This window comes from Pseudomonas sp. MPB03, assembly GCF_046605385.1.
GTDB classification, from domain to species: Bacteria; Pseudomonadota; Gammaproteobacteria; order Pseudomonadales; family Pseudomonadaceae; genus Aquipseudomonas; species Aquipseudomonas zanjanensis.
Genome location: NZ_CP176770.1, coordinates 3776514 through 4237886, shown reverse-complemented (window position 1 = coordinate 4237886; position 461373 = coordinate 3776514). Strand labels below are relative to the sequence as shown.

Sequence of the window (461373 nt, the reverse complement as noted above, 5' to 3'; positions counted from 1 at the left end):
GTCCAGCGGCACCTTGATGAATCGCGAGCGAGGCGGCCGGCGCCCGGCGTTCAGCACCCCCCAGGCCACCGCCAGGTTGGACACCAGCACGTCGCGGCCCACCAGCAGGAACAGGCGCAACACCACCCACGGCCGGCGGATACGGATGGGCCGCGGTCGCAACGGGCGCATCAGCAACGGGGCCAGGAACCCCAATGCAGCGCCCAGCAGCAGATGGCCGGCGCTGACCGACACGTTCAGTACCAGCCACAGCAGCCACAACGCCAGGGACAACCACGGGGCGGGAAACAGGCGCTTCATGGCTGCACCTCCCGCAACGCGGCACGGGCTTCGGGGTTGGGCACGGCGCGGGTGGCGAGTACCGACATCACGTAATGTTCCGGGGTGTTCAGCGCGTCGGCGGCCGACTGGGTATAGCGCAGCAACGGCTCGGCCTTGAAGGTCAGGGCGATGCCCAGGCCCAGCAGTACGACGATCGGCAGGCATTCGAACGGCCGCAGCAACGGCGACGGGCGTTCCTGAGGTGTCCAGAAGCGTTGGATGCCCAGGCGGGAGAAGGCGATCAACGAGGCCAGCCCCGACAGGATCAGCAGCGCCAACAAGCCCCACGCCTGGTTCGACATCGGCGTCCCGGCACTGGCGCCGAATCCTTGGGGATTGAGCAAGGCGCTCAGCAGGCTCAGCTTGCCGATGAACCCCGAGAGCGGCGGCATGCCGATGATCAACAGCGCGCAAAAGATAAAGCTCAAGCCGAGGAAGGCCATGGTCCAGGGAATCACTTGGCCGACCACGGCTTTCTGCTCGTCGTCCAGGTTGATGCCCTTGGGCGGCTGCAAGGATTCCAACGGCCGCGGCAAAGTGTCGAAGTCGTCGTCCAAGGACAGTTCATTGGCCGAGCGCGAACGTTCGATCAGCTCTGCCAGCAAGAACAGCGCGCAGAGCGCCAGGGTCGAGCTCACCAGGTAGAACAGCGCCGCGCCCACCAGATTCGGTTGGGCGAAGCCGATGGCCGACAGCAGGATCCCCGCCGAAACCAGGATGCTCAGGCTGGCCATGCGCTCCAGGCGTTGGGCCGCCAGAATCGCGATGGCGGCGCAGACGATGGTCGCCATGCCGCCGTAGACCAGCCAGTCGGCGCCGAAATACGCCGAGGCGCCGGCCTGGCCGGAGAACAGCAGCGTCCACAGGCGCAGGATCGTGTAGACGCCGACCTTGGTCATGATCGCAAACAGCGCCGCCACCGGTGCGCTGGCGGCGCTGTAGGCCGGCACCAGCCAGAAGTTCAGCGGCCACATGCCGGCCTTGGCCAAGAACGCCACCGCGAGGATGCCGGCGCCGGCGTGCAACAGGCCGCGGTCGGCCTCCGGCACCAGCGGGATCTTCAGGGCCAGGTCGGCCATGTTCAGCGTGCCGGTGACGCCGTAGATCAGCGCCGCGCCGATCAGGAACAACGACGAGGCCAGCAGATTGATGGAAATGTAATGCAGGCCCGACGACACCCGCGCCCGGCCCGAACCGTGCAGCATCAAGCCATAGGAAGCCGCCAGCAGCACTTCGAAGAACACGAACAGGTTGAACAGGTCCGCGGTCAGGAAGGCGCCGTAGAGGCCCATCAGCTGGATCTGGAACAACGCATGGAAACTGGCACCGGCGCGGTCCCAGCGGGCCATGGCGAAGAGCAGGGCGCTGACGCCGATGATGCCGGTCAGGACCAGCATCAGCGCCGACAGGCGATCGACCACCAGGACGATGCCGAACGGCGCCTGCCAGTTGCCCGGCAGGTACACACCAATGGACGCGGGCAGGGCCTGGTCCTGGGTCCAGCGCAGCAACAGCACGGCGATGCCCAGGCCCAGCAGGCTGGACAACAGATTGATCCGGGCCTTGAGCGGGCGGTGCTTCTCCCCCAGCATCAGCATCAACGCGGCGGTCAGCAGCGGCAGCAGGATGGGCGCGGCGATCAGATGAGGCGTCAACATCATTCCTTGGGCTCCCGACCGTCCACGTGGTCGGTACCGGTCAGGCCCCGGGAGGCCAGCAGCACCACCAGGAACAGCGCGGTCATGGCGAAGCTGATCACGATGGCGGTCAGCACCAGTGCCTGGGGCAGCGGGTCGGTGTAGTGCAGCAGGTCCTGGGGCACGCCGTCCTTGATGATCGGCTCCTTGCCGATGAACAGGCTGCCCATGCTGAAGATGAACAGGTTGACGCCGTAGGACAGCAGGCACAGGCCCATGACCACCTGGAAGGTCCGTGGCCGCAACACCAGCCAGACACCGGAGGCGGCCAGTACGCCGATTGCGATTGCGATGACTTCTTCCATCAGGCGGTGGCTCCTTTGACGGCGGCGACGGGTTTGGGTTGCAGGCCCGGTTTATGGGCCCGGACCGACTGGTGCGCCAGGGCTGTGAGGATCAGCAGGGTGGAACCGACCACCACCGCGTACACGCCGATATCGAAGAACAGCGCGCTGGCCAGGTGGATATTCCCCAGCAGCGGCAGTTCGAGATGCCAGGTGTGGGTGGTCAGGAACGGATACCCCACGGCCATCGCGCCCAGGCCGGTGGCGGTGGCGAACAACAGCCCGGTGCCCATCCAGCGCAGCGGTCGCAGGCTCATTTGCGCCTCGACCCATTGGGTGCCAGCGACCATGTATTGGAGGATGAACGCCACGGACATCACCAGCCCGGCCACGAAGCCGCCACCGGGTTGATTGTGGCCGCGCATGAACAGGTAGAACGACACCACCAGGGCGATCGGCAGCAGCAGGCGCACCAGCACCGACGGCACCATCATGAAACCCAGGGCGGTATCGCTGGCATGGCGCGGGTTGACCAGGTCGGTGACCACGTCCGGCGCCAGCAGGCGCTGTTGCGCCGGTAGCTGCATGCTTTCCTTCGGTGGGCGGAAACGTCGCAACAGGGCGAACACCGCGAGGGCCACCGCCACCAGCACGGTGATTTCCCCCAGGGTGTCGAAGCCCCGGAAATCCACCAGCATCACGTTGACCACGTTGCTTCCGCCGCCTTCGGGCAAGGCCCGGCTCAAGTAGAACGACGAAATGTCGTTGGGTGTCTGCCGCGTGAGCATCGCATAGGACAGCAGCGCCATGCCGCCGCCGACGGCGATGGACAGCAGCAAGTCCCGCACGCGCCGGATACGCGCCCGCCGCTCGCTGTTGGGCAGCGGCGAGACGTCCTCGATCCGCCGTGGCAGCCAGCGCAGGCCCAGCAGGATCAGCACCGTGGTGACCACCTCCACCACCAGTTGCGTCAAGGCCAGGTCAGGGGCGGAGAACCAGACGAAGGTCACGCAGGTCATCAGGCCGCAGACGCTGACCATGGTCAGGGCCGCGAGCCGGTGATACTTGGCCTGCCAGGCCGCGCCCAGGGCGCAGGCGATCGCCAGCAGCCACAGGGTCACGAAGACGATGGAACCGGGAATCTTCGGCCGGTCGCCCCAGACCAGCGTGCTGTGCAACATCGGGATCAGCCCGGCCAATACTGCCGCCAGCACCAGGAAAAACAGTTGGGCTTGCAGGCGCCGGGTGCTGATCCTGCGCTCCAGTCGCCGGCCCTGGCGCATCATCAACACCAGGCAGCGCTCGAACAGGCGCTTGCCGCTGAGCCGGCCAATGAACGGCGGGTGCTTGATGTGGCCTTGGCGCAATTGCTTGCGCAGCAGCAGGTACAGGACGATGCCGCCGGACATCGCCACCAGGCTCATGATCATCGGCGCGTTCAGGCCGTGCCAGATCGCCAGGCTGTATTCAGGCAGCGTGCCGCCCACCACCGGCAACGCGGCGGCGGCGAGCAACGAGCCGACCACCTGGGCCGGAAAAATCCCCACCAACAGGCAGGTGAACACCAGCAACTCCACTGGCGCGCGCATCCAGCGTGGCGGTTCGTGGGGGGTATGGGGCAGGTCGCTGGCGGTGGGACCGAAGAACACGTCCACGGTGAAGCGCAGGGAGTAGGCGACGCTGAACGTCCCGGCGATGGTGGCGATGATCGGCAGCGCCAGCTCGACCCAGGCCGTGGCGGAAATAAATACGGTCTCGGCGAAAAACATTTCCTTGGACAGGAAGCCATTGAGCAGCGGCACCCCGGCCATCGCCGCGCTGGCGACCATCGCCAGGGTCGCGGTGAACGGAATCAGCCGCACCAGGCCGCTGAGCTTGCGAATGTCCCGGGTGCCGCTTTCGTGGTCGATGATCCCGGCGGCCATGAACAGCGACGCCTTGAACGTGGCGTGGTTGAGGATATGGAACACCGCCGCCACGGCCGCCAGCGGACTGTTCAGGCCCAGCAGCAGGGTGATCAGCCCGAGGTGGCTGATGGTGGAGTAGGCCAAAAGACCCTTGAGGTCATTCTGGAACATCGCGCAGTAGGCGCCCAGCAGCAACGTACAGGCCCCCGCGCCGCTGACGATGTAGAACCATTCTTCACTGCCCGACAGCGACGGCCATAACCGCGCCAGCAGGAACACCCCGGCCTTGACCATGGTTGCCGAGTGCAGGTACGCCGACACCGGCGTGGGGGCGGCCATGGCGTGGGGGAGCCAGAAATGAAAAGGGAACTGAGCGCTTTTGCTCAATGCGCCGATCAGGATCAGCGGCAGCAGGATCGGATAGAGGGCGTGGTCACGAATCAGGTCGCCGGCGGCCAGGACCTTGTCCAGTTCATAACTGCCCACCACATGGCCGAGCAGCATCACCCCGGCCAACAGGCAAAGCCCGCCGGCGCCGGTCACCATCAAGGCCATGTAGGCACCGCGTCGAGCGTCGGCGCGGTGATGCCAGTAGCCGATCAGCAGGAACGAGAACAGGCTGGTCAGTTCCCAGAAAAACACCATCTGGATCAGATTGCCGGAGATCACCAACCCGAGCATGGCGCCCATGAACGCCAGGAAAAAGGCAAAGAAGCGTGGTACTGGATCGTCCGGCGACATGTAGTAGCGGGCGTACAGCGACACCAGCGTGCCGATGCCCAGCACCAGCAACGAAAACAGCCAAGCGAAACCGTCCAGGCGCAGCACGAAATCCAGGCCCAGGCTGGGCAGCCATGTGTAGCGCTCGGTGATCACGCCACCGTCGGCGATCTGCGGGTACAGCAAGGCCACCTGAACTGTGCCGGCCAGGGCGACGAGGCCGGCCAGCAGTGATTCGGCGTTACGGGCGTTATGCGGCAGCAGCGCCGCGACACAGCTGCCGATGAAGGGCAAAAGCAATAGAACTATCAGTGACATAGGCTTCTATTCGGCGGAAGGTTGTGAGGGATCATACGTGGCGTATTCCCGATCACCAACCGCAAGGGTGTCGCAGAATCCTACAAGGTAGGTGGAGTTTTCTGACTTTGCGTGTTTGGGTCAGCGGACACCGCTCAGGAATCAGCACGCGTATTGGAGCCGCTGGGGCGAGGTCTTGCGCAATGTCGCGCTTATCCCTGTGGCGAGGGAGCTTGCTCCCGCTGGGCTACGCAGTAGCCCCGAGACCAGTCACCCGGGTGTGTCAGGTTGATTGCATTCGGCTTCCTTGGGGTCGCTGCGCAACCCAGCGGGAGCAAGCTCCCTCGCCACAGGTTCAATCACCGTTGCCGGTAACCGGCCTCACTGCTCGCGCTCAAGCCCCTCATCTACTTCGACAATACCTTTGCTGCGGGTCTTCAGCTCACTGACAATCACCGCCGCCACGATCAGCGCCGCGCCGAACAATGCGATCGCCGGCAGCCGCTCGCCCGCCAGGCGCCCGGCGATGCCGGCCCACACCGGCTCACCGGCATAGATCAGCGTGGCGCGGGTTGGCGAGACGCTTTTCTGTGCCCAGTTCATCGCCACCTGGATCGCTGCGCTGGCGGCCCCCAGGCCCACGGCGCTGACCAGCAGCAACATGGAAAAATCCGGGATCGCTTCCTGGGTCGGCACCACCATCAGGAACGCCAGCACCGCCGTGCTCGCCAGTTGCACCACGGTCACTCGGCGCACATCGACCTGGCCGGCATAGGCGCTGATCAGGATGATTTCGGCGGCAATCGCGATGGCGCTGATCAGCGTAGCGATTTCACCGGGGCTGAAGTTCAGCGAGGCCCCGGCCGGACCGGACACCAGCATCAGCCCAGTGAACGCCAGCATGATGCCGATGCTCGGCATCAAGCCTGGCCGCCGGCCTAGCACCAGCCATTGCAACAGGGGCACGAACGGCACGTAGAGGGCGGTGATGAACGCCGACTGGCTGCTGGGAATGGTTTGCAGGCCGACGGTCTGCAAACCGTAGCCGAGCATGATCGCCACGCCGATGAAGCACCCGGCCTTGAGTTCGAACAGCGTCAGTTCACGCAGATGCCGCCAGGAGAACAGCGCGACAAACGCGGCCGCGGCAGCGAAGCGCAGGCCGACGAAAAACATCGGCCCGCTGACCGTCATGGCGTGTTGCACCAACAGGAAAGTCCCGCCCCAGATCATGGTAATCAGGACCAGCACGCATTCGGCCTTGCTGAACCTTGAGAAACGGGAGGAAGCTTGGGGGGAATTCACCGATGCCATGACCTTGCGCGCCACTTGAGGCGGACGCACAATGCGCCCGAAGTTGGGCAGTATAATGCGCAACCCTGCCATGTGAGCAATATAGTGCACAAAGAATCCGGCCAGCGGGCCTCCGTCCTGCAACACGTCAGCCAGAACGTCCGTCGTCTGCGGCATGCCGCCGAGCTCAGCCAGGCGGCGCTGGCCGAGCTGTCGGGGGTCAGTCGGCGGATGCTGGTGGCCATCGAGGCCGGCGAAAAGAACGTCAGCCTGACGACCCTGGACCGGGTCGCCGAAGCCCTCGATGTCGCCTTCAGCGACTTGATCCAAGCGCCCGAAGCCCGCGACTCGAGCCGCATCAACGAACTGGTCTGGGCCGGTGTGATCCCGGGCAGCAAAGCTGTGTTGCTCGCCAAGGCCACCGCCAGCCGTGAGGTAGAACTCTGGGAATGGCGGCTGGAGCCGGGCGAGCACTACCATTCCGAGTGCGACGCAGATGGATGGAGCGAACAACTTTATGTATTCGAAGGCTGCCTGACGTTGCTGCTGGGCAGCGAAGAGCGCCGCATAGGCGTTGGTGAGTTCTTCATGTTCGCCAGCAACCAGCCCCATGCCTATCGCAACGATGGCCCGGTGGCGGCGAGATTCGTACGCAACGTGGTGATTTGATGCCTGGGGAGAGCGGTATGGACACAGCGCTGGAGCGACAGGGGAGCGGCCTCACCCGCGAAGTCGACATCCTGATCATCGGTGGCGGCTTGAGCGGCGCCATGCTCGCCGCGCAACTGCTGCGCCTGCCGGGCCGGCGCGAAGTGCTGATCGTCGAGCCGCGCAGCGAACTGGGCCGGGGCGAGGCCTACAGTGCCGTGGAACTGGGTCACACCTTGAACGGCAACGCGGCGCGCATGAGCGTCGACCCGGACAACGCCGATGACCTGACCCAATGGCTCACCGCGTTCATCGAGGCCGGCGGCTGGCCCGAGTCGGATCAGCAGCATGTGCCCATCAGCGAGTTGTTTCCACCCCGGGGGATGTTTGGCCTCTATGTGCAGCAACGCCTGGCCGAAGCTCGCGAACTGGGCGCGCAGAACGGTTCGACCGCCGAGCATGTGCGCGGGGAAGCCGTGGACCTTCGGCTTGCCGACGATGGCGTGAGGGTGACGCTGGACAACGGTCAAATCTTGCACGGCCGTTTTGCAGTGCTGGCCACTGGCATGTTCCCGGCGGCCCGCACCCCGCAGACCGAATCCAGCGGCTTGAACGCCGCAGCCCTCGATCCTTGGGACGTCGCTGCGATGCGCCAGCTCGATCCGCAGTCCACGGTGCTGATCATCGGCTCGGGTCTGACGATGGTCGATGCCGTCGTGTCCTTGGAACAGGCCGGGCATCGCGGGCCGATTGAAGTGTTTTCCCGCCATGGCCTGCTGCCCCATGTGCGCCGCCAGCCACCCGCCTGGGTGGATTTCCTCGCCGAAGATCACAGCCTGCGTTCGCCACGCCAGTTGATGCGCGCTCTACGCGAGCAATGCCGCCAGGCCCAAGCCCAGGGCATCGACTGGCAGGCGCCGCTGGACACGGTGCGCGCGCACATCGGGCGCTTGTGGAACCAGGCCAGCGATGTGCAGCGCCGGCAATTCGTGCGGCATGTGCGGCCGTGGTGGGAGAGTCATCATCATCGCTCGCCACCGTTGAGCGCGGAGCTGGTGGCGCGCCTGCATGGGGAAGGGCGGTTGCGGATTCAGGCGGCGTCGTTCAAGGGGCTGGCCGCGTCTGGCGAAGGATCGGTAGCGATCAATATTCGTCGACGGGGCGAGGCTGGATTGGAAGTGGTGCAGGGCGCCGCGTTGATCAACTCCAGTGGCATTGAATATGACTGGCGTCGTGTTGCGCGACCGTTGCCGCAACAGTTGCTGGCTCGAGGATTGATCCAACCGGGGCCGCTGGCTTTGGGCATCGCCGCGCGTGCTGATGGTGCGGTGCTGGATGCCCAAGGCGAACCGGCCAGCCGCCTGTTCGCCATGGGCCCGCCGCTGCGGGGGATGTGGTGGGAAAGCACGGCGGTGACTGATGTGGCGAGCCAGGCCAAGGCGTTGGCAGTAAGGCTAGTTGAATTGCAAACCCTGCGTTGAACCCTGTGGCGAGGGAGCTTGCTCCCGCTGGGTTGCGCAGCAACCCCAAAGAAGCCAAATGCAATCAACCTGACACACCGGGGTGAATGGTTTTGGGGCTACTGCGTAGCCCAGCGGGAGCAAGCTCCCTCGCCACGGTGTTCGCTGAGGTGAGCGGTTATAGCTCACTCACCCTCACCCAACGTTCTTCCCGCGCCGCAACGCGAATCGCCGCCGCCAGCCGTTCCACTTCCCAGGCCTCGTCGAAGTCCGTCCCGCCGGAGCCTTTGCCGGCCAGCGCCATGATCAGCTCCTGCACTTCCAACGTCTTCAATTCGTTGTAGCCCAACTGGTGCCCGGCAGCCGGGCTGAACGCGGCATAGCCGGGCAGATCCGGGCCGGCCAGCAAACGCTGGAAGCCGGGCTGGCCGGCGCGGCACAGGCGAAGTTCATTCAACCGCTCCTGATCGAACGCCAGGGTGCCAAGGGTGCCGCTGATCTCGAAATTCAGGTGATTCTTGTAGCCGTGCTTGAGCCAACTGCTGCTCACCGTGCCCCGGGCGCCATTGGCGAAACGCAGCAGCCCATGGACTTGATCATCCACGGCGATGACCCGCTGTTCGGCGTTGCTGGCGCTGGCAGGGCGTTGGTGGTGCACGGTCTGGCTGTCGGCACAGACGGCCTCGACATCGCCCAACAAGTGCCGGGCCATGGCGAGCAAATGGCTGCCCAGGTCCGCCAGCGCGCCACCGGCATGGCTCGCTTCGCAGCGCCATGACCACGGTGAGGTCGGATCGGCCATGAAGTCTTCGCTGAATTCGCCCTGGAAACTGATGATCCGCCCCAGTTCGCCGCGTTGGATCATGTCCCGCGCCCATTGAATCATCGGGTTGTGCTGGTAGTTGTAGCCGACTCGCGTCACCACCCCGGCGGCCTTGGCCGCCTGGCGCATCTGCCCGGCCTGTTCCAGGGACACCGCCAACGGCTTTTCACAATAGACCGGCTTGCCCGCCGCCAACGCGGCCATGGCCATCGGGAAGTGCAGGTGGTTGGGGGTGGTGATGGCGACCAGGTGAACCTTCGGGTCGTCGATCAACTGCTGCCAGTCGCTGTGGGCCGTCTCGAACCCCCAGCTCTGGGCACATTGCCGGGCACGCTGCGGATCGGCGTCGGCCAGGGCCGCCAGTTTCAGGTTCAAGGGAAGGTCGAACACCGCCTTGGCATTGTGGAACGCCAAGGCATGGGCACGGCCCATGAAGCCGGTGCCAATCAGACCGATGCCGAGTTCACGCATGAGAAAGAGCCCTTTTGAGTTTTTATTTTCAGAAGGGTTCTTTATGGAATAAATATTCTCTAATTGCAAATACTGGAATAAATATTCATTTCGTTGCTGGCAAACATTCCTGTGGGAGCGAGCCTGCTCGCGAAGACGATAGTCCAGTCAACATCGAGGCCGACTGACCTGACGCCTTCGCGAGCAGGCTCGCTCCCACAAGGTTATATCCTCAGGAAAGAAACCCACCATCCACATTCAACGCCACGCCCGTGGTGTAGCTCGACGCATCGCTGGCCAGGTACAGCACCGCGCCGGCCATTTCGCTCGGGTCGGCTACGCGCTTGAGGGGGATCTGCGCCAAGGCGGTCTTCAGGATGGCGTCGTTCTTGACCAGTGCCGAGGCGAACTTGGTGTCGGTCAGGCCCGGCAACAGGGCGTTGCAGCGGATGCCGAACTGCGCGCATTCCTTGGCGAAGACCTTGGTCATGTTGATCACCGCAGCCTTGGTCACCGAGTAGATGCCCTGGAAGATCCCTGGCGAAATACCGTTGATCGACGCCACGTTGATGATGCTGCCGCCGCCGTTCTCGCGCATCAGCTTGCCGGCTTCCACGGACATGAAGAAATAGCCGCGGATGTTCACGTCCACGGTTTTCTGGAACGCACCCAGGTCGGTGTCCAGGACGTTGCAGAACTGCGGGTTGGTGGCGGCATTGTTCACCAGGATGTCCAGGCGCCCGAACTGTTCGCGGATGCCGGCGAACACCTGGCTGATCTGCTCCATTTCACCGATGTGGCAGGCGATGGCGGTGGCCTTGCCGCCGGCGGCGATGATCGCATCGGCCACGTGCTGGCAACCGTCGAGCTTGCGGCTGGACACGATCACATGGGCGCCTTGCTGGGCCAGCAGTTTGGCGATGGCCTCGCCGATGCCGCGGCTGGCGCCGGAAACGAAGGCGATTTTACCGTCGAGGTCGAACAACTGGGTCTTGGACATGCTGTTTCCTTGTTATGAGGGCGCTCAGAGCGTGGATTTAGCGATGACCTGCAGGCTCATCTGCTCCAGCAATTTGTTCATCTGAACGAACTGCGCGAAGCGTTTGTCCTGGGTCTGGCCGTGGAAGAAGCGGTAGTAGATCTGCTGGACGATACCGGCCAGGCGGAACAGGCCGTAGGTGTAGTAGAAGTCGAAGTTGTCGATGCGGATCCCTGCGCGCTCGGCGTAGTAATCAACGAACTCACGGCGGGTCAACATGCCCGGCGCGTGGCTGGGCTGGCGGCGCAACAGTTGTACCGGCGCCGGGTCGTCCGCCTCGATCCAGTAGGCGAGGCTGTTGCCCAAATCCATCAACGGGTCGCCAAGGGTGGTCAGCTCCCAGTCCAGCACGCCGATGATCCGCATCGGATTTTCCGGGTCGAGGATCACGTTGTCGAAGCGGTAGTCGTTGTGGACGATGCTCGACGTCGGGTGGTCGGCGGGCATCTTGTCGTTGAGCCAGGCCTTGACCGCTTCCCACTTCGGCGCGTCAGGGGTCAGGGCTTTTTCATAACGATCGCTCCAGCCACGGATCTGCCGGGCCACGTAGCCTTCGGGCTTGCCCAGGTCGGCCAGGCCGCAAGCGTTGTAGTCGACGCGGTGCAGTTCGACGAGGCGGTCGATGAAGCTCTTGCACAGCGCTTCGGTGCGCTCGGCGTCAAAACCCAGCTCCGGCGGCAGCTCGGCGCGCAGGATAATGCCCTTGACCCGCTCCATCACGTAGAACTCGGCGCCCATCACCGACTCGTCGGTGCAGTGCACATAGGCTTTGGGGCAGTACGGGAAAGCATCGCGCAATTGGTTGAGGATGCGGAACTCACGGCCCATGTCATGGGCGGACTTGGCCTTGTGGCCGAACGGTGGCCGGCGCAGGACGAATTCCTGTTCGGGGTATTCCAGCAGGTAGGTCAGGTTCGACGCGCCACCGGGAAACTGGCTGATCCGTGGCAGGCCGGTCAGGCCGGGAATGTGGGCCTTGAGGTACGGGTCGATCAGGTTGGCATCGAGTTCTTCACCGTCGCGCACGCGGGTGGACTGATCAGTAAACGCCATGCTTATCCCTTCTGCTTATTTTGGAGGCCATCGATCATTGGCTAATCTAATGGCGCGTGGGAGGCGTCACAAGCACGCCAGGGTCTTATAGGTTAGCGTGTTGCCGGATAATCAGCGGGCTTGATGCATGGCGGCGTGCGCGTTGGATAGGGGCGAGCTAAGGTTTTGGGGTCTGTCGCTTTCAAAGGAGCAACCGCGATGGGATGCCCGCAAGTCTGTGGCACCGCGACCCTTCAATGCAGCTTCGGCGCAGCCCCGGCGGTGCTCAATGTGCTGCCGGTCAATCGCCTGCTGACCGGCGGGATGCCGGCGGCGAACATCATGGATCACATCCCGCTGGTGAACATCACTACCTTCGGCATGTGCATGAGCCTGGCAAACCCCACCGTGGCCGCCGCCACCGCAGCGGCCCTGGGCGTGCTGACCCCCATGCCCTGCATCCCGGCCACCGCCGCCCCGTGGATCCCCGGCGGCGCCCCGACCCTGTTGCTGGGCAACATGCCAGCCATCGACGCCAACAGCACCTTGATGTGCAGCTGGGCCGGGGTGATCAAGATCGTCGTGCCGGGGCAGGTGCAGATGTTGATTCCCTGACGGTAACACCCGCAGCACCCCAGATCCCACAAGGGATTCAGGGGGATGGTGATGTCTGCGAGCGACTCAAAAAACTGTGGGAGCGAGCTTGCTCGCGATGACGGCGGCACAGTCAGCATTGATGCCAGCTGATCCACCGCTAACGCGAGCAAGCTCGCTCCCACAAAGGAATCTTCCACAAGGGGAACTGTGGCGGGCGCTAACCTTGATTCATTGTCTGGGCGATTCGATCTCAAGCATTGGCATGGGTCAGCCCGGTCAAGGTATCCGCAATGGCTTTCGTGCGTTGCGCCGTGCCTTCGGTGGTCCGGCTCGAGTCTTCCAGGGCATCGAGCATCGCCCGCAAGGCGCTCACAGCGACGGACTGGTCTTCGATCTGCTGGGCGACCCCTTGGATCTCTGTCGAGAGCAGATCAATGTCCACACCGATTTCCGCCGCATTCTTACGTGTGATCTCCGCCAGCTTGCGGACCTCATCGGCCACCACCGCAAACCCTCTGCCCATTTCACCGGCCCGCGCGGCCTCGATGGCGGCGTTGAGGGCCAACAGGTTGGTCTGACCGGCGATTTGCTGGATGACCTGGACAATCGACTGAATGCGCAAACTCGAACTGGCGAGCGCACGGGCGCCGACCACCGCTTCACCCGCTTGCGTGGCCAGCTGCTCGACGGTCGTGCCGGCCTGCTCGGCGACGCTATGTTGCCGGTCGATCGTGCCTGTCAGGTCATCCATCGACAGGTGCAGCTCGCCGGAGTAATGCTTGACCTGCGTCGCCATCTGCGCCTGTTGCTGGCTGGCCTGCGCCAATACCTGGCCCAGGTCCGTCAGGCCGTCGAACACCGGCAGGATCGTCGGGTCCAGGCCGCGAGTGTCCAAGGCGCTGCTGAAATCATTCAGCTTGAACGCCTTGATCTGCTTGACCACCACATGGTTCAGCCCCGCCAACTTCTTGATCTGGCGGCGCAGGAAAAACGCCTTGAACTCGCCATAGTGGGCGATGAAGTTATCGACGTACTCATCAACAAAACCGGCGCCCTTGGTGACCCTGAAGAAGAAAATCGCCGTGAGCGTCTGGTTCAGGTTCAGGCCGAGAATTTCCCCAAATGTCGAGAAACCAGCCAAAGGCACGTCCCCGAAAATACCGGCCATGCTGCCCAGGTCGCTGCTGTTGTTGAGCCGACGCAGGATGCAGTCGTTGAGAATAGCCGCCACCGGTTGGCCGCCTTTGCCCTTGAGGAATTTCTCGTAGTCGAGCCGGGTCGCCTCGCGCAGGGGCGTGCGCTTGATCATCACCAACTCTTCGCCAGGCGCCACGTCGCAAAACAGCTGGATGATCTGCTGTTGATGGTCGATGCGGGCAATGGAACGCACGAACAATTCTTCGCCCACGCGAATGGCAAATGAATAATCGGCCAGCTTCTTCTCCAATGCCTGGGCACTGCACTCGAATGCATCGCACAGCGCCTGGACCATGCTCTTGATATTGCCCCGGCTGTCGATGACCTGATCGATGGTGCGGTCTTCGACCGACGCGGTCAGCACGCTGAGCGTCAGTCCCGCCGGTTGGAAGTTCTGGCTCTTGAACACCCCGAAGCGCACATCCGCCGCGGTTTTCAGGAAGACAATCTGCGCATGGTTCTGATAACTGCGCTGCCCATCACTGATCAGGGTCTTCTTGAAATCAGCCTTGCCCCCGGCCGAACCACCGACGAACAGGCAGGGGAAGCGTCCAGACTCATACAGCGCTTCCATAAAGAACGACTCGGAAGCTGAAAGACCATCGAACACCACGTAGGCCAAGGTATCGCGATGATCGATAGGCGTGCTCACCTGCGCCTGCTTGATGTTATTCACCAATCGGGTGATTCGCTCGCGCATGGCCAAGCGCTTGTCGCCACCGCGAATGTCCTCGCACTCCAGCGGCACCATCACCACCTCGGCCGACACAATCACACTCGCGTCAAACAACTGCAGTACTACCCGATCCCAGGTTTCGCCGGTCTGGCAGTACAGCGTGTTCGCAGCGTTGCACAATTCACCCGAGGTCGTGCACAGGCTGATGGTGCTGTGGGCGAAGCGCTTCTTGATCTTGGCGGCGACCTGGTCGATGTCCAGGTGAGGGGAGACGAAACCGGTGATCAGTACTGGGGTGATACGTAGGTTGGCCAGCGTTTGGTCAAGTTCACCCGAAATGCAGGCCACGCTGACCGTCCCTTGAGTGCGGGGTCGGGCTTTGTTGAAGAGGTTCGGTAGGTTCATGGCTGGACTCGGTTGAGCGCGACGTGATGCGTACGAGGGATGCGTGGGGAGTCCTTTCGCTGTAGCGGTCACGGCTGGGGGGCTTGTGAGCGTGAGCTTGTGCTAGTTGCGGGGGTGGTCCATAGGGGCTTTTGGTTGGGGTTTGTTGGGTCTGTTGGTTAGCGACTTTCGTAGGGGGGCCAGGGGAGGGCGATGAAAAAACAGTCTCTGACCTCTAGACGAAAAAATGGTAGCCGCTATGCTTCGGTGATGGCCTCTTGCTACTTTTTATGGCCGAAAGAAGCAATCCTTGGCGTGAGACGGAAACCTACTTGTCGTCTCCTTCGGATATGGATAACGGCACGTGGTCACTGTTTTTCAGAACAGTGAGATGAATCTGATAAATATTAAGAGAAACTAGATCGTCAAAGTAAATATGAACCATCTATTGCTGACCGTTACGGCACGATTTTTTTCCTGAGCCGGAAGTGGGAATGGATTTCCGCTTTAATTTATCAAAGGGGAACTAATATGGAAGTGAGAGATGTTGTGACGTTGTTAGATGATTTTATTGATGGGGGCGATACAAGTATTGAAGCTGCAAATCGTTTAGAAGTGTTGATTGATAATGCTTATCCGGACGATGATTTTCTGCAACAGACGGTGGAAGTCCTAGCGTGCTATCGCCCTGAAGGCGGAGATTTTATTTTTAATGTGAGTCACGTGCGAAAACGTCTTGTTGAAACTCGAGCTTATTTCATAAAAATCGCTCCCCTATGATTTTTTGTGTATGGGAAAGTAGTTCGCTGCCTGGGAGAAACGGGGACAGACTCGTTTTTGATGAAACTGAAGCAGTAATCGGACGGGGAGCTCCGCGAGGTCGACCGGGGGGCAGCGATTGCTGTCTTAGTTTAGAAAACGTGGTCTGCCCCCGTTTTCGCATTTGATTGGTGGTTTAGTGCGATGAGTACCTCAATAGTGAAATCAAGAATCGTTCTATTAGTGTGGTTTGTTTTTATGAATATAGGACTTGCTCAGGCCTCCTTGCGGCTTGGAGGCAATGCGATGTCTCAGGTTTTTGAGGATGCTGAGGTTGTCGCCCTGATCGACGCCGCAATGGAGGGGCGTGCCGGTGATGTGAATCGACTGGCTGCCCAAGGAGTCAATGTAGATACAGTGGGCAGTGATGGAACGACTCCGCTCATCTGGGCACTTAACGCTCGTAACGTTAAAGGTGTCGAAGCGTTATTGAAAGCTGGTGCAAATCCCAACCTAATGTCTGAAAAGCTTAGAGGCCTCTCACCCATGGCCCTCCTTGCGGGGGGAAATAGTTTGGAGCTATTGGAATTAGTACTTCGTTACGGAGGTGATGCTAAAGGGACTGGGCTCAAAAGGAGCATGAAACCTTTGGATCGTGCTGCGCGGGAAGGACGATTGCAGAACGTCAGGCTAATCGTGGGCGCCGGAGCAGACGTTAATGACCATGATGAATATGGTAAATCGGCGGCCATTGCTGCTGCCGCGTTGTCAAACTTTGAGGTGGTCGCTTGGCTGTTGGAACATGGCTACACGTATGACCTGCGCGACTTGGCAATGAGTGTTGAAATCCGTCAGGTACCACCAGACTCCGAAGCACAACGTTGGAAGAATACTGTCATAGATATGCTGAAGATGAGGGGAGTTAAATTTCCTGCCTTTGTAAAAAAACAACCTGAAGGATAACGAGGGCAGACTTTGAGGGAGCCCTTTGGTTAGAAGAAACGGGGACAGGCCCTGAGTGATCCCCACAAACCTACTCCAAGACCCGTGCCTCTTGATGTACCTCTGCTCGCAACGCGTGATCAAGCCTCTTAAAGGTGCTTCGAGAATTTGAGCCGCGTCCGTAGAACGTGTCTGTTCCGGAGGGTTCTGCGCGCGCATCGGGTCCTCACGTAGGAAACTTCTGGAAATCCCACCAAAAGCACTATTCTGGCCCTAAGCCTCTCGCCGGAGGTTTTCTGTCGCGTTACGCTCTGGATGTCGCTGCACATTCAGCGACCGGGCTTGGTAACCCGGTGGAATAAGGCGTAACAGTGCACGGACAGGATTGCAGGCTTTCAGGCCTGCGATTTTGTTTTATGGCAGCTGTGCGTGGGACGTCTTCTGACGTGCCGGTTTCCTTGATTCCCCGGTTTACCAACCTGCGCGCAGCTGCCACCCATTCGCTTGGTAACGGATGCGGCAGCTCTTCGAGTCAAGGGAGTTGAACAATGCATATCAATAGATCAAGCAAACAGCCTCATCTGCTCCGCAGCTCTGTATCGCGGTCCTGCTGCATCTCAGTCAGTGGAGGTCGCAAATGACCGAACGATCAGAAGCAAAAACCGTCGGCCACACCCCATTTCATTATTGCTCCGATCGTCCGCTGTTCCGCGTTAACGGCGGTGTTCCGTTAACGAAGTAACGAAGGTAGGACTGAAAAATATGGCCTTTTACATTGAAATGGACAAGATTGCTGATACCGAGGAGTACGTTGACTACTCTTTTGGGCGGGGTACGGATGTTGGTGTTCTTAGGCTAAACAAAGTGCGGGGAACGCTAACGGTACTTGCTGCGTGCCCATTAGACCAAGACGGAGAATGGACGCAGAGGGCAAGCATGAAATTAGCGAGGCTCTGGAAGGAAGGTGTATATCCTGAAAAAACTCAATGGGCCTCGTAAGCTGGCAAACAGATTTTTTTGCAGAGCGGGAATTAGCGAGCTTTGCTCGCGATGACGGCGGCAAATTCAGCATCGAGGCCAACTGATCCACCGCCATCGCGAGCAAGCTCGCTCCCACAGGGGGGCGGTGCCAGTCGAGAAACCGAGGTTCACCACCCATCCAGTGTGGGAGCGAGCTTGCTCGCGATGACGTCGGCACATTCAGTATTGATGCAAGCTGATCCACCGCCATCGCGAGCAAGCTCGCTCCCACAGGGGGGCGGTGCCAGTCGAGAAACCGCGTTGCACCACCCATCCAATGTGGGAGCGAGCCTGCTCGCGATGGCGTCGGCACATTCAGCATCGAGGCTAACTGATCCACCGCTTTCGCGAGCAGGCTCGCTCCCACAAGGAGATTTGTGCCAGTCGAGAAACCGGGGTTTACCAGCGATCCGACATGGGACCTGGCCTCAGCCCAAATCCCCAGCCTCATGCCGCTCCGGCACTTGGCTCGCCTCATCGCCCCACGTGCGGTTGACCCGCTGCCCACGCTGTACGGCCGGCCGCTTGGCGATCTCTTCCGCCCAGCGCTGCACATGGGTGTATTCGTGAGCACTCAGGAATTCGGCGGCGCCGTACACGTTGTTGCGCACCAGTTGCCCATACCAGGGCCAGACCGCGATGTCGGCGATGGTGTAGTCATCGCCGGCCAGGTACTGGCTTTCGCCAAGGCGGCGGTCCAGGACGTCGAGTTGGCGCTTGGCTTCCATGGTGAAGCGATTGATCGGGTATTCGAGTTTCTCCGGCGCGTAGGCGTAGAAATGCCCGAAGCCACCGCCCAGGTACGGGGCGGAGCCCATCTGCCAGAACAGCCAGTTCAGGGTTTCGGTGCGACCTGCCGGATCGGTGGGCAGGAGGGCGCCGAATTTTTCCGCCAGGTAAAGCAGGATCGAGCCGGACTCGAAGACACGGATAGCGGGTTCCACGCTGCGGTCCAGCAGGGCCGGGATCTTGGAGTTGGGGTTGACCTCGACAAAGCCGCTGGAGAACTGATCGCCCTCGTTGATGCGGATCAGCCAGGCGTCGTACTCCGCGCCCGCATGACCCAGCGCCAGCAACTCCTCCAGCAGGATGGTCACCTTCACGCCGTTGGGCGTGGCCAGGGAGTAGAGCTGCAGCGGGTGCTTGCCAACCGGCAAGGTTTTTTCGTGGGTCGGCCCGGCGATTGGGCGGTTGATGCTGGCGAACTGGCCGCCAGACGGGGCGTCGTTTTTCCAGACCTTGGGCGGAACGTAGGACGCTTTACTCATCGGGACATACCTCATCGTTACTTGCGGTGTGATCCCCCAGAGTCTACCGCTGTTCGTTCATGATTCGTGCGACTTCACCGGACGCCTTGAGTTTTTCGAAAGCGAGTTGGGCCTTGGCGACCACGTCATCCGGCGTGCTCAGGCTGAAGGCCAGGTGGACTCTGTGAGGTTGTTCGTCGAGGGTATAGACCTCTTCCAGCGAAGTGAAATCCAGCTGGGCATCCTTGCTCATCAGGCGCGCGGTATTCTCCGGCATCGGCAGTAACTGGATCTGGCGATTCAGCAGTTTTTCAAAGTTGTCGTGGTTGTTGGCCGAGATGACCAGCCGGGTGAATCCACGTTGTTGCAGGTAGATCTGCTTGGCGTCGTTTCGCACCACGCCGATGCTGTACTGCTTGGCTTCTTCGAGGCTGTTGACGGCGATGTCTTTATTGTCGCGCAATTTATAGAGCCGGCTCGCCACGCGATGTATTTCACCTACCCATTTGAATAATTGTTCGCGGGCCGGGGTGCGGTCCAGCGGGAAGATCAGCACGTTGGGCTCGTGCAGCGCCTTTTCGTAGGCCCGGGCCCACGGGTACAGCGACAGGCTGTAATCGGTGAGCTGCGCGCTTTTCAGCGTTTCTTCGGCGATGCGAATGCCCGGCCCGATGACCTTGTCGTCACGCTGATGGGCGTACAGGGAGTCTTCGGTCACCACTTCGATTGTGTCGGCGTGGCTGTGCAGGCTGATCGAGGCGAGTAGCAAGCACGAGCAGAGTATCAGGCGATAGTGCATAGATAGACCTCATGGCGCGCGAGAGTAATTACAGGGCGACGCGGTCGCGTCCCTGGTGTTTGGCCCGGTACAGCGCCTGGTCGGCGCGTTGCAGCAGTTGATCGAAATGGTCCATGGTCTGCGGGTCCAGCTCGGCGACGCCGATGCTCACGGTGACGAAAGGCGAAACCTTGGAACCGCTGTGGGGCAGCTCACGTTCCGCCAGGCTGGCGCGCAAGCGTTGGGCGGCTTCGCAGGCTTGGGCCGCGTCGACGTTGGGCAGGACCACGACGAACTCTTCGCCGCCTACGCGGGCGGTCAGTTCGCCTGAGCGGCCGAACACAGTGCGCAGGGTTTCGGCGATCTCTTTCAGGCACAGGTCGCCCTGCATGTGGCCGTAGGTGTCGTTGTAGATCTTGAAGAAATCGACGTCACACATGAGCACGGCCAGCGGGGTGTTGTGGCGGATCGCCCGGCGAAACTCGATCTCCTTCAATTCATCGAAATAGCGACGGTTGGCCAGTCCCGTCAAGGCATCGTGACGGGACAGCGCTTCAAGCGACTGGTTCGCCGCCTTCAGTTCCGCAGTGCGGGCCTCGACCAGTTCGGCCATTTGATCGCGGCTGGCGGCCAAGGCCAGTTCGTCCGAGTGTTGGCGTTCGAGGTGGGCGCGTAGATTGTCCTGGAGTTCATTGACCTGGAACTCGAGCAGGCTCAGTTCGTCCTGGCGCTGCACCGCTCGTTGCAGCTTGAGATGATGCTTGAGGGTGTGCGGCGCGAGTTCACCCAGGTGACGGGCGATATGCACCACATGCACGGTCACCAGGCGGTTGAACATGGTCATGACCAATCCGGCCAGCAGCAAGGACTGGATGAGCTGGGTGATGACGATGCCGCGTGCTTCGCTCCAGAGGCGCTCCCACAGCAGGTTGTTGTCGCCTTCAATGGTCAGCTCACCGACTTTTTCATGGGCCCCGGCGTAGGGGTGGGCGATGAGCTGGCGATGCAGCACCGGCACCACGCCCGATTGATCGACGGCGTAGCGCTTGAGTTCGATGACTTCCGGCGCTTGTCCCGGGCGCAAGATGTTCAACACCACGCGACCCACGGGAGCGGCCGCGGCGACGCTGGTGATTTGCTGGTCGAGGGATTCACGGTCCAGTTCCCAAATGGCGTAGGCCAGGGTGTTCTGGAACACCTGGTCGATCAGGGCCAATTCCGAATTCATGTCCGCCAGGTTGTTTTCCCAGGCCTGCCAGGTGCGCCAGGTGACCATGGCCAGGGTAAAGACCAGGCAGAACAACAGCGTTGCCAGCACCAGGCGCCGGCCCAGGGAACTGAACGCCTTGGTCTCTGGTGGCAGGGAGGACGTCGTGCGGAAAGGGTTATCCATGTCATAACCATTTGCGCAGGATGGCGTCGTAGACCCCGTTGCGCCGGATGGTCTCAAGGCCAACGCGGAACTTCTCCACGGTTTCGGCCGGCGTCTTGCGGCTGAACGCCATGCTCAGGCCGTCCGGGCTGCTCAGTTCGGGCAGCGCCAAGGAGCGGATCAGCACCTTGTCCGGGTCTTCGCCATTCTGGCGCGTCAGGTACAGCGCGTTGAGCTCATTGGAAATCCACAGCTCCACGTGATCGACCTTGAGCTTGCGGTAGTTGTGTTCGTACTTGGTGCTCGACTGCAAGTCTTCGCCGATGCGAAAGCCTTTCGAGACCAGGTACTGCTCGCCCACGTCCTGATTGACCGTGGCGATCTGGTGACCATGGGCATCGGCCAGCGAGTTGAGTTTGACCGGCCGGTCTGCCAGGGAATAGATGTACCACTGGGTCGGGCCAATGGTGCCCACCCACTGGAAAAGCGATTGCCGTGCAGGCGTGCGGACGATCGAATAGATCAGCACATTGCTTTCATTGAGCGCCATTTCGTAGGCCCGGGCCCAGGGCATGGGCTGGATGGGTGCGTCCATGCCGACTTCCTTGAGCACGGCCTGGACCACCTCGGTGCTCATGCCGGTCACGCGCCCGTCCTGCGTCATGTTGTAGGGCGGCAACTCCTCCGTCACGATGCGCAGCGGTGTCTCTGCCGCGCAAGCGCTTGCAGCGAGGAACATCAGGACGCCCCACATCAGCAGGCGATTCAGCGGCAAACCCATTGATCATTACCCTATGCAACTGGCAGAGCCCGGCAAGGCCAGGGGCTATCATTGATAGGGTTATCGGCTGGGCTGGCGCCGGCTTGAATCCGGCCCGTCGAAACCGTCAGCGGCGTATCCGCCCCATCGACAGTTGTCACCAAGGTGGCGAGGGAGCTTGCTCCCGCTGGGGCGCGAAGCGGCCCCGAAATCAAGCAGCGGGGTGTTTCAGGTCAATTGCATGCTGCTTTGTTGGGCTGCTGCGCAGCCCAGCGGGAGCAAGCTCCCTCGCCACGGTTCTGTGGGCGAGACGATGAGTAGGTTTGGCTGAGCCTGTAACCCTGTGGGAGCGAGCTTGCTCGCGATAGGCCAGGTCAGCCAGCGTCGATGTCGGCTGGGCTGCCGCTATCGCGAGCAAGCTCGCTCCCACAGGGTTGCGCAGTCTTTTTTGGGGTCAGGTCCAGGCCGTCGGCCAGTGGCGCGATTCCCGCATTGGGTACCAGGCATTCCACCGGGCCGGTGGAGGCGGCCAGTTGTGTCAGCCTGGCCTGGTCGGTGGCCTGCGTCATGTCGCGGTCTTAATGACCAATCTCCCGTCTCATCGCCGCACAACAGCCCTCAAGCCTTGACCCAACGCTGGCGACTCCAACCGCTCAACGTGTCGACGGCCAACACCAGCAACAGCATCGCCAGGATCACCGTGCTGCCTTGGGCTTCCTGGAACAGGCTGAGGCTGACGTAGAGCATTTGCCCCAAGCCCCCGGCACCGACGAAGCCGAGCACGCTGGCCATGCGGATATTGTTTTCCCAGCGATACAGGACATAGGCCAGCAGTTGCGGCAGGAGATTGGGCAGCGTGCCGTAACAGAACGCCAACACGGCGTTGCCACCCTGCAGGCGGATGGCGTCGGCAGGTTCCGAGGGGGTATTTTCCAGGGCTTCGGCGAACAGCCGGCCGAGCACGCCGGTGGTGTGCAGGGCCAAGGCCAGGGTGCCGGCATTCGGGCCGAGCCCCGCGGCGAGGACCATCAGCGCGGCCCACACCAGTTCTGGAACGGCACGCAAGGCGTTGAGCACCAGGCGCGATGCGCTCTGCAGGGGCCAGCCAAAGCGCCCGGCTGCCGGCAAGGCCAACAGCAGGCCGAACACCGCCGCGAGCAGGGTGCCCAGGGCCGACATGGCCAGGGTTTCCAGGGCGCCGTGACCGATCGCCTTCAAATGGGCCGGGCTCAGGTCCGGACTGAAGAAACGCTGCGCATAAGCGCCCATCTGGTGCAGATTGCGACTGTCGCCGAGCTCGCCCAGGTCGATGCCGAGGTAAACGAACGAGGCGATGACCGCCGCGCCGAGGCACATGACAATGGCCGCGTTGATCAGGCGATTCATGCCAGCCTCCAGCGCAGCAGGCGGCTGAGTTGATCGGCGAGCAGCACCAGTGCCAGGAACGTCAGCAGCAGGCTGGCCACTTCGCCGCCGGCGAACATGCGCAGCGACAGGTCCATCTGCTGGCCCAGGCCCCCGGCACCGACGAAACCCATCACCACCGAGGCGCGGATCGCACACTCCCAGCGATACACCGTGTACGACAACAGTTCCGCCGCGACATTGGGCAGGATCCCGTAGCAGAAGGCGGCGAGGCGGCTGCTGCCGGACTGCAAGAGTGCGTGGGCCGGACGCTGGTCGACCGATTCGTAGATTTCTGCGTAGACCTTGCCCAGCATGCCGCTGTAGGTAATCGCGATCGCCAGTACGCCGGCCGTTGGGCCGAGGCCGACGGCGCGGACGAAGAGCAGTGCCCAGACGATTTCCGGGACGCTGCGCAAGAAGATCAACAGGCCGCGTACCGGCCAGCGCAGCAGTTGGCCCCAATAGCCCGGGTGCCCGGCACGGGAGGCCGCCGACAGTGACAGGGCGCGGCTGGCCAGCAGGCTCGCGGGCACCGCCAGCAGTAACGCCAGGGCCATGCCCGCCGTGGCGATGGCCAGCGTCTGCAAGGTGGCCTGCCACAGCAGTTCAACGAACTCGTCGCCATGGGCGGGCGGCCAGAAGGCCGCGACAAAGCGGCCCATCTCGCTCTGGCTGTCACTCGCCACCAATACGCTGAGGTCCAATTCGCTGAACCGGATGCCCGGCCACAGCAGCACAAGGGCCAGCAGGCTGAGCAGCAGGCGAGGGCGGGTGGCGGGGTCTCGGGTATCGCGTGTCAGCATCGGGGGATCTGCACGCTCAAGGTAGTAGGGGGCGTTGGTGAAGGCTGCAGTTGATCGTTGGCGTAGAGCGTGTCGAGCAGCGGACGGTCGACCGCCTCGGTGGGCAGGTCGAACAGGATCTGCCCCTCACGCAGGCCAATGACCCGGGAAAAATGCGCCAAGGCCAGTTCCACCGCGTGCAGGCTGGCGACCAGGGTCACGTTGTGTTCCCGGGCATGCTGGCAAAGCACCGACAGCGTATGTTCGGCCAATACCGGGTCCATGGCCGAAACCGGCTCGTCGGCCAGCAATACCTCCGGCGCCTGGTACAACACCCGGGCGATGCCCACGCGTTGCAGTTGACCGCCGGACAGCTGCTGGCATTGCGCGAACAGTTTGTCGCCCAGGTCCAGCCGGGCCAATGCCGCCCTGGCGCCGGGAATGTCCAGCGGGTGCAGCAGATTCAACAAGCTTTTACCGATGCCCCACTGACCGAGCTTCCCGGCCAGGACCGCCGTGACCACCCGTTGGCGTGGCGGCAGGGGCGGCGCTTGGTGGATCAGGCCGATGCGCGCGCGCAAGCGCTGCCGCTGACGGGCAGGCAGCTGCCAGGCACGCTCGCCGAGCAGATGCACCTCGCCGCTGCCCGGGCGCAGGGCGGTGGCCAGCAGGTTGAGCAGGCTCGACTTGCCGGCACCGGACGGGCCGATGACCGCGACCTGTTCGCCGGCGCCGATGTGCAAGTCGATGCCCCGCAACGCCTGGACGCCGTTGGCATGGGTCACGCTGACCTGGGTCAGTTGCAGGGTCATTTGAGCAGTTCGGCGGCGCGCGCGGCTTCCTCGATGCCCTTGTAGTTCTCAGGCTTGGTTTCGATGAAGCGGCTGGCGGCTTGCAGGTCGAGGATTTCCTTGTCCTTCGGGTTGGCCGGATCGAGGGCCAGGAAGGCCGCCTTGATCTTGGCCGCCAACGCCGGGTCGAGGGTTCCGCGCACGGTCCAGTTGTAGTCGAAGTAGGTGGGGGTGGTGGCGAAGACCTTGACCTTGGCCGTGTCGACCTTGCCGGCCGCGACCAGTTTTTCCCAGACGCTGGCGTTCAGCACCCCGGCGTCGACCTTGCCGGCCTGGACCCAGGCGACGGTGGCGTCATGGGCGCCCGAATAACCCACGCGGCTGAAGTAGGTTTCCGGCTTGATGCCGTCCTGGAGCATGAAATAGCGCGGCATGAGGCTGCCGGACGTCGACGACACCGAACCAAAGGCGAAACTCTTGCCCTTGAGGTCGGCCAGGGATTTGACGGCAGGGTCGGCGGTGATGAATTTACTGGTGAACTGGGCATCCTGTTCGCGCTGGACCAAGGGGATGGCGTTGCCGGTTTTCAGGCGCGCCTGCACGAAGGTGAAGCCCCCCAGCCAGGCCATGTCGATCCGGTCGGTGGCCAGCGCCTCGACCACGGCCGGGTAGTCGCTCACGGGGACGAACTCGACCTTCATGCCGGTTTGCTGTTCCAGGTAAGCCCCCAGTGGCTTGAACTTGCGCAGCAGCTCGGTCGGGGCTTCGTCGGGAATCGCGCTGACTTTCAGGGTGTCGGCGGCCTGCGCCAGCCAACTGCAAAACGACAGGGCAACACCAGCGGCCAATGCCAAGGACGGCTTGAGCATGAAGGATCTCCGATACAGGAAGGCAAGGAAATATTGACGCGTCAGCCCACAGGGGCGGTACGCCGTTCTGTGAGGGTAGACGAAGGAAAGGGATGTTAACCGTTTCTGGCTATGAACTCACCCAAACCCCTTGTGGGGGCTTGATGGCGAAGAGTCCTGTGGGAGCGAGCCTGCTCGCGATGGCGGGGTATCAGTCACAAACTTGGCAACTGATCCTCCGCCATCGCGAGCAAGCTCGCTCCCACATGGGTATGTAGCGGGCAGGAGATGCACGAGGTCAGAGCCGTTTGGGACAACCCTGGTGGGCATCCCTGCCTGGCGGGTCTCAATAGACCGGGGGCACGATCAGCTCCGGGGGCGTCGGGCTGCGGGAATAGTCTTCCTGACGTACGCGCTGCGGCAGCTCGATGGTGGGCAGTTCCACTTCTTCATAGGGCATTTGCCCCAGCAGGTGGTGGATGCAGTTGAGCCGGGCCTTTTTCTTGTCGTCGGCGTGCACCACCCACCAGGGAGCCTCGGCGATGTGCGTGCGTTCAAGCATGATTTCCTTGGCCTTGGTATAGGCCTCCCAGCGCCGACGGGACTCCAGGTCCATGGGGCTGAGCTTCCATTGCTTGAGCGGGTCATGAATACGGCTGAGAAAGCGCAGGTGCTGTTCCTGGTCGGAAATGGAGAACCAGTACTTGATCAGCTGGATGCCGGAGCGGGCGAGCATCCGCTCGAATTCCGGCACGGTACGGAAGAACTCTTCGTACTGGTCGTCGGTGCAGAAGCCCATGACCTGTTCGACCCCGGCGCGGTTGTACCAGCTGCGGTCGAACAGCACGATCTCACCCGCCGCCGGCAGGTGCGAAACGTAGCGCTGGAAATACCATTGAGTCCGTTCACGGTCGTTGGGGGCGGGCAGGGCGGCAACGCGACACACCCGGGGATTGAGCCGCTGGGTAATGCGCTTGATCACGCCACCCTTGCCGGCGGCGTCCCGTCCTTCGAACAGGATCACGACCTTGTGCCCGGTCTTGACCACCCAGCTTTGCAGCTTCACCAGTTCGCCCTGGAGGCGGAACAGTTCGCTGAAATACAGTCGGCGGTTTTCCTTTTCGCTGCTTTGCGGAGCGTGTTCATCGAACAGGGCGTTCAGGTCATGCCCGTCTTCGGACAATTCCAGCTCCAGTTCTTCGTCACTGTGATCGAGCAATTCGCGGTGGATGCGCTGTACCAAGGTGTCCTGGGTTGAAAGCATGGTGGAAAACTCGGTCGTGGAGGCGCGATCCACGCTATCTGCAGTTTGTTACATAGTAGTGACGTCATCTACGCTTCATGAGTTTGTCGTTGGCTAAAACAGGGAGTGTCATCCAGGTGTCATCGAACCCGTGGCAGGATCCTCGCAAATCATCGTGGGATGCTCGGCAGCGCTTGTGCCTGCTGGCTGATGAATCAAGGAATACCGCTATGAAAGGCGACGCCCCCCTGTTCGCGGCCATTGACCTGGGTTCCAACGCCTTTCGCCTGATGATTGGCCAGTCGGTCAGGCGCAATCGACAGATGATGATCCAGGAAGTGAAAACCTTGCGCGAGCCGGTCCGATTGGCCGAGGGCCTGCAGGCCGGGGCGCTGGACGAGCTGGCGCTGGATCGAGGCTGGCAGGCCCTGGCCCGATTCGGCAAGAAACTGCGCGGCTTTGAAGCCGGACGGGTGCGGGCGGTGGCGACCAGTGCCGTGCGCGAAGCGGCCAATGCCCAGTTGTTCCTGGCCAGTGCCGAACGGCACCTGGGGTTTCGGATCGACGTGCTGTCGGGGCATGAAGAAGCCCGGCTGGTGTATGCCGGCGTGGCCCATACGGTGCCCGGCGTCGAACAGACGCGATTGGTGGTGGACATCGGCGGTGGCTCGACCGAACTGATCTTGGGGCAGGGCGCCCAACCGTTGTTGACGGAAAGCATTGCCATTGGCAGTGGCACCTTTGGCGCGCGTTACTTTCCGGGCGGACGCATCACCGCTCAGGCGCTGCTGGAGGCTGAACGCGTGGCCGTCCTGCAGTTTGAAGCAGTGGCGGCGCATTATCGCGCGCAGGGCTGGCAGCAGGTGATCGGCTCATCCGGTACAGCGCGGATGTTGGCCAAGGTGCTCAAGGCCAATGGTCTCAATGACTTCGGACAAGGCGGCATCACCTACGGCGGGTTGCTGCGCCTGTCGCTGCGGCTGCTGGAAGTCGGGCATGTCGAGCAACTCAGGTTGGCCGGCTTGCAGCGTCATCGCCTGGGCATCTTGCCCGGTGGCCTGGCGATCATGCTGGCGGCGTTCAAGGTCTTCGGTATTACAGACATGCTCGCTAGCGAAGCGGGCCTCAGGTTCGGTGTGCTTCATGGCCTGATGCATAAAAGCTGATCACGAACGGTTGCCCGCCGTGACGCTTATCGATGACGGCTCAAGGTCGAGCGTCAGCGCTTTTTGGTTATCCCTCCGTTGCCAGATCCAGCCTCTTGTCGCCTGTGCGGCCGGTACGTCCGGTTATCGCAAAGCGTCGGCCTGGATCGGGATGATTGCGCGAACGGGGCTTTTCGCTCTTTCGATCTGCAGTCAGTGAAGGCACAATGCGCATCCTTTTTTGGCTCGCCTTGCCCGGAGGCCTCGAAAATGATCAAAACGCCGTACTACCTCATCGACAAACAAAAGCTGCTGGCGAACATGCAGAAGATCGCCTATGTGCGTGAGCAGTCCGGGGCCAAGGCCTTGCTGGCGCTCAAGTGCTTCGCCACCTGGTCGGTGTTCGACCTGATGCAGCAGTACATGGACGGCACCACCTCGTCGTCGCTTTACGAGCTCAAGCTCGGCCGGCAGAAGTTCGCCGGCGAGACCCATGCCTACAGCGTGGCCTGGGCCGACGAAGAGATCGAGGAGATGCTCGCCAACTGCGACAAGATCATCTTCAACTCCATCGGCCAGTTGCAGCGCTACACCGAAGCGTCCGCCGGCAAGGTCCGTGGCTTGCGGGTCAATCCGCAGGTGAGCAGCTCCGATTACCTGCTGGCCGACCCGGCGCGACCGTTCAGCCGCCTGGGCGAGTGGGATCCGGTGAAGATCGAGCAGGTCATCGAGCACATCTCCGGCTTCATGTTCCACAACAACTGCGAGAACGGCGATTTCGGCCTGTTCGACGAGATGCTGGGCACTATCGAAGAACGCTTTGGTCACTTGCTGCATAAGGTCGAGTGGGTCAGCCTCGGTGGCGGCATCCATTTCACCGGCGAGGGCTACGCCCTGGACGCCTTTTGCGCACGGCTCAAGGCCTTCTCGCAAAAGTATGGCGTGCAGGTCTACCTGGAGCCGGGCGAGGCCGCGATCACCCAGAGCGCGTCGCTGGAAGTCACCGTGCTCGACACGCTCTACAACGGCAAGCACCTCGCCGTGGTGGACAGTTCCATCGAGGCGCACATGCTCGATCTGCTGATCTATCGCCTGGACGCCAAGCTGGCACCGAGCGAGGGCGAACACACCTACATGGTTTGTGGCAAATCCTGTCTGGCCGGAGACATCTTTGGCGAGTACAAATTTGATCGTCCGTTGTCCATCGGCGATCGGCTGTCGTTCATCGACGCAGCGGGCTACACCATGGTCAAGAAAAACTGGTTCAACGGCCTGAAGATGCCGTCCATCGTTGTGAAGCAACTCGACGGCAGCGTCGAGGTGGTTCGCGAGTTTGTTTACGACGACTACTTGTCCAGCCTCTCTTGAGCTGGCGGAAGGAGAAATAAAGAAATTGAAGAAGAACGTACTTATCATTGGTGCAGGAGGTGTCGCCAAGGTGGTGGCCCACAAGTGCGCGCAGCACAACGACGAACTCGGTCGTATTGCTATCGCGTCGCGCAACATCTCCAAATGCCAGGCCATCATCGACAGCGTCAAGGCCAAGGGTAGCCTAAAGCAACCCGCCGACATCAAGGCCTTTGCACTGAACGCTCTGGATGTCGAAGCGACCAAGGCGCTGATTCGCGAAACCGAGTCGCAGATCGTCATCAACGTCGGCTCTGCCTTTCTCAACATGTCGGTGCTGCGTGCCTGCATCGATACCGGCGTGGCCTACCTGGACACCGCCATCCACGAAGAACCGGGCAAGGTCTGCGAGACGCCGCCCTGGTACGGCAACTACGAGTGGAACCATCTCCAGGAGTGCCAGGAGAAGAACATCACCGCCATTCTCGGCGTGGGCTTCGACCCGGGTGTGGTCAATGCCTATGCGGCACTGGCGCAACAACAGCATTTCGACCGCATTGATTCGATCGACATTCTCGACGTCAATGCCGGCTCCCATGGCAAATATTTCGCCACCAATTTCGACCCGGAAATCAATTTCCGCGAATTCACCGGACAGGTGTGGAGCTGGCAGGACAGCCAGTGGACCAGCAACACCATGTTCGAAGTCAAGCGCACCGACGACCTGCCAGTCGTAGGCTCGCAGAACCTGTACCTGACCGGTCACGACGAAGTGCACTCGCTGTCGAAGAACCTCGACGTGCCCAACGTGCGTTTCTGGATGAGCTTCGGCGAGCACTACATCAATGTGTTCACCGTGCTCAAGAACCTTGGCCTGCTCTCCGAGCAACCGGTCAAGACCGCCGAAGGCCTGGAAGTCGTGCCGCTGAAAGTGGTCAAGGCCGTGCTGCCTGACCCGAGCTCGCTGGCGCCGGGCTACACCGGCAAGACCTGCATCGGCGACCTGGTCAAGGGCACCAAGGATGGCCAGCCGCGCGAGATGTTCATCTACAACGTAGCCGACCACGAGGACGCCTACGCCGAAACCGACAGCCAGGGCATTTCCTACACCGCCGGCGTGCCACCCGTGGCCGCAGCCTTGCTGGTGGCTCGTGGCGAGTGGGACGTGCGGCGCATGGTCAACGTCGAGGAGCTGCCTGCCGAGGCGTTCCTCGAAGCGCTGGATGTGATGGGCTTGCCGACGCGCATCAAGGACGAGCATGGAGACCGTCCCTGGAACCAGAACGCCTGAAGGACGCCAGGCAGGTTCCACTTTGGCTTCCCCGATAGAAACTGCAGAATCGCTCCGGATTCTGCAGGCGATTGAAGCAGGCGATTCACCACCGCGTGAAGCCCTGGCCATCTGAGGAAGCCTTGAAGAAATGCTCCGTATCGAAAGGTACGGAGCATTTTTCGTTTATACCCCCATCAAATAAATAACCTTGTGGCGAGGGGATTTATCCCCGCTGGGCTGCGCAACAGCCCCAACAAAGGCTGAATGCGGTCAACCTGAAACATCACAGTGTCTAATTTTAGGTCCGCTCCGCGGCCCAGCGGGGATAAATCCCCTCGCCACATAGTCCCTGCGCAGCGGCCCTCAACACAAACCCGCTCAAGCAGAAGCCCTGGCCATGAACGATCATCCGACCTTACGATTGCGCTTCCAGGCCCCGGAGAAACAATCAGTGAAACCATTCAGAATTCGCGAGTTGGAGAGCACCGATGCGCAAGCGCTGCTGGCCTTCGAAATCCACAACCGTGAATGGTTCGAGTCGCAGATCGACCCACGCGACCCGGCCTTTTATTCATTGACGGGCGTCGTCGATCACATCGAAAGCTATCTGGCCGATTTCGCTGAGGGTGCCTGGCACCCGTTTGTCATCGAGGATTCCAGCGGGAGAATCGTGGGGCGGGCGAATTTGAAAAGCATCCATTCACCACACGGATGCGCCGAGGTGGGCTATCGCATTGATCAACGCGCTTGCGGGCAAGGGCTGGCAACGCTGGCTCTGAAACATCTGATCGAGGCGGCGCGGATGCGTTGGAAGCTTACACAGCTGGTGGCTTATGTTTATGAGAGCAACGTCGGCTCAAGGAAGGTTCTTGAGCGGTGCGGGTTTGTACCTGGAGCGTTGTCGGATGGCGAGGACATCGAGAGTGGAAGCCGCTTTGTGCTTTCGATCTAGCAATGCGTTTCACCCGTAGTAAATGGCCCCAGGCTTGGACAGCGAAGCCGTGAGAGACGAATCGGCACCTGAGGCGCCGATCCGTCTACCAGCTACAACCAATAGCGCAAGCCAAGCATCAACGACTGGGCGTTGTACTCCGTTTGCACATCGCCCTGGGGCAGGCCCTGGATGTCGCCGAAGTGCGCTTCGCCGGTCTTGAAGTAGCGATAGTCCAGCGACATGGACCAATGCTCGCTGAGTTCATAAGCGACCCCGGCGCCGAGTTGCCAGGCCGAGACGGTGTCGCGATGGGTGTCGCCGAACTCGACGCCACCGGCTTCCAGGCCGGTGATGGTCAGCACGGCGTAGCCCAGGCCACCGCCGACATACGGGGTGAGGCGGCTCAAGGGGGCCGGCAGGTTCGAGATGTCATACCAGAGGTTGGCCATGAGGCTGGTGGCTTCCTGTTCGCCTTTGCCGTCGATGCTGCCGCCGCCCTCGTAGACCCGCTGATTGAACTGGGTCAGGGTGTTGCGGCGGTAGCTCAGTTCCACTTCGGGCCGTAGCCCGGTCGGGAAGCGCCAGCCCAGTGCGAGGCCGGTGGCGAAGCCGGAATGCAACGGCTGGTTGTATTCCATTTCGACGAAATCAAGATCGTTCTGGTTAAGGTCCTGTTCAGCGACCCAGTTCACGCCGCCCATGCCACTGACATAGGGGCCGAGCGTGTCGGCGAAACTCGACGTTGGGGCGATCACACCCAGGCCAACGATGCCCATGACGAGATAGCGGGTGTTTTTCTGTAGGTTCATGCTAGATCCGAAATGTTGCTGTTATCGATAGGTAGGCGAAACACGTCCGAGGGCGCTCACACGAGGTGCAAGGGCGTCGCGGTTTTCCCCCGCGCCGAGGTGGCGGCCCGTTGTTCAGCCAGCTTGCAGAGGTTGTCCAGGGCGGTGGTCATCGCCCTGGCCAGTGCTTTGCGCAGCAGTGCGCGGTACAGGAAACTCAACGGCCCCGAAATCCTCGCGCTATGGATGACATGGGTTTCATCGGCAGAGAGCCGGCGCATCCGATGGTCGAATTCCAGGTCGATCCAGAGCAGCCGTGCGCTGTTGCGATAACTTTCGTGCGGGCTCACGGCTTCCAGCTTCAGGGGCATGTTCAAGCCATTCTTGAGGACACATCTGCCGCGCGTTCCCGCCTGGAACGGACCGTCGAGCTGGCACTGGCGAACGTCGGTATCCCATAGCGGTGCTTCGGGAAAGTTGCTCCAGAGCTTCCAGATTTCAGAAGGAGGCGATTTGACTATGACTTGCACGTTGACGTCTTTCACGGTGACACCTTGGTTGTGGGGGGGCACGGTCATGCGGGGTGGCAGATCCATTCAATGCTCAGGCTGCCGGTGCGGATTGACTCAGCACCTGGGCGGTAATGCTGGCTTGTCCGATTTTTTCGCCCCGGTTGAACAGGTCGATGTAGATGCGGTTGGTCTTGAAGGCCTGGAGCGCAGCGTCAAAACCGGCCTGCGGCGCCAATGACAGCGGGCTGTTCCTGGGGATGGGCCGATCCAGGGTGAAGCTCAAGGCCAGCAGGTTCATTGGGGTGTTGAGGGGGATGCGCAGATGGCTGTGGGCGATCTGCATGTAGCACTGGCGAGCCACCTCGAGGAAATACACCATGGAATAGTGCTGGGGATCGCCTGCCTGGAAGAAGTGCTCCGGCGGCAGTTTCACCGTGTCCACGCTCAGGCCCTGGGCGACACCGCTCATGTCACTGACGATGACGTTTTCCGCCCGGGCCTTGTGCAACAGGGCCTTGTCGCAGCAGGGCGTGGCGGTGAAGTCGCTGGCCGGCGAGGTCTCGAACGCCGAGCTGTAGGCCATTTCGAGGATGCAGGTGCACATCACTTTCCCGGCCTGCATGACCTTCCCATGGAACACCTGGGAATCTTCGCCTTGCTCCACATGCAGATCGACCGTGCCGTGCTTCTGTACGTAGTGCTGGAACTTGATCGTCAGGGTCTTGATGTAGGCGACCCGTCCGCTCAGTGGCGGCATGGCCAGTTCGAGCAATTGCAGCACGCCCTCCAGCAGCAAGATGCCCGGAACGTGATCCAAGGGGTGGTCGAAGAAGTAGGGGTGCGCTTCATTCACCACCAGTTGGGCGTGCAGCGACTGAGGGCTGCGCCGGGCGTTGGTGATCACGCTATGTTCCGCGCTGCGCTGCCAGGGCGTCGGGCGCTGGGCGGTATCGCCACGGTGCAGGGCGAACAGGCTTTCCATGGCGCGCACCCGCACCCGCAGCCCGGAGAGCAGGGTGCTGGTGAGCATGTCGCTGAGCTGCTGCACATCGACGCCATCGTTCTGCGGCTCGTGGACCAGGCTGACAGGCGTGATGACCTGCTGCAGTTCCTGGGATGACGAATGGGCAAAGCGCAGCATGAACGGATGCTTGATGGGCGAGCTGGCCTCGACCGTGGTCGGAGTCCACTGGCGAAGCCGTTCGGTAAACAGCCACATCACCGTCTTGCCGGCCTCACGCACCTCGATCACGCTATGGGTCGCGCTGCGCAACATCACCGCCAGCAGGGTTTCGATGCCGCTGGCTTCGGCGAGGAAACCGGTGATTTCCCGCAGCGATCCGCTGGCAGGTGTCGCAACCGGCTGCAACTCGCAGATTTCAACGTTCGCATAGTGGTTCGGCGCTTTGCCCACCAACCGGCAAGCCGCTTCCAACGAGTCGGCGGCGTGGGCGAGGACTGCGGCGCGGATCACCAGCAACGGTTTGTCCGAGGCCTGCGGCTGATAGCGACGCACCGCCAGCAGCCCCAGTCCTTCGCCCTGCTGGGTCGCGGTACGCCGGGCGCGCTCGACCTCGATCTCACCGCTGAGAAAACGCCCGGCACCGAGCAGGAGGGTGGTGATGCCGTTGTCGAACCATTGCGGCGAAGCCAGCACGGTTTGCCAGAACAGGCCCGCGGTGCCGACCAGGGTTTGATGGAAACCCTTGAAGTCAAAAATCTGTGCCGGGTAGCCGGACAACATGTTCGGCAGCATGGTTGCCACGTCAGTCACTTCGACGCCCGGCGCCGCGCCTTGTGTCCGGGAAAAGAAGTTGTGGGCGCTGCTATAGGCGTTGCTGAAGCGCTCGCCGCCCATGTTGCAGCACATGACCATCGCGGTGCCGGGCGAACCGGCCACGCCCGGCAAGCGTCGCAGCAAGTGGTTGACGCGATCGGTGATCAACAGTTTGAACGGGTCGACGTGGGCCAGCGGCTTGGGCCCCATGCCGAAGCCATCGATATCGATGACGTGGTCCTGGGCGAGGAATTTGCCCAGCAAAGGCTGACCGGGCGCCGGGGTGTAATCGACGAAGCGCCCATAAGGGAACACGACCGAAGGCGCCGCGGGTTGGTCGAGCTGCTGCTGGAATGCCTGCAACGAACGGTGGCTGCCCAGCGCGGCCTCAGCCTCGACGATGGCAAGGTCCAGCATCACCACGCCGCAGGTGTTGGCGGGGGCTGCGGCAGGCCGCTCGTTGGGAACGTATTCATCCACCACCAGGTGAGCGTTGGCGCCGCCAAAGCCGAAACTGGAGATGCCAATCCGGATCGCCGACTGACGCGCCTCCAGAGGATGTACCTGCTGGGTGGCGAGTCGCAGGCAGGTGGCGTCGACTTTTGCGCTGGGGCGGTAGCCCGGCTGCGGGGGGATGCCTTTGTGGCGCAATATCATCAGGGCCTTGGCGAGCGAAGCGCCGCCGGCAGCGGCCAGGGGATGGCCGATGACCGACTTGATCGAACCGATGGTGATTTTCTCGCCGTGCGGGCGATGGGGGGCGAAGAAGCTGTCCAGCGAGGCCAGCTCCGTCGCATCCCCCAGCGGTGTGCCGGTGCCGTGGGTCTCGATGTAGTCCACGTCCCTTGGGTCAAGGCCGCGATAAGCACGTTGGTAAGCCGAGTATTGGGCCTGTTTGCCGGGGGCAAACACCGAGCCTTCGGCGCCGTCGGCGGACATGCCCAAGGCGCGCAAGACACCCATTGGACGGCGCTGCGCGGTCAGGGCCTGGACGACCGGTTCGACCAGGAACGCAACGGCACATTCGCCCGGTACAATGCCGTCGGCGTCCTGGCCGAAGGCTTCCATCCGCGCCCGCGCGGAAAACGCCGTCAACTGCGAGAAGCCCAGGAACAGCGCCGGTGGCAGCACGGTGTTGAGGGCCATGACAATCGCGTTGTCCGCCTGGCCGCTGTTGACCAGCGCCTGGGCCATGTCCAAGGCATAGGGGAACGAGCTGCACGCGGTGTCCACCGATAGCGCCGGCCCACCCAAGGCAAAGGCCGCGGCCAGCGCCGCGACTTGTTCACCCGGGGTAAAGCCCGGCGGTGCATCGGGTTTTCCGGACATGCCGGTGACGAAATAGCTCTCGTCACTCCAAGATGTCGCGACCACCAATGCCGTGCGTTCGCTACTCAGTAGCGAGCCCTGTGCGGCCAGTTGGCTGAACAGCGTCTGGAGCACTTTCTTGCCAATGGCGACCTGTCGTCCTTCGTGCCGTGACGGAGTCGAAGCGTCGTCGGTCAGGCAAAAAGCGCTGTCCAGGTAGGTGCGATCTTTCTCGCCGGCCTTGGTTGAATAGATCGACGCCTTGTCCACGTCCCAGCGTGTCGGCATCGATTCGATCGGTGCGACCTGCCCTTGGGAAAGCAACTGCCAAAGCGCTTCCGTTGACGGCGCCCCTGGAAACTCGCCCGCCATCGCGCTGAAGCAAAAATCGCCCGCTGTTGTTGCTGCGCCACTCATACCCTGTCTCCTGATCGCCAAACTGCTGGGTGACTGGTTCGTCACCCGGATTCCATTCCTGTTGCTCGTTGCTGGGCTCAGCTCAGTCTGGCCAGCAGCGACAAGGCATCCTGAGGCGTGCGACGGGACATCAACGCTTCACCGGCAAACTCGCTGGCCGAGCACTGTTGCGCCATGGAATGGCAGAGCGCTTCTCGGGCGAAGCCGTTGAGACCCAGTTGGGCGAACGGCGTCTGGATATCGATGGACTGCGCGGCGTCCGGGATCAACGGCGACAGGGCGTTGAACAGCAGGTTTTCCGCCTGCCCTTGAGTGGCGGTCGCGGCAGGTGAGGGCGCCGCTTGCGGTTGGGGATCGGCCAGGGTGGCTTGGATCAGGGCAATGGTTGCCTGCGGGAACTTGGCATTGGCCAGCTCGGAGCTGTGAGCCTTGAGCTGTGGCCAGAGGGCGACGACCGATTCGAGGAAATCCAGCTGCACGAGCGAATCCAGGCCCAGGCTTTCATAGCTTTGTGTCGGGTCGATCTGCTCAACCGTAAAGCCGGTGATCGCCGCGAGTTGATCGAGTACCCAACCCTGGACATCCACCGCCGGCGCCTGTGGATCGGCTTCAAGTCGGGCCAGCAAGGCGGTCGGGGTAGGGGCATCGAAGAGCTGAGCGGTGAGCGCTTTCTTTTCCGGGAAGTGCTGGGCCAGGGACTCGAAAATATCCACCAGTCCCAGCGAGTCGATCCCCAGGCTCTCGAAGCTTTGATCGAAGTCGATCTGTTGTGCCTGGAAGCCGGTGACGGCGCTGATTTCTCCGCGCAACCATTGCCCGTAGCTGAGTGCCGATGTCTCTGCGACGGTTTCGGCGACGGGCATCGGGGCCAAGATGGTCGGTTTAGCCTGAACAGGCTCCAGCACTGCAACATTCTGGCTGACGGAGGTTTCGATCCCATGGGCATAAACGCCCTCGAGAACTTGTTGATGAGCATTGAAGTAATGGGCAGTAACGGTTTCGGCTTGTTCCAACACGCGCAGCAATATCGCTTCCTTGGCGACATTGGATTCGCACAATGACTCAATGATCTTTTCGGACAGAGAGAAATAGCTGTGGGCTATTCTCCCGTTGGACACGATGAATTCCTGCACCACATCGTTAAGTTGCAAACGCATCAGGTTCTCCTAACCAAGTCGGTCGATATTTCTATACAAAAGAAAGATCAAAAATCATGGCCCAGGACTGGGCCTTGTTTATATCAATGGGGCAAATTGGCAATAGCCATGGGGCGACTTAAAGTTGGAGTTCCACTGCGTCGATCTCACAAGAGGTGGTTTTTCTGGCGCCCTTGAGCAACCCGGACCTTACGTTCAGGTAAGTCGCCAGCGTTATCGCATCGGCACCTTGGAAAGCGATGTAGCCGTCAGGACGAATCAGCATCAACGTGCCTGCCTTGGCGTGGTAGCGCTTGTGCAGTCGCCAGTCGGGGTCCAGCAGTGTCGAGTGCCAGGATGGCAGCCCGGCGCTGCTCAGGGCATCGATCACGCAATAAGCCTTGATGCCTGGATAGTCCTTTTCCACCGACTCGGCCAAGGCGTAATGGCCCGGCAATAAAGGTGAAAACTGATCGGCCGCGCTGAAGATCAACAGCGTGAACGTTCCGTGGAACAGGTCGATCAAGTGTTTTGTGGGCAGCCCTTGCAGTTGCCACAACTCGACATCGGGTGCCAGTTGCCCGGCGCGAGGCGCTGCACTCGGGAACTCGGTTTTTTTGCCTTTCTTGTTCCAGTTGTAGCGCTGTTTCTTCGTCAGCGATTCCTGGAAGTAATCACTCTTTTCGTAGTGATACTGATGACCGGAAATCATTGACGGCAACTTGCGCTGGACCTTTTTCCGGTTGCTCAACAACGGCAGGACGTTGTCACGCAGCCAGACCAGGGCGCGCCGCCGGACGGTAATCAGCCCCGTCAACCGGTGGGCGGTGTTCTCGACTTCCAAGGCAACCGGATAACGCTCCTCGTTGTAGCTGTCGAGCAAGGACGGATCCGCCAGGCCTTGATCGACATAGGCGATTTTCCAGGCCAGGTTATAGGCCTCGGAAACCCCCAGGTTCATCCATTGGCCACCGATGGGGCTGCCGATATGCGCCGAGTCCCCCAGCAGGAACACCGAGCCTTGTTGCATCGTTTGCACGCGGCGATGCTGGAACGAGGCGATGGTCGTCGAGGAAATATTGGACAGCGTCATCTTCTGCCCACGTCCTTCGCACAGGCGCTGGAAGTTCTCCAGGCTCAGCGACGGACGCTCGCCTTCTGGCGGCAGGTTGTAGGGCATTTCGATGAACAGCCGATAACGGGACTGGGCACTGATCGGCGCAACCGCCACGTAACCGTCTTGTGCACCGAGGAAAAACGCGCCCTCATCCTGGCTGCCGGACCATTGGATATCGGCATCGGCGAGCATGAAAAAGCGGTCATAGGACGAACCTTCGAAGGTCATGTCCAGGCGTTTTCGGATGTTGCTGCGAGCACCGTCACAGGCGGCCACCCAGCGACTGGCGAAGGTTTCGTCGGTGCCGTCGGCATGCTTGAGCGTCATGCGCACCGAACCCGGCAGGTTTTCGATGTCCACCAGTTCGGTGTTCCACTCCACCTCCGCGCCCAGTTCCTTCAGCCGCTCCAGGAGAATCTTCTCGGTTTGCGGCTGTGGCAGGCTCAAGAGCAGGGGATAGGTCGCGTCCAGGTAGGAGAAGTTGTAGTTCAGCACTCGCTTGGCATTCGACTGCACGGAAAACTGGTTGATCGTGAAACCGTCGTGAATGGCTTGCTCGGCAACGCCCAGGTCTCGAAAGATTTCCAGGGTGCGGGAATGGATCGCCATCGCCTTGGTCGCGGTCGAGGGGCCGGCGTTCTTTTCAATGATGCGAAACGCCACGCCCCATTTTTTCAGCATGATTGCCAGGGACAGGCCGATGGGACCGGCGCCGACGATCATGACGGTCGGGGCGCTGTCAGGGCGCTTGAAATGCTTGGGGGCCAAGTTGCTCAGCGTGTTCATCGATCAGTACCAGTTTCTGTAGAAGGGAGAGTTGGCAATGCCGAGCAGGTCAGCGTCGCCTGATGAGTCGCCGTAGGCATAAATATAAAAATCATCCAGATTGCTCAGGCAGCCTTTGAGGCGCGTGACTTTCTCTCGCTCTACACAGTTGGTACCGGCGATCCCGCCGGTGAGTTTGTTTTTTGCCGTGGCCAGGCGCGTGCCGCACACATAGTCAAACCCCGCGGCCTGGCCCCAAGGGATCAGGTAGTTTTCCGGCGAGTTGCTGACCAGCGCGGTGATATGCCCCATGGACTGGTGCCATTGCAGTCGTCGCAACGCCTCGGGCCTGAGCCAGAGCGGCAGCTGTTCGCTGATGAAGTATTTGGCGTGCTCGCGTTCTTGCTCCACCGACAGCCCGCCCAGGTAACAGGCAATGAAGGCCAGGCGCGCTTGCATCAGTGGAGTGATTCCCAGGATCACGCTGAGCATCTTGGGCAGCAGGGGAATGATCCGCAGCCAGAACGAACGGGTGCCGACGATGTAGCGCATGTAGCGCCAGAAGGTGTGCCGGTCGGTCAACGTGCCGTCGAAGTCAAAAACGGCCAGTACCGGTTGGGTGCTGTTAGTGTGCATGTGCCTCTTCCTTGAGCGGGATGATCTCGATGGTCTTGGGCAGCTTGAAGCCCGACAGATCGCGGGAAAGCAGGGTGCCCAGCGCGTTCTGGGTCAGCTCGCCGGTCCCTTCGACGCACAGGTGCAGCACGTTGACTTCCTTGTGATCCGGGACGATATAGGCCCTGGCGCGCACCACGTCGGGGTGCTTGAGGGCGATGGATTCGATTTCCACCAGGTCGACCATCTGCGCCTTGATCTTCGAGATACGCAGGCGTTGGCAAAAGAAAAATACATGCCCATCGTCGTCGCGCCAGACCAGGTCACCGCTGTGGAACCAGCCGTCGCGGAAGAATCGGGCATTGGTGTCCTCGGCATCGTTGTAGCCGCCGATCACCATCGCGCCGCGGATCAGTAACTCGCCGATGCGCCCGGGTGCCACGTCCTGGCCCTCGGCATCGACGACGCGCAGTTCCACGCCGCTGATCGGCTGGCCCATGGCGCCGCGGTGGACCGGGCCAATCGAACTCTGGACGATCACCGGCATGCTTTCGGTCAAACCGTACCCCTGGAGCACGGGATTGCAGCCCAGCAGCGTGCCCAGCTTTTCGGCTTCATCGGCCGGCAGGTGGCTGCCGCCCGAGTAGATCATCAGTTGCGGGTGCAACGGCAACCGCGCGCCTTTGCGTTTGGCCAGCCGCGTATTGAAGTAGCGAATGACATCGGGCACCAGGCAGGCAAAGGTGACCTGGTGCTCGGACAGGACTTCTGCCAGGTCCCGGTTGAGCAGGGTGTTGGTCATGAGCAGGGTGGCGCCCACGCTCAAGGGAAACACCATCATTACCGACAGGCCGAAGATGGCATACAGCGGCAGTGTCACCAGGTGCACGGAGCCGACGCCTTGCAGGTGAAAATGCTCGTGCAGCCCATCGCTCGATTGCGTCAGGTCGAGGTAGCGGTGAGACACCGCCAGGGGCCTGCCGATGCCTCGATAGGTGAACTGCACCGAGACGATCGGATTGCCTTCGGGCAGCAACAAGGGTTCGAGCTGTCGAGGCAATTGAGAGGCGGCCGTTGCATTGGCGGGCAGGGGCGATGAAGGTTCGCCCCCGTCGTCCAGCACCAAGGCGTGTCTGACGCCGTTGTTGGGCTGGAATATCTCGTCGTGTTGCACCCATAGCACTTGGGTCGTGACCACCAGGGTCGGCCTGGCGAGGCTGACCACGCTGTTCATTTCAAAAGAGGTCAACTTGTAGTTGAGGATGACCGGAATGGCACCCCGCCCGATAATCGCCAGGTAATAAGCGATGAATGCCACCCCGTTGGGCAGCACCAGCGCGACTTTCTCGCCCGGCAATACACCGAGTGCCGTCAGGGCGCCGTTGCAGGCTTCGGCCTTGATGCGCAGCTCGCGATAAGTAACGGTGTCTTCTTCCGTGTCCAAGTGCCGGATAGCCACTTGCTCGGGAAAGGATTCCGAAAAACCGACAAAACGATGCAGAAAACCTTCTTTATATGAAAGGCTTTTCATTTACCAACCTCTTTCAATCCTTGGATATAGGGCGTGTCAAAAAAGTACTACAGAGGCAGGCTTTATATGAATGGTCTCAATTAAGCATCTGTGTAGTTGTTGTTCCGATACCAGTCCAGGGTATCGGTCAGGGTTTCAGCGACAGGGCGGAATTGGCATTGCAACTCCCTTGAACTTTTGTTGTGGCTGAAATGCGTGCGGTCTTGTTCTTGCGCCATGAGCTTGACCGTAGACGTACTGATCAGTACCGGCTTCTTGGTAATCCGGTAATAGCCTTCATAGATCAGTGCGATCAGTCGCAGCATGAACAAAGGCACTTTTCGTTCAGGGGCTTTTACGCCGCTGACGCTGGCCAGCGCCTGGAAGATGCTCTTCATGTCCATGTGATTGCCGGCGGCGAGGTAACGCTCTCCGGACCTGCCGCGGGTGATGGCCGCGATTTGATGTTCGGCCACATCCCGGGCATCGACGACGGAAAAGCTGCCGGGAAGTACGCCGGGCAGTTTTTGTCCGACAAAGTCCAGCAGGAACTGGCCTGAGGAAGTCGGGCCGATATCCCCCGGGCCGAACATCCACCCTGGCAATACCATGGCAATGAACATGTCCGGGTGCTGCGCCAAAAATTGCTGGACTTTCTGTTCGGACAATATTTTGCTCAAGTAATAATCATCAGCCTCCTGTTCACTGCGAGACATGGTTTCATCGATCACTTGATCTTTATTGCCCTTCAACACGGCAATGGACGAGGTGTGCACGGCACGACGGATGCCAGCGTCATAAGCGGCTTGCAACAAGCGCTCGGTGCCGGTCACGTTCGTGTCATAGAGTTTTTGCCAGTGTTTCCCGCCTTTGTAACTGTCGCGGAAATAAGCCGCCGTATGGAACAAGGCATCGCACCCTTGCAGTGCATGACTGAAGGCGTCGACATTGAGCATGTCGCCTTCGATCCATTCCACGGGCAGGCCGCTGAACTGTTTCCTGGCTTTCTCGGCGCAACGAACCAGGGCTTTTACTTTGATGTTTCGTTTTAACAGCGCACGAACGACATTATTCCCGAGCAGGCCAGTAGCGCCTGTAACGAAGGCATATTCCATTAAAATCCCGCTCCTGTGAGGTGACCCGTCATTGCATCGAGACCGGTGTCACTGACTCGATGCCCTGATCAGGCGTTGGGCTCCACCAACGGCGCAAGTAAAAACCATTCGGTATCTGGAAATCAAGCGGTATTTCGTAAAGCTAGCGAATCGATGGCTCTGAACCGGCCGTTACGCGGATTTTTTCATCCGAAAGCGTGGCGTGGAGATGCGGAAAATGCGGCCTTGAGGAAGGTCAAAGAAGGGGCCAACCCGCCCGCGAGCAACGAGCCTCGATGGTTTGGATTCACCTGTTCCCGGTGTGAAAAACGTGACTGCATAGTCCATCTTGCATCACGGTAGCCTGTCCCGGTTACATGGCACATACATGGCACTTTTTGAAAGTTAAAATGTAAATGATTGAATGAGGCGCGTATAAGATATGATGGCGAACACCGGTTCACTACAGTGAGTAATCGCTTCGTCGCATTCAGATACAGGTGCATATTTTGACTGGCCAAAGGAGCCGAGGGCGTGATTAAAAAGAGACTAGGTCGAGAAGAGAGCCAGCAAATAACAAGAGACAAATTATTCGACACCGCTACTGAGCTGATGATCAGCAAAGGTTTTCATGCCGCCAGCGTCAACGTCATTGCCGAGGAGGCCGGCTTCTCCAAAGGCGCCTTCTTTTCCAATTTTTCCAGTAAATCGGACTTGCTCCTGCAACTGACTCAACGTTTCAAGCGCGTTGAAATCGATCGATTGAGTACGACCCTGACGTCGGGGTATTCGTCGGAGCAGTTGAGCCATGGCTTGAATGCCTATATCGACACCCTGAAGAACAATACCCGCTGTGCGATCCTCGATGCCGAGTTGCAATTGATTGCCCTGCGTGATGAAGAGTTCTCTCAGCATTACTACGACTTGCATGAGGAAAACAGCGAGGCCTTGGGCAAGTTGATTACTGTCATATTCAACCATGCTGGCAAGAAACCACCGCTGGAACATGCCGCGCTTGCGAAGACCTTCACGGCCTTGGCCGAAGGCTTGATATTGCAAGGGCATAAAGATCCGGCGATTGAAATAAAGCTGGTGCTCAATTCGCTCATCCAGACTGCAGAGCCTTTGTAGTCCGCCGCTATTATCCCCGACAGGCCAGCGATTGGCGTCCAGCATCTGGTTCGCTGATGCCGCTGCCTGGATCAACTGCTCATGAAATGATGTTGACGGTGCGACCGTCATCGCGAGCAAGCTCGCTCCCACATTTTTTGGGGCGCCTGCGAGAGGCTCATCCACCGCCACTCCCCTGTGGGAGCGAGCTTGCTCGCGATGGCGATGGTTCAGCTAGAGCACGGCTTTGGCCCTCACGGACAGATTCGCGCAAGACTCCAACAGTCCCAGCAAGCCTGCGAAAGCCCGGCATCCGCCGATGGGAGACAGTGAAGCCGTCGATAACGACAGCGCCCATGGGCGCCGGGCCGGCGAATGTCTCGTCTGCCCGCTCACGCAGGAGAGCGATCATGACCGATATCCAACCCACTATTCCCCACGAAGTCGAAGGCAAGGTTGCGCTGGTCACCGGCGCTGCCAGTGGCATCGGCAGGGCTGTCGCATTGCTGTTGCATGCCCGCGGCGCCAAGGTGCTGGCGGAAGACATCAACCCCGCCGTCCATGAGCTGGCCCGCCCGGGGCTGGTGCCGCTGGAGGCCGACATCACCGCGGATGGCGCCGCCGAGCGCGCCGTCGGCCTGGCCGTCGAGCAGTTCGGTCGGCTGGACATCCTGGTCAACAATGCCGGGATCATCATCAACAAGTTAGTGATCGACATGACGCGCCAGGACTGGGAGCGCATCCAGGCGGTCAACGCCACCGCCGCCTTCCTGCACTCGCGCGAAGCGGTCAAGGCGATGGTGCCCAACCAGTCGGGGGCCATCGTCAACATCGCCTCCTACGCGTCCTATTTTGCCTTCCCGACCATTGCCGCCTACACCGCCTCCAAGGGGGCCCTGGCGCAACTGACGCGCACCTTGGCGCTGGAAGCCATCGAGCACGGTATTCGTGTCAATGCCATCGGTGTTGGCGATGTGGTCACCAACATCCTCAATGACGTAGTCGAGGACGGTCCGGCGTTTCTCGCCCAGCACGGTGAAGCTGCGCCCATCGGCCGGGCTGCACAGCCGCAGGAGATTGCCGAAGTGGTTGCATTCCTGGCCTCGGACCGTGCGAGTTTTGTGGTCGGTGCGGTGGTCATGGCGGATGGTGGCATGACTGTTACCGCCGGCTAGCCTGGGGGCCTTGTGGGAGCGAGCTTGCTCGCGATGGCGGTCTTTCATTCAGTATCAATGCCGACTGGCAGGACCTCATCGCGAGCAAGCTCGCTCCCACAGGGGGCAGTGCTGCCCACGGCTGTTCTGTCTGCTGGCGATCGAATGTGGGAGCGAGCCTGCTCGCGATAACGGTGTATCAGGCCCGAACAACTACCTGCGCAACTGCGCCGGACTGATGCCAAGGCGTTGCTTGAACAGCGTGGTCATGTGCGCCTGGGAGTTGAAGCCACAGGTGTGTGCGATGTCGGTCAGCCGGGCGGTTGAGTCACGCATCAGCGCCCGTGCCTTGGCGAGGCGCCGGTCGATCAGGTAGCTGTGCGGGCTTTTGCCAGTCGCCTGCTTGAAGGCTCGGATGAAATAACCCTCGGACAAGCCAAGCAGCCCCGCCATGGCCTGGACCCCCACCGGGCTGTCGAGACTGGCGTCGATGAAGTCGTCGAGCAGGCGCATCCGGCCGTCCGTGATGGAGCCTTGAGGGCGTGGTGAAAACGCTTTGTGGTCGATCACGCGTTCAGCCAAACCGAGCGCCCAGGCTTCCCAATCGTCCTCTGCGGTGGCACGCAACAGCGCGCTGCGCATTCTCAACGCGAGGGTGATGGCCTGCGGGTCAATGCGATTGTTGAATGCATGCGTCCCCGGTAACGCCATACCGTCGGTACGCACGACTCGCAGGTATTCACCGCCGGCGGGAGATTCGGAGAACACGTCGCACCCGGCGGGAACGAATGCCAGGCCGTTGGGCAGCGCCTCGAAGGGCCGCACGCGGTCGCTGCCGATGGCATGCAGGCCGCGCTGGCTGTCGAAGGCAAAGCCGATGGCTGACTGGGTCGCGACATAGCGAGTGGCGTAGGCGCAGCCGGGCAGCAATTCGATCGCCCAGGGTCCGGCCTCGATACGACGGACCGGTTCAGGTGGGGGCGGCGACTGGCGGTTTCGCGGGCTCATGAACCGCATAGTAATGAAGAGCAAGCCCGAAAGTCAGGTCAGTTTTCTGAAAGCCCGCCGATGGCGCGCTGATTAGACTGGGCAAAAACCTGGAGGCCCATCATGCACACACTGACCCGCGACGACATCGAACAGGCTGCCCGCCATCTCTATCAATTCATGCCCGCCACTGCCCAATACGCTTGGCCGTTGCTGGCTGAACGGTTGGGTTGCACAGTGTGGGTCAAGCATGAGAATCACACCCCGACCGGGGCCTTCAAGGCGCGCGGTGGCCTGACCTTCATGCATTGGCTCAAGCGCGAACACCCGGAGGCAAAAGGCATCGTCACGGCAACGCGCGGCAATCACGGCCAGAGCCTGGCGCTGGCGGCTACTGCCCTGGGTTTGAAAGCGCTGACTGTCGTGCCGCAAGGTAACTCGGTGGAGAAGAACAACGCCATGCGTGGCTTTGGCGGCGAGGTGGTCGAGTTTGGCCGCGATTTCGATGAGGCCCGCGAAGAGGCCTTACGCTTGGCTCACGCCCAGGGACTCTACCTGGTGCCGCCGTTTCATCCCGAATTGGTCAAGGGCGTGGCGACCTACGGGCTTGAGCTGTTCCAGGCGGTGCCGGACCTGGATACGGTCTACGTGCCGATAGGCTGCGGATCGGGGATTTGCGCAGTCATCGCCGCCCGCGATGCCTTGGGCCTGAAAACCCGCGTGGTGGGCGTCGTGTCCACCGAGGCCGACGCAGCGAAATCGTCATTTGAAACGGGAAGACTTTGCGAGACCCCTTCGGCCAACACCTTTGCCGACGGACTGGCCGTGCGCAAACCCATTCCCGAGGCCTTGGCCATCTACGCTGCCGCTGCGGCGCGGATCGTAGCGGTCAGCGACGCTGAAATTGCCGAGGCCATGCGGGTGTATTACACCGACACCCACAACCTCGCCGAAGGTGCGGGCGCCGCGGCCTTGGCAGCGCTCATGCAGGAGCGTGAAGCGATGCGGGGGAAAAAAGTGGGAGTGATTCTGACCGGGGGGAATATCGACCGGCCGCTGTATGCGAGGTTGATCGGCTGACCGGCGTGGTGGGGCGTTTCAGGACCCAGTTTAGATCGATTATTTCTAACGGTTATGGGTATAGCTTTGGAGGGTATATCCATGACCGAAGAATCGAAGCTGTCGCCTGGGAAATGTCTGCAATGAAACCGTTTTGTTGCGGCACTGTTGCACCCTGGACACTCGCTGCTTTGTGACTATGAGCTTATGCGTTAAAAGAATTTCGGATGGAATTACAAGAGCGTTATGTTCTATGAAATCCATTCAGGAATGCCTTCATGAAGTTCTTCCGTTCTCTGCTCCTCAGCACATTGTTCGCCGCACCGTTGTCCCAGGCCAGCGAGCCGTTGGTCCTGCACGTCGGCGACCAGAACTATTACAACGTGCGGGCCTCGGTGGAGGCTGCGGGTGTGCTTGAGGGCGCTCCCTACCGCGTCGACTGGAAACATTTCCAGGCCGCCGCGCCCCTGGCCGAGGCACTGAATACCGGCGACCTGGACCTGGGTTTCCTCGGCGATTCGGGGTTCCTGTTCCTGGCTGCCAAACAGGCTCCGGTGAAACTGATCGGAGTCTCGCGGCAAAACCCGGACACCATCGCGCTACTGGTGCCCAAGGACTCACCGGTCAAGACCATCGCCGACCTCAAGGGCAAGAAGGTTGCCTATTGGCCGGGCGCCTGGAGCCAGCAACTGACCCTGCGTGCCCTGGAACAGGCCGGCCTGCCGGAGAACCATGTGGACTTCATCAAGCTGATGCCGATCGACGCGGCGGCGGCCTTGCCCCAGGGCAGTATCGATGCCTTTCCGGTGTGGGAACCCTACATCTCGCAGCAGATCCTGTTCTCCGGCGCCCGGCCGATCCTGACGGCGAAAAACCTCATGCCCGGCCTCAGCGCCATTGCCGCTTCGACACCGGCCATCGACAGCAAGCGCGAAGCCATCGCCGACTTCCTGGGGCGGGTGAAGCAGGCCCGTGGCTGGGTCGACACCCACACCGACGCATACGCGGACCTGTGGGCGAAAAAGGCCAACCTCGACCAGAACGTCTCGCGCCATTGGTTGCGCCAGGCTCACATGAGCATCGGCCCGGTGGACCGACAGGCCGCCGCCGACCTGCAAAGCACGGCGGACTTCCTGTTCAAGGTCAAGGCGCTGCCGGCCCCGTTGGTCACCGCCGGAATTATCGACACGTCCTTCAGCCAGGCCTTGGGCGAATAAGCCCTTCAATTTTTGAGTCGCCCGCAGGCCTCTGTGGGAGATTCTATGGTTGAGGGGAAGCCCTCAAGCCGCTTTTGGTTGGTATTCGCTTTGCCCTTTCAGCAGAGCGAATACGATCCGAGCAAGCTTGCGTGCCAGTATCACTAGCGCCTGGGTGGTAGCGAAGCCTTGAGCTCTTAGTTTTTCATAAAAGCCTTTCCAGGCAGGCGTACGGCTAGCCGACATGGCTGCGTTGTGCAAAAGCCGACGAACTTCCGGATCGCCTCGTTTGCTCAAGCTTCGGCGGTCGTCTTTTTGTCCTGATTGGGACACTCGCAAATCCATCCCCAAGAAGGCAATGAAGGCGTCTGCGTTTTTGAAGTCGCCCCGCTGAAACGCCGTAAGTAAGCGGGCTCCGGTCAGAAATCCGATGCCCTCGACCTTCAGGCAATGGTTCAGTTGACCTAGCAAACCAGCATTTTTCAGATGATCCTTGATCGTCTTCTCGATCAATGTCTCAAGCCTCTGCATGGCGGCGATTTGCTCGGCGAAAGCGGTCTTGAGCAGCGGCTCATTGGCCCAGCTTTGTACCAGGGCGACTCGAGCCTGAACCAACGCAGCGCGACGGCGGAAAAGGCTTAGAAGCTGGCGATACAACGGAGATGGCGGCGCCCATGGATGAAGCTCATGCCCTTCGTTCTTCAGGTAACGAGCCAGCAGCTTGGCGTCCAGCGCGTCGGTTTTGGCGCGTACTTTTACGCCTTTGCGGTAATGGTGAAGTTCATAACCGCCCACCATATAGATCGTGCAACCGGCCTCATAGGCCAGATCAGCAAAATCCAAGTGATAGATATTGGTCGACTCAATGGCGACATCGACGGGCCCCGGCAGTACTTTCAACCACCTTTTGATGGCCGCCTTGTCGTTGGGAATCGCTTCCAACACATCAAGCTCTGCGTGATAGATCACCAGCTCGTTCTTGGCGACATCCACGCCCACGATCGGCTTTGTGACAGAAACCGGCATTGCCATTGAAAATCCTCCGGGCTAAGGTTTGAACACTTGAAGGGGTCACCCAGAGGCGCAGGCTTGTCTCTATCGTCGATCCAGGCCGAAGCATTCTTTATCGGCGCTTGGGTGAAAGGAGGAGGGGCGAAATCTCCCACGGTCTGTACTGCGCGAACAGTCAGAATCGAGCCTTGTCCCTCCTCCTCCCTTCAAGTCCTACCATACAAGCGAGCCTGCTCGCGATAGCGGTAGGTCAGCTTGCAGGATGTTAGATGTGCCGCCGTCATCGCGAGCAAGCTCGCTCCCACAGTGGTTTTGAGGCGTTGAAGAAATCGGAATCCACCGCCGACCTTTGTGGGAGCGAGCTTGCTCGCGATAGCGGTGGGTCAGTTTGCACTGGGATGGATCATGCCGCTTCTGCCGCCATCGCCGCCCGGACGCTGGGACGTGCCGCGATTCGGGCCATGAACGACGCCAGTACCGGCCAGTCGCCGATCGCGATATCGAACAACGGCAACCAAGTCAAAACGGTGAACAGGTACGCGTCGGCCAGGCCGAAGCGGCCCATCAGGTAATCCTGTTGCTCCAGGGCCTGGCTGAGGTAGTCCAGGCGCTTGAACAGTCTTGCCCTGAAGATTGCCTTGGTTGACTCGGCGATATCGGCATTGAACAGCGGGGCACAGCCGCTATGGATCTCGGTGCTGATGAAGTTCAACCATTCCTGCAGACGAACTCGCTCCCAAGTGCCATTGGCCGGCGCAAGTGTATTCCCAGGGACCCGATCGGCCAGATACTGGACGATGGCGGGCCCCTCGGTCAGGACCTCACCGTTATCCAGCACCAAGGCGGCCACGTAACCCTTGGGGTTGATGCTAAGGAAGTCGCGTCCGTCGGCGGTGCGCTTGGTCTTGTTGTCGACCCGGATCAATTCAAAGGGCAAGCCCAATTCCCGCAACACGATGTGCGGGGACAATGAGCAGGTCAGGGGGGCGAAGTACAGTTTCATGGTTTCCTCAAGGCTGGGGGACATGCCGCCAGAATCCGTGAGAGCCGGAACATTTTCAAAGGACATCTTCAGTGCTAGCGTATGACAAAATCTCATGAGCATGCCCTCCCATCATGGCCGACAGAATCCCATCCTTGAACGGCCTGAAAGCCTTCGAATCGGCAGCTCGACACATGAGCTTTACCAGGGCTGCCGAAGAGCTGAACGTCACCCAGACAGCGATCAGTCATCAAATTCGCCGGCTCGAAGAGGAGCTGGGTGTGCGCTTGTTCTTGCGGCTCAAGGATGGTTTGGCCCTGACAAACGAAGGCCAGGCCTATTTTCCCGGCGTTCGTTCGGCCTTCCATGAGTTGCGCTATTGCACTGGGATGTTGCTGGAGAGCCGCAACAACAGTGTCTTGACGATCAGTACGTTGGTTTCATTTGCCTCTAAATGGTTGCTGCCGCGGCTGGCGTCGTTCCAGCAGGCGTTTCCCACTATCGATGTGCACGTCACGGCGTCCACGGAGCGGGTGGATTTGCGCAAGGGCGGTGTCGATGCGGCCATTCGTTACGGTGTCGGCGACTGGAAGGGCGTGCGGGCCGACTGGCTGATGGCCGACGACATCTTCCCGGTGTGCAGCCCCAGGTTGCTGCACGGTCCGACCGCCTTGCGGACCCCAGGCGACCTGGCCCAACACACGTTGTTGCAGGTCAGCGGGGTGACCAGCGGCGACTGGAGTGCGTGGCTGAGCGCCGCCGGCCAACCCACAAAACTGGCCGAAGGCAGCCGGCTGACATTCGACCTGGCCATGATGGCTGTTCAGGCGGCGGTGGACGGCCTGGGTGTGTGCATCGGTCGCTCAACCTATGTCGAGGATGACCTGAGGGCTGGACGACTGGTTGCACCCTTTGACCTGCGATTGAGGTCCGACCTGGGCTTCTATTTCGTCACCCCCCATGAACTGGCCGATTCGCCAAAAGTGCAGGCCTTTAGAAGCTGGTTGATGGATTCGGTGGGTTTTGGCGCCGAAACATAATTACGCCGTACCGTTCAGCCCCCAGCCAACCCGCCGATATGAATAGAAGGTCCGGTTACTTTCAGGGTTCACCGAGGGTACGTCATGTTTAATAAAACACTAAAAAACGAACTGACGGCTAGGACGGCCGAATTGGCAACCTACAAGGGATTGGTCGGCGCCCTTGAGCGATCGATGGCGGTTATCGAATTCAGTCCCGACGGCAAGGTGCTGCGGGCGAACGAGAACTTTCTGAAAACGATGGGCTACCGTGCGGAGCAAGTGACCAGCCTGTCCCATCGGGATTTCTGCACCCCGGCGCTGGCGGGCAGCGCCGAATACCGCGAATTCTGGAACCAGTTGCGCGCCGGGCAATTCGTTTCCGGCACGTTTCAGCGCCGCAGCGCGTCAGGCCAGAACGTGTGGCTGGAAGCCAGCTATAACCCGGTGGTGGACGAACAGGGCCGCGTCGTAAAAGTAGTCAAGTACGCACTCGATGTCACTGCCAAAGTGACCGCTGAGGCCGAAACCCGTGGCCGGCTGGCGGCCCTCGACCGGGCCATGGCAGTCATCGAGTTCGACCTGGGCGGCAACATCCTGACCGCCAACGACAACTTCACGAATGTCATGAATTACTCATTGGCTGAACTCAAGGGCAAGCACCATCGGATGTTTTGCGAACCGAGCCTGGTGGGCAGCTCGGAGTACAGCGATTTCTGGCGTCGTCTCAACGCCGGTGAGTTTTTCAGCGGGCAATTCAAGCGCCTCGGCAAGAACGGCAGAGTCGTCTGGCTGGAAGCCAGCTACAACCCGGTCTACGACGCCGAAGGCAAGTTGTGCAAAATCGCGAAGTTCGCCAGCGACATCACCGAGCGGGTGGAGAAATTCGAAGAGGATTCCCGCGGCGCGTCCCGGGCGTACCACATCTCCGCCGAGACCGAGCGGGTGGCCGAACAGGGCGCCCAGGTGATCCATCAGACCGCCAAGGAAATGCGCGAGATCGCCGACAACATCGGCGCCTCCGCGCGCCTGGTTGGGCAACTGGGGGCGCGTTCGGAAGAGATCACCGCCATCGTCAACACCATTCGCGGCATTGCGGACCAGACCAACCTGCTGGCCCTCAACGCGGCCATCGAGGCGGCGCGGGCTGGCGATCAGGGGAGGGGGTTCGCGGTGGTGGCCGACGAGGTCCGGCAACTGGCCGGGCGCACCAGTCGCTCCACGTCGGAGATCGCCGAAATGATCGGCATGATTCTTTCCGAAACCCGGGATGCCGTCGCGAGCATGAACGTGACCCATGAGGGCGCCTTGCGCGGCGTCACCCTGGCAGACCAGGCCGGATCGGTCATCGTGCAGATCCGGAACGGGACCACCGATGCCCTCGATGCGGTGAGCATGTTTGCGTCCAAGCTCGACGAGTCCGAGGTGATTCCCAAGACGGCTATCGGCTGGGTGGGTTGAGGTGAGCTGAGTCCACGCCCCTGCGATCCATGCGTTTGACGAGCTCGAGCAATACCGCTCGCAGCTCCGGCGGTCGCACGGGCTTGGCCAGCACCGAGATGTTCAGGCTGTGCAGCGATTGGCGTATCCGCTCGATCTCATGCCCGGTGATGACCAACGCAGGGACTTGCCAGCCGCGCTGCTCGCGTATCGCGGCAATGCACTCGGCGCCCGAGACTTTCGTGCCCAGGTCGAAATCGGCGATGACAATGTCGCAATCGCTGGTCAACCCCTCGCCGTCGCTGTGGGTTTCAACCTCGCAACCCCATTTTTCCAGGAGCGCCGACGTCGCCATCAGCACGTTGGCGTCGTCTTCTACCAAGCACACGCGCAATCCGTCCAGGCGATTCTGGACGGGCGCTACCTTGGGTTCCATGAACCTTGGAGCCGCCAGTTCCAGGCCGCTGATTGCCACCTGGGTGCCTTGGCCGACCTTGGAGCGGATGTGTATATCGACACCGAGGATCTGGCTGATGCGCTTGACGATGGACAGGCCCAGGCCTAGACCCTCGACATCTTTATCGCGTACATGGCGCACGCGGTAGAACTCCTTGAACACTTGCGGCAGATGCTCGGCGGCGATGCCGCGGCCCTTGTCGTAGATCACCACCGCCAGGCGCTTGCCCTGGCGACGCACGCCAATGAGTACCGGTTGGCCGGGCGCGTATTTGAGGGCGTTGGACAACAGGTTCTGGATCATTGTGGTCAGCATGCCCGGATTGACGTTGACCCAATAAGGGCAGGCGCGCAGGCGCAGCTCGACCCCGGCCCAGCGAGCCGCCTCGGTGTTCTGCTTGACCACGTCCTGCAATAAGGCCCCCAAGTGAATGGTGTCGGCCTGGGGTACCAGCTTGCCGTGATCCAGGGTGTAGATATCGAGGATCGAACGGAACAACTGCGAGACGGTGTGCAGCGAGCGGTCGATATTGTCCACCAGCCGCAGTTCTTCCATGCCCAGCCTGGCGTCACGCAGGCAGGCGGTGAACAGGCCGATGGAGTGGATCGGTTGGCGCAGGTCGTGGCTGGCCTGGGCGAGGAATCGCGACTTCTCCTGGTTGGCCAAAAGCGCTTCCTCGGAGGCAATGCGTGTGCGCTTGAGCAGAATGTGTGCATAGGCTGGCACCACGATGGTAGTGACGATCAGCATGAGGAACATGTAGGGCTGGGTGCGCCAGAAGGGTTGAAGGCAGAAAATCAGCACCAGGGTCGACAGCGCGATAACGGTGGCCAGCGCCAGGTAGCGCGAGCCGAAGCGCATGCCATTACCCAAGGTTACCCAGAGCAGTGCTGCGTAGATCGGCAGTGCACTTTCACCTCCCAGCACCATGGCGAAAGCGATGCCTGTGTAGTCATGCAGCATCGTGAAAAGGCGTCGCCAGAAGAAGTGTCCTGGCCAGCGCTTGATGATCATGCGCAGGAACACCGAGACGAAAATGAACGTGCCGATGTAAATAATGATGGGCACGTAGCTGGCGGCGTCTTCTGGATACAGGCCGGCCAGGATGACGATATACAAGAGCGCACAGGCGCTGACGGTCAGGCGTAACGTGGCCTGGTCGAGTTCACTGTTCTTTTCCACCGGCTTTGGCATCTCATGACTTTTGATGCCTCCAAGCGTAGCCGCTAGCCTCGGTGAAAGTTGGGGGCAGGCTGACGCTGTCCCCAACGGATGGCGCCATTGTGTCAGTAGACCCTGTAGTACTTCACGACATCGTCGATGAAATAGATGGTCAATACCGAACCTTGGGTCTGGCTTTGGCCTGTTTTCGTGCCGGTCGCGCTGCTGACGTCATTGGCCACGGTTTGTGCCTTGGCCAGTTGCGCCGAGGTTTCATACATCTTCAGGCTCGTTTCAGTCGACACGTACTTATGGGCCAGCTTCATGTACTTGTCGAGGCCCTCATCATTCTTTTCATAGGTCCAGTTCGACTCGTTGCTGGTGCTGGTCGAATTGAGTTCCTCATTGGTCGGCGCACCGAACATCTGCGTGATCTGGCCTTTTGTCGTCTTGCCCGGAATGATCGTTTGCTTGAGGTAGGTGACGTCGTACTTCTGGGTTCCCTGGTTCAGGGTGTTCATCAACTTACCCAAGTCACCGGTGTTCGCACAGCCGTTGAGTACGCCCGCCAGCACGCACAGTGCCAATCCATTTCCAAGTGTTTTTCCATAGTTGAAGGACATAATGACTTTCCTTGAGTTAATGTCAGGACCCTTCCACTTCAACCGGGCAGACGGTGAAGTTGATCCAGCATTGCGCCGCCGAGCGATTTATTTAATCCACGGGCTTCGCACGCCGTAACTTTTCAATAGGCACAGTGATACGGCACGGCGTAGGTATGGCGCGTTGGTTTTGTTTTATGTTTGGCTGTTCGAGCCGCTTTTTTTCAGAGCGTCTTCAGCTTAGGGGGAGAGTACGGAGCGAAGCTATAGTACAAGTGTGCTATGGCCTTGGCGGCGGACAGGGGGGATAACGCTCAATGATTATTCACAACGTCATACCTTCACGTCTGCGGTTTGCCCAACCATCCGCCATCGCCTGGAACGTTGGGAAATTGCGCCGCAGCCGCTGAACGTGTGGGAACACCCAGGGATTTGAGCAGGCTTGAGACATGGATGCGTACCGTGAAGGGGGAAATGCCCAGCGCCCGGGCTATTTCCTTGTTGGTCTTGCCGGCGGCGATCAAACCAAGCACTTGTCGCTGACGAGCGGTCAGTTGCGAAAGTGCATCATCCAAGATGGCGTTTTCCGCCTGATACTTGACCACTACTTCGCCTTCGCGAATTGCCATGATGGCGTCGGCGATATCGGCGGGGTCGATATTCTTACCGATGAAACCGTCGGCACCCAGCGCCATTACCTGGGAAATAACATCCCTGTCATCCACCATCGAAACCACAATGATCGAGGTGCGTTTGAATTCATGACGCAACTGGCTTATGACCTGCAGCGATTTAATACCGGGGAAGCGCAAATCCAGCACCAGGGAGTCCACTTCGATGCCGGACCGCGCCAGAGCCAGCACTTCGTCCAGATTACCAGCTTGTTCTATGGTGGCCGTCGGCAGAAGCCGTTCGATGGTTCTCAACATACCTTCACGAAACAAAGGATGGTCATCGGCCACAATAACTCGGCAGGTCATGCTTCAGATCCTTCTGAGTTCAAGTTTGCGCATCGTAACCTAAACTGCTCCCTCGGGTTTCAAGTTTGAAACAACCTTTCGTGTGGAATAATCCTGTGGTTATGACGGAAAAGAATAGCGAGCTTGATCAAGCGACGCTGAGATTGACGGTCGGTGCCTGTACGGCGCTCTACATCATTGTGGTGGCCTGTCTGGCCAGTGATTTCGAAACGTATGTACCGATCCTGTGGTACATGGCCTTTTTCTTTGGCGCCGCGGTCCCGCTGCGGATGGCGATCAAGCGTTGGCCCGGGCACTTCTTCCTGCGTCGTCTTTTTGCGATGACCCTGGATTATGCAAGCCTCGCCTTCGCCTTGATCGTGGGTGGGGAGGGTCTGCTACCGGTGTACGCTGCATTGCTCTGGGTCACGTTGGGCAATGGCATGCGTTTCGGCTCGCGCTACCTGGCGCTGGCGACCGCTATCGCGCTGTCGACCCTGGTGGTGATTTTCCTGCTCACGCCGTTCTGGCGTGGCCAGCCCTACCTGTTCCTGATGCTGATCGTCACCACCATCGTGGTGCCTGCCTACGCGCATATCCTGCTGACCCGTACCCGCATCGCTTCGGAAGAGGCAATTGCCGCGAACCAGGAAAAATCCCGCTTCCTGGCCCAGGCCAGCCATGACTTGCGCCAGCCGATTCACTCGATCGGTTTGTTTACCGCTTGCCTGCGCGATGCCCGGCTGGGGCAGGAAGAGTTGCGACTGGTGGACAATATCGACCGTTCGTTGCACATCGTGTCGCAGCTGTTTCGTTCGATCCTGGACATCTACACCCTCGATAACGGCCAACTTGAACCGCAGGCCGAACCCGTGCACCTGGGCACGTTGCTCCAGGACGTAGTCAAGCAAAACACCGAAGCCGCCCGCTGGGCCGGTGTCGAGTTGCGCCTGCGGCCTTGTCGGCACTGGGTCAATGTCAACGCCGGGCTGTTGGCGACCATGGTGCAGAACCTGATCTCCAATACCCTCAAATACGCCCCCGGCCAACCGGTGTTGATCGGCGTGCGTCCGAAAGGCCGTGGCTTGGCCATTGTCATTTACGACAAGGGCCGGGGCATTGCCGCCGAGCATCTGCCCGAGGTGTTCAAGGAGTTTTATCGGGTACGCCACGTCCGGGACAAGGACGTCGAAGGGCTGGGCCTGGGGTTGTCCATCGTCAAGCGAATCAGCCAGTTGATCAACCTGGAGATCCGGTTGGACTCCCGCCTGGGCAAGGGGACGCGCGCGATGATCCAGGGGCTGGAAAGGGTCGCGCCAAGGGTTGTGGCGCACAGGCCGGTGCCCACGCAAGGCCGTTTGCAAGGTTTGCGGGTGTGCCTGGTGGAGGACGACGCCAACGTGCTGATGGCAACGTCAGCGCTACTGGAAAAATGGGGCTGTGAAGTGGAAACTCACAGCGATGGGGTCGGGGTGACCAGTGACTGCGACATCATCATTGCCGACTTCGACCTGGGTACGAAGGTCTCCGGTTCCGAATGCATCGCTGCAATTCGCGAGCAACGGGGCTGGGAAGTCCCCGCCATGATCATGACCGGCCATGACATCGAAAGAATTCGTCATTCGCTGCACCACATGAACATTTCAATCCTGGCCAAGCCCGTGCGACCTCCGGAGTTGCGGGTGACCCTGCTCGAATTGACCAAGCATTTCGCCCGTGTCAGGACCTGAGCCCATCCTTCCATTTTATGAAACGGTGGATTGCAGTTTGTGCGTATTCCTGCGCAGCCGCTTTGGGCAGAAGATGACGCCAGCCACTTGCACGCCCGTGCAGAAGCTGGCGGAGAGTCCTTAACCATAGCGCACTGGCGCAGGCATTCATGCTGCGGGTGCGAGGAGTCGCTGATGGACGAAGTCGTGAAAGCCAAAACCTCGCCCTGGCACGAAGGCGAGCTGACCCTGCAGCGCGCCGTCGGGGCCGTCGACATGATGGCCAGTGTCGGCCAACGGCAACTGGCCCGCACATGGATGCCGGACCAGCACCGGGCGTTCTACGCCCAGTTGCCGTTCGTGGTGCTGGGTGCGGTGGATCGCCAAGGCGATGTCTGGGCAACCCTGCGCGCAGGACAACCGGGCTTCATGAACTCGCCCGATCCGCAGACCCTGCACATCAACCTCGAGCCCGAGCCGAACGACCCGGCCCAGGAAGGCATGGGCGAGGGTGATGCCATCGGCATGCTGGGGATCGAATTGCACACTCGGCGACGTAATCGCATGAACGGCGTCGTGCGCCGTCAGCTTGCCCCAGGGCTAGAGATTGCCGTGAGCCAGGCCTACGGCAACTGCCCTCGCTACATCAATCTGCGCCAGTACCATTTTGTCGATGCGCAGGCTGTTGCGCCGCGTCAATTGACCGTCTCGGACCCGCTGGTGCGGCGCCTGGTGACGGCGGCCGATTCGTTTTATATCGCCACCTATGTGGTGCGTGACGGCGAACGGCAGGTCGATGCCTCTCATCGCGGCGGCAAGCCGGGCTTCGTGCGCATGGACGAAGACGGATCGCTGACCATCCCGGACTTTTCCGGCAATCTGTTCTTCAACACCCTGGGCAATATCCTGCTCAACCCTCGGGCCGGGCTGGTGTTCGTCGATTTCCAGACCGGCGATCTGCTGCAAATGAGCGGTTCGGCGCAAGTGCTGCTGGACGATCCCGAGATCAGTGCCTTCCAGGGCGCCGAGCGGCTGCTGCGCTTCACGCCGCAGCGCATCGTCCATCGCCCGGCCGCCATCGCGCTGCGTTGGAAGGACCAGGACGAGGGCGACTCGCCCAATTCATTGATGACCGGCAGTTGGGAGCAGGCCGCCGAGCGCTTGCAGGCCGAGGCGCTGCGCAGCCGTTGGCGTTCGTTGCAGGTTGAGCGGGTGGTGGACGAGAGCCCAGACATTCGCTCGTTCTACCTACAGGCGAGCGATGGCTTGGGGTTGCCCCGGTTTGAAGCCGGGCAACATGTGCCGGTGCGAATTCTGTTGGAGGGGCACAAAGCCCCGTCGATCCGGACCTATAGCGTCTCAAGCGCACCGTCGGATGATTTCCTGCGCATCAGCGTCAAGCGCGATGGATCGGTGTCTTCCCATCTGCATGAACACGTGCGGGCGCTGCATGAGATCGAAGCGCGGGCGCCCCAGGGGCACTTCACGGTCCAGCCCACCGAGCGCCGTCCGTTGGTATTGCTGGCCGCGGGGGTGGGCATCACGCCACTGTTGTCGATGTTGCGCGAGGTGGTTTACCAGGGGCGACGCATCAGCCGCATGCGCCCGGTCTGGCTGGTGCAAAGCGCCCGCTCGGTGGCCGACCTGGCGTTCCGTGAAGAGATCGACGAGCTGGCCGCCCGTGCTGGCGATAAGCTTCAGGTACTGCGCATGGTCAGCCAACCGCCCACCGAGGCGGGGGCAGGTGAAGGCTACGATCTGGCAGGGCGGATCGATGTGGAACTGCTCAAGCGGCTGCTGCCGCTCAATGACTACGATTTCTACCTGTGCGGGCCAGGCAGCTTTACCCAGGCGCTGTATGACGGGCTGCGTAAATTGCGCATTCCTGACGACCGCATCCATGCGGAAACCTTCGGGCCTTCCACCCTTGTGCGGGATATCGAAGTCAGTGTCCCGGCGCCCCAGCAAGTACCGGCCGCGAGCGAGGCGGTGAAGGTCTTGTTCGCCAGTTCCGGCAAGGAAGCTCGTTGGGAGCCTGGCAGTGGAACGCTGCTGGAGCTGGCCGAAGCGCGCGGCCTGACTCCGGAGTTCAGTTGCCGCGGCGGTTCCTGCGGCACCTGCAAAACCCGCTTGAGCCGCGGCCAGGTGCATTACCTGAGCCAGCCGGCCGAACCGGTGGGCGAAGGTGAAGTGCTGATCTGCTGCGCCGTGCCGGCCCAAGGGAGCGAGCCGTTGGTGCTTGAGGTTTAGATCCCTCGGCGCAACGAAGGCGGTGTGTCAGTTTGCGGTGATGTTGGATGGGCCGGCCTCATCGCGAGCAAGCTCGCTCCCACATTGGATACTCAGTGAACACAAATCTTGTGCCCGGCCCCAAATCCCTGTGGGAGCGAGCCTGAACTCGCGAAGGCGGTGTGTCAGTTTGCGGTGATGTTGGATGGGATGGCCTCATCGCGAGCAAGCTCGCTCCCACATTGGATACTCAGTGAACACAAATCTTGTGCCCGGCCCCAAATCCCCTGTGGGAGCGAGCCTGCTCGCGAAGGCGGTGTGTCAGTTTGCGGTAATGTTGGATGGGATGGCCTCATCGCGAGCAAGCTCGCTCCCACATTGGATACTCAGTGAACACAAATCTTATATCCGGCCCCCAATCCCTGTGGGAGCGAGCCTGCTCGCGAAGGCGGCGTGTCAGTTTGCGGTGATGTTGGATGGGCCGGCCTCATCGCGAGCAAGCTCGCTTGTATGGTAGGACTTGAAGGGAGGAGGAGGGACAAGGCTCGATTCTGACTGTTCGCGCAGTACAGACCGTGGGAGATTTCGCCCCTCCTCCTTTCACCCAAGCGCCGATAAAGAATGCTTCGGCCTGGATCGACGATAGAGACAAGCCTGCGCCTCTGGGTGACCCCTTCAAGTGTTCAAACCTTAGCCCGGAGGATTTTCAATGGCAATGCCGGTTTCTGTCACAAAGCCGATCGTGGGCGTGGATGTCGCCAAGAACGAGCTGGTGATCTATCACGCAGAGCTTGATGTGTTGGAAGCGATTCCCAACGACAAGGCGGCCATCAAAAGGTGGTTGAAAGTACTGCCGGGGCCCGTCGATGTCGCCATTGAGTCGACCAATATCTATCACTTGGATTTTGCTGATCTGGCCTATGAGGCCGGTTGCACGATCTATATGGTGGGCGGTTATGAACTTCACCATTACCGCAAAGGCGTAAAAGTACGCGCCAAAACCGACGCGCTGGACGCCAAGCTGCTGGCTCGTTACCTGAAGAACGAAGGGCATGAGCTTCATCCATGGGCGCCGCCATCTCCGTTGTATCGCCAGCTTCTAAGCCTTTTCCGCCGTCGCGCTGCGTTGGTTCAGGCTCGAGTCGCCCTGGTACAAAGCTGGGCCAATGAGCCGCTGCTCAAGACCGCTTTCGCCGAGCAAATCGCCGCCATGCAGAGGCTTGAGACATTGATCGAGAAGACGATCAAGGATCATCTGAAAAATGCTGGTTTGCTAGGTCAACTGAACCATTGCCTGAAGGTCGAGGGCATCGGATTTCTGACCGGAGCCCGCTTACTTACGGCGTTTCAGCGGGGCGACTTCAAAAACGCAGACGCCTTCATTGCCTTCTTGGGGATGGATTTGCGAGTGTCCCAATCAGGACAAAAAGACGACCGCCGAAGCTTGAGCAAACGAGGCGATCCGGAAGTTCGTCGGCTTTTGCACAACGCAGCCATGTCGGCTAGCCGTACGCCTGCCTGGAAAGGCTTTTATGAAAAACTAAGAGCTCAAGGCTTCGCTACCACCCAGGCGCTAGTGATACTGGCACGCAAGCTTGCTCGGATCGTATTCGCTCTGCTGAAAGGGCAAAGCGAATACCAACCAAAAGCGGCTTGAGGGCTTCCCCTCAACCATAGAATCTCCCACATTGGATACTCAGTGCACATAAATCTTGTGCCCGGTCCCAAATCCCCTGTGGGAGCGAGCTTGCTCGCGATGACGATGGTCCAGTCACATGGATTTCGCGCAGCAAGCCGCCTCCTAAGCGGCTGGCCGACGCATCGCCAGGATCGCCGCACCGAAGCCGATGAAGGTAGAGCCAACGAGCCGGCTGATCCACACGGAAAACTCGGGTCGTTTCAGCACGCCTTTGGCCTGGGCGGCAATGGCTGCATACAGGCTCAAGGACACCAGCGACAAGCCGGCGAATATCGATGTCAGAATCAGGAACTGCGGCAGCAGCGCGGCGCTCTGGTCGATGAATTGCGGGAACAGGGCGGTGAAGAACATCGTCGCCTTTGGGTTGGTGATGGCCGTCAGGAACGCCGACTTGTACAGTTTTGAACGCGATGGCTTGCGGGTCGTACCGTCCACTTGCATATCCGGCGCGAGTATCGGGCTCTTCTTGAACAACTGCTTGGCACCCAGGTAGAACAGATAACCGGCCCCCAGGACTTTCACCGCATTGAACAGCCATTCGGAGCTGGCGAGCAACGCGCCGAGGCCCAGCATGGCGGCGGCCGACAGGCAGAACAGCCCGCTGGCGTTGCCCACCGATGACCACACCGCGTAGCGCGGGCCGTAGGCCAGGCTGTTATTGATCGCCATCAAGGTGGCCGGTCCAGGACTGGCGATAGCGATGGCCGCGACCAGGGTAAAGGCGAGAATCGAGTGCAGTTCCATTGTTCACATTCGCGACTGATTGACAGGGTGAGCATCCTACAGGAGAACCTGGCGTCGCCGCTTCAGTCTTCCAACATGCCCTATAGGTCGCCCGCCATCGGTGCTACAGTCCAGCCTTTCAGGGAGAGCGAGCGTCATGCGGATCGTAATAATGACTTTGATCATGGCGCTGCTGGCAGGCTGTGCGACGGCCAACGAAACCTTTGGCATGGGGCAACTCTGCGGCCGCCAGCCATACTGCGGTGCGGCCACCGATATCGAGATCATCAAGGGCGCGACGAACGACAACGACGTTTACTCACGCGCGCTGGCACCGTTTGCAATCATTGACCTGCCTTTCAGTATCGTCGCCGATACGTTGATCCTGCCCTATACGATTTTTCATATGAGGCCTGCCGAGGAATAGTGGCGTTGCCCCGTGCACAGGGCAGCCATACGGCATTTTGGATAACGACCACCGCCTACAGAGTTCGCGAGGACGCACATGATCGACGGTTCCGCTGTCTTGACAGTTTTTTTGGTCTACCTGGCCGGTGTGGTGATTCCTGGGCCGAATTTTGTCGCGGTAGTCCATAAGGCGGTGGCTGCTACACGGCCTGAAGCGCTGGCCCTGGTCGGGGGAATCGTGCTGGTCAATCTGTTCTGGTCTTCCTGCGCGATTGCGGGCCTCGGGGTTGTATTCGCTGCACTCCCCTGGGCTGGGCTGTTGATAAAGGTCCTGGGGGCAGCCTACCTGATGTGGTTCGGGCTGCGCCTGCTGATCAATGCGGGCAAGCATGCGCCTGGCCTGCTAAGCGATGCCCTCGCCGGTAGTTGCCGCCAGTCCTTTATCCAAGGTGTGGTGACCAATATCGGCAACCCCAAGTCCATGGCGTTTTATGCCGCTGTTTTCTCAGCCGCGGCGCCCGCCCACGTGTCGCCAGGCACGTTTTTGTCGATGCTGGCCGTGGTCGTGGTGGTTTCAATGGCCTGGTATGGAATGGTCGCCATTGCTCTTTCCCAGCCCAGGATTGCGTGCGCCTATCAAGGGAGAAGAAAAGCAATTGATCGACTGTGCGGTGGTTTGATTCTGTCTCTAGGGATTCGCCAGTTGGCTTAGTCTGCTCTCAAGTGAACAGGGTGATCGCGCCTGTCAGCAGCGACAACCCAGGATCCTGGGGTTGATATCGCGGCGTGGTCGGGCACTGCCTCCAGTCGCGCAACGGCTGTTCGATTCGCGGGTGGCGATCGGGAAGTAGTGCCCTGCGCTGTTCAAACCCCGGCGACGGCCTCGCGAACGAAGTCTTCATAGGTGCGCAACGGGCGTCCAAGGATCGCCTGTAACCGTTCCACGGTTCCTTCGGCCGCCTGCATGCCAAACGTCTGGATGCCAGCCATCATCAGGCGCATGTCATAAGCCAGCCAAGCGGGACCGTACGCCGCCAATTGCGCTTCGAAGGCGGCCACATCGTCACCGCCATAGGCGACCTCGCGACCCAGGGCGGCACTCCAGATTTTCGCCACGGCGGCACCAGTCAGTACTTGCGGGCCGACCAGGTCCAGGGTGACCCGTTCCAGGGCCGAAGGCGCCCTGTCGCGGCGCAGCAGCTCGGCGACGGCGATGTCGGCGATGTCGCGGGCATCGATCATCGACACGCCCACCGAGCCGATCGGCATCGGGTACACCGAGTAGTCCCGGATCGTCTGCTGGACCATCGATTCGTTTTGCATGAAGTAGGCCGGGCGCAGGATGGTCGCTGGGATGTCGAGGTTTTCGATCATGCGCTCGACCGTGTGCTTGCCAGTGAAGTGCGGTACCTGGGTGAACTTGTCGGCATGGATCACCGACAGGTAGACGATGCGCTCGATGCCGGCTTCGCGAGCGAGGTTCAAGGTGATGAGGGCTTGCGTCACCTCGTCGGGGGTCACGGCGTTGAGCAGGAACAGCGTCCGTGCCGACGCCAGGGCATTGCGCAACGAAGGGACGTCGGTGAGGTCGGCCACGACTTCAGCGACGCCCGCCGGGAACGTGCCTTTGCCGGGCTGGCGCACGAGGGCTTTGACCTCGGCGCCTGCGCCGGCGAGGCGTTGAACGATGAGTGATCCGAGGGTGCCCGTGGCGCCGGTAACGAGAATGCTCATTTTGAATCTCCTGCGAAGGGTGGGGAAGCCAGAAAAGTTCGCTACGGCCTTGTCGGTCCGCTGCGATGGACAAACGATATGGTGTTGCAGGAGTAAAACAAAGACGCCAGGATGTAGACACTCCGTTGCATAAGTGGAACACCATGAACCTGAACGCGTTGACCGATTTCACCCTCGTTGCCACGAATGAAGGGTTGGGCAAGGCCAGCCGTGCCAGCGGCATATCCAAGGCCACCTTGTCGCGTCGTATCGCCGACCTTGAGGAACAATTGGGTGTCCGGCTGATCGAGCGCAGCGCCCGCGGCTTGAAGCTCACCGAGGCCGGCGCGCTGTTGCTGGCCCGGGCCGAGGGGCCATTGGCCGAGGTGGCGGAAGCCATGGCGGCGGCGAAGGAGGGTGTATCGACGCCGCGCGGACGCTTGCGTGTCGCTGCCCCGGTCCTGTTCTCGCAGCTCGCGATGGGACGCATCGGCGCCGAGTTTTGCGCGGCCTATCCTGACGTCACGATCGAGGCCATTGCCGAGGACCGTTTGGTTGATCTCGTCGAGGAGCAATTTGATGTCGCCATCCGGATCAACCCGAGCCCGGACAGCGATCTGGTCGGCCGCTGCTTCGCCAAGGACCGGCTGGTGGTCGTGGCTGCGCCTGAAGTACCCAAGCCTGCGCCCGGCGCCCTCCGTTCGGTTCCCGGCATTGTGGTTTCGAGTTTCGAGCCTGCCCATTGGACACTCGATGGCGGCCACCTGGTCCTGGAGCCGATCCCCAGGCTGCGCTTCTCTTCGTTCCTGATGATCCGCGATGCAGCTATCGCCGGTGGTGGGGCGGCCCTTCTCCCACAGTCGATCGCCTGGAACCCGTTGGCCAGTGGCGAGTTGGTCCAGTGGGGCACGGTAACGGGCAAGGAAGCCGAACTCTGGGTCCTGCACACGTCCCGGCGACTGGCTGCGCCGAAGGTGCGGGCCTTTGTCGATTTCATGTGCGCCAGGTATCCGGACCTGTCGCTGATACTGAACGGATAGCGTCCTCTGCAACCGGCAGGCAGTGGGCGCTGGACCGGTGAATCGGCGGCAGTCTCGCAGAAGTGCAGCTAAGCTCACGGCCATTGAGGGGACAAAAATAACTTTCCCTAGGGACGCCACATCTCTGGCAAGGGAGCCGCGAGCCATGAGCGCCGAACATAGCCACTATCCCCACGCCACCATCCTGGTGGTCGACGACACGCCGGATAATTTGATGTTGATGACGGACCTGCTCAAGGACCGCTATCGGGTCAAGGCCGCGAACAGTGGCGAGAAAGCCCTGCGAGTGCTCCAGGGCGATTCGCTACCGGACTTGATCCTGCTGGATGTGATGATGCCCGGGCTGTCCGGCCATGAAGTGGCGGACCAGCTCAAGCATGATCCGCGGACCTGTGACATTCCCATCATTTTCCTCACTGCTTTGGCGGCGATCGAGGACGAGATCCATGGCTTGGAACTGGGCGCGGTCGACTACATCACCAAGCCGATCAGCCCACCGTTGGTGTTGGCGCGGGTGGATACGCAGCTCAAGCTCAAGGCGGCGGCAGATTTTTTGCGTGATCAGAATGACTACCTGGAGAAGGAGGTGCAGCGGCGTACCCGCGAGGTCGTGGCCATCCAGGACGTGACCATCCAGGCCATGGCCTCACTGGCAGAGACCCGTGATAATGAGACCGGCAACCATATTCGACGGACCCAGCACTACGTGAGGGTCCTGGCCGAGCAGCTGCGCGACCATCCTCGCTTCAGGCATTTTCTCAACGACGAAACGATCCGCCTGTTGTTCAAGTCGGCGCCGTTGCACGACATCGGCAAGATCGGCATTCCTGACCATATCCTCCTCAAGCCGGGACGCTTCACCCCGGAGGAATTCGAGATCATGAAAACCCACACCACGTTGGGGCGCGATGCCATCCAGCGCGCCGAGGATCAGCTCGGCGTCCAAGTGGATTTCCTCTGCCTGGCCAAAGAGATTGCCTACAGCCACCAGGAGAAATGGGACGGCAGCGGATATCCCCAAGCATTGGCAGGCGACGATATTCCTATCAGCGCCCGGCTGATGGCGGTGGCGGATGTCTATGACGCCCTGATCAGCCGACGGGTGTACAAATTGGGCATGCCCCATGAGGAGGCCGTCGAGATCATCCGGCAGGGGCGCGGCTCACATTTCGATCCGGACATCTGCGATGCCTTCCTGGCCCATGTCGAACAGTTCCAGGCGATTGCGCAGCGTTTTGCCGACAGCGATCAGGACATGGCCAAACAGGTGGCTGCTCTGGAGCGTATCGTCCAGAAACCTTGAGCGAACGACTGCGAGCCGTTTTTCCAACTTCCTAATCGTGGTCACCGGGGTATGTCATGGTCAGATTACGCACCCTGCTTGAACGTCTCCCGCTTCGCCACAAGTTGATCCTCGGTTTTGCCACGTTATTACTCCTGGTGTTGGTTCTCGGCGTGCAGAGTCTACGTACTCAGGAGTCGCTGAAGCGGGACATGCAGAATCTCTATACCCAGGAACTGGTGGGCATGGAACACCTGCACGAAGCCCGGGTGCAATTGCCGCATCTGGTGCAGGCGCTGCAGCGTGCCGTGGGGACGGACAGCGCGGACGTGCGCGTCGAGTCGCTGCAACATTTGCGTAACACTCAAACCCGGCTGCACCGGTCGCTGGCCGAGGCCAAGTCAACCTTGAGGCGCGCGGAGAACCTGGCACGTCTCGCCGAGTTCGATGTGCTGCTGCAACAGTTGCAGCGAGAGGGGGAGCGGGCCTTTGCATTGATCGATCTGGGCCGCCAGAGCCAAGCAATGTTACTGCTCAACAGCAGCGAGTTCCAACGCCTCGATCAGCAGGCCGATGCCCTGTTGCATGCAATCGCTGAGGTCAAGGAGGCTTCGATCCGCGACACGGCCAAGGAGATTGCCGACTTTGCCGAGCGCAGCACCACGCTGACCTACACCCTGTTGCTCGGCGGATTGACGCTGGCGCTGCTGCTTTGCTGGCTGGTCAGCCAGTCGATCCGCCACCCGCTGAACCGAGTGCGAGTCGCCGTGGACCAGTTGGCCGCAGGAAAGCTCGATCAGCCGATTCCGCATACGGACTTGAATAACGAGACCGGCGACCTTGCGCGGGCCATCGCCAAACTGCAAATCGAGTCTCAACAGTTGGAACGCCAGCGGTCGGTCAAGGCGCAGATCGCTCAGTTACAGATTGACCTGCAGCAAGCTGAGGCTCCCGACGAACTGGCGCAGGTGTTCCTACAGCATATGGCGAACCTGCTCGGCATTTGCCAGGGCGTTCTCTACAGCGCTCATCAGGACGCTACCCGACTGGTGCTGATGGGCGGCTATGCCACCGATTCCGAGCGGCCACCGCAGGCGCAGGTCATATTCGGCGATGGTTTGCTGGGCCAATGCGCGGTTGATCGTCAGGCACGCCAGATGCACGCGTTGCCTGAGCACTATTGGCGCCTGCATTCGCAGCTCGGTGAGATCCCCGCCACGTGCCTGGTGCTGCAACCGATTCAGCGTGGAGAGCGGCTGCTCGGCGTGCTCGAACTCGCTGGATTAAAACCCTTGGATGATGATCAGTCACTGCTGCTTCAGGAGGCGACCCCTCGCTTGGCTGCGGCGATGGCCATCCTGGAACGTAATCAGGCCGTCCAGGTACTGCTGGCGGAAACCCGTCGGCAAGCCGATGAAATGGCGGAACAGGCGCTGCAGTTGGAGCGTCAGGCCCAGGAGCTCGAAGCCCAGCAATCGGCACTGCGCGCCACCGAGGCCTGGTATCGCGGGATCATCGAGGCGGCACCGGACGGCATGCTGGTCGTGGGGGCTGACGGGCGCATCCTGCGGACCAACCAGCAATTGGACCGGTTGTTCGGCTACAGCGCTGGCGAGTTGGTGGGCGAGGCTATCGAGCGTCTGGTGCCGGTGGCGAGTCGCGGGCGCCACGTCGAGTTGCGCAACGGCTTCATTGCCCACGGCGATACTCGGCAGATGGGTGCCGGCCTGGACGACCTGCAGGGGGTACGCAAGGATGGCAGTCTGTTTTCGGTGGAGATCGGCCTGTCGCGCCTGCCGAGCCTGGAGGGCCGTGGGGTATGCGTGTGTGCCTCGGTGCGTGACGTCACCGAGCGTCGCCAGTTGCAGGCGGCGCTCAAAGTCAGCGAGGAACAACTGCGCGCGGTACTCGACAGCAGCCCGGTGGCCATGTTGATCAGGGACATTGAAGGTCGTCCGACCTACTGCAACCCGCAGTTCGAAAACCTGTTCGGTGTCGATATCATTCAACTCGAAGGCACCGATCCGGGGCGTTTCTGGGTTGATCAGCAGGCACACCAGCGCTTTGTCGCAGCAGCAGAGCAGGGCGCGGTGCTGAACTTCGAAGCCACTTTGCAGCGTCGCGAGGGTGAGCGCTTCGAGGTACTGGTTTCGGCGGCGACGCTGGAGCAGCGCGAGCGAGTCATTCGCGCCAACTGGTACTTCGACATTACCGATCGCAAGGCCGCCGAGGCCGAGGTGCACCTGGCGCGGGAGATCGCCGAGGAAGCGACCCGGGCCAAGAGCGAATTCCTGGCCACCATGAGCCACGAGATCCGCACGCCGATGAACGCGATTATTGGCATGAGCCACCTGGCCCTGCGCACCGAGCTGGACCATCGGCAGCGCAACTACATCGAGAAGGTGCACCGCTCGGCGGAGAATCTGCTGGGGATCATCAACGACATCCTGGACTTCTCCAAGATCGAGGCCGGGAGGATGCACCTCGAGGCTATTCCCTTCCACTTGGAAGACGTGCTCGACGGCTTCGTCAGCATGATTGGCCTGAAGGTCGAGGACAAAGGCCTGGAGCTGCTGTTCAATACCCCGGCAGGGCTGCCGACGGCGCTGATCGGCGATCCGTTGCGCCTGGGCCAGGTGTTGATCAACCTGGGCAACAATGCGGCAAAGTTCACTGAGCAGGGCGAGGTCGTGGTGGGGGTGGAGCGACTGGGTGGCGGCGAGGAACAGGCACAGTTGCATTTCTGGGTGCGCGACAGTGGCATAGGCATGAGCCCCGAGCAATGCAGTCGGCTGTTCCAACCCTTCAGCCAGGCCGATAGCTCCACCACGCGCAAGTACGGTGGCACCGGTCTGGGTCTGGCCATTTCCAAGCACTTGGTGGAGCTGATGGGCGGACGAATCTGGGGAGAAAGCGAACTCGGCCAGGGCTCGGTCTTCCATTTCGAGGTGAGCCTCGGCGTGCAGCGCGACGCTGTGCCGCGGCGAATGTTTACGGCCGATGAGCTACTCGGCGTTCGCGTGCTGGTGGTTGACGACAACGCCAGCGCGCGCGAGATTCTCTCCAGCATGGCGCGCAGTTTTGGTGTCGAGGTGGACGTGGCACAGAGTGGTCGCGCGGCGTTGGGGATGCTGGTGGAGGCGGAGCGCAAGACACTGCCCTATGACCTGGTGTTGATGGATTGGCGCATGCCCGGCATGGACGGTGTGGAAACGGTGCGACAGATGCATGCCACCGACCTGGCGCAAACACCTTCGGTCATTATGGTCACCGCATTCGGGCGCGAGGAGGCGCGCGAAGAGGCCAGCCGGCACGGCATCCAGTTGCCGGTGGTGCTGACCAAACCGGTGACGCCGTCCACGCTGCTCGAGGCGATCGGCACGGTGCTCGGCAAGGTCCCTCAGGCCGACACTCGGGCCGGTGAGCGATCCGGGCAGAATGCCAATGCGATGGCTAGCCTGCGTGGCGCGCGCCTGCTGCTTGTTGAAGATAATGAACTGAACCGCGAGTTGGCCTGCGAGCTGCTGGGCAGCGCTGGCATCGAACTGTGCGTGGCCATCCATGGTGAAGAAGCACTCGACCTGTTGGCGCACGATGATGATTTCGACGGCGTACTGATGGACTGCCAGATGCCAGTCATGGATGGTTATACCGCTACTCGCAAGATTCGCGAGCAGTCGCGCTGGGCTGAGTTGCCGGTGATCGCCATGACCGCCGACGCCATGGCGGGAGACCGGGAGCGGGCCTTGGCCAGCGGTATGAACGACCATATCTCCAAGCCGCTGAACGTCGAGGGCATGTTCGTCACACTGGCCAAGTGGATACATCCTGCGCCCGGTCGTAACGCCCAGGCGCAGGAAACTTCAGCGTTGCCCATACCGGCTGGCAAGCACTTGTCCGCTGAACTTCCGGGCATCGACCAGAGAGCCGGCCTGGCCACTTGCATGGGCAAGGTCGACCTTTACCTGCGCCTGCTGCGCAAGTTCATCTCCAGTCACCGTGCCTTCAGCACCGAGTTCCTGGCCGCCCGTAGCGATGATGATTGTTCAGTGTCGACACGCCTGGCCCATACCCTGCGCGGCACAGCGGGCAACATCGGCGCCAATGACGTCGCGAGCGCTGCCGCCGACTTGGAGCAGGCCTGCCTGACCGGCTCCCAGGAGGAGGTCGTGGCTGATCGGCTGGTGGAGGTGGAGCGCTGCCTAAATCTAGTGCTGGAAGGGCTGGCGGGGCTAACGGAGCCGGGGCCAGCCACCGAGTCGCTGCCTGTGTCACATTCCGACGCCGAGTTACAGGCGCGGCTGGCCCAAGCCAGGGACTTGCTGGTCGAGAGTGATACGCAGGCGCTGACGGTCCTGCACCCGCTGCCGAGGCTGACCTCCGACCCCAGGCTGGCCGAGCAGTTGCGCCGGGTCGTCCAGCACGCCGAGCGTTTCGATTTCGACCAGGCCTTGGCGTTGCTGGAAAACCTGGCCGGGTCGAGTCAAAAGGCCGTGAAGTAATGACCTCGAAATCGTCCTGGCAAGGGGGGATTCTACCGTCGCTTTACGATTCGCCAACAATCCGTCTCAATCTGTGGCAATCAAACGGTCCAAGTTTTGCCCCGCTTGCCGAGCGAACCTCCATCGGCATGAGCGCCTGGCCGGAGGCGTTGTCCAGCAGCACGGAGCGCGTTTCTCCCGGCTCGAACAGGAAGCGTTCACCCCATTGCCGCAGGCTGACCACCACTGGAAAAATCTCCCGTCCTTTCTCTGTCAGGACGTATTCCTTGTAGGCGCTTCCATCCGAGGCGGGGCGAACATCGAACACGCCGACCTCGACCAAGGCTTTGAGCCTCGATGCCAGGATGTTCTTGGCCACGCCCAGGCTTTTTTGGAATTCACTGAAGCGGCGGATGTCGTCGAAGGCGTCGCGGATGATCATCAGCGACCAGCGATCGCCTATCACGGCCAGTGTTCTGGCGACCGGGCATTCGTTGTTTTGCGATGGAGCCGTTTCCATTTCATTGACCCTCTGGAAAAGCATTGCCAAGTTGGCCGGAATCTTGTGGTTGCAAATTGAAACCTGATCGAGCAACAATTCAGTTAGGTTTTTAATTGAAACCAGTTTAGCGCCAAGGAGACGTGCATGACAGCAGAGGCCGACTGTTTCACCCCGCAGCCTTCGGAAAATCAGTGTGGCGAAGGCGCTTGCTCCCGCTTGAGTGCGAAGTGCTCACAAGAGGGGCCGCTTCGCAGCCCAGCGGGAGCAAGCTCCCTCGCCACGGGGTCCTCGTGTTCCTTGGGTGAACAACATGGCGACCATTGCCCGGGCCTTTCGCCGTCGCTCACATTATTGTTCTCCGTGACCTGCGCACTGGCCGTCGCCAACGTCTACTTTGCCCAGCCCTTGCTCGCGTCGATGGCCGAGAGTCTGGGTGTCGCTTCAGGGTTGATCGGGGTTGTGGTGACGGCCACCCAGGTGGGTTACGCGCTGGGGTTGCTGTTCATCGTCCCGCTGGGGGACAAGGTCGACCGTAAACGGTTGGTGTTCGCCCAATTGGTGTTGTCTGCGATTGCGCTGGCGGCCGTCGGCGCAGCCCAGCATTGGTTGGCGTTGCTGGGCGCCCTGATCGTGATGGGGCTGCTGGCGGTGGTCGTCCAGGTGCTGGTGGCCTATGCCGCCGCGCTGTCCTCGCCCTCCCAACGGGGACAGGCCGTGGGAACCGTCACCAGTGGCGTCGTCCTGGGGATTCTCCTGGCGCGGTTCATCTCTGGAGTGATCGCCGATCTGGCGGGCTGGCGCGGGGTTTATTTCGTTTCCTCGGGCTTGATGCTGATCATCGCGGTGGTGTTCTGGGCCGTGGTGCCTGCCACCGTGTCGCCCCGCAACCGGGAGCCCTACCTGGCGCTCATCCGCTCGCTGTTCATGCTGTTCGTGACCGAGCCGATGCTACGGACCAGGGGGTTGCTGGCCTTGCTGGTCTTTGCCGCTTTTTCGGTGTTATGGACGGCCATGGTGCTGCCGTTGAGCGCCGCGCCGCTGGCGCTTTCCCATACCACCATCGGCCTGTTTGGCCTGGCCGGCGTCGCAGGAGCCCTGGCGGCCAGAAGCGCCGGACGCTGGGCTGACCGAGGCTTTGGACAACGGGTTACCGGCTGGTCCCTGGGGCTCCTGACGCTTTCCTGGCTGCCCATCGCGTTGACCGAGACCTCCCTGATTGCGCTGGTCTGCGGTGTGGTGTTGCTCGACTTCGCAGTGCAAGCCGTGCACGTCACCAACCAGAGCCTGATTTTCGCTGCACGGCCTGACGCCCAAAGCCGCATGGTCGGCGCCTACATGTGTTTCTACTCGGTGGGCAGTGCACTGGGCGCGATGGCCGCAACCCAGGTCTTCGCGCTATGGGGCTGGATGGCGGTCAGCCTGCTGGGCGTCTCGATCAGCCTCGCTGCGCTGGTGGTGTGGCGGCTCTCGCTTCATTGCGGCCACTGTTCAAGCAGGATCGAGACGAATTTCTCCGCGGCCGGGGAGAGCGATGCGCCCCGGCGGTAGACCAGGCCCAGCGAGCGGTTTACCACCGGCTCGATCAGCGGCACGCTGACCAGCGTTGGATGGTCCCCGGCCGGCATCGCCAGGCTGGGCATCGCCGACACGCCCAGGCCAGCCTCCACTAGTCCTAACGACGTGGACAGGTGCTGCACTTCGTAGAACCACTGCGGGCGCCAGCTCAGGCCCGACAGCGCGTGGTCCAGGAGCATGCGGTTGCCGCTCAGGCGGCCAACGCCGATCAACCGGTAATCGCTGAGTTCCGACCAGGTGACCGCGCTGCGTTCGGCCAACTCATGGTCGCGCCGGCAGGCCAGCACAAAGGGTTCGTTGACCAGGGGCACGAACTCGATGTCCGGGTGCTGGCCGCTCATCATGTTGATGCCGAAATCGGCTTCGCCGCGCAACACCGCTTCGAGCCCTTCATTGGCGCTGAGGTCGAGCAGGCGGATGCGGATTTTCGGGTAGCGCTCGTTGTAGAGGCGGATCACCGAAGGCAGGAAATAGAACGCCGCCGTGGGGATGCAGGCCAAGGTCACCCGGCCGATCTGTCGCTCCGCCAGCTCGCGGATATTGAGGATCGAGTCGTCGAAATCATCCAGCAGGCGTCGCGCCTTGGGCAGGAAGTCACGGCCGACGCTCGTCAGGCTGACCTTGCGGGTGGTGCGATCGAGCAAAGCGGTCCCCAAGCCTTCCTCGAGTTTTTTCATCCGTCGGCTCAAGGCGGGTTGGGACAGGTGCAACGCATCGGCGGCCTCGTGGAAACTGCCAAGTTCGGCGATTTTCACGAAAGATCGTATGTCCTGCAGCTCATATTCCATGTTTTCTCTCGCTGGGGAAGGGCGGTGAGTCCCGGGCGAATCCTAGAATAATTCTTTTGTGAAACGCAATAATGACGACGATCTTTGCATTGGAAACACTTTTTAAACCCTGCCACTCTTGTGTCCAGAACATCAATTATCCAGATTGATCAACAAGAGTTAATGTTCATGAAGCGAATCCCTTGTGTGCTGATGCGCGGCGGTACGTCAAAAGGCCCGGTGTTTCTCGCCTGGGATCTGCCGGTCGCCATCGCCGAACGCGACGAGTTGCTGATCAACCTGATGGGGTCCGGCCACGAACTGGAAATCGACGGCATCGGCGGCGGCAGCCCACAGACCAGCAAGGTGGCGATCGTCAGCCCATCGCTGCATCCGGAAGCCGACGTCGATTATCTGTTCGTCCAAGTCATGGTTTCCCAACGTCGGGTCGACACCGCGCCCAACTGCGGCAACATGCTCTGCGCCGTCGGCCCGTTCGCCATCGAGCAGGGGCTGGTCAAGGCTACCGGCGAGCTGACCCGGGTGCGCATTCGCAACCTCAATACCGGGACTTTCGTGAATTCCGACGTGCAAACCCCGAAAGGCAAGGTCAGCTATGAAGGCGACACCGCCATCGATGGCGTGCCCGGTACGGCCGCCCCGGTGCAACTGACCTTCCTCGATGCCGCGGGCAGCAAGACGGGCAAGCTCTTCCCGACCGGGCAACCCCTGGACATGATCGACGGCATTGCGGTGACCTGCATTGACATGGCGATGCCGATGCTGATCGTCGAGGCCAGCCAACTGGGCAAGCGCGGTGACGAAAGCCCCGCTGAACTGGACGCCGACAAGGCATTCATGCGGCGCCTGGAATCCTTGCGGCTCAAAGCGGGCCGGGCGATGGGCCTGGGTGACGTCAGCGACATGGTGATCCCCAAGCCGGTCCTGGTGTCGCCGGCCAAGTCTGGCGGGACCCTCCAGGTGCGCTACTTCATGCCCCACAGCTGCCACCGCGCCTTGGCGATCACCGGCTCCATCGGCCTGGCGACGGCTTGCGTGACCCACGGCAGTGTCGCGGCCAACCTGATCGGTGGCGGCGGCGAGCCTCGTTTGGAGCAGGTTCGCATCGAGCACCCTAGCGGCGGTATCGATGTCGTGTTGTCCTACACCGGCAAAACGGGTGAGACCATTCGAGCCTCGGTAGTACGCACCGCCCGCCGCCTTTTTTCAGGTTTTGTATACGCCACGGTTTCCCGGCGCCTGGCCGGTTAGCCAGGCAGACCTCGTCATTGCATCAGCGACTCAATAACAACAAGAGATCTGACATATGCTCGCTTTACTTGGCTTGGCCATGGTGGTGGTCTTCACCTTCCTGATAATGACCAAACGGCTGTCGCCCATCGTCGCCCTGACGGTGGTGCCGATCGTCTTTGCCGTGCTTGGCGGCTTTGGCGGGACCACCGGCAAGATGATGCTGGATGGCCTGAAGATGGTCGCGCCGTCAGCGGCACTGCTGTTGTTCGCGATCCTGTTTTTCGGCTTGATGATCGACGCCGGCCTGTTCGACCCGCTGATCCGCAAGATCCTCAAGCGGGTCAATGGCGACCCGATGAAAATCGCCGTGGGCACTGCGCTGTTGTCGCTGTTGGTGGCGCTGGACGGTGACGGCACGACGACGTACATGATCACCTGTGCCGCGATGCTGCCGCTGTATAAGCGCATCGGCATGAACCCGATGATCCTGGCGACCGTTTCCATGCTCTCCTTGAGCATCATGAGCGGCATGACCCCTTGGGGCGGCCCGGCGACCCGTGCCATCGCAGCCCTGGGCCTGGATGCCGGTGAGTACTTCGTGCCGTTGCTGCCGACCATGATCGGTGGGGCCGCATGGGTGGTGTTCACGGCGTTCCTGTTGGGCCGTGCCGAGCGCAAGCGCATCGGCAATGTCCAGCTGCAAAGCGGCGGTGGTAATTGCTACATCAACGCGATCATGGAAGACACGCCCCACAAACGTCCGAAACTGGCCTACGTCAACCTGCTGTTGGTGGTCGCGGTGATGGTCGCGCTGGTGATGGGGCTCATGCACTCGGCGATCCTGTTCCTGATCGGTTTTGTCCTGGCGCTGATGATCAACTATCCGCAACTGGATATTCAGAAGGAACGCATTCTCGCCCATTCGGGCAATGCCATGACCGTGGTCCTGCTGGTGTTTGCCGCGGGCATCTTCGCCGGGATTTTCTCCGGGACGAAGATGGTCGATGCGTTGGCACAAACCCTGGTGGACTGGATTCCGCCGTCCTGGGGCCATCTGTTCCCGTTGGTGGTGGCGATTACCAGCATGCCGCTGACGTTCGTGTTGTCCAACGATGCCTACTACTTCGGTGTCGTGCCGATCCTGGCTAACGCCGCGGCGGCCTACGGGATCGATCCGGTGGAAATTGCCCGGGCGTCCATTCTTGGCCAGCCGGTGCACCTGATGAGTCCGCTGGTGGCCTCGACCCTGTTGCTGGTGGGCATGGTCGACCGCGACCTGGGCGACTTCCAGAAGGCAACCATCAAATGGGCGGTGCTCACCTCCCTGGTCATTACTGCATTGGCCCTGCTGACCGGGGCGCTGACGCTGTTCTCCTGATTCACCCACCGCACTTTTAGCTGCCTGCCTGACACGCCCCGCAAGGGGGTGTGCGCCGGCCTGCACGCCCAATAACAACGAGTAACTCGACATGACCACTTTGCTTACCCGCGGGGCCTTGTTTCCAATCCTTGGCCTGTTGCCCCTGGCCACGGCCAGCGCCGAAGGTTTCATCGACGACAGCAAGCTCAAGCTGCAACTGCGCAACGTCTATTTCAACGAAAATTTCCGCGATGAGCACGGCATGAGCGCACGGGCGGCGAGGACGGCCAAGAGTGAGCGCACCGAATGGGCCCAGGGTTTCCTGCTGGATTACCAGTCAGGCTTTACGCCGGGCACGATCGGTTTCGGCGTCGATGCCCTGGGCCTGCTCGGGGTCAAGCTCGACTCCGGGCGCGGCCGCAGCGGCACCGGCCTGCTACCGGTGCATGACGACGGTCGCGCCGCCGACGAGTTCGCCAGCGCGGGCATGACCGCCAAGGCCCGGTTCGCGAAGACCACGCTCAAGCACGGCACCTTGCTGCCCAAGACCCCAGTGCTGATCTACAACGATGCGCGGCTGTTGCCCCAGACCTACCAAGGCACCCAGGTCAGCAGCAGTGACATCGATAACCTCACCCTCACCGGCGGGCGTCTGGAGCGTTTCAAACTGCGGGATTCGAGCGACAGCATGCCCATCGTGCCCGATGGCTACGGCGGCGATGAGTCCGGTGACTTCAGCTATGCCGGCGCCGACTACAAGTTGGGTAAGAACGTCCGCCTGAGCTACTTCTATGGCGAGCTGGAGAATTTCTATCGGCAGAATTTTGCTGGCATCCAGCATGATCTGCCCTTGGGTGCCGGGGTACTGACCAGCGACCTGCGCTATTTCAACAGCGTCGATTCGGGTTCGGCCTACGGCGGCAAGATCGACAACGACATGCTCAGCGGGTCGCTGTCCTACGCCGTTGTCGGCCATACGTTGAGTGCCGGTTACCAGACCCTCAGCGGCGAGGCGGGCCTGCCTTACATCAGTGGCGCCACGGTGTACTCCTTCAGCAACGTCGGGATCGGCAAGTTCATCGAGGAAGATGAGAAGACCTGGATGCTCGGTTACGGCTACGACTTCGCGCGCCTCGGTGTGCCTGGCCTGACATTCTCCACCCGCTACCTGAGCGGTAACGATGGCAAGTCCAACACCGCGGTCAAAGAGTGGGAACGTGACGCGGAGATCGCGTACGTGGTGCAGCAGGGCACGTTCAAGGGGCTGGGGGTGAAGGTGCGAAACTACGTCTATCGCTCGGACTTTTCACGGGGGCGTGACAGTAATCGGATCTACTTCACCTACGACATCGCGCTTTGGTAGGGCGTGCAGTTTATTTAAGAAACAACGACGGACTTGTGGCGAGGGAGCTTGCTCCCGCTCGGCTGCGAAGCGGTCGTGAGCCGGCGGGTGAGGTGTGTCTGTGTTACGCGTTTGGCAGGTTTTGGGGCCGCTTCGCGACCCAGCGGGAGCAAGCTCCCTCGCCACGGATTTATCAGCGCTCTTAAGTGAACAGTACACCCTTTTGGTAGGATGCTTTGCGCGCCCCGTCACGCAGCGTTGGTGACGCAGGGCGCAAACCGTCGTCTCGTGTGACCGTACACCTTGGCGCCAATCATCTTTGGGCAAAGCCCTCGTCGAGGCCGCTGTGGATCGAAACCAAGACCGACGCAACAACCTTTCCCTGGATGGCCTGAATTTTTTCCTCGCGGATGTCCGCGATGGTTTGGGCCCGTACCTGGCGATCTACCTGTTGGCGGTGCATCGCTGGGACCCGGCCAGCATTGGCGTGGTCATGACGGTGGCGGCGATGGCCGGGCTCGTTGCCCAAGCGCCGGCTGGCGCGTTGATCGACCGGGTACACAGCAAACGTGCCGTGGTGGCCGTGGCGGCCTTGATGGTGACGCTCGGTTGCCTGGTGCTGCCGTTCACGTCGTCCTTCGGCCTGGTGGCGTTGACCCAGGCGCTTGGCGCTGTGGCGGCCTCGGTCTTTGCGCCAGCTATTGCCGCCATCTCCCTGGGCATTACTGGCGCCAAGGCCTTTACGCGGCGCACTGGGCGCAACGAGACATTCAACCACGCGGGCAATGCCTGCGCAGCGCTGCTGGCGGGTGGGTTCGCCTGGCTGTTCGGTCCCATTGCGGTGTTCTACCTGATGGCCGCGATGGCATTGGCCAGCATCGTGGCGGTCAGTTGCGTGTCCGCCGAGGCCATCGACCATGACGTGGCCCGAGGGCTGGAGGCGGGGCAGGTGGTCCACGGCCCGGTACCTTCGGCGCTGCGGATCTTGCTGGATAACCGCACGCTGCTGTTGTTCGCCATGTGCTGCGGGCTGTTCCACCTGGCGAACGCGGCGATGCTCCCGCTGGTCAGCCAGAAGCTGGCCCAGGCCAACGTGCACCTGGCCACGCTGCTGACGTCGGCCTGTATCGTTGCGGCGCAGCTGGTCATGGTGCCCATGGCGTGGCTGGTGGGGGTCAAGGCCGATGCCTGGGGCCGCAAGCCGTTGCTGCTGGCCGGCTTCCTGATCCTGCCCATCCGCGGTGTGCTGTATGTGCTTTCGGACGACCCCTACTGGTTGGTGGCGGTGCAGTTGCTGGACGGTATCGGTGCCGGACTGTTTGGCGCGCTGTTTCCCCTGGTGGTCAAGGACCTGACCCAGGGCACCGGGCGTTTCAACGTCAGCCTTGGGGTGTTGTCGACGGTGTTCGGGCTGGGCGCCGCGTTGAGCAACAGCCTGGCCGGCTTCGTCGTGCAGGGGGCTGGCTACAGCGCTGCATTCCTGACCCTGGCAGCGATTGCCGCCTTGGCGTTCGGCCTGTTGCTGGCGATGCCCGAGACTTTCCGGCCAAGCCGCGCTCCACAGCCCGGCACGCTTGCGGTGCCTGACGGCGGGATTGCCTGAGGCCGCGTATCACCCCTGTGGGAGCGAGCTTGCTCGCGAAGGCGTCGGCCCAGTCAAAATGGCTGCAAGCTGACCCACCGCTTTCGCGAGCAAGCTCGCTCCCACAGGGTGATGTGTACGCTGGACAAAATGTGGGAGCGAGCCTGCTCGCGATGACGGCGGCACATCCAACATCAATGCCTGCTGGGCCGCTGCTATCGCGAGCAAGCTTTGCTCCCACAGGGAAATTGGGAGCGCCCGGCAATCTGAATCTTGTCATCCCCGAATGCATGGGGTCTCCAATGGGATGAAATGCGCGCCTATCGTTAAGCACTTTCCCTTACCGGATACTTCCCGTTTATTTGTCGAAAGCTTGACCCTGATCAAGGCAAATCGAAATGCCCGCGTCATCGCCGTTATAAGTGCCAAGCGGAGCAATAACAGGGGTGATGGCTATTTGGTATTGCGTTAAGATCGCCCCACGTCAGCGTGTATAACAACCCTCATACAACAAGTTCACGCGTCATTAATTCAATATGAAATGAGGCTTGAACGGAAATGCTCAGGAATGCACCGCTGCGTCTGAAACTTTTATTGATCCTGCTACTTCCCCTGTTGGGATTCTTGTCCTTGGCCGGCGTCTTTATCGTGGACAACTACAAGACCCTGCGCGATATGGACGCCACGGTCGCCGCCAGCGCCACGGCACAGAAGTTGAGTCAACTGATCACGGTATTGCAGCGCGAGCGCGGCGCCAGCGGGGTTTTCCTGGGCAGCGGCGGCAAGTCCATGGGTGAACGGATGGCCCAGGCGCGCCAGGATTCCAATGCCTCGGCCAAGGTGGTGCGTGGGTTGTCTGGGTCGGACAGTGCGCAATTGGACAATGTTCTCCAAGCACTGGACCAGTTGCCCGTCATTCGTGGGCAAGTGGATAAGTTGGGTATCAGCAGCACCGAATCCGGTGTTCGTTATACCGAGATCATTCAAGCGCTCATGGGCTATACCCACTCTTTGGAAGCGACGATCAACAACGCCACCATTGTTCATGCGCTCAATGCCCTCAATCAGTTTATCGAGATGAAAGAGCGGGCCGGACGCGAACGGGTCGTGCTGGGCCTGGTATTCAGCCAGGATCGTTTCGATGAGACCTTGTTGTCGCGCTTTAGCCGCAATCTTGGTGAGTTCTCTGCGTATTCCGACGCGTTCCGCCGCCAGGCCCAACCCGTCTTGCTTCAACAGTTCACCGAGCAGATGCTCAAGCCCGCTGCGGTCGAAGTCGGTAAGTTGCAGCGCCTGGCTTTCGAAGTGCCATTGGGCCAGTCGCTGGGCATCAAGCCAGAGGCCTGGTTTGAACTCTCCACTCAGCGCATCGATATGATGAGCCAGGTGGAAGACGCCCTCGGTCAAAGCATCAGCCGCTTGGCGATTCACGGCCGCGATGAAGCAAGTCGTGCGTTGTGGCTGACCGTCGCTGCGGTCGTCGTGGCGCTGCTGGCGGTGACGGTGTTGTCGTATGTGATCATCCGCCTGATTGATCTGGCGGTGCGCGATGTGAACCAGGCCCTGAACGGCCTGGCACAGCGTGACCTCACCGCCAGGGCCACCTATGAAGGCCGCGATGAGTTCGGCCAGATCTCGCGCAACCTCAATCGCATGGCGCAGGAGATCAGCGAGATCGTGCAGGAAATCGGCAACGCCACGGCGCAAGTGGCCACCGCCGCGCAAGAGTCTTCCACGGTGACGGTCCAGACCAGCATGAGTGTCGAGCAACAGCGCCAAGGCACCGAGCTGGTGGCCACGGCGATCAATCAGATGAGCGCCACGGTGCGCGAGGTGGCGCAAAGTACCAACGATGCGGCGCACATGTCGCAACAGGTCAACCTCAGCACGGCCCAAGGGCGCGTGGAAATCGAAAGCACCATCGGGCTGATCCGCCAATTGTCCGGGCAGGCCGAGGAGACCGCGCAAATCATTGATGATCTCAAGCTGGAAAGCGATGCCATTTCCTCGGTGCTCGATGTGATTCGCGGCATTGCCGAACAGACCAATCTGTTGGCGCTCAATGCGGCGATTGAAGCGGCGCGGGCCGGTGACCATGGCCGCGGTTTTGCGGTGGTCGCCTCCGAAGTGCGCACCCTGGCACAAAAGACCCAGGAGTCCACGGGCAACATTCAACAGATGATCAGCAACCTGCAGGCCGGTTCGGATCGTGCGGCGCTGTCCATGCAGCAGACCCTGGACAAGGCCCAGGACGGGGCGAGCAAAGTCGAGCGCGCGGGGGAGTTGCTGGTGGAGATCGCCGAGGGGGTGGCGACGATCAGCGACCGTAACATCCAGATCGCCTCCGCGGCCGAAGAGCAGAGCGCGGTGTCCGAAGACATCAATCGCAACGTGAACGAGATCAACGACCTGGTGATCCAAGTGAGTGCCGGCGCCGAGCAGACGGCCATCACCAGCCAGGAACTGGCGCGCCTGGCCGAGCACCAGCAACAGTTGGTCAATCGCTTCAAAGTCGCCTAGCTCTTGCAACCTCGGGCCTTCGACGCAAGGCCCGGGTGTGCGCTCAGACGATGTCGTCGATCAGGATATGGAGCTCGCCGCGGCTGCATTGCTCGATCCGCGCCTCGACCTTGTAGACCTTGCGCAGCATCGATTCGCTGATCACCTCGGCGCTTGGGCCGCTGCCCTGGGCGGTGCCGTCGGCGATGACCAGCACCTGGTCGGCAAAGCGCAGCGCCTGGTTCAGGTCATGGATGGCGATGAACACAATGACCTGGCGTTTGCGCGCCAGGGCCCGCATGAAGTTCAGCACCTGGACTTGCCGGTGCATGTCCAGGGCGCTGGTCGGTTCATCCATCAGCAGGATTTCCGGTTCGCGCACCAGGGTCTGGGCGATCGACACCAGTTGCTGCTGTCCGCCGCTGAGCTCGCCGAGATTACGGAACGACAGTTCGGTGATGCCCAGCGCGGCGAGAATGTCATCCACCAACTTCAGTTCATCATCGTGGACGACCCAGCCCGGCGTAAGCTGCTTTCGCGCCAGCAACACCGACTCGTACACCGTCAACCGGGCGCTGGCGTTCAAGCCTTGGGGCATGTAGCTGATGCCCTGCGGTCCCTTTTTCGAGTCTTCCAGAACCACTTGCCCGGGGCCGTCGATCAAGCCGGCCATGCGCTTGAACAAAGTGGATTTGCCCGCTGCGTTGGGGCCGACCACCGCCACCACCTGGCCGCCGACAAAGGCTGCCGTGGTCACGCCGTGAATGACCGTGCGCTGGCCGTAGCGTGCGCCGAGATTCTCCAGCCGGATCGTTACCATGAGTTTTTCTTTCCGCCGAGAATCAAGGATATGAAGAAGGGCACGCCGATCAGCGACGTCACCACGCCGATGGGGAAAATCGCCCCGGGAATCAGGGTTTTGCTGATCACCGAACTGGCGGACAGAATCAGTGCGCCGGTCAGCAGGGACGCCGGCAGGAAGAACCGCTGGTCTTCACCGATCAGCATTCGTGCGATGTGCGGTCCGACCAGGCCGATGAAGCCGATGGTGCCGACAAAGGCCACCGGGAACGAGGCGAGCAGGCTGACCATGATCAGCGTTTGAAAGCGCAGGCTGCGCACGTTGATGCCGAAACTCGCGGCCTTGTCGTCTCCCAGGCGTAGCGCGGTCAAGGCCCAGGCACGCCGGGCGAAAATCGGCAGGGTGACCAGGATCACCAGGCAGATCACCCCGAGCTTGGGCCAGGTGGCTTTGGTCAGGCTGCCCATTGTCCAGAACACCACGGCGGCCACGGCTTGCTCGGTGGCAAAGAATTGCACCAGTGCCAGCAGCGCGTTGAAGGTGAACACCAGGGCGATGCCGAGCAGCACGATGGTCTCGGCAGTGACACCACGGCGCAGGCTCAGGAAGTGGATCAGCAAGGCCGACAGCATGGCCATGATGAACGCGTTCAGCGGCACCATGTACTGCGCCGCCAACGGGAACAAGGCCACGCCAAATGCCAGGCCCATGGCAGCACCGAAACTGGCGGCGGCGGAAATGCCCAGGGTGAACGGACTGGCCAGCGGGTTGTTGAGGATCGTCTGCATCTGCGCGCCGGCCAGGGACAACGCCGCACCGACCGCAACGGCCATCAGCGCCACGGGCAGGCGGATATCCCACATCACCACGCGGACCTGGGGCGATGCGCTGTCCGGTGAAAACAGCGCGCCGAGCACTTCGTCGAGGCTGTAGCGCGCCGGCCCGAGGGCCAGGTCAAGCAGCACGCTGCAGATCAGCAGCAGCGCGAGCCCGCCAAGGATAAGCCGCTTGCGCAACACCAGGCGTCGGTAGGTGTCACGTTGCATCACCAGGGTTTCGTTCAGCGTGGTCATGGCTTGTCCTCGGCCTGGCGCAGGCTGACGGCGTAGCCCGGTTCATAAGGGACCGGCAGGAACTGCTCGTGCAATTGGCGGAACGAGGCGTCCGGGTCCAGGTCGGCAAACAACGTGGGGTGAAACCATTTGGCCAATTGCTGGATGGCGACGAACTGATAGGGGCTGTTGTAGAACTGGTGCCAGATGGCGTGGAACGCCTGGTCGTCCTGAGCCTTGATGCCGGCATAGGCCGGCCGCTGGGTGTACCACGCCAGTTTTTGCCTGGCTTGGGCCAGGTCCGCCCCCGGGCCGACGCCGACCCAATGGCCGCCAGGGGCAAAGGCTTCCCAGTTGGCACTGGTGACCACCACCTGCGCCGGGTTGGCGACCACCACTTGCTCGGCGTTCAACTGGCCGAACGTGGTGGGGATGATGCCTTTGGCAATGTTGTCGCCACCGGCCATTTCGACGAACAGGCCGAAGTTCTCGTTGCCGAAGCTCAGGCAGCAATCATCGGTGTAGCCGCCGATGCGCTCGATGAAGACCTTTGGCCGGGCCGGGTGGCGCGCCTCGATGACGTCGGTGACGCGTCGAATCTGCTGGTTGCGAAAGTCGATGAACGCCTCGGCCCGGGCTTGCTTGCCGAACAATTGGCCGAACAGGCGCATGGTCGGCTCGGTGTTCTGCATCGGGTTGTTGCGAAAGTCGACGTAGACCACCGGGATGCCCAAGGCGTCGAGCTTTTCGATGTAGCGCGCATCCTCGGTGGCGTGCTGGGCTTCGATATTGAGGATGATCACATCCGGACGCTGGGAAATCGCCTGCTCGATGTCGAAGGTGCCGTCCTCGAAGCCACCGAAGGTCGGGATCTTGGCGATGTCGGGATATTTGCGCAGGTAGGCGCCGTAGGTGTCCGGATCGGACTGGATCAGGTCCTTGCGCCAACCAACGATGCGTTCGATGGGGTTTTGCGTGTCCAGCGCCGCCACCAGGTACAACTGGCGACCTTCGCCGAGGATCACCCGCCGGACCGGGAGGTGCACCTTGACCTGGCGCCCGAGCAGATCGGTCACGCTGCCCAGGGCCGGATCCGTCTCGGCGGCGACAGCGTTGCGTGGCGCCAGGGAAAACAACGACAAGCCGAGCCACCCGGCGAACAGCAGGATGGCGAGCGTGTGATGACGCAAAACGGTAACCATGGTTCAGGCCTTTACGGAAGCCGACCGGGACAACGGCGCAAACCGCCGTCCCGGCCTGCGGGTTTCAGAAATCAACGGTGGCGGACAACAGCAGCGTGCGCGGTGCGCCTTGGGAAAACGCACCATAGGAGGCAACCCCCGACCAGTAGGCGCGATCAAACACGTTCTGCACCGTGGCGCGAAAAGTCGTGGGCCGCTCGGCGATGCGCGTGGCATAGCGGGCGCCGACATCGAAGCGGGTCCAGGCATCCAGTGCCTGGGTGTTGGCCTGGTCGACGTACTGGCTGGCGGTGTAGATCGCGCCGCTGGTCAACGTCAGCCCGTCGATGCCCGGGGTGTCCCATTCGGCCCAGAGGTTGGCCTGGACCTTGGGCACGCCCACCGGGGTGTTGCCGCGGTTGGCGGCCACGACAGTGCGGGTCAGCTCCCCATCGAGCAGCGTCACGCCACCGAGCAGGCGCGTGCCTCGGGCCACCTCGCCGGACAGGTTCAGTTCCACGCCACGGTTGCGTTGCTGGGCCTGGACCGAAAACACCCTGTTCGACAATCCACCGCTGGGTTTCTTGATCTGGAACAGCGCCAGCGTGGCCATGAAACGGTCGTAGTCGAGCTTGATACCGATCTCCTGCTGGCGGGAGATGTAGGGTGAGAAAACCTCATCCGCGTTGGTTGCAGCGGACGGCGCAATGTCGCCCTTGCTCAGGCCTTCGATGTAGTTGTAGTACAGCGCGACATGCTCCCAGGGCTTGGCAACGATACCGAGCAGCGGCGTGGTTTTGCTTTTGTCGTAGGACGGGATGGCAACGGTGGTGCTGAAGTTTTCCGACTGGACGTTCTGCCTGCGCAGCCCGAGGGTGACTTGCAGGCGTTCATCGAGCACCGACAGGGTGTCGGCCAGGGCGACGCCGGACAATTGGCTCTCGGAGACTTTCGGGGTGTTGGGTTCGGCGAGGTTGGGCCGGGGCCGGTCGATCGGGTGATAGATGTTCGAGAGGATGGCGGGGCCGGAAATAATGCCCCGGGACAACTCGTCGCGATAACGGCTGACTTGCAGCACCGCGCGGTGACTGACCGGCCCGGTGTCGAAGCCCAGGCGTGCGCCGGCGTCGACGGTGTAGCGCCGGACCTTGAATTGGTAATAGCCAGGATCTGAGGACGTGTCGCCGGCCGCGTTGATGATGGTCGGGGTCTGGTCGGACATGCGCTCGACCTCGGATTTTCCGCCACCGGCGTGGGCAAACAGCGTCAGTTGGTCGCTGAGGTCATATTCGCCACTCAGCAACGCCGACTTGTCCCGGGCTTGGGAGCGGCCCCAATCCTGGCTGACACTGGTCCGGCCGTTGGCGGCCGAGGGAATCTGCACGCCGGGGACGATCCTGAAGGGCCGCGATGCGGCGTCGAAGGCTTCCTTTTGATTGATCAGGTCCAGGCTCGTGCGCAGGCGATCCCCTTGGTAATCCAGGGAGATGGCGCCGGTACCGACCTCTCGGGACTGCTTGTCGATGGCCGTGTCGCCCTGCTGCAGGCTGCCGTTGAACCTGATCCCGAACCGGCGCTCTTCACCAAAACGCCGGCTGACGTCGAGGTGGCCGCCCAGTTGCGAATCCGTGGCGTAGCGGCTGGTGAATCGGGTCAGGTCCTCGTCGAGGGCGCGCTTGGGGACCACGTTGATCACGCCGCCCACGGCGCTGTTGGGTGACATGCCATACAGCAGGGCGGCGGGGCCCTTGACCAGTTCGATACGCTCGGCGTAATCGGTGAACACCCGGTAGTTGGACGCCACGCCATACACACCGTCGAACGCCAACTCACCGAGATTGCCTTCCCCCAGCGGAAAACCGCGGATGAAGAACGAGTCGACAATGCCGCCCGCCTGGCCAGTGGCGCGCACCGAAGCATCACGCTCCAGCAAATCGCCCACGGTGACCGCCTGTTGATCGTTGATCATCGTCGAGGTGTAGCTGCTGACGCTGAACGGCGCATCCATCACATCGGCGTTGCCCAGCAGGCCGAGGCGTGCTCCGCGGGCGACCTGGCCGCTGGCGTCGGTGGGTGGCAAGTCGGTACTGGGTCTGCCGGCGGCACCGACGTTGATCTCCGGCAGGGACACTTGGCGCAGCACCAGGGTGTAGCTGCCATCGTCGCGGGCAATCATCTCCACACCGCTGTCACCCAGCAGGCGTGTGAGCGCTTGCGCTGCCGGATAAGTGCCGGACAGTCCCGGACTGAGCAGCCCCTCGGTGATCGACGGCTGGAACGACAAGGCAATGCCAGCGGTGATCGCAAAGCTCGACAGGGCGGCGCCGAGCGGCCCGGGGGCGATGTCATAGGCCCGCGGGGCGATGGCTTCCAGTTGCGCGGGCACGGCGGCCAAGGCGAACGACCCGGTGACCGTGCCCAAGGCAAGGCTCAACAGCACACTGCGCATGACGAGCTTGGACGGACGATCCGAATGCAGGGGCCGTGCAACGAGCATGGATGGATGACCCTATGGACGAGATGAAATGGTTATTCCTTTCTTTGCCAGTTGAGATCGAAAAAAGTATCACCAAGGGCAGCAATTTTTTTTGCGGGGTCAGGCGGGGGAGAGCGTCACCCAATAACCGCTCAAATGGCCGCTGACCAGGATCGGGTAGGTTTGCGCCAGCATATTGAGCGTGCGCTGGGTATCGCTGATGGGAAAGGCGCCGGAAACTCGCAGTTCGGCAATGGCCGGGTCGCAACGCACGAAGCCCCGGCGATAGCGGGCCAGCTCGGCGACGAAGTCCGCCAGGCGCATCTTGTCGGCCATCAGCATGCCTTGGTTCCAGGCGCCGACGTTGCGGTCTGCCGGCCTCAACGGGCCGAAGGCCTGTGCCGAGAAGTCAGTGCGCTGCCCGGCGTTGACAACGAGCGGCGCGGCCTGGCGAGCATCGGCCAATTCAATCCGCACAGCGCCTTCGAGTACCGCCAGATGGGTGGTCGATGGCAATTGGCGCACGGTGAACCGCGTGCCCAGGGCCTGCATCCGCCCCTCACGGGTACTGACCAGGAACGGCCGCGCCTGGGGTGAAGCATCCGGCGCGGTCTGCACCAGGATTTCCCCTTCGCGCACCTGGATGAGCCGCTGCCGGGTGTCGAACAGCACGTCGATGGCCGTGTCGGTATTGAGGGTGATGTGGGAACCGTCGGCCAGGGTCAGCTCGCGACGCTCGCCCACGGCGGTGCGATAGTCGGCGGACCATTGCTGCGATTGCGCCAGTTTCCAACTGCCCCAACCGGCAGGCACCACGGCCAGCAGCAACGCCAGTTTGCCAAGGGCCGTGCGCCGTTCGGGGTTGCTCGGGCGATCCAGCGCCGACATCGCCAGCGAGCGTGGCAAACCGCCGAGCTTGCCTTGCAGCACTTGCGCACGGGACCAGGCCCGGCCGCGCTCGGGGCTGCTGGCTCTCCAGCATTCCCACTCGGCGCGCTCGCTGTCGCTGAGGTCGCGCTCACTCAAGCGCATCAGCCACTCAGCGGCTTCTTCGAGGACCTTGGGATCGAGCGGCGGCTCATGACGTCGGGTGAGCATTCATTCCACCAGCATCAGGCACTGCACGAACGCCTGCTTCATGTAGCGCTTGACCGTGATCAGCGAGACGTCCAGCTGTTGGGCGATGTCGTCGTATTTCAGGCCGCCGATCTGCGACAGCAGGAAGGCCCGTTTGACCGGCGCCGGCAGCGTGTCGAGCATGGCGTCGATTTCGTGCAGGGTTTCCAGCACCAGGAAGCGCAATTCAGGAGACGGTACTTCCTGGGCCGGCAAATGCGCGAGCGCTTCCAGGTAGGCGCGTTCCAGGGCCTTGCGCTGATACCAGTTGACGAGAATGCCCTTGGCCACGCAGCTCAGGTAGGCCCGGGGCTGGTCAATGACGGTGACTTGGGAGGCGAGAATGCGCGTGAAGGTGTCTTGGGCCAGGTCGGCAGCATCCATGGCGTTGCCCAGTTTCTTCTTCAACGTGGCGTACAGCCAGCCATGATGGCCGGCGTACAGCGCTTCGATCACGCGCAGATGATGGTCGTTGTTCGCGGGCAGGGTTTCGCTCATGGCTGCGTTTTTTTGCAATTGAGAAGTATTCCCAATGCTAAAGGACAACTTGTCCGGGACGCAAGCGGCATTCGACAACCCTGTTTCAGGTAGGCGACGGGTTTATCGGCCAGTATCGCAACGCGACGACGGGAATCAGTGCCAACCCATACGCCAGGCAAACGAACAGGTAGGTGTACTGCAAGCCGTAGACCTGGCTGAGCAACCCACCGGCGGAAATGCCCGCGATCGACGCGAATTGGGCGGTGCCCTGGGCAATGCCCAGCACCTGGCCTTGTCGCGAGCTGGCGGCGGATTTCGAGATCAGCGCCATCAGCACCGGCGTGGTGGCGCCCAGCAGCACCCCCCAGATGAAGTAGGCGACGACAAAAACGATGGCGTTGCGCGTAGTCCCTGCCAGGGCGGTCAGGGCGATGCAACCGAGCACGACGTAGAGAATGCGGTGCAAGGTGTCCTGCTGGGTACGGTGCTCGAAATAGCGCGACCAGGCCGTGGCCGAGAGGATGAAACCCAGCGCCAGCAAGCCGTAGCAGAGGCCGACCACCGAGTGGCTGACGTCGAATACCGAGCTTACGTACAAGGAGAAGGACGTCTGCGGCAGCATCCGCGCCAACAGCAGGATGCCCATGACGCACAGCAACGACAGTAACGGTGTGCCTTGCCTGACGCTGTCGGTACGACGGGTCGCCGCCGGGGGTTGGCCGGTCGCGGATTTCGTCACCGGTGGCACGTCCGGCAAGGTCATTGCGGCGACCACCGTGCACACCGCGCACAAGGCCGAGGCGATGATGTTGATCCAGAAGAACGTGGCGTAGTCGAGGATCAGCCCCCCGACCACCGCGCCGAGCAATGAGCCGACGTTGGTGGATATTTGCAGGATCGCGAACAGCCGCGCTCGACGTGACGGGGCTTCGATGCTGACGCCGTAGGCCTGCGCCGGGGCGATGTAACCGGCAAAGGCGCCTTGCAGGAAACGCAGGATCAGGATGACCCAGATGTCACTGCTCAGCGCCAGCCCGAGCTGGGTCAGCGACAAGCCCGCCAGGGCGCGGATCATCATCAGCTTATGGCCGTAGCGATCGCCGATACGGCCCCAGAACGCGCTGGTCAGGATAATGCCCAGCATCGGCCCGACATACACGGCGATGCTGGCGAAGCTGAAAACCGACTCCGATGACGTCAGCCCGCGCAGGTGCACCGGCCAGAACGGCCCGCTCATTTCCATCGCGCCCATGGAAATGAGCTGGATCGCGAACAGAAGGGAAACCAGGACTCTGACGTTCGAACCCTGGAGGGCACCTGCGTGGGACATGACTCGACCTCGGTGGTTAATCGCTGGCAAGCGGGTGGGTGTGCTGCGGGCGATGACTCGGTCGGCAAGATGCCCGGCTGCACGAAAGGTTGCAAGGCGTCGATAGCGCAACAGCGGCTGTGTGCCCGAGCGTTCGGGGGCCGGCTGAAAAAAATAACCGCCGGGGGGTGATACTTTTCCGCAGGTCGACTGGCAATAGGAGTGATTACCATTTTCTCTCGTCGGAAAGGATCCTTAAGCCATGTCTGTTGCACGTCGACCTTGTGGTGAGTCTGCGTTATCCCTCGCGATTCGTACCGCCACCCTGAGTTTCATGCTGGTCGCAGGAAGCGCCACCGCCTGGGCGGCAACCCCCGGGCAAAAGCCCGCCGCCGAGCAAGCCTCGGACGTCCCTGCGGTCGACAGCGGCCCAGGCTTGACCCTTGACGCCACCAACATCACCGGCACCCACGACAACCCGAGCGCCCTGCCGGCCGAGCTGGCCGGTGGTCAAGTGGCGCGTGGTGCGCGCCTGGGGATGATGGGCAACAAGGACGTGATGGACACGCCATTCAGCGTGACCAGCTACACCGCCAAGACCCTGGCCGACCTGCAAACCGTGACCGCGGCCGATGCCTTGCAACGCGACCCTTCGGTGCGCTCGACGGGCCAGGTGGGCGGTATCGTCGATTCGTTTTTCATCCGTGGTTTTCCCATCGGCGAGGGCAACCTTGGCGAACTGGCCTACGACGGTGTCTACGGTGTGGCGCCCAACTACCGGGTGTTCACCGACTATGCCGAACGGATCGAAGTGCTCAAGGGACCGGGTGCGCTGATGTACGGCATGTCGCCCAACAGCGGCGTGGGCGGGGTGATCAATATCGTCCCCAAGCGGCCGCTGGACGAAGACCTGACGCGCTTTACCGGCAGCTATGCGTCTGATTCCTACGTGGGTGGGCACCTGGACGTCAGCCGCCGATTCGGCTCGGAAAACCAGTTCGGCGTGCGCTTCAACGGCAGCCTCCAGGGTGGCGACACGGCCATCGATGATCAGGAGCGCGAGCTCGACATCGGCGCCATCGCCTTCGATTATCGCGGCGAGCGCCTGCGCTTGAACCTCGACTTCATCAGCCAGAAAGAAAGCTTCGAAGGTGCTTCGCGGCCCTTCACCGTCGCGCGCAATGTTGAGGTTCCGTCTGCCCCCAACGGTCGCACCAACGCATCGCAGAAGTGGGGTTGGTCGGACACCAAGGAGCAGTCGGCCTTGCTCGGTGGCGAATATGACCTGACGGACGCGGTCACGGTGTTTGCCCATGCCGGTGGCGGTCGGTCGGACGTCAAGCGGATGTCGGACCAGGTGCCAGAAATCATTAATAATGCCGGCGATATCACCAACAGGCCGGGGTACTACAAATTCAACGTGGATCGTTCGACAGCCGACGTGGGGGTTCGCGGGGTGTTCGACACCGGCCCTGTCACCCACACGACCACGCTGATGGCGAGCACTTATCAGGATGAGCTGTCACGGGGCATCAACCGAGGGACAGATATTCCCTCGAACATTTATCATCCGGTGGACGTACCCAAACCAGCCATAAATGCGCCCAGAGTACTGCGAGTTTCCGAGTCGCAGTTGTCCGGCTTTGCTTTGAGTGACACGTTGTCGGCATTGGATGACCGCGTTCAACTGACCCTGGGTTTGCGCCGGCAAAACGTCAAGTCGGAAAACTACAACACCCCCGTTGTCACTCCGTCCTACGACAAAAGCAAAACTACGCCAATGTTCGGTGTCGTCGTTAAGCCCTGGGAAGACGTATCGCTCTACTACAACTATGTCGAGGGCCTGAGTAAGGGTGACGCCGCGCCGGCTAACGCGACCAATTCCGGGCAAATGTTCGCACCTTATGTCTCCAAGCAACACGAGATGGGCGTCAAGTATGAGCACGGCACGTTCATGACCACCCTGGCACTGTTCCAGATCGAGAAGCCCAGTGGCGAGCTCGACGCGAACAATGTCTTCTCGGTGCAGGCCGAACAACGCAACCGTGGTATGGAATTGAGTGTGTTCGGCGAAGTGGCCCCCGGTACCCGCCTGATGGGCGGCGTGACACTGCTCGACGGCGAACTGACGGATTCCGCCACCGCAGCTAACCGTGGCAATAAACCGGTCGGCGTGCCAGACGTCCAAGCCAACCTGTGGGCGGAATGGGACACCCCATGGGTGGAAGGCTTTACCCTCACCAGCGGTGCGATCTACACCAGCAGCCAATACGTGAACCAGGCCAACACCCAGGAGCTGGATGCCTGGACGCGCTTTGACGCGGGCGCTCGTTACGCCACCAGGATCGAAGGTCGACCGACGACATTCAGGGCCACGGTCCAGAACGTCTTTGACCGTGAATACTGGTCGGGCGTCGCCTCGTATGGTGCCTTCTCGCCAGGCTCTCCACGTACCTTGCAGTTGTCGGCCACGGTCGATTTCTGAGGCAGGGCGAGGGGTGGCTCAAGCCAAGGGCCACCCTGTAAAAACTATTCGCTTAAGAAAAACGATGAACCTGTTGCCTGCGTTTCGCCGCAAATCCAATTGTGGGAGCGAGCTTGCTCGCGATAGCGGTATGACAGTCGATGAAGGCATTGAATATATGGCCGGCATCGCGAGCAAGCTCGCTCCCACAGGTTTTTCTGAGGCTCATAGAACTGACTGTTCCAGCCAAACACCCGCCCTGTGGCGAGGGAGCAATCTCTGGCCACAGGGGTTCAAACAGGTCTTAAGTGAACAGCGCTATTGCCCTTTGGCCGGCAGCCCCATCTTTTCCAGCGTCAGCGTTTCATCGGCGCGCCCCCAACCACCGTCCGACACTTCTTCCACCAGGACCATGGTGAACGGACGCACCCCCTCGCCGAAGTATTCGACGAACATCTCCGTGGTGCGGTGGATGATCTCTTCCTTGCGCGCGTGGTCCAGGATTCCTTCGGGAAATTTGTAGTTGGCAAATGGCATGGATCGACTCCGTGGGTGTGAAAGATTCGGCAGGGGCGAGGGCCCCTGGCGCGCATCTTTCTCCTTTAGGTCCGTGGAATAAATCCCTCTGGGTTGGCATCTGCATTCAACGTGCGTGAACAATCGCGCACTCAGTGCGAATGACGCGGCTCACCACTACGAGCAATCACCCGCAGGTGCAACGTCGCCGGCTCCAGGCAGCCCCCGGTGGAGAGTTGCCCCACCAGTTGCCGGTACAACTCCTGCCAGGGCGTTTGCGAAGGCGGGATGTTCGGCGTCCACGCGAGTCGGCGCCGGGCCATTTCTTCGTCGTTGATCAGCAGGTTCACCGTGCGGGTGTTCAGGTCCACTTTCAGCCGGTCGTTGGTTTGCAGCAACGCCAGGCCGCCACCGACGGCTGCTTCAGGGGACATGTTGAGGATCGATGGGCTCGCCGAGGTGCCGCTCTGGCGACCGTCGCCCAGGCAGGGCAGGGAGTCGATGCCTTGTTTGATCAGTGCGGCTGGCGGGGCCATGTTCACCACCTCCGCGCTGCCGGGGTAGCCCACCGTGCCAACGCCGCGAATGACCAGGATGCAGCGCTCGTCGATGTCCAGCGCGGGGTCGTCGATGCGGGCGTGGTAATCCTCCGGTCCTTCGAAGACGATGGCCCTGGCTTCGAAACTGTTCTCGGCGCCGGGCTCGGACAGGTAGGTCTTGCGAAACGCCTCGCCCACCACCGACATTTTCATGATCGCGCTGTCGAAGAAATTGCCGCTGAGCACGATGAAACCGGCACGGTGCTTGAGCGGCGTCTCGAAGGGATGGATCACATCGGCGTTGCTGGTCAGGCTGCCGCTGACGATTTCGCCGATGGTCCTGCCGCTGACCGTGGCGCAGTCTTCGTGCAGGCGTCCGGCTTTTTGCAGTTCATGCATGACCGAGGGCACGCCGCCGGCCCGATGGAACCCTTCGCCCAGGTACTTGCCCGCCGGCATGCAGTTGACCAGCAGCGGCACGTCTTCGCCAATTCGTTGCCAATCGTCCAGGCTCAGTTCGACGCCCATGTGCCGGGCGATGGCGATCAAGTGCGGTGGGCAATTGCTCGAAGCGCCGAGGGCGGAGGCGACGGCGATGGCGTTCTCGAAGGCCTGGCGGGTCATGATCTGGGAAGGGCGAACGTCCTGAAGCACCAATTCGCAGATACGCTTGCCGGTGGCGTAGGCCATTTGCCCGCGCTCGCGATAGGGCGCCGGGATGCTCGCGCAACCGGGCAGCGACATGCCCAGGGCTTCGGCCAGGGCGTTCATCGACAAGGCGGTGCCCATGGTGTTGCAGTGACCCACCGAGGGCGAGGCCGCGGTGGTCATTTCCATGAAGCCTTCGTAGTCGATCTCGCCGGCGGCCATCAGGTTGCGCGCATGCCAGAGCACCGTGCCGGAGCCGATCAGTTCGCCCTTGTGATGGCCGTCGAGCATCGGCCCGCCGGACAGGACAATGGCGGGCAGGTCGGTGGTCGCCGCCGCCATCAGGCAGGCGGGCGTGGTCTTGTCGCAACCGGTGGTGAGCACCACGCCATCCAATGGGTAGCCGTGAAGGATTTCCACCAGCCCCAGGTAGGCCAGGTTGCGGTCCAGCGCCGCCGTGGGCCGGCGCGACTGTTCTGCGATCGGGTGCACCGGGAATTCCATGGGGATGCCGCCGGCATCGCGGATGCCGGCCTTGACCCGTTGGGCCAGTTCCAGGTGATGACGGTTGCAGGGCGTCAGGTCGCTGCCGGTCTGGGCGATGCCGATGATCGGGCGTCCCGATTGCAGCTCTTCGCGGGTCATGCCGTAGTTCATGTAGCGTTCGACATACAGCGCGGTCATGTCCGCGTGGGCCGGGTCATTGAACCATTGCTCGCTGCGCAGGCGGCGTTTAGGCGTGTCACTCATGATTCATGTCTCTCTTGTAATTGGATGAATCGGTCACGGTGGTGGCGTCAGCGGCCCAGCAGTCCTCGGGCGGCGAGGTTACGGATCAGGGCACCGACACCAAAGGTCCAGGGGGCGGCGTCGCAGCTGTGGGTGACCTGGTTATGCAGGCTGCCAAGCAACGGGCTGCTGATGCTGACCACGTCCCCGCGCTTGTGGGTGAAACCGCTGCCGGGATGGTCGCGGTCTTCGGTGGGGGCGAACAGGGTACCGAGAAACAGCACAAACCCGTCCGGATATTGGTGGTTGGCGTTGAGTGTCTGGCCCGCCAGGTCCTGCGGGTCACGGCTGATCTGGCTCATGGAACTCGAACCGTGCAGGCGGTAGCCATCTTCGCCTTGTACCTTGAGATCGACCACGCAGGCGCGGACGTCATCCAGGCTGAAGTGTTCGTCGAACAGGCGAATGAACGGGCCGATGGCGCAAGACGCGTTGTTGTCCTTGGCCTTGCTCAGCAACAGCGCACTGCGGCCTTCGATGTCCCGCAGGTTGACGTCGTTGCCCAGGGTGGCGCCGTGGATCTGGCCACGGCTGTTCACCGCCAGCACCACTTCCGGTTCCGGGTTGTTCCATTGCGAGATCGGATGAATGCCGATGCGGCTGCCGCTGCCCACGGCGGCCAGGACCGGTGCCTTGGTGAAAATCTCCGCATCCGGGCCGATGCCGACTTCCAGGTACTGCGACCACATGCCCTGTTCAATGAGCAAGGCTTTCAGGCGCATGGCTTGCTCGGACCCCGGCACGATGGCCCGCAGGTTGTCGCCGATCACGCTGTGCACGGTGGCGCGTACAGCCTCGGCCTTTGCCGCGTCACCGCCGGCTTGTTCCTCGATCACCCGCTCGATCATGCTGGCGGCGAAGGTCACGCCGGCGGCCTTGATCACTTGCAAGTCCAGGGGCGGCAAGAGGAACGGCTTGGTCGGGTCGGCATCAATGCCGGTATTGGCCAGCAACGCTTCGACGCTGGCGATGAAGGTACCGGGCGTTTGCCTGACAGCGGCCAGGGGGGATTCTGTTTCCAGCAAGTCGCTCAATGTCGCAAAACGCTCCGACAGATCGAACACCCCGTCGCTGCGCAGAACCACGGGTGAAGGCCCAGCGATACGGCCAGGTACCCAGGCACGACCAATCAGGGTGCCGGCAACGCCATCGACGGGCAGGGTGTTCTCGGGAGTCAGCATCAGCGACATGGGCAGTCTTCCTGGTGAGTAAAGCGTTCAAGCTAGGGCGCGCTGTTGATGAACTCCAATGAGATATATTCAGTATCTGATAACGTCCGGTTATTGCATCGTCGAGGATTGTCCATGTCCGACCTGTCTTTCTCCAGCTTCTGCGGCTGGCTCAAATTTCGCCATCTGCTGCTGATCGATACCTTGGGGCGCACCTGCAACATGCATCTGGCGGCCGAGCAGATGAACCTCAGCCAGCCGGCCGTGAGCAAGATGCTCAAGGAAATCGAAAGCCTGCTCGGCTTTGCCCTGTTCGAACGCCGACCCCGGAGCATGCCGCCCACCGCACTGGGCGAACATGTGCTGCGTTACGCGCAGATCGCCTTGAACGACGCCCGTTCGTTCGTCGAGCAAATCAGCAGCCTGCGCGAAGGCGGCCATGGCTACCTCAAGGTCGGCGGTATCTTTGCCGCGACGGCGGTGGCCTTGCCCGAGGCGATCCTGCAGATCAAGCAACGCTGGCCCTTGCTGTCCATCGAGGTGGTGGAGCAGACCAGCAACCATCTGATGAAGATGCTTGAAGAAAAGAAACTTGACCTGGCCGTGGCGCGGTTTACCGAGCAAAGCCAGCAACAGCGCTACGATTTCCAGCCCCTGGCCCCGGAGCCGTTCTGCATCGTGGTCAACGACCGCCACCCCCTGGCGAACGCCGGGCCGACCTCCTTGCAGCAACTGGTGGGCCAGCCGTGGATTCTCTACCCGGTCGGCACGCCGATCCGCGCCCGCATGGAACTGGCCTTCGCCGAAGCCGGGGTGGGGATGCCGCGCAACACCATCGACACCATTTCCATGCAGACCTTCCTCCAGGTCCTGCAACGCGGCCCCATGATCGGCATGCTGCCCAATGCCATGGTCGATCCGCTGCTCGAAAGCGGCCAGCTCAAGACCCTCGATACGCCGCTGCACCTGGTGCCGCAGGATTACGGGATCCTGACGCGAAAGGATGAGCCATTGGTGGGCGCGGCGCTGGAGTTCGCCGAGATCCTCAAGGACAACGCCCGCCAGAGTGGTTGACTGTGCCACCGCTATCGCGAGCAAGCTCGCTCCCACAGGTGGCTGCGGTTCAGCTGAATTCTGCAATTGCTCAAGATCCAGTGTGGGAGCGAGCTTGCTCGCGATAGCGGTGGGGCGGCTTGCTGCAATCCCCGTGGCGAGGGAGCTTGCTCCCGCTGGGCTACGCAGTAGCCCCTTTGGATTCCGATAACAGATGGTTATCAACTAATCCAAAAATGCCATTGGGAAAGAATCGATCCCCGACAGTAGAGTCCTCGTTCAATCGCCGGATGACTCGCTCATTCGACGTGACCCAATAAAAACAATCAGGGGTTACTTATGCAAACCATCTCCGAGCAGTTGCCCGCCCAGGCGCAAGCTGGCGAGCTCGACTTCGAAGAACGGACCTACCGCAAGGTCATCTGGCGCATCCTTCCCGTCCTGCTCCTGTGCTACATGGCGGCGTACCTCGATCGGGTGAACATCGGGTTCGCCAAGCTCGACATGCTCAACGAGCTGCAATTCAGCAACACCGTGTATGCCTTGGGCGCCAGTATGTTTTTCTGGGGCTATTTCCTCTTCGAAGTCCCCAGCAACCTGTTGCTGCATCGCTTTGGCGCGCGGTTCTGGATCGCCCGGATCATGCTCAGCTGGGCGGTGATCTCCATGGCCGTGGCCTACACCGTGCCGCTGGCGGCGTTTTTCCATCTCGAATCGAGCACGATGTTCTACGTGCTGCGTTTCCTGCTGGGGATCTGCGAAGCGGGCTTTTTCCCTGGCGTGATCCTCTACCTCAACTACTGGTTCCCGACCCACCGGCAGAGCCGGGTGATGTCCGGGTTCCTGCTGGCGCTGCCGGTCAGCCTGACCCTGGGCGGCATCCTCTCCGGCTGGCTGATGAACAGCATGCAGGGCGTCCACGGGATGTCCGGTTGGCAATGGATGCTGATCATCGAAGGCATTCCGTCGATCATCATGGCGTTCGTGGTGATCGTCTGCCTGGCCGACAACATAGACAAGGCCAAATGGCTCTCCGTCGCGGAAAAAGCCTTGCTCAAGGCCAATCTGCAAACCGACAACCAGGGCAAGGCCACGCGCTTGAGCGAAGTGTTTTTCAACCCTCGGGTGTGGTTGCTGGTGTTGATCCTGCTGACCTTCAACACCGGTTTCTATGGCCTGGCGTTCTGGATGCCGTCGATCATCAAGAGCACCGGCATCACCAATAGCCTGCATATCGGTTTGCTCACTGCCATTCCTTACTCGGTGGCGGTGGTGGCGATGCTGCTCAACGCCCGTCATTCCAACCGTACCGGCGAGCGGCGCCTGCATGCGGCGATCCCGGCCTTCATTGGCGGTGTCGGGCTGATCCTCAGCGCGTTTTTCGCCGATAACCTGGTGCTGTCGGTCCTGTTCCTCAGTGTCTCCGCCTCGGGGATCCTCAGCCTGATGCCGATTTTCTGGACGCTGCCGGGCACCGTGCTGTCGGGCGTCGCCGCCGCAGCCGGGATCGGCATGATCAACGCCATCGGCAATCTGTCGGGCTTCACCGGTTCGATGATTACCGCCGTGGCGGAAACGCTGACGGGTAATATCAATAACGGTACTTACGTGTTGGCCTTGTGTCTGTTGGTCAGCGGTGGATTGATCCTCGCGATCCCTGCCTCGATGCTCGGCAGGACGCCCAAGACCGCGCCCACGGCAGCGCAACTGGAGACCGCATGAGTCTGCAAAACAAGCGAGTCCTGGTGACGGCGGCCGGGCAAGGCATCGGCTTGGCCAGCGCCATTGCCTTCGTCCAGGCGGGCGCCGAAGTGTTCGCCAGCGACATTGATATTGGCGCATTGGCGGGTATCGAAGGCATCACGCCGATGATCCTCGATGTCACCTCGGCCGATGCCATCGACGCTGCTCGCGACCACATCGGCGGGCTGGACGTGCTGTTCAACTGCGCCGGTTATGTGCACAGCGGCAACATCCTGGAATGCGATGAAGCGTCCTGGGCACGTTCGATGGGCCTCAATGTCACGGCCATGTACCGCATGATCCGCGCTTTCCTGCCGGGCATGCTCGCCCGTGGCGGCGGCTCGATCATCAACATGTCGTCGGTCGCGTCCAGCATCAAGGGCGTGCCCAATCGTTTCGCCTATGCTGCCAGCAAGGCGGCGGTGGTGGGGCTGACCAAATCCGTCGCCATCGACTTTGTCGGCCAGGGCATTCGCTGCAACGCCATCTGCCCCGGCACGGTGGACTCGCCTTCGCTACGCCAGCGCATCGCCGACCAGGCTGCGCGACAAGGTGTCGAAGAAGCAGAGGTCTATCGGCAGTTTCTCGACCGCCAGCCCATGGGTCGTATTGGCCACACCGAGGAAATCGCGCAATTGGCGTTGTACCTGGGCAGCGACGCGTCCGCCTACACCACCGGGACGGTGCATGTGATCGATGGCGGCATGAGCCTCTGAATTTTCACTTGAGCAGGAGCACTTCATGAAACTGTTGCGTTACGGCGAAAAAGGTTCGGAAAAACCCGGACTGTTGGATGAAGACAAGCAGATCCGCGACCTGTCGGGCCACGTCGCGGACATCGCCGGGCAGGCCTTGGGCCCGGAAAGCCTGGCGCGACTCGCCGCCCTCGACCCCCGCAGCCTGCCGCTCGTGGAGGGGCAGCCGCGCATCGGGGCCTGTGTCGGCCAGGTCGGCAAATTCATCTGCATTGGCCTGAACTACGCCGACCATGCCGCCGAGTCGAACATGGACGTGCCGAAAGAGCCGATTATCTTCAACAAATGGACCAGTGCCATTTGCGGGCCGAACGACGACGTCCAGATTCCCCGTGGCTCGCTCAAGACCGATTGGGAAGTCGAGCTGGGCGTGGTCATTGGCAAGGGCGGGCGCTACATCGACGAAGCCAATGCCATGGAGCATGTCGCCGGTTATTGCGTCATCAATGACGTGTCCGAGCGCGAGTGGCAACTGGAGCGCGGCGGCACCTGGGACAAGGGCAAGGGCTTCGACACCTTCGGCCCTCTAGGACCCTGGCTGGTGACCCGGGACGAAATCGCCGACCCCCATACGCTGGATCTGTGGCTGGAAGTCGACGGGCATCGCTATCAAAACGGCAATACCCGGACGCTGATCTTCAGCGTGCCGCAACTGATCGCCTACCTGAGCCGCTGCATGAGCCTGCAACCGGGGGATGTGATTTCCACCGGCACACCACCGGGTGTTGGGCTGGGCATCAAGCCCAACCCGATATTCCTGCGCCCGGGCCAGACCATGCGCTTGGGCATTGAGGGCTTGGGCGAACAGCGTCAGGTCACCGTGCAGGCGGACTGATCATTGGGCTTGCGGCCGTCTTCGCGAGCAAGCCCGCTCCCACAGAAGGATTCGGGTGCACGCAGATATTGTGCCTGCTGAAGATCCCCTGTGGGAGCGGGCTTGCCCGCGAAGGCGGCGACACAGTCAATAAAGATGTTGAATGTGCTGGCCTCTTCGCGAGCAAGCCCGCTCCCACAGTTTGTCCCGGGTGATCGCCGAATAGGCGTTCAACTCAAATCCCTGTGGGAGCAAAGCTTGCTCGCGATAGCGGTGGTCCGGCCTGGCCTCATTTTGAATCAACACGCCTGACACGCTTCATCACCCCCACGAAAAACACCGGCACGAACACCACCGCCAGGGTGGCGGTGATCATGCCGCCGATCACCCCGGTGCCAATGGCCTGCTGGCTCGCCGAACTGGCACCGGTGGCGATTGCCAGCGGTACCACGCCGAGAATGAACGCCAGGGACGTCATGATGATCGGTCGCAGGCGCAGGCGGGCGGCCTGGAGCGTAGCGTCGATCAGGTCATGCCCATCGTCGTACAGGCTCTTGGCGAACTCGATGATCAGGATCGCGTTCTTTGCCGACAGGCCGATGATGGTGATCAGCCCGATCTTGAAGAACACATCGTTGGGCATGCCGCGCAACGACACGGCCAGCACCGCGCCGAGCACACCCAGCGGCACCACCAGCAACACCGAGGTCGGGATCGACCAACTCTCGTACAGCGCCGCCAGGCACAGGAACACCACCAGCAGCGACAGGCCCAGCAGGATCGGCGCCTGGCTGCCGGACAGGCGTTCCTGCAAGGACAACCCGGTCCATTCCTGGCCCAGGCCCGTCGGCCCTTGGGCCACCAACCGTTCGATTTCAGCCATGGCTTGCCCGGTGCTGTAGCCCGGGGCCGGTTCGCCGGAAATGCTCACCGCCGGATAGCCGTTGTAGCGGGTCAATTGCGCCGGCCCCTGGGTCCAGCGGGCCTGGACGAAGGCCGACAACGGCACCATTTTCCCGCTGCTGTTACGCACGTGAATCTTCAACAAGTCCTCGACCTGGCTGCGCTGGTCACCCTCGGCCTGCACCACCACCCGCTGCATCCGCCCCTGGTTGGGGAAGTCGTTGATGTAGGCCGAACCCACCGCCGTGGACAACACACTGCCGACGTCGGCAAAGGAAATGCCCAGGGCATTGGCTTGCTTGCGGTCGACTTCAAGTTGCACCTGCGGCGCCTCCGCCAGGGCGCTTTCGCGGACATTGATCAGCATCGGGCTTTTTTCGGCGGCGGCGAGCAATTCGCTGCGGGCCTGCATCAGCGTGGCGTGGCCGAGGCCGCCACGGTCCTGCAAGCGGAACTCGAAACCGCTGGAGGTGCCCAGGCCGTCCACGGGCGGCGGCAACACCGAGAACGCCATGGCGTCCTTGATCTGACTCAGTGCCAGGTTCGCGCGGTCGGCGATGGATGCCGCCGAGTCCTCGGCGCCGCGTTGCGACCAGTCCTTGAGGGTGGTGAACGCCAGGGCCGCGTTCTGCCCGCTGCCGGAGAAACTGAAGCCGAGGATGACCGTGCTGTCGCCGACCCCCGGCTCACCGGCGTTGTGCGCCTCGATCTGCTCCACCACCTGCACCGTCCGGTTTTTGCTCGCGCCCGGTGGCAACTGGATGTCGGTGATGGTGTAGCCCTGGTCTTCCACCGGCAGGAACGAGGAGGGCAAGCGACTGAACAGCAGGCCCATGCCCACCAGCAGCACGCCGTAGATCAGCAGGTATCGGCCGCTGCGTTTCAGCGCGTAGGCCACCCATCCTTGGTAGCGGTCGCCGAATCGGTCGAAACCACGGTTGAACCAGCCGAAGAAACCGTTTTTGCCGTGGTGATCACCTTGGGCGACCGGTTTGAGCAAGGTCGCGCAAAGTGCCGGGGTCAAGGTCAGGGCGAGAAAGGCCGAGAACAAAATCGACGTCGCCATCGACAGCGAGAACTGTTGGTAAATCACCCCCACCGAGCCCTGCATGAACGCCATCGGAATGAACACCGCCACCAGCACCAGGGTAATGCCGATGATCGCACCGGTGATCTGCCCCATGGCCTTGCGCGTGGCTTCCTTGGGCGACAAGCCTTCCTGGGCCATGATTCGCTCGACGTTCTCCACCACCACGATGGCATCGTCCACCAGGATGCCGATGGCCAGCACCATGCCGAACATGGTCAGCACGTTGATCGAGAACCCTAGCGCCAGCATCGTCGCGAAGGTGCCCATCAACGCCACCGGCACCACCAATGTCGGGATCAGCGTGTAGCGAATGTTCTGCAGGAACAGGAACATCACCGCGAACACCAGCAGCATCGCTTCGCCGAGGGTATAGATCACCTTGGTGATCGAGACTTTGACGAACGGCGAGGTGTCGTAGGGAATCTTGTATTCCACACCGGCCGGGAAGTAGCGCGACAGCTCGTCCATCTTGCTGCGCACCAGGGTCGCGGTGTTCAGCGCGTTGGCGCCCGGTGACAGTTGCACCGCCACCGCAGTGGATGGCTTGCCGTTCAGGCGCGTGGAAAACTGGTATTCCTGGCTGCCGATTTCCACCCGGGCCACGTCGGCGATGCGCACCGTCGAGCCATCGGGGTTGGCCTTGAGCACAATGTCGGCGAACTCCTGCGGCGTATTGAGCTGGCCTTTGACGACGATGGTCGCGGTGATTTCCTGGGTGCTGCGGCTCGGCAGATCCCCCAGGCTGCCGGCCGAGACCTGGGCGTTCTGCGCCACGATGGCGGCATTGATGTCGGCCGGGGTCAAGTTGAACCCCACCAGTTTCCGGGGGTCGATCCAGATCCGCATGGCCCGCTCGGCGCCGTACAGCTGGGCCTTGCCGACACCGTCCAGGCGCTTGATCTCGTTCATCACGTTGCGCGCCAGGTAGTCGCTGAGGGCCACGTCGTCGAGCTTGCCGTCGTTGGAGGTGAGGGTGATCAGCAGCAGGAAGCCGGCCGAGACTTTGTCCACCTGCAAGCCCTGCTGCGTGACCGCTTGCGGCAGGCGCGACTCCACCGCCTTGAGGCGGTTCTGCACATCGACCTGGGCCAGTTCCGGGTTGGTCCCGGGCTGGAAGGTCGCGGTGATGGTGGCGCTGCCCAGGCTGCTTTGGGATTCGAAATACAGCAGGTTGTCGGCGCCGTTGAGTTCTTCCTCGATCAGGCTGACCACGCTGTCGTCCACGGTTTGCGCCGAAGCGCCCGGATACACCGTGTAGATCTCGATCTGTGGCGGGGCCACGACCGGGTATTGGGCCACCGGCAGTTGTGGAATGGCCAGGACACCGGACAACAGAATGAACAAGGCGACGACCCAGGCGAACACCGGACGGTCGATGAAGAATTGCGGCATGGCTTAGTGTCCTGCCTGTGGCCCGGGAACCTGGGCGAGGGGAAGTGGGGAATCGTCGACCCGGACTTGCTCGCCGGGACGGGCGTGTTGCAGGCCTTCGATGACGATGCGGTCGCCGGGTTTCAAGCCGTGGGTAACGACCCAGCGATCGTTTTGCGCGGCGCCCAATTGTACCGGTTGCTGGCTGACCTTTTGCTCGGCGTCCAGCAGCAACACTTGGGCGACCCCGGCGCTGTCACGCAGGATGGCCCGTTGCGGCACGGTGATGCCTTGGCTGTTGACCGCCTGTTCGAGGCGCACGCGGATGAAACTGCCCGGCAGCAGGTCCAGGTCGGGGTTGGGAAATTCGCTGCGCAGGGTGATCTGGCCGGTACTCGGGTCGACGCTGAGGTCGGTGAACAGCAACTTGCCGGGCAACGGGTAAGGGCTGCCGTCGTCCTGGATCAAGGTGGCCTTGGCCTGGCCCTGGCCGACTGCTTGCAACTGCCCTGCGCGAAAGGCGCGGCGCAGGTCGTTGAGTTCGCGGGTCGATTGCGTGAGGTCGGCGTGGATCGGGTCCAGTTGCTGGATCAGCGCCAACGGCGTGCTTTCGTTCTGCCCCACCAAGGCGCCTTCCGTCACCAGGGCGCGGCCGATGCGCCCGGAAATCGGCGCGGTCACCGTGGCATACCCCAGGTTCAGCTTCGCCCGTTCCACCGCGGCCTTGCTGGCGGCGACGTCAGCGGCCGTCTGGCGCACGTTGGCCCGGGCGTTGTCGTAGTCCTGGCCACTGATCGCCTTGTCATCGATCAACTGGGCATAACGCTGGGCTTGCAAGCGGGCCTGGAACGCATTGGCCTCGGCCTTGCGCAACGCCGCCTCGGCACTGTCCAGGTCGGCCTTGAACGGCGCCGGATCGATGCGAAACAGCACCTCGCCCTGCTTGACGTCGCGGCCTTCATGAAACACCCGCTGCAAGACCACGCCGGCCACCCGCGCCCGGACTTCGGCGACCCGTGGCGCGGCGATCCGGCCGCTCAGCTCGTTGCTGATCGACAGTGGCCGGGCCTGGACGGTTTCGACACGCACGCTGGGCAGCGGGGCGGAGGCTTCCGGGTTCGAGCCGCTGTCACAGCCACTGAGCAGCAGCGCGCCGACCAACAGGCCCAGTGTGACGAAAGGAGTCTTGGACATGGTGCTTCCCCACTATTGAGCCGCCCATGGTAGGGACCGAGGCCTGTGGCAGGGGTGAAGCTTTGTAGGCGCTCTGTGAAATTGTGTAACCACACAGGCCGCTAGATCCGAAATTGACCGACCATTTGCTGATGATGGTTGGCCCATCAGAATGCAGGGGAGGAGGATTTGATTTTTATAGGTAGGCGTATTTTTTGGCGTCACCTGTTAGTTCTGACAGTAGCGACAATCTTTTTTTTGCTGAGAATATGCAGCAATCACCATCAAGGTGATTGAGTTTGAAATAGACCGTCAGACAAGGAGAACGTTATGAGCTACACAACGAGCGATTATAGGGGATATGAAATTCGCGCATATTCCGCCGATGATCCGGAGTATCCAAATCAATTCCAGGTTTTCTCAAAAAACGGTAACAAAATAACGCTTCCTCAGCGCACCCTCGAGGACGCGCAGAGGCATCTTGATGCTTCAATGAATCCTGATGATCACGCCCGTTATTAGTAAAAAACCCAACGATTGATGAAAAGCGGCAGCACGATGAGGTGGAAAGCCACGGGCCTTCAAACGTCCGTGGCTCGCCAAGCTTTATTTGGATTCAATTAAGATTGGCGGTTCACGTAGGCTGGTTAAGCAGATTGCAAGAGGCTATGGCGTGCAACGAGTGACACGCCTGCGATGCTGCTTCTTCCATCCGAATGGTCAAGGATCTCGCTGATTTCGCGAATGTCACTAATGCGATGGCTGATGTCTTCCACGATAGCGCTTTGCTCCAGAGCGGCGGTGGCGATCTGGGTACTCAAGTTGTTGATCTGCCTGACGAAGCCAGACACGAGTGACGAATGAGTGTCACTCAGGGTTTGGCGGGTGCCGGCAACTACAGTGAATCGTCAAGCACCCTTATATCCGAAAATGCCCCACCAACTGCTGCTGGTGGTTGGCCATGGCATGCAACGAGTGGCTCGCCTGCGAGGCTTCCTCCATGCGGCTGGTCAAGGTTTCACTGATGCCGCGAATGTCACTGACGCGATGGCTGATGTCTTCCACGACAGCGCTTTGCTCCAAGGCCGCGCTGGCGATCTGCTGGTTCATGTGTTCGATCACTTCCACGGCATCGGTGACGCGCTGCAGCGCCGCCTGGGTCTTATCGACTTGAACGACGCTGTCCCTGGCCAGCTCGCGGCTCGACTGGGTGCTGTGCACGACGTCCTGGCTCAGTTGCTGCAACGCTTCGATCACCGAGCGTATTTGTTCGACCGAATTCTGCGTATTGCTCGCCAGATGCCGGACTTCGTCGGCCACCACCGCGAAGCCACGGCCCTGTTCGCCAGCGCGGGCGGCCTCGATGGCGGCATTCAATGCCAGCAGGTTGGTCTGCTGGGCAATCGCACAAATCACATCCAACACCTGGCCGATGTGCTGACTGTTGCCGGCCAGTGCCTGCACTTGTTCGAGGGTGGTTTCCAGGCAGCGGTCGAGGCTGTCGATGCTGTTGACCGCGTTGGCGAATAGTTCCCGCCCTGATCGGCTAGCGTTTTCGGCGACGGTGGCGGCATCGGCCGCCTGGTGGGAATGGCGCGCCACTTCCTGGGCGCTGGTGCTCATTTCATGCAAGGCGGTTGCCGCCAGTTCGACTTCCCGGTACTGCGTGTGCATGCCCGCGCTGACTTCCCGGGCCACCTGCGCCGAGGTGTCGGCGGTGTTGCGGGTGTCCAGGGAGGCTTGCTGGATATCGCGGATGATGGGCTGCAGTTTATCGAGAAAACGATTGAAGCCCTGGGCCAGATGGCCCAATTCATCGTGGCGGTCGTCGGGCAGGCGCTGGGTGAGATCGCCGTCGCCGTCGACAATCGCATCGAGCATTTGCGCCACCCTCAGCAGTGGCCGGGTCACGCCGTAGGCGGTGAGCCAGATGAGTAACAGGCCCAAGCCGGCAGCCAGCAAGCCCAGGCTGAGATTGAACCAATTGGCCTGGCGATGCTTGTCGTCCAACTGGGCCTGCATGTGCAGGGCCGGCGCTTGTACCAGCGTTTCCGGCACGCGTATCTGCAATTGCCAAGGGGCGTTTGCCGGAGCGGTTTGCACGGTTTGCTGCACATCGACAGACGTACCCGCCACGGTGCCGCTGTGGCCGGCAATTTGCCCGGATGGGGAAAGGATGTTGATTTCGCTGTGGCCGGGATACAGGTCGTTGGCCAGGCTGGCGGCGAGTTGCTGGAGGGTATCGAGGCTGATGTCCATGCCGACGACACCGATAACTTTGCCTTGGTCCAGCAGCGGTATGGAGATGCTGCTCATCAGCGTCTTCTGGCCTTCGACCTCGATCGCGTAGGGCTCGGTCACGCAGGTGCGCCCTTGGGTCTGGGGGCAGACGTACCAGGCGTTGGCCGGCTCGCTGCCCGGTGGCGCGGTGTTGGCACTGATCTGGGCTTCGCTGAGCACTTCTTGCACCAGATGGCCGGGTTGGCTTTGCGACCAGTACAGGGCAAAGCGACCTATTTCATTGCCGGCCAGATCCCGTTGGCCGGTGAAGCCGGCATCTTCACCGATCAGCGCGTCGGGAAGCAGCACCACGTAGAAGCCCAGCACTTTTTCGCGGTTCTGGAGAGCCTGGCGGGTCGCGGCGATCAAGTCCCGACGCAGTTGCCCCGGTGTCAGTCGCCCGTTCCACGCCTGGGCGCGCAGTTGCAGGACTTGCTGGGCAAAACCTTCCCCATAGATCGCCGTTTCGCTGAAAAACCGTTCCACCCGCTGACCGTGTGCCAAGCCCTGTGCCTGCAAACCTTCCAGGGCCGAGCGCCCCAGCAGTTGACTGCTTTGCTGCTTGAGCAACGTTGCGCTTTGCTGGCTCTGATACAGCGAGGCACCGGTCAGTGCGCCGACGACGGCCAGCAGGCACAGGCCGCTCAGGAGCGTGATCCGCCATTGGATAGAGAGACGAGTGAAGGACATGCTGAGGTTTTCCTGCGCGGGGGATTTTTATTGTTCTGTGCCCAGCACGGTTTGAGCGGTGGGCGAGGTTATCTTGCGGCAGGAGGCACTTTCCCGTTATCCCGAATCGGCAGCGGTTGTGCGCCGGCATAGGGCAATGCGACTCCGCCAAGAAAACACAAAACCTGTGGCGAGGGAGCTTGCTCCCGCTGGACTGCGCAGCAGGCCCAAAAAAGAGGGGCCGCTGCGCGACCCAGCGGGAGCAAGCTCCCTCGCCACAGGTTGTTGGGTCCAGCGACATGGTCAGCGTTCCGGCATTGAGTTGACCTGTTTTGGGGCAGCGCTTCGGATGCTGCCGTTTTGGGATAGCGAAGGGTTTTGGTCAGGGCCTAGCATCGAATCCAGCGTGCAAGCAGAGCCATCAGCTTTTGGAAGTCGGCGAAGCTGGCGTCTGCGATCCAGCAACAACTGCCTCATACAATAAGGTCAAGAACAATGAGCGTATCTTTCCCGATCAGCAGCTCGACGGAGTTGAAGCGCGGTGCCCTGGGTGTCGGCTTCATCATCTTCTTCGTGATTTCGGCGGCGAGCCCCCTGAGTGTCATCGCCGGTGGCTTCCCAATTGGCATCATGCTGGGCAACGGCGCCGGCACACCGGCGTTGCTGCTCCTGGCGCTGTTGGTGTTGTTGGCATTTTCGGCGGGCTACACCGCCATGTCCCGGCACATGACCAATGCCGGTGGTTTTTATGCGTTCACCTCCCGCGGCCTGGGTGGCTTGGCCGGTGGCGCAGCGGGTGTGTTGGCGATGTTTGCCTACAACATCCTGCAGGTCGGCCTGTACGGCATGTTCGGCGGCGTGGTCAGCGGCACGATGGCCAGCGTCTTTGGCCTGGACTTGCCATGGTGGACCTATTCGCTCCTGGCGATGGCGAGCATCGCGATTCTCGGCTATCGCAAGATCGACCTGTCGGCCCGAGTGCTGTCGGTGGTGGTCATTGCCGAATACCTGGCGATCCTGACGCTGGATTTCGCCATCCTCAAGACCGGTGGCGATAGCGGCATCAACCTCGATTCGTTCGATCGCAGCCATGTGTTCAGCGGTACGCCATCCATCGGCTTGCTGTTCTGCTTCGCGGCGTTCATCGGCTTCGAGGCCACCACCATCTACGGCGAGGAGGCCAGGAATCCGCACCGTACGATTCCCATCGCCACCTATAGCTCGGTGCTGTTGATCGGTGGTTTCTATGCCTTGTCGGTCTGGGCCATGGTGATTGGCGTAGGGGCGGACAAGATCGTGCCGACCTTGCAAGCGCTGCAGGATCCCACCACGTTCATCTACGGTATGTCCGACCACTTTGTCGGCCCGCACCTGACCCAGATCATCCGCGTACTGTTCATGGTCAGCATCTACGCCGGGCTGCTGGCGTTCCACAACGCCGCGGCCCGTTATTTCTATGCCATCGGGCGTGACGGTTTGCTGCACAGCCGCTTGGGCACCACCCATCGCGTGCATCAAAGCCCGCACATGGGCTCGGTCCTGCAAAGCCTGATCGCCGCGGTGGTGGTGCTGATCTTCGCCGCGCTAGATGCGGATCCGATCCTGCAACTGTTCGCCTGGTTTTCCAACCTGGCCACGCTGTGCGTGATCCTGCTCATGGCCCTGACCTCGGCGGCGGTATTGGTTTATTTCCGCGCGCATCCGGAGTTGAAGCTGGGGCTCTGGCGCGGTCGGATTCTTCCGGGCTTCTCGTGCCTGGCCTTGTTGGCGGTCCTGGCCCTTGCGGTGATTCATTTCGATGTGCTGACCGGCGCCAGCCAACTTTTGTCCTACGGACTTTGCGCGGTGATTCCCGTCGCGCTGATCGTCGGCGTGTACCTCGCCGCCCGATTGCGCAAGGCCTCGCCCGAGCGGTTCATGGCGTTGGGCAGCCACAAGCTCTAGGGCACCGCGCGACCCCATCAATCTACCCAGACAATAAATCCGCTGCCGTTCGGGACGGTCCGGCAGCGCGCGAAAGGAAGGTGTCATGCACGATTATCAAATGCTCATCGATGGAACTCGGGTCGACGGCGAGAACGGCCACTTCGATGTGCTCAATCCAGCCACCGCCACGGTGTTCGCACGGTGTCCGGCCGGTTCCCTGGCCCAACTGGACCTTGCCGTCGAGGCGGCGCAAGCGGCCTTTGTCGAGTGGCGCCACAGCACCCATGAAGATCGCCGCCAACGCCTGTTGAACATCGCGGCGGACATCGAGCAGGACGCCGAGTCGTTGGCCCGGCTGATTGTCCTGGAGCAGGGAAAACCGCTGGAACTGGCGTTCTCTGAAGTGATGGGGGCGGTGGCCTGGACGCGCTACGCCGCCGAGCAGCACATCCCTGTGGAATTGGTGGAAGAAACCCCGAGCCAGCGCATTGAGCTGCACCGCAAGCCGTTGGGCGTCGTCGCGTCGATCACGCCCTGGAACTGGCCGTTCATGATCGCCGTCTGGCACATCATGCCAGCGTTGCGGGCCGGCAACTGTGTGATCAGCAAACCGTCAAGCCTGACGCCCCTGAGCACCCTGCGCCTGGTGGAGATCATCGCGCGCCATGTGCCTCGCGGCGTGATCAATAGCGTGACCGGCGAACAAGGTTTTGGCAGCGCGATCACGGCCCATGCCGGTATCCAGAAAATCGTTTTCACCGGTTCGACCGCCACCGGCCAAAGCGTGATGCGCGGTGCCGCCGGAAACCTCAAGCGCCTGACCCTGGAACTGGGCGGTAACGACGCGGCCATCGTGCTGCCCGGAACCCCGGTGGAGGCGGTGGCCGAAGAGATTTTCCAGGCGGCCTTCCTGAACATGGGCCAGACCTGCGCGGCCCTCAAGCGTTTGTACATCCACCAATCCCAGTACGAAGCCTTTGCCCAGGCCCTGGCCAAGATCGCCCAGCGTCAGGTGGTGGGTGACGGCTTGGCGCCTGGGGTCACGTTTGGTCCGGTGCAGAACTTCGAACAGTTGAAGCTGGTTGAGGAACTGGTGGCCGATGCCCGCGCCCATGGCGCGCGGGTGTTGTGCGGCGGTGCCCGTCTGGACCGCCCGGGCTTTTTCTACCCGCCGACGTTGGTCGCCGATGTGACCGACGGGCAGCGCCTGGTGGACGAGGAACAGTTCGGCCCGGTGTTGCCGCTGATTGCCTACCAGGATGTCGAGGACGTCCTGCGTCGCGCCAATGCCGGCGACATGGGCCTGGGTGGATCGGTCTGGGGCCGCGACAGCGAGCAGGCCCAGGCACTGGCCAGTCGCCTGGAATGCGGTATGGCCTGGGTCAACTGCCATGCGCAAATCCAGCCGAATACGCCGTTTGGCGGCAGCAAGATGTCCGGGTTCGGCGTCGAGTTCGGCCTTGAAGGGTTGCTGGAGTTCACCGGCCAGCAACTGCTGTACGTACGCAAGCGTGAAACAGAATGAGGACTGCAACCATGTACGAGCACTACAAGACAGCACAGAAGAAGTTCTGGCACCCGATGAGTTCTTCGGCGCCCGCCAACCGCTCCAAGACGTTGATCATCGCCCGTGGCGACGGCAACTACATCACCGATATCGAGGGGCATCGCATGCTCGACGGTGTCGGCGGCCTGTGGAACGTGAACGTGGGCCATAACCGGCCTTCGGTGAAGGCGGCTATCGCCGCCCAGATGGACGAACTGGCTTATTACCAGACCTTCGACGGCATTGCTCATCCACGGGTGTTCGACCTGGCCGAGCGGCTGACGTCGATGTTCGCCCAGGAAAACATGGCGCGGGTGCTGTTCAGTTCCGGCGGTTCCGATGCGGTCGAGACGGCCCTGAAAATGGCCCGCCAATACTGGATCGCCAGCGGCGAGCCAGGGCGCACGCGTTTCCTGTCGTTGCGCAATGGCTACCATGGCGTGCACATGGGCGGCACCTCAGTGGGTGGCAACGGCGTGTATCACTACAACCATGGGCCGCTGTTGGCCGGCTGTCATCTGCTCGATACGCCGTGGCTGTACCGCAACCCCTGGGACTGCCGCGATCCAGAGGAGTTGACCGCTCACTGCGTTCGCCAGTTGGAAGACCAGATCGCGCTGCTCGGCCCGCAGACCATTGCCGCGTTGATCGCCGAGCCAGTGCAAGGCGCCGGTGGCGTGATCGTGCCGCCGGCGCATTACTGGAAGCGGCTGCGGGAAGTCTGCGACCGCCACGGCATCCTGTTGATCGCCGATGAGGTGGTCACCGGGTTCGGCCGCACCGGCTGCATGCTCGGCAGCCGGGGCTGGGGCGTCGCGCCCGACGTGCTGTGCCTGGCCAAGGGCATCACCGCCGGTTACATCCCCATGGGCGCCACGGTCTTCAACCAGCGCATCGTCGATGCCATCGAAAACGGTCCGGGTTTCAGCAACGTGATCATGCACGGCTACACCTACAGCGGACACCCGACGGCGTGTGCGGCGGCCTTGGCGGTGCTGGACATCGTCGAGGCCGAGGACTTGCCGGGCAATGCCGGGAAAGTCGGTGCCCAATTGCTGGAGCAATTGCAGCCGCTGACCGAACGTTACGCGGTGGTGGGCGAAGTGCGCGGCAAAGGCTTGATGATCGCCGTGGACCTGGTGGCGGACAAGGTCACCCGCGAGCCGCTTGACCCCGCCAACGGCCTGGCCTCGCGCATTGCCGAGCAAGCGCGTCGGGCCGGCGTATTGGTGCGCCCGATTGGCAACAAGATCGTGATGTCGCCGCCGTTGACCCTCACCAGCGACGAGGCCGCCCTGATGGTCGGTGCGTTGGACGGTGCGCTCGCCGACTGCCGCTAATCTGTAAGCCGGCGCGGTATGCCGTGCCGGCTCCCTGAATATAAAAACAGCCTTCAAAAGGCGCAGCACAAGGAGCTTCAACCATGCGGAACCTATCGCGTATGGAATTTTTCGGCAGTGGCCTGGCCTGTACGCTGGCGCTTTGCGCCGCGAATCAGGTCCAGGCCCATGAGTTGTATGCCGATGACGACACGCATTTCAACGCCGACCTGCTGGCAGTGTTCGGCCATTTCAACAGTCGCAAGAACTACGACGGCAGGCCCGGCGGTTCAACCTGGCGCGAAGGTTTCATCAAGTATGGCGTCAGCGGCGACCAAGGCCTGGCCGGCCATGGCACCGCCTACGGTGCGTTCAGCCTGGTCAGTTCCGCCACCTGGGGCGATGGTGACGCGGCCGGCAATTCGCTGGGCAGCGAACGCACGACGAAGATCGAAGACGCTTACCTGGGGTGGCGCTCCGCCGACCTGTTCCCCGTGCTGGGGCAGGACGGTGTCGATATCTCCGGCGGGCGGCAGGTGGTCAAGCTGGGCAGGGGCTTTTTGATCAACGATGACGGGCCGAACCTGGGCAAAGGGCCTGCCGACGGTCGCTTGAATCGCGGTGGCGCCTATTACCTGGCGGCCCGGCACGCGTTCGATCAGACCGCCGTGTTGCGCCTGGGTGGGCAGGAGGGGCTGCATGGCAGCGTGGTGTGGCTCAAGTCCGACAACCGCGCCCAGGCCGAAACCGAACTGGCCGCCGGAACGCTGGACTACACCGCCAAGGCCGGGACCTTGGGGTTGACCTGGATCCACGGCCTGGATGTGAGCGACCGGTGGGCCAGCGATTTCCAGCGGCAACGCAAGGGCATGGACGTCTACAGTCTTCGCGGTGAAGGTGACGCCGGCCTTGAAAATGCGAGCCTGGCGTTCGAATACGCTTGGCAAGACAAGGACGCCGGCCCGCAGAACGCCTGGTACGCCGAGGCCGGCTACACCTTTGCCGATCTCGCCTGGGCCCCCAAGCTGACGTACCGCTACACCCGCTATTCGCAGAAGTGGGATTCGCTGTTCACCGGGCAGAGCACCGGTTATGGCACCTGGTTCCAGGGCGAAGTCGCGGGTAATTATGCCGGGCCCTTCAACAGCAACACGGGCATTCATCATGTCGGCCTGACAGCCAAGCCGTTGGAGAACCTGACCCTCGGTGCGCTGTACTTCGACTACAACACCGTGCGTAAAGACAACGCGCTGAACCTGGATGCCCGCGAGTTGGACCTGTACGTCGAATGGGCGGTGAACGAGCATTTGATCGTCACGCCGCTGATCGGCCTCTACAAGCCGGATCGGGACGCAACGACGGGGGGCAATCAAGTGAGCGGCAATGGCACCAACGTCTACAGCCAGGTGACGGTGGCTGTGCCGTTCTGAAGCAAGGGCGTTGGATAAACCCTGTGGCGAGGGAGCTTGCTCCCGCTGGGTCGCGCAGCGGCCCCTCTTTTTTTGGGCCTGCTGCGCAGCCCAGCGGGAGCAAGCTCCCTCGCCACAGGGACAGTGTTTCTCTCGAGTGAGCAGTGTCTGTGCTTTCTAGCCGACAGCAGGCGGATTCTGCATCCGCTCGGCAATCCGCCGGGTCGTGTCCATCACCATTTCAATCACGGTTTCCTGGCGCAGCAGCTTGAAGCTGTCGGTGCTGCCGACGGCCGACAGGCTGCCCACCACGTCGTCGAGTTCGGGGTTGACGATCGGCGCCGCGATACCGGTGAGCCCCAGGTTGAGTTCGTCGTGGGTCATGCAATAGCCGTCCTTGCGGATCTTTTTCGCGGCCTTGGAAAAGCTTGCCCAGTCATAGCTGCCGTGGGGGTCGTTGGCCAGGTGCTCTTCGAACAGGCGTTGCAGGCGTCGACCCTTCTGGAAAGCGATCAACACCTTGGATTGCGCACCGCGAAAGAACGGCAGCGGCTGGCCGCGGCCGAATGAGAACTGGTAGGTGTCGCTGGGTTCGGCGATGTAGGTGTTGATGATGCGGCCGTCGTAGAAAACGCTGGCAAACACCGCCAGGCCAGTGGCATCGGACAGCTCGTGCATCAACTCGCGGCCGGCCACGAGGATCGGGTCGTACTGCCGCATCATCCAGTCCAGCTCAATGATGCGTGGCCCCAGGCCGTAGCTGCCGGCATCCACCCGAACCAGCAGGCCGGCATCGCACAAATCCTTGACGTAGCGGTACACGGTCGCTCGTGACAGGCCCATGCGCTCGGCGATGGTATCGGGGTCGATCTTCAGCGTGGCCGGGCCGAAAAGGTCCAGCACGCTCAGCATTTTGCTCAGACTGCTCATTTCGCTCCTAAAGGGGGAATGGCGCGTAGGGGGGCGTTGGGTGAGCACTATAGGTAGCCGCGGCGGTGATGAAAAGCCCGCGCATGCCCTCAGGAGCGCGTTGCCACGGTAACCGAATGCTTGAGAAATGCAAACTTATTTCCAGTCGTTTACTCTTCAAAAATATGCATTTATCTCAAAATATGATTTTAATGCAGAAAAATAGCTTGTTTTGTCGATTTGGCTGTGTGATAAATCTCAGCCACTGCAAACGCTCGATGAAGAGGGCTGGAAATGAATGGTGCGCAACTGATAGTGAAGGCGGCGGTGGCAAGCGGTATCGAATACTGCTTCGCCAACCCCGGAACGACTGAAATCCCCCTGGTGGCAGCCATGGCCAGCGCGCCAGCCCTCAAGCCGGTACTGTCCTTGTTCGAAGGGGTGTGCACCGGTGCGGCGGACGGCTACGGCCGGATTGCCGGCAAGCCGGCGATGACCTTGACGCACCTCGGTCCCGGCTTTGCCAATGGCATCGCCAACCTGCACAACGCCCGTCGCGCCAACACCCCGATCGTCAACGTCATCGGCGATCACGCGTCCTGGCACGTCAATTACGATCCGCCGTTGGCCAGTGATATCCAGGCCTTGGCCGGCAGCGTTTCCACGTGGGTACGTACCTCGCGCACGGCATCGGGCGTTGGTGAAGATTTCCAGGAGGCGGTGCGTGCCGCCTGGCAAGCCAACGGCCAGATCGCCAGCCTGATCCTGCCGATGGACCTGCAAGCCAACACCGTGCAGCACGAGAAGGCCTTCACAGCATTGCAGGCCCCGGTCCGGCGTTTTGCCGGTGACCGGATCGAGGCGGTTGCCCAGGCACTGCGCGATGGCCGGCGCCTGGTGTTTATCGTCGGCGACCAAGGCTTGTCCGTCGCCGGACTCGAAGCGGCGGGGCGCCTGGCCCGACTGCCGGGCGTGCGCCTGTTCGCCGAAACCTTTCCCCGCGTGAGTTACCGCGGTGGTGGCCTGCCGGACCTGGATCGCCTGCCTTACTTCCCTGAAGTGGCCATCGAGATCCTGGATCAATATGACGCGGTGGTCTGCGCCGGCGTCCCCGAACCCATCAGCTATTTCGGCTACGAAGGCATTGCCTCGCGGCTGGCAGAGCGCGAACGCCTGCTGTGCCTGGCTGAGGTGGGGGACGACGTTGCCGGGGCGCTCACTGCGCTGGCCGATGCCCTTGAAGCTCCGGCTTATGTGCCCACGCCAAGCGGCATCGAACTGCCGCCCAGCGAAGCCACGTTGACGCCCCAATCCGTCGGCCAGGTGTTGGCCGCGTCGCTGCCGGACGACTGCATCGTTTCGGTGGAAGGCGGGACGTGCGGCTATCCGTTCTTCACTGCCTCGGCCCATGCCGCACGGCATCGGGTCTTGACCAATACCGGTGGGGCCATCGGCCAGGGCATCCCGGTGGGCTTTGGCGCCGCCATGGCCGAGCGTGGCAACAAGGTGTTCTGCCTGCAATCGGACGGCAGTGCCCAGTACACGATCCAGACCTTGTGGAGCATCGCCCGGGAGCAATTGCCGGTGGTGATCCTGATCGCGGCCAACCATCGCTACGCCATCCTGCAAAACGAACTGCGCCGCTTCGGCATGACCGAGCTGGGCCCCGAGGCCCTGAGCCTGACGGTACTGGACCGTCCTCGCATCGATTGGAAGGCCCTGGCCAAGGGCTACGGCTTGCCGGCCAGCACCGTGCACACCAACGGCGAGTTGCAGCGCGCCCTGGCCAACGCCAAGGCCGATGGCGGTCCTTGCCTGATTGAAATGGCGCTGTGAAGGAGGGGATATGAACCAGATTCAATTGTTACCCGCGGTCGAGAAGTTCCTGTCGTTACCCGGGCGCCTGTTTATCGGCGGCACCTGGCAGGACGCCGCCGATGGTCGCCGGTTTGCCGTGGAAAACCCGGCCACTGAACACACCCTGGCGGAAGTCGCCGAAGGCGGCGAACGCGACGTGGATGCCGCCGTCGCTGCCGCCCGTGCGGCCTTCACCGGAGCTTGGGCGCAGCAGTCGCCGGCCCAGCGCGGGTTGCTGTTGTTTCGCCTGGCGGAACTGCTCGACCAGCATCGCGAAGAGCTGGCGCAACTGATCACCCTGGAAAACGGCAAGCCGATCGGCGCGGCCCGGGGCGAAGCGGCCAGCGCGGCCAACATCATCCGTTATTTCGCCGGCTGGCCGACCAAGATCGAAGGCAGCACGTTGCCGGTGTCGCCCGCCAGTGGCGCGCCGATGCTCAACTACACCTTGCGCGAGCCGGTGGGCGTCTGCGCGTTGATCGTGCCGTGGAATTTCCCGCTGACCATGTGCGTGTGGAAGCTCGGTCCGGTGCTGGCGACCGGTTGTGTCGCGGTGCTCAAGCCCGCCGAACAGACGCCCCTGGTTGCCATTCGCCTGGTGCAATTGATCGAGGCCGCCGGTTTCCCGGCCGGGGTGGTCAACCTGCTGACCGGCCTGGGGGCGCGGACCGGCGCACCGCTGGCCCAGCACCCGGACGTGGACAAGATCGCCTTCACCGGTTCGACCCAGGTGGGCCGGCTGATCGCCCAGGCGGCCACCGGCAACATGAAGAAGGTCTCGTTGGAGCTGGGTGGCAAGTCCCCCAACATCATCCTGCCGGACGCCGACATCGTCCGGGCCGCCAAAGGCGCCGCCGATGGGATTTTCTACAACCAGGGCCAGGTCTGCACCGCCGGTTCGCGTCTGTACGTGCACGCCAGCGTCCTCGACCAGGTGCTCGAAGAACTCCAGCGCCACGCCGCCGCCCATGTGTTGGGGCCAGGACTGGATCCGGCCAACAGCATGGGCCCGCTGGTCTCGGCCCGGCAATTGGGCACGGTGCGTGGCTACCTGCAGCGGGGCCAGGAAGAGGGCGCCGAACTGATCTGCGGCGGTGATCGCCCCGACCATTTGGAGCGCGGCCACTTCATCCGCCCCAGCGTGTTTCTCGACCGCGCCGAGCGCGCCTGTGTCGCCCGGGAAGAAATCTTCGGCCCGGTGCTGACCGTCATGAGCTGGACCGAAATCGACGAGCTGGTGCTGCGTGCCAACGACTCGCCTTATGGCCTGGCGGCCGGACTGTGGACCCGTGACTTGCGCTCCGCCCACCGCGTGGCGGCGCAGTTGAAGGCCGGCTCGGTGTGGATCAACTGCTGGAACGTCGTCGACCCGGCCTCGCCTTTTGGTGGCTACAAGCAATCCGGCTGGGGTCGGGAAATGAGTAAGAACGTGATCGATGCCTACACCGAAACCAAAAGTGTCTTCGTCGATCTGGCCTGAGCCGAATAATCACAAGAGGAACTGCTATGGATCTGGAATTGCAAGGCCGCGTGGCGATCGTCACCGGCGGTGGTATGGGTATCGGCAAGGAAGTCGCGCGCTTTCTGTCCCAGGAAGGTTGCAAGGTGGTGATCTGCGCGCGGCGCATGGAATATCTCCAGCAGGCCGCCGAGGAAATCAGCGCAGAGACCGGCAACGAGGTGCTGCCGCTGTTCTGTGACACCAACCAGATGTCGGCGGTGTCCGACATGGTCGAAGCGGCCCACAAGCACTTTGGCCGCATCGATATCCTGGTCAACGGCGCGGCGGCCCCGTCCGGCGTGGTGCGCAACGACATCGAACATGCCGGCGACGATGAATTGCTCTCGGACCTCAACACCAAGGTGATCGGCTATTTCCGTTGCGCCAAGGCGGTGACGCCGCACATGAAGGCCGGCGGTTTCGGTCGCATCATCAACATCGGTGGCCTGACCGGGCGTGGCAGCAAGGTCCTCTCGGGCATGCGCAACCTGGCCATCGCCCACATGACCAAGACCCTCTCCGACCAACTCGGCCCGTCCGGCATCACGGTCAACCTGATCCACCCCGGCGTGGTCGACACCCCGCACATCCAGGAGCTGTACGAGCGCGAAGGAGTCAAGCAGGGCAAGACGCCCGAGCAGGTGGAGCAGGGCTACATCGACGCGACGCCGATCCGACGCACCCTGGCCCCCATCGAAATGGGCTGGCTGATCGGTTTCCTCGCGTCCCCCAAGGCCGGTGCGGTGACCGGGGAATCCATTGGCATCGACGGCGGCTTGACCCGTGGCATCTTCATTTGAGGAGCAGCAGTGATGAGTAACGGAACCCTTTTGGTCGCCACCGTCGGGCAAGCGGTGATCCGCAGCGCCGACGATGGTCGCACCTGGCATCGCCTGGGCCTGGGCCAGGACCTGGAATTCGATGCGATCACCCGGTCCCTGAGTTTTCATCCGGGCACGCCCGAGGTGGTCTACGCCGGCACCGATGTCGGCCTGTGCGTCAGCCTTGACACTGGCGGCCACTGGCAGCGGGTGGATTCGCCGTTCAATGGGCAGACAGTCTGGAAGGTCGCGGTGGATCCCCAGGATGCCCAGCGGATTTTCGTTGGCACCGGCGCGCCGTCGCGCGCCGTGCTGTGGCGCACCCTCGACGGTGGCCAGAGCTGGGACCGTGCCCCGGTGGAAATCCCGGAATTCTGCGACGGCGTCAGTCGTCCACGCTTGCTGGCCTTCGCCTACGACCCGACAGATCGCAACCAGCTCTGGTTCGGCCTGGAAGAGGGCGGGCTGTTCCACAGCCGCGACGGTGGCGACAGCTGGACCCGCGTCGATGATCGCTTGCTGTGGGACTACAACTCGGACGTGCACAACATCGTGGTCCTGCCCAATCACGGGCAAAAGGTCATCGTCGTGGTGTGCGTCAACGCTGTGTACCGCAGCCTCGACGAAGGGCAGACCTGGACCGGCATCGTCGCCCGGGAGACCTTCGGCCTGTACTACGTGCGCGCCATGAATGCGGCGTTGGGCAGCGAGGATACGCTGTACCTGAGCATCTCCGACGGCACCCCAGGCACCACCAGCAAGGTGCTGGTCTCCCGGGATGCCGCCGTCAGTTGGGAAGTGCTGCCACTGCCGCAACAACCCAACTCCTGTGTCTGGGCGATTGCCTTGAACCCTGCCGACCCTCGCCAGATCGTCGCCGGTACCAAGTACGGGCATCTGTTCACCTCCGAGAATGGCGGTGACGGCTGGCAGAAGCAGTGGCGCGAGTTCAGTGAAATCGCTGATGTGCTCTGGACGCCCGCCGTGGCGCAAATCAAGTCCGGGCATCAATCCATCATCAAGAAAAACTGAGGGACCGTGCGATGAAAGTCGAAGTCGTTCGTACTCACCTGTCGTTGTTCGTGCGCGACCCGGAAGTCTCGGCACGCTGGTACGCCGACGTGCTGGGCATGCATGAAAGCGCCCGGGGTGAAAGCTGGATCATGATGGCGTTTGGTGCCAAGCATCACGACATCGCGTTGCTCCGCGCCGAGCCCGGGGCCCACCAGGGTGGCCTGGGATTGCAGCACTACGGGCTGGAGATCGCGGGCGACATGACCACCTTGCGCAAGCTCTACGGCATGTTGCTGAACAAGGGCGTCGAGGTGGTGAAGATCACCGACCACGAGATCGGCAACGGCGTGTATTTCAACGACCCCGATGGCAATCGCATGGAATTTTTCCTCGAGTCCGAACATGACGACGCGCTCGGCAAGGCCCGCTTCAAGGCCGCTGGCGCCCCCAGCCGGCATTTCGATCTCGACCCACTTTGAATGAGACTGCTCTTATGAAAACCGCGAATTTCGCCAGTTATCACATCCGCAAATGGTACAGCTTCGTCGAGGAAACCCTGGCCAACGAAACCGGCCAGTTGGCCGATGGCGAGCCGTTGTTCAAGTACGCCATTGGCGCGGTGATCGCCAACCCTTACGCCGGCCGTTTCAGTGAAAGCCTGGCGGAGTTGATAGAACCGTCGCCCTTGCTGGGCCAGGAGTTTGGTCGGCGCATTCGGGTCCTGGCGGGCCAGCGTGAGATCGTCAGTTATGGCAAGGCCTGCCTGGTAGGCAGCCAGGGCGAGTACGAGCACGGCAATGCGTTGCTGACCAACCCGGCGGCGGATCCAATCCGTGTCGCGCTGGGCGGCGGCAAGTCCTGGGTGCCTTCCACCGGCAAGCGCGGCGGGCCTGGCGTGACCATCGACGTGCCGCTGGCCCACAAGGACGCGCTGTATGTCCGTTCCCACTACGACAGCATTTCCCTGTCGTTCGGCGATGGTCCGGCGGCCGATGAGTTGATCATTATCTGGGCCTTCGCCACGCGCGGGCGTTTGCATGCGCGCCTGGGTGGTCTGCAGGCGGCTGACGTCAAGGGCAATGACGGCCTGTATTGAGGGGCGCTGATCGTGGGAAGCCAACGAATGTCTGCAAACAGCCAGTTTTTCACCAATCGTTCGGGGATGCGCCTGCACTATCTGTCATGGGGCGATGCGTCAGGCATTCCCGTGCTGCTGCTCCATGGGCTGCGCTCCTATGCCCAGACCTGGGATGGCCTGGCCAATGCATTGGGCGAGCGGTACTGCTGCTATGCCCTTGACCAGCGCGGTCGCGGCTACAGTGACTGGGCGGATGCCTCCAGTTACCGGACCGAGGTCTATGTCAACGATCTTGAAGACCTGGTGGCGCACCTGGGGCTGCAGCGTTTCGTCCTGGTGGGGCATTCTCTGGGCGGCACCAATGCACTGGAGTATGCGCGGCTCCATCCGGGACGACTGCAAGCACTGGTGATCGAGGACATCGGCCCGGGTTCTTCGGTCAGCGGTGACGGCGCCGAGCGGATTCGGCGCGAGATGAGCCAGACACCGCTGTTGTTTCCTGACTGGGAGAGCGCCGCCCAGTTCTGGCTGCAAGCGCGACCTGGTCTCTCTGAGGAGGGACTGGCCTCCAGGCTGATGTATTCGATGAAGGAAACCCTGGCTGGAATCGAATGGCGTCACGACCAGCAAGGTATTGCCCAGGCGCGCCTGAGCATCACCCCGACCGATCTGTGGCCGGCGGTACGGGCGCTGGATTGCCCGACGCTGTTCATTCGTGGCGCCCGTTCCGACTTCCTGCCCCTGGCGACCCTCGAGTCGATAAAGCAGGCCAACAAGTGGGTGAGCACAGAGGAAATCGCCGACGCCAGCCATTACGTTCATGATGACCAGAGCGCAATGTTCAACCTTGTCGTCATGGACTATTTGTACGACCAATGCCTACAACCACAACAACAAAGCGGTGAATAGCGATGAAGCAGGAGAAAACCCAGGTAGTCATCGTGGGCGGCGGCCCGAACGGGATCACGGCCGCTCATTACATGGGGCTGTACGGTATCGACTGCATCGTCCTCGAATTGGCTGACGGCGTCCTCCCGTATCCCCGTGCGGTGGGCATGGATGACGAGGCGCTGCGGGTGTTGCAGGGCGTCGGCATCGCTGAGCTGGCCGCACGCGACATGATCTGCAACGTGCCCCTGCGTTACTACAATGCGCGGGGCGTGTGTTTTGCCGAGGTCAAGCCGAGCACGGCGAACTATGGCTGGCCCATGCGCAACATCTTCATGCAACAGTTGCTGGAAACGACGCTGCGCGAGCAGTTGGGCAAACACGCCAGTATCGAGTTGCGCCAGGGCCATGAAATGCTCGATCTGGAGCAGGACGCCGAGGGCGTGACCTTGCAGGTGCGCGATGCCCAAGGGGAGCTGTATCAGTTGCAGGCGCAGTATGTGATCGGCGCCGATGGCGGACGTTCCAGCGTGCGCAAGAAACTCGGCATCGAACTGCTGGGGCTGACCCATCCACGCAAATGGGTGGTGATCGACACGGCCAACGACAGCCTCGATGCACCCTATACGGCCTTGCATGCCGACCCTCAGCGGCCGTTTGTCTGCATCTACCTGCCGTATCAGCAACGGCGCTGGGAGTTCATGCTCCTGGAGGGCGAAGACGAGGGCAGAATGTGCGAAGAGGCGACGATTCGGGACTTGATCCGCGGGCATATTGGCGAGGCGGTCGATCAACTTGAAATCATCCGGATCCGCGCCTACACCCATAACTCCCGGGTCGCGGCGCGCTTTGTCCAGGGCCGTGTGGCACTGGTGGGGGATGCGGCGCATATTTCCCCGCCCTGGGCCGGGCAGGGGCTCAATTCGGGCCTGCGTGATGTCGCCAACGTCAGCTGGAAGCTCGCCGCGATTCTCCAGGGGCGGGCGGCGCCGGCGATCCTGGCCAGTTACGACCAGGAGCGCCGCGGGCATGCGACCGATCTCATCGCGTTGGCCGACAACATGGGCGCGGTCCTGGGGCTGACCAACCCGTTGATGGCCGGGGTGCGGGACTGGTTGTTCCAGGCCGTCAACAGCGTCGACAACCTGCGTTCGCATTTGCTGGAATTCAAATTCAAACCCAAGGCGACCATCACCAAAGGCCTGGTGTATCACGAGCGTGCCGAGTTGCATGAGGATGATCTGGTTGGACAGTTGTTCATCCAACCGTCCATCGAAGATGCCCAGGGTCAGCGTCGGCGCCTGGACGAGGTACTGGGGCATTCGTATGCGGTGCTGGGGTATCGGGTCAATCCGAGCGAACAACTCAGCGAGCAGACTGCTGCTTATTGGGCGCGTTGGGACACGCGTTTCATCCAAATCAATCGCTCGCGCAGTGGCGTGGGGCGCAATCAACCCTTGTCTGCCAGCGGTGCCATTTGCGTCGAAGACGTCGATAACCGCCTGGGGGAATGGTTTGCCAAGGTGCGAGATTGCGTCGTGGTGGTGCGGCCGGATCGGTTCGTTGCGGCGATCACCACCCCCGAGCGACTCGAAGGCGTGTTGCGCAAACTGGCGGAGCAACTGTCATGAGGCGCGAAGAGGATCTGCTGGTCCGGCTTCACGATGCCGGGCAGGCCATACACGCCTTGCCTTCGTTGGAACCCGAGGCCGTCGATTTGCCGACGGGCTACACCTTGCAGCGCGAGGCACTGCGTCGGCGCCAGGTCGGCGGTGAGCGGCTGAGCGGATGGAAAGTGGCCTTCGCCGGCCGCGCCGCCCAGGATCGTTTCGGCATCGATGAGCCGGTATTGGGGGCGCTGACCGATGCCATGCTCGTGGAACCTGGACAGACGGTGTCCCTCGCACGGCTGATCCAGCCGAAGTTGGAAATCGAGCTGGCGTTTGTCCTGGGGCGCACGCTGGTGCCCGGTTTCTATAGCGACGAGGACATTCTCGCCGCCATTTCCGAGGTCGCGCCGGCGTTCGAGATCGCCGACTGTCGTTGGCAAGGCTGGCGTTTCGGCGTCGGCGCGTTTCTGGCCGACAATGCTGCCGCGGCGCTGTATTGCCTGGGGTCGCGGGTCAGGTTTCATCCGGGGCAACTGGCCCACGTGAACTATCGCCTGGAATGTGACGGGGTGTCCTGTGGCGAGGGCAATGCCCAGGCGCGGGAGGACACGCCCCAGGCCAACCTGTGCTGGCTGGTCCGGCGCTTGTTGGCCGACGGGCAGTGCGTTGAAGCGGGGCAGGTGGTGCTGTCCGGGGCTTTATTGGCGCCTCTGGACATCAAGGCTGCCGAGTACCGGTTGCACATGCTTGGCATGGAACTGGCTTTGGTTTTCCGGCAATAAGAACGGTTCACCAGTCCGTGGCGAGGGAGCTTGCTCCCGCTGGGCTGCGCAGCAGACCCATTTTTGTGAGCGCTTCGCCCTGGAGCGCCAGCCCGGTCAAGCGGGAGCAAGCTCCCTCGCCACAGGTTTATCGACTTCTTTGGATATCAGCTTCAGGTTTAAGCACAGCGCCACCGAGGAACAATGATCATGTTCGCCGAAGTCCGTACCTTCAATGATCCTCAGCAACACGCCGGTTCGATCCTGGGCTGGCAACAAGTCTATGACCAGCTCGGGCGCGGTTGCCTGTCCAGCGAGCTGCGGCAGGTGTGCGCCGAGCGTTTCCAGATTTTCCAGGAGGTGCTGGATAAACGCGTCGTGCAGCGCGGTTGCGCGCCAAAAGGACGCTTGTGCATTGCCATGTCCCTGGGGGGGGCGCCGGTGGTGCAGGGGCACCAGGTGGGCGCCCACAGCGTCGTGCTGTTGCGCGATGGCGAAGATTTTGTCCTGCACGCCCCGGAAGGCACGCATTTCTTCGCGGCCAACGTCGACACGGTGCGGTTTGCCAAGCTCGCGGCCTACGAACTGTCGGGCGAACAGCTCAAGCGCTTGAAAAGCGTGTCCCAGGTCAGTGTGGATGAGGTGGTGCTGCGCCGGGTGCAACAGCGGATCCACCCACTGTTTCGTCACCTTTTGGAACAGACCGATGCGGTCAATCCCGCCGCGGAGAAAATCCTCGAAGACGTGTTGCTCAACGCCTTCCTCGACCTGTTCAGCCACGCCTCGGACGAGGTGCGCGGCCGGCGCGGCAATTTTGCCGTCAGTGCCTACCTGGTCAAGCGTTGCCAGGAACTGGTGGTGGCCAGCGCCGATGTGCCCTTGAGCATCCTCGATTTGTGCGAGCAATTGCGGGTCAGCCGCAGGACCCTGCAGAACAGTTTCCAGGCCGTCACCGGCATGCGTCCGGTGGAGTACCTGCGCAACCTGCGGCTCAATGCGGTGCGCCGCCGATTGATCACGACCCGTGCGGCCGCGCTGAACGTCAGTGAAATCGCGGTGGCGATGGGGTTTTTCCACCTGAGCCATTTTGCCGTCCATTACCGGGCGCTGTTTGGCGAGTCACCCTCGGACACGCCCAGGGCACCGGCGTGATGAGTGGCCTCCTGTGGTGTTACCGAAGCGCCTTCCTGCACCGATAAAAGGCAGCCGCTGAGCTGTTTGGTAGCACACCCGTGCGACCCTGGGCCAGCGACGGGCAGTCGTTCTCCTCGGCAACTTCCTTCAAATCAAACCCTTGCACGATAACGCGTGTGGTTGGCATGCATTCTGCTTTTATGAATCCATGGATAATTGGATACAAAAATGCAGAAGGTGCTGCCATGCAATTTGCTCCGACGTACGCTGAACGCCCGCCCATGACGGCCGAGGAGGAGGCCTACAACTTCCTGCTCGATGCCATTTGTGGCGGGCGGTTACGCAAGGGCGACCGGCTGATTGCCGAGGACATCGCCAACGAGATCGGCATGAGCCGCATGCCGGTGCGCGAAGCCTTTCGCCGTCTGGATGCCCAGGGCCTGGTGACGCTGCGGCCCAATCGCGGGGCGGTGGTCAGCGGCCTCGACATCAATGAATTGCATGAAGTCTTCGAAATGCGCAGTGCCCTCGAAGGCCTGGCGGTGCGTGTCGCGACGGCGAAGATTGGTGAGCGCCAGTTGGCCGCGCTGGAGCGCTTGCTGGACGAGATGGACGATTACCGCGAGGAGAGCGCCGAGTGGGTCAGCCGCCATCGCGCCTTCCATGAATACCTGTGCAGCCTCAGCGGTCGCCCGCGATTGCTCAAGCAGATCAGCGCACTTTATTCCCTGATCGAAGCGCCCATGCGCCTCTGGCTGCAGCACGTGGAAAAGCCCTTGAGCGCGCGCCAGGAGCACATGCTGATCCTCGATGCCCTGCGTGGGGGCGATGCCGAGAAGGCCGAGGCGGTGGTGCGTGCGCACATCGAAGGCACCGTTCCTGAATTGATCGAGTTCCTGCAATCGAAAAAATAACGAGAGCAGGGGATTAGAACCCTGCCCGTGTTTTGACTTTGAGTACTGCCGTCATTTACTGAACTGGAGTGTCTGGTCATGCATAAGCCTCGCCTGTTGGTTGCCGCTTTATCCTTGGGTTTCTGTGCGCAATGGGCGGTTGCCGCGCCCGTTGTCCCGGAGCGTTTGCTCAAGGCCGAAAAACTCGTCTACTGCTCGGGCATGGATTCGCCGCCGCTGGTGTCCTTCGACGAGGCGCAGAAACCCAAGGGATTGACCGTGGACCTGGGGCTGGAAATCGCCAAGCGCCTGGGTGACAAAAAGGTGGAGTGGCGGGTGATTCCGTTTTCCGGATTGCTCCCGGCGCTGTTGGCCCAACAGTGCGACATGATCGTCGACCAGCTGTTCGACAAGCCCGAGCGCCGCGAGGTGATCGACATCGTCAACTACATGTATTCCAGCCAGGCGGTGGTGGTGCCCAAGGGCAATCCAAAGGGCCTCAAGACGCTGCCGGATCTCTCCGGACACAAGGTCGCGGTGCTCAACGGTTCCACCATCAAGACCTTACTCGACGCCGAGAACGCAACCCTGGCCAAGGCCGGCAAGCCGCCCATGAAACTGGTGGTCTACAACTCCGACACCGATGCCTTCCAGGCCCTGCGCATCAGCCAGGTCGACGCCTACGGCACCACCGTGGAAACCGCCGGTTACTACGCCACCATGGCCCCCGACCTGTTCGAGGAAGGCGTGCCGGCCTTCAGCCGGATTCTCACCGGCCTGGGTATTCGCAAGGACGATCCGCAACTGACCGCCGCCGTGCAGCAGGTGATCGGCGATATGCGCAGCGATGGCAGCTACAGCCAACTGCTCGGCAAATGGCATGTCTCCAGTGACACCCTTGATTAAGGTGAACCGTCGATGAATTTCAATTGGGATGTGTTCTGGCAGTACCTGCTCCAGCCCAGTGGGGTGTACCTCACCGGGCTCTGGCTGACCTGCCTGATCAGTGTGCTGGCGATGTTGCTGGGCTGCATGCTAGGGCTGGCGGCGGCGCTGTTGCGGTTGTCGAAGAACCCGTTGCTGCATGTGCCGGTGCGCTTTTACGTGTGGCTGATGCGCGGCACGCCGTTGCTGGTGCAGATCGTCTTTCTCTACACCGCGCTGGCCGCTGGCGGGATTTTCCGCTTCGAAGACATCGACCTGTTTGGGCTGGTGATTCCCGGCAATATCCAGGCGGCGATCATCGCCCTGGGCCTCAACGAGGGCGCCTACATGGCCGAGATCATCCGCGCCGGCATCGGTGCGGTGGACAAGGGTCAATACGAGGCCGGACGTTCCCTGGGAATGACCTTCGCCAAACTGATGCGGCGCATTGTCCTGCCCCAGGCGTTCCGGGTCATCGTTCCGCCGTTGGGCAACGAGTTCAACGTGATGCTCAAGAACACCACGCTGGTCAGCGTGATCGGCGTCCAGGAATTGTTGCTCAGTACCCAAATGGTCACCTCGGCGACGTTCCGGGTGTTCGAGTTGTACCTGGTGGTGGCGATCTACTTCCTGTTGCTGACCACGTTGTGGGGCTTTTTCCAGCGCTGGCTGGAGGCCCGTTTCGGTCAATCGGACCGACCTTCGTCGCCACCGCCGGCGTCGACGCGGATGTTCGGTCGCAGCACTTTGAACCTGCTGAGGGCACGTTGACCATGGCGCATAAAAGCGAAGAGTTGATCATCGAGGCGCTGGACGTTCACAAGTCCTTCGGCGAGTTGCAGATTCTCAAGGGCATCTCGTTGCAAGTGCGGCGCGGCGAAGTGGTGGTGCTGATCGGTGCGTCGGGCTCGGGCAAGACCACGTTCATCCGTTGCATCAACCTGCTGGAAGACATCCAGGGCGGACGCATCCGCGTCAATGGCCAGCCCATGGGCTATCGCGAACGGGCCGATGGCAGCCTGGTGCGCGAGTCGGAGCGCAACATCGCCCGGCAGCGGCGGGACATCGGCATGGTGTTCCAGCGCTTCAACCTGTTTCCCCACATGACCGCCTTGGAAAACATCATCGAGGCGCCGATCCAGGTGCTTGGAGTGACTCGCGCCGCCGCGCTGGAACAGGCCCGTGGGTTGCTGGAGCGGGTCGGCCTGGCGGACAAGGCCGATCACTACCCATCGATGCTCTCCGGCGGCCAGCAACAGCGGGTGGCGATTGCCCGGGCCCTGGCCATGAAACCCCAGGCCATGCTGTTCGATGAACCCACCAGCGCCCTCGACCCGGAAACCGTCGGCGAGGTGCTGCAGGTGATGAAGGAGTTGGCCGAGGAGGGCATGACCATGGTCGTGGTGACCCATGAAATGGGCTTTGCCCGGGAAGTGGCGGACCGTGTGGTGGTGCTCGACCAGGGCGAGCTGATCGAGCAAGGGCCGCCGGAGCAGATTTTCTGTCATCCGATTCATCCGCGCACCCGGGCGTTTCTCAGCCGCGTGTTGTGATATTCCCCGGCCACCGAATTCCTGTATTGAAGAGTTTTTGCCATGCTTAAATTTTCAGCCCACGAGTACCCTTATCCGTCGCAGCGCCAGAGCGTTTTCGCCCGTCGGGGCATGGTCGCCGCGTCCCAACCCCTGGCGGCCCAGGCGGGCATCGAGATCATGCAAAAAGGCGGCAACGCCATCGACGCCGCCATCGCCACGGCGGCGGCGCTGACGGTGGTGGAGCCCACGGGCTGCGGGATCGGTGGTGACGCCTTCGCGCTGGTCTGGTGCAAGGGCCAACTGCATGGCCTCAACGGCAACGGCCATGCGCCGGCGGCCTTGAGCATCGAGGCGGTCAAGGCCGCTGGCCATGAAAAAATGCCGGTCTATGGCTGGACACCCGTGACGGTCCCGGGCTGCCCATCTGCCTGGGCCGAGCTGTCCCGACGCTTTGGCAAGCTGCCCTTCGCCGAGCTGCTGCAACCGGCCATCAGCCTGGCCCGGGACGGCTTTGCGCTGTCGCCGGTGGTTGCCCATCAATGGCAGATCGCTGTGAACGAGTTCGCACCCCATCGGGACGCCGTGCTGGACGCCTGGTTCGAGACGTTCCTGATCGACGGCCGGGCGCCACGGGCCGGGGAGATCTTTCGCAACCCGGCCCAGGCGCGCACGCTCCAGGAGCTGGCCGACACCGCCTGCGAAAGCCTTTATCGCGGTGCCTTGGCTGAGCGCCTGGACGCTCACTCCCGGGCCGGCGGCGGCTACCTGCGCGCCTCGGACCTCAAGGATTATCGCGCCCAGTGGGTCGACCCTATACACGTCAATTACCGAGGCGTGGATGTCTGGGAAATCCCGCCGAGCGGGCAGGGCCTGGTGGCCTTGATGGCCCTGAAGATTCTGGAAGGCTTCGACTTTGATCAGCGCGACAGCCAACAGACCTGGCATCGTCAATTGGAAGCGATGAAATTGGCCTACAGCGACGGCCTGCACTACATCACCGACCCCCTGCACATGCGCGTGGCGGTGACTGACCTGCTCAGCGATGACTACAGCGCCCATCGCAGAGGGCAGATTGGCGAGCAGGCCCAACCGCCCGCGCCCGGCGACCCCCACGCCAGCGGCACGGTGTACCTGGCGACCGCGGATGGCGAGGGCAACATGGTCTCGTTCATCCAGAGCAACTACCACGGGTTCGGCTCCGGCGTGGTGCTGCCCGACAGCGGCATCGCCTTGCAGAACCGTGGGCAGGAATTCAGCCTCGACCCGAGCCACGCCAACTGCCTGGCCCCAGGCAAGAAGACCTTCCACACCATCATTCCCGGATTCCTTACCCGCGATGGCGAGGCCCTTGGCCCCTTCGGCGTGATGGGCGGCTACATGCAGCCCCAGGGACATGTGCAGATGGTCATGAACCTGGTGGATTTCGGCCTGAACCCGCAAGCGGCCCTCGACGCTCCGCGCTGGCAATGGCTGGGCGACATGAAGGTCGGGATCGAGCACGGGGCTTCACGGGACCTGGCCAATGCCCTGGCGCGCAGGGGGCATGAGGTTCAGATCGCCAGTGACCTGACCGACTATGGTCGCGGCCAGATCATCCTGCGCGACCCAGTCAGCGGTGTGCTGTGCGGTGGGACCGAACCCCGGGCGGATTCGCATATTGCGGTGTGGTGATGAACGTGGGCAAACGGGTTTCACTCATCGGCCATTCCTGAGTGGACATTGATGACGACCTTGCCCTTGGCGCGTCCTTGTTCGACGTAGCTCAAGGCATCGGCCGTCGCCTCGAAAGGGAAGGCTCGGTCAATCACCGGCTTGAGGCTGCCGGACTCAACGAGCGTCGTGATCTCGCGCAGTTGCGCGCCACTGGCGCGCATGAACACGAACGCGTAATTCACACCTTTTCGGCGGGCCTTGCGGCGGATGCCACTGCTCAACAGGCCCATGATCAGCCGCAGCGGCCAGGAAAATCCCTGGGCCTGGGCGAACTGCGGGGAGGGTGGTCCGGAGATGGAAATGAGCTGGCCGCCGGGCTTGAGGATCTTCAGCGACTTCTCCAGTTCATCGGCGCCCAGGCTGTTCAATACGACGTCATAGTCCTGCAGGACGCTGAAGAAATCCTGCTGCTTGTAATCGATGACAACGTCAGCTCCCAGCGCTTTGACCCAAGGCACATTGGTGGTGCTGGTGGTGGTCGCAACGAAGGCACCGAGGTGTTTGGCAAGCTGGATGGCGAGGGTGCCGACGCCCCCTGAACCGGCTTGGATAAAGACCTTTTGCCCTTTCTTCAATCCCGCGGTTTCCACCAATACCTGCCAGGCCGTCAGGGCGACCAAGGGCAGGGCGGCGGCGTCTTCCATGTTGAGGTTTGCCGGTTTCAGGGCCAGGGCATTTTCGTTCACTGCAATTTGCTCGGCAAAGGTGCCGATGTGCCCATCCGGGGCGCGGGAATAGACTTCATCGCCCGGCTTGAATTGCTCGACACGGGATCCCACCCGCATCACCACCCCGGCGACGTCATGCCCCAATGTCAACGGAAACGAGTAGGGCAGGATCAGCTTGAATTCGCCTTTGCGGATCTTCGAATCCAGGAGGTTGACGCTGGCGGCGTGGACGCGGACCAGAACGTCGTGGTCAGCCACTTCAGGGGCCGGTACCTCGCCGATACGGCCACTGTGCTTACCGTAGCGGTCGATTAGAAATGCCTTCATGGTGCTTGGTTCTCATAAGGGGCAGCAGGCTGGCCAGCCATCGAGCCATCCGGCGCGTTCCTTCGCGCCGGGGGCCGCTAGACGTCGATCACGGCAGGTCTTGATAGCGCTCGGCAACCTGGGACTGCTTGATTTGCCCGAGCAGGCCTTGGCGCGCCGCCTGCAAGGCATCCCAGCGCGCCTCTTCCTGCAAGGGCGGGATGGTGACCGGCTCGCGACGATCGAAGCCGACCAGCGCGGCATCGACCAGGTCAGCGACTTCCATGATTTCGTTCAAGGTGTTGATGTCGATGCCCGCGCGTTCCCAGATCTCGGTGCGAGTGGCCGCAGGCAGGACAGCTTGAACGTAGACGCCTTTCGGGGACAGTTCCAGGCTGAGGCCCTGGGAGAGAAACAACACGAACGCCTTGGTCGCGCCGTAGACCGACATGCCGAACTCCGGTGCCAGGCCCACGACGGAGCCGATGTTGATGATCGCCCCGTCACCCGCCTGGACCAGGCGCGGGGCGATGGCGCTGGCCAGCCGGACCAGCGCGGTGGTGTTGAGCGACACGAGGTGCGCGACGCTGTCGGTCGACTGTTCGATGAAGCTGCCGGACTGGGCGGCACCGGCGTTATTGACCAGGATGCCGATGCTGGCGTCGTCCCGTAGGCGGGCTTCGACGGTAGTCAGGTCGCTGATCTGGGTGAGGTCGGCCTGGAGAATGTCGATGGCAACGTTGTGTTCGCTGCGCAGCTTGGCGGCCAGGGCTTCCAAGCGCGTGCTGTCGCGGGCCACCAGGACCAGTTTGTGCCCGCGTTGGGCAAAGCGCTGGGCATAGACAGCGCCGATGCCGGTGGAGGCGCCAGTGATGAGAACGGTTGTGCGAGTGTCCATGGGTAATTCTCTTTTTCAGGGGAAGTTAGCGCGCTGTTTTCCAGGTGCGCCGATGGGTTCTGGTCAGGATTACCGCGCGCTGGATTCAGCGAGCGTCGGGTAGTCGATGTAGCCCGCCGCACCGCCGCCGTAGAGCGTGGCGGGATTGAAGGCCGACAATGGCGAGCCGGTCTTGAGCCGCTCGACCAAGTCCGGGTTGCCGATGAACGGCCGGCCGAAAGCGATCAGGTCAGCCTGGTCTTCAACGAGACGCGCGGTGGCCAGGTCCAGGTCGTAGCCGTTGTTGGCGATGTAGGTGTTCCTGAAGCGCTGGCGCAATGAGCCGAAGTCGAAGGGGGCAACGTCGCGCGGCCCACCTGTCGCGCCTTCAACCACGTGCAGATAAACGATGTCCAAGGCGTTGAGCTGATCGACCAGGTAGTCGAACTGGGCCTGGGGCGCGCTGCTGGACACGCCATTGGCCGGCGAGACGGGCGAGAGGCGCAGGCCGGTGCGTTCGGCCCCGATTTCTTCCACGACGGCTGCGGTCACTTCCAGCAGCAGGCGAGCACGATTTTCAATCGAGCCGCCATAGGCATCGGTGCGCACGTTGGCGCCGTCCTTGAGGAACTGGTCCAGCAGATAACCGTTCGCGCCGTGGATCTCTACGCCATCAAATCCCGCCGCGATGGCGTTCGCCGCCGCCTGGCGAAAATCGTTGACGATCCCCGGTAACTCATCGATGTCCAACGCTCGCGGTTCGGAAACGTCCTCGAAACGGTTGTTGACGAACACCTTGGTCGCCGGACGCAAGGCGGAGGGGGCGACTGGGGCGGCGCCGTTTTCTTGCAGGTCGACGTGGGAAACCCGGCCGACATGCCACAGTTGCAGGAATATCCGCCCACCTTTGGTATGCACGGCATCGGTGACTTTGCGCCAGCCGTCGATCTGCGCCGGCGTGTAGATCCCAGGCGTGTCCTGATAGCCCTGGCCTTGCCGGGAAATCTGTGACGCCTCGGAGATCAGCAGGCCGGCGGACGCACGTTGGCTGTAGTAAGTGGCCGCGAACTCGCTCGGTACAAAACCTTGCCCCGCGCGGTTACGTGTCAGCGGTGCCAGGACCACTCGATTGGACAGTGTGAGATTACCCAACGTGTAGGGCGTGAACAGGTTCTGGTCGGTCATGGTGTCTTGTTTCCGTATGTTTGGAGAAGCGTTGTGGGCAGCTTGCCGACGCGAGCGGGGCTTTTCATTAGGATGATGACCGAAATCTAAACTGTCAACGAATTTGATTATGCTCGACATCTATGTATGATGTGAGCATGATTTTGAGTAGCACGAGGGAGTGGAAAATGCGCGTAACCAAGGCCCAGGCCCAGGCCAATCGGGAGCACATCGTCGAGACGGCCTCTGTCTTGTTTCGTGAGCGAGGCTTTGACGGCGTGGGTGTGGCGGATCTGATGGCGGCCGCCGGGTTCACCCATGGCGGTTTCTACAAACATTTCGGCTCCAAGGCCGACCTGATGGCCGAAGCGGCCGCGAACGGCCTGGCGCAATCGCTGACCAACAATGTGGGTATCGGCGTGCCTGAGTTCGTCAATGTCTATGTGTCCAGGGAGCACCGTGACGCCCCCGGCGGCGGTTGCACCATGGCGGCGCTGTGCGGGGATGCTGCCCGTCAACCGCCCGAGCTGAAGGCGACCTTTGCCAACGGCATCGAAAACACGCTGGCGGCGCTCGAAAGCCAGTACGACACCGGGCAAGAGGCGCCGCAGCAAGAGGTGAGGGCGAAGATGCTCGACATGTTGGCCCATGCCGTCGGCGCGATCATGTTGTCGCGGTCCTGCCCGGACGATTCCGCCCTGGCCGATGAAATCCTCGAGGTGTGCCGCGCCCGGATCATCGCGTCGTTGCCGCCAGCACCCGCGCAGCAGCCTGCCGTGGACACCGAATCATAAGCACCCGAGATCAATGTGGGAGCCGAGCTTGCTCGCGATGACGGCGGCACATACAACTTCAATGCAGCCTGACCCACCGCTATCGCGAGCAAGCTCAGCTCCCACAGGGATTGGAGTGATCATGATGCTGTTCACTTAAGCAAAAAGGTGCATCTCTGGCCACAGGTTGCCGGCGGCCTTATAGCGATGCCCTGACCACCAGCGGGCAATCCACCGGTTGAGGGCCCGACACCTCAAGGGTCTCGATCAGGTGCCGGGCCGCCTGGCGACCGATCTCGTAGTAAGGCAGTTGCACCGTGGTCAATGGCGGCATAAACAGTTCGGCGATGCCGATCATGTTGTCATAGCCGAGCACCGCGACATCGCCGGGAATTTTCAAACCGCGGCCCAACAGCCATTGATAGGCACAAAAGGCGATGCGGTCGTTGCCGCAGACCAGGATGTCGAATTGCGGACGGCCGTCGACGATATGCCGGTCGAGAATCGCGGCGGTTTCACCGTAGGCATCGTGATCGGAAAGATCGTATTGCAGGAGTGCATCCGGCGCCAGCCCGAAGGTCTGGCAGGCGCGTTGCAGGCCTTGCTGACGCAGGCGCCAGGCCACACTTTTCCTGGGCAAATTGATGCACAGCGGGCGCCGGTAGCCTTGGCTCAACGCATGATGCACGGCGCGATACTGCCCGGCTTCATCATCCGGCACATAGCTGACCAACTGGTGGTCATCGGCCAGGCAATTGGCGAGCACCAGCGGTTTGCGCTTGAGTCGCTCGGGAATGCTCACCTGGCGCAAGCCCATGGCGCTGAAGATCAAGCCATCGGGGCGGTGCGACAGCATCAGGTCGATGTTCTGGTCGGTGGGCGGGTTGCTCAGCAGGTTGAGGATGAACACATTCCAGCCCGCCTGCTGCGCGGTCTGCTCGATGGACAGCAGCAACTCGACGGCGAACGGCGTGGTCGCGGTGTCCAGTGCGAACACCCCGATGGTGCGTGCTTGCAGGTTGTCGCCGCGCATCCGGCGCGCCGACAGGCTCGGTACGAATTGCAGTTCATCGATGGCGCGACGGACCCGTTCGAGGGTTTCGGGGCTCAGTTTTTCCGGCGTGTTGAGCGCTCGCGAAACCGTCATCAGGGATACGCCGGCCAGCTGTGCAACGTCTTTCACGGAAGTCATGCGAAGTGCGGCCAGTCAGGTTGACGCCGAATCATGCCACAGCGCCCGCGCTTCTCGCGACTCGGATGACGTGACTCATAGCCAACCCGAGCCCAGCGACCAGGCGTTGGCAATGGCGACGCGCCCGCCAGTGCCGTTGGCCAACAATTTCACCCCGAGGCTGTCGGGCCGGGGATAGAGGCGACTGCTGAGGCTGAAACGGCCATTGTCCTCGAACACCTCGATGGACGAGCGATCGAGAAACACCCGCAGGTGCAGTTGTGTGTGTGTCGGCGCTATCGGCACGCTGCGCTGACCGCTCACTTGCGCACCCGAGCGGCTGCGATCGAGCACCAAGCGTTGCAGGGTCGCGTCGTAGTAAAGCAGCGTCTGTTCCCGCTCATCGGCACTGCAGCGCAAGGCGATGCCCAGTTGGCCTTCGCTGCAACCGAGCAGATCCAGGTGCACATGGATTTCCAACCGGTCGCCTGTCACCTGCGGCACCCAGCGGCTGCCGGACTCAGCCCATGGCGCGACGCTCGGCAACGGCGCCTGGCGCAGCGCCGTCAGCTCTCGCGCCGGAAACACGCCAAGGCGATCGCCCTGCAATTCCAGCTCGCGGGGCAAACCGAGCATGCCGCACCAGTGATGGGCCTGGCTCGGCATCGGGCTTTCCCACATATCCAGCCAGGCCCACACCAGGCGCCGACCATCGGCGGCCACCAGTGTTTGCGCGGCGTAGAAGTCGTGACCGTTATCCAGCTCGATGAACGGCCCGCCGCTGAAGTGCCAGTCGCTGTCGAGCTGGCCAATGCGATAACCGGTCTGGTACTTGTTGAGCCGTTCATAACCTTCGGGCTTCATGCCTTGCGGGGAATACAGCAGCACATCGCGTCCGTCCAGGCGAAACAGATCCGGGCATTCCCACATGTAGCCATCGCCCTCATTGCCGCTGGACACGTAGTCGAGAAATTCCCAGGTGTGCAGATCGGCGGAGCGGTACAGCGGCAGCAGCGGCGTGTCGCCCAGGCGTGCGCCAGCAATCAGGTACCAATAGCCGTCTTCCTGCCAGACCTTGGGGTCGCGAAAATGCATGATTGCCGCTTGCGGGGCGTGCTCGATGACGGCGCCATGCTTGACGAACCGGACGCCGTCGACACTGGTGGCCAGGCATTGGACCTGGCGGATGAAGCGTTCGTCACCGACGTCTCCCAACCAGGTGTGCCCGGTGTAGATCAGCGCCAGGGTGTCGCCACATACCACCGCGCTACCGGAAAAACAGCCGTCGCGGTCGAAGTCGTCGCCGGGTGCCAGGGCAATGGGCAGGTGCTGCCAATGGACCAGGTCGGCACTCTTGGCATGGCCCCAGTACATCGGGCCCCATTTGGCGTCGAAGGGGTGGTGTTGGTAGAACACGTGGTACTCGCCACGAAAGAACACCACCCCGTTAGGGTCGTTCATCCAACCCGTTGGCGGGGCCAGGTGATAGTCGGGTCGATAGTCATGGATCAGGTGAGGCAGGTTATCGATCAGGGCCTGCTGGGCCCTTTCGAGAGAGGCTGGCATTGGGTTGTTCATGTTCTTCAAGGACAAGGTCATAGGGCGCCCGCAGATGCCGGGCGTGGAGCGACGCCAGCAGGCAGGCTGTCGATGGTGCGGCGCTTCAACGCCGTGCCGTGGGCGTCGAACACATGCAGGTTGTCGATATCCAGTTGCAGCTCGACCCGGTCACCCACCCGCCATCCGGCGTTGACCTCGCAACGACAGACCATGGGTTCGTCCTGGCCGGCGTCGAGGTGCACATAGGTTTCACTCCCCAGGTATTCGACCGCGCTCACCACGAGGCCGGTCGTTCCCTGTGCCGCCTTGAGGGAGAGATGTTCCGGGCGAATCCCCAGGCTCAGTTGGGTATTCGCCGCCAGGCCCGAGCTGTCGACGGACAGGGGCGTCATGCCCAGCACCAGGCTTTCCACCTGGCTGGTTTCGCCCGGCGTATGCAGGAACGCGGCAATGAAATTCATCCGGGGTGAACCGAGGAAACCAGCGACAAAACGGCTGGCCGGACGCTCGTAGAGTTCCCGTGGCGAGCCGACCTGCTCGATGCGACCGCCATTGAGCACGACGATCTTGTCGGCCAGGGTCATCGCTTCGACCTGGTCGTGGGTCACGTAGATCATCGTCGAACCCAGTCGCCCATGCAGGCGGGCGATTTCATTGCGCATCTGCACGCGCAGGGAGGCGTCGAGGTTGGAGAGTGGCTCGTCGAACAACAGGATGTCTGGCTCCCGTGCCATGGCCCGGCCCATGGCCACGCGCTGGCGCTGGCCGCCCGACAGTTCCCGTGGCTTGCGTTGCAGCAGCTTGTCCAACTGCAGGATTTGCGCGGTTTTCAACACCCGCTCGCGCAGGCTGGTCTTTTCGGTCTTGGCCAACTTGAGGCCAAAGCTGATGTTGTCGTAGACGCTCATGTGCGGGTACAGCGCATAGGACTGGAACACCATGCCGACGCCACGCTCGCGCGGCTCCAGGTCGTTGACCCGGCGACCGTCGATCAGCAGGTCGCCGCCACAGATCGAATCCAGCCCGGCGATCAGGCGCAGCAGGGTCGACTTTCCGCAGCCCGAAGGGCCGACGAAGACCACGAACTCACCGGCCGAGATTTCCAGGCTGACGTCACGAAGAATGCGCGCGCCACCCAATTGTTTGTTCACGTTGTCCAGCTTCAACTTGATCACGATGCGGTTCCTTTCTTATTTGTGTTGGGCCTCAACCCTTTAACGCACCGGCAGTGAGGCCGGAAACGATGCGGCGCTGGAAGATCAGCACCAGAATCACCAAGGGCACCGTGACCAGCACCGACGCCGCCATCAACAGGCCCCAGGGCAACTCATGGGGGCTGCCGCCGGAAATCAGGGCGATGGCCACCGGGACCGTGCGTTGCGAGTCGGTCAGGGTGAAGGTCAGGGCAAACAGGAACTCGTTCCACGCGGCGATGAAGGCCAAGAGGCCAGTGGTGACCAGTGCCGGCCAGAGCAGCGGCAACAGCACCCGGGTCAGGGTGATCCAGGGTGAGGCGCCGTCCATGATCGCGGCCTCTTCCAGCTCATGGGGCAGTTGCCCCATGAAGGTGGTCAGCACCCAGACGGTGAAGGGCAGGGTGAAAATCGTGTAGCTCAGGATCAACGCCCAAGAGGTGTTGTACAGGCCCAGGAAACGGATCACCTCGAACAGTCCCGACAGCACCGCGACTTGGGGAAACATCGAAACGCCCAAGACCATCATCAACACCGGACCGCGCCCGCGAAACTTCACCCGACCCAAGGCATAAGCGGCGGTCAGGCTGAGGAACAGCGCCAGGGTGACCACGCACAGCGCCACCACCAGCGAGTTGCCGATGGCCCGCAGGAACGAGGCCTGGTTGAGCACGGCGGCATAGTTGGAAAAGTCGGGATTGTCGATCCAGTAGCTCACCTGGAACAGGGCACTGGACGGCTTCAGGGACGTGACGATGGCGTAGTAGAACGGGAAGACCGCATACACCAGCAAGATTCCGATCAAGCACCAGAACCCGAGGCGCAACAGGGCTTTTTTCAGCAACCGCAGGCTCATGAACGCACCTCCAGCTGACGGCGTCCGAGGTACAGATAAGCCATGGCGATCACCGCGACGACCAGGAACAGCAAGGTCGAGGCGGCGCTGCCGTAACCGACGTCCTGGAATTCCACCAGGTGCTGGCGGGCATACACCGACATGCTCATGGTGCTCGACGAGTTCGAGGTCAACACATAGATAACGTCGAAGACCCGCAGGGAATCGAGGATGCGGAAGATCGCTGCCACCAACAACGCCGGCATCAGCAGCGGCAGGGTGACGCGCCAGAACACCCTAACCGGGTGAATGCCATCGACCCGGGCGGCTTCGTAGCAATCGCTGGGCAGCATTTGCAAGGCCGCCAACATCAGCAGGGTAACGAACGGCACGGTCTTCCAGACGTCGACGATGATCACCGCCCACATCGACAGGTCCGCGTCGGCGGTCCAGGCCAGGGGCGCGTCGATCAGGCCGAGGCCGAGCATCAGGTGATTGATGATGCCGAACTGGTCGTTGAGCATCCATGACCAGATTTTCGCCGAGACGATGGTCGGGATCGCCCAGGGGATCAGGATCAACGCCCGCACCAGGGCGCGTCCGTTGAACTGGACGTTGAGCAGCAGCGCCACCAGCAGCCCCAGGACCATTTCCAATCCCACCGACACCACGGTGAAGTGCAAGGTGTTGCGCACCGCGTTCCACCACTGTGGATCGACGAGCAGGCCTGACCAGGCGGAGCCGCTATAAAACAGGTAGTTACTCAAGCCGACAAAGGTCGCGTCGCCGGTGTCGGCCAGGCTGGCGTCGGTCAGGCTGAACCAGAACGTGCGCAACAGCGGCCAGGCGGCCACCAGGGCCAGGCACAGCAGCATCGGGGCCAGGAACAGCCAGGCAGCGCGAACGCGACGGCGTTGTACCGGCGTTTCCCGGGTGAGCAGGTACTCGTCGTCAGGAGCGAGTGTGGTGGAGGCAGACATGGTGATTTCCTTCCTTGTGGCTTACCAGTTCCGGCGTTTGATTCGTGTGAGTTCGCTTTCCAGCTCGGCCAGGGCCTGATCCACCGGCCGCTCGCCCGCCAGCACGCCATGCACTTGATCGAAGAACGCGTTGGAGACCCGTGGATAGCGGTCGGCGGTGATCGAGGCGGGGCGCATGACCCCATCGTTGAGAATGCTGTGCAGTTGGCTGTAGTAAGGCATGGCCGCGAGCAACTCGGGATCCTGGTAGAGCGACTCGATCACTGGGTTATAGGCGCCTACCAGGGCGCGGTGTTTCTGCTGTTGGGCGCTGCTCAGGTAGCTCACCAGTTCGGCGGCGAGCTTGGGGTTGGCGCTGTAGCGCGACACCGCCAGGCCCCAGCCGCCGAGTGTGGAGGCGTGGGTGCCCGTCGCGCCGCCGCGGGGCAGGGGCGCGACGCCGACCTTGTCCTTCACGGCGCTGTCCTGGCTTTGCACCAGGGCCCAGACATAGGGCCAGTTACGCATGAACAGTGCATTGCCCGACTGGAACACACCGCGTCCTTCTTCCTCGGTGTAATTGAGCACGCCACGGGGGGCGATGTCGCCGACCCAGCTTTTGGCCAAGGTCAACGCCGCCCTTGAGGCCTGGCTGTTGACCACGATGTCGCCTTGGGCGTTGACCAGTCCGCCTTGCGGTTGACTGCTGATCCACTCCAAGGCATTGCACGTCAGGCCTTCATAGGCGCGTCCCTGGAACACATAACCCCAGGCGTTGGCGTTCCCGGCATCGCGCTCGGCTTGCTGGACAGCCCTGGCGGTCGTGGTCATTTCTTCCCAGGTCTGGGGCACGGGCTTGTTGTATTTCTCGAGCAAGTCCTTGCGGTAATACAGCAGCCCCGAATCGGTGAACCACGGCATGGTGACCAGGCGCCCGTTCACCGTGGCGTTGTCCACCTGGGCCTGGAAATACCCTTGGGTGGCGTCGGCAGGCAGCACTTCGCGCAGGTCCATCAAGTGTTTGGCCAGCATGCCCGGCCACACCATGTCGATCTGGATGATGTCGATATCGCTGGATTGTGCGCTGAGGATCTGCTGGTAGAACGACAGCCGCTCGGTCGCCGAGTTAGGCGTGGACACTACCTCGACGCTGTTGCCGGTCTGCTTCGACCAGGCCTCGACAGCCTCCTTGCACAGTTGCAATTCCGCGCCCACGGCCCCGCAGGAAATCGTCAGGTTGGCGGCCATCGACAGGGTTGGAAAGCCGACGCAAAGGCCGAGCAACGCCGCTGGAAGGAGCGATTTGAGCTGTTTCATAAAGCCCTCTTTATTTTTGTTTTTAGAAAAGTTAACGTTAACATCGCCAAATGTAGCAGTGTATTTGCGCTGAGGCATCCTTTTTTTCCTTCGGTTAGACAATTCATGACCTGGGCGAAAAAGGCCGTTCGCGGCAACAGAACAATAAAAACAAAACAGGGGAAATCCACATGCAGAAAGCATCAAGCTGGCTATTCGCAAGCGTGCTCGGCGTCTCGGCGACCACTTCTCAGGCCGCGACGCTGGAAGAGCGCATGGCCGCGTTCGAGGCCCGTGCCAGCGCAGCCGAAAAACGTGCCGCCGCCGCCGAACAGCAAACCCAGGCACTCGCCAGGGAATTGCAGCAAATCAAACTCGCCACGCCACCGGTTGTCGCCGCCGTTGCGACGCCAACGGTCGATGCCCGCCTGGCAAAACTCGAGGCCAGTCAGCAAGGCACGGAAAAGCCGGGCAGTGGCGCACACCTCACCGACGGCTTCAGCTTCAAGGGCTACGCCCGTTCCGGCTTGCTCATCAACGATGGGTTGGGCGGCGGTCGTGGCGGTCCGTACACCACCCCGGCCGGTTCTGTCGGCGGCGCCGTCGGGCGACTCGGTAACGAGGACGACACCTACATGCGCATCGACTTGTCGAAAGAGCTGTATGCGCAGAACGGCACCCGCTCCAAATTCACGGTGTCCATCGCCGATGGCGTGGAGAGTTCCAACGACTGGACCGCCGAGGAAAGCAACCTGAACGTGCGCCAGGTGTTCACCGAACTCGATCACCTGGCGGCATTCAAGGGCAGTTCGATGTTCGAAAACTCCACCTTGTGGGCCGGCAAGCGTTTCGACAGGGACAACTTCGACATTCACTGGCTGGACTCGGACGTGGTCTATCTGGCCGGCACTGGCGGCGGCATCTATGACATACAGATGACCAAGGACTGGCGCTCGAACTACTCGTTGATCGGTCGTAACTACGGGGATTTCAGCGAGGGCGGCGTCAATGCCGATGTGGAAAGCTACATCCTGACCTCCAATCAGTTTTTCGACGGCGGGCAGTGGCAGTGGATGTTCAACGCCATCGGCTCGAAGAAAAACGACGTCGGCACCCGCGTCAACGAAGCAGGGCTGACGCCGGCCGATTCCGGCTTGCACAGCATGGTCGCCAATCACCAGAAAAACTTCTTCGGCCGCGAAGGCTTCTTCAAGACGGCGCTGCTCTATGGCCAGGGGTTGGGGGCGGAGGTCAAGAATGTCGGCGCCGACGGCGAACTGATCGACGACGCCCGTGCCCTGCGTCTGGCGCTGTACGGCGAGACGCCGCTGGCGCCCAACTGGCGCATCGGCCCGAGCCTGCTGGCCGAGCAAAGCAAGGACCGTTACGTCAAGGGCGACGACTACCGCTGGATGACCCTCAACGTGCGGTTGGCCAACGAGATCAACAGCAATTTCGACATGGCCTACGAGATGAGTTGGCAAACCATGCAGCTCGACCCCAAGGGCTACCTGCAACGTAATGCGGTCGACGGCAACTTCTGGAAATTCACCGTTGCCCCGACTTTCAAGCCCGACTTGGGCGATCTGCTCACCCGCCCTGAGCTGCGCCTGTTCGCCAGCGTCATGAACTGGTCGTCGGACCTGGACAGGTACAGCACCACGGACGCCTTCGGCAAGACCGACTTCAACGCCGGCGGCACCTGGCAGTACGGCATCCAGATGGAAACCTGGTTCTGAGGCCAGTCAGTTGGGACCTGTGGGAGCGAGCCTGCTCGCGAAAGCGGAGGGCCAGCTTGCACTGATGTTGGATGTGCTGACGCCTTCGCGAGCAAGCCCGCTCCCACAGGTTTTGCGGTACACATGAATTTTGAGCCTGCTGAAGATCCATTGTGGGAGCGAGCCTGCTCGCGAAAGCGGAGGGTCAGTTTGCAGTGATGTTGGATGTGCTGACGCTTTCGCGAGCAGGCTCGCTCCCACATGGGGTTTTGCTGTTACCCCGCATGCCAACCCAACTGACGTGAAATCTGTTGGGTGGCTTGCATCAGTTGCTTGACGTAGTCCTGCTTCAACTCTTCCCGGAAGCGAAAGCACGGGAATGAAACGCTCATCCCGCCGATCACGTGGCCGAAACGGTCGCGGATTGGCGCGGCCAGGCAACGCATGTTGTCTTCGAATTCTTCATGGTCCTCGGCATAGCCTTGCTGGCGAACGGTCTCCAATTCCAGCAGATACGCCTCGACGCTGGTCAGGGTGTTGGCGGTACGGCGCTCGAAGCTTTCCAGCGCCAGGTGGGCAAGCAGTTCGTCTTCTTCGAGCCAGGCCATCAGCACCTTGCCGATGCCGGTGCAGTACAACGGCGCCCGCCGACCGATCCGCGAGTACATGCGCAGGTTGTACTTGGAGTCGATCTTGTGCACGTAGACGATGCTGCCTTCGTCGAGAATCCCCAGGTGCACGGTCTCGCCCGTCAGCTCGTTGATCCTGCGCATCCCGGGCTCCGCTTCCCGGACGATGTCCAGGTGGGGCAGGGCCTGGGCGCCCAATTCGAACAGCCGGACGCTGAGGCGATAACGGTCCTCGGCGTCCTGCACCACATACCCACGGGCCTTGAGCGACTGGAGGAAGCGATAGACCGTGGCCTTGGACATGTCCAGCTTGGTGGCGATTTCCGACACGCCGCTTTCTTCCGGATGCTCGGCCAGTGCCTCAAGCACGGCCATGGTCCGGCCCACCGCCGACACCAGATCGTTGTTTGGAATGACGCTGTTGTCCATGAAGGCTCCAACGTGAAAGTAAAACCCAAGGATATACGCTAGCAGAACAAAACGCTGTTTCATTTTTCCTTGACGAGGGCGGAAATCTGACTAGACTCGGGCCTTGAGATAAAAATGAAACGCCGTTTTAAAAATAAAGAAAAGGCGCGTAATGATGGATTTGACGCATAACCATGGCTCCGAGACCCGCTTCACTCGCCCGCTGAAGGTGGTGCTGGTGGGGGAATGCATGATCGAGATGCGCGGTGAGCCGGGCGCCGCGATCACGCAGACGTTCGGTGGCGATACGCTCAACACCGCGGTCTACCTGGCCCGATTGAATCCCCGTGGCGCTGTGGCCGTGGACTACATGACGGCCGTGGGCAACGATGCGTTCAGCGTCGCCATGGGCCGCTCCTGGCTGGCCGAAGGGATCGGTGACGCCCATGTCCGCGTGATCGAAGATGCGCTGCCCGGGCTGTATTTCATCCAGACCGATCCACACGGCGAGCGGCGTTTCCACTACTGGCGCGGGGAAGCGGCGGCGCGACGCATGTTCGAAGGCCCCGAGGCCGACACCATGCTCGAGGCACTGGCCGACTACGACTACGCCTACCTGAGCGGCATCAGCCTGGCGATCCTCACGCCAGCAGGGCGCCAACGCTTGATCGACGCCGTGCACCTGGCCCGCCGGGCCGGCACGCGCATCGTCTTCGACAACAACTACCGTCCCCACCTTTGGCCCGATCCTGAAACCGCCCGGCAGGCCTACCGCGACCTGTTGCACCTGACCGACCTGGCCCTGGTCACCTGGGAAGATGACGCGGCACTGTTCGGCTATCGCGACCCGGAGGCCTTGTTCAGTGCCTATGCAGAGGTGGGCGTGCGCGAAGTCGCCCTCAAGCGTGGCGCCGCCAGTTGCTTGGTCCAGTGCCCGACGGGGCGTTTCGACGTGCCCGCGCAAACCGTTTCCCATGTCGTCGACACCACCGCTGCCGGTGATTCGTTCAGCGCCGCCTACCTGGCCTGCCGCCTGCGCGGCGGCGATCCGGAGCAGGCCGCCCGCTGGGGTCATCGCCTGGCGGCCCAGGTCGTCCAATACCGGGGTGCGCTGATTCCCCACGCAGCGATGCCGAACATGGGCGCGTCCTCACTTCCTTCTGTTGCACAGGTCTGATTTATGAAAATCGTTGAAGCGCGCGTCATCGTCACCTGTCCGGGCCGCAACCTGGTCACTTTGAAGATCGTCACCGATGAAGGCATTTACGGCATCGGCGATGCCACCTTGAATGGCCGCGAACTGGCGGTGGTCGCTTACCTGGAAGAGCACGTCCTGCCCGCGTTGATCGGCCGCGATGCCCACCGCATCGAGGACATCTGGCAGTACCTGTATCGCGGCGCTTACTGGCGTCGGGGGCCGGTGACCATGACCGCTATCGCGGCCGTCGACGTGGCGCTGTGGGACATTAAGGCCAAGGCCGCGAATATGCCCTTGTACCAACTGCTCGGCGGCAAGAGCCGCGAGCGGGTGATGGTCTATGGGCACGCCACCGGCAAGGACATCGAAGGCTGCCTGGACGAAGTCGCCCGCCACGTCGAGCTGGGCTACAAAGCCGTGCGTGTGCAATGCGGCGTGCCCGGCATTGCCACCACCTACGGGGTCGCCAAGCGCAGCGGCGAGCGTTATGAACCGGCCGACAGCGACCTGCCCGCCGAACACGTGTGGGACACCGCCAAATACCTCAACTACGTGCCCAAGCTGTTCGCCGCCGTGCGCGAGCGCTTTGGTGATGACCTGCACATTCTTCACGACGTGCACCACCGCCTGACCCCCATCGAGGCCGGGCGCCTGGGCAAAGCCGTGGAACCGTACAACCTGTTCTGGCTGGAAGACTGCACGCCAGCGGAGAACCAGCAGAGCTTCCGGCTGATTCGCCAGCACACCACCACGCCGCTGGCCGTGGGCGAGGTGTTCAATTCCATCCATGACTGCCGCGAGTTGATCCAGGAGCAGTTGATCGACTACATCCGCACGACCCTGGTGCATGCCGGCGGCATTACCCATGTGCGGCGTATTGCCGATTTCGCCGCGCTGTTCCAGGTGCGCACGGGCTTTCACGGCGCCACCGACCTGTCGCCGGTGTGCATGGGCGCGGCCCTGCATTTCGATACCTGGGTGCCCAACTTCGGCATCCAGGAACACATGCCTCACGAAGAACGTATCGATGAAGTGTTCCCCCATGCCTATCGCTTCGAGGACGGCCACTTCACTCCGGGCGAAACACCGGGGCATGGCGTCGACATCGATGAAGACCTTGCCCGCCAATACCCCTACAAACGCGCCAGCCTGCCGGTCAACCGTCTCGAAGACGGCACGCTCTGGCATTGGTAAAGCAGTTCCAACCCTTTGAGGAAACGGGGCGAAAACGTCCCGCCAGGAGTGACCCGATGAAAGCGTTCCAGGTAAGAGCACCCTTCGAGTTCGGGCTGGCCCAGGTCGACCGACCCGAGGTCGCCCAAGGCGAGGTCCAGGTCGATGTGGCGTATGCCGGCATCTGTGGCTCGGACATGCACATCATTCATGGGCAGAACGCATTCGTGCGTTTCCCCCGGGTCACCGGTCATGAGTTCTCCGGGGTGATCCGGCAAGTCGGTGAAGGCGTCGAGCACCTGCAGGTGGGCGACCGGGTGTGCATCGATCCGGTGATCAGTTGCGGCACCTGTTACCCCTGCCGCATTGGCCGGCCCAACGTCTGCACGCGGCTGCAAGTGATCGGCGTGCACCGCGACGGTGGCTTCAGCGAACAGGTCTGCGTACCGGCCGAGAACGCCCATCGCCTGCCCGATTCGATGTCCCTCAGCCACGGCGCCTTGGTCGAACCTTATTCCATTGCCCTGAACGTGCTTGATCGGATGCAGCCGCAACCGGGCGACAGCGTGTTGATCTACGGTGCCGGGGTGATCGGCCTGACCCTGGTGCAGATGGCCAAGGCGTTGGGATTGACCGACATCACCGTCACCGATGTCATCGACAGCCGCCTGGAAACGGCGCGGGCGCTGGGTGCCAGCCGGACCCTCAACGGCCAACAAGTCGACGTCGAGGCCACGATGCGTGAATTGACCCAGGGTGAAGGCGTACCGCTGATTGTCGACGCGGCCTGCATCCCGGCCTTGATGCCGCAGATGGTGCGCCTGGCCTCGCCGGCCGGGCGTATCGGATTGCTGGGCTTCAATGCCACGCCCAGTGATCTGGTGCAGTTGGAAATGATCAAGAAGGAACTGACCCTGGTGGGCTCACGGCTCAACAATCGCAAATTCCCGCGGGTGATCGAACTGATCGCCAGTGGCAAGTTGCAGGTCCAGGACCTGATCAGCCATCGCGTCACCTTCGACGAAATGCCCGGCGCCATCGACCTGATCGAACAGCACCCCGAGCAAACCCGAAAAGTGCTGGTGGAGCTGACGAACGCCCATCACTGAGCCGTCGCTACCACCGGTTTCACCGTGCCTGTCATGGGCACCCTCACCGAATAAACACAACAAGCGGGAGGTTCCACCATGTTTGGTCAAGGACGTAGCTTAATCATCATCATGCTGTTCCTGGCCGGGGTCATCAATTACCTCGACCGGTCGGCATTGTCTGTGGCGGCGCCTTTCATCCAGAAGGACTACGGTCTGAGCACGGGTGAGATGGGCATGATCTTCAGCAGCTTCTTCGTCGGCTATGCCGCCTTCAACTTCATCGGTGGCTGGGCCGCCGACCGTTACGGCGCCAAGACCACGTTGCTGTTGGCCATGGTCTTGTGGTCGCTGTTCAGCGGCCTTACCGTGCTGACGGTGGGCTTCGCTTCACTGGTGCTTATCCGGATTTTGTTCGGCATGGGCGAAGGACCGTTGAGCGTCACCACCAGCAAGATGGTGAACAACTGGTACACCCCCAAGCGCAGGGCGCGGGCCATCGGCGCATCGATGTCCGGTACGCCGCTGGGTGGCGCGATTTCCGGCCCGGTGGTGGGTTTCATTGCCGTCACCTACGGCTGGAAGGTGTCGTTCATTATCATCATGCTCGTCGGCCTGATCTGGGCGGCCGTGTGGTACAAGTTCGTCAAGGAGCGGCCAGAAGGAGAGGGCGCCGACGATATTCTCCAGGCCGAGGGCCAAAGCGAGCTGGCGGCACAACCGGTGTTCCCGCTGCGGTTCTACCTCAAGCAGCCCACGGTGCTGTTCACCTCCCTGGCGTTCTTTTCCTATAACTACACCTTGTTCTTTTTCCTGACCTGGTTCCCCAGCTACCTGACCATGGCCCACGGCCTGAACGTCAAGGACATGAGCATCGCCACGGTCATTCCCTGGGTGCTGGGTTTCCTCGGCCTGGCCCTGGGCGGCTTCATCTCCGACTTCGTGTTCAAGAAAACCGGAAAAATGATGTTCTCCCGCAAAGTGGTGCTGGTGACATGCCTGCTGGCCTGCGCCGTTTGCATCGCCTGTGCCGGGATGGTCAGTACCTTGTATCCGGCGGTGATTCTGGTCGCCTTGGCCGTGTTCTTCCTGTACCTCACCGGCGCCATCTACTGGGCGATCATCCAGGACACCGTCCCGGCGGCGCGAGTGGGTGGCGTCAGTGGTTTCATGCACTTCCTGGCGAACACTTCGGGCATTGTCGGCCCGACCCTGACGGGCTTCCTGGTGCAGTTCACCGGTTCGTTCACCAGTGCCTTCCTGCTGGCGGGGCTGTTGACCGTGATCGGTGCCGTGTGTGTGGCGCGCTACGTTAAACCGCTGTCGGTGGCGGATACCGGCCACGCGGCGGCGCAAAGCCCGCAAGCCGCTTCGGCCTTGGGCCGTTCCTGAACAGAAGGAGTGAGTCGATGCCTGTTGTGAACCGTGTACCTAGCACCGGCACTGCAACGCAGATCGGTATCGTGCACTTGGGCCTGGGGGCGTTTCATCGCGCGCACCAGGCGGTCTACCTGCAACGCCACCTCAATCGCCATGGCGAAAGCGATTGGGGCGTGTGCAGCGCCAACCTGCGCTCCAATCGCATTTTGGTCGAGCAGTTGCGCACACAGGACGGTCGCTACCACGTGGCCGAGTACCGCGACCGCGAGCAGGTGACGCTGCGCGAGATCGGGGTGTTGCGCCAGGCCTTGTTCGTGGGCGAGGGCGGCCAGGAACTGGAGCAGTTGCTGCAACGCATGGCCGCGCCGCAAACGCGGATTGTCACGCTCACCGTCACCGAAAAAGGCTACTGCCTGAGCCCGTCATCCGGGCAGTTGCGCCGCGAAGACCCGACGATTGCCCATGACATCGCCCATCCACACACGCCGCGCTCGGCCCCCGGCATTGTCCTGGAAGCCCTGCGTCGCCGTCGCGCCGCAGGCGTCCCGGCCTTCACGGTGTTGTGCTGTGACAACATGCCCGACAACGGCCAGCGCACCCGCCAGGCGGTGAGCGCATTGGCGGCGTTGCAGGATGAGGCGCTGGCGCAGTGGATCGAGCAACAGGTGGCCTTTCCCAGTTGCATGGTCGACCGCATCGTACCGGCCATGGACGACGAATCCTTCCGCCGGCTGGAACAGCAACTCGACTGTCACGACCGTGCGGCAGTGGTCAGCGAAAGCTTCAGTCAATGGGTGGTCGAGGACCACTTTCCCCTCGGCCGCCCGGACTGGGAAGTGGAAGGCGTGCAGATGGTGGAAGATGTGCGTCCGTTTGAAACGATGAAGCTGCGCATGCTCAATGGCAGCCATTCATTGCTGGCCTACGTGGGGCTGCTGGCCGGCCATGAGTCGGTCTTCGAGGCCGTCAGCGACGTGAGGCTGGCGCGCCTCATCGGGCGCTACATGGCCGAGGAAGCCACGCCGACCCTGGACATGCCGGCCGGCATCGATCTTTCGGTCTATGCCAACGACCTTCTGGCGCGCTTTGCCAACGACAGCCTGCAACATCGCTTGCGCCAGATCGCCATGGACGGCTCGCAGAAACTGCCGCAACGCTGGCTACTCGGCGCGCAGCAATTGCTCGACCAAGGGCGCGGCATCGACTGCACCGCCTTGGGCATCGCGGCATGGATCCACTACTGCACGCAGCCGTTACCCGGTCGTCCGGCCCATGTGGTTGACGACCCGCTGAGCGCAACCTTTGCCGACCTTGCGGGACGCTTCGAGGGCGCCTCGCGGGTGAATGCCGTTCTCGATCTGCACGAAGTCTTCCCGCCGCCGCTCTCGGCTCGCCCAGCATTTCGCGACGCCGTGCACCGCGCCTACGACGCCTTGACGCGCGATGGCGTGGATAGCCTGTTGCACACCCTTGCCGCATCCAACTGATAAAAAGGAGAAGAAACATGGAACAGACATGGCGTTGGTTTGGCCCCAAGGACCCGATCTCCCTGGCGGACATTCGCCAGACCGGAGCGACCGGTATCGTCACCGCGCTGCACGAAATCCCCAATGGCCAAGTGTGGCCGGTGGACGCCATCGCGGCGCGCAAGGAGATGATCGAAACGGCCGGCTTGAGCTGGTCGGTGGTGGAAAGCATTCCGGTGCACGAAGACATCAAGCGCGGCTGCGGGCGACGCGACGAGTACATCGCCAACTACCAGCAAAGCGTGCGCAACCTGGCGAGCTGCGGCATCGATATCGTCTGCTACAACTTCATGCCGGTGCTGGACTGGACCCGTACCGACTTGTCCTTTGAGCTGGCGGATGGCGGCTGGGCCTTGCGTTTCGATCAGACCGCGTTTGCCGCCTTCGACCTGTACATCCTCCAGCGCCCGGGGGCGCAGGCCGAATACAGCGCCGAGGATATCCAGCAGGCCAAGGCCTATTTCGAACAGCTGACGCCAGCCCGGCGCGAAACCCTGGTCAACACCCTGATTGCAGGCTTGCCTGGCGCCGAGGAACACTACAGCCTGGATAACTTCCGTGACTTGCTGCGCACCTACGCCGACATCGACGAGGCCACGTTGCGCGAACACCTGGGGTGTTTCCTGCGCGCGGTGATCCCGGTTGCCGAGGAGGTGGGCGTGCGCATGGCGATCCATCCGGACGACCCGCCCCGGGCATTGCTCGGCTTGCCGCGCATCCTCTCCACCGCCGAAGACGCCCAATGGCTGCTGGACGCCGCGCCCAGCCCGGCCAATGGCCTGACGTTCTGCACCGGCTCCTATGGCGTGCGTGAAGACAACGACTTGGTGGCGATGGCCAAGCACTTTGCGCCGCGCATTTACTTCACCCACCTGCGCTCAACCCGCCGGGAAAGCGACCCACGCAGCTTCCATGAGGCTCATCACCTGGACGGCGACGTCGACATGGTCGGGGTCATCAGTGCCTTGGTGGCCGAAGAGCGCCGACGTGAACGCGAAGGCGGCCCGCGCTTGCCGTTGCGCCCGGACCATGGGCATCAACTGCTCGACGACCAGCACCGCAAAAGCAACCCCGGCTACTCCCTGATCGGCCGCCTTAAAGGCCTGGCGGAAATCCGCGGGGTTGAACTGGCCGTGCGCCGGCAGCTGGACCGAGTAGCACACTAATCCTGTGGCGAGGGAGCTTGCTCCCGCTGGGCTGCGCAGCAGCCCTAAAACCCGGCACCTCGGTGCATCAGGTCGATCGCATTCAGGCGGTTTGGGGTCGCTACGCAACCCAGCGGGAGCAAGCTCCCTCGCCACGGGAGGTAAACTCCTGAGAAATGCTCGGGCTACCGCCGTTCCCCTGTGGGAGCGGGCTTGCTCGCGAAGACGGTTTAACATTCAGCAGTTAATGTGACTGACACTCCGCTTTCGCGAGCAAGCCCGCTCCCACAAAATGGCTCAGCCTTCGAGCCCGCGCCGCTCGATCACGCCGAACACATCCGCGACATCCTGCACCAGGATCCGCGCGACATTGGTGATGGTGTTGAGGTCGCTGGCCGCTGAATCACGCAGGCTGCTGCAAGCCACCAAGGTCAGGTAGTCGAGCGTGGCGTGCAGGCGCTCGCTGGCACAGGCATGGAGTTCGGGGAGTGGGGTTGGGTGTCGATCAGCAGGACGGGATGGGTGGTGGCGGTTTGGGTCAGGGGGGTGAAGCGTTGATCCAAAGTATTCTGGCGCATAGTTATTCATTCCTCATATCAAGAAAGATAGCTACTGCAATTCGCTGCGAAACGAACGGGTGGTAGCTGCATGTGGGTTCGCAGACCGAGGATACGAGGAACTCGGCAGACCCGAAGATCTCCCACACACAGCCACCATAAGTGACGTTGAACGCCAAACGCGCCCATTGTTACTTTTATGATGCCTGGTTGCCAGCGTATCTATCGGGCTGCGAAACCCAGCCACCGGCCAAAGCCAGCGACGCCCCAACTATAGAAGCCGATCCCGGCACCCACAACCGACCTGTAGGACGCCCGCTCCCCCTGTGGCGAGGGAGCTTGCTCCCGCTCGACTGCGCAGCAGTCGCAAAACCGGTGCCTGCGGTGTACCTGGCGAAAAGAGGCACCTGGTTCGGGGCCGCTTCGCGCCCCAGCGGGAGCAAGCTCCCTCGCCACGGGAAGTAATTTCCTACGAGATTTTCGGACCGCCGTTGGGCGCGCTCCAAAGCGCATAAGGCGTCTCCCGGCTAACGCAATTCCCCTGTGGGAGCGAGCTTGCTCGCGATGGCATTCGATCAGTCAACATCGATGTCGGCTGACAGGGCGCTATCGCGAGCAAGCTCGCTCCCACAATGGGTTAGCAACCAATCAACAAAAACCTGCGTCTCAGCCACCGCACTCCCGGAAACACCGTAGTAATAACGAGCCAGCGACATGCGCAACGCCGGCAGTGGGCAGGCCAAGCGCCCGTTGGACAAATCCCGACCCAGCAGCGAAGCCGGGCACAACGCCACGCCCAGGCCATCGACGGCCGCCTGCAGCACCAGGTGCATGTGATCGAATTGCAGGGTCGGCGGGTTGTTCAATGGATCGATCCCGACGTGCTCCACCCAATCCTGCCAATCGTTGCTGCGTGTCCTGCCCGATAACAAGGTGTGCCGGGCCAGGTCGTGGACGTTCTCCAATGGCACGCTTTGCAGCAACGACGGGGCGGCAACCAGCAGCAGGTCGTCTTCCAGTAACAGGGTGGGCTGCACCTCGGCCGACCAGCCAGCATCTCCGCGCCGAATGACCACGTCGAACGATTCCCTTGAGGGATCTGGAGACCGGGTGCTGGTGACAACCTCGGGCTTGATATCCGGGTGGCGCGCCATGAAGTCCGGCAGCCGAGGGATGAGCCAGCGCACCGCGAAGGAAGGGCGCACGTTGATGGTCACTTTGCGCTGGGCCGCATTGCGCGTCAGCGCGGTTGCGGCGTTGGCGATTTGCGTCAGGGCCTCGCTGACCTGTTCGTAGAAAATTCGACCCGCCGGGGTGAGCAAGGATTGCCGGGTTCGACGTTCGAACAGCAAAACGCCCAGGCGCTCTTCGAGCAACTTGACGTGACGGCTGACGGCGCTGTGGCTGACGTGCAGCTCTTCGGCGGCGCGACTGAAGCTCTGGTGGCGAGCGGCAGCGGCGAAGGCGCGGACGGCGTTCAACGGGGGGAGGTTGGCGATCATGTGTCTAATTTAGTCACATAGGCGGCGCAATTAAAGCGTTTGTCAGCGTCCCGCTGCCACGCCACCCTGAAGGCCACAGCAATTCGCCTTCAATGTGGAGTGATGCATGGCCGACTACGGAGTTTTTCTGATCCTGGCGACCCTGACGGTGCTCAGCCCCGGCCCCGGCGTGGTGCTGACGCTGTCCAATGCCTTGCGTCATGGCTGGCGCGGTGCGCTGCCGGGCATTGTCGGGATCGCTTCCGGCGCTTTTATCGTGGCGGGTATTTGCGCCAGTAGCCTGGGGTTGATACTGGCGGCCTCGGCGACCGCCTTTACAGTGCTCAAATACATCGGCGCCCTGTACTTGTTGTACCTGGGCATCAAGATGTGGCGAACCCAGCGCTTCATTCCCGAACTCAACGCCACATCGTTGCGTCCATGGCGGCGATTCGTCGAGGCGTTGTCGATCCAGTTGCTCAACCCCAAGGCGGGTTTCTTCTTCCTGGCGGTCTTTCCCCAGTTCATCAAGCCGGCGGGTGACTATTACAGCCAGTTCTTCTTGCTGGTGTCGTCTTACAGTGTGCTTGTCCTACTGGTGCATTCCGGTTATGCCCTGACAGCCCAAGCCGCAAGAGGCTGGCTCTCCACAAGCCAGGGCGCCAGGGTTGTCGGCAAATTGTCGGGCATCACGTTCCTGGGCTTTGGTGTGTTGATGGCGTCTGCCAGCAAATGACGGAGCCCATCACCGCCGCCCAGTGCGCGTACTCACATCCACCCACACCGCCAGCACCAGAATGCTGCCTTTGACGATCATCTGCCAATAACTGTCGACGTCGAGCATGGACATGCCATTGTCCAGGCTGGTGATCACCAGCGCACCGAGGAGAGCGCCGTAGACCGTGCCGGAACCGCCGCGCATGGAGGTGCCGCCGATGAAGCAGGCGGCGATGGCGTCGAGTTCGCCCATGTTGCCGGCCGAGGGTGAGCCGGCGGCCAGGCGGGCGGTGTTGACCATGCCGGCGAGGGCGCACATCACGCCCATGATGCCGAAGATCCACAGTTTCACCGCTTGCACGTTGATGCCGGACAGGCGCGTGGCTTCCATGTTGCTGCCCACCGAGTAGACGCGGCGGCCAAACACGGTCTGGCTGGTGACGTAGCTGAACACCCCCAGCAGGATCAGCAGGAGCAGCACCGGCACCGGAATGCCGTCGTAGCTGTTGAGGGTGTAGACGAACCCGGCCAGCACCGCGCCGATCAATGCCACGCGCAACCCATCACGCATCAAGGAGTGGGCCGCCAGGCCATGGAGGGCGCGGTTGCGCCGCTGTTTCCAGGTGAGGAACAGGGTCAGGGCGAACAGCAGGATGCCGAGCCCGGTCCCGACCGTGTGCGGCAAATAACCCTGGCCGACATAGACCAGCTCTGGTGACACCGGGGCAATGGTGGTGCCGCCCGTCACGCCCAGCAGGATGCCGCGAAACGCGAGCATGCCACCCAGCCCGACAATGAACGACGGGATGCGCAGGTAGGCGGTCATGTAGCCGTTGCCCAAGCCGATCACCAAGCCGCACAAAGCCACCAGGCTCAGGTTCGCCAGCAGCGGGATGTGATAGACCACATCGAGGATCGCCGCCAGCCCACCCAATAGCCCAAGCAACGAGCCCACCGACAAATCGATCTCGCCGCTGATGATCACCAGCACCATGCCGCAGGCCAGGATCCCGGTGATGGACATCTGCCGCAGCAGGTTGGACAGGTTGCGCGGGGTCAGGAACCCACCGTCGGTCTGCCAGCTGAAGAACAGCCAGATCAGCGCCACGGCGATCACCAGCGCGAGCATTTTGTAGCGGGAAAACAGCTGTTTGACCTGATTCATCTACGCGGACTTCCGATCATTATTGTTATGGCCATCGGGGTGGCTGAGCGCGGCGGCGAGCACCTGTTCCTGGGTGAGTTCGTGGTTGATGAAGTCGCCGCGCAACTGGCCTTCGCCGATCACCAGGACGCGGTCGGAAACCCCCAGGACTTCGGCGAGCTCCGAGGACACCATGATGATCGACACGCCTTCGGCTGCCAGCGCGCCCATCAATTTGTAGATCTCGTATTTGGCGCCGACGTCCACGCCACGGGTGGGCTCATCGAGAATCAGCACCCGGGGTTTGGTCAGCAGCATCTTGGCCAGCACGGCTTTTTGCTGGTTACCGCCGGAGAGGCTGGTGATCGGCAGGAACGGGCTCGCGGTCTTGAGGTGCATGCGCGCGATTTCCTTGTCGATGCTGCCCAGTTCGGCTTCGGCGTCGATGCGGGTCAGTTTCGCGTAGTTGTCCAGCACCGCCAGGGTGATGTTCTGACCCACCCCCAGGTCAGGAATGATGCCTTGGCGCTTGCGGTCTTCAGGGACCATGCACAGGCCGGCGCGGATCGACTTGAGCGGCGTGCGCGTGTCGATGGGTTGGCCGCTCAGCCAGACTTCGCCTTCGTAGCGGCCGGGGTAGGCGCCGAACAGCGCAGAGACCAGTTCCGTGCGACCGGCGCCGACCAGCCCGGCGATGCCGAGAATCTCCCCGCGCTTGAGGACGAATGAAATGTCGTCGACCCGTTTGCGCTTGGGGTTATCGACGTCGTAGCAGGTGACGTGGCGCGCCTCGAAAATCACCTCGCCGATCTCATGGGGTTCAGTGGGGTAGAGGTTGCTCATTTCCCGCCCGACCATCTGGGTGATGATCTTGGGAATGTCCATGTCCGCCATGGCGGTGGTGGCGATGTGTTTGCCGTCGCGTATCACCGAGATGGTGTCGCACACGGCGGCCACTTCATCGAGCTTGTGGGAGATGTACACACAGGCCACGCCCTTGGCCTTGAGGTCGCGGATGATGTCCAGCAGCACCTCGATTTCCGAGCGAGTCAAGGCTGAAGAGGGCTCGTCGAGGATCAGCAGTCGCGCCTGCTTGTTCAGCGCCTTGGCGATTTCCACCAACTGCTGGTAGCCACCGCCGTACTGGGAAACCGGTAGCGAGACGTTCATGTCCGGCACCTTGAGTTCGCGCATCAGGGCCTCGGCGCGGTGGATCATCGCCGGGTAGTTCATGCGCCCGCCGGGCAGCGTCAGCTCGTGGCCCATGAAGATGTTTTCGGCTACCGACAGGTCGGGGACCAGGGTCAGTTCCTGATGAATGATGACGATCCCGGCGGCTTCGGTCTCGCTGATGGACTGCGCCTTGAGCGGCTGGCCGTCCCAAATGATCTCGCCTTCCCAGGTGCCGTAGGGATAGACCGCCGACAGCACTTTCATCAGGGTGGATTTACCCGCGCCGTTTTCACCGCACAGGCCAACGCATTCCCCGGACCGGACCTTGATGTCGATGCCGTTCAGGGCTTTGACACCGCCAAAGGTTTTGACGATGCCGTTCATTTGCAGCAGGTAGTCGGACATGGCAAGGGCTCATGAAAAAGGGCTTACACATAGACAGTGGACCAGGCAGTCAAGCCAAGTGACCTGTGGGAGCGAGCTTGCTCGCGATAGCGGTGGTTCAGCTGGCATCGATATTGGATGGGCTACCGTCATCGCGAGCAAGCTCGCTCCCACAGGTCTTTGCTTGATTGCCTGGTCAGGTCACTGCCCGGCGATCTGCGCCTTGGTGTAGAACCCGTCCTTTTCCAGCAGGTCGATGTTGTCCTTGGTCAACGGCGTCGGGGTGAGCAGGATGGTGTCGACTTTCTTGCTGCCATTGTCGTACTGCGAGCTGAAGGTCGGTTTCTCGTTGCGGGCCAGTTGCACCGAGAGCTTGGCGGCTTCGGAGGCGATCAGCTTCAGCGGCTTGTAGACGGTCATGGTCTGGGTGCCATCGATCACACGCTTGACTGCCGCGAGATCGGCGTCCTGGCCCGAGATCGGCACCTTGCCGGCCATTTTCTGCGCGGCCAGGGCCTGGATGGCGCCGCCGGCGGTGGCGTCGTTGGAGGCAACGATGCCATCGATCTTGTTGTTGTTCCGGGTCAGGGCGTTTTCCACGATGCTCAAGGCTTCGGTGGGGTTCCATTCCTTCACCCACTGCTGGCCGACAATCTTGATGTCACCCTTGTCGATGGCCGGTTGCAGCACTTTCATCTGGCCTTCGCGCAGGACCTTGGCGTTGTTGTCCGTGGGCGCGCCACCGAGCAGGAAGTAGTTGCCCTTGGGCGCGGCTTTCAGCACGCCGCTGGCCTGCATCTCGCCGACCTTTTCGTTATCGAAGGAAATGTAGGCGTCGATATCGGCATTGAGGATCAGTCGGTCATAGGAGACGACCTTGATCCCGGCCTTCTTGGCTTCGGCGACGGCGTTGGTCAGCACAGTGGCGTTGAACGGCACGATGACGATCACATCGACGCCACGGGAGATCAGGTTTTCAATCTGCGAGATCTGCTTCTGCTCGTTGGCATCGGCGGACTGGACGAAGACCTTGGCGTCGAGTTTTTCCGCCGCCGCGACGAAGTAATCACGGTCCCGCGACCAGCGTTCCAGGCGCAGGTCATCGATGGAGAAACCGATTTTCGGATGGGTCGCATCGGCCATGACCGGAAGCGAGAGCAGGGCGAGGGCGCCGGCGAGCAGGGTACGTTTGAATCTTTTCATGTGGTGCGTCCTTTTATTGTTGTTTGAAAGACACTGCCTGACGATGAGCGTGATACCGGGTAGAACTGTAGAGCGTTGCAGGGCGTCATGGGCACAGATTTGTCGCGAGAATGTAACAGCCGCTGTGCCCCACTTTTGTCCGTCGTCAGGAGTAGATAAACCGATTGACCACGTTTTCGAGCATCTCCTGGCGACCGCTGACGGCCTGGGGATTCAGGTCGTTGGTAAAGGCGTGCTCGGCCAGCGATTCCAGGCTGAAGTCGCCGGCCAGGACCGCTTGGCCGAAGGGTTGTTGCCAGCCGGCGTAGCGCTGGTCCTTGAACTGCTGCAACTGATCGTTCTGCACCATGGCCGCCGCGCGTTCCAGGGCGAGGGCGAGCACGTCCATGGCGCCGACGTGGCCGTGGAACAGATCGATTTCGTCCAGGCTCTGGCGCCGGACCTTGGAATCGAAATTGAACCCGCCATTGCCGAAGCCACCGGCCTTGAGGATTTCATAGGTGGCCAGGGTCATTTCCTCGACGCTGTTGGGGAACTGGTCGGTGTCCCAGCCGTTTTGCGGGTCGCCGCGGTTGGCGTCGATGCTCCCGAAAATCCCCAGGGAGACGGCCGTGGCGATCTCGTGGTGGAAACTGTGACCGGCCAGGGTGGCGTGGTTGGCTTCGATGTTGACCTTGATCTCGTTTTCCAGGCCGAACTGCTGCAGGAAGCCGAACACCGTGGCGCTGTCGTAATCGTACTGGTGCTTGGTCGGCTCCTGGGGCTTGGGTTCGATCAGCAGGTCGCCCTTGAAGCCGATCTTGTGCTTGTGCTCGACCACCATGCGCATGAAGCGGCCCAGCTGTTCGCGCTCGCGTTTCAAGTCGGTATTGAGCAGGGTTTCGTAGCCTTCACGACCGCCCCATAACACGTAGTTGGAGCCTTTGAGGCGCTGGGTGGCATTCATGGCGCTGAACACTTGGGCGGCGGCGCAGGCGAACACTTGCGGATCCGGGTTGCTGGCGGCGCCGGCGGCAAAACGCGGGTTACTGAAGCAGTTGGCGGTGCCCCACAGCAGCTTGATCCCGGTTTGTTCCTGATGGCGTTCCAGGTGGTCGATCATCTGGGCGAAGTGGTTGCGGTACTCCTTGAGCGAATTGCCTTCCGGGGCGACATCGGTGTCGTGGAAGCAGTAGTAGTCGATGCCCAGTTTGGAGAAGAATTCGAAAGCCGCTTCGGCCTTGCCGATGGCCACTTCCATGGGATCCCCCGCGTGCTGCCACGGACGCTTGAACGTGCCGGCACCAAACACATCCGACCCGGGCCAGACGAAGGTGTGCCAGTAGCAGACCGCCATGCGCAGGTGCTCGCGCATGGGTTTGCCGAGCACCAGTTTGTTGGCGTCGTAGTGACGGAAGGCCAGCGGCGAATCGCTGGCGGGGCCCTCGTAGCGAATCTTGTCGACACCGGGGAAGTAGGGCATGTGCAGGTTTCCTTTTTATTCTTGGCGGTGTCCCGATACTAACGCCGGCCCCGTGGCTGCTGATTATGAAAATCACCAATGGGCAGTTCGATTTTGAGTATTGAGATTCGCCGTGAGCGCGCCTAGTCTGTGTCGATCGGCACAGGGTTAAACCAATGAAAACCGTCCCGCCCGTTCACCGCATTGCGTTGCTGTTCAATGGCAGCAAGATCTACGACCGCGGCATCATCAGCGGCATCGGCAACTACCTGAGCAGCACGCGTGCGTCCTGGGACTTGTTTCTCGAGGAGGATTTTCTCTGTCGCTTGAAAGGCATCGAACGCTGGCAGGGCGACGGCATCATTGCCGACTTCGACGACCCGCTGATCGGCGAAGCGCTGGCCGGGATCAAGCTGCCGGTGGTGGCGGTGGGCGGTTCCTATCAGGATGAGCGCGCCTACCCGAAGGGCATTCCCTACGTCGCCACTGACAATGATGCGTTGATGAGGTTGGCCTACGAGCACCTGATCGAGGCCGGGCTGACCCGCTTCGCCTGTTTCAGCCTGCCCGAGGCACAAGCCAATCGCTGGGCCCAGGAGCGGGAGAAGGCCTTCCGCCGGCTGCTGCAGCGCGATGGCCTGCACGCCGAGGTCTATCGCGGCATGGGCACCAGCGCACCGCTCTGGGACAGCGCCGTCGAACAGCAGATCGCCTGGCTGCAAAGCCTGCCCAAACCCATCGGTATCATCGCCGTCAGCGACGCCCGCGCCCGACAACTGCTGCAAGCCTGCCTGACCGCCGGCATCGCCGTGCCGGAGCAAGTGGCGTTGATCGGCATCGACAACGACCCGCTTACCCGCAGCCTGACACGGGTGCCGCTGAGTTCGGTGATCCAGGGCACCGAAACCATGGGCCGCACCGCCGCGCGCCTGCTCCACCAGATGCTGCACGGCATGCCGTCCACGGGCACGCAGATCCTGGTCCCGCCTGATGCGATCAATGTGCAGGTGTCGAGCCTGCATCAACCGTTGGGCAATCCTTATGTCATGCAGGCCCTGCTCTTCATCCGCCAATATGCCTGCCAGGGCATCAAGACCGCCCAAGTGGCGGCTTATGTCGGGATATCGCGCTCATCGCTGGAGGCGCATTTTCGCAAGGAACGGGCCTGCAGCGTCCACGACGAAATCCTGCGCTTCAAACTGGCCGCCGCCGCCAACGGACTGGAAAACACCGACGCGCCGATTGCCGACATTGCCCAAAACTGCGGCTTCAAATCGGCGCAATACCTGCACACCGTGTTTCGCCGCGAATTCGGCTGCACGCCGCGGGAATATCAGCAGGGGGCAAATGCGGCCGCTCACTGACCCTCTGCCAAACCGCTCTTGATGAACTGACCCACCACCGAACCGCTCTTGTGGCGAGGGAGCTTGCTCCCGCTGGGGCGCGAAGCGGCCCTGAAACCTGACGTCCTGGTGTGTCAGGCTAATTGAGTTGACGACATGGGTCTGCTGCGCAGCCCAGCGGGAGCAAGCTCCCTCGCCACAAAGGGACAGCGACCCACCGCTGGGGGTACACCACCGAGTCTTTCTTGTGGCAAGGTGCTTGCCTCATCGAATATTTAGGGACGGATGGAATGACGCTCAGGGTCATGGTGGTCGGTGGGTATGGAAATTTCGGCAGTATCGTTTCCAGGCATCTGGTGGTGATGCCAGGCGTGCAATTGGTTATTTCCGGGCGTGACGCCCAAAAACTGCAGCGCAAAGTCGATGAGTTGAACACTCAATCGAACTCGGTGTGTCAAAGTTGGTGCGGCGACGCCATGGGGCCGGGCTTCAAATCCGTCCTTGGCTCGATGAACATCCAATGGGTCATTCATACCGGCGGCCCCTTTCAAGGGCAATCCTATGCAGTCGCCGAGAGCTGCATCGACGCGGGCGTGAACTATTGTGACCTGTCCGATTCCAGAGCCTTTGTCACCGGCATTGGCGCACTCGACGCCCGGGCAAAACAGGCAGGCGTGGCGATCCTCAGTGGTTGCAGCTCAGTGCCGACGCTCTCGGCCGCCCTTATCGATCAGCAGCGGCATCGATTTAAACGCATCGACACCATCGAACATGGCATTTCCTCTTCGGCCAAGATGCCGGGGTTGTCCACCGTCGAAGGCGTCCTCGCCTATGCGGGCAAGCCGATCAAGCAACTCAGGAATGGCCGGGCGCATGAGGTCCTGGGATGGCAGGATCTGACGCTTCGCAGATTGCGGCACATGGGGACCCGGGTATTGGCCAATGTCGACGTGCCGGACATGGATATCTTCGCCAGCCGCTATGGTGCCCGGAACCTGAGCTTCAAGGCCGGCGCAGGCCTGAAGCTAGGCGGCATCGCCAACTACCTGCTGGCCCAGGCAATGCGGATGGGGCTGGTGCGTGATCATGTTACTTGGGCCGCCAGGCTACATCGGTGGGGGCTCTGGTTCGAACGATTTGGCGATGGCAAAAGTGCAATGTACATCGACGTCCATGGCATGGGGGTCAATGGCGAACCGTTGTCGATGAACGTGCAACTCACCGCCATGAACGACAAGGGCCCGGAGATTCCCAGCTGTGCAGCCGTTGCCTTGGCGGCAAAAGTCGCCCAAGGGTATCTGCCCGAACCCGGTGCCAGGGCCTGCGTGGGTGAAATCACCGTCGACGAATACATGGCCGCCATCAACGACCCCGAAAACTTGAGCCTGTCTGTACACTTCTCTGACGAGCAGGGCTGACAGATGCTCTATCTTTGCCTGAAGTACCTCCACATCATTGCTGCCATTTTTCTCTTCGGCTTCGGCATGGGGTCCTATCTCTACCTGATCGCTGCCAGCCGCACCGCCAACCCTCAGGTCATTGCCCACGTGGCCAGGACGGTCGTTCAGTTCGACACTTGGATTACCACGCCCGCGGGCTTTATTCAGATAGGGACGGGCTACCTGCTGCTGAGACTGGCCGGACTTCCCCTGACCACTGAATGGGTCATGACGTCGCTGATCATCTTTTTTTGCGTGGGCGCGCTCTGGCTTCCGGTACTGGTGCTCCAGAAGCGGCTACATGTGATGGCTTCGAGTGCGGTTGGGGACGGGCGGGCGCTCGATGATCGATACTCATCCGTGTATCAAAAGTGGTTCTGGATGGGTGTCTTTGGATTTCTGGGGATGTTTGTCATTGTGCTGATCATGGTGACGAAGATGACGCCACGTCAGTGGATTGAGCTATTGGCGGGCTAAGTACCGATCCGTTCCACCGGATTGCTCCCAGGCGTTGGCACCTTCAAGAAACGTCGCTCATGATCCGGGCTCGGCAAAAGGCACACGTCGTACTTGCCAAACAGCCGGTACCGATTCAGGGCAATGCGATCGTAGGCCCAATCCCGAAATACGCGGGGGACGTAACGCAGCAGTTGCACCGGACGCCAAACCCAGGGCAGTAGGGCAACCACTTCAAGAATCGCCTCCGAGCGCACCCAGTAATGTTGATCGCGAACCACGGCCATGGTGTCGAACTGCTGCAAGGGCAAGCCCGCCCAGGCCAGCAAGGCTTGTCCTTCGGGCGACTGGACGGAGGCCAACCGCACGCGTCGGGCGTGATCATGGCGGATCAGGAACTTCGCCCAGCCATTGCAAAGTTTACAAACACCGTCGAACAGGACCACTGTCTCGCCTGGCTTGAGCAAGGGCGCGGGTGAAGGGCGGGTCTGGGAGATGGGCATGATCGGGGGTCTACACGGCGCTTGGTTACCCGGATAATACGCCTGTTCCAGCGTCAAAGGGCGTCCCGAAGGGGCGCTCGACCATGATGATTTCAAGGGCATGATCCGATCCATGAGCGATGACATCTACAACCTGTTCACCCGCTTCCAGACCCCTGATCCTGGCATCGGCCCACGGGAGCGGGCGCCGATGCTGGCTCAGGAACTGGCCTGGGCGCGCGAGCGTGCGACGATGCATCGCTTCAGCTGGGTCGTGGTGCTGGTGCCGCCGTTGTGCCTGGGCCCGGTGTTGCCGGGTATCGTGTTTCTGCTGGGGCTGCTGGTCTATCAGGGGTTATCCGCCCCAGGCGTTGACCTTGACCGGATCATCGGGGCCTCCTTTGGCTGGCTTGTGTTCGTCACCTTGCTGTTCATGGCGGCGTGGATCGTGCACAACGTCTGGCGTGATACGCGCGACCCGACCAAGCGTTATTGGGCGTCGATGCCCGATCAAGGGCTGGTCGAGCTCGAACACCATACCCTGGTTTCCGGCCTCTGCCTGTGGTCCAACGACTATGACCCGGATTGCAACACCCTCATGCAATGGTCCGACGGCAAAGTGAAGTACATGCAGGACAGCGGTGTGTCGCAATGGATCCTGGCCCGGACCGCGGCGGGGCATTGGCTGGTGCTCAAGGAGGAGTTTTCGGGCAACTTCAGTTACGGACGGGTAGGGCAAATGCCGGCGCCGGACAAGCTGCTGCAACCCCGTCAGGAACTGGCGATCGCTTTCGCCCCCGGTACGAACCTGCCGCTGGGTCGGCGTTTCGACGGTGCGTTGATGCCTTTGATGAATACGCCGTACTGGCTGTCTGCCGATGAACTCAAGCGCCTGGACGAGGCCGCTCATCACTGGAATTTTTTACCGCCGAACCGCTATGGGGTGGTCAATGACCAGGATGCCGCATGGGTGCAACGGCTGGTGGACAGGACGCAAGCCAGTGTTGGGCCGCAGCCGGCAGGGGGCTACTGCGCAGCCCAGCGGGAGCAAGCTCCCTCGCCACAATGAATCGAGCACATTCCACGAAGGCCAGCCTGTCATTGGCCGGGCGCTAAAGCCACGTATCCACCACCCGCCGATCCAGTTCCTCCCAATCCGCCATGCCCAATACTCGCGTCGTGTTCAACCCGCGCAGATAACCGCGCAGTTGATGGGCCGTGGCCCGCTTGAGCTCCGGGTCGGCTTCTGTATTGCTCAACAGCACGCTTTCGTACTGGACCAGATAGTCCGCCACCCGCTCACGAAAGTCGGGCAATACCGCGTCGCGGATCAGATCAAACGTTCTCATGGATAGACCTCATCAATCTTTCTCGGCTTGCAACTATTGCTAGGAGTAATAGTGACCATTACCAAATGCAAGTTCTGCTTTGCCGGCAATCATTGGAAAATCAGCGCCATCGAACACGCAGCCCCGTATTTTTATTTTCAGGACCCCAACCCATGCGCCGTTTATTTTTGCTTCCCCTGGCGTTCTCCCCGTTGTTGCTGGCCGGTTGTGCCTCGGCACCGAATGACCCGACGCTGACCTTGCAGACCAGCAAGACGCCGGCCCAATACGCCGAGTGCGTCGTACCGAAGTTGCAGGGCAATGCCTTGAACCCGATGGTCTCGCAGACCCAGCGCAGCTACCGCATCGTGGTGCCGAGCAAAGTGTCGGCGGACAACGTGCTGGAAGCCTACAAGGCCGGCAGCGGCGGCAAGGTGTTCATCTACGAGCGCCACCTGCTGGCTTCCAACCTCTTGCCTTCAAGTTTTGAACGCGCCGCACAGGAATGTATCTGACCGGCCCGTAAACGTTTTTCACCGTGCTCCTTTGGTTGGCCGCAACCAACCAATTCCCTTTGCCCCGCACCGTCCTCGGTCGCGGGGCTTTTTTTTGCCTGGCGGTTTCAGGTTAGCCAATCTTGCGCCCGGATGAATTCGATGAGCGCTTTCAGGGCCGGCGGCACATGGCGTCGGCTGGGGTAGTAGAGAAAAAACCGGCTTGGCGGCGCTTTCCATTGCGCAAGCAGTTCCGTGAGATGCCCGTTGCGCAGGTCATCGCGCGCCAGCTCCTCGTACACGTAGGCAATCCCGGCGCCATCTTTTGCCGCCTGGATCATCAGCGCATCGTCTTCAAGGATGAGTGGGCCGGTGACGGACAACCGGATCGGTTGCCCCTCGGCCTGATACTCCCAGGCGTAGAGCTTGCCGCTGGGAAAACGCCGGGCGATGCAGGCATGGTCGAGCAAGTCCCGTGGCGCCTGGACGATCCCCTTCGCGGCCAGATAGGTTGGCGCGGCTACAGTCACGAACGATTGAGGGGGCCCGACAGGAACGGCGATCATGTCGCCGGCCAGGCTTTCGCCAAAGCGCACACCAGCGTCAAACCCGCCGCTGACGATATCGGCCAGGCCATCATCGGTGACCAGGTCCAGTTGAATGCGCGGGTACCGGGCCACGAATGGCCCGAGCACCTTGGCAAAGACCGCGCGCGCCGCCGGACGCGCCACGTTGAGGCGAAGCTTGCCGGCGGGCACGTCCTGCAGCGAGGTCAACTGCGCCAGGGCATCGGCAACCTGCTGCAGGGTAGGGGCCAGCGTTGCCAACAGCTGATGGCCGGCCTCGGTCGGGGTCACGCTGCGCGTGGTGCGGTTGAGCAGCCTGACGCCCAGGCGTGCTTCCAATGCACGCATCGCATGACTCAATGCAGAAGCCGAAACACCACGCTCGTCGGCGGCCTTGCGAAAGCTGCGATGGCGAGCGACGGCGGCGAAGGCATCCAGTTCGGACAGATCGGGGTGCTGACTCATGAATATCGTTCAGTAGTTCAAATATGATTACCCATCTTATCGTCATGAGATCCCTCGCGGATACTGGCCACATCATCTGTGGAGAACGCGCTATGCAAAAGAACCGTCTTGGATCATCGGATTTCCTGATTTCCCCCATTGGCCTGGGAACCTGGGCCATCGCCGGCACCGGCTGGGCATACAGTTGGGGCGCGCAGGATGACGAGGACAGCCTTGGCGCCCTTGAATATGCCGTCGAGCGCGGGGTGAACTGGATCGACACGGCGGCGGTTTATGGCTTGGGCCATGCCGAGCAATTGGTCGGGCAGTTGTTGCGTCGGGTACCGGCTTCGCGGCGTCCGTTGGTGTTCACCAAGGGCAGCCTGGTGTGGGACCCGGTCACCCGGTTGATCTCACACTCGCTGGCGCCTCAGTCACTGCTCGCCGAGGTCGAGGCAAGCTTGCGTCGACTGCAAGTCGAAACCATTGACCTTTATCAGATCCACTGGCCGGCCTTTCCTGCCGACGGCAGCAGTGAAGGGATCGAGGAGGCCCTTTCGGCCTTGGCCACTGCCCGCGAACAGGGAAAGATTCGTGCTATCGGCGTCTCCAATTTCGATGTTGCGCAACTCAAGCGGGCCCAGGCGGTGACCGAGATCGTCTCACTCCAGCCGCCGTATTCGGCCTTGATGCGAGACATCGAGGGCGACGTCCTGCCATTTTGCGAGCAGGCGGGATTGGGTGTCCTGGCCTATTCCACCCTTCAATCGGGACTACTTTCCGGCAGCATGACCCGCGAACGCATCGCCCAATTGCCCGACGACGATTGGCGCAAGGCGCGAAGCGCGGACTTCCAGGAGCCTCGCTTGAGCGCGAACCTGGCGCTGGTGGAGGTCTTGGCTGGTATCGGCGAACGGCACGGCGTCAGTGCGGCGGCAGTCGCCATCGCCTGGGTGCTGCGCAAACCGGTGGTGACCGGCGCCATCGTCGGTGCCCGTCGGCCCGGCCAGGTCGATGGGTTGATTGCCGGTTCACAGCTGCGCCTCAGCGCCGAGGAAATCGACGAGATTCAGCCCTTCCTGCCATTGGGCATGGGCACCAATGTCCCTGGGGGCGCTTGACGTTTACCGCGTGAGCGCTCGGGTTTGACGCCTCGCCGCATAACCGGCACTATTTGCTCGTTTGTGATCATTAGTGCTCGTTTACGCAGGTTGTAATGTCATGACTACTCCTCACGAAGCGTTCCCTGGTGAACGCCAGCAATTGATCAGCCAGCGTCTCGCCCGGTATGGCCGGGTGATCGCGGCTGACTTGGCCAGCGAATTCAAGGTCTCCGAGCACTCGATCCGGCGTGACCTTGGCGCGTTGGCAGCGGCGGGGGTGTGCAAGCGCGTTTATGGTGGCGCGATCCTCGTGCCCGCGGCCGAAGGGTCGATGGAGGCGCGCGTGCGCAAAGACCCGGCGCGCAAGGGCAGCCTCGGCCAAGCCGCCGCTGCACTGTTGCGCGCGGGCCAGCACGTGTTCATCGACGCCGGGTCGACCAACCTGGCGATTGCCTGCGCCATCGATCCGTACCTGCCATTGACCCTCACCACCAACTCGCCGTTGATTGCGGTCCAGTTGATGAAACTGCCCCGGGCCGAAGTCATCCTGCTGGGCGGCCGCTTGAACCCAGTCGCCGGTGGTGTGATTGGGTTGACGGCTGTCCAGCAATTGCGCCAGTTCAGTTTTGACCTGTGTTTCCTCGGCGCCTGTGCCATCGATCCCGATAATGGCGTTACGGCGTTCGGCCTGGATGACGCGGAGTTCAAGCGCGCGGTGGTTGTGGCCAGTGGGCAGGTGATCGCGGCGGTGACCAATGAAAAGCTGTCCAGCGTTGCCCACTACCAGGTGGCCGCCTGCGAAGAAGTCGCCGCCCTGGTGGTGGAGCACGACGCGCCGCGTGAGCGACTCGAACCCTTCTTCGGCCGGGTGACCAACGTCGTGACGGCGGATTGTGCACAGCGACGCGCCTGAAGTATTTGCCCAACTGGGCGGGGCATTCGAATAGATACTGCACGACCCCCATTGTCCGCCAGGCGATTTGCGTCTAGTTTGCTGGCCGATCATAAGTACAAAAAATCAGGAGTCATCGATGCAACCGATTCGTCTCGGCCTGGTGGGCTACGGCAAGATTGCCCAGGATCAACACGTTCCAGCCATCCACGCCAACCCCGCGTTCCAACTGGTGGCGGTCGCCACGCAAGGACAGCCTTGCGCCGGGGTGGAGAATTTCCGCTCCCTGGGCGAGCTGCTGGAAAACGGTCCGCAGGTCGATGCGATTGCGTTCTGCACGCCGCCGCAAGGTCGATTCGCCCTGGTGCAACAGGCGCTGGCGGCTGGCAAGCACGTCCTGGTGGAAAAGCCGCCGTGCGCCACGTTGGGTGAAGCCATGGCCTTGGTGGAGCAGGTTCGCGAGCAAGGCGTCAGCGGCCTGTTCGCCTGGCATTCCCGTTATGCACCAGGCATCGAAGCCGCCCGTGACTGGCTGGCCAACCGCACCTTGCAGAGCGTGCAGATCGATTGGAAGGAAGACGTGCGCAAGTGGCACCCGGGCCAGGCGTGGATCTGGCAACCCGGCGGCCTGGGCGTGTTCGATCCGGGCATCAATGCCTTGTCGATCGCGACCCATCTGCTGGCACTGCCGTTGTTCGTGGAATCGGCCGAGTTGCGCGTGCCGGACAACTGCCAGTCGCCAATTGCCGCCAGCATCAAGATGGCCGACGCGCGTCACCTCGATATCCGTGCGGAGTTCGACTTCGACCATGGTCATGACGAGCTCTGGAGCATCGAGATTCGCTGCGCCGAAGGCGTGTTGCGCCTGGACAACGGCGGTGCCCTGTTGAGCATCGACGGCGTGCCCCAGGCGGTATCCGAGGAGGGCGAGTACGCGGCGGTGTACCGGCATTTTCAACAACTGATCAACGACAAAGCCATCGACATGGACCTGCAGCCACTGCGCTTGGTCGCCGACAGCTTCTTTGTCGGCAGTCGGACGGCGGTCGAGCCGTTCTACGATTAACCCAGGGAATTGCAGTTGAACGAACACACATTGTCCATGCGCCTGGAGCGCGTGGCGGCGCACATGCCGGCGGGCGCGCACCTGGCCGATATCGGCTCGGATCACGCTTACCTGCCGGTGGCCTTGCTGCGCCGTGGCGTCATCGCGACGGCGGTGGCCGGTGAGGTGGCAACAACGCCATTGCGCGCCGCCGAACGCACGGTGGTCGAAAATGGCCTGGAGCAGCGGATCAGCGTGCGCCTGGCCAACGGCCTGGCGGCAATCGAGCCGGAGGACGGAATTACGGCGATCAGCCTCTGCGGCATGGGTGGCGAGACGATCCGCGACATCCTGGACAGTGGCAAAGCGCGGTTGAGCGGTCGGGAGCGCCTGATCCTGCAACCCAACGGCGGCGAACAACCGCTGCGCCAATGGCTGATGGAAAACGGCTACCGCATCCTCTGCGAGGAATTGCTGCGGGAAAACCGCTTCTACTACGAGATCATCGTGGCCGAGCGCGCCGGGCCGGTGGCGTACACCGCCGAGGAGCTGTATTTCGGCCCGCTGCAGTTGCAAACCCGAACCCCGGTCTTCCTGGCCAAGTGGCAGCGCCTGCTGCGCCAGAAGCACAAGACCCTGGCCAGTTTCGCCAAGGCACGGCAGGCTGTGCCTGAAGAGAAGCAGCAGGACATTGCGCGGCAGGTTCGGTGGATCACTGAGCTGTTGGCCTGAGCCTTGGGGTTGGATGTGCCTACGTCATCGCGAGCAAGCTCGCTCCCACAAAGGTGAATCGGGATGCTGTGAACATCCACACCCCCTGTGGGAGCGAGCTTGCTCGCGATGAGGCCATCAGTCATTTCACCGAATTGAACAATGCCCCGGTCGCCGACCGCCCGCTTATCGACCCACCACCGGGTAATGTTTGATACGACACGCATATGAGTTGCCGTCGCCTTTACAGACACCGTCCAGGTAGCGGTAGTCCACCCGTACCGACTGCCCTTTCCCGGGCCATTGGCGGCGGGGGAGCGTAGCTTGGTAGTCCGGGGTTTCCGGGGTGAAGGTGAGCAACGAGCCTGGCTGAGGACACTCCACCGAGGCGGATTTCGGCCTGACGTTCACCACCTGCGCCTGAAGCTGCGGATAGGGTCGTTTCAGCACCTCGACGACACGCAGCTCCATCTCACAGATCTGCCATGTGGAGGCCTGGACGGGCTCGCACAGCAAGGGAAGCGTCAAGGCAAGCAGTCCGAGGCATGTTGCGTGAGTGTTCATCGTTGCCCTTGTTTGAAATGCTGGTGTTCGCAAAATCATAGCGTGGCATGGCGCCTTCGCCTGACTCAACCGTAAAGCCCCATCAACGAGAACGACTTGTCCGTGGTCAGCGCCACAATCTCGGCCAACGAATGCAGGAGCACCGGCACCAGCAGGCCACCACTGGCGACTCTGGCGACGGCGAACACGCCGCCACAGGCGAAGATCAGCACGACCGTCAGCCAGTTTCCGTATTGGATGTGCATGCCGGCGAAGATGGCCGACGTCACGATGATCGCGATCCATGTCCAGGCACGGCTGTTCTCGTAGGGAAACAGCCGGAGCATGTAGTGGCGGAAGAATAATTCTTCGGCGATGGGCGGCAGCACGATCAGCGAGGCGATCTTGATCGTGGCCTGCCAATTGTTGAGCCCGTCCAGAAGCTCGGCCATGAACACTTCACGCGGCAACCCGAGTACGAGGACGGCGACCCCGAAAAGCAGGTAGGCCCCGATGGTGCCCATCGCTCCCCATTGCAGGGGTTTGCGGATGGAGCGACCTCGCCACTGTGAACGTAAATCGGCGCGATATTGCAAGGCGAAAAGGGCGAAGAGAAGGAGCGCGGTGATACCGGAGGTGGTCGTGAACGTCAGGTAGGCCTGCATGTCTGCGGGAACAAAAAGGACCTCGGGCATCGCCGCAAGGAAGACGACCACGGTGGCCAGCACAAACATCCCGAGCCGGGGAAAGAAGCGGTAGGGCGATAGAGTGGAAGCGGGTGCAAACTCAGGGGCGGCACTTAGATTCGTCACAGTCACTCCATGAGTGCAAGGAAAAAGGCATGATGCCAGTGTTTTGATCGGCTGGGATGAGTTCCTATTGGCTTTGTGAAAAAGTCGGCAATTGGACCTGGTGGATACACCTGAACCACCGCCATCGCGAGCAAGCTCGCTCCCACACTGGATCTTCAGCAGACACAAAATCCATGTGCACCTGGCCCCCCTGTGGGAGCGAGCTTGCTCGCGAAGAGCCCAGCACATCCAACCTCACCGCAAACTGACACACCGCCTTCGCGAGCAAGCCCGCTCCCACATCGCCGATCCAGTGGACACGAAACTCATGTACAACACAGAACCACTGTGGGAGCGGGCTTGAACGCGAAGGGGCCAGCACATTCAACATCCATGTAACTGACCCACCGCCATCGCGAGCAAGCTCGCTCCCACACTGGATCTTCAGCAGACACGAAACTCATGCACAACACAGAACCACTGTGGGAGCGAGCTTGCTCGCGAGAGGCCAGCACATCCAACATCACTGCAAACTGACACACCGCCTTCGCGAGCAAGCCCGCTCCCACTGGAGGAGCGCGGTCTAAGCCGCCGTTACCCCATGACGGTTTTACACACCGACCCCAAGCACTAGACCTGCTTCGCCCCCCCACCAATCTGCCAGACATACGGCGGTTCCGTCCCATTGATTTCCCAATCCCCAATAATCCGCTCCTTGTAGATCAACGGATTGTGCGAAGCGGCGGTGCGGGCGTTGCGCCAGTGGCGGTCGAGGGCCTTGCTGGTGCTGGTGGCCGAAGCGCCGAGGGCATTGAACAGGTCGCTGGTGGCGCGTAGCACCAGGTCGGAGATCACCACCTGGGCCTGGGCGGACTCCAACTCGGCGGCAATGTTGGCGGTGCGTTCGGTCTCGGCGTTCTGGCTGAAGCGGCTTTCATAGGCGCGTTGGGAAGCGCTCGCGGCCCGTAGGGCAGTGGCTTCGGCGGCATAGACCTGGGCCGAGGCCCGGCCGACCACTTGCTGCACCTGCACGTCCTGGCTCACTTCGCTGGCATTGCCGGTGCTGAAGACCCGGGTGCGTTTGCGCACTTGCTCGGTGATGTCATGGACCGCGGCACGGCCGGCGCCGGTCAGCACGGCGAGCAAGACCAGTTGATAAAACGCGGTCTGGTATTTGAAACGGGTGGAGAAGTCGATGAGGTTTTCCGCCTCGACCAATGCGTTCTCGAACCGCGATGTCCCGCTGCCGGTGGTGCGTTGGCCAAAGCCGTCCCAGTCATCGCTTTGCTTGACGCCCGGCTGGTGCACGCGCACGGCGGCAATCACGTCGGCACCGTCGTCGTCACGCTGGGCATACACGTCGATCCAGTCGGCGAAGATACTGCCGGTGCTGTAGTACTTGGCGCCATTGACCACCCATTGATCGCCCTGGCGGGAAACCCGGGTGACGACTTCGCCGATTTTCACCGCGCCGATCTCCGTCCAGGCGTTGCCCACCAACTCACCCTCGACGAAGCGCTTGAACCAAATGTCCTGTGGGCTGCTGGCATGGGCATTGAGGCGGTCCTCGACAAATGCAAAGTGCCCGCGCAGGGCCTGGGGCAGATTGGAATCGGCTTCGGCCAGTTCGATCAGCAGTTGCAACAGTTGCGGTAACGAGGCCCCGGCACCGCCATATTCGAGCGGTACGCGGATGGCGCCAAAGCCGGCTTCCTTCAGCCATTTCACCTGTTCAAAGGGCAGGCTGCGGGTCTGCTCGCGCTCCAGGGCGCCGGCCTGGATGCGCGCAAAGATCGGCCGGAAACGCTCGGCCAAGGGCTCGTAGTCGGTGCCGGTGGAAAGGATTGGCGGCAGGTGTTGTTGCTGTGCGGTCATGTTGATGTTCCTTCTTGATGGCGAGTAGGCGGGCAGGGGGAAACCTGCCGGTGCCAACGGTCATTGCACGGTCCATGCCCGACCCGCGACGCCCATGAATGCGGGTCTGTACGACGCTCGTCGGTGAAAGGGCTGTCCTGGCTGCGGACAATCTGTTGCGCAACTGTATGCCCGGCAACAGTTGTCGTGACAGGCATCGAAACGCAGGTGTTCACCAGGCAACAGTGGAACAACAGCTTGTCCGTCGAGCGACAGCAAAGTGATTAGGCTGTACTTCTAACGTATTGATTATTAAAGGTATATGAACGTGGCACGGTTGCTGCTCTACACCCTGTGCAGACGCTGAGGTGGCGTCTCCAGGCATGGGGTAACTGATGAGCAAGCAATTCAAAGTGGTGGCGGTGTCAGGCAGCGTGCAACACCCGTCACGCACGCTGGTCCTGCTCCAGGCGATAGTGGACAGGCTCGCACAGCAACTGCCGGTCGAGGTGCGCTTGATCGAACTGGCCAAGGTCGGTCCGCAGTTTGCCGGGGTGTTACGTCGCGAGGCATTGCCGGCCGCGGTACAGGACGACCTGCACGCCATCGAGTCGGCCGATCTGCTGATCGCCGCCAGCCCGGTCTATCGAGCCTCGTACACCGGCTTGTTCAAGCACCTGTTCGATTTTGTCCATCACGAAGCCCTCAAGAACGTACCGGTGCTGCTCGCCGCGACAGGGGGCTCGGATCGCCATGCCTTGATCATCGATCACCAGTTGCGGCCGCTGTTCGGTTTCTTCCAAGCCCTCAGCTTGCCGGTGGGCGTCTATGCCAGCGAAACCGATTTCAGCCAATACCGCATTTCCAGCCCACAGGTGCTGGACCGTATCGAGCGCGCCGTCGAATCGGCGCTGCTGAGCCTGGTCCCGAGCGTCCGACGCAACGCCAGTGCCGCCTGATCCCTTTTTCCTTTCAAAACGAGCCGTGGAGTACATGCAATGAGCCAGGACACGATCAAATTTGCCTACTGGGTGCCCAACGTCAGCGGCGGACTGGTGGTCAGCAAAATCGAACAACGCACCGACTGGGGCATCGACTACAACCGCAAGCTGGCCCAGATCGCTGAAGCGGCCGGCTTCGACTACGCCTTGTCCCAGGTACGCTTTACCGCCGGCTACGGCGCCGAATACCAGCACGAGTCCGTGGCGTTCAGCCATGCCTTGCTGGCCGCCACCACGCGCCTGAAAGTCATCGCCGCGGTGTTGCCGGGGCCGTGGACGCCGTCTGTGTTGGCCAAGCAGATCGCAACCATCGATCACCTGACGGGTGGCCGAGTGGCGGTCAACGTCGTGTCGGGCTGGTTCAAGGGCGAGTTCACGGCCATTGGCGAGCCGTGGCTGGAGCACGACGAGCGTTATCGCCGCTCCGAAGAATTCATCACCGCCCTCAAGGGCATCTGGACCACTGATAATTTCACGCTGCGCGGTGACTTCTACCGCTTCCACGACTACACCCTCAAGCCAAAACCCCTGCAGCAGCACCCAGAAATTTTCCAGGGCGGCAGCTCACGTGCGGCTCGGGACATGGCCGCCCGGGTATCGGACTGGTACTTCACCAACGGCAATACCGTGGAAGGCGTCAAGGCGCAGATCGATGATCTCCAGGCAAAAGCCGCGGCCAACCACCACAAGGTCAAGGTCGGCGTGAATGCCTTTGTCATTGCCCGTGACACGGAAGAAGAGGCGCGGGCGGTCCTTGCCCAAATCATCGACCAGGCCGATCCCGAGGCCGTCAATGCCTTTGGCGACGCGGCGAAACAGGCCGGCAAGTCCAGCCCGGAGGGCGAAGGCAACTGGGCCAAGTCCAGTTTCGAAGACCTGGTGCAGTACAACGATGGCTTCAAGACCAACTTGATCGGTACCCCTCAGCAGATCGCCGAACGCATCGTCGCGCTAAAGGCCGTGGGTGTGGATCTGGTGCTCGCCGGGTTCTTGCACTTCCAGGAAGAAGTCGAGTATTTCGGCCGTAAGGTCCTGCCGTTGGTGCGTGAGTTGGAGCAACGCAAAGTGACGGCCAAAACGGCGGCGGTCGCCTAGGCGCGGGAGGCAGCATGGGCACGTTCACCGACACACCCGACGCGGTCCCGGCCAGCTTGCCCCAGTGGTTGCAGCGACAGGCGCTAGAGCATGGCACCGATGTCGCGCTGCGCCATAAGCACCTGGGTGTCTGGCAGGAAAGGACCTGGGTGCAGGTGGTCGACGAGGTGCGCCGTTTGGCGAGTGCCCTGCAAGCTCGCGGTTTTGCGGCGGGCGAGACCCTGACGATCATCAGCCGACCCAGGCCCCAGGCGCTGCTTGCCGCATTGGCCGCGCAATGGCTAGGCGGCGTGGCGAGCTTGTTCGACCCGCTGGAAGCAGCGGCCGAACAGGTGCAACGGCTCACTACATTGCAACCGGATTTCGTCCTGGTCGAAGGCGTGGAGGACATGCTGCGGCTGCGTTCGGCGCAGGTGGCCGTGCGGATCTTGGTCTATCTCGACAAACGTGGCCTGTCGGATTCGACGCCATTTGCGCAGGCGTTGGATTACGCCGCGTTACTTGCCGAGCGACCGATCGATAACGGGGTGCCGCAAGGGCGAGTGTTGCAAACGGCCTTTGTCTTTTATCGCGGGGCTGGCCAGGCGATCGAGGAGCAACGCGTCAGCCACGCCGAGCTGTTGCAGGAGGGGCAGCGCTTGGTGAACCGCGAAGGGCTGGGTCGCCAGGAAGAGGCATTGGCCGCCCGGGCGTTCGCCTCGGGTGGGCAAGCTCGCTATCTGCTGGCGCCCTGGTTGATCGCCGGTTTTCGCCTGAATTTTCCCGAGAACCTGGCGACCCGCGACCGCGATCGGCGTGAGCTGGGGCCGACGCTGGTGGCCGGGACGCGGGAAACCTACGAACGTTTGCACCGCTACGCGCTGGAACGTTTGCCCGCGCCGGGCAGTGGGACGCGCAGGCTGGTGGACTGGGCGCTGGCAACGCAGCAGGGGCCGTTGCAACGGCATGTGGGGGATTGGCTGGTGCGTCGGCCTCTGCGCGATGTGCTGGGCTTTTCCCGGACCCGCGCGCCGCTGTTGGTGGGCGATGCATTGCCGCCGGACACCCAGGCGTTTTTCCAGGCATTGGGTATCAGGGTTCGCCAGTGGGGCGATGCGGCCCATTGGGAAGTGCCGACGCATCTTGTACACAAAACCACCGATAACTGGACCGGCCTCCAGTCCCAACTGGCCTGAGAGGAGACGCCCCATGACCCAGACGGCCATTACGCATTTGCTGGAGCTGGAACATATTTCACTGTCATTCAAAGGTGTCAAAGCGATCACGGACATCAGCTTTCGCGTCGCCACCGGTGAAATCTGCGCCTTGATCGGCCCCAACGGCGCCGGCAAGAGTTCGCTGCTGAATGTCATCAGCGGCGTGTACCAGGCCCAGGACGGGCACATTCGTTTTGATCGGCAGGAGCGGCGCCGGATGCGTCCCCACGATGTGGCGGTCCGCGGCATTGCCCGGACATTCCAGAATATCGCGCTGTTCAAGGGCATGAGCGTGCTCGACAACGTGCTCACCGGGCGCAACCTCAAGCGCCGCAGCACCTGGATCGAGCAGGCACTGCGCATCGGTCGCGCCCGGGCCGAGGATGATCATCAGCGCGAAGCGGCCGAACGGGTCATCGCGTTCCTGCATTTGCAGCCTTGGCGCGACGTCCTGGTGGGCACGCTGCCCTATGGCTTGCAGAAACGAGTGGAGCTGGCCCGCGCACTGGCGGCGGAGCCTCGGCTGTTGCTGCTGGATGAACCCATGGCCGGGATGAACGCCGACGAGAAGCGACAGATGAGCCGCTTTATCGTCGACATCAACCGTGAGCTGGGTACGACGGTGGTGCTGATCGAGCACGACATCGGCGTGGTCATGGACATCAGCGACCACGTGGTGGTGCTCGACTACGGTCGCAAGATCGGCGACGGCTCGCCCGAAGACGTACGGCAGAACCCCGAGGTCATTTCGGCCTACCTGGGCACTCGCCACTGATACCGGATATTTGATGCCTTCCCGCTGGGCTCTGTAGGAGCTGGCGAAGCCTGCGATCTTTTGATCTTTTGATCTTTTGATCTTTCGCTTGAGACTCAAGTGTCTGGGAAAAGATCGCAGCCTCGCTCGGCTCGACAGCTCCTACCGCGCAGCCCAGCGGGAGCAATCCTTGGCTACAGGATCCTCGTTTGTATTGACTGGACAGCATTAGGAACAGCGATGGAATTTTTCTTTGAAGTGCTGATTGGCGGGTTGTTGGCGGGGGTGATGTATGCCTTGGTGGCCATCGGTTTCGTGCTGATCTACAAGGCCTCCGGGGTGTTCAATTTCGCCCAGGGCGCGATGGTGCTGTTCTCGGCGCTGACCTTCGTCAGCCTGCTGGAGCGGGGTGTGCCGTTCTGGCTGGCGTTTCTCATCAGCTTGGCGGCCATGGTGCTGATCGCCGTGGCGGTGGAGCGGGTGGTGCTGCGGCCCTTGGTCAACCGGTCGCCGATCACACTCTTCATGGCCACCCTTGGCTTGTCCTACGTCATCGAGGGCTTCGCCCAGGCGCTGTGGGGCGCCCAGGTGCACGGCCTGGACTTGGGCATCAGCGATGAACCGCTGGAACTGGGCGGGATGTTGTTGTCGCAGTTCGACATTTTTGCCGCGTTGACGGCAGCGTCCCTGGTGCTGCTGTTGTCCTGGCTGTTCAACAAGACTCGCCTCGGGTTGTCGCTGCGAGCGGTGGCCGATGATCCCTTGGCGGCGCTGGCCGTGGGCATTCGTTTGCAGCGGGTCTGGGTGGTGGTGTGGTCGGTGGCGGGGTTTGTCGGGCTGGTCGCCGGCCTGCTCTGGGGCGCGCGCCTGGGCGTGCAGTTCTCGCTCTCGCTGGTGGTATTCAAGGCCTTGCCGGTGCTGATCATCGGTGGCTTCACCTCCATCAGCGGGGCGATTGTCGGCGGCTTGATCATCGGTGCCTCGGAGAAACTGGCGGAGGTTTACCTCGGGCCCTTCATCGGCAGCGGCATCGAGAACTGGTTTCCCTACGTGCTGGCGCTGCTGTTCCTGTTGGTGCGGCCGGCGGGGTTGTTTGGCGAACGGGCCATCGAACGGGTTTAGGGGGCGCATCTATGTTCTATCGGGAAGCAGGCCAGTTCAGCACACGTTATGCCCAGGACCGTCGGGTCTACGCCCTGCGCCAGGACCGTCACGGGCTGGCCGCATTGCTGCTGTTTGCCTTCGTCGGGGTGCCTTGGCTAGGCAATGACTATTGGCTCAGCGCGATCCTGATTCCGTTCCTGGTGCTGTCCCTGGCCGGGTTGGGGCTCAATTTGCTCACCGGTTATGCCGGGCAGCTGTCCCTCGGTTCAGCGGCGTTCATGGCGGTGGGAGCCTTTGCCACCTACAACCTGGAAATACGGGTCGCTGGCTTGCCGTTGCTGGTCAGCATTGCCCTGGGCGGGTTGATGGCGGCACTGGTGGCGGTGCTGTTCGGCCTGCCGAGCCTGCGTATCAAAGGCTTCTACCTGCTGGTCTCGACCCTGGCGGCGCAGTTCTTCGTGACCTGGGCGCTGACCCGGTTCAGTTGGTTTTCCAATAACAGCGCCTCGGGCGTCATCAGCGCGCCGCGCCTGGATGTGTTAGGGGTGAACCTCGATGCGCCCGTTGGCCGCTATCTGTTGACCCTGACCGTGGTGGTGGCGCTGTTCTGGCTGGGCAAGAACCTGGTACGCAGTGAGTTGGGGCGCAACTGGATGGCAGTGCGCGACATGGACACCGCCGCTGCGGTCATCGGCATTGCGTTGGCGAAAACCAAGCTGCTGGCGTTCGCCATCAGCGGCTTTTTCCTCGGGGTGGCCGGCGCGCTCTGGGCTTTCGCTTACCTGGGGACGGTAGAGCCCCACGGATTCGACCTCAATCGGTCGTTCCAGATCCTGTTCATCATCATTATCGGCGGCCTCGGCAGCCTGCTGGGCAACTTCCTCGGCGCGGCCTTCATCGTGCTGTTTCCGGTGCTGCTCTCGAACCTGGTATCGCTGCTGCCCGTTGGGCTGGTGGACGCCGGCCAGGTGGAGAACCTGCAGAAAATGATATTCGGCGCCCTGATCATCCTGTTCCTGATCAAAGAGCCAGAGGGCCTCGCGCGTCTTTGGCAGAGATTTCGCCAGCGCGCACGGCTGTGGCCGTTGCGCTACTGAGCGAACCGCACAACGCGGGTTTGCAGTTCCATTTTGTTGGCTTATTTATGGCTCCATAACAAGGAAATCCCGATGTTCAAACGATCATTCGCCAGCAGCCTGGCACTGGCCTTGAGCCTCACCGCCACGGCCTTTACCGTCCAAGCGGACAACGAACAATACTTCCCGCTGCAAAGCTATCGCGTCGGCCCTTATGCGGCTGGCGGCAGCGGTTTTTTCGGTGGTTTCATCGACTATCTCAAGTACGTCAACGCCAATGGCGGCGTGAACGGCGTCAAGCTGACCTGGAGCGAGTGCGAGACCGAATACGTGGTGGAAAAAGGCGTCGAGTGCTACGAACGGCTGAAGAAAGGCTTGAACGGTGCGCCAGCGGCGGCCACCAACCCGCTGTCGGTGGGCATTGCCTACGCCACGCTGGAGCGCTCGACCGCCGACAAGCTGCCACTGATCACCATCAACCACGGTCGCACGGACTCCACCGATGGCAGCGTGTTTCCCTACGTCTTCCCATTGCAATTGAATCCGTACTCCGAGGTCTCGGCGATCATCAACTACATCGGCCAGCGCGCCGGCGGGTTGGACAAGCTCAAGGGCTTGAAGATCGTCACCCTGTATCACGGTTCGCCCTATGGCAAGGAAACCAACGAGGTCCTGCAAACCCTGGCCGACAAGTACGGCTTTGCGCTGACCTTGCTGGAGGTGCCGCACCCGGGCAACGAACAACAATCGCAGTGGCTGAATATCCGTCGGGAAAAACCCGATTGGGTGATCCTGCGCGGTTGGGGGGTGATGAACCCGGTGGCGCTGAAAACCGCGCAGAAAGTCGGGTTCCCGGCCGACCACATCATCGGCAATATCTGGAGCAACTCCGAAGATGACGCCGCGCCGGCCGGTGCCGCGGCCAAGGGCTTCATCGCCATCACCACGCACCCTTCGGGCACCGATTTCCCGGTGTTGCAGGGCATCAAGCAGCAGGTGGTGGACGCCGGCCATGGCGACCTGGCCGATCCCAAGCGTTTCGGCACCGTGTATTACAACCTCGGCGTGGTCAACGGCATTCTCAACGTAGAAGCGCTGCGCATTGCCCAGCAGAAATTCGGCCAGCAACCCCTGACGGGTGAGCAGGTGCGTTGGGGCTTCGAGCATCTCAAACTCGACGACGCCCGACTCAAGGAACTGGGGGCGTTGGGGCTGGTGCAGCCGTTGCAGTTGTCGTGCGCGGACCATGAGGGCGGTGGTGCGGTGCGTTTCCAGCAATGGGACGGTGGCCAGTGGAAGCTGATCAGTGACTGGGTGCAGGCCGACCGCGCCTTGTTGCGGCCGATCATCGAAGCCTCTTCGCACCAGTACGCCCGGGAAAAAGGCATTACCCCGCGTGATTGCAGCAAGGAATCCTGAGGCATCGCAGCGACCGGTCGCTCCCTCGCCACGAGATGCGGCCAGGCGTTCGAGCGGTGTGGATTTTTGCGGTGTGGCGAGCGGAGCTCTACAAAATTGACACGCCACCGAAACGCTTTTTGTGGCGAGGGAGCTTGCTCCCGCTGGGCTGCGCAGCGGCCCTCAAGCCAGTCACCGCGGTGTATCAGATGGATGTCATCCGCCTCAATGGGGGCGCTTCGCACCCAGCGGGAGCAAGCTCCCTCGCCACGAGATGCGGCCAGGCGTTCGAGCGGTGTGGACTTTTGCGGTGTGGCGAGTGGAGCTCTACAAAATTGACACGCCACCGAATCGCTTTTTTGTGGCGAGGGAGCTTGCTCCCGCTGGGCTGCGCAGCGGCCCCAAAGCCAGTCACCGCGGTGTATCAGATGGATGTCATCCGCCTCAATGGGGGCGCTTCGCACCCCAGCGGGAGCAAGCTCCCTCGCCACAAAGACGTGGGCGTCAGGTCGACAGGTTGATCACCCGGCCATCCCGGGTGTCCAGTGCCGGGCGGCGTCGATTGACCACCAACTCGCCAATCCTGATCAGCAATGTGCGGGTGACGTTGCGGCTCAGGCCCAGCAGGCTTGCGGTATGGACTTGATTGCAATTGGCGTATCGGTAGGCGGTGCGCAATAACTCGGCCTCGACCTTTTCATACACATCGCCATGCCCTTGCTCGAGCAGTTTCTCGAAGGCTTTCTGCAAGAGCGCCTCTGCACTTTGGGGGACGGATTCGGGCAGGTTGTCCTGGCGCTCGATGCGCAAGTTCGACAGGTGCAGGTCCTGCACACCAATCACTTTGTTACGGCAAATCAGCAGCGTGTGGTGAATGACGTTTTCCAGCTCGCGGATATTCCCCGGCCAGGAATAATCGAGCAACTTGCGCTGCGCCTGGGCATCCAACGTCACCTCGCCGTGACCGAGCCTGTGGCTGTACTGCGCAATGAAATGGCGTATCAGCGGCAGAATGTCGCCGGGACGTTCGCGCAGCGGCTTGAGCACCAGGCTGACCACGTTCAAACGGTAATAAAGGTCTTCGCGAAAATGCCCGGCATTGATGGCTCTTTCCAGCTGTACGTTGGTGGCCGCCAACACACGTACATCGATCTTGATGCTTTTGCGCGAACCCAGCCGGACCACTTCACGTTCCTGCAATACCCGCAGCAACTTGACCTGGATCGGCAACGGCAAATCCCCGATTTCATCAAGGAACAGGGTGCCGCCGTCCGCTTCCTCGAACCAGCCGGCCTTGGCTGTCAACGCGCCGGTAAAGGCGCCTTTTTCATGCCCGAACAGCTCGGCCTCCACCAGGCTCTCGGAAAACGCCCCGCAGTTGACCGCAACGAAGGGCTTGTGGCGACGGGCGCTGAGGTTGTGGACGTGGCGCGCCACCAGTTCCTTGCCGGTCCCGGTCTGGCCGATGATCAACACGCTGGCTTCACTGGGCGCGACTTGTTGCAGGTGAGCCAGCAAGGCGCGGGAGGTGGGGTCTTCGAAGACCTGGGCGGTGGCACGGATCGAGGTGGCCAGGCCGGGGGAGGGAGGTAGTGTTAGAAGCTGCATGACGGTGGCCCGTTAATGAGATTGCCGTGACTGAAGGTAGGTGAATGCCAACGTTCCTTGAAGGCAATACCGCGAAGCCATTGGGCTTAAGGCTTAATCTAAATGATCTAAAAAAATGATAATAAATAACTTTAAGTTATTTGCTTAGGCGACTGTGGGAGCAAGCCTCGCTCCCACAGGCTTGGCATTTATCCATCAATGCGGATATGCGGGGTCACGGACATCCCCACCCGCAGTTTCGCCGCGGCGGGTTGGTCGGGATCGATGCGAATGCGCACGGGCAAGCGCTGGACGATCTTGGTGAAGTTGCCGGTGGCGTTGTGCGGCGCAATGGCTGAATAGCTGACGCCGCTGGCAGGTCCCAGGCTTTGCACGGTGCCGAGCAGCGACTCGCCCGGCAACGCATCCACCGTGATGTCCACGGCCTGGCCCATCGCGACGCGCGCCAGTTGCGTCTCGCGGAAGTTGGCGGTGATGTAGACGGCGTCGAGCGGCACAATCGCCAGCAACGGTTGCCCGGTATTCACGAATGCGCCGATGCGCACGGATTTCCGTCCTATGGTGCCGGCGATCGGCGCCGTGATGCGGGTATAGGACAGCTTCAGTTCCTCGATGGCCTGCGTGGCTTGGGCATGGGCGAGGGTGGCCTGGGCTTTTTCCAGATCGGCCTTGAGGACATCCACTTGCTGCCGGGCCGCCTGCAAGCCCGCCTCGCTCCTGTCCCGGCGCGCCTGTTGGATGCTCAATTGCGCTTCGGCCTGTTGTCGCGCTTGCACGGTACCCGAGCCATCGTTGGCCAAATTGCGATACCGCGCTTGGTTGGCACTGGCCAGTTTCAGCGCCGCCTCGTCCGCGGCCACCGCCGCCTGAGCCTGGCGGATGGCGGTTTGCTGCCGGCTCAGGTGCGCTTGCAGGCTGGCGATGCTGGCCCGGGCACTGGCGACCTGGGCGTTGGCCGCGTTCACGGCGGCGACGAAATCACGGTCGTCCAGTGTCGCCAGCAAGTCGCCTTTCTCGACCCGCTGGTTGTCTTCGATCAACACCGTCTCGACCGTACCGGACACCTGCGGCGCGACTGTGGTGAAGTCCGCGTGGACATAAGCGTCGTCCGTTGACTGTGTCGATGCGCTGGATTCAGGGCGATTGACGTAGAGCACCCCGGCGGCTGCCACGGCGAGCAGAACGACACTGATGATCTGGGCTTTCTTCGATAAGGCCATGATGAATTACCCATGTGAGGATGAGGATGAGGCGGCCTGACTGGCAGGCGCCGGGATGTAGGTCAGTCGCAGCACGAGGGGAATCAGCAGCAGTGCCAGCAGGCCCAACGCGCGATAGGCATCGGCGATCGACAACACCAGCGACTGCTGGCTGACGATGCCCAGCAGTGCTGAGGGGGGCGGCGCCGAGGCCAGGGCATTGCTGGCCAGGGCCGCCTGGTCCAGCAACATTTCCCCATGGAAGCGGCCGCTCACGACCACGAGCTGTCCGACCAGGGCCGCACCGAACAACGACCCGAAGGCGCGCAGGGTATTGATGGTGCCGGACACATACGGGCCCTCGGCTGGCTGCACCACGCTGGTGATCAAAAACAGCATCGACACCACGGCCATCGGTTGTCCAAAGGCCTGTAGCGTTTGCGCCACGACGAACTGGTCGCGGTTCCAGTCGCTGGTCAATTGCGCGCCGCAAAGGCAGGCCAGGGCGATCAGGCATAATCCCAACGCGAACATGAAGCGCGCATCGACCCACTTCTGGTACAGCAGCAGCGCCACCAGTGCTCCCAGGAATAACTGCGGCAGCGCAACGATTAGCCCGATCGCGGCCATCTGCAACGGGCGATAGTCCTGCAGTGGCCCGAGGTAACTGGCCGGTAGCAACGAACCGGATAGCAGCACCACCAGCAGCGAGACGAACAGAATGCAACCCAGACCCAGGTTGCGACGCCCCAGGATCTGCAACTTGATGAACGGCGAGGGATGAAACCATTCGGTCAACAGGTAGATCGCCAGCAAGGCCAGGCCCGCGACCAGTGTCGAAGTGACCAGCGGTGAATGAAACCAATCCAGTCGAATGCCTTGATCCAGGGCGACGGTCAGCAAACCAAGCGCCGGGACACCGCAGGCCATGCCGGCCCAATTGGCCTGGCGAAAGCGTGGGAACTGGACCGGTTCACGTGGCAGCCCCCAGGCGATCAAGCCGGCCGCGATCAGGGCCAGAGGGACGATCTGCCAATACACCCAGCGCCAGTCCTGCAGTTGGTCCGTCCAATGCCCCGCCAGCCAAATGGCCAGGTTGGGCGCGAAGGTCGCGGTCATCGCGTACATCGCCAGGCCGTACAACCGTATGGGGGGCGGCAGGAATTTCAGGGCCGCCATCATCAGCAACGGGATCGTCGTGCCGCTGGCGATGCCTTGCACGAAACGCAGGCCCAGGAGCAGATCGAGGTCATGGACGAAAGGCAGGAGCAGCGCCAGCGATGTACACGTGGCGAGCGTCCACAGCTCAAGGCGCCGGAGCGAGAGCGTCAGGGCAAACCACGCGGCAAAGGGCATGGCGATCAGCTCCCCGGCGCTATACGCGGTGGTGAGCCAGGACGCATCGTCCAAGCCAAAGCCCAGCGCGCCTCTCACGTCCGCCAGCGCCAACGCGCCAACGCGGGTGTTCAGCCCCGCCATCATGGCCGCCAGGAAAATCCCGGCCAGACCGACCAGCGGGCGTTTCGACGACGTGACCAAGGGGGCCGCGCGAGGTGCGACCTGGGCGGGCGGCAACGCGATGCTGTTCATGGATGCGGCTCCGGGCCCCAGCCGCCACCCAGGGACTTAAAGAGATTGACCACGGTCAGGGTGGCGTTGGTGGCGCTGGCATTGAGGCTGGTCTGGCTGGCGAGCAGGTTCAGTTGCGCCGTGAGAACGCTCAGGTAATCGGCGGCACCCTGCTGATAGCCGCGTTCGGCCGCGTGCAATGCTTGCCGGTTCTGTTCATACGAAACCAGCAGTTCGTCGTGTTGGCGCTGTTGCGCGGCCCAGGCATCCAAGGCGTCGTCCACTTCGTGCCAGGCGCGCAATACGGTTTGCCGATAGGCGAGGGCGGCGGTCTTTTGCCGTGATTCGTTCAAGGCCAGGCGCTGTACCAAGCGACCGCCCTGGAAGATCGGCAGGTAAACCGTTGGCCCGACGGAAAAGAAGCGCGCGTCCCAATTGGCCAGGTCGCCGCTGTCGAAGGCTTCCACACCGATTCGTCCTTTCAGGCCGATACGTGGGTAGAAGTCGGCCTTGGCCACGCCGATGGCCGCGGTCGCGGCGTGGAGCTGCGCTTCGGCGCGCCGGATGTCGGGACGTCGCTGGGCCAGTTCAGACGGCACCCCGACCGGCACTTGAGTGGGCAGCGAAGGCAGGGGCATGGCTTGGCGCAGCTGTGCATCGAGGGTGCGAGGTGGTTCGCCCATCAACAGCGCAAGGGCATTCATCTGGGCATTGCGACGCTGGGCCAGTTCGGGAAGCATGGCCTTGATCGTCGCCAACTGCGCGCGTGCGGAGGCGGTTTCGAAGCGTGTCGCCACGCCATTTCGCTCGCGGCTTTCCGCCAGGCCCAGGGTGCGTTCGGCGATCGTCAGGTTCTGTTGGGCGATGTCCAGTTGCGCCTGGGTGCCACGCAGTTGCAGGTAGGTCCGTGCCACTTCGGCGGACAGCGCCACCCGAGCGGCTTCGCGATCAAACACCGTCGCCTCCAGCGTCGCCGCCGCACCTTCGCGCGCGCGGCGGGCCCGGCCCCACAGGTCGATTTCCCAACTGGCATCGAAACCCATTTGCCAGAAATTGCTGGGGGCCGTCGGGGCGCCCAGCGCGGCGAACTTGCCATGTTCACTGAGCGCCTCCCGGGCGTAACTGGCATTGGCGCCGACGCTGGGCAGCAATCGGGAAGCGGTAATCCCCAGTTGCGCCCGGCTTTGATCGATGCGTTCGGCGGCCATCTGCAAATCAAGGTTGCCGGCCTGCGCACGGGATTGCAGTTGGGCGAGCAGCGGGTCGTTGAACAGTTGCCACCATTGGCTGGGAACGGCGGCGGGGAGCAGGGAGGCGTCGCGTCCATGCTCGGGGCGGGGCGTCAGTTGCGCGGCGCCAAGTTCGTTCTTGGGTTCCATGAAATCGGGGCCTACCGCACAGCCGGTGAGGGCGAGTGTCGTGAGCACGACCATGGGTGGCAAGCGGCGTTGAAGTCGTTCGAAAAAAGCCGACATGGGCAGTTCCCCACAGGGTTGCAGCGCAGCTGCGCGAGCATGCGCCTGGGCTCGATCGATCCTGGATAGCGAGTCGTCCGCTGTGGGGTCATGGTATTGAGCGGTTGCGGCGAGGGCACTTCTACATCGGTACAGCCAGGACATACCTCGGTGGGGGGGTATGCATACTAGGGTATGTGTTTGGGCCAGTAAGGGCGGTTGTCCCCTACATAACCGGCCTGGTTCGGGGTGACCGCGTTTCTTCTAGGGGAGCGGAGTACGGGGTCTATCCGCGATTCAGCATTGTGGCCAAAGGCCCGCAAAAAGCCTGAAACATGATGGCACCTTTGAATAAATGATCTACACCTATGACAAGGGATTGCATTGCCAAGGTCGGCATGCGGCTGGTCGATCGATCACCGCGCGAAGTCTTCGCCATATTCCCTCGATAGCGTTCGCATTCGGCTAACAGAGCCAGGTTTGAGCGTGCCCACTTTTTGGGTGCCAAGGAGGTGTGTCACTTCATTGAGCGTGGACCGTGGACCGTGAACAAGCTTGGGCATTGTGCCGAAGCCTGATAACAGAAGGAGACCCTGCGCATCGCTCAGCAATTCGATGGGACGGCAGGCGTCTCTCTATAAGGAGATATCGATGAAGCAGCCTCAAGGAAAGATCATTGCGTGGCTGGCCCTGACGGGGGCCTTGTCCACCGCTAGCGTCCATGCCGGAGTCTTCCCCGATTTCGGCTACGCCCCGCCCAAGAGTGAATACGCCGGAGCGCCATTCCAGCTCAGCCAGGATTATCCGACGGTGGCCCCGGGCGCATCCTCGGTACCGGCATTCTTCCAACATTTGCCCAAGTCATTCTCCAATGACTTTGAAACCTGGCGCCCGTACATGGAGGAAGTGAAAAAATACTGCTTGGAAGGCAATACTGAAATCGGCTGGAAAGTACAAAAGAACAAGATTCGCCAGTGGTATCACATGCCTTGGCAGCATTACGGCCCCAACGGTCGTGAAGGCATCAGCGGGCTGACCAAGGAGGCACCGATTCAGCCCGGGCAACTGGCAAGTACGCAGACCGGCAGCGGGCAGACCTACGCGGTGGGTATCTATAACGACATAGGCGCCTACACCATCGGCCAGGTCTGGAAAGACCCCGATAATCCAGACCCAAGCCAAACCTCGAAACCCAAGAGCTTTGCCAACGGCACGGTGGTCTGCAAGGCGCTGTTCGCCGATATAGACGTCAAGACGGTGCCGTTCCTTGCAAACCCATTGCTCTGGAACGCCTACACCACCGAAACCTTTACCTCGACCAACCGGTCCGTCACCAAGGTAGCGCTGATTCAGATGGACATTGCCGTGCGCGACACCCGCGTGAGCGATACCGGCTGGTTGTTCGGCACGTTCCAATACAATGGCGCCATGACCGGCAAGGCGAACTGGAACAACCTGGTGCCGGTGGGGATCATGTGGGGCAATGATCCCCAGGAAATCGGCAATGACTATACCAACCCCAAACCGGTGGTCACCAAGATCAACCCGGCCCTGAAACAGACCGCAATCAACGCCAACACCCAAGAGCTGCCACCGACTCACCTGGGTTGGAACGGACGACTCAATGGGCCGGTGGACAACCCCCAGGCGTCCTGCCTGAGTTGCCACATGACCGCCGAGTACCAGCAATTGGCGATCATGAACCCGACGTTCCAGGCCAACCCGCCACCTGTGGGAGGCGATGAGTGGATGAAATGGTTCCAGAACATTCCGGCCGGTCAACCGTTCAGCCCGGGCACGCAAAGCACGGACTACAGCCTGCAACTGTCTGGCGCCCTGGCCAACTTCTACGACTGGAAGTGCAACCACAGCGGCGTCTATGCAGATGGCGTCAATGCCTGCGCCAAGCTCCAGACGCTCAAGTTGATCAAGGCGAGCAACGCGCCTGAGGAACAAGTGCACAAAGTGCAACGCAGCCCTGAACTGGAAGAGCTCGAGTAGCATGCTCCCGGCCTCGGACAAGCGCCGAGGCCGGGTCAAATCTGCATTCCCCTGTGGGAGCGAGCTTGCTCGCGATAGCGGTGGCTCAGTCACATGTATGTTGGGCCTGCCGGCCTCTTCGCGAGCAAGCTCGCTCCCACAGGGGCTCAAAACCAGGCGGATACCTACGCCATCGGCGGTAATCGCCGCTTGACCGGTGTTTTCTTGACGATGGCGGTATTGGTCTCGGCATGGACATTGAGCTTGTCCAGCAAGGTATCGAGCTGTTCCATCGAGCGCACGTGCAGGCGCGCGATGAAGCAGTCATCGCCGGTGACCTTGTCGCATTCGGTAAATTCAGCGATGGCCTGGATCTGCCGCTCCACTTCCTGCAACTGTCCCGGCAGCGGGCGGATACGCACGATGGCCTGGAGTTGATACCCAAAGCACTTGGGGTCCACCTCGACGGTGTAGCCCCTGAGCACGCCACGTTCCTCGAGCCGACGAAGGCGCTCGGCGACACTGGGGGAGGACAGGCCGCTGAGGTTGGCCAAGGCCTTGAGCGAGCGTCGGGAATCTTCCATCAGGGCACTGATGAGGATCTGGTCAATGTCGTCAGTCATTTTCAGCTCCGTTAGGCAAATGCGGGAAGTTGCCTTGATAAAAAAGGTCGAAACGCAGTTTAGCCTTTTTCAATCCATGGAGAAGGCCCCGGTCTGCTCGGCATACTGTGCCCACTTGCTGAAGGAGCCTGAAGATGGACAAGACCTTACGCCGCGGTTCGCTGGAAATGACCGCCGCCATGCTGATTTCCGGAACCATCGGTTGGTTCGTACTGGTTTCCGGCCTGCCTGTACTGGATGTCGTGTTCTGGCGCTGCGTGTTCGGCGCCGTGACCTTGTTGTTGATCTGCGCCGGCTTTGGCTTTTTGCGCCCCGGCATCCTCACCCGTACCACGTTCCTGCTGGCGGTGCTCAGTGGCGTGGCGATCGTCGGTAACTGGGTGTTGTTGTTTGCCTCTTACTCCCGTGCGTCGATAGCCATCGGCACGGCGGTGTACAACGTCCAGCCGTTCATGCTGGTAGGGCTGGCGGCGTTGTTCCTGGGGGAGAAAATTACCGCGCAAAAACTGTTCTGGCTGGCGGTGTCGTTTCTCGGAATGCTGGCCATCGTCAGTGCCCATGGTGAGCAGGGGCAGGGCGGCGGAGACTATCTGCTGGGCATCGCATTGGCACTGGGGGCCGCGTTGCTGTACGCCATCGCGGCCTTGATCATCAAGCGCCTGACCGGCACGCCACCCCATCTGATCGCGCTGATCCAGGTCAGCACCGGCGTGTTGCTGTTGGCACCCTGGGCGAACTTCTCGGCGTTGCCGCAACACGCCCAGGCCTGGGCCAGCCTGTTGACCTTGGGCATGGTGCACACCGGCGTGATGTACGTGCTGCTGTACAGCGCCATTCAGCGGTTGCCGACCGCACTGACCGGAGCGCTGTCGTTCATTTATCCGATCGCGGCGATCTTCGTCGACTGGTTCGCCTTCGGCCATCGCCTCGAACCGCTGCAGTGGCTGGGTGTGGCCGCGATCCTGCTGGCGGCCGCTGGCATGCAACAGGGCTGGGGTATCAAGTGGCGTCGTCCAGCCCTGTCGTAGCCCGTCGTTTGGGCGTGATCAGAAAATGTAGTCCGTGGTCAGGAAGTTGGAATCCCGCTCACGGATGATGTCGCTGATCAACGCCTTGTTGTTTTCCTGGAACTTGGTTGCCACCAGCGTGCGAATGGAAAAGGTGCGCAGCGCATCGTGGACGGACAAGGTGCCCTCGGCCGAGTTCTTCCGGCCATTGAACGGGAACGTGTCCGGACCACGCTGGCACTGGGCGTTGATGTTGATGCGCCCGACCTGGTTGGCGAAGATGTCCACCAGCTTGCCGACTTGTGCCGGGTTAGTGCCGAAGATGCTGAGCTGCTGGCCGAAATCGGACTCCAGCACGTAATCGACCACGGTATTGAGGTCGCGGTACGGCACGATGGGCACGACGGGGCCGAACTGTTCTTCGTGGTAGACCCGCATCGCCGTGTTCACCGGGTACAGCACCGCCGGATAGAAAAACGAGCTTCGCGATTCGCCACCGTGGGCATTCTTCACTTCGGCACCTTTGGCAACCGCATCGGCGACCAGCGCATGCAGGTAATCGACCTTGCCCGCTTCGGGCAATGGCGTCAGCGCCACACCGTCTTCCCAGGGCATGCCGGGTTTGAGGCTGGCGAGCTTGGCGTTGAATTTCTCGATGAATGCGGGTGCCACGTCTTCATGGACAAACAGGATTTTCAGCGCCGTGCAGCGCTGGCCGTTGAAGGACAGCGAGCCGGTCAATGCCTCGCTGACGGCATTGTCCAAGTCCACGTCCGGCAGTACCAGCCCCGGGTTCTTCGCATCCAGCCCCAGGGCGGCACGCAGGCGGTGCGGACGGGGGTGGAGTTTCTTCAGGTCACTGGCCGCCTTGTTGGTGCCGATGAAGGCGAAGATATCGATCTTGCCGCTGGCCATCAGCGCGCTGACGGTTTCCCGGCCGCTGCCGTAGATCACGTTGATCACGCCCGCCGGGAAGCTGTCACGGAAGGCTTCCAGCAGGGGGCGCACCAGCAGGACGCCGAGCTTGGCCGGCTTGAACACCACGGTGTTGCCCATGATCAAGGCCGGAATCAGTGTGGTGAAGGTTTCGTTCAGCGGATAGTTGTAGGGCCCCATGCATAACGCCACGCCCAGGGGCACGCGGCGGATCTGCCCGAGGGTGTCCTGTTCCAGCTCGAAGCGGCTGGAGCGACGGTCCAGTTCCTTGAGGGCGTTGATGGTGTCGACGATATAATCGCAGGTGCGGTCGAATTCCTTCTGGGAATCCTTGAGGTTCTTGCCGATCTCCCACATCAGCAACTTGACCACGGCCTCGCGCTGCTCGCGCATGCGCGCCAGGAAGGTTTCCACGTGGCGGATACGCTCGGCGACGCGCATCGTCGGCCACTGGCCTTGGCCGCGATCGTAAGCCCGGACCGCCGCGTCCAGGGCCGTGAGGGCGGTCTCGGCGTCCAGCAGTGGCGTGCTGCCGAGGATCACTTGCTCATCGCCCAGCTCGCCGGTCAGGTAGACGGGGCTGCGGACGACGGCCAGCGGCCCTTGCCAGGCTTTCAGGACGCCGTCGACCAGGTATTCGCGCTGCTCGATCCGGCCTTCGAGGCGGTAGGCGTCGGGGATGTCGGCGGCACTGGGGAACAGGTTGGCGAGGAAGGGGGCTGTGGTCATGTCGTTACTCCATCAATGAAATGAGCCAGGGTCGGACGGCTTGCAGGGATAAAACGCTTTTAGCGTTATACGCCCTAATGGAGGTGTTTTTTAAGTGGCGGCAGATTGCTCGCGCCGGGCTACGTTGTAGGAGCTGACGAGCGCAGCGAGGCTGCGATCTTTTCCCAGGCGCTTGAATCTCAAGCGAAGATCAAAAGATCGCAGCCTCGCTGCGCTCGACAGCTCCTACAGGCCAATCGGCGATTGGAATATCGATAACTCACCAACGCATCCGCACCCCCATGCTGGTAATGATGCCATTGAGGTCGTTGTCATCGACGTCGCTGCTGTAATCGGCGCTGACATACAGGCTGACCGCCGGCGTGACCCGAGCCACCAGCCCCAGGCCGACTTCGACGGTGGAGGATTTTCGGCTGCTGCTGATCTTGTCGACCTTGTCCAGGGATACGGTACCGGCGCTCTGGACGGTGTGCCACAGGTTGGTTCGAACGTAAGGTTCCACGCCGAGACCGTTGACTTGATAGGTCCCTTTCAGCCGTGCGCCAACACGGCCACTCCAACTGCTCAGTTCATCGCCGGAGCCGCTTTCGGCGTTCGACGTGTTCAGGGTGACGCGCTGGTTGATCAGTTGTGCCTGGGGTTCGACCACCCAGTGGGTGCTGATCCCGATAGGAAAACCACCTTCGACCGACAGCGTCATTGCATGGCCTTGGGCGGCCTGGCGCTGGCCTTGTTCGGTGCGGCTGTAGCCATTGACCCGACCGCCGCTGGCGCTCAGGTCGACGTGCCAGCCCGCCGGGCCGGTCAGGCTCCAATAGGCGCCGAGGCTCGAACCTTTCAGGTTGAGGGCATCTGTGGCCGGTTCGGCCTGTGCGGGCATCACCAGCAGGCCGCCGCCGGTCGAAATGATCTGGTTTTGTCCGCTGATCAGCCCCATGCGCTGGGTATGGCCGCTGTCGTTTCGCAAGGTGAACAGGGCGGGGCTCTTGCCGGAAGTCGGCTCGCTTGCAAAGTGTGCGGCATCGAGGTGGGTAGACGGTGCTCGGCCATACCAGGGCTGCGTCGTCTCCTCGGCAGGCCAGGCCTGTACCTCCATGGATGAAAGCAGCAGCAACGACGTCGAGACGGTATGAAAAGTAGTGGAGAGTTCTTGCGGACGGTGGGAGGTTTTCATGGTGGCCTGCCTTGCAATCGCATGCGTTTCTCGCTTTTTTGGCGTCTCTCCTACCCCGAATGAGGGGCGACCGAATGGATTGGGGCAAGCCTCTGGCGGCCCGTCTCGGCGGGTTCCAGAGGCCTGCCCCTGACTGTGTTTCCGGGGGTAGTACGGTGTAGTCAAGAAGACTGATGGCGGTGCGTCAAGAAAATGAACGACGAATGGCAAGATGAAATCAGCGTCAATAACACGCTGATTTCAATTGAGTATTAAGGTGGTTGTTTCGGCGTCAAAGCTCCGTCGCGGGCGCCTGTCTAACAGGTCTACGCGCAAAAAGACTGAGGGAAGGCCCGTTCTACAAGTGCACTTCCACCGAAAGGGGCAGGTGGTCGCTCAGGTGGGTCCAGGGTTTGTTGCCCAGTATTTGCGGGGAATGGCTGGTGGCGTTGCGCAGGTAGACGCGGTCCAGGCGCAACAGCGGGAAGCGAGCCGGGTAAGTCCTGGCGGGACGGCCGAGGTGGTGCTCGAAGGCTTCGTGCAGGTAACCACGGCGGGCGAGGGCGAGGTTGCCGCGCAGTTGCCAGTCGTTGAAGTCACCGGCGATGATCACCGGCGCATCCTCGGGCAGTGAGTCGAGCAGTTGGCAGAGCAGTTTGAGTTGCAATTGGCGATGGCTTTCCAACAGGCTCAAATGCACACAGATGCCGTGGACCTCGGCGTGGCCCGGCACATCCAGCACGCAATGCAATAACCCGCGCCGCTCCGGGCCGGTGATGGACACGTCGAGATTGCGGAACTGGCGGATCGGGTATTTGGAGAGCAGGGCATTGCCATGGTGGCCATCGGGGTAGACCGCATTACGGCCGTAGGCGAAGTCGCTCCACATGCTGTCGGCGAGGAATTCGTACTGGGACGTCTGGGGCCAGTTGTCGTAGCGTGACGCGTGGCGGTCATGTTCGCCCAGTACCTCTTGCAGGAACACCAGGTCGGCACCGGTACTGCGCACCGCTTCGCGCAATTCGGGCAGGATGAAGCGCCGGTTGAGGGCGGTGAAGCCCTTGTGGGTGTTGACCGTCAGGACCCGCAGCCGATGAACCGTCGCAGGCGCGTCCGATGGCATGGGTTCGACGGCTCGCCAATCGGGGTCTTGAGTCACGTTCGCTCCTGAATCAGACGTACTTGTTCATGCGACTGACCCAAGGCACCGGCAGTTCCGGATTTTTCATATCCTTGCTGATCGCCATCGCGAGCAAGCTCGCTCCCACAACGGATCGGTGGTGTACGCAACATCTGGGTACACCGCCAAAACCCTGTGGGAGCGAGCTTGCTCGCGATGGCGGTGGGCCTGTCACAAAGATGCTGAATGGACCGCCGCCTTCGCGGGCAAGCCCGGCTCCCACAGGGACTGGTGGCGCACGCCAAATATTGCATCTACGCAGACCCAATGTGGGAGCGAGCCTGCTCGCGAAAGCGGTGGGCCTGCTTTCACAAAGGTGTGTTCAGATAAAGACAATCTCATACGGCAAACCCATCCGGTCAAGGATGACCCTGGGCAACAGTGGGGCGATGCCGCTCGCCGGTTCGCCGCTGAGTTGGCTGACGTAGGCGTGCATGGCGTGACGCTTGCGGGCGGTGGTCCAGACGTCGAGGCGCAGCTTGCGAGCCCGGTGCCAGGGGATTTTATTCTGCTCGCGGACCGGCCAGTGCCAGGCCCACACCGGCAGTTCGTTGAACGCCACCCCGATCCTGTCGGCGGCCAAGGCTCCGGCGCGCCCTACTGTGTCGTGGTCGCTGTCGCCGTCCTGGCGCCAGGTGCTGAACACCACGTCGCCGGGGCGAAGGTGTCGCGCAATGAAGGTGGCCAGTTCAGCTTCGTGTTCCACGAGGTCTTTTTCCGGAAAACCGCCGCGTACCCATTGCAGGCCATGGGCGTCGATGCCCAGGCGGTGCAGGGCGTCGACGCTTTCCTGGGGATGAGGGCGGTGCGTACGCAGGCGCTCGTCGGTCCACAACGGTGAACCGGGGTGGGCCAGGGCGCCATCGGTGACCGAAACCAGCAACATGGGCTGTTCGAGGTTGCTCAGCAATTGCAGCAAGCCGCCACAGGCCCCTACCTCATCGCCCGGGTGCGGGGCGAGAATGACGGCGCGGGCACCGGCGGGAATGAGCGTCTGGGTACTGATGATCGGAATATCGGCCAGTTGCGCAGCACTGTTCCAGATTTGCGGGTGCTGCCGGCCAGGCAGGCGAGAGGCGGGCTTCATAAGCGACATCCTTGTTGGTGTTCGATCTTTCAGTCATGCACCGGGCCTACTGTCCGGTGGCACCGATGTGGGCATGGCTGTGATTCACGGCGCTCCGAATCCTGGAGACTACCACGGGGGAAGTATTGACCATGTCAGCCCATTCGTCTCGTGACATGTGTATCTGAACTGGTTTTTTTTCGGCTAACTGGACGATTTGAAGGGAAAAACCGCATCCTTGCGGCCCCATGAGGTTAACTGCGAATCGTTCAATCCTCTTCTTCGCGTTGCAGCTCGAACAGCAGCAGCGAGCGTCCGGTGACGGAATACTCGGATTCGAAATCGAAGCGCTCCTGTCCACGAACGTTGGGCTGGTTGGTGTCGACCATGCAAGTCCAGAAACTGCCTTCGGGGACTTCCGGCAAGCGGAAGTTGACGATGTCATGGTGTGCGTTGACCACCAGCAGCAGCGTCGCATCGCCACCCTTGCGCCGAATGCCGGTTTCCTGGGCGCGGCCATCCATCAGCATGCCCAGGCAGCGGCCATGGCTGTCCTGCCACTGCTCGATGGTCATTTCGCTGCCGTCCGGGGCCAACCAGGTCACGTCCTTGACGCCGATGTCCTCGTTGTAGTTGCCCACCAGGAAGCGTCCACGACGCAGGATCGGGTAGGTCAGGCGCAACTTGATCAGGCGCTTGACGAATTTGAGCAGCGCCGCGCCATCCTCGCTCAGGTCCCAATTGACCCAGCCGATCTCGCTGTCCTGGCAATAGGCATTATTGTTGCCGTGCTGGGTACGGGCGAACTCGTCGCCAGCGACGATCATCGGCGTGCCTTGGGCCAGCAGCAGGGTGGCGAAGAAGTTGCGCATCTGCCGATGGCGCAGCGTGTTGATCTCAGGGTCATCCGTCGGACCTTCGACGCCATGGTTCCAGGACAGATTGTTATTGCTGCCGTCCTGGTTGTTTTCGTCGTTGGCTTCGTTGTGCTTGTCGTTGTACGACACCAGGTCATGCAAGGTGAAGCCGTCGTGAGCAGTGACAAAGTTCACCGAGGCGTACGGGCGTCGGCCACGCTGGTTGAACATCTCGCCCGAAGCGGTCATTCGGCTGGCGAAGTCGGCGAGCTGGCCGTCGTCACCTTTCCAGAACGCCCGTACCGTATCGCGGAACTTGTCGTTCCACTCGACCCAGCCCGGCGGGAAGCGTCCTACCTGATAGCCCCCCGGGCCGCAGTCCCAAGGCTCGGCGATCATTTTCACCTGGCGCAGTACCGGGTCCTGGCGGCAGGCGACGAGGAAACTGTGGCGCTCGTCGAAGCCATCATGGTAGCGGCCCAAGATCGTCGCCAGGTCGAAGCGGAAGCCATCGACATGCATTTCCGTGGCCCAGTAACGCAGGGAGTCGGTGACCATCTGCAGCACGCAAGGATGGCTCAGGTCCAAGGTGTTGCCGGTGCCGGAGTCGTTGATGTAGTAGCGTTTGTCGTCGGGCATCAGCCGGTAGTACGAGGCGTTATCGATGCCGCGCATGGACAGGGTGGGCCCCTGTTCGTTGCCCTCGGCGGTGTGGTTGTAGACCACGTCGAGGATGACTTCCAGGTTGGCCTCGTGCAGGTGGGCGACCATTTCCTTGAACTCGGCGATCTTGCCACTGGCCAGGTAGCGCGGGTCGGGCGCGAAGAAGGCAATGCTGTTATAGCCCCAGTAGTTGGTCATGCCTTTGTGCAGCAAATGCTGGTCGTTGACGAAGGCATGGATGGGCAGTAGCTCCACCGAGGAAACCCCGAGCTTGCGGATATGCTCCAGCACATCGTCGACCATCAACCCGGCGAAGGTACCGCGCACGTTTTCAGGCACCGAAGGATGACGCATGGTGAGGCCACGCACATGGGTTTCATACAGGATGGTCTTGTCCCAAGGCACGCTGACGCGATGGTCGTGGCCCCAGGTGTGTGCGGGGTCGATGACTTTACATTTGGGAACGAACGGGGCGCTGTCACGCTCATCGAAACTGAGGTCGCCATCGGGGTGGCCGATGGTATAGCCGAACAACGCTTCGGACCACTTCAATTGACCGACCAGTTGCTTGGCGTAGGGGTCGATCAGCAACTTGTTCGGGTTGAAGCGGTGGCCGTTCGCCGGGTCGTACGGGCCGTAGACCCGGTAGCCATAAATCAATCCCGGATGGGCATCCGGCAGATAGCCGTGGTAGATCTCGTCGGTGTATTCCGGCAGTTCGATGCGTTCGAGTTCGACTTCGCCGGCATCGTCGAAAATGCACAGTTCAACCTTGGTGGCGTTGGCTGAAAACAGCGCGAAATTGACCCCGAGGCCATCCCAGGTTGCACCCAGTGGAAAAGGCAGCCCTTCACGAATCCGCGAAGCCTCGATAATGGGCGGCGGCGTGGTTTTGTTTGGACGGGTCATAGTTGCTCCTGCAAAAAACAGACAGATACAGCGATGCGATTCATTAGAGCGGGGTAGGTTCCACCCTTCACCTGTGGCGAGGGGATTTATCCCCGCTGGGCTGCGCAGCAGCCCCAAATATTCAGCGTTAATGTCACAGGCTGATCGGGTTCACTCGTTTGGGCGCGCTGCGCACGCCAGCGGGGATGAATCCCCTCGCCACATGCAAACCCCTTTGGCACGAAGAAATGATTGCCCGAGACCGATGACGCAGGAGAAATCAAACCGCCGGCGGCTTGCGCGGTGCCCGCGGCTTCTTGTCGGCTGCCTTGTTCACGGGGGGCACTGTCGCTGCAGTCGCCGCGGAAGGCTTGGCCGCTGGCTTGACCTTGGGCGTGGTGTTCTTCGCGGCAGTCTTGGCCGTGGTGCTCTTGGCGGTAGCGGGTTTGGCGCCGTCGGTCTTGCTGGCCGCCGATTTGCTCGCGGCCTTGGGTGGCTTGCTCGGCGCCAGCGCTTCGGCTTCGGCGAGCTTGCGCGCCATCTCCCAGTGGCGTTTTTCCTGCCCGGTGGGCTTACCCTCGGACTCCCAGATCTGATAGGCGAATTCACGAATGCGTTTATCGTCGGTACTCATCGCAGTGCTCCTGATTCAACTCAAGATTGGATAAAGACATTGACCGGGAAATTCCCCAGCGCGGCGCTGATCAGCAGCTCCCTTTGGGGTGTGACTGTTGCGCTTGAAAAAAATCCCTTCAGTTTTTCATCCTTGGCGGCGAACGGTAACGACACGCGGGTATCGCCCCAATCCGACGCAACCACCAGCGGCACGGCACTGTTTTCCAGCAAATGCGCCACATGGACAGGTACGACAATGATCGCTCGCTGCTGCGAGTCCTCACGCATGAAAGCCAGCACCCGGTGGGCCTGCTCGCCGAGTACTTCCAACGGCTGGTAGCGGCCCTGGCGCCATAGCTGCGGGTACTCGGCCCGCATGGCCAACGTCCTGGCGATCAATGCCTGCTTGATCCGGCCGTCACGCCAATCCCGTACCAGCGCGGCCGGCGTGTTGTCGGCGTGCATTGCCTCGCGGCGCGCCTGGAAATCCACCGGGCGGCGGTTGTCCGGGTCCACCAAGCTGAAATCCCAGAACTCGTTGCCTTGGTACAGGTCCGGCACGCCGGGTACGGTCATGCGCAGCAAAGTTTGCGCCAGGCTGTTGAGCGCACCCGCCGGCGCCATGGCGTGGACCGCCTCGGCAATGGCGCTGCGCAAGGGCAGCCCCTCATCGCCCAGCAGCAAGCGTTCGAGGAACATCTGGGTGGCTTGTTCATAAGCATCGTTGACCGCCGCCCAGCTGCTTTGCAGCTTGGCTTCGCGCAGGGCCTTGCGTTGCCATTGCCATAGGCGCTCGTTGTATTCGGCCAGTGCCTTGTGGTCTTGGAGGTCGAGGTCCAGCGGCCAGCTGCCGAGCAACGCTTGGTAGAGGATCAGTTCATCACCGGCCGAGGGCGCAGACGGGTCGCTGTGCAGCGAAGGCGAGAGGATGCGCCATTGTTCGACGCAGGTGGCGTACCAATCGGCGCGCTCGCTGAGCACGGCCAGTCTGGCGCGGGTGTCTTCGCCGCGCTTGTGGTCGTGGGTGGCGGTGGTGATCAGGTTGTCGGGAAAATGTTCGAGTCGCTCGAGGCATGCCTGGTGGAATTCTTGCACCGGGGCGCTGAAGCGCTCGGTGTTATAGCCGACGTCATTGCGCGACAGCAGCACCGCCGAGCGATAGAGCGCGGTGTCCTCCACGGCTTTGGCGGCCGCCGGCGAAGTCAGTTGCTGGAAGCGCACGCAGGCGTGACGCAGGCGTTTACGCTGGCTGCCCCGCGGACGTTGCCGCCAGGGCATTCCACCGAGCCAGCCGGCCAGGCAATCGAGCACCGGCCAATCGGCTTCGCTGAGTATTTGCCGGGCACCTTCCAGGGCTTGGTTGAAAAACACTTCGTCTTCGGCGGAGCGCCCCATGGGCGTGATGTAGGTGCGGTATACCGGGAAATGCACGATCAACGCCTGCAAGGCCCGCCGAATCGCGCCGAGGGTCAGGTCGCGGGTCATCACATCGTCCCGGGCCACTTGCAGCAGGGCCTGGGCGACACTTTCAAAATCCCCGGCCAAGGAACCATTGAGAATCTGTTGGCGAGCCAGGCGGGCTTCTTCAATGAAATGTGCCGGCCGCTCGCTGTGCCGGCTCCAGAATTCAGCGAGGGGGGCGGCACCGGCCGGGTCGTGCTGCAGCAGCGAGACCTGGTTCATGAACTCGTAGCCGGTACTGCCATCGATGTTCCAATCCCGGCGCAAGGTCTCGCCATCGCCGAGGATTTTCTCGACGAAGATCGGCAGGTGCCGCGACGGCGACAACGAGTCAAGACGCCTGCGTAATTTGCGGCAGTAACCGCGAGGGTCTGCGAGACCGTCGATATGATCGATCCGCAGCCCATCCACCAAATCTTCGCCGATCAGTTCGAAAATCTTGGCATGGGTGGCTTCGAATACGGCCGGACGCTCGACCCGCAGCCCGCCCAGTTCGTTGACATCGAAAAAACGCCGCCAATTGATGTCGTCCGCTGCGGTGCGCCAGCTGGCGAGCCGGTAGCTCTGGCGCTCCAGCAACTGATGCAGGCGCTCGAAACCCTGGGGCTGGGTGGAGTCGTAGGCGCCCAGGTTGTCCTCAATGGCGGCAAGGATGCCGGCGTGTGCCGCCAGGTCCTGCAACTCTGCTTGCAGCGGGCGGGCGAGGGTGTGGGCATCGCTCTGGTAATTCAATGTAGTGAAGCGCTCGGCCAGGGCCTTGAGCGGTTCGGCCTGTTCGGCGGGCAGGGTTTCGGCGGGCTTGAGCAGCTCGCCGTAGTGCATCGGGCAAATCGGGAAGCGGTGTTCATAATGCTCGACATAGAAGCTGCCCTGGGCGGAATCGAAGCGCAGTTGCAGGGTGCCTTCCTGCAAGGCCACGCCGTAGTCGCTGCCCAGGAACGGTAGCAACAACTGGCCTTCCATCAGCGGGTCCGGGGAATGCCACTGGATGTCGAAAAACTCGCCGTAGGGGCTCAGGCGTCCCCATTCCAGCAGATCCAGCCACCAGGGATTGTCATTGCCGCCGACGGCCATGTGATTGGACACGATGTCGAGGATCAAGCCCATCCGGTGCTCGCGCAACGTTGCAACCAAGCGCTTGAGCGCGGCTTCGCCACCCAGTTCGGGATTGACCAGGGTCGGGTCGACAACGTCGTAGCCGTGCATGGAGCCGGCCCGGGCCTTGAGCAGCGGCGAAGCATAAATATGGCTGATGCCCAGCGAGGCGAAGTACGGTACCTGGGGGATGGCATCGTCCAGGGTGAAGCCTTTATGGAACTGCAGGCGCAACGTAGCCCGCAGTGGTTGGATCAACGTCTGTTTCATCGGTCACGCTCGTTCGCCTGAAGTCGCGCGCAGGCGAGTATTTCCAGGCGCCGGGCGGCGTCCGGGTGGTCCAGCAGCGCCTGGCTCTGTTGGGCCAGGCGACGGCGCCAGTTGGGGTGGGTGTCGATGGTGCCGGGCAGGTTGGCTTGCTCCTCGATGCCCAGGGCATCTTCGAGTGGCAGCAAGACCAGCGGCGCTCGGGTGTGGCCGAGGAAGCGCACGCTGGCATCGAGCACCTGGTCGGTCTCTCGATGTTCTTCGCGAAAATTCTGCGGGTCCTGGTTCAGCACTTGGCGCAGGCCTTCGCGTTCGCGCTCGCGGTGTTTGCGCCAGTCCATCTCGGTGGGGGAATCGATCAGGTCCAGCCGGGCGTTCCAGTCGATGTCATGACCGTGCCACCAGCCGTTGAGCGTCGGCAGGTCATGGGTGCTGGTGGTCGCCAGGGCGTTGTCCGGCCAGTCGAGGATGGGCTTGAAGTGGGTGTTGTCCTGTTCGAACAACAGTACGCGCATGCCCAGGATCGAGCGGGCGATGAGTTTTTCCCGCAAGCCATCCGGCACGGTACCGAGGTCTTCGCCGAGCACGATGGCCTGGTGGCGATGGGACTCCAGTGCCAGCAGGCGCAGCAGGTCGTCCACTGGGTAATACAGGTAGGCGCCATCGCTGGGTGGGGCGTCGTTAGGAATCACCCAGAGCCGCTGCAAGCCCATTACATGGTCGATGCGCAAGCCGCCGGCGTGGGCAAAGTTGGCCCGCAGCATTTCAATGAAGGCGCGAAAGCCGTTGCGCACCAGGCCTTCCGGGGAAAACGCCGAGATGCCCCAGCCTTGGCCGGAGCGGTTGAGAATGTCCGGCGGCGCGCCCACGGTCAGTGACGCGAGCAGTTCGTCCTGGCGGCTCCAGGCCTGGCTGCCGCCACCGTCGGCGCCCACCGCCAGGTCGGCGATCAAGCCGATGCCCATGCCGCTGGACTTGGCGGCGCTCTGGGCGCGTTCCAGGCAACGGGCAATCAGCCATTGGCAAAAGGCGTAGAAGCCGATCTCATCGGCATTTTCCTCGGCGAAATGGGCCAGGGCGGCGCTGCGTGGATCACGCAGTTCTTCCGGCCACTGCCGCCAGTCGAGGCTTTCGCCCCGGGCTGCGCGTTCGGCCTGCAAGGCTTCGAAGCGGCAATGGTTCTCCAGTGCTTCGCCGCTGCTGTGACGAAAACTGCTGAAGTCTTCATGCAACGGGTGCGCGCCCTGGCTGAACCCGTCATACAGGGCGCGGAGGATTTTCTGCTTGGCCTGGGCGGCGACCGGCCAGTCGATCAGCGGCTGCTCTTCCAGGTTGCGCAGTTGATTGGTCAAACCAGTGGCGTCGATGGCGGTGCGCAGGGCACGTTCACCAAGGATGGTGCCGGGCGCGGCGTACAGGCTGTTGAGAAACAATCGGCTGGATGGCGAATAAGGGCTGTAGCGTCCGGTGTCGCTGCTGAACATCGCGTGCATCGGGCTGATGGCAATGGCCTCGGCACCGCGCTCGCCGGCCACCCGGGCCAGTTCTTCCAAGGCCTGGGTGTCACCGAAGCCACCGTCGCCGGGGCGCCGCAGGGCGTACAACTGCGCGCTCAATCCCCAGGCCCGGGGCGTCGGGTCGTCCACCGCATCGGCCACGCTGTAGCAGCGGGCCGGTGCGACGGCCAGGGTGAAATGCTGGTTCTGGATATGGACGTGCTGATAGCCCACCGGGACCATCCCTGGCAGCCTGGCCTCGGCATCGAGGTTCAGGTGCAGTGTCGCGCCGTCTTCGAGTTTGATTTCGCAGGGCGTCCCGGCCTCGAAGTAGCGGCTCAAGTCCAGGCTGGCCCCGACATCGGCGGTGATCAGCGGTGGCAGTTGATGGTTCTGTTGATCCTCCTGTAACTGCAGCAGGCTGGCGTCGATTTCCTGGGCGCTGCCGGCGGGATGGCCCAGGCCGGTGAGGACCGAGCGCAGGACGGCCGGCGAGACTTTCTGGGCCCTGCCATTGGCATCGATCCAATCCACCGCCAGGCCCGCTCGGCCGGCGAGGATTTCCAGTTGCGCATCGCTCATAGGCGCTCTCCAGTGATGGTGGGCAAGGTTGTCGCCTGCGTCAGACTGACCAGCGCGCTGTAGGGCGCAAGGACGCCCTGTTGCAACAGACCCATGGCCTGCTGCGGATGTTCGAAAAGAATGCGTACCTCTTCCGGAGCCTGGTGTTCGACGGGGCGTTCGCCAAGGTTCAGGTCGATGCGCAACACGCTGCCATCGCCCAGTCGCCAGCGTGCGCTGACGGCGCCATGGCCCAGCACATCGGCCCCGAGGGCTTGAGCGCCGGGCAGGCGCGGGACGATGTCCTCACGGCGGATTTTCAGCAGTTGGCGATACAGCGCCTCGCTGGCCTGTTGCTCCGGTCGCTGTGGTTCCAGGCTCGGGCGTGACGCCTCGAAGGTGCCGGCCGCGTTGGGGTCGGGAATTCGCTCGCGTTGCTGCGGGTCGGCGAAAGCACTGAAGGCCTTGAACTCGTTGCGTCGGCCTTCGCGCACGAGTTCCGCCAGCTCGCCATGGTGGCTGGTAAAGAACAGGAACGGTTGTTCGGCCATTGCTTCATCGCCCATGAACAGCAGTGGGATCATCGGTGACAACAGCAACAAGGCCGTCGCTGCTTGCAGGGCCTGGGGGGCGGCGAGCTGATGCAAGCGTTCGCCGAGGGCACGGTTGCCGATCTGGTCATGGTTTTGCAGGAACAGCACGAATGCGCTCGGCGGCAGGTGGCCACTGGGCTCGCCCCGGGATTCGCCATGGCGATTGATGTGGCCCTGGAAGACAAAACCCTGGCTGAGGCAGCGTGCCAGTTGTTCCGTCGGCTGCTCGGCATAGTCGGCGTAGTAGGCGTCGGTTTCACCGGTCAGCAGCACGTGCAAGGCATTGTGGCCGTCGTCGTTCCACTGGGCGTCGTAGCCCTGTTCCAGCAGGCTGGCCTGGTTGTGTTCGTTTTCCACGGTCAGCCAGACATGCCGGACCGGGTCCACCTGTTCGCGCACCCTGGCTGCCAGTTCTTGAAGGAAGTCCGGGTCTTCGATGGCATGCACCGCGTCGAGGCGCAGACCGTCGAAACGGTATTCCAACAGCCACATCAGCGCATTGTCGATGAAGAAGTCCCGCACTTCGCGACGGCGAAAATCAATCGCCGCGCCCCAGGGCGTGTGCTTGTCTTCGCGGAAGAATCCCTTGGCATAGCGGTGCAGGTAGTTGCCATCAGGGCCGAAGTGGTTGTAGACCACATCCAGGATGACGGACAGGCCATGACCGTGGGCACTGTCGATCAGATGCTTGAGCTGTTCAGGCGTGCCATAGGACGCCTGGGGCGCGTAGGGCAGCACCCCGTCGTAGCCCCAGTTGCGATCACCGGGAAACTGCGCCAGCGGCATCAGCTCGATGGCGGTGACGCCCAGCCCCGCCAGGCGCGCTAGATGCTGTTCGAGCCCATTGAAACCGCCGAGGGCGCCCACGTGCAGTTCGTAGATCACGGCTTCGTGCCAGGGGCGGCCGGACCACTGGGTGTGCCGCCAGGAGTAGGCATGGGGGTCGACCACCACGCTGTGGCGGTCAATGTCGCCGGCCTGGGCGCGAGAGGCCGGGTCCGGCACCTCCAGCTCGCCGTCGATGTTGTAGCGATAGCGGGTGCCGGCGGGGCAACGGGTCTGGATCATGAACCAGCCGTCGGCTTGGGGCAGTAGCGGTATTGAATCGCCAGTGTCGAGTTCGACACTGACAAAAAAGGCATCCGGGGCCCAGAGGGCGAAGCGGGTGTGCTCGTCATCCAGCATCACCGCGCCATGGGTCCATGTTTCAGGCGTCCTTGACGTCATTGTTACCTCATTGTCTGGCCGATTTTCCCAGGGACTTTGCCACCAGCTGTTCGTAGAGTTCGGCGTAGGGTTCCACGGCCTTGCACCAGTTGAACGGCGCCGACATGGCCCGGCAGCGCATGGCGTTGAGCAGGTCGGGGAACTCGAAGACCTTGAAGGCCCGGCTCAAGGCCTGTTTGTAGCTCTCCACCGTGGACTCATCGAACAGGAAACCGGTGATGCCATCTTCGATGGTGTCCGCCAAGCCCCCGGTATTGCGCGCCACCGGCAACGAGCCGAAGCGTTGGGCGTACATCTGGCTCAAGCCGCAAGGCTCGTAGCGCGATGGCATCAGCAGGAAGTCGCTGCCGGCAAACATCCGCCGGGCATCGGTTTCGTTGAAGCCGATGCGTACGCCGATGCGGCCGGGGAAGCGCAGCGCCAGTTCGCGCATGGCCTGTTCTTCCTCCGGTTCGCCACGGCCGATGATGGCGATCTGGCCACCGGACTCGACGATGAACTCGGCGACCGCTTCGGTCAGGTCCAGGCCTTTCTGGTAGACCAGGCGCGACACCACGGCGAACAGCGGGCCCGTGGAGTCGTCGAGGCCAAACAGCTCCCGCACATGGCTCGCGTTGACTGCCTTGCCTTCCCAGTCGCCGATGGCGAACTGGCGGAACAGGTGCGAATCGGTGGCCGAATCCCAGCTTTCGTCGATGCCGTTGGGAATGCCGCTGAGCAAGCCTTGTTGGGTCTTGGCCGCGAGGAAGCCGTCAAGCCCGCAACCAAACGCCGGGGTGGTGATCTCCTGGGCGTAGGTGGCGCTGACGGTGGTGATATGGCTGGAGTAGGCCATCCCGGCCTTGAGGAACGACAGTTTGCCGTAGAATTCCATGCCTTCCTGTTGCAGGGCGTGCTCGGGGATGCCCAGCTCCGGGCAGGAGGCGAGGCTGACCACGCCCTGGTAGGCCAGGTTGTGGATGGTGAACAGGGTCGGGGTGCGTTGCCCGCGCCAGTGCATGTAGGCGGGCGCCAACCCGGCTGGCCAGTCGTGGGCGTGGACCAGGTCCGGGCACCAGTGGATCTGCGCGAGGTTGGCGGCGATGTCGGCGGCGGCAAGGCCCAGGCGGGCGAAGCGAATGTGGTTATCGGGCCAGTCGCGGCCGTTGTTGGCGCCGTAGGGCGAACCCTCGCGGGCAAACAGTTCCGGGCAGATCAGGACGTAGATCACCAGGCCATCGGCCATGTCCATGCGCCCGATCTTGCAGGGCGGTAGCGCTGCGTGGCCGCCCAGTTCGCCGATGATGTGGATCGGATTGCCGCTGTTCATCACTTGCGGATAGCCGGGGATCAGTACCCGGACATCATGCAGCCCGGCCATGGCCCGGGGCAGTGCCGAGGACACGTCGCCCAGGCCGCCGGTCTTGACCAGGTCGGCGATTTCCGAGGTGACGAACAGGACTTTCTTGCGGTTGGGATTCTGTCGAGCGACGGGGAGCAGTGCCTTGCCGCCGGTGGCCAGCACCGGGGCCGTCGGCGACTCGGCCGCCGGCGGTAATTGTGAACGGACTTGTTGTGGTTCCAAGGCAGCACTGATCATAAATATCTCCCATTTTCTCGATCTGTTTCCGGCAAGCGCCAGAGCTGTTGTTTCATTGGCCGAATCCTGCGGCCAGGCGCACAAGCGCTACGAAGGAAAGCGAACGGCTACCCAAACGCGGCGAAGCGAAGCAGCTGGAGGAGCTGTTGCAATGACCAGTGCAAGGACTGCACCAGTCGCTATTGCCCTACCTCTAACCTGACCTGTCGCCGTTGCGAAAAGTTTCGACTTTTTTTCGTCTGGATGACCGGTCGGTTTTCCTCCCGGTTAGGCAGTCTAGGTCAGATCCTAGAGCGGTGCGGCTCGGTTCGTCGCATTGTCCGACAATCACGTTTTTTAGCGGCAATGTCTTACACGACGTTGGGGAATACGCACCGACGAAGTGCACATTCCTGAAAAGAAAAAAGTGTAGGGGGAGGGAGTTGGTTCACTGATGTGCGCGATGGGATGGCGCGACGCACCATCGGGGGGCGGGTGAAATAGCGGCGTTTTGATGGCTAATCACGCCCACTGGAAACACCCCTGTCCCCTGTGGGAGCGAGCTTGCTCGCGATAGCGGTGTGCCAGTCACCAACCCTGCAACTGACCCTCCGCTATCGCGAGCAAGCTCGCTCCCACAAAGGGAACAGTGGTGCTCCTGCTCAGCCCGCCGGCGTCAGCAACCGAATCGGCGTGCCCGCCGCCCAGGCCAGCAGGTCCTCGATCATCAAGGAATAGAACCTCTGGTAATTCTGTCGGCTGACGTAACCCACATGGGGCGTGGCCAGTACGTTGTCCAGGGTTCGGAACGGATGGGCGGCAGGCAAGGGCTCCAGGGCAAAGACGTCCAGGGCGGCACCGGCCAGGCTCCGGTGCTGGAGGGCGTCGATCAGGGCGGTTTCATCGACGATGGGCCCGCGGGAGGTGTTGACCAGCAGCGCCTCGGGTTTCATCCAGGCCAGCGCCTGGGCATCCACCAGGCCGCGGGTGCGTTCGCCGAGCACCAGGTGGATCGAGAGGATGTCGGCCTGTTCGAACAACGCCTGCTTGCTGACATAGGTCACGCCCAATTCGGCGGCTCGTTCGGCGCTGAGGTTCTGGCTCCAGGCGATGACCCGCATGCCGAACACCTGGCCGAACTGCGCCACCCGCGCGCCGATGTTGCCCAGGCCGAGGATTGCCAGGGTCTTGCCGTGCAGGTCGCGACCCAGGCCTTGCTGCCACAGGCCGGCGCGCAAGGCATTGGCTTCCTGTACCAGGTTGCGGGTCAGGGCCATGATCAGCGCCCAGGTCAGTTCGGGCGTGGCGTGCTTGTAGCTGTCGGTGCCGCAGACCTGGATGCCCAATTCGGCGGCGGCCTTCAGGTCCAGGGCGGCATTGCGCATGCCGCCGGTGAGCAGCAGCTTGAGATTGGGCAAGCGGCGCAGCAGGCCTTCGTCGAACACGGTGCGTTCGCGCATCACGCAGATCACCTCGAAGCGCTGCAAGCGTTCGGCGAGTGTGTCGCGGTCGGCGGGGTAGTCGTGGAGAAACGTCACCTGGCCGACGCTGTCGAGCACCGACCAATCCACCACGCCGCGTGCCACATCTTGCCAATCGTCTATGACTGCTATTTGCACCGCCATGGATCACCTCGTCAGGGAATGGGTTTGTCCAGCCAGCCGAGCAGCGCCTTATGGAACCGATCCGGCTCTTCCATTTGCGGGGCGTGCCCCAGATTGGGGAACTCTACCAGGGTCGCGCGCGGAATCAGCCCGGCCACCTGCTTACCCAGTACTTCGTAGTGACCCAGTTTGGCCTTGACCGCCGGCGGCGCGATGTCGCTGCCGATGGCGGTGGTGTCCGAGGTGCCGATCAGCAGCAGGGTGGGCACGGTCAGGTCCTTGAACTCGTAGTAGACCGGCTGGGTGAAGATCATGTCGTAGATCAGCGCCGAGTTCCATGCCACTTGCAGATGACCCGGGCCCTTGTTCAAGCCGGCAAGCATGTCCACCCAACGGTCGAACTCAGGTTTCCAGCGGCCGGCGTAATAGGTAGTGCGCTCGTAATTGCGAATCCCCTCGGCGGTGACCGTCAGCTCACGGGCGTACCATTGGTCCACGGTGCGGTAGGGCACGCCCAAGGCTTTCCAGTCTTCCAGGCCGATGGGGTTGACCATTGCCAGGCGTTCGACCTGATCGGGAAACTGCAACGCGTAGCGGGTGGCGAGCATGCCGCCGGTGGAATGGCCGAGGACGATGGCTTTCTGTACGCCGAGGGCCTTGAGCAAGGCCTGGGTGTTGGTTGCCAGTTGCTGGAAGCTGTACTGGTAAGACTCGGGTTTGCTCGAGGTGCAGAAGCCAATCTGGTCTGCCGCGACGACCCGGTAGCCGGCCTCGCTGAGGGCCTTGATCGAATCGCCCCAAGTGGCAGCGCAGAAATTCTTGCCGTGCATCAGCACCACGGTGCGGCCATTGACCTTGCCTTGGGCCGGCACGTCCATATAGCCCATCTGCAAGGATTGGCCCTGGGACTGTAAGGCGAAATGCTTGAGGGTGTAGGGGTATTCGAAGCCTTCCAACTGCGCACCGTAGGCCGGGCCTTCCGGGGGATTGGCGGCCTGGGCAAGCAGGGGCAGGGCGGCGGTGAGGAACAGGCTGGGCAACCAACGGGGCATGATTCGGGACATGGTCGATCTCCTTGTGGCCGCCGCCGATCCTGGCGCGACCCGATTATGGCGACATTAACCACAGGCAACCGAACGGCCCGAACGTTCAACCCATCCAGCCCAGCGTGGCCAGGGCGAGCACGCCATAGCGCATGCCTTTGGCCAGGGTCACGATCAGCAGGAAACGCCGCCACGGCTCGCCCATCACCCCCGCCACCAGGGTCAGCGGGTCGCCGATGATCGGCAGCCAACTGAGCAACAGCGACCAGCGGCCGAAGCGCTGATAATGCCTGCGAGCCTTGTCCAGATGGGCCGGGCTGACCGGAAACCAGCGGCGGTCCTTGAAGTGTTCCAGGCGCGTGCCCAGCCACCAGTTCACCAGCGAACCCAGGACGTTGCCGACTGTGGCGACCGCGAGCAGCAACCCGGTTTCGTGGCGCTCGCTGAGCAACAGGCCGACCAACAAGGCCTCCGACTGCAGCGGCAACAAGGTCGCCGCGCCGAACGCCGCCAGGAACAAGCCGATATAGGCTTCGCCCATCAGTGGGCCGGGTAATCCGCCACCACGGTTTGGGTCCCGTCTTTTTTCAGGCCGATCACTTGATAAGCGTCGCTCATGCCATCCATTTCCATGCCGGGCGAGCCCATGGGCATGCCTGGCGCGGCCACGCCGAGCAAGTCATCGCGCTTGCCCAACGCCAGCACCTGGTCGGCCGGGACATGGCCTTCGACGAATTTGCCGTTGATTTCGGCGGTGTGGCAGGAGCGCAGGTTCGGCGCCACGCCCAGGCGTTGCTTGACCGAACTCATGTCGGCCTCGACATGGTCGTTGACCTTGAAGCCGTTTTCTTGCAGATGCGAGATCCACTTTTTGCAGCAGCCGCAATTGGCATCGCGGTGCACATCAATGGTCACCGGTTCGGCGGCCTGGGCCAGGGAGGTGAGGAACAGGGCGCTCAAGGCGAGCAGGTGCAGGGGGTTGGCCATGGAGGTGGTCTCGTGTCGTACGGTTTGGAGGGAGGATAACAGAGTAGCGAGCACGAGCTGACAGGGGGCTGAGGCGGGGATTACAGAATTGTCAGGTGGGGGGCGGAAGAAAACCTGTGGGAGCGAGCTTGCTCGCGATAGCGTCGGATCAGCCGACATTGATGTTGACTGTTCGACCGCTATCGCGAGCAAGCTCGCTCCCACAGGAGGGCAGATCTGGAATTTGCGTGTCGCCTTAGCGCACCTTGAACCGTCCCATGATCGCATTCACCCGGGTATTGGCTTCCAGCAGTTGCCGGGTATTGGCTTCGCTGGCCAAGCCGCTTTCCACCAGTTCCTCCACCATGTGGCGGATTTGCACCATGCTGCGATTGATCTCCTCGGTCACCGCGCTCTGTTGCTCGGCGGCGGTGGCGATCTGGGTGCTCAGGCTGTTGATCTGGCTGACCGAGCCGGCCATTTCGTCCAGGCCCGAGTTCACCCGTGACGTCGCATCGGCGGCCGACTGGCAGCTGGCCTGGGTGTTTTCCATGGCCGAGACCGACGAACTCACGCCCTGGGTCAGGCGGGTCAGCATTTCGTTGATTTCCGAGGTGCTGGCCTGGGTGCGAGCGGCGAGGGCGCGGACCTCGTCGGCCACCACGGCAAAACCACGGCCTTGCTCACCGGCCCGGGCGGCTTCGATGGCGGCGTTGAGGGCCAGCAGGTTGGTCTGCCCGGCGATGGCGCCGATCACGCCAAGGATCTCGGTAATGCGCTGGGCGTCCTGTTGCATGCTCTCGACCTTGCGGGTGGCGCTGGCCACCTCATCGATCAGCGCCACCACACTGTTGGAGGCCTCGCCAACCACCACGCGGGAGCGGTCGGCATGCTCGTTGGCGCGTTGGGTGAACGCGGCGGTCTCGGCGGCGTTTTGCGCGACGCTTTCGGCCGTGGAGCTCATCTGGGTAATGGCGGTCACGGTCTGGTCGGTTTCCGAGGCGTGGCGCATCAGGATTTCGCTGGTGTGGGCCGAGGTCCGCTGCAGATCGCCGAGGCTCGACGCCATGGCGCCGGTGGCCTGGGTGACTTCACCGATCATGCCTTGCAGGTAAGCGATGAAGCGGTTGACCGAATGACCGATCGCGCCCAATTCATCCTCGGCCCGGATGATGATGCGTCGGGTCAGGTCGGCATCGCCCGTGGACAAGGCGTCGATGTTGCCTTTGAGCACCTTCATGCGGTGGGTCAATTGGCGGATCGCGTAAAGTTGCATCAACACCAACAGGATCACCATTGGGATCTGCAGCAGGCTCAAGGTGTTCAGCACATCGTCGCGTTGGGCGGTGATCAGTCGGGTTGGCAGCGCAGTGGCAAGGAACCACGGCGAACCTTCGATAGGGCGCATGAAAAAGGTGCTGGCCTCGCCCTTGTTGTCGAACTCGACCCGCTGCAACGGCTGGTCACGCTTGGCCAGGCCTGCCTTGACCTGGGCAGCGAATGGCGAGGATGCCGCCAGGTCGCCGATATTCTTCAACACGATCGGCCCGCTGATGCGCGAACTGTTGCTGATGATCTTGCCGTCGCCTTCGACGATCAGCATTTCGGCGCTCAGGTCGGCTTCCTTGCGCGCAATCAGGTCGTTGAAGAAGCCCAGGGTCACGTCGATGGTGGACACGCCGTAAGGCACGCCATTCTTCTGGATGGCCATGGCGCAGTTGGTGCGGGGCTCGGCGCTGGCGTCGTCTTTATAGGCTGCGGCCCAGGCGCATTTGCCAGGCGGCGTGGCCATGCCGCCCTTGTGCCAGGGTTGCTCGTAATAGTTGGGCGCGGCGTCACTGTTCCAGAAGGTATTGACCACCAGCTTGCCGGACGCATCGCGATGCCAGAACGTGCTGAACTTGCTACGTCCCTCGGCCCGCTGGTTGGGCAACGGCCAGATCCCGCCGCCGAAGACTTTCAACTCGCCGTACTGGTCAACCAGCCCCGGCAATACTTTGTCGATGGCATCGCTGTCGAGCAACGGGATGGTCTGGGTGATGCTGCGTTGCTGCGCCTGCACCTTGTTCAGTTCGCCCTGGATCTGCTCGGCAACCTCGGCGATGCGGTTCAGCGCCACTTGCTCTTCAGTCTGGCGCAGCTTGGGCGCCACCAGGTAACTGATGCCCACCACGGTCAGGAGGGACAACACCAGCATGAAAATGACCAGGAACAGGGTGTAGCGAGCCTGAATCGTTCGGAATGAGGGCATGTGGAAATCCTTGCACGAAGGCGACTTTCTGGAGCAGGCGGATGGGCAGTCCTGATTGTATCGGCCTGGGGTGATGCAGCTTTAGAGGTCAGTCGGTCAAGGAATAAAACGAGGGGATTGCACGAAGACTTGCCTTCGGCTGTACCATGATGCCCCCTTGGCAGCCTGTCATTCCGGCAATACGGTATGGACCTGGCAGCCTTTGGATACAGAACGGATACATTCAGGAAATTGGCAATGACTCATTCGCAACGTTTGAAATACTCGATTCTGATCGTTCTCGTCGTCCTGGCAATCATGCTGGGGCTGTCCTGGATGCAGGGCCAGGGCATGATCAGCGAGCAGCTGTTTCAATACATCGCCATTGCCGTGGCGGTCATCGTGGTGGTGATCAACGGCGTGATGCGGCGCAAGGTCAAGCCCTGAGCGCCGGGTTCAATCCTCGGCTTCGAGCACGGCCATCGCGCTGGGGTGCAGGCGGTAGCTTTTATCGGGGTTGAGGGTCACGACGCCCTCGCTGCACAGGCGCTTCAACACCTCGCGCACGCTGAGAAAGGACAACGGAATGTCCAGCCCCAATAACTGGCTGTGCACACCACGCACGCCCAGGCAGCGGTTTTCGTGGGCGGCCTTGAGCAGCGCATCGATAACTTTGAGGCGAATCAGGCTGGTCCTGAGCCCGAAGCTCTTGAGCAGGCGCCTGATGTGGTCGTTGCCGCCGCGCTCTGGCGGCCTGTCGAATTCACGGTGGGTGGCATTCAGCGAGACGCCGGTCGGCCTTGGCTTGCCCTCCATGGGCAGTTGCGCGTTACGCATGCAGAAACTCCTTACCAGCCTGATCAGAAAAGGTCACGAATACTCTCCTGTTATAGGACGAACGAGGATGGGCAATCATGAAGGCGGCGATGTGAAAAAATTGCCCCGGCTTCGTCAAACCCCCGTGCTCAAGCGGCGCCAGGCCATTAATTTTTTTTTATCCGGTTCGTTTTCAAGGTAGGCACATTCCGGTTCAGCATGCGGTGTGTGATTTCCCAGGCGGGCCGAGTGTTGTCTACAGGCGCAGCGGTAGCCGTTCTGGTTTTTGCGGTTTTCATCAGGAGAGAACGTGAGAATGTCCGGGCAGTTATCGAGGGTTGGCCTTACAGGCGCTTTTCTAGGGATCGCCCTCGGGCTCAGCCCTGTGGTCTATGCGCAGGACGATGGGGCGCAGGCCAGTGCCGAGATCCGGCGCACCCGTTTTGGCGTGCCGCATATCCGGGCTCAGGACGAGCGTGGGTTGGGTTATGGCATCGGCTATGCCTACGCCCAGGACAACCTGTGCCTGCTGGCCAATGAGATTGTTACGGTCAACGCCCAGCGCTCGCGTTATTTCGGGCCCGAGCAGGTCACGGTCGAACAGCGGGAGAACCGCGTCAGCGACCTGTTCTTCAACTGGCTCAATACGCCGCAAGCGGTTTCCGGTTTCTGGCAGGCCCAGACGCCCCAAGTGCAGCAATTGGTCGAAGGCTATGCGGCGGGCTACAACCGCGCGTTGGCCGAGCACAAGGCCAAGGGCCTGCCCGAACAGTGCGCCAGCGAGTGGGTACGGCCAATCACTGCGCTGGACTTGGTCAAGTTGACCCGTCGGTTGTTGGTGGAAGGCGGCGTCGGCCAATTCGCCGAAGCCCTGGCAGGTGCGCAACCGCCCAAGGCGACCGCGCTCGCCGCCGCTCCGGCCGCGAGTTTCGCTGCCGCCGCGACCCGGCAGCAGCGTTTTGCCCTGGAGCGCGGCAGCAATGCCCTGGCCATCGGCAGTGAGCGCTCGTTCAACGGTCGTGGGATGTTGTTGGCGAACCCGCATTTTCCGTGGGTGGGCGGCATGCGTTTCTACCAGATGCACCTGACCATTCCCGGCAAGCTGGACGTCATGGGCGCGGCGCTGCCAGGCCTGCCGATGATTAACATCGGTTTCAGCCAGCACCTGGCCTGGACCCACACCGTCGACAGTTCCAAGCATTTCACCCTGTACCGCCTGCAACTCGACCCGAAGGACCCGACCCGCTACTTGCTCGATGGCAAGTCCGTACCGATGAGCCAACAGACGGTCACAGTGGACATCCAGCAACCCGACGGCCAGGTGCAGACGGTTTCCCGCGTGGTCTATGGCTCGCAGTTCGGCCCGATCGTGCAATGGCCCGGCCGGCTGGACTGGGATAACCGGTTCGCCTACAGCCTGCGGGACGCGAACCTGGAAAACGATCGGGTGCTGGCCCAGTGGTACGCCATGAACAAGGCGGTCACGCTCAAGGACTTGCAGGCCGCCGTCCATGAGATCCAGGGCATTCCCTGGGTCAATACCCTGGCGGTGGACGACCAGGGGCAAAGCCTCTACATGAATGTGTCGGTGGTGCCGAACGTCGATGCCGACAAACTGTCCCGGTGCAGCGATCCCAGGGCCGGGTTGCAGATGATCGTGCTGGATGGTTCTCGCAGCGAATGTGCCTGGGGCAGCGATGCCAAAGCGGTACAGAAGGGCATTTATGCCGCCGACAAGCTCCCGCAGCTGCTGCGTCGTGATTATGTGCAGAACTCCAACGATTCGGCCTGGATGGTCAACCCGGCGCAACCCTTGTCCGGTTATTCCCCGTTGATCAGCCAGCACGGCCAGCCACTGGGGCTGCGCGCGCGTTTTGCGCTCGAGCGGATGGGCCAGTTGGCCAAGGCCGGGCCGGTGAAGGTGGAGGATTTGCAACACATGGTCATGGACGATCAGGTGTACCTGGCGGACCAGGTGATGCCGGACCTGCTCAGCGTATGCGCCGGTGACCTGGGGAGCGATGCGCGGACGTTGGCCGAAGCCTGTGCCAGCCTCAAGGCCTGGGATCGCAAGGCTGGTTTGAATAGCGGCCTGGGGTTCGTGCATTTCCAGCAGATCATGGAACGGCTGCAGGCGCTGCCTGACTCATGGCGCGTCGCGTTCGATCCCAAGGATCCGCAACGCACCCCGCGCGGCCTGGCGATTGAGCGGCCGCCTGTGCTCAAGGCCGTGCGCGAAGCCATGTTGGCCTCGGTGGAGGCGGTGAAGGCTGCCGGGTTGTCGAAGGACAGCCGATGGCAAGACGTCCAGGTGGCCAGCAGTGGCGCCCGACAGACACCGATCCACGGCGGCCCCGGGGAGCTGGGCATCTATAACGCGATCCAGAGCGTGCCGGGGGCGAACGGCAAGCGAGAGGTGGTCAGCGGCACCAGCTACCTGCAAGTGGTGACGTTTGACGATAAAGGTCCACAAGCCCAGGGGCTGTTGGCGTTCTCCATTTCCAGCGACCCTGCTTCGCCTTATTCGGCCGACCAGACCCAGGCGTTTTCGCAGAAACAGTGGAGTGTGCTGCCCTTCACCGAACAGCAGATCAAGGCTGATCCACAGTATCAGGTCCTGATTATTCGTGAGCGGGATGAGGCGGGCAGGGTGGCGACGCAATAACCGCTGTTGTACCTGAGGCGTTCGGCAAACCCGTGGCGAGGGAGCTTGCTCCCGCTTGAGCGCGAAGCGCTCACAAATGGGTCTGCTGCGCAGCCCAGCGGGAGCAAGCTCCCTCGCCACAGGTTCGTCATTCCCTTTAAGTGAACAGAATTTCGTTCCCAAAGAGGCCTTTTCAGTTATTGAACCGGCCGTTGCCCGATGGGATTGAGCACCGGGTTGCCGTCCTTATTCTGCGTCAGGTAGACCGGCAGGACTTTCGGCAACGAAGCCACAAGGTTCTGTACTTCGCCGATGTTGTAGACACCCCCGACACGCAGGCCGCCGGTGCTGTTGTCAGCGAGCATTACGGGACGGTCGAGGTAGCGGTTGATCAGCGGCAGCGCATCGCTCAGGGCAAGGTTATCCAACACCAACTTGCCGTTGCGCCACGCCAGCGAGCTGTCGTTGGGATCGGTCTCGCGGACTTGCGGTTGGTGGTCGCCCGCCTTGTAGCTCGCTTGCATGCCCGGCGAAAGTTGCAGGCCGTTATGGGTGAGCGCCTGGTTACTGATGACCTTGACCGAACCTTCCACCAGCGTGACCCGCACCTGGTCCTGGTACATCCAGACGTTGAAGCGCGTCCCGGTCACCCGCACCTGGCCTTGGCCGGCGCGCACGACAAACGGATGTTGTTTGTCATGGGTGACGTCAAAAAACGCCTCGCCTTTTTTCAACGTCACCCGACGCTCGTTTTTGTAGTTGGCGAAGGTTAGCTCGCTGCCCAGGTTGAGTTCGACCTGGCTGCCGTCGTCAAGCGTGATCTGGCGGACGCTCGTGCCGGCTTCGAATCGCTCGTAGGAATTGGCAACCCAGCCCAGATTCCAGCCGGTGTAGGCGGCCACGGGCAGGCCCACGACGAGCATCGCGGCGGCGACAGCCAACCGGCTCCAACGCGACCGGAGCCTGGACGCTGGGGCGGGGGCTGCTGGCTCGACGCGCGGCAGATGATCGGCCACCTCCCAGATTTCCAACATGGCTTCGTATTCGAACGCATGCAGCGGATCGGCATCGTGCCATTGCTGGAACGCCTGCCGTTCGGCATCGGTGCAGTCGACGGCATGCAGACGCATGCACCAATGGGCAGCGGCATCGGTAATGGCGTCGTATTCGGCTTCCGAGAGGGTATGTTCGGTCATTGATTCGTCCTGATTTGCCGCATTCTAACCTTCCATCACCGCTGTCGAGAACAGCGGTGATGGCGTTTGCGCACTAAAGAACGGTTTTTTTATCGTCGTATCGAGCGTTGTTTCTCGTGTCACTGTTGCATGATCGACGTGAAAAAAAGATCAATGGGCAGAGCGCTGGTCGAGCTGGCGCCCTAGTTCGCAGATCAACAGGGTAATGGAGTCGGCATTGCGGAGTATGACGTCGATCCGCTTGTCCGGTAAAAGGGGGTCGAGGAAAGCATCACGTGCTTCGTTCATGTTGCGGGTCCCTGTTATTTTCAGGATTTCCTTGACCGTCTCCTTCTCTCGGGGGAAAAACTCCAGGCCTTTGTAGGTATTGTCGTTCTCATCCCACTGCGTAAATAGTTTTGATTTTGGGGTGCTTAATGAAAGCCCGTCCTGTTGCAGTTCTTTTTGCAGTTCATATTTCACTTTTCCCAAATGAGTTGCTGTTGAAATCAAATCCAGGAACGGCATCGGCGCATCGAGATAGATAATATCGAGCGTATTGAACAACTGATGGGATATTTCGTGGATAAACGTCGCGCCCTGGGCGTGAGCATCAACATCAAAGGAATCGGGGACGATGCTTTTATACCAATCCAGACCCAGGTCAAAGAAAAACTGTGTGATATAAATTCTTCCCCGCGCTTCAGGTTCGAGTACAAACGCCGTGGCCCTGTCCGCCAGATGTTTCAGGCTGCCAACAACGATTTGGTCCGCATGTTGCAATTCCCAGGTCGGGTCGGCCAGTGCTTGGCAGATCGGTGAAATCGCTGTGTCTATTTTCCCTACAAGCCGGGGGTCTACCACGTTTACGTTGAAGAACGATTTCAGGTAAGTATCCAACCGCGAGCCTGATAGCGCCTGCCGTTTAAGTTGCTCAAGGTTTTGCAAGGCATTGGAGCAGTAGAGCCGTGCGGTCGCCAGCGCTTGAACAATCGTATTGGCACGATATGGGTATTTTCTACGTATCTCAGCCATGCCCCGTGCCTCGATATTCAATGTCCCCTTGGCTTTGAAATCACTGTAGGTGACGGCCATTTTCGACCCGGCCTTGCCAAAGCGAATCGTCTGGCGCTGCGGGTCAATCGCCCATGTCCAGTCATCAGGCGAATACTTCAGTAACGGCCCTTCGCCGTCGTCATGAATGATTCGCCAGGCCAGGCCGGCTTTTGCCACTTGATAGACCTTGCCGGCAAGGGGAATGTAGCGCTTGCCGGTTTCCACTACCCTGTAGGTTCCGTCCATCACATTGAGTTGAAGATCCGAGAGACTGACGTCCAACGCTTCGAAGACCTGCAGGTCGGTACGGGCCGAAGCCGTGCAGGCGATGTCCTTCCAATTCAGCGGTGACGGGGCGCTCGCCGAAACGGGTTCGATGGGGTCAAGAAGGCCGAATGTATCGTCGCGATTCAAAAAGCCGAGTGAAACCATTTCCGCGGCGCCAGCGATGAAGTTGTGCAATCCGCTTTTCCAATCATGCTGCTGCAAGTCTTCGGCGGAATCCTTGAAGTCCTGATAGCTTTCCCAAAGTGTTTCCAGAAAGGATAATTTGGCCGGTAACTGCTTCCCGAGCATCCTGACGCCGGTGCTGAACAGATGGAGGGCTGTTGCCCAATCAGACTGACGGTGGTTCTGGGTTTGCGCGGTCAACATATCTGCCAGTAACGCGGCGTTGTCGTCATACAGCGTGTGCAGCACATTGGTATTGATGGGACTGAAGCCCAGGGTCATCTCCGATGGTTTCCCCCGGGTGGACGCGAAGAGATTTTTAAACGTGGCTTGTTGCGCCTTGGGAAGCCGGCGAATCAGCAAGTCCTGGAGCGCACCAGGGGTATTGAATGCAGCGACGATGCGCTCTTCACTTTCGAACTCTTGCAACAGATCACCGTCATGGTAGGGCGAATACAGGACGTGAGGGCTGGTTGCATCGTTAATCGAGCTGAACAGGTAAAGCCCCAACGCTTTAATCGCGGCACCGCCTTCGGTCTTGATCAGCTCCACAGGGCGGAAGTAGGCGCTAAAGCCCTCGACTGCTTGGCGAGCGATGGCGTCCGGCATATCCATGACTTGCCGAAACAGGTCGAATGCCGTCGGGGAGAGGTGTTGCTGCAGATACCGTGCGTGCGCGTACTGCAACAATTGCCAGGGCAGTTGTTGGTGAAAGCGCCGCTTTCTGGACCGCACGGCTGCCGTTGGCCCAGAAAGGGATTCGGTTACGTCGTTTTTATAAGTGGTCGGGATTTCCAGGGACAACAAGATTTGCCGTACCGCCATTTCGTTAAAACCGTCAGGCAATGGCTGGGTGGATGTTGACGAAACCTTGAAACCCTTCTCGGTCACATCGATGTGATTCAACGCAAAGTCGGTCAATGAACTGGCTGGCCCAACGATCGCCAGGTTGGGCGTAATCCGGACGGTGTCGGGGTCCAGGTTTTTCCCAGGAAAGCGCGCGTCCAATAGCGCTTGCAGTTTTTTGCGCACATAGGTGCCCAGGGGCTCGATGCCGTCCAGGTAATCCTTGCCATCGGACGCGCTGTTTTTATATTGCTCAATCACTTCTACGTGCACACGTCTTTCTTCAAGGGGGGCCGTGCCAAGCCAGGCAGGTAGTTTCTGCTGGCGTTTAATTGCCTGGGCAAGGGAGGTGGCGCGCTTCAGATTGGTGGGCGCTCCTTTGTGCAGGAGCGCCTGAAGACTTTTGATCAAGGCCGGCCCGGTAAGTCGCCAATCGCCGGCTTTCAATGTGCTCAGATAGCCATACTCGCCCTCGAAGTATTTGATGAATGAACGCATCCGATTGACCAGCACATTGTCTTCGATCAGTTCATAAGCAAGGAGCTGGTAGCGCCTATGGGGCAAGCGTTGAGGGGCAGTGAGATTTTCCAGCAAGCCAAAGCGTCTTTGAGAGTCGAGCAGACGTTGATTCAATCTCTGAGTGGCGCTATCAACGGACGAAAAAGCCTGCAAGCCCTCGGCGGGCGTCCACAGAATGGCCATGCCTGAGTGGGGCGTATCGAGTCCGCCACGCTCGGTTAATAGAAAACAACTGGCGAGAGGCAACTGAACCGTTCGACCTTCTTCGCTGCATGCGAGCTTCAACGAATAGACGTCTGGCCGAAAGCCCCTGACGGGTGTGCGTTGCGAACGGTCCGGGTAGTCCGGGTCGTAGGCAAAAACCGTTTTGATCAGATCATTTGCAATCGGCGGCAGGCTCGAATCAAGCGCCCTGAGTTCGGCCTCGGCACGGATGCCCAAGGAATAAACATTGGTCAGTTCCGCCAGCAGCGGCCTGAGGGGGTTGAGCTGCGAAACGTCGGCAGATGTCGGTAATTGACTAAAGAGGCCGTCGAAAGCGTCCTCGACATCGGTATAGCTCTTGATTTTTCTTTCCATTTGATCGGCCAGGAAGTTGGATGGGCGCAGGTCGCCATGAAACGCGGGATGCGTCCCCCAATGTCCGGCGGTTGGCTGACTCAAAAGGCTTTTGTTGATGAACGCACGTATATCCAGCGCCTTGTCGATAAGCGAGTGGATGTCGACCGCGGCCTGGCGCGACATTTCCAGTGCGTAGTGCAGGTTCCCCACCTGTTTGTCGATGATGGCGCTGGCCAGGGATTCGGCGATCGGAAAGGCCACCGGTTTACCCGAAACCTGCGGGTCGTCAAAACTCTGGAATCGGTTACGGTCTTCCAGGCTGAGAAGGCTATAGAGCGTTTCCTTTCGTTCGACCGTAGCCGGCATACCGAGCAAGGCCTGTTTGAACCCCAGGTGATTTTCCACTTTCTGAAGAGGGTAGCCGGGGGTGTAGAGATAATGACCCTCGCCGCTAATCATCAAGGACCCCGCGAGTTCCACGTCATTGGGCTCATATTCCCAGAGCCGGATCGTTTCGATAAATAAAAGTGCCTCATCCCGGCGAGACGGCCGGAATAGCCGAAGCAGTTCTCGACTTTGCCTTTCGGTCAGTTGTTTTTTTTCCCGCTGGATCAAAATGGTTGCCCGCAACGCCTCCTCGATGAACAGAGACAGTAATTGGCGGCGAGGAATATAGAAGGCGCTACGCGCCTGCCAATAGGCATTGATGCATTCCGTAAACGCCGGGATCAGCTTGGCGGCCGTGGTCTTCACTATGTTTTCCCACCGCTGCGCATTGTGGGACGAAGCGCTTGTATCGGGATGCGACAGGTCGGCTTCATACCCGGGAGGCCAGCCCTGATTGTGGAAATAGATCAGGACCGCGTCGCTCAATGAAACGCTTTCAGTGACCGGTATCGCTGTCGGATCGCTCAGGTGACCGCGTTTTCGAAGCGCCACGCGGGCCTGCCTATGATCCAGGTCCGGAAGGATCTCGCTGAGTACCTGATCCAGCATGGAGGCGAGCGAAGGCAGCTGGATCAGCTCATTCACCATGGATCGGGCATTAAGGTCTTGGGCGTGTTCGATGGATTCGATCTGAGCCTTGAACACGTCGCCGCTGATCGTGCCCCTGTCCTGCCTGATGGTGGGTGTGCTGTTGAGTTCTCTGCGCTGGGAGAGCGACAGGAACCGAAACAGGTCGTCGCGCGCCGTAGGGTTGCGCAACATCTCGTCAATTTTTTCCTCGATGGCTTGCCGATTGTCGAACTTTGTAATTCCACCCTGGGGCGTATAGAGGTACGCCGCTTCGGTGTCCGCTGCGCCAGCCGTTGGCGAGACCCTGAGGATAAAACAGCCGGCCAGCGGAATCGGGGACTTACCCTCGGCCGCAAGCAGGATCGTTTCGGCGGCCATCGGTGGGGTTTGTGCGGTGCGCAGTGTGTGGCTGGGCAGGGAAACATGCTGCAGCCAGTCGAGGTCTGCCTGCGTCAAGCCGTGGGCTGCGATCAAGTCGTCCGGCGTGGCGGCAGCCAATACCTCGGGAAATAAAAGTGGCATGTTTTCAGTCAGCATCGTTGCATCTCGATCAAGGCACCGTGCAGCGGTGCGAACAAGGAGGGAGCCGCCAGACTAGGCAACGACGAACGAGCAAAGGTGGTACATAGTTACCGCACGCGGGTTTCCTGACTGGTCGGGCCGCCGCCACGGTCAAGGATTGACAGCGCGCGCCTGAAACGGTGTTTAATCACCGGGCGGGTCCTTCACGCTGTTGCTACCTCCAACAATCATTCCGGAGCTTCAGATGTCTGCGCCATCCGATCATGCTGCTTCTCGCACCCTGTCTTTCGATGCTCTGGTGAGTTTGCTGGAGAAGATTTTCCTGCGTCATGGCACCTCGACCGAAGTCGCCCGGTGCCTGGCTGAAAACTGCGCCGGGGCCGAGCGCGACGGCGCCCACAGTCATGGGGTGTTTCGCCTTCCCGGGTATGTCTCGACGCTGAACAGCGGCTGGGTCAACGGCAAGGCCGTGCCGGTGGTCGAAGACGTCGCCTCAGGGTTCGTCGCGGTGGATGCCGGCAACGGCTTTGCCCAGCCAGCCCTGGCCGCCGCGCGCCCATTGTTGGTGGAAAAGGCCCGCAGCGCCGGTATCGCTGTCCTGGCCATTCGCAACTCCCATCACTTCGCGGCGCTCTGGCCGGATGTCGAGCCGTTTGCCTACGAAGGCCTGGTGGCACTGAGTGTGGTCAACAGCATGACGTGCGTGGTGCCCCATGGCGCGGACCGTCCATTATTCGGTACCAATCCCATTGCCTTCGCCGCGCCACGGGCCGACGGTGAGCCGATTGTCTTCGACTTGGCCACCAGCGCCATCGCCCACGGCGACGTGCAGATTGCCGCGCGCAAGGGCGAGTTGTTGCCGCCGGGCATGGGCGTGGACAGCCTTGGCCAACCGACCCGCGACCCCAAGGCGATCCTCGAAGGCGGCGCGCTGCTGCCGTTTGGCGGGCACAAGGGCTCGGCGTTGTCGATGATGGTCGAGTTGCTGGCGGCGGCGCTGACGGGGGGCAATTTTTCTTTCGAATTCGATTGGAGCAATCATCCGGGCGCCAAGACGCCATGGACCGGCCAGCTGTTGATCGTGATCGACCCCAGCAAGACCGCCGGGCAAGACTTCGCCGAGCGCAGCCGGGAACTGGTCAGGCAGATGCATGGCGTCGGGTTGCGACGATTGCCGGGCGACCGTCGTCATCGCGAGCGCGGCAAAGCCAATGAGCAGGGGATTACGTTGGACGAGCAGACGTTGGCGCAGTTGCGGGAACTGGCGGGCATTTGAGCCCCAGCGGTGGCAGCCAAGGTGGTTGCCACCCGCTTTATCGCGGCCCCGTGCCTTGCCGTGACACGCTGGGCCAAGCCTTCTACTATGACGGCTTCTTTTTTCTGGAATCGCCTGGATGAGTAAGCCCGGCCAAACGGTGCTGGTTGCGCTGCGCAAGATGATCGCCTCGGGTGAGCTGGCCGCCGGCGAGCGCTTGATGGAAATCCCTACAGCCGAGTTGTTCGGTGTTTCGCGCATGCCGGTGCGCATGGCGTTCCGCACCCTGGAGCAGGAAGGGTTGCTCGTGCGTTTTGGCGGGCGCGGTTTCCAGGTGCGTTCGGTCAGCGCCGAGCAAATTGCTGGGGCCGTGGAGGTGCGTGGCGTGCTGGAAGGCTTGGCGGCACGGCAGACAGCCGAGCATGGTTTGTCCGAAGAAGCCCGCGCGACGCTTGAGCAATGCTTGGTACAGGGCGATGAATTGTTCGCCAAAGGCTACGTCACCGAGGACGACCTGGAGGTCTATCACGACCTCAACATGCGCTTTCACCAAGTGATCGTCGAAGGCAGCCACAACCCGGCGATCGCCGATGCCCTGGCCCGCAACGATCATTTGCCATTCGCCTCAGTCACCGCCCTGGCGGTGGATCGCCAGAACATGGCAGGTGAGTTTCGCCGTTTCAACTATGCCCATATGCAACACCATTCCGTGTTCGACGCACTGATCAACCGCCAGAGCGGCCGCGCCGAGGCGATCATGCGCGAGCATGCCAATGCGACCCTGCGCTACGCCGAGGTGTTCGGCTCGACACTGGCTGATGAGCGAATGAAGGTGATCCTGCGTTCGGAGTGACCGCCTCGGCGCCTGGTGATTGCAATATTCGTATCCACTCCAAATCCCCTGTGGGAGCGAGCCTGCTCGCGAAAGCGGTGGGTCAGTTTGCGGTGATGTTGGATACCCACAAGGTATTGGGAACCGCACGGTCCTGTGGCGAGGGAGCTTGCTCCCGCTGGGGCGCGCAGCGTCCCCAAAAAAGCGATGAGCGCTGCGCACTCAAGCGGGAGCAAGCTCCCTCGCCACAAAAGCTTTCCCAGCCATCACGGCACATATTGATCCACGGTAAACACTGTGGAGCAAGCCCACCACAGGATTCCGTGTTGTCTGGGTGTTAGAGGTCGAGGACCAACACCGGTGTCTTCGACCTGGAGCAGCACGGGGTGAACTGGTCGTTGCAGGCCTGCTCAGCTTCGGTCAGAAACATGTCCCGATGTTCCGGCACACCTTCCAGCACCCGCGTCAGGCAGGTACCGCACACGCCTTGTTCACAGGAGATCGGGATTTCGATGCCATGGCTCTCCAGCACCTGCACCACGCTGCGGTCCGCCGGTACATCAAACACTTGGCCACTGCGGGCGAGCTTGACCGAAAAGCTGCCATCGGCGCGGGTGTCGGTGGGGGCGGCGGCGAAGTATTCGCGGTGCAGGCAGTCTTCCTGCCAGCCCTGGCTCTTGGCGGTGTCGAGGACGTGCTGCATGAAACCTCCGGGCCCGCACACGTAGAGGTGCAGGTCGCTATCGGGGGCGGTCAGCACCTTGGCGGCGTCCAGCAGGGTTTCGGGTGCTTCATCGAAATGCAGGAAGACCCGGTCGGCGTAAGGGGCCTGGCGCAGGCGTTCGACGAAGGCCGCACGGTCCCGCGAACGGGCGCAATAATGCAACTCGAACGCCGCACCGCTCTGGGCCAGGTGCTCGGCCATGCACAGGATTGGCGTAATGCCGATGCCGCCGGCAAACAGCAGGCTGCGCCGGGCGTGGGGAGCAAGCGAAAACAGGTTGCGCGGTTCGCTGATGTGCAAGCGCATGCCGGGCTGGATAAGTTCATGCAAGCTGCGCGAACCACCGCGGGACGCCGGGTCCTTGAGCACGCCGATGAGGTAGCGATGCCGTTCCTCGGGATGGTTGCACAGCGAGTACTGGCGAATCAGCCCGTCGGGCAAGTGCACATCGATATGGGCACCGGCGGTGAAGGCGGGCAATGGCTCGCCGTCGACCCGCGTCAGCTCGTAGCTGCAAATATCGAGGGCTTCGCTGTTTCGCGCCGTGACCTGGACTTCGATCATGGCCGTTGCTCCGCCAGTTGCGGCTGATGAGTGCTGGCGATCAACTCGGCTTGAGCCTCACGCTCCCGTGCGATCCAGCGCTCCAGCACCCGCCGGGACTGCACGCCGCCGGCATCGATGTTGAGCTTGAGCAGGTTGCGCTGTGGATGGTCCAGCAGGTTGCGCTGTTGGCGTTCGAGCATTTCCAGGTCTTCGCTGAAAATCTTGCCCTGGCCTTCGCGAATGGACGCGGTGAGGGCGTCATCCTGCGGCTGGAAGTGCCGGGCCATGCCCCAGAAGTACCAAATCGAGGTCTCGGTTTCCGGTGTGATGAAATCCACCACGATGCTCGACGCCTTGAATTGCGGTGCAGCGTGATAGCCGCCATTGCCGGCATGGGCCACGCCCACTTCGATCAGCACATGGCTGGGCGGGGTGAAACGGCAGATCTGCCAGCGATCCACCGGCACGTCATCGGCCAGGTTGTTGCCGCGCAAGGCCATGCGCCAGAACGGCGGAGCCATGATGTTTTCCATATGGCGGGCGGTGACTACTTCATCGCCCTCGACGGTGGTTACCGGCGGCGCTTCGTCGATTTCCTTCTGGCCGATGCTTGAGGCGTGGACGTAAGTCTCGTGGGTCAAGTCCATCAGGTTGTCGATCATCAGGCGATAGTCGCAGTGAATATGGAACAGACCGCCACCGTAGGCCCATTCATCGCTTTCGGCCCATTCCAGATGATGGATCCGTGCCGGATCGGCCAGCGCCTGGTCACCGGGCCAGACCCAAATGAAGCCATGCCGTTCCTGCACCGCAAAGGTCTTGTTGCAGGGAAATCCTCGTACCCGTTGCCCCGGCATCTCGACGGTCTTGCCATCACCGCCCATCACCAAGCCGTGGTAGCCGCACACCAGGTTGCCGTTTTCGACGTAGCCCAAGGAGAGCGGGGCGCCGCGATGGGGGCAGAAGTCTTCCACGGCTGCGACCTTGCCTTCGTGCCCCCGGTAAAAAACCATCTTCTCACCACAGATCTGGCGACCCAGGGGTTTGTCGGCGATTTCATCGGGGGTGCAGGCAACGTACCAGGCGTTCTTGGGGTACATGACGGATCTCCAGGCGAATTGTTCTTGTTTGTGGATCCATTAACCCTCTTAACTAATTTAGTTGTCAACGGTTTTGCTGTGTGAATGGACGATTGGCTAAATCAGTGGATCCATTGTGTGGCTCAGGTGATCAGTTCAGAACCGATAGGCCGCCGGCACTTGCGCTTCGATGAAGCGCCGCATGTGCTCCAGAAAACTGGCTTGCAGCCTGGAAACCGGGCCCTGGATGGGCAGGAGCATGCTGAAGTCCATTTCTATCGCCGGCTCGAAGGCGCGAAAGACGATGCCCTGGCCGCGATATTCGACAGCGCTGATGGCGTCCACCAGCGCCACGCCCAGGCCTTGTTCGACCAGCACGCACATGGGCAGCGAGAGTTGGGTTTCCAGGCGCAGTACACGGTCCACGCCATGGGCGGCGAAGATCGCATCGATCTGCTGGCGCGAGGCAATCGACTGGGGATAGGAAATGAACGGTTCGCCCTGCAAGTCTTCCGGACGGATCGTCTCTTGGTCCTGCAAGCGATGGCCGGCGGGCAGGGCGCAAAGCATGCGCGTCGCCAGCAGTTTTTCCGCACGGGGGCTGGGGTAGGTGTTGGGCAGCACGATCAGGCCCAGGTCGCAGCGTTGGCCCACCACCAGGTCCACAACTTCCCGGGACGAATGCACCACCAGCGATATCTGCATCTGATCGTGTTCGGCCATGAACGCGGCAATCGCCCGAGGCACGAATGACAAGCCCATGGCGGGTGCGCAGGCAATGTGCAGTGAGCCGCGCTTGAGCGTGCGGATGTCCTGGGCGGTCCGTGCAATGCGTTCCACGCCCAGCAGCGAACGTTGCACTTCCTGATACAGGGTTATGGCCTCGGCGGTGGGTTGCAGCCGCCCCTTGACTCGGTCGAACAGGCTGAAACCGATGTCCTCTTCCAGGCTGGCGATCAACCGGGTCGCCGCCGGTTGCGAGATGTGCAGCATTTCGGCGGCGCGGGTCACGGTCTGGCCCAGGATCACGGCGCGAAAAGCTTCCAATTGACGGAGGTTCATGGTGCGGACCTATCCATAACAAAAAAACATGAGATTGCCAAAATAAAGCATTTTTCAAGACGTTGTCAGCGCCCTAGGATCGATCGCAACCAATTGATCCAGCCATGGGCTGGCGCCTGATTGAATGATGGGCGTCGAAAACAGCGATAAGAAAGCCATGCAAAAAACTGATGTCATTGTCGTGGGGGGAGGCCTGGTGGGGATGTCCGTCGCCTATGGGCTGGCCTTGCTCGGACGCCAGGTAAGCGTGCTCGACGGAGGCGACGACGCCATTCGCGCCGCCCGGGGCAACTTCGGTTTGCTCTGGGTCCAGGGCAAGGGCTACCGCATGAGCCCGTATGCGCAATGGACGCGAGAATCGGTGGCGCTCTGGCCTCGGTTTGCTGCGGCGCTGCACGCCGATACCGGCATCAACATTCATCTGCGCCAACAGGGCGGCTTTCAGTTGTGCCTGAGCGACGGGGAAATGGCCGAGGAAAGCCATCGGCTGGGTTGGCTGCGCGAAGCCCTTACTGGCGACTACCCCTTTGAACTGCTGGACAATGCGCAACTGCGCGCCCGTTTGCCGGGCATTGGGCCGGATGTGGTCGGCGGCTGTTTTTCGCCCATGGACGGCCACGTCAATCCGCTCAAGCTGCTGCGCTCGCTCTACGCCGCCTGCCAGTCGCGCGGGGTCAGGCTCATCAACGGCCATCACGTCGACGCGCTCGACGCAGGTGCAACGGGTTTCGAACTGCGGGCTGGAGAGAAGCGCTGGTCCGCCCGTCAGGTTGTGCTGGCCGCCGGCCTCGGCAATCGGGCGCTAGGGGCCATGGTCGGGTTGGACGTGCCGGTGCAACCGAACCGCGGGCAGATCCTCGTCACGGAGCGGCTCGAACCCTTTCTGCAATACCCCACCACTTATGTACGCCAGACCGACGAAGGCACGCTGCAACTGGGCGACTCCCATGAGTCGGCGGGCTTCGATGACGGCACCGGCAGCCAGGTCATGGCCGCCATTGCCCGGCGCGCGGTGCAGTGTTTCCCACGGTTGGGCCAGGTCCGGCTGGTGCGGGCCTGGGGTGCGCTGCGGGTGATGAGCGCCGACGGCTTTCCGATCTACGAAACGCCTCAAGGCCGCCCGGGCTTGTCGATTGTCAGCTGCCACAGCGGCGTGACCCTGGCCGCTGCCCATGCGTTGCGTCTGGCGCCATGGATTGCCGGTGAATTCGATGATCTGGCGGTGCAGCCATTCGGGTTGCAACGTTTCAACCGGCAAGCCGAGGTGCGCCATGTCGGCTGATCGTCTGTTCCGGCCACTGGCCTTGGGAGATCACACCGTGCAAATCGAATTCGAAGGCACGCCGCTGACGGTGCCCGCCGATGTATCCCTGGCGGCGGCGCTGCTGGGCTGCGGCATCCGCCACACTCGCGAGAGCGCCATCAACGCTCGTCCCGGCGCACCTTACTGCATGATGGGCGTGTGTTTCGAGTGCCTGATGGAGGTGGACGGCCAAGCCAATGCCCAGGCGTGCCTGGTGCCGGTGCGTGCCGGCATGCGCGTGCGCCGCCAACACGGTGCCGCTTGCCTGGCACTGCGGGAGGAGGGCGGCGATGAGTAACGCAGCCATCGACCTGATTATCATCGGCGCTGGCCCGGCGGGCATGAGCGCTGCGCTCGAAGCCCGGGCCCAAGGCTTGTCCGTGGTTGTGCTGGATGAGCAGGCCAGCCCGGGTGGACAGATTTATCGCCAGGTGCTCCAGGCGGATCTACGCAGCCGCGCGGTGTTGGGTGACGACTACGTGGCCGGGGCGAAGTTGGCCGCCGACTTTCTGCAATGCGGTGCCCGCTATCTTCCCAACGCGGCCATCTGGCAGGTGACGTCGCAATGCGAGGTGCATTACCTGATCGAGGGCCGTGCCGAAGTCTTGCAAGGGCGTCACCTGTTGATCGCCACAGGCGCCTTCGAGCGGCCGATGCCGATTCCTGGCTGGACCCTGCCGGGCGTCATGACCGCCGGAGCCGGGCAGATCCTGCTCAAGAGCGCTGCCATGGTGCCGGCCTCGCCTGTGGTGCTGGCCGGGTGTGGTCCATTGCTCTACCTGCTGGCGGTGCAATACCTGCGCGCCGGGATCACCCTTGAAGCGCTGGTGGATACCAACCTGCGAAGCGATCTGCTGCGGGCTTGGCGCTATATTCCCGGCGCGCTGCGCGGCTGGCGCGACTTGCTCAAAGGGTTGGGGCTGCTGGCGGAACTCAAGCGGGCCGGCGTCCGGCATTTTCGCGGTGCGTGCAACCTGCGGGTTGAAGGTACGGATCGGGCCTGCGCCTTGAGCTTCGACAGTCAAGGTCGCGCCCAGCGCATTCGCGCCGATTTGATTCTGCTGCATCAAGGCGTGGTGCCAAACACCCAGGTGAGCTGGTCGTTGCGCCTGGCCCACGACTGGAGCGAACAGCAATTGTGCTGGGCGCCGCGCCGCAATCGATGGGGAGAAAGCAGCACGCCGGGCATTTTCATCGCAGGCGACGGTGGCGCCATCGGCGGGGCCCAGGTGGCGCAACTGGAGGGGCGCCTGGCTGCGCTGGCCATCGCCGGTCAGCAGGGTAAAGCCGGGGCATTGCAACAAGCCTTGCGCCGTGCTCGCGCCGCACGGCCACTGCTCGACACCTTGTATCGCCCTCGAACAGAGAATCGCATTCCCGCCGACGACGTCACGGTGTGCCGCTGCGAAGAGGTCAGCGCTGGCGACATCCGTCGTTACGTCGACCTGGGTTGCCTGGGCCCCAATCAGACCAAGGCTTTTGGACGTTGCGGCATGGGCCCGTGCCAGGGGCGCCAGTGCGGCCTGAGCGTCACCGAAATCATTGCCGAGCGTCGCGGCGTCGCACCCGCCGAGGTGGGCTATTACCGCATCCGCTCACCCCTCAAACCCATCACGCTCGCCCAATTGGCTGGCGAGCATCTCTCCATCGAGGAACCTTCATGAGTATTCAACGCATCGAAAGCAACCCACGCCTGAGCCGCAGCGTCGTGCACAACGGCGTGGCCTGGCTCAGCGGTGTCGTCGCCGCCGATTGCAGCCAGGACATCCAGGGCCAGACCCGCCAGGTGCTGCAACGGATCGATGAACTGCTGGCCGCGTCCGGCAGCGACAAGCACCGACTGCTCAGCGTGCAGATCTGGATGAAAGACATGGGCCGGGATTTCGCCGCCATGAACGCGCTGTGGAGCGAGTGGATCAATGCCACGCAGACGCCGGCGCGGGCCACGGCCCAAGTGGCCTTCGACGACCCGGAGATTTTGCTGGAGCTGATTGTCACCGCGGCCGTCTGAGGCCGCTGGCCGATCACCGTTGTGCGGTCACCGGGCAGGCGACCACCAGAGTCACCGCCCGGGCTTGTTCACATTGCTGCTGCCATAACGGACGACTTCTGTGGAGCGTCCGGAATCAATAACATCGCACCTGGAGCAAATGAATGAACGTAAAACGCATCGCCCTGAAACTGGGTCTCGTCTCGCTGCTGGCTTTCGGCGCGAACCTGCAGGCCGCCGAATCATCGCTGCGCATCGGCATCGAGGCGGCTTACCCGCCCTTTGCCTCGAAAACCCCGGACAACGCCATCGTCGGCTTCGACTACGACATCGGCCAGGCGCTGTGCGCTGAAATGAAGGTCCGTTGCGTCTGGCAGGAACAGGAGTTCGACGGCTTGATCCCCGCGCTCAAGGTCAAGAAAGTCGACGCGGTGATTTCCTCCATGTCGATCACCCCGGAGCGCTTGAAGTCGGTGGACTTCACCGATCGCTACTATCGGATCCCGGCGCGCCTGGTGTTTCGCAAGGGCAGCGGCATCAACGATATCCCGGCACAGCTCAAAGGCAAGCGGATCGGCGTGCAACGGGCGACCAACTTCGATCGTTATGTCACCGATCACTTTGCCCCGGCGGGCGCCGAGGTCGTGCGCTATGGTTCGCAGAACGAGATCTTCCTCGACCTGCTGGGCGGGCGCCTGGACGCGACCATGGCCAGTTCGGTGGTGATCGACGAGAGCTTGCTCAAGCGGCCCGAGGGAACGGAATTCGAATTTGTCGGGCCTAACTTCACCGAGGAGCAATACTTCGGCACGGGCATCGGCATCGCGGTACGCAAGAACGATGCGCTGGCGAGTCGCTTCAATCAGGCGCTGGCGACCATTCGCGCCAACGGCACTTACGACAGTATTCGCCAGAAGTATTTTGATTTCGATATCTACGGCGAATAATTCTCCGCCCGAGGGGTGTATCTCGCGGGCTTGCTGTTGCACAACACGGAGTGATTCATGAAGACCAAAGCGGTACTCACTGAGCAGGACGTTGCGCAATTGCTGGTAGCGGCCAAGGAGCTGGCTCACCAGCGTCAATGGGCGGTGTCGGTGTGTGTGGTGGACGACGGTGGTCATCCCCTCGGGCTGTTGCGCCTGGACGATGCCTCGCCGTTATCGGCCTATATCGCCACTGAAAAAGCGCGCACGGCCGCTATGGGGCGGCGTGACAGCAAGGTTTTCGAGGACATGATCAACGGTGGTCGTTACGCTTTCCTCAGCGCTCCGCACTTGCAGGGCATGCTTGAAGGCGGGGTGACCATTCGTCATGACGGCCAATGCATTGGGGCTATTGGCGTGTCTGGGGTCAAGGCTGAGCAGGATGCGGAGTTGGCTCGTTTGGCGGTTGAGACGGTGTTGCCGGTGATTACGCCGGATGCCTGAAGCGGTCATGAAGCTATGGAGTTTCCCTGTGGGAGCGAAGCTTGCTCGCGAAGGCGGCGGCACATTCAGCACTGATGCAAGCAGGTTCACCGTCATCGCGAGCAAGCTCGGCTCCCACAGGGATCGGCGGCGGACATTGATCTGCTAAACGACCAAAAAAACCTGTGGGAGCGAGCTTGCTCGCGAAGGCGGCAGCACATTCAGCCTTGATGCAAGCAGGCCCACCGCCATCGCGAGCAGCTCGGCTCCCACAGGGATCGGCGGTGGACGCCGATCTTCTAAACGACCAAAAAACCCTGTGGGAGCGAGCTTGCTCGCGAAGGCGGCAGCACATTCAGCATTGATGCAAGCAGGCCCACCGCCATCGCGAGCAAGCTCGGCTCCCACAGGGATCGGCGGTGGACATTGATCTGCTAAACGACCAAAAACTATGTGGGAGTGAGCCTGCTCGCGAAGGCGGCGGAACATTCAGCATTGATGCAAACAGGCCCACCGCCATCGCGAGCAAGCTCGGCTCCCACAGGGATCGGCGGTGGACGCTGATCTTCTAAGCGACTAAAAAACCATGTGGGAGCGAGCTTGCTCGCGATGGCGGTACGCCAGTCGACATCGCACTACAGACCGAACCCCTCCCACAGGGCCTGCACAAATCTTCCAGACACACGCTTCTCCAGCAGTTAATCTGCCAAGAGTACATTCACCAGACGGGACAGGGCATGACGGCGCGCAACTGGATCGATCTCAAGCAGGACGCCACGTCCGGTATCGAGACCGTGCGCGCGCATTTCGAGGGGCATGCCTATGATCCCCATTGGCATGACACGTATCTGGTGGGCGTGACCGAGCAGGGGGTGCAGCAGTTTCATTGTCGCCGCCAGCAGCACAACAGTACGCCGGGCAAGGTGTTCCTGCTCGAGCCCGGTGAGTTGCATGACGGCAACGCGCCCCACGATCACGGGTTTACCTATCGCACGTTGTACCTGGAGCCCCAATGGCTGGAGCGCGAGCTGCGCTCTCTGTTCGATGTGGCGCCGGACAACGCCCAGCTGGGATTCGCTGCCACCCTGACCGATGATGCGCGGCTGGCGAGTGCCACGGCGTTGGCCTTCCAAAGCCTGCATGAGCAGGAGATCCGCATCGTGCGCCAGACGGCCCTCGACACCCTGTTGGCCAACCTGACCCAGCACCTGCACTGGCGGGCGCGGATCAACCCGGATCCGCGGCTGCCATTGGTGGCGCAGCAGGCCAGGGATTATCTGCACAGTCACCTGAGCGAAGACATCGGCCTGGATGACCTGGCACAGGTCACCGGCGTGGATCGTTTCCGCTTGACCCGTGCCTTCAAGGCCGCTTTCGGCCTGGCGCCCCATGCTTATCTGATCCAGTTGCGCCTGGCCCGTGCCCGGCGCCTGCTGGCCAGTGGCGAGAGCGCCGTGGCGGTGGCGGCCATGCTTGGTTTTTCCGATCAAAGCCATTTGGGCCGCTGGTTCCAGCGTGCCTATCGCCTGAGCCCGGCGGACTACCGCAAGCGCTGCTCAATTGTTCCAGACTGACCACGGCTTGGCGGGGATGATCAAGCGATCGATCCTTCACCGAGAAGTCGCTCCATGGACCAGTTACTGCCGTTTGCCTTGTTCGCATTTGTCGCCTCCATCACGCCGGGCCCGACCAATATCCTGGTGCTGAGCCATAGCTCTCGCTTTGGCCTGGCGACTACCTTGCCGATCATCCTCGGTGCCTGTGCGGCGGCGGCCTTGCTGGTGCTTCTGGTCGGCACCGGATTAGGAGATGTGCTGGCGCGCCATGCCACGATTCAGACGTTGCTCTCATGGGCGGGCATCGCTTGGCTGAGCTGGATGGCTTGGCAGATTTTCAGTGCTCCGGCCCAGGCCGTTGACCCGGACCGTCCGGTCGAGGGGCCGCGCCTGGGCCTGGCGGGGGCGGCCGGGTTGCAGTTGGTGAACCCCAAGACCTGGATGATGGCGTTGGCGGTGGTGAGCGTATTCGCCGGTGCCGAGGCGGACCGTACGGAGAGGGTGCTCTGGTTGTCCCTCGCGTTCTTTGCGATTTCGCTCCCCTGCATGACCGCCTGGGCCTATCTGGGGCGTGGCGCCGCAAGGTTCTGTCGTTCTGCCGTGGCGATGGGGCGTTTCAACCGCGTCATGGCGGTGATGCTGCTGGCGTCAGCATGGTTGACGCTGGTGGTCTGAGCGGCTGACAAAATTGTAATTTTTCTCTCGAAACCTCCGGATTGACGGCCGAGTCGGACCTTATACCGCCCTGTTTTCATGCGCGGTACCCCAATCGACCTTTGCAACAGGAGATTCCCATGAACAGTCGTTACGAGGCCTGTATAGCCGAATGCACCGCCTGCGCCATGGCCTGTGAAGCCTGCACTGCAGCCTGCCTGCGTGAGCAGAGCGTGCAGATGATGGCTAAGTGCATAGAGCTGGACCGTGACTGCGCTGACCTATGTCGGCTCGCGGCCACGCTCATGAAGCGCGACAGCAGCGTCGCCGCCCAACTGTGCAGTGTGTGCGCGGCAATTTGCCGAGCGTGTGGCGAGGAGTGTGGCAAACATGAACCGGCGCACTGCCAGGCGTGTGCAAAAGCTTGCCGGTCATGCGCCGAGGCGTGTGAGCGAATGGCCGCCTGATTGGCGTGGCGTGGCGTGGCTTGGCCAAGCGTTGGTCCTGGAGGACAGGCGCTTGGCCGGTCGCGATGCAGGTGCAGGCCTCTGCTCGAAAGCGGCCTATTGGCTGGTGGACGCAGCCTGTTTGAATACCAGTACTTTCAATCCGCAAGTCACATCGGCGTCTGGGAACTCCGGAGGGTTCGCCAGCCGCTGTTCGAATTCGAGGCCTGGAGCCTCACGCATGACGCCGTCGATAAGGAAATCCGGGCCGGTGGCCGGGTCGTTGCTACAAGCCAGTACCGTGCCATGGGCGGCCAGCAGTTCCGGCAGGCGCCGCAAGACGCGCTGGTAGTCCTTGGTCAATAGGAAACTGCCTTTCTGGAAGGTAGGCGGATCGATGATCACCAGGTCGTACGGGCCGCTGTTGATCACCTTGCCCCAGGACTTGAACAAGTCGTGGCCGAGGAAACTCACCTGGCCCAGGTCATGGCCGTTCAGCCGATGGTTGTCACGGCCGCGGCTCAGGGCCGCCCGGGACATGTCCAGGTTGACCACATGCTGCGCGCCCCCGGCGATGGCCGCCACGGAGAACCCACAGGTATAGGCGAACAGGTTCAGGACCCGTTTACCCTGGGCGTTGGCCCGCACCCAGTCGCGACCGTAACGCATGTCGAGGAACAGGCCGTTGTTCTGCTTCTTGCCCAGGTCGATCCGGTAAAACAGGCCGCCTTCGGTCAGGGTCCATTCATCGATGGGCTCGCCCACCAGCCATTGGGTGAGACTCTGCGGCAGGTAGCGGTGTTGTACGGCAAGGGTGTGGGCCTTGCTGTGTTGCCAGGCGGGCGACGTGGTCAGCGCCAGCAGCATTGCGCTCAAGTCGTCCAGAGGCTTGGGGTCCGGTTCCTTGAACAGCGAAACCAGCACCACCCCTTGCAACCAATCGACCGTGATCTGCTCCAGGCCTGGCCAGCAGCGCCCCCGGCCATGGAACAAGCGACGGGTTTCTACCGGCGCTGATTCCAGGGCTGCCAGCAAATGGTCGTGAAGGGTTTGAAGGGCTACGCAATTCATTCAGGCAACGCCAGGGATTCGAAAGGCCGGCATTTTAACCGCAGGCGAACCCGACGCAATCCTTGTGGCGAGGGAGCTTGCTCCCGCTTGAGTGCGAAGCACTCACATGCTTGGGGCTGCTACGCAGCCCAGCGGGAGCAAGCTCCCTCGCCACAAAAGGTGCCCCTAGCTGCCGCTGGTAGCCAAGATGCTGGCAACCTGCTGCGGCTGGCAGTTGAGATAGGCCGATCGCTTGAGCCAGCTCGGGTCCGGGTACCAGGAAAACATGAATTGTCCGCCCTTGAGCTTGTCGATCACCTGGCGCGCCACTTGCGGGCGTACGGCAGGGCAGCCCTGGCTGCGCCCGATGCGACCCTGGCGCACGCTCCACAACGGGTTCACGTAGTCGGCGGCATGGATCACGATCGCCCGGTCGCGGGCCAGGTCATTGAAGCCCGGCTCCAGGCCATCCATGCGCAGTGAATAACCGTGGGCGCCCTGGTAGCTTTCCTGGGTACGAAACAGGCCCAGGCTGGATTGGTAGCTGCCCAGGCGATTGGAAAACTGCGTCGCGAAGTTTTCCCCGGACTTTTGCCCATGGGCCACCAGGTCGCGCAATACCAACTTCTTCTGGCGCAGGTCGAAGATCCACAGGCGCCGGGCCGTGGAGGGTTGCGAGTAGTCGATGACCGCCAGGTGGCGAGCCTGGCCGGCGCCATTGGCGACGGCGCATTGCATGGCGCTCAAGGCACTTTTAAGCGCCAGGGGATTGAGTTCCGGCGCTGCCTGGGCGAGGCTGTGGTAAAGCGTTTTCGACTTGGCCTTTTTTTCCGCCAGTGCCGGGCTGCAAATGATACCCAGGCCCAGCATGACCAGGCAGAATCGGCGCAAAAAGCCCGATACAGGCGAAGGGTTTCCAGCGTGGTGTTCGTTCGCGGCATCCCGTCCGATTTCGTTTGTCTGCATGATGGCGGGTCGTACCTGTCGCAAAATTCACCGTCAACGAGACGGCCATGGATTGGAGTAAAGCAGTTGTTCAAAAAGTCCGCATGTTACCTGAGCCTTTTATTGCTCACGGCGCCATTGGTCGCCAAAGCCGAGGACGGCGACCCGGCTCTGGTGCAGAGCACGCTGGCGCAACTCGCGGTCGCGTGCCCGGACGTCGCGGTGGGCGTCGATTTTCCGACGCAGCTTGACTTGCAGGCGTTCTACCAGCAAAACGCAGGCCAGGAGGTCTGGGCGGACGACGAACGACGGGGAGCGTTGCAGGTCCAGTTGCAGCAGCTGGCCGACGACGGCATGGATCCGGCACGTTATAGCCTGCCGGTCGGGGACGCGGCCCAAGGCCTTCATTGCGCCGACATCGCCATCAGCCAGCGCTACCTGCGAGCTTTGCATGACCTGCGTTTCGGCTACCTGCCCCAAGACCGACTGGAGCCGGTATGGAAAGCCAACCCACCGCCACAGGATCACCCGGCCGTGGTGCTGGCCATCGCGGGGCTGGGCCTGCAAAACCTCGCCGACGCCTTTGAACAGGCGCGGCCGAACCTGGACCTTTACCGCAACCTGCGCGGCCTCTATGCCCGGCTACGGCAACAGCCGCTGGGCGAATGGCAAGCGGTGCCAGGCGGGCCGTTGCTGCAACCGGACAAACAGGACGCCCGTGTCCCCGCCCTGGCCCAGCGCCTGTTCAATGAGGGGTACTTGAGTACGCCGCCGCAGGTCAGCGACGAGCATTACAGCCCCATGTTGGTGGAGGCGATGAAGAGCTTCCAGGCCCGGCATTCGCTACAGGCCGATGGCGTGGTCGGGCCATGGACCGTCACCGAGCTGAACATCAGCCCGGCCATGCGCCGCGAGCAGTTACGTATCAATCTGGAGCGCATGCGTTGGCTGGCCCAGGATGTGGAAACCGACAGCGTCCTGGTCAACGTGGCTGCGGCGCAGTTGACGGTTTACCAGGGCGGCGCGCCGGTCTGGCAGACCCGCACCCAGGTGGGCCGGGCGCAACGGCAGACGCCGTTGCTCAAATCCCATGTCACCCGGCTGACGCTCAACCCGACCTGGACCATTCCGCCGACCATCATGCGCGAGGACAAACTGCCCGAGATCCGCCGTGATCCGGAGTTTCTCACTCGCCACAACCTACGGATCCTCGACAGTGAAGGCCTGCCGTTGCTGGCGGAGGACATCGACTGGGAGCACCCAGGCAACCTCATGCTTCGCCAGGACCCAGGCCCGAAGAACCCGTTGGGCAAAATGGCGATCCGCTTCCCCAATCCGTTCTCGGTGTACCTGCATGACACACCGAGCCAGTCGCTGTTCAGCAAAGGTCCGCGGGCCTTCAGCTCAGGTTGCGTGCGGATCGAGCAAGTGATGCACCTGCGCGACCTGCTGGTCAGCCCGGCTGAACGGGCCCGCACTGACACCTTGCTGGCCAGTGAATCGACCCACGAGTTCAGGCTGGCCCGGCCCATGCCGATCCTGCTGGGTTACTGGACGGCACAGGCGGACAGCCAGGGCCAGGCGGTGTACATCCCGGATATCTACGGGCGTGACGCAACGCTGTCCGCCGCCCATGGTCGCGCGCTGTGAACGCTTGGTTCTGAACTCAGGCGCATGCAATAGCGGGCGCCTGTGTGGTTTCATCAAGCGTTGCGAACAACCGCTGGCCGATATCGCCGGCGGCTCGCAAAAGCTGTTGCGGATCGGCGGTTTCCGAGTCGAGCAAACGCTGGGAACTCACCACTTGGGCGCCGCAATAACCGAAAATGCCATGGTCGATCTGCGTGGTCATCGCCTGATCGTAGCCGTGACGTTGGAAGCTGTCGGCATCGGCGCCACCGACACCTACCAGGTGGACGCGCAAGTGTTGCAGCTTCTGGATAAACGGTTTGTCGAGACTGAAATCGAATGCCCAACCGTTGGAAAACACCCGGTCGATCCAGCCCTTGAGCAATGCCGGCATGGACCACCAATAAATCGGATAGACCAATACCAGCGCGTCGGCATGGTCGATCCTGGCTTGTTCGGCCAGCACATCCGCGGGCGGCAGGGCCTCGCGGTGGTGGACCGCATGGTCGGCAAAGCTGAAGCGTGGATCGAAGCCTTCGGCGGCCAGGTCGGCGATCTCGAAGGTATCGGTGGGGTTGGCGCGGGTAATGCCTTCGGCGATTTTCCGGGCCAGGCTATGGGTGAGGGAGCGTGGATCGTGGTGAGCCACAACGATGAGTGCATGCATGGCGAAACTCCTTCTGGTCACGAGGTCTTGAAGACAGGTATGCTTAAGTTACGCTTAGTAAGTTACGGTTGGTAAAGTTAGCATGTCAAGCACTGATGAACATTCGCCGCCTTCACCTCGTCGTCGTTTGTCCCGGCAGGACCGGCAGCGTCAATTGCTGGAGGTTGCCTGGCGGCTGGTGCGCGAGGAGGGCAGTGATGCTCTGACGTTGGCGCGGCTGGCGGACCAGGCCGGGGTGACCAAACCCATCGTCTATGACCACTTCATCACCCGATCCGGGCTGTTGGCGGCGCTGTACCAGGATTTCGATGCTCGCCAGACCGCGCTGATGGACGCTGCCCTGGAGGCCAGCGACCCCACCTTGCAAAGCCGGGCGGCGGTGATCGCTTCGTCCTACGTCGAATGCGTGCTGTTGCAAGGTCGGGAGATTCCCGGGGTGATCGCGGCGCTGACCAGTTCGCCGGAGCTTGCGCGCATCAAGCGCGAATACGAGGGGATTTTTCTCGATAAGTGCCGCGCGGTGCTGGAGCCGTTTGCGGGTACGAAGGGCATCGGCCAGGCGGGTTTGCGGGCGATGCTGGGGGCGGCGGAGGCGTTGTCCAATGCGGCCGCCACCGGGGAAATCAGCCCTGGCGAGGCGAAGGACGAGCTGCTGGCCAGTATCGTGGCGATGGTGGGCAGGACTGGCGACACCTCTTCAAACTGAGCCACCGCTATCGCGAGCAAGCTCCCACGGTCGTTTCGTATTAGGGCGTTCTATACAGCAACCTCAATGTGCCGGGCCCAGGGCCGTCTCGATGCAGTCCAGCAGCTTGTCGGCATCACAAGGCTTGGGCAGGCAGGCGACCAACCCCGGCGTATGCGCCCCCAGGTCCGGATAAGCGGTAATGAAGATGGTGGGAATCCGAAAACCCATGGCACCGAGCTGTTCATGCAGCTCTACACCACTCATGCCCGGCATCTGGATATCGGAAATCAGGCAATGGGTACTGACCGGGGCATTGGCGTCCAGGAACTCGATGGCGCTGCGATAAGTTCGAACCTTGTAACCAGTGGAACGCAACAGGCTATCCAGGGCTGTCCGGACGGATTCGTCATCGTCAACAACCGCGATAGTCGTCGTGTTGCGTATCTGCGTGGCTTGCGTCATAGGGATCGCTCGTAACAGCGCCTGTCGTGACTACACGATACGCGGTCCCATAAGGGGCAGAAGTATACCTATGTATAACGCCCTAAGACCTAAGGGTTGGCGCCCTGTCCCCGGTCCTGCGCCAGGCCATGAAAACATTGTGAAGCGCTTTCATGAGGCGCTAATCTAAAGAGCGCAACACGCCCCGTCCTGGATCCCGGCACATGCTTTACCCTCAGGCATCCAGCGCAGCCACGGAAGTCGCCTTATGGCTACGACATCGGCAAGTGCGACATGACACTGGATGACAGCCGACGGCAAAGTGCGGCAGACCAAACAAAATAGTGCTCCTGTGCCGATGGAATAACAGCATGCAAATACTATGGGACGATGGTGAGCGTATCTTCTGTCGGGAATTGCGCTCGGGTGTGGACGGCGACGACACGGTCCTGGTGGCCCGCCCCGCGACCGAACAGCCTCGCCCTGGTTGCCTTGACCGGCTCGCCCATGAGTTTGGCCTGAAGGATGAGCTTGATGGCGCCTGGTCGGTACAACCCCTCGACATGGTGCGCGAAGGGGCCCAGGTGCGGCTGCTGCTCGAGGATCCCGGCGGCGTGCCGCTCGTGCAGTTGCTGATCGCCCCGATGGAAACGGCGACGTTCCTGCGCCTTGCGGTGAGCATCGCCGTGGCGCTGGGCCAGCTCCACCAGCGCGGCATCGTTCACAAGGACATCAAGCCCAGCCACATTCTGGTGAACTGCGACGATGGCCAGGCGCGGCTCACCGGGTTCGGCCTGGCTTCGCGGCTGCCGCGGGAGCGCCAAGCCCCCGAAACCCTGGCCGGCACGCTCGCCTATATGGCGCCCGAGCAGACCGGCCGGATGAATCGCTCGATCGATTCGCGCAGTGATCTCTATTCCTTCGGCATAACGCTCTATCAGATGTTGACTGGCTCGCTGCCGTTCACGGCGTCCGACCCCATGGAGTGGGTCCATTGCCATATCGCCAAGATGCCTTCGCCGCCCAGTGCGCGGGTCCAAACCATCGCCGAGACGTTGTCCCGGATCGTCATGAAACTGCTCGCCAAGACCGCCGAGGAGCGCTATCAGACCGCCGCGAGTGTCGAACATGATCTGCGTCGTTGCTTGGCGCACTGGACACAATCGCGGCACATCGATGTCTTTGCCCTGGGCGAACAAGGCGCCTCCGATCGGCTGCTGGTTCCCGAAAAACTCTACGGCCGCGAGCGTGAAGTCGAGACGTTGGTCACCGCGTTCGGTCGGGTGGTTGAAACACGAGCGCCGGAACTGGTGCTCGTGACTGGCTACTCCGGTATCGGCAAATCCTCGGTGGTCAATGAGTTGCACAAAGTCCTGGTTCCGCCGCGGGGCCTTTTCGCCAGTGGCAAGTTCGACCAGTACCGGCGTGACATCCCTTATTCGACCCTGGTGCAGGCCTTCCAGAGCCTGGTGCGCACGTTGCTGGGCAAAAGCGACACGGAACTGGCGCATTGGCGCGAGGCGTTGCTGGAGGCACTGGATGCCAATGCGCGGCTCATGACCGACCTGATCCCCGAACTCAAGCTCATCATCGGCGAGCCGCCAGCGGTCCTGGCGCTTGATCCCCAACAGGAGCAACGCCGCTTCCTGCTGGTGTTCAGGCGCTTCATCGGTGTGTTCGCCCGCGCGGACCATCCGCTCGCGCTGTTTCTCGACGATCTGCAATGGCTGGACGCAGCGACGCTCGACCTGTTGGAGGACCTGCTGACCAGCGCCGATGTGCGCCACCTGATGCTGGTGGGCGCCTACCGCAGCAATGAGGTGGACGCCACGCATCCATTGACGGGCAAGCTCAAGGCCATTCGGAGCGCGGGAGGCAAGATCAGCGAGATCACCCTGGCGCCCCTCGTCAAGGTGCACGTCGAGCAGTTGATCGCCGAGGCCCTGCATGACGCCGTTGATCGTGTCGAGCCGCTGGCGCAACTGGTGCTGGACAAGACCGCGGGCAATCCATTCTTCGTGATCCAGTTCCTGCAGGCCCTCGCTGACGAGCGATTGCTGGCCTTCGATCACGAGGCGCGGCAGTGGTGGTGGGATCCGCAGCGCATTCACGCCAAGGGCTACACAGACAATGTCGTCGACCTGATGGTCGGCAAACTGGTACGCCTGCCTGCCGACACGCAGCAGGCGTTGCAGCAACTGGCGTGCCTGGGCAACGTGGCCGGGCTCAAGGCGCTTTCCACCGTTCTGGACATCTCCCCGACGCAGGTCCGGGCGGTGATGTGGCAGGCGGTCCGCCAGGAACTGGTCGAGCGGCTGGACGATGCCTATGGATTCGTTCACGACCGTATTCATGAGGCCGCCTACTCGCTGATTCCCCAGGCTGCGCGCGCCGAGATGCACCTGCGCATCGGACGGCTGCTCGCGGCACAAACGGACGCCCAAGCGCTTGAAGAGGCGATCTTTGAAATTGCCGGCCAGCTCAATCGTGGCGCGGCGTTGCTCACCGACCGGGCTGAGCGGGAGCAGTTGGCTGAATTCAACCTGCTGGCCGGCCAACGGGCCAAGGCCTCGACGGCCTATGCTTCGGCACTCAACTACCTGGCCACCGGCGTGCAGTTGCTGGATGAAGATTGCTGGACAGGGCGCCATGACTTGATCTTCGGGTTGGAATTGAACCGGGCCGAATGCGAGTTCCTTACCGGGCAACTCGGTGCTGCGGACGAACGCCTGAAGGCCCTGGCCGACCGCGCCGTGACGGTGATCGAGCGGGCCAACGTGGCGTGCCTGCTGATGGATGTCTACCTGCTCCTGGATCGCAGCGATGGTGCGGTGGCGGTCTGCCTCGACTACCTGCGTCATGTGGGGATCGAGTGGTCGGCCCACCCGAGCGACGACGATGTGCGTCACGAGTACGAGCGCATCGGGGAACTGCTTGAAGGCCGGGCCATCGAAGACCTCATCGAGCTGCCGCTGATGGAGGACGCCACCTCCCTGGCGACGCTCAACGCACTGGGCAAGCTCTTTGCGCCGGCCTTGCAGAGTGAAGCGAACCTGGTGGACCTGTTGATCTGCAAGGCAGTCACCTTGAGCCTGGAGCAGGGCAACTGCGATGCGTCCTGTGTGCTGTACGCCAATCTGTTTCGGGTCGCCGGTCGGCGGTTCGGTGACTACCAGATGGGGTTCCGCTTTGGCCAGCTGGGTTGCGACCTCATTGAAAAACGCGACCTGCGGCGATTCGAGGCCAGCACTTATCTGTGTTTTTCGTGCTTTGCCGTGCGTTGGATGAGGCCCGTGGAGCAATGCCGGGACCTTTTGCGTCGTTCGTTCGCGGCGGCGAATCGGATCGGTGACCTGCCGTATGGCGCCTACGCGGGCAACAACCTCACCGCCGATCTGCTGTTCGCTGGCGAGCCGTTGGCCGATGTTCAAGACGAAGCCGAGCGGGGCCTGGCCTACGCCAGGAGGGTGCACTTCGGGCTGGTGACGGATTTTATCGTCGCCCAGCTGGCACTGATCCGGATGCTTCGGGGCGTGACGCTGACGTTCGGCTGCCTTGACGACGGCCAGTTGAACGAACCGGCCATCGAAACCCACTTGTCCAGCAACTCGGATCTGGTCCTGGCTGAATGTTTGTACTGGGTCCGCAAACTGCAAGCCCGCTACCTGGCCGACGATCCCGAAGCGGCCATGGCCGCGGCGGTGAAGGCCCAGGATCTGCTCTGGGTTTGCCAGGCGTTTTTCGAGGAAACCGAATACCATTTCTACGGCGCCCTGACGCGGGCCGCTTGTTGCGATCGTGTGCCAGTGGACGAGCGCGAACCTCATTGGGTGGCGATGGCGGCCAATTACCGCCAGCTCCAGGCATGGGCACAGCAGTGTCCGGAGAACTTCGCCAGCCGCACCGCGTTGGTGGGTGCCGAAATGGCCCGGGTCGAAGGGCGCCTAATCGATGCCGAGTCGCTGTACGAGCAAGCCATCCAAGCCGCGCAGGAAAGCGGTTTCGTCCATATCGAGGCGTTGGCCAACGAACTCGCGGCGCGCTTCTACGCCGCCCGTGGTTTCGGCAAGATCGCTCGCGTCTATCTCCAGGATGCTCGTTACGCCTACCAGCGTTGGGGCGCCGAGGGCAAAGTGCGACAACTGGAGCACACCTATCCATCGCTGAGGACCGAAGCGCCTGTGCCCGGTCCAACGACGACGATGATGACGCCGGTCGAGCACCTGGATCTGGCCACCGTACTCAAGGTCTCCGAGGCGGTGTCGGGGGAAATCGTCCTGGATAAGCTCATCGACATGGTCATGTGCACGGCGATCGAACAGGCCGGCGCCGAACGCGGGTTATTGATCCTGTCCAGCGACGGCGAGTACCGAGTCGCGGCGCAGGTGACCACCGGCAACCACGTAACGCAAATCCACAATGCCCCGGTGGGCGCGGCACTGTTGCCGGAGTCGATTCTCTACCACGTCCTGCGCACCGGGGAGAGCGTTTTTCTTGACGATGCCCTGATCGCGGCGCCGTTTGCCGCGGACCCGTATATCCGCAAGCAGCACGCCCGCTCGATTCTCTGCGTGCCGTTGCTGAACCAGGCCAAGCTCGTCGGCGCGCTCTACCTGGAAAACAATCTGGCTGCCCATGTGTTCAACCCAACCCGGATCGCCGTGTTGAAACTGTTGGCGTCCCGTGCGGCCATCTCATTGGAAAATGCCCGCTTGTATCGCGAAGTCGCCGAGCGCGAAGCGAGGATCCGGCGCCTGGTCGACGCCAACATCATTGGCATTCTATTTTGGAATGCCGATGGCGACATTATCGAAGCCAACGATGCCTTTCTGCGCATGGTCGGCTACGAGCGCGAAGACCTGGCGTTGGGCCGCCTGGGCTGGCGGGACCTGACAGTGCCGGAGTTCCGCGAACTGAGCGAACGCTCCCTGGCCCAGGCATTGCTCACCGGGCACGCCCGGCCTTATGAAAAAGAATATTTTCGCAAGGATGGCAGCCGCCTGCCGGTCATCGTCGGTCTGGCGCTGTTCGAGGCCAATAGCAGGGAAGGGGTCGCTTTCGTGCTGGACCTGACCGAACGCCGCCAGGCGGAAGAAAAGATCCGCGAAAGCGAGCGACGTTATCGCGAGGTGCAAACCGAGCTGGCGCACGCCAACCGAGTCGCGACCATGGGGCAGTTGGTGGCTTCGATCGCCCATGAAGTCAACCAGCCGATTGCCGCGACGATCCTCAATGCCGATGCCGCCCTGCGTTGGCTGAACACCCAGCCACCCGAGATCGAGGAAGTCCGCCAGGTACTGGGGCGCCTCATCTACGACGCCAATCGGGCGGCGGACGTGCTGGGGCGGATCCGTGGGCATATCCGCAAGGCGCCGCCACAAAAAGGCCCGGTGGACATCAACATTGCCATTGGCGAAATGATCGAGTTCACCCGTAGCCAGATCATCAAGAGCGGCGTCTTGATCCAGACGCAACTGGCCGACGGTTTGCCGCTCATCCAAGGTGACCGGGTCGAGCTGCAACAGGTGCTGCTCAACCTGATCATGAATGCGCTCGAAGCGATGAGCTGCGTCAACGAGGGCGAACGGCAGTTGTGGATCTGCGCAACGTTAGAGGGGGCCGATTGGGTGCTGGTGAGTGTGAGCGATTCGGGGCCGGGGTTCGCCTCGGAAAACGTCGATCAGGTGTTCACGTCGTTCTACACCACCAAACCCACTGGGCTGGGCTTGGGGTTATCGATCTGTCGTTCGATCATCGAGTCCCATGGCGGTTGCTTGAAGGCCTGCGCCAATCAGTCACGCGGCGCTACCGTTCAATTCACGTTGCCCATCGTCCAGGGGGAAACGCCTGCCTGAGGACTCGACAGCGTTCGATTCATACTTAGGTTTAAAGGCTGTATATCAATAGATCACCGGTTCCACTCCCACGTACAAATGCAACGCCGCAACCCGGGCGATAGATTGGCTTCACGGGTTGCGGAGTGTGAGCCATGATCGATTTAACCCACCGGGCAATGGATGGACTTTCTGCGCTTCGTTCGGTCGCGCTGGTGTTGATGGCGCTCGTCACGGCGAGCGCTTTCTATCGCCTGGGTACGCCGATGCTGGAGGGGCAGGGATGCGCAGCGGCCCGCAATCGCGGCTTGTCTGATATCGCCTTGAGATGGGTGCATGTCGAACGGTCCGGGGGCACGCCGCCGATCGGCGCGCACCTGATCAGCCCACGGGGGTTCTATCTGCATCACGGGATCTACCTGGGCGACCTGAAAGTCGCCCACTACTCCGGGTTCAGCGGTTCGCTGAGATCCGGCCCCATCGAAGTGATCGACCTTGAACATTTCGCCCATGGCAAACCGGTATGGATCGCGCAGGAGCCGTATGAATACTCCAACGACGAAGTCGTCCGGCGGGCGCGCTCACGGCTCGGTGAGAATAAATATCGGGTTCTGTCCAACAACTGCGAACACTTTTGCAACTGGTGCATCAGCGGAAAACACTACAGCGCTCAGGTCGACGCTTATTTCCAGCGTCCCCGTGATCTTTTTGCTTTTATTTCGACGCTGGAGCCGCAGCTGATTGCATAGTGGCCTGTGCGGTTAATTTGAGTGCACGAATTAGCCACACAGGCCACTAGGCACAAGGCGGGTCGCGCAAGGTCGCTGTGCTACACTTTTTTTCGTTTCACTCGCCGGAAGGGTCGTGAATGAACGGTAATGCTTCATCCAATGAAGCGGGTCTCAAAGGTTCTATTGTGTTCGTGGTGGATGACGATGCCTCCATGCGCGATGCGTTGAGCAACCTGCTGCGCTCGGTCGGGATCCGCGTCGAGACGTTCGCCTCCACGGCGGATTTTCTTCGGCAACCGAAGACCGAGTGCCCCAGTTGCCTGGTCCTTGATGTACGGTTGCAAGGCGCCAGTGGCCTCGACTTCCAGGCGCAGTTGGCGGAGTCGAATTCGAATATCCCGATCATTTTCATCACCGGCCACGGCGACATCGAGATGTCGGTCAAGGCGATGAAAGCCGGCGCCGTGGATTTCCTGGCGAAACCTTTCCGTGAACAGAACCTGCTGGATGCGGTGTCCGCCGCGCTTCAGGCGGATGTCCGGAGACGGCAAGTCGAGCAGCAATTTTCCGATTTGCATGCCCGCTACCAGACGCTCACCGTCCGTGAAAAGGAAGTCATGGGTTTTGCGGTCACGGGGCTGATGAACAAGCAGATCGCCGGGCAAATGAACCTGAGCGAAATCACCGTGAAGATCCATCGCGCCCATGCGATGAAAAAAATGTGCGCCAAGTCGTTTGCGGACCTGGTCCGGATGGCCGAAGCCTTGGGTACCGGGCAGAGTCGGTGAGCGATCACGGCTGCTGCGCAGCCGAGCGGGAGCAAGCTCCCTCGCCACGGGGGCAGCGTCTCATTCGCCACAGCCCGCTCAGCCCCAACACTGAAACTTCGAGCCAACCCAATCCCCTGTGGCGAGGGAGCTTGCTCCCGCTGGCCTGCGAAGCAGGCCCCTGCAATGCCTGCAGGCAAACCGCATTGGCTGGTTTGAATGGGCAATACTGATAAGCGATGCCAATAAAAAGTTTTATTGACTAAAAAATTACATCGAGTAATTATTCTCCTGCATCTGCTTTCACGCAGAGTCATTTCGCAGGGGCAACCCAATGAATCAGAACACCGTGCCTTCACTGGCCAGTCTTTACGTCGAGACTCACGAATCGCCCTCCGACGCACGCCTGGCGCCTTCGCTGATGCAAGGCTTTCCCGCCGAACCCCTCCGCCGTGTCACCTGGCACAACTGGATGAGCCCGCCGTTCAACCAATGGGGCTTCCGCAACCTGGCGCGCTTGCGTCCCTCCATCGATGTACAGGCTGGCAGCGGGCCGGTCAGCGCGTTCAAGCAGGCGCTCCAGCCGCTGGACGAGTTGCACTTCGACAGCGAGTGTGGCTTGAGCATCAGCGTGATCGACCACCTGATCGCCAGCCAGACCGATGCTTTCCTGGTCCTCAAGGGCGACACCGTGCTGTTCGAGCGTTACTTCAACGGCCAGCGCCCCGAGGACCGGCACATCATGTTTTCGGTGACCAAGTCGCTGATCGGTGCCCTGGGTGAACAACTGGTCTGCGAAGGTCAGCTTGACCCGACGCTGACGGCCGCCCATTACGTACCGGAACTGACCGGCAGTGCGTTCGGCGATGCGACCGTGCGCCAGCTGTTCGACATGGCCGTGGCCGTCGATTACAGCGAGGTCTATGAGGATCCGGATTCGGAGAGTTCCCAATACGGTTACGCCTGCGGTTTCCAGCCGGCACCGGCGCAGTACACGACGTTCGAATCCCTGTACCAATACTTGCCGTCACTGCGCAAGCGCGGCAGTCACGGCGGCTTTTTCCATTATGTGACGGCCACCACCGAGGCGTTGGCCTGGGTCATGGAGCGGGCGTCCGGCAAGGCCTGTCACCAGTTGCTGCAGGCGGTCTGGAGCCAGTTGGGCTGTGAGCGCGACGGCTATTTCCTGGCCGATCCCTGGGGCCGCAGCGTGGCCGGTGCCGGGTTCAGCGCGACCCTGCGTGACATGGCGCGCTTCGGCCGCCTGCTGGCCAATGACGGCCGTCAGGACGGGCGCCAACTGCTCTCGGCCGAGGCCCTCGCCGGTATTGCCGCTGGGGCCGACCCGGCCGTCTATGCCGCCTGCGCCGACTTTTCCAGTTGGACCCCAGGCGCGTCCTACCGCAGCCAATGGTATGTCTTCAACGACCACAGCCAGGCGCTCATGGCCGGTGGCATCCATGGCCAATACCTGTTCATCGACAAGCCCTCCGGCGTGGTGATCGTCAAGCAGTCATCCTTGGGCGAGGCCGTCAGCCCGTTCGACGGCGACAGCGTGCGCATGCTGCGGGCCATCGCGGCGCAACTGACGCCCTGACTTCATCCGATAAACACAACAATTTCGTTCCGCTCATCTGGCCCAGCCAGGTGTTGGCGCGGGTTTGCGCCGCCATTCACTGCCCTGTAACAACAATAATCAACAGGAGCTCCATATGGTTTCCATGATGCGTTTGTCCCGAACGTGCCTCGTGCTCGGGTTACCCTTGACCGCCCAGGTTGCCTGGGCGGGCTACACCTTCGAGGAGGGTAACCTCAAGGGCGAGGTCAACCTGACGGCCGGTGGCGCAGCCGTGTCCACCCGCAACGTCAATTTTGGCGGCGGCGTGGTGGACCTGCGCAGCGGCAAGAATGGCGGCACGAAAATCGACTGGCAGGAGTTCTATGTCAAGCCGGGCGTCAAGTTGGAATACGCCGTGCAGCCGGATTTCAGCCTGCTGGCCGGCGGCTCCCTGGTGGGAGCGACCACCTTCGGTGATGGTGACGCCGGTGGCTTCACCCGCAGCTCCGATGGCAAGGTATCGACGGAAGAGTTCTATGGCGGTTTCCGGGCCGGGGAGTGGACGGTCACGGGCGGTCGCCAGAACTACATGATCGGCAATGGTTTCATCGTCATGGATGGCAACCTTGATCAGTTCAACGACGGTGCCTATTGGCTCGCCCCACGCACCGCCTTCAAGGAGTCGGCGGTGGTCGCCTGGGACCATGGCGCGTTGAAAGTCCAGGGTTTCAGCCTGGGAACCGACAGCGACCTGGGTGACTTTCGCCTGAGCGGCGTGAACCTGGACTACAACCTCGACGACCAGGTGACGCTGGGTGCCACCGCGCTGAAGGTCAAGGCCATGGGGCCCAAGGGCAGCACGTTGCCGCGTCGTCGCGATGGCATGCTGGTGTACAACGTCAGGGCCTTGAACGCCCGGCTCCCGGGTCTCCCGGACCTGGCCCTCAACGCCGAATATGCCGTGGAGCGAGGCAGCGGCGAAGGTGTGGACTACGATGCCAAGGCCTGGTACGGCCAGGCCGATTACACCTTCGGCACACTGCCGCTGACCCCGGTGATCGGCTACCGCTACGCGAGTTTTTCCGGCGACGACAACCTCACCGACAACCGACAGAAAGCCTGGGATCCCTTGACCAAGGGCTTCGTCGACTGGAGCACCTGGTTGATCGGCGATGTCGTCGGCAACTACCTGATGTTCAACAGCAACGAAAACGTCCAGCAGTTCTCACTCAAGACCCACCTCAACGAAACCCTGACGCTCGGTGCGATCCACTACCAATTCTGGCTGGACGAAAAAAACTACATGGGCACCGCCGTCAGCGATAAACGGTTTGCCGACGAGAGTGTAGTCTTCCTGGATTGGGCACCTTCGAAGTCGCTGTCCACCTCGCTGTCCTACAACTGGGTCAAGCCCATGGCGGCGGCCAAACAGGTCTTCGGCGACGACCGGAAGTTCAGCGCGCTGGAACTCTTCTTCACCTACCGCTATTAAGTGTCGCGAGCCTTCGCGGCCGCGCTGGAGTGTTTGATCATGAGCCTGTTTTTGCGCAACACCTTGCTGGGCGCTGTCGTTTCGATGCTGGTCAGTGGCGCGAGCCTGGCCGAAGAGCGAACGGTGCGAATCTACAACTGGATCGAGTACCTGCCGCCGGAAATCCTCAAGAGTTTCGAGGAAGAAACCGGCATTCGCCCCATCTATGACGTCTTCGACAGCGTCGAGACATTGGAGTCCAAGCTGCTGACCGGCAACTCGGGGTATGACGTGGTCTATCCGAGCAGCTCCAACGTCAGCCATCTGATCGCCGCCGGCGCCGTCCAGCCCCTGGACCGCAGCCAGTTGCCGAACTGGCAGCATCTGGACCCCGAATTCATGAAGTCCCTGGAAGCGGTGGGCGATCCGGGCAACCGCTATGCCGCGCCGTACCTGTGGGGCACGACCCTGATCGGCTACAACGTCGACAAGGTGCGCCAGGTGCTGGGTGAAGATGTGCAAATGAATACCTGGGACATCCTGTTCAAGGAAGAGAACATGGCCAAGCTGGCCAGTTGTGGCGTGGGTCTGCTGGACGCCGCCAACGAGATCGTGCCCATTGCCTTGCACTACGAAGGGTTGGACCCCAACAGCCAGAAACGTGAGGATTACGCCAAGGCACAGGCAGCCATGCTCAAGGTTCGGCCGTACATCACCTACTTCAACTCATCGCGCTATGGCATGGACCTGGCCAACGGTGAGATCTGTGTCGGGGTGGGTTGGTCCGGTGGGGTGGCCCTGGCCAAACGACTGGCCGAAGACGCCGGGAAGGGGGTCAAGGTGGAGATGGCGCTGCCCAAGGAAGGGGCGCCGATGTGGTCGGACGTCATGATGGTGCCCGCCAATGCGCCTCATGCCAAGGAAGCCTACGCCTTCATCAACTACATCTTGCGTCCGGATGTCATTGCGCGGATCAGCAACAAGATCGGCTATCCCAACCCGAACAAGGAAGCCACGGCACTGGTCAATGCTGAAATCCGCAACAACCCCGCCATGTATGTGCCGGACGAGGCGCGCAAGACCCTGTTCGCCTTGGAACCGGTGCCGGCCGCCGTGGAGCGGATTCGTACCCGCACCTGGACGGGCATCAAGACCCATCGCTGATCGGCGTGGCCCGGCGTTGCGGCGCCGGGTCCGTCTCAGTGGTTCAGGCGCGCATGCCCAGGAAGAGCAATTCAGTGATGCGCCGGACCTGGGCGGAATGTGCCTCGATGTCCGGTTGTTCCTGGTTGACCAACCTGAACAGCTGCAAGTGCGAATAGTCGTTCAACAGGAACGCGGCGAGGTCGACGTCCAGATCGGCGCGTAGTTTGCCGGCTTGTTGCAACTCCCTGATCAGCCCACTGATTTCGGCCCTGAGCGCATCGTTCATGGCGCGATACCCCTCGGGCAGCCCATTGTCGCCACCAAACAGGATCAGCGGCAGCAACTCGCGCCACAGGCTCGGGTGCATGACCTCCAGCGCGTAGCCGGTCAACAGCCGCTCCAGATAACACAGCGCTTCCACCGGGTCCTCGATTTCAGGCATCTGGCTGCGGGTATCGGTGAGGGCGCGCTGGTCGGCGTCGTGCAGGATCTCCAGGATGATCTCCTGCTTGTTGCCGAAGTACTTGAACACGGTGGGCGCCGACACGCCGGCCTGGCTGGCGATCTGTTCGATGGTGGTGTTCTGGAAGCCCTGGCGCTCGAACAGTTCGACCGCCGCCTTGCTGATGGCTTGGCGGCGTTCGGCTTTTTGACGTTCACGCAGTCCGCTCACGGGAGCTCCTTGTCGCAAAGAAGGTAAAGGCCTTGGCCCCCCCCCGTGGGAGCGAGCTTGCTCGCGATGGCGTCGGATCAGCAGTATTGAAGCCGGCTGACACACCGCTATCGCGAGCAAGCTCGCTCCCACAGGATTGTGGGTTGCCAGCGGGCCGGGCATAGGTATGCAAAATACTTAACCCAGTAAAGTTTTTAAAGGGTTTATTTCATTACTGCCCCCATGGACTTGGCTGAATGCCCCGTTCCAGACGCTTGGCAACAGGCAAAACGCCATGCCTTACTTGGCGAAATCAGGCACATAGGTGGCGCGTTCAGGTAACTAACTCGGGAGGGAAGGCGGGTAACGTGGCGCAACTTTCACCGCAAGTGCGCACGTTCGCCCAGGGTGGATCAATACAAACCTGATGGTGCCGCTTCCAGGAGGGGCGGAAAAACCGAAACACCGATTGTTCCTATGCGCGCCTCAATGTTCGATCACAAGAGAATAAGAAAATGACCAGCCCCAGCTTCAAGGATTCGAACGGCCATCTGGCACAGGGCTTCAAGCCTCGTCACGTCACCATGCTGTCCATTGCCGGGATCATCGGTGCGGGTCTGTTCGTGGGATCGGGTCATGCCATTGCCGCCGCCGGCCCGGCCGTCATGCTGGCCTATCTGTTTTCCGGGACGTTGGTGGTCCTGGTCATGCGCATGTTGGGTGAGATGGCGGTCGCCAATCCGGACACCGGCTCCTTCTCCACCTATGCCGACCAGGCCATCGGGCGCTGGGCCGGCTTCACCATCGGGTGGCTCTACTGGTGGTTCTGGGTGCTGGTGATTCCCATAGAAGCGCTGGCCGCCGGCCATGTGCTCAACCAATGGTTTCCCGCCGTCGATGCCTGGCTGTTCGCCTCGGTGTCGATCGTTTTGCTGGCGGTGACGAACCTGTTCAGCGTGTCGAAGTACGGCGAGTTCGAATTCTGGTTCGCCATGGCCAAGGTCGTGGCGATCATTGGTTTTATCTCCCTGGGTTTCGCAGTGCTGATGGGCTGGATTCCCGAGCGCGAAGCCAGCGGCTTGAGCCGGTTGATGGAGGAGCATGGCGGGTTCGCCCCCAACGGCTTGTCGGCGGTAGTGGGCGCGTTCATCACCATCATGTTCAGCTTCATCGGTACGGAGGCGGTGACCATCGCGGCGGCTGAATCCGATAACCCCGCGCAGAACATTGCCAAGGCCACCCGTTCGGTGATCTGGCGTATCGGTGTGTTCTACCTGCTGTCGATCTTCGTGGTCATTTCCGTGGTGCCGTGGAACGATCCGCTCCTGGCTTCAGTGGGCTCCTACCAGCGGGCGCTGGAGTTGATGAACATTCCCCACGCCAAATTCCTGGTGGATGTGGTGGTGCTGATTGCCGTGGCCAGTTGCATGAACTCCTCGATCTACATCGCCTCGCGGATGCTGTACTCCCTGGGCCGTCGCGGCGATGCGCCAAGGGCCGTGAAGGTGACGTCCTCGGCCGGTGTGCCACGGTCCGCGGTGATTGCCAGTACCGTGCTGGGCGCGGGTGTCACCTTGTTCAGCTACTTCATGCCCGCCGGCCTGTTCCAGTTCCTGCTCGCCAGCTCCGGTGCCATCGCCTTGCTGGTGTACCTGGTGATCGCCATCTCGCAACTGCGCATGCGCCGGATGCTGCAACGACAGAACATCGAGCTGCCTTTTCGCATGTGGTTGTTTCCCTGGTTGACCTGGTTGGTCATTGTGTTCATCTCGGCGGCGCTGGCGGTCATGATGATCACGCCCGAGCACCGCAGCGAGGTGAGCACGACCCTGGGCCTGGCGCTGATCATTTCCTTTATCGGCCTGGCGACGTCGCGACATCCACCCCAGCCGGAGAGCGTCGCTTCCCTCGGCTAATCCCTGATTTTTTACCCTGTTGACGCCACGTTACTGGCGTCAACAAACCCGCTTTTCAGCCCATTCAAGACGCAAAAACCTCAGTCTTGAAGCGCGGCCCTTCCGCCTGTCACCCACTTGCAAACCCAGCCCTGCGAACCGGCACTAACCCGCGGTCGCGTTGTCAGTAATTGGCGTCTGTGGGGATGAGGATCGTCCCTGTTATCGGCATATCAGCTGGATGGTTTTCCTCGAGCACTTTCGGGGGAAAAAGCTTTGCGATGGATTGCGTCCTGGACCGACCCTTTCTCTTGCAGGCGATTTTTCCCATGGGGTTTCTACTCGATCCGCGTCATGACATCGATGCTGCCTTGCTGAGCTACCGCCGGGTGTTCTGGGCCCTGGCGCTGTTCAGTGGCGTGATCAATCTGCTGGTGCTGGTGCCGTCGCTGTACATGATGCAGGTCTACGACCGGGTCCTCACCAGCCGTAACGAAACCACCTTGTTCATGCTCACCTTGATGGCCCTGGGACTGTTCATGTTCAGTGCCCTGATCGAGTGGGTGCGCGGCGAGGTGATGATTCGCATGAGCGCGGGGCTGGACGATGCCTTGGGCGAGCGGGTATTCGATGCCGCCTTCGCCCGCAGCCTGCGGGAACACAACGCTAACCCGGCGCAGGTGCTCACGGACCTGGCGACACTGCGGCAGTTGATTACCGGGCAGGGCCTGATCGCGTTGCTCGACGCGCCCTGGCTGCCGATCTTCCTGCTGGTGGCGTTTATCTTCCATCCCTGGTTCGGCGTGCTGACGCTGGTACTCGCCCTGGTGCTGATCGGCTTGGCGCTGTGGGGCGAACTGGCGACACGTACGCGCCTGGGCGAGGCCAATCGCCTGGGGGTGCAGTCGTCGATCTATGTCAACAGCACGTTGCACAACGCTGAAGTCATCCAGGCCCTGGGCATGCTCGGGCCGTTGCGCCAGCGCTGGAGTCTGTTGCAGCAGCGCATCATTGCCGCCCAGGCCCATGCCAGCGACCGCGGTGCGCGCATCACCTCGGCGACGCGTTTCGTGCGGATTTCCGGGCAATCCCTGGCCCTCGGGCTGGGGGCCTTGCTGGTACTGGAAGGCCAACTGTCGGCGGGCATGATGATTGCGATGTCGCTGTTGCTGGGGCGAGCCCTGGCGCCGGTGGAAATCGCCATCGGCTCGTGGAAGCAATTCAATTCCGGGCGCCAGAGCTACCAGCGCCTGAGCCAACTGTTGGCGCAGCACCCTCGTGATCGCTTGCGCATGCCATTGCCGCCGCCCACCGGGGCGGTGCGCCTGGAGCAGTTGTATGTCGGCCCGCCGGGGGCTTCGCAGCCGATCCTGCGCGGGATCAATTTCAGCCTCGCCAAGGGCGACGTGCTGGCCGTGGTCGGGCCCAGTGCCAGTGGCAAATCGACCCTGGCCCGTGCCCTGGTCGGGGTCTGGCCGGCCATGGGCGGGTCGGTGCGCCTGGACGATGCCGAGATCAGCCAGTGGTCCCACGACGCCCTGGGCCCGCACCTCGGCTACCTGCCCCAGGACATCGAGTTGTTCGACGGCACGGTCGCCGACAACATCGCCCGTTTCGGTGAGCAGGACGCCGACCAGATCATCGCTGCCGGACGGCATGCCGGTATCCACGAAATGATCCTGCGGTTTCCCAAGGGCTACGACACGCCGCTGGGCCCCGGCGGGCTTGGCTTGTCCGGTGGGCAGAAACAACGCCTGGGCCTGGCGCGCGCGCTCTACGGAAGGCCCTCGCTGATCGTGCTCGATGAACCCAACTCCAATCTCGATGACGCCGGCGAGCTGGCGCTGGTCCAGGCCATCAGTGCCCTCAAGGCGGCCGGCAGCACCGTGGTCTTGATCACGCACCGGCCCAGTGTGCTGGCGGTGGTCGATCACATCCTCGTGTTGAAGGACGGGACTCAACAAGCGTTCGGCCCTCGGGACCGGGTGCTCAAGGCATTGATGCCGGGGCCGCGACCGGCCGCGGTCCGGGAGGCGGGCGGCGATGCGTGATCTGATCCCTGATGCACAGACCTACAGCGAGCAGGGGCTGAGCGTGCGCGGCACCACGACACTACCCAGCGCTCGGACTGATGCCGGGAGTGCGGCGCGTTATGGCGTGGGATTCCTGGTCCTGACGCTGGGCGGTTTCCTGCTCTGGGCCTGCCTGGCGCCACTCGACCAGGGAGTGGTGGGCAGCGGCACCGTGGTGGTGGCGGGGGAGCGCAAGGCGGTGCAGTCGTTGGTCGGCGGAGTGGTGGAAAAGCTGCTGGTGAGCGATGGCGACCGGGTCACCCAGGGGCAATTGCTCGTGCAACTGAACACGGTGCAGGCGCAGTCGCAACTGGACGTGACCCTGGGCAAGCTGCTCAATGACCGCAGCATCGAGGCGCGCCTGATTGCCGAGCGCCTGGGCAGCGCCGAGATCCAATGGCCTGCGGAGCTGCTGGCGCGCGCCGACGAGCCACGAGTGAAGGCGGCCATGGCCTTGCAGAGCCAGTTGTTCATCACACGTCGCGCGGAGCTGGGCAGTCGCTTGCAGATCATCGAGCACGAAGCCGCGGCGTTGCAGCAACAGTTGCTGGGCTACGAAGGCGTCAAGCGCAACTACGACGCGCAGATGCGTTTTCAGCAGCAGGAGCTTGAAGGCCTGCGTGACCTGGCCCGGGAAGGCTACGTTCCGCGCAACAAACTGTTCGAGGCCGAGCGCAACGCGGCCCAGTTGGCGGGGCAGATCGCCTCCGGCGTGGGGGATGTCGGCAGGACCCGCCAGGCGATCAACGAAAGCCGGCTCAAGGCCTTGCAGGCGCAGCAGGAATTTCGCCGCGATGCCGAGACGCAGCTCAGCGAGGTCTCGGCCGAGGCGGCCGGTTATGCCGATCAGATCCGGGCCTTGCAGTTCGAAGTCGACAACGGTGCGATCCGCGCACCGGTGGCCGGGCAGGTGATGGACGTGAGCATTCATACGGTCGGCGGCGTGGCGCAGGCTGGCCAGACCCTGATGCAAGTGGTGCCGCTGGATGCGCCGATGGCGATCACCGCCCGCTTCGAGCCTCTGATGGCCAACAAACTGCGCCCGGGCCTGCCGGTGCACGTGCATTTCACCGCGCTGCAACGGGTGGATACGCCGACGGTCACCGGCACCGTGACGACCGTGTCGGCCGACCAACTGATCGACGAGCAGACGCACCTACCGTACTTCTCTGCCAAGGTCGAGATTCCCGCCGACACCGTGGCCGCGTTGCAAAGCGCCGGCCTGCTGGTGCGCCCCGGCATGCTCGCCGATGTCACGGTGGTGACGGGCGAACGCACCTTGATGAATTACCTGATGAAACCGTTGCGTGAACGCTTGCTGGCAGCCTTCAAGGAGGAATGAGCATGGTCGACCGTTGCCGCTCTCGCGTGCGTGTACTGCTAAGCCTGTGGACCGGTTGGGTGGTGCTCAGTCCTGTGTGGGCCGTGGAGAGTGGCTTGAGCCTGACCGCAGCCTACGATGCCTCGCGCCTCAACGATCCGACCGTGCAAGCGGCGGCCCACGCCTTTGAAGCCTCGCGGCACGAGGAGGACATCGGTCGCGGCGGCCTCTATCCGCAAGTCTCGCTGTCCTCGCGTTATGGCTACGGTGGACGGACCGACGGCGGCGACGACAACAGTTACGTCAACAGCAACGATTACCAGGCGAACAACGTCACCCTGGCGGCACAACAACCGCTCTACGACAAGGCCCGCTGGGCGGCGTACCAGGAAGGCAAGGCGCGGGGGAAACTGGGCACCCAGGTGTTCGACGTGGCCGGCCAGACCTTGTATGACCGAGTGGCGAAGGGGTATTTCGACGTCGCCCGGGCCGAGAACGAGATCAAGCTGATCCAGCAGCAGAAGGCGGCGATCCAAGGCCTGGTCATCCAGAGCAAAAAGCTTTATGAGGGTGGCCAGGGGGCGATTACCGATATCGACGAAGCCCAGGCGCGGCTCGACCTGGTGCAGGCCCAGGAAGCCGAAGCCCAGGCCCGTCGCGTGGCGGCATTGCGGGCGTTGTCCGGGCGAGCCAGTGTGCCCATCGATGACATCCTGCCGATGCGCGAGGAACTGGCCGCCGGTAGCCCGATCCCGCCGGAGCAGGACTTGCCGTACTGGACGGCGATTGCCCGCCAGGCCAGCCCCGAGCTGGCCGCTCGGCTGGCAGCGGTGAAAGTCGCCGAGGCCCAGGCCGACAGCCAGCGTGCGGGACATTATCCGACGTTGTCATTGACCACTCAGTTGACCCGCCGTGAAACCCGTCAATACCAGGAACTCGACCCGCGCCAGGACACCTATTATGTGGGTGTACAATTGGACATTCCGCTGTATCGCGGCGGGGCGGTACGGGCCTCGGTGGCCAAGGCCGAAGCGCAACTGGCGGGTGCGCAGTCTGACTACGACGTGCAGCGCCAGCAACTGGCCGAGGACATCGAGGCCGATTACCTGGGCGTCGTCGCCGGGTTCGCCAAGAGCAAGGCGATGCAGCGGGCGGTGGAGTCAAACCAGCGAGCGCTGACCTCGACGGAAAAAGGCTTCCAGGGCGGGGTGCGTTCCACGGTGGATATCCTTGACGCCCAGCAGCGACTGTTCCAGGCCCGCCGGGACCTGCTCAACACCAAGCTCGACATGCTGCAAAGCTATGTGAGCCTGCACACCCACACCGGCCAGATGAACCGCGCGGTGCTGGAGCAGGTGCAGAGCCTGTTCTAGACAAGCCTGGGTTCAAGTTTGCGCACCCCTGTGGTTGACCTGGATTTTTCATGCACAACACGACTGCTGTGGGAGCGAGCTTGCTCGCGAAAGCGGTGGGTCAGTCAGCATCGCTGTTGGATGTGCCGGCGCCTTCGCGAGCAGGCTCGCTCCCACAGTTTTGATCTGTGGTTGACCTGGATTTTTCAGGCACAACACGACTTCTGTGGGAGCGAGCTTGCTCGCGAAAGCGGTGTGTCAGTCAGCATTCCTGTTGGATGTGCCGGCGCCTTCGCGAGCAGGCTCGCTCCCACAGTTCTGGCCTTTAGTTGTCTTGGGTTTTTCAGCTCAAGCCCCCCGGAGGGGGCTTGGGTCAGGCGGTGAAGTCGCTGGCGTGCAGCTCCTTGACGCCGACCAGTTCGAATTCGAACTCGGGGGTGGCGTCGGCGTTGGTGCTGCCGGAGAGGATGCCATCGACGAAGCGCAACTGGCCGGTAGCATTGCTGGCGTCGAAGGCGTTACTGCCGATGAACGTGAAGGCATCGACCCCGGCGGTCAGTGGGTTGGCGTCCAGGCCGGTGAGGTCCAACTTGTCGAACTCGGCACTCTTGAAACCACTGATCACATCGCGCAAAGCCCCGACGCCCATGTCCGACAGCGCACCAAACGCGTAGGTGTCCGCGCCGGTGCCGCCGGTGAGGTTGTCGGTGCCTGCGCCGCCGATCAAGCGGTCATCGCCCGAGCCGCCTACCAACGTATCGTTGCCGGCCCCGCCGTCGAGGACGTTTGCCGCACTGTTCCCCGACAGCGTGTCGGCGGAGGCGCTACCTTCCAGGTTCTCGATGAACTTCAAGGTATCGAGCCCGGAACCCACGGTGTTCTGCTGCGCCGACGTCGAGAGGTTGACGGTCACGCCGGACAGCGCCCGTTCATAGCTCGCCGTATCCATGCCATCGCGTCCATCCAGGACATTGTTACCGGCACTGGCGAACAACGTATTGTCCAAGGCGTTGCCGGTGCCATTGGCGGCGCCAGGGCTATCGACATACAGGTTCTCGACGTTGCTGCCCAAGGTGTAGGCCGCCAGGCTGCTGTGCACGCTGTCGATCCCGCCGGTCACCGCGTTGGTGCTGGTCTCGATCACGCTGTCGTCGGCATTGTCGACAAAATACGTGTCGTTGCCATCGCCTCCGCTCATGCTGTCGGCCCCGGCGGCGCCGTCGATCACGTTGTTGGCGGTATTGCCGGTGATGAAGTTGCGCCGTTCGTTGCCGGTGCCGTCGATGTCCGACACACCGGTGAGCACCAGGTTTTCCAGATTGGCCCCCAGCGTCCAACTGACCGAGGCTTGCACCGTATCGATCTGCGCGGTCGAGGTGTTGGTTTCCACCACGCTGTCGAACGCATTGTCGACCACGTAGATGTCGTTGCCATCGCCACCGGTCAAGGTGTCGGCGCCCAAGTCGCCATCCAGGGTGTCGTTGCCAGAACTACCCACCAAGGTGTCGTCCTGGTCGGTGCCGGCGATCATCCCGCCCTGGTTCTGGGCGTTGTCGAAGATGTCCTGCACGCTGTTATTGTCGTCGGGATTGCCCTGGAAGCCGAGGTCATTGGCTATGTAGTCCGCCAGGCGTTGGCCGACGATCTCCGCCGATTCCTCGTGCAGGTGCCAGACGTCATCGGGATACACCAGCGGATCGACTTCATAGCGCAACGGCAGGTCGGTGTAGTCCACCGCCAGCTTGACGTCGGCGCGTTCGGCGGCCATGGCCTCCTGGGCGGCGCGGACATAACCGACGCCCTCGACGATGGCGGCGATCTTCTCTTCCGAATAACCCCGGGCCCGGGCCGCGTCCTCTGAGTAATGACCGGTTTCCATCAGGTACACGCTGAAATTGCCGAACTGGGCATGCAGGTAGTCGAATACCTTCAAGGTCGCGGCCTTGTACGCAGCCGCAGCCGCGGCCTTGTCCGTGGCACGGGCGATTTCCTGGGCAGCTTCTTCACCCTGGCCCCAGATGATGCCCATGGTGACGTTATCGATCGACTGCAGTTCGGTGCGCTGGTCGCGCAGCAACGTCACCGCGCGCAACAGTGCCGCCCCGGGTTGGTTGGTGTCGGTCAGCCACCAACACAACTGGAGTTCCTCGGCGCTGAGTGTGGAGAGGCCGTTGACCGTGCTGCCGCCCACCGCGATGTCGATGCCGTTGCCATCGGCATCGTTGAACTGGCTGCGCACGTCGTAGGTGGTGTAGCGGTTGAGGTCGTTGACCAGCATCGAGGTGCCGGATTGGTCGTCGTCCTCGGACATGCGCAACAGACGTGCGTTGGATTGGCCGAGGGTCGGCAGGTAGAGAATATCCTGCTGGGCGCGCTCGCCGAAGACGAAGTCGTTGGCGGTAAGGGTGTTTAGGTAGTTGCCGTTGAGGGCGATCTCGAAGCGATTGCCATCGGCGTCGGCTTCGGCGGACTTGACGTAGGTCTTGTCGCCGGCCGCGTTGAGAGTCATGTACAAGGTGCTGTTGGTACCGTCGCCGAGACCGAGAAAACCCAACCCGGAGACGTCGATTTTGTCGACGCCGGCTGTGAAATCGTAAATCGTGTCGGTGGCCGTGACACCACCGGTGTCGTAGTCGCGGTAGCTGTCGGACAGGTTGCTGTAGCGAAACGTGTCGGCGCCATCACCGCCGTACAGCGAGTCGCGTCCGGCACCACCATCGACGATATCCGCACCGGTGCCGGCCTTGATCGTGTCGTTGCCGCCAAGCCCGAGGATCAGGTCGGCGCCCGTCGTGCCATTGAGTGTCTCGGCATTGGCGGTGCCAGTGATGGTGTTGGCGGGCGCATCGGCGACCACCAGGGTGAAGTTGTCGCTGACCGAGGCGCCTGACGGATCGGTGGCCTTGACCAAGACGTCGTAGCTGCCCGCCGCGGTGCTGGTGGGCGTGCCGCTGAAGGTCAGGTTGGCGGCATTGAAACTCAGCCAGGCGGGCAGGGCGTTGCCGTTGGCGAGGGTTGCGGTGTAGGTCAGCACATCCTGGTTGGCGTCGCTGAAGCTGTTGCTCGCCACGGTGTATTTGAACGGCGTGCTTTCACTGGCGTTCTGGTCCAGGAGCGGGGTGACCACCACGGGCGCCACATTGGTGGGGGTGCCTTGGTCGGCGAAGACGAAGTGATTGGCCGTCAGGCTGCTGACAAAGTTGCCCGCCATGGAGATCTCGAACCGGTTGCCGTTGGCATCCACCGTCAGGTCCTTGAGGTAGGTGCGGTTGGTCGACGAACTGTAGGTGACCTGCAGGGTACCGTTGAGCCCGTTGCCCAGGCCCGTATAGCCGAGCGCGGAAACGTCGATCTTGTCGGCGGCCACGTCGAAATCGAGGATCTGGTCGCTGGCGCTGGTGGAACTGGTGCGATAGCTGTCGAGCTTGGAGGTGTAGCGGAACACATCGGCGCCCGTGCCACCGGTGAGCTTGTCGACCCCGGTGCCGCCGACCAGGATATCGTTGCCGGCGCCGCCATTGAGGGTGTCGTTGCCCGCGCCACCGAACAGTTGCTCATTGGCAGCGGTGCCGGTCAGCGTGTCGTTGTTCGGTGTGCCATTGATCACAATGGCGGCGGGGACGTCCTGCACGGCGAGCGTAAAACTGTCGCTGACGGTGGCGTTGCTGCCATCGGTCGCGGTGACCTGGATCGAGTAGGTGCCCGATGCCGTATCGGGTGGCGTGCCGTTGAAGGTGCGGGTGGCGGCATCAAAGGTCAGCCAACTGGGCAGGGCGCTGCCATTGGCGAGCCTGGCGGTGTAGCTGAGGCTGTCGTTGTCCGGATCGGTGAAGCTGGTCGCCGGCACCACGTAGTTGAACGGGGTGTTTTCGCTGGCGTTCTGGTCCAGCAACGGCGTGGCTAGCACGGGCGCCTGGTTGGTCGGCGAGGAGGTGGCGAAGACGAAGTTGGCGCTGGTCAGGGTGTTGAGGTAATTACCGTCCAGGGCCACTTCGAAGCGGTTGCCGTTGGCGTCGGCCTCCAGGGATTTGATGTAGGTCTTGGTGCCGGCGCTGTTGAGCACCAGGTACACGGTGTTGTTCCTGCCATCCCCCAGGCCGGTGAAGCCCATGGCCGAGAGATCGATTTTGTCGGCGCTGATGTTGAAGTCAGTGATCAGGTCGCCGAGGTTGGCGCCGCCGGTGTTGTAGTTGCGGTAGCTGTCCAGGCGATTGGCGAACACAAAAGTGTCCGCGCCGGTGCCGCCGGTGAGGGTGTCCATGCCGGCACCGCCGTCGAGCTTGTCATCGCCGGCGCCTCCACTGAGGCTGTCGTTGCCCGCCAGGCCGAGCAGGGTGTCGGCCGCATCGCTGCCCAACAGCGAGTCGCTGCCGCTGGTGCCGGTGATCACTCGATTGAAGATGAAGTTGTTGGCAGTCAGGGTGCTGGCAAGGTTGCCCGTGAGGATCAGCTCGAAGCGGTTGCCGCTGGCGTCGGCGTCGAAGTCCTTGATGTAGGTGCGGTTGTTGCTGGCGCTGTAGCTGACTTGCAGGGTGCCGCCGCGGCCGTTGCCCAGGCCGGTGAAACCGAGGCCGGCGAGGTCGATCTTGTCCTGGGTGACGTCGAAGTCGGTGATGGTGTCATCGAAGCTTGTCGTCGCGTTGCGGTAACTGTCCGACTGCGCGACGAACCGGAACGTATCGGCGCCGGTTCCGCCGGTAAGCTTGTCGATGCCCGCGCCGCCTACCAGGATGTCGCTTCCGGCCCCGGCGTTGAGGGTGTCGTTGCCTGCCGCGCCATAGAAAATCTCGCTGGCGCTGGTGCCCGTCAGGATGTCGTTGCCCGCCGTACCTTGCACGGTCGTCATTGGCACCGTGGCGCTGACGTAGCTGCCGTCGCCGTAGACCAGCGTGGCGCCCTTGCTCGTGTGGCTGATGGTGTTGGCGATGATGGCGTTGCGGTCGGTGCCGTCTTCATTGCGCTCGGCAACACCGTAGGTCGACAGGTCGCTGCCGCTGATGATATTGCCCTGGATGAGGTTGTCGCTGCCGTTGAAGTACTTGCCGGACACGCCCAGGGTGTCGTCGTAGGACTGGATGATGATTTCCGGAACGGCGCTGCCCAGGGAATTGTTGTTGAGCGTGTTGTCGATGACCTCGACATGGTTGCTGCCGTAGATGCGGATCCCGGCGCTGGCGTTGTCATGGATATCGACGCCGGTGACGGTGACCTCGCTGGAGAGCTTGATCAGCACGCCTTCGGCGCCGTTGCCGTACACCTCGCCGCCCGTGATGGTGATGTTGCTGGGGGAGGGGATGTCCTCGCTGCCGCGCTGGACCACGATGCCATTGCCGCCGTTGTCGTAGGCGACGTTATTGGTCAGGGTGAAATCGTGGGTGCTGGTGACGACGTTGAAACCGTGGCGGTCGTTGTTGTAGGCGATGTTGTTTTCGAAGGTGCTGTCGCTGAGGAAGTCGGCGACGAAGCCGTCCAGGCCGTTGCCGTGGGACACGCTGTTCTTGATGACCATGTTGACGGTCTGCTCGTGGGGGTCGAAACCGTACCCGGAGCAATCCTTGATCTCGACGCTGTCGAGGGTGACGTTGGAATCGTAGCCTTCTTCGCCGGGAATATAGCCGTTGAACCAGCCGTCGACCTTGCCGGTGGTGCTGTCGCGGTTGCCGTCGATGGTGAGGTTGCTCACGCCGAAATCATGGGTTTCCTCACCATAGGCCGAGCGGATGATACCGGTGATCTTGGTGTCGGAACCATCGGCCAGCTTGACCGTGGTGTCGCCCATGCCGTCGCCGTACAGGTAGACGTTGCTCTTGAGCATCAGGCAGCCATCGGAAGGTTCCTCGCCCCCCGAAACGATGTAGGTGCCGGTCGGCATGTACACCTGGCCTCCGCCGGCCGCGGCCGCCGCATCAATCGCACTCTGAATGGCTGCCGTGTCGTCGGTGATGCCATCTCCTTTGGCGCCAAAATCTTGTACGTTGAAAATCATGAGCTTATCTCCGTATCAGGCTTTAACCTCGGTAGACGCCAATATTCCATCGACGACCTCGGTGTTATGACCCAGCGGAGCGCAAAAGTTGTGACCGCATATCGGGGAAAGTGTCAAAAAGCTGGGGTAACTGATCAACGGTATGGTCGGAATGGGCAGGAGTAACGTTTCGTTGACGCTTCAAGGCCGAACGATACCCCCTGTGGGAGCGGGCTTGCTCGCGAAGGCGGCGAATCAGTCGACATCGTCGTGACTGACACACCGCTTTCGCGAGCAAGCCCGCTCCCACAGGTTCTTCCCCACAGGTTCCGTGGTGACTGATGGGAATTTCCTTGATTGGCATCAACCCCACTTCCAGGGCCGCGGGATAACCTCGAATAAACCATCGCCCCACTGAAGAGGGCGTCGAGGACTTCCATGAGTTATCCGCTGCTCCTGACCTTGCACCTGTTTGCCGCGCTGGTGTTCATCGGCACGGTGTTCTTCGAAGTCCTGTTTCTTGAAAGCATCCGCAAGCAACTGCCCGCCAAGGTCATGGTGCTGCTGGAACAGGGCATCAGCCGCCGTGCCCGGCAGTTGATGCCGTGGGTACTGCTGGTGTTGTTCGGCGCGGGCGGCGGCATGGTCTGGTTGCGATACTGGCCGGCGCTGTCGTCGCCGTTGCAATCGTCCTTCGGTGTGCTGCTGGGCCTGAAGATCCTGTTGGCGGGCAGCGTGCTGGGGCATTTCCTCTGGGCGATGTGGCTGTTCCGGAGCGGGCGCATGAACGCCCGCTACGTGCACATCATCCATGTCAGCGTGTTCCTGCACATGGTCGCGATCGTGCTGCTGGCCAAGGCCATGTTCTACGTCACCTGGTAAGCGTTGGCGGCGGGCGGCCAGGGCGCTTGATACAGGTCAAGGTGGCCCGGCGTGCAGGCGTGCAAACTGGCCCCGCACCGCCACTCGGAGATTGTCATGTTCGACCCGTTCCATACCCTCGGTGAGCGACCCGCGGGACGTGCCCCAGTGGTGGCTGATTTCGATTGTCCGGTCGGCACGCGCAGGTTCCATGCCGGTATCGGCTCCCTCGACCTGCTTCGAGGATTACGTACCAGCCGCCAGAAACGACGGCCCCTGTCCCTGGCGGTGCATCTGCCTTCGCGCTTGCGGCTGGCGTCGTGTTCGCCCCTGGCCAGCGACTGCCGATGCGGCGAGATCGAGGGCTATCTGCAACGCCTGGCCTATGAAATGGGCTTGGTCGGTTGCCACCTGGGGGCCGGGCGGCGCGTCGAGCAGTTTTGCCTGACGGGCGGCACACCGGTGATCGCCCATCTGCAGAAGCTGATGAGTGACCTGCGCAGGCGCTTCGACTTCTGCGAATTCGACGGTGCTGACCACAGTATCGAGGTGGACCTGCATCACACCGACTGGTCGACCATGGGCCTGATCCGTGACCAGGGTTTCACCCATGTCAGCATCGGCGTGCCCGACATCGGCGTTGACAGCGATCTATCGGTCGATTGCTACCAGAACCCGGCGCCGATCCATTCATTGATCGATGCGGCACGCACGTTTGGTTTTCGCTCCATCAACATCGACTTGGGCTACGGCCACGCCTGGCAGACACCGGACAGTTTCGCCCTGAAACTGGCGACGCTGATCGAACTGGAGCCGGACCGGTTGCACGTTTTCGACTACGCCCGCGCGCCTTATCGTTATCGCTCGAAGAACGCCGGGCTGGCCGGAACCTTTTGCAGCCCAGCCGACAAGGACGCCATGCGGCGCATCTGTTGCGAACAGCTGATCGGTGCCGGTTATCACTACATCGGCCTGGGCCAGTTCGTCAGGGCCGACGATGACCTGGCGGTGGCTCAGGAACATGGACGCTTGCACCGCAATTGCCAGGGTTTTACCCGTCACGGTTGCTGTGATCACGTGGGCTTCGGCTTGTCGGCCATCACGCAGATCGAGCACCTGTACGTACAGAACACCGACGACTTGCTTCTTTATTGCCAGCAGCTGGACGCCGGGCAATTGCCGGTGTGTCGTGGCTGGCGTTGTGAGGCGCAGGACCAGGTCAGGGCGAGCGTGACCGAACAGCTGTCCTGTGACCTGGAATTGGATATACAAGCCATCGAGGCGCGCTTCGGCCTGGTGTTTCGCGAGCACTTCGCGTCCGCCTGGCCGTTGCTGGAAGCGTTGCATGACCAGGGATTGATCGAACTGTCGAGCCGATTCATCGGCATCCTGCCCGCCGGGCGCTTGAATGTGGACGCGATCTGCAACCTGTTCGACCCGGCACCGGATGACGCAAGCCCACACGCTTTTGAAAAGTTGACCCCCTCATGAAAACTGCCTCCGGTTTCAATCGTGCCCTGGTGGAGAAATACGACCGCCCGGGACCGCGCTACACCTCTTATCCGACGGCCCCGCAGTTCCACCAGGCCTTTGCCATGGATGAATACCGCCAGGCCGCCCAGCGCAGCCACCTGGCGCCACAGCCGAAGCCGTTGTCGGTGTACATCCACATTCCGTTCTGCCAGAGCCTTTGTTATTACTGCGCGTGCAACAAGATCATCACCCGCAAGACCCATCGCGCCGCCGAATACCTGACTTACCTTAAGCGTGAAATAGCCCTGCAAGCGGCGTTGTTCGACCGCTCGCGCAAATTGACCCAGCTGCATTTAGGTGGCGGCACGCCGACGTACCTGACCCATGAGCAACTGGCGGACCTGATGGACTGCCTGCACCAGGCGTTCGACATGGACGACAGCGACGCCCACGAGTTTTCCATCGAGGTCGATCCACGGACCATCGATGCAGAGCAGATCCAAGGTCTGCGCCAGCTGGGCTTCAATCGCTTGAGCTTCGGCGTCCAGGACTTCGACGCCCAGGTGCAGGTCGCGGTCAATCGGGTGCAAAGCGAAGCCCAAGTCGTCGAGCTGGTGGAGGCCGCGCGCCGGGCGCATTTCAAGTCCATCAGCGTCGATCTGATCTATGGCCTGCCGCTGCAGACCATCACCAGTTTCGACGTCACCTTGAGCAAGATCATTGCCCTGCGTCCGGATCGGATCGCGGCCTACAGCTACGCCCACCTGCCGCAACGGGTGCGGGCGCAACGGATGATCCGCCCGCAAGACATGCCGCCGCCCGAGCGCAAGCTGGAGTTGCTGGAGCTGACCATCAATCGCTTGACTGAAGCGGGCTATGTCTACATCGGCATGGACCACTTCGCCTTGCCGGATGACGAACTGGTGCGCGCCCGCGCCCAGGGCACCCTGCAGCGCAATTTCCAGGGCTATTCCACCCACGCCGATTGCGACCTGATTGGCCTGGGGGTGTCGTCGATCGGCAAGGTGGGTGACAGCTACAACCAGAACGTCAAGGAGCTTTCCCAGTATTACGCCTGGTTGGATCAAGGCCTGCTGCCCGTGCAGCGCGGCTATCGGTTGAGCGACGATGACCGGCTGCGGCGCCAGGTCATCAGCGAACTGATGTGCCATGGGCGCATCGACTTCCGTCGGATCGACAGCGAACACGGCATCCGATTCAACGAATACTTCGCCGATGCCCTGGACCGGCTCCAGGAGCTGGTGCGCGACGGGCTGCTGGACATCCGTGACAACGAGCTGGTGTTGTTGCCCCAAGGCCAATTGATGATGCGCAACGTCGCCATGGCATTCGATGCGTACCTGGGGGCGGACCAGACGGTCCAGTATTCGCGCACGGTCTGAAGCCCGAACTGCTTTTGTGGCGAGGGAGCTTGCTCCCGCTGGGCTGCGAAGCAGCCCCCAAAACGGCCATCGCGGTGTTTCAGGTTGATAGTGGCCAGCTTCCTTGGGGCTGCTGCGCAGCCCAGCGGGAGCAAGCTCCCTCGCCACAAAAGCTCCCTTGCCACAAAAAGGAGCCTTGCCCACAAAAAGGAGCCTCGCTACGGGCCTACGACCGCTCGGTATCCGGATTGCTGGACGCCGGGATCAGGTCGCGTATCGCGTAGAAGCCCTGCACCAGGCGATTCTTGGCCCGGTACTCACACAGGAGCAGCAAGGTATCCGGCATCTGGGAGATGGACGAGGCGTGTTTGACCACCATTGTCTTCCCGCCCGAACGTAAGCGCACCAGTGCCCCGGGTTCGAATGTACCCATCTGCAGTCACCTCATCGTCACGTTGCTTGTGCGTTCTACCCAACCCCCGCCCAGGGCCTTGTACAGGTTGACTTCGGCGAGCAGCTGCGACAGCCGGTCGACGATCAGGTTTTGCCGGGCGCTGAACAGCGAGCGTTGGGCATCGAGGAACGTCAGGCTGCTATCCACGCCGATGCGATAGCGCCGTTCCGCCAGGCGGTAGTAGTCCTGGTTGGCTTGCACCAGGTCGCGCTGGGCGATCAATTGGTCTTTATAGGTCTTGCGTGCCGCCAGGCCGTCGGACACTTCCTGGAAGGCGGTCTGGATGGCTTTCTCGTATTGCGCCACGCGGATGTCTTTCTGGATTTTCGAGTAGTCCAGGCTCGCCCGAAGGCTGCCGGCGTTGAAAATCGGCAGGTTGATCTGCGGTTGAAACAGCCAGCCGCCCGACCCGCCCTTGAACAGCCCGGACAGTTCGTTGCTGGAGCTGCCCGCGTTGGCGGTCAGGCTGATGCTCGGGAAGAACGCGGCACGGGCCGCGCCGATGTTGGCATTGGCCGATTGCAACAGGTACTCGGCCCCAAGGATGTCCGGCCGGCGTTGCAGCAAGTCCGAAGGCAGGCCCGCCGGTACTTCGCTGAGCAGGTCCGAGGCCAGTGGGCGGCCGGGCAGGTCATCGGCGACCGAAGTGCCCACCAGCAGCGTGAGGTTGTTGAGGTCCTGGGCGACCTGGCGCTGGAACTTGGCTAGGCTGGCCTTGGCGCCTTCCACCGAGGTTCGCGACTGGCTCAGGTTCAAGGCCGAGGCGGTGCCGACCTGGTTGCTGCGTTCGGTCAGGCGCAGGCTTTGCTCATAGGATTGGAGCGTGTCCTGGGTCAACGCCAGCAATTCCTGATCGGCACGCCAGGTCAGGTAGGCACTGGCCACGCTGGCCACCAGGCTCAATTGGCTGCTGCGGCGGGCTTCTTCGCTGGACAGATAAATCAGGGACGCCTCGTCACTGAGGCTGCGTATTCGCCCGAACAGGTCCAGCTCATAGGCGCTGATCCCCAGTGTTGCCGAATACGAACCGCTGGTGACGGCCTCACCGGTTCCGGTCAGGCTGGCCGGCATGCGCTGACGCGAACCGGTGCCATTGGCACTGATCGCCGGGAGGAGGTCCGCCCGCTGGATTCGATATTGCGCCTGGTAAGCCTGGACGTTCAGGGCCGCTACCCGCAAGTCGCGGTTGTTGGCCAGGGCGCCCTCGATCAGTTGCGCCAACACCGGATCCTGGAACAGGTCGCGCCAACCCTGTTCGGCCGCCATGGGCCCCGACAGCGCCGGGGCGTAGGCCGAGGTCTGCGGATACAGCCCGGCGACCGGTGCGTCGGGACGTTGGTAGTCCGGGATAAGCGAACAACCGCCCAACATGAATGCCGCGGCTGCCAGTGGGCTCAAGAGTTTATGCATCGACCTGTTATCTCATCGTGGTGCCTGGCCAGGCACCGCAGGCGCAGGCAGGCGGGTTCTGGCGGGCCGTTCGCGGCGAGCCGTCATGAGCCGATCATCCATTTCGCCAACCCATGCCGGCCACTCACGCCCAGCTTGGCGGCGGCACGCTTGAGGTAGGTTTCGATGGAACTGTTCTTGACCTGCAACTTTTCAGCGATCTCCGGCACGGTGCCTCCGGCCAGCAGGCCCAGGCAGACCTCTTTTTCCCGCACGGAAAGGGTGACGTCGCAGGGACTCAATCGGTCATTGAAGTCACGTTGCAGTTGGGTCTGTTCGGCGCTATCGAGCGGATGGCTCGTGGCGCTGCCAGGGGTTTTGAAGCATTGGCGATTGAGGTGCGCATGACGCTCGGCCAACGGCAGCAGCGTTTCGGAAAGGTACTTCAGAAAGGACAGTTCCTGGAGGGAAAAGTCGCGCTGTACCTGAGGGCGTTGCAACGAGATCACACAGCGACGGTTGGCCTTGCGTGAAATCAGAATGCACTGGTGGGAGGTGCCGAGGCAGTCGTTGCCTCTTTCGTCCTTCATGCGTGCATTCAAATGGATCAGCAGGGCGTCATCCACCTCCAGTACCCTTTTTACCAAGGGGTGGTCATTGCGCTGTATCGCCGTGGTGGGGCAGGGGGATTGCATGTGCAGGTTTTTTTCCGCACCGGCATACCCCAACAGTTGTACATCGAGGACATTCGACTGGGTGTCGTCGGCTGTCCATTCGCTCAATTCGAGCCGACTGACAGGCACCGTTGTTTCGATCATCTGGTGCATGTTGGTCAAGAAGCTCTCGTGTCCGACACTTGAAATCAGCTTTCCTAGCTCTACGTAGAGGTGCGATTTTTCTGCACCCTCGATATACGCATGTCGATTCATGATCCTTATCCTGCTTACTCGAAAAAGCTCCGCATATCAGATCGTTGACGGAAAAAATCCGGCTGCTTCCAAAATGCTGAAGCTTCTTCTGGAGTTGATACTGGGGGTCAATCGGTCTTGTGAACCTATCGACTTAAACGGTTTAGCCCGGTGGAGCTATTAAGCGTTTCCATGTAGGAAAAGTCTGTAAGGGAAAACAGGGACATTCCGGGGTCAGGCAGGGGTTGTCGGTTTTTGGATACCTCCGGGCAAAAACACGTTGGGTCAAAGGTTTTTTCCCTGGCGACGAACGCCGCCGGGTTGGCTTTCAGCAAGGTGTCTGGAAAATATTCAACTAAATGAAAGGGTTGGGTTCACGGTTCGGTCCTTGGATGCCCGTCCTCGATGTAGGAGCTATCTGACAGTAGCATCCAGATTCTGGATTCCCAGTATGGTGAAGACTCCTCGTTTATCGATTTTTATCCCGGTGCGTGTCGTTTTTTGTCTATGTAGGAGTCGCTTTCGGTCATTGACGCTTTAGCGTCGTCGGTAACAAGGCGGGGTTCGCGACGTCCCGCCCAGGTTGCTCAGCGCCGGTTTTTGCAAGGTCATGGGCAGGGCTTGAACGAGAGGAGGTCGATGTTCTTTTTACGCAGGCTGCTCTGTGGCGTCAGGCGCATATACCATTCTCGAGCCCAACAGGCGAGCGTCGACTCGGCTTGTTCGATACCACTCATGAAGCGCGCGGCATTGACGATTCCGTTGGCCCGAGGGTGCCGATGGGCCTGGTAGTGCAGCAGTGCGGTGCGCAGGTCCGGCGTTCGCGCCAGTCGATCGGCCAGCACCACGGCGTCCTCGATCGCCTGTGCGGCACCTTGGCCCAGGCTGGGCAGCATGGGGTGAGCCGCATCGCCCAAGAGCACCACGTGCCCATCGCAGAATTGCTCGACGGGATGGCGATCCCTGGCGTGCATTTTCAATAGCGCGCTCTCAGGGGTGGCCTCGATGGCGGCCACGACTTCCGGCGCCCAGCCGGCGTAGGCGGCGAGCACTTCCTGCTTGCTGATGTTCAAGGCGGCATCCGCCGCGTTTTCATGATTGCAGGTGCCCCACCAATACGCCTGGCCGTTGCCGACATCGCAGAGTCCGAAGCGCTTGCCGCGGCCCCAGTAGTGCGCCACGTAACCTTCGGTCATGACCGGATGGCTGAAGGGCGTCACCGCCAGCCAGGCGACATAGCCCGATGGGCGGGTTGGGGTTTCGCCGAGCATTTGCTGGCGAATCACCGAGTTCAGGCCATCGGCGCCAATCAACAGATCCGCTTCCTGAAGGCTGCCGTCTTCGAACCGCACCGTGACGCCATCGGGGCGAGGGTCATACCCGGTGCAGCGCAACCCGGTCGTCAAGGTGTCGGGCGCGAGCTGTTGCGCCAATGCACGTAGTAGCAACGGGCGCTGGATATTCACGCTGGGGTGTCCCAGCTGTTCGCCGATCTCGTGGATCGGCATGCGGGTGATGGCTTCGCCTTGATGTTTCTTGAAGAAGAAGTCGCGGATCACCTGGCCGGCCTGTTCCACCGGGACATGGGCGTCAATCGAATGTAACGCCGCCATGGCATTGGCCATGACGGACAAGCCGGTGCCACCTGTGCGCAGTGTCTGCGCCGCTTCGAAGACCTTGACCTGCCAGCCCGCTCGTTGCAGTGCGATGGCGGCGGTCAACCCGCCGATCCCGGCACCGGCGACAATGGCTTTTCTGGGTGCTGTCATGTTGTTTCACCTGTATCGAGCCCGGAACGACCGGGCGATGGAGTCATGCGGGGCCGTCAATCCGGCCCCGTGATCGTCGGTCATGGTCAAGCCAATGCGCCCATGGATTCGGCGTTCCTGGCCCGGGCCAGGTCCATCCGCGACTGGATGCATTGACCCACTCGCTCGATGTGCGGCTCGCGCATCATGGTCAGATGGTCGCCCTCGACGGCGACGCGCTGCACGTGCGGCGCAATCGAACGCCAGCCGCGGTACGGGTCGCGGAAGGCGGTGCCCACCAATTCGTGGGGGGCTTGCAGCACATCGGGCAGTTCGACATCCGCCGCGAACAGCGTGATAGGCAAATCCAGTGGCGGGAAGCGATAGTCCAGCAGCCCTTGCCAGTTGGCATGGAACACGCGGAACAGTTGATCGAGCGTCGCCAAGGTGATGCTCGCGTCGAAAATGCCCTGGTCGATGCCGAGCTGCCGGATCGCCGCGAAGGCCTGGGGGTCGTCCAGGGCGGCGAAGTCCAAGGCGTGGTAGGCGTATTCCTTCTGGCCGTCGCCGCTGAGCAGTTCCCACATGAACCAGTTCATGAACTCGCTGCGTTCAATCTGCACCTCGCCCTGGCTGACGCGCACGATGGTGTCCAGCAGGAACACGTTATGCAGGCGCCGTCCGCGGCGCTGCAACTCGCTCGCCAGTTCATACGCCACGACGCCGCCATAGGACCAGCCACCAATGTTCAGGGGGCCTTGCGGCGCGACCTGCTCGATGGCGTCGGCGTAGTACACCGCCTGGGCCTGCACCGATTGCAAGGGTTCACGGGCATCCCAGGTACCCGGCGCTTGCAGGGCATACAGGTGGACTTGGTCCTTGAGCACCCGCGCCAGTGCGGCATAGCACAGCACATGTCCGCCGATGGGGTGGACGAGGAACAACGTCGGACGGCGCGTGGCATTCTTGAAGTCCACCAGCGCGCCGGCGCCAGGGTGTCCGGTTGCGGTCTGTTGCAGCACCTGGGCGAATTCGGCGATGGTCGGCGCCTGGATGAAGTCGGACAGGGAAGGCTCCAGGCCTTGATGCCTGGCGAGCATGGCCACCAGTTGTACCGCCTTGAGCGAATTGCCGCCCAGCTCGAAGAAGTTGTCGTGGATGCTGATGCTGTCCAGGTCCAACGTTTCCTGCCAGTAGGCTTGCAGCAGATCTTCCATGGTATTGCGCGGGCCGATGAACGGACGCTGCAAGGTGGTCTGGACCTCTATCTTCTGTAAACGCTGCCGGTCGATCTTGCCCGTGGGCCCGAGGGGCAGCTTCGTGATCTTGACCAGTGTGTTCGGCACCATGTAGTCGGGCAGTGCCAGGCGCATTTCCGCCTTGAGCTGGTCCAGGTCCGGCTCGCAGCCCGGCAGGGGCTGGACGAACCCCACCAGGTAACGGCTGCCATCGGTTGCCAGCTTGTCAATGACCGCCACCTGCTCGATGTCGGCCCTGAACCGGGCGGAACCGAGCATGGCCACTTCGATCTCGCCGAGCTCGACGCGGTAGCCACGAATCTTGACCTGGGCGTCGCTGCGGCCCTGGTACACCAGATCGCCGTCGGGCAGGTAGAAACCGATGTCGCCGGTTTCATACAAGCGTCGGGTCTGGCCTTCGAGCTGGCGATAAATAAAGCGTTCGTCGGTCAGGTCGGGGCGATTCCAGTAGCCATTGGCAAGGCCGGCCCCTTCGATGAACAGATCGCCCACCACCCCGACCGGGCACGGGTTGCCGGCCCCGTCGAGAACATGCATGCGCACGCCGTCGATGGGCGTGCCGATCGGCGGCATGCTCGGCCAGGTCGCGGCCGCGCCTTCAAGTCGCAGGCTCGTGACCACATGGGCCTCGGTCGGGCCATAGTGATTCTCGACATGGCAGTCGCCGAGGCGATCGATCAGGTCACGGATTTCGGCAGTGATTTTCAGCTGCTCGCCAGCCACATTGATCTGGCGTAGCGATGCCGGGTGGATACCGAGCTGCAGGGCAATCTCGGCCAGGCCCTGGAAAGCAACATAGGGCAGGAACAGGCGGTTGACCTGTTGTGCGTCAATAAACCTCAGCAAGCGGATGAAGTCATAGCGCAGCCCTTCGTCAATCATTACCAGCTCATGCCCGCTGGACAGGGTCGAGAAAATTTCCTGGAACGAAACGTCGAACGAAATGGGCGCGTACTGCAGCGTCTTCAGCGTATCGACATCCTGCGCCTGCTGGCGGTTTTGCCAGAGGATCATGTTGGTCAAGGCCCGGTGCGGCATGGCCACGCCTTTGGGGCGGCCGGTCGAGCCCGAGGTATAGAGCACGTAGGCGTTGTCTTCAGCCATGACGCCTGCGGCAATGGCGGCCACCCGTTGATGACTGCCGGCCAGGTTGTCGTCGAAGCCGGCGACCACGCTGTCCCAATGGCGCGTATCGGCCTGGCCGGCCAGGTTCATCGCCAGGCTCGCGGAGGCATCGGTGAACAGCACCAGTCGCGGTTGCGAGTCTTCGAGAATCAGTTGGATGCGTTCGTCCGGATAGCTCAGGTCGATCGGCACGTACGCGGCGCCGGCCTGCACGACACCGAGCAAGGCGACGATCAGGTCGGGCGAGCGCGGCATCATGATCGCGACCCGATCACCCTGGCCGATACCGTGCCGGTGCAGCCAGCCCGCCAGTTGAGCGCAAGCGTCCTGCAATTGACGATAGGACAGGCAGGCCTGGCCAAGGCTCACGGCAGTCTGCTCGCCATGCCGCGCGAAACTGTCCAGCAAGAGGCTCGACAGGTTGTCGTGGGGCAAGGCCGTCGTGGCCCTGGGCGTGGTTCGTTCGATGGGCGGCAGCCAGGCTGCAATGGTTGGTTTGGCCTCAGGGATGGCGATCATCAGTTCCAGCGTGCGAAGCAGGTAATCGGCATAGGCTTCGACCTGGCTCGTGGCGACACGGGCGGTGCGGTAGTCCATCTTCAACATCAGCGAACCGTTGGCCGGGTGGCGACCCAGGGTGGTCAGCAGGTCGTAGTTGCTCGCTTCCGTCGTTTCCCAATCGGTGAGGACCTCTTCGCCTTGGGCCAGCAGGTCCTTGAGCACATAGAAGTCGACGTAGTTGAACACCACGTTCAAGGCGACGTCGGTCTCGCGGTGAATCAACGCGAACGGGTAGCGCCGGTGGGGGAATACCTGTCGTTCCTGGGCAATCGTTGCCCGGATCAACGCCAGCCAGCTCGGGCCCTGGCTGCTGAAACGTACCGGCAGGGTATTGAGGAACAGGCCCAGGACCGAGGCGGCATCTTCGAATTCCGGCCGGCCATGGCTGATCACGCCACACAGCACTTCCTTTTGATTGGACATGATCGCCTGGGCGAAACCGTGGGCCGTCAGCAGGACCGCGCGCAAGGGCAGGTCCTGGGCCTGGCAGAACGCTTCGAGGCGGGCCAGGTCCGCGGCGGGCAGTTCACGGTAGGCCGAGCGGTGCGGCGTCGAGTCTGGCGCCACGGCATGAATCCAGCTGGTCATGGCGGCGGCGGGGGCCTCATGCAAGTATTCGCGCCAGAACCGGCGGTGGGTCTGCGTTGCCGTGGCCTCTTGCTCCAGGACCACGAAGTCTGCCGGCGTGGTGGTCAGGGCAGGCAGTGCGTCGGCGCCAGGCGCCGCGGTGTAGAGCGTGATCAGGTCGCGCATCAAGGTGGCGACGCTCCAACCGTCGAGAATCGCATGGTGGAAGCTGAAGACCAGATCGATCTCGTCCTGCCCGACGAACACACAGAACTGATACAGCGGTGCCCGATGCCAGTCTTCGCGGTAGCGCTTGCGTTCCTCCACATAGGCGGCAATGGCCTGGGCCCGGGCATCGGGACTCAGCGGGCGTACATCGATGACCTGCACGGGAGGCTCGACCGTCGCGTGCACCCGGGCCATGGGCACCTCGGCGTGACCGATATCGAACGACATGCGCAAGGCCGGATGACGGCGGATCAAGGCGGCGCAGGCCCGTTCCCAGGCCGGCGCATCCCAAGGCAGGCGCAAGCGGTAGCGGAAGATGTCGTGATAGATCGCCGAGTCCGGGTGCATCATCGAGTGATAAATCATCCCGACTTGCAGCTGCGAAGCGGCAAACACGTCATCGAACACGCCTTCACTGGCCAGGCGGATCGCTGCCGGGACCTGGGCGAAAGGCTTCACGTGGGTCAAGGGTTCGAGCCCGCTGGCTGATGTTTGCCCGGCCTGCAGGACCTCGGCCAACTGGGCAATGGTCGGGGACTGGTAAACCTGCGCCAGGGTCAACGCAACGCCTCGTTCACGGGCGTTGATCTGCAAGTGAATGACTTTCAGGGAGTCGCCACCGAGCATGAAGTAGTTGTCATGGATGCCCAGCGTCGAGCGCTTGAGGTTGTCCCGCCACAGCTCGGCGAGCATCTGCTCCAAGGCCGTGCGTGGCGCTGTCGTATCGCAGCCCTGGGTGGCGGAAGGCTCGGGGAGGGCCTTGCGGTCCAGCTTGCCGTTGACACTCAGCGGGAACTGTTCAAGCTCCATCAGATGCCTGGGCACCATGTAGTCGGGCACCCGTTGGCGCAAGGTTTCCTGCAGTGCTTGCGGGGAGGGCGAGCATCCAGGTTCGCTCACCCAATAGGCGTTGAGGTACGCGTCACCGGCCTCCTGGCGGGCGATCACGACCACATCCTTGACCCCTTCGCACGCAAGCAGGTGGGCTTCGATCTCGCCCAGTTCGATGCGCAGGCCGCGAATTTTCACCTGGAAATCGTTGCGTCCCAAGTATTCGAGGCTGCCATCGGGCAACCAACGCCCGAGGTCACCGGTCTTGTACAGCCGGGCCTGGGGCTCGCTGCGGAAGGGGTCGTGGATGAACCGCTCGGCCGTCAGTTCGGGACGGTTCAGGTAGCCCCGGGCGACGCCGATGCCACCGATGTGCAACTCGCCGGCCACCCCCGGCGGCAGTTGATGCAGGTTCCCATCAAGGACATGCATCTGGATATTCGCGATGGGCCGGCCGATCGGTACGATGCCGTCGTGCACATCGGGCCGGCAATGCCATGCCGTCACGTCGATGGCCGCTTCGGTGGGGCCATAAAGATTGTGCAACTGCACCCTCGGCAAGCATTCGAAAAAGCGCGTCTGCAAGGCATGGGGCAAGGCCTCGCCGCTGCACAGGACTTTCTGGAGCGCGGATAGGCGCCGGGGCTCCACCTGGTCGAGAAAGACCTGCAACATCGATGGGACAAAATGCAGCAGCGTGATGCCAGCGCTCGCCATGATGTCCATCAAGTAGCGCGGGTCCTTGTGCCCGTCGGGGGCGGCGACGATCAGTTGCGCGCCGCTGAGCAGCGGCAGGAAAAACTCCCAGACCGACACATCGAAACTGAACGGGGTCTTTTGCAGGATCCGACTGTGTTCATCGACGCCATAGGCATCGCGGGCCCAGAGCAAGCGATTGACCACCCCGTCATGCTGGTTCATCACGCCCTTGGGCAAACCGGTGGAGCCGGAGGTGTAGATGACGTAGGCCAGGTGCCGAGGCGTCAGCCCGAGCGCGGCGGCGTCAGGGTTGTGCGTCGGTTGTCGGGACAGTGCGTCAGGCTCGGCATCCAGGCACAACACGGGCACCGTCACGGCGGGCAGGCTGGCCAATAGGCCTTGGCTGGTGATCAGTGCACAGGGCGCGCTGTCGCTGAGCATATGGCTCAAGCGGTCGGCCGGATAACCTGGGTCCAGCGGCACGTAGGCGGCACCCGCCTTGAGAATGCCCAACAGGCCGACCACCATCTCCAGGCTGCGCTCCATGCAAATGGCCACGCGATCGTCGCGGCAAACACCGGTTTCCAGCAGGGCATGGGCCAGGCGGTTGGCCTGGCGATTCAACGCGTCATAGGTCAGCGCCTGGTCCGCGAAGCGCACCGCGATCGCGTCGGGGCGAGCGGCGACTTGGGCTTCGATCAATTGATGGAGCAGCACATCCTTGGTGTAGTCGACGTCGGTGCGATTCCATTCCTTGAGCAGTTGTCGCTCGGCGGGCGGCAGCGGGTCGAGGGCCATGACCGACACCTCGAAATCAGCGGCCACGCCTTCCAGGATGTTCATGAAGCGTTGCTGCAAGGCTTCGATCTGCGGCGCGTCGAAATACGCCTCGTTGTAGATGAAGTGCATCCACACATCGTCTTCCGGCGCGGATTCACGTACGTGCATCGCCAGCGGGATCTGTTCGTAGCCATTGCTGAGCTTGACTGGTTGTGCCGGCGCTGGCCCGTACCAGGTGTCCTGGTCCTGTTCGTACGACACCACCACGTCGAACAACTGGCGCCGGCCCAGGTTCTGCAAGCCGAGTTCGCGGTTGAGCTCGCTCAGCGGAAAGCGCTGGTAGCGATAATCCTGCTTGAGCGTCAGGGCAATCTTGCCGACCAGGTCGCTGAAACTCAGGTCGGTGCCCAGGCTCAGGCGGACCGGGCTCATGCCGACGAACAAGCCCATCGTGGCCTTGTGGGCGGCATTGGCGCGGTTGAGGATGGGCAGGCCGATGACGATTTCATCCCGTTGCTCGGTGCGCGCAAAGTAGCTGTACAGCACCCCCAGCATGACGTGGAAGACCGTCGCCTGGCCCATGGCCTTGGCGTTTTCGCCGAGGCGGTTGTAAAGCGCCCGCGGCAAGCGCCAGGCATGGTTCTGGCTGGGCGCCAGGCGCTGGCCGAATCGACCCGGCTGACGGGGTGCGAGCAGGGGCTCGGGCAGCGTGCGGTATTTCTCCAGCCAGTAGTGACGCTGGCGCTGGAACGAAACCGAGTCTTTGCTGGCGACTTGCTGCTCGACATAGACTTGATAGGTCGGTGCCGTTGTCGTGTTTTGTGCCTGGTCGTGCAGGGCGGTATAGGCCTGGCTGAGTGTTCGGCCAATCATGGCGAAGGACCAGCCATCGATGATCAAGTGGTGGCAATTGACGAAGCAGTAGTGGAGGTCTTCACGGACCTTGACCAGGTCCGCGCGCACCAGCAGCCCATCGTCAAAGGAAAACGGGGTCTGCAGCTTGGCCTGCAGCAAGGCCAATGCGCTGGCCTCCGGGTTGGCATGGGCCGACACGTCGTGCAGCCCCAGCGGGACGTCTACCGGCCCCAGGAAGCGTTGGCGCGGCAGAGGGTGCTCGGTCGAGCCAGGCACGAGTTGGATCCGCAGGGCATCGTGGCCGTTGACGACCTGGTTGAAGGCCGTCTGCAACAGCGCGGCGTCGACCGCCCCGTTGATACGGGCATAACCGCCAATGTTGTACAACGGGCTATCGGCGTGCAACACCTGGTCCAGCCAGATGTCCAGTTGCGGAGTGGTGAGGGGATACAGTACGCGCTCTGCGTTCGACGCGGGCAGGGTCTGGGGCATGGTGCTCTCCGTGGGCCGATCCGGTGGCCCGATGAAACGAATGAAAAAAGATGCCGTCAGGCCGTGATGCTGTTCACTCGAGAAAAGTGCTAATCCTGTGGCGAGGGGATTTATCCCCGCTGGGGCGCGAAGCGGCCCCCAACCCAGGCAACTCGGTGTGCCAGTAAGATCAAGGTTGTTGCTTTTGGGGCTGCTGCGCAGCCCAGCGGGGATAAATCCCCTCGCCACAGGCCACTCATCGACTCGTGATTACGCGACGCGATACGTGGCGGCTCTGCGGGCGACGGCCTCCACTTGCAGCGCTGCCGCTTCGCGAGCGCTGTCGCCAGGGGTCATCAGTTGGCTGTAGCGGTCGCAACTGGCGCGTACGTCATGACTGTTGAGCACCGTGTCCAGGGCCGTCGCCAATGACTCGGCGGAGGCCGGTGCGAAGACCTGCAAGCCGCACCCCAGGCGCTGCATTCGCGCTGCATTGTCGAAATGGTCATGGGCAAATGGCGTGACGATCTGTGGCACCCCGGCGGCGATTGCCAAGGCCGTGGTCCCGACGCCGCCGTGATGCACCAGGGCCGCTGTGTGGGGCAGGATGCGGCTCATGGGGACATAAGGCCTGACCAGGATCCTGCCGTCGCTGGACAAACTTGGGTCTACCGCCTGGCTGGTCAGGAACACGCCGCGGCGGTCGATCGACTTCAGCGCTTGAGCCGCAGCGGCGAAATACTGTGCGGCATTGACCGTCGTCGAACCCGGGGTAAACACCACCGGCGGGGCCTCGCTCAAAAAGTCCTCCAGCTCGGCGTCTGGCGCCTCGAAGCCGGACTCATCGAATAACGGGAACCCGGTGAGCACCGTCTGGGCAGGCCAGTCTTGTTGGATCGGGGCGAACCAGTCCGCAAACAATCCCAACACCCGGTCAGGCGAGGAAATCCACCGACTGATGATGCGCTTGACCGGAGATAAGCCCAATTCGCGGCGAAAGCTGTTGAGCTCTGGCTTCATGAGTCGATCGAGGACGGTGTGCTCGATGACCCCCAGCAGCAGGCGTCTCAAGGGATACGGTACGAAGGTTGGCAGGTTCGTTCCCGGTGGATGGACGGGGCGCGCAAGGGGCGACCAGATGGCGAACGGTGTGACCTGGCCCGTGACCAGCGGGATGCCGTGCCGTTCCTGGAGCAGGCGGGCGGAAAACGCCCACAACGAACCCAGCATGACGGTGTCGTCGTCGCACGCTTGTTCCAGTAGCCGATACTGTTCGCGCAACGTGCCGCCGACGGTTTTCCATAGGGTGGGCAATGACGTGCGCGGATGCCACAGCGCCGGGTCAGCCATGACGGCTTGATATTCCTCGCGGGTGCCCAGGGGCAGGAACTTGAAGCCGCAGCGCTCGATCACAGGCGCGAATACCGCGCTGGCGCAAAAGGTTATCCGATGCCCGCGCGCGGCGAGGGTGCGGCCGATCCCGATAAATGGGTGAACGTCACCGGCTGAGCCGATGGCCGTAATGATCACATGCATAAGGCTCCCTTTTAGAGTGATCGTGCGGTGGGTGACAGTCCTGACCGGCGGGCGATCGGACATCGCCTGTGGATTCCATCCACAGAAACGATTCAGCTTGAGGGGTTATTTAAGCGGTTGCAGGTAGGAAACGTCTGTAGCGGAAAACGGGGACATTCCAGCCCGCAGATCAGGGGGTGAAACCTTGTGGGAGCGAGCTTGCTCGCGAAGCGGTGGTTCAGCTTGCAACGATGCTGAATGTGCCGCCGTCATCGCGAGCAAGCTCGCTCCCACAAGGGGGTTGTGGTGAATGCAAAACTCATCAGCGCCCCAGATTCCCTGTGGGAGCGAGCTTGCTCGCGAAAGCGGTGGTTCAGCTTGCAACGATGCTGAATGTGCCGCCGTCATCGCGAGCAAGCTCGCTCCCACAAGGGGCTTGCGGTGAATGCAAAACTCATCAACGCCCCAGATTCCCTGTGGGAGCGAGCTTGCTCGCGATGACGGTGGCGGGGTGGGTCGGCCTCCACATCCTGGGCTGCCCAGCGGATCGCTCGCGGGACAGCCCAAGGTGGTCTATGACGTGGTAATGGTTTTCAAAGCCTGGGAAATCGCCTCGCCCAACCGGGCCACATGGGGCGCCTTGACCAGTGTGTTGTGGTTGCCGGGCAGGGCCGTCACGCTCACCCGATCCTGCAACAACCCACGCCAGCCCAGGGTCGGGTCGCTGCGTTCCTGCTCACTCGCGGTGAACAACGACACCTTGAGTGGGCTGGGCGGGCTGACGTAGGCGCCGATGGCCAGGCGTGTGGCATAGGCGACGCCCAGGTGAGTGCGCAGCAGGGCGGCGTCGATGTCATCGGGCAACTCCTCCGGCAGCAGGCGATGGGTCATGCACAGCGCCAGCATCGCCTCGATGGCGGCGTGTTCCGCCAGCGCCGTCAATTGCTGGAGCAGATCAGGGTCGATGCCCTCGGGCAGCCAAGCCATCAGGAACTGCGCTTCGCTGATCGCTGGTTCGGGCACTGGATCCGGACGGGCCGACGCATCGATGATGCCAAGGAACTCCACGCCCTCGCCACCGGCCTGGAGTTGACGCGCCATTTCATAGGCGATCAGGCCCCCGGCCGACCAACCGGCGATCCGGTACGGACCTTGTGGCTGGACCTGACGGATGGCCGTCAGGTAACGCGTTGCAATGGCCGGTACATCGGACAGCGGTGCCTCGCCCGCCACCAACCCACTGGCTGCCAAGCCATAGACCGGTACCTGGGGATCGAGCACCGGCGCCAGGTCCCGCGCATATTGCACTTCACCCCCCAGCGGATGGACCAGATACAGCGGCCGTTGGGAACCGGTACGGCGGATCGGCACCAGATTGCGCTGGGCTCCGGGGCGGGCCTGGCCGTCGAGGGTCCGGGCGAAACCGGCAATGGTCGGCTCGACGAACAGGTCGCGCACGGCGATCGGTTTACCCAGGACTTTGCGCAGGCGAGAGGCCATTTGCACCGCCATCAGCGAAATGCCGCCGAGACTGAAGAAGTCATCGTGGCGGCTGATCCGCTCCTGTTTGAACAGGTCCCGCCAGAGGGCCGCGATGGCGGTCTCGGTGTCGCCCTGGGGCGCTTCGTAAGGCAGCGGCGCAGGGCCGTCTTCAGCGGTGACGGGCTGGACGACGGCATTGGCCGAGCGCTCCAGCGCCGGCGTGCTCTCCAACAACTGGCCGATGGATTGTTGTGCGTCGGTCACCAGGTTTTCCAGGACCTTGGCAAACAATCCGGCGATATTCTGCACGGTGGCAATGTCGAACAGGTCGTTGGCGTATTGCAGGCTGCCACCGATGCGCTCGCCATTGTCGATCAGCGACAGCGACAGGTCGAACTGCGTGGTGTTGTGGGGGCTCGCCAGGGTTTGCACCGCAAGCCCAGGCAATTGCAACGGTGCCGGTGGCGTGTTGTCCAGGCTCAACATCACCTGGAACAACGGGCTGTGGCTCATGCTGCGCGTCGGTTGCAGGGCGCTCACCACCTGTTCGAAAGGCAGGTCCTGGTGATTGTAGGCGGCCAGGGTCAGGTCCTTGATTCGCACCAGCAGTTCGTCGACGCGAGTGTCTTGCTCGGTGGTGACTCTCAACGCCAGGGTGTTGGCGAAGAAACCGATCAACGTCTCCAGCTCCGGACGCTGACGGTTGGCCACCGGTGTGCCGACCACCACGTCGCGTTGGCCGCTCAGATGGCTCATCAACACCGACCAACCGGCCAGCAATACCATGAACAGCGTGGTGCCCTGGGCTTGGCTGAACGCGCGCAGATCGGCACTGAGCGAGGGTGAGAATGCGCAACTGACGATACCGCCAGCATAACTTTGTATCGTTGGGCGCGATCGATCCAGCGGTAGGTTCAACAGCGCGGGGGCACCTTCCAGATGTTGCCGCCAGAAGTCGATTTGCGCCTGTAGCGCCGCGCCTTCAAGGGACTGTCGCTGCCAGGCGACGTAGTCCACGTATTGCAGCGGCAGGGGCGGTAACGGATCCTTCAGGCCCTGGGTAAATGCGCTGTAGAGGACACTGACCTCACGGGCCAGCACGCTGTTGGACCAGCCATCGGAAACGATGTGGTGCAAGGTGATGAACAGCACGTGTTCCTCATCCGCCAATTGCACCAGGCGGCCGCGCATCAGTGGCCCGAGGGTCAAGTCAAACAACTGCGTAGCGTTGATCCGGCCGAGGTGCTCCAGCGTGGCCTTCTGTTCATCGGGTGCAATCGCGCGCAGATCCTGCTGTTCCAACTGGAAGCCGTGGTCGGCGGGTGCGATTTTCTGCAACGGTTCGCCGTCCACCAGTTCGAACCGGGTACGCAGGGTTTCGTGACGCGCCACCAGGCGATCGAGGGTTGCTTGCAGCGCCGCTGTGTCCAACGCTCCATTCAAGCGCAAGGCCAGTGGCAGGTGATAAGCGGCCCCTGCCGCGTGATCCAGGTGATCAAGGAACCACAACCGCTGCTGGGAGAAGGACAGCGGGAGTCGGCCTGAGCGATTGGCCAACGGAATTGACGTCGCCTCGGTTGTCGATGCGCCCTGGACCAGGGCGGCGAGGCCTCGCACGGTCGGCGCGTCGAACAGTTCACGCAGGGTAACCCGCGCGCCCAGTTTGCGGCGCAGTCGCGACAGCAATTGCACCGCCAGCAGCGAGTGGCCGCCGAGTTCGAGGAAGCCGTCATGGCGGCCGACCTGATCCAGGTGCAGCAAACCTTTCCAGATCTCGGCAATGGCGATTTCGGTGTCGCCCTGGGGCGCCTCGTAGGTTTTGCTGGCCAGCGAATCCTGGCCGGGGGCCGGCAGGGCGCGACGGTCGAGCTTGCCGTTGGCGGTCAGGGGCAGGGCATCGAGGTGGACGAAGGCGCTGGGCACCATGTACTCCGGCAGGCCGCTCAACAACGCGCTGCGCAGTTGCTCGGCCGGGACCGGTTCGCCGCAGACATAGGCGACCAGTCGCTTGCTGTCCGAATCGCCTTGGCTGTCCTCTCGTGCGATCACCACGGCCTCGCGGATACCCGGGTAGGCCACCAGGGCGTTTTCAATCTCCCCCAACTCGATGCGGAACCCACGGATCTTCACCTGGAAGTCATTGCGCCCCAGGTATTCCAGCGTGCCGTCGGCCAGCCAACGACCGAGGTCGCCGGTCTTGTATAGCCGTGCGTTCGGCTCGCTGCTGAACGGGTCGGCCACGAAGCGCTCGGCGCTCAGCGCTGGACGGTTAAGGTAACCCCGGGCCACGCCGGCGCCGCCGATGTGCAGTTCACCGGCCACGCCCAGGGGCGTCGGTTCGCCGCGGGCATCGAGCACGTGCACCTGGACGTTGGCAATCGGCCGGCCAATGCTCGGACGTTCGCCGAGGTCGCGGATCAGGTCGATGGTGGCGTCCACCGTGCATTCGGTGGGGCCGTACATGTTGTAGAAACGGATGCTCGGACAGTCGCGCAGTTTCGTCCAGGTCGCGGCGTTGATGGCCTCGCCACCGAGCAGCACGCTCACCGGCTGGTAGCTGCTGCGTTCCAGCAGGCCGGCGGCGAGCAGGGTGTCGAGCTGCGATGGCGTGGAATCGAAGGCGTGCACCTGATGTTGTTCGAGGAAGTCCAGCAACTCGTGGCCGCTGGCGCGGATCAGTTGCGGGATGATCACCAGCCGGTGGCCGGAGAACAGTTGCGAGATGCCCTTGATCGACATGTCGAAGAAGAACCCGGCGTTCAGGGCCACGGTGGCCGGGCTCGGGCAATGCTGGTGGGTGGTGCGGGTCAGCACCTGCCAGAAGTTGAACACCGAACGGTGCTCGACCATCACGCCCTTGGACTGGCCGGTGGAACCGGAGGTGTAGATCACATAGGCCAGGTGATCGGCTGTCAGGCCCGCTATCTGCGGGTTGACGTCAAAACCAGCGTCATCCGCCGCGTGCAGCGACTCACGGATATCGAGCCACAGCAGGGGCAGATCGCCGGAGGGCAAGGACAAGGCCGACTGGGTCAACAGCGCCCGAGGCTGGCTGTCCTGCAGCATGAAGGCCACGCGCTCGGCGGGATGGGCCGGGTCGATGGGCACGTAGGCGGCGCCGGCCTTGAGCACGCCGAGCAGGCCGACGATCATGTCCAGGCTGCGCTCGGCACAGACGGCCACGCGCTGGTCGGGTTCGATGCCGAGGGCGAGCAACTGGCGGGCCAGGTGGTTGGCGCGGCGATTGAGCTGGCGATAGGTCAGTTGTTGCTGTTCGCAAACCAGGGCCACGGCGTCGGGGTTGGCCTGGACCTGGGTTTCGAACAGGTGATGGATCGGTTGCGCGGTGCCGAAGTCGCTGGCGCTGCGGTTGAAGTCTCCCAGGAGTAACTGCCGCTCGCTGGCGGGCACCACGTCCAGCTGGCTGGCGAGGCGTTCCGGGGCGTGTTCAAGGGCTTCGACCAAGGCGGTCACGGCCTGGGCGAGGTAGGCGGCGATGCGTTGCGGGTCGATGCCGGTGATGGATTGGGCGGTCAGGGAGAACCCGCTGCCCACATTCGCCACGGCAATCTCGATGGGGTAATTGGTGCGGGTTTCGGAGGCGATGAAGTGCATGCCTTCGTGGTCGCCCATGTCTTCGGCGATTTCCCCGGATGCGTTCACCAAGTCGCCATGGCGGCAGTTGAGAATCACCGTGAACAGCGGCAGCGAGGCATCCACCGCGCTGCAACGCTGGGCCAGGGCCAGGGACGCCTGTTCGTGGGTCAGCAGTTCACTGAGTTGCTGGTAGGCGTCGCGGACAATGTCGCTGACGGAGTTTTGCTGCAGGCGAATGCGCATCGGCAGGGTGTTGATGAACATCCCCAATGCGTGGTCGGCACCGGCGGTGCCTTGGGAGCGGCCCGACAGCACCGTGCCGAAAATCCCGTCGTCGCGTCCGCTGGTTGCCGCCACCACCAGGCCCCAGGCCGCATGGAACAGCACGGATGTCGGGACCCCTTGAGCACGTGCCGTTCGATACACCTGGGCGCTGAGGTCGTCGCTCAAGTGCTTCACGGCACGCTTGATTCCCGCACCGTTGCCCCTGACATCCAGCACGCCGTAAGGCGCGGTGGTGGCGTCGACATCGGCCAGCAAGCGGCGGAAATAGGTTTCGTGATCGGCCTGGGAAACGCAGGCGGCCTGGGCGATGAAGTTACGGTAAGGCTGGGAGGGCGGCAGGCTGTTGGCCTGGCCGGCCAGGATCGCCTGAATTTCCAGCATGATCAGGCGCAAGGTGACGTTATCGCTGACCAGGTGATGGTCGAGCAACGCCAGCAGCCATTGTGCCTGGGGCTCGTCGTAGATGATGTACGCCGCGATCAGCGGAGCCCGTTGCAAGTCGAGTCGCAGGTGATGGGTGTCGGTATGGTCCCGGAGGGTCTGCATGGCGTCTTCGCCGGGGAAGACGTCCAGGGTCACGACCGGCAGTTGCGCCTGGCGATGCACGACTTGCACCGGTTGCGGCAGGCCGTGCCAGCGCAGGGCGGTGCGCAGGATGTCATGGCGGTCAATGACCACTTGCACGGCAGCGAGGAAGTCGTCGAGCACCTTGCGACGGCTGAATGTCACCACGGTGCGCATCAGGTAGGCGTCGCCTTCGGACTGCAACAAGTGGTGGAACAGGATACCTTCCTGCAACGATGACAGCGGGTAGATGTCTTGCACATTGCCGGCGCCACCGGGGACGTCGGCAACGATCTGCTCGATTTCCCCCTGGCTGAGGGTCACCAGCGGCAGCATCTGCGGCTCGATGGTCGTGCAGTCGGCGGGGATCAGGTTCGCCGGGATCACGTGTTGGGTGTTGCTGCCACCGGCGAGGACGGCGGCCATGGCCTTGAGTGTCGGCGCGGAGAAGACCGTGCGCACATCAAGTTGCAGGCCGGCCTGCCGCAAGCGCTCGATCAGGCTGATGACCAGGAACGAGTGGCCGCCGAGTTCGAAAAAGTGATCCTGGCGACCCACTTGCTCAACCCCGAGCAACGTCTGCCAGGCGTTGGCCAGCGTCGTCTCGATATCCCCCAGTGGTGCTTCATAGTGCTGGCTCGCGGCGGCAGACAAGTCCGGTACCGGCAGGGCGGCGCGGTCGAGCTTGCCGTTGGTGGTCAGGGGCCAGGCGGCCAGGGCCACGAAAGCACTGGGCACCATATGCTCGGCCAGCACGTTTGCCAGTTGGCTGCGCAAGGCCGAAGACTCAAGGACCGCTCCTTCATGAGCGATCAGGTACGCCACCAGGCGTTTGTCGCCGGGCTGGTCTTCGCGCACGATCACCAACGCTTCGCGAACTTCGGCACATTTGAGCAGTTGCGCTTCGATTTCCCCGAGCTCGATGCGGAAGCCGCGGATCTTGATCTGCGAGTCGTTGCGCCCGACGTAGACCACGCCGCCATCGGCGCGGTAGCGAGCGATGTCGCCGGTGCGGTACAACCTTGCGCCGGACTCAAAGGCGTAGGGGTCGCTGATGAACCGTTCGGCATTGAGCGCCTCGCGGTTCAGGTAATGCCGGGCCACGCCCGCGCCGCCGATGTAGATTTCGCCATTGACGCCCACCGGCACCGGTTGCTGGTACTCGTCGAGAATGCGCAGGCACAGGTCGGGCAGTGGCGGGCCGATCAGGCTGGGCGCGCCGCTGTCGATTTCCAGCTGGCCGATCGGGTAGTAAGTGGCGTGCACGGTGATTTCGGTGATGCCGTACATGTTCACCAGACGGGTGCGCGACAGCGCCGTGCGTGCGGTCCAGGGGCGCAGGCTGCGGAAGTCCAGGGCCTCGCCGCCGAAGATCACTTCGCGCAGGGCGTGTTCCTGGTCGCTGCGCCCGCGGGCTTCAATGAACTGGCGGAAGGCGCTCGGCGTCTGGTTCAGGATCGTGACGTGCTGCTGGCAGACCAGCGCATAGAAGTCATCGGGCGAACGGGCGACGTCGCTCGGGACGATCACCAGCTTGCCGCCATAGCTCAGCGCGCCCCAGATTTCCCAGACCGAGAAGTCAAAGGCAAACGAGTGGAACAGCGTCCATACGTCGTTGTGGTCGAAGTCGAACAACCCGGCGGTGGCGTCGAACAGCCGGGCGACATTGCCGTGTTCCACCAGCACGCCCTTGGGCAGCCCGGTGGACCCCGAGGTGTAGATGACGTAGGCCAGGTGCCGTGGCGTCAGGCCCAGGGCGCCGGCCTCGAGGTTGTAGTCCAGGGACTCGTCCGCCAGGTCGTCTTCGGCGACGTAATCCTTGAGGTTGACCACCGGCACGGCGTGTTCGGGCAACACGTCGAGGCAGTCAGGCTGGGCCAGCAAGGCGACCGGGGTGCTGTCGGCCAGCAGGTAGCCGAGGCGTTCGCTGGGGTAGGCTGGATCCAGCGGCACGTAGGCGGCACCGGCCTTGAGCACGGCGAGCACCGCGCAGACCATTTCCACTCCGCGCCGGGCCAGGATCGCCACGCGGTCATCGGGACGCACGCCTTGGGCGAGCAGTTCACGGGCGATGCGGTTGGCGCGGCGATTGAGTGCCCGGTAACTCAGTTCGCGTTCGCCCAGGACCAGGGCGGTGGCTTGGGGCTGTGCGGCGGCGAGCTGTTCGAAGCGCTGATGGATCAGCAGTTGCGTGGCGAAGGTGGCGGTGGGCGGCAGGGCTGCCGGGGAGGCCTGGCGCTGTGCCGGGCTGAGCAGCGGCAAGGCGAGCACCGGTTGAGTGGCATCCTCGACCATGGCTTCCAGCAAAGTCTGGAAGTGTTGGGCAAAGCGTTCCACGGTGCCAGGGTCGAACAGGTCGCTGGCGTATTCGATGACGCCGGCCAGCGCGCCACCGTCATTGCCCAGGGTCAGCATCAGGTCGAACTGCGAGGTTTCATGCGCCTGGGCCACCGGGACCAGGGTCAGGCCGGGCAGGCTCAGCTCAACGCCGCCAGGGGTATTGTTCAGCGATAGAGCGACCTGGCACAGCGGGTTGTGGCTCAGGGAGCGCGGTGGCTGCAAGGCTTCGATGACTTGTTCGAAAGGAATGTCCTGATGCTCGTGGGCCGCCAGGGTGGTTTGCTTGATCTGCTCCAGCAGTTGCGCCACGCTCGGGTTTTGCCCAAGGTCTACCCGCAAGGCCAGGGTGTTGACGAAGAAACCGATCAGGTTTTCGGTTTCGGTGCGGCCACGGTTGGCCGTCGGTACGCCGATCACTACGTCCGATTCGTTACCCAGGCGTGCCATGAGGACCGACCAGGCCCCGAGTAACGCCATGAACAGGGTGACGTTGTGCGCCTGGCAAAAGTGTTCCAGGCGTTCACGCAGCGCCGGGGCGATATTCACCTTGACGTCGCCACCCCGGTAGCTTTGTACCGCGGGACGCGGGCGATCGTAGGGCAAGGACAGCAGCGATGGCGCCCCGCCAAGGTGCTCACGCCAGAAGTCGGCCTGCTGGCCCAGGCGCTCGTCGTGGAGGATCTGGCGCTGCCAGGCGGCGTAGTCGGCATATTGAATCGACAGCGCCGGCAGCGGATCGTCCTGGTGTTGACTGAAAGCCTGGTAAAGCGCAGCGAACTCCTTGACCAAGACCCCCACCGACCAACCGTCGGAGATGATGTGGTGCTGGGTGATGAGCAGCATGTGTTCGTCTTCGGCCAGGCGCAGCAGGCGCCCGCGAATCAACGGTCCCTGGCGTAGATCGAACGGTGCCGCGGCCTCGCTGTTGCCGATGCGTGATGCGCTGAGACTGGCCTGCTCGTAAGGCAGGCTACGCAAATCCTGCTCGGCCAACGCAAAGCCGCAGTCCGCGGGGGCAATGACTTGCACCGGTTGTTCGCCATGCCGTTCGAAGGTCGTACGCAGGCTTTCGTGACGTGCCACCAAACGGTCGAGGACTGCCTTGAGCACGTCACGGTCAAGATTGCCGCGCAGCAGCAAGGACGCGGGCATGTGGTAAGCGGTGCTGGCGCTGGCATCGAGTTGGTCGAGGAACCACAGGCGTTGCTGGGAAAAGGACAGCGCCAGCGGCGCGTTGCGGTCGGCGACGCCAATGGTCTCGGTGCTGACGGCTTGCACGTCGCCGACGACCCGGGCCAGTTCCTCCACGGTGGGATGGCTGAACAGTTCGCGCAGCATCAGTTCCCCGCCCAACTGCTGTCGCACCCGGGAAACCAGTTGCGCGGCCAGCAGCGAGTGCCCGCCCAACTCAAAGAAACTGTCACTGCGGCCCACGCGTTCCAGGCCCAGCAGCTCCTGGAAAATCTGCGCCAGGGCCATTTCGGTGGCACCTTCGGGCGCGGCATAACCGCGCTCGGACATGGCATCCAGGTCCGGCGCCGGCAGCGCGTCCTGGTCCAGCTTGCCGTTGGCGGTGAGCGGGTAGGCGTGCAGGCTGACAAAGGCACTCGGGATCATGTAGTCGGGCAGGGTCGCCCCCAACTGCTTGCGCAATGCCGCCACTTGCAGCACCGCGCCCGCCCGAGGGATCAGGTAGGCGATCAGGCGCTTGCCCTGGCTCGCGTCCTCGCGGGCCAATACCCGCGCTTCACGCACATCGTCACAGGCCAGCAGCTTGGCTTCGATCTCCCCCAGTTCGATGCGGAAACCGCGAATCTTCACCTGGGCGTCGATCCGGCCCAGGTGAACGATTTCGCCGCTGTCCAGCAGCTTGCCCAGGTCCCCGGAGCGATACAGCCGCTCGCCAGGCCGGAACGGGTCGGCAATGAAACGCTCGGCGCTCAAGGCCGGACGGTTCAGGTAACCACGACCGACCCCCAGCCCGCCGACGCAAATTTCACCGGCCACACCCACCGGCAGCAGCCGTTGATGGGCATCGAGCACGTAGGCCACGGTAGTCGGGATCGGCCGCCCGACATTCGAGATGCCGGCAGCGATGTCCGCCGCGCCAATGGCCTTGTAGGTCACGTGCACGCAGGTTTCGGTGATGCCGTACATGTTCACCAGCGCCACATGCCCGAAGGCGCGGTGGAAGGCGTCGAGCTTGCCCAGTTCCAGGCTCTCGCCACCGAAGATCACGTAGCGCAAGCGTTCCAGGCGCACCTGTGGCGTCGAGAGGGCGGCGGCACTGAGTTGCAGGAACGCCGACGGCGTCTGGTTCAGCACCGTCACTTGCTCGCTTTCAAGGAAACCCAGCAGCTCCACTGGATCACGGCGCAGGGCCTCGGGCACCAGGCTCAGGCGCGCGCCGTAGAGCAGGGCACCGAAGATTTCCCAGACCGAGAAATCGAAGGCATTGGAGTGGAACAACGACCAGACATCGTCGGCGCTGAACTGGAAGTCCAGCCGATTGTTGTGCAGCAGGCGCACGACGTTGCGGTGTTCGAGCAGGGCACCCTTGGGTTCTCCGGTGGAACCCGAGGTATAGATCACGTAGCAGAGGTGGTCCGCCGCGCTGAGGTTGGGCAGGTTGGCGGCGCTAACGCCGCTGTCCGTGGCCGTATCGAAGACTTCAATGCCAAGGGCCTGCAACGCCGGGCACATGTCCTGGTGGGCGATGGCCTTGCCTGCGCCGCTGTCGCGCAGCACATAGGCAATGCGCTCCTGGGGCGAACTCGGGTCGATAGGCACGTAGGCACCACCGGCCTTGAGCACCGCCAGGGTGGCGACGATCATCTGCACCGAGCGCTCCAGGGCGATGGCCACCAGCTCCTGGGGCTGCACGCCGGCCGCCCGCAGGCGACGGGCGAGGCGGTTGGCCTGTTCGTTGAGCTGTCGATAGCTCAGCCGCTCCTGGCCCAGATTGACGGCGATGCGTTCCGGGTATTGGCGCGCCTGTTCCTCGAAAATCTGATGCAAGGTCAGGGTGTCGGGCCAGGCCGCTTCGCTGTCGTTGAAATCCAGGACCTGTCGCTGGCGTTCGGCGGCATCCAGCAGCGGGACGTCGTCGACACGCTGCTGCGAATCCTCGACGAAGGCTTCCAACAGGCGCACGTAATGGCGCATCAGTTGCTGGATGAACGCCGCGTCGAAGAACTCCGCGTTGTACACCAGATGCCCGGCCCAATGTGACTCATCGGCCGTGATCAGCAGGTGCAGGTCGTTCTTGCCGTAACCCAGGTTGGTTTCCAGGGTATTGACCGCCAGGCCCGCCACCAGCGTGTTCTGGTCGCTGGTGCGCTGGAAATTGAAGAGCACATCGAACAGCGCCGTGCGGCTCATGTCCTTGGCCGGATTTAGGGCCAGCACCAGTTGGTCAAACTGCATGTGCCGGTGCCGCAGGCCCTGGGTCAGGTTGTTGGCGGTCTGTTCCCAGAGCTGTTGCAAGGTCGTGTTGCTGTCGCACTGGCCGCGCATGACTAGCAGATTGTCCAGCGGCCCGACGACATCCCGCAGGGCCGGTTCACGGCAGGCGGCCGTGGTGCCGATCACCAGTTCATCGTGGCCGGCGTAGCGGCGCAACAAGGCGGTGAATGCGCTCAGGGCCAGGCTGTCGCTGCTCACGCCGACTTCCCGGGCCAGGGCTTCAAGGCGTCGTACCAGCGCCGGTTCGAGGGTGAAACTGTGGGTGGCTTCGGCAAACACATGCACCGCCGCCCGGGGTCGATTCAGTGGCAGTTCCAGGGCTTGCAGCTTGCCGCGCAGTTGATAGGCCCAGTAGGCCCGCAGGTTTTCCAACACGGTGGCCGGCAGGTTGCGTTGCCAGGCGGCAAAGTCGCCATAGCCCAACGACAACGCAGGCAAATCGGCGCTGCGTTCGGCGCAGGCAGCTTCATAAAGGGCCAGCAGATCGCGCTTGAGCAGTTGCATGGCGCTGCGGTCGGCCAGCAGATGGTGCACGGCGATGGCCAGGATCGCGTGCCGATCGCTGGCTTGGACCAGGCTGGCACGCACCAGGCTGCCGCCGTCCATGTTCAACGGGCGACGGGTCGCGGCCAGGGCTTGGTCCGCCAGGTCGTGGGGGTTGCCCTGGATCCGTTCGAGCGCCAGGGTGGCCGGGCCATCGAATTGCTGCCAGGCCCTGCTACCGTTGTTCGACACCCGGCAGCGCAGGATGTCGTGGCGGGCCAGCAAGCCGTCGAGGGCGGTTTGCAGGGCGGGTTGATTGAGCTCGCCCGTCAGTTCCAGCAGCAACGCAATGTTGTGGTAGACCGGGTTGGCTTCGTACAGGTAGCCGGTTTCGAAGGTGTCGACGAACCAGAGTCGTTCCTGATGGTAAGACAGCGAGAGCGGCCCCGGCGCAGGCGTCAATGCGCTGACCTCGGGCAATGCCAGGGGCGGGTCCAGTTCCAGCGCGCCGATGCGCGTATGCGCCGCTTCGGTGAAACAGCGCAGCAGGCGCTCGAAGCGCGCCGCGAGGCGTTCGATGGTGGTGGCGTCGAACAGCGCGGTGGAATACGACAGGCTGCAGGACAGGCATGGGCCGCCTTCGTCGATGTGCAGGGACAGATCGTGCTGGGCACTGCCCTTGCGCGAAGGCAGGAACTCCAAGTCCAGGCCCGGCAGTTGCAACTGGCCGCCGCCGTCCCCGGCATTGGTATAGAGAATGGTCTGGAACACCGGGCTGAAGCTGGCGCTACGCGGTGGCTTGAGGGCTTCGACGACTTGTTCGAACGGCGTGTCCTGTCGGGTCGATGACTCCAGCATCAGGTGCTTGACTTGCTGCAGCACCTCCTCGAGGCTCGGATTGGCGTCCAGGCGGATGCGCAGGGCCAAGGTATTGACGAAAAAGCCGATCAGCGACTGCACATCCAAGCGATCACGGTTGGCGGCGACGGTGCCGATCACCAGGTCCTGCTGGCCGCTGATCCGCGCCAGCAATACCGCCCAAGCGGCCATCAACGTCATGAACGGGGTGGCGGCGTGGGACTGGGCGAACTGGACGATGGCGCTGGACAGCGGCGCGGGCAACTCGAACTTCAGGGTTTCGCCGCGGTAGCTCTGCACCGCCGGCCGTGGCCGATCAGTGGGGAACGAGAGCAGGGCGGGGGCGCCGGCCAGGTGGCTGCGCCAGAACTCCACTTGCTGGTCCAGGCGTTCGCCATTGAGGTGCTGGCGTTGCCAGGCTGCATAGTCGGCATATTGCAGGGTCAGCGGCGGCAGCGGGTCGGGCTGCCCGGCGCTGAACGCCTGATACAACGTGGCGAATTCCTTGACGAGTATGCCGATGGACCAACCGTCAGAGATGATGTGATGCTGGGTGATCAGCAGAATGTGCTCATCATCGGCCAGGCGTAACAGGTTGCCGCGAATCAGCGGGCCCAGCAGCAGGTCGAACGGCTGCGCGGCTTCGTCCTCGGTCAGGCGTGCCGCCTGCTGTTCGGCCTGGTCCCGGGGCAGGTTTCGCAGGTCGTGCTCCACCAGACGGAAGCCGCAATCCGCCGGGGCGATGACTTGCACCGGGTGTTCGCCTTCGCGGCGGAAGGTGGTGCGCAAGCTTTCATGCCGTGCCACCAGGCGGTCCAGGGCTGCCTGGAGAGCGGCCTGGTCAAGGGCGCCATGCAGCAACAACGAGGCTGGTATGTGATAGGCAACGCTGGCGGTCGGGTCCAACTGGTCGAGGAACCAAAGTCGCTGCTGGGCGAACGACAGCGCCAGCGGAGCGTCGCGATCGACGCGGGCCATGTCGTCGGCAACGGTTTCGATGACCCGTGTCGCGCCGCGTTGCTTGAGCAGTCGCAGCAGTGCGGCACGTTTCAACTGGTCGAGACTATCGTTATGTTCGTTCAATTTATTAAGCATCCTTGGAGACGATAGCGAGCAGTTCGCTTTCAGACAGCGAAGCCATTTCTTGTTGCAGGTCCAGCAACTCATCGGACTCGTATTGCGCCAGTTGCAGGGTGTTGATCAGGTCGGCCAGGGCGAGCAGTGACGGGTGTTCGAACAGTCCCCTGAGCGGCACTTCGACGCCGAAGGTTTCCCGCGCCCGGAGCGTGACTTGCACGGCCAGCAGCGAGTGACCACCGAGCTCGAAGAAATTGTCGTGACGACCGATCCGTTCCAGGCCCAGCAGGTCGGTCCAGATAGCCGCCAGCAGCGCTTCGGTCTCACCGTTGGGCGCTTCGTACTGGCGGTACGCGAAGTCCTCGCCGGCAGGCGCCGGCAGGGCGTTGCGGTCTAGCTTGCCGTTAGGGGTCAAGGGCAACTGCCCGACCACCACGAACGCCGCCGGGACCATGTAGTCGGGCAACTGCGAGGTCAGGTAGGGCCGTAGCGTGCTGCTGGCATTGCGGCCGGCCAGGTGCGGTTCAACGCTCAGGTAAGCCACCAGGCGCGTGGCCCCCGGTGTGTCTTCGCGAGCGATGACCGCTGCCTCGCGCACCCCCGGCAGGGTCAGCATCAGTGCCTCGATTTCACCGGGCTCGATACGGAAACCGCGGATCTTGACCTGCTGGTCGTTGCGCCCGAGGAATTCGAGCACCCCATCGGCACGCAGGCGCACCAGGTCGCCGGTGCGGTACATCCGTGGCTCGTCGCCCGGGGCGAACGGGTCACTGAGGAAGTGTTCGGCGTTCAGTGCCGCCCGGTCCAGGTAGCCGCGGGCAACCCCGGCGCCGCCGACGTAGAGTTCACCCGGCACGCCGAGCGGTACCGGCTGGCGCTGTGCATCGAGCACATACAGGCGGCTGTTGGGAATCGCCCGGCCGATCGGCACCGTGCCCAGGTCCTCGGCGGTGCAGCGATGCACCGTGCTCCAGACGGTGGCTTCGGTGGGGCCGTATTCGTTGTACAAGGCGATCGCCGGTTCCAGCCCGATGCATTCCTGCACCAATTGCGCCGGGCACGCTTCGCCGGCGACAATCATCTCCTGCAGGTTGCCATGGCCGTTGCCATTGGCAAGGCTTGCCAGCACCAGGCGGCCCAGGGACGGTACGCACAGCAGCGAGGTGACGGCCTGTTCGCCAATGAAGCGGGCGATGGCCTCGGGGTCGCGGGCGGTTTCGGCATCCGGGATGCACAAGGTACCGCCACTGACCAGGGTGCCGAAAACCCCGGCCACGGAGCTGTCGAAGGCAATCGACGACAAGAGCAGGAAGCGCTTGCCGGTCGCCGGCCCATACACGGTGCCCCGGGCCAGCGTCGAGGTCACCAGGTTGCGGTGCTCGATCATCACGCCCTTGGGCTTGCCGGTGGAGCCGGAGGTGTAGATCACATAGGCCAGGTGCTCTGGCGTCAGGCCCACGGTATCGGGTTGCGGATCGCGGCTGTTCGACGGTGTCGCCAGCACCCGCTCGATGGACAGGTAGCGAGTGCCTTCCTGCAGCGTGCCCACGGCCGCGCGACCGACCGGATCGGCCAGCAACAGGCGGGGCCTGGCGTCCTCGATGATCGACGCCAGGCGCTCGGGAGGGTAGGTCGGGTCCAGTGGCACGTAGGCGCCACCGGCCTTGAGAATCCCCAGCAGGCCACTGATCATCGCCACGCCGCGTTCGACGCAGATGGCCACCAGATCCCCCGGCAGGACGCCCGCCGTGATCAACTGGTGGGCGAGGCCGTTGGCTTGGGCGTTGAGTTCGGCATAACTGAGGGATTGGTGGCCGTCGAGCGATGCACAGGCGTTCGGCGTGCGGCGCACCTGTTCTTCGAACAGTTGCTGGATGCACAGGTGGGTCGGGTAGTCCTCCTCGGTCTGGTTAAAGGTTTCCAGCAACAGGGTGCGCTCCTGGGCAGGCAGCACGTCCAGTTGCGTGAGCGGAATCCGTGGCGTGTACATCAAGGCCTGGGCCAGTTGCTCCAGTGCCCGTTGCATCAGGGCGCAGATGCGTTGCGGGTCAACCGCCTGCACGCTTTGCACGGTCAGGCCGAGGGCATCGCCGTAGTCATTGACCGACAGGGTCAACGGGTAGTTGGTCCGCTCGGCGCTGTTCAGGATTCGCATGCCTGGCCATTGCAACGGGTTGTCACTGCGCTGGTGCCTGTAGTTGAGCAGGCTGGTGAACAGCGGCAAGGCGTTGGGAACACCGCTGCAGCGTTGGGCCAGGGCCAGGGGCGCCTGTTCGTGGGCCAGCAGTTCACTGAGGTCGCGGTGGGTCGCAAGCACCAGCTCGTTGGCGCCGATTTCGGCCAGTTGCAGCCGCACCGGCAAGGTGTTGATGAATACCCCAAGGGCGCGTTCGGCTCCCGCATTGCCTTGCAGGCGACCGGCAACCACCGTGCCGAACACCACGTCATCGCGCCCGGTGCAACGGGCGAGCACCTGTCCCCAGGCCACATGGCACAACACCGCCGGGGTGATGCCGCGTTCCCGGGCCAGGGCACGGATGCGCAGGTTGAGTTCGACGCTCAACCGCACGCTGGCCTCTTCAATGTGATTGCCATCGCCTTGCACTTCCAGCAAATCGAAGGGTGCGGTAGGTGCATCGACATCAGCCAGTCGGCGACGGAAGTAGGCTTCGTGGGTCTGCGCCGGGACGGCCTGGGTCTGGGCGATGAAGTCACGGTAAGGTTGTGGTGTCGCCAGGCTGTCGCCGTGTCCATGCACAATGGCGTGGATTTCCTCCAGGACGATTTCCAGGGTCACATGATCGCTGGCCATGTGATGGTTGAGCAGCGCAAGCATCCAGCGCCCGGAGTGCGGGTCCTGGGCAATGCAGGCTCGCATCAGCGGGGCCTGCCGAAGATCCAGGCGCAGCTGCCGTGGGTCGCTCTGGGCTTCGAGTTGGCTGAGCGCGTCCTTGTGGGCGTCGAGGGTAATGCTGTGCACCGCCAACCGCGCTTGACGCTGTACCACTTGTACCGCCTGGGGCAAACCGTCCCAATGCACGGCGGTGCGAAGGATGTCGTGGCGATCGATCACCGTCTGTACGGCAGCAATAAAGGTATCGAGGGCCTGGCGGTTATCGAAGTCGAGCATCGAACGCATCAGGTAGGCGTCGCCTTCATGTCCCAGCAAGTGGTGAAAGAGAATGCCTTCTTGCAGGGGCGCCAGGGGGTAGATGTCCTGGATATTCGCCGCGCCACCGGGGACGGCGGCGACGATGCGTTCGAGCTGGGCCGGGCTCAGCTCCACCAGTGGCAACATGTCCGGGGTCAATGCGGTACAAGCGCTCGGGATGAGATTGGCCGGGGCCTGGAAGGTCGGGTCCTTGGCGTTTGCCACGGCCTGGGCCAGTTCCCGCAGGCTGGGCGCACTGAAGACGGCGCGCACGTCGGCGTTCAGGCCTCGCTCGCGCAGGCGTTCGATCAAACTGACCGCCAGCAGCGAGTGGCCGCCGAGTTCGAAGAAACCGTCGTGACGGCCGACACGTTCGAGCCCCAGCAATTGTTGCCAGATGTCCGCAATGGCCAGTTCCACGGGCCCTTGGGGCGCCTCGTAGGCCCGGCTGGCGTAAGCCTCCTGGCCGGGTTCAGGTAGGGCACGGCGGTCGAGCTTGCCATTGGGGGTCAGCGGCAATGCCTCCAGGACCACGAACGCGCTGGGCACCATGTAGTCGGGCAGGCGCTTCAGAAGTTCGCTACGCAATTGCTCGGCCGCGGCCGGTTCGCCACACAGATAGGCGACCAGGCGGCTGCTGCGGGTCTCGTCCGTCTGGTGGTCGCGGGCAACGACCACGGCTTCCCGGACACCCGGGAGTTCGGCGAGGGCCGCCTCGATTTCACCCAGCTCGACGCGCAGGCCGCGGATTTTCACCTGATCGTCGTTGCGTCCCAGGTACTCCAACGTGCCATTGGGTAACCAGCGACCGATGTCGCCGGTCTTATACAGGCGGGCGTTGGCCGCGCTGGAGAACGGGTCGACGATGAAGCGTTCGGCGCTCAGTTGTGCTTGGTTCAGGTAGCCGCGGGCCACACCGACACCGCCGACATGAACCTCGCCGCGCACGCCCACCGGCACCGGTTGGCCGTGGCTGTCCAGTACATGCATCTGCATGTTGCGAATCGGCCGGCCGATCGGGATCGATTGGTCCCGGTACGTCGTCAGGTCGGTGTTCACCCGATGCCAGCCGACGACGCCGCTGCATTCGGTCGGCCCGTAGCCGTTCACCACCGTTGGCCGAGGCTCAGGCAGTTTTTCCAGCAGGGCAATCGGAATCGGCTCTCCTCCCAATACCACTCGTTTCAAGCCGGACAAGGCGTGATGCCGATCGGCAATGACCAGGGTATGGAAGGCACTTGGCGACATGTTGGTGTGGGTGATGCCCCATTCGGCGATCTGCGCGACGATGGCGCCCGGGTTGAAGGGCTCCTCGGCCAAGTGCAGTTCACCACCGACCATCAATGGCGCGAGGATGTTTTTCTGGGTCAGGTCGAAGTTGTAGGAAGAGGCCAGCAGCACCGCATCGCCGGCATCGAACGCCAGGTCTTCGATGAACCAGTCCAGCAGGTTGCGCAGGCCGCGATGCTCGACCATCACACCTTTGGGCAAGCCAGTGGAACCTGAGGTGTAGATCACGTAGGCCAGATGGCCGAAGGTCAGGTCCGGCACCTGAGGGTCGTGGGCCGGGGCTTGCTGCAGGGATGGGCAACCCAGTTCGAGTGTCGCCAGGCCTTCCGGCAGTTGCAGTGTATTGAGGTCTTGTTGGCGAACCAGTACCCGTGGCGCGCTATCGGCCAGCATGTGGGCCAGGCGTTCCGCCGGGTATTGCGGGTCGAGCGGCACGTAGGCCGCGCCGGCTTTCATGATGCCCAGCAGGCCGATCACCATCTCCGGGCTGCGGCGCGAGAAGAGGCCGACGGTGTCGTCGGGTTGCACACCCAGCGCGATCAGACGGTGGGCGACACGGTTGGCCTGGGCATTGAGTTCGGCGTAGCTGAGTACTTGCCCGGCGCAGACCAGCGCCACGGCATCCGGGGTGCGGATCGCCTGTGCCTGGAATACGGCGTGGGGGAAACGGCTTGGGTTCTCGTCCAGGGCATCAATGGCGGGGTTGAATTCCACCAGCAGTTGTTGGCGTTGCTGGCTGTCCAGCAACGCCAGGTTCGCCAGCGGTTGGTTGACGTCATCGAGCAAGCCATCGAGCAGGTGCAGGAAGTGCCGGCCCCAGCGCACGATCGTGGTTTCGTCGAACAAATCGGTGGCGTACTGGAACTGGCCGCTGATGGTGTCGCCATCGTCGTTGAGTGACAGGCTCACATCGAAATGGGTGGTGCCGGTGGCTTGGGGCAGCGGTGTCAGGTTCAGCCCCGGCAGTGCCAGGACTTGGTCGCGCGGGGTGTTGCCGAGCGCCAGCGTGGCCTGGAACAACGGACTGTGGCCAAGGCTGCGTTCCGGTTGCAGGGCTTCGACGACTTGCTCGAAAGGCAGGTCCTGATGGCTGTAGGCGTCGAGCGTGATGGCCTTGATTCGCGCGAGCAACTGGTCGACGCGGCTGTGGGCCTGGACGTCAATGCGCAGGGCCAGGGTATTCACGAAGAAGCCGATCAGGGCTTCGGTTTCACTGCGTGGACGGTTGGCCACGGGCGTGCCAATCACGACTTCGGGCTGATTGCTCAGGCGCGAAAGCAGGATCGACCAGGCGCCCAGCAGCGTCATGAACGGGGTCAGGCCCTGTTGCTGGCTGAAGCTGCGCAGCCTGGCGCTCAGTGGCGCCGGCAGTACCAGCGCCGCAGTGGTTCCGCGGTAACTTTGCACCTGAGGCCGGCTGCGGTCGGTGGGCAGTTCCAGCAGCGCGGGGGCGCCACCGAGGTGTTCTTTCCAGAAGCGGGTCTGAGCCTGCAAGCGTTCGCCTTGCAGGTATTGCTGTTGCCAGGCCGCATAGTCGGCGTACTGCAGGGCCAGGGGCGGCAGCGGATCGTCGAAACCTTGGGTGAAGGCTGCGTAGAGGCTGTTGAACTCACTGATCAACACCGCTACCGACCAACCATCGGAGACGATGTGGTGCTGGGTGACCAGCAGGATGTGCTCGTCTTCGGCCAGGCGCAGCAGACGCCCGCGAATCAAGGGGCCCTGGCTCAAATCGAAGGCCTCACGGGTTTCGGCCTGGGTCAGTTGCGCGACAGCCTGTTGCCGGGCGGCGGCGTCCAGGGTTTGCAGGTCGTGTTGCTGCAGGGCAAAGCCTATGTCGGCAGCGGCGAACCGCTGGCGGACTTCGCCGTCATGGCGTTCGAAGGTGGTCCGCAGGCTTTCATGGCGGGCCACGATACGGTCGAGGGCGCGTAGCAGGGCGTTGTGATCCAGCCGACCGCGCAGGTGCAACGCGGCGGGCATGTGATAGGCAACGCTGGCGGCGTGGTCCAACTGATCGAGGAACCACAAGCGTCGCTGGGCCAGGGACAGCGGCATCGGCTGATGATCGCGGGACACCACCTCGATGGGCTGGACCTGGGACTGGGTTGCCTGATCCACGCACCGGGCCAGGGCTTGCAGCGAACCCAGGCCAAACAGCGTGCGCAGGTTGATCTCGACCCCGAGGTCCTGGTGCAAGTGCGCTTGCAGTTGCACCGTCAGCAGCGAGTGGCCGCCGAGTTCGAGGAAGCCGTCATGGCGGCCGACCTGATCCAGGTGCAGCAAGTCTTTCCAGATTTCGGCAATGGCGATTTCGGTCTCACCCCGAGGCGCTTCGTAGGTTTTGCTGGCCAGCGAATCCTGGCCGGGGGCCGGCAGGGCGCGACGGTCGAGCTTGCCGTTGGCGGTCAGGGGCAGGGCATCGAGGTGGACGAAGGCGCTGGGCACCATGTATTCGGGCAAATGCTTGAGCAGGGTGCTGCGCAGTTGCTCGGCGTTGGCCGGCTCGCCGCACAGGTACGCCACCAAGCGATTGTCCTCCCGGGCGATCACCACGGCCTCGGCGACACCGGCACAGCCGCGCAAGACGTTCTCGATTTCCCCCAATTCAATACGGAACCCACGGATCTTCACCTGGAAGTCATTGCGCCCCAGGTATTCCAGCGTGCCGTCGGCCAGCCAGCGACCGAGGTCGCCGGTCTTGTACAGCCGTGCGTTCGGCTCGCTGCTGAACGGGTCGGCAATAAAACGCTCGGCGCTCAGTTCCGCTCGGTTCAGGTAACCCCGGGCCACGCCGGCGCCGCCGATGTGCAGTTCACCGGCCACGCCCAAGGGCGTCGGTTCGCCGCGGGCATCGAGCACGTGCACCTGGACGTTGGCAATCGGCCGGCCAATGCTCGGACGTTCGCCGAGGTCGCGGATCAGGTCGATGGTGGCGTCCACCGTGCATTCGGTGGGGCCGTACATGTTGTAGAAACGGATGCTCGGACAGTCGCGCAGTTTCGTCCAGGTCGCGGCGTTGATGGCCTCGCCACCGAGCAGCACGCTCACCGGCTGGTAGCTGCTGCGTTCCAGCAGGCCGGCGGCGAGCAGGGTGTCGAGCTGCGATGGCGTGGAATCGAAGGCGTGCACCTGATGTTGTTCGAGGAAGTCCAGCAACTCGTGGCCGCTGGCGCGGATCAGTTGCGGGATGATCACCAGCCGGTGGCCGGAGAACAGTTGCGAGATGCCCTTGATCGACATGTCGAAGAAGAACCCGGCGTTCAGGGCCACGGTGGCCGGGCTCGGGCAATGCTGGTGGGTGGTGCGGGTCAGCACCTGCCAGAAGTTGAACACCGAACGGTGCTCGACCATCACGCCCTTGGACTGGCCGGTGGAACCGGAGGTGTAGATCACATAGGCCAGGTGATCGGCTGTCAGGCCCGCTATCTGCGGGTTGACGTCAAAACCAGCGTCATCCGCCGCGTGCAGCGACTCACGGATATCGAGCCACAGCAGGGGCAGATCGCCGGAGGGCAAGGACAAGGCCGACTGGGTCAACAGCGCCCGAGGCTGGCTGTCCTGCAGCATGAAGGCCACGCGCTCGGCGGGATGGGCCGGGTCGATGGGCACGTAGGCGGCGCCGGCCTTGAGCACGCCGAGCAGGCCGACGATCATGTCCAGGCTGCGCTCGGCACAGACGGCCACGCGCTGGTCGGGTTCGATGCCGAGGGCGAGCAACTGGCGGGCCAGGTGGTTGGCGCGGCGATTGAGCTGGCGATAGGTCAGTTGTTGCTGTTCGCAAACCAGGGCCACGGCGTCGGGGTTGGCCTGGACCTGGGTTTCGAACAGGTGATGGATCGGTTGCGCGATGCCGAAGTCGCTGGCGCTGCGGTTGAAGTCTTCCAGGAGTAACTGCCGCTCGCTGGGGGGCACCACGTCCAGCTGGCTGGCGAGGCGGTCCGGGGCGTGTTCAAGGGCTTCGACCAAGGCGGTCACGGCCTGGGCGAGGTAGGCGGCGATGCGTTGCGGGTCGATGCCGGTGATGGCTTGGGCGGTCACGGAGAAGTCATCCCCTTCATCCGCCACGGCCACTTCGATCGGGTAGTTGGTGCGGGCTTCGTTGCTCAGGAAGCGGATGCCGTCCCAGGCCAGGATCTGATCTTCGTCGACCAGTGATCCGCCCTCGGTTTGATGACGGAAATTGAGCAGTGTGGTGAACAGCGGCAAGCCAGGGCGCACGTTGCTGCAACGTTGCGCCAAGGTCAGGGAGGCCTGTTCATGGGACAGCAGTTCGCTGAGGTCGCCATAGGTTTCGTCCACCAGTGCACGGACGCCGACCCCGGCCAATCGTATCCGCACCGGCAAGGTATTGATGAACACCCCAAGGGCCCGTTCGGCCCCCAGCAAGCCTTGCAGGCGACCGGCGAGCACGGTGCCGAACACCACGTCATCACGGTCGGTGCAGCGACCGAGGACCTGGGCCCAGGCGATATGGAACAGTACGGCCGGCGTCACCGAGGCTGCGCGCGATTGCGCGCGGATCCGCTGGCTCAGGACCGGGTCGAGGCGCACGCTGGCTTGCGTCACGTGGGCCCCGTCGCCTTGGACATCCAGCCTGTCGAACGGCGCAGTAGGTTCCTCGACACTGGCCAGGCGGCGATTGAAATAGTCTTCATGGGTTTGAGGCGGCGTCGCCAGGATTTGCGCGACAAACTCCCGATAAGGTATCGGTGTCGGCAGGCTGTCGCCCGGGTTCTGCAACAGGCGCTGGATTTCTTCGAGCACGATCCCCTGGGATACGTGGTCACTGATCATGTGGTGGTCCAGCAGCGCCAGCAGCCAGCGTCCGGATTGCGGATCGTGGGCGACGCAGGCACGCGTCAGCGGTGCCTGTTGCAAGTCCAGGCGCAGATGCCGTGGATCGCTCAGGCGTTCCAGTTGGGCGCGTGGGTCCTCATCGGCGTTCAGTGTGATGTGCTGCACAGGCAGCAACGCCTGGCGCTGTACCACCTGGACCGCCTGCGGCTGGCCGACCCAATGCACGGCGGTGCGCCGAATGTCATGGCGATCGATCACTGCCTGCAAGGCAGCAAGAAAAGCATCGAGGCGTTGACGGTCATCGAACTCGATCAGCGAACGCACCAGGTAGGCATCGCCTTCATGCCCGAGCAGGTGATGGAACAGAATGCCTTGTTGCAACGGCGCCAGTGGGTAGATGTCCTGGATGTTCCCGGCGCCGCCAGGGACGGCGGCGACAATCTGTTCAAGTTGCTGCGGCGTCAGTTCCACCAGCGGCAACATGTCAGGGCTCAGCGCTGTGCAGCCCGGTGGAATGCCGTTGGCCGGTGCCTGGAACAGTGCCTCGCTACTCTGGCTCAAGACCTCGGCCATTTCTCGCAGGCTGGGGGCCGTGAACACAGTACGCACCGACGCGCTCAAGCCATGCTCGCGCAGACGGTCGATCAAACTCACGGCCATCAGCGAGTGCCCGCCGATTTCGAAGAAACGGTCGTGGCGACTGACCTGTTCGATGCCCAGCAGGTTTTGCCAGACGTTGGCGACGATCTGTTCGATCTCGCCACGCGGTGCCTCATAGGCGCGGCTGGCGAAGGCGTCCTGGCCCGGCGCGGGCAGGGCGTTGCGATCGAGCTTACCGTTAGGTGTCAGCGGCAGGTTCTCAAGGTGCACATAGGCACTTGGCACCATGTATTCGGGCAGGGACTCCAGCAACGCGGCGCGCAGTTGCTCCACGGGTACCGGCTCACCGCACAGGTAGGCGACCAACCGCCTGCTGTCCGCTTGGCCCGGTTGGCTTTCCAGGGGCACTACCACCACGTCGCGCACACCGGGAACGGCGGCAAGGATGGCTTCGATTTCCCCCAGCTCGATGCGGAAGCCGCGGATCTTGATCTGCGAGTCGTTGCGCCCGACGTAGACCACGCCGCCATCGGCGCGGTAGCGAGCGATGTCGCCGGTGCGGTACAACCTTGCGCCGGGCTCAAAGGCGTAGGGGTCGCTGATGAACCGTTCGGCATTGAGCGCCTCGCGGTTCAGGTAATGCCGGGCCACGCCCGCGCCGCCGATGTAGATTTCGCCATTGACGCCCACCGGCACCGGTTGCTGGTACTCGTCGAGAATGCGCAGGCACAGGTCGGGCAGTGGCGGGCCGATCAGGCTGGGCGCGCCGCTGTCGATTTCCAGCTGGCCGATCGGGTAGTAAGTGGCGTGCACGGTGATTTCGGTGATGCCGTACATGTTCACCAGACGGGTGCGCGACAGCGCCGTGCGTGCGGTCCAGGGGCGCAGGCTGCGGAAGTCCAGGGCCTCGCCGCCGAAGATCACTTCGCGCAGGGCGTGTTCCTGGTCGCTGCGCCCGCGGGCTTCAATGAACTGGCGGAAGGCGCTCGGCGTCTGGTTCAGGATCGTGACGTGCTGCTGGCAGACCAGCGCATAGAAGTCATCGGGCGAACGGGCGACGTCGCTCGGGACGATCACCAGCTTGCCGCCATAGCTCAGCGCGCCCCAGATTTCCCAGACCGAGAAGTCAAAGGCAAACGAGTGGAACAGCGTCCATACGTCGTTGTGGTCGAAGTCGAACAACCCGGCGGTGGCGTCGAACAGCCGGGCGACATTGCCGTGTTCCACCAGCACGCCCTTGGGCAGCCCGGTGGACCCCGAGGTGTAGATGACGTAGGCCAGGTGCCGTGGCGTCAGGCCCAGGGCGCCGGCCTCGAGGTTGTAGTCCAGGGACTCGTCCGCCAGGTCGTCTTCGGCGACGTAATCCTTGAGGTTGACCACCGGCACGGCGTGTTCGGGCAACACGTCGAGGCAGTCAGGCTGGGCCAGCAAGGCGACCGGGGTGCTGTCGGCCAGCAGGTAGCCGAGGCGTTCGCTGGGGTAGGCTGGATCCAGCGGCACGTAGGCGGCACCGGCCTTGAGCACGGCGAGCACCGCGCAGACCATTTCCACTCCGCGCCGGGCCAGGATCGCCACGCGGTCATCGGGACGCACGCCTTGGGCGAGCAGTTCACGGGCGATGCGGTTGGCGCGGCGATTGAGTGCCCGGTAACTCAGTTCGCGTTTGCCCAGGACCAGGGCGGTGGCTTGGGGCTGTGCGGCGGCGAGCTGTTCGAAGCGCTGATGGATCAGCAGTTGCGTGGCGAAGGTGGCGGTGGGCGGCAGCGCTGCCGGGGAGGCCTGGCGCTGTGCCGGGCTGAGCAACGGCAAGGCGAGCACCGGTTGAGTGGCATCCTCGACCATGGCTTCCAGCAAAGTCTGGAAGTGTTGGGCGAAGCGTTCCACGGTGCCATGGTCGAACAGGTCGCTGGCGTACTCGAGTTGGCCGCCGATGGTGTCGCCATCGTCGTTGAGTGACAGGCTCACGTCGAACTGGGTGGTGCCGGTGTGCCGGGGCAGTGGCGTCAGGCTCAGGCCCGGCAGTTCCAGGGCCTGGTCGCGTGGGGTGTTGCCCAGCACCAGCATGGCCTGGAACAGCGGGCTATGGCTCAGGCTACGTTCCGGTTGCAGGGCTTCGACGACCTGTTCGAAAGGTAGATCCTGATGGTTGTAAGCCTCGAGGGTGGTGGCTTTGATGTGGGCCAGAAACTGGTCGAGACGGCTGTGGGCGTGGACGTCGATGCGCAGGGCCAGGGTGTTGACGAAGAAGCCGATCAACGCCTCGGTTTCGCGCCGTGGGCGATTGGCTACAGGCGTGCCGATCACCACGTGTGGCTGACTGCTCAGGCGCGAGAGCAGGATCGACCAGGCACCTAGCAGCGTCATGAACGGGGTCAGGCCTTGTTGCTGGCTGAAACTGCGCAACTTGGCGCTCAAGGGGGCAGGCAGTTCCAGCGTCACGCTGGCCCCGCGGTAGCTTTGCACGTGGGGCCGGCTGTGGTCGCTGGGCAGCTCCAGCAGCGCAGGAGCGCCGTCGAGGTGGTCTTTCCAGAAGCGGGTTTGGGCCTGCAAGCGTTCACCTTGCAAGTACCGCTGTTGCCAGGCGGCGTAGTCGGCGTATTGCAGGGCCAGGGGCGGCAGGGGATCGTCCAGGTCGTGAGGGCCAGGGGCTTGGCTGAACGCGGTGTAAAGACGGTTGAATTCATCGATCAACACCGTCACCGACCAACCGTCGGAAACGATGTGGTGCTGGGTGACCAGCAGGATGTGTTCGTCTTCGGCCAGGCGCAGCAGGCGCCCGCGAATCAACGGTCCCTGGGTCAGGTCGAAGGCGTCGTGGGCTTCGTCCCGGGTCAGTTGCTCGACGGCCTGTTGCCGGGCATCGGCGTCCAGGGCTTGCAGGTCGTGCTGCTGCAGGGCGAAACCGATGTCGACGGCGGCAAACCGTTGCCGGACTTCGCCGGCATGGTGTTCGAAAGTGGTACGCAGGCTTTCGTGCCGGGCGACGATACGGTCCAGGGCACGTTGCAAGGCGTTTCGATCCAGGCTACCGCGCAGGTGCAACGCGGCGGGCATGTGATAGGCGACGCTGGCGGCGTGGTCCAACTGATCGAGGAACCACAAGCGCCGCTGAGCGAGGGACAGTGGCAACGGCTTATCGCGCGCCAATACGGCAATCGGCTGGGCCTGGGATTGGCTGGCCTGTTCCACACGCTGGGCCAGCTCGCTCAACGAGGCCTGGGTGAACAGCGTGCGCAGGTCGATCTCGACCCCCAGGTCCTGGTGCAGGCGCGCTTGCAACTGCACGGTCAGCAACGAATGACCGCCCAGTTCAAGGAAGCCGTCGTGACGCCCGACTTGATCCAGGCCAAGCAGGGTTTGCCAGATTTCGGCAAGGGCGATTTCGGTGTCGCCCCGAGGCGCTTCATAGATTTTGCTGGCCAGGGACTCAAGGCCAGGCGCGGGCAGGGCGCTTCGGTCGAGCTTGCCGTTGGCGGTCAGGGGCAGGGCATCGAGGTGGACGAAGGCGCTGGGCACCATGTACTCGGGCAAGTGCTTGAGCAAAGCGCTGCGCAGTTGTCCGGCTGGGCTCGGTTCGCCGCAGACATAGGCAACCAGGCGCTTGCTGTCCGGCTGCCCCGGATTGTCTTCCCGGGCTATGACCACCACTTCACGAACACCCGGGCACAACGCCAGGGCCGCTTCGACTTCACCGATTTCGATGCGCAAGCCACGGATTTTCACCTGGAAGTCATTGCGGCCCAGGTACTCCAGGGCACCGTTGGCGAGCCAGCGACCGAGGTCGCCGGTCTTGTACAGGCGTGCGTTCGGCTCAGTGCTGAACGGGTCGGCGATAAAGCGCTCGGCGCTCAACTGCGGTTGGTTCAGGTAACCCCTGGCCACGCCGATACCACCGATGTGGATTTCCCCGGCGACACCCAGCGGTTGTGGTGCGCCACGGCCATCGAGCACATGCATCTGGATATTGGCGATCGGCCGGCCGATGGGCACGCTTTCGCCAGGGTCACTGGCGTGGCACTGCCAGGCCGTCACGTCGATGGCCGCCTCGGTCGGGCCATAGAGGTTATGCAACTCGATCTCTGGCAATTGCTGTTCGAAACGCCGTTGCAGGCTGCGGGGCAGGGCTTCGCCGCTGCACAACACGCTCCGCAGGTCAGGGAAGGCCTGTTCGTCATGGTGTTCCAGGAACAGGTCGAGCATCGACGGCACGAAGTGCAACATCGTGATGCTGGCCTGACGCATCAACCGGGCCAGGTAGTCCGGCTCCTGATGGCCGCCCGGGCGCGCCATGACCAGCTCGGCACCGGCCAGCAGCGGCAGGAAAAACTCCCAGACCGACACGTCGAAACCGAACGGGGTCTTCTGCAGCACCCGATCGCTGGCATCGACGCCGTATTCGTCCCGGGCCCACAACAGGCGGTTGACCACGCCGAGGTGTTCGTTCATCACCCCTTTGGGGGTGCCGGTGGAGCCGGAGGTGTAGAGCACGTAGGCCAGGTGAGCGGGTGTCAGGCCGAGGGCTTGCGAGTCCGGGTTGTGTTCGGGTTGTGCGGCCAGTTGTGCGGGGTCATCGAGGGCCAGCAGCGGCGCATTCGACGCGGGCAGCAGGTCTTGCAGTGCCTGGCTGGTCAGCACGGCCCGGGGGCTGCTGTCGTCGAGCATGAACGCCTGGCGAGCGCTCGGCAGGTCTGGATCGATGGGCACATAGGCGGCCCCGGCCTTGAGGATCCCCAGCAGGGCGACGACCATGTCCGGTCCACGCCGCAGGCTCACGGCGACTCGGTCGTCCGGTTTCACGCCCAGGGCGATCAGGCGATGGGCCAGCCGATTGGCCTGGCGGTTGAGTTGTTCATAGCTGAGCAACGGTCCGGCATCGCCACGTACGGCGCAAGCGTGGGGACGCTGCTGGGCTTGCTGTTCGAACAACTGGTGGATCAACACGTCCCGCGGATACTCCCGGGCCGTGGCGTTGAATTCGACCTGCAAGCGTTGCCGCTCAGCCTGGCTCATGAGCGGGTAATGCCCCACGGGGGTGTCATGTTGCTCCAGCACCGCCTCGAGCATCGAGACGATGCGTTGTTGCAGGTACCGGGCCTCTTCCAGGTTGAAGTAGGCGGTGTTGAAGTTGAAATCCAGGTGGACGTCTTCGAACGGATGGTAGTCGCGCACGAAGATCGCCATGGGCGTCTGCTCGTAGCCGTTGTCCATGGTGATGACCGTGGACGAGGTGCCGCCAAACTGATCGTCGCCGTCCAGGCTTTCGAACGACAGTGATACGTCGAACAGTTGTCGACGCCCGGTCTGGGCCAGGCGCAAGGTGCGATTGAGCTCGGCGATGGGGAAGCGCTGGTGGCGGTAGCAGCGGCGCAGTTGTCCGCCGGCGGCATGCATCAGGTCCAGCAGCGAGGCGTCGAAGTCGACGGGCAGGCGGATCGGGCTGACGGAGGAAAACATCCCCGCGGTTGCTTTCGTCCTGGCAGTGGTCCGGTTATGCACGGGCATGCCGATGACGATTTCATCGACGCCCACGGTGCGGCAGAAATAGGTGGCGACCACGCTGATCAGCACATGGGCGACCGACAGGCTGCGTTCGCTGGCAAATTGGGTCAACGCGTTGTACAGCGCCCGGGGCAGCATCGCCTGGACCTGGGCACTGGGCGCCAGCTCGTTGGCCTGGCCGGTCTTGAAGTCGGCCCGGCGCTGCAGCAGCGACGGCGGCATCTGTGCGTAGGTGTCCTGCCAGAACTGGCGGTCGCGCTCATAGCGGGACGAGGCCAGGTAGGCCCGGTCGTCTTCCAGGAACGACAGGTAGGAATGCCCTTGGGCGACTTCATCGTTGCCGGCCAGCAACGCGTTGTAGGCCGAACCCACGGCATGGCCGATCAGGGCCACGCCAATGCCGTCGGTGACCAGGTGGTGGTAACGGGCGAGCCAGTAATGGCGGTTCGGACCGCAACGGACCATCCGTGCGTCCCAAAGCCGGCCAGTCAACGATTCAAAGGGTTGGCGAAAGGCGTTGCGCAGATAGTCCATGGCCAGGCCAGCCTCGGCGTCAGCCTCGGAGAATTCCACCACCTCCAGGTTCACCTCGACCTCGGGCAGGACTCGCTGGCGGCCGGTGCCGCCTTCATGGCTGAAGCTCAGGCGCAAGGTGTCGTGACGGTTGGCGACCAGCTCGATGGCTTTCTCGAACAATGCGATGTCGATCTCGCCCTTGATCTCCAGGGACATGCCGATGTTGTAGTAGGGCAGGTCCGGGTGCGCGAGTTGATCAAGCCAGATCCCTTGTTGGACCGAGGCCAGTTCGTGGGACGCGGAGTCTTGCGCGGGCAGCGTGTCGATCGAGGAATCCATTTCGGAGCACCTGTTTGCGAATCATGAATTCGTTTCCGTTCGGTGGCAGCGGTGCACATTGGCCTGGACGACTGCACGTCGACGGGACGAAGGAATAGGGTGGGAAAAAACTAGAACATCCACGGTGGGATGTATGTCATGGGAAGCAGGGACAACCGTGGGTGCTGGTCATTGCGGCACTTGGGCAGGGCGGTGCGAGTCTGTTATACCAACGGCCCTGAGTGAGCTTGCGAGGGTCGAAAATGCCGCTGACAACCGAGTCGGATCGTCCAGTCCCGAAGTTCTGGAGCCTGTCCCGTTTCCCCAATCACCCCGAGGCCGGACCGGTCGAAGAGATTGATGCGCTGACGATTTCCAGCGAGCAATTCACCCGGCAGTACGTTAACTACAACCGTCCCTGCCTGATCAAGAATGCCGTGCGACACTGGCCGGCATTCCATAAGTGGAATCAGCTCGACTACATCAAGGCTCATTCGCGCAACAGCACGGTAAAGGTGCGTTCGAAGATCGTCTCGGAGGTCATCGGCTGGTCGAGGCCCGAGGTCAAGGCGGCCATGACCGAGTACGCGAAGACGGTTTTCCAGGAAGTGCCGTTCCATGACTTTCTCGACAGTCTCAGCGAGGGCGACGATCCGCTGGTGGCCGACAGTTGCCGTTTTTCCAAAGGCTCTGCCATCGAGCAGATGAAGGGCGATGTGGGGGGGCTGCCGTTCATGCCGCAACTGTCCAAGCCCCGGCACTATCCACCCCATCGCAGTTTCCTGTACCGCAACTCCTACACCGACTGGCATTTCCATGTCATCGATGAGACCTTCATGGCCCAGGTGGTCGGTGCCAAGGAAGTCCTCTTGCTGCCGCCGGACGAGGCCAGCTGGCGGGCACTTCGGCCGGTGGTCGAAGAGGCCGGCTATCTGTACGACATCGATACCCTGCGTTTCCCGGGGACCCGGGGCTTGCACGCCCTGCGCACGGTGGTGGAACCGGGCGATGCGTTGTACATACCGGTCTATTGGTGGCACGCGGTGCAATCGATGGATGATGCGTTCGGCGCGACCGTTGCCGCAACGTTCCCGACCCCCTTGCACGTCAGTGGCGATATCCGTTCGCCCATTGCCAGGCGGGTGTTGCGCACGTTTCTGTTTTCCCGTTATGCGCCGTTGGTGCTGGGCGTGGTGGCCTACTCCCTGGTCTATCGATTGGCGCGCAAGCTGATCGGTGCCGGCACGCCCCGCGATGCACGCACATGAACCTCAAGGACATCCACCGACGATTCGATCTGGGACGAAGCTTCTATTTTCTCTGGTGCGGCGAATCGATGGCGGTAGTGGGTACGACGATGATGGGGTTCGCCCTGGGCGTCTGGGTGTATTCCCACACTGGCTCGGCGGTGGCATTCACCAACGTGATCCTGGCGGCAACGTTGCCGGCGATTATATTTTTGCCGTTGGCGGGAGGGCTCGCGGACCGGATCAGTCACCGGGTGATCATTGTCTGTTGCGATGTGAGCCTGGCGCTGTTGTTGCTCGGGATCATGGCCCTGCTCTGGCTCGATCGTCTGGAACCCCTGCACCTATACATCTTCAATTGCCTGGCTTCAATCGTCGCGGCTTTCCGTAAGCCGGCGTATCAGGCGGCGGTCAATACGATTGTCGCCCCGGAAAAATTCACCCGGGCCTCGGGCCTCATCAGTATCAGCAAGAACGTCTCGGCATTGGTGGCACCGCAACTGGCTGGGATCATCATGGCCAAGGCTGGCCTGGTGATGATTCTGGGGCTGAACGTGGTGACGTTCTGTTCCGGCACCTTGTTGGTGATCAAGGCGTTTTCCCATGTGCGGTTCGCGCCGGAGCCGCGGCACGGCGTCGGCAAGGAGCCGGTGCTGCGCAGCGTGCTAGACAACATTGCCTCGGCGCTGAAATTTTTCTCCGTCGGTCATCTGATGGCCTGGCTACTGGTCTACACCGTGGTACGCAACGCACTGCTTTCGCTGGCGACGGTGATGATGACGCCGTTGGTGTTGTCCACCATGAGCAGTCAGATGCTGGGCATGGCCTACACGTGGTCGGCCTTGGGCGGGTTGTTCGGTGCCGGGTTGCTGGTTCTCATCGGGCACCCGCGCAAGTTGATGGCGTTGGTGGGCGTGGCCGACCTGTTGTTGGCAGCCTGCGTGGTTTCCTTGGGCGTCGTTTCACACCCTGTTGCCTATTGTGCCCTGGCCTTCTTCGCGATCAGTGCGGCATGCGTTGCCGATGCCTGCGTGAGTTCGTTGTGGATGCACAAGATTCCTGGTGGCAATCGTGCCAGCGTCTTTGCGCTGATCAACATGTTGACCATTGCTGCCACGAGCTTGGTGATCTTTGTCGGTGGTTTGCTGGTGGACCACTGGTTCCAACCGGCCCTGGCGCCCGATGGCCGCTACGCCGATTCGATCGGTCTCTGGCTGGGGGTGGGTGCGGGACGTGGCGTGGGGCTGCTGTTCGTGGTCGCCGGTGGGCTTTTTGCGCTTCTGCCCTTGGGGGTCTTGCTCTACGGGCCGATGCGTCGTCTGGCCGAGACGCAGCCACAGCCGCAAACCATACAGGCCAGCGACAGTCCCTCGGTCAACGCCCTGTGATGACGGGCCAGGCCGGTTGTACCGGATTCCCGTGACAGACAGGCCAAGGGCGGTGGGTCAACCTTTGCCGAGCCTCTGCCACACCCCAATCCCGGGGTGGCGGAACAGTATTTGTATCGCCTCTTAGCCGACAACCCTCGATATAAAGGAGCACCTATGCGTCCGTCGTTTTATGATCCCAGTCGCTTCCCGAAACTCCAGGATCTTGCCAGTAACTGGGAAGTGATCCGTGAAGAATTTCTCGCCCTCGATGCGCCGACCTTGACCATCAACCGGGTGGGCAAATCGATCACCGAAATCGTCGACGAGGTCGCCGCGCATGTGGAGGCCGGCGGTAAGTATGGCTGGATCTGGGGGTGGGGCGACAACATGGAGATAAAGCCCGACTGGACGCAATATGGCCTGGTTGCCTATGACACGCCGATTCCTTACGCTCGTGCCGCCATGCCCGGGACCATCGAGTTGTTGAGCAAGATTCCAGGAATCAAACTCTGTGCCTTGTTGCGTATGGAGCCCAGCGTGTTCCTCAGCACTCATGCCCACACCGGTACCTGGGAAGAAGGCCTGTTGCATATGCAACTGACCATCGATGCACCTACCACCCAGAACTACTCTTACCTCAACGTCAATGGAAGCTTCAACCAGAGCACAAACGGCAACCTGGTGATCTTCGACGGCTCCCTCGACCACTTCGCCGTCAATGCCTCCAGGGCCTACCGCACGGTCCTGTACATTGAGTTCCATCGTGAGAAGCACATGGTCGCCTGATGTAGACCCCTCTGGCTCCCACAGGGGATTTGCGGTGAACACAGTGTTGATGGCTACCTGTGGGAGCGAGCTTGCTCGCGAAGAGGCCGGCACATCCAGCCTCTTCATTGACTGGGTCACCGCCATCGCGAGCAAGCTCGCTCCCACACTGGATGTTCAGCAGCCACATAATTCATGTGCGCCGGGAGTGCCCTTGTGGGAGCGAGCCCGCTCGCGAAGAGGCCGGCACATTTCACGCCGGATAAGCCGAGCCCACCGTCGATTCAAGGGTTGATTCCAGGAAACGAAAAGCAGTCTGCTTCGAAAGCTGGGTCGACTCGAAGAACGCCAGGTGGCTGCCATTGCGTTCCACATGCAGCAAGGCATCGCTGATGGACGCGGCAATGTGCTTGGAGCCACCGAGGTGGGTGGTTTCATCGCAGTCGCCGGCGACGACCAGGGTGGGCACCGTGATCTGTTCCAGCCGTGACTTCAACTCAGTCTTGTTCAACGCATCGTTGAGTCGTGCATAGCGGTAGAACAGCTCTTCGTTGACATAAGGATAGAGCGCCGCATGGGCGATGGAGTCCGGAATGGTCGCCAGTGTTGCCTGGTCCAGGAATAACGCCTGCAGGTCGCTGGCCTCATTGCGGTCTACGGCGGCCGACTCCATCAGCCACTCGAAGTTTTGCTGGTGGGCGGTACGCAGGCTGTCGTCCCCCAGGTTGTAATCGCCGTGCCACAGGCTCAGGGAACTGACCCGGTCGGTGTGGGTGGCGGCCGCGCTGAGGGCGATCACCGCGCCACCGCAGATACCCATCAGGTGCGCACTCTCCAGGTCATAGTGGTTCATCACGTTGATCAGGTCGCCCACCTGGGCGTCGGTGTCCACGGACAACTGGTCGAACGAGGTGCAGGAACCGAACAGCCCACGGGTTTCCCAGGTGACCACGAAAAACCGCTCGCTCAACGCATTGAACCAAGCGCGGCACAGGTCGAACGGCATGCCGCAGGGCAGGGCGAGGACTATGGCCGGGCGATTTCGATCGGTGCTGGCATGGACCGACAGCGCCACGTTGTCGCGGGTAATCAGGTGCAGTGTCTCGACCTCGGGCACGGCACCGCTGAAATCGAAGTGTCTGACCAGGCGCCCGAAGTCCTTGGCACTGTCGACGTCGTCGAAGTGGTCATAGGTAAACTCGAGGGCCTGGCAGATTTTCTTGCTGATGAACATCTCGAAAGAAGACAGTTGCGCCTCGCCGTCATGCACGTACTGCACGGCTTTGACGCCGATCCTGGCGAACGCGGTGTTGACCGCCCGTTCCGTGGCTCTCACGCTGGAGGAGGCCTGGTCGGGCGCCAAGTCACTGCCCTGGGCCAGAAAGCTCAGGCAGATAGGATCGGGCAAATGGATGGCAAGGTGCCTAAGCATCCTCACGGTCTCACACAGGCGCGTTGCTGCGTCGGTGGAAATAGTCATGGATTGGGGACTCCTGTCAGGCACGTTGCGCATGCCAACTGTCATGTGGCAGTGAAAAAATCAGACGGCTTCGAACTTTTTGCCTCGGGTGGTGTGGGTGACAAGGCGATTGTATTCAGGGGTCGTCTCGCCGATGACCTGCACCGCGCCGTACTTTTCAAGGCTGATCCGTCCACCGTATTCCTCGATGTGATCGGAGTCCGGATAGATCTTCACGAACGACGGTACATAGCGCGAGGCGAAGCCCATGCGCATGTCCTGGGACTCACCGCTGTGAGGGTAGGAGGCGTGCATCAGGGTCGACCAGAAAATGATGAACTGGCCGGCCTTCATTTGCATGGGCACGGCGGAGGCTTCGTCGGGTTTCCAGTTTTCGTCGATCTGCAGCTGGCGATAGTCGTAGCCGAAGAAACCGCGCCGCACGCCATCCTTGACCACCGAGCTGTTGTTGGCATCGGGATCGTAGGCCATGCGCTTGGTTTCGTCGTAGTTCATGCTGTTCTGGGTGCCAGGGATGAATTGCAGGCAACCGTTGGCGATGTTGGCGTCGGTGAAGGCGGTCCAGACGGTGATGGTGCCGCCGAAGTCTTCGTTTTCCGGCCAGAGGATCTGCGGCTTGCCCGAGGCGTTGGCGAAGGTGTCGGCCTGGTGCCAGTCGGTGCCTTCGTCCCCCGGGTATTTAGGGAAAAACTCGGTCCGCCAGCACAGGACATCCGGGCCGAGAATGCTTTCGATGCGGTCGCAGATTTGCGGACGGCAGATGTGGCCGGCGAGGAATTCGTCGTCCAGGTGGCGATCGTAGTTGGCAATGTTGGTGCCGCCGGAGATCGCATCCAGGTCCTGGTAGGCCGCGGCACTGCGGTCGAGCAGGCGCAGGCGGGTGCGCTTCCAGGTCTCTCTCATTTCTTCTGGCGAATAGGCGTCGAACGGTCCGATGAAACCGTTCTTTTCAAAGGACGCACGTTCTTCCGGGGTCAAGGCGAATTTTTTGCTCATGGACTTCTCCTTTTCGATCAATGGGCTTGAACAAGGGAACGCTGGATACAGCCGGCCAACACTTTGGCGGTGGCGCCATCGGCCAGCACACCTGGGTCGAGGTTGACCCGGTAATGGGCCTTGAGCGTGCTCAACGAGCGGATCAGGGCCAGGGAGGTGCCACCGAAATCGAAGAAGTCATCGTTCAGGCCGATGTTCTTCAGGCCGATGTCGTCCGACCAGACCTTGAGCACGAACTGCTCCTGTTCGGTGAGGCCCGGTTCGCTGGCGTGGAGCTCGGTCGATGGGATCGATTCGGGCGAGGGCAGGCGGCTCTTGTCGATCTTGCCGTGGTCGGTGACCGGCAATGCCGCCAGTGGGATGTAGGCCGAAGGGCGCATGTAGTCCGGCAGGCTCGCGGCCACCTGTGCGGCCACTTCGCTGCGGACCTGTTCGGTCCAGGCCGTCACGCCATGGGTCGGTACCACATAGGTCACCAGGCGCCAGTCGCCATCGCCGTAGTCGTGACCGGCCACGTGGGCGGCGGTTACGGCCGGGCTGGCTTGCAGGCACGCCTCGACTTCGCCCGGTTCGATGCGGAAACCGCGGATCTTCAACTGTTCATCGCAACGACCGGCGTAGCGGTATTCGCCGTCGTCACCCAGCACCAGCAGGTCGCCGGTGCGATAGGCACGGCTTGGGGTACCCGGCAACTGGACGAAGCGCTCAGCGTTCAGGGTTGGACGACTCAGGTAGCCCAGCGCTACACCGGCACCTTCAATGTACAGTTCACCGGCATTGCCTTGCGGCACCGGTTGCCGGTCGGCGTCGAGCAGGTGCAGGCGCCAGCCATTCAGTGGCGTGCCGATGGACACCATGGCGGCGCTTTCCAGGTCCTGGCCGAGCACCCGTTTGAAGGTGGTGTGGACGGTGGCTTCGGTGATGCCGTACATGTTGATCAAGGCTGGCGTCTGGTCGCCATGGCGTTCGACCCACGGTCGCAGCACAGTGGCGGGCAGCGCCTCGCCGCCGAACACCACATAACGCAGGGCCAATGGCGCACTGGCAGAACGGTCCGCTTCATCCAGGCCACGGAACGCCGATGGCGTCTGGCTCAGCACGGTGACGCCCTGGTCGGCCAGCCATTGACGCGTGCCACTTGGCGAGCGCGACACATCGTAGGGCACCACGGCGACGTGGCCACCGTGGGCAAGGGCTCCCCAGATTTCCCAGACCGAAAAGTCGAAGCCGATGGAGTGGAACATCGACCAGACGTCGTTTTCGGTGAAGGCGAACGAGCGTTGAGTGCTTTCCAGCAGGCGGCTGACGTTGCCGTGCGCCACCAATACACCCTTGGGCTCACCGGTGGAGCCGGAGGTGTAGATGACGTAGGCCGCTGCCTCGTCGGGGTTGCGCTGGTCGTCGGCGGGCAGCGGTTGCAGGGCCGGGCCGGCCAGCAGCTCGGCCAGGGACAGGACGCGCACGGACGCGCTTCGCGGCAGGTCGGCGAGTTCACCGATCATCAGGCCCAGGCCGCTGTCGCGCACGATGTGTTCGACCCGCTTGCCCGGGTATTGCGGATCGACCGGGACGTAGGCGCCGCCGGCCTTGAGAATGCCCAGCAGGCTGATGACCAGGTCGACGCCACGTGGCAGGCACATCCCCACCAGCATGCCGTCCCGGACGCCTTCCTGGCGAAGCCGGGCCGCCAACTGCGACGAGACAGTGTCGAGTTGTGCGTAGCTCAATGAGCGAGAGGCGTCGGACACCGCGGTTCGCTCAGGGAATTCACGGGCCCGGGCGACGAATGTTTCATGCAGGAATGCACCGTGCGTGAGGGGGGCTGGCGCGGGGTTGACCGATCCGCCAGTGTTCTTAATCGGCATGACTAACGCTCCTGTTAAATGCCAGGCACACCGTGTTTGCGTGTTGCGCAAACCGATGTGCTCGAGACGTCACTGCGACCCACGGCATCGTTTGCGGTACCTGTGCATTTCGCAGCTCGCGCATTTCAGCACCGACTTTGTGTCGGCGTCTGTCGCGGGAAATGGGGACAAGCGAGGCTGGTTTGGATCGACGTGTGTCGGTGCATCGGTGTAAGGGCCGATGGGGACTCTGTTTTGGTGTGTATATCCGTTGCCGTGGTAACGGCTACTTAAGGTCGAGCTTGCTAGCGAAGAGGCCGGCCCATCCAACATCACTGCGAACTGACCCACCGCCTTCGCGAGCAAGCTCGCTCCCACAATGGGCCGCAGTGAACACAAGACTCATGAGCACATAAGATCACCTGTGGGAGCGAGCTTGCTCGCGAAGAGGCCGGCCCATCCAACATCACTGCGAACTGACCCGCCGCCTTCGCGAGCAGGCTCGCTCCCACAATGGGCCGCAGTGAACACAAGACTCATGAGCACCCAAGATCACCTGTGGGAGCGAGCTTGCTCGCGAAGAGGCCGGCACATCCAACATCACTGCAAACTGACCCACCGCCTTCACGAGCAGGCTCGCTCCCACAATGGATCGCAGTGAATACAAGACTCATGAGCACCCAAGATCACCTGCGGGAGCGAGCCTGCTCGCGAAGAGGCCGGCACATCCAACATCAGAGCAAACTGACCCACCGCCTACCGCAGCAACGGATATAAACACCAAAAAACACCCCTCTCGGAACGGAAGATCAGCAGCTCCGGAAACGACCTAAGTAAACCCACGACAACCTCTGTCCCGGTTTGCGGTGCCAGACATCCCCCCCGATCAATGTTTTTATCCTTGCCCGATGGTGGGTCGCATTGGTCCGGCCCTGCGACGTGGATCCGACGATCCGTGGTTCAGGAGTTATTGATGAGTCTTCAAACTGACGCTTTGCCCGTCATGCCCGCTGACGGGATGGCGGATTCGCTTGTCTGGCCAGGTCACGGGGCCGGCGAATCGGTCAGGCTGTCGTTGCTCGCCGACGGTTTGAGTTTGCCGGTGGTGATCGAGCCGATCGACCCCGGGCTGGATCCTTCGTTGTGGGCCAGCACCCATCGCGAGGCCATCGAGGCGTTGCTGTGTCGCCACGGAGCGGTGCTGTTTCGCGGTTTTGATCTCGGCTCGGTGCCGGCCTTCGAGGCGTTCGCCGAAGCCTTGTCGCCCGGGTTGCACGGCAGCTACGGCGACCTGCCGAAGAAGGAGGGCGGACGCAACGTCTACCGCTCCACGCCTTATCCCGAGCGCGAAATGATCCTGTATCACAACGAGAGTTCGCACCTGGAAAGCTGGCCGCGCAAGCAATGGTTCTATTGCGAGCAGCCCTCACGGGTGGGCGGTGCGACGCCGCTGGCCGACATCCGCCAAGTCCTGCAATGCCTGCCGCCGCAGGTGGTCGCCCGGTTCGAACAGAAAGGCCTGAGCTACAGCCGCACCTTCACCGCCGGTGTCGAGCCGAGCTGGGCGTCGTTTTTCGGCACCACCGAGCGCGCCGTCGTCGAACAGCGTTGCCGGGAGCAGGGCACCGATTTCCAATGGCTCGACGACGAAACCCTGCAAGTGCGCACCCTTTGTCCGGCGGTTATCCAGCATCCGGTAACCGGGGAGCGGGCTTTTTTCAACCAGGTACAGCTGCACCATCCGTTTTGTCTCGGCGAGGAAATGCGTGAAGACCTGCTCGATATGTTCGGCGCCGATCGCCTGCCGCGCATGGTCAGTTACGGCGATGGAACGCCGATAGAAGACGACGTCATGGCGTTGCTCGGCGAGGCCTATGAGGCTTGTGCGGTCAGGTTCGCCTGGCGCAAGGGCGATGTGGTGATGCTCGACAACATGTTGGCCGCCCACGCTCGCGATCCCTACGAGGAACCACGCCTCATCGTCGTGGCGATGGGCGAAATGACCGCTCGGGGCGATGTATGGCGACCGGCGTGAGCCCTTTCGTGACTCCATTCGAGGATAGCAACCCATGAAAAACGAGCAGAACGCGAAGAAAGAGAAGAAGCCAAAACCGGGCTCGGTCATGCGCCTGTTGTGGCGTAACCATCCCTGGCTGACGCTCTTTACGTTGATCTGCGGTGTCATCAGCGGGGTTGCGTCAATCGCGGTGGTGAGCGTGATCAATGAGGCTATCCACAATGACGGCTCTCGCCTGCAGGCGCTGTACTGGTTCATCGGGCTCAGTGCCACGGCGCTGATCTTGCGCAACGGTGCGGCATTGTTTCCGGCCTACGCCAGCATGCGGATCATGACGCGCTTGCGCATTGCGCTGTGTCGCAAGATTCTCGCCACGCCGCTGGAAGAAGTGGACCGGCGCGGTCCGCCCAATGTGCTGACGATGTTGACCAACGACATCCCGCAATTGAATACGACGCTGATCATCATGCCCACGGTCCTGGTGGAAACGACGGTCTTTCTGTTCGGCATCGGCTACCTGGCCTACCTGTCGTGGGTGGTCCTGGCCCTGACGGTTTCGCTGATGATCCTGGGGGTGGGGCTGTACCTGTTCTTCTTTTCCTGTGGCGTCAGGAACACTTCCCGCGTACGGGATGAATACACCGCGTTCAATGAATACACCCACGCCCTGGTGTTCGGCCTCAAGGAGCTCAAGCTCAATGGCGTGCGGCGTCGTTGGTTCGGTCGCTCGGCCATCGAGGCGTCTTCCACCCGTGTGGCACGCTACAACTTCGTTGAGCGCCTGTGGTACACCGCCGCCGACAACGTCGGGCAGTTCACGCTGTCATTGTTGATCGGTTGCCTGCTGTTCGCCGCGCCGCTGTTCAGCGTCGTCGATCCGAAAATCATGACCGCCAGCGTACTGGCTGTGTTGTACATCATGGGCCCGCTGTCATTGCTGGTCACGGCCATGCCCTTGATGGCGGCGGGCCGGGTGGCCTGTACACGTCTTTCGGAATTTGGTTTCTCGATCAACGATCCGCACCCGGAGCCCATCGAGACCGAGGTGCCCAAGGTTCACCTGCTGGAGCACAAGAAGTCGTGGAATCGGATCGAATTGAAGGCCGTCAGCATGCATTACCACGAACTGCACGCAGAGACCGGTTTCTCCCTGGGACCCATCGACCTGACGGTGCAAACCGGTGAGTTGATCTACATCGTCGGTGGCAATGGTTGCGGCAAAAGCACCTTGGCCAAGCTCATCTGCGGGCTCTACATTCCCCAGGGCGGTGAGGTCCTGCTCGATGGCAAGCCGGTCACCGATGAAAGTCGCAACGACTATCGCGATCTGTTCTCCGCCGTGTTTTCCGATTTCCACCTGTTCAACCGCCTCATCGGCCCCGACGAAGAGGACGGCAACCCGACGCTGGCGCGCAAGTACCTGGAAACCCTGGGGCTGGCCGACAAGATCAAGATAGAAGGGCTGGGCTATTCGACCACGAAGGCCTTGTCCTATGGCCAGCAAAAACGCCTGGCGCTGGTGTGCGCCTACATGGAAGACCGCTCGGTCTACGTACTGGACGAATGGGCCGCGGACCAGGATCCGCCATTCAAGAAATTCTTCTACGAAGAGCTGCTGCCCGACCTCAAGCGTCGTGGCAAGACGGTGCTGATCATTACCCATGACGACCAGTATTTCCAACTGGCCGATCGCATCATCAAGTTGTCGGATGGCCAGATCGTTTCCGACATCAACTGCGCCCTGCGCGACAAGCGAGCCTGAATGTCCGTTCCGACAACATCGTCCGGCTTGCGATGTTGTCGCGACAACACCTTGGCAAACGGATGAACGCCCCTCGGCATCATCTCGACCCGACAGGCGCGAACCTGCTGTCGGGTGGCGATGCCATGCCCCGGACGACCCTTTCGTCCAGGTGACCATCATCGACATCGTGCCGCGCTGGCTGCCTGCGCGGATCTGCATCAACTCCAGGCGTGCCTGTTGCGTTTATCCCGGGCAGCACTGACAAATCTCTGAGAAGGAACGTATGGAATTTATCTTTGCGCGTGCTGTGGGTGGCGTTGTTGCAACAGGCCTGGCGGCTGACCGGGGTCACGAAAAACGACGGGGCCGCTGGGCGCCGGACGGTGCGTTGTGGGTGCGCGTGTCGGAGGGGCAGGTATGAATCAGTTTCTCCAGCGCTCGACACATTACCCCCTGACGACAGCACAGCGGGACATCTGGCTGGACCAGATGACTAAGGGCGATTCCCCCCTGTACAACATTGGTGGCTATCTCCATATCCAGGGCGCCATCGATCCTGAGCGTTTTCAGCAGGCGGTCGACCTGCTGATTGAAAAATATGATGCCCTGCGTACGGTGTTGCACTACGGCGCCGACGGCGTGCCCATGCAGACCATGGCAGAGACGTTGGAGGCGCGGGTTCCCGTGCTGGATTTTTCGGATCGGCCTGATCCGGAGGCAGCGGTCCATGCCTGGATGCAACAAAGGATGGCGGTCGCCATCAGGTTGGATGAAAGCCCTTTATTCCGTTTCTATCTGGCTAAACTCGGTGACTCGTCGTTTTATTTTGTGATGCACCTTCACCACATCATCCTGGACGGGTGGGGCGTCGGCTTGGTGCTCACTTCGCTGGGTGAGCTTTATGACGCCCTGGAAAACCAGCAGCCGCCTGACGTGTCGGCACCGTCCTATGTCGGCTTCATCGACGAAGATGCCCGCTATCGTGATTCCCCTCGTTTCAAGCTCGATGAGGCGTACTGGCTGGACAAATACCAGGACGTTCCGGATCCACTGTTCGTCGCGCGTCACCATGATAAGCAGCCCGGGGGCTTGGCGCCCAGTGCTCAAGCCTTGTATCGCTTCGCCCACAGCTTGAGCGACCGAATCGAGGTCTTGGCGCAAGCGCACCAGGCGTCACGTTTTTCGGTGCTGCTGGCTGCACTGTATGTCTTTTTCATACGGAGCACCCAGCGCGATGAGTTGGTGATCGGCCTGCCGATCCTGAACCGACCCAATGCAACCTTCAAGAAAACGGCGGGGTTGTTCACGCAGGTCAGTGCCGTGCGGTTCAAGTTCGCCAGCGACTTGTCATTTAGTGAGTTGATACGTGGCGTGACCCGCACACTCAAACAGGATTATCGCAACCAGCGGTTCCCCCTGAGCGAGATGAACCGTTCGCTGGAGCTGCGGCGCGACAACCGCGCGCAACTGTTCGACGTTTCATTTTCCTATGAGCAGGAAGATCGTCGGTTCATGTTCGGACAGGCGCCGGCTCATTTTGTGATGGGTTCGAACGGCCAGGAGCAGATGCCGCTGTCCATCCATATCCGCAGCAATCCGCACGACGATAATGCCTGGCTGCACTGGATCTACAACGAAAGCTACTTCCAGGCCGATGAAATCGAGTCGATGGCCGACCGATTCATGCATGTGCTGGAACAAGGCTTGCGCGACGATACGTTGCCAATCGAGGGCTTTGTTCTGCCGACCGCGACCGAAGCGGACATGCTTCTGGCCTGGAACGCGAGCGATGCGCGCACGTATGAGCATGACCACACGATCCATGGCCTGTTCGAAGCGCAGGCGCGGGCGCAAGCCGACGCGGTAGCGGTGGTGCACGAAGACCACTGCTTGACTTATGGCGAACTCAACGCCCGGGCGAACCAGGTGGCGCACCATTTGTTGGTCCTCGGCGTCCGCCCGGACGACCGGGTGGCGATCTGTGTTGAGCGCGGCCTGGACATGATCGTCGGCCTGCTGGGCATCCTGAAGTCCGGTGCTGGCTACGTGCCGCTGGATCCGGCCTATCCTCGGGAGCGCCTGGCCTTCATGCTCGACGACAGTGCGCCGGTTGCTTTGCTCACTCAATCGACGCTGCAGGTTCAGCTGCCCGCCTTGCAAGTCCCGGTGTTGTTGCTCGACCAGGCCGAGGCGGCGGGTATCAGCGCACAGCCACGGTTCAACCCTGATGTGCGCGCCCTGGCTTCTCACCACTTGGCCTATGTGATCTATACCTCGGGATCGACCGGCCTGCCCAAGGGCGTGATGGTCGAGCACCGTAACGTTGCACGGCTGTTTTCGGCGACCCAGCCCTGGTTCGATTTTGGTCCGCAGGACGTGTGGGCGCTGTTTCATTCCTTCGCCTTCGATTTCTCGGTCTGGGAAATCTGGGGCGCGTTGACCCACGGTGGCCGCTTGCTGGTGGTGCCGCAACTGGTCAGTCGTTCCCCGCAAGACTGCTATGCGCTGCTATGCGAGACCGGTGTGACCGTGCTGAACCAGACGCCAAGCGCTTTCCGGCAACTGATCGCGGCCCAGGGTGACAGCGATCTACGCCACAGCCTGCGCCAGGTGATCTTTGGCGGCGAAGCGCTGGAAACCGGGATGCTCAAGCCGTGGTATGCCCGTGGGAGCAATGCCGGGACACAACTGGTCAACATGTACGGCATCACCGAAACGACGGTGCACGTGACGTACCGTCCGCTTGAAGCCGCCGACGCACAGTCGACCGGCGTGAGTCCCATCGGCAAGCGCATTCCCGATCTGCGCCTGTACCTGCTCGACCAGTACGGCCAACCGGTGCCGGTAGGCGTGGAGGGCGAGTTGTATGTGGGAGGCGCGGGCGTGGCGCGGGGTTACCTCAACCGGCCCGAGCTTAACGAAACGCGATTCCTCGCCGACCCGTTCGACGGCGCGGCTCATGCGCGAATGTACCGTACCGGGGACCTTGGCCGCTGGTTGAAAAACGGCGAACTGGAATACTTGGGGCGTAACGATGAACAGGTAAAGATCCGTGGTTTCCGCATTGAACTGGGTGAGATCGAGGCGAAGCTGACGGAATGCGCGCAGGTGCGCGACGCGGTGGTGATCGCCCGGGAAGACAGTCCGGGGGACAGGCGCCTGGTCGCTTATGTCGTGGCCGACGCCGGCGCGCAACTCTCGGCGGCTGACCTGCGAGACCAATTGCTGGGTCTGTTGGCGGACTACATGGTGCCGAGTGCATTCGTGTTGCTGGATGCGCTCCCACTGACGACCAACGGCAAGCTGGACCGCAAGGCGCTGCCGGCGCCTGACTCACAGGCTTATGCCCGTCGCAACTACGAAGCCCCTGAAGGCGAAGTGGAAACTGTGCTGGCCAGGCTTTGGGCCGAGCTGCTCGGTGTGGAACAGGTGGGTCGACACGATCGGTTCTTCGAACTGGGCGGCCACTCCTTGCTGGCGGTCAAGCTGATCGAACGCATGCGCCAGGTCAAGCTGCACGCCGATGTGGGGGTTCTCTTCGGCCAGCCGACGTTGGCTTCGCTGGCCGCCGCCACAGGTGCCAGCAATGGCATCGCCGTACCGGGCAACAGGATTGCCCATGGGGTCGAACGCATCACACCGGACATGCTGCCACTGGCAACACTGACCCAGGACGAGATCGATCGGGTGGTCGCGGCAATACCGGGCGGCGTAGCCAACGTCCAGGATATCTACGGGCTCGTGCCGTTGCAGGAAGGCATCCTGTATCACCACCTGGCGACCGAGGAAGGCGATCCGTACCTGTTGCAGATTCTGTTGCGCATCGACAGTCGCGAACAGCTCGATGCGATTGTGCAGGCCCTGCAAGTGGCGATCGAACGCCATGACATTCTGCGCATCTCGGTGGCGTGGGAAGGCTTGGACGAGCCGGTCCAAGTGGTCTGGCGCCAGGCACGGCTGATGGTCGAAGAACTCGGGCTGGACGCGGCTGAAGGCGATATCGCCGGCCAGATGCAGCGCCGTTTCGATCCGCGTCACACCCGCTTCGACCTGCGCCAGGCGCCGATGATGCGCCTCCATTTCACCGAAGATATGACCCACGGCAACTGGGTCGCGGTGTTGTTGTTCCATCACCTGATTGACGACGCCACCTCCCTGGGGATGTTGGGCAAGGAGATCGAGGCGCATCTGGCGGGCCGGTCGGCTGAACTGCCGGTGTCGGTGCCTTACCGCAACTATGTGGCGCAGGTGCGGTTGGCGGGCAATCAAGAACACCATGAGGCGTTCTTCAGCGAGATGCTGGGGGACATAGACGAACCGACGTTGCCGTTCGGTCTGCGGGATGTGCAGGGCGACGGTGTCGGTGTCGAAGAAATCGTGTTGCCGCTGGCCGCCGACCTGGCCCAGCGGCTACGTACCCAGGCACGGCGCCTGGGCGTGAGTACGGCCAGTCTGCACCACTTGGCCTGGGGTCAGGTGGTAGGGCGTTTGTCCGGTCGCCAGGAGGTGGTGTTCGGCACGGTACTGATGGGCCGCCTGCACAGTGGGCAGGAAGCCGGCCATGCCCTGGGCATGTTCGTCAACACGCTGCCCTTGCGCGTCGAGGCGGGGGGGCAGGGGGTATTGGCCGCGCTGAAAGCGACCCACGCACGGTTGGCGACCCTGCTCAGGCATGAGCACGCGCCGTTGTCCCTGGCGCAGCGTTGCAGCGGCGTCGCCGCGCCGACCCCCTTGTTCAGCGCGCTGATGAACTACCGGCAGACTGCCGTGGCGGCGCAGGCACCCAAGGAGGTCGGTGAAGGGCGTCGCTGGGCCGGGGCGCAGATTCTGAGCGGCGAAGAACGCACCAACTACCCGCTGACCTTGTCCGTGGACGATCTCGGCGAAGGCTTCAGCCTGACCGTTCAAGCGGTGGTCGAAATCGGCGCGCGGCGAGTCGGCGCCTATATGGAAGCGGCATTGACGAGCCTGGCGGCGGCGTTGGAGCGTGCGGTTGAATCGTCACTGGCGGATTTGACGATTTTGCCGGCATTGGAGCGCGAGCAACTGCTGGTGACGTTCAACGCCACCGAGGCCGACTACCCGCGGCAGCAGACGATTCATGGGTTGTTCGAGGAACAGGTCCAGCGTACGCCGGATGCCGTGGCGGTGATTCGTGGCGAGCAGCGTCTGACTTATCGTGCGTTGAACGAGCGGGCCAACCGTCTGGCCCATTACCTGCGCAAGCAGGGCGTGGAGCCCGATTCCCGAGTGGCGATCTGCGTCGAGCGCGGTATCGACATGGTTGTCGGGTTGCTGGCGATTCTCAAGGCCGGCGGCGGATATGTGCCGCTGGATCCGGCGTATCCACTGGACCGCATTGCCTACATGCTCGAAGACAGTGCGCCGACGGCGGTGTTGGCGCAGACGGCGACCCTTGAGTTGCTGGCAGCAGCATCGATGCCAGTGATCAATCTCGACAGCGGTTTGTGGCAGGACGAATCCGTCCTGAATCCCGAGGTGGCAGAGTTGACCTCCTCGCACCTGGCCTATGTCATCTACACCTCCGGTTCGACCGGTCTGCCTAAAGGCGTGATGATCGAACACCGCAATACGGTGAATTTCCTGACCTGGGCGCATCGTTCGTTTGACGCTAAAACCCTGTCGAAAACCTTGTTCTCGACCTCGCTGAACTTCGACCTGGCGGTCTACGAATGCTTCGCGCCGCTGACCTCGGGCGGCAGCATCGACGTGGTCACTAATGTGCTGGAACTGCAACAGGGCGAGCACGACATCACGCTGATCAACACCGTGCCCTCGGCGCTCAAGGCGTTGCTGGAGTCCGGTGGGCTGGGCGAGGGCGTCGACACGGTCAATGTCGCCGGTGAAGCGCTCAAGCGCAGCCTGGTGGAAGCGTTGTTCGAACAGACGCAGGTCAAGCGCCTGTGCAACCTCTATGGCCCGTCGGAAACCACGACCTACTCAAGTTGGGTATCGATGGCCCGCGAAGACGGGTTTGCCGCGCACATCGGTAAACCGGTGGCCAACACCCAGTTCTACTTGCTGGATGAGCACAAACAACCGGTGCCGCTGGGCGTACCGGGCGAAATTTACATCGGTGGTGCTGGGGTGGCGCGGGGTTATTTGAACCGCGACGACCTGACCGCCGAGCGTTTCTTGAAAGACCCATTCAGCAATGTTCCCAATGCCCGCATGTACAAAACGGGAGACCTGGGCCGCTACCTGGCGGACGGCAACATCGAATATCTGGGCCGCAATGACGATCAGGTCAAGATCCGTGGTTTCCGCATCGAGCTGGGCGAGATCGAAGCCAAGCTCGCCCAGGCTCCAAATATCAACGAAACCGCAGTCCTGGCCCGTGAAGACAGGCCGGGTGACAAGCGCCTGGTGGCCTATTTCACCCAGCACTCGCTGGATGAAACAGTAGACATCGAAACCCTGCGCGCCCACCTGCAGGCATTGTTGCCGGCCTACATGGTGCCGGTGGCCTACGTGCGCCTGGATGCATTGCCCCTGACCCCCAACGGCAAACTCGACCGCAAGGCCCTGCCAGCGCCAGACCTCGATGCGCTGGTGACGCGTGGCTACGAAGCCCCGCTAGGCGACACCGAAATCGCCCTGGCGCAGCTCTGGCAAGACCTGCTCAAGGTCGAGCGAGTCGGTCGTTACGACCATTTCTTCGAGCTGGGCGGCCATTCCCTGTTGGCGGTCACGTTGATCGAACGGATGCGCCAGGCCGGGTTGAGCGCCGATGTGCGCATATTATTCAATCAACCGACCTTGGCCGCGCTGGCCGCCGCAGTGGGCACTGGCAACGAGGTGACTGTCCCGGCAAACCTGATTCCTTTGGGTTGCGAACACATCACCCCAGCCATGCTGCCGCTGGCGACGTTGAGTCAGGAGGCCATCGACCGCATCGTATCGACGGTGCCGGGCGGTGTGCGCAACGTGCAGGACATCTATCCGCTGGCTCCCTTGCAGGAAGGCATCCTTTACCATCACCTCGCCGCTGAACATGGCGATCCCTACGTGCTGCAGGCGCAATTCGCCTTCGCCAACCGCGAGCGTCTCGACGCGTTCACCCAAGCCTTGCAGGGGGTGATCGATCGCCACGACATCTTGAGGACATCCATGGCCTGGGAAGGGCTGGACGAACCGGTGCAAGTGGTCTGGCGCAAGGCGGTACTGGGTGCTGAACACGTGGCCCTGGGCCCTGAGGCGGGCGACATCCTCAGTCAGTTGAAAGCGAGCTTCGACGTCAGTCACCACCGCCTGGATATCCGCCAGGCGCCGTTGATGTGGGTTCGGTTCGCAGAGGACGCCGTCAACCAGCGTTGGCTGGCGACCCTACTGGTCCATCACATGGCGCTGGACCACACGGCGTTGGAAGTGATGCGCCACGAGATCCAGGTGCACTTGCTGGGTCAGGCCGGCCAATTGGGCGAGGCGGTGCCTTACCGCAACTATGTGGCCCAGGTGTGCCTGGGTGTGAGCCGTGCAGAACACGAAACATTTTTCCGCGCGATGCTCGGCGACATCGACGAACCGACGCTGCCGTTCGGCTTGCAGGACGTCCGTGGCGATGGCAGCGGTATCGAGGAGGCGCAGCAGGCTATCTCGACGGAACTGAGCCGCCGTCTGCGCCTGCAGGCGCGCCAATTGGGCGTGAGCGCCGCGAGCCTGTATCACTTGGCCTGGGCCCAGGTGCTGGGTCGGGTTTCGGGGCGCGAAGACGTGGTGTTCGGCACGGTGTTGATGGGGCGGATGCAGGGCGGCGAGGGCGCTGATCGGGCATTGGGCATGTTCATCAACACCTTGCCGATCAGTGTGCGCGTCGGTGCGCAAAACGTGCGGGCCGGTGTGCTGGCGACCCATGCGCGGCTGAGCGGGCTGTTGGGCCATGAGCATGCTTCCCTGGCGTTGGCCCAGCGTTGCAGCGGCGTGGTTGCACCGACGCCATTGTTCAGTGCGTTGCTCAACTACCGTCATTCGCTCGCCGAGCCTGACGCGCTGCAAACGTCGTCGAGCTGGGAAGGGATTGAGGAACTGAGTGGCGAAGAACGCACCAACTATCCACTGGTGCTGTCGGTGGACGATCTCGGCCAAGGCTTCAGCCTGACCGTTCAGGCGGTGGCCGAAATCGGCGCACGACGGATCGGCGCTTATATGGAAGCGGCATTGACGAGCCTGGTCGTGGCGTTGGAGGGTGCGGCTGGGGCGTCATTGGCTGATTTGACGATCTTGCCGGCGGCGGAACGTGAGCAACTGCTGGTGACATTCAACGCCACCGAGGCCGACTATTCGCGGCAGCAGACGATTCATGGGCTGTACGAGGAACAGGTGCAGCGTACGCCGGATGCCGTCGCGGTGATTCACGGCGAGCAACGCCTGACTTATCGCGCGTTGAACGAGCGGGCCAACCGCTTGGCCCATTACCTGCGCAAGCAGGGCGTGGAGCCGGATTCGCGGGTGGCGATCTGTGTCGAGCGTGGCATCGACATGGTCGTGGGGCTGCTGGCTATCCTCAAGGCCGGTGGCGGTTATGTGCCGCTGGATCCGGCGTATCCGTTGGATCGGATTGTCTACATGCTGGAAGACAGTGCGCCAGCGGCGGTGTTGGCGCAGACGGCGACCCTTGAGTTGCTGGCAGCAGCATCGATGCCGGTGATCGATCTCGACAGTGGTTTGTGGCAGGACGAATCCATCCAGAATCCCGAGGTGGATGAGCTGACGTCCTCGCACCTGGCTTACGTCATCTACACCTCGGGTTCGACCGGTCTGCCCAAGGGCGTGATGATCGAACACCGCAACACGGTGAACTTCCTCACTTGGGCGCATCGCTCATTTGACGCTCAAACCCTGTCGAAAACCTTGTTCTCGACCTCGCTGAACTTCGACTTGGCGGTCTATGAGTGCTTCGCCCCGTTGACCTCGGGTGGCAGCATCGACGTGGTCACTAATGTGCTGGAACTGCAACAGGGCGAGCACGACATCACCTTGATCAATACGGTGCCGTCGGCGCTCAAGGCGTTGCTGGAGTCTGGCGGTGTAGGCGAGGGCGTCGACACCGTCAACGTGGCCGGTGAAGCCTTGAAGCGCAGCCTGGTGGAAGCGTTGTTCGAGCAGACCCAGGTCAAACGGCTATGCAACCTCTACGGTCCTTCGGAAACCACTACTTATTCAAGCTGGGTGTCGATGGCCCGTGAAGACGGGTTTGTCGCCCATATCGGCAAACCGGTGGCCAACACCCAGTTCTACCTGCTGGACGAGCACAAACAACCGGTGCCGCTGGGCGTGCCAGGTGAAATCTACATCGGTGGCGCCGGGGTGGCGCGGGGTTATTTGAACCGCGATGACCTGACCGCCGAGCGTTTCCTGAAAGACCCATTCAGCAATGTTCCCAATGCCCGCATGTACAAAACCGGCGACCTGGGCCGCTACCTGCCGGACGGCAACATCGAATACCTGGGTCGCAACGACGATCAGGTCAAGATCCGCGGTTTCCGCATCGAGCTGGGCGAGATCGAAGCCAAGCTCTCTCAACACGAGGCCTTGAACGAAACCGTGGTGCTGGCCCGTGAAGACGTGCCGGGCGACAAGCGCCTGGTGGCCTATTTCACCCAGCATTCGTCGGGTGAAGTGCTGGACATCGAAGCCCTGCGCGCGCACCTGCAAGCGCAGTTGCCGGCCTATATGGTGCCGGTGGCCTACGTGCGCCTGGATGCATTGCCACTGACCCCCAACGGCAAGCTCGACCGCAAGGCCCTGCCGGCGCCAGACCTCGATGCGCTGGTGACGCGTGGCTACGAAGCCCCGCACGGCGAGGTTGAAACCACCCTGGCGCGGATCTGGCAAGACCTGCTGGGCCTGCAACAGGTCGGTCGCCACGATCACTTCTTCGAACTGGGCGGGCATTCGCTGTTGGCCGTCAGCCTGATCGAGCGGATGCGCCAGGCTGGCTTGAGCGCCGACGTGCGCATCTTGTTCGGGCAACCAACCCTCGGGGCGTTGGCGGCGGCAGTGGGCGGCAGCAACGAAATCGTGGTGCCAGTCAATCGGATTACGCCCGACTGCGAGCGGATCACGCCCGACATGCTGACGCTGACAAGCCTCGACCAGGATGCCATCGACCGCATCGTGTCGACCGTGCCGGGCGGTGCGCGCAACGTGCAGGACATCTATCCGTTGGCGCCGCTGCAGGAAGGCATTCTTTATCATCACCTGGCCGCCGAACAAGGTGACCCCTACGTGCTACAGGCGCAGTTTGCCTTTGACAGCCGCGAACGCCTCGACGCGTTCACCCAGGCCCTGCAAAGCGTCATTGACCGCCACGACATCTTGAGGACATCCATGGCCTGGGAAGGGCTGGACGAACCGGTGCAAGTGGTCTGGCGCAAGGCGGTATTGGGTATTGAGCACGTCGTCCCGCAGCATGAGGACGGTGACATTCTCAGCCAGTTGAAGGCGAGCTTCGACGTCAGTCACCAGCGCCTGGATATCCGCCAGGCGCCGTTGATGGGCGTCCGGTTCGCAGAGGACACCGTCAACCAGCGTTGGGTGGCGACGTTGCTGTTCCATCACATGGCGCTCGACCACACGGCGCTGGAAGTGGTGCGGCACGAGATGCAGGCGTACCTGCTGGGCCAGGCCGGCCAGTTGGGCGAGGCGGTGCCTTACCGCAACTATGTGGCCCAGGTATGCCTGGGTGTGAGTCGTGAAGAACACGAAGGGTTTTTCCGTGCGATGCTCGGCGACGTCGACGAGCCGACGCTGCCGTTCGGTCTGCAGGATGTCCTTGGCGATGGCAGCGGTATCGAGGAAGCCCGACAGGCTATCGCGTCCGACTTGAGTCGACGCCTGCGTACCCAGGCCCGCCGCTTGGGGGTGAGTGCGGCAGCCTTGCATCACCTGGCCTGGGCCCAGGTACTGGGCCGGGTCTCGGGTCGCGAAGACGTGGTGTTCGGCACGGTGCTGATGGGCCGGATGCAGGGCGGCGAGGGCGCTGACCGTGCACTGGGAATGTTCATCAACACCTTGCCGATTGGCGTGCAGGTCGGTGCGCAAAGTGTGCGGGCCGGCGTGCTGGCGACCCATGCGCGCCTGAGTGGGCTGCTGGGGCATGAGCATGCTTCCCTGGCGTTGGCCCAACGTTGCAGCGGCGTCATGGCGCCGACGCCGTTGTTCAGCGCGTTGCTCAATTACCGACATTCGGTCGCCGAGCCCATCGCGCTGCAAACCTCGTCAGCCTGGCAAGGCATCGAAGCACTGGGTAGCGAAGAACGCACCAATTATCCGCTGACGATGAGCGTCGATGACCTGGGTGAAGACTTCAGCCTGACGGTGCTGGTCGAGTCCCGGATCGGTGCCCAACGCATCTGTGGCTATATGCAAGTGGCGTTGGAAAGCCTGGTCGACGCGCTGGAACATGCACCACAGACGCCGCTGCACAGCCTGGCAATCTTGCCGCCGGCCGAACGCAAGCAATTACTCGAGACCTGGAATGCGACAGGGGCGACCTATACCCATGACCTGCTGATCCATCGGCAGTTCGAAGCCCAGGCCGCGGCCAACCCGCAAGCGGTGGCGGTGGTGTATGCAGACCAGGCGCTGACCTACGGCGAACTCGACGCCCGGGCGAACCAGCTCGCGCATCACCTCTTGGCTTTGGGCGTCCGGCCGGACGACCGGGTGGCGATCTGTGTCGAGCGGAGCCTGGAAATGGTCGTCGGCCTGTTGGGCGTGCTGAAGGCCGGGGCCGGCTATGTCCCCGTGGACCCGGCGTATCCGGCGGAACGTATTGCCTACCTGTTGCAGGACAGCGCACCGGTTGCGGTGTTGGCGCAGACCGCCACCCAGGGTTTGCTGGCCGCTGGCTCGGTGCCGGTCATCAATCTCGATAGCGGCGATTGGCAGGACGAATCCGTCTCCAGCCCCGAGGTGCCGGGGCTCGAAGCCCATCACCTGGCGTATGTCATCTACACGTCCGGTTCGACCGGCCTGCCCAAGGGCGTGATGGTCGAGCATCGCAACCTCAGCAACCTGGTGGGCTGGCATTGCCAGGCCTTCGATGTGAAACGCGGCAGCCGCACCTCCAGTGTCGCCGGTTTCGGTTTCGATGCGGCGGCCTGGGAGATCTGGCCTTCGTTGTGCGCGGGGGCGACGTTGCTGTTGCCGCCGGCCCAGGCGGGCAGCGAGGACGTCGGCGCGCTGCTCGACTGGTGGCAGGCCCAGGCGCTGGACGTGTGCTTCCTGCCCACGCCCATTGCCGAATACGCGTTTGGCCGCAACCTGGGACACGATCAATTGCGCACCTTGCTGATTGGCGGTGACCGCCTGCGCAAACTTCCGGCCGATCTGCCTTTCGAACTGATCAACAACTACGGCCCCACGGAAACCACAGTGGTGGCCACCTCGGGGCGGATCGATGCCTCGCAAGCGGTGCTGCATATCGGCAGGCCGGTGGCCAACACTCAGGTCTACCTGCTCGATGCCCACCTGCAACCGGTTCCGGTCGGCGTCGCGGGTGAGCTGTACATCGGTGGCGCCGGGGTTGCACGGGGTTATTTGAACCGTGCGCAATTGACCGCCGAGCGTTTTGTGAAGGACCCGTTCAGCACCGTGCAGGAGGCGCGGATGTACCGCACCGGTGACCTGGGGCGCTACTTGCCGGACGGCAACATCGACTACCTGGGGCGCAACGACAGCCAACTGAAGATTCGTGGCCTGCGTATCGAACTGGGTGAAATCGAGGCCAGGCTTGGCGCTTGCGCCGGTGTGCGGGAGGCGGTTGTCGTCGCGGTGGGAGAGGCCCCGGATGACCAGCGGCTGGTGGCGTACTACACGGCGCACGACAGCCTGGACCAAGGGCTGACAGCCGACAACCTGCGCGAACAACTGCAGGTGCACTTGCCCGGCCACATGGTGCCGGCGGCCTACATGCGCCTGGACGCCTTGCCCCTGACGCCGAACGGTAAACTCGACCGTCGGGCCTTGCCGGTCCCTGACAGTGATGCCTATTCAGGCCGTGGTTATGAAGCCCCGCAAGACGAGGTCGAAACGGCGCTGGCGCGGATCTGGTCCGAGCTGCTCAAGGTCGAGCAGGTGGGTCGTTACGATAATTTCTTTGAGCTGGGCGGGCATTCGCTCATGGCGGTCAGCCTGATCGAGCGGATGCGCCAGGTCGGCTTGAGTGCCGACGTGCGCGTGCTGTTCAGCCAACCGACCCTGGCCGCGCTGGCCGCCGCCGTCGGCAGTGGCAGCGAGGTCAGCGTCCCGGCGAACTTGATTCCCTTGGACTGTGAGCACATCACCCCGGCAATGCTGCCGCTGGTCGCTCTGGACCCGCACGCTATCGAGCGCATCGTATCGACCGTACCGGGCGGTGCGCGCAATGTGCAGGACATCTACCCGCTGGCTCCCTTGCAGGAAGGCATTCTTTACCATCACCTCTCGGCCGAGCAGGGCGATCCCTATCTGCTCCAGACGCTGTTCGCTTTCGAGACCCACGGGCGTCTGGAGGACTTCTCGCGCGCGTTGCAACAGGTGATCGATCGTCACGACATTCTCAGGACATCGATACGTTGGGAAGGGTTCGAGCAACCCTTGCAGATCGTCTGGCGCAAAGCCCAGTTGAGACGGCAAGAGGTCGCGCTGGACCCGGTCGACGGCGATGCCGCGACGCAACTGCATGAGCGTTTCGATTCCCGGCATCACCGTCTGGATATTACCCAGGCACCGATGCTGCGTCTTGTGCATGCCTACGACACGGATAATGACCGCTGGCTGGCGATGTTGCTGTTCCACCACATGACGCTGGACCACACCGCACTGGAAGTGCTGCAACACGAAATACAGGCCTGTTTCTCGGGAGAGGTCGAACAGTTGGGCGCCGCGGTGCCTTACCGCAACTATGTGGCTCAGGCCCGCCTGGGGGTGAGCCGCGACGCCCACGAACGTTTTTTCCGCGACATGCTCAGCGACGTCGACGAACCGACGCTGCCGTTCGAGTTGCAGGATGTGCAAGGCGATGGCAGCGGCATCGAGGAGGTCCGCCAGGACGTCGAGCCTGGCCTCAGTCGCCGGTTGCGGGCCCAGGCGCGTCAGCTCGGGGTGAGCGCGGCGAGCTTGTATCACTTGGTTTGGGCGCAAGTCCTGGGCAAGGTGTCGGGCAAGGACGATGTGGTGTTTGGCACGGTGCTGATGGGGCGGATGCAGGGTGGCGAGGGCGCCGATCGGGCGCTGGGCATGTTCATCAATACACTGCCCTTGCGGGTGAGTGTGGCGCAAGCCAGCATCCGTGCCGGCGTCAAGGCCACCCATGTGCAATTGACTGCGTTACTGGGGCACGAGCACGCCTCATTGGCGCTGGCGCAACGTTGCAGTGGCGTGCAAGCACCAACTCCATTGTTCAGTGCCTTGCTCAACTATCGCCATACCGGGGCGACCACCGCGATCGAGCTATTGCCGGCCTGGAACGGTATCCAGGTACTCAGTAGCGAGGAGCGGACCAACTACCCGTTGACGTTGTCGGTGGACGACCAGGGCGAAGCGTTCAGCTTTACCGTCATGACCCCAGCCCGCATTGGTGCGCAGCGGCTCTGCGGCTATGTGCGGCACACCCTGGAAAACCTGGTCCATATGCTCGAGCAGCAGCCGGACATGCCCTTGCAGCAATTGTCGATCCTGCCGGCCTTGGAACGCGAGCAACTGCTGGTGGCGTTCAACGCCACCGAGGCCAATTATCCGCAGCAGCAGACGATTCATGGGCTGTTTGAAGAGCAAGTGCAGCGTACGTCGGAGGCCGTGGCGGTGATCTGTGGCGAGCAGAGCCTGAGCTATGGGGACCTGAACGAACGGGCCAACCGTCTGGCCCATTACCTGCGCAAGCAGGGTGTACAGCCGGATTCGCGAGTGGCGATCTGCGTCGAGCGTGGCATCGACATGGTCGTGGGGCTGCTGGCTATCCTCAAGGCCGGTGGCGGTTATGTGCCGCTGGATCCGGCGTATCCGTTGGATCGGATTGCCTACATGCTGGAAGACAGTGCGCCAGCGGCGGTGTTGGCGCAGACGGCGACCCTTGAGTTGCTGGCAGCAGCATCGATGCCGGTGATCAATCTCGACAGCGGTTTGTGGCAGGACGAGTCCGTCCTGAATCCCGAGATTGCCGCGCTGACGTCCTCGCACCTGGCCTATGTCATCTACACCTCCGGTTCGACCGGTCTGCCTAAAGGCGTGATGATTGAACACCGCAACACGGTGAACTTCCTGACCTGGGCCCATCGCTCGTTCGATGACGCCACGTTGTCGAAAACCCTGTTCTCGACGTCGCTGAACTTCGACCTGGCGGTCTACGAATGCTTCGCGCCGCTGACCTCGGGCGGCAGCATCGAAGTGGTCACTAATGTGCTGGAACTGCAACAGGGCGAGCACGACATCACCTTGATCAATACGGTGCCGTCGGCGCTCAAGGCGTTGCTAGAGTCCGGCGGGTTGGGCGAAGGCGTCGATACGGTCAATGTCGCCGGTGAAGCTTTAAAGCGCAGCTTGGTGGAAGCGTTGTTCGAGCAGACCCAGGTCAAACGGCTATGCAACCTCTACGGTCCTTCGGAAACCACTACTTATTCAAGCTGGGTGTCGATGGCCCGTGAAGACGGGTTTGTCGCCCATATCGGCAAACCGGTGGCGAATACCCAGTTCTATTTGCTTGATGAGCACAAACAACCCGTGCCGCTGGGCGTGCCGGGTGAAATCTATATCGGTGGCGCCGGGGTCGCTCGCGGTTATCTCAATCGTGATGACCTGACGGCTGAGCGCTTTCTGAAAGATCCATTCAGCAAGGTTCCCAATGCCCGCATGTACAAAACCGGCGACTTGGGTCGCTACCTGCCGGACGGCAACATCGAGTACCTGGGCCGCAATGACGACCAGGTGAAGATTCGCGGTTTCCGCATTGAACTGGGCGAGATCGAAGCCAAGCTCGCCCAGGCTCCAAACATCAAGGAAACCGTGGTCCTGGCCCGTGAAGACGTGCCGGGCGACAAGCGCCTGGTGGCCTATTTCACCCAGCATTCGCCAGGCGAAGCGCTGGACATTCAAATCCTGCGCACGTATCTGCAAGCGCAACTGCCGGAATACATGGTGCCGGCCGCCTACGTGCGCCTCGACGCATTGCCATTGACACCGAACGGCAAACTCGACCGCAAGGCGCTTCCGGCGCCGGATCTCGACGCGGTGATCACCCGTGGCTACGAAGCCCCGCAAGGCGAGGTCGAGATCACCCTGTCGCACATCTGGTCCGAGTTGCTCAAGGTCGAGCGCGTCGGTCGCCACGACCATTTCTTCGAACTCGGCGGGCATTCCCTGCTGGCGGTCACGCTGATCGAGCGGATGCGCCAGGCCGGCTTGAGCGCCGACGTGCGTATCCTGTTCGGCCAGCCCACCCTCGCCGCGTTGGCGGCGGCCGTGGGTGGCGGCAGTGAAATCGACGTGCCGGCCAACGGCATCCCGTTCGGCTGCGAGCGGATCACCCCTGACATGCTGACGCTGACCAGCCTCGACCAGGACACCATCGATCTCATCGTGTCGACCGTGCCGGGTGGGGCGCGCAACGTGCAAGAGATTTACCCGGTGGCACCGCTGCAGGAAGGCATCCTTTACCATCACCTGTCGGCCGAGCAGGGCGACCCCTATGTCTTGCAGGCGCAGTTTGCCTTTGACAGCCACGAGCGCCTCGATGCTTTCACCCAGGCCCTGCAAAGCGTCATCGACCGTCATGACATCTTGCGCACCGCCATCCTCTGGGAAGGTCTCGACGAGCCTCGACAAGTGGTCTGGCGCGAAGCGCGGCTGGGGCTTGAAGAACTGGCGCTGGACCCACAGGCCGGAGCGATCACCCAACAGCTGCTACACCGTTTCGATCCCCGGCACTACGCCTTGGACATGACCCAGGCACCGCTGATGCGCCTGGCCTTTGCACAAGACACGCCCAACCAGCGCTGGCTGGCGATGCTGTTGTTCCATCACATCGCGGTTGATCATGCGGCGCTGAAAGTCGTACAGGCCGAGATGCAGGCGTACCTGTTGGGGCAAACCGGTCAATTGGACGTCCCGGTGCCGTATCGCAACTACGTGGCCCAGGCTTGCCTGGGGGTGGATCGTGAGGCGCAGGAAGGGTTCTTCCGCGACATGCTTGGCGATGTCGACGAACCCACGCTGCCGTTCGGTTTGCAGCAGGTGCAGGGTGACGGCCATGACATCGAGGATGCGAGCCTGGTGCTCGACAGCGATTTGAGTCGGCGGCTGCGGCGCCTGGCACGCCAGTCGGGCGTGGGGGTCGCGAGCTTGCATCACTTGGCTTGGGCGCAGGTGTTGGGGCAGGCGTCCGGCAAGCAGGACGTGGTGTTCGGTACCGTGCTGATGGGCCGGATGCAGGGCGGCCAGGGCGCTGACCGTGCGTTGGGCATGTTCATCAACACCTTGCCGCTTCGCGTGAGCGTTGGCGACCAGGACGTCAAGGCCGGCGTCAAGGCGGTCCACGGGCACCTGACCGCACTGTTGGGCCACGAGCACGCCTCGCTGGCCCTGGCCCAGCGTTGCAGCGGCGTGGTCGCGCCACTGCCGCTGTTCAGCGCCTTGTTGAACTACCGCAACTCCAGCGAACAGGCCGATACCGAGGCGGCGCTGTCGGCCTGGCATGGCATTGAGACGCTGGGTGGCCAAGCACGCACCAACTACCCATTGACGCTGTGTGTCGACGACTTGGGTGAAGATTTCGCCCTGACCGTCCTGGCCACGAGCGGTGTCGGTGCGCAGCGGGTCTGTGCCTACATGGCGACCGCGCTGCAAAGCCTGGCCACGGCATTGGAATCCAACCCTGCATCGCGCTTGCGGACGCTGGCGGTACTGCCGCAAGCCGAGCGCCAACAGATACTGACCGACTTCAACGCCACCACCCGGCGCTATCCCCAGGACAGGACCGTCCACGGCCTGTTCGAGGCGCAGGCCCAGGAACGTCCGCAAGCCATTGCCGCCGTACACAATGCGCAACGCCTGACCTATGCCGAATTGAACCGCCGGGCCAATCGCCTGGCCCGTCATCTGGTCGGCCTTGGTGTGCAACCGGGCGATCGGGTGGCGATTGCACTGGAGCGCTCCATCGAGCTGCTGGTCAGCCAACTGGCGATCCTCAAGTGTGCTGCCGCCTACGTACCGCTGGATGTCAGCGCGCCGCTGGAGCGGCAACAGTTCATGGTGCAGGACAGCGACACCCAGGTTCTGCTGGCGCTGAGCACGGCTGATGTTCCCGGGAATACGCTGCGCGTGGACCTGGACCAGCTCGTGCTGGATGAGGTCTGCGATGACCTTGGCCTGGTGCAAAGCTCCGAATCAGTGGCCTACATCATGTACACCTCCGGTTCCACCGGCACCCCGAAAGGTGTGCTGGTTCCCCATCGGGCGATCAACCGGTTGGTGATCAACAACGGCTACGCCGATTTCAACGCCCAGGACCGGGTCGCCTTCGCCTCCAACCCGGCGTTCGACGCCAGCACCCTCGATGTCTGGGCACCGTTGCTCAATGGCGGTTGCGTGGTGGTGGTCGACCAGGACGTGCTGCTGTCCCAGGCGGATTTCCACGCGCTGTTGCTCGAACAATCGGTCAGCGTGCTGTGGATGACCGCCGGCCTGTTCCATCAATACGCCGCCGGGCTGATGAGGGTGTTCGCCCAATTGCGCTACCTGATTGTCGGCGGCGACGTGCTCGACCCGGCGGTGATCGGCCGCGTCCTGAAGGAAGGCGCGCCGGCTCATCTGCTCAACGGCTACGGCCCGACCGAAGCCACCACCTTCACCACCACCCACGAGATCAAAATCGTGGGCGAGGGCGGTATTCCCATCGGTCGTCCGATTGGCAATACCCGAGTCTATGTGCTGGACGTCAATCGTCAGCCAGTGCCCATCGGCGTGGCGGGCGAGTTGTACATCGGTGGCGACGGCGTGGCGAAAGGGTATTTGAATCGCCCTGGGCTGACCGCCGAGAAGTTCGTCGCCGACCCGTTCAATGCCGATCCGGATGCGTTGCTGTACCGCACCGGCGACCTGGCGCGCTGGCGTGCGGACGGCACGGTGGATTACCTGGGGCGTAATGACGACCAGGTGAAGATCCGCGGTTTCCGTATCGAACTGGGCGAGATCGAAGCCCGGTTGGCCGCGCAGGATGACGTCAAGGACGTCGTGGTGCTGGTGCGTGAAGACGCCCCGGGCGAGAAACGCCTGGTGGCGTACTTCACGCCGCGCGACCTGGACATTGCGCCGCACATCGAGACCCTGCGTAGTCATCTGCAGGGGCAATTGCCGGACTATATGATTCCGGTGGCCTATGTTCGCCTCGACGGACTGCCGTTGACCGCCAACGGCAAACTGGACCGCCGTGCACTGCCGGCGCCGGACAGCGACGCCTACGTCAGCCGTGAATATGAAGCGCCGCAAGGCGAGGTCGAGCAGTTACTGGCCCAACTCTGGGCCGAGCTGCTCAGGGTTGACCAGGTCGGTCGCCACGACAATTTCTTCGAGTTGGGCGGTCATTCGCTGCTGGCGGTCACGCTGATCGAACGCATGCGCCAGGCCGGCTTGAGCGCCGACGTGCGGGTGCTGTTCAGTCAGCCGACCTTGGCCGCGCTGGGCGCGGCCATCGGCAGTGGTCGGGAGGTGGATGTCCCGGTAAACCGGATTGTCCCGGCCTGTGAACGGATCACCCCGGACATGCTCACGCTGATCCAGCTTGATCAGGCGGCCATTGACCGGGTCGTGGCGACGGTGCCAGGAGGGGCGCCGAACGTGCAGGACATCTACCCGTTGGCGCCGCTGCAGGACGGCATTCTCTACCATCACCTGGCCGCCGAGCAGGGCGACCCCTATGTCTTGAAAACCGTGTTCGAACTGCAAAGTCGCGACCGGCTGGTGGCGTTTGTGGACGCGCTGCAATACGTCATCGACCGGCACGACATCCTGCGCACCAGTGTGGTGTGGCAAGGTTTCGATACGCCGATCCAAGTGGTGTGGCGCGAAGCGAAACTGCATCTGGAAGAGATCGCCCTGGACATTGCCGAGGGCGAGATCGCGGCGCAGTTGCAGAACCGTTTCGACCCGCAGCACTACAGGCTGGACATCACCCAGGCCCCCCTGATGCGCCTGGTCTTTGCCGAAGACGCGATCAACCAGCGCTGGGTGGCGGTGTTGTTGTTCCACCACATGGCCCTCGACCACACGGCGCTGGAAGTGGTGCAGCAAGAGATGCAGGCGCACCTGCTGGGCCAGGCCGACCAACTGGCCGTGGCGATGCCGTACCGCAACTATGTGGCGCAAGCGCACCTGGGTGTGAGTCAACAAGAGCACGAAGGGTTTTTCCGCGAGATGCTCGGCGATGTCGACGAACCGACGCTGCCGTTCGGCTTGCAGGACGTGAGCGGCGAGGGGCAGGACATCGAGCATGCCCGGCACGTTGTCGAGGCGACCTTGAGCCTGCGTCTGCGGGCACAAGCACGGCAGTTGGGCGTGAGTGCCGCCAGCCTGGTTCACCTGGCCTGGGCGCAGGTACTGGGGCGTGTGTCGGGCAAGGACGATGTGGTGTTCGGTACGGTCCTGCTGGGTCGGATGCAGGGCGGCGATGGCGCCGACCGGGCGCTGGGCATGTTCATCAACACCTTGCCGTTGCGGGTCGAAGTAAGCAACCAAGGCGTGCGCGATGGGGTGAAAGCCACTCACGCACGGCTGACCGGGTTGTTGGGCCATGAACACGCCTCGCTGGCCTTGGCCCAACGTTGCAGTGGCGTGGTCGCGCCGCTGCCGCTGTTCAGCGCGCTGCTCAATTATCGGCACAGCGCCAGCGCTGCGGCCGAGGTCTCGAATGAAACCCTGGCCGCGTGGCAGGGCATCGAGTTCCTGAGCAACGAAGAACGGACCAATTACCCACTGACCCTGTCGGTGGATGACCTGGGCGACGGCTTCATATTGAGCGCCCTGGTGTTGCAAGGAGTGGGTGCCTCTCGTATCTGCGCCTACATGCACACGGCCCTGGAAAGCCTGGTGCAGGCCCTCGAACACGCGCCCCAGACACCACTCAACCGCCTGGAGATCCTGCCGGAAACCGAACGTAACCAACTGCTGGTGGATTTCAACGCCACCAAGCGTGCCTATCCGCAGGAGCAGACCGTCCTGGCCCTGTTCGAGGCCCAGGCCGCGCACCTGCCACACGTGATTGCAGTGGTGCATGGACCGCGGCACGTGAGTTACGGGGAGTTGAACGAGCGGGCCAATCGCCTGGCCCATCACCTGATCGGCCTCGGTGTGCAATCGGATGACTGCGTCGCGATCCTGTTGCCCCGTTCCATCGAGTTGCTGGCCAGTCAGGTGGCGATCCTCAAGTGCGCGGCGGCCTATGTGCCCTTGGACCGCAACGCCTCCCTGGAACGCCAAAGGTTCATGCTCGACGATTGCCAGGCCCAGTGCCTGCTGACACTCAGTACCGAGACCGTGCCGGAAGGCGCGCGGCGCATCGACCTGGACACGTTGGACAGCCAGGGCCCGGTGCACAACCCGGCATTGGCGCAGTCCAGTGAATCGATCGCCTACATCATGTACACCTCGGGCTCCACCGGCACCCCGAAAGGCGTGCTGGTTCCCCATCGGGCCATCAACCGCCTGGTGATCAACAACGGTTACGCCGATTTCAACGAGCACGACCGCATCGCCTTCGCTTCCAACCCGGCGTTCGACGCCAGCACCATGGACGTCTGGGGCGCCTTGCTCAATGGCGGGCAAGTGGTGGTGATCGACCACGAAACCCTGCTGGAACCTGCGCGGTTTGCCCAGGTGCTGAAGGATTCGGGCGTCACGGTGCTGTTCGTGACCACGGCGATCTTCAACCAGTACGTGCAACTGATACCCCAGGCCATCGGCGGCCTGCGCATCCTGCTGTGCGGCGGGGAACGGGCCGATGTGGCATCGTTCCGGCGCTTGCTGGAGCTGGCGCCGGACCTGCGTCTGGTGCACTGCTATGGCCCGACCGAAACCACCACCTACGCCACCACCTTTGAAGTGAAGGCCGTGGCGGCGGATGCCGAATGCGTGCCCATCGGCGGACCGATCGGCAACACCCAGGTGTACGTGCTCGATGCGCGCCAGCAGTTGGCGCCGTTGGGTGTCGTCGGCGAGATGTACATTGGCGGCAAGGGCGTGGCCAAGGGTTACCTGAACCGGCCGGACCTGACCGCGGAAAAATTCATCGCCGACCCGTTCAGCCATGAACCCGACGCGTTGCTTTACCGTACCGGCGACCTCGGTCGCTGGCTGCCGGAGGGCCGCCTGGAGTGCCTGGGGCGTAACGACGACCAGGTGAAGATCCGCGGTTTCCGCATCGAGCTGGGCGAGATCGAAGCCAAGCTGGTGGCCTGTGATGGCGTCAAGGATGCGGTGGTGCTGATGCGGGTCGATGAATCGGGCGAAAAGCGCCTGGTGGCCTATGCCATTGCCCAGCCGCAGGTCACGCTGACCGTGGCGGTCTTGCGCGAGCAATTGTCCGCGACCCTGGCCGACTACATGGTGCCTGCCGCGTTCGTGATGTTGTCGGCGTTCCCGTTGACGCTCAACGGCAAGGTGGATCGCAAGGCCCTGCCGGCACCGCACGCCGAGGCCTACGCCAGCCAGGCCTACGAGGCACCGCTGGGTGAGGTTGAACAGGTCTTGGCCGGCATGTGGGCCGAGTTGCTGAATGTGGAACAGGTCGGTCGCCACGACAACTTCTTCGAACTGGGCGGCCATTCGCTGCTGGCCGTGACGCTGATCGAACGCATGCGCCAAGTCGGCTTGAGCGCCGACGTGCGTGTGCTGTTCAGCCAACCGACCCTGGCCGCACTGGCCGCGGCGATTGGCAGCGGCCGGGAAGTCAGCGTGCCGGCGAACCTGATTCCTTTGGATTGTGAACGCATCACCCCCGAGTTGTTGCCGCTGGTCAACCTGTCCCAGGACACCCTCGACCAGATCGTCGCCACGGTGCCAGGTGGTGCGCGCAACGTGCAGGACATCTACCCGCTGGCGCCGTTGCAGGAAGGCATCCTCTATCACCACTTGGCCGCCGAACAAGGCGACCCCTACGTGTTGCAGTCACAGTTCGCCTTCGACAACCGCGAACGCCTCGACGCGTTCATCGGGGCGCTGCAAGTTGTGATCGATCGCCACGACATCCTGCGTACCAGTGTGGTCTGGGAAGGGCTGGATGAACCGGTGCAAGTGGTCTGGCGCCAGGTGGTGCTGGAGCCGCAATGCATCGTTCCCGATGCCACGGCCGGAGACATTGCCACGCAACTGGCCAACCGCTTCGATGCGCGGCACAGTCGCCTGGACTTGGGCCGGGCCCCGCTGTTGCACCTGGCGTATGCACAGGACGAGGCCCAGGATCGCTGGGTCGCTATCCTGTTGTTCCATCACATGGCGCTGGATCACACCGCCCTGGATGTGATGCAACATGAGATGCAAATGCACCTGTTGGGCCAGGACGAACACCTGACCGCATCGGTGCCGTACCGCAACTACGTGGCCCAGGCTCGCCTGGGCACGAGCGAGCAGGAGCACGAAGCGTTTTTCCGCGAAATGCTCGGCGATATCGACGAGCCGACGCTGCCATTCGGCCTGGCCCAGGTCCAGGGTGACGGGCACGGCATCGAAGAAGTGAAGGTGTTTGTCGATGACGCCTTGAGCCTGCGCCTGCGGACTCAAGCCCGGCAGCTTGGCGTCAGTGCCGCCAGCCTGGTCCACCTGGCCTGGGCCCAGGTCCTGGCCGTGGCGTCGGGCCAGGAGAACGTGGTCTTCGGCACGGTCCTGCTGGGCCGGATGCAAGGCGGCGACGGGGCCGACCGGGCCCTGGGCATGTTCATCAACACCTTGCCGATCTGCGTGCCGGTGAATGAGCAAAGCGTGCGGGACGCGGTGAAGACCACCCATGGGCGCCTGACCGGGCTGCTGGGGCATGAGCATGCTTCCCTGGCCCTGGCCCAACGCTGCAGTGACGTGGCCTCGCCAGCGCCGTTGTTCAGTGCGCTGCTGAACTTCCGCCACAGTTCGCTGCAGGTGACCGATGAGGGCTTGTCCGCCTGGAGCGGCATGCAAATGTTGTCCAGCGAGGAGCGCACCAACTATCCGCTGACGCTGAACGTCGATGACCTGGGCGAAGGCTTCAGCCTGACGGTGCAGGTCGAGTCCCGGATTGGTGCGCAACGTATCTGTGACTATGTGCAGGTTGCCCTGCACAGCCTGGTCGATACCCTGGAGCACGCGCCGCAGACGGCGGTGCGCAGCCTCACGGTGTTGCCGTCGGCCGAACGCACGCAACTGCTGGAGACCTGGAACGCGCCAGAGGCGACGTACGCCCATGACGCGCTGATCCATCGCCAGTTCGAGGCCCAGGTCGCGACGCAACCCGACGCGGTGGCGGTGGTGTTCGAGGGCCAGGCATTGACCTACGGCGAACTCAACGCCCAGGCCAACCAGCTCGCCCATCGCCTGTTGTCGCTGGGCATTTGTCCGGATGACCGGGTCGCGATCTGTGTCGAACGCGGCTTGGACATGATCGTCGGCCTGTTGGGCATCTTGAAGTCGGGCGCCGGCTACGTACCGCTGGATCCGGCCTCCCCGGCGGAGCGCATCGCCTACATGCTCGAGGACAGCTCCCCCGTGGCGATCGTGGTGCATGCCGCCACCCAGGCGCTGCTGGCCGAAGAGTCTGTACGGGTGATCGAACTCGATAACCCGGCGTTGCGCGGCCAGTCCACCGCCAACCCGCAAGTACCTGGCCTGACGTCGTCGCAGTTGGCCTATGTGATCTACACCTCCGGCTCCACCGGGTTGCCCAAGGGCGTGATGGTCGAACACCGCAATGTCGCGCGGCTGTTCTCGGCGACCCAACCCTGGTTCGAGTTCGGCCCGCAAGACGTGTGGGCGCTGTTCCACTCCTTCGCCTTCGATTTCTCGGTCTGGGAAATCTGGGGCGCGCTGATCCATGGTGGACGCTTGTGGGTGGTGCCGCAGTGGGTCAGTCGCTCCCCGCAAGATTGCTACGCGCTGCTGTGCGAGGCCGGTGTGACCGTGCTGAACCAGACGCCAAGCGCTTTCCGGCAATTGATCGTGGCCCAGGGTGAAAGCGATCTGCGCCACAGCCTGCGCCAGGTGATCTTTGGCGGTGAATCGCTGGAAACCGGGATGCTCAAGCCTTGGTATGCCCGTGTAGCCAACGCAGGGACGCAGTTGGTCAACATGTACGGCATCACCGAAACGACGGTGCACGTGACGTATCGTCCGCTTGAAGCGGCTGATGCCCAGTTGGCGGGCGTCAGCCCCATCGGCAAGCGCATTCCCGACCTGCAACTGTACGTGCTCGACGCCCGGCGCGAGCCGGTGCCGGTGGGCGTGGTGGGTGAGATGTACGTGGGCGGCGCGGGCGTGGCGCGGGGTTACCTGAACCGGCCCGAGTTGACCCAGGAACGGTTTATCGCCGACACCTTTAGCGGGTGTGAAGGGGCGCGCCTGTACCGGACCGGCGACCTCGGCCGCTGGCTGGCCGACGGCAGCATCGAGTACCTGGGCCGTAACGACGACCAGGTGAAGATCCGCGGCTTCCGTATCGAACTGGGTGAGATCGAAGCGAGCTTGGCGGCCTGCGAGGGTGTCAGCGAGGCGGTGGTCATTGCCCGTGAAGACGCGCCGGGCGACAAGCGCCTGGTGGGCTATGTGATTGCCGCAGACGGCGCGCAACCGTCAGCCGCTGAGCTGCGTACACAATTGCTGGCTTCGCTGGCGGACTACATGGTGCCGAGCGCGTTCGTGGTCCTCGAGGCGTTCCCGTTGACCACCAACGGCAAGCTCGACCGCAAGGCCTTGCCGGCGCCGGATCAGTCGGCGGTGGCGGCCCGCGAATACGAAGCGCCGCAAGGCGAGGCCGAGACAGTCATCGCCGCGATCTGGCAAGACCTGCTGGACCTTGAGCGAATCGGCCGTCACGACAACTTCTTCGAATTGGGTGGCCATTCGCTGCTGGCGGTGAAGCTGATCGAACGCATGCGTCACGTCGGTTTGAGTGCCGATGTGCGGGTGCTGTTCGGCCAACCGACGCTGGCGGCCCTGGCTGCCGCGGTGGGTGGGCACACGGAAGTCGTGGTGCCGGGCAACGCGATCCCGGACGGTTGCACGCGGATCACCCCGGACATGCTGCCCCTGGCCGCACTCGACCAGGACGCCATCGACCGGATCGTGGCCACGGTGCCGGGTGGCGTGACAAATGTGCAGGATATCTACGCCCTGGCGCCGTTGCAGGAAGGGATCCTGTATCACCACATCGCCTCTGCCCAGGGCGATCCCTACCTGCAATACGTGATGTTCGCGTTCGACAGCTTTGCCCATGTGGAGCATTTCACCCAAGCGCTGCAAGCGGTCGTTTCCCGTCACGATATCCTGCGCACCGGCGTGCTCTGGGAAGGCTTGGCCGAGCCCATGCAGGTGGTCTGGCGTGACGCGCGGCTGGTGGTCGAGGCGGTTGAGCTGGATCCGGCGGCCGGGGAGGTTGCCACGCAGCTGCATCAGCGTTTCGACCCCCGGCACTATCGCCTGGACATTCGCCAGGCGCCGCTGATGCGGGTCGCTTATGCGCAAGACCCGGCCAACCAGCGCTGGGTGGGCATGCTGTTGTTCCATCACCTGGTGGATGACGCCACCTCGTTGGCCGTGCTGTCCGCGGAGATCGAGGCGCACATGCTCGGCCAGGCACAACGCTTGCCGGCATCGGTGCCGTACCGCAACTACGTGGCCCAGGCTCGGTTGGGCGTGAGTCGCGAAGCCCATGAACGGTTCTTCCGCGACATGCTCGGTGATGTCGACGAGCCGACGTTGCCGTTCGATTTGCAGGATGTGCAAGGCGACGGCAGCGGCATCGAAGAGGTTCGCCAGGAGGTCGAGGCCGGCCTCAGCCGTCGGCTGCGGGTCCAGGCGCGTCAGCTCGGGGTGAGCGCGGCGAGCCTGTATCACCTGGTCTGGGCGCAGGTGCTGGGCACGGTCTCGGGTCGCGACGACGTGGTGTTCGGCACCGTGTTGGTGGGCCGGATGCAGGGCGGCGAGGGCGCCGACCGTGCACTGGGGATGTTCATCAATACGCTGCCGTTGCGGGTGAACCTGGGGCAAACCGGTGTCCGTGCGGGTGTGAAAGCAACCCATGCCCGACTGACCGCCTTGCTCGGCCATGAGCACGCCTCGTTGGTGCTGGCGCAACGTTGCAGCGGCGTAGAGGCGCCGACGCCGTTGTTCAGTGCCTTGCTCAACTACCGTCACACCGGCGCGGCAGCTTCCGCCGAAGCCTTGTCGGCTTGGGACGGCATCCAGGTGCTGGGTGGCGAAGAGCGGACCAACTACCCGCTGACGTTGTCGGTGGATGACCAGGGCGAAGCGTTCAGCTTCACCGTCATGACCCCGGCGCGCATCGGCGCCCAGCGGCTGTGTGGGTATGTGGGGCAGGCGCTGGAAGGCCTGATCCAAATGCTTGAGCAGACGCCAGAGGCGCCGTTGCACCAGTTGTCGATCCTGCCGCCGAGCGAGCGCCTGAAACTGCTGGCCGAGTTCAATACCGGTGGTGCCGACGACCCGCAGGAGCAGACTGTTCTCGGGCTGTTCGAAGCCCAGGTCCAGCGTACGCCGGACAACGTGGCCGTCCAGCACGGCGAGCACGCGTTGAGTTATCGCCAGTTGGACGCGCGAGCCAACCAGTTGGCGCATTACCTACGCAAGCAGGGCGTGCAACCGGATTCACGCGTGGCGATCTGTGTCCAGCGCAGCGCCGAGATGGTGATCGGGCTGCTGGCGATTCTCAAGGCGGGCGGTGGTTATGTGCCTTTGGACCCGGCGTATCCCGCGGAGCGGATTGCCTACATGCTGGCGGACAGCGAGCCGGCTGCGGTGCTGGCCCAGGCAGCGACCAGAGAATTCTTGTCGCAGGTTCAGGTGCCCCTGATCGACCTGGACGCCGGTCCATGGCAAGACGAGCCGGAGCATACTCCGCAGGTCACTGGCCTGACGCCGGCCCACCTGGCCTACGTGATCTACACCTCCGGTTCCACCGGCTTGCCCAAAGGGGTGATGGTCGAACATCGCGGCCTGCGCAACCTGCTGGACTGGTACCTCGAGGACCTGGCCTTCGACGCCGACGACGCGGTGCTGCTGGCGTCCTCCTACAACTTCGACCTGACCCAGAAGAACATCCTCGCGCCGCTGATGGCCGGGGCCACGCTGCACCTGGCCGCCGAACCCTTCAACCCCGGCGCCATCGTCGCCCAGGTCGCCGAGGCCGGGATTACCCACCTCAATATGTCGCCCACCGCCTTCCACGCGCTGGTGGACGCCGACCACGAGCAAGCCCTGGCCTGCCTGAAACGGGTGGTCCTGGGTGGTGAACCGATCCAGGTCGCCATGCTGGAGAAGCTCGCCCAGCCACGGCCGGCGGTGATCAACAGCTACGGGCCGACCGAGTGCAGTGACGTGGTTGCCTGGTACACGGCCGACAGCGACCTTGAGACCTACCGGCACCAGTCGATCCCGATTGGCCGGCCGATCCGCAACATGCAATTGCATGTGCTGGACACTCACGGGCAGTTGGTGCCGGTGGGCGTGCCCGGTGAGATCCATATCGGCGGTGTCGGTGTGGCCCGCGGTTACCTCAACCTGCCGCAGCTCAGTGCCGAACGCTTCATCGCCGACCCGTTCTACGGCAAGGCCGACGCGCGCCTGTACAAGACCGGCGACATCGGTCGCTGGCTGCCTGACGGCACCCTGCAGTACCTGGGACGCAATGACGATCAGGTGAAGATCCGCGGGTTCCGCATCGAACTGGGCGAGATCGAAGCCAAGCTCGCCCAGCACGACGCGGTGAAGGAGGCTGCGGTGCTGGTCCGTGAAGACGTACCGGGAGAAAAACGCCTGGTGGCCTATTTCACCCAATACGCACCGGACGAAGCGGCGGACATCGAAGCGCTGCGTACCTGCCTGCAGGCACAACTGCCGGCCTTCATGGTGCCGGTGGCCTATGTACGCCTCGACACCATGCCGCTGACACCCAACGGCAAGCTCAACCGCAAGGTGCTGCCGGCACCGGACCTGGAGGCTTTCATCACCCGGGGCTACGAAGCCCCCATCGGCGAAACCGAAATCACACTGGCCCAGTTGTGGGCTGAAGTGCTCAACGTAGAGCGCGTTGGCCGTCACGATCACTTCTTTGGACTGGGTGGGCATTCCTTGCTTGCCGTCAGCCTGATGGAGCGGATGCGCCAAGAGGGTATGGAAGCGGATGTGCGGACGCTGTTCGAGCAGCCCACGCTCTCGGAATACGCGGCAATGACAGAAAAAATGGAGATTGTCCTGTGAGTGTGATCGAACTGTTGGCGACACTAAAAGAAAAAGACGTACAGCTTTCAGTCAAGGGTGATCAGCTCGTGGTACGGGGCCGCAAAAAGTCTCTGAGCGAGCCGGCGGTGCTGGCCTTGCTGCGCGAGCACAAGGCCGCGCTGATCGCGTTGATCCAGGCCGGCGAATACGAGGGAGGCAAGGCCGGCGAAGTCGACACCCCCGCCAGCGTCATTCCCGTCGGCTGCGTGCAGATCACGCCGGACATGCTGCCGCTGGTGACGCTCGATCAGCCAGCCATCGACCGCATCGTTGCGACGGTGCCTGGCGGTGCTGCGAATGTGCAGGATATCTATCCGCTGGCACCGTTGCAGGAGGGGATTCTCTATCACCACCTGATCGCCACCGAGGGCGATCCGTATGTTTTGCAGGCTCATTTCAGCATCACCCGGCGTGAACGCCTGGGCGATTTCATCGATGCCTTGCAAAGTGTGATCGATCGGCACGACATCCTGCGCACCGCCATCATCCGCGAGGGGTTGGAAGAGTCGGTCCAGGTGGTCTGGCGTGAGGCTCGACTGGGCGTCAAGGACATCAGCGCCGACCTCGCCGAGGGCGACGTCCTGGCGCAACTGCAGGCGCGCTTCGATCCCCGGCACTATCGGCTGGACGTCAGCCAGGCGCCGTTGCTGTTGCTGGTGGTTGCCCAAGACACCGCGAACCAGCGCTGGGTCGCCATGCTGCTGTTCCACCACATGGCCCTCGACCATGAGGCGCTGAGCGTTGTACAGAACGAAATGCAGGCCTATCTGATGGGGCAGGCCGGGCAACTGCGCCCCGCGGTGCCTTATCGTAATTACGTGGCCCGGACCCGGCAGGCCGGCCAGCGGCAGTCCGATGAGGCGTTCTTCAGCAAAATGCTGGGCGATGTCGACGAGCCGACCTTGCCTTTCGGCCACCAGGATGTGCTGGGTGACGGCATCGCCATCGAAGAGGGCCATCAAGCGCTGACGCCAGACCTCAGTCGCCGTCTGCGCGCCCAGGCTCGGCAACTCGGTGTCAGCGCGGCGAGTATTATTCACCTGGCCTGGGCCCAAGTGCTGGGCTGCGTATCGGGTCGCGAAGACGTGGTGTTCGGCACGGTGATGCTGGGGCGCATGCAGGCCGGTGAAAGCATGAGCCGGGCACTGGGCATGTTCATCAATACCTTGCCGTTGCGGGTGGGCGTGGGCGCGCAAAGCGTGCGCGATGGAGTGAAAGACACCCATGCCTGGTTGAGTGCCTTGCTCAGCCATGAGTACGCCTCCCTGGCCCTGGCCCAACGTTGCAGCGGCGTGGTGGCACCGGCGCCGCTGTTCAGCGCGCTGCTGAACTATCGACACAGCGCCGGCGCGGCCCAGGCTCTCCCGCCGGAAGCCAGCCTGGCCTGGGAGGGGATCGAAAGCCTGGGCGCGCAGGAGCGCACCAATTTTCCGCTGTCCCTGTCGGTAGACGACCTGGGCGACGATTTCAGCCTGTCGGTGCTGGCCGTGCCGCAGATTGGCGCGCAGCGGGTTTGCATGTACATGGACATTGCGTTGGAACAGCTGGTGGCGGCGCTGGAGACCTCGCCGCGGAGCCCATTGAACAGTCTGTCGATACTGCCACCGGCCGAACGCAGGCAATTGCTCGAAACCTGGAATATGACAGACGCGGCGTATGCACTCGACGCGCTGATCCATCGGCGGTTCGAAGCCCAGGCCAGCGAGCAGCCCGAGGCGGTTGCGCTGGAGCACGACGACCAGACACTGACCTACGGCGAACTCAACGCTCGGGCGAATCAGGTTTCACACCGCCTGCTGGCCTTGGGCGTCGGGCCGAATGATCGGGTGGCGATCTGTGTCGAGCGTAGCCTGGAGATGATCGTCGGCTTGTTGGGCATCCTGAAATCCGGTGCGGGGTATGTCCCCATAGACCCGGCTTACCCGGCGGAACGTATTGCCTACCTGCTGCAGGACAGTGCGCCGGTGGCGGTACTGGCACAGACCCGTACCCACCCCCTGTTGGGCGACGTCTCGCTGCCTGTCGTTGATCTCGATGGCGACGACTGGCGGGGCGAATCCGTCTCCAACCCCCAGGTGCAGGGGCTTGACGCCCAGCACTTGGCCTATGTGATCTACACCTCCGGATCGACCGGTCTGCCCAAAGGGGTGATGGTCGAGCATCGCAATCTCAACAATCTGGTGGATTGGCATTGTCACGCCTTCGCAGTGGGACGTGGCAGCCGTACCTCCAGCGTCGCCGGTTTCGGTTTCGATGCGGCGGCCTGGGAAGTCTGGCCCGCACTCTGCGCGGGCGCCACGTTGTTGCTGCCTCCGGCGCATGCCGGTAGCGAGGATGTCGATGCGCTGCTCGACTGGTGGCAGGCCCAGGCGCTGGATGTGTGTTTCCTGCCCACCCCCATTGCCGAGTACACATTGGGTCGCAACCTGGGTAACGATCGGTTGCGCAAGCTGCTGATCGGAGGCGATCGCCTGCGCAAGCTGCCGGCCGATCTGCCCTTCGATGTGATCAACAACTACGGTCCGACGGAAACGACCGTGGTCGCCACCTCGGGCCGGATCGACGCTTCGCAGCCGGTGTTGCATATCGGCAGACCGGTGGCCAACACGCGGGTGTATCTGCTGGATGCACAATTGCGACCGGTTCCGGTCGGGGTGGCCGGTGAGCTGTATATCGGTGGCGCGGGGGTTGCGCGGGGCTATTTGAACCGGCCGGAGTTGACCGCCGAGCGTTTCGTGAAGGATCCGTTCAGCCTTGTGCAAAATGCCAGGATGTACCGTACCGGTGATCTGGGACGCTATTTGCCGGACGGCAACATCGAGTACCTGGGGCGTAACGATGGTCAACTGAAAATCAGGGGCCTGCGCATTGAACTGGGTGAAATAGAATCCAGGCTGGGTGCTTGCGCCGGCGTTCGAGAGGCCGTGGTCATTGCGCTGGGAGAGGCGGCGGATGACCAACGCCTGGTGGCCTACTACACGGTGCACGACGCCGCCGACCAGACGCTCGCGCCTGAGGGTCTGCAAGCGCAGTTGCAGGTGCATTTGCCCAAGCACATGGTGCCGTCGGCCTACGTGCGTCTCGACAGGTTGCCGCTGACCCCGAACGGTAAACTCGACCGCAAGGCCCTGCCGGCACCGGACCACCATGCGTTGATCACCCGCGGTTATGAAGCCCCTCGGAGTGAGACCGAAATCACCCTGGCGCATATCTGGCAAGGCCTGCTCAAGGTTGAACGGGTTGGCCGTCATGACCACTTCTTCGAACTGGGCGGCCACTCCTTGCTCGCCGTCAACCTGATCGAGCAAATGCGTCAGGTCGGCTTGAGCGCGGATGTGCGTGTGCTGTTCGGCCAGCCGACCCTCGCGGCACTTGCCGCGGCGGTGGGCAGTGGCAACGAAGTCCTGGTGCCCGCCAACGGGATCACGCCGGGCTGCGAACGGATCACCCCGCAGATGTTGCCGCTGGCGACGCTCAGCCAGGATGCCATCGACCGCATCGTGGCGAGCGTGCCGGGCGGTGCGCCGAACATACAGGACATCTACGCGCTGGCACCGCTGCAGGAAGGCATTCTCTACCATCACATGTCGACCCCGCAGGGAGATCCCTACGGATTGCAGGCGCTGTTCGCCTTCCGGAGCGAGGCACGCCTCGACGCGTTCGCGCAGGCGCTGCAAAGCGTGATCGATCGTCACGATATCCTGCGCACGTCGGTGTTGTGGGAGGGATTGGAACAGCCGGTGCAGGTGGTCTGGCGCGAGGCGGTATTGAGCATCGAACAGATCGCCCTCAATGCCGTAGACGGTGATGCGGTGACCCAACTGCATGCACGTTTCGACGCCCGTTATCATCGCCTCGATATTCGCCAGGCTCCGCTGATGTGCCTGCGCTTTGCCCATGACCCGGCCAACCAGCGCTGGGTAGCGATACTGTTGTTCCATCACATCGCCCTCGACCACACGGCCCTGGAGGTCGTGCAACAGGAGATGCAGGCGTTCCTGCTCGGGCAAGCCGATGCCTTGCCCGACGCGATGCCGTACCGCAACTACGTGGCACAGGCGCGCCTGGGTGTCAGCCAGGCAGAGCACGAGGCTTTTTTCCGCGAGATGCTGGGCGATGTCGACGAACCCACGCTGCCATTGGGCTTGCAGCAGATGCAGGGCGACGGGCGCGGTGTCGAGGAAGCGCGGCTGCAGGTGGACGCTGGTTTGAGTCGTCGCCTGCGGGCCCAGGCGCGGCAGTTGGGCGTGAGTGCCGCCAGCCTTCACCATTTGGCCTGGGCACAGGTACTCGGACGCTTGTCCGGGCGTGACAATGTGGTGTTTGGCAGCGTACTGATGGGCCGGATGCAGGGCGGCGAGGGCGCCGACCGTGCCCTGGGCATGTTCATCAATACCTTGCCGTTGCGGATCGACCTGGATGAGCCGGACGTGCGCGTCGGGGTCAAGGCCACCCATGCACGCTTGAGCGCGCTGCTCGGCCATGAACACGCCTCGTTGGCCCTGGCCCAACGTTGCAGCGGCGTGGTTGCGCCGCTGCCGTTGTTCAGCGCCTTGCTCAACTATCGGCACAGCGCTGCTGGCATGGCTTCAGCCGAGGCCACGGACGCCTGGCAGGGAATGGAAAACCTCAGCGGCGAAGAGCGCACCAACTACCCGTTGACCCTGTCTGTGGACGACCTGGGCGAAGGTTTCAGTTTGGATGCCCAGGTATTGCAAGGGATGGGGGCGACCCGCATCTGCGGCTACATGCACACGGCACTTGAACACCTGGTCCTGGCACTGGAGCACGCCTCACGGACGCCGCTCAACCGTCTGGAGATCCTGCCGGAAGCCGAGCGCGAGCAGTTGCTGGTGGATTTCAACGCTACCCGGCGCCCTTATCCGCAGGACAGGACCGTTCATGGGGTGTTCGAAGCGCAGGTGTTGGCCCGGCCGCAGGCCATCGCCGCCGTGCATGCTTGGCAACGCCTGACCTACGGTGAACTCAATGCCAGAGCCAATCGCCTGGCGCGCCATCTGATCGATCGGGGCGTACAGCCGGGCGATTGCGTGGCGATTGCGCTGGAACGCTCGATTGAGCTGTTGGTCAGCCAGTTGGCGATTCTCAAATGTGCCGCCGTCTATGTCCCGCTGGATGTCAGCGCGCCTCTGGAACGCCAGCAGTTCATGGTGCAGGACAGCGGGGCGCAGGTCGTGTTGACGTTGAGCACGGCGGTAGCGCCTGACAGCTCGCAACGGGTGGATCTGGATACGGCAGTCTTCAATGAAGTCGCCGATAACCTCGACCTGGCGCAAAGCAGCGAATCGGTGGCCTACCTCATGTTCACCTCCGGTTCCACCGGCACGCCAAAAGGCGTGTTGGTACCGCATCGCGCCGTCAACCGGCTGGTGATCAACAACGGTTACGCGGATTTCAACGAGCACGACCGAGTGGCCTTTGCCTCCAATCCGGCCTTCGACGCCAGCACCCTGGACGTCTGGGCGCCGTTGCTCAACGGCGGTTGCGTGGTGGTGGTCGAACAGGACGTATTGCTGACCCAAGCGCGTTTCCGCGCACTGCTGCTTGAGCAATCGGTCAGTGTGTTGTGGATGACCGCCGGTCTGTTCCACCAATACGCCAGCGGCCTGATGGACGTATTCGGACAGCTGCGCTATTTGATCGTCGGCGGCGATGTGCTCGACCCGGCGGTAATCGCTCGGGTGCTGAGCGAAGGCGCCCCGGCTCACTTGCTCAACGGCTACGGGCCGACCGAAGCGACCACCTTCACCACCACCCACGAAATCAAGGCCGTGGGCGAGGGCGGGATCCCGATTGGCCGTCCGGTTGGCAACAGCCGGGTCTACATACTGGATACCCACCGGCAGCCGGTGCCGGCCGGCGTGGCGGGCGAGCTGTACATCGGTGGCGATGGCGTGGCGAAAGGGTATCTGAACCGTCCCGAGCTGACCGCCGAGAAGTTCGTCACCGACCCGTTCAATGCCGAGCCCGACGCCGTGCTGTACCGCACCGGAGACCTGGCGCGCTGGCGGGCGGATGGGGTGGTGGAGTACCTGGGCCGTAACGACGACCAGGTGAAGATCCGCGGTTTCCGTATCGAACTGGGCGAGATCGAAGTCCGCCTGGGCCAATGTGCGGGCGTGAAAGACGCCGTGGTGCTGGCGCGCCAGGACGAAACGGGGCCCAAGCGCCTGGTGGGGTATGTCATCCCTGAAGACGGCATCACCTTGTCGGCGCAGGCGTTGCGCGCCGAACTGGTGGCCGCGTTGGCTGACTACATGGTGCCGAGTGCTTTCGTGGTATTGCCATCCTTCCCGCTGACTGCCAACGGCAAACTGGATCGTCGCGCATTGCCGGAACCGGACGCCGACGCCTATGCCAGCCGTGAATACGAAGCGCCGCAGGGCGAGGTCGAACAGACCCTGGCGCAACTGTGGGCCGAACTGCTCAAGGTCGAACGGGTGGGGCGCCACGACCATTTCTTTGAACTGGGTGGGCATTCGTTATTGGCGATGAGCTTGATCGAGCGCATGCGCCAGGTCGACCTGTCGGTGGACGTGCGGGTGCTGTTCAGCCAGCCGACGCTACGCGCCCTGGCCGCCGCGGTCGGTGGGTATCGTGAGGTGGTGGTGCCGGCCAACGCGATCGTCGAGGGTTGCCAGCGCATCACGCCTGACCTGTTGCCGTTGGCGGTACTGAGCCAGGAGGCGATCGATCGGATCGTGGCGAGTGTGCCGGGCGGCGTGGGCAATGTGCAGGACATCTACCCGCTGGCCCCCTTGCAGGAAGGCGTTCTGTATCACCATCTGACGGCGGAAAAAGGCGATCCGTATGTGTTGCAGACGGTGTTCGGTTTTGAGCGCCGCGAACGCTTGGATGAGTTCATCCAGGCGTTGCAGCAGGTGATCGACCGCCACGACATTCTCAGGACCTCGATCGTCTGGGAGGGCCTCGAGGATCCCATGCAGGTCGTGTGGCGTCGGGCGCAGCTCATGATTGATGAGCAAGTACCGGAGCCGAACGGCGCAGATGTCATTACGCAGCTGTACGAACGTTTCGATGCCCGGCATTACCGGCTGGATGTGCGTCAGGCCCCGTTGCTGCGCCTGGCCATCGTCGAGGATGCCGCCAACCAGCGTTGGATCGCGATGCTGCTGTTCCATCATATGGTGCTGGACCATACCGGCCTGGAAGTGCTGGACCGCGAAATGCAGGCCCATATGCTCGGCAAGGCGCACCAGTTGGGCGCTGCGGTGCCTTACCGCAACTATGTGGCCCAGGCCCGCCTGGGGGTAAGCCAGCAGGAGCATGAAGCGTTTTTCCGCGAGATGCTCGGCGACATCGACGAGCCGACGCTGCCGTTCGGCCTGCAGAATGTGCAGGGTGATGGTAACGGTGTGGAGGAGGTCAGGCTGGTGGTGGCGGCAGGTTTGTGTCGTCGTCTGCGCGAACAAGCCCGACAGTTGGGTGTCAGCGCGGCGAGCGTGATGCACTTGGCCTGGGCGCGGGTGTTGGGGCATGTCAGCGCTCGCGACGACGTCGTCTTTGGCACGGTGCTTCTGGGCCGGCTGCAAGGCGGCGAGGGCGCCGACCGCGCCTTGGGGATGTTCATCAACACCCTGCCATTGCGGGTGAGCCTGGGTGAGCAGGGCGTGGTGGAAGGCGTGCGGTCCACGCACAAGCGGCTTACCGGGCTGCTCGGCCACGAACATGCCTCGCTGGCGCTGGCCCAGCGTTGCAGCGGTGTCGTAGCACCGACCCCACTGTTCAGCTCGATGCTCAACTACCGCCATTGTGGGCTCGAGGCCACTGCGCAGACGGTCTCGGCATGGGAGGGCATCGAGACGCTCGGAGGCGAAGAACGCACCAATTATCCCCTGGCCTTGAGCGTGGATGATGAGGGCGAGGGTTTCAGCCTGGTGGTGCAGGCGCTGGTCGGGACCGGTGCGCGGCGTATCGGCGAATACGTGCAGGCCACGCTCGAAGGCCTGGTCACCGCACTGGAGCAGGCACCGCATACGCCGCTGCATGCCCTCACCAGTCTGCCGGCGGCCGAACGCCGGCATCTGCTGGAAACGTTCAATGCCACGGCGGTCGACTACCCGCAGGGCCTGACCTTGCACGGCCTGTTCGAGGCCCGGGTCGCGGCCTGCCCGGACGCGGCCGCCGTGGTCTCTGGCGAGGCGCGACTGAGCTACGCGCAACTCAATGGTCGGGCCAACCAGATTGCCCATCGCCTGCTGGAACTGGGCATTCGCCCGGATGACCGCGTGGCGATCTGCGCCGATCGCAGCCTGGACATGGTCGCCGGGCTGCTGGGCATTCTCAAGGCCGGCGCGGCGTATGTGCCGCTGGACCCGGATTATCCCCGCGAGCGCCTGGCCTACATGCTGGAAAACAGCGCGCCCATGGTGGTGCTGACCCAGCGCGCGTTGCAGGCGAGCCTGCCGGCTACCCAGGCGCGGACCCTGTTGCTGGATGAGGCGGACGGTTTCTCGACGCAGCCCACCGACAATCCGCAGGTCGAGGGCCTGCATGCCCATCACCTGGCCTATGTCATCTACACCTCGGGTTCCACCGGCCTGCCCAAGGGCGTGATGAACGAACACGGCGGGGTGGTCAACCGGCTGCTGTGGATGCAGGACGAATACGGTTTGAGCGCCGCGGACGCGGTGCTGCAAAAGACCCCGTTCAGCTTCGACGTGTCGGTGTGGGAATTCTTCTGGCCGCTGTTCAGCGGCGCGCGGCTGGTGATGGCCCGTCCGGGCGGGCATCGCGACCCGGCGTACCTGCGCGAAGTGATCCAGGCCCAAGGCATCACCACGCTGCATTTCGTGCCGTCGATGCTCGATGTGTTCCTGGCCCATGGCGAGGCAGATCAATGCGAAGGCTTGGTGCGGGTGATGTGCAGCGGCGAGGCGTTGCCGGGGCACTTGGTGCGGCGCTTCAAGGCGCAACTGCCCCGCACCGGCCTGTACAACCTGTACGGCCCGACCGAAGCGGCGGTGGACGTGACGGCGTGGGACTGCACGGGTGCAGACACCCCGGACAGCACGCCCATCGGCAAGCCGATTGCCAACACGCGGATCTACCTGCTCGATGACCATCAACAACCGGTGCCCTTGGGCGTGGCCGGGGAGATTTACATCGGCGGGGTGCAGGTGGCGCGGGGGTACCTGAACCGTCCGGAATTGACCGTCGAGCGTTTCCTGCAGGATCCGTTCAGCACCTCGACGAATGCCCGGATGTACCGCACCGGTGACCTGGGTCGTTACCTGCCGGACGGCAACATCGAGTACCTGGGACGCAACGATGACCAAGTGAAGATCCGTGGTTTCCGTATCGAATTGGGCGAGATCGAAGCCAAATTGGCGCAACACGAGGCGGTGAAGGAAGCCGTGGTGCTGGCCCGTGAAGATGCGCCGGGCGAGAAACGCCTGGTGGCCTATTTCACCACGCACTCAGTGGATGAAATGGCGGATATCGAGGCCCTGCGTACCCATCTGCTAGGGCAACTGCCGGAGTACATGGTGCCGACCGCCTACGTGCGGCTCGAGGCACTGCCGTTGACGCCCAACGGCAAGCTTGACCGCAAGGCGCTGCCGACACCGGATCATTCAGCGGTGATCGCTCGTGAGTACGAGGCCCCGCAGGGTGAAGTGGAAGCCAGCATTGCCCGCATTTGGGAGGACTTGCTCAAGCTCGAACAGGTCGGTCGTCATGACAATTTCTTTGAGCTGGGCGGGCACTCGCTGCTGGCGGTCAAAATGATCGAACGCATGCGCCAGGTCGACTTGAGCGTCGATGTGCGGGTCTTGTTCGGTCAGCCCACGTTGGCCGCGCTGGCCGCCGCCGTCGGGGGCTACCGGGAAGTCGTCGTACCGGCCAACGGTATTCCGGCCGGTTGCGCACGTATCACACCGGACATGCTGCCGCTGGCCGACCTGACTCAAGAGGAGATCGAGCGGATTGTCGCGGCGGTGCCGGGCGGCGTGAGCAACGTCCAGGACATCTATGCCCTGGCGCCGCTGCAGGAAGGGATTCTGTATCACCACCTCACCGCCGCCGAAGGCGACCCCTATCTGCAGCAGGTGATATTCGGTTTCGACAGTTTCACCCGCCTGGAAGATTTCGCCCACGCGTTGCAAGCCGTCATTACCCGGCACGATATCCTGCGTACCGGCGTGCTCTGGGAGGGGCTGTCCGAGCCCATGCAAGTGGTCTGGCGTGACGCACCCTTGAGTTTCGAGTCGGTTGGGCTGGATCCGGCCCAGGGCGATATCGCCACGCAGTTGCACCAGCGTTTCGACCCCAGGTTCTACCGCCTGGACATTCGCCAGGCGCCGATGATGCGGATTGTCTATGCGCAAGACCCGGCGAACCAACGCTGGGTGGGCATATTGTTGTTTCACCATCTGGTGGACGATGTCACGTCACTGGCGGTGCTGTCCGTGGAGATCGAGGCGCACATGCTCGGCCAGGCGCAGCGACTGTCGGCGTCGGTGCCGTACCGCAATTACGTGGCCCAGGCGCGCTTGGGCGTGAGCCGTGAGGAGCACGAAACATTCTTTTGCGACATGCTCGGCGACATCGACGAGCCGACGTTGCCGTTCGAGTTGCAGGATGTGCAAGGTGATGGCAGCGGCCTGGAGGAAGTTCGCCAGGATGTCGGGGCCGATCTGAGTCGCCGGCTGCGGGTCCAGGCGCGTCAGCTCGGGGTGAGCGCGGCGAGCTTGTATCACCTGGTTTGGGCGCAAGTCCTGGGCAAGGTGTCGGGCAAGGACGATGTCGTGTTCGGCACGGTGCTGGTGGGCCGGATGCAGGGCGGCGAGGGGGCCGACCGTGCGCTGGGGATGTTCATCAATACCTTGCCATTGCGCGTAGGCCTGGGGGCGCAAGGTGTGCGCGCCGGGGTCAAGGCGACCCATGCCCGCCTGACCGCGTTGCTGGGTCATGAACACGCCTCCTTGGCGTTGGCGCAACGTTGCAGTGGCGTGCAGGCGCCGACGCCGCTGTTCAGTGCCTTGCTCAACTACCGCCACACCGCCACGACGGTGTCGAGCGAGACATTGTCAGCCTGGAACGGTATCCAGGTGCTGGGTGGCGAAGAACGGACCAACTACCCGCTGATGTTGTCGGTGGACGACCAGGGCGAAGCGTTCAGCTTTACCGTCATGACCCCGGCCCGCATTGGTGCGCAGCGGCTCTGTGGTTATGTGCGGCACACCCTGGAAAACCTGGTCCATATGCTTGAGCAACAGCCGGACAGGCCCTTGCAGCAATTGTCGATCCTGCCGGCCTCGGAACGTGAGCAACTGCTGGTGACGTTCAACGCCACTGAGGCCGACTATCCGCGGCAGCAGACGATTCATGGGTTGTTCGAGGCGCAGGTGCAGCGCACGCCGGAGGCTGTGGCGGTGGTTCGTGGCGAGCAACGCCTGACTTATCGCGCGTTGAACGAGCAGGCCAACCGTCTGGCCCATTACCTGTGCAAGCAGGGTGTACAGCCGGATTCGCGGGTGGCGATCTGTGTAGAGCGCGGTATCGACATGGTCGTGGGGCTGCTGGCAATTCTCAAGGCCGGTGGCGGTTATGTGCCGCTGGATCCGGCGTATCCGTTGGATCGGATTGCCTACATGCTGGAAGACAGTGCGCCAGCGGCGGTGTTGGCGCAGACGGCGACCCTTGAGTTGCTGGCAGCAGCATCGATGCCGGTGATCGATCTCGACAGTGGTTTGTGGCAGGACGAATCCATCCAGAATCCCGAGGTGGATGAGCTGACGTCCTCGCACCTGGCTTACGTCATCTACACCTCGGGTTCGACCGGTCTGCCCAAGGGCGTGATGATCGAACACCGCAACACGGTGAACTTCCTCACTTGGGCGCATCGCTCATTTGACGCTCAAACCCTGTCGAAAACCTTGTTCTCGACCTCGCTGAACTTCGACTTGGCGGTCTATGAGTGCTTCGCCCCGTTGACCTCGGGTGGCAGCATCGACGTGGTCACTAATGTGCTGGAACTGCAACAGGGCGAGCACGACATCACCTTGATCAATACGGTGCCGTCGGCGCTCAAGGCGTTGCTGGAGTCTGGCGGTGTAGGCGAGGGCGTCGACACCGTCAACGTGGCCGGTGAAGCCTTGAAGCGCAGCCTGGTGGAAGCGTTGTTCGAGCAGACCCAGGTCAAACGGCTATGCAACCTCTACGGTCCTTCGGAAACCACTACTTATTCAAGCTGGGTGTCGATGGCCCGTGAAGACGGGTTTGTCGCCCATATCGGCAAACCGGTGGCCAACACCCAGTTCTACCTGCTGGACGAGCACAAACAACCGGTGCCGCTGGGCGTGCCAGGTGAAATCTACATCGGTGGCGCCGGGGTGGCGCGGGGTTATTTGAACCGCGATGACCTGACCGCCGAGCGTTTCCTGAAAGACCCATTCAGCAATGTTCCCAATGCCCGCATGTACAAAACCGGCGACCTGGGCCGCTACCTGCCGGACGGCAACATCGAATACCTGGGTCGCAACGACGATCAGGTCAAGATCCGCGGTTTCCGCATCGAGCTGGGCGAGATCGAAGCCAAGCTCTCTCAACACGAGGCCTTGAACGAAACCGTGGTGCTGGCCCGTGAAGACGTGCCGGGCGACAAGCGCCTGGTGGCCTATTTCACCCAGCATTCGTCGGGCGAAGTACTAGACATCGAAGCCCTGCGCGCGCACCTGCAAGCGCAGTTGCCGGCCTATATGGTGCCGGTGGCCTACGTGCGCCTGGATGCATTGCCACTGACCCCCAACGGCAAGCTCGACCGCAAGGCGCTACCGACTCCCGACAGCAATGCGTACGTCACGCGCCTCTATGAAGCCCCCGTGGGCGACAGGGAGATCAAGCTTGCGGCGCTGTGGGCGGAGTTGCTCAGGGTCGAACGGGTCGGTCGTCACGACCACTTCTTCGAACTGGGGGGGCATTCGCTGTTGGCGGTCACGCTGATCGAACGCATGCGCAAGGACGGCATGGAGGCCGATATCCGCGTGCTGTTCGGCCAGCCCACGCTGGCCCTGGTGGCTGCCGCCGTGGGCAAGGTACAGCACATCAATGTGCCGATGACGAAAATTCCCGCGCTCACGCGCAAACGCAGTATCTGAGTCGGCAGCTCCATCCGAGGGAATGAGTGCCCTGTCCCGGGCTTTCCGGGCAGGGTGGTCACCCTCAATCCTGCGCGTCCGTACGTCCTGCCTGGACGACGTCGGGGCTTGTCCCTGCTTCCCATGACAGACATCACCTACTGAATGCTCTAATTTTTTTTGGCCTGTAAGGAGGCGGCCCGCAAACCGCTTCCTTCGGTTGAATGTGACGATTATCCATCGCTTTGGCCCGAGCGCCGAGGTCGGCGCCAAGCACCGTGACCCTCGCGTGCAGGCGCCGCGCCGTACTTGAAAAACACGTTTCTATCGTCAACCACTCCGAATCAGAAAAGCAGGTTCTTCGATGCAATTCAGCGAATTGATGGCAGCTCTGTCCCAGCATCCGATCCGTCTGCAACAAGACGGCGACAACCTCGTGATCCTGGGCGACGACGAAGGAATAGGCCCCGCGCTGTGGGACAGCCTTGCCGTCCATAAGCAGGAACTGCTCGACCTGGTGGAGAGAAATGGTGGCGACTGGCTGAGTCCGGCATTCCGCATCACGCCGGACATGCTGCCCCTGGCCAGCCTGACGCAGGAAGAGATCGACCGGATCGTCGAGACGGTGCCCGGCGGCGCGGGCAACGTGCAGGATATCTACCCGCTGGCACCGTTGCAGGAGGGCATTCTCTATCATCACCTGGCGGCGGAGCAGGGCGACCCTTATGTGCTGCAGTCCTTGTTCGGTGCGGATCGCCGGACACGCCTGGACGATTTTACCCAGGCGTTGCAGGGCGTAATCGATCGTCATGACATTCTGCGCACCTCCGTGGTTTGGGAGGGGCTGGATGAGCCGGTGCAAGTGGTTTGGCACGAGGCCACGCTGTCGTTGGAGGAAATCGTACTTGACCCGGCCGCTGGCGATGCCGTGTGGCAACTGCAACAGCGCTTCGACACCCGCCATCATCGCTTGGATGTAGGGCAGGCGCCGCTGATGCGGCTGGTTTGCGCGCAGGATCATGACAACGACCGTTGGGTGGCCATCCTGCTGTTCCACCACATGGCGATAGACCATACGGCGCTGGAGCTGGTGCAGGATGAAATGCAGGCGTTCTTGCTTGGGCAGGCCCACCAATTGCCTGACCCAGTACCTTTTCGCAACTACGTGGCGCAGGTCCGCCTGGGTGTGGGCGGTGATTCCCATGAAGCGTTTTTCCGCGACATGCTGGCCGATGTCGATGAGCCGACCTTGCCACTGGGTTTTGCCGAGGCGCCTGAAGGCCCGTCGGTGATCGAAGAAGCCCACTTGCCGATTGATGCCGCATTGAGCCGCCGCTTGCGGGCGCAGGCCCGCCAGTTGGGCGTCAGCGCCGCCAGCCTGCATCACTTGGCCTGGGCGCGGGTGGTGGGTGGTCTCTCGGGCAAGCAGGACGTGGTGTTCGGCACGGTATTGATGGGCCGGATGCAGGGCGGCGACGGCGCCGACCGCGCCTTGGGCATGTTCATCAACACGCTGCCGCTGCGCGTGAAACTGGCCGGGCACGGCGTGCGCGAAGGCGTAAAAAATACCCATGCAAGCCTGACGGCGCTGCTCGGTCACGAGCATGCATCGTTGGCCTTGGCCCAGCGTTGCAGTGGCGTGCCTGCACCCGCTCCGCTGTTCGGTGCCTTGTTCAACTATCGGCATAGCAACACGGCCCACGCACCTACGGCCCAGGCGCTTGGCGCATGGGAAGGCTTGCATGCACTGGGAGGGTCGGAGGGGACTAACTATCCGCTGACCTTATCGGTGGATGATCTGGGCGAAGGCTTCAATCTTAGCGTGCAGGCCCTGGCCGGAATGGGCGCCCAGCGGATTGCTGGGTACATGCGCCAGGCATTGGAGAACCTGGCCTGGATGCTCGAGCAGCAGCCGGACAGGCCCTTGCAGCAATTGTCGATCCTGCCGGCCTCGGAACGCGAGCAACTGCTGGTGACGTTCAACGCCACCGAGGCCGACTATTCGCTGCAGCAGACGATTCATGGGCTGTTCGAGGCGCAGGTGCAGCGCACGCCGGAGGCTGTGGCGGTGATCTGTGGCGAGCATCGCCTGACTTATCGCGCGTTGAACGAACGGGCCAACCGCCTGGCCCATTACCTGCGCAAGCAGGGCGTGGAGCCGGATTCGCGGGTGGCGATCTGCGTCGAGCGCGGCATCGACATGGTCGTGGGGCTGTTGGCGATTCTCAAGGCCGGCGGCGGTTATGTGCCGCTGGATCCGGCGTATCCGCTGGACCGGATTGCCTACATGCTGGAAGACAGCGCCCCAGCGGCGGTATTGGCGCAGAAGGCGACCCTTGAGTTGCTGGCAGCAACATCGATGCCGGTGATCGATCTCGACAGTGGTTTGTGGCAGGACGAATCCATCCAGAATCCCGAGGTGGCAGAGTCGACCTCCTCGCACCTGGCCTATGTCATCTACACCTCGGGTTCCACCGGCATGCCCAAGGGCGTGATGATCGAACACCGCAATACGGTGAATTTCCTGACCTGGGCGCATCGTTCGTTTGACGCTCAAACCCTGTCGAAAACCTTGTTCTCGACTTCGTTGAACTTCGACCTGGCCGTCTACGAATGCTTCGCCCCGTTGACCTCGGGTGGCCGCATCGACGTGGTCACTAATGTGCTGGAACTGCAACAGGGCGAGCACGACATCACCCTGATCAACACCGTGCCGTCGGCGCTCAAGGCGTTGCTGGAATCTGGCGGGTTGGGCGAGGGCGTCGATACGGTGAACGTCGCAGGGGAAGCGCTCAAGCGCAGCCTGGTGGAAGCGTTGTTCGAACAGACCCAGGTCAAGCGCCTTTGCAACCTCTATGGCCCTTCGGAAACCACGACCTATTCAAGCTGGGTGTCGATGGCCCGCGAAGACGGTTTTGCCGCGCATATCGGCAAACCCGTGGCGAACACCCAGTTCTACTTGCTGGACGAGCACAAACAACCGGTGCCGCTGGGCGTGCCGGGTGAAATCTACATCGGTGGTGCTGGGGTGGCGCGGGGTTATTTGAACCGCGACGACCTGACCGCCGAGCGTTTCCTGAAAGACCCATTCAGCAATGTTCCCAATGCCCGCATGTACAAAACGGGAGACTTGGGCCGCTACCTGCCGGACGGCAACATCGAATACCTGGGCCGCAACGACGATCAGGTCAAGATCCGTGGTTTCCGCATTGAACTGGGCGAGATCGAAGCCAAGCTTGCCCGACACGATGCGCTGAAGGAAACCGTGGTCCTGGCCCGTGAAGACGTGCCGGGTGACAAGCGCCTGGTGGCCTATTTCACCCAGCATTCGCCAGGCGAAGCGCTGGACATTCAAATCCTGCGCACGTATCTGCAAGCGCAATTGCCGGCCTACATGGTGCCGGCCGCCTACGTGCGCCTCGACGCATTGCCATTGACACCGAACGGCAAACTCGACCGCAAGGCCCTGCCTGCACCGGATCTCGATGCCGTCATTTCCCGTGGCTACGAAGCGCCGCAAGGCGAGGTCGAGATCACCCTGTCGCACATCTGGTCCGAGTTGCTCAAGGTCGAACGCGTCGGTCGCCACGACCATTTCTTCGAACTGGGCGGGCATTCCCTGCTGGCGGTCACGCTGATCGAGCGGATGCGCCAGGCCGGCTTGAGCGCCGACGTGCGCGTGCTGTTCAGTCAACCGACCTTGGCCGCGCTGGCCGCCGCCGTCGGCAGTGGCAGCGAGATAAGCGTTCCGGCGAACCTGATTGCGCTGGACTGCGAATGCATCACCCCCGAGCTGCTGCCGTTGGCCAACCTGTCCCAGGCGACCATCGACCGTCTCGTGGCGACAGTGCCAGGTGGTGTGCGCAACGTGCAGGACATCTACCCGCTGGCGCCGCTGCAGGAAGGCATTCTTTACCATCACCTGGCCGCCGAGCAGGGTGACCCGTATCTGCTCCAGTCACAGTTTGCCTTCGACAGCCAGGAACGCCTCAATGGGTTCGTCCGGGCGTTGCAGGTCGTCATTGATCGTCACGATATCTTGCGCACCAGTATTGTGTGGGACGGTCTGGACGAGCCCATGCAAGTGGTCCGTCGTGAAGCCCGGCTGCACCTCGAAACACTCGATTTCGACCCGCTCGCTGGCGATGTCGTTGAGCAACTGCGCCAGCGTTTCGACCCGCGACATTATCGTCTGGATGTCGCTCAGGCTCCGCTGATGCGCTTGGCTTATGGAAAGGACGAGGCCAATCATCGCCTGGTCGCGACACTGTTGTTCCATCACCTCGCCCTGGACCATACGGCGCTGGAAGTGGTGCAACACGAGATGCAAGCGTACCTGCTGGGTGAAGCCGGGCAACTGGCCGACGCGGTGCCCTATCGCAACTACGTGGCGCAGGCGCGATTGGGTGTGAGTCGCGAAGAACACGAGGCGTTCTTCCGCGACATGCTCGGTGATATCGACGAGCCAACGCTGCCATTTAATTTGCAGGATGTGCAGGGTGGCGGACACGACATCGAAGAGATCAGCCAGGCGGTGGATGGCGACTTGGACCTGCGTCTGCGTGCCCAGGCGCGTCAATTGGGGGTGAGTGCCGCCAGCCTGGTGCACCTGGCGTGGGCTCAAGTGCTGGCCAAGGTGTCCGGCAAGCAGGAGGTGGTGTTCGGTACGGTACTGATGGGCCGGATGCAGGGTGGTGAGGGCGCTGACCGTGCGCTGGGAATGTTCATCAATACCCTGCCGCTTCGGGTGAGCTTGGGCAGGCAAGGCGTCAAGGCTGGCGTCAAGGCTGTCCATGGACAACTGACTGCCTTGCTGGGGCACGAACATGCCTCGCTGGCGCTGGCCCAACGCTGCAGTGGCGTGGCGGCACCGTTGCCGCTGTTCAGTGCCTTGCTCAACTACCGCCACACCGCCACGACGGCGTCGAACGAAGTACAGTCGGCCTGGAACGGTATGCAGGCGCTGGGTGGTGAAGAACGGACCAACTACCCGCTGACATTGAACGTCGATGACCTGGGTACCGGTTTCAACGTGACGGTGCTGGTCGCGCAGCAGATTGGCGCCCAACGGATTTGCGCTTATATGCACGCAGCGTTGCAAACGCTGGTACAGGCACTGGAACAGACGCCACAGGCGGCTTTGTATCGCCTGTCGATCTTGCCCGCTGCGGAACGCGAGCAACTGCTGGTGACGTTCAACGCCACCGGGGCCGACTATCCGCAACAACAGACGATTCACGGGCTGTTCGAGGCGCAGGTGCAGCGCACGCCGGAGGCTGTGGCGGTGGTTCGTGGCGAGCAACGCCTGACTTATCGCGCGTTGAACGAGCGGGCCAACCGTCTGGCCCATTACCTGCGCAAGCAGGGTGTACAGCCGGATTCGCGGGTGGCGATCTGTGTCGAGCGCGGTATCGACATGGTCGTGGGGCTGCTGGCAATTCTCAAGGCCGGTGGCGGTTATGTGCCGCTGGATCCGGCGTATCCGTTGGATCGAATTGCCTACATGCTCGAAGACAGCGCGCCAGCGGCGGTGCTGGCACAGACGGCGACCCTTGAGTTGCTGGCAGCAGCATCGATGCCGGTGATCAATCTCGACAGCGGTTTGTGGCAGGACGAGTCCGTCCTGAATCCCGAGATTGCCGCGCTGACGTCCTCGCACCTGGCCTATGTCATCTACACCTCCGGTTCGACCGGTCTGCCTAAAGGCGTGATGATCGAACACCGCAACACGGTGAACTTCCTGACCTGGGCCCATCGCTCGTTCGATGACGCCACGTTGTCGAAAACCCTGTTCTCGACGTCGTTGAACTTCGACCTGGCGGTCTACGAATGCTTCGCACCGCTGACCTCGGGCGGCAGCATCGACGTGGTCACTAATGTGCTGGAACTGCAACAGGGCGAGCACGACATCACCTTGATCAATACGGTGCCGTCGGCGCTCAAGGCGTTGCTGGAATCCGGCGGGTTGGGCGAGGGTGTCGATACGGTGAACGTCGCAGGGGAAGCGCTCAAGCGCAGCCTGGTGGAAGCGTTGTTCGAACAGACCCAGGTCAAGCGCCTGTGCAACCTCTACGGCCCTTCGGAAACCACGACCTATTCAAGCTGGGTGTCGATGGCCCGCGAAGACGGGTTTGCCGCACATATCGGCAAACCGGTGGCGAATACCCAGTTCTATTTGCTTGATGAGCACAAACAACCCGTGCCGCTGGGCGTGCCGGGTGAAATCTATATCGGTGGCGCCGGGGTCGCTCGCGGTTATCTCAATCGTGATGACCTGACGGCTGAGCGCTTTCTGAAAGATCCATTCAGCAAGGTTCCCAATGCCCGCATGTACAAAACCGGCGACTTGGGTCGCTACCTGCCGGACGGCAACATCGAGTACCTGGGCCGCAATGACGACCAGGTGAAGATTCGCGGTTTCCGCATTGAACTGGGCGAGATCGAAGCCAAGCTCGCCCAGGCTCCAAACATCAAGGAAACCGTGGTCCTGGCCCGTGAAGACGTGCCGGGCGACAAGCGCCTGGTGGCCTATTTCACCCAGCATTCGCCAGACGAGTCGACGGACATCGATGCCCTGCGCACGCACCTGCAAGCGCAGTTGCCGGCCTATATGGTGCCGGCCGCCTACGTGCGCCTGGATGCCTTGCCACTGACCCCCAACGGCAAGCTCGACCGCAAGGCCCTGCCTGCACCGGACCTCGAAGCCGTCATCACCCGTGGCTACGAAGCGCCGCAAGGCGAAGTCGAAACCACCCTGGCGCACATCTGGTCCGAGTTGCTCAACGTCGAGCGCGTGGGTCGTCACGACCATTTCTTCGAACTGGGCGGGCATTCGCTGCTGGCCGTCAGCCTGATTGGCCGGATGCGCCAACTCGGCTTGTCGGCGGACGTGCGGGTGCTGTTCAGCCAGCCAACGCTCGCGGCGCTGGCTGCCGCAGTCGGCAGTGGCGGCGAAGTCGCGGTGCCGGACAACGGCATCCTGCTGGGGTGTACCCGGATTACGCCGGCGATGCTGCCCTTGGTGGCGTTGGACCAGCAGGACATCGATCGCCTTGTGGAGACGGTGCCCGGTGGTGCGCGCAATGTGCAGGATATCTACCCGTTGGCGCCGTTGCAGGAAGGCATTCTCTATCACCACATCGCTGCGCACACAGGGGACCCCTATGTGTTGCAAGCCACGTTCACCGTCGCGGATCGCGAGCGGCTGGAGGCGTTTGCCCAGGCCCTGCAGGGCGTCATCGATCGTCACGACATCCTGCGCACCTCGGTGGTCTGGGAAGGCCTGGACGAGCCGGTGCAGGTGGTCTGGCGCAAAGCGCAACTGGCAGTGGAAGAGCTTGTGCTGAGTGCGGAGGCGGGCGATATCGCCGGGCAGTTGCGCGAGCGGTTCGACACGCTGCATTACCGTCTGAACATGCAACAGGCGCCGTTGATGCGCATCGCATTCGCCCACGACCCGGCCAATCAACGCTGGGTGGCGATGCTGCTGTTCCATCACATGGTCCTCGATCACACGGCGCTGGAAGTGGTGCAATACGAGATGCAGGCGCACCTGCTGGGCCAGGCCGACCAGTTGGGCGAAGCGGTGCCATTTCGCAATTACGTGGCCCAGGCCCGCTTGGGCGTGAGCCGTGAGGAGCACGAAGGGTTCTTCCGCGACATGTTGAGTGATGTCGACGAACCGACATTGCCGTTCGGCTTGCTGGACGTGCGCGGCGACGGCAGCGATATCGAAGAGGCCGGCCTGAGCCTGCCTGCCGACCTGAGCCGCCGTTTGCGGGCCCAGGCCCGTCAGCTGGGCGTGAGCGCCGCGAGCCTGCATCACCTGGCGTGGGCCCACGTGCTGGGGCAGGTGTCCGGCAAGCAGGACGTGGTGTTTGGCACCGTACTGATGGGTCGGATGCAGGGCGGCGACGGTGCTGACCATGCACTGGGTATGTTCATCAATACCTTGCCATTGCGAGTGAATATTGGCGCCCAAGGCGTACGTGACGGTGTAAAAGCCACCCACGCTCGCTTGACCGGCCTGCTGGGGCATGAGCACGCTTCGCTGGCCTTGGCCCAGCGTTGCAGCGGCGTGGCTGCGCCGCTGCCGCTGTTCAATGCCTTGCTCAATTATCGGCACAGTGCCGCAGGCGTTGCCTCAAGCGAAGCCTTGGCGGCCTGGGACGGTATTCAACTGTTGAGCAACGAAGAGCGCACCAACTACCCGCTGACCTTGTCGGTGGATGACCTGGGCGAAGATTTCCGCTTGTCGGCGCTGGCGGTGCCGCAGGTCGGCGCGCAGCGGATATGTGTCTACATGAACATTGCCCTGGAGCACCTGGTCGAAGCGCTGGAACAGGCTCCGCAGACGCCGTTGCACAGCCTGTCGATCCTGCCGTCGGCCGAACGTCGGCAATTGCTGGTGGACTTCAACGCCACCACCCGTAGCTATCCCCAGGACAGGACCGTCCATGGCCTGTTCGAGGCGCAGGCCAAGGAGTGTCCTGAGGGCACGGCGGTGGTGCACAACGGGCATAGCCTGACGTACACCGAGTTGAACCGCCGGGCCAATCGCCTGACTCGTCATCTGGTCGGCCTGGGGGTTCAACCGGGTGATCGGGTGGCGATTGTGCTGGAACGCTCCGTCGAGCTGCTGGTCAGCCAACTGGCGATCCTCAAGTGCGCCGCGGTCTACGTGCCGCTGGACGTCAGCGCACCGCTGGACCGGCAGGAGTTCATGGTGCGCGACAGCGGTGCCCGGACGCTTCTGACCCTGAGCACGAGGGCGGTACCTGAGGGAGCTGCCCGTGTGGATCTGGACACCGTGGTCCTGGAGACCGAGGCGGACCATGACTTGAGACTGATACAAAGCGCCGAATCAGTGGCCTACATCATGTACACCTCCGGTTCCACCGGCACCCCGAAAGGCGTGCTGGTGCCGCATCGGGCGATCAACCGGTTGGTGATCAACAACGGCTACGCCGATTTCAACGCCCAGGACCGGGTCGCCTTTGCCTCCAACCCGGCGTTCGACGCCAGCACCCTCGATGTCTGGGCACCGCTGCTCAATGGCGGTTGCGTGGTGGTGGTCGACCAGGACGTGTTGCTGACGCAAGAACGTTTTGCGGCCTTGCTGCAAGAGCAATCGGTCAGCGTGCTGTGGATGACCGCTGGCCTGTTCCATCAATACGCCGCCGGGCTGATGCCGGTGTTCGCCCAACTACGCTACCTGATCGTCGGTGGCGACGTGCTCGACCCAGCCGTGATCGGCCGCGTCCTGAAAGAAGGCGCGCCGGCTCATCTGCTCAACGGTTACGGCCCGACCGAAGCGACCACCTTCACCACCACCCACGAGATCAAAATCGTGGGCGAGGGTGGCATCCCGATTGGTCGCCCGGTTGGCAACACCCGTGTCTATGTGCTGGATGTCAATCGTCAGCCAGTGCCCATCGGCGTGGCGGGCGAGTTGTACATCGGTGGCGACGGCGTGGCGAAAGGGTATTTGAATCGCCCTGGGCTGACCGCCGAGAAGTTCGTCGCCGATCCGTTCAATGCCGATCCGGATGCGTTGCTGTACCGCACCGGCGACCTGGCGCGCTGGCGCGCGGACGGCACGGTGGATTACCTGGGGCGTAATGACGACCAGGTGAAGATCCGTGGTTTCCGTATCGAACTGGGCGAGATTGAAGCCCGCTTGGGCCAGTGCCCAGGCGTGAAAGACGCGGTCGTACTGGCGCGGCAAGACGATACGGGTCCCAAACGCCTGGTGGGTTATGTGATCCCCGAACCGGGTGTGACCTTGTCTGTACACGATTTGCGGGGACAATTGTCGAGCGTGTTGGCCGACTACATGCTGCCCAGCGCGTTCGTGGTACTGCCAGCCTTCCCGCTGACCGCCAACGGCAAACTGGACCGCCGTGAACTCCCGGCACCGGACACGGAGGCCTATGCCTCTCGCGAATATGAAGCGCCGCAGGGCGAGGTGGAACAGACCCTGGCGCGCATCTGGGCGGACGTGCTCAAGGTCGAGCAAGTGGGGCGTCACGATCATTTCTTCGAACTGGGCGGTCATTCCTTGCTGGCGGTCACGCTGATCGAGCGCATGCGCCAGGCCGGCTTGAGCGCCGACGTGCGTGTGCTGTTCAGCCAACCGACCCTGGCCGCACTGGCCGCGGCGATTGGCAGCGGTCGGGAAGTCAGTGTTCCGGCGAACCTGATTCCCCTGGATTGCGAACGCATCACCCCCGAGCTCTTGCCACTGGTCAACCTGTCCCAGGACGCCATCGACCAACTCGTCGCCAGCGTGCCGGGTGGCGTGCGCAACGTGCAGGACATCTACCCGCTGGCGCCGTTGCAGGAAGGCATCCTTTATCACCACTTGGCCGCCGAACAAGGCGATCCCTACGTGTTGCAGTCACAGTTTGCCTTCGACAACCGGGAACGCCTCGACGCGTTCATCGGTGCACTGCAAGTGGTGATCGATCGCCACGACATCCTGCGCACCAGTGTGGTCTGGGAAGGGTTGGATGAGCCGGTGCAAGTGGTCTGGCGCCAGGTGGTGCTGGAACCGCAATGCATCGTTCCCGATGCCACGGCCGGGGACATTGCCACGCAACTGGCCAACCGCTTCGATGCGCGCCACTATCGCCTGGACCTGGGCCAGGCGCCCTTGTTGCACCTGGCTTACGCGCGGGACGAGGCCCAGGATCGCTGGGTAGCGATCCTGCTGTTCCATCACATGGCGCTGGACCACACCGCCCTGGATGTGATGCAGCATGAGATGCAGATGCACCTGCTGGGACAGGCCGAGCAGTTGGGCGAAGCGATGCCTTATCGCAACTATGTGGCCCAGGCCCGTCTGGGCACGAGCGAGCAGGAGCACGAAGCATTTTTCCGCGAAATGCTCGGCGATATCGACGAGCCGACGCTGCCTTTCGGCTTGCAGGACGTGCAGGGTGAGGGGCATGGCATCGATGAAGACCGCCAGCCTGTCGATCTTGCCTTGTCCAGGCGCCTGCGGGTGCAGGCGCGCCACCTGGGGGTGAGTGCCGCCAGCCTGGTGCACCTGGCCTGGGCGCAGGTGCTGGGCAAGGTGTCCGGCAAGCAGGAGGTGGTGTTCGGTACGGTCCTGTTGGGCCGGATGCAGGGCGGCGACGGGGCCGACCGTGCCCTGGGGATGTTCATCAACACCTTGCCGTTGCGGGTGGATGTGGGCACCCAGGATGTGCGCAGCGGCGTCAAGGCCACTCACGGGCGCTTGACGGCCTTGCTGGGCCACGAACATGCCTCGTTGGCACTGGCGCAACGTTGCAGTGGCGTGGTCGCGCCAACGCCGCTGTTCAGCGCCTTGCTCAACTACCGCCACAGCGCGGTCCAGGTGACCCAGGACGCCCTTTCGGCGTGGAGTGGGATCAACGCACTGGGCGGCGATGAGCGCACCAATTACCCGTTGACCCTCAATGTCGATGACCTGGGTGACGGCTTCCTCCTTACGGCGATGGTCGATACGGCCATCGGTGCGCGGCGTATTTGCGGTTACATGCAGGTGGCCCTGGAAAACCTGGTCGTGGCCCTGGAGCAGGCACCGCAAACCCCGCTGCACGCCTTGGCGATCCTGCCACCGGCCGAGCGCCGGCAATTGCTCGAAACCTGGAACACGACCGACGTCGCGTATGCCGACGAGGCCCTGATCCATCAGCGATTCGAGGGCTGGGCTGCGGTTCAACCCGACGCCGTGGCCGTCGTGCATGAAGACCAGGCACTGACCTACGGCGAGCTCAATGCCCGCGCCAACCAACTGGCCCACAACCTCGTGGCCCTGGGCGTTCGTCCGGATGATCGGGTCGCCATCTGTGTCGAGCGTGGCCTGGACATGATCATTGGCCTGCTGGGCATCCTGAAGGCCGGCGCGGGGTATGTACCGCTGGATCCGGCTTATCCACCCGAGCGCATCGCCTACATGCTGCATGACAGCAGCCCCGTGGCGGTGGTGACCCAGTCGCAATGGCGCGACAGCCTGCCGGTATTGCCGGTGCCTACCCTGGTGCTCGACCCGGTCGACGCCGGCGAAATGAGCCAGCTGCCGCGGCACAATCCCGATGTGGCGGGCCTGGACGCCAGCCACCTGGCCTATGTGATCTATACCTCCGGTTCCACCGGTCTGCCCAAGGGCGTGATGGTCGAGCACCGCAACGTCGCCCGGCTGTTTTCGGCGACCCAGCCCTGGTTCGAGTTCGGCCCGCAAGACGTGTGGGCGTTGTTCCATTCCTTTGCCTTCGATTTCTCGGTCTGGGAGATCTGGGGCGCATTGACCCATGGCGGTCGCCTGTTGGTGGTGCCCCAGTTGGTCAGCCGTTCACCGCAATACTGCTATGCCTTGCTGTGCGAAGCGGGCGTGACCATTCTCAACCAGACGCCGAGTGCCTTCCGCCAGTTGATAGCCGCTCAAGGCGAAAGCGACCTGGGCCACCACCTGCGGCAGGTGATCTTCGGTGGCGAGGCCCTGGAAACCGGCATCCTCAAACCATGGTATGCCCGCCAGGCCAATGCCCGGACGCAACTGGTCAACATGTACGGCATCACCGAAACGACGGTTCACGTGACGTATCGTCCGCTTGAAGCGGCCGACGCGCAGTTGGCCGGCGTCAGCCCGATTGGCAAGCGCATTCCCGACCTGCAACTGTACGTCCTCGACGCCCAGCGCGAGCCGGTGCCGGTGGGGGTGGTGGGTGAGATGTACGTGGGCGGCGGGGGTGTCAGTCGCGGCTACTTGAACCGTGACGAACTGACCGCCGAGCGTTTCCTCGCCAACCCGTTCAGCGTCGAGCCGAATGCGCGGATGTACAAGACCGGCGACCTGGGTCGCTGGTTGGCGGACGGCAGCATCGAGTACCTGGGCCGCAATGACGACCAAGTGAAAATCCGCGGTTTCCGGATCGAATTGGGCGAGATCGAAGCCAAGCTGGCCGCGTGCAACGGTGTCCGGGAGGCCGTGGTGGTGGCGCGCCAGGATACGCCGGGCGATCAGCGCCTGGTGGCCTATGTGATCGCCGAAGAAGGCGAGCCGCCGTCGGCCGCCGAACTGCGCGATGAACTGCTCGGCTCGCTGGCCGAATACATGGTGCCCAGCGCATTCGTGATGTTGACGGTGTTCCCGTTGACCACCAACGGCAAGTTGGACCGCAAGGCCTTGCCGGTGCCGGACCAGTCGTCGGTGGTGACCCGAGAATACGAGGCCCCTCAAGGCGAGGTCGAGAGCGCCATTGCCAGGATCTGGCAGGACCTGCTGCATGTTGAGCGGGTCGGCCGCCACGATCACTTCTTTGAAATGGGTGGCCACTCGTTGCTGGCGGTGAAGTTGATCGAGCGCATGCGCCAGATCGACCTGGCGGCCGACGTACGCGTGCTGTTCGGCCAGCCGACGCTGGCGGCGCTGGCGGCGGCGGTGGGCGGCTGCCAGGAAGTCCAGGTGCCGGCCAACCTCATCCCGCACGACTGCTCGCGGATCACGCCAGACCTGTTGCCGCTGGCCACGTTGAGCCAGGCTGAAATCGACCGCGTCGTGGCGACGGTGCCCGGTGGCGTGGACAATGTGCAGGACATCTACGCCTTGACGCCGCTGCAGGAGGGCATTTTGTATCACCACGTCGCGGCGGCCAAAGGTGATCCATATCTGCAATACATGCTGTTCGCTTTTGACAGCCGTGCCCACTTGGATCTTTTCGCCAAGGCCCTGCAAAGCGTGGTGTCCAGGCATGACATCCTGCGCACGGGTGTGGTCTGGGAAGGCATTGACGAACCGGTCCAAGTGGTCTGGCGCGAGGCGCGGCTGGGGTTCGATGAGATCGCATTGGACGCTGCGGCGGGGGATATCGCCCAGCAACTGCGCGAACGCCTGGACCCGCGCCACTATCGCCTGGACATTCGTCAGGCGCCGATGATGCGCATCGGTTACGCGCAAGACGTGGCGAACAATCGCTGGGTGGGCATGCTGCTGTTCCACCACATGGTCGATGATGCGACCTCGCTGGCCATGCTCGCTACGGAAGTTGGCGTGCACATGTCCGGCGGCGGACAGGAACTGCCGGCCTCGGTGCCGTATCGCAACTTCGTGGCACAGGCGCGGCTCGGCGTCAGCCGCGAGGAACATGAAGCATTCTTCCAGCAGATGCTGGGTGATGTGACCGAACCGACACTGCCCTTCGGTTTACAGGATGTGCAGGGTGACGGGCACGATATCGAAGAGGTCCGCCAGAGGGTCGATGCCCAGCTTGGCAAGCGCCTGCGCGTGCAGGCGCGTCAGCTTGGCGTGAGCGCGGCAAGTTTGTATCACCTGGCCTGGGCGCAGGTGCTGGGCAAACTGTCGAGCAAGGACGATGTGGTCTTTGGCACCGTGCTGCTGGGGCGCATGCAGGGCGGTGAAGGCGCCGATCGTGCGTTGGGCATGTTCATCAACACCTTGCCGTTGCGGGTGAGCCTGGGCGCGCAAGGTGTGCGTGCCGCCGTCAAGGCGACCCACGCACGCTTGACGGCGTTGCTGGGGCACGAGCATGCCTCGTTGGTCCTGGCGCAACGCTGCAGTGGCGTGGCCGCGCCGGCGCCGTTGTTCAGCGCGCTGCTCAACTATCGCCATATTGGTGCGCAGGCGCCCTCCAACGAAGTCATTGCGGCCTGGGAAGGTATCCAGACGCTGGAAGGTGAAGAACGCACCAACTATCCATTGTCGTTGTCGGTGGATGACTTGGGCGAAGGCTTCAACCTGACCGTCATGGCTCAGGCACCCATTGGCGCCGAGCGTGTTTGCAATTATGTGCAATGCGTTGTGGAAAACCTGGTGCAGGCGCTGGAGCAATCGCCGCTGGCGCCCTTGAGCGGGTTGAAGATCCTGCCGCCGGCCGAGCGCCGGCAGTTGCTCGAGAGCTGGAATGGCACGGGCGTCGCATTTGCCCAGGACGCGCTCATTCATGCTCGGTTTGAAGTCCGGGCCGCAGCACAGCCCGAGGCCATGGCGGTACTGTTCGAAGATCGGTCGCTGACCTACGGCGAGCTCAACGCCCGGGCCAACCAGGTCGCTCATCGCCTGCTGGCGCTGGGTATTCGCCCGGATGACCGGGTCGCGATCTGTGTCGAGCGTGGCCTGGACATGATCGTCGGTTTGTTGGGGATCCTGAAAGCCGGCGCCGGTTATGTGCCGGTGGACCCGGCCTACCCGACGGAACGCATTGCCTACATGCTGCGTGACAGCCTGCCGGTTGCGCTGTTGGCCCAAGCCGCCACCCAGCGTCTGTTGGCCGGCGTCTCGATACCGGTGCTGCAACTCGATGACGGCAGCTGGCAGGACGAATCCGTCGCCAACCCGCAAGTGCCGGGCCTGGACTCCAGCCACCTGGCCTATGTGATCTACACCTCGGGTTCCACCGGTCTGCCCAAGGGCGTGATGGTCGAACACCGCAACGTCGCACGGCTGTTTTCGGCGACCCAACCCTGGTTCGATTTTGGTCCGCAGGACGTGTGGGCGCTGTTCCATTCCTTCGCCTTCGATTTCTCGGTCTGGGAAATCTGGGGCGCGTTGACCCACGGTGGCCGCTTGCTGGTGGTGCCGCAACTGGTCAGTCGTTCTCCGCAAGACTGCTATGCGCTGCTGTGCGAGACCGGTGTGACCGTGCTGAACCAGACGCCAAGCGCTTTCCGGCAACTGATCGCGGCCCAGGGTGACAGCGATCTGCGCCACAGCCTGCGCCAGGTGATCTTTGGCGGCGAAGCGCTGGAAACCGGGATGCTCAAGCCGTGGTATGCCCGTGCGACCAATGCCGGGACACAGTTGGTGAACATGTACGGCATCACCGAAACGACGGTGCACGTGACGTATCGTCCGCTTGAAGCCGCCGACGCACAGTCGACCGGCGTCAGCCCCATCGGCAAGCGCATTCCCGACCTGCAACTGTACGTGCTCGACGCCCAGCGTGAGCCGGCGCCGGTGGGCGTGGTGGGTGAGATGTACGTGGGTGGCGCGGGTATCAGTCGTGGTTATTTGAACCGCGACGAACTGACCGCCGAGCGTTTCCTCGACAACCCGTTCAGCCCTGAACCGAACGCCCGGATGTACCGGACCGGTGACCTGGGTCGCTGGCTGGCGGACGGCAGCATCGAGTACCTGGGTCGCAATGACGACCAAGTGAAGATCCGTGGTTTCCGTATCGAGCTGGGCGAGATCGAAGCGACGTTGGCGGCCTGCGAGGGTGTCAGCGAGGCGGTGGTCATCGCCCGTGAAGACGAGCCGGGCGACAAGCGCCTGGTGGCTTATGTCATTGCCGCGCAAAGTGCATCGCTCTCGGCTGTCGACCTGCGTACGCAGTTGCTGGGATCGCTGGCGGAGTACATGGTGCCCAGCGCCTTCGTGGTCCTTGAGGCGTTCCCGCTGACCACTAACGGCAAGCTCGACCGCAAGGCCTTGCCGGCGCCGGATCAGTCGGCAGTGATCAGCCGTGAATACGAAGCCCCGCAAGGCGAGGTCGAAATGACCATCGCCCGGATCTGGCAGGATTTGCTCAAGCTCGAGCAGGTCGGTCGTCACGACAATTTCTTCGAGTTGGGCGGCCATTCGCTGTTGGCCGTGAAACTGATCGAACGGATGCGCCAGGTCGACCTGGCCGCCGATGTGCGGGTGCTGTTCGGCCAGCCGACGCTGGCCGCATTGGCCGCCGCGGTGGGCAGCGTCAGGGAAATCGTGGTGCCGGGCAATGCGATCCCGGACGGCTGTACGCGGATCACCCCGGACATGTTGCCCCTGGCCGACCTGGACCAGGACGCCATCGACCGGGTCGTGGCCACGGTGCCGGGCGGCGTGACGAATGTGCAGGATATCTACGCCCTGGCGCCGTTGCAGGAGGGGATTCTCTATCACCACCTTGCCGCGGAGCAGGGCGATCCCTACGTGTTGCAGGTGCTGTTCGGCTTTGACAACCGCGAACGGCTGCAAGCCTTCGCCCAGGCCTTGCAGAGCGTGGTGTCGCGTAATGACATCTTGCGCACCAGCATGGTCTGGCAAGGCCTGGAAGCACCGGTGCAGGTGGTATGGCGCCATGCGACCCTGGGCCTCGAAGAGATCGAGGTAGACCCGGCGGGGGGCGAGGTGGTGCAGCAACTGCACGGGCGTTTCGATCCACGTCACTACCGTCTCGACATCGCCCAGGCACCGCTGATGCGCTTTGCCTTTGCCCAGGATGTGGCGAATCAGCGCTGGGTCGGCATGCTGTTGTTCCATCACATGGCGTTGGACCACACCGCGCTGGAAGTCGTGGTGCACGAGATGCAGGCCAGTCTCCTGGGCCAGGCGCACTTGCTTTCGCCTGCCGTGCCGTATCGCAACCATGTGGCGCAGGCGCGACTGGGGGTCAGTCGTGAGCAGCACGAAGGATTTTTCCGCGAGATGCTCGGCGATATCGATGAACCCACGTTGCCGTTCGGCTTGCAGGATGTGCAGGGGGATGGCAGCGGTATCGAAGAAGCGCATCAGGACGTGGACGCCGCGCTGGCGCAGCGCCTGCGGGCCCAGGCCCGTCAACTCGGTGTGAGCGCGGCAAGCCTGGTTCACTTGGCCTGGGGGCACGTGGTCGGGCGGGTTTCGGGCCGTGAAGAGGTGGTGTTCGGTACCGTACTGATGGGACGGATGCAGGGCGGCGACGGGGCCGATCGGGCCCTGGGGATGTTTATCAATACGCTGCCATTGCGCGTCAGTGTCGGCGCTCAAGGCGCCCGCGCCGGTGTCAGGGCGACCCATGGCCGATTGTCGGCCTTGCTGGGACACGAGCACGCCTCGTTGTCCCTGGCTCAGCGTTGCAGCGGCGTACCGACCTCGCTGCCGTTGTTCAGCACCTTGCTGAATTATCGACACAGTTCGGCTGAAACCGCGTCGGACCAGGCCATCTCGGCCTGGCAGGGGATGCAAACCCTGCACATGGAAGAACGCACCAACTATCCGTTGTGCCTGAATGTGGACGACCTGGGCGAAGGCTTCCGGTTCACCGCTCAGGCAGTGGTCGAAGTGGGTGCCCGGCGTGTCTGCGGTTACATGCACACGGCGCTGGAAAGCCTGGTGGCGGCATTGGAGCAGACGCCTGAACGGGCGTTGCGTGAATTGCCGATTGTGCCGGCAGCAGAGCGCGAACAGTTGCTGGTGGACTTCAACGCCACCCATGCCGACTATCCGCGAGAGCAGACGATCCATGGCCTGTTCGAAGCCCAGGTACTGCGCACGCCGGATGCCGTGGCGGTGCGTCATGGACGACAACAGCTCAATTATCGCGAGCTCAATGGCCTCGCTAACCGCTTGGCCCATTACCTGCGCAAGCAAGGCGTGGAGCCGGATTCGCGGGTGGCGATCTGTGTCGAGCGCGGCATCGACATGGTCGTGGGGCTGCTGGCGATTCTCAAGGCCGGCGGCGGTTATGTGCCACTGGATCCGGCGTACCCGCTGGACCGTATTGCCTACATGCTGGAGGACAGCGCCCCGGCGGCGATCCTGGTGCAAGGCACCACGCGCCGCTTGCTGGGCGAGACGGCGGTGCCGATGATCGACCTCGACAAGGGTGTCTGGCAGGACGAGGCAGCGCCCAATTCGCAGGTACCGGGGCTGACCTCGTCGCACTTGGCCTACGTGATCTACACCTCCGGTTCGACCGGTCTGCCTAAAGGCGTGATGATCGAACACCGCAACACAGTGAACTTCCTGACCTGGGCCCATCGTTCGTTCGATGCGCAAACCTTGGCTAAAACCCTGTTCTCGACCTCGCTGAACTTCGACCTAGCCGTCTACGAGTGCTTCGCGCCGCTGACCTCGGGTGGCCGCATCGACGTGGTCACTAATGTGCTGGAACTGCAACAGGGCGAGCACGACATCACCTTGATCAACACCGTGCCGTCGGCGCTCAAGGCCTTGCTGGAGTCCGGCGGGTTGGGCGAGGGTGTCGATACGGTGAACGTCGCAGGGGAAGCGCTCAAGCGCAGCCTGGTGGAAGCGTTGTTCGAACAGACCCAGGTCAAGCGCCTGTGCAACCTCTACGGCCCTTCGGAAACCACGACCTATTCAAGCTGGGTGTCGATGGCCCGCGAAGACGGGTTTGCCGCACATATCGGCAAACCGGTGGCGAATACCCAGTTCTATTTGCTTGATGAGCACAAACAACCCGTGCCGCTGGGCGTGCCGGGTGAAATCTATATCGGTGGCGCCGGGGTCGCTCGCGGTTATCTCAATCGTGATGACCTGACGGCTGAGCGCTTTCTGAAAGATCCATTCAGCAAGGTTCCCAATGCCCGCATGTACAAAACCGGCGACTTGGGTCGCTACCTGCCGGACGGCAACATCGAATACCTGGGCCGCAACGACGATCAGGTGAAGATTCGTGGTTTCCGCATCGAGTTGGGCGAGGTCGAAGCCAAGCTCGCTCAACACGAGGCCTTGAACGAAGCCGTGGTCCTGGCCCGTGAAGACGTGCCAGGCGACAAGCGCCTGGTGGCCTATTTCACCCTGCATTCGCCCGTAGACATCGAAGCGCTGCGCACGCACCTGCAAGCGCAGTTGCCGGCCTATATGGTGCCCGCTGCCTACGTGCGCCTGGATGCATTGCCACTGACCCCTAACGGCAAGCTCGACCGCAAGGCCCTGCCTGCACCGGACCTCGATGCCGTCATCTCCCGTGGCTACGAGGCCCCGCAAGGCGCGGTCGAAACCACCCTGGCGCAGATCTGGCAAGACCTGCTGGGCCTGCAACAGGTCGGTCGTCATGACCAGTTCTTCGAACTGGGAGGCCACTCGTTGCTGGCGATTCAATTGATTTCCCAGGTGCGCCTGCGCCTGGGTGTGGAGTTGGGCCTGACCGAACTGTTCGCCCAGCCTCAGCTCATGGGCTTGGCACAAGCAGTGGCCCGGGCCGGGCGCAGCACATTGCCGGAGATCGTCCGGGTTTCTCGAACAGATGACTTGCCCTTGTCGTTCGCCCAGCAGCGCCTGTGGTTCCTGGCACAGATGGAAGGGGCCAGCGCGGCCTACCATATCCCCGCCGGGCTGCGCTTGCGCGGTGTGCTGGACCGTCTCGCCTTGCAGCGGGCGCTGGATCGTATTGTCGCCCGTCACGAGGCCCTGCGTACCACCTTCGTGCAGGCGCGGGGCGAGGAGGCTCGGCAGTGCATCGCGCCCGCCGACGTCGGCTTCGCGCTGCTGCACCATGACCTCAGCGGCCAGGCCGATGCCGAGGGCCAACTGCACGCGCTGGCGGCACAGGAAGCCACCGACACCTTTAGCCTGGAACATGGTCCGTTGATCCGGGGCCGCCTGATCCGCCTCGGCAGCGAGGACCATGTGTTGCTGCTGACCATGCACCACATTGTTTCGGACGGCTGGTCCATTGGTGTGTTGATCAAGGAATTGACGGCGCTTTATGAAGCGTTTCGTCATGACCTGGACGATCCACTGCCGGCCCTGGCGGTGCAGTACGGCGACTACGCTGTCTGGCAGCGTCGCTGGTTGAGCGGCGAGGTGCTGCAAACCCAGAGCGATTACTGGCGGCAAGCCCTGGCCGATGCGCCAGCCTTGTTGATTTTGCCCACCGACCGCGCGCGTCCTGCGCAGCAGGACTATGCCGGGGCGACATTGCCCGTGGTCTTCGACGCTGATCTGACCGCGAGCCTCAAGGTCCTGAGCCAGCGCCATGGCGTCACGCTGTACATGACAATGATGGCTGCCTGGGGCGCGTTGTTGAGCCGGCTTTCGGGCCAGGATGAAGTGGTGATCGGCTCGCCGGTGGCCAACCGCACGCGGTCGGAAGTCGAAGGGCTGATCGGTTTCTTCGTCAACACCCTGGCCGTGCGCGTCGATGTCTCGGGGGCGCCGACCGTGGAAACCTTGCTGGCCCGGGTCAAGACCCAGGCCCTGGGTGCCCAGGCGCATCAGGACTTGCCATTCGAACAAGTGGTGGAAGTGCTCAAGCCGGTACGCAGCCTGGCCCATAGCCCGCTGTTCCAGGCCATGCTGTCGTGGCAGACCCACGACAACACTGAACTGGTGCTGGGGGATTTGAAACTCGAAGGTCTGGGTGCGGCAAGCAACGTCGCCAAATTCGACGTGTCCCTGGAGCTGGGCGAGATCCAAGGGCAGATGTTTGGGGCCCTCGAATACGCCACGGCGTTGTTCGACGCGTCCACGGTACAGCGTTATATCGGCTACTTCGAGCATCTGTTGCGGGCCATGGTCGCCAGTGACCAGACCCAGGTCGAGCGGATCGCGCTGCTGGACAACGTCGAACTTGAGCATTTGCTGGCAGGTCTCAACGCGACCCAGGTCGCGTACCCGCGTGAACAGACGATCCACCGGTTGTTCGAAGCCCAGGTCGAGGCTCGACCGGACGCCATCGCCGTCGTGTTCGGTGATGAGCGCCTGAGTTATGCCGAACTGAACCGCCAGGCCAACCAGGTGGCCCATCACCTGATCGGCCTGGGTATTCGCCCGGATGACCGGGTGGCGATCTGCGTCGAACGCGGTGCCGAAATGCTCATCGGCCTGTTGGCCATTCTCAAGGCCGGTGCCGGTTACGTGCCGCTCGACCCGGCGTTTCCGGCCGAACGGTTGGCCTACATGCTCGCCGACAGTGCCCCGGTGGCGTTGTTGAGCCAACATGAACTGCAAGGTCGACTGCCCGCATTGGCAGTGCCGGTGGTGCTGCTCGACCGTGCCGAGCGCGTGCGTTGCGGGATTGCCGGCGGTCGTGACGACAATCCACTCGTTGCCTCCCTGGGCGCGCGCCACCTGGCCTACGTCATCTACACCTCGGGCTCCACTGGCCATCCCAAAGGGGTGATGATCGAACACCGGGGTTTGGTCAACTATTGCCTCGATGCGATCCGTTTGTTCGGCCTGACGCCGGCAGACACGGTACTGCAGCAGAACACCCTGAACTTCGATCTGTCGGTGGAAGAGATCTTCCCGGCGTTGCTGGCCGGCGCCACCCTGGCGCCCACCCGGCAGCTGTTCGGCAGCGCCGAGTTGCAACAAAACGGCGATATTCGCCCGACCTTCCTGCACCTGACGGCGGCCCATTGGCATACCCTCGCCGCCGAGTGGCACAGCACGCCGGCCCAGGCACGGGACCATTTGCGCGACGTGCGGCTGATCAATGTCACCGGTGACGCCTTGTCGACGCAGAAATTGCAGATGTGGGACGCGGTTCGTCCCGCCCATACCCGATTGGTCAACACCTATGGCCCGACCGAGGCCACCGTGTCCTGCACGGCCGCCTACATGGAACATGATGCGGTCGATGGCATCCTCGGCAATGCCAGCATCGGCAGGCCGATGGCCAATACCCGCATCTACCTGCTCGATGAGCACCGCCAGCCGGTGCCGTTCGGGGTGGTGGGGGAGATCTTCATCGGAGGCGACGGTGTGGCGCGCGGTTACCTGAACCTGGACGCCATCAGCGCCGAACGCTTCCTGGCCGACCCGTTCAGCGACCAGCCCGATGCGCGCATGTACAAGACCGGTGACCTGGCCCGTTATCGTCCGGACGGACGCCTTGAATACCTGGGCCGTAACGACTTCCAGGTCAAGGTGCGCGGCTTCCGTATCGAACTGGGCGAGATCGAGGCCCGGCTGGGCGACTGTACCGGGGTCAAGGAAGCTGCGGTGATCGTGCGCGAAGACACCCCGGGCGACAAACGCCTGGTGGCCTACGTGGTGCCGCAGTCCGGAACGAGCCTGAGCGCGGCGACCCTGCGCGCGCAGTTGTCGACGCAATTGGCTGAATACATGCTGCCCGGCGCGTTCGTCAGCCTGGCTGCGCTGCCGCTGACGCCGAACCGCAAGCTCGACCGCCAGGCCCTGCCGGCGCCCGATGCCCAGGCGTATGCCAGCCGCACCCATGAAGCACCTCAAGGCAACACTGAAGTCGTCCTGGCGCAGATCTGGCAAACCCTGCTCAAGGTCGAGTCGGTGGGCCGTCACGATCATTTCTTCGAACTCGGTGGGCATTCCTTGCTGGTGATGCGCTTGATCGCCCAGGTGCGCGAGCAATTGGGCGTGGAGCTGAACCTGAGCGATGTCTTTGCCCAACCCCAATTGAGCGCGCTGGCCCAGGTGCTCTCCCAGGCGACACGCAGCACCCGGCCCGGCATTGTGCCGGTGTCCCGCGAACAAGCATTGTCGTTGTCGTTCGCCCAGCAGCGCCTCTGGTTCCTGGCGCAACTGGATGGCACCAGTGCGGCGTATCACATCCCCACTGGCCTGCGCTTGCGAGGCGCGCTGGATACGTCGGCGCTCACCCGCGCACTGGATCGTATCGTGGCCCGCCACGAGGCCTTGCGTACCACGTTTGTACAGGCGCAGGGGCAGGACGTGGAGCAGCGCATCGCCCCGGCCGATGTCGGTTTTGCGTTGCAGTTGCAGGCCTTGGCAGGGCACGCGGACGCCGAAACCGAACTGCTGGTCCTGGCCGAGGAAGAAGCTCGCCAGGCCTTCGACCTGGCCCACGGCCCACTTGTACGTGGCCGACTGGTGCGGATGGCGGACGATGATCACGCGCTGCTGCTGACCCTGCACCATATCGTCTCCGATGGCTGGTCCGCCGATCTGCTGACCCATGAGTTGGGCGTGCTGTACGAAGCGTTCCGTCAGGGGCAGGACGATCCATTGCCGGTGTTGCCGATTCAGTACGCGGACTATGCCCTTTGGCAGCGGCGCTGGCTCACCGGGGAGGTCCTGGCCGAACAGGAACGCTACTGGCAGCAGGCCCTGGCCGACGCACCGGCCTTGTTGACGTTGCCCACCGATCGGCCACGGCCCGCGCAGCAAGATCACGCCGGCGCCGCGGTGGGGATCGTCCTCGACGAAAACCTGACCCAAGACCTCAAGGCGTTGAGCCAACGCCATGGCGCCACCTTGTTCATGACGGTCATGGCCGCCTGGGCCACGGTGCTCAGTCGCCTGTCCGGCCAGCACGACGTGGTCATCGGTACGCCGGTGGCTAACCGTATGCACGCGGAAGTCGAGGGTTTGATCGGCCTGTTCGTCAACACGCTGGCGCTGCGCGTCGATGTGGCGGACGGACTGACGGTGCAAGCCTTGCTGCAACAGGTGAAGGCCCGGACCCTGGACGCCCAGGCGCACCAGGACCTGCCGTTCGAGCAGGTGGTGGAAGTGGTCCGGCCCTTGCGCAGCCTGTCCCATAGCCCGGTGTTCCAGGCCATGCTGTCCTGGCAGAACAGCGAAGCCACGGGGTTGGAACTGGGTGACATGTCGCTGCAAGGGCTGGGCGTGACCAGCCGCACCGCGAAGTTCGACGTGTTGCTGGACATGGCCCTGATCGATGGTCGCCTGTTCGGGGCGTTGGAATACGCCACGGCGCTGTTCGACCCGGCCACGATGGAACGTTACCTCGGCTACTTGGAGTGCGTATTGCGGGCCATGGTGGCTGATGAACAGACCCTCGTGGCTCAGATCCCGTTGCTGGCTGACAACGAGCGTCATCAACTGCTGGAAACGCTCAATGCCACGGCGGTCGATTATCCGCAGGGCCTGACCTTGCACGGCCTGTTCGAGGCCCGGGTCGCGGCCTGCCCGGACGCGGTCGCCGTGGTCTCCGGCGAGGCGCAACTGAGTTATGCGCAACTCAACGAGCGCGCCAACCAGATTGCCCATCGCCTGCTGGAACTGGGCATTCGCCCGGATGACCGCGTGGCGATCTGTGCCGATCGCAGCCTGGACATGGTCGCGGGCCTGCTGGGCATTCTCAAGGCCGGCGCGGCGTATGTGCCGCTGGACCCGGATTATCCCCGCGAGCGCCTGGCCTACATGCTGGAAAACAGCGCGCCCATGGTGGTGCTGACCCAGCGCGCGTTGCAGGCGAGCCTGCCGGCTACCCAGGCGCGGACCCTGTTGCTGGATGAGGCGGACGGTTTCTCGACGCAGCCCACCGACAATCCGCAGGTCGAGGGCCTGCATGCCCATCACCTGGCCTATGTCATCTACACCTCGGGTTCCACCGGCCTGCCCAAGGGCGTGATGAACGAACACGGCGGGGTGGTCAACCGGCTGCTGTGGATGCAGGACGAATACGGTTTGAGCGCCGCGGACGCGGTGCTGCAAAAGACCCCGTTCAGCTTCGACGTGTCGGTGTGGGAATTCTTCTGGCCGCTGTTCAGCGGCGCGCGGTTGGTGATGGCCCGTCCGGGTGGGCATCGCGACCCGGCGTACCTGCGCGAAGTGATCCAGGCCCAAGGCATCACCACGCTGCATTTCGTGCCGTCGATGCTCGATGTGTTCCTGGCCCATGGCGAGGCGAGCGCCTGCGCGGGGCTGGTGCGGGTGATGTGCAGCGGCGAGGCCTTGCCGGGGCACTTGGTGCGGCGCTTCAAGGCGCAACTGCCCCGCACCGGCCTGTACAACCTGTACGGCCCGACCGAAGCGGCGGTGGACGTGACGGCATGGGATTGCACGGGGGCAGACACCCCGGACAGCACGCCCATCGGCAAGCCGATTGCCAACACGCGGATCTACCTGCTCGATGACCATCAACAACCGGCGCCCCTGGGCGTGGCCGGTGAGATTTACATCGGCGGGGTGCAGGTGGCGCGGGGTTACCTGAACCGTCCGGAATTGACCGTCGAGCGTTTCCTGCGGGATCCGTTCAGCGACTTGGTGAATGCCCGGATGTACCGCACCGGTGACCTGGGTCGTTACCTGCCGGACGGCAACATCGAGTACCTGGGGCGCAACGATGACCAGGTGAAGATCCGTGGTTTCCGCATCGAATTGGGCGAGATCGAAGCCAAATTGGCGCAACACGAGGCGGTGAAGGAAGCCGTGGTGCTGGCCCGTGAAGATGCGCCGGGCGAGAAACGCCTGGTGGCTTATTTCACCCCGCACTCAGTGGATGACATGGCGGATATCGAGGCCCTGCGTACCCATCTGCTAGGGCAACTGCCGGAGTACATGGTGCCGACCGCCTACGTGCGGCTCGATGCACTGCCGCTGACGCCCAATGGCAAACTCGACCGCAAGGCGCTGCCGGCACCGGACCTGGACGCGGTGATTACCCGCGACTACGAGGCACCGCAGGGCAGCGTCGAAACGACGCTGGCGCAGCTGTGGGCCGAGTTGCTCCAGGTCGAGCGGGTGGGGCGTCACGACCACTTCTTCGAACTGGGCGGCCACTCGTTGCTGGCGGTCACGCTGATCGAACGCATGCGTCAGGTGGGCCTGAGCGCCGATGTGCGCGTGCTGTTCGGTCAGCCGACGTTGGCGGCATTGGCGGCGGCCGTAGGGGGGACCACGGAGATTGTGGTGCCGGTCAACGGCATTACCCACGGTTGCGCACGCATTACGCCGGACATGCTGCCGCTGGCCGATCTGACTCAAGAGGAGATCGAACAGGTTGTCGCAGCGGTGCCGGGCGGCGTCAGTAACGTTCAAGACATCTATGCCCTGGCGCCGCTGCAAGAAGGCATCCTGTATCACCACCTGGCTTCGCAGCAGGGTGATCTCTATGTGCAGCAGGCCACCTTCAAGTTCAAGGACCGCGCCCGGCTGGATGCCTTTGTCGACGCGTTGCAAGGCGTCATCGACCGCCACGACATCTTGCGCACCGCCGTGCTCTGGGAAGGTCTGCGCGAGCCCGTGCAAGTGGTCGTTCGCCAGGCACAACTGATTCTGGAGGCGTGTGTTTTCCAACCGGGCCATGACGTCACCGCGCAATTGCTCGAACGTTTCGACCGGCAACACGCGCGTCTCGATGTCCGCCAGGCACCGCTGATGCGCCTGGCATTCACCCATGATGCCGCCAACCAGCGCTGGATCGCCATGCTGCTGTTCCATCACATGGCCCTCGACCACACGGCGCTGGAAGTGGTGCAACACGAGATGCAGGCGCACCTGCTGGGCCACGCAGACCAATTGGGCGCAGCGGTGCCGTTCCGCAACTACGTGGCCCAGGCCCGCTTGGGCGTGAGCCGTGAGGAACATGAAGGGTTCTTCCGCGACATGCTCGGTGACATCGAGGAACCCACCTTGCCGTTCGGCTTGCTGGACGTGCGCGGCGACGGTAGCGATATCGAAGCCGCCGGACTCAACCTCGCCGCCGACCTGAGCCGCCGTCTGCGAGCCCAGGCCCGTCAGCTGGGCGTGAGCGCCGCGAGCCTGCATCACCTGGCCTGGGCGCAGGTCCTGAGTATCGTGTCCGGCAAGCCGGACGTGGTCCTTGGCACCGTGCTGATGGGGCGGATGCAGGGCGGCGAGGGGGCCGACCGTGCCCTGGGCATGTTCATCAATACGTTGCCGTTGCGAGTGGATATCGGTACCCAAGGCGTGCGTGATGGGGTGAAAGCCACCCACGCTCGCTTGACCGATCTGCTGGGGCACGAGCACGCCTCGTTGTCCCTGGCCCAGCGTTGCAGCGGCGTCGCCGCGCCGCTGCCGTTGTTCAGTGCCTTGCTCAATTATCGGCACAGCGCAATGGGCACGGCTTCGAGCGAGGCGTTCGCCGCCTGGGAGGGCATCGAGGCCCTGGGCAGCGAAGAGCGCACCAACTATCCATTGACCTTGTCGGTGGATGACCTGGGCGAAGGTTTCAGCGTGTCGGCGCTGGCGGTGCCGCAGATCGGTGCGCAACGGATGTGTGTCTACATGAACATTGCCCTGGAACATCTGGTGGAGGCGTTGGAGCAAGCGCCGCAAACCCCGTTGAACAGCGTGTCGATCCTGCCGTCGGCCGAGCGTCGACACGTGCTGGTGGATTTCAATGCCACCACCCGGCGCTATCCCCAGGACAGGACCGTCCACGGCCTGTTCGAGGCGCAGGCCCAGGAACGTCCGCAAGCCATTGCCGCCGTACACAATGCGCAACGCCTGACCTATGCCGAATTGAACCGCCGGGCCAATCGCCTGGCCCGTCATCTGGTCGGCCTTGGTGTGCAACCGGGCGATCGGGTGGCGATTGCACTGGAGCGCTCCATCGAGCTGCTGGTCAGCCAACTGGCGATCCTCAAGTGTGCTGCCGCCTACGTACCGCTGGATGTCAGCGCGCCGCTGGAGCGGCAACAGTTCATGGTGCAGGACAGCGACACCCAGGTTCTGCTGGCGCTGAGCACGGCTGATGTTCCCGGGAATACGCTGCGCGTGGACCTGGACCAGCTCGTGCTGGATGAGGTCTGCGATGACCTTGGCCTGGTGCAAAGCTCCGAATCAGTGGCCTACATCATGTACACCTCCGGTTCCACCGGCACCCCGAAAGGTGTGCTGGTTCCCCATCGGGCGATCAACCGGTTGGTGATCAACAACGGCTACGCCGATTTCAACGCCCAGGACCGGGTCGCCTTCGCCTCCAACCCGGCGTTCGACGCCAGCACCCTCGATGTCTGGGCACCGTTGCTCAATGGCGGTTGCGTGGTGGTGGTCGACCAGGACGTGCTGCTGTCCCAGGCGGATTTCCACGCGCTGTTGCTCGAACAATCGGTCAGCGTGCTGTGGATGACCGCCGGCCTGTTCCATCAATACGCCGCCGGGCTGATGAGGGTGTTCGCCCAATTGCGCTACCTGATTGTCGGCGGCGACGTGCTCGACCCGGCGGTGATCGGCCGCGTCCTGAAGGAAGGCGCGCCGGCTCATCTGCTCAACGGCTACGGCCCGACCGAAGCCACCACCTTCACCACCACCCACGAGATCAAAATCGTGGGCGAGGGCGGTATTCCCATCGGTCGTCCGATTGGCAATACCCGAGTCTATGTGCTGGACGTCAATCGTCAGCCAGTGCCCATCGGCGTGGCGGGCGAGTTGTACATCGGTGGCGACGGCGTGGCGAAAGGGTATTTGAATCGCCCTGGGCTGACCGCCGAGAAGTTCGTCGCCGACCCGTTCAATGCCGATCCGGATGCGTTGCTGTACCGCACCGGCGACCTAGCGCGCTGGCGTGCGGACGGCACGGTGGATTACCTGGGACGTAACGACGACCAGGTGAAGATCCGCGGTTTCCGTATCGAACTGGGCGAGATCGAAGCCCGGTTGGCCGCGCAGGATGACGTCAAGGACGTCGTGGTGCTGGTGCGTGAAGACGTTCCGGGTGAGAAACGCCTGGTGGCGTACTTCACCCAGCACGCGGTGGAGGAGGTGCTGCCAATCGAAGACCTGCGCGGGTATTTGCACGCGCAACTGCCTGACTACATGGTGCCGGCGGCATACGTGCGGCTCGACACATTGCCGCTGACCGCCAACGGCAAACTCGACCGCAGGGCGCTGCCGGCACCGGGCCAGGAGGCCGTCGTCAGCCGTGGCTACGAGGCCCCGCAAGGCGAAGTCGAAACCCTGTTGACGCAGATCTGGCAAGACGTGCTGGGCCTGCAACAGGTCGGCCGCCACGACAATTTCTTCGAACTGGGCGGGCATTCGTTGCTGGCGGTCCGTTTGCTGGGGTTGCTGGCCCAAGCCAACCTGACGGTGTCGCTGGCCGAGCTGTTCCAGCACGAAAGCGTCGCGTCCATGGCCTTGTTGCTGCAGACCCGCACCACCGACATTCAGGTGCAGGAGGCTTTTGTACCGGTGCGCGCCACCGGCCAGCAGAATCCGCTGTTCCTGGTGCATGAGTTCAGCGGCCTGGATCTGTACTTCCCGATGCTGGGCAAACACATCGATCCGGATATTCCAGTCTATGGCCTGCCGGCCATCCCGTGGGGCGAGTCACAGCTGCAGACGATGGAGTGCCTGGCCTCGCGGCTGGTGGGCGTCATCCGCTCGGTCCAGCCCCAGGGCCCTTATCGCCTGGCCGGCTGGTCGTTCGGCGGCGTGCTGGCCTACGAGATTGCCATCCAGCTCATTGGCCTGGACGAAGAGGTCGAATTCGTCGGCCTGATCGACAGCTACCTGCCACGGTTGGTGGACCAGGGCAGGGAACGCTGGTCACCGGGTGAAGCCCACACACGGCATTTGCTGGATCGCTGCGAAGTGTTCTGGAAGGCCGGCACATTGGCTGAGGCTGACCTGGCGTCGGTGCTCGAAAAACTGGCCCATCTGCAGACCCGATTGAACGATTTCGCATTGGAAGACCTGGTGCAACTGTGTGGTGACGAAGGCCTGCTGCCCCCTGAGCTGGCCGGCTACAACGCGGCCCAGCTCTGGCAGTACCTGGATCGCGAGGTCGCCCACGGTCATGCCCTGGCCCATTACCGGGTGTATCCGATTTCCGTACCGGTGCACCTGTTGATAGCCGAGGAACGCAAGGACGATGCACCCGAGCATTCCGGCTACCTGGGTTGGGACGCTGTCCTGCCCACGACGCAAATGCACTGCGTCAAGGTCCCGGGCAACCACCAGACGATGATGCAGGCCCCACAGGTCAAGGCATTGGGCCAAGCCATCAGCGATGCACTGGGCACCGTCGCGGCACGACCAACGCCTGCGCCGAAGAACCGTTACCAGCCACTGCTGACGATCCAGGGCGGACGTGCCGACCGGGCGCCGATCTTCTGCGTGCCGGGGGCTGGCGACAGCGTGACCGGTTTTATCGGGCTGACCGACGCCTTCGGTCCGGAATGGCCTATCCACGGGTTGCAACACCGTGGACTGGACGGCAGCACCGAGCCTTTCAGTCTCGTGGAAACCGCCGCCCAGGCATATCTCGACGCAATCGACAAGGTACAACCGGAGGGGCCGGTGCATCTGCTCGGCCATTCCTTCGGTGGTTGGATCGTGTTCGAGATGGCGGCCCGCCTGAATGCTCGGGGTCGCAAGGTGGCCTCGTTGACGCTGATCGACAGTGAGTCGCCGGGCGGCAACGGCGTGGTGGGCAAGCCCTACACCGCGACGGGGGTGCTGAATCGGCTGATCGAGGCGATGCAGTTGGCGTCCGGCAAGTCCTTGGGCATCGATGCCACGGTCTTCGGCACCCAGGACGATACCGCGCAGATGCGCTTGCTGCATGCCGGCATGGTTCGGGCCGGCATGCTGCCGCAGCGCTCGGCGGTGGATGCCATGCGCGGTCCGGCGCGGGCCTTCGGTACGGCCCTGCGCACGGTCTATCAACCGCAACACCGCTACACCGGGCCGGTGCGGTTGGTGCTGGCCAATGATCCAACCCTGGACACAGCCGGCAATAAACGCGAACAGGAGCAAATGATCGAAGGATGGCGCAAGCATATCCCTGACCTCAGCATCTGGTACGGTCCGGGCAACCACTTCACGATCCTCAAGGCCCCCCACGTACACAACCTGGCAGCCTGGTGGCAAGACGGCCTGCCCATGCTCGACGAGGAGGCCGCCAGTGATTACGTATGACGGCTCTTCCTTGACGCACATCCATGGAACCCGGCGCCACGCTGGCCGGGCCTGAAATCAACGCACTCATGGTTATTTATGGAAAAGTCGAAGTTTCGAAAAATCGCTATCGTGCTCGTCCTGGTCGTGGTGGCCAGTCTGATTTTCTACAGCGCGCAATCGCCGGGCAAACCGCCGGAGTACCTGACCGCCATGGTCGAACGCACGGACATCGAAAACGCGGTATTAGCGTCCGGCACGCTCGAGGGCATCAAGCAGGTCGACGTCGGTGCCCAGGTGTCGGGCCAGTTGAAATCGCTCAAGGTCAAATTGGGCGACAAGGTCAAGAAGGGCCAATGGCTGGCGGAAATCGACCCGATGCTGGCGCAGAACTCATTGCGCCAGGCCCTGGTCAACGAGGAGAACCTGGTGGCCAAGCGGCAGGCCACGGCGGCGCAACTCAAGGACGCCAAGGCCACCTATGATCGCTACAAGAAACTGCAACCGGACGACGCGATCTCCAAGCAGGAATACGAGACCGCCGAGTCCAACTACAGGGTGGAAGAGGCGAACCTGCTCTCCCTCAATGCGCAGATAAAAGACGCCCGCATCCAAGTGGAAACCGCGCGGGTCAACCTGGCCTACACCCATATCGTTGCGCCGATCGATGGCTACGTGGTCGGGGTCGTGACGCAGGAAGGCCAGACCGTGATCGCCGAGCAACTGGCGCCGGTCCTGCTCAAGCTCGCCGACCTCGACACCATGACGGTCAAGGCGCAGGTGTCGGAAGCCGACGTGATTCACATCGTGCCTGGCCAAGAAGTGTATTTCACCATCCTGGGGGAATCGGAAAAGCGTTATTACGCCAAGCTGCGCGGCACTGAACCGGCGCCGCAGAACTTCCTCGAAACCCAGAACGCCGGGACGCCCAAGCAAAATACCGCGGTGTTCTACAACAGCCTCTTCGACGTGCCTAACCCTGACCATCGCCTGCGCATTTCCATGACGGCCCAGGTCCGTATCGTCCTCGACAAGGCCAAGGACGTGTTGACGGTTCCCGTCGCCGCCCTGGGTGCGAAAAACCAAGATGGCAGCTACGTGATCCGTGTGCTGGATGCCGAAGGCAAGGCCCAGCCGCGTAATGTGAACATGGGCATCAACAACAACGTCAGGGTCGAGATCAAGGATGGCCTGGCTGAGGGTGACAAGGTCGTCATCGGCGAGCCGATCCCGGCCGTGGCGGGAGCCTGACCATGACCCAACCATTGCTGGAACTCAAGGGCATCACCCGCAGCTTCCAGGCCGGCGAAAAGGCCTTCATCGCCCTCAAGGACATCAACCTGACGATCAATGCCGGCGAGGTGGTTGCGATTACCGGGGCGTCCGGCTCCGGCAAATCGACCCTGATGAACGTGCTTGGCTGCCTCGACCACCCGAGCGCCGGTAGCTACAAGGTGGATGGGCGCGAAACCGGTTCGATGAACGACCGTGAACTGGCGGTGTTGCGTCGTGATCACTTTGGTTTCATTTTCCAGCGCTACCATTTGCTGCCGCACCTGAGCGCCTTGCACAACGTCGAGATGCCGGCGATTTATGCCGGCGCGGCCGAGTCGCAACGGCACAGCCGTGCCGGAGAGCTGCTGAAACGCCTGGGGTTGATGGGGCATTTGAGCAATCGGCCCAACCAGCTTTCGGGTGGCCAGCAGCAGCGGGTGAGTATCGCCCGGGCCCTGATGAACGGCGGCGACATCATTCTGGCGGACGAACCCACCGGTGCGTTGGACACCACCAGCGGCAAGGAAGTGATGAAGATCCTGCTGGAGCTCAACCGGGCGGGGCACACGGTCATCATCGTGACCCACGATGAGAAAGTGGCGGCCCACGCCCAGCGCATCATCGAGATCCGCGACGGCGAGATCGTCAGTGATCGGCCCAATCCGCAACAACCCTTGGAGGATCAGTCGCCGCAAGGCACACGTCCGGCCAAGGTCAAGCCGGTGAACGGACTGCGCGCCAGCTTCGGCTTGTTCAGCGAAGCGTTCAATATGGCCTGGGTGGCGCTGATCTCGCATCGAATGCGCACCCTGTTGACCATGTTGGGCATCATTATCGGTATCACTTCGGTGGTTTCGATCGTGGCCATCGGCGAAGGGGTCAAGGCGTATGTCCTGAAGGATATCCAGGCGATTGGCAGTAATACGATCGAAATCATGCCTGGGGCTGACTGGGGGGACAGTCGCTCGACCGCTATCGAAACCCTGGTGCTGTCCGACGTCACGGCCTTGAGCGACCAGTATTACATCGACAGCGCGACGCCCAACGTTGGCCGCAATCTGCTCTTGCGGTTCGAAAACATCGACATCAATGCGACCGTCAACGGTGTCAGCGAGAGCTATTTCCAGGTTCGTGGGATCAAGATCGGCTCCGGCGTCGCGTTCAGCAAGGACGATGCCCGGCGCCAGTCACAAGTGGTGGTGATCGACCACAATACCCGCCAGCGACTGTTCCCGAACAGTGATCCGTTGGGCAAGGTGATTCTCATCGACAACCTGCCTTGTACGATCATCGGCGTGACCGAAGACCGCAAAAGCGTGTTCAACACCAACAAGAACCTGAATGTATGGATGCCCTATGAGACGGCGGCCGGCCGATTGCTGGGCCAGCGCTTCCTGGACAGCGTTACGGTGCGGATAAAGGATGGTCAGCCGAGCAAAATCGTAGAAGATCACGTCGTCAAGCTCCTGACCCAACGCCATGGCATCAAGGACTTTTTCACCTACAACCTCGACAGTGTGATGCAAACAGTGCAGAAGACCAGCCAGTCCCTGGCGCTGCTGCTCTCGTTGATCGCAATTATTTCGCTGGTGGTCGGTGGCATCGGTGTGATGAATATCATGCTCGTCTCGGTGACCGAACGTACCCGCGAGATCGGTATCCGCATGGCCGTCGGTGCACGCCAGTCGGACATCCGCCAGCAGTTCCTGGTGGAGGCGGTGATGGTGTGCCTGATGGGGGGGATGATTGGTATCGCCTTGTCGTTTGGTATCGGCTACGTCTTTTCGATCTTCGTCAAGGAGTGGCAGATGGTGTTCTCGGTGGGCTCGATCATCACCGCTGTCGTCTGTTCGACCCTGATCGGAGTCGTGTTCGGCTTCGTGCCTGCGCGCAATGCCGCGCGGCTCGATCCGATCAATGCATTGGCGCGGGATTGAGCCGGGTTGCCGGGCTCGAAGCCAGGCATGGAACCTGAAGCCAGGCACGGAACCTGAAGCCGGACATGGAACCTGTGGCCAGACATAGAACTTGTGGCGAGGGAGCTTGCTCCCGCTGGGCTGCGAAGCGGCCCTAAACCCTGGCAGCTCGGTCCGTCTGGTTGATGGAGTCGACCGTGTTGGGGCCGCTTCGCGACCCAGCGGGAGCAAGCTCCCTCGCCACAAGAATTGTGCCTGGCGCCTTATACCGCGACGCATGCTGCATGGGAGCGTGTTTCGCCAACCTTCTCGCCTGTTCGAAGCGGTCCAGCACAATGCCGACCTCGGTCTCCGTGATGGTCAAGCATGAAGCCAGATATGGAACTTGAGGCCAGGCATGGAACCTGTGGCGAGGGAGCTTGCTCCCGCTGGGCTGCGAAGCGGCCCTAAACCCTGGCAGCTCGGTCCGTCTGGTTGATGGAGTCGACCGTGTTGGGGCCGCTCCGCGACCCAGCGGGAGCAAGCTCCCTCGCCACAGGAATTGTGCCTGGCGGCTTATACCGCCACGCGTGCTGCATGGGAGCGTGTTTCGCCAACCTTCTTCACCGCCTGTTCGAAGCGGTCCAGCACCATGCCGACCTCGGTCTCGGTGATGGTCAGGGGCGGCAGGAACCGGAGCACTGCGCCATGGCGCCCGCCGGTTTCCATCATCAAGCCGTTGTCGAAACAGTTGAGCTTGATGGCATGTGCACGTGCGCCGTCAGCCTGGCCGGCGCGCTGATTGTCTGCCGGCTGGGTGATTTCCACGCCGATCATCAACCCGCGCCCACGGATGTCGCCGATGAATGGACAACGCTGTGCGATGTCCTGCAGGCCGCTCTCCAGGCGCTCGCCCATCCGCGCGGCATGGGCGACGAGATGGTCTCTGCGGATTTGCTGCATGGTCGCGGCGCCGGCAACCATTGCCACCTGATTGCCGCGGAAGGTCCCCGCATGCATGCCAGGCCCCCAGGTATCCAAGTGTTCGGCATACACGATCACCGCCAATGGGTAGCCACCGCCGATGGCTTTGGACAGCACCAGGATGTCGGGGACGATGCCGGCGTGCTCGATGGCGAAGGTGCTGCCAGTGCGTCCCAGGCCAGTCTGGACTTCGTCGACGATCAGCAAGATGTCTTGCTCCAGGGTGATTTCCCGCAGGGCCCGCAGCCAGTTGGCCGAAGCCGGGATGCAACCGCCTTCGCCTTGCACCACCTCGACGATGACCGCCGCCGGTTTGGCGACGCCGCCTTCGGGGTCCGAAAGGACGGTACGGATGTAGTCGATGGACAGTTGATCGGTGTGTTCGCCATTCGTGCCGAACGGGCATCGAAACCGATAGGGGAAGGGCAGAAAGTGCGTGCCTTGGGCAATCATGCCGTCGCCGGTCTTGGGAGACAGCTTGCCCATCGCCGACAGTGCGCCGGCCGTCATCCCATGGTAGCCGCCGTGGAACGCCATCAAGGGCGAGCGTTTGGTGTAGTGGCGGGCCAACTTGATGGCGGCCTCGACGGCATCCGAACCGCTGGGCCCGCAGAAGAGAATCTTGCTGGTGTCGCGCATTTTCGCCGGCAGCATCGAGAACAGCTCCTGCACGAACGCGTGTTTGGCCGGCGTGGCCAAGTCCAGTGCCTGCTGCAGGTGGTCGCTGTCGAGGAAGCGCATCACCGCATCCCGGACTTCGGGCGGGTTGTGCCCGAGGGCCAGTGTCCCGGCGTTCGACAGGCAATCGAGGAACTCCTGGCCGCTGGCATCCTTGATACGCATGCCCTTGCCGCTGACGAACAGTCGCTGGAAAGTCTGCGCATAGGTGCGTGCGTTCGACTCGATGTTTTCGAGGTAAGTGAGTGCTTCCATATTCGATCATCCATTGGCGATGGAAAGTGAACCGAGCGGGGGCCATTCATGCTCGACAGCAAGTGCAGCCATTACTGGGCAGGTCGAGATCATTTCAACAGGCCCCCGTCTTTATCGCGAGTTTTCCTGCCGGCAGCTGTCCCCAATTTCCACGCCAGACATCGGAACGGGCGCGCGGTTAAATAACTGCCACACGAGCCTCATCAAGCCATCGTTAATAATCTGCCACCTCCCTGAGCTGTGCCGGTGCCGGGTGCCTTGCTGTGTTTTCACCTGTAGACACCCTTAGAGAACGCTATGCATGTCTTCAAGCCCCCACCGAGCATATTACTGGTGACACTGTGTGCGGTGGCCTTGAGTGGCTGCGTATTGGGCCCTGACTATCGGGTGCCAGACGTTCCGATTGCCGCCAAGTGGCAGGCACCGGTGCCACATGGTGCGTCCGTGGCCGGGTTGACTGACTGGTGGCAGCAATTCGATGACCCGGCGTTGGCCGAACTGTTGCGCCTGGCCGAAGCCGATAGCCCGTCCATGGACCAGGCCTGGGCCAATATTTCCCTGGCCCGTGCGACCGCCGACAGTGACGCCGCCGATGCCTTGCCCAAGTTCGATGGCAGGTTGTCCGGTGGTCGAGGCGGCCAGCAGACCGGCTCTGAACGCCTGGGGGGCTCAGGTTCTTCGGCCACGATGGATGCCGCTTGGGAGCTCGATCTGTTCGGCAAGTTGCGCCGCAACAATGAAGCGGCCAGCTCCCGCGTCGAAGCACGGGTGGATGACTGGCATGACGCGCGGGTGTCGCTGGCGGCCCAAGTCGGTGATTACTACGTGCAATACCGCGGCTGCCAGAAGTTGGCACTGGCCTACCGTGACCAGGCCCAGTCACAACAAGACACTGCACGCATGACGCACCAGTCGTTCGGGGCGGGCTTCACGTCCTCCGCCGACGCGGCGCTGGCCGATGCCAGTGCCGCCAGCAGCGCCGCGACACTGGTCCAGCAGCAGAGCGAATGCCAGGTGCTGCTCAAGAGTCTGGTGGCGCTGACAGGCAGCGATGAAAGTCGATTGCTGGACGTGCTCGGCCACACACCGGCGCAACTGCCGCAACCGGCAGCACTCAATGTGCAACAGATTCCGGCCGACTTGCTGCGCCAGCGCCCGGACGTCGCTTCCAGTGAACGAGAACTGGCAGCGGCGAATGCCGAGATTGGCGTCGCCCAGGCTGATCGCCTGCCGAGCTTGAGTCTTTCCGGGACCATTTCCGTGGGCACCATGGTCGGTCAGCGCAACCGCTCCTGGTCCTTGGGCCCGGTACTGTCGATTCCGCTGTTCGATGGCGGCCAGCGTCACGCGGCGGCGGAGGGTGCCAAGGCCTCGTATGAAGCGGCTCTGGCGGTCTATCGCCAAACGCTGCGTACCGGTGTGATGGAAGTGGAGCAGGCGTTGGTGCGTCTCGATGCGGCACGTCGCCGGGAGTCGGATGTGGAACGTTCCACCGCGGGGTTCCGTGAGTCTTTCGAGGCTATCGACCGCGGTTGGCAGGCGGGCAACGTCAGCCTGCTGGACCGGGAAACCGCCCGCCGCCAGGCGCTGACCGCAGAGATTGAATTGATCACCTTGCAGCAGGATCAAGTGCGCTACTGGATTGCCCTGTACAAGGCGTTGGGAGGCGGCTGGCAGGTCGATCAGCCCCTGGCGCGGAGTCGGGCATCGGGCGGAGACGGCGCGTGAGGTCGAGACCGGGCAAATTCGCGTTGGCAATCGTCGTGTGCGCGATCGTGGCGGCGATGATTTATTTTCGCCGGGGCGCTGAGCCGGCCGAGGCCGCGCCCCGGGTCAGCAGCTTGAGCGTGGAAGTCGTCCAGGCGCAACGCCAGGTCTGGCCGCAATTGCTGTTTGCCAATGGCGCGCTCGCCCCCTGGCAGGAAGCGGTGATCAACGCCGAGACCAGCAACCTGCGCATCGCCAGCATCGAGGCCGATGTGGGCAGCCGGGTAAAGAAAGGCCAATTACTGGCCACGCTCGCCAGCGACACAGTGGTTGCCGAGGAAAACAAACAGAAGGCGCTCGTTGCCCAGGCCGATGCCAATCTGGAGCAGGCCCGTTCCAATGATCGTCGTGCCCGGGTCGTCGGACAGGGCGGGGCGCTGTCGGAACAACAACGCGAAGACTATCGCATCAAGGTCGCGCTCGCCGAGGCTGACCTCGCCAGCGCCCGTGCCGAATTGCAGAGTACGCGGATCAGGCTTGGACAAACCCGCATCGTCGCCGTGGACGATGGCATCATTTCGGCGCGCACGGCGTTGCTCGGCAAGGTGCTCTCTGCCGGCGACGAGCTGTTTCGCATGGTGCGCGACGGCCGCATCGAATGGCAGGCCGAGCTGGATGCCCGTCAACTGGCCCACGTGCAGCCTGGCCAGGTCGCCCGTATGACATTGCCTGACGGCCAGAGCCTGGAAGGGCGCGTGCGGCTGGTGTCGCCTACGTTGGATACCAAGACTCGCCGAGGATTGATCTACGTCTCCCTGCCAATCGACAGCGCCGCCCAGGCCGGCATGTATGCCAGTGGCCAGATCGAGCTGGCGCCGCGCGAGGCTGTCACGGTGCCAGACACTGCCGTCATCCTGCGGGACGGGCGCTCCTATGTATTCACGCTCAATGACGACATGCGCGTTGTCCAGCGGCCGGTGGTGGTCGGCCGACGCATGCATCAGGCCGTGGAGATACTGAGTGGTCTCGATGAGCCTGCGCGCATCGTGCGTGCCGGCGGTGCGTTCCTCAACGATGGCGCGAGCGTGACCCTCGTCCAATCCCAGGTCGCCCAGCCATGAACATCTCAGCCTTGTCGATCCGTCACCCGGTCCCAGCCGTCATGCTGTTCATCCTGCTGACGCTCTTTGGCCTGTCGGGTTTTGAAAAGCTCGCCATCCAGGATTTCCCTGACATGGACCTGCCGATGGTGGTGATCAGCGCCTCGCTGGAAGGGGCGGCCCCGGAGCAACTGGAAACGGAAGTGGCGCGCAAGATCGAGGACAAGCTGACGTCCCTGCGCCTGCTCAAGCACGTGACGACGAGCATCACCGACGGTGCCGTCAACATCAACGTCAGCTTTGACATCGACAAGGATGGCAACGAGGCGCTCAATGAAGTGCGCAACGCGGTCGACAGCGCCATGGCGCAACTGCCGGCGAACCTCGACACACCGTCGGTTTCCCGACTGACCACCAGCGCCTCGGCGTTGCTCACCTATGTCATCGACTCCGACAACCTGGATGAAGAGGCCTTGTCTTGGTTCGTCGACAATGAGCTGAGCAAACAGCTGCTGGCGGTGCCCGGGGTGGCCATGATCGCGCGTACGGGCGGGGTCGATCGGGAAGTCCAGGTCGATCTCGACCCTGCGCTGATGGCGGGCCTGGGCATCCGCGTCACGGACGTCGCCAACCAGCTGCGGGCCATGCAGAAGGACAATTCCGGTGGACAGGGCAACCTGGGCAGCGGTCAGCAAGCCATGCGCACCTTGGGCGCCATTGATGATCCGGCGGCCCTCGGCGCTATCGATATTCCCAGTGGCGACGGGCGCCTGCTTGCCCTGGGGCAGTTGGCCGACATTCGTGACACCCATGCCGAACGTAGCTCGCGGGCGTTTCGCGATGGCCGGCCGGTGATCGGTTTCCAGGTCACGCGTTCCCTGGGATTCTCCGATGTCGGCGTCGCCAATGACGTGCGGCAGGCCATGGCCACGTTTGAGAAACAGCACCCCAACGTGCAAATCGTTGAGGTCAGTGACACGGTCAAGGCCGTGCTCGCCAACTATCACGACTCGATGAATTTGCTGTACGAAGGCATGCTGTTGGCGGTGCTGGTGGTCTGGTGGTTCCTGCGGGACTGGCGCGCCACGCTCATCGTCGCCACGGCGTTGCCGCTGTCGATCATCCCCACTTTCGGCGTGATGTACCTGGCCGGGTTTACCCTCAACGCTGTTTCGTTGTTGGCCCTGGCGTTGGTCATCGGTGTGCTGGTGGACGATGCCATTGTCGAGATCGAGAACATCGCGCGGCATTTGCGCATGGGCAAGACCCCGCTTCAGGCCGCCACCGAGGCCGCGGATGAAATCGGCCTGGCAGTGCTCGCCACGACGGTCACCCTGGTCGCGGTGTTCCTGCCCACAGCGTTCATGGGGGGGGTCGCCGGGAAGCTGTTCCGCCAGTTCGGTGTGACGGCGTCGGTTGCGCTGCTGTTCTCACTGCTGGTGGCGCGGCTGCTGACGCCGATGATGGCGGCTTATTTCCTCAAGGCAAGGAACGAAGCCGACCATGACAGCTCGTTGATGACCCGTTACCTGGGCTGGATTCACGTCAGCCTGACTCGGCGCAAGACAACGATGGCTCTGGCCGGCCTGTGCTTTGTCGCAGCTCTGGCGTTGGTGCCCTTGCTGCCCACCAGTTTCCTGCCAGCCCAGGACACCGGCCGCAGCAAAGTCACATTGGAGCTGCCGCCAGGAACGACGCTGGAACACACCAGCGCAATGGCCTTGCAGGCCAGCGAGCGGCTGCGTGAGCTTCCTGACGTTACGCATGTGTTCAGCTCGGTGGGGACCGCCAGCAGTTCCGGCTCGAGCCCTGCCGATATCACCGGCGCTGGCGATGCGGTCCTGACGGTGGAACTTGCACCCCGGGATGCCCGCGATCGCAAGCAGGTGGAGGTGGAAGCGCAGATGCGCCAGGTGTTGCGCACACTCCCGGGCGTGCGCATCAACGTGGGCGGCGATGGCAGCGGAGAGAAGCTCAATATCGTCCTTGCCAGCGATGACGGCGATCTGCTCGAACGTACGGCAAGCGCCCTTGAGCCCCAGTTACGTGAGCTGCGCGGGATCGGCAATGTCTCGTCCAGTAGCGCCTTGCAACGACCGGAGATCCAGATGCGACCGGATTTTGCCCGGGCAGCGGAACTGGGCATCACCAGCCAGGACATCGCCGATACCTTGCGCATGGCGACTTATGGCGAATACTCCTCGCAACTGGGCAAGATCAATTTGTCCCAGCGCCAAGTGGACGTGCGGGTGCGCATGGATTCGCTGTTGCGCGACGACTTGCAGGCGATCGGCCAATTGCGGGTAACCGGACGAGACGGCCAGGTCGCCCTGGCCTCGTTGGGGGACATCAGCATGGGCAGCGGGCCGGCGCAAATCAGCCGGCTGGACCGCCTGCGCAATGTCACCCTGTCTGTAGGACTCAATGGTCGCAACCTGGGTGAGGTCATGGCCGAGGCCCGCCAACTGCCGGTGATGCGCAACTTGCCAGCCGAAGTGAAGTTGGTGGAGCAGGGCGAACTGCAGTTGATGACGGAACTGTTCGCCAGCTTCGGCCTGGCCATGGCCATTGGCGTGTTTTGTATCTATTCGGTCCTGGTGTTGCTGTTCCACGACTTCTTGCAACCGGCGACGATTCTTTCGGCGCTGCCGCTCTCGCTGGGCGGCGCGTTATTGGCCTTGCTGATCTGTAATTTCAGTTTTTCCCTGCCATCGGTCATCGGCCTGTTGATGCTGATGGGCATCGTGACCAAAAACTCCATTTTGTTGGTGGAGTACGCCATCATGGCCCGCCGCGATTATGGCCTGGGTCGATACGATGCGTTGGTGGATGCTTGCCACAAACGTGCCCGCCCGATCCTGATGACGACCGTTGCGATGGGCGCCGGGATGTTGCCGACCGCAATGGGAATGGGTGAAGACCCGAGTTTCAGACAGCCGATGGCGGTGGTGGTCATGGGTGGTTTGCTGACATCGACGCTGTTGAGCCTGCTGGTGGTACCGGTGATTTTCACTTACGTGGACGATGCGTTGGAATGGTTGAAGCGTCGCACTCGAACATCAGTGGAAGCCGGTGTGGCGGGGGAGGGCTGAGGGGGAAACAATATTCCCCCAACAAATACTCGATTCGGTCAATGAATGAGCAATCGTTGGGGGTGGGTTTACACGGCTTGTTGAATGGCGTTACTGCCATTCCATTCCAGGTGGGCCGGTGTGGCATCCATCGAATGCATCCAACGGATCAGCGAACGACGCCCGCCAATTCCCATCTTGATAGCGGCACGCTTTAGATAACTTTCGACGGTATTGACTTTCAGGTTCAGTTGCTCGGCAAGTTCAGGAGCGGTACGCCCGGCCAGCAGACCCACACAGACTTCCGTTTCACGAGAGGACAAACTCAAGCCCGATAAAAGCAGTCGATCGGCGAACCTTTGGCGCAGCGCTTCCATGCCGCCGTTTTCCGAAGCGTCCAATGCCAGGAAAGGATCCGGTCGAGTGGACTCCGGTGGAACAAGGGCCGCCACATGCTCTTCGACCATCGGCAATAAAAGACAGGAAAAATCTTTCAACAATGCATGTTCTTGTGCGGTAAATCCCTTTGAAAGAGGCGATCGGTAGATGGACAGCACATAACGACGACCGTTCTTTCGGGTGGTCAGGTGTAACTGCGCCGCTGCGTTGTAGCCAGGCACCTGTTCTGAACGCTCGCACGTGAGCAGGCATCGGGAGAAGTTGGGTATTTTTTGCGGTGCTGCGTCTTCAAAGAGAATATCGTCGGCCAGGAAGAAAGGCTTGGCGGTATGCGTGTCCATGAGGGCACCGATGCAGGCGTTGTCCATACCGACGCAGCCGATGCTGGAGGCGCTCGGTTCAGACATGTTACTTGTGCCGATCCGTTGCTCGGTAATATGGGTTGCGTCCACGGGTATTTCCGTGAGTATCAGGTCGTGCAACATCCGAGGGAAGTTGCGGCTGCCGGTACTGGCAATGACTTTGCCAATGTGCGGGAATAATCGTTGTAGGTTCATCCTTTCTCCAAAATCATCCAATTATTTGATTAAAGCTGCAGCTCAGTGTGCATGGGGATCTTTGCCGGAATGTTTCGACTGGCGAGTAGCTGGGGAGTGTCCAGGGATTTATGGAGTCTATCTGACGAGCGGTGTGTCATGCGCGAGTGGGTAAGTTCAGTTGTTCGATGTATGGCGTTTTTGCTGAGGACCTCCTCATAAGTTTTAAAAGTACATGGCAATGTGCCGTAAATGATCTGTTCTCCCTTCGAGCCTAATGCGCTGTTGATTCTTTCAATTGGCCAGCCAGAACGTTTCAGGATTTTTGCCATCAGGGTGTCAACAACAATCTCATACGTGTGAATTTTTTGTTGTTGAGCGAACTTAATCATTGACAGGAAAAGTGCCGCTGTGCGAATGTCTACATTAGCTCGGGTGAGTTTTCTCGTGGAAAAATTATTGGCTGAAAGTGCAAATCTTGTGGCTTCCCAACAGTGATTCAAAGGCGGTCTGGTTTTTTCGGTGGGAAGAATAAAGCTCAGGGATCCACTCATCAATGTGGGTTTGCTGGAAGGGCGTAGTCGAACACAGCCGGTGACGCGGTCGTTTTCATGGGCGTAGAGATAGAGTGCGTCGGGGTCGTCGTATTCATCCCACTCATAATCGCTGCCTTGATAACTTTTAATGTCCCATTTCTTTCGATCGATGAAGGCGAGTTTTCGAATGGACAATATTTGTTCGAGGGTGTCGAGGGGGATGTTTGAGTAGCTTACGATGCGGGTGGATACGCCGGAAAATTCATAGGTGCACGGGGAGTAGTTCATCGGTGCGACTTCTTGGCTGCAGGTGAAGCTACTGTTGACTTTGCACTAAGGTATTTCAACTGTCCTAAAGTACAGTCTTTGATTAATAGAGCGTGTAGTCTAATTAGGGTGGTGCGCTGGCGGGGCGCCTTATAAGTAGTGGGGTACTCGTTAGTTGTGGATTTGTATTGCTGGGCATCCAAAAAAGTATAGGCGTGAAATGGTGGCAAACTGGTGTTGATTAAAGGGTGTCGCCTGAAAATGAAATAAATCTGGTCTATTGATTTTTTGACGATCTTAACGCGTTGTCCCGTAAATGATTGATATTGTTTTGTTCAAAAAATTGACGCGTTGAGATAAACTCTAGCGCCTGTAAACAAAATGTCATCTAGTCGTGGGCTCGGTGACTTTTTATCGCGGGTTGACTCACGGACAGGGAGCCCAAGGATTATGAATTGGCGAGCGGTTCGAAGAGGTATGGCACATTGATGGTGGTCTAGTGTGATTGCTCTATTTAAGTTGGTTGTCTGACCTCGTATGACTGAGTTGCTGAATTCATGTGGCTCTGCCTGAAGTCATGTGGAAGGATGACGGATCGATCTGACCCTGGAAACTGGCCGTACCGGCTCCTGATATGGATGGATACTATGAATTATATTGCGCTTTCGTTGTTGACCGTGTTGTTGGTTCCGGGACCAACGAACTCATTGTTGTTGCAAGCGGGTATAAGTAGAGGGCTCAATTCGCTTTCGATGCGCTTCGTTGCAGCAGAATGGTTGGCATACGTTATTCAGATGACGATGTGGGGAGTATTCATTGATTTACTGATAACCGATCACTCCTGGGTGGTGATCGCCACCAAGATCTTTGCTGTGTGTTTTCTCTTTTATATTTCCTTGAAACTTTGGTTTTCGGTAAAAGACCATGGGCCTGGCGCAACGACGGGTATTACCGTTCCGGATTTATTCGTGGCAACGCTGACAAATCCCAAAGGCTTGTTTTTTGTTTCCTTCGTTGCGCCAGCGGGCACATTCCTGTCGCTGGATAGCTGGCTGTCGTTCATGCTGCTATTTTCAGCCATTATTTTTCCGGTGGGGTTGGTGTGGATTGCGGCTGGCGCTTTTTGTGGTCGAAAGTTCCACGCGATTGTATCCGGACGATTTTTGAATCGAGCCATTTCCCTGGTGATTGGGTTGTTCGCCTGCGGCATGCTTTTCAATATCGCATCCCAGGTGAATTTCACCTGAGTGTGCGCTGATGTTGAAGTTGAGTGGCGACGGATGTTAGATGAGGTTCAACTGCGCCGCTTTGAACATGGCTTGCTTGACGTTGGTGCACTCCATTTTTTCAGTCATTTGCTTGGCATGAAATTTCACTGTTCGTTCGGTGATATTCATGATTAAGCCAATTTCCTTATAGTTTTTTCCAAGCGCAAGCCAGCGCAAGAATTCAATTTCCCTGGGCGATAGCTTGAGCGTGCTTTCTACACCGATCTCAACCGGGCGGTACTGGTTGGCGATGATGCTGAGCGTCTGAATAATGACCATATTCTCCCTGACAATGGTTGGGAAGTCAGGATCATTCTCTTCCGAGGACAGGTGAATAGAACCGAACGATCTGCCCGGCTCATGAATCGGAATGGTGAACCCTTGCTTGATGCCATAGGACGCGGACTGATCGAATATTTCCGGGTTATTGTCCAGTTCTTGTGGAATTTCATCCCAGAAAAAAGGCGTGGCGGTAATGGCTGTGTTGGCCATCACCGGATCTGATTTATGCAATGAGTTTTTGCGGTAAGTGTCCACCCATTCAGCAGGGTAATTGCTGTGGATGGAGACTTTGGCATTATCGAAGGGTGCGGCCTCCAGATGAACATAAGCAAACTTTTCAAGCCCTAGTTTCGAGAACATCCAACCGAGTATCTCGGTGTACTCGTCGTGGCTTTTCCCTGGGATATTATTCTCCACCTCTTGAATTAAATTGAGCAGGTGGCTTGGAATAGGCTTGAGCATAATGGATGCGCTCGAAAAATATTAATGTGAATACCTTTACGCAGTCAGGTATATCACCTTGATATTCGCCAAGCGGAGTAGATGAGTTTTACAATCTCAGCACCGATCACCACACGCTGTTTTGCGGCCGCTATCGGAGCTGCGAAGGGGATTGGAATATCGGGAGGGCACATCCAGTTCATCGGGGGGCGCTTCAGAGCGCGATAATAACCCCTCATCCCGCGGTGTAAGGCTTGTTCTTTCAGCTGCGGTGATGTCATTTTGCGTCCTTGCCGGTGCAACCTCAGCCCATTGCGCCCTGAGGTTGCAGTTAATTACATCCACTGAAACGATTAACTGGGGACAGTATAGACAGCTTTTTCGCAACAGCGAGAAACATTGAAAAACCTTTATTTTTCATGCTGCAAAGCCCTTTTCAGGAACCCTGCTGTTCGACTCTCCCGGGACTTCGCCACATTCCTCGGAGCCCCACAAGCGACCACCTTTCCGCCCTGGGTTCCTGCGCCTGGGCCAATATCGATGACCCAGTCACTCTGCGCCACCACCCGCATGTCATGTTCCACCACAACCACCGTATGGCCTTCATCCACCAGGCGATTCAACTGCACCAGCAAGCGGTCCACGTCCTGGGGATGCAGCCCGTTGGTGGGTTCGTCCAATACATATAACGTCGTGCCCCGGGCCTTGCGCTGCAGTTCCGTCGCCAGCTTGATCCGCTGGGCTTCGCCGCCGGACAGCTCCGTAGCTGGTTGGCCCAGGCGCAGGTAGCCCAATCCGATATCCTGCAGCACTTGCAATGAGCGCCTGGCCGCCGCTTGCTCGGCAAACACCTCGAGTGCCTGGTTCACGGTCAGTTGCAAGACTTGGGAGATGTCCAGGCCCTGCCAGCGAACCTCCAGGGTCTGCGGGTTGTAGCGCGCACCGTGGCAGGTGGGGCAGGGGGCGTACACGCTGGGCATGAACAACAATTCGACGCTGACGAAGCCTTCACCTTCGCAGGTTTCGCAGCGACCCTTGGCGACGTTGAAGGAGAACCGCCCGGCATCGAACCCCAGCGCCTTTGCCCGCTCAGTGGCAGCGAACAATTTGCGCACGTGATCGAACAGCCCGGTGTAAGTGGCGAGGTTGGAGCGCGGGGTACGGCCGATGGGTTTCTGGTCCACCTGGACCAGTCGCTTGACCGCATCGAGCCCGGCGACAACGCGCCCGGCGCTGGTTTGCACGGGCTCGTCTTCCAGGCTTTGCTCATCGGGTTCGGCGTTGGGGCTGGCCTGGCCCAGGTGCGCACCGACCAGATCCAGCAGGGCCTGGCTGACGAGGCTGGATTTGCCTGAGCCAGAGATGCCGGTCACGGCGGTGAAGCAGCCCAACGGGAAGGCCGCGTTCAGGTTGTCGAGGTTGTTGCGGGTGATGCCTTCCAGGCGCAGCCAATCCTTGGGGGGACGCGGGGTGCGTGTCGTGGTGTGTTCTTCGCCAAACAGGTAGGCGCGGGTGCGTGATTCGGCGACCTGGCCAAGGCCGGCCGGTGGGCCGCTGTAGAGGATTTTTCCTCCTTGTTCGCCAGCGTCCGGGCCGACGTCGATGAGCCAATCGGCGCGGCGCATGGTATCGAGGTCGTGTTCGACCACAAACACCGAATTGCCTGCTGCCTTGAGGCGTTGCAGGGCGCCAAACAGCGCTTCGCTGTCGGCCGGGTGCAGGCCGGCGGAGGGTTCGTCCAGCACGTAGATCACCCCGAACAACTGGGAGTTGAGCTGGGTCGCCAGGCGCAGGCGTTGCAGCTCACCGGAGGAAAGCGTCGGCGTGCTGCGCTCCAGGGCGAGGTAGCCGAGGCCCAGGTCGATCAGGGTGGTGATTCGTTCCAGCAGCTCGGCGGCGATGCGCTGGGCGGCCAGGCGTTTTTCCAGGGAAAGGTTGGGTGTGTGGCGGGCGTCCGGTCCACCGGCGTGGGGATTTTCGCCCCGGGCAGCGCGTTGTTCCCGGGCCTTTCGGGTTTGCTGGTGACTGAGGACATCCCCTGTTTCTTCGGCTTGTTCAAGGTAGTCAGGTGCCTGGACCCGCTTGAGCACCTCGGCCAGTTCGAACAGGGACAGGTGCGACAGCTCGGCGATGTCCAGGCCGGCAAAGGTCACGGTCAGTGCCTGGCGCTTGAGGCGCTTGCCTTCGCACACCGGGCAGGGGCTGGCGCGCATGTATTGCGCCACGCGTTTGCGCATCTGGGCGCTTTGCGAATGCATGAAGGTGTGCAGCAGGTAGCGTCGGGCGCCGCTGAAGGTGCCTTGGTAGCTGGGTTCGAGCTTGCGCTTGAGTGCTTCGCGAGTCTGGGCCGGGGTCAGTCCCGCGTAGACGGGAACGGTCGGGGTTTCTTCGGTGAAAAGAATCCAGTCCCGTTGTTTTTTCGGCAGGTCGCGCCAGGGGATGTCGACGTCATAGCCCAGGGTCACGAGGATGTCCCGCAGGTTCTGGCCTTGCCAGGCCATGGGCCAGGCGGCCACGGCGCGCTCGCGGATGGTCAGCGATGGGTCCGGCACCATGGAGGCTTCAGTCACTTCATAGACCCGGCCCAGGCCGTGGCATTCCTGGCAGGCGCCTTGGGGTGTGTTGGGCGAGAAGTCCTCGGCATAGAGCATCGGTTGGTCGGCCGGATAACTGCCGGCGCGGGAGTAGAGCATGCGGATCAGGCTCGACAGGGTGGTGACGCTGCCCACCGACGAGCGCGCGCTGGGTGTGCCGCGCTGTTGCTGCAAGGCAACGGCCGGGGGCAGGCCCTCGATGCTGTCCACGTCTGGCACCCCCACCTGGTCGATGAGGCGCCGCGCGTAGGGCGCGACGGACTCGAAATAACGACGCTGGGCCTCGGCATAGAGCGTGGAAAATGCCAGCGACGACTTGCCGGAACCCGACACTCCCGTGAACACCACCAGGGCATCGCGGGGGATGTCCACGTCGACGTTCTTGAGGTTGTGTTCTCGAGCGCCGCGTACCCGGACGAAACCGGTGGTTTGAGGCAATGAAGAGGCGGCGGGGCCGGAGCGTGGGGGCATGGAGCGTTCCTTGTGGGCATCTGCTTGTCGCACTGGGGCGTTCAGGTGAGGCGGCGTCACGGGAAGAATGTAACCTGGATCACAGCGCTGACATTTATGCGACCGGGTTTGGCCATTCTCGTGCGATAAAAATTTACTCCGGACAAAAGAGATGAGAAAAGCTTCGCAGTTTTCCCCTGGATACGGACCTCCCCATGTCTCGTTCAAAACTGCTCTCTCGATTATTTGTCGCGCTGCTGGTCGGCGCGGCGCTGTGGTACATGTGGATGCTGACCAGTGCCAAGCTGGAGTGGGGCGGTGAAGGCCCCGATCAGCAAACGGTGGGCACCGTGAAGGATACCCGCTTGCGGGCGATGACCCAGTATTGCACGGGCGTGACGGTGGCACCGCAGGGGACTTGGCTGGTGGCGCGGCTGGAGGGAGAGGCCCAAGCGTTCGAGCCGTCCGCGCACGTTGTAAACCTGGATGCGGTGGTCTATGGCAAGCCCGCCGAGACTGAAGAACCGGAGGAGCCCAGCACCTTTTCCCGTTTGTTCTCTCGTGGGGAAACGGAAACCTCCTTCATTTCCCGCCTGGATGACAAAGGGCAGTTTCAGCTTGTGGCCCATGTCAGCGGCGCCGCTTGTCTTGTGGCCAGTCCCGATGGGACCAGTGTGTTCCTGCTCACAGGCCTGCGTCGACCTGAGACGGGGAATACCCATGAGCCCGATCAAACCGTGGTCTTTCGCAGCGACGATCAAGGCCAGCGCTGGACGTGGTTGACCCAGGGTTGGTTTCCCGAGGCCGATTCGTTGGCCTGGAGCCTGGTTCCCTATTTCCACGGCGTGAATGAAGTCTGGGCCGTAGGCACGCCGGACGGGGTGAAGGAGGACGGCGATGAAGCAAAGCCGACTGCCGTTTCCACCGGCGTCTTTTACTCGGCTGATCGCGGTGCGCACAGCTCGCCGATCATGGCTCCCGAGTCGCTGCTCGTATCTGCCGGATACGCCCATGGCAAACGCCCGGACATCACGGAGTGGCACACCAGCGAAGGCGCAAATGGGACCGTCCAGACCAGTGTCCTGCAGTTGGACGCGCAGACGGCCTTTATCTGGGTCTCCCAACGCTTCTGGGGCAGCCACCCGGATGGCGTCGGTGACAACATCGCGGTTAACGTCACGACACGGGCGCGGCTGCAAGCCGAGGCTGGGCAGTGGCAGGTCATGGAGGTGCAGCGTGCCGACAACCTGTTCGTGAACAAGGTGCTGCAGAACGACGCCGGGCGGGTGATGGGGCTGGTTGACCAGGGCGACCACGGGCAAGCTGTTGTCGCCGAATTGGACACCGCCGCGCTGACCTGGATGCCTATGGGTGAGCTGCCCAGCGTGTTTTCACCCCTGGCGTCGCAGACCCAGGTGCGTGGTGACAATCTCTGGATGGGTCAAGACACCCTGCTGATCAACACCACCAGCGAGCACCATCCACCGCGTTGGCTCTATTGGTGGTCGGACGCGAACGTCTCTGCCAATGGGGTGTTCTATTCCAAGGATTGGGGCCGCTCCTGGCAACGCCTCGCCATCGGCGGTTACCTGGGTATCCTCGGTTTTCAACCGGCCCAGGACCGGGTGATCTGGGCCAACGGCAACTGGTACGACAGCAATGACGGCCGCGTCTATTCCTATGGGTTGCGCTGAACCCAGACAGCCCCTGATACACAGCTGAACGGCTGTTGTGGCGAGGGAGCTTGCTCCCGCTGGGCTGCGCAGCAGCCCCAAGGCCAGGGCCACGGTGTGTCAGGTTGATGTGGGCAGCTTCATGGGGGGCGCTTCGCGCCCCAGCGGGAGCAAGCTCCCTCGCCACAAAAGCGGCCTTCATCTGCTGGACATTCGTGTCTGCTCACGGATTCGGCGTTTAGTTTTCCCGAGTTGATTTCAATCAAGGGCCCATGCCAGGGGCGGCCCCCACAATGATCGTCAAGATCCTGTCTTCAAGCCCTGGCGCTCATGACCCGTCCCTCTGTGATGTTGCACCTATCCCGCTCCTGGCTCCCCGGGCTGTTCGTTCTACTGCTGATGTTCGCTGGAATCGTCCAGTCCAAGGATTACGGTGACCTCCCGCAACAACGCATCCACCACGTCCTGGGCTCGGTCGACTCGATCTCCGAACCCGACGGTCCCTTCAAGGTTCGCAAGCTGTCCGCCGCTGGCAAGGTCGCGGGCTACGTGTTCCAGAGCCTGGATGTGGTGGACATTCCGGCATACTCCGGCAAGCCGATCAACGTCCAGGTCATTCTCGATCCTGCCGGGGTGATTCTCGACGCCTATGTGCTTGAACACCACGAACCGATCCTGCTGATCGGCATCGCCGAAGAAAAACTCCACGGCTTCAGCGCGCGCTACAGCGGCATCAAGGTCAACCAGCGAGTGGTGGTAGGGCATTCCAGCGACCCGAATGCGGTGACGGTCGATGCGATCGCCGGCGCCACGGTGACGGCCATGGTGGTCAACGAAGTGATCATGCGCGCCGCCCACGATGTCGCGGTATCCCTCGGCCTGGTCAAGGGCGATGCGGGATTGGCCGTGGCACCGGCGCGGGTGCGTGCGGATATCTACGAGGCTGCCAACTGGAAGACCTTGACCGGCAACGGCGCGGTCCGTCGCCTGCACCTGACCCGTGGCCAGGTCGATGCGTCCTTCAAGGGCACCGAAGCCGAACAGGTCGAGACCGCCAGCGGCGAGCAGGTGAATGACACCTTCATCGACCTCTACGCCACCCACCTCAACCCACCCACCATTGGCCGTAACCTGCTGGGCGAGGCGCAATACCGCACGCTGATGGCCGAGCTCAAGCCGGGCGAACAAGCCATTGCAGTGATGGGCAGTGGTCGTTATTCCTTCAAGGGCTCGGGTTACGTGCGCGGCGGCATTTTCGACCGGGTGCAGTTGCGTCAGTCCGGCGACACCATCAGTTTTCGCGACCTGGATTTCCAGCGCCTGAATGATGTAGCCCTCGACGACATGCCGGATTTCGATGAAATGGCGATTTTCATCATCCGCGCCGCCCACCGTTTCGACCCCGGCTCGCCCTGGAACCTGGAGCTGCTGGTGCGCCGCCAGACCGGTCCGGTCAGCGGCACCTTCAGCAGTTTCGAGCTGGCCTATCAACTGCCCGAACGCTACCTGGAACGGCCATTGCCCACCGCCGAGCAACTGGCGGCCGCCGAAGAAGCCAGCCGGCCAATGTGGCTGACACTCTGGTACCAGAAAAGCGTAGAGATTTCGGTGTTGGGTGCGGCGTTGCTGGTCCTCACCGCGATCCTGTTTTTCCAGGATTCACTGGCCCGGCGGCCCACGTTGTTGCACTGGGTACGTCGCGGTTACCTGGTGTTCACCGTGGTGTTCCTGGGCGGCTTTGCGCTGGCGCAGTTGTCAGTGGTCAACGTGCTGACCTTCGTCCACGCCCTGTTCGAAGGCTTTCGCTGGGAACTGTTCCTCACCGATCCGCTGATCTTCATTCTCTGGGTGTTCACCGCCGGCAGCATTCTGTTGTGGGGACGCGGGGTGTTCTGCGGCTGGCTGTGTCCGTTCGGCGCGTTGCAGGAGCTGATCAACGAGCTGGCGCGCAAGCTCAAGGTGCCGCAATACGAGCTGCCGTTCGCCGTGCATGAGCGCCTGTGGGCAATCAAGTACATCATTTTGCTGGTGCTGTTCGGCGTCTCGCTGGAATCGATGTCCAGCGCCGAACGGCTGGCCGAAGTGGAGCCGTTCAAGACCGCCATCACCCTCAAGTTCGACCGCCAGTGGTGGTTCGTGGCATACGCAGCGGGCCTGCTGGTGATCAATGTCTTTACCCGCAAAGTCTATTGCCGCTACGTCTGCCCGCTGGGCGCCGCCTTGGCGATGCCGACCCGCCTGCGCTTGTTCGACTGGCTCAAGCGCCGCAAGGAATGTGGCAACCCCTGCCAACTGTGCGCCAAGGAATGCGAGATCCAGGCGATCCATCCCGATGGGCGGATCAACGCCAACGAATGCCATTACTGCCTCGACTGCCAGATGACCTGGCACAACGAAAACAAATGCCCGCCGCTGATCAACAAGCGCAAGAAGCGCGGCAAGGCGACCGTGACCGATGCGCAACTGATTCCCGTGGTGCAGGTGAACCCGGCGCCTTGAGGCACCCCAATGGCCTGTCCCTTGACCGTTTCATTCTTCATGGAGCACACAGCATGAGCGACAAAAAAGACCAAGTCCCTGGCGCGGTGGAAGCGCCCCGGGGTGTCAGCCGGCGCAGTTTTCTCGGCACCGGTGCGGTAACGGGCGCGGTGCTGGCCGGCGCCACGGCGCTGGGCGCCGGGACGTTCACCCGCGAGTCCTGGGCAGCGGCGGCCAAGGAAGCCAAGTCCAAGATCCACGTCGGGCCCGGTGAGTTGGACGAATACTACGGGTTCTGGAGCGGCGGCCACCAAGGCGAGGTGCGGGTGCTGGGTGTGCCGTCGATGCGCGAGCTGATGCGCATCCCGGTGTTCAACGTCGATTCGGCCACCGGCTGGGGCCTGACCAACGAGAGCAAGCGCATCCTCGGTGACAGCGCCAAATACCAGAACGGCGACTGCCACCACCCGCACATCTCCATGACCGACGGCAAGTACGACGGCAAATACCTGTTCATCAATGACAAGGCCAACTCCCGGGTCGCGCGCATTCGCCTGGACATCATGAAGTGCGACAAGATCCTCACCGTGCCCAACGTCCAGGCCATCCACGGCCTGCGCCTGCAGAAGGTGCCGTACACCAAGTACGTGTTCGCCAACGCCGAGTTCGTGATCCCGCACCCCAACGACGGCCATACCTTCGACCTGCAGGACAAAAACAGCTTCACGATGTTCAACGCCATTGATGCCGAAAAAATGGAAATGGCCTTCCAGGTGATCGTCGACGGCAACCTGGACAACTCCGACGCCGACTACACCGGCAAATACGCCGCCAGCACCTGCTACAACTCCGAGAAGGCCTACGACCTGGGCGGCATGATGCGCAACGAGCGCGACTGGGTGGTGGTGTTCAACATCCCGCGGATCGAGGCAGCGATCAAGGCCGGCAAGTTCATCACCCTGGACGGTTCCAAGGTGCCGGTGGTCGATGGCCGCAAGACCGACGGCAAGGATTCCGAGTTCACTCGCTACATTCCGGTGCCGAAGAATCCCCACGGGCTCAATACCTCGTCGGACGGCAAGTACTTCATCGCCAACGGCAAGCTGTCGCCCACGGTCTCGATGATCGCCATCGACCGTCTGGACGATTTGTTCAACGATCGTTACAAGGATCCGCGGGAAGTGATCGTCGCCGAGCCGGAACTGGGGCTTGGGCCGCTGCACACCACGTTCGACGGGCGCGGCAACGCCTACACGACCTTGTTCATCGACAGCCAGGTGGTGAAGTGGAACATGGACGAAGCCATCCGCGCCTACAAGGGCGAGAAGGTCAACTACATCAAGCAGAAACTCGACGTCCAGTACCAGCCGGGCCACAACCATGCGTCCCTCACCGAAACCAGCGAGGCGGACGGCAAGTGGCTGGTGGTGTTGTGCAAATTCTCCAAGGACCGCTTCCTGCCCACCGGCCCGTTGCACCCGGAGAACGATCAGCTGATCGACATTTCCGGTGAAGAGATGAAGCTGGTGCACGACGGCCCGGCCTTCGCCGAACCCCATGACTGCATTCTCGCGCGGCGCGACCAGATCAAGACCCAGAAAATCTGGAACCGCAACGATCCGTTCTTCGCCGACACCGTGGCCCTGGCGAAGAAGGACGGCATCAACCTCGAAACCGACAACAAGGTCATCCGCGACGGCAATAAGGTGCGTGTGTACATGACCTCGATGGCGCCGGCCTATGGCCTGACGGAGTTCACCGTCAAGCAAGGCAACGAGGTGACCGTGACCATCACCAACATCGACCAGATCGAAGACGTGTCCCACGGTTTTGTCATGACCAACCACGGCGCCAGCATGGAGATCAGCCCGCAACAGACCTCATCCATCACCTTCACCGCCGACAAGGCCGGCTTGCATTGGTACTACTGCAGTTGGTTCTGCCACGCGCTGCACATGGAAATGGTCGGACGCATGCTGGTTGAGAAAGCCTGAGTCATTCATCAAGGAGACAGGCGCAATGACCGGGAAAACGCAGCATGCAAACGTTCGTCGACCGGTCATTGCCCTGGTGTCCTGCCTGCTGTCGGGCGGTGCGTTCGGCGCGCCGCAACCGATTACGAATCTGCCTTTGCAGGCTGAGGGCGAGCAGCACTGGCGCCTGCCTGCGGGGCACTACCAAGGCTCGTTCAGTATCGATCAGCCGATGACGCTCACTTGCGCACCAGAGGCGGTATTCGAGGCGCAAGGCGAGGGCAATGGCTTGATCATTCACGCGCCAAACGTGCAGGTCCAGGGCTGCACCTTCCTGGACTGGGGCCACGACCTTACGGCCATGAACGCCGCCGTGTTCATCCAGCCCGGGGCAACAGGCGCCGTGGTGCGCGGTAATCGGATGCAAGGCCAGGGCTTCGGTATCTGGGTCGATGGCACGCGGGACGTCAGCCTGATCGACAACCGCATCCAGGGCGACCCCAGCCTGCGCTCCCAGGACCGGGGCAACGGCATCCATTTGTATGCGGTGCACGGCGCCCGGGTCATCGGTAATCAGGTGCGCGAAACCCGTGACGGCATCTACATCGACACCTCCAATGGCAACCTGCTCCAGGGCAATACGCTGGAGGATCTGCGCTACGGCGTGCATTACATGTTCGCCAACGATAACCGCCTGCTGGACAACGTCACCCGGCGTACCCGCACCGGTTATGCCTTGATGCAAAGCCGCCAATTGACGGTGATCGGCAATCGCTCCGAACAGGACCAGAACTACGGGATCCTGATGAACTACATCACTTATTCCACCCTGCGCGACAACTTCGTCAGCGACGTGCGCGACGGGTCCACCGGCGACACCATGATCAGCGGCGCCGAGGGCAAGGCCCTGTTCATCTACAACTCGTTGTTCAACCGCATCGAAGGCAACCATTTCGAGCGCAGCGCCGTGGGCATCCACCTGACGGCCGGCTCGGAGGACAACCGCATCGCCGGCAATGCCTTCGTCCACAACCAGCGCCAGGTCAAATACGTGGCCACGCGGTTGCAGGAATGGTCGGCGGACGGGCGCGGCAATTATTGGAGCGATTACCTGGGTTGGGATCGCAACGGCGACGGCCTGGGGGATGTGGCCTATGAACCCAACGACAACGTCGATCGCCTGCTGTGGCTGTATCCCCAGGTGCGGTTGTTGATGAACAGTCCGGGGATCGAGCTGCTGCGCTGGGTGCAGCGGGCGTTCCCGGTGATGAAATCTCCCGGGGTAATGGATAGTCATCCGCTGATGGAAACCCCTGTCCAGCCCCCACCACGCAACAGTGCCCAGGAGAACGCGTCTTGAACGTCGTCGAGATCGAAGGGGTCAGCCAGCGTTATGGCGATGTCGCCGTGCTGCGCGGGCTGGACTTGACCCTGGCCCAAGGCGAGGTGCTCGGGTTGTTCGGGCACAACGGTGCGGGCAAGACCACCACCATGAAGTTGATCCTCGGTTTGCTGCGAGCCAGCGAGGGGGAGGTGCGTGTGTTCGGTCGCGCACCCAGCGACCCGAGTGTCCGGCAGATGCTCGGTTATCTGCCCGAGAACGTGATGTTCTACCCGCAGTTGAGCGGGCTGGAAACCTTGCGCCATTTCGCCCGGCTCAAAGGCGCGGCACCGGCGCAGGTGGAGCGTCTGCTGGAGGAAGTGGGGCTGGCGGGCGCCGCCAGGCGGCGCGTGAGGACCTATTCCAAGGGCATGCGCCAGCGCCTCGGCCTGGCCCAGGCGCTGCTCGGCCAGCCGCGCCTGTTATTGCTGGACGAACCGACCGTGGGCCTGGACCCCATCGCCACCCAGGACCTTTATCAATTGCTCGATCGCCTGCGTTGGCAGGGCACCAGCATCATTCTCTGCTCGCACGTGTTGCCGGGGGTGGAAGCGCACATCAACCGCGCCGCGATTCTGACCCGGGGTCGGCTGTTGGCCCTGGGCAGCCTGGCCCGGCTGCGGGAGGACGCGGGACTACCGACGCTGATCCGCGCCTCGGGCCTGTCACGGGCCGACTGGCTTCGCCAGCATTGGCGCAGTGAAGGGCACGCCACCCAGGGCTGGGGCGCGGAAGGGGTGCAGGTGTCCGCGCCGGACGGCAGCAAACTGAAATTGCTGCGCCAGTTGCTGGCCCAGGACGACCCGACGGATGTCGAGATCAAGCCGCCGTCCCTGGAGGACCTGTACCGTCATTACATGGTCCGTGCCGCCGCCGAGGAGGGCAGCCTATGAACCCGGTCTGGAACATGGCCCGCAAGGAGTTCAGCGATGGCCTGCGCAATCGCTGGTTGTTGGCTATCAGCCTGTTGTTCGCGGTGTTGGCGATCGGCATCGCCTGGCTCGGCGCGGCGGCATCCGGTCAGTTGGGGTTTACCTCGGTGCCCGCCACGGTGGCGAGCCTGTCCAGCCTGGCGACGTTCCTGATGCCGCTGATTGCCTTGCTGCTGGCCTACGACGCGATTGTCGGCGAAGACGAGAACGGCACGCTGCTGCTGTTGCTGACCTACCCGTTGGGGCGCGGCCAATTGCTCTTGGGCAAGTTTGTCGGGCACGGCTTGATCCTGGCCCTGGCCACCTTCATCGGCTTTGGCTGTGCGATGCTGGCCATCGCTCTGCTAGTGGACGATGTTCAGTTGGGCTTGCTGCTCCGGGCCTTTGGCCGGTTCATGTTGTCCAGCACGCTGCTGGGCTGGGTGTTCCTCGGGCTGGCCTATGTGCTGAGCAGCGTGTCGGCAGAGAAATCCACCGCCGCCGGATTGGCGCTCGGGGTGTGGTTTTTCTTCGTGCTGGTGTTCGACCTGGCCTTGCTGGCGCTGCTGGTGCTGAGCGAGGGGAGGTTCAGCCCTGAGCTGCTGCCATGGCTGCTGCTGTTCAACCCTACGGACGTGTATCGGCTGATCAACCTGACCGGGTTCGATGCGGCGTCCAGCGGTGCCGCAGTGTTGACCCTGGGCAGCGATTTGCCGGTGTCGGCGCCTTTGCTCTGGTTGTGCCTGGGCCTGTGGATGGCAATCCCGTTGTGGCTGGCCTACCGGTTGTTCAATCGCCGGTGCCCGTGAATGTCTGACTTGATCAAGGGAGCATGCAACGATGAATAGAGTGTCTTTGAAGACGGGCCGCCTCTTGGCCGGGTTATTGATGTGCCTGGCGTTGGCGGCGTGCGACAAGGCCGAGCCACCTGCGGCCAGCGAGGCGGCGCTGGCGTTCCATTCCAGTGATGAGTGCCATGTGTGCGGCATGGTCATCACTGACTTTCCCGGGCCCAAGGGCGCGGCGGTCGGGACAGGAGGCGTGAAGAAGTTCTGCTCGCCGGCGGAAATGCTGGGTTGGTGGTTGCAGCCGGAAAACCATCGGGCCGACGTCAAGCTGTATGTCCACGACATGGGGCGCAGCCATTGGGATGCGCCGGATGATGCCCATCTGATCGACGCCCGCAGCGCGTACTTCGTCATTGGCAGCGGGCTCAAAGGCGCCATGGGCGTGGTATTGGCTTCGTTCGCCGATCCCCAGGCGGCAGAAAAACTGGCGAGCGATACCGGCGGCCGGGTGCTGCGCCTGGAAGACATCGATCAGAAACTGCTGGGGCAGGTGAGCGCCATGGCGCCGATGAACCACTGATATTACCTGGGCACTGAACCGCTCTATTGCCAGCACCGAACCGCTTTTTGTGGCGAGGGAGCTTGCTCCCGCTGGGCTGCGCAGCAGCCCCAAGGCCAGGCGCCGCGGTGTGTCAGGTTGATGTGGGCAGCTTCATGGGGGCGCTTCGCGCCCAGCGGGAGCAAGCTCCCTCGCCACAAAAGCGGCCTTCGTTTGCTGGACGTCCGCGTGTGCTCACGGATGGGGAGTTTAGTTTTTGAAGAAGTGGAACTCGGAGCGTCCCTGGCGACATTTCCACGCAGGAGCGAGGGAACGATCGACAGCCCCTGACACACAGCTGAACGGCTGTTGTGGCGAGGGAGCTTGCTCCCGCTGGGCTGCGCAGCAGCCCCAAGGCCAGGCGCCGCGGTGTGTCAGGTTGATGTGGGCAGCTTCATGGGGGCGCTTCGCACCCCAGCGGGAGCAAGCTCCCTCGCCACAAAGGTATTCCAAGCCAGGAGGAGGGGGCGCGGTGCGTACCAGCTTCTCATCCCATGGAAGTGTCCACCCACTACCCAAGTAGCATTCGTCGCCCCGGCGCGGCTTCGTACACTCAGGGCTCCTATCACGCACCCGCCGGAGGCGATGATGCAGCAGAGCGAAGGTGTGGTGAGCGCCATGTCCCAGGCGACCGACGTCCAGCAGGTGGCCCAGGCGCTGGCGCGGCAGTTGTTGCACCCGCACCTGGGGTTCGTGCTGTTTTTCTGTTCCGCCGAGTACGACTTGCCGGCCCTGGGCCAGGCGCTGTCCCAGAGTTTTGGCGGGATTCGCCTGGTGGGCTGCACCAGCGCCGGGGAAATCACCGCCCAGGGCTACGGTCGCAACTGTGTGACGGCGGTGGGGTTCGATCATCGACACTTTTCCATTGCCGCCGAGCTGATCGGTGAAATGGAGCACTTCAGCCTGATCGACGCCCAGCAAATGGTCGAGCGCCTGGCCAGCGGCTGTCGCAGCAACGCCTTGGCGCCGATCAAGGGCCACAGTTTCGCCTTGACCCTGCTCGACGGCCTGTCCAGCCGCGAGGAAATGGTGCTGGCGGCCTTGAGCGCCGCGTTGGGGGATATCCCGCATTTCGGCGGCTCGGCCGGCGATGACAACTACCTGACCCACACCCACGTCTACTTCGAAGGCCAGTTCCACAGCGGCGCGGCCGTGGTGGTGCTGATCAACACCTGGCTGGAGTTCGAGGTCTTCACCACCCACCACATCCTGCCCCGGGACGAGAAACTGGTGGTGACCGGCGCCGACAGTGCTTCGCGCCGGGTCTATGAGCTCAACGCCGAACCCGCCGCCGAGGAATATGCCCGGCACATCGGCGTTCCAGTGAGCGCCCTCGACTACCGAGTCTTCGCCGCCCATCCCCTGGCGGTGCGGATCAACGACCAGTACTACGTGCGGGCGATCCAGCAGGTGCACCCGGACCTGAGCCTGAGTTTCTACTGTGCGGTGGAGAACGGCATCGTCCTCACCGCGATGACCCCCGGTCCCTTGCTGCACAACCTGCAAACACTGTTCGACGGTTTGCAGGCGCGCCTCGGCGACTTGCTGCTGACCATCGGCTGCGATTGCTTCCTGCGGCGCCTGGAGCTGGAAGACCGCGGTGGCCTGGAACAGATCGGCGAGTTCCTGCGCGAACAACGGGTGATGGGGTTCAACACCTATGGAGAACAGTTCAATGGCATGCACATCAACCAGACGTTCACCGGAGTTGCCATTGCCCGACATCGCGTCCCCGGCCATCGCTGACCTGCAGGTCCAGCTCGCCAGCCTGCAACACGAAAACCGCAAGTTGCGGCGCATCAACGCGGCGCTGATCGAGCGGGTGGAGTCCGGTGTGACCCGCGGCAACGACCCCTATGCGGCGTTCCAGCACTCGGTGGTGCTGGCCGAGCAGGTGCGTGAGCGCACCGACGCGCTGAACCAGGCCATGGCCGAGCTCAAGGCCGGCAATCACTTGCTGGGCGAGGCGCGACTGCGGGCGGAAACTGCCCACCGGCACCTGATCGACGCCATCGAGAGCATCTCCGATGCGTTTGTGCTGTTCGACGAGCAGCAACGCATCGTCCTGTTCAACAGCCGCTTCAAGGCCTTCTGGGCCAACAGTCGGGTGCGCATCATCGCCGGGATGCGTCTTTCCGAGGTCAAGCGCTTGATGACCGCCAACGGCTTGTTCAGCGAAGAGCCCCGCGGCCAGGCCGACGAGCACGTGTTGTATCGCTTGCAGGACGGACGCTGGCTGCAGGTCAGCGAGCGGCCGACCCAGGAAGGCGGGCGAGTGATCCTCTTTACTGACATCACCGACGTCAAGCTCAGCGAAACCGTGCGCCGCGAGCAGGCCATCGCGCAGAAGTCCCACCTGTTGCAGCGGGCGGTGGACAACCTGTCCCAGGGTGTGGCGATGGTCAATGCCCAAGGCGTGCTGGAACTGTGGAACCGGCGCTTCCTTGAACTCAGTGGCCTGGCCCCGGTGGCGGCCCACCGGCCCTTCAACGAAGTGATCGGCGACAGTGAGCTGCAACTGCTGACCCCGGCCAGTCGCGACAGCAACGGCCGGTTGATCCATGAATGCGAGCAGCGCCTGTCCGATGGCCGCGTCTTGGAGATCCGCACGCATCCATTGCCCACCGGCGGTTACGTCAACACGTTTACTGACATCACCGAGCGTTACCAGCACGCCGAGGCACTGAGCGAAAGCGAGCGCTGGATCCGCCTGATCACCGACCATGTGCCGGCGCTGATCGCCTACCTCAACGCCGACCTGGTCTACGAATTCACCAACAAGGTCTATGAGCAGTGGTATTGCTGGCCCCGCGGCGTGATGCTCGGCCAGAGCCTGCGCGAAGCCCATAGCGAGCAGCATTACCAGCGCCTGGAAGCCTACGTGGACCGGGCATTGGCGGGTGAGAGCGTCACCTTTGAATTCGCCGAGACCAACATCAACAACCAGGAGCGCTACATGCTGCGCTCCTACGTGCCGAACCGCCTGGCCAACGGCGAAGTGGTCGGGATCTTCGTGCTGATCCGCGACATCACCGAACGCCGCCGCACCGCCGAGGCATTGCACCAGGCTTACCAGAACCTGGAACAGCGAGTCCAGGAGCGCACGGCCGAACTGACCACCCTCAACGACCAGTTGCTGCGGGAGATCGACGAGCGCAGCCGGGTGGAATTGCGCCTGCGGGAGGCCAAGCGCGAGGCCGAGCAAGCCAACCTGTCGAAGACCAAATTTCTCGCAGCGGTCAGCCATGACCTGCTGCAACCGCTCAACGCCGCACGCTTGTTCACCAGTGCCCTGCTCGAACGTCGCGAGCCGGTGGCCAACGCGCAATTGGTGCGCAACGTCAGCAATTCGCTGCAGGACGTCGAGAACCTGCTGGGCACCCTGGTGGACATTTCCAAGCTGGACGCCGGGGTGATCAAGGCCGATGTCGCGCCGTTCGGCCTTAGCGAATTGCTGGACAACCTGGCCGCCGAATACGCCCAGATCGCCCGCAGCGAAGGGCTGGAGCTGCACTATGTCGGCTGTTCGGTGCTGGTGCGCAGCGACATGCAATTGCTCGCGCGGATCCTGCGCAACCTGCTGAGCAACGCCATTCGCTACACCCCCAGCGGTCGGGTGGTGCTGGGCTGCCGGAGGCATCGCCAGCGCGTGTCGATCCAGGTCTGGGACAGCGGCATCGGCATTGCCGAGAATCGCCTGGAGGAAATATTCCAGGAATTCAAGCGCGGCGACGTCCAGCGCCCGAACCAGGACCGTGGGTTGGGCCTGGGCCTGGCGATTGTCGAGAAAATCGCCGGGATCCTCGGGCACCGGATCCAGGTGCGCTCCTGGCCGGGCAAGGGCTCGATGTTCGCCATCGACGTGCCGCTGAGCGCCACCGCACCCAAGCCGTTGCCGTGCCTGGACATGAGCGAGCCGATGCTGGAACGACTGCGGGGGGCACGGGTCTGGGTGCTGGATAACGATGCGGCGATCTGCGCCGGCATGCGCACCTTGCTGGAGGGTTGGGGTTGCCAGGTGGTGACGGCGTTGTCGGAGCAGGACCTGGCCCGCCAAGTGGACAACTACCACGCCGAGGCCGACCTGTTGATCGCCGATTACCACCTGGACCACGATCAGAACGGTGTGGACGCCGTGGCCCGGATCAACGCCCGCCGGGCCTCACCGATCCCGGCCATGATGATCACCGCCAACTACAGCAACGAACTCAAGCAGCAGATCCGCGAGCGCGGCCACACCCTGATGCACAAGCCGGTGCGGCCGATGAAGCTCAAGATTGCGATGAGCCATCTGCTAAGCCAATCCCAGGGTCATTGAACCGAACGGCTTTTGTGGCGAGGGAGCTTGCTCCCGCTGGGGCGCGAAGCGGCCCCAAAATCCAGGCACCTCGGTGTGTCAGGCTTGTTCAGAATGGGGCTGCTTCGCAGCCCAGCGGGAGCAAGCTCCCTCGCCACATGTCCCTGTAGTGTTCAACCGTTCAACGCCGCAAATAGGCCCCGAAATCAATATCCCCGGCACTGAGGATCGCCTGCACCCGGTTGTGCACATTAAGCTTGCGCAGGATCGCCGAGACGTGGGCCTTGACCGTGGTTTCGGCGATGTCCAGGGTGTAGGCGATCTGCTTGTTCGACTCGCCCTTGGTCATGCGTTCGAGCACCAGCAGTTGCTTGCGAGTCAGGGCCTGGAGCAGTTCCGGTGGGAACGCCGGGGTTTCGTTCAGGCGGCGGCCCGTCGGGCTTTTTTGTGTGCGGATGATGTCGGGCGGCAGGTACACGTTGCCGTTGAGGATCTGTTCGATGGCGTCGGTCATTTGCGAGCGTGGGGAGGATTTGGTGATGAAACCCACCGCGCCATAGGTGATGGCCTGCAACACCACTTGCTTGTCCTGCTCGGCAGAAACGATCACCACGGGGATGGTTGGCGCCTCGTTGCGCAGGTTGATCAGGCCATTGAGCCCGTGCATGCCGGGCATGTTCAGGTCCAGCAGGATCAGGTCCAGGTCGTCGTGTTCGGCGGTCAAGGCCAGGGCACTGTCGAGGTCGGCGGTCTCCATGACCTCGCTGCCAGGAAAACCGTCGCTGATGACGTTGTGGATGGCTTCGCGAAACAGTGGGTGATCGTCGGCTATCAGGATTTTATACATGGCCATTCACCTCGTTATTGTCGTGTGGGGCAGGGCAGTTGCACGCATTTCTTGCACATTCAGGGAAAGGGTTCGGGCCGGGCCGCTTGCAGGGGCAGGTTCGCCGCCTCCCAGGCGTCAAGGCCATCGCGGTACCAATACAAATGCTTATAGCCCATGGCAGCGGCGCGTTTTACCGCGTTCCAGCTCAGCCAGCAATCCGAGCGGCAATAAAAGACCAGCGGTCGCTCCAGCCGCCCGCCGGTGGCCGTGCGCAGGTGATGGCTGAAGTAGTCCTGCCAGGTCGGGTCGAGATCGCCGTCCCCGGTATTGGCCAGCCAGAGGCTGCCGGGGAGGTTGGCATGGGGTTCGTTGTCGATGAAACGTCCCTGGACCCATGGACGACGGTAGACGTCGATCAGCAGCGGAGGCTGGGCTTGGTCGAGCAGGCGTTGCAGGGCTTGGGTGTCGAGGGTCTGGGCGCCGTCGACGGTGGCGGGTGTCGGGCTGCGGTATTGGGCGATGCGATAGCCCTGGGCTGAAAACAGCGCGGTCTCGGCCTGCGCGACATTCAGCGCCAGGCCCAGCAGGAGGATCGCCAGCAAACGGGGCATAGGATTTATCCTTTTTGTTATGCGCCCATTACATGCCAGGGTCGAGGTCTTGTGAATGCGACCATGGACAGGAAAACCGGTACTAAAGTAGTAATTTTGGCCATGGACCCTGGGCTGAGCCCTTGTGAAGAACCCTTGTGGGAGCGAGCTTGCTCGCGATAGCGGTGTGTCAGTCAACATCATCGCTGGATGATCCGCCGCCATCGCGAGCAAGCTCGCTCCCACAGGGGATTCTACCCACAGGAGGATTGGCTTGGGGCCGGTTCAGCTGGCCTTGCGCAACGCCGCATGCTGCGGATTGAACGTCCACACCGCCAACAACGCGAACACCAGGGTCAAGCCCACGCACACCGCCATCGCCAGCAGGTTGAACTGCTCATACAGCGCATAACGCACCAACTCCACGCCATGGGTGAACGGGCTGACCGCGCAGAGCCAGTACAGCCACGGGCTGGCTTCCTGCATTTTCCATAGCGGGTACAGCGCCGAGGACAGGAAGAACATCGGGAAGATCACGAAATTCATCACCCCGGCGAAGTTCTCCAATTGCCGGATGGCATTGGACAACAACAGGCCCAGGGCACTGAGCATCAGCGCTACCAGCAGCAGCGCCGGCAAGGCCAGCAGCAGGCCCATGGCCGGCGGTTGGATGCCGTACAGCCAGGCGATGGCGAGAAAGGCATAGACCTGCAACAGCGAGATCAGCGACGTCGCCAGCAACTTGCTCGCCAGCAGGAACGCCCGGGGCAGGGGACTGGTGAGCAGCACGCGCATGCTGCCCATTTCCCGGTCGTAGACCATCGACAGCGAGCCCTGCATGCCGTTGAACAACAGGATCATGCAGGCCAGCCCCGGCACGATGTACACCTCGTAGGGGATGTAGGTGTCGTAGGGGGCGATGATGGCGATGCCCAGTGCCGCGCGAAAGCCGGCGGCGAACACCAGTAGCCACAGCAGTGGCCGGACCAGGGCGCTGAGCAGCCGGGTGCGTTGCAGCACGAAGCGCAGCCATTCGCGCATGACGATGCCGCTGAAACAGTGCCAGTACACGCTCATGGCCGGGCTCCCGAAGCGGTCAAATGGGTGAAGGCCGAACCGAGGGTGCCGCCGTGTTCCTGGCTCACCGCATCGGCCTTGCCGCTGGCGACCAGGCGGCCCTGGTGCACGATCAACAGGTCATCGCTGGGCTGCACTTCGTCCAGCAGGTGAGTGGTCCAGAGCACGCTGATGCCTTGCTCGCGGCACAGTTGCCGGATGTGCAGGCCGAGGGCGAGGCGGCTGGCCGGATCGAGGCCGACGCTGGGTTCGTCCAGCAGCAGCAAGTGCGGTTCGTGGAGCAGGGCCCGGGCGATTTCCACCCGACGGCGATGGCCGCCGTTGAGGTCGCGCACCCGTTCATGGCGCCGCTCGATCAGGTGCTGGCGGGTCAGTTCGGCGTCGAGGCGGGCGCTGCCCTGGCGTCGGGAAAAACCATGCAGCGCCAGGTGGTAGCGCAGGTTCTGTTCGATGCTCAAGTCCAGGTCCAGGGTACTTTGTTGGAACACCACACCCAACTGGCGCAAGGCCGGACGCGGAGCATTTTGCAGAGAATGACCGTCGATGTGGATCTCGCCACGCTGCAGGTCGTACAGGCGGGTGAGCAGGGCGATCAGCGTCGACTTACCAGCACCGTTGGGTCCCAGCAGCGCGGCGAAACGTCCAGCGGGCAGGCGGAAACTCATCTGCTTGAGGGCTTCGCGTGCGCCATAGGCAAAGCTCAGGTCGCTGACCTCCAGGGCGTTCATGGCGTCACCACCACACCCCATGGATAGCGGCCGACTTTCACTGACTTCAGGACTTTGCGGCTCTCTACATCGATCACCGAGACATCGCCGCTGACGCCATTGGTCGCCAGCAGTTGCTTCTGGTCTGGGGTGAACGCCAGTTGCCACACTCGTCGGCCCACCAGCAGGTAGTCCAGCACTTCGAAGGTCTTGGCGTCGATCACCGCCACATGGTTGGCCGGGCCCAGGGCGACGAACGCCAGCGTGCCATCGGCACTGAGCTTGATGCCCACCGGCTGGACCTTGTCCGGGTGCACGCCCTTGATCTGGAAGGTCAAGGTCTTGAGCACCTGGCGCGTGGCGACGTCGAGAATGGTCAAGGTGCCGCCGATCTCCGCCGAGGCCCAGAGCTGCGTACCGTCGCGATTGAATTCGACGAAACGCGGGCGCTGGTCCACCAAGGTATTGTCGGCCAAGGTCTGGGTGCTGGTGTCGATCCAGTGCAGCATGTTCGTGGTTTCACTGGTGTTGACCGCCCACTTGCCGTCGGGGCTGACGGCCATGCCTTCGGGCTCGACCCCCACGCCGATCTGGCCCAGGACTTCGGAGGTCTGGGTGTCGATCACCGTGACCAGGGCATCGTCCTCGTTGGACACGTAGAGCCAGCGGTCGTTGGGGTGCAGGGCGAACTGCTCCGGGTCCTTGCCGGACGGCAGTTCCTTGATGATTTTTCGGGTGGCGACGTCCATCACCTGGACCCGGTCCGAGTCGCTGGCGCAGATGTACAGCAGGCGATTGTCATGGGACAGCAGCAGGCCCCGGGGACGCTGGCCTACCGGCAGGGTTTCGATGACTTCCAGGCGCTGCAGGTCGATCAGGCTCAGGCTGTTGTCTTTTTCGTTGGAGACCCAGGCGATGCTGGCGGCGGCGGGGCCGGCGGCGAGCAATGCAGCGCCCAGGGCGAGGGCTTTGCATAGCAGGGTCGGGCGGAGCTGGGCCGGGTAAATCAAGGCGCGGCGCATGGCGGTTTCCTTATTGTTGTTATCGATCAGGGGTAACGGCAGCTCACTTCGGGCTGGTCGTAGCCCAGGCTGTCCATTTCATTGGAAGGGTGGAGGAAGCCGTCCTGGGGCGAAGTGCTGACCAGGGCCCGGGGCTGGACCAGGGGAATCGGTTGGCGCAGTTGGCCATTCCAGGGGCGATAGCTGAGCTTGCGCCCCTTGAAACCGTCCAGCGGCAATTGGTCGCTGAGGGCCAGTTGACGGATGGCGAACGGGTCGTCCTGGCGCAGTTTGCTCACGGCGGCGGCGATGCTGCGCACGGCGATCCAGGCGGCGAAGTCGCGGTCGTTCATCCAGCGCCCGGCCAGGGCTTCGAAGCGTTTTTGCAACTGCGCCGCGCCGTAGGTTTCCACGGTCTTGTGCCAGCCGGTGGGCGTCAGCCCTTGGGTGCCCGCCACCGGGCGCGGGTACCAGGTCTGGTAGGGCAGGTATTCACCGAAGTCGCCGCGTTCGTCGGCCACCAGCACCACGTCGTACTCGGCGGTCTGGGTGAACAGCGGCATGTCGGCCTGGGCGCTGCGGCGCTGGTCGTTGTCGAACTGCCAGGCCTTCTCGGCGACGGTCTTCATGCCGAAGCGCTTCATGGCCCGGCGCAAGGCAGCGGCGTAGGCCTGGTCCTCGGGCGTCTGGCCGACGACCAGCAAGGCCCGCTGCCATTTGCGCACGACGCTGAACTGCACCAGGGCATCGGCGAGCATGGCACGGTCGGGCAGGCTGTGCAGCACGTTGACCAGGCAGTCGGTGGTGCGCAGGCTGTCGTCGGGACTGCCGGCGTTGAACAGCAGGCTGTCGGGCAGGGCGGCGCTGAGCTGGCGCAGGCTGGCGGCCGGTGCGTTGACCACGAACAACCGCAGGCCGTGGTCGTGTTGGGTTCGGGCGGCCTGGAGCAGGGCTTCGGGCGTGTCGGCGCTGGCGCTTTCCAGGCGGTAGTCGTGCTTGAGGAAACGCCCGGTGCTGTTGCTGTCGACGATCGCCAGCTCAGCGCCGCGCAAGCCGGCATCGGCCGGTTCGGCGATGACATTGGAGAGCAGCGGGCCCGGGTTGGGGCGATAAGCCAGGTAGCCGATGCGCACTTGCAACGGTGCGGCATCGCCGGCGTGAGCGGTTGTCGCTGCCAGCAGAAAAACCAGGGCGTAACTGACGAGCCGGCGCATGACGTCCTCCATTGCGGGTAGCGCCAGCATAGGAAGGCCGCGGCCAAGGGGAAATATGCAGAAAGTACCGCCGGGGCAGTACCAAGGTAGTAACTCGCCTTGGCGGCCGGGGTTTTAGGATGCAAGGCAATCGTTATTGACCAGGAGTGGACAGACCATGCGGATTCTCAAGACCCTGCTGCTGCCGTTCCTGTTGATCCTGAGCTTGGTCGGTGTGGATCGTCCCAAAACCTGGAAACCCCCAAGCCCCCCTGTGGGAGCGAGCTTGCTCGCGATAGCGGTGGTTCAGTCGACCACGGTATTGAATGTGCCGCCGTCATCGCGAGCAAGCTCGCTCCCACAGGGGATGGGTGTCAATTCAGGGCAGGAACGTTAGCCATGTCAGCCCTCTGGCGAATCAACCTCTGGGTTTGCGCCTTCTTCGCCCTGGTCACCCTGGCCTGTGCCGTCCTGCTGTTGCACCAGGCCATGGCCGATGTGAAACGTGAATTGCAATCGGCCGAGTCGGTGGTGCATTACCTGCGCGAAACCGCCGAGCGCGACCCGGCCAGTCTCCAGCCACGGTTGACCGGCAGCCTGCGTCATGTGCGGGTCCGTTGGTTGGTTCCCGGCGAGCTGTTCCCGGCGGATGAGGAAGGGGTGAAGGCCTTGCTCGGCCGCCGCCTGCTGGACGATGGCCCGGCGGCCCAGGTGGTGGATTTGCCTGACGGTCGACGGGCATGGATTGCCGTCGATCCGCGGGACGAGATCGACGAGATCCTCGATTCATTGGTGCAACTGTTGTACGTCTGCGCCTTGGCGTTGTTACTCAGCCTGTTGGTGATCCGCTGGGCGGTACGGCGTGGCATGCGTTTGCTCGACGAGCTACTGCAAGCGCTGCGCCAGGTGTCTGCGGGAAACCTGCAGGTGCGCCTGGGCACTGAAGGTGTGCCGGAGGCGCAGCAATTGGCGGGGCATTTCAACCGCATGACCGCTGCCTTGGCCGAGGCCCAGGCCGATAACGCCCGGCTCACCCAGGCCTTGCTGGCGGTGCAGGAGCAGGAGCGCACTCGGTTGGCCCAGACCCTGCACGACGACCTGGGGCAATACGTGGCCGGTATTCGTGCCCGTGCCTGCCTGCTGCGGCTGGTGATGGATCAACCGCCGACGCTGGAACAGACCGTCAGCCAGCTTGAAGACCATTGCGAGCATTTGCAGCAGGGGTTCCGGGCGCTGGTGCATGACTTTTACCCGGTGGTGTTGCAGCACCTGCCGTTATGTGAGGCCATCGAGGTGTTGGCCGGGCGATGGCAGGCAACCCAGGGCATCGCCTGCCAGTTGCGGATCGATACCGCCCTGCCACCCATGTCGGGGCCCGACAAGACCCATCTGTATCGGTTGTTGCAGGAAGCGTTGACCAACGTTGCCCGACATGCCGGTGCCACGCAGGTACGGATTCGCCTGCAACATCGCGCCGGACGCTTGCGCTTGCTGGTGCGCGACAACGGTCAGGGCGCGCCGCAACCACCGCGTGCGGGCGTGGGCCTGCATTCGATGGCCGAACGGGCACGCAGCCTTGGCGGTGAGTTGCGTGTCATCAGCCAGCCCGGTGCCGGTTGGGCGCTGGCCTTGAATATTGCCTGGGAGGCGTGATGAACATTTTGTTGGTGGATGACCATGCGGTGGTGCGGCAGGGCTATGCCAGTTTGTTGCGGGTACTGATGCCGGACCTGCAGGTCCGCGAAGCGGCCACGGGTGAAGAGGCGCTGAGCCAGGTGCTGGAGCAGGTGCCTCATCTGGTGATCATGGACTTCGGCTTGCCCGGGATCAGTGGCTTGGAAACCACCCGGCGGCTGCGCCAGCGACTGCCGCAACTGCGGGTGTTGTTCTTCAGCATGCACGACGAACTGCCGCTGGTGCGCCAGGCGCTGGATGCGGGTGCGGCGGGCTACCTGACCAAGAACTCGGCGCCCCAGGTGCTGGTGGAAGCGGTGCGGCGGGTGCTTGGGGGCCATGCCTACATCGAACAGTCCTTGGCCACGCAACTGGCCTGCGCCAGCTCGCGACAGGCTGTCGATCCACGCCTGCAATGCATGACCCAGCGGGAGCTGGAGATTTTCGTCATGCTCGCCAAGGGTACCCCGGCCCGGACCATCGCCGAACAGCTGTGCATCAGCGCCAAGACCGTGTCCAACCACCTGACGCTGCTCAAGAGCAAGTTGCAGGTCAGTTCCCATGCCGAGCTGGTGCATTTGGGGATCGATATGGGGGTGGTGCGGGTGGCCGGTTAATGTTTGATTTGAAATGCGATCACCTGTGGCGAGGGAGCTTGCTCCCGCTGGGGTGCGGAGCGCCCCCAAAACCCGGCACCTCGGTGTGTCAGGCTCATTGAGTTGACCCTATTGGGGGCTGCTTCGCACCCCAGCGGGAGCAAGCTCCCTCGCCACAAGGATTTGTGTGATCCAGAGCCTTCACTGATCCCAGGACGTTGGGCACCCGGTACAGCCCTGCATATTCGCATCCTGGAAATTCCCATAATGCTGGCGAGAACCGCTCAAGTTGGCCTGTTCCAGGTTGCTTTCGCCGAGCTTGGCTTCTTGCAGGTTGGCGTCGCGCAGGTTGGCGCCCTTGAGGTCGGCCTTGCTCAGCCAGGCCATTTCCAGGTCTGCGGCTTGCAGATTGGCCTCGTGCAGGCGGGCACCGGACAGGCGAGCGAATTGGAGGTAGGCCGCCGTCAGGTCGGCACGCTGGAATTGCGCGCCTTGGGCGAACAGGCCCCAACCCTGGATCGCCATGAGCGTGGCACCGCTGAAGTCCGCCAGGCGCAGGTTGCTTTGTTGCAGGCTGGCACGGGTCAGGTTGGCGCCTTGTAGCTGGGCTTTCTCAAGGTTGGCCAAGTCCAGCCGCGCGTGCCGCAGGTCGGCATCGCGCAGGTCGGCGCCGCTGAGGTTCATTTTGCGCAGGTCCTGGTTCGCCAGTTGTGCGCCGCGCAGGTTGGCGCCGGGGCATTGGCTGGATTCGGCGATGGTGCAGCCGTTGATGGTCAGTGGGGTGTCGGGGTCGTCGGCATGGGCAAAGGTGCCGATGAACAGCAGCAGCAATGGCAAAAATTTCATGACTCGAACTCGCTTTTCTGTGGGAGCGAGCTTGCTCGCGATGGCGGTGGTTCAGCCGGCATTGATGTTGACTGACACTGCGCTATCGCGAGCAAGCTCGCTCCCACAGGGGTTATGGTGTGGGTCGGGGCCCAGGTGGGTTCGGGCTATTTCTGCGCCGTCGCCTTATCCCAACTCGGGATCTTGAATACCCAGAACGACCCGCCCTGGGCCACGGGCTTGGTCAGTTCGGCCATGTCGCCGCCCCACAGCGGCACGGCGCCGCCGTAGCCGACGGTCACGCCGATGAACTGCTCGCCGTCCTGCTCCCAGGTGATGGGCGGGGAGACGATGCCGCTGCCGGTCTGGAATTTCCACAGTTCCTTGCCGGTCTTCGCGTCGAAGGCCTTGAAGAAGCCGTCGCCGGTGCCGGTGAACACCAGGTTGCCCTTGGTCGCCAGCACGCCGGCCCACAGCGGTAGCGGTTCCTTGTGTTCCCAGACCACTTTGCCGGTGGTGGGGTTCATCGCTCGCAGGCTGCCGACGTGATCGTCGTACATGCGCTTGATGCGGAAGCCCATGCCCAGGTAGGCCGAACCTTTCTTGTAGTTCACTTCCTCGGTCCAGTACTCCTCTTTCCACTGGTTGCCGGGGACGTAGAACAGGCCGGTGTCCTGGCTGTAGGCCATGGGGTTCCAGTTCTTGCCGCCGAGGAAGGGCGGCGAGACTTCAACCGGTTTGCCCTTGGTTTCACCGGGCAATGGCTTGGCCGGGCGCTGGCCGGGGTTTTCCACCGGGCGGCCGGTCTTCAGGTCGATGTGGCTGGCCCAGGTGATGTTGTCGACGAAGGGGAAGGCGTTCTGCAGCTTGCCGTTGTTGCGGTCCACCACGTAGAAGAAACCGTTGCGGTCGGCGTGGGCGGTGGCCTTGACCACCTTGCCGTCCTTGTCCTTGTAGTCGAACAGCACCAGCTCGTTGTTGCCGGAGAAATCCCAGGCGTCGTTGGGCGTGTGTTGGTAGAACCACTTCACCTCGCCGGTGCTTGGGTCGACCCCGACCTGGCCGGAGGTGTAGAGGCTGTCGTAATCATGGGGGTTGCCGTCCTTGGACGTGCGCGCCCAGGTGTTCCAGGGGGCGGGGTTGCCCGCGCCGACGATGATGGTGTTGGTCTCGGGATCGAAACTGGCGCTCTGCCAAGGTGCGCCGCCGCCATGGCTCCAGGCCTCGACCTTGCCGGTCTCGGTGGTCTTGTCGTCGGGCCAGGAGGGCGCCTTGACGTCGCCGGTCGGCGTGCTGTCCTTGCCGTTGAGGCGGCCCATGTGACCTTCGACGAACGGGCGCATCCAGACTTCCTCACCCGTGTCCGGGTCGCGGGCGAACAATTGCCCGACCACACCGAACTCATCACCGGAACTGCCGTGGATCAGCAGGACCTTGCCGCTGGTCTTGTCCTTGATCAGCACCGGGGCGCCGGTCATGGTGTAGCCGCCGGCGTGATCACCGAACTTCTTGTTCCACACCACTTTGCCGGTGTTCTTATCCAGGGCGACCACGCGCGCATCCAGGGTGCCGAAGTAGATCTTGTCGCCATAGATGGCCGCACCCCGATTGACCACGTCGCAGCACGGACGAATGTTGTCCGGCAGCCGGTGGTTGTAGGTCCACAGGCGCTTGCCGGTCTTGGCGTCGAGGGCGAACACCCGCGAGTACGAACCGGTGACGTACACCACGCCGTCGCTGACGATGGCCTGGGATTCCTGGCCGCGCTGCTTCTCGTCGCCGAATGAGTAGGACCAGGCCGGGGTCAGCTTGAACACGTTCTTGTCGTTGACCTGGGCCAGCGGGCTCCAGCGCTGGGCGTTGGTGCCCATGCCGTATTGCAACACGTCCTGGGTGGTCAGGTGGTCGTTGGCGATGTCTTCCCAACTGACCCCTGGCGCTGCGGCGCTGGCCAAGGGGCTTAGCGACAGACTGCCGGCCAGCAGCAAGGCAACCGTCAGGGAGGAGAGGGCGGGTAGCGTTTTTATTCTCATGGTGGCAGTTCCCAGTGAAAGGTTTTGGCCTGACTAGGTTGGGTTGCGCCGGGGGCCGCCGATACGGAAAAAGTCCCGCCTTTGCCGGGAAGATTTCCCAAACCGCCTGTCTTTGCGACTTGCGTCGGATGGCCTGCTACCAAGGAACTAGACCCCGGCCACCAAAGCAGCATTCGGCTGGCGGCACAGGGTTCCTAAGATGACGGCACGGCCTCTGCCAAGAGGTCTTGCGTGCAATCCAGAGGGCATAACAATGACAACAAAACGCAACGCCATCATCGCTACCGCATTATGGATGGGGCTGACCGGCGCAGGCTCCGCATGGGCCCATGGCAACGTAGTGCCCCAAGCAGTGGAAACCAAGGGACTGACCCCGATCAAGGACACCAACTTGCCGTTGGACGCCGATGGATGGGCTGCCCAGAACCCGTATCGCAATGCTCCCGAGCGTGAAAAAGCCGTGGAGATCGGCGCCTCGGCCTACAACCAGAACTGCGCGGCCTGCCATGGCCTGGAGGCCAAGTCCGGCGGGATCGCCCCGGACCTGCGCATGCTCGACGCCGCCGAAGCCGGCGATGAGTGGTTCGTCGAACGCGTGCGCCACGGTGCGGTGCGCGACGGCCGGGTCTATATGCCGAAAATGGCCGACTACCTGAGCCAGGAGGCCTTGTGGGCGGTGCGCACCTACCTCGACAGCGTACACCTCGAGGAGTGAGTGCCATGCGCCTGTTCGCGTGGGTAATGTGCAGCCTCTTGCTGTTTGGCCAGGCGGTGCAGGCGCAGGTGCGCAGCTACGACCAGATGATCGCCGCCGGGGAGTTGAAGGTGGCGGTCTACAAGGATTTCGCACCCTACAGTTTTGAAGACCAGGGCCAGCCCCGGGGGGTTGATGTTGAATTGGCGCAAGCCCTGGCCAAGGCCATGGGCGTGCGTCTGAAACTGATGTGGGCACCACCCGGCGAGAAGCTCGACGACGATCTGCGCGACTACATCTGGCGCAGCAGCCCGTTGCACGACCGGCAACTGGCCGACCTGATGATGCGGGTGCCGTACGATCACGACTACGTGCAAAGACGCAACGACATCGGGGAACTGGAAAACGTCCAGGTGGTGATGTTCGGTCCCTATCAGCAGGAATGCTGGCAGGTGGCGTATGACCGTCGCCGGCTGGAGTCGGTGGGCAGCGTCGCCGTGTTCCAGCAACACCCCATCGGGGTGGAGGTCGACAGTGTGCCGTCGTTCTACCTGACCTCGGTGTTCAACGGCATGCTCAGCGCCAAGACTCGCCATTACCCCAGCGTCGCCAAGGCTTTCGGGGCCATGCAGGCCGGAGAGGTCGACGCCGTCATGGCCATGCGCGGGGAAGTTGACTGGCAGGTGCATGAGGCGGCCGATCAGCAGCTGGCGCTGGCGGAGAATGCCTATCCAAACATGGGCAAGCAACGCTGGGAAATCGGCATGGCGGTGCACGAAAGCAACCGTCAGTTGGCCTACGCGGTGGAAGAGGCGCTGGAAGGCTTGATCCGCGACGGCAGCCTCAAGGCGATGTATGCCCGCTATGGCCTGCGCTACGACGTACCCGAAATGTACCAATAGGAGCGCAGGGATGAACTGGCGAGCGTATGGCCTGCTGTTAGGATGCCTGCCGTGGCTGGCGATGGCGGTCGAGCCGGGGAAGGATCCGGTGCCGTCGGTGATGTGGGCCTTTTATCACAAGCAGTTGCTGGGGGACGCGCCGTTCGTGTTCGACGACCGGGTGCGGCTGCTGGCACCACCGTTTGCCGAAGATGCGCGACAGGTGCCACTGGAAATCGATGCCCGGGCCTTTGCCGGCGACGTCATACGGGTACTGGCCTGGGCCGAGCTGAACCCGCTGCCGAAAATCGTCGATTTCCAACCCGGGGAGCGGGTGCTGCCTTGGCTGTCGGTCCGTATTCGCATCGAGCAAGCCACGCCGTTGCGCGCCGCCGTGCAGACCCGCGATGGTCTGTGGCACGTCGGTTCGACCCTGATCGATGCAGCCGGTGGCGGCTGCACTGCTCCCAGCGTGGTGCGCACCCAGCCGGGCTGGGAGGAACACTTGGGCGAGGTGCTGGGCGGCCGTTATCCGCGAGGGGATTCGAGTCGCCTGCGCCTGCAAGTCAACCATCCAATGGACAACGGCCTGGTGAGCGGCATCCCGGAGTTTTTCCTCAACCACGCGCAACTGCTGGACGCCGACGGCCAGGTGTTGGCGCGCCTGGAGCTGTTCCCGGCGGTCAGCGAAAACCCCAACCTGGGCTTCGATATCCAAGGCCCGGGACAGACCCGCCTGGTGCTGCGCGACAACAGCGGCAACGCGTTCGAGGCGGCCATTCCCTGACCAGAAGGAGCGCGCCATGCGCTGGCTGTTACTGCTCTGTCTTGGCCTGTGCCTGCCGGCATGGTCCGCCACCGACTATTCACTCAAGCCCCGGCAGATCGCCGCAGGCACCTGGCTGCTGGAAGGCAGCACCGAGAACTTTGCCAAGGCCAACGGCGGCAATATCGTCAATACGGCGTTCATCGTCACCGAGGCCGGCGTGGTGGTGATCGACACCGGGCCGTCGAAACGCTACGGCGAGGCGCTGCGCCAGGCCATTGCGGCGACCACCGACAAGCCGGTCATCCAGGTCTTGCTGACCCATCATCACCCTGACCACGTATTGGGCAACCAGGCGTTCAGCGACGTGCCTATCGGTGCCTTGGCGGGCACCACCGACCTGCTGCGACAACAGGGTGATGCGCTGGCGGAGAACATGTACCGGCTGGTGGGCGACTGGATGCGCGGCACCGAGGTGGTACTGCCAACCCAAGTGCTGGTGGCCGAGACGTTGAAGGTGGGCGATCATTCGTTGCGTCTGCTGGCATTGGCCGGGCACACCGGCGCGGACCTGGCGATCCTGGATGAAACCACTGGCGTGTTGTTCGCCGGCGACCTGGTGTTCTACGAGCGGGCCCTGACCACGCCCAACAGCCCCGGTCTGGAAGTCTGGCTCAAGGACCTGGACACCTTGCAGGCCTTGCCCTGGAAGCAGATCGTGCCTGGCCACGGCCCGGTCGCGAGTGACGCCCAGCCTTTCGCGCAGATGCGTGATTACCTGGGCTGGCTCGACCAACTGATGCGCGACGGTGCTACCCGAGGCGACGACATGGCCGAGATGATCCGCGGCCCCATTCCCGAGCGCTTTGCGGGGATCAGCTTGACTCGGTATGAGTTGATTCGCAGCGTCAGTCATCTTTATCCGCGTTATGAGCGGGCGAAGATGAAGCGAGTAGATGTCAAGCATCAATAGTCCAGGCTGGTTGAAGCTTTCAAGGCGAGGGGGATTTTTCTACTTCAAGAATTACATTCACTTTTCTGAACCCTGAGTCATCAACAGGATTACCACTTGCTGGAGTCAAAATGCCTCCAAGTCATTTCGGTGAGGGCATTTTGTTACTTGCAACACGAGTCATTAAACTTGTTGATTAGATGCTTGCATATTTTTTGAGGTCCTGGATCAGATAAGTTGCAATCGATAACTAACTAATTTCTTTGCGAGCTGGTGTTTGTTTGTCGATGTCGAACGATGTCGCTGAGTTGGCCGTTCATCGGATCAGAACTTGACCTGTAGAATCTGACAGTAGACAGCCTCCAGAACCGAGGCCAGAGTGAAAAAAACGCCGGTTCGCAGATGACAAGGCTGCACGAGAAGGTTTTTTCTGCGTTGGTGGATATCGCAATGGTCAATGGACTGATCCAAGGCCAATAAGCTTAGCGAATCTTAGGGTAATGCGAGGAAGGGATTTCTAATGAAACATAGTTTTGAAACAACTACAGGCGTTACGGTGTCCGCGTTCCTGATGCTCCTGATAAGTGCAATTCCTGCGAAAGCCTACGCCTATGTGGGTGATGTGCCTGATGGTGGCTTCACAGAACGGCAAATTACCTGCTCAACTGGTAATTTTAAGGGTGAAGCGGTGGTGAAAACGCATCGAAGGAACGTAACCGTCGGCGGTACTAGTCAGCAGCAGTGGACCGCGGAAATTCTTAGGTACAGGATTACTAGATTCAATGGTCAGTCCGGTGGTAATAAGGCAAATGTCAACTTGAGTTTGGATACCTGGAATGGGAAGTCTGGCAACTATCGCGATCACGGTTGGGCTAAATCCCCAGATGCCATGAGGCAAGATGGGCAGTGGCACAACTTGTCAATGTTCCTCCAAGGTGCCAATGGAGATACAACAAGTTATCCTCCCGAAATGTCACAGGCCGAAACCACCGTCCAATTTATATTTGATAAGTCGGGGTCGGATCCAAGCTGCAAGGCTAAGACTGGACGGTATCATGGCCAGCCGCGAGGATGAAGTGGCGATTTCACCAGCCGTTTTTCCATATTGGGTCCAGAGCGAATGACACTTCTTAAAAGCCTGCCCTTTTTTTAAGACGTCCATTTTTTCCTCCGCCCTGTCACATCTGAGGGTAGCACGTCGACATTTGCGTGTGGTCGTGCATCGCCGGGATTTAGTTCTGCCGTTGGCCCGTCGAACAGCGCCGGGTCACTGGGTGTCTGACGGTGGTTCTCTGCTCTGCTTACATGTACCAAGGAACTAGAAAACTCAACACAGCGGGCAATTGTTGGCGAGGGCCCCGAGCCCAAGAATCTGTGGCAGACCGGGAAAATTTCCCGGGTATAACAATAACCGCAGAGGTAGCCGTCATGACTCATCCCGCACGTCGCCAACCCTTCGCCGTGAGCCTGCTGCTCAGTGCCATGCTGCTGTCAGGTTCGGCCTTGGCCGCCGTGACCGATCAGGAAATTCTCCAGGACCCGAAAAACCCGCAGCAGATCGTGACCAACGGCCTGGGCGTCCAGGGCCAGCGCTACAGCCCGCTCGACAGCCTCAATGTCAACAACATCAAGGACTTGCGCCCGGTCTGGGCGTTCTCCTTCGGTGGCGAAAAGCAGCGCGGCCAGCAGGCCCAGCCGATGATCAAGGACGGGGTGATGTACCTCACCGGTTCCTATTCGCGGGTGTTCGCGGTGGATGCGCGCACCGGCAAGAAACTGTGGCAATACGACGCGCGCCTGCCCGATGACATCCGCCCTTGCTGCGATGTGATCAATCGCGGCGTAGCGCTGTATGGCGACCTGGTGTTCTTCGGCACCCTCGACGCCAAGCTGGTGGCCTTGAACAAGGACACCGGCAAAGTGGTGTGGAGCAAGAAGGTGGCCGACCACAAGGAAGGTTATTCCATCAGCGCCGCGCCCATGGTGGTGAATGGCAAGCTGATCACCGGTGTGGCCGGTGGCGAATTCGGCGTGGTCGGCCAGATCAGCGCCTACGATCCGAAGAATGGCGAACTGCTGTGGACCCGCCCGACGGTGGAAGGTCACATGGGTTACGTCTACAAGGACGGCAAGGCGGTCGAGAACGGTATCTCCGGTGGCGAGGCGGGCAAGACCTGGCCGGGCGATCTTTGGAAAACCGGCGGCGCGGCGCCTTGGCTGGGGGGCTACTACGACCCGGAAACCAACCTGCTGCTGTTCGGCACCGGCAACCCGGCCCCTTGGAATTCCCACCTGCGTCCTGGCGACAACCTCTATTCGTCGTCGCGCCTGGCCCTGAACCCGGACGACGGCACCATCAAGTGGCATTTCCAGAGTACGCCCCATGACGGCTGGGACTATGACGGCGTCAATGAGCTGATCTCGTTCAACTACAAGGAAGGCGGCAAAGACATCAAGGCTGCGGCAACGGCCGACCGGAACGGCTTCTTCTACGTGCTCGACCGCACCAACGGGAAGTTCATCCGCGGCTTCCCGTTTGTCGACAAGATCACCTGGGCCACTGGCTTGGACAAGGACGGGCGGCCGATCTACAACGAGGCCAGCCGTCCGGGCGCACCGGGCAGCGAAGCCAAGGGCAGTTCGGTGTTCGTCGCCCCGGCCTTTCTCGGTGCGAAAAACTGGATGCCCATGGCCTACAACCAGGACACCGGCCTGTTCTACGTGCCGTCCAACGAATGGGGCATGGACATCTGGAACGAAGGCATCGCCTACAAGAAAGGCGCGGCGTTCCTCGGGGCCGGGTTCACCATCAAGCCGCTGAACGAGGATTACATCGGCGTGCTGCGGGCCATCGACCCCAAGACCGGCAAGGAAGTCTGGCGCCACAAGAACTTCGCGCCGCTGTGGGGCGGGGTCCTGACCACCAAGGGCAACCTGGTGTTCACCGGCACGCCTGAAGGGTTCCTCCAGGCGTTCAACGCCAAGACTGGCGAAAAGGTCTGGGAATTCCAGACCGGCTCCGGCGTGCTTGGCTCGCCCATCACATGGGAAATGGACGGTGAGCAATACGTCTCCGTGGTTTCCGGCTGGGGCGGTGCTGTGCCGCTGTGGGGCGGCGAGGTGGCCAAACGCGTGAAGGACTTCAACCAGGGCGGCATGCTCTGGACCTTCAAGTTGCCGAAAGAGCTTGTCGCCAAGCGCTGAGCCAACCTTGGCAAATGTAGAACCTGTGGGAGCGAGCTTGCTCGCGATGAGGCCAGAACATCTTGCATCGATGTTGACTGATCCGCCGCCATCGCGAGCAAGCTCGCTCCCACAATAAAGCCCGGGTCATCCTCGGATCGCGGCAAAACCTACGACCAAATAACGAGAGAGCCCCCTGCCAATGACGCATTCGTCCACGGCATGGGGCTCTCTACCATCGGCCTATCGCCTGTCCCGTGACAGGCATCGACCAGGCAGAGGCCCCATCATGATCTACGCACAACCCGGAACCCCAGGCGCCGTCGTTTCCTTCAAACCGCGCTACGGCAATTTCATCGGCGGCGAATTCGTCGCGCCGGTCAACGGTGAGTATTTCACCAACACGTCCCCGGTCAACGGCGAAGTCATTGCCCAATTCCCGCGCTCCAACGCCGCCGACATCGACAAGGCACTGGATGCGGCCCATGCCGCCGCCGACGCCTGGGGCAAGACCTCGGTGCAGGACCGCTCGCGGGTGCTGCTGAAAATCGCTGACCGCATCGAGCAGAACCTGGAAGTCCTCGCCGTCAGCGAGACCTGGGACAACGGCAAGGCCGTGCGCGAGACCCTCAATGCCGACGTGCCGTTGGCGGCCGACCATTTCCGTTACTTCGCTGGCTGCATTCGCGCCCAAGAGGGTGGGGCGGCCGAGATCAACGAACTGACCACCGCCTATCATTTCCACGAGCCGCTGGGCGTGGTCGGGCAGATCATCCCGTGGAACTTCCCGCTGCTGATGGCTGCCTGGAAACTCGCCCCGGCCCTGGCCGCCGGTAACTGCATCGTGCTCAAGCCAGCCGAACAGACGCCGCTGTCGATCATGGTCTTCGCGGAACTGATCGCCGACCTGCTGCCACCCGGGGTGTTGAACATCGTCCATGGTTTCGGCCGCGAAGCCGGTGAAGCCCTGGCCACCAGCAAGCGTATCGCCAAGATCGCCTTCACCGGCTCCACCCCGGTGGGCTCGCACATCATGAAGTGCGCCGCCGAGAACATCATCCCGTCTACCGTGGAGCTGGGCGGCAAGTCGCCAAACATCTTCTTCGAAGACATCATGCAAGCCGAGCCGGCCTTTATCGAAAAGGCGGCTGAAGGCCTGGTGCTGGCGTTTTTCAACCAGGGCGAAGTCTGCACCTGCCCATCTCGTGCCTTGGTACAAGAATCGATCTATGTGCCGTTCATGGCCGAGGTGATGAAAAAGATCGCCAAGATCAAGCGCGGCAACCCGCTGGACACCGAGACCATGGTCGGCGCCCAGGCGTCCGAGCAGCAATTCGATAAGATCCTGTCGTACCTTGAGATTGCCCAGCAAGAAGGCGCCGAGCTGCTCACCGGCGGCGCTGCCGAGCGACTCGAGGGTGATTTGTCGAGCGGCTATTACATCCAGCCGACCCTGCTCAAGGGCCACAACAAAATGCGTGTGTTCCAGGAGGAAATCTTCGGTCCAGTGGTGGGCGTGACCACCTTCAAGGACGAAGCCGAAGCCCTGGCCATCGCCAACGACACCGAGTTCGGCCTCGGTGCCGGCCTGTGGACCCGCGACATCAACCGCGCCTACCGCATGGGCCGGGCGATCAAGGCCGGTCGCGTGTGGACCAACTGCTACCACCTGTACCCGGCCCATGCCGCGTTCGGTGGCTACAAGAAGTCCGGCGTGGGTCGTGAAACCCACAAGATGATGCTCGACCACTACCAGCAGACCAAGAACCTGCTGGTGAGCTACGACATCAATCCGCTGGGCTTCTTCTAACCCGGTAACACAGCACTCCCCCTGTGGGAGCGAGCTTGCTCGCGATAGCGGTCGATCAGTCAACACCAATGTTGAATGTCCCGGCCTCATCGCGAGCAAGCTCGCTCCCACAAGGGTTATGCAATGGCATGTCACCCATCCAATACCAACGCACCCCACCCACCGCTTCGAAAGTAGCATTCGAGCCCCAGGCGTGGCGTGCATTAATGACCTTGCCGGAATCGCCCGGTACAAGAAGAGGAAAGACCCATGTGGACTAAACCCGCGTACACCGACCTGCGTATCGGCTTTGAAGTGACGATGTACTTCGCCAACCGATGAGTGCCGGCCCGGCCTGAGGCGTTCAGGCCGGGCTACCCCATTGGTCGGATTGCAATCACCGTGGGATGCTTTAGGCTCAAGGTATCCCAGACAATAACAACAGGCTTACCGATGAGCCACGTCACTGAAAAGATGAGCCTCAGCCCGCTGCGCAAGTTCGTTTCCCCTGAAATCATGTTCGGTGCCGGTTGTCGGCACAATGTCGGCAACTACGCCAAGACCTTCGGCGCGCGCAAAGTGCTGATCGTCACCGATCCCGGGGTCATCGCCGCCGGTTGGGTGGCGGACGTCGAAGCCAGCCTCCAGGCCCAAGGTATCGATTACTGCATCTACAGCGCGGTCTCGCCCAATCCCCGGGTCGAGGAAGTGATGCTCGGCGCTGACCTGTACCGGGAAAACCATTGCGATGTCATCGTCGCCGTGGGCGGTGGCAGCCCGATGGATTGCGGCAAAGGCATCGGCATTGTCGTCGCCCATGGCCGCAACATCCTCGAGTTCGAAGGCGTCGATACCCTGCACGTGCCCAGCCCGCCACTGATCTTGATTCCCACCACGGCGGGGACGTCGGCGGACGTGTCGCAGTTCGTGATCATCTCCAACCAGCAAGAACGCATGAAGTTTTCCATCGTCAGCAAGGCGGCGGTGCCGGACGTGTCGTTGATCGACCCGGAAACCACCCTGAGCATGGACCCGTTCCTGTCCGCCTGTACCGGCATCGACGCCCTGGTGCATGCCATCGAGGCCTTCGTGTCCACCGGCCACGGCCCGTTGACCGACCCCCATGCACTGGAAGCCATGCGCCTGATCAACAACAACCTGGTGCAGATGATCGCCAACCCGGCGGACGTCGCCCTGCGGGAAAAAATCATGCTGGGCAGCATGCAGGCCGGGCTGGCGTTCTCCAACGCGATCCTCGGGGCGGTGCATGCGATGTCCCACAGCCTGGGCGGTTTCCTCGATTTGCCCCATGGCTTGTGCAACGCGGTACTGGTGGAGCATGTGGTGGCGTTCAACTACAACTCGGCACCGGAGCGTTTCAAGGTGATTGCCGAGACCCTGGGCATCGATTGCCGGGGGCTCAATCACCGGCAGATCCGCGGCCGGCTGGTGGAGCACCTGATTGCCCTCAAGCGCACCATCGGTTTCCACGAGACCCTGGGCCTGCACGGTGTCAGCACGTCGGACATTCCGTTCCTGTCGCAACATGCGATGCACGACCCGTGCATCCTCACCAATCCTCGGGAGTCGAGCCAGCGGGATGTCGAGGTCGTCTATGGCGAAGCCCTCTGACGAGCAGCAAAAAGCCCTGGCCGGGCTGCTGGGGCTGGGCAATCACTCGACGCGCAAGAGTCACTACCCGGAACTGACGGCCCGTCTCGATGAGCTGGAACAGGCCCGCCGACACCTGCAACAACTCAATGACCAACTCGAGCAACGGGTGGCCGAGCGCACCGATGCGTTGCTGGAAGCCAACCACAACCTGCAGCAGCAGATTGCCCAACGCGAGCAGATAGAGCAGCAATTGCGCGATGCCCGGGATGTCGCCCAGGCCGCCAACCGCAGCAAGGACAAGTACCTGGCCGCCGCCAGCCATGATCTGTTGCAGCCCCTCAACGCGGCCCGCCTGCTGATCGCCACCTTGCGTGAACGCCAGTTGCCTGCCGCCGAGCACGTGCTGGTGGAACGCACTCATCAAGCGCTCGAAGGGGCCGAAGACCTGCTCACCGACCTGCTGGACATTTCCCGGCTCGACCAGGCCGCCGTCAAGCCCGACCTGGCGCCGTATCGGCTGGATGAGTTGCTGGGGCCGCTGGTGTCGGAGTTTCAATCGGTAGCCGGTGCCGCCGGGTTGGAGCTGCGGGTACGGTTTGGCGACGAAGCGGTGCTGACTGACCTGCGATTGATCAGCCGTATCCTGCGCAATCTGCTGAGCAATGCCTGCCGCTACACCAATCAAGGCGGCATTCTCCTGGCGGCCAGACGTCGGGGAGGGCGCCTGAGCCTGGAAGTCTGGGACACGGGACGGGGCATCGCCGCCGATTGCCTGGAGTCGATTTTCCTCGAGTTCAATCAACTGGACGTCGGCCGGGCGGCGGATCGCAAAGGCGTGGGCCTGGGGTTGGCGATCGTCGAACGCATCGCCCATATCCTCGGTTACCGGGTACAGGTGCGTTCGCGCCCGGGACGAGGTTCGGTGTTCAGCATCGAGGTGCCGCTGTCCAGTGAAAAACCGCAACCCGTATCCCAGGCCCCGGCCCAGGCGGTCGTCGGCAACCCACTGCCGGGGCGGCGTTTGTTGGTGATCGACAACGAACTGAGCATCTTGCAAAGCATGGCCGCGCTGTTGGGGCAATGGGGTTGCGAGGTGTTGACCGCCACCGACGAGGCGGGCGCCCTTGACGTGCTGCAAAACCGCGCGCCGGAGTTGATCCTGGCGGATTTTCACCTGGATCATGGGGTCGTCGGCTGTGAAGTGGTCAAGCACCTGCGCGAGCATTTCCACCAGGCGATCCCGGCGGTCATCATCACCGCCGACCGCAGCGACCAGTGCCGCCGCGCCCTGCGCAAGCTGGATGCTCCGCTGCTCAACAAACCGGTGAAGCCTGGCAAGTTGCGGGCGGTGTTGAGTCAGATCCTCGGGTAGGACCACAAAACCTGTTAGCCCCACCCATCCCAGTGGGAGCGAGCTTGCTCGCGATTAGCGGCCGATCAGTCAACATCGATGTTGCATGTCCCGGCCTCATCGCGAGCAAGCTCGCTCCCACAGGAGGTCTGCTCCGGGCCAAAGGGGCTTGAATCCAGGCTCACTGCGGATCAGGCCATTAAAATGCCGTCATTTGGTCGGCGTTTTTGCCAAGAATGTAAAAATGCGCTTCGGTCTGTTTATTTCCTTATGTAAACTCCCCCCGCTGCGACAATCGGGCACGGCCACGCCAGGCCCGATGAACACCGTTTGCAGCGTCCCTCACCCAGCTGAAGCCAAGACCTACAAGAAGTCAGCGCCGGAGAGACATAAACGAGAGGCCGACGAATATGCTCGGCCCTGTAGGTCCATCCTCCAGTCCGTCTCGATCCATCCCCCAGCATTGCTGGCCGTGGATGTGATCTATCCTTGATCAGGACCGGTGGACGGAATGGCGTTCATCCTAGGGATACACACATGTTGAAGAAAACACACACGGCGCTACTGGGCCTGGCGATGGCGATGGGTCTTGCGACCACGCACGCCGCCGAGCCAAAAAAAGTGGATGTCTTGCTCATTGGTGGGGGCATCATGAGCTCGACTCTCGGCGTCTGGCTCAATGAGCTGGAGCCGGGCTGGACCATGGAAATGGTCGAGCGCCTGGACGGTGTTGCCGAAGAGAGTTCCAACGGTTGGAACAATGCCGGTACGGGTCACTCTGCACTGGCCGAGCTGAACTACACGCCGGAAGACAAGAATGGCAAGGTCGAGATCGTCAAGGCCATCGAGATCAACGAAGCGTTCCAGATCTCCCGTCAGTTCTGGTCCTGGCAGGTCAAGAACGGTGTGCTGAAGAACCCGCGCTCGTTCATTAACTCCACGCCGCACATGAGCTTCGTCTGGGGTGATGACAACATCGCGTTCCTGAAGAAGCGCTACGAAGCGCTCCAGGCCAGCCCGTTGTTCGCCGGCATGCAGTATTCCGAAGACCCTGCGCAGATCAGCAAGTGGGTTCCGCTGATGATGCAAGGGCGTGACCCGAGCCAGAAAGTCGCGGCCACCTGGAGCCCGTTGGGTACTGACGTGAACTTCGGCGAAATCACCCGCCAATTCGCGACTTACCTGCAAACCAAGCCGAACTTCTCCCTCAAGCTGTCCAGCGAAGTGGAAGAAATCACCCGCAACGAAGACGGCACCTGGCGCGTTTCGTACACGAACCTGAAAGACGGTACCGAAACCGAGACCGACGCCAAGTTTGTGTTCATCGGCGCCGGCGGCGGTGCGTTGCACCTGCTGCAGAAGTCCGACATCCCGGAAGCGCGTGAATACGCCGGTTTCCCGGTAGGTGGTTCGTTCCTGGTCACCGAAAACCCGACCGTCGCCCAACTGCACCTGGCGAAGGCGTATGGCAAGGCTTCGGTGGGCGCACCGCCGATGTCGGTTCCGCACTTGGACACCCGCGTGCTCGATGGCAAGCGCGTGATCCTGTTTGGCCCGTTCGCAACGTTCTCCACCAAGTTCCTGAAGAACGGTTCGTACTTCGACCTGCTGACCAGCACCACCACCCACAACGTGTGGCCGATGACCAAGGTCGGTATCGAACAGTATCCACTGGTCGAATACCTGGCCGGCCAGCTGATGCTGTCGGACGAAGACCGCTTCAACGCGCTGAAAGAGTACTTCCCGGACGCCAAGCAGGAAGACTGGCGCCTGTGGCAGGCCGGCCAGCGCGTGCAGATCATCAAGCGTGACGAAGAGAAGGGCGGCGTGCTGAAACTCGGTACCGAAGTGGTTGCCTCCCAGGATGGCAGCATCGCCGGCCTGCTGGGTGCCTCGCCAGGCGCCTCGACTGCCGCACCGATCATGCTGAACGTGCTTGAGAAGGTCTTCAAGGACAAGGTCGCCAGCCCGGCCTGGCAGGAAAAACTGCGCCAGATCGTGCCAAGCTACGGCACCAAGCTCAACGATAGTCCTGAGCGCGTAGCCCAGGAATGGGCGTACACCAGCGAGGTCCTGCAACTGGACACACCGCCGGTAATCGGCAAGCCTGGCACTACCGCGGCACCGGCCAAGCCGGGCGTTGCCCCGCAAGCCAATCCGGCGGCTGACATGGCGCTGTAAGCCGGACGCTGTCTGAAGTAGTACAAGAAACGCCGCTCAAATGAGCGGCGTTTTTTATTGAACGCTCGGTTAACCCCTTTGGGAGCGGGCCTGCTCGCGAATGCATTCATCTGAATAGATGATATTGAATGTACCGCCGCTATCGCGAGCAAGCTCGCTCCCACAAGGGACTCGCGGCGAATGGACGGCTTGTGGTCAAGGCTGAACCCTGTGGGAGCGAGCTTGCTCGCGATAGCGGCGGACCTGTCAACATCAGTGCCCCATCTGCGAAAGGTCGGTTCCATCCTCTGCGCATACCTGTCGAAACCGCGCGTCAAAATCCTCCGCTAACTGCGCCAGGGTAATTGCTCCCAAACGCTTGAGCAGCAACGCCTGGGCCTCATCGAACGCATCCGTCAGCGCGCCATTCACCGCCTGTTCCACCAGGCATTGCGGATGATCGGTGGACAGGCCAATGGCAAAGATCGACGTGCTGCCCAAGGCTTGGTGGATGTCCAGCAAGGTCATCTCCGACAGCGGCTTGCTCAAGGTCCAGCCGCCACGATGGCCTTTTTCCGACGTGACATACCCCTGTTCCTTGAGCAACGCCATGGTCCGGCGCACCACCACCGGGTTGGTGCCCAGCATCTGCGCGAGGGTGTCGGACGTGGCCGATTGTTGGTGACGATCCATGTGGATCAATACGTGGAGCATGCGGGACAGGCGGGTGTCGGTTCTCATGAGCGTTGCAACGTACCGTGGCGAAGACCGGCCTGAGTATCGCCTGTAATCGCAAAAGTTACGAGATCGTTGACAGGCGCTTTTCAAGGAACTTACGATGTATCGAGACTTTATCAATTCCGCCAGACCACCCCAGGAGATTGATCATGCACTACGACGTCGTCATCGCAGGCGGCAGCTACGCCGGTATGTCCGCAGCCCTGCAACTGGCCCGTGCCCGCCGCAAAGTGCTGGTCATCGATGCCGGCCAGCGGCGCAACCGGTTCGCGGCCAGCGCCCATGGTTTTCTCGGGCAGGATGGCCGCGCCCCCGGAGACATTGCCGATGATGCCCGCCGCCAGCTGTTGGCCTACCCGACGGTAGAGTGGGTATCGGCTACCGCGAGCAAGGCCAGCCAGGAGGGGGGCGGCTTCCTCGTGGAGACCCATGACGGGCAACGCTACAGCACCCAGCGCCTGCTGTTGGCCACCGGGGTCATCGATGAGTTGCCCGACGTGGAAGGGCTGGCGCAGCGCTGGGGCAAAAGCGTCTTCCATTGTCCGTATTGCCACGGCTATGAACTGGAACAAGGTCCCATCGGGGTGTTGGCGACCTCGCCGATGTCGCTCCACCATGCCTTGATGCTGCCCGACTGGGGCCCGACGACGTTCTTCACCAATGGCGTGTTCGAGCCCGACCTTGAGCAACAGGACAGCCTGGCCCGACGGGGCGTAACCCTGGTGCCGGAGCGTGTCGAACGTATTGAAGGCGACCGGGCCGACGTGGTGCTGGCGGACGGACGGGTGATCGCCATTGACGGCTTGTTTGTCCTGCCGCGCATCCAGGTGGCCGGTTCACTCGCGGCGTCCTTGGGCTGTGCTTTTGAAGACGGCCCGCTCGGGGCGTTCATCCAGGCCGACCCGATGACGCGTGCAACCAGCGTCCCGGGTGTTTTTGTCTGTGGCGATGCGGCGATGCCGTTCGGCTCAGTCGCGTTGGCGGTCGGCGATGGGGTGAGGGCGGGCTCCGGGGTGCATCGTTCGCTGATCTTCGATGCGCATTGAAGCCCGCCCTTGAGCGTTATACCTGTACCGCGCCGGTTGCCACGGCAAAGGCAAGCATCACCAGGCTGACGCCCCAGGCCCAGAAGAACGTATAGGTGATGTGCTTGCGCAGCTCCACCCCGGACAACGCCAGCGCTAGATAGACGCTGGGCACCACCGGGCTGATGGAAAAGCCGGTGTTCTCCCCGATCAGCATGGCCCGGGCCACGGCTTCGAGAGGAACACCCGCGGCGGCGGCCACGTCCTTGATCACCGGAAGCAGGGCGAAATAATAGGCGTCCGGTGAAAAGATCATGCCCAGGGGCACGCCGAAGAAACCGACGATCACGTGCAGGTATTGGGCGGATCCCGCCGGCAGGATATCGATCAGTGCCAAGGCCATGCCGTCGGACATCTTCGCGCCGGAGAGCACGCCCAACAGGACGGCAGCAGCCATCATCACCAGGACCATTTGCAGCGCGTCGGCGGCATGGGCCTTGAGGCGTTCGGCCTGGGCGTCCAGGGACGGGAAGTTCAAGGGCAGGGCGATGCCCAGGCCCACCATGAAACAGGCGTACAGGGGGAAAATACCGGTGAACAGGCACACCAGGATCCCAGCGGTCAGCGCCACGTTCAGCCAGTAGCGCAGCTCCCGGGGCGAGAGGCTGAATTCCCGGTCCTGGGGTTGCAGCCCGTCGAGGTCGCACGTCGCCGCTGCCCCGAGGGACATCGGTTGGCGACGCTGGGCGCGCAGGCCCAATACGGTCGCGACCAGCAGCATGCACGCCAGGCCCACCATCTGCACCGGCAGCAAGCCTAGCCACAACTGCGTGGCATCCAGCCCCGACACCGCGGCGGCCCGTGCGGTCGTGCCGCCCCAAGGGACCATATTGATGACACCGGCCGTGGTGCCGACCAGGCACAACAGCATCGCCGGGCTCATGTTCAGGCGTTTGTACAAGGGCAACAGGGCCGGGATGGTCAGCAAGAACGTGGCGGCGCCGACGCCGTCGAGATGAACCACCGACGTCACCAATACCGTTACCAACGCCACGGCCAACGGCTTGCCGCCCGTGCTGCGGATCAGCAGATTGACCAACGGATCGAACAGGCCGCGGTCACGCATGATGCCGAAAAACAGGATGGCGAACAGAAACAGTGCGGCGGTCGGGGCCACTGTAATCAGGCCGGCCTTGATGAACTCGCCGATCTGTCCGAGATTGAAACCGGCCAGCAGGCAAACGACCACGGGAAGGGTGGTGAACGCCACAACCGGACTGATCCTGCGCAGCAATATCAAGCCGATGATGGCGAACATCATCAGGAAACCCAGGGTTGTAATCATGTTGCAGCCTCTCTTTTTATTGTTGTCGGATGGTGCGCGGGCGGTGGCTCGGTCAGCCTTGCGGGCCTGGCAAACGCAGGGCCAGCAGCAGGTAACTCAGGCTTTTGCCGTGGCGGTCAAGACCGCAACTGCGGTTCACTCCACCCTCCAGGGCGTCCTCAAGTACGAAATTCAATGCGTTCAGGTTCGGCAGCTCATAGCGATGCACCTTGGAGGGCTGGCGCGTCGCGAATTGCTCGGCCACCCGGGCGCAGGTCAGTTCCCGTAGCAGCCAGGGGTAGTGGGCAGGATCGTTGGGAAACAGGGCGATGCTGAGAATGTTGCCTTTGTCGCCAGCACGGGCATGGGCATAGTCAGCGAGGGTGACCAGGTTCATCAATACCACTCCAGGGTTGTGTGGATCTCATTTCGCGGCAGCAGGAAGCTGCGAGTGGTGACGGTCTCGGCGAGGTGCCGACGCACGCCACCGCCGCCCGCGGGCCCGTTGGTATAGAGCGACTCAACCTCTGCCAGCAGCGCTTCCACCAGCAATCGGTCGGTGTGGGTCAAGCCGATGCGCACGCGCACATCTTCCAGGGAGGGCGCCTGGGCCAGTTGCTTTTGCAGATAACGACCGCCCTGGTCGTTGAAAAGGCTGGCAACCCCGGACAGGTCGATCCAGGGCTGTATCCCCGGTGCCAATTGGTCAAAACGTTGCAGCAGGATCTCCCGCGCCAGTGCAGCACGCGCCACGGCACCGGGGCCTGCGTAGGAGATTTCCGCCTCGCCGAACCACAGGCCGCGCACCCCCGCCAGGCCCTTGAGCGTGTAGGGACGTGGATGGCCAAGCAGGCCACTGATCTCGACACGGTCCTCGCCCAGATCCTCTACGCGAGCCTGGCCCAGGTCCAGCACCACGTCCGGCGTCAGGTAGCGTCGAGGGTCATGTACTTCGTAGAGGAGTTGTTCCTTGACGGTCTGTTCGCTGACCCGGCCACCGCTGTTGCGAGTCTTGCCGATGATCAGGCGGCCGTCCTGGTGAACCTCTGCAATGGGGCAGCCGAGGTTGGCCGGGTCCGGAATGTCTTTCACCCCAGGATGGGCAAAGTAGCCGCCAGTGACCTGGGTGCAACATTCCAGCAGATGCCCGGCTGTGGTGGCGACGGCCATTTTCTGCCAATCGTCAGCCGCCCAACCCAGCCCATGGCGGATCGCCCCCACCGCCAGCGACGGATCCGCGACCCGACCACACAGCACGATCCCGGCGCCCTCGGCCAACGCCTGGGCAATACCGTCGGCCCCGGTGTAGACGTTCACCGAAACGGGGTGCTCCAAGGGGGCCGATGACAACCATCGTTCGTACCGGGGAGGCGTTTCTTCCAACAGGTCATCGCCCAATACACAGGCGATTTTCAGCTCAGGGAAGCGACCCGCCAACCCGTGTCGCAGCCGTCGCGCGGCCGCCCGGGGATTAGCGGCACCACCGTTGGTGATGATCGGGATGCCGGCCTCGATGCACAGGTCGAGCATGGGTTCGAGGAAGTCGAACAGGCGGGCGGAGTAGCCTGTCTCTGGATCAAGTCGTTTGCGTAGCTGGGCCTCGGCCAGGGTCCGCTCAGCCAGTAGCTCCAGCATGATGTAGCGCTGGCCGCTGCGTTGCGCCAGGTCCTGGGCCAGGCGCAGGGCGGCGTCGGGTCGATCATTGGCGAAACCGGCGCCACACCCGACGAGAATTGTTTTTGTCATGTCCGAGTTCCACTGAAAGGTGGCTCCATAGTGGAGGGGGTGGATTATTCTGTGAATTTTAAAGATAGAATCAATTAATTCAGTAATTTTATGAGTGGGCCATGAACGTTTCTTTTCGTCAGCTTCGTGCCTTCATCCTGATCGCCGAGACGTCGAGCTTTACCCGCACGGCAGAACAATTGCACCTGTCCCAACCGGCGTTGAGCTACAGCATTCGCAAATTGGAAGAGAGCATGGGCTTGCAACTGCTCGCGCGTAACACCCGCAGCGTCGAACTGACGCCCGCCGGAGAGCACTTCTTGCCCCAGGCCCGGCGCATGCTCCGGGACATGGACGATGCCGTACGCGATGCTCGTGACACCCTCAACCTGAGCCGGGGTACGCTCCGGCTGGCGGCCCTGCCTACCGCCGCCGCATCGTTCCTGCCGATGGCCATTGCTGCTTTCCAGCGTGAGAACCCGGGCGTGACGGTGAGCTTGCTGGATGGCCGCGCGGGGGAAATCATGGGCTGGGTGCAGCGAGGCGAGGTGGACGCCGGCATCAGTTCGCTGCCTGACGATCTTTCCGGATTGAGTTTCGAGCGACTGCTGGACGACAACCTTGTGCTATTGAGCCACAAGGATCACCTGCGCGAAGGCCTGGACGACTGGAAGCGGCAGCCCTACATCGCGCTTACGCCCGACACCAGCATCCGCCCCCTGGCTGACGCTGCATTGCGCTATCTGAACGTCGATGCGGTTCCGGCCTGGGAGGTCGCGCACATGAGCACCGCCACGGCGTTGGTGCGCGAAGGATTGGGATTCTCCCTGCTGCCGGCCAGTTGCACGGCCGTGTTCAACATTGGCGAGCAGTGCATGGTCACTGCCATCGACCAGCCGGCGAAACGCTCGATCGGCCTGTTGCAGCGCAAGCCGGTGGCCCCATCACCCTCGTTGAGCCAGTTCATGGAGCATGTGCGGCAGGTGCTGCGGCAGGATGAGGCCAGCCACGGGCGCTGAGGTTGATCAGGCACTGGCTATCGCGAGCAAGCTCGCTCCCACATTGGCGGATGGTGGAACTTGAGCGCATGACCGCCACAACGCCCACTGTGGGAGCGAGCTTGCTCGCGAAAACGGTGGTTCAGACAGCATCGATGTTGAATATGCCGCCGCCTTCGCGAGCAGGCTCGCTCCCACACTGGCTGGCGCTGGGACTTGATCGCATGGCCGCCAAAAATCCCCTGTGGGAGCGAGCTTGCTCGCGATGGCACCGCTACTGCGGCGTGCCAAACATCGCTGTCCAATAGATCCCCGCATCGCTTTTCGGATCGGTCGCATACCCGGCGCCCAATTCGCGGAACTGCGGGTTCATCAGGTTGGCGCAGTGCCCCGGGCTGGCCAGCCAGCCATCCACCACCTTGAGTGCGGTGTCTTGGCCGGCGGCAATGTTCTCGCCGATCAATTGGCCCAGGTAGCCGGCCAGTTCGGCGCGGTCGCCGGGCGTGCGGTTGTCGCGGTCCTTGTGGTCGAAGAAGTTGTTGTTGGCCATGGCCCGGGTGTGCGTGACGGCGGCCAGGGCCAGGGTGGCGTTCCAGGCCAGCGGCGTGGTGGCGGCGAAGGCTTCGGTGCCGCAGCGACGCGGCTGGGCGCGGGCGCTGTTGATCAGCTTCAGCAGTTTCTGGCCCTCCGCTTGCCAATCACCCAGGCGCGCCGATAGCAACGGGCGCGCCAGCACAATGCGCCATTCGCGATCCAGGCGGCTGACGCCGATGTCGACGAACTGTGGGTCGAGCACCACCTGGCAGAAGCTTTCCTGCACGGCTTTCATGGCCGATTGCGCATCGCGCGGCCCGGACAGGCTGATGGCTTGCACGTTGACCATGGGATAGGCCGCCCGCGCCAGCGCCTGTTGCAGGTCGCCGATGCCATTGGCCGACAGGATCAGCCGGGAGTCCATCGCCAGCGGCGGCAGTTCCAACGAGGCCTGGCCGGCGCAGCTTTGGGATTGGCTGCGGTAAAGGTTGATGGACTCGACCAGTTGCGTCTCTTCGGTGGCCGTGGCGCTGGTGGTGAACGCCAGGCCCAGCGACAGCACGACAAGACCCATGACGGATGAAATGGCACGCATGTAAATCTCCCTTGAGCGGACGGCGCCTATGATGCGCAATTTTTGCCCCGCCGGGGCAACGGTATTCACGCTCTCTTGAAATCCTTGGAACGGTACCGTTGGGCACCGTTCGGGACAATCCTCAAGTAGTGGGATCAGTTTTCAAGCGAATAAGTCCATTTCCGTCGTTTCAAGGCCATAAAAACCTCGATTATCAGCTCATCCAGTTACCACCATCGACGTTATACGTCTGTGCCACCACGTATTCGCTCTCCGTCGAGGCCAGGAAAATCGCCATTCCGGTGAGGTCCTCCGCGGTGCCCATCCGGCCATAGGGTACTTGCTCCGC

The 461373-nt window shown here is 62.3% G+C and carries 280 protein-coding genes and 10 pseudogenes (2 of these 290 running past the window's edge); 152 read left to right on the top strand and 138 right to left on the bottom strand.

The window, feature by feature from the left end; translation table 11 throughout:
* The 5 genes from ACLH0I_RS18060 to ACLH0I_RS18040 all read right to left on the bottom strand — a co-directional run.
* Positions 1-300: the 5' portion of a Na+/H+ antiporter subunit E gene (locus tag ACLH0I_RS18060; RefSeq protein WP_411384988.1), read on the bottom strand. The gene continues 189 nt to the left of window position 1, outside the view; the window shows 300 of its 489 coding nt (coding positions 1-300); its start codon is at positions 298-300; the stop codon falls past the left edge of the window.
* Positions 297-1982 (bottom strand): monovalent cation/H+ antiporter subunit D, encoded by a 1686-nt coding sequence (locus tag ACLH0I_RS18055; RefSeq protein ID WP_411384987.1) that lies wholly within the window; start codon positions 1980-1982, stop codon positions 297-299. Before ACLH0I_RS18055 ends, ACLH0I_RS18060 begins: the two co-directional genes overlap by 4 nt.
* Positions 1979-2323, bottom strand: a complete 345-nt coding sequence (locus tag ACLH0I_RS18050; protein WP_003202835.1) for a Na+/H+ antiporter subunit C — start codon at positions 2321-2323, stop codon at positions 1979-1981. Before ACLH0I_RS18050 ends, ACLH0I_RS18055 begins: the two co-directional genes overlap by 4 nt.
* Positions 2323-5247, bottom strand: coding sequence for a monovalent cation/H+ antiporter subunit A (locus ACLH0I_RS18045; protein WP_411384986.1), 2925 nt, complete (start codon positions 5245-5247; stop codon positions 2323-2325). Before ACLH0I_RS18045 ends, ACLH0I_RS18050 begins: the two co-directional genes overlap by 1 nt.
* A gap of 360 nt (positions 5248-5607) precedes the next feature.
* The gene (locus ACLH0I_RS18040) at positions 5608-6612 is read right to left on the bottom strand and encodes a DMT family transporter (RefSeq protein ID WP_411387528.1); all 1005 of its coding nucleotides are present in this window, start codon (positions 6610-6612) and stop codon (positions 5608-5610) included.
* A 12-nt stretch (positions 6613-6624) separates the two neighbouring features.
* Here ACLH0I_RS18040 and ACLH0I_RS18035 point away from each other — a divergent pair, with 12 nt between their 5' ends.
* Together ACLH0I_RS18035 and ACLH0I_RS18030 are read left to right on the top strand one after the other, a co-directional pair.
* On the top strand, positions 6625-7188 hold the full coding sequence (locus ACLH0I_RS18035; protein ID WP_411384985.1) for a helix-turn-helix domain-containing protein: 564 nt from the start codon (positions 6625-6627) through the stop codon (positions 7186-7188).
* A 17-nt stretch (positions 7189-7205) separates the two neighbouring features.
* On the top strand, positions 7206-8648 hold the full coding sequence (locus ACLH0I_RS18030) for an FAD/NAD(P)-binding protein (protein WP_411384984.1): 1443 nt from the start codon (positions 7206-7208) through the stop codon (positions 8646-8648).
* A 157-nt stretch (positions 8649-8805) separates the two neighbouring features.
* On the opposite strand, the gene ACLH0I_RS18025 is transcribed toward ACLH0I_RS18030, so the two are convergent.
* From ACLH0I_RS18025 to ACLH0I_RS18015, 3 genes are all read right to left on the bottom strand, one after another.
* Positions 8806-9921 (bottom strand): Gfo/Idh/MocA family protein, encoded by a 1116-nt coding sequence (locus tag ACLH0I_RS18025; protein WP_411384983.1) that lies wholly within the window; start codon positions 9919-9921, stop codon positions 8806-8808.
* A gap of 211 nt (positions 9922-10132) precedes the next feature.
* Entirely contained in the window at positions 10133-10900 is a 768-nt protein-coding gene (locus ACLH0I_RS18020; RefSeq protein ID WP_003180553.1) for an SDR family oxidoreductase, read from the bottom strand.
* Between the two features lie 24 nt (positions 10901-10924).
* The gene (locus ACLH0I_RS18015) at positions 10925-11992 is read right to left on the bottom strand and encodes a phosphotransferase family protein (protein ID WP_411384982.1); all 1068 of its coding nucleotides are present in this window, start codon (positions 11990-11992) and stop codon (positions 10925-10927) included.
* Positions 11993-12190: 198 nt separating this feature from the next.
* Between ACLH0I_RS18015 and ACLH0I_RS18010 the strand changes: the two genes are divergently transcribed.
* Positions 12191-12586 carry a DUF4280 domain-containing protein gene (locus tag ACLH0I_RS18010; protein ID WP_053122765.1) on the top strand — a complete coding sequence of 132 codons (396 nt, stop codon included), beginning with the start codon at positions 12191-12193 and terminating at the stop codon, positions 12584-12586.
* Positions 12587-12818: 232 nt separating this feature from the next.
* On the opposite strand, the gene ACLH0I_RS18005 is transcribed toward ACLH0I_RS18010, so the two are convergent.
* Positions 12819-13319, bottom strand: coding sequence for a methyl-accepting chemotaxis protein (locus tag ACLH0I_RS18005; protein ID WP_411387527.1), 501 nt, complete (start codon positions 13317-13319; stop codon positions 12819-12821).
* Between the two features lie 372 nt (positions 13320-13691).
* A pseudogene (locus ACLH0I_RS18000) lies at positions 13692-14846 on the bottom strand (FIST signal transduction protein); the annotation flags it as partial.
* Between the two features lie 510 nt (positions 14847-15356).
* Between ACLH0I_RS18000 and ACLH0I_RS17995 the strand changes: the two are divergent.
* From ACLH0I_RS17995 to ACLH0I_RS17985, 3 genes are all read left to right on the top strand, one after another.
* The gene (locus ACLH0I_RS17995; protein ID WP_250963659.1) at positions 15357-15605 is read left to right on the top strand and encodes a hypothetical protein; all 249 of its coding nucleotides are present in this window, start codon (positions 15357-15359) and stop codon (positions 15603-15605) included.
* Positions 15606-15788: 183 nt separating this feature from the next.
* Positions 15789-16547 (top strand): ankyrin repeat domain-containing protein, encoded by a 759-nt coding sequence (locus ACLH0I_RS17990; protein WP_250963660.1) that lies wholly within the window; start codon positions 15789-15791, stop codon positions 16545-16547.
* A gap of 616 nt (positions 16548-17163) precedes the next feature.
* Complete coding sequence (locus ACLH0I_RS17985; RefSeq protein WP_186707362.1) at positions 17164-17268, top strand: DUF3077 domain-containing protein; 105 nt, start codon at positions 17164-17166, stop codon at positions 17266-17268.
* A gap of 706 nt (positions 17269-17974) precedes the next feature.
* Here the strand turns inward: ACLH0I_RS17985 and yghU are convergent.
* From yghU to ppk2, 10 genes and pseudogenes are all read right to left on the bottom strand, one after another.
* A complete protein-coding gene (gene yghU / locus ACLH0I_RS17980; protein ID WP_411384981.1) occupies positions 17975-18814 on the bottom strand; it encodes a glutathione-dependent disulfide-bond oxidoreductase in 840 nt (279 codons plus the stop codon).
* 43 nt (positions 18815-18857) lie between these two features.
* Complete coding sequence (locus ACLH0I_RS17975; RefSeq protein ID WP_411384980.1) at positions 18858-19592, bottom strand: substrate-binding periplasmic protein; 735 nt, start codon at positions 19590-19592, stop codon at positions 18858-18860.
* 28 nt (positions 19593-19620) lie between these two features.
* Positions 19621-20964 carry a GGDEF domain-containing protein gene (locus ACLH0I_RS17970; protein ID WP_411384979.1) on the bottom strand — a complete coding sequence of 448 codons (1344 nt, stop codon included), beginning with the start codon at positions 20962-20964 and terminating at the stop codon, positions 19621-19623.
* Position 20965: 1 nt separating this feature from the next.
* Positions 20966-21724 (bottom strand): substrate-binding periplasmic protein, encoded by a 759-nt coding sequence (locus tag ACLH0I_RS17965; RefSeq protein ID WP_250963663.1) that lies wholly within the window; start codon positions 21722-21724, stop codon positions 20966-20968.
* A 434-nt stretch (positions 21725-22158) separates the two neighbouring features.
* A pseudogene (locus ACLH0I_RS17960) lies at positions 22159-22275 on the bottom strand (short-chain dehydrogenase); the annotation flags it as partial.
* Between the two features lie 46 nt (positions 22276-22321).
* Positions 22322-23089: a phosphonate ABC transporter, permease protein PhnE gene (gene phnE / locus ACLH0I_RS17955; protein WP_411384978.1), complete on the bottom strand. Its 768-nt coding sequence runs from the start codon at positions 23087-23089 to the stop codon at positions 22322-22324.
* Positions 23086-23913, bottom strand: a complete 828-nt coding sequence (phnE, locus tag ACLH0I_RS17950) for a phosphonate ABC transporter, permease protein PhnE (RefSeq protein WP_186707368.1) — start codon at positions 23911-23913, stop codon at positions 23086-23088. The genes phnE (ACLH0I_RS17955) and phnE (ACLH0I_RS17950) overlap by 4 nt, the downstream gene beginning before the upstream one ends.
* On the bottom strand, positions 23907-24704 hold the full coding sequence (locus tag ACLH0I_RS17945; protein WP_411384977.1) for a phosphonate ABC transporter ATP-binding protein: 798 nt from the start codon (positions 24702-24704) through the stop codon (positions 23907-23909). Before ACLH0I_RS17945 ends, phnE (ACLH0I_RS17950) begins: the two co-directional genes overlap by 7 nt.
* The gene (locus ACLH0I_RS17940) at positions 24701-25552 is read right to left on the bottom strand and encodes a putative selenate ABC transporter substrate-binding protein (protein WP_186707370.1); all 852 of its coding nucleotides are present in this window, start codon (positions 25550-25552) and stop codon (positions 24701-24703) included. The genes ACLH0I_RS17945 and ACLH0I_RS17940 overlap by 4 nt, the downstream gene beginning before the upstream one ends.
* 325 nt (positions 25553-25877) lie before the next feature.
* Positions 25878-26795, bottom strand: coding sequence for a polyphosphate kinase 2 (gene ppk2 / locus ACLH0I_RS17935; RefSeq protein ID WP_250963666.1), 918 nt, complete (start codon positions 26793-26795; stop codon positions 25878-25880).
* A gap of 209 nt (positions 26796-27004) precedes the next feature.
* On the opposite strand from ppk2, the gene ACLH0I_RS17930 reads away from it, so the two are divergent.
* The 4 genes from ACLH0I_RS17930 to ACLH0I_RS17915 all read left to right on the top strand — a co-directional run bounded on the left by ACLH0I_RS17930 (position 27005) and on the right by ACLH0I_RS17915 (position 31491).
* Positions 27005-27940: a Ppx/GppA family phosphatase gene (locus ACLH0I_RS17930; RefSeq protein ID WP_411384976.1), complete on the top strand. Its 936-nt coding sequence runs from the start codon at positions 27005-27007 to the stop codon at positions 27938-27940.
* 249 nt (positions 27941-28189) lie between these two features.
* Positions 28190-29287, top strand: a complete 1098-nt coding sequence (locus ACLH0I_RS17925) for a carboxynorspermidine decarboxylase (RefSeq protein WP_411384975.1) — start codon at positions 28190-28192, stop codon at positions 29285-29287.
* A gap of 25 nt (positions 29288-29312) precedes the next feature.
* The gene (locus ACLH0I_RS17920) at positions 29313-30557 is read left to right on the top strand and encodes a saccharopine dehydrogenase family protein (protein WP_411384974.1); all 1245 of its coding nucleotides are present in this window, start codon (positions 29313-29315) and stop codon (positions 30555-30557) included.
* 433 nt (positions 30558-30990) lie between these two features.
* Entirely contained in the window at positions 30991-31491 is a 501-nt protein-coding gene (locus tag ACLH0I_RS17915; protein WP_411387526.1) for a GNAT family N-acetyltransferase, read from the top strand.
* Between the two features lie 92 nt (positions 31492-31583).
* Here ACLH0I_RS17915 and ACLH0I_RS17910 read toward each other — a convergent pair whose 3' ends face one another.
* The 8 genes from ACLH0I_RS17910 to ACLH0I_RS17875 form a co-directional block, all read right to left on the bottom strand.
* The gene (locus tag ACLH0I_RS17910) at positions 31584-32282 is read right to left on the bottom strand and encodes an outer membrane protein (protein ID WP_411384973.1); all 699 of its coding nucleotides are present in this window, start codon (positions 32280-32282) and stop codon (positions 31584-31586) included.
* Between the two features lie 56 nt (positions 32283-32338).
* A complete protein-coding gene (locus ACLH0I_RS17905) occupies positions 32339-32857 on the bottom strand; it encodes an SRPBCC family protein (protein ID WP_411384972.1) in 519 nt (172 codons plus the stop codon).
* A gap of 7 nt (positions 32858-32864) precedes the next feature.
* Positions 32865-36275, bottom strand: coding sequence for a beta-ketoacyl synthase N-terminal-like domain-containing protein (locus ACLH0I_RS17900; RefSeq protein ID WP_411384971.1), 3411 nt, complete (start codon positions 36273-36275; stop codon positions 32865-32867).
* 77 nt (positions 36276-36352) lie between these two features.
* A complete protein-coding gene (locus ACLH0I_RS17895) occupies positions 36353-37432 on the bottom strand; it encodes a phosphopantetheine-binding protein (protein WP_411384970.1) in 1080 nt (359 codons plus the stop codon).
* A gap of 118 nt (positions 37433-37550) precedes the next feature.
* Positions 37551-39314, bottom strand: coding sequence for an FAD-dependent monooxygenase (locus ACLH0I_RS17890; protein WP_411384969.1), 1764 nt, complete (start codon positions 39312-39314; stop codon positions 37551-37553).
* A 3-nt stretch (positions 39315-39317) separates the two neighbouring features.
* Positions 39318-39929 (bottom strand): HAD-IB family hydrolase, encoded by a 612-nt coding sequence (locus ACLH0I_RS17885; protein WP_186729113.1) that lies wholly within the window; start codon positions 39927-39929, stop codon positions 39318-39320.
* A complete protein-coding gene (locus ACLH0I_RS17880) occupies positions 39919-41439 on the bottom strand; it encodes a class I adenylate-forming enzyme family protein (protein ID WP_411384968.1) in 1521 nt (506 codons plus the stop codon). The genes ACLH0I_RS17885 and ACLH0I_RS17880 overlap by 11 nt, the downstream gene beginning before the upstream one ends.
* 80 nt (positions 41440-41519) lie before the next feature.
* Positions 41520-42533, bottom strand: a complete 1014-nt coding sequence (locus ACLH0I_RS17875; RefSeq protein WP_411384967.1) for an SDR family oxidoreductase — start codon at positions 42531-42533, stop codon at positions 41520-41522.
* A 513-nt stretch (positions 42534-43046) separates the two neighbouring features.
* Here ACLH0I_RS17875 and ACLH0I_RS17870 point away from each other — a divergent pair.
* Complete coding sequence (locus ACLH0I_RS17870; RefSeq protein WP_353050731.1) at positions 43047-43643, top strand: TetR/AcrR family transcriptional regulator; 597 nt, start codon at positions 43047-43049, stop codon at positions 43641-43643.
* A gap of 389 nt (positions 43644-44032) precedes the next feature.
* On the top strand, positions 44033-44797 hold the full coding sequence (locus ACLH0I_RS17865; RefSeq protein WP_411384966.1) for an SDR family NAD(P)-dependent oxidoreductase: 765 nt from the start codon (positions 44033-44035) through the stop codon (positions 44795-44797).
* 192 nt (positions 44798-44989) lie between these two features.
* Here ACLH0I_RS17865 and ACLH0I_RS17860 read toward each other — a convergent pair whose 3' ends face one another.
* Positions 44990-45793: a helix-turn-helix transcriptional regulator gene (locus ACLH0I_RS17860; protein ID WP_411387525.1), complete on the bottom strand. Its 804-nt coding sequence runs from the start codon at positions 45791-45793 to the stop codon at positions 44990-44992.
* Positions 45794-45886: 93 nt separating this feature from the next.
* Between ACLH0I_RS17860 and ACLH0I_RS17855 the strand changes: the two genes are divergently transcribed.
* Together ACLH0I_RS17855 and ACLH0I_RS17850 are read left to right on the top strand one after the other, a co-directional pair.
* The gene (locus tag ACLH0I_RS17855; protein ID WP_411384965.1) at positions 45887-46843 is read left to right on the top strand and encodes a threonine dehydratase; all 957 of its coding nucleotides are present in this window, start codon (positions 45887-45889) and stop codon (positions 46841-46843) included.
* A gap of 257 nt (positions 46844-47100) precedes the next feature.
* Positions 47101-48039: an ABC transporter substrate-binding protein gene (locus ACLH0I_RS17850; RefSeq protein ID WP_411384964.1), complete on the top strand. Its 939-nt coding sequence runs from the start codon at positions 47101-47103 to the stop codon at positions 48037-48039.
* Between the two features lie 63 nt (positions 48040-48102).
* Here ACLH0I_RS17850 and ACLH0I_RS17845 read toward each other — a convergent pair whose 3' ends face one another.
* Both ACLH0I_RS17845 and gstA read right to left on the bottom strand, forming a co-directional pair.
* Positions 48103-49050: an IS110 family transposase gene (locus ACLH0I_RS17845; RefSeq protein ID WP_250966064.1), complete on the bottom strand. Its 948-nt coding sequence runs from the start codon at positions 49048-49050 to the stop codon at positions 48103-48105.
* A gap of 382 nt (positions 49051-49432) precedes the next feature.
* Positions 49433-50032, bottom strand: coding sequence for a glutathione transferase GstA (gene gstA / locus ACLH0I_RS17840; RefSeq protein ID WP_411387524.1), 600 nt, complete (start codon positions 50030-50032; stop codon positions 49433-49435).
* 113 nt (positions 50033-50145) lie between these two features.
* Here gstA and ACLH0I_RS17835 point away from each other — a divergent pair, with 113 nt between their 5' ends.
* The 3 genes and pseudogenes from ACLH0I_RS17835 to ACLH0I_RS17825 all read left to right on the top strand — a co-directional run bounded on the left by ACLH0I_RS17835 (position 50146) and on the right by ACLH0I_RS17825 (position 52491).
* Complete coding sequence (locus ACLH0I_RS17835; RefSeq protein ID WP_411384963.1) at positions 50146-51051, top strand: transcriptional regulator GcvA; 906 nt, start codon at positions 50146-50148, stop codon at positions 51049-51051.
* 84 nt (positions 51052-51135) lie between these two features.
* Positions 51136-51903 (top strand): annotated as a pseudogene (locus tag ACLH0I_RS17830) (PAS domain-containing protein); the annotation flags it as partial.
* 3 nt (positions 51904-51906) lie between these two features.
* Positions 51907-52491 carry a methyl-accepting chemotaxis protein gene (locus ACLH0I_RS17825; protein WP_411387523.1) on the top strand — a complete coding sequence of 195 codons (585 nt, stop codon included), beginning with the start codon at positions 51907-51909 and terminating at the stop codon, positions 52489-52491.
* Here the strand turns inward: ACLH0I_RS17825 and ACLH0I_RS17820 are convergent.
* From ACLH0I_RS17820 to ACLH0I_RS17810, 3 genes are all read right to left on the bottom strand, one after another.
* A complete protein-coding gene (locus tag ACLH0I_RS17820; RefSeq protein WP_411384962.1) occupies positions 52472-54121 on the bottom strand; it encodes a hybrid sensor histidine kinase/response regulator in 1650 nt (549 codons plus the stop codon). The two genes, ACLH0I_RS17825 and ACLH0I_RS17820, sit on opposite strands and share 20 nt — an antisense overlap.
* 92 nt (positions 54122-54213) lie before the next feature.
* Positions 54214-54711 carry a hypothetical protein gene (locus ACLH0I_RS17815; protein WP_411384961.1) on the bottom strand — a complete coding sequence of 166 codons (498 nt, stop codon included), beginning with the start codon at positions 54709-54711 and terminating at the stop codon, positions 54214-54216.
* 320 nt (positions 54712-55031) lie between these two features.
* Positions 55032-55670: a response regulator gene (locus ACLH0I_RS17810; RefSeq protein WP_411384960.1), complete on the bottom strand. Its 639-nt coding sequence runs from the start codon at positions 55668-55670 to the stop codon at positions 55032-55034.
* Between the two features lie 101 nt (positions 55671-55771).
* Here ACLH0I_RS17810 and ACLH0I_RS17805 point away from each other — a divergent pair, with 101 nt between their 5' ends.
* The 3 genes from ACLH0I_RS17805 (at position 55772) to ACLH0I_RS17795 (ending at position 61244) form a co-directional block, all read left to right on the top strand.
* Positions 55772-57379, top strand: coding sequence for a hybrid sensor histidine kinase/response regulator (locus tag ACLH0I_RS17805; protein WP_411384959.1), 1608 nt, complete (start codon positions 55772-55774; stop codon positions 57377-57379).
* A 174-nt stretch (positions 57380-57553) separates the two neighbouring features.
* Positions 57554-59608, top strand: coding sequence for a pyridoxamine 5'-phosphate oxidase family protein (locus ACLH0I_RS17800; protein WP_411384958.1), 2055 nt, complete (start codon positions 57554-57556; stop codon positions 59606-59608).
* 688 nt (positions 59609-60296) lie between these two features.
* Entirely contained in the window at positions 60297-61244 is a 948-nt protein-coding gene (locus ACLH0I_RS17795; RefSeq protein ID WP_250966064.1) for an IS110 family transposase, read from the top strand.
* A 144-nt stretch (positions 61245-61388) separates the two neighbouring features.
* Here the strand turns inward: ACLH0I_RS17795 and ACLH0I_RS17790 are convergent, their stop codons facing one another.
* The gene (locus tag ACLH0I_RS17790) at positions 61389-62030 is read right to left on the bottom strand and encodes a LysE family translocator (RefSeq protein ID WP_411384957.1); all 642 of its coding nucleotides are present in this window, start codon (positions 62028-62030) and stop codon (positions 61389-61391) included.
* A gap of 151 nt (positions 62031-62181) precedes the next feature.
* On the opposite strand from ACLH0I_RS17790, the gene ACLH0I_RS17785 reads away from it, so the two are divergent.
* Positions 62182-62436: a YceK/YidQ family lipoprotein gene (locus tag ACLH0I_RS17785; protein WP_225917585.1), complete on the top strand. Its 255-nt coding sequence runs from the start codon at positions 62182-62184 to the stop codon at positions 62434-62436.
* A 78-nt stretch (positions 62437-62514) separates the two neighbouring features.
* Entirely contained in the window at positions 62515-63129 is a 615-nt protein-coding gene (locus ACLH0I_RS17780; RefSeq protein ID WP_411384956.1) for a LysE family translocator, read from the top strand.
* Positions 63130-63281: 152 nt separating this feature from the next.
* On the opposite strand, the gene ACLH0I_RS17775 is transcribed toward ACLH0I_RS17780, so the two are convergent.
* The gene (locus ACLH0I_RS17775; protein WP_411384955.1) at positions 63282-64151 is read right to left on the bottom strand and encodes an SDR family oxidoreductase; all 870 of its coding nucleotides are present in this window, start codon (positions 64149-64151) and stop codon (positions 63282-63284) included.
* Positions 64152-64294: 143 nt separating this feature from the next.
* Here ACLH0I_RS17775 and ACLH0I_RS17770 point away from each other — a divergent pair, with 143 nt between their 5' ends.
* From ACLH0I_RS17770 to ACLH0I_RS17760, 3 genes are all read left to right on the top strand, one after another.
* Positions 64295-65170: a LysR family transcriptional regulator gene (locus ACLH0I_RS17770; protein ID WP_411384954.1), complete on the top strand. Its 876-nt coding sequence runs from the start codon at positions 64295-64297 to the stop codon at positions 65168-65170.
* Positions 65171-65315: 145 nt separating this feature from the next.
* Entirely contained in the window at positions 65316-66473 is a 1158-nt protein-coding gene (locus ACLH0I_RS17765; protein WP_411384953.1) for a two-component system response regulator, read from the top strand.
* A gap of 56 nt (positions 66474-66529) precedes the next feature.
* On the top strand, positions 66530-70954 hold the full coding sequence (locus ACLH0I_RS17760; protein ID WP_411384952.1) for a response regulator: 4425 nt from the start codon (positions 66530-66532) through the stop codon (positions 70952-70954).
* 43 nt (positions 70955-70997) lie between these two features.
* Here the strand turns inward: ACLH0I_RS17760 and ACLH0I_RS17755 are convergent, their stop codons facing one another.
* Complete coding sequence (locus ACLH0I_RS17755; RefSeq protein ID WP_411387522.1) at positions 70998-71453, bottom strand: winged helix-turn-helix transcriptional regulator; 456 nt, start codon at positions 71451-71453, stop codon at positions 70998-71000.
* A gap of 279 nt (positions 71454-71732) precedes the next feature.
* On the opposite strand from ACLH0I_RS17755, the gene ACLH0I_RS17750 reads away from it, so the two are divergent.
* On the top strand, positions 71733-72983 hold the full coding sequence (locus tag ACLH0I_RS17750) for an MFS transporter (RefSeq protein ID WP_411384951.1): 1251 nt from the start codon (positions 71733-71735) through the stop codon (positions 72981-72983).
* On the opposite strand, the gene ACLH0I_RS17745 is transcribed toward ACLH0I_RS17750, so the two are convergent.
* Positions 72908-73798 (bottom strand): LysR family transcriptional regulator, encoded by an 891-nt coding sequence (locus ACLH0I_RS17745; protein WP_003200706.1) that lies wholly within the window; start codon positions 73796-73798, stop codon positions 72908-72910. The genes ACLH0I_RS17750 and ACLH0I_RS17745 overlap by 76 nt on opposite strands.
* A 168-nt stretch (positions 73799-73966) precedes the next feature.
* On the opposite strand from ACLH0I_RS17745, the gene ACLH0I_RS17740 reads away from it, so the two are divergent.
* The 5 genes from ACLH0I_RS17740 to ACLH0I_RS17720 all read left to right on the top strand — a co-directional run bounded on the left by ACLH0I_RS17740 (position 73967) and on the right by ACLH0I_RS17720 (position 81835).
* A complete protein-coding gene (locus ACLH0I_RS17740; RefSeq protein WP_411384950.1) occupies positions 73967-75049 on the top strand; it encodes a 4-oxalomesaconate tautomerase in 1083 nt (360 codons plus the stop codon).
* 55 nt (positions 75050-75104) lie between these two features.
* The gene (locus tag ACLH0I_RS17735) at positions 75105-76409 is read left to right on the top strand and encodes a CitMHS family transporter (protein ID WP_186705833.1); all 1305 of its coding nucleotides are present in this window, start codon (positions 75105-75107) and stop codon (positions 76407-76409) included.
* Positions 76410-76500: 91 nt separating this feature from the next.
* The gene (locus tag ACLH0I_RS17730; RefSeq protein WP_411384949.1) at positions 76501-77754 is read left to right on the top strand and encodes an OprD family porin; all 1254 of its coding nucleotides are present in this window, start codon (positions 76501-76503) and stop codon (positions 77752-77754) included.
* A gap of 325 nt (positions 77755-78079) precedes the next feature.
* Complete coding sequence (locus ACLH0I_RS17725; RefSeq protein WP_411384948.1) at positions 78080-79336, top strand: MFS transporter; 1257 nt, start codon at positions 78080-78082, stop codon at positions 79334-79336.
* Positions 79337-79873: 537 nt separating this feature from the next.
* A complete protein-coding gene (locus tag ACLH0I_RS17720; RefSeq protein WP_411384947.1) occupies positions 79874-81835 on the top strand; it encodes a methyl-accepting chemotaxis protein in 1962 nt (653 codons plus the stop codon).
* Between the two features lie 43 nt (positions 81836-81878).
* Here ACLH0I_RS17720 and ACLH0I_RS17715 read toward each other — a convergent pair whose 3' ends face one another.
* The 7 genes from ACLH0I_RS17715 to ACLH0I_RS17685 form a co-directional block, all read right to left on the bottom strand.
* Complete coding sequence (locus ACLH0I_RS17715; protein ID WP_250964816.1) at positions 81879-82634, bottom strand: ABC transporter ATP-binding protein; 756 nt, start codon at positions 82632-82634, stop codon at positions 81879-81881.
* Positions 82628-83689: a FecCD family ABC transporter permease gene (locus tag ACLH0I_RS17710; protein WP_411384946.1), complete on the bottom strand. Its 1062-nt coding sequence runs from the start codon at positions 83687-83689 to the stop codon at positions 82628-82630. Before ACLH0I_RS17710 ends, ACLH0I_RS17715 begins: the two co-directional genes overlap by 7 nt.
* Positions 83686-84870, bottom strand: coding sequence for an ABC transporter substrate-binding protein (locus ACLH0I_RS17705; RefSeq protein WP_250964818.1), 1185 nt, complete (start codon positions 84868-84870; stop codon positions 83686-83688). Before ACLH0I_RS17705 ends, ACLH0I_RS17710 begins: the two co-directional genes overlap by 4 nt.
* Before the next feature lie 64 nt (positions 84871-84934).
* Positions 84935-87346 carry a TonB-dependent siderophore receptor gene (locus ACLH0I_RS17700; protein ID WP_411384945.1) on the bottom strand — a complete coding sequence of 804 codons (2412 nt, stop codon included), beginning with the start codon at positions 87344-87346 and terminating at the stop codon, positions 84935-84937.
* Between the two features lie 99 nt (positions 87347-87445).
* A complete protein-coding gene (locus ACLH0I_RS17695) occupies positions 87446-88423 on the bottom strand; it encodes a FecR domain-containing protein (protein WP_411384944.1) in 978 nt (325 codons plus the stop codon).
* Positions 88424-88939: a sigma-70 family RNA polymerase sigma factor gene (locus tag ACLH0I_RS17690; RefSeq protein WP_411384943.1), complete on the bottom strand. Its 516-nt coding sequence runs from the start codon at positions 88937-88939 to the stop codon at positions 88424-88426. It lies immediately after the preceding gene.
* 85 nt (positions 88940-89024) lie between these two features.
* The gene (locus ACLH0I_RS17685) at positions 89025-90251 is read right to left on the bottom strand and encodes an MFS transporter (protein ID WP_250964821.1); all 1227 of its coding nucleotides are present in this window, start codon (positions 90249-90251) and stop codon (positions 89025-89027) included.
* Positions 90252-90492: 241 nt separating this feature from the next.
* Here ACLH0I_RS17685 and ACLH0I_RS17680 point away from each other — a divergent pair, with 241 nt between their 5' ends.
* Positions 90493-92715, top strand: a complete 2223-nt coding sequence (locus ACLH0I_RS17680; protein WP_411384942.1) for a TonB-dependent receptor — start codon at positions 90493-90495, stop codon at positions 92713-92715.
* A gap of 297 nt (positions 92716-93012) precedes the next feature.
* On the opposite strand, the gene ACLH0I_RS17675 is transcribed toward ACLH0I_RS17680, so the two are convergent.
* From ACLH0I_RS17675 to ACLH0I_RS17665, 3 genes are all read right to left on the bottom strand, one after another.
* A complete protein-coding gene (locus tag ACLH0I_RS17675; protein ID WP_250964823.1) occupies positions 93013-93231 on the bottom strand; it encodes a tautomerase family protein in 219 nt (72 codons plus the stop codon).
* Positions 93232-93362: 131 nt separating this feature from the next.
* Positions 93363-95147: an IlvD/Edd family dehydratase gene (locus tag ACLH0I_RS17670; protein WP_250964824.1), complete on the bottom strand. Its 1785-nt coding sequence runs from the start codon at positions 95145-95147 to the stop codon at positions 93363-93365.
* A 47-nt stretch (positions 95148-95194) separates the two neighbouring features.
* Complete coding sequence (locus tag ACLH0I_RS17665) at positions 95195-96376, bottom strand: fumarylacetoacetate hydrolase family protein (protein ID WP_411384941.1); 1182 nt, start codon at positions 96374-96376, stop codon at positions 95195-95197.
* A 114-nt stretch (positions 96377-96490) separates the two neighbouring features.
* Between ACLH0I_RS17665 and ACLH0I_RS17660 the strand changes: the two genes are divergently transcribed.
* The 4 genes from ACLH0I_RS17660 to ACLH0I_RS17645 all read left to right on the top strand — a co-directional run bounded on the left by ACLH0I_RS17660 (position 96491) and on the right by ACLH0I_RS17645 (position 100741).
* Positions 96491-97429, top strand: a complete 939-nt coding sequence (locus tag ACLH0I_RS17660; RefSeq protein WP_411384940.1) for a LysR family transcriptional regulator — start codon at positions 96491-96493, stop codon at positions 97427-97429.
* Between the two features lie 318 nt (positions 97430-97747).
* The gene (locus ACLH0I_RS17655) at positions 97748-99130 is read left to right on the top strand and encodes an MFS transporter (RefSeq protein WP_411384939.1); all 1383 of its coding nucleotides are present in this window, start codon (positions 97748-97750) and stop codon (positions 99128-99130) included.
* Positions 99127-99867, top strand: coding sequence for an SDR family oxidoreductase (locus ACLH0I_RS17650; protein ID WP_411384938.1), 741 nt, complete (start codon positions 99127-99129; stop codon positions 99865-99867). The genes ACLH0I_RS17655 and ACLH0I_RS17650 overlap by 4 nt, the downstream gene beginning before the upstream one ends.
* A 25-nt stretch (positions 99868-99892) precedes the next feature.
* Entirely contained in the window at positions 99893-100741 is an 849-nt protein-coding gene (locus ACLH0I_RS17645; RefSeq protein WP_411384937.1) for an ureidoglycolate lyase, read from the top strand.
* A 268-nt stretch (positions 100742-101009) separates the two neighbouring features.
* Here ACLH0I_RS17645 and ACLH0I_RS17640 read toward each other — a convergent pair whose 3' ends face one another.
* Entirely contained in the window at positions 101010-104105 is a 3096-nt protein-coding gene (locus ACLH0I_RS17640) for a multidrug efflux RND transporter permease subunit (RefSeq protein ID WP_411384936.1), read from the bottom strand.
* 3 nt (positions 104106-104108) lie between these two features.
* The gene (locus ACLH0I_RS17635) at positions 104109-105278 is read right to left on the bottom strand and encodes an efflux RND transporter periplasmic adaptor subunit (RefSeq protein WP_411384935.1); all 1170 of its coding nucleotides are present in this window, start codon (positions 105276-105278) and stop codon (positions 104109-104111) included.
* 309 nt (positions 105279-105587) lie between these two features.
* On the opposite strand from ACLH0I_RS17635, the gene ACLH0I_RS17630 reads away from it, so the two are divergent.
* Positions 105588-105779, top strand: a complete 192-nt coding sequence (locus ACLH0I_RS17630; RefSeq protein WP_250964397.1) for a hypothetical protein — start codon at positions 105588-105590, stop codon at positions 105777-105779.
* Between the two features lie 125 nt (positions 105780-105904).
* Here ACLH0I_RS17630 and ACLH0I_RS17625 read toward each other — a convergent pair whose 3' ends face one another.
* The 3 genes and pseudogenes from ACLH0I_RS17625 to ACLH0I_RS17615 form a co-directional block, all read right to left on the bottom strand.
* Positions 105905-106078, bottom strand: coding sequence for a hypothetical protein (locus ACLH0I_RS17625; protein ID WP_250964401.1), 174 nt, complete (start codon positions 106076-106078; stop codon positions 105905-105907).
* 97 nt (positions 106079-106175) lie between these two features.
* Positions 106176-106766 (bottom strand): annotated as a pseudogene (locus ACLH0I_RS17620) (methyl-accepting chemotaxis protein); the annotation flags it as partial.
* Positions 106767-107033: 267 nt separating this feature from the next.
* Positions 107034-108227: pseudogene (locus ACLH0I_RS17615) on the bottom strand (HAMP domain-containing protein); the annotation flags it as partial.
* A 474-nt stretch (positions 108228-108701) separates the two neighbouring features.
* On the opposite strand from ACLH0I_RS17615, the gene ACLH0I_RS17610 reads away from it, so the two are divergent.
* The 4 genes from ACLH0I_RS17610 (at position 108702) to ACLH0I_RS17595 (ending at position 114427) form a co-directional block, all read left to right on the top strand.
* Entirely contained in the window at positions 108702-110150 is a 1449-nt protein-coding gene (locus tag ACLH0I_RS17610; RefSeq protein ID WP_207962179.1) for an APC family permease, read from the top strand.
* A gap of 85 nt (positions 110151-110235) precedes the next feature.
* Entirely contained in the window at positions 110236-111657 is a 1422-nt protein-coding gene (locus tag ACLH0I_RS17605; protein WP_411384934.1) for an aldehyde dehydrogenase family protein, read from the top strand.
* A gap of 11 nt (positions 111658-111668) precedes the next feature.
* Positions 111669-113018 (top strand): aminotransferase class III-fold pyridoxal phosphate-dependent enzyme, encoded by a 1350-nt coding sequence (locus tag ACLH0I_RS17600; RefSeq protein ID WP_411384933.1) that lies wholly within the window; start codon positions 111669-111671, stop codon positions 113016-113018.
* Between the two features lie 83 nt (positions 113019-113101).
* Positions 113102-114427 (top strand): hypothetical protein, encoded by a 1326-nt coding sequence (locus tag ACLH0I_RS17595; protein WP_411384932.1) that lies wholly within the window; start codon positions 113102-113104, stop codon positions 114425-114427.
* A 156-nt stretch (positions 114428-114583) separates the two neighbouring features.
* Here ACLH0I_RS17595 and ACLH0I_RS17590 read toward each other — a convergent pair whose 3' ends face one another.
* A complete protein-coding gene (locus tag ACLH0I_RS17590) occupies positions 114584-115336 on the bottom strand; it encodes an IclR family transcriptional regulator (RefSeq protein WP_186705866.1) in 753 nt (250 codons plus the stop codon).
* A 273-nt stretch (positions 115337-115609) separates the two neighbouring features.
* On the opposite strand from ACLH0I_RS17590, the gene ACLH0I_RS17585 reads away from it, so the two are divergent.
* The 15 genes from ACLH0I_RS17585 (at position 115610) to ACLH0I_RS17515 (ending at position 131002) form a co-directional block, all read left to right on the top strand.
* On the top strand, positions 115610-117151 hold the full coding sequence (locus ACLH0I_RS17585; RefSeq protein ID WP_411384931.1) for an acetolactate synthase large subunit: 1542 nt from the start codon (positions 115610-115612) through the stop codon (positions 117149-117151).
* A gap of 10 nt (positions 117152-117161) precedes the next feature.
* Positions 117162-118652 carry an aldehyde dehydrogenase family protein gene (locus ACLH0I_RS17580; RefSeq protein ID WP_250964391.1) on the top strand — a complete coding sequence of 497 codons (1491 nt, stop codon included), beginning with the start codon at positions 117162-117164 and terminating at the stop codon, positions 118650-118652.
* Between the two features lie 26 nt (positions 118653-118678).
* Positions 118679-119473, top strand: coding sequence for an SDR family NAD(P)-dependent oxidoreductase (locus tag ACLH0I_RS17575; RefSeq protein WP_186705869.1), 795 nt, complete (start codon positions 118679-118681; stop codon positions 119471-119473).
* A 12-nt stretch (positions 119474-119485) separates the two neighbouring features.
* The gene (locus ACLH0I_RS17570; RefSeq protein ID WP_250964390.1) at positions 119486-120526 is read left to right on the top strand and encodes a VPS10 domain-containing protein; all 1041 of its coding nucleotides are present in this window, start codon (positions 119486-119488) and stop codon (positions 120524-120526) included.
* Between the two features lie 11 nt (positions 120527-120537).
* The gene (locus ACLH0I_RS17565; RefSeq protein WP_053122009.1) at positions 120538-120987 is read left to right on the top strand and encodes a VOC family protein; all 450 of its coding nucleotides are present in this window, start codon (positions 120538-120540) and stop codon (positions 120985-120987) included.
* A gap of 14 nt (positions 120988-121001) precedes the next feature.
* The gene (locus ACLH0I_RS17560) at positions 121002-121604 is read left to right on the top strand and encodes an amino acid synthesis family protein (RefSeq protein ID WP_186705872.1); all 603 of its coding nucleotides are present in this window, start codon (positions 121002-121004) and stop codon (positions 121602-121604) included.
* Between the two features lie 27 nt (positions 121605-121631).
* Positions 121632-122495: an alpha/beta fold hydrolase gene (locus ACLH0I_RS17555; RefSeq protein ID WP_411384930.1), complete on the top strand. Its 864-nt coding sequence runs from the start codon at positions 121632-121634 to the stop codon at positions 122493-122495.
* Between the two features lie 2 nt (positions 122496-122497).
* Positions 122498-124105: a bifunctional 3-(3-hydroxy-phenyl)propionate/3-hydroxycinnamic acid hydroxylase gene (locus ACLH0I_RS17550; RefSeq protein WP_411384929.1), complete on the top strand. Its 1608-nt coding sequence runs from the start codon at positions 122498-122500 to the stop codon at positions 124103-124105.
* On the top strand, positions 124102-124866 hold the full coding sequence (locus tag ACLH0I_RS17545) for a 2-keto-4-pentenoate hydratase (RefSeq protein WP_411384928.1): 765 nt from the start codon (positions 124102-124104) through the stop codon (positions 124864-124866). The genes ACLH0I_RS17550 and ACLH0I_RS17545 overlap by 4 nt, the downstream gene beginning before the upstream one ends.
* Before the next feature lie 189 nt (positions 124867-125055).
* The gene (locus ACLH0I_RS17540; RefSeq protein WP_250964385.1) at positions 125056-125997 is read left to right on the top strand and encodes a helix-turn-helix domain-containing protein; all 942 of its coding nucleotides are present in this window, start codon (positions 125056-125058) and stop codon (positions 125995-125997) included.
* A gap of 227 nt (positions 125998-126224) precedes the next feature.
* The gene (locus ACLH0I_RS17535; protein ID WP_250964384.1) at positions 126225-126893 is read left to right on the top strand and encodes a GntR family transcriptional regulator; all 669 of its coding nucleotides are present in this window, start codon (positions 126225-126227) and stop codon (positions 126891-126893) included.
* A gap of 78 nt (positions 126894-126971) precedes the next feature.
* Positions 126972-127778: an ABC transporter substrate-binding protein gene (locus ACLH0I_RS17530; RefSeq protein WP_411384927.1), complete on the top strand. Its 807-nt coding sequence runs from the start codon at positions 126972-126974 to the stop codon at positions 127776-127778.
* Positions 127779-127790: 12 nt separating this feature from the next.
* Positions 127791-128567, top strand: coding sequence for an amino acid ABC transporter permease (locus ACLH0I_RS17525; protein WP_250964382.1), 777 nt, complete (start codon positions 127791-127793; stop codon positions 128565-128567).
* A gap of 2 nt (positions 128568-128569) precedes the next feature.
* Positions 128570-129349: an amino acid ABC transporter ATP-binding protein gene (locus ACLH0I_RS17520; protein ID WP_053184086.1), complete on the top strand. Its 780-nt coding sequence runs from the start codon at positions 128570-128572 to the stop codon at positions 129347-129349.
* Between the two features lie 42 nt (positions 129350-129391).
* Entirely contained in the window at positions 129392-131002 is a 1611-nt protein-coding gene (locus ACLH0I_RS17515) for a gamma-glutamyltransferase family protein (RefSeq protein WP_250964380.1), read from the top strand.
* A 20-nt stretch (positions 131003-131022) separates the two neighbouring features.
* Here the strand turns inward: ACLH0I_RS17515 and ACLH0I_RS17510 are convergent, their stop codons facing one another.
* The 3 genes from ACLH0I_RS17510 to ACLH0I_RS17500 all read right to left on the bottom strand — a co-directional run bounded on the left by ACLH0I_RS17510 (position 131023) and on the right by ACLH0I_RS17500 (position 134080).
* Positions 131023-132039, bottom strand: coding sequence for an NADP-dependent oxidoreductase (locus tag ACLH0I_RS17510; RefSeq protein WP_411384926.1), 1017 nt, complete (start codon positions 132037-132039; stop codon positions 131023-131025).
* 88 nt (positions 132040-132127) lie between these two features.
* Entirely contained in the window at positions 132128-132916 is a 789-nt protein-coding gene (locus tag ACLH0I_RS17505) for an SDR family NAD(P)-dependent oxidoreductase (RefSeq protein WP_411384925.1), read from the bottom strand.
* 69 nt (positions 132917-132985) lie between these two features.
* Complete coding sequence (locus ACLH0I_RS17500) at positions 132986-134080, bottom strand: alkene reductase (protein ID WP_411384924.1); 1095 nt, start codon at positions 134078-134080, stop codon at positions 132986-132988.
* Positions 134081-134247: 167 nt separating this feature from the next.
* On the opposite strand from ACLH0I_RS17500, the gene ACLH0I_RS17495 reads away from it, so the two are divergent.
* Positions 134248-134853, top strand: a complete 606-nt coding sequence (locus tag ACLH0I_RS17495) for a TetR/AcrR family transcriptional regulator (RefSeq protein ID WP_186705884.1) — start codon at positions 134248-134250, stop codon at positions 134851-134853.
* A 178-nt stretch (positions 134854-135031) separates the two neighbouring features.
* On the opposite strand, the gene ACLH0I_RS17490 is transcribed toward ACLH0I_RS17495, so the two are convergent.
* From ACLH0I_RS17490 to ACLH0I_RS17465, 6 genes are all read right to left on the bottom strand, one after another.
* Positions 135032-136024: a LacI family DNA-binding transcriptional regulator gene (locus ACLH0I_RS17490; RefSeq protein WP_411384923.1), complete on the bottom strand. Its 993-nt coding sequence runs from the start codon at positions 136022-136024 to the stop codon at positions 135032-135034.
* 75 nt (positions 136025-136099) lie between these two features.
* Entirely contained in the window at positions 136100-137602 is a 1503-nt protein-coding gene (locus ACLH0I_RS17485) for a glycoside hydrolase family 32 protein (RefSeq protein WP_411384922.1), read from the bottom strand.
* Complete coding sequence (locus tag ACLH0I_RS17480; RefSeq protein WP_411384921.1) at positions 137599-138738, bottom strand: ABC transporter ATP-binding protein; 1140 nt, start codon at positions 138736-138738, stop codon at positions 137599-137601. Before ACLH0I_RS17480 ends, ACLH0I_RS17485 begins: the two co-directional genes overlap by 4 nt.
* 31 nt (positions 138739-138769) lie before the next feature.
* Entirely contained in the window at positions 138770-139612 is an 843-nt protein-coding gene (locus ACLH0I_RS17475) for a carbohydrate ABC transporter permease (RefSeq protein ID WP_411384920.1), read from the bottom strand.
* Entirely contained in the window at positions 139609-140571 is a 963-nt protein-coding gene (locus ACLH0I_RS17470; RefSeq protein ID WP_411384919.1) for a carbohydrate ABC transporter permease, read from the bottom strand. Before ACLH0I_RS17470 ends, ACLH0I_RS17475 begins: the two co-directional genes overlap by 4 nt.
* A 21-nt stretch (positions 140572-140592) precedes the next feature.
* On the bottom strand, positions 140593-141867 hold the full coding sequence (locus ACLH0I_RS17465; protein WP_250964371.1) for an ABC transporter substrate-binding protein: 1275 nt from the start codon (positions 141865-141867) through the stop codon (positions 140593-140595).
* Positions 141868-142037: 170 nt separating this feature from the next.
* On the opposite strand from ACLH0I_RS17465, the gene ACLH0I_RS17460 reads away from it, so the two are divergent.
* Positions 142038-143585 (top strand): carbohydrate porin, encoded by a 1548-nt coding sequence (locus tag ACLH0I_RS17460; protein WP_411384918.1) that lies wholly within the window; start codon positions 142038-142040, stop codon positions 143583-143585.
* A 254-nt stretch (positions 143586-143839) separates the two neighbouring features.
* Here the strand turns inward: ACLH0I_RS17460 and kdgR are convergent, their stop codons facing one another.
* On the bottom strand, positions 143840-144622 hold the full coding sequence (gene kdgR / locus ACLH0I_RS17455; protein ID WP_250964369.1) for a DNA-binding transcriptional regulator KdgR: 783 nt from the start codon (positions 144620-144622) through the stop codon (positions 143840-143842).
* 154 nt (positions 144623-144776) lie between these two features.
* Between kdgR and ACLH0I_RS17450 the strand changes: the two genes are divergently transcribed.
* From ACLH0I_RS17450 to uxuA, 6 genes are all read left to right on the top strand, one after another.
* Positions 144777-145778, top strand: coding sequence for a sugar kinase (locus ACLH0I_RS17450; protein WP_411384917.1), 1002 nt, complete (start codon positions 144777-144779; stop codon positions 145776-145778).
* 3 nt (positions 145779-145781) lie between these two features.
* Positions 145782-146993, top strand: coding sequence for a D-mannonate dehydratase ManD (gene manD / locus ACLH0I_RS17445; RefSeq protein ID WP_186631641.1), 1212 nt, complete (start codon positions 145782-145784; stop codon positions 146991-146993).
* 56 nt (positions 146994-147049) lie between these two features.
* Positions 147050-148081, top strand: a complete 1032-nt coding sequence (locus tag ACLH0I_RS17440; RefSeq protein ID WP_411384916.1) for a Zn-dependent oxidoreductase — start codon at positions 147050-147052, stop codon at positions 148079-148081.
* Positions 148082-148159: 78 nt separating this feature from the next.
* Positions 148160-149452: an MFS transporter gene (locus tag ACLH0I_RS17435; RefSeq protein WP_411384915.1), complete on the top strand. Its 1293-nt coding sequence runs from the start codon at positions 148160-148162 to the stop codon at positions 149450-149452.
* Positions 149453-149469: 17 nt separating this feature from the next.
* A complete protein-coding gene (locus ACLH0I_RS17430) occupies positions 149470-150927 on the top strand; it encodes a mannitol dehydrogenase family protein (protein WP_411384914.1) in 1458 nt (485 codons plus the stop codon).
* Between the two features lie 17 nt (positions 150928-150944).
* Positions 150945-152132, top strand: a complete 1188-nt coding sequence (uxuA, locus tag ACLH0I_RS17425; RefSeq protein ID WP_411384913.1) for a mannonate dehydratase — start codon at positions 150945-150947, stop codon at positions 152130-152132.
* Positions 152133-152408: 276 nt separating this feature from the next.
* Here uxuA and ACLH0I_RS17420 read toward each other — a convergent pair.
* Positions 152409-152689: pseudogene (locus ACLH0I_RS17420) on the bottom strand (fructose-bisphosphate aldolase).
* 554 nt (positions 152690-153243) lie between these two features.
* Entirely contained in the window at positions 153244-154170 is a 927-nt protein-coding gene (gene gcvA, locus ACLH0I_RS17415; protein WP_411384912.1) for a transcriptional regulator GcvA, read from the bottom strand.
* Between the two features lie 106 nt (positions 154171-154276).
* On the opposite strand from gcvA, the gene ACLH0I_RS17410 reads away from it, so the two are divergent.
* Positions 154277-154885, top strand: coding sequence for a LysE family translocator (locus ACLH0I_RS17410; RefSeq protein WP_411384911.1), 609 nt, complete (start codon positions 154277-154279; stop codon positions 154883-154885).
* A gap of 9 nt (positions 154886-154894) precedes the next feature.
* Here ACLH0I_RS17410 and ACLH0I_RS17405 read toward each other — a convergent pair whose 3' ends face one another.
* The 4 genes from ACLH0I_RS17405 to xylA form a co-directional block, all read right to left on the bottom strand.
* Positions 154895-156031, bottom strand: a complete 1137-nt coding sequence (locus tag ACLH0I_RS17405; RefSeq protein WP_411384910.1) for a sugar ABC transporter permease — start codon at positions 156029-156031, stop codon at positions 154895-154897.
* On the bottom strand, positions 156032-157588 hold the full coding sequence (xylG, locus tag ACLH0I_RS17400; RefSeq protein ID WP_411384909.1) for a D-xylose ABC transporter ATP-binding protein: 1557 nt from the start codon (positions 157586-157588) through the stop codon (positions 156032-156034). It abuts the gene before it with no gap.
* A 180-nt stretch (positions 157589-157768) separates the two neighbouring features.
* On the bottom strand, positions 157769-158770 hold the full coding sequence (xylF, locus tag ACLH0I_RS17395; protein ID WP_053119915.1) for a D-xylose ABC transporter substrate-binding protein: 1002 nt from the start codon (positions 158768-158770) through the stop codon (positions 157769-157771).
* 145 nt (positions 158771-158915) lie between these two features.
* On the bottom strand, positions 158916-160232 hold the full coding sequence (gene xylA, locus ACLH0I_RS17390) for a xylose isomerase (RefSeq protein ID WP_411384908.1): 1317 nt from the start codon (positions 160230-160232) through the stop codon (positions 158916-158918).
* Between the two features lie 155 nt (positions 160233-160387).
* Between xylA and ACLH0I_RS17385 the strand changes: the two genes are divergently transcribed.
* The 3 genes from ACLH0I_RS17385 (at position 160388) to ACLH0I_RS17375 (ending at position 163470) form a co-directional block, all read left to right on the top strand.
* Complete coding sequence (locus tag ACLH0I_RS17385; protein WP_411384907.1) at positions 160388-161575, top strand: XylR family transcriptional regulator; 1188 nt, start codon at positions 160388-160390, stop codon at positions 161573-161575.
* A 269-nt stretch (positions 161576-161844) separates the two neighbouring features.
* Positions 161845-162972 carry a saccharopine dehydrogenase NADP-binding domain-containing protein gene (locus ACLH0I_RS17380; protein ID WP_411384906.1) on the top strand — a complete coding sequence of 376 codons (1128 nt, stop codon included), beginning with the start codon at positions 161845-161847 and terminating at the stop codon, positions 162970-162972.
* A 3-nt stretch (positions 162973-162975) separates the two neighbouring features.
* Positions 162976-163470, top strand: a complete 495-nt coding sequence (locus tag ACLH0I_RS17375) for a DUF2269 family protein (protein ID WP_250964449.1) — start codon at positions 162976-162978, stop codon at positions 163468-163470.
* Here the strand turns inward: ACLH0I_RS17375 and ACLH0I_RS17370 are convergent.
* Positions 163467-163952: a thiol-disulfide oxidoreductase DCC family protein gene (locus tag ACLH0I_RS17370; protein ID WP_411384905.1), complete on the bottom strand. Its 486-nt coding sequence runs from the start codon at positions 163950-163952 to the stop codon at positions 163467-163469. The two genes, ACLH0I_RS17375 and ACLH0I_RS17370, sit on opposite strands and share 4 nt — an antisense overlap.
* A 112-nt stretch (positions 163953-164064) precedes the next feature.
* On the opposite strand from ACLH0I_RS17370, the gene ACLH0I_RS17365 reads away from it, so the two are divergent.
* Positions 164065-165000, top strand: coding sequence for a hypothetical protein (locus ACLH0I_RS17365; protein ID WP_411384904.1), 936 nt, complete (start codon positions 164065-164067; stop codon positions 164998-165000).
* A 43-nt stretch (positions 165001-165043) separates the two neighbouring features.
* Here the strand turns inward: ACLH0I_RS17365 and ACLH0I_RS17360 are convergent, their stop codons facing one another.
* Positions 165044-165280, bottom strand: coding sequence for a hypothetical protein (locus ACLH0I_RS17360; RefSeq protein WP_411384903.1), 237 nt, complete (start codon positions 165278-165280; stop codon positions 165044-165046).
* Between the two features lie 152 nt (positions 165281-165432).
* On the opposite strand from ACLH0I_RS17360, the gene ACLH0I_RS17355 reads away from it, so the two are divergent.
* Entirely contained in the window at positions 165433-165774 is a 342-nt protein-coding gene (locus ACLH0I_RS17355) for a hypothetical protein (RefSeq protein ID WP_077506487.1), read from the top strand.
* A gap of 107 nt (positions 165775-165881) precedes the next feature.
* On the opposite strand, the gene ACLH0I_RS17350 is transcribed toward ACLH0I_RS17355, so the two are convergent.
* Positions 165882-166784, bottom strand: coding sequence for a LysR family transcriptional regulator (locus ACLH0I_RS17350; RefSeq protein ID WP_411384902.1), 903 nt, complete (start codon positions 166782-166784; stop codon positions 165882-165884).
* Between the two features lie 92 nt (positions 166785-166876).
* Between ACLH0I_RS17350 and ACLH0I_RS17345 the strand changes: the two genes are divergently transcribed.
* From ACLH0I_RS17345 to ACLH0I_RS17330, 4 genes are all read left to right on the top strand, one after another.
* Positions 166877-167884, top strand: coding sequence for an aldo/keto reductase (locus ACLH0I_RS17345; RefSeq protein ID WP_411384901.1), 1008 nt, complete (start codon positions 166877-166879; stop codon positions 167882-167884).
* Between the two features lie 100 nt (positions 167885-167984).
* Positions 167985-168779: a DeoR/GlpR family DNA-binding transcription regulator gene (locus ACLH0I_RS17340; protein ID WP_411384900.1), complete on the top strand. Its 795-nt coding sequence runs from the start codon at positions 167985-167987 to the stop codon at positions 168777-168779.
* A 118-nt stretch (positions 168780-168897) separates the two neighbouring features.
* Positions 168898-169824, top strand: coding sequence for a Gfo/Idh/MocA family protein (locus tag ACLH0I_RS17335; RefSeq protein WP_411384899.1), 927 nt, complete (start codon positions 168898-168900; stop codon positions 169822-169824).
* 15 nt (positions 169825-169839) lie between these two features.
* Complete coding sequence (locus ACLH0I_RS17330; RefSeq protein WP_411384898.1) at positions 169840-170535, top strand: tRNA (adenine(22)-N(1))-methyltransferase; 696 nt, start codon at positions 169840-169842, stop codon at positions 170533-170535.
* A gap of 165 nt (positions 170536-170700) precedes the next feature.
* Here ACLH0I_RS17330 and ACLH0I_RS17325 read toward each other — a convergent pair whose 3' ends face one another.
* The 3 genes from ACLH0I_RS17325 to ACLH0I_RS17315 all read right to left on the bottom strand — a co-directional run bounded on the left by ACLH0I_RS17325 (position 170701) and on the right by ACLH0I_RS17315 (position 173723).
* Entirely contained in the window at positions 170701-171078 is a 378-nt protein-coding gene (locus ACLH0I_RS17325; protein WP_411384897.1) for a hypothetical protein, read from the bottom strand.
* A 65-nt stretch (positions 171079-171143) separates the two neighbouring features.
* A complete protein-coding gene (locus ACLH0I_RS17320) occupies positions 171144-171869 on the bottom strand; it encodes a lysostaphin resistance A-like protein (protein ID WP_411384896.1) in 726 nt (241 codons plus the stop codon).
* Between the two features lie 609 nt (positions 171870-172478).
* Positions 172479-173723: an acyl-CoA dehydrogenase family protein gene (locus ACLH0I_RS17315; RefSeq protein WP_411384895.1), complete on the bottom strand. Its 1245-nt coding sequence runs from the start codon at positions 173721-173723 to the stop codon at positions 172479-172481.
* A gap of 374 nt (positions 173724-174097) precedes the next feature.
* Here ACLH0I_RS17315 and msuE point away from each other — a divergent pair, with 374 nt between their 5' ends.
* The 7 genes from msuE (at position 174098) to ACLH0I_RS17280 (ending at position 181347) form a co-directional block, all read left to right on the top strand.
* Positions 174098-174661: an FMN reductase gene (msuE, locus tag ACLH0I_RS17310; protein WP_250964437.1), complete on the top strand. Its 564-nt coding sequence runs from the start codon at positions 174098-174100 to the stop codon at positions 174659-174661.
* 39 nt (positions 174662-174700) lie between these two features.
* Positions 174701-175798 carry a dimethylsulfone monooxygenase SfnG gene (gene sfnG, locus ACLH0I_RS17305; RefSeq protein ID WP_411384894.1) on the top strand — a complete coding sequence of 366 codons (1098 nt, stop codon included), beginning with the start codon at positions 174701-174703 and terminating at the stop codon, positions 175796-175798.
* 14 nt (positions 175799-175812) lie between these two features.
* Positions 175813-176973: an AMP-binding protein gene (locus tag ACLH0I_RS17300; protein WP_411384893.1), complete on the top strand. Its 1161-nt coding sequence runs from the start codon at positions 175813-175815 to the stop codon at positions 176971-176973.
* Positions 176974-176986: 13 nt separating this feature from the next.
* A complete protein-coding gene (locus ACLH0I_RS17295) occupies positions 176987-177769 on the top strand; it encodes an ABC transporter ATP-binding protein (protein WP_250964888.1) in 783 nt (260 codons plus the stop codon).
* A 219-nt stretch (positions 177770-177988) separates the two neighbouring features.
* Positions 177989-178870, top strand: a complete 882-nt coding sequence (locus tag ACLH0I_RS17290) for a branched-chain amino acid ABC transporter permease (protein ID WP_411384892.1) — start codon at positions 177989-177991, stop codon at positions 178868-178870.
* Positions 178871-178881: 11 nt separating this feature from the next.
* Positions 178882-179949: a branched-chain amino acid ABC transporter permease gene (locus tag ACLH0I_RS17285; RefSeq protein WP_411384891.1), complete on the top strand. Its 1068-nt coding sequence runs from the start codon at positions 178882-178884 to the stop codon at positions 179947-179949.
* 72 nt (positions 179950-180021) lie between these two features.
* Complete coding sequence (locus ACLH0I_RS17280) at positions 180022-181347, top strand: ABC transporter substrate-binding protein (RefSeq protein WP_411384890.1); 1326 nt, start codon at positions 180022-180024, stop codon at positions 181345-181347.
* Between the two features lie 483 nt (positions 181348-181830).
* Here ACLH0I_RS17280 and ACLH0I_RS17275 read toward each other — a convergent pair whose 3' ends face one another.
* The 4 genes from ACLH0I_RS17275 to ACLH0I_RS17260 form a co-directional block, all read right to left on the bottom strand.
* Positions 181831-182934, bottom strand: a complete 1104-nt coding sequence (locus tag ACLH0I_RS17275) for a sigma-54 interaction domain-containing protein (RefSeq protein ID WP_411384889.1) — start codon at positions 182932-182934, stop codon at positions 181831-181833.
* Between the two features lie 188 nt (positions 182935-183122).
* Positions 183123-184154 (bottom strand): HlyD family secretion protein, encoded by a 1032-nt coding sequence (locus ACLH0I_RS17270; RefSeq protein WP_250964893.1) that lies wholly within the window; start codon positions 184152-184154, stop codon positions 183123-183125.
* A gap of 6 nt (positions 184155-184160) precedes the next feature.
* On the bottom strand, positions 184161-185723 hold the full coding sequence (locus tag ACLH0I_RS17265; protein ID WP_411384888.1) for an MFS transporter: 1563 nt from the start codon (positions 185721-185723) through the stop codon (positions 184161-184163).
* Positions 185720-187177, bottom strand: coding sequence for an efflux transporter outer membrane subunit (locus ACLH0I_RS17260; protein ID WP_250964895.1), 1458 nt, complete (start codon positions 187175-187177; stop codon positions 185720-185722). The genes ACLH0I_RS17265 and ACLH0I_RS17260 overlap by 4 nt, the downstream gene beginning before the upstream one ends.
* A 630-nt stretch (positions 187178-187807) precedes the next feature.
* Here ACLH0I_RS17260 and ACLH0I_RS17255 point away from each other — a divergent pair.
* Positions 187808-189157, top strand: coding sequence for a hypothetical protein (locus ACLH0I_RS17255; protein WP_250964896.1), 1350 nt, complete (start codon positions 187808-187810; stop codon positions 189155-189157).
* Positions 189158-189321: 164 nt separating this feature from the next.
* On the opposite strand, the gene ACLH0I_RS17250 is transcribed toward ACLH0I_RS17255, so the two are convergent.
* Entirely contained in the window at positions 189322-189759 is a 438-nt protein-coding gene (locus tag ACLH0I_RS17250) for an Lrp/AsnC family transcriptional regulator (protein ID WP_003202176.1), read from the bottom strand.
* A gap of 134 nt (positions 189760-189893) precedes the next feature.
* Here ACLH0I_RS17250 and ACLH0I_RS17245 point away from each other — a divergent pair, with 134 nt between their 5' ends.
* On the top strand, positions 189894-190787 hold the full coding sequence (locus ACLH0I_RS17245) for a DMT family transporter (RefSeq protein WP_186705726.1): 894 nt from the start codon (positions 189894-189896) through the stop codon (positions 190785-190787).
* An 18-nt stretch (positions 190788-190805) separates the two neighbouring features.
* Here ACLH0I_RS17245 and ACLH0I_RS17240 read toward each other — a convergent pair whose 3' ends face one another.
* The 15 genes from ACLH0I_RS17240 to ACLH0I_RS17170 form a co-directional block, all read right to left on the bottom strand.
* The gene (locus ACLH0I_RS17240; protein WP_411384887.1) at positions 190806-192431 is read right to left on the bottom strand and encodes an NADP-dependent glyceraldehyde-3-phosphate dehydrogenase; all 1626 of its coding nucleotides are present in this window, start codon (positions 192429-192431) and stop codon (positions 190806-190808) included.
* Between the two features lie 259 nt (positions 192432-192690).
* Positions 192691-193605, bottom strand: coding sequence for an autotransporter outer membrane beta-barrel domain-containing protein (locus tag ACLH0I_RS17235; RefSeq protein ID WP_250964899.1), 915 nt, complete (start codon positions 193603-193605; stop codon positions 192691-192693).
* 337 nt (positions 193606-193942) lie between these two features.
* Positions 193943-194707: an endonuclease/exonuclease/phosphatase family protein gene (locus ACLH0I_RS17230; protein ID WP_284739213.1), complete on the bottom strand. Its 765-nt coding sequence runs from the start codon at positions 194705-194707 to the stop codon at positions 193943-193945.
* 379 nt (positions 194708-195086) lie between these two features.
* Positions 195087-195851, bottom strand: a complete 765-nt coding sequence (locus ACLH0I_RS17225) for a PIG-L deacetylase family protein (RefSeq protein ID WP_186705721.1) — start codon at positions 195849-195851, stop codon at positions 195087-195089.
* Between the two features lie 248 nt (positions 195852-196099).
* Positions 196100-198259: a glycogen debranching protein GlgX gene (gene glgX, locus ACLH0I_RS17220; protein ID WP_411384886.1), complete on the bottom strand. Its 2160-nt coding sequence runs from the start codon at positions 198257-198259 to the stop codon at positions 196100-196102.
* A 259-nt stretch (positions 198260-198518) separates the two neighbouring features.
* Complete coding sequence (locus tag ACLH0I_RS17215) at positions 198519-198872, bottom strand: DUF2934 domain-containing protein (protein WP_411384885.1); 354 nt, start codon at positions 198870-198872, stop codon at positions 198519-198521.
* Positions 198873-198892: 20 nt separating this feature from the next.
* A complete protein-coding gene (locus ACLH0I_RS17210; RefSeq protein ID WP_411384884.1) occupies positions 198893-201679 on the bottom strand; it encodes a malto-oligosyltrehalose synthase in 2787 nt (928 codons plus the stop codon).
* Entirely contained in the window at positions 201676-203754 is a 2079-nt protein-coding gene (malQ, locus tag ACLH0I_RS17205; RefSeq protein WP_411384883.1) for a 4-alpha-glucanotransferase, read from the bottom strand. Before malQ ends, ACLH0I_RS17210 begins: the two co-directional genes overlap by 4 nt.
* Positions 203751-205553, bottom strand: coding sequence for a malto-oligosyltrehalose trehalohydrolase (treZ, locus tag ACLH0I_RS17200; RefSeq protein WP_411384882.1), 1803 nt, complete (start codon positions 205551-205553; stop codon positions 203751-203753). The genes malQ and treZ overlap by 4 nt, the downstream gene beginning before the upstream one ends.
* 7 nt (positions 205554-205560) lie before the next feature.
* Positions 205561-207132 carry a glycogen synthase GlgA gene (glgA, locus tag ACLH0I_RS17195; RefSeq protein WP_207965915.1) on the bottom strand — a complete coding sequence of 524 codons (1572 nt, stop codon included), beginning with the start codon at positions 207130-207132 and terminating at the stop codon, positions 205561-205563.
* 641 nt (positions 207133-207773) lie between these two features.
* Positions 207774-208736, bottom strand: coding sequence for a D-2-hydroxyacid dehydrogenase family protein (locus tag ACLH0I_RS17190; protein WP_411384881.1), 963 nt, complete (start codon positions 208734-208736; stop codon positions 207774-207776).
* 11 nt (positions 208737-208747) lie between these two features.
* A complete protein-coding gene (locus ACLH0I_RS17185) occupies positions 208748-209779 on the bottom strand; it encodes an alpha/beta fold hydrolase (protein WP_411384880.1) in 1032 nt (343 codons plus the stop codon).
* An 85-nt stretch (positions 209780-209864) separates the two neighbouring features.
* Positions 209865-210299 (bottom strand): YqaA family protein, encoded by a 435-nt coding sequence (locus ACLH0I_RS17180; protein WP_411384879.1) that lies wholly within the window; start codon positions 210297-210299, stop codon positions 209865-209867.
* Positions 210299-210745 carry a DUF411 domain-containing protein gene (locus ACLH0I_RS17175; protein WP_411384878.1) on the bottom strand — a complete coding sequence of 149 codons (447 nt, stop codon included), beginning with the start codon at positions 210743-210745 and terminating at the stop codon, positions 210299-210301. Before ACLH0I_RS17175 ends, ACLH0I_RS17180 begins: the two co-directional genes overlap by 1 nt.
* Positions 210746-210980: 235 nt before the next feature.
* Positions 210981-212975 (bottom strand): methyl-accepting chemotaxis protein, encoded by a 1995-nt coding sequence (locus ACLH0I_RS17170; protein ID WP_411384877.1) that lies wholly within the window; start codon positions 212973-212975, stop codon positions 210981-210983.
* A 237-nt stretch (positions 212976-213212) separates the two neighbouring features.
* Between ACLH0I_RS17170 and ACLH0I_RS17165 the strand changes: the two genes are divergently transcribed.
* Positions 213213-213401, top strand: a complete 189-nt coding sequence (locus tag ACLH0I_RS17165) for a hypothetical protein (protein WP_186705709.1) — start codon at positions 213213-213215, stop codon at positions 213399-213401.
* A gap of 9 nt (positions 213402-213410) precedes the next feature.
* On the opposite strand, the gene ACLH0I_RS17160 is transcribed toward ACLH0I_RS17165, so the two are convergent.
* Positions 213411-213791 carry a fe2+ zn2+ uptake regulation protein gene (locus tag ACLH0I_RS17160; RefSeq protein ID WP_186705708.1) on the bottom strand — a complete coding sequence of 127 codons (381 nt, stop codon included), beginning with the start codon at positions 213789-213791 and terminating at the stop codon, positions 213411-213413.
* A 295-nt stretch (positions 213792-214086) separates the two neighbouring features.
* Here ACLH0I_RS17160 and ACLH0I_RS17155 point away from each other — a divergent pair, with 295 nt between their 5' ends.
* Positions 214087-216435, top strand: coding sequence for an acylase (locus ACLH0I_RS17155; protein WP_411384876.1), 2349 nt, complete (start codon positions 214087-214089; stop codon positions 216433-216435).
* Positions 216436-216611: 176 nt separating this feature from the next.
* Here ACLH0I_RS17155 and ACLH0I_RS17150 read toward each other — a convergent pair whose 3' ends face one another.
* Complete coding sequence (locus tag ACLH0I_RS17150; RefSeq protein WP_411384875.1) at positions 216612-217610, bottom strand: FecR family protein; 999 nt, start codon at positions 217608-217610, stop codon at positions 216612-216614.
* A gap of 150 nt (positions 217611-217760) precedes the next feature.
* Positions 217761-222575 carry a dermonecrotic toxin domain-containing protein gene (locus tag ACLH0I_RS17145; protein WP_411384874.1) on the bottom strand — a complete coding sequence of 1605 codons (4815 nt, stop codon included), beginning with the start codon at positions 222573-222575 and terminating at the stop codon, positions 217761-217763.
* A gap of 229 nt (positions 222576-222804) precedes the next feature.
* Between ACLH0I_RS17145 and ACLH0I_RS17140 the strand changes: the two genes are divergently transcribed.
* Both ACLH0I_RS17140 and ACLH0I_RS17135 read left to right on the top strand, forming a co-directional pair.
* A complete protein-coding gene (locus ACLH0I_RS17140; RefSeq protein ID WP_411384873.1) occupies positions 222805-223836 on the top strand; it encodes an Ldh family oxidoreductase in 1032 nt (343 codons plus the stop codon).
* Positions 223837-223954: 118 nt separating this feature from the next.
* Positions 223955-224668: a GntR family transcriptional regulator gene (locus ACLH0I_RS17135; RefSeq protein ID WP_053125475.1), complete on the top strand. Its 714-nt coding sequence runs from the start codon at positions 223955-223957 to the stop codon at positions 224666-224668.
* A gap of 316 nt (positions 224669-224984) precedes the next feature.
* On the opposite strand, the gene ACLH0I_RS17130 is transcribed toward ACLH0I_RS17135, so the two are convergent.
* From ACLH0I_RS17130 to ACLH0I_RS17120, 3 genes are all read right to left on the bottom strand, one after another.
* Complete coding sequence (locus ACLH0I_RS17130; RefSeq protein WP_411384872.1) at positions 224985-225935, bottom strand: PDR/VanB family oxidoreductase; 951 nt, start codon at positions 225933-225935, stop codon at positions 224985-224987.
* Positions 225932-227017, bottom strand: a complete 1086-nt coding sequence (locus ACLH0I_RS17125; RefSeq protein ID WP_411384871.1) for a Rieske 2Fe-2S domain-containing protein — start codon at positions 227015-227017, stop codon at positions 225932-225934. Before ACLH0I_RS17125 ends, ACLH0I_RS17130 begins: the two co-directional genes overlap by 4 nt.
* Before the next feature lie 135 nt (positions 227018-227152).
* Positions 227153-228058, bottom strand: coding sequence for a LysR substrate-binding domain-containing protein (locus ACLH0I_RS17120; protein ID WP_411384870.1), 906 nt, complete (start codon positions 228056-228058; stop codon positions 227153-227155).
* 157 nt (positions 228059-228215) lie between these two features.
* Between ACLH0I_RS17120 and ACLH0I_RS17115 the strand changes: the two genes are divergently transcribed.
* The 9 genes from ACLH0I_RS17115 to ACLH0I_RS17075 all read left to right on the top strand — a co-directional run bounded on the left by ACLH0I_RS17115 (position 228216) and on the right by ACLH0I_RS17075 (position 235437).
* Positions 228216-229340, top strand: coding sequence for an NAD(P)/FAD-dependent oxidoreductase (locus ACLH0I_RS17115; RefSeq protein ID WP_411384869.1), 1125 nt, complete (start codon positions 228216-228218; stop codon positions 229338-229340).
* Complete coding sequence (locus tag ACLH0I_RS17110) at positions 229330-229659, top strand: (2Fe-2S)-binding protein (RefSeq protein WP_411384868.1); 330 nt, start codon at positions 229330-229332, stop codon at positions 229657-229659. The genes ACLH0I_RS17115 and ACLH0I_RS17110 overlap by 11 nt, the downstream gene beginning before the upstream one ends.
* A complete protein-coding gene (locus ACLH0I_RS17105; RefSeq protein ID WP_250962077.1) occupies positions 229652-231025 on the top strand; it encodes an NAD(P)/FAD-dependent oxidoreductase in 1374 nt (457 codons plus the stop codon). Before ACLH0I_RS17110 ends, ACLH0I_RS17105 begins: the two co-directional genes overlap by 8 nt.
* Positions 231022-231372, top strand: a complete 351-nt coding sequence (locus ACLH0I_RS17100; RefSeq protein WP_250962076.1) for a RidA family protein — start codon at positions 231022-231024, stop codon at positions 231370-231372. Before ACLH0I_RS17105 ends, ACLH0I_RS17100 begins: the two co-directional genes overlap by 4 nt.
* A 143-nt stretch (positions 231373-231515) precedes the next feature.
* Positions 231516-232298, top strand: coding sequence for an ABC transporter substrate-binding protein (locus ACLH0I_RS17095; RefSeq protein WP_411384867.1), 783 nt, complete (start codon positions 231516-231518; stop codon positions 232296-232298).
* Positions 232299-232355: 57 nt separating this feature from the next.
* Complete coding sequence (locus ACLH0I_RS17090; RefSeq protein WP_014338265.1) at positions 232356-232781, top strand: GlcG/HbpS family heme-binding protein; 426 nt, start codon at positions 232356-232358, stop codon at positions 232779-232781.
* A gap of 716 nt (positions 232782-233497) precedes the next feature.
* Positions 233498-234334 (top strand): AraC family transcriptional regulator, encoded by an 837-nt coding sequence (locus ACLH0I_RS17085; RefSeq protein WP_250962074.1) that lies wholly within the window; start codon positions 233498-233500, stop codon positions 234332-234334.
* Positions 234335-234388: 54 nt separating this feature from the next.
* Positions 234389-234991, top strand: coding sequence for a LysE family translocator (locus ACLH0I_RS17080; RefSeq protein WP_411384866.1), 603 nt, complete (start codon positions 234389-234391; stop codon positions 234989-234991).
* A 119-nt stretch (positions 234992-235110) separates the two neighbouring features.
* Entirely contained in the window at positions 235111-235437 is a 327-nt protein-coding gene (locus ACLH0I_RS17075; RefSeq protein WP_250962072.1) for a four-helix bundle copper-binding protein, read from the top strand.
* A gap of 96 nt (positions 235438-235533) precedes the next feature.
* On the opposite strand, the gene ACLH0I_RS17070 is transcribed toward ACLH0I_RS17075, so the two are convergent.
* Both ACLH0I_RS17070 and ACLH0I_RS17065 read right to left on the bottom strand, forming a co-directional pair.
* Positions 235534-236487: a class I SAM-dependent methyltransferase gene (locus tag ACLH0I_RS17070; RefSeq protein WP_250962071.1), complete on the bottom strand. Its 954-nt coding sequence runs from the start codon at positions 236485-236487 to the stop codon at positions 235534-235536.
* A 165-nt stretch (positions 236488-236652) separates the two neighbouring features.
* Positions 236653-237336 carry a murein L,D-transpeptidase catalytic domain family protein gene (locus tag ACLH0I_RS17065; RefSeq protein WP_250962091.1) on the bottom strand — a complete coding sequence of 228 codons (684 nt, stop codon included), beginning with the start codon at positions 237334-237336 and terminating at the stop codon, positions 236653-236655.
* 162 nt (positions 237337-237498) lie between these two features.
* Here ACLH0I_RS17065 and ACLH0I_RS17060 point away from each other — a divergent pair, with 162 nt between their 5' ends.
* A complete protein-coding gene (locus tag ACLH0I_RS17060; RefSeq protein ID WP_411384865.1) occupies positions 237499-239061 on the top strand; it encodes a L,D-transpeptidase family protein in 1563 nt (520 codons plus the stop codon).
* Between the two features lie 16 nt (positions 239062-239077).
* Here ACLH0I_RS17060 and ACLH0I_RS17055 read toward each other — a convergent pair whose 3' ends face one another.
* Positions 239078-239707 carry an NAD(P)H-dependent oxidoreductase gene (locus ACLH0I_RS17055; protein WP_411384864.1) on the bottom strand — a complete coding sequence of 210 codons (630 nt, stop codon included), beginning with the start codon at positions 239705-239707 and terminating at the stop codon, positions 239078-239080.
* 82 nt (positions 239708-239789) lie between these two features.
* Here ACLH0I_RS17055 and ACLH0I_RS17050 point away from each other — a divergent pair, with 82 nt between their 5' ends.
* On the top strand, positions 239790-240413 hold the full coding sequence (locus ACLH0I_RS17050) for a TetR/AcrR family transcriptional regulator (RefSeq protein WP_411384863.1): 624 nt from the start codon (positions 239790-239792) through the stop codon (positions 240411-240413).
* Positions 240414-240476: 63 nt separating this feature from the next.
* On the opposite strand, the gene ACLH0I_RS17045 is transcribed toward ACLH0I_RS17050, so the two are convergent.
* Entirely contained in the window at positions 240477-240857 is a 381-nt protein-coding gene (locus tag ACLH0I_RS17045) for a response regulator transcription factor (RefSeq protein WP_250962067.1), read from the bottom strand.
* A 350-nt stretch (positions 240858-241207) separates the two neighbouring features.
* On the opposite strand from ACLH0I_RS17045, the gene ACLH0I_RS17040 reads away from it, so the two are divergent.
* The 6 genes from ACLH0I_RS17040 to ACLH0I_RS17015 all read left to right on the top strand — a co-directional run bounded on the left by ACLH0I_RS17040 (position 241208) and on the right by ACLH0I_RS17015 (position 252361).
* A complete protein-coding gene (locus tag ACLH0I_RS17040; protein ID WP_411384862.1) occupies positions 241208-246691 on the top strand; it encodes an AAA family ATPase in 5484 nt (1827 codons plus the stop codon).
* 134 nt (positions 246692-246825) lie between these two features.
* Complete coding sequence (locus ACLH0I_RS17035) at positions 246826-247419, top strand: lecithin retinol acyltransferase family protein (RefSeq protein ID WP_250962065.1); 594 nt, start codon at positions 246826-246828, stop codon at positions 247417-247419.
* 119 nt (positions 247420-247538) lie between these two features.
* A complete protein-coding gene (locus tag ACLH0I_RS17030) occupies positions 247539-248189 on the top strand; it encodes a response regulator transcription factor (RefSeq protein ID WP_411384861.1) in 651 nt (216 codons plus the stop codon).
* A gap of 313 nt (positions 248190-248502) precedes the next feature.
* Complete coding sequence (locus ACLH0I_RS17025) at positions 248503-249765, top strand: serine hydrolase domain-containing protein (protein ID WP_250962063.1); 1263 nt, start codon at positions 248503-248505, stop codon at positions 249763-249765.
* 115 nt (positions 249766-249880) lie between these two features.
* Positions 249881-251218 carry an alginate export family protein gene (locus ACLH0I_RS17020; RefSeq protein WP_250962062.1) on the top strand — a complete coding sequence of 446 codons (1338 nt, stop codon included), beginning with the start codon at positions 249881-249883 and terminating at the stop codon, positions 251216-251218.
* A gap of 39 nt (positions 251219-251257) precedes the next feature.
* A complete protein-coding gene (locus ACLH0I_RS17015) occupies positions 251258-252361 on the top strand; it encodes a polyamine ABC transporter substrate-binding protein (RefSeq protein WP_411384860.1) in 1104 nt (367 codons plus the stop codon).
* 43 nt (positions 252362-252404) lie between these two features.
* Here ACLH0I_RS17015 and ACLH0I_RS17010 read toward each other — a convergent pair whose 3' ends face one another.
* Positions 252405-253016, bottom strand: coding sequence for a TetR/AcrR family transcriptional regulator (locus ACLH0I_RS17010; protein ID WP_339483184.1), 612 nt, complete (start codon positions 253014-253016; stop codon positions 252405-252407).
* A gap of 494 nt (positions 253017-253510) precedes the next feature.
* On the opposite strand from ACLH0I_RS17010, the gene gabP reads away from it, so the two are divergent.
* From gabP to ACLH0I_RS16990, 4 genes are all read left to right on the top strand, one after another.
* Positions 253511-254911 carry a GABA permease gene (gabP, locus tag ACLH0I_RS17005; RefSeq protein WP_411384859.1) on the top strand — a complete coding sequence of 467 codons (1401 nt, stop codon included), beginning with the start codon at positions 253511-253513 and terminating at the stop codon, positions 254909-254911.
* A gap of 308 nt (positions 254912-255219) precedes the next feature.
* Entirely contained in the window at positions 255220-256941 is a 1722-nt protein-coding gene (locus tag ACLH0I_RS17000; protein WP_186731086.1) for a type I secretion system permease/ATPase, read from the top strand.
* Complete coding sequence (locus ACLH0I_RS16995; protein ID WP_411384858.1) at positions 256934-258304, top strand: HlyD family type I secretion periplasmic adaptor subunit; 1371 nt, start codon at positions 256934-256936, stop codon at positions 258302-258304. The genes ACLH0I_RS17000 and ACLH0I_RS16995 overlap by 8 nt, the downstream gene beginning before the upstream one ends.
* A 2-nt stretch (positions 258305-258306) precedes the next feature.
* Positions 258307-259656 carry a TolC family outer membrane protein gene (locus tag ACLH0I_RS16990; RefSeq protein WP_411384857.1) on the top strand — a complete coding sequence of 450 codons (1350 nt, stop codon included), beginning with the start codon at positions 258307-258309 and terminating at the stop codon, positions 259654-259656.
* Between the two features lie 352 nt (positions 259657-260008).
* On the opposite strand, the gene ACLH0I_RS16985 is transcribed toward ACLH0I_RS16990, so the two are convergent.
* A complete protein-coding gene (locus ACLH0I_RS16985) occupies positions 260009-265621 on the bottom strand; it encodes a putative Ig domain-containing protein (protein WP_411384856.1) in 5613 nt (1870 codons plus the stop codon).
* A 417-nt stretch (positions 265622-266038) separates the two neighbouring features.
* Here ACLH0I_RS16985 and ACLH0I_RS16980 point away from each other — a divergent pair, with 417 nt between their 5' ends.
* The 3 genes from ACLH0I_RS16980 to hemN all read left to right on the top strand — a co-directional run bounded on the left by ACLH0I_RS16980 (position 266039) and on the right by hemN (position 269337).
* Positions 266039-266482, top strand: a complete 444-nt coding sequence (locus tag ACLH0I_RS16980; RefSeq protein WP_250962054.1) for a CopD family copper resistance protein — start codon at positions 266039-266041, stop codon at positions 266480-266482.
* Between the two features lie 96 nt (positions 266483-266578).
* Entirely contained in the window at positions 266579-267952 is a 1374-nt protein-coding gene (locus tag ACLH0I_RS16975; protein WP_411384855.1) for a coproporphyrinogen III oxidase, read from the top strand.
* On the top strand, positions 267949-269337 hold the full coding sequence (gene hemN, locus ACLH0I_RS16970; protein ID WP_411384854.1) for an oxygen-independent coproporphyrinogen III oxidase: 1389 nt from the start codon (positions 267949-267951) through the stop codon (positions 269335-269337). The genes ACLH0I_RS16975 and hemN overlap by 4 nt, the downstream gene beginning before the upstream one ends.
* A 205-nt stretch (positions 269338-269542) precedes the next feature.
* Here hemN and ACLH0I_RS16965 read toward each other — a convergent pair whose 3' ends face one another.
* The 8 genes from ACLH0I_RS16965 to ACLH0I_RS16930 all read right to left on the bottom strand — a co-directional run bounded on the left by ACLH0I_RS16965 (position 269543) and on the right by ACLH0I_RS16930 (position 313052).
* On the bottom strand, positions 269543-269749 hold the full coding sequence (locus ACLH0I_RS16965) for a hypothetical protein (protein ID WP_411384853.1): 207 nt from the start codon (positions 269747-269749) through the stop codon (positions 269543-269545).
* 6 nt (positions 269750-269755) lie between these two features.
* Positions 269756-271180 carry an efflux transporter outer membrane subunit gene (locus tag ACLH0I_RS16960; protein ID WP_411384852.1) on the bottom strand — a complete coding sequence of 475 codons (1425 nt, stop codon included), beginning with the start codon at positions 271178-271180 and terminating at the stop codon, positions 269756-269758.
* A gap of 83 nt (positions 271181-271263) precedes the next feature.
* On the bottom strand, positions 271264-272088 hold the full coding sequence (locus ACLH0I_RS16955) for a helix-turn-helix transcriptional regulator (protein WP_411384851.1): 825 nt from the start codon (positions 272086-272088) through the stop codon (positions 271264-271266).
* 587 nt (positions 272089-272675) lie between these two features.
* Positions 272676-273836 carry an FAD-dependent monooxygenase gene (locus tag ACLH0I_RS16950; RefSeq protein WP_411384850.1) on the bottom strand — a complete coding sequence of 387 codons (1161 nt, stop codon included), beginning with the start codon at positions 273834-273836 and terminating at the stop codon, positions 272676-272678.
* Positions 273837-273922: 86 nt separating this feature from the next.
* Entirely contained in the window at positions 273923-281212 is a 7290-nt protein-coding gene (locus ACLH0I_RS16945) for an amino acid adenylation domain-containing protein (protein WP_411384849.1), read from the bottom strand.
* Positions 281213-281461: 249 nt separating this feature from the next.
* Positions 281462-282727: a glycosyltransferase gene (locus tag ACLH0I_RS16940; RefSeq protein WP_411384848.1), complete on the bottom strand. Its 1266-nt coding sequence runs from the start codon at positions 282725-282727 to the stop codon at positions 281462-281464.
* Positions 282728-283279: 552 nt separating this feature from the next.
* On the bottom strand, positions 283280-296863 hold the full coding sequence (locus ACLH0I_RS16935) for an amino acid adenylation domain-containing protein (protein WP_411384847.1): 13584 nt from the start codon (positions 296861-296863) through the stop codon (positions 283280-283282).
* A gap of 4 nt (positions 296864-296867) precedes the next feature.
* Positions 296868-313052, bottom strand: a complete 16185-nt coding sequence (locus tag ACLH0I_RS16930; protein ID WP_411384846.1) for an amino acid adenylation domain-containing protein — start codon at positions 313050-313052, stop codon at positions 296868-296870.
* A gap of 242 nt (positions 313053-313294) precedes the next feature.
* Here ACLH0I_RS16930 and ACLH0I_RS16925 point away from each other — a divergent pair, with 242 nt between their 5' ends.
* The 3 genes from ACLH0I_RS16925 to ACLH0I_RS16915 all read left to right on the top strand — a co-directional run bounded on the left by ACLH0I_RS16925 (position 313295) and on the right by ACLH0I_RS16915 (position 316434).
* Complete coding sequence (locus ACLH0I_RS16925) at positions 313295-314299, top strand: cupin-like domain-containing protein (RefSeq protein ID WP_411384845.1); 1005 nt, start codon at positions 313295-313297, stop codon at positions 314297-314299.
* Complete coding sequence (locus tag ACLH0I_RS16920) at positions 314296-315666, top strand: MFS transporter (RefSeq protein ID WP_411384844.1); 1371 nt, start codon at positions 314296-314298, stop codon at positions 315664-315666. Before ACLH0I_RS16925 ends, ACLH0I_RS16920 begins: the two co-directional genes overlap by 4 nt.
* 156 nt (positions 315667-315822) lie before the next feature.
* Positions 315823-316434 carry an aspartyl/asparaginyl beta-hydroxylase domain-containing protein gene (locus tag ACLH0I_RS16915; RefSeq protein WP_411384843.1) on the top strand — a complete coding sequence of 204 codons (612 nt, stop codon included), beginning with the start codon at positions 315823-315825 and terminating at the stop codon, positions 316432-316434.
* A 232-nt stretch (positions 316435-316666) separates the two neighbouring features.
* On the opposite strand, the gene ACLH0I_RS16910 is transcribed toward ACLH0I_RS16915, so the two are convergent.
* From ACLH0I_RS16910 to syrB1, 3 genes are read right to left on the bottom strand one after another with little or no spacing between them, the layout of a single operon-like run.
* Positions 316667-317893: an alpha/beta fold hydrolase gene (locus tag ACLH0I_RS16910; protein WP_411384842.1), complete on the bottom strand. Its 1227-nt coding sequence runs from the start codon at positions 317891-317893 to the stop codon at positions 316667-316669.
* A gap of 60 nt (positions 317894-317953) precedes the next feature.
* Complete coding sequence (syrB2, locus tag ACLH0I_RS16905) at positions 317954-318889, bottom strand: syringomycin E biosynthesis L-threonyl-[L-threonyl-carrier protein] 4-chlorinase SyrB2 (protein ID WP_411384841.1); 936 nt, start codon at positions 318887-318889, stop codon at positions 317954-317956.
* Positions 318890-318906: 17 nt separating this feature from the next.
* Positions 318907-320754 (bottom strand): syringomycin E biosynthesis L-threonine--[L-threonyl-carrier protein] ligase SyrB1, encoded by a 1848-nt coding sequence (gene syrB1 / locus ACLH0I_RS16900; RefSeq protein WP_411384840.1) that lies wholly within the window; start codon positions 320752-320754, stop codon positions 318907-318909.
* Positions 320755-321706: 952 nt separating this feature from the next.
* Here syrB1 and ACLH0I_RS16895 point away from each other — a divergent pair.
* The 10 genes and pseudogenes from ACLH0I_RS16895 to ACLH0I_RS16850 all read left to right on the top strand — a co-directional run.
* Positions 321707-322768 (top strand): TauD/TfdA family dioxygenase, encoded by a 1062-nt coding sequence (locus ACLH0I_RS16895; RefSeq protein WP_411384839.1) that lies wholly within the window; start codon positions 321707-321709, stop codon positions 322766-322768.
* Positions 322769-322802: 34 nt separating this feature from the next.
* Positions 322803-324512, top strand: coding sequence for a cyclic peptide export ABC transporter (locus tag ACLH0I_RS16890; protein ID WP_411384838.1), 1710 nt, complete (start codon positions 322803-322805; stop codon positions 324510-324512).
* Between the two features lie 399 nt (positions 324513-324911).
* A complete protein-coding gene (locus ACLH0I_RS16885; RefSeq protein ID WP_411384837.1) occupies positions 324912-353942 on the top strand; it encodes a non-ribosomal peptide synthase/polyketide synthase in 29031 nt (9676 codons plus the stop codon).
* Positions 353939-367105 carry an amino acid adenylation domain-containing protein gene (locus ACLH0I_RS16880; RefSeq protein WP_411384836.1) on the top strand — a complete coding sequence of 4389 codons (13167 nt, stop codon included), beginning with the start codon at positions 353939-353941 and terminating at the stop codon, positions 367103-367105. Before ACLH0I_RS16885 ends, ACLH0I_RS16880 begins: the two co-directional genes overlap by 4 nt.
* Positions 367106-367643: 538 nt before the next feature.
* Positions 367644-377249 (top strand): annotated as a pseudogene (locus ACLH0I_RS16875) (amino acid adenylation domain-containing protein); the annotation flags it as partial.
* A gap of 72 nt (positions 377250-377321) precedes the next feature.
* Positions 377322-383771 (top strand): annotated as a pseudogene (locus ACLH0I_RS16870) (amino acid adenylation domain-containing protein); the annotation flags it as partial.
* Positions 383772-383774: 3 nt separating this feature from the next.
* A complete protein-coding gene (locus tag ACLH0I_RS16865; RefSeq protein ID WP_411387521.1) occupies positions 383775-398375 on the top strand; it encodes an amino acid adenylation domain-containing protein in 14601 nt (4866 codons plus the stop codon).
* A gap of 78 nt (positions 398376-398453) precedes the next feature.
* The gene (macA, locus tag ACLH0I_RS16860) at positions 398454-399605 is read left to right on the top strand and encodes a macrolide transporter subunit MacA (RefSeq protein WP_411384835.1); all 1152 of its coding nucleotides are present in this window, start codon (positions 398454-398456) and stop codon (positions 399603-399605) included.
* A 2-nt stretch (positions 399606-399607) separates the two neighbouring features.
* Positions 399608-400295: pseudogene (locus ACLH0I_RS16855) on the top strand (ABC transporter ATP-binding protein); the annotation flags it as partial.
* Positions 400296-400363: 68 nt separating this feature from the next.
* A pseudogene (locus ACLH0I_RS16850) lies at positions 400364-401566 on the top strand (ABC transporter permease); the annotation flags it as partial.
* A gap of 534 nt (positions 401567-402100) precedes the next feature.
* Here the strand turns inward: ACLH0I_RS16850 and ACLH0I_RS16845 are convergent.
* Entirely contained in the window at positions 402101-403441 is a 1341-nt protein-coding gene (locus ACLH0I_RS16845) for a diaminobutyrate--2-oxoglutarate transaminase family protein (protein WP_411384834.1), read from the bottom strand.
* A gap of 297 nt (positions 403442-403738) precedes the next feature.
* On the opposite strand from ACLH0I_RS16845, the gene ACLH0I_RS16840 reads away from it, so the two are divergent.
* From ACLH0I_RS16840 to ACLH0I_RS16830, 3 genes are read left to right on the top strand one after another with little or no spacing between them, the layout of a single operon-like run.
* On the top strand, positions 403739-405169 hold the full coding sequence (locus tag ACLH0I_RS16840; protein WP_411384833.1) for an efflux transporter outer membrane subunit: 1431 nt from the start codon (positions 403739-403741) through the stop codon (positions 405167-405169).
* 56 nt (positions 405170-405225) lie between these two features.
* Positions 405226-406269, top strand: coding sequence for an efflux RND transporter periplasmic adaptor subunit (locus ACLH0I_RS16835; RefSeq protein WP_411387520.1), 1044 nt, complete (start codon positions 405226-405228; stop codon positions 406267-406269).
* Positions 406266-409340: an efflux RND transporter permease subunit gene (locus tag ACLH0I_RS16830; RefSeq protein ID WP_411384832.1), complete on the top strand. Its 3075-nt coding sequence runs from the start codon at positions 406266-406268 to the stop codon at positions 409338-409340. Before ACLH0I_RS16835 ends, ACLH0I_RS16830 begins: the two co-directional genes overlap by 4 nt.
* A gap of 68 nt (positions 409341-409408) precedes the next feature.
* On the opposite strand, the gene ACLH0I_RS16825 is transcribed toward ACLH0I_RS16830, so the two are convergent.
* Together ACLH0I_RS16825 and ACLH0I_RS16820 are read right to left on the bottom strand one after the other, a co-directional pair.
* Complete coding sequence (locus ACLH0I_RS16825) at positions 409409-410275, bottom strand: helix-turn-helix transcriptional regulator (RefSeq protein ID WP_411384831.1); 867 nt, start codon at positions 410273-410275, stop codon at positions 409409-409411.
* Positions 410276-410304: 29 nt separating this feature from the next.
* Positions 410305-411078 carry an acyl-homoserine-lactone synthase gene (locus ACLH0I_RS16820; protein WP_411384830.1) on the bottom strand — a complete coding sequence of 258 codons (774 nt, stop codon included), beginning with the start codon at positions 411076-411078 and terminating at the stop codon, positions 410305-410307.
* A 626-nt stretch (positions 411079-411704) separates the two neighbouring features.
* Here ACLH0I_RS16820 and ACLH0I_RS16815 point away from each other — a divergent pair.
* Positions 411705-412304 carry a LysE family translocator gene (locus ACLH0I_RS16815; RefSeq protein ID WP_411384829.1) on the top strand — a complete coding sequence of 200 codons (600 nt, stop codon included), beginning with the start codon at positions 411705-411707 and terminating at the stop codon, positions 412302-412304.
* Between the two features lie 36 nt (positions 412305-412340).
* Here ACLH0I_RS16815 and ACLH0I_RS16810 read toward each other — a convergent pair whose 3' ends face one another.
* The gene (locus ACLH0I_RS16810) at positions 412341-413069 is read right to left on the bottom strand and encodes a helix-turn-helix transcriptional regulator (protein WP_411384828.1); all 729 of its coding nucleotides are present in this window, start codon (positions 413067-413069) and stop codon (positions 412341-412343) included.
* A 389-nt stretch (positions 413070-413458) separates the two neighbouring features.
* Positions 413459-416113 (bottom strand): excinuclease ABC subunit A, encoded by a 2655-nt coding sequence (locus ACLH0I_RS16805; protein ID WP_411384827.1) that lies wholly within the window; start codon positions 416111-416113, stop codon positions 413459-413461.
* A 194-nt stretch (positions 416114-416307) separates the two neighbouring features.
* Between ACLH0I_RS16805 and ACLH0I_RS16800 the strand changes: the two genes are divergently transcribed.
* The 9 genes from ACLH0I_RS16800 to nahK all read left to right on the top strand — a co-directional run bounded on the left by ACLH0I_RS16800 (position 416308) and on the right by nahK (position 430212).
* Positions 416308-417786 carry a hypothetical protein gene (locus ACLH0I_RS16800; protein ID WP_411384826.1) on the top strand — a complete coding sequence of 493 codons (1479 nt, stop codon included), beginning with the start codon at positions 416308-416310 and terminating at the stop codon, positions 417784-417786.
* A 327-nt stretch (positions 417787-418113) separates the two neighbouring features.
* Entirely contained in the window at positions 418114-420264 is a 2151-nt protein-coding gene (nosR, locus tag ACLH0I_RS16795; protein ID WP_411387519.1) for a transcriptional regulator NosR, read from the top strand.
* Positions 420265-420317: 53 nt separating this feature from the next.
* The gene (gene nosZ / locus ACLH0I_RS16790) at positions 420318-422237 is read left to right on the top strand and encodes a TAT-dependent nitrous-oxide reductase (protein WP_186710342.1); all 1920 of its coding nucleotides are present in this window, start codon (positions 420318-420320) and stop codon (positions 422235-422237) included.
* A gap of 25 nt (positions 422238-422262) precedes the next feature.
* Complete coding sequence (locus ACLH0I_RS16785) at positions 422263-423576, top strand: nitrous oxide reductase family maturation protein NosD (RefSeq protein WP_411384825.1); 1314 nt, start codon at positions 422263-422265, stop codon at positions 423574-423576.
* Positions 423573-424490 carry an ABC transporter ATP-binding protein gene (locus ACLH0I_RS16780; RefSeq protein ID WP_411384824.1) on the top strand — a complete coding sequence of 306 codons (918 nt, stop codon included), beginning with the start codon at positions 423573-423575 and terminating at the stop codon, positions 424488-424490. Before ACLH0I_RS16785 ends, ACLH0I_RS16780 begins: the two co-directional genes overlap by 4 nt.
* The gene (locus ACLH0I_RS16775; protein ID WP_411384823.1) at positions 424487-425317 is read left to right on the top strand and encodes an ABC transporter permease; all 831 of its coding nucleotides are present in this window, start codon (positions 424487-424489) and stop codon (positions 425315-425317) included. The genes ACLH0I_RS16780 and ACLH0I_RS16775 overlap by 4 nt, the downstream gene beginning before the upstream one ends.
* 31 nt (positions 425318-425348) lie before the next feature.
* On the top strand, positions 425349-425876 hold the full coding sequence (locus ACLH0I_RS16770; protein ID WP_411384822.1) for a nitrous oxide reductase accessory protein NosL: 528 nt from the start codon (positions 425349-425351) through the stop codon (positions 425874-425876).
* Positions 425877-426482: 606 nt separating this feature from the next.
* Complete coding sequence (nosP, locus tag ACLH0I_RS16765; protein ID WP_411384821.1) at positions 426483-427640, top strand: nitric oxide-sensing protein NosP; 1158 nt, start codon at positions 426483-426485, stop codon at positions 427638-427640.
* A complete protein-coding gene (gene nahK, locus ACLH0I_RS16760) occupies positions 427570-430212 on the top strand; it encodes a hybrid sensor histidine kinase/response regulator NahK/ErcS' (protein WP_411384820.1) in 2643 nt (880 codons plus the stop codon). The genes nosP and nahK overlap by 71 nt, the downstream gene beginning before the upstream one ends.
* 160 nt (positions 430213-430372) lie before the next feature.
* Here nahK and ACLH0I_RS16755 read toward each other — a convergent pair whose 3' ends face one another.
* The 6 genes from ACLH0I_RS16755 to ACLH0I_RS16730 all read right to left on the bottom strand — a co-directional run bounded on the left by ACLH0I_RS16755 (position 430373) and on the right by ACLH0I_RS16730 (position 435609).
* Positions 430373-431038, bottom strand: a complete 666-nt coding sequence (locus ACLH0I_RS16755; RefSeq protein WP_186731030.1) for a response regulator transcription factor — start codon at positions 431036-431038, stop codon at positions 430373-430375.
* A 59-nt stretch (positions 431039-431097) separates the two neighbouring features.
* Entirely contained in the window at positions 431098-431631 is a 534-nt protein-coding gene (locus ACLH0I_RS16750) for a PQQ-dependent catabolism-associated CXXCW motif protein (protein ID WP_250962040.1), read from the bottom strand.
* Between the two features lie 264 nt (positions 431632-431895).
* The gene (locus ACLH0I_RS16745; RefSeq protein ID WP_411384819.1) at positions 431896-432687 is read right to left on the bottom strand and encodes an ABC transporter permease; all 792 of its coding nucleotides are present in this window, start codon (positions 432685-432687) and stop codon (positions 431896-431898) included.
* Positions 432684-433415 (bottom strand): ABC transporter ATP-binding protein, encoded by a 732-nt coding sequence (locus tag ACLH0I_RS16740; protein WP_411384818.1) that lies wholly within the window; start codon positions 433413-433415, stop codon positions 432684-432686. The genes ACLH0I_RS16745 and ACLH0I_RS16740 overlap by 4 nt, the downstream gene beginning before the upstream one ends.
* Positions 433412-434416: a YVTN family beta-propeller repeat protein gene (locus ACLH0I_RS16735; RefSeq protein ID WP_411384817.1), complete on the bottom strand. Its 1005-nt coding sequence runs from the start codon at positions 434414-434416 to the stop codon at positions 433412-433414. Before ACLH0I_RS16735 ends, ACLH0I_RS16740 begins: the two co-directional genes overlap by 4 nt.
* Before the next feature lie 26 nt (positions 434417-434442).
* Positions 434443-435609 carry an ABC transporter substrate-binding protein gene (locus ACLH0I_RS16730; protein WP_411384816.1) on the bottom strand — a complete coding sequence of 389 codons (1167 nt, stop codon included), beginning with the start codon at positions 435607-435609 and terminating at the stop codon, positions 434443-434445.
* Between the two features lie 378 nt (positions 435610-435987).
* On the opposite strand from ACLH0I_RS16730, the gene ACLH0I_RS16725 reads away from it, so the two are divergent.
* Both ACLH0I_RS16725 and ACLH0I_RS16720 read left to right on the top strand, forming a co-directional pair.
* Positions 435988-437241: a histidine kinase gene (locus ACLH0I_RS16725; protein WP_411384815.1), complete on the top strand. Its 1254-nt coding sequence runs from the start codon at positions 435988-435990 to the stop codon at positions 437239-437241.
* Positions 437241-437879 carry a response regulator gene (locus ACLH0I_RS16720; protein ID WP_411384814.1) on the top strand — a complete coding sequence of 213 codons (639 nt, stop codon included), beginning with the start codon at positions 437241-437243 and terminating at the stop codon, positions 437877-437879. Before ACLH0I_RS16725 ends, ACLH0I_RS16720 begins: the two co-directional genes overlap by 1 nt.
* A 180-nt stretch (positions 437880-438059) precedes the next feature.
* On the opposite strand, the gene ACLH0I_RS16715 is transcribed toward ACLH0I_RS16720, so the two are convergent.
* Both ACLH0I_RS16715 and exaA read right to left on the bottom strand, forming a co-directional pair.
* Positions 438060-438704 (bottom strand): pentapeptide repeat-containing protein, encoded by a 645-nt coding sequence (locus ACLH0I_RS16715; RefSeq protein WP_411384813.1) that lies wholly within the window; start codon positions 438702-438704, stop codon positions 438060-438062.
* A 146-nt stretch (positions 438705-438850) separates the two neighbouring features.
* The gene (gene exaA / locus ACLH0I_RS16710; protein WP_411384812.1) at positions 438851-440716 is read right to left on the bottom strand and encodes a quinoprotein ethanol dehydrogenase; all 1866 of its coding nucleotides are present in this window, start codon (positions 440714-440716) and stop codon (positions 438851-438853) included.
* A gap of 253 nt (positions 440717-440969) precedes the next feature.
* Here exaA and pedF point away from each other — a divergent pair, with 253 nt between their 5' ends.
* From pedF to mqo, 11 genes are all read left to right on the top strand, one after another.
* Positions 440970-441431, top strand: a complete 462-nt coding sequence (gene pedF / locus ACLH0I_RS16705; protein WP_411384811.1) for a cytochrome c-550 PedF — start codon at positions 440970-440972, stop codon at positions 441429-441431.
* 5 nt (positions 441432-441436) lie between these two features.
* A complete protein-coding gene (locus ACLH0I_RS16700) occupies positions 441437-442312 on the top strand; it encodes a substrate-binding periplasmic protein (protein WP_250962032.1) in 876 nt (291 codons plus the stop codon).
* 10 nt (positions 442313-442322) lie between these two features.
* Complete coding sequence (locus ACLH0I_RS16695) at positions 442323-443078, top strand: quinoprotein dehydrogenase-associated SoxYZ-like carrier (RefSeq protein ID WP_250962031.1); 756 nt, start codon at positions 442323-442325, stop codon at positions 443076-443078.
* Positions 443079-443094: 16 nt separating this feature from the next.
* A complete protein-coding gene (locus ACLH0I_RS16690; protein ID WP_411384810.1) occupies positions 443095-444030 on the top strand; it encodes a quinoprotein relay system zinc metallohydrolase 1 in 936 nt (311 codons plus the stop codon).
* A 499-nt stretch (positions 444031-444529) separates the two neighbouring features.
* Positions 444530-445084, top strand: a complete 555-nt coding sequence (locus ACLH0I_RS16685; RefSeq protein ID WP_411384809.1) for a hypothetical protein — start codon at positions 444530-444532, stop codon at positions 445082-445084.
* 353 nt (positions 445085-445437) lie between these two features.
* Complete coding sequence (locus ACLH0I_RS16680; protein ID WP_411384808.1) at positions 445438-447213, top strand: PQQ-dependent methanol/ethanol family dehydrogenase; 1776 nt, start codon at positions 445438-445440, stop codon at positions 447211-447213.
* Between the two features lie 268 nt (positions 447214-447481).
* The gene (locus ACLH0I_RS16675) at positions 447482-449002 is read left to right on the top strand and encodes an aldehyde dehydrogenase family protein (RefSeq protein WP_186707619.1); all 1521 of its coding nucleotides are present in this window, start codon (positions 447482-447484) and stop codon (positions 449000-449002) included.
* Between the two features lie 249 nt (positions 449003-449251).
* Positions 449252-449323: a pyrroloquinoline quinone precursor peptide PqqA gene (gene pqqA / locus ACLH0I_RS16670; RefSeq protein WP_003243383.1), complete on the top strand. Its 72-nt coding sequence runs from the start codon at positions 449252-449254 to the stop codon at positions 449321-449323.
* A gap of 132 nt (positions 449324-449455) precedes the next feature.
* A complete protein-coding gene (ercA, locus tag ACLH0I_RS16665) occupies positions 449456-450613 on the top strand; it encodes an alcohol dehydrogenase-like regulatory protein ErcA (RefSeq protein ID WP_250962090.1) in 1158 nt (385 codons plus the stop codon).
* The gene (locus ACLH0I_RS16660) at positions 450597-451967 is read left to right on the top strand and encodes a NahK/ErcS family hybrid sensor histidine kinase/response regulator (RefSeq protein WP_411384807.1); all 1371 of its coding nucleotides are present in this window, start codon (positions 450597-450599) and stop codon (positions 451965-451967) included. Before ercA ends, ACLH0I_RS16660 begins: the two co-directional genes overlap by 17 nt.
* 516 nt (positions 451968-452483) lie before the next feature.
* Positions 452484-454127 carry a malate dehydrogenase (quinone) gene (mqo, locus tag ACLH0I_RS16655; RefSeq protein WP_411384806.1) on the top strand — a complete coding sequence of 548 codons (1644 nt, stop codon included), beginning with the start codon at positions 452484-452486 and terminating at the stop codon, positions 454125-454127.
* A 252-nt stretch (positions 454128-454379) separates the two neighbouring features.
* Here mqo and ACLH0I_RS16650 read toward each other — a convergent pair whose 3' ends face one another.
* Positions 454380-454847, bottom strand: coding sequence for an Rrf2 family transcriptional regulator (locus tag ACLH0I_RS16650; protein WP_411384805.1), 468 nt, complete (start codon positions 454845-454847; stop codon positions 454380-454382).
* Positions 454848-454993: 146 nt separating this feature from the next.
* On the opposite strand from ACLH0I_RS16650, the gene ACLH0I_RS16645 reads away from it, so the two are divergent.
* Positions 454994-455890, top strand: a complete 897-nt coding sequence (locus ACLH0I_RS16645) for an NAD(P)/FAD-dependent oxidoreductase (RefSeq protein WP_411384804.1) — start codon at positions 454994-454996, stop codon at positions 455888-455890.
* A 16-nt stretch (positions 455891-455906) separates the two neighbouring features.
* Here ACLH0I_RS16645 and ACLH0I_RS16640 read toward each other — a convergent pair whose 3' ends face one another.
* The 3 genes from ACLH0I_RS16640 to ACLH0I_RS16630 are packed head-to-tail and all read right to left on the bottom strand — an operon-like array spanning position 455907 to position 458939.
* Positions 455907-457214: a CitMHS family transporter gene (locus tag ACLH0I_RS16640; protein WP_186707624.1), complete on the bottom strand. Its 1308-nt coding sequence runs from the start codon at positions 457212-457214 to the stop codon at positions 455907-455909.
* 52 nt (positions 457215-457266) lie between these two features.
* The gene (locus tag ACLH0I_RS16635; RefSeq protein WP_250962023.1) at positions 457267-457590 is read right to left on the bottom strand and encodes a hypothetical protein; all 324 of its coding nucleotides are present in this window, start codon (positions 457588-457590) and stop codon (positions 457267-457269) included.
* Positions 457590-458939, bottom strand: coding sequence for an acyclic terpene utilization AtuA family protein (locus tag ACLH0I_RS16630; RefSeq protein WP_411384803.1), 1350 nt, complete (start codon positions 458937-458939; stop codon positions 457590-457592). Before ACLH0I_RS16630 ends, ACLH0I_RS16635 begins: the two co-directional genes overlap by 1 nt.
* Positions 458940-459040: 101 nt before the next feature.
* Between ACLH0I_RS16630 and ACLH0I_RS16625 the strand changes: the two genes are divergently transcribed.
* Positions 459041-459937: a LysR family transcriptional regulator gene (locus tag ACLH0I_RS16625; RefSeq protein WP_250962021.1), complete on the top strand. Its 897-nt coding sequence runs from the start codon at positions 459041-459043 to the stop codon at positions 459935-459937.
* A gap of 253 nt (positions 459938-460190) precedes the next feature.
* On the opposite strand, the gene ACLH0I_RS16620 is transcribed toward ACLH0I_RS16625, so the two are convergent.
* Together ACLH0I_RS16620 and ACLH0I_RS16615 are read right to left on the bottom strand one after the other, a co-directional pair.
* On the bottom strand, positions 460191-461045 hold the full coding sequence (locus tag ACLH0I_RS16620; protein ID WP_411384802.1) for a CAP domain-containing protein: 855 nt from the start codon (positions 461043-461045) through the stop codon (positions 460191-460193).
* A gap of 193 nt (positions 461046-461238) precedes the next feature.
* Positions 461239-461373: the 3' end of an L-iditol 2-dehydrogenase gene (locus tag ACLH0I_RS16615; protein ID WP_250962019.1), read on the bottom strand. Its footprint extends 639 nt past the window's final position; 135 of the gene's 774 nt are visible here — the last part of the coding sequence; the start codon falls outside the window, past its right edge; it ends in the stop codon at positions 461239-461241.

Coding starts and splice junctions, on each gene's coding strand:
- ACLH0I_RS18055 (WP_411384987.1), bottom strand. CDS start 1,982: ATGATGTTGACGCCTCATCTGATCGCCGCGCCCATCCTGCTGCCGCTG.
- ACLH0I_RS18050 (WP_003202835.1), bottom strand. CDS start 2,323: ATGGAAGAAGTCATCGCAATCGCAATCGGCGTACTGGCCGCCTCCGGT.
- ACLH0I_RS18045 (WP_411384986.1), bottom strand. CDS start 5,247: ATGTCACTGATAGTTCTATTGCTTTTGCCCTTCATCGGCAGCTGTGTC.
- ACLH0I_RS18040 (WP_411387528.1), bottom strand. CDS start 6,612: ATGGCAGGGTTGCGCATTATACTGCCCAACTTCGGGCGCATTGTGCGT.
- ACLH0I_RS18030 (WP_411384984.1), top strand. CDS start 7,206: ATGGACACAGCGCTGGAGCGACAGGGGAGCGGCCTCACCCGCGAAGTC.
- ACLH0I_RS18025 (WP_411384983.1), bottom strand. CDS start 9,921: ATGCGTGAACTCGGCATCGGTCTGATTGGCACCGGCTTCATGGGCCGT.
- ACLH0I_RS18020 (WP_003180553.1), bottom strand. CDS start 10,900: ATGTCCAAGACCCAGTTGTTCGACCTCGACGGTAAAATCGCCTTCGTT.
- ACLH0I_RS18015 (WP_411384982.1), bottom strand. CDS start 11,992: ATGGCGTTTACTGATCAGTCCACCCGCGTGCGCGACGGTGAAGAACTC.
- ACLH0I_RS18010 (WP_053122765.1), top strand. CDS start 12,191: ATGGGATGCCCGCAAGTCTGTGGCACCGCGACCCTTCAATGCAGCTTC.
- ACLH0I_RS18005 (WP_411387527.1), bottom strand. CDS start 13,319: ATGGATGACCTGACAGGCACGATCGACCGGCAACATAGCGTCGCCGAG.
- ACLH0I_RS17995 (WP_250963659.1), top strand. CDS start 15,357: ATGGAAGTGAGAGATGTTGTGACGTTGTTAGATGATTTTATTGATGGG.
- ACLH0I_RS17990 (WP_250963660.1), top strand. CDS start 15,789: ATGAGTACCTCAATAGTGAAATCAAGAATCGTTCTATTAGTGTGGTTT.
- ACLH0I_RS17985 (WP_186707362.1), top strand. CDS start 17,164: ATGACCGAACGATCAGAAGCAAAAACCGTCGGCCACACCCCATTTCAT.
- yghU (WP_411384981.1), bottom strand. CDS start 18,814: ATGAGTAAAGCGTCCTACGTTCCGCCCAAGGTCTGGAAAAACGACGCC.
- ACLH0I_RS17975 (WP_411384980.1), bottom strand. CDS start 19,592: ATGCACTATCGCCTGATACTCTGCTCGTGCTTGCTACTCGCCTCGATC.
- ACLH0I_RS17970 (WP_411384979.1), bottom strand. CDS start 20,964: ATGGATAACCCTTTCCGCACGACGTCCTCCCTGCCACCAGAGACCAAG.
- ACLH0I_RS17965 (WP_250963663.1), bottom strand. CDS start 21,724: ATGGGTTTGCCGCTGAATCGCCTGCTGATGTGGGGCGTCCTGATGTTC.
- phnE (WP_411384978.1), bottom strand. CDS start 23,089: ATGAATCGCCTGATCAACGCGGCCATTGTCATGTGCCTCGGCGCGGCG.
- phnE (WP_186707368.1), bottom strand. CDS start 23,913: ATGCTGACACGCGATACCCGAGACCCCGCCACCCGCCCTCGCCTGCTG.
- ACLH0I_RS17945 (WP_411384977.1), bottom strand. CDS start 24,704: ATGACCCTGCAACTGACCCAGGTCAGCGTGACCCATGCCAACGGCGTC.
- ACLH0I_RS17940 (WP_186707370.1), bottom strand. CDS start 25,552: ATGCTCAAGCCGTCCTTGGCATTGGCCGCTGGTGTTGCCCTGTCGTTT.
- ppk2 (WP_250963666.1), bottom strand. CDS start 26,795: ATGCTTTCAACCCAGGACACCTTGGTACAGCGCATCCACCGCGAATTG.
- ACLH0I_RS17930 (WP_411384976.1), top strand. CDS start 27,005: ATGAAAGGCGACGCCCCCCTGTTCGCGGCCATTGACCTGGGTTCCAAC.
- ACLH0I_RS17925 (WP_411384975.1), top strand. CDS start 28,190: ATGATCAAAACGCCGTACTACCTCATCGACAAACAAAAGCTGCTGGCG.
- ACLH0I_RS17910 (WP_411384973.1), bottom strand. CDS start 32,282: ATGAACCTACAGAAAAACACCCGCTATCTCGTCATGGGCATCGTTGGC.
- ACLH0I_RS17905 (WP_411384972.1), bottom strand. CDS start 32,857: ATGGATCTGCCACCCCGCATGACCGTGCCCCCCCACAACCAAGGTGTC.
- ACLH0I_RS17900 (WP_411384971.1), bottom strand. CDS start 36,275: ATGAGTGGCGCAGCAACAACAGCGGGCGATTTTTGCTTCAGCGCGATG.
- ACLH0I_RS17895 (WP_411384970.1), bottom strand. CDS start 37,432: ATGCGTTTGCAACTTAACGATGTGGTGCAGGAATTCATCGTGTCCAAC.
- ACLH0I_RS17890 (WP_411384969.1), bottom strand. CDS start 39,314: ATGAACACGCTGAGCAACTTGGCCCCCAAGCATTTCAAGCGCCCTGAC.
- ACLH0I_RS17885 (WP_186729113.1), bottom strand. CDS start 39,929: ATGCACACTAACAGCACCCAACCGGTACTGGCCGTTTTTGACTTCGAC.
- ACLH0I_RS17880 (WP_411384968.1), bottom strand. CDS start 41,439: ATGAAAAGCCTTTCATATAAAGAAGGTTTTCTGCATCGTTTTGTCGGT.
- ACLH0I_RS17875 (WP_411384967.1), bottom strand. CDS start 42,533: ATGGAATATGCCTTCGTTACAGGCGCTACTGGCCTGCTCGGGAATAAT.
- ACLH0I_RS17865 (WP_411384966.1), top strand. CDS start 44,033: ATGACCGATATCCAACCCACTATTCCCCACGAAGTCGAAGGCAAGGTT.
- ACLH0I_RS17860 (WP_411387525.1), bottom strand. CDS start 45,793: ATGCGGTTCATGAGCCCGCGAAACCGCCAGTCGCCGCCCCCACCTGAA.
- ACLH0I_RS17855 (WP_411384965.1), top strand. CDS start 45,887: ATGCACACACTGACCCGCGACGACATCGAACAGGCTGCCCGCCATCTC.
- ACLH0I_RS17850 (WP_411384964.1), top strand. CDS start 47,101: ATGAAGTTCTTCCGTTCTCTGCTCCTCAGCACATTGTTCGCCGCACCG.
- ACLH0I_RS17845 (WP_250966064.1), bottom strand. CDS start 49,050: ATGGCAATGCCGGTTTCTGTCACAAAGCCGATCGTGGGCGTGGATGTC.
- gstA (WP_411387524.1), bottom strand. CDS start 50,032: ATGAAACTGTACTTCGCCCCCCTGACCTGCTCATTGTCCCCGCACATC.
- ACLH0I_RS17835 (WP_411384963.1), top strand. CDS start 50,146: ATGGCCGACAGAATCCCATCCTTGAACGGCCTGAAAGCCTTCGAATCG.
- ACLH0I_RS17820 (WP_411384962.1), bottom strand. CDS start 54,121: ATGCCAAAGCCGGTGGAAAAGAACAGTGAACTCGACCAGGCCACGTTA.
- ACLH0I_RS17815 (WP_411384961.1), bottom strand. CDS start 54,711: ATGTCCTTCAACTATGGAAAAACACTTGGAAATGGATTGGCACTGTGC.
- ACLH0I_RS17810 (WP_411384960.1), bottom strand. CDS start 55,670: ATGACCTGCCGAGTTATTGTGGCCGATGACCATCCTTTGTTTCGTGAA.
- ACLH0I_RS17805 (WP_411384959.1), top strand. CDS start 55,772: ATGACGGAAAAGAATAGCGAGCTTGATCAAGCGACGCTGAGATTGACG.
- ACLH0I_RS17800 (WP_411384958.1), top strand. CDS start 57,554: ATGGACGAAGTCGTGAAAGCCAAAACCTCGCCCTGGCACGAAGGCGAG.
- ACLH0I_RS17795 (WP_250966064.1), top strand. CDS start 60,297: ATGGCAATGCCGGTTTCTGTCACAAAGCCGATCGTGGGCGTGGATGTC.
- ACLH0I_RS17790 (WP_411384957.1), bottom strand. CDS start 62,030: ATGGAACTGCACTCGATTCTCGCCTTTACCCTGGTCGCGGCCATCGCT.
- ACLH0I_RS17785 (WP_225917585.1), top strand. CDS start 62,182: ATGACTTTGATCATGGCGCTGCTGGCAGGCTGTGCGACGGCCAACGAA.
- ACLH0I_RS17780 (WP_411384956.1), top strand. CDS start 62,515: ATGATCGACGGTTCCGCTGTCTTGACAGTTTTTTTGGTCTACCTGGCC.
- ACLH0I_RS17775 (WP_411384955.1), bottom strand. CDS start 64,151: ATGAGCATTCTCGTTACCGGCGCCACGGGCACCCTCGGATCACTCATC.
- ACLH0I_RS17770 (WP_411384954.1), top strand. CDS start 64,295: ATGAACCTGAACGCGTTGACCGATTTCACCCTCGTTGCCACGAATGAA.
- ACLH0I_RS17765 (WP_411384953.1), top strand. CDS start 65,316: ATGAGCGCCGAACATAGCCACTATCCCCACGCCACCATCCTGGTGGTC.
- ACLH0I_RS17760 (WP_411384952.1), top strand. CDS start 66,530: ATGGTCAGATTACGCACCCTGCTTGAACGTCTCCCGCTTCGCCACAAG.
- ACLH0I_RS17755 (WP_411387522.1), bottom strand. CDS start 71,453: ATGGAAACGGCTCCATCGCAAAACAACGAATGCCCGGTCGCCAGAACA.
- ACLH0I_RS17745 (WP_003200706.1), bottom strand. CDS start 73,798: ATGGAATATGAGCTGCAGGACATACGATCTTTCGTGAAAATCGCCGAA.
- ACLH0I_RS17740 (WP_411384950.1), top strand. CDS start 73,967: ATGAAGCGAATCCCTTGTGTGCTGATGCGCGGCGGTACGTCAAAAGGC.
- ACLH0I_RS17735 (WP_186705833.1), top strand. CDS start 75,105: ATGCTCGCTTTACTTGGCTTGGCCATGGTGGTGGTCTTCACCTTCCTG.
- ACLH0I_RS17730 (WP_411384949.1), top strand. CDS start 76,501: ATGACCACTTTGCTTACCCGCGGGGCCTTGTTTCCAATCCTTGGCCTG.
- ACLH0I_RS17720 (WP_411384947.1), top strand. CDS start 79,874: ATGCTCAGGAATGCACCGCTGCGTCTGAAACTTTTATTGATCCTGCTA.
- ACLH0I_RS17715 (WP_250964816.1), bottom strand. CDS start 82,634: ATGGTAACGATCCGGCTGGAGAATCTCGGCGCACGCTACGGCCAGCGC.
- ACLH0I_RS17710 (WP_411384946.1), bottom strand. CDS start 83,689: ATGACCACGCTGAACGAAACCCTGGTGATGCAACGTGACACCTACCGA.
- ACLH0I_RS17705 (WP_250964818.1), bottom strand. CDS start 84,870: ATGGTTACCGTTTTGCGTCATCACACGCTCGCCATCCTGCTGTTCGCC.
- ACLH0I_RS17700 (WP_411384945.1), bottom strand. CDS start 87,346: ATGCTCGTTGCACGGCCCCTGCATTCGGATCGTCCGTCCAAGCTCGTC.
- ACLH0I_RS17695 (WP_411384944.1), bottom strand. CDS start 88,423: ATGCTCACCCGACGTCATGAGCCGCCGCTCGATCCCAAGGTCCTCGAA.
- ACLH0I_RS17690 (WP_411384943.1), bottom strand. CDS start 88,939: ATGAGCGAAACCCTGCCCGCGAACAACGACCATCATCTGCGCGTGATC.
- ACLH0I_RS17685 (WP_250964821.1), bottom strand. CDS start 90,251: ATGTCCCACGCAGGTGCCCTCCAGGGTTCGAACGTCAGAGTCCTGGTT.
- ACLH0I_RS17680 (WP_411384942.1), top strand. CDS start 90,493: ATGTCTGTTGCACGTCGACCTTGTGGTGAGTCTGCGTTATCCCTCGCG.
- ACLH0I_RS17675 (WP_250964823.1), bottom strand. CDS start 93,231: ATGCCATTTGCCAACTACAAATTTCCCGAAGGAATCCTGGACCACGCG.
- ACLH0I_RS17670 (WP_250964824.1), bottom strand. CDS start 95,147: ATGAGTGACACGCCTAAACGCCGCCTGCGCAGCGAGCAATGGTTCAAT.
- ACLH0I_RS17665 (WP_411384941.1), bottom strand. CDS start 96,376: ATGTCGCTGATGCTGACTCCCGAGAACACCCTGCCCGTCGATGGCGTT.
- ACLH0I_RS17660 (WP_411384940.1), top strand. CDS start 96,491: ATGTCCGACCTGTCTTTCTCCAGCTTCTGCGGCTGGCTCAAATTTCGC.
- ACLH0I_RS17655 (WP_411384939.1), top strand. CDS start 97,748: ATGCAAACCATCTCCGAGCAGTTGCCCGCCCAGGCGCAAGCTGGCGAG.
- ACLH0I_RS17650 (WP_411384938.1), top strand. CDS start 99,127: ATGAGTCTGCAAAACAAGCGAGTCCTGGTGACGGCGGCCGGGCAAGGC.
- ACLH0I_RS17645 (WP_411384937.1), top strand. CDS start 99,893: ATGAAACTGTTGCGTTACGGCGAAAAAGGTTCGGAAAAACCCGGACTG.
- ACLH0I_RS17640 (WP_411384936.1), bottom strand. CDS start 104,105: ATGCCGCAATTCTTCATCGACCGTCCGGTGTTCGCCTGGGTCGTCGCC.
- ACLH0I_RS17635 (WP_411384935.1), bottom strand. CDS start 105,278: ATGTCCAAGACTCCTTTCGTCACACTGGGCCTGTTGGTCGGCGCGCTG.
- ACLH0I_RS17630 (WP_250964397.1), top strand. CDS start 105,588: ATGAGCTACACAACGAGCGATTATAGGGGATATGAAATTCGCGCATAT.
- ACLH0I_RS17610 (WP_207962179.1), top strand. CDS start 108,702: ATGAGCGTATCTTTCCCGATCAGCAGCTCGACGGAGTTGAAGCGCGGT.
- ACLH0I_RS17605 (WP_411384934.1), top strand. CDS start 110,236: ATGCACGATTATCAAATGCTCATCGATGGAACTCGGGTCGACGGCGAG.
- ACLH0I_RS17600 (WP_411384933.1), top strand. CDS start 111,669: ATGTACGAGCACTACAAGACAGCACAGAAGAAGTTCTGGCACCCGATG.
- ACLH0I_RS17595 (WP_411384932.1), top strand. CDS start 113,102: ATGCGGAACCTATCGCGTATGGAATTTTTCGGCAGTGGCCTGGCCTGT.
- ACLH0I_RS17590 (WP_186705866.1), bottom strand. CDS start 115,336: ATGAGCAGTCTGAGCAAAATGCTGAGCGTGCTGGACCTTTTCGGCCCG.
- ACLH0I_RS17585 (WP_411384931.1), top strand. CDS start 115,610: ATGAATGGTGCGCAACTGATAGTGAAGGCGGCGGTGGCAAGCGGTATC.
- ACLH0I_RS17580 (WP_250964391.1), top strand. CDS start 117,162: ATGAACCAGATTCAATTGTTACCCGCGGTCGAGAAGTTCCTGTCGTTA.
- ACLH0I_RS17575 (WP_186705869.1), top strand. CDS start 118,679: ATGGATCTGGAATTGCAAGGCCGCGTGGCGATCGTCACCGGCGGTGGT.
- ACLH0I_RS17570 (WP_250964390.1), top strand. CDS start 119,486: ATGAGTAACGGAACCCTTTTGGTCGCCACCGTCGGGCAAGCGGTGATC.
- ACLH0I_RS17565 (WP_053122009.1), top strand. CDS start 120,538: ATGAAAGTCGAAGTCGTTCGTACTCACCTGTCGTTGTTCGTGCGCGAC.
- ACLH0I_RS17560 (WP_186705872.1), top strand. CDS start 121,002: ATGAAAACCGCGAATTTCGCCAGTTATCACATCCGCAAATGGTACAGC.
- ACLH0I_RS17555 (WP_411384930.1), top strand. CDS start 121,632: ATGTCTGCAAACAGCCAGTTTTTCACCAATCGTTCGGGGATGCGCCTG.
- ACLH0I_RS17550 (WP_411384929.1), top strand. CDS start 122,498: ATGAAGCAGGAGAAAACCCAGGTAGTCATCGTGGGCGGCGGCCCGAAC.
- ACLH0I_RS17545 (WP_411384928.1), top strand. CDS start 124,102: ATGAGGCGCGAAGAGGATCTGCTGGTCCGGCTTCACGATGCCGGGCAG.
- ACLH0I_RS17540 (WP_250964385.1), top strand. CDS start 125,056: ATGTTCGCCGAAGTCCGTACCTTCAATGATCCTCAGCAACACGCCGGT.
- ACLH0I_RS17535 (WP_250964384.1), top strand. CDS start 126,225: ATGCAATTTGCTCCGACGTACGCTGAACGCCCGCCCATGACGGCCGAG.
- ACLH0I_RS17530 (WP_411384927.1), top strand. CDS start 126,972: ATGCATAAGCCTCGCCTGTTGGTTGCCGCTTTATCCTTGGGTTTCTGT.
- ACLH0I_RS17525 (WP_250964382.1), top strand. CDS start 127,791: ATGAATTTCAATTGGGATGTGTTCTGGCAGTACCTGCTCCAGCCCAGT.
- ACLH0I_RS17520 (WP_053184086.1), top strand. CDS start 128,570: ATGGCGCATAAAAGCGAAGAGTTGATCATCGAGGCGCTGGACGTTCAC.
- ACLH0I_RS17515 (WP_250964380.1), top strand. CDS start 129,392: ATGCTTAAATTTTCAGCCCACGAGTACCCTTATCCGTCGCAGCGCCAG.
- ACLH0I_RS17510 (WP_411384926.1), bottom strand. CDS start 132,039: ATGAAGGCATTTCTAATCGACCGCTACGGTAAGCACAGTGGCCGTATC.
- ACLH0I_RS17505 (WP_411384925.1), bottom strand. CDS start 132,916: ATGGACACTCGCACAACCGTTCTCATCACTGGCGCCTCCACCGGCATC.
- ACLH0I_RS17500 (WP_411384924.1), bottom strand. CDS start 134,080: ATGACCGACCAGAACCTGTTCACGCCCTACACGTTGGGTAATCTCACA.
- ACLH0I_RS17495 (WP_186705884.1), top strand. CDS start 134,248: ATGCGCGTAACCAAGGCCCAGGCCCAGGCCAATCGGGAGCACATCGTC.
- ACLH0I_RS17490 (WP_411384923.1), bottom strand. CDS start 136,024: ATGACTTCCGTGAAAGACGTTGCACAGCTGGCCGGCGTATCCCTGATG.
- ACLH0I_RS17485 (WP_411384922.1), bottom strand. CDS start 137,602: ATGACCTTGTCCTTGAAGAACATGAACAACCCAATGCCAGCCTCTCTC.
- ACLH0I_RS17475 (WP_411384920.1), bottom strand. CDS start 139,612: ATGAGCCTGCGGTTGCTGAAAAAAGCCCTGTTGCGCCTCGGGTTCTGG.
- ACLH0I_RS17470 (WP_411384919.1), bottom strand. CDS start 140,571: ATGTCTGCCTCCACCACACTCGCTCCTGACGACGAGTACCTGCTCACC.
- ACLH0I_RS17465 (WP_250964371.1), bottom strand. CDS start 141,867: ATGAAACAGCTCAAATCGCTCCTTCCAGCGGCGTTGCTCGGCCTTTGC.
- ACLH0I_RS17460 (WP_411384918.1), top strand. CDS start 142,038: ATGCAGAAAGCATCAAGCTGGCTATTCGCAAGCGTGCTCGGCGTCTCG.
- kdgR (WP_250964369.1), bottom strand. CDS start 144,622: ATGGACAACAGCGTCATTCCAAACAACGATCTGGTGTCGGCGGTGGGC.
- ACLH0I_RS17450 (WP_411384917.1), top strand. CDS start 144,777: ATGGATTTGACGCATAACCATGGCTCCGAGACCCGCTTCACTCGCCCG.
- manD (WP_186631641.1), top strand. CDS start 145,782: ATGAAAATCGTTGAAGCGCGCGTCATCGTCACCTGTCCGGGCCGCAAC.
- ACLH0I_RS17440 (WP_411384916.1), top strand. CDS start 147,050: ATGAAAGCGTTCCAGGTAAGAGCACCCTTCGAGTTCGGGCTGGCCCAG.
- ACLH0I_RS17435 (WP_411384915.1), top strand. CDS start 148,160: ATGTTTGGTCAAGGACGTAGCTTAATCATCATCATGCTGTTCCTGGCC.
- ACLH0I_RS17430 (WP_411384914.1), top strand. CDS start 149,470: ATGCCTGTTGTGAACCGTGTACCTAGCACCGGCACTGCAACGCAGATC.
- uxuA (WP_411384913.1), top strand. CDS start 150,945: ATGGAACAGACATGGCGTTGGTTTGGCCCCAAGGACCCGATCTCCCTG.
- gcvA (WP_411384912.1), bottom strand. CDS start 154,170: ATGATCGCCAACCTCCCCCCGTTGAACGCCGTCCGCGCCTTCGCCGCT.
- ACLH0I_RS17410 (WP_411384911.1), top strand. CDS start 154,277: ATGGCCGACTACGGAGTTTTTCTGATCCTGGCGACCCTGACGGTGCTC.
- ACLH0I_RS17405 (WP_411384910.1), bottom strand. CDS start 156,031: ATGAATCAGGTCAAACAGCTGTTTTCCCGCTACAAAATGCTCGCGCTG.
- xylG (WP_411384909.1), bottom strand. CDS start 157,588: ATGTCCGACTACCTGCTGCAAATGAACGGCATCGTCAAAACCTTTGGC.
- xylF (WP_053119915.1), bottom strand. CDS start 158,770: ATGAAAAGATTCAAACGTACCCTGCTCGCCGGCGCCCTCGCCCTGCTC.
- xylA (WP_411384908.1), bottom strand. CDS start 160,232: ATGCCCTACTTCCCCGGTGTCGACAAGATTCGCTACGAGGGCCCCGCC.
- ACLH0I_RS17385 (WP_411384907.1), top strand. CDS start 160,388: ATGAAAACCGTCCCGCCCGTTCACCGCATTGCGTTGCTGTTCAATGGC.
- ACLH0I_RS17380 (WP_411384906.1), top strand. CDS start 161,845: ATGACGCTCAGGGTCATGGTGGTCGGTGGGTATGGAAATTTCGGCAGT.
- ACLH0I_RS17375 (WP_250964449.1), top strand. CDS start 162,976: ATGCTCTATCTTTGCCTGAAGTACCTCCACATCATTGCTGCCATTTTT.
- ACLH0I_RS17370 (WP_411384905.1), bottom strand. CDS start 163,952: ATGCCCATCTCCCAGACCCGCCCTTCACCCGCGCCCTTGCTCAAGCCA.
- ACLH0I_RS17365 (WP_411384904.1), top strand. CDS start 164,065: ATGAGCGATGACATCTACAACCTGTTCACCCGCTTCCAGACCCCTGAT.
- ACLH0I_RS17360 (WP_411384903.1), bottom strand. CDS start 165,280: ATGAGAACGTTTGATCTGATCCGCGACGCGGTATTGCCCGACTTTCGT.
- ACLH0I_RS17355 (WP_077506487.1), top strand. CDS start 165,433: ATGCGCCGTTTATTTTTGCTTCCCCTGGCGTTCTCCCCGTTGTTGCTG.
- ACLH0I_RS17350 (WP_411384902.1), bottom strand. CDS start 166,784: ATGAGTCAGCACCCCGATCTGTCCGAACTGGATGCCTTCGCCGCCGTC.
- ACLH0I_RS17345 (WP_411384901.1), top strand. CDS start 166,877: ATGCAAAAGAACCGTCTTGGATCATCGGATTTCCTGATTTCCCCCATT.
- ACLH0I_RS17340 (WP_411384900.1), top strand. CDS start 167,985: ATGACTACTCCTCACGAAGCGTTCCCTGGTGAACGCCAGCAATTGATC.
- ACLH0I_RS17335 (WP_411384899.1), top strand. CDS start 168,898: ATGCAACCGATTCGTCTCGGCCTGGTGGGCTACGGCAAGATTGCCCAG.
- ACLH0I_RS17325 (WP_411384897.1), bottom strand. CDS start 171,078: ATGAACACTCACGCAACATGCCTCGGACTGCTTGCCTTGACGCTTCCC.
- ACLH0I_RS17315 (WP_411384895.1), bottom strand. CDS start 173,723: ATGACCGCACAGCAACAACACCTGCCGCCAATCCTTTCCACCGGCACC.
- msuE (WP_250964437.1), top strand. CDS start 174,098: ATGAGCAAGCAATTCAAAGTGGTGGCGGTGTCAGGCAGCGTGCAACAC.
- sfnG (WP_411384894.1), top strand. CDS start 174,701: ATGAGCCAGGACACGATCAAATTTGCCTACTGGGTGCCCAACGTCAGC.
- ACLH0I_RS17300 (WP_411384893.1), top strand. CDS start 175,813: ATGGGCACGTTCACCGACACACCCGACGCGGTCCCGGCCAGCTTGCCC.
- ACLH0I_RS17295 (WP_250964888.1), top strand. CDS start 176,987: ATGACCCAGACGGCCATTACGCATTTGCTGGAGCTGGAACATATTTCA.
- ACLH0I_RS17290 (WP_411384892.1), top strand. CDS start 177,989: ATGGAATTTTTCTTTGAAGTGCTGATTGGCGGGTTGTTGGCGGGGGTG.
- ACLH0I_RS17285 (WP_411384891.1), top strand. CDS start 178,882: ATGTTCTATCGGGAAGCAGGCCAGTTCAGCACACGTTATGCCCAGGAC.
- ACLH0I_RS17280 (WP_411384890.1), top strand. CDS start 180,022: ATGTTCAAACGATCATTCGCCAGCAGCCTGGCACTGGCCTTGAGCCTC.
- ACLH0I_RS17275 (WP_411384889.1), bottom strand. CDS start 182,934: ATGCAGCTTCTAACACTACCTCCCTCCCCCGGCCTGGCCACCTCGATC.
- ACLH0I_RS17270 (WP_250964893.1), bottom strand. CDS start 184,154: ATGGCCTTATCGAAGAAAGCCCAGATCATCAGTGTCGTTCTGCTCGCC.
- ACLH0I_RS17265 (WP_411384888.1), bottom strand. CDS start 185,723: ATGAACAGCATCGCGTTGCCGCCCGCCCAGGTCGCACCTCGCGCGGCC.
- ACLH0I_RS17260 (WP_250964895.1), bottom strand. CDS start 187,177: ATGTCGGCTTTTTTCGAACGACTTCAACGCCGCTTGCCACCCATGGTC.
- ACLH0I_RS17255 (WP_250964896.1), top strand. CDS start 187,808: ATGAAGCAGCCTCAAGGAAAGATCATTGCGTGGCTGGCCCTGACGGGG.
- ACLH0I_RS17250 (WP_003202176.1), bottom strand. CDS start 189,759: ATGACTGACGACATTGACCAGATCCTCATCAGTGCCCTGATGGAAGAT.
- ACLH0I_RS17245 (WP_186705726.1), top strand. CDS start 189,894: ATGGACAAGACCTTACGCCGCGGTTCGCTGGAAATGACCGCCGCCATG.
- ACLH0I_RS17240 (WP_411384887.1), bottom strand. CDS start 192,431: ATGACCACAGCCCCCTTCCTCGCCAACCTGTTCCCCAGTGCCGCCGAC.
- ACLH0I_RS17235 (WP_250964899.1), bottom strand. CDS start 193,605: ATGAAAACCTCCCACCGTCCGCAAGAACTCTCCACTACTTTTCATACC.
- ACLH0I_RS17230 (WP_284739213.1), bottom strand. CDS start 194,707: ATGCCATCGGACGCGCCTGCGACGGTTCATCGGCTGCGGGTCCTGACG.
- ACLH0I_RS17225 (WP_186705721.1), bottom strand. CDS start 195,851: ATGAAGCCCGCCTCTCGCCTGCCTGGCCGGCAGCACCCGCAAATCTGG.
- glgX (WP_411384886.1), bottom strand. CDS start 198,259: ATGACCCGTCCAAACAAAACCACGCCGCCGCCCATTATCGAGGCTTCG.
- ACLH0I_RS17215 (WP_411384885.1), bottom strand. CDS start 198,872: ATGAGTACCGACGATAAACGCATTCGTGAATTCGCCTATCAGATCTGG.
- ACLH0I_RS17210 (WP_411384884.1), bottom strand. CDS start 201,679: ATGAAACAGACGTTGATCCAACCACTGCGGGCTACGTTGCGCCTGCAG.
- malQ (WP_411384883.1), bottom strand. CDS start 203,754: ATGAGCGATGCGCAACTGGAAATCCTCGCCGGCCGAGCGGGCCTGGCG.
- treZ (WP_411384882.1), bottom strand. CDS start 205,553: ATGACGTCAAGGACGCCTGAAACATGGACCCATGGCGCGGTGATGCTG.
- glgA (WP_207965915.1), bottom strand. CDS start 207,132: ATGATCAGTGCTGCCTTGGAACCACAACAAGTCCGTTCACAATTACCG.
- ACLH0I_RS17190 (WP_411384881.1), bottom strand. CDS start 208,736: ATGGCGGTGCAAATAGCAGTCATAGACGATTGGCAAGATGTGGCACGC.
- ACLH0I_RS17185 (WP_411384880.1), bottom strand. CDS start 209,779: ATGTCCCGAATCATGCCCCGTTGGTTGCCCAGCCTGTTCCTCACCGCC.
- ACLH0I_RS17180 (WP_411384879.1), bottom strand. CDS start 210,299: ATGGGCGAAGCCTATATCGGCTTGTTCCTGGCGGCGTTCGGCGCGGCG.
- ACLH0I_RS17175 (WP_411384878.1), bottom strand. CDS start 210,745: ATGGCCAACCCCCTGCACCTGCTCGCCTTGAGCGCCCTGTTCCTCACC.
- ACLH0I_RS17170 (WP_411384877.1), bottom strand. CDS start 212,975: ATGCCCTCATTCCGAACGATTCAGGCTCGCTACACCCTGTTCCTGGTC.
- ACLH0I_RS17165 (WP_186705709.1), top strand. CDS start 213,213: ATGACTCATTCGCAACGTTTGAAATACTCGATTCTGATCGTTCTCGTC.
- ACLH0I_RS17160 (WP_186705708.1), bottom strand. CDS start 213,791: ATGCGTAACGCGCAACTGCCCATGGAGGGCAAGCCAAGGCCGACCGGC.
- ACLH0I_RS17155 (WP_411384876.1), top strand. CDS start 214,087: ATGTCCGGGCAGTTATCGAGGGTTGGCCTTACAGGCGCTTTTCTAGGG.
- ACLH0I_RS17150 (WP_411384875.1), bottom strand. CDS start 217,610: ATGACCGAACATACCCTCTCGGAAGCCGAATACGACGCCATTACCGAT.
- ACLH0I_RS17145 (WP_411384874.1), bottom strand. CDS start 222,575: ATGCTGACTGAAAACATGCCACTTTTATTTCCCGAGGTATTGGCTGCC.
- ACLH0I_RS17140 (WP_411384873.1), top strand. CDS start 222,805: ATGTCTGCGCCATCCGATCATGCTGCTTCTCGCACCCTGTCTTTCGAT.
- ACLH0I_RS17135 (WP_053125475.1), top strand. CDS start 223,955: ATGAGTAAGCCCGGCCAAACGGTGCTGGTTGCGCTGCGCAAGATGATC.
- ACLH0I_RS17130 (WP_411384872.1), bottom strand. CDS start 225,935: ATGATCGAAGTCCAGGTCACGGCGCGAAACAGCGAAGCCCTCGATATT.
- ACLH0I_RS17125 (WP_411384871.1), bottom strand. CDS start 227,017: ATGTACCCCAAGAACGCCTGGTACGTTGCCTGCACCCCCGATGAAATC.
- ACLH0I_RS17120 (WP_411384870.1), bottom strand. CDS start 228,058: ATGAACCTCCGTCAATTGGAAGCTTTTCGCGCCGTGATCCTGGGCCAG.
- ACLH0I_RS17115 (WP_411384869.1), top strand. CDS start 228,216: ATGCAAAAAACTGATGTCATTGTCGTGGGGGGAGGCCTGGTGGGGATG.
- ACLH0I_RS17110 (WP_411384868.1), top strand. CDS start 229,330: ATGTCGGCTGATCGTCTGTTCCGGCCACTGGCCTTGGGAGATCACACC.
- ACLH0I_RS17105 (WP_250962077.1), top strand. CDS start 229,652: ATGAGTAACGCAGCCATCGACCTGATTATCATCGGCGCTGGCCCGGCG.
- ACLH0I_RS17100 (WP_250962076.1), top strand. CDS start 231,022: ATGAGTATTCAACGCATCGAAAGCAACCCACGCCTGAGCCGCAGCGTC.
- ACLH0I_RS17095 (WP_411384867.1), top strand. CDS start 231,516: ATGAACGTAAAACGCATCGCCCTGAAACTGGGTCTCGTCTCGCTGCTG.
- ACLH0I_RS17090 (WP_014338265.1), top strand. CDS start 232,356: ATGAAGACCAAAGCGGTACTCACTGAGCAGGACGTTGCGCAATTGCTG.
- ACLH0I_RS17085 (WP_250962074.1), top strand. CDS start 233,498: ATGACGGCGCGCAACTGGATCGATCTCAAGCAGGACGCCACGTCCGGT.
- ACLH0I_RS17080 (WP_411384866.1), top strand. CDS start 234,389: ATGGACCAGTTACTGCCGTTTGCCTTGTTCGCATTTGTCGCCTCCATC.
- ACLH0I_RS17075 (WP_250962072.1), top strand. CDS start 235,111: ATGAACAGTCGTTACGAGGCCTGTATAGCCGAATGCACCGCCTGCGCC.
- ACLH0I_RS17070 (WP_250962071.1), bottom strand. CDS start 236,487: ATGAATTGCGTAGCCCTTCAAACCCTTCACGACCATTTGCTGGCAGCC.
- ACLH0I_RS17065 (WP_250962091.1), bottom strand. CDS start 237,336: ATGCTGGGCCTGGGTATCATTTGCAGCCCGGCACTGGCGGAAAAAAAG.
- ACLH0I_RS17055 (WP_411384864.1), bottom strand. CDS start 239,707: ATGCATGCACTCATCGTTGTGGCTCACCACGATCCACGCTCCCTCACC.
- ACLH0I_RS17050 (WP_411384863.1), top strand. CDS start 239,790: ATGTCAAGCACTGATGAACATTCGCCGCCTTCACCTCGTCGTCGTTTG.
- ACLH0I_RS17045 (WP_250962067.1), bottom strand. CDS start 240,857: ATGACGCAAGCCACGCAGATACGCAACACGACGACTATCGCGGTTGTT.
- ACLH0I_RS17040 (WP_411384862.1), top strand. CDS start 241,208: ATGCAAATACTATGGGACGATGGTGAGCGTATCTTCTGTCGGGAATTG.
- ACLH0I_RS17035 (WP_250962065.1), top strand. CDS start 246,826: ATGATCGATTTAACCCACCGGGCAATGGATGGACTTTCTGCGCTTCGT.
- ACLH0I_RS17030 (WP_411384861.1), top strand. CDS start 247,539: ATGAACGGTAATGCTTCATCCAATGAAGCGGGTCTCAAAGGTTCTATT.
- ACLH0I_RS17025 (WP_250962063.1), top strand. CDS start 248,503: ATGAATCAGAACACCGTGCCTTCACTGGCCAGTCTTTACGTCGAGACT.
- ACLH0I_RS17020 (WP_250962062.1), top strand. CDS start 249,881: ATGGTTTCCATGATGCGTTTGTCCCGAACGTGCCTCGTGCTCGGGTTA.
- ACLH0I_RS17015 (WP_411384860.1), top strand. CDS start 251,258: ATGAGCCTGTTTTTGCGCAACACCTTGCTGGGCGCTGTCGTTTCGATG.
- gabP (WP_411384859.1), top strand. CDS start 253,511: ATGACCAGCCCCAGCTTCAAGGATTCGAACGGCCATCTGGCACAGGGC.
- ACLH0I_RS17000 (WP_186731086.1), top strand. CDS start 255,220: ATGGGGTTTCTACTCGATCCGCGTCATGACATCGATGCTGCCTTGCTG.
- ACLH0I_RS16995 (WP_411384858.1), top strand. CDS start 256,934: ATGCGTGATCTGATCCCTGATGCACAGACCTACAGCGAGCAGGGGCTG.
- ACLH0I_RS16990 (WP_411384857.1), top strand. CDS start 258,307: ATGGTCGACCGTTGCCGCTCTCGCGTGCGTGTACTGCTAAGCCTGTGG.
- ACLH0I_RS16985 (WP_411384856.1), bottom strand. CDS start 265,621: ATGATTTTCAACGTACAAGATTTTGGCGCCAAAGGAGATGGCATCACC.
- ACLH0I_RS16980 (WP_250962054.1), top strand. CDS start 266,039: ATGAGTTATCCGCTGCTCCTGACCTTGCACCTGTTTGCCGCGCTGGTG.
- ACLH0I_RS16975 (WP_411384855.1), top strand. CDS start 266,579: ATGTTCGACCCGTTCCATACCCTCGGTGAGCGACCCGCGGGACGTGCC.
- hemN (WP_411384854.1), top strand. CDS start 267,949: ATGAAAACTGCCTCCGGTTTCAATCGTGCCCTGGTGGAGAAATACGAC.
- ACLH0I_RS16965 (WP_411384853.1), bottom strand. CDS start 269,749: ATGGGTACATTCGAACCCGGGGCACTGGTGCGCTTACGTTCGGGCGGG.
- ACLH0I_RS16960 (WP_411384852.1), bottom strand. CDS start 271,180: ATGCATAAACTCTTGAGCCCACTGGCAGCCGCGGCATTCATGTTGGGC.
- ACLH0I_RS16955 (WP_411384851.1), bottom strand. CDS start 272,088: ATGAATCGACATGCGTATATCGAGGGTGCAGAAAAATCGCACCTCTAC.
- ACLH0I_RS16950 (WP_411384850.1), bottom strand. CDS start 273,836: ATGACAGCACCCAGAAAAGCCATTGTCGCCGGTGCCGGGATCGGCGGG.
- ACLH0I_RS16945 (WP_411384849.1), bottom strand. CDS start 281,212: ATGCCCCAGACCCTGCCCGCGTCGAACGCAGAGCGCGTACTGTATCCC.
- ACLH0I_RS16940 (WP_411384848.1), bottom strand. CDS start 282,727: ATGCATGTGATCATTACGGCCATCGGCTCAGCCGGTGACGTTCACCCA.
- ACLH0I_RS16930 (WP_411384846.1), bottom strand. CDS start 313,052: ATGGATTCCTCGATCGACACGCTGCCCGCGCAAGACTCCGCGTCCCAC.
- ACLH0I_RS16925 (WP_411384845.1), top strand. CDS start 313,295: ATGCCGCTGACAACCGAGTCGGATCGTCCAGTCCCGAAGTTCTGGAGC.
- ACLH0I_RS16920 (WP_411384844.1), top strand. CDS start 314,296: ATGAACCTCAAGGACATCCACCGACGATTCGATCTGGGACGAAGCTTC.
- ACLH0I_RS16915 (WP_411384843.1), top strand. CDS start 315,823: ATGCGTCCGTCGTTTTATGATCCCAGTCGCTTCCCGAAACTCCAGGAT.
- ACLH0I_RS16910 (WP_411384842.1), bottom strand. CDS start 317,893: ATGACTATTTCCACCGACGCAGCAACGCGCCTGTGTGAGACCGTGAGG.
- syrB2 (WP_411384841.1), bottom strand. CDS start 318,889: ATGAGCAAAAAATTCGCCTTGACCCCGGAAGAACGTGCGTCCTTTGAA.
- syrB1 (WP_411384840.1), bottom strand. CDS start 320,754: ATGCCGATTAAGAACACTGGCGGATCGGTCAACCCCGCGCCAGCCCCC.
- ACLH0I_RS16895 (WP_411384839.1), top strand. CDS start 321,707: ATGAGTCTTCAAACTGACGCTTTGCCCGTCATGCCCGCTGACGGGATG.
- ACLH0I_RS16890 (WP_411384838.1), top strand. CDS start 322,803: ATGAAAAACGAGCAGAACGCGAAGAAAGAGAAGAAGCCAAAACCGGGC.
- ACLH0I_RS16885 (WP_411384837.1), top strand. CDS start 324,912: ATGAATCAGTTTCTCCAGCGCTCGACACATTACCCCCTGACGACAGCA.
- macA (WP_411384835.1), top strand. CDS start 398,454: ATGGAAAAGTCGAAGTTTCGAAAAATCGCTATCGTGCTCGTCCTGGTC.
- ACLH0I_RS16845 (WP_411384834.1), bottom strand. CDS start 403,441: ATGGAAGCACTCACTTACCTCGAAAACATCGAGTCGAACGCACGCACC.
- ACLH0I_RS16840 (WP_411384833.1), top strand. CDS start 403,739: ATGCATGTCTTCAAGCCCCCACCGAGCATATTACTGGTGACACTGTGT.
- ACLH0I_RS16835 (WP_411387520.1), top strand. CDS start 405,226: ATGATTTATTTTCGCCGGGGCGCTGAGCCGGCCGAGGCCGCGCCCCGG.
- ACLH0I_RS16830 (WP_411384832.1), top strand. CDS start 406,266: ATGAACATCTCAGCCTTGTCGATCCGTCACCCGGTCCCAGCCGTCATG.
- ACLH0I_RS16825 (WP_411384831.1), bottom strand. CDS start 410,275: ATGAACCTACAACGATTATTCCCGCACATTGGCAAAGTCATTGCCAGT.
- ACLH0I_RS16820 (WP_411384830.1), bottom strand. CDS start 411,078: ATGAACTACTCCCCGTGCACCTATGAATTTTCCGGCGTATCCACCCGC.
- ACLH0I_RS16815 (WP_411384829.1), top strand. CDS start 411,705: ATGAATTATATTGCGCTTTCGTTGTTGACCGTGTTGTTGGTTCCGGGA.
- ACLH0I_RS16810 (WP_411384828.1), bottom strand. CDS start 413,069: ATGCTCAAGCCTATTCCAAGCCACCTGCTCAATTTAATTCAAGAGGTG.
- ACLH0I_RS16805 (WP_411384827.1), bottom strand. CDS start 416,113: ATGCCCCCACGCTCCGGCCCCGCCGCCTCTTCATTGCCTCAAACCACC.
- ACLH0I_RS16800 (WP_411384826.1), top strand. CDS start 416,308: ATGTCTCGTTCAAAACTGCTCTCTCGATTATTTGTCGCGCTGCTGGTC.
- nosR (WP_411387519.1), top strand. CDS start 418,114: ATGTTGCACCTATCCCGCTCCTGGCTCCCCGGGCTGTTCGTTCTACTG.
- nosZ (WP_186710342.1), top strand. CDS start 420,318: ATGAGCGACAAAAAAGACCAAGTCCCTGGCGCGGTGGAAGCGCCCCGG.
- ACLH0I_RS16785 (WP_411384825.1), top strand. CDS start 422,263: ATGACCGGGAAAACGCAGCATGCAAACGTTCGTCGACCGGTCATTGCC.
- ACLH0I_RS16775 (WP_411384823.1), top strand. CDS start 424,487: ATGAACCCGGTCTGGAACATGGCCCGCAAGGAGTTCAGCGATGGCCTG.
- ACLH0I_RS16770 (WP_411384822.1), top strand. CDS start 425,349: ATGAATAGAGTGTCTTTGAAGACGGGCCGCCTCTTGGCCGGGTTATTG.
- nosP (WP_411384821.1), top strand. CDS start 426,483: ATGCAGCAGAGCGAAGGTGTGGTGAGCGCCATGTCCCAGGCGACCGAC.
- nahK (WP_411384820.1), top strand. CDS start 427,570: ATGGCATGCACATCAACCAGACGTTCACCGGAGTTGCCATTGCCCGAC.
- ACLH0I_RS16755 (WP_186731030.1), bottom strand. CDS start 431,038: ATGTATAAAATCCTGATAGCCGACGATCACCCACTGTTTCGCGAAGCC.
- ACLH0I_RS16750 (WP_250962040.1), bottom strand. CDS start 431,631: ATGCCCCGTTTGCTGGCGATCCTCCTGCTGGGCCTGGCGCTGAATGTC.
- ACLH0I_RS16745 (WP_411384819.1), bottom strand. CDS start 432,687: ATGAGCGTGTACTGGCACTGTTTCAGCGGCATCGTCATGCGCGAATGG.
- ACLH0I_RS16740 (WP_411384818.1), bottom strand. CDS start 433,415: ATGAACGCCCTGGAGGTCAGCGACCTGAGCTTTGCCTATGGCGCACGC.
- ACLH0I_RS16735 (WP_411384817.1), bottom strand. CDS start 434,416: ATGCGCCGCGCCTTGATTTACCCGGCCCAGCTCCGCCCGACCCTGCTA.
- ACLH0I_RS16730 (WP_411384816.1), bottom strand. CDS start 435,609: ATGCGCCGGCTCGTCAGTTACGCCCTGGTTTTTCTGCTGGCAGCGACA.
- ACLH0I_RS16725 (WP_411384815.1), top strand. CDS start 435,988: ATGTCAGCCCTCTGGCGAATCAACCTCTGGGTTTGCGCCTTCTTCGCC.
- ACLH0I_RS16720 (WP_411384814.1), top strand. CDS start 437,241: ATGAACATTTTGTTGGTGGATGACCATGCGGTGGTGCGGCAGGGCTAT.
- ACLH0I_RS16715 (WP_411384813.1), bottom strand. CDS start 438,704: ATGAAATTTTTGCCATTGCTGCTGCTGTTCATCGGCACCTTTGCCCAT.
- exaA (WP_411384812.1), bottom strand. CDS start 440,716: ATGAGAATAAAAACGCTACCCGCCCTCTCCTCCCTGACGGTTGCCTTG.
- pedF (WP_411384811.1), top strand. CDS start 440,970: ATGACAACAAAACGCAACGCCATCATCGCTACCGCATTATGGATGGGG.
- ACLH0I_RS16700 (WP_250962032.1), top strand. CDS start 441,437: ATGCGCCTGTTCGCGTGGGTAATGTGCAGCCTCTTGCTGTTTGGCCAG.
- ACLH0I_RS16695 (WP_250962031.1), top strand. CDS start 442,323: ATGAACTGGCGAGCGTATGGCCTGCTGTTAGGATGCCTGCCGTGGCTG.
- ACLH0I_RS16690 (WP_411384810.1), top strand. CDS start 443,095: ATGCGCTGGCTGTTACTGCTCTGTCTTGGCCTGTGCCTGCCGGCATGG.
- ACLH0I_RS16685 (WP_411384809.1), top strand. CDS start 444,530: ATGAAACATAGTTTTGAAACAACTACAGGCGTTACGGTGTCCGCGTTC.
- ACLH0I_RS16680 (WP_411384808.1), top strand. CDS start 445,438: ATGACTCATCCCGCACGTCGCCAACCCTTCGCCGTGAGCCTGCTGCTC.
- ACLH0I_RS16675 (WP_186707619.1), top strand. CDS start 447,482: ATGATCTACGCACAACCCGGAACCCCAGGCGCCGTCGTTTCCTTCAAA.
- ercA (WP_250962090.1), top strand. CDS start 449,456: ATGAGCCTCAGCCCGCTGCGCAAGTTCGTTTCCCCTGAAATCATGTTC.
- ACLH0I_RS16660 (WP_411384807.1), top strand. CDS start 450,597: ATGGCGAAGCCCTCTGACGAGCAGCAAAAAGCCCTGGCCGGGCTGCTG.
- mqo (WP_411384806.1), top strand. CDS start 452,484: ATGTTGAAGAAAACACACACGGCGCTACTGGGCCTGGCGATGGCGATG.
- ACLH0I_RS16650 (WP_411384805.1), bottom strand. CDS start 454,847: ATGAGAACCGACACCCGCCTGTCCCGCATGCTCCACGTATTGATCCAC.
- ACLH0I_RS16645 (WP_411384804.1), top strand. CDS start 454,994: ATGCACTACGACGTCGTCATCGCAGGCGGCAGCTACGCCGGTATGTCC.
- ACLH0I_RS16640 (WP_186707624.1), bottom strand. CDS start 457,214: ATGATTACAACCCTGGGTTTCCTGATGATGTTCGCCATCATCGGCTTG.
- ACLH0I_RS16635 (WP_250962023.1), bottom strand. CDS start 457,590: ATGAACCTGGTCACCCTCGCTGACTATGCCCATGCCCGTGCTGGCGAC.
- ACLH0I_RS16630 (WP_411384803.1), bottom strand. CDS start 458,939: ATGACAAAAACAATTCTCGTCGGGTGTGGCGCCGGTTTCGCCAATGAT.
- ACLH0I_RS16625 (WP_250962021.1), top strand. CDS start 459,041: ATGAACGTTTCTTTTCGTCAGCTTCGTGCCTTCATCCTGATCGCCGAG.
- ACLH0I_RS16620 (WP_411384802.1), bottom strand. CDS start 461,045: ATGCGTGCCATTTCATCCGTCATGGGTCTTGTCGTGCTGTCGCTGGGC.